A 361,788-nucleotide genomic window follows, 5' to 3' on the forward strand; every position below is an offset into this window, starting at 1 on the left:
AGCTCTTTTCGAACCTTTGCATCCAGGGCACCAAATGGCTCATCTAATAATAATACCTTCGGTTCTACTGCCAATGCGCGCGCTAATGCTACACGTTGGCGTTGACCACCAGAAAGTTGAGAGGGATAACGGTCAGCAAAATTATCTAACTTAACTAATGCCAAGAGATCTGTCACTTTCTTGCTAATCTCTTCTTTTGACGGGCGAGTTTTACGTGGACGTACTTTTAAGCCATAAGCCACATTATCAAACACCGTCATATGTCTAAATAATGCATAATGCTGGAATACGAATCCTACTTTTCTTTCCTTTGGACTTACATTTGTAATATTTTGTCCATCAAACAAAATGGCCCCTTCATCTAAACCTTCCAAGCCAGCCAAGATACGTAATAGGGTTGTTTTTCCCGAACCCGATGGACCTAGTAGTGCAATCAGCTCCCCCGATTCGATATCAATTGAAATATCCTGTAAAGCTTGAAATGAACCGAAAGTCTTTGAAACCTTTTGAATATGAATGCTCATTTTTAAACCTCCCTATACGTCTTTTGCTTTCCACTCAATTATATTTTTAATAATGATTGTAATGATTGCCAGAATGGACATGAGTGAAGCGACTGCAAATGCTGCTGTAAATTGATATTCGTTATATAAAATTTCGATATGCAGTGGCATGGTATTTGTCATCCCTCGAATATGGCCTGATACAACGGACACGGCCCCAAATTCTCCAATCGTCCTTGCGTTACATAATATTAATCCATACAATAAACCCCATTTAATATTTGGCAATGTCACAAAGAAAAATGTCTTCCAACCGCTAGCACCCAAGGAAATCGATGCTTCCTCCTCTGTGATTCCCTGCATCTGCATTAATGGGATAAGCTCTCTTGCAACAAAAGGGAATGTAACAAACATTGTCGCGATGACAATGCCTGGTAATGCAAATACAATTTTTATATCATTTTGAAATAGCCACTCTCCAAATAAACCTTGAGCACCGAATAATAAGATAAATACTAAACCAGCTATAACCGGAGAGACCGCAAACGGTAGATCGATCAATGTAATTAATACATTTTTTCCTTTAAAGGAGAATTTCGTAATTGCCCATGCTGCCACGATTCCAAAAATTGCGTTTAAAGGAACAACGATTAATACGACCGTTAATGTTAATTTTATGGCTGCCAGAGCATCTGGATCTGCAATGGAGGCTACATAAGTTGCCCATCCTTTTTCCAAGGCTGTGACAAAAATTGAAACTAAAGGCAAAATTAAAAATAGTGCTAGAAAAATAAGTGAAATTGTTATTAACGACCATTTTACAAGTGCTGACTCCTGTAGAGCATACGACTTTGTGGCTACATTCCCGACTTTTAAAGAAGTTTCTTGTTCAACTTCTAAGGGTTTTGTCATAACTTTTCCCCTCCTTATTTCAGATTAAATTTCCGATTTGTATACCATTGAATAATGTTGATCAGTAACAATAAGACAAAGGATGTAATAAGCATTACCGTTGCAATTGCTGTAGCCCCCACATAATCGTACTGTTCTAGTTTCGTCATAATGATTAGTGGCGTAATTTCGGTTTTCATCGGCATATTTCCCGCTATAAATACCACTGATCCGTATTCACCAAGAGAACGAGCAAATGCTAATGAAAATCCTGTAATAATAGCTGGCAACAACTCTGGGAAAATTACCTTGGTAAAGGTTTGAAGTCTTGTTGCACCAAGGCTTGCAGATGCTTCTTCAATTTCACTGCTAAGATTTTGCAGCACTGGCTGTACAGTTCTCACGACAAAAGGCAATCCAATAAAAGTCAGTGCTATAATAATTCCGAGCGGTGTAAATGCAATTTTAAAATCAAAAAACTGCCCGACCCAGCCATTTGGCGAATATAAAGTTGCAAGGGCAATACCAGCAACTGCTGTTGGCAAAGCAAATGGTAGATCTACTAAACCATCTACTATCCGCTTCCCTGGGAACTGATAACGAACTAGTACCCATGCAATAATCGTTCCGAAAATCACATTTATAATACCTGCAGCTAATGCAGTTCCAAAACTTAATTTATAGGATGCAACTGCACGAGGATCTGCGATGGTTTCCCAAAACTCACTCCAGCTCATTGATAAAGTATTAAAGAATACCATTGATAACGGAAGTAGCACAATAATACTTAAATAGAGCATCGTGTACCCGAGTGTTAAAGTGAAGCCAGGTATAATCGTATTCTTTTTGCGCTTTTTTAAAGTTAGTTCCATATGTACCTCCTTTAAATCTTATTAATTCATTTCAAATAATTTAAAATGTATGTAAGGAGGTTCCAAGATAGGAAGCCTCCTTTTTGGCATATCTAAATTTAGAAATTTACGCCTCTTTTAATCTATTGATAGATTTCGTCAAACGTACCACCATCTGCAAAATGCTTCTTTTGTGCTTCTTGCCATCCACCGAAATCTTCAATTGTTATTAAATCTAAAGATTGGAATTGATCACTATATTTCTCTAAAATCTCTTCATTTCGAGGGCGGTAGTAATTTTTTGCTGCAATCTCCTGACCTTCATCTGAATATAAGTACTCCAGGTAACCTTCCGCTACTTCACGGGTACCTTTTTTATCAACAATCTTGTCAACAACTGCAACAGGAGGCTCCGCCAAAATACTTAGAGAAGGTGTTACAATTTCAAATTCATCCACACCTAATTCATTGATTGAAAGATAAGCTTCATTTTCCCACGCGATTAATACATCGCCAATTTCTCGTTCAACAAATGTTGTTGTTGAACCACGGGCACCTGAATCTAGAACTTCCACATTTCCAAATAATTGCTTCATGAAGTCCTGGATCTGTTTTTCATCACCATTGAATTTTTTATCTGCATAGCCCCATGCAGCTAAGTAATTCCAACGTGCTCCACCACTCGTTTTTGGATTTGGTGTAATAACCGACACATCGTCTCTTACCAGGTCATCCCAATCTTTAATACCTTTGGGATTACCTTTACGAACAAGAAATACCATTGTAGAAGTATACGGAGAAGAATTATATTCAAATTCTGTTTGCCAATCCTCATCCAACAACTGACGTGTTTGGGCAATTTCATCAATATCGTAAGCTAGTGCCAGAGTTACAACATCTGCTTCAATTCCATCAATGACAGCACGGCCTTGTTTACCTGAACCACCATGTGATTGCTGGAATGATACATCTTGACCCGTTTGCTCTTTCCAATGGTTTGCAAAAGCTTCATTGAATTCAACATATAACTCACGTGTTGGATCATATGAAACATTTAAAATTTCGACTTTCCCCTCACTATTTGCCTGTGAGTCACCGCCACAAGCTGATAAAAGCAAACTTGCAGTAATGGCACTAGCTAGTAATACAGATTTCTTTTTTTTCCTCATCTTCTATATCCCCCTTTAAAAAATAAAAAGGTTGCATTCATTCCCTTTGAAAGGAAATGGTGCAACCTTCAGTGTGTCTGATCGGCATATATTTTTTTTGTGCAGCAAAACAAAATGCACGCTATATTTGAAATATACATTAATAAAACTTTTCCGATAAGTCAACAAGGAATTAGAAAGTTTTCTTAAAATTTTAATAACTGAAAAATTAATTTGACTATTTCTACAAAAATAGTATACTTTAAAAAAAGAAAGACATTCTTTGGTAATTTATTGCATAGTAAATGAATAGGCATTGCTGACTAGAAACACTAGAGGCGTTTTAATGTGACCCATCTTTTTTTGGAGTTGTATTAAAACGCCTCATTTTATTTTAAGGAGGTACTTTATGCTAACTTATACTAGTTGGAGCGATACATCGCTTCAATTTGAAGTAGATGAAGTCTATAAAGGTGCTTTAAACGTGTTGGAATGGGCCTACGCTCACTATGGTGATGAAGTGGTGTATGCATGCAGCTTTGGGATTGAAGGAATCGTGTTAATCGATTTAATCTCCAAGGTAAAACCAAACGCGAAAATACTCTTTTTAGATACAGATGTTCATTTTAAAGAGACCTATGAAACAATTGAAAAGGTAAAACAAAACTATCCGGACCTGCGAATCGAACTAAAAAAACCGACACTTACTTTAGATGAGCAAGCACAGCAATTTGGCGAAGAGCTTTGGAAAACAAATCCAAACAAATGCTGTGATATCCGAAAATTAACGCCGCTTCGGGAGACTTTAAGTGGTTCAAAAGCCTGGATTTCCGGCCTACGCCGCGATCAATCCGAAACGCGTCAAAGTACCGAATTTATCAATAAAGACAATAAATTCGAATCAATCAAAATCTGCCCTCTGATTTACTGGACTTGGAAGGATGTTTGGCGTTATGTCAGCAAACACAACTTAACGTACAATCCCCTCCATGATCAAAATTACCCTAGTATTGGCTGCCTGCATTGTACAAAACCCGCCTTTACAATGGATGATTTACGCTCTGGAAGATGGTCAGGTTCAAATAAAACGGAATGTGGTTTACACGACTAATAGAAAACTAGATTAGGAGGAAATAATAAATGAGCTTACAACCACACGGAGGAAAACTAGTTCTAAACTTTAACCCAAATGCATCATACGAAAATGTAGTAAAGGAAATTCAGCTTGATGCAATTGCATTAAGTGATCTTGAATTAATCGGAATTGGTGCATACAGCCCGATTGATGGATTCTTAGCCCAAGAGGATTATGAAAATGTAGTTCAAAAAATGCGCTTGGCTTCTGGCACGGTTTGGAGTATTCCAATCGCTCTGCCCGTCACTAAAGAGGTTTCGGCAACGATAGAAATTGGTGAAAAAGTAAAGCTGACTTACAACGGTGAAGTGTATGGACTGATTGAAGTCAACGATATTTATACACCAGACAAAGAAATTGAAGCTCGTTTAGTTTATGGAACAGATGATTTAAATCACCCTGGTGTTAAGAAGCTATTTGAACGAAATCCGGTTTATGTTGGCGGGAAAACAACTTTGATCAAAAAGTCAGAGAAGCAATTCCCTACTTATAGCTTCGAACCAAGTGAAACTAGAGAAATTTTCGCTGAAAAGGGCTGGAAAACAATCGTTGGATTCCAAACAAGAAACCCTGTACACCGTGCCCATGAATATATCCAAAAAGTCGCCCTAGAAACAGTGGACGGTCTATTTTTAAATCCTTTAGTCGGGGAAACAAAATCCGATGATATTTCCGCTGAAATTCGCATGGAAAGCTATGAGGTTTTATTAGATCAGTACTATCCAAAGGAACGTGTTCAATTAGGGGTATTTTTAGCCGCAATGCGTTATGCAGGTCCAAGAGAAGCCATTTTCCATGCGCTTGTTCGTAAAAATTATGGATGCACGCACTTTATCGTTGGTCGCGACCATGCAGGTGTCGGTGATTACTACGGAACATATGATGCGCAAGCGATTTTTGAAAACTTTGAGCCCGAGGAAATTGGCATAACACCTTTAAAATTCGAGCATAGCTTCTATTGCACTGCTTGCGAAGGGATGGCTACAACAAAAACATGCCCACACGATGCTTCTTCCCGCATTATTTTATCAGGTACAAAAGTGCGTGAAATGCTTCGAAACGGTGAAATTCCACCAAGTACATTCAGCAGAAAAGAAGTCATCGAAGTATTAATTCGCGGTCTACGAAAAGAAGTCCATTCATAAAAAGAGGTGTAAAAATTTGAGTTCAAATATTGTATGGCATGATGCCTCCATCAGCAAATCAGAAAGAAAAGAAAAAAACAACCACCATAGCTTTATCCTATGGTTCACCGGACTATCGGCTTCCGGCAAATCCTCCATTGCAAACGCACTAGCAAGAGTGTTATTTGAAAGGGGCAATCAGACCTTCGTATTGGATGGTGATAATATTCGCCACGGGTTAAACAAAGACTTAGGGTTTGATGAAGACTCCCGAAAAGAAAATATCCGTAGAATCGGAGAAGTATCCAAGCTTTTTGTAGAGAGTGGCCAAATTGTGTTAACTGCCTTCATCTCCCCTTATCAAGAAGATCGTGATGTTGTTCGTGCATTAGTGGAAGATGGAGAATTTATCGAAGTCTATGTAAAATGCTCGGTTGAAGAATGCGAACGCCGCGATCCAAAAGGTCTATACAAAAAAGCACGCAATGAAGAAATTAAAAACTTCACTGGAATTAGTGCACCATATGAGGCACCAGTAAATCCAGAAATTGTAGTGGATAGCGAAAACTTTTCTATTGAAGAATGTGCGAAACAATTAATTCAAATTTTAACAGAAAAAGAATATATCAATTAAAAATATCCATTAAAAAGTTGGAAGCTGTTCATTTGTCATTGAAGACAAATTGAACAGCTTCCTTTTAGTCATGGAATGATATCATTAATTTCTTATAATCTCGGATCAACCGGATCTGACTCCATCGCTAAGGTTCCAAGGACGCACTCATGAACTCTTTCAATCGATTCGCCATTAATGAGTCTTTGAATTCCTTCTATACCTAAAGCAAACTCTTTTAAGGCATGCTTTTGCTTTTTACCAACATTGCGTTTTTTTAACCTAGTCAAGTTCTCCGGCTCCAGATAATCCATGCCATAAATGATGTGGAGATATTTTCTGCCTCTAACTTTGATGGCAGGCTGGATTAGCCTTCCCTTATATTTCGAAATAAATGTTTCCGGCTTAATCACAATTCCCTCATGACCATCACTTGTTATCTCACCCCACCATTGAATAACCTCTTCTTCATCTGCCCTATCATTTATGACCATATATTCCGTTTCCACAAAGAGCCTGTCCATTAACGAAAATGCCTTGTTCATCTCCATATGCCAGGTATGCGGCTTATTGAAGAAGGTTTCATGACTATGCGCGAGTATGTGGAAAGGAGCAATTTGAATTTGATCAATCTCATTGATTTCCCAGCAATATTTTTGGAATACATCCTTGAATACACGGGCATTTGCGAGCTTATCCTCATACTCTTTGAGCCATTTAGCCAAATCCACATTGCTTCCTGCAGCACTTTCAATCTTATCCTTTAATAAGCCGCGATCTAGAATTGCATTTTCAGCTACATGTGCATACTGACTGCTAATCAACTCTTTCGCCTTTAGATTCCATGGCATGATCTCGGCATCCATAAGAAGGAATTCTGTATTATGTTTATTAAAATAATCATTAGCTGTTAAGCTTTCATTAATTCTCGAAAGTATTTCGCCCTCTGTTGCCATATCGAAGAATCTTCTGCCTGTACGTGTATAGATTACTCCGAGGGTTTCACGGCCAACGTATTTACGACCTACCTCTGAATCTTTGAATAAAAATAAAATTCCCCTACTGCCCATATGCTTCTTTTCTGCAACCATCCGTTCAACCCCCATACTTCGGTAGTAATCAATTGCTTCTTTGGGATGTTCAAGATAATTTTTCAGAGCAGAGACAGCTGGTGTTGGACTCATCGTTGGTGGAATATAAACCAACCCTTCAATCGGGACTGTATAATGAGACACCGAATCGATAGTGGAAAGTGCATATTCTTTAGGTATTTTAATCTGCCCCAGTTCATTGGTTGACACCGTAAATCCACCGATAAATTTAGCAATGTTTGGTGGGTTCAGCCTTTTCTTTTTCAATTCCATAAGAGGGTTATTTAGTCCCTCATAATAATCTTTTTTAGCTTGAACAGCAACAAATTCCTTTTCGGGATAACGAAAAGCCGTCAACTCTCCTCCAAAAACCACACCCTGGTCAATATTAATTGTATTGTTAATCACAAGTGGCTTCGGCTTTGGGTCATGTCCCCAAACAATTAAAGTGCTTGTTTTATGATGAATTGTCCAGTCTTTCCGAATCGGTCTTCCAGTTTCATTTACTCCTTCATGATCACCGTATCGGCAGAAATCGCTGATGTCATCAGATTGTTTGCCAATAAACTCATCCTTGATTCCCGCATGGGTACAGACCAATGTTGGTATCCCCTGCTTTGTCAAAACATAATGAGAGGGTGCTTTTAGAAGAAAAGTCTTGAGCTCATGTTTTAATTGTTCGATTTTCTCTTTATCTTTATATTGCTTAAAGTCTTCGGCAACAAGCTCGTCCCCGTGAGCCAAGGTCACATTTTTGCCATCTAGCCACCTTGCAATTTTCCATCCATGATTGCTGTCAATCATATAAGCCAGATTCTCATTAACATGATGCAAGAAAAAGCTCATCGTTTTTAATGATTCCGGTCCCCGGCTCATAATATCCCCAAGTGACAGGAACTTTCTTCCTTCTGGATGAACATACAGTTCTTCAGCATTCTTCTCATATCCTAATTGTTCAAGCAGCTGAATCATTTCATCATAACAGCCATGGATATCCCCGATAATGTCTATTCCATTTTCGATTTCCAGGTACAGTGGGTTGCTATTTCTCCTACTCACTTCAGTTTCATTCGTATCGGAGATAAAATAGGTCTCTAAATAACCTTCTTTTTTAATAAAACGTTTCTCTCTTTTAAATACTTGGTACTGCTGCTTAATTCGTTTAGTGCCCCTTGGATTTTCTCGCTTTTTATCCCGCTCCAGGAGAACATCCTGATTTACATCCAACACAAGAGTTACCACTGGTACATGGTGTTTTTTGCCAAATTCAATATACCTTTTTCGGTCATCAGGATACAAATGTGTCGCATCAACAAAAGTTAGCTTGTTAAGCCTGCATCTTGCTTCGATGGTTGCTTCCATAAGTGAAAATGCCTCAGCAGAGATTCTTTGATAGTCATTATATAAACTTTCCGAGACGTCTTTCCACCTATGAGCCCAATCAATAAACTCTAGATTACTCACTCTCACTCTAAATTCATCAGAGCTTATAATTTCAGAAGGAAGAATTTGACCTTTATCTATTAATTGCTTCAGAAAGGTTGATTTCCCGCTATTTGAAGGGCCTACGAGTAAAACTATGCCTGCATAAGGTAAAACTATCTCCACGTTTTATACCTCCCTTCTCGTAAATACAGCCATCTGTGTAGGAGTACCGTACTGCTCGTGTTCCTCACCTATCCCTTCAAACGAGATGTCGTATTTACTTTCTTCATCTTGCTTTTTGCTCCATGTTTGGAATTCCTCTCTCGTCCATTCAAAGCGGTGATCTGGATGTCGGTATCCTTCATCCATTCCATATACTGCGTTATATTCCTGGTTTGGTGTGGTCAATAGCAACACTCTTGGTCGGTATTCCTGCAAGATTATCCTCATGATTTTGGGTAGACGGTCTTCATCGATATGTTCGATGACTTCACAAAGTATCATAATATCCTTGTTCTTCAATCGCTCATCATAGTAAAAGAGGGAGCCCATTACTTGTTTTGGCATAACGAAATTCTCTTTCTGTACTACTTTTTCATATCTCTTAAGGGCCTTCAGGTTTTCGGATTCGGACGGTTCAACGGCCAAGATTTCTTTAACCCCATCAACGAAACCTAATTTTTCAGATAGCTTTCCTTCCCCTGAACCAAAGTCCACTATACTCTCCCTGAAATTTAATTGATTAACTCTTCTGACTATTCTTTCGTAGCGAAGGTCATTTAGCCTACTTTTAGGTTCTGTTTCAGTTTTGAGTTCGGGTACAGTTTGCTTTTCTACCAAATTGTACAATTCTTCAAATCGCAATGCTCTTCGCAATATGAACTCTCTTAATGGGTGTTGATCAAGCCACCCCTCACCGTATCGTTCAATCTTCCCGACTTCCTTTTCATCGATATAATAATGCTTATAATTGTCTAAAACCGGAATTAGCACAAAAAGCTGCCGAAGTCCCATCTGAAGAGTAGTCATACCTTCTAACGTAATGTATCTCGCAGTACTTACCCGTTTAAAATCCATACGATAATCAACCTCGCCATAAGTAATCGCTACATCATAACCTAAAGGCTGAAATAAATCGAGAAGCTCGTTATCTGTTAGTTGAGAAGCTACCGGTCCAAAACTAAATTGGAGGGAGAACGGATGATTCACCCATGGCTCATATTCTTCGGTTGGTTTTCCATTCAGCGCGGTTCCCAGAGCAGTTCTTATAAAGGTACAGAATATACTGCTCACTGCAAATTCCCGGTCGTTTATATAAGAGGTAATATCGTAGGCTTCAGAATTATTCCTCGAAAGTTCAATTGGATCGGGCGTCACAAATATAGTAACTTCCACTTCATCATCCGTAAATTTACTAAAAAACATTCTTACTAAATGGCCACTTACATTTCTCTCGTAAAGATTATTTGGATTTTTGGCCAACAGATAGGACAGTACATTCACATCCTGACCTGTCCCTCGTATCGTTAATTGCATTGTGATTTGCCACCTACCTTCTAAACATTCCATTTTCCTACAGCATAACATAAGACATTAATGGAGTTCTATTTTGGAGTTGACGAGTTGCTTTCGGCTAGTACCGCTATATATCGCGGCTATTTTATGAAGTACTTTTGCTATGTAATCCCTTTACGGGTAGTGCTTCATTCTCATAACGATGCACTTTTCCTGGGTAGTTCCTTGATAAGAAGTGCTTCATTCTCCTAATGTTGCACTTCTCTACGGTACCCCTTTTCCTAGAAGTATTTCACCCTTCTTTCGATGCGCTTTTCGTGTTTGGTCCGTTGACGAAAAATTTCAAAATAGATAATTCCTCTTTGATTAACGGTCCATCAATATTATAAGTTAATGGTTTCTAATTCCACATTTTTATTTAAGAACCCTTTTATTTTTTTTCAACATATACTGTTTAGAATCTGACCTAAAGGAGTGAAAATGCATGGGATTTTTCCAACCCGAGGGAACAATGGCACCGCAATTCCCCCCTCCACCTTATGTACCGCCTAAACCTTCTGTATCCTATATGATTGACTGTGTCTATCAAAACACATATGTGTGGCTTTGGAATGGGGAGCAATTTTGGTTCTACCCTACTCGAGTTGAATATGGTGAAGTATCTGGATATAGATGGAATGGTGTCTTCTGGCAGTTTTATGGGATAGATCCAAGATTGATAGAAGCTGTTGCCTGCCCTCCTACCCCCACTTTATATTAAAATTCATAATAACCAATGTCCTTACCTCAAGTGAATAATACAACTATACTAAAAGAAATTGGACCTACTGAATTCATAAACTCCAGTAGGTCCTTGGTTTAAAAGTCGAATATCATATTATATATTAGTAGCCATAAGGTCGGTTGTACGGATATCGATAGTATGGTTGATTATAGTACGGATATCGGTAGTACGGCGGGTAGATTGGGTAAATAGGGAAGAATGGGAAAAACGGGTATTGATAACGTGGACGTCTTCTTCTTCGATGACGTCTTCCATAGCTGTCATAATCATAATCGTAATCATCATCTCTGTAATCTTGGTATCCATCATATTGCCCGAAATTTTGCATAATACTCCTCCTTTTTAATTCGATATAGGTTATGCCAGTTCCCTATAAGGTTACTAGACTCTTGCCTAGGAAAAATTTGTTTAACCGGCCTAATAAACACCTGTTCACGAATACAATAAACCGCCTTCCCCTATTGGAAAGGCGGCTTACTCCACGTTAACAACTTTTAATTGTCTGTAGAAGATTTATTAATACCCCATAAATGATGCACCAACAATAATCAATAAAATGAATAGAACAACAATCAATGCGAATTGACTGCCGTAGTTTTTGCCGCCTTCATAGTTTGACATAATTTCACCTCCCTGAATTCGATATTTTATCTTATGGATTTGTCAAAGCATGTGGAGGGATAAAAGTGGAAAATATATAAAAAGATTTTTTAAAAATAAAAGACCAAGCAAAATGTGCTCAGTCTTTATGTCAAAAAAAGGGTCTTCGAGCATTAAGAATGTCCCGAAAACCCTTTTTATCAATATTTTGAAGCTATTAACCGATTGAACCTTCCATCTCGAACTTGATTAGGCGGTTCATTTCTACTGCGTATTCCATTGGTAATTCTTTTGTGAATGGCTCGATGAAGCCCATTACGATCATTTCTGTTGCTTCACCTTCAGAGATACCACGGCTCATTAAGTAGAATAATTGTTCCTCGGATACTTTAGATACTTTTGCTTCATGCTCTAAAGATACGTTATCGTTTAAGATTTCGTTGTAAGGAATTGTATCAGATGTTGATTCATTATCTAGGATCAATGTATCACATTCGATGTTTGAACGTGCACCAGTCGCTTTTTTACCAAAGCGAACGATCCCACGGTAAGTTACTTTACCGCCCTGTTTAGAAATCGATTTCGATACGATTGTTGAAGATGTATTTGGTGCTAAGTGAATCATTTTGGCACCTGCATCTTGGTGTTGCCCTTTACCCGCGATTGCGATAGAAAGTGTCATACCACGTGCACCTTCACCTTTAAGGATACATGCAGGGTATTTCATCGTTAATTTTGAACCGATGTTGCCATCAATCCATTCCATTGTCCCGTTTTCTTCAACAACAGTACGTTTTGTAACCAGGTTGTATACGTTGTTTGCCCAGTTTTGAATTGTTGTATAACGGCAGTATGCATCTTTTTTAACAATGATTTCTACTACTGCTGAGTGAAGTGAGTTGGTTGTATACACAGGAGCTGTACATCCTTCTACGTAGTGTACACTTGAACCTTCATCCACAATGATTAATGTACGTTCGAATTGACCCATGTTTTCAGAGTTAATACGGAAGTACGCTTGAAGTGGAGTGTCCAATTTTACACCAGGTGGTACATAGATAAACGATCCACCAGACCAAACAGCCGAGTTAAGTGCAGCAAATTTGTTGTCTGAAGCAGGGATTACAGTACCCCAGTATTGTTTGAAGATGTCTTCGTTTTCACGTAATGCAGAATCTGTATCCTTGAACACGATTCCTAGATCTTCAAGATCTTTTTTCATGTTGTGGTAAACCACTTCAGATTCATACTGAGCAGATACACCAGCCAAGTATTTTTGTTCAGCTTCAGGAATACCTAATTTGTCAAATGTCGCTTTAATTTCTTCAGGTACTTCATCCCAAGATTTTTGAGTTGCTTCGGATGGTTTTACATAGTAAGTAATTTCATCGAAGTTTAAAGCTGAAAGGTCGCCACCCCATTGTGGCATTGGTTTAGAGTAGAAGATTTCTAGCGCTTTTAGGCGGTAGTTTAACATCCACTCGGGTTCTTCTTTCATTTTTGAAATTTCACGTACGATTTCTTCAGTTAATCCACGTTTTGAACGGAAAACTGATACGTCTTTATCATGGAAGCCGTATTTGTAATCGCCGATATCAGGCATTTTTTTTGCCATTTTATTCTCCTCCGTTCAAACTAATTATCTTTGTTCGTTTACGCCTTTTTCCATTGCTTTCCAAGCCAATGTTGCGCATTTAATGCGGGCCGGGAATTTTGAAACACCTTGCAGTGCTTCAACATCACCTAAATCATATTTATCTGAATAGTCTTCCCCTAGCATCATATTTGAAAAAATTTGAGCCAGTTCAAGAGCTTCTTCTAATTTTTTGCCTTTGATAACCTCTGTCATCATGGATGCAGAAGACATTGAAATTGAACAGCCTTCACCATCAAATTTAGCATCTTCTACAATACCATCATTCATCTTCAATGTTAAATGAATTCGGTCTCCACAAGTAGGGTTATTCATATCGATTGTGACACTGTCACCTTCCAAAGAACCTTTGTTGCGTGGTTTTTTATAATGATCCATAATGACAGAACGGTATAGCTGATCTAAATTATTATTAAAAGACATCGTTAAAATACTCCTTCGCTATGCGCAATCCTTCAACAAGTCGATCAACATCTTCTTTTGTATTATACATATAGAAGCTTGCTCGTGCTGTCGCCGTACATTGCAACCATTTCATTAGTGGCTGTGCACAATGGTGGCCGGCGCGTACAGCAATGCCGTTCATATCCAATACAGTTGCTAGATCATGAGGATGTACACCGTCTATGTTGAAAGTGATTAGTCCGCATCGTTTTTGTGGATCACGAGGTCCGTAAATCGATACACCTTCAATTTTGTCCATCTCATCCATAGCATATTCTACTAGGCTATGTTCGTGTTCTGCAATCTTTTCCAAACCGATTTCAGTAAGGAAATCAATGGCAGCTCCCAATCCGATAGCCCCTGCAATGTTTGGTGTACCGCCTTCGAATTTCCAAGGCAGCTCTTTCCAAGTAGAATCATATAAATCTACGAAATCAATCATTTCGCCGCCAAATTCAATTGGTTCCATCTCTTCTAAAAGGGCTTGTTTCCCATAAAGTACACCAATACCCGTTGGACCACACATTTTATGGCCAGAGAATGCTAAAAAATCACAATCCAAATCTTGTACATCAATTGGCATGTGTGGAGCAGCCTGGGCAGCATCCACGACAATAACAGCTCCTGCATTGTGTGCAATTTCAGCAATTTCTTTTATAGGATTTATTGTTCCCAGTACGTTTGAAGCCATTGTAATGGCAACGATTTTTGTTTTGTCCGTAATCGTGCTGCGTACTGTTTCAAGTGTGATTGTACCATCCTGCTCAAGATCGAAGTACTTTAAAACAGCACCTTTTTCTTTTGCCAGCTGTTGCCATGGGATTAAGTTGGAATGATGCTCCATATATGAAATGACAATTTCATCGCCTTCATTTACATGCATACGTCCATAAGCACCTGCAACCGTATTTAAGGAAGTTGTCGTACCACGTGTATAGATAATTTCTTTCGTCGAATTGGCATTAATGAACTTGCGAATCTTTTCGCGGGCTCCTTCATATGAATCCGTCGCACGATTTCCAAGTGTATGCACACCGCGATGTACGTTTGAATTATCTAGCTCATAGTAGCTTTTCACAGCTTCTAATACTTGTATTGGCTTTTGAGATGTAGCCGCACTGTCAAGGTAAACGAGCGGATGCCCGTTTACTTCTTGATTGAGTACAGGAAATTGTTTGCGAATTTCATTCATTAGCGAACTTTCCCTTCAATAACTTTCGTTAATTGATTTTTAACGCTTTCGATTGGAAGATTTGTTACAACAGGTGCAAGGAAGCCGTGGATTACCAGACGTTCCGCCTCTGCTTTTGAAAGACCGCGGCTCATTAAGTAGTAAAGCTGAATAGGATCCACACGGCCAACAGATGCTGCGTGTCCTGCCATTACATCATCTTCGTCGATTAAAAGAATCGGGTTTGCATCCCCACGAGCACCTTCGGAAAGCATTAGAACACGTGATTCTTGCTCTGCATTTGATTTGCTGGCACCATGTTCGATTTTGCCGATACCGTTGAAAATCGTTTGGGCAGAATCTTTCATAACACCATGTTTCAAGATAAATCCTTCTGAATTTTTACCCCAGTGGCGAATTTCGGTAGTGAAGTTTTGCTTTTGTTCCCCGCGTCCTACTACTACAGTTTTCGTATTTGCCAGTGAACCATCACCAATTAAATGTGTGATACTTTCGGAAATTGTATCCGAATCATTCATCAGACCTAGAGCCCAATCAACTTTAGCATCGCGTTTAATATGACCGCGACGGTTAACATAAGTTGTAAATCCTTTAGCAAGAACATCTACTGAACCGTAAGTAACTTGAGCATTATCTAATGCAATCACTTCTTCGATTAAGTTAGCTTGTCCATTTGATTCTTCAACAGTTGATACATAAGTTTGTACATATGTTACAGCTGAGTTCGTATCAGCTACTACTAATACATGGTTGAATAATGAAGCATCAGCATTGTCGTTCAGGAATACCACTTGCAATGGTTTTTCAACAACAACATTTTTCGGAACGTAAAGGAATACCCCGCCGTTCACCAATGCTGCATGGTAAGCAGTTAATTTATGCTCATCCACTTTAACAGCTTCAGTCATAAAGTATTTTTGAACTAGCTCACTATGTTCGCGAACTGCCGTTAAAATATCAGTGAAGATAACACCCTGTGCTTTTAATTCCTCGGAAATTTTAAGGAATGCCGGTGTGTTATTGCGTTGAATATAAAGGTTTTCTTGGCCTTCAATATCAATAATTTCTTTTAAATCTGCAGAAAGTTCATCTAGAGAACTAAATGGAGCACTTTCTACTGTATGTTGAGGGAACTCGGTAAAGTTCCATTTTGTAATGTTTGTTTTGTCTGGTGTTGGCATTGGAAGCTCAGCAGCTTTTTCAATTGCTTCAGCACGCAATGAACCGAACCAAGCTGGTTCATTATTGCTTTGTGAGAACGAGCGTACTTCTGTAGCTGATAACGCCAATTTAGTTTCAACTGTCATGTTATTCGTCCTCTCTCTTATGCTTCTTCTGTTACCGCGTCTGTATCTTCAATTCCTAATTCTTGTTTAATCCAGTCGTAACCTTCTGCTTCTAGGCGTTGTGCCAATTCTGGACCACCTGATTTTACAACGCGGCCTTGCATCATAACATGTACATGGTCAGGAGTGATGTAGTTTAGTAAACGTTGGTAGTGAGTGATTGCGATACAGCCAAATCCTTCACCGCGCATTTCGTTAATACCTTTTGCTACAACTTTTAATGCATCGATATCTAGACCAGAGTCAATTTCATCCAGGATTGCAAACTTAGGTTTGATCATCATTAATTGCAGAATTTCGTTACGTTTCTTTTCCCCACCAGAGAAACCTTCGTTTAAGTAACGTTGAGCCATTTCTTGGTCCATTTCCAGGAAATCCATTGTTTTATCTAATTCACGGATGAATTTCATTAATGAAATCTCATCGCCTTCTTCACGGCGAGCATTGATAGCTGAGCGAACAAAATCAGCATTTGTCACACCTGAAATTTCAGATGGGTATTGCATAGCTAGGAATAGACCAGCTTTAGCACGCTCATCAACTTCCATTTCAAGTACATTTTCACCATCTATTTCAATTGTTCCTTGAGTTACTTCATATTTTGGATGACCCATGATAGCCGAAGCCAATGTTGATTTACCAGTACCGTTAGGACCCATGATTGCATGAACTTCGTTTGTATTAATAGTAAGGTTTAAACCTTTTAAAATCTCTTTATCTTCGATTGATACGTGAAGATCTTTTATTACTAAAGTTGACATTATATTACCTCCGTAGTTGTGCTTTGAATGGCAGGACCATTTCTAATTTATTATCATTCTAATCTTAACCGAAATCCCGAAACCATGCAAAGCATTTATTTTACAAACAGTATATTTCGACCAAATCCATTAAAATATTGGAGTTTTACTCTTTTTTATAGTGTTTCAGGAAAGCAAGCGGGAAGAAAAGTTGATGAATTCATTTTCAATACACGAAGTCTAATTGAGAATTTATTTCACCGATAAAATCAGACATGATAGCTGGAAATTCGCTAAAATCAATTCTGCAAATAGTTTACCAATAAACATTCCCTTCTTATACATCGCTAAAAAATTTATAATCATAACACCTATTTTCAGTTTAGAAAAACTTTGCCCATTGTTCAACCTTTTAGCTTTATTCAATTAGAAAGATTAGTAATTACTTTCTTTTAACGCAAAATAAAAGCGGTCTCCGAGTATTTTTACAACTCGGAAACCACTTCAAATTATGCATTCACTTTTACATCCAAAAATTCATTTACGCTTGCTGCAACGGCGCGACCTTCTTTGATCGCCCATACAACCAAGCTTTGTCCGCGTCTTGCATCACCTGCTGCAAATACACCAGGTACATTTGTTTCAAAATCTTTAATGGAAGCATGGATTTTATTGTTTGAGATTGCCACTCCAAATTGCTCCGGCACTGATTTTTCGATTCCTTCAAAACCAATGGCAACGAATACAGCTTGCGCAGGCCACACTTTTTCAGTGCCTGGAATCTCTTTAAAGAAGTAGAAACCATCGTCCCCTAAAATTTTCTCCATTTGAATCGTATGAAGTTCTTTTACGCGCCCCATTTTATCTTTTACGATTTCCTTTGTTTGAATGCAATATTCACGAGGATCTCGACCTTTTGCAGCCGCAACTTCTTCATATGCATAATCAAGATTGAATATATTTGGGTCCTGTGGCCATGGGCGATCTTCCTGACGAGTTTTTGGCAGCTCAGGATGTTTACCAAATTGATGTACTGAACGCGCTTTTTGACGGATAGCAGTTGCTACACAGTCTGCTCCTGTATCACCGCCACCAATGACGATAACATCCTTGCCTGCAACATCCAGTGCTTTTTTATCCTTAAAGTTTGAATCCAGCAAACTTTGAGTTACGCCTGTTAAGTAGTCCATTGCTAGGTGAACACCTTCAGCATCACTGCCTTCCAAATGTAGAACCCGTTGTTTTTGGGCACCGATACATAGAATTACAGCATCATTCTGTGCTTTTAATTCGTCAGCAGTGATATCTTTGCCGATTTCGGTACTTAAAACAAAGTCGATTCCTTCTTGGCGAAGTAGATGAACGCGGCGTTCAATCACCTCTTTTTCAAGCTTCATGTTCGGAATGCCATACATTAACAAGCCACCAGGACGATCCGCACGCTCGTAGACAGTCACACTGTGACCAAGTTGATTTAATTCATCAGCAGCTGCTAATCCGGCAGGTCCTGAACCAACGACAGCAACTTTTTTACCTGTGCGTGTTCTTGGGATACGCGGTAATACCCAGTTATTTTCAAAGCCTTTGTCGATGATTGAACGCTCAATGGATTTAATGGCTACTGCCGGATCTGTTATCCCTAATGTACAGGAGCCTTCACAAGGCGCTGGACAAACGCGCCCTGTAAATTCCGGGAAGTTATTCGTCATATGAAGACGATCCAATGCTTCCTTCCATTGTCCCTTATATACTAAATCGTTCCATTCAGGAATGACGTTTTGAATTGGACAGCCAGCTGCTGCACCGCGGATTTCTACACCCATATGGCAAAATGGTGTACCGCAATCCATGCATCTTGCACCTTGCTCTTGCAATGATTCATCTGACAGCCTAGAAGCATATTCATTCCAATTCGAAATACGCTCTAGTGGAGGCTGTTCTTTCGTTTTCGCTCGTTTATATTCCATAAATCCTGTTGGTTTCCCCATTCTAGAACCTCCCCTTATTTGGAAATCGCTAATTCTTTAGCGCCAGTTGCTTCTACAAATGCTTGCATAGCAGCAGTTTCTTCATTTAGACCAAGGAATTTGTGATAGCTGATTTTGTCTATCATCGCTTTATAATCCGTTGGCACAACCTTCACAACCTTACTTACAAGTTGATCCCATTTCGCCAGAACATCTAATGCAATTGTACTTTCCGTATGTTCCAAATGCTTGATAATCATGGAACGTACGGCTTCGATTTCGTTTTTATCTTCCAATCGTTCAAATTCGATCATTTCTGTATTGCATTGTTCTTTGAATTTCGCTTCATCTGTTGGCAATACGTAGGCAATACCGCCACTCATACCAGCAGCAAAGTTTTTCCCTACATCACCCAGGATGACTACACGTCCGCCGGTCATATATTCACAGCCATGATCGCCAATACCTTCTACAACAACATTGGCACCACTGTTACGAACTGCAAAACGTTCACCAGCTCGACCGTTGATATAAGCAGTACCGCTTGTTGCTCCATATAGACAAACGTTACCAGCAATAACGTTTGTCTCTTGCTCCCCTTTAATCGGTGCGATCGCTACTAGTTTCCCGCCGGATAAGCCTTTACCAAAGTAGTCGTTCACGTCACCCACGCAAGATAGTGACATTCCTTTTGGAACGAATGCTCCAAAGCTTTGCCCTGCATGACCCGTAAAGTTGAGCTTGATTGTTTCATCTTTAAGCCCGGCTTCACCGTACTTTTTCGAAATTTCACTTCCGATAATCGTACCGACAACGCGATCTGTATTTTTAATCGAATAGTCGAGTTCGATAGATTCTTTTTCTTTAATGCTTTTTTCCACTTTTGGCAGTAATTCACGAATATCAAATGTTTCTTCGATACGAAGATCCTGGTTAGTTTGTTTTGTGCGGGCACCTTGAACTTGGTAAAGCAGTGTTGAAAGATCAAGCTGTCCTGCTTTCCAGTGTGACTTTGCACGATCGCTGATTTGAAGGACATCCGTGCGTCCAACCATCTCTTCAACTGTGCGGAATCCTAGTTTCGCCATATATTCACGCATTTCTTCTGCAACAAAGTGCATATAGTTTACGATGTGATCGGCGTTCCCCATAAATTTAGCACGCAATTCAGGGTTTTGAGTAGCTACACCTACCGGGCATGTATCCAAGTGACATGCACGCATCATGATACATCCAAGCACGATTAATGGCGCAGTTGCAAAGCCATATTCCTCTGCTCCAAGTAAAGCAGCCATAACAACATCTTTACCTGTCATCAACTTCCCGTCTGTTTCCAATGTTACACGCTCACGAAGACCGTTTAGCATTAATGTTTGATGTGCTTCCGCTAGTCCAAGCTCCCATGGCAACCCAGTGTGTTTAATGGAAGTTTTCGGTGATGCACCTGTTCCTCCATCATATCCTGAGATAACGATAACATCTGCGCCACCTTTGGCAACACCTGCAGCAATCGTACCTACACCAGCTTTGGCAACTAATTTTACAGAGATTCGGGCGTCACGGTTTGCATTTTTCAAATCGTAAATAAGTTCCGCCAAATCTTCGATAGAATAAATATCATGGTGCGGCGGTGGTGAAATTAACCCAACACCTGGAGTAGAACCACGCACATCAGCAACCCAAGGATAAACCTTGTTACCCGGCAATTGACCACCCTCACCTGGTTTTGCTCCCTGAGCCATCTTGATTTGCAGTTCTTTTGCATTTACTAGATAATGAGATTTCACACCAAAACGTCCGGATGCAATTTGCTTAATGGCACTGTTTCGGTTGTCCCCATTTTCGTCGATTTCAAAACGGGCAGTATCTTCTCCACCTTCACCGGAATTGGAGCGTCCGCCAATGCGGTTCATCGCAATCGCCAATGTTTCATGTGCTTCTTTGGAAATCGAACCGAATGACATTGCCCCTGTCTTAAATCGCTTAACAATCGAGTCAACAGATTCTACATCTTCAATCGGGATTGATCCATTGGCAGATTTAAACTCAAACATATTGCGCAGGAACCCAATTTGTTCCTCATTTGCCATTTCGGCATACATTCTATATAAACCATAATCATTTCTTCTAGTAGCCGTTTGCAGCGTATGAATTGTTTTCGGATTAAAGGCATGGTGTTCACCATTTGCACGCCATTGGAAGTCACTCCCCGATTCCAGCAAGTTATTCTTAGAATCTAGTGCAAGCTTATGGCGGCGTTTTGCTTCTTCGCCAATCGTCTCTAAGTCAATGCCATCGATTTGAGAAGCTGTACCTGTAAAGTATCGATCCACTACTTCTTTACTGATGCCTACCGCCTCAAAAATCTGAGCACCTCGGTAAGATTGAACAGTGGAAATCCCCATTTTGGACATTACTTTTACTACACCGTCAGCGATTCCTTTACGATACTTTCTCACGGAATCTTGGTAGCTGATTGTTAGATGTCCTGCATCGATTGCTTCTTGGATAGAAGCATAAGCAAGATACGGATTGATGGCATCAGCACCAAATCCGACTAAAGCTGCAAAATGATGTACTTCACATGCTTCTCCACTGTTTGCAATAATGCTAACAAGCGTACGCTTACCTGTACGAACCAGATATTGATGCAAGCTGCTTACAGCAAGCAGTACTGGAATAGCAGGTGTATTTACATCTTCCAATTCATCAGAAAGTACCAATAATGAAATTCCTCTTTCAATCGCTTCATCCGCTTCAGCGAATAGACGCTGCAGTTCATTTTCTAATGAATGCTTGTATTGAAGAGTAAGTACTTCATGCTGGAAATGTTTATTATCAAAACTTGTAATCTCGTTTAACTCGCCATCAGTTAAAATAGGCGTTTCAAGGAAAATACGGCGTGCATTTTCAGCATTCGGATGCAATAAATTCCCTTCGGCTCCAAGTAAAGTCATCGTCGAAGTGACAATATGCTCACGAATTGAATCAATCGGCGGGTTTGTCACTTGTGCAAATAACTGTTTAAAGTAATTAAATAAAGATTGTGGACGATCTGACAGCACCGCTAAAGGTGTGTCATTCCCCATTGAACCAATCGGGTCTTTTCCACTTTCCGCAATTGGAACGATATACTTTTGAATGTCTTCAAATGTGTAGCCAAAGGATTTTTGGCGTACTGCCAGCTCGGCAACCACTTTTGGCGTTTCTTCTTCGCCTTCGACAGTAAGCAAGTTTTCTTCCAACCATTTAGCATAAGGTTGTGCTTGGGCCATTTCGCTTTTCAACTCTTCATCAGAAACAATTTTTCCTTGTTCTAGATCGATTAATAGCATCCGGCCTGGACTTAAGCGCTCTTTATACAAAACATTTTCTTCCTCGATATCCACTACTCCTACTTCTGAAGAAAAGACGATCATATCATCCTTTGTTACATAGTAGCGTGCCGGACGTAAGCCATTTCTGTCCAGAATTGAACCAATTTGTTTGCCATCCGTGAAACAGATCGCCGTAGGTCCATCCCATGGCTCCATCATACTTGCATGGTAAGCGTAAAATGCTTTTTTCTCATCTGAAATATGAGGGTTTTCAGTCCAAGGTTCCGGAATTAGCATCATGGCAGTATGAGCCGGTGTACGACCAGCCAACACAAAGAATTCAAAAGCATTATCCAGCATAGAAGAGTCAGAACCTGAGTTATCAATAATCGGCAATAGTTTCTTCAAGTCATCACCAAATGCCTCAGATACAAAACGCTGCTCGCGAGCAGTCATCCAATTGATATTGCCGCGTAATGTGTTAATTTCACCATTGTGGACAATGTATCGGTTTGGATGTGCGCGTTCCCAGCTTGGGAATGTGTTTGTAGAGTATCTTGAGTGTACAATTGCAAATGCCGAAATAAAGCTCTGATCCTGAAGGTCGATATAAAATTCGCTAACTTCTTCTGGCGTTAATAATCCTTTAAACACCATTTTTTGGCTAGACATACTTGGACAATAAAATTTCATATCATTTTCTTTTGCCCAAAATTCAGCTTGCTTACGAATTAAATATAATTTACGTTCAAATGCTAGAGAATCTTCAACCTTCTCTCCCTTAATAAAAACTTGGCGAACAACAGGGGCTGTTGATTTCGCAATATCACTCAGGTTTTCTTTATTTGTAGGAGCAGTTCTCCAGCCGATTAGAGTTTGGCCTTCCTGCTCGATTAGTTCGTTTATTTTATTTTCGATGGATTCTCTCTCTCTAGTATCCTCTGTAAAAAATAGCTGCCCAACGCCATACTCACCTTTTTTCGGTAAGTTGAACTCCGGACAATTCAATTTAAAGAATGCATCCGGTATTTGAACCATTAAACCGGCACCATCTCCAGTTCTACCGTCACCGCCGCGTCCTGCTCGGTGATCCAAACGACATAACATTTCTAGTCCGTTTTTTACAATCTCATGTGAAGCGTGTCCCTTAATGTTAGCGTAAAAACCGATTCCACAAGCGTCATGCTCAAAACTTGGCGAATACAGCCCTTGTGCTTTCGGATACTGATGAAAAGTCATGTAAATCCCCCCAAATCTTCGTAAATACGTTATTTACATTGTAGAATTTTTAGAATAATATAAACAATATATACTTTGGATAGAATTAATCTAATATTTAGATAAGAGAGGTGAGAACGTTGGAATTACGCCAATTGCGATACTTTGTCGAGGTAGCTGAAAGAGAACATATTTCTGAAGCAGCCGAACATCTCCATGTCGCCCAGTCTGCAGTCAGCCGCCAAATTGCCAACCTTGAGGACGAGCTAGGCACCCCACTTTTTGAACGAGTTGGAAGAAATGTGAAACTGACACCGATTGGTAAAATCTTTTTGGAGCACTCGGTTACCGCATTGAAGGCAATTGATTTTGCAGTCAAACAAGTAGAAGAGTATCTAGATCCAGCCAAAGGAACCATTAAGATCGGTTTCCCTACAAGTCTTGCAAGTTACGTACTGCCAACTGTTATTTCCGCCTTTAAAAAAGAGTTTCCGAACGTACTCTTTCATTTGCGCCAAGGTTCTTACCGCTACCTGATCGAGGCTGTTAAGAACCGCGAACTTAACCTTGCGTTTTTAGGTCCTGTTCCACCCAATGACGAGAGCATTCATTCTTCCATTTTGTTTAGCGAGAAGATTCATGCTTTACTCCCTGCGAACCATCCATTAGCGAATGCGCAAAAAATCTTTCTCAGTGATCTACGAAAAGAAAATTTCGTTCTTTTCCCTGAAGGATTTATTTTAAACAAAGTTGCTGTTGATGCCTGTAAAGCTTCCGGCTTCGTACCAAGCGTTACTTCAGTAGGCGAGGATATGGATGCTTTGAAAGGTTTGGTGGCAGCAGGTATCGGGGTCACCTTGCTTCCCGAGAGCTCACTTTATGATTCCACTCCACGCTTTACAGTGAAGATGCCGATTGAAAATCCAGCAATCACAAGAACTGTAGGAGTCATTTATCCAACTAACCGCGAACTTGGACCTTCTGAACAGGTATTTTTAAAATTTATTGATACTTTCTTCTCGAGGCTAAATCAATTTTTATAAAGTTGTGTGACAAATACCCAGAGCATAGCGAATGTGCTCTGGGTATTTTTTGTATTCGATGGAAGATATTTTAGAAGGGTGACTCCGTGAAATGGCAAAATCAGAGGTTACCGTGGAGCGGAGGGTGGCTCATTTCCCAGGGATACTAAAACTAGCGGTTACCGGGCAGCGAGGAGACGACTCGTTAACCGAAAATGACAATTTTAGTGTTCACCGGGCATTGAGGGGGAATCTCACTTCCCCTAAACAGCAAAGTCAACGGTTACCAGGCAGCGAGTAGACAACTCATTTACCCATAATAATAAAACCAGCGCTCACCGGGCATTGAGGAGTGATCTCACTTCCCCTAAACAACAAAATCAATAGTTATCAGGCAGCGAGTAGACAACTCATTTACCCATACTGATAAATCCAGCGTTCACCGGGCAATGAGGGGTGATCTCATTTCCCCTAAACAGCAAAGTCAATAATTACCAGACAGCGAGAAGCGCCCCCTCATTTACCCATACTGATAAATCCAGCGTTCACCGGGCAATGAGGGGTGATCTCATTTCCCCTAAACAGCAAAGTAAATAATTACCAGGCAGCGAGAAGTCGCCTAATTCCCCGAAGATGATAAATCAGCGATTCCCTAAATAAATTCGCTCGATAAAAAGTATTTCCCCACAACTCCGAAATAAAAAATGGCGAGGGAAAACTACTTTCCCTCGCCACTTCCAATTATTCATTTACTGGTACAACTGCGCCGCCCCACTCATCCATGATGAATTGTTGGATTGCATCTGAATGCAGGACTTCTACTAAACGTGTGATTGCTTCGTTATCTTTATCTTCTGCGCGAACGGCAATGATGTTCACATACGGAGATTCAGAACCTTCAATGGCAATTGAATCTTCAATAGGATTGATACCTGCATCGATTGCGAAGTTAGAGTTGATCACTACAGCATCCCCTTCGCCTTCTTCATAGAACGTTACCAACATTTCTGGTGCTGAGCTATTGTCGATTACTAAATTTTTAGGGTTTTCAACGATATCATCCACTGTTGCCAATGTTTTATCGATGCCATCAGCCAGCTTGATCAACCCTTTAGTTTCTAGTAAAGATAAAATACGGCCTTGGTCAGAAACCGAATTTGAAATAATGATTGTTGCGCCATCCGGAAGTTCATCTAATGATTTATATTTTTGTGAGTAAATTCCGATTGGTTCAATGTGGATACCGCCTGCATTGACGAAATCATAGCCTTTTTCAGCAATTTCCGCTTCTAGATACGGAATGTGTTGGAAGTAGTTTGCATCAAGGTCACCAGATTCCAAGTCTTGGTTAGGCATTACGTAATCTTGGTACGGTTCGATTTTTAATTCGATTCCTTCTTCAGCCAAAATAGGTTTTGCTTGCTCCAAAATCAAGTCATGTAAACCGTTTGAAGCACCAACTGTTATAGTTGTAGATGCTTTCTGTTCAGTTTCGCTTTCACCAGCAGAACCGCTTGTAGGATTATTCGTCTCTTCCTCTTTAGCAGAACCGCAAGCGGCTAAAGCAAGAACGACTACTGATAATACTAAAAATGATAAAATTTTCTTCATATGTCTTTCTCCTTTTCTTTTCGTTTCTTCTATATGTGAACGGATTAAACCGTCTTCACCAATTACTAAATAAAAGCAAAAATCTCCATTAACGTTTATCGGTCTTTGTTGTTATAAAGTCTCCAATAAATTGAAGAATAAACACGATGATCAAAATTACAATTGTTGCCGTTAATGTGACATCTTCACGGCTGCGTTGGAAGCCATCTATAAATGCCAGGTTTCCTAACCCGCCTGCTCCGATAATACCAGCCATTGCCGTATATCCTACTAATGCAACAGCAGTTACTGTAATACCAGAAAGTAATGCCGGCATAGACTCAGGTATTAATACTTTCCAGATAATCGTAGAAGTTTTTGCTCCCATTGATCGAGCTGCTTCAATAACCCCTTTATCAATTTCTCTTAAAGCGATTAATACCAGGCGAGCATAAAATGGTGCTGCCCCGATAATTAAAGCCGGTAAAGCTGCTTCAACTCCTCGAATTGTTCCCAGCAAGAACTTCGTAAACGGAATTAAAAGAATAATTAATACAATAAATGGAATGGAACGGAAAATATTAACAAGTGATCCCGTTAAAAGATTGACGATCTTATTTGCCCAAATTTGGTGGGGACTAGTCAAAAACAGCAAGATTCCGATTGCCAGCCCAAGTACAAAGGTTACCCCTGTAGAAATAATCGTCATATATAGGGTTTCATATGTCGCTTCCCACATTTTTACCCAATCAACATTTGGAAATAATTGATTAAACATGGTCAATCACCTCCGCTTGAATTTCTCTTGTTTCCAAAAGCTTGAATGCTTGTTCAACTTGATTTGGTTTGCCATCTATTTGTACAATCAATGTTCCATATGGTCCACTTGTAGTTTGTGTAATATTTCCGTGAACAATATTCACTTCCACATCAAATTCTTTAATAATTTGAGAAATAACCGGTTGTTCTGTTTTATTTCCTATAAAAGTAAGCTTTACAATTTTCCCTGTTGGGTAATTGACCAGAATTTGCTCAATCGATTCTTTTGATTCTTTTGTTCCAGACACTTGCATAACGAAGTTCTTTGTTATCTCGGCTTGTGGATTTTGGAATACTTGAAGCACTTCTCCGGATTCAACAACTTGTCCAGCTTCCATTACCGCTACACGATCACAAATTTTACGGATAACATGCATTTCATGGGTAATAAGAACAATCGTTAAACCTAGACGCTTATTGATATCCAGCAACAATTCCAAAATCGCATCCGTTGTTTCAGGATCAAGGGCACTTGTTGCTTCATCACATAGCAAGACTTCCGGGTTATTGGCTAGTGCTCTTGCAATCCCCACACGCTGCTTTTGACCGCCCGATAATTGGGATGGATAAGCATTTTCCCTGCCTGATAATCCAACCAAATTGATTAATTCTCCCACACGTTTTTCACGTTCAGCTTTTGGGACACCTGCAATTTCCAATGGAAAGGCAATGTTGTCTGCAACCGTTCGTGACCATAGTAGATTGAAATGCTGGAAAATCATACTGATTTTTTGTCGGGCTTGGCGAAGCTGTGTACCTGTTGCTGAAGAAATCTGCTGGCCATTCACTTCCACAGTACCTGAGGAAGGTTTTTCCAAGCCGTTCAATAGGCGAATCATCGTACTTTTCCCGGCCCCGCTGTAGCCAATAATTCCGAAGATTTCACCTTTGTTGATGGATAAATTAACGTCTTTTACAGCCGTTATTTCTCCATTTTTTGTTTTATATATTTTCGATATATCTTTTAATCTAATCATATGTGACTCCTTACTTTATTCCTATCGTAAACCGTAACTATGTATTCTTATATGTAGACTTGAAGGTAATTTAAGTTTACCCATTTAGCAAAGTGAAATGAAAGATAAAGAAAAAAACCCCTTCTACCAAGACAAGTAGAAGGGGACGTAAATATATTGTTTACGTGAACCGTTCTCTCATCTTCCAAAGTATCCACTTCGCGTGACTTGGCACCTTTTCACATAAATGTGATGGTTGCCGGGTTTCATAGGGCACTTCCCTCCACCGCTCTTTATAAGAGTTACGATATTAAGTTTTAGATTATGGATGTTACTTTACCATGTTAGTTATCAACACGTCAACTACTTTTTCAACTTTTCATATAGGAATGGTACAGATTGGAAAGCATACACTTTTTCGACATTCCCTTTTTCACTAATTAGTAAACATGGCACACTTTCTATTTGATAATCCATTACTAAAGTTTCCAAGTAATTAATGTTCGCTTTTCCCAACGGTAAGTCAGGCAGGAGCTCTTCAATTACATCCATCATTTTTGATGCCACTGCACAAGTTCCGCACATAGGGGTATATAAATAAAAGGCAACCAAGGAATGTTGTTCCTGCTGTTGCACCCAATCTTCTGTTGTCCATTCTTTCATAATCATCATCCTATTTCATTTGTTTAGGTAGTATAAACAGCTCGATTACGTTTCAATTGATGAAGATAAATATTGCTTATGCACAGAGAACTTGGCCTCGCTTAATAAATTTGCAAGAACTTTTCTTGGCGCATTTGCCACTTCGATATAAGTTCGAGGTATGAAAAGATGAACAGCCTCAGAGTAGATTCTCTTTGTCAGCTTTCTCAACTTTTCCCCTGAATTATCCGCATCAAATAACGTATATAGTTTACATTCTTCAAATGGTTCAATAAGATCTAATAATGCATCTTCACTTATCGTACCATTCGTACAAATAATTTTAACATCCTCTGCAAATATTGGTGCAATGTTTAACTTATCCGATCGACCTTCAACAATTATACACTTATCAACTATCATTTGCTTCACCCCACGATTTGTAGTAACACAGCTAAATAACGTCTTCAAATATGCATAAGGATAATGATTGAAAAGCACGGTTTTCGCTTTCGAAAATCGATGTCTTTTCCCACTGATTTTGCATTGAAGGAAGTCCAGCAAATATCAATGAAATAAAAGATATGGTTACTTATTATATTAATATTGTAAAAAAAACGCCAGTGGTTTTCTGGCGTTTTTTACTATATCATATTCAGATTATGCACCAATTAATTCATCATATTGCTCAGGAGTTAATAATGCTTCCACTTCTGAAAGATCCGTTGGTTCAATAACTACCATCCAAGCCTGCTCATAAGGTGATTCATTTACAAACTCTGGGCTATCTTCAAGTTCACTATTGATTTCCACCACTTTACCTGAAATTGGTGCGTATAGTTCAGAAACTGTTTTAACAGATTCAACACTACCGAATGGTTGGTTAAGTTGAATTTCGTCGCCAACTTGTGGAAGTTCAACGAAAACAATATCGCCAAGTTCAGATTGTGCAAAGTGTGTAATTCCAATGCGTACTTTCCCATCTTCAACTTTAACCCATTCGTGTTCTTTAGAGTAACGTAAATCTTTCGGTGTGCTCACTAAAAACCCCTCCAAATATATGTAATTCCTTCATGATAAGTTTGACACATTTTATAACCAAAAACAAGATAGAGTAGCGCTTTATTTCCAAGATTCAGTGAACTCAGTTTCTTTGAATCCCAATGTTACTTTTTTGCCATCCGTTACAATCGGTCTCTTAATCAACATACCATCCGAGGCAAGTAATTCCAGTTGTTCATCCTCCGACATAGAGCTTAACTTATCCTTCAAGCCTAATTCTTTATACTTCATGCCAGATGTATTAAAAAATTTCTTTAAAGGAAGACCACTTTTCTCCCAGATTGCTTTTAAATCCTCTTTTGATGGGGTTTGTTCAACAATATGAACCGCTTCATACGCGATTTCATTGTCCTTCAGCCATTTTTCCGCCTTCTTGCAAGTCGTACAACGTGGATACTGTATCAATTTAAGTGCCATAACATACTCCTTCACTCACTACTAAAAATTTATTTAACTAAAGTATAGCAGAGAACCAAATCAGAGTGCCAGGCACACACCTAATTCCGAATAATCTGGATCAAACAATCAAGGGCATCCTAGATTATAGGATGCCCCAGAGAGAATGGTTATACGATATATTTTTCGGCTTCGATCAGCTTTTGTGCTGCTTCGCGTTTTTTCAAGATGAGGTTATATGGGTTGTTGCGAGTTAGTTTACGAAGTGCAGCAAGCGTCATTTTACCTGCATCCCCTTCAACTGATGCCAAGATTGTTTCTTTTGCCTCTTTTTCGATTTCCGCAAATGCTTCCTGGCAGAAGATTTCCGTATAAAGAATCTTTTGCTTCGACTTTTCTGCCCCATCACGCTCAATCGCTTTTGCAGTACGAATAACAGCTGATTCCATTGCATACAGCTGATTTGCGATATTCGCAATGTTCACAAGTACTTCTTGCTCAGCTTCCAGTTTTGCTCCAAACCTTTGTGCAGCTGCACCAGCAGCCAACACACCAATTTTCTTCGCGTTTTTCACCAAGTATTTCTCTTGTGCTAATGGCTCATCGCTAATTTCTTCAGGCATCAGCATTAACAATTCTTCCTGCAGTTTTTGGGCAACCTGAAGTAACGGCAGTTCACCTTTTAATGCTTTTTTCATGAATGTTCCTGGTACGATTAAACGGTTGATTTCATTTGTCCCTTCAAAAATACGGTTAATACGGGAATCTCGGTAAATGCGTTCTACTTCATATTCCGCCATGAAGCCATATCCACCATGCAACTGTACTGCTTCGTCGGCAATATAGTCCAATGTTTCAGAACCGAATACTTTTGCAATCGAACACTCAATCGCATACTCTGCAATCGCGCCGGCAATCGCTTTCCCATCTTTTTGTTCTTCCTTTGAAAGCTGGCTTAAACGATCTTCGAAATAGCCTACAGTTCGATAGTTCAATGATTCTGAAGCATAAAGATGTGAAGCCATGGTTGCGATTTTTTCTTTTGTCAGGTTGAAGCTCGAAAGTGGTGTTTTAAATTGCTGGCGTTGGTTTGTATAAGCAACCGCTAATTCTAAAGCACGTTTTGAGGCACCAACAGTACCAACTCCTAATTTATAACGCCCGATATTTAAAATATTGAATGCGATTACGTGGCCGCGGCCAATTTCGCCAAGCAGGTTTTCAACAGGAACTTCCGCATCTTCCAAAATTAGTGTACGAGTTGAAGAGGATTTGATCCCCATTTTCTTTTCTTCCGCCCCTACTGATACACCCGGGAATTTACGTTCTACGATAAACGCAGTAAATTTATCCCCATCGATTTTCGCGTAAACAACGAACACATCAGCGAAACCTGCGTTGGTAATCCATTGTTTTTCACCGTTTAATACGTAGTGCGTCCCCTCTTCATTCAGCTTAGCAACCGTTTTGGCACCAAGGGCATCAGATCCTGAACCTGGTTCTGTTAAAGCATATGCTGCAATCAACTCACCAGACGCAAGTTTCGGCAAGTATTTAGATTTTTGCTCATGGTTACCAAATAATACGATCGGCAATGAACCGATTCCGACGTGTGCACCATGCGTAATGGAAAAACCGCCGGCAGGAGACATTTTTTCCGCGATTAAAGCAGATGAAATTTTATCCAACTCCAAGCCTTCGTATTCTTCAGGTACATCTGCTGCTAATAGGCCCAGTTCCCCTGCCTTTTTTAATAGACGTACTGAATGCTCGAATTCGTGGTGCTCCAAGTTTTCAACTACCGGCTTTACTTCATTTTCTACGTACTCAGTCGTTGTTTGAGCAATCATTTTTTGCTCGTCCGTAAAATCCTCAGGAGTAATGACACGTTCTAGTTCCACATCTTCAATTAAAAAACTTCCACCCTTAATAATGTTAGTAGTTTGAACCATTTTTACTTCCTCCCCTTTATTCAATATTAAATAATTTGTTTGTAAACGATTCTTATGTGTTCCCAGCCCATCGATATATAGAAAAGCTTTAGGGATTTCGCCTTCCGGAGGCATTGGGTATAGGACGATTACCTAAAGCTAATCAACAAATTCACAAAACTCAAATACTATAAAACTTCAATCACTCCAGCAGCACCCATTCCGCCACCGATACACATAGTGACAACACCATATTTTTTGCCTTGGCGTTTTAACTCATGAATGAGCTTTAATGTTAAAATGGCACCGGTTGCGCCGAGTGGATGTCCTAATGCAATCGCTCCACCATTCACATTGACTTTGCCCATATCAATTCCTAAATGGCGGACGACCTGAATCGATTGAGATGCAAAGGCTTCATTTAATTCCCACAAATCGATTTGTTCTTGAGATAAACTAGCGATTTTCAAAGCTTTCGGTACTGCTTCGATTGGACCAATACCCATTACTTCTGGTGGAACGCCTCCAACAGCGAACCCTAAAAACTTCGCCATTGGTTTTAGACCTTGGTTTTCGGCTTCTTCACGATCCATGACCAGAACTGCTGCAGCACCATCTGATGTTTGAGAAGAGTTCCCCGCTGTGACAGATCCTTGTATGTTAAATGCGGGGCGCAATTTCGCAAGGCCTTCCATGGAGGTACCAACCCGAACCCCTTCATCTGTATCAAATGTAAATGTTCGCGACTGCAATTTATTGTTCTCGTCCACAAAATGCCGAACCACCTCAACAGGAACGATTTCATCCTTAAATTTTCCTTCTTTAATGGCCTTCTCGGCTAATTCATGAGAACGTACCGCAAAAGCATCCTGATCTTCCCTGCTTACCTCGAATCGATTCGCAACTTCTTCAGCAGTGTGGCCCATACTCATATAATATTGAGGTGCTTCCTCAGCAAGTTTCGGATTTAATCGAACAGTATTCCCTGTCATCGGTATCATGCTCATCGATTCCACTCCACCAGCTAGCACGGCTTTTGAGTGCCCTAGCATGACACGTTCCGCTGCATAAGCAATTGCTTGAAGGCCTGATGAACAAAAGCGGTTAATTGTAATGGCCGGAGTTGAATCCGGGAGTCCGGCTAACGCGCCGATATTACGCGCAACATTCATCCCTTGTTCAGCTTCAGGCATTGCACAGCCCATAATTAGGTCATCGATTGGGCCATTATAGCCTGCTCTTTTTAATGTTTCTTTTACTACGACCGCCCCGAAGTCATCGGGACGTACTGTTGCAAGCGATCCTTTTTTCGCCTTGGCAATCGGCGTTCTTGCACCCGCTACAATTACGGCTTCACGCATTTGTGTATCCCCCTTATTCATTACTTTCGTCAATTCAGTTTTTCGCACCGTTTTTTAATTCACTGATTAGTTACGAAGCGGTTTTCCCTTGATGAGCATGTGCTGCATTCTTGCTTGCGATCTCGGATCGGCGACAAGCTGCAAAAATGCTTCACGTTCCAAGTTTAGTAAATAGTCTTCAGTTACTTCCGTTCCGTATGGTACAAGCCCACCCGCAAATACATATGCTAGCTTCTTCGCAATCTTTAGATCATGCTCACTAATATAGCCTGATTGGAACATACCTTGTGCCCCCAATAAAAGCGTTGCATATCCTGGTGCTCCAACTACCTTCACTTTTTTAGGTATCGGTGCTGTATAACCAGCTTCATAAAGTGCAAGCACAACCTGTTTTGCATCGTAAATTAAGTGGTCGGGGTTAACTGAAATCCCATCAGCAAAGTTTAAGAAGTTATTGTCGCGGGCCTCTTCACCTGATGTAGATACTTTAGCCATCGCAACCGTTTCAAACACTTTATTGGCAATAGCCTGATAGTCAACTTCAACTCCGTTTGGAAGACCTTTCAGGAACTTTTCGTAGAGTGCCAGATTTCCTCCACCACCCGGGATTAAACCTACCCCTACTTCCACCAAGCCCATATAGGTTTCACTAGACGCTTGAATATGCGCGGCAGGCAAGCAAACTTCTGCCCCTCCGCCTAGCGTCATGCCAAATGGCGCAGCCACAACAGGCTTTTTGCTGTATTTAACCCGGCGCATCGCTTTTTGGAATGCACGAATTGTATAGTCCAGTTCAAAAATATTATCATCTTGAGCTTCCATTAAAATCATGCCAAGGTTCGCACCGACACAGAAGTTCTTACCTTGATTCCCGATGACAAGGCCTTTGTAATTCGCTTCAACCTCATCAATAGCAAAATTCAGCATTTGGATAATATCAAGACCGATAGCATTCGACTTCGAATGGAATTCAAGAAGTGCAACGCCTTCACCTAAATCTATTAAACTAGCGCCTGAATTCGATTTAATGACCCCTTGTTTTTTCTTGTAACGCTTTAAGTCGATTACTTTCTCATTTACGGGCACTTTTACATATTCAGAACCATTGTAATAAGCTAGATCACCATCTAGTTCTGTATAGAAAGATTCAAAGCCTTGGGATAAAAATTCTTTCACGAAGCCCGGCACTTCCCTGCCTTCAGCTTCCATTTTCTCGACAGATTGTTTAACCCCGATTGAATCCCACATTTCAAAAGGACCCTGTGACCAGCCGAAGCCCCATTTCATCGCATTGTCGATTTCAACAATATTATCAGCAATAACCCCGGTCATTTCTGCAGAATAAATCAATGTCGGGGCAAAGATATTCCATAGTAGTTCCCCCGTACGGTCATTGGCATAAACAAGTGTTTTCACTTTATTTGGAAGCCCTTTTGTTTGTTTTGCCATTTCAATGGAAGGTGTTTGCAGCTTTTTCGCCGGAACATATTCTAAAGTTGCCGGATCGATTTCAAGAATTTCCTTGCCTTTTTTCAAAAAGAAGCCTTGACCGGATTTGGCACCTAACCAACCATTATCAACTAATTTTTGCATCAGTTCCGGAACTTGGAAGACTTCTTGCTCCTTGCCAGTAGTTTGATCGTAAACCGTTTTCGCCACATGCAGGAATGTATCCAACCCTACAACATCGAGAGTTCTGAAAGTAGCTGATTTCGCTCGCCCAATCAGTGTCCCAGTAACCGAATCAACCTCACCAACTGAATAGCCACGTTCTAACATTTCTCTCAATGTAACTAACAAGCCATACGTGCCGATACGGTTTGCAACAAAGTTAGGTGTATCCTTCCCAATCACAACACCTTTTCCTAGTACATCTTCAGCAAACGTTTTCATGAAAGTAATAACTTCTGGTAATGTTTGTTTTGTTGGAATGATTTCCAACAGTTTTAAGTATCTTGGTGGGTTAAAGAAATGCGTACCTAAAAAATGCCTTTGGAAGTCCTCTGAAAGCCCCTCAGACATAGCATTCACGCTAATTCCCGATGTATTTGAACTGATAATCGTTCCAGGCTTTCGCACGGAATCTACTTTTTCAAATAGATTCTTCTTAATGTCCAGGTTTTCAACAACCACTTCGATGATCCAATCAACATCATTTAGCTTTTCCAGGTCATCCTCCAAATTCCCTGCAGTAATAAGTGCCAAGTTTTTCTTTGAAGTGAGTGGTGCCGGTTTATGTTTTAACAGCTTTTGAACCGCACTTGCGGCAAACCTATTGCGAACAGCAGGGTGTTCCAACGCAAGCCCTTTCGCTTCTTCATCCTTTGTTAACTCTCTTGGCACAATATCAAGCAGCAATGTTGGAATTCCAATATTTGCCAGGTGTGCTGCAATTCCAGATCCCATCACCCCTGAACCGAGTACAGCCGCTTTTTGAATTTTGTAAGACATAAACATCCCCCTTATCCCTTGAATGAATACTCATTCATTTTATGGCGAAAAAAAATAAATCCGTAAGTTTTAAATTCTTTTAATCACTTTTTCTGTCCTTAGTGTAGTTGATTTCCTTAAATTTAGCAATAACTTTTGACTTAATTTTCTAAAAAGTTAGGTAGGCATTTACTAAATTACTAGAGTTTAATAGATGTCGGGAACAGCTTTTCATTAAGTCAAATTACTTTTCCCCATAATTTAAAATGTGTACACTATCAATAAGGAGAGTGATTATAATGCAAAACATTACGACAAATGAACAATTTAACGAGATTATCGCATCAGAACAACTGGTTATCGTGAAATTCTATGCGGGTTGGTGCCCTGACTGCACACGCATGAACATGTTTATCGATCCAATCATCGAAGAATACAACCAATACACATGGTATGAAATTAACCGTGATGATTTCCCTGAATTAGCGGAAAAATACCAAGTAATGGGCATTCCAAGTTTATTAATCTTCAAAAACAGTGAAAAACTAGCTCACTTACACAGTGCAAACGCAAAATCACCTGCAGATGTAACTGAATTCTTAAACGCGCAAGGTTAATCAGTTTAGGTTAGCAGCTATGAATAGGTTTTTAGAAACTTTATTCATAGCTTTTTTACTAGTTCTTTATTTAGTTGTTGCTTGCTTAAAAATAAGATTATGAATATTTAAGGGGATGAAGAAAATGCCTTATGTAAATATCAAAATTACCAATGAAGATGTAACACCAGAAAAAAAAGCTGCCCTCATCAAAGGAGCAACTCAATTACTAGTAGATGTACTTGGTAAAAACCCCGCAACAACCGTAGTAGTCATCGATGAAGTCGACACTGACAACTGGGGCATCGCCGGAGAGACTGTAACCAACAGAAGAAAAGAAGGAAAATAATTAATAGCCAAGGTGGAGAAAACTATTTGTTCTTTTCCACTTTTTTTGTTGTGCGTTTGTGATGCACTTTTTGAACGGGAGTAACCTGCGAAAAATGCTTCATCCACTTTATGATGCATTTTCTCAAACGGGAGTAACCCCTTACAGGAGTGCTTCAAAAGCTTTATGAGGTACTTCACGAATAAAATCAGCCTTACAGAAGGGCTTCATTACGCCAAAAGTGCTTCACTTACCTTATGAGGCACTTTGCGAATGAAATTAGCCTAACAGAAGTGCTTCATTACGTTTATGAAGCACTTTTCAAAGCAATCCACCCTTCTAAAGTACTTCATTCTTCTGATAATTCTCTTTTCCCTTCAAATCTATCAAATAGCAACCAAAGCATACTCCATGCAAACGCTCAATTCGATACTTCCCTACTGCCCGCTATCCGCTTTTACAAGCTCATATTGCTCAATCCCTAAAATCCCATAAAGCTCTTCAAGATTTCGAATTTCATAGGTAGGAATAATTTCGCTATGCTGATTCTCTTGTTCATTTAAGTTTATCCAGCAAGTATCGATACCGGCATTCCATCCACCTGTCACGTCTGCACTAAAAGAATCGCCGATAATTAATGTTTCCTTCAAATTGATATTTTCGATTCGTGAAAACACTAGATCGAAGAAGCCTTTCATTGGTTTCTGATAGCCGGTATCTTCTGAAACAAACACTTTTTTGAAATACGGGGCAAGCCCTGAATCCTTCAATCGTTGATGCTGTGTGGAGGAGATTCCATTTGATACGATATATAAATCAAATTCGGCAGATAGCTTTTGAATTAATTCTAAAGCGCCCTCCATTAGGTGATGGCCTTCAGAGAGGTATCTACGATAATTTGCCTGAAGAGCGATTCCATCAACTTCAATTCCATACTGTTGGAACAGTAAAGCAAACCGTTTATTCACGACTTCATCACGGCTGATTTCATTATTTTCATAGGCCTTCCATAATGAGGCATTCAATCTTTTATAGTTCGCTTTCATGTCTGGTGTCAATGTAAATTCTTGTTCTTTAAACAAATTTTGCAGGGCTACTTCTTCTGATGCTTGAAAATCCAGTAATGTATCATCTAAATCAAATAACAAAGTCTTATATGGTGCCATTTTGCTTCCCCCAAGTCCTATTTATATTTCCACATCAAATTATAGCATTCTTTTTACACAATCACTCATATCCCCTATGATATAGAAGAAGAGGTGAGGTTCAAAATGAAAATACAGCTGGATGTTCAGGGCATGTCCCAATATAGCAAAGATGTATTTCCACAATTTCAAAACTCTGCTTGCGGTCCGACTACAATATGTGTCATCTTGAATTATCATGCTTCCAAACAATCGCGAGGCGTTAATGAACTCTACAGGATGCTGGGCGGTACAAGAATTGGTTTATTTACATGGCGCCTTATAAAAAACTTGCGAAAATTATTGGGTTCAGGCTGGGATGTATCACGCTGTTCACTTGCAGAAAGCCTGAAAGAACTTGAGGCCGGAAGACCGGTTGCAATGAAATTTGATAAGCACTTTACTTTCCAATGGTTCTCAAAACCGACATTCAAATATCATTGGGTTCCTCTTATCGGCTATGAAATCAAGGATGATGAACTTTATTTACTCCTTCATGATAATGGCGGACGAAATCGTGAAAGCCAAATAAGGAAGATTCGCTATTCTGATAACTATAAGGTACTAACTTTCGTAAAAATAAAGCCGAGGTGATCAAATCAATCACCCCGGCTCATTTACTTATATGAAGGAATATAAAGTTTTGGCGTGTTTTGCAATAAGGCTGTACCCTTTATCTAGAAGACGTTCAAAAGTTTCCTGTGGGTAATCCTTTACTGCTAACTCTTCCAATGCAGCGTTTATTTGCATTTCTCTTTCAATCTTGGCAAGTTGATGGGAAAGCTTCAGCATTTCAAGATTGTCGCTAATTTTATTGCGTTGTGCTGGTTTCAGGGATTCTAGATTCTCCAGTACCCCGTCGATTGATCCGTAGTTTTGAATGAGCTGTAACGCAGTCTTGGGTCCGATTCCTTTAACCCCAGGATATCCGTCACTTGTATCCCCCATAAAGGCTTTCACATCAGCAAACTTGTACGGCTCGATTAAGTACTCTTCCTTAAAACGGTCTTCTGTATAGATATCGTACTCAGAATACCCTTTCTTCGTAAAGGCGATTTGTGTTGATGGGTTTAATAGTTGGAGCAAATCCTTGTCACCGGAAATAACGGTAATGGAAGCTTCGTCTTTCCATTTTTCAATCATGGACCCGATCAGATCATCCGCTTCCATTCCTATTTCTCCAAAGTTTTTCCAGCCAATCATTTCAGATACTTCTTTGGCCATATCAAACTGGGGGAGCATTTCTTCAGGTGGTGCTGGACGATTTGCTTTATAGCCATCGAAAATTTCGTTTCGGAAAGTTTGCGCCCCCATATCCCAGCAAACCGCTAAGTGTGTTGGTTTATAGATTGATTGCGCCGTTAATACATGGCGGGCAAAGCCTTGTACCCCATTCGAAGGTGTCCCATCGGCTAAACGAATATAATGCCCCATTGCACTCGAGGCAAAAAAAGAACGGAACAATAGTGCCATTCCATCGACGATCAACAGGTGTGGTTTATTAGTCATTTTTAAAATTCCTCTCTGATTCTATTGTTCTTATTATAACAAAATTAATGCGGCATTAGATGCCAATTAAATTGTTAATTAATACGCATATCACTGTAGTTTAGGTATAAATGGAATTGATTCTCTCTAATTTAAATCCCAATTTCTTATAGAATTAAATATACTTAACAAATGATTTAATAGATTATCTTTCAAACTTCCAATTCAGTTTTAGTTAATAAAATTTTATCAAGATATCTTTACACCATTCAATAAGCAGAATATTTCCTAGGGAATATTTTGTAACCCCATCAAACGAGAGAGAAAAATAAATAAACATAAGAGTCTCTGATTTTCAAATACTTTTATAATATAATTTCCTCAAAGGTTTCTCAAAAGGCGGACTCTCCTATTCCCCATTCAGAAGCCTTTTTAGTAGTTTCAATGCTAGAGATGAGTAATAGATTCCCCAGTGATTCAAATCTATTTAATTATTGACAATTCCTTTCTGCAATATCCCTAAAAGTAAATGTTTTTCAAATATGAAAAGCCCCTTTCCATCAGAAAAGGGCTCCTTTTACTTTATTTGTTTCATGTCGCGAATTGCTTGTATCGATAAGCGTACAAGCAGGACGGCACATAAAAACAGGCCGAAGTATGCGGCAATATTCAAGTAGATTGCGTATGCCGTATGAACCACCTGTGAGATTGCAAGGAGAGCAACTGAAATAACTCCGAATGTAATACCTACAAATAGCAATATAAACCTCGAAAATAACTGTGTAATGAAATTTTTATTGTTTTTATCGGAGAAAATATCGTGATGTAAAATCACCTTTCCATCTTCAACTTTTTTAAACAACTGATCTACCCTTCGAGGAATTTTTCGCAAATTCGGTAGCAGGAGTGCCAGTTCCTCTTCTATTCTTTCCTTCGTTGCATGCGGTTCCTTAAAAGGCTTTTTCAATGTTTCTTTCAAGAAATTGCTGGAATAGATTTTGGCTTCCTGAAAAATGTTGAAATTACGGTCAATAATTCTTAATGTGCCATCTAAAGTAACGATCACTCGTAAAGCAATGCTGACGGACGAATATAATTGCAATCCAAAATCACGAATAACCGAAAAAATTGAGTAGACAATTTCATCTGACCGAATCCGCTCCACATAGGATATCTTCAACAAGATTTGACTGATTGCTTGCTCCAGTTCTACACGGTTTACATCATTCCGCTTCTTGACCAATAGGGATATTCCATCATAAAGAATACCTGAATCACTCTGTTGAATGCCGATAAAGAACAATTTCAATCCTTCCTGCTGTGAAGCAGATAAACGGCAAACTGCACCAAAATCCAATATTGTAAGCTCTTTAGTCGTTACATCATAATAGATATTTCCAGGGTGAGGGTCTGCGTGGAAGATTCCCGAAGCCAATGCTTGTTCTAAATACGAGAACAATAACCTTTCTGCAATCGTATGACGGCTGTTTACTGTTTCAGATGGCAGTGCGGCAACACTAACACCTTGTGCAAACTCCATTACTAGGATATTTTCATTGCTATATTCTTCATAGACCTTTGGAATAGTGACTCCAAGTTCACTTCTCTTCATGACATTACTAATTTGCGTCATATTGCGGGCTTCGATTTTAAAGTCGATTTCTTCCCTTAAGGAAGAAGTAAACCCTTCCGCTAAATCGAGAAAGCCTAGATTTTCCGCCCATTGAGATTTACTGGTAATCCAATTGGCAAATTCCATTAGAATGCTAAGATCTTCCCGCATAATATCTTTCACATCCGGTCGCAGCAGCTTGACTACAACTTGTTCATTCGTCTTCCGCAAAACCGCTTTATGTACTTGACCAATCGAGGCAGCTGCAATGGGTTGTGGATCAAAAGATGAAAATACTACGTCTACATCACCTGGCAGGTTCTGTTTTAGCGTATCATTTATTTGCTTCTCAGAAAGCGGTGTGACATTTTGCTGCAATTTCTCGAGCTCTTCAATGAAAATAGGCGAAAATAATTCTTTGCGAGTAGAAAGCACTTGCCCAAATTTAATAAAGATTCCCCCGCATTGCTCAAGTGTTTCACGCAATGCTATAGCTAATTCACGGTCGGAATCACGGTTTCTCGCATACTTCACTGTTCTCGTAATTCCATTTGTAACAGCAATTTTCACTACATTCCGCAACCTCTTTTGATGTCTCCAATAGCCAACCATTCTTTTTGCCAGGGATCTTTTGCCATGATGCCTGCCTGATTTTTCGTCAAATGCGATCGGATCAAATAGTTCAAAGAACAAATAAATGAGCATGGATATAAGCAGCATGCTGCCTATCCACAATATCGTTGTAACATTTACTACACTATCAACCGTATCAAAAGAATATTCCTTCCCCTTCAGATACGTATACCAATAGATAAAAGTCGTGAATGAAACGCTTATCACAACCGACAATACTCTTTTAAAAAGATTGACATTCGCCCCTATTAACCGACCACTAATAAAAAAAGTAAAAGCGGCTACGAGTACGATTAGAAGGATGGGTTTAATAATGGTCATTCCTCACACTCGCTTTCTATTTTGTTGAATTCTATTCTACTATTTTACAATCTACTATAACCTCCACATTCCCTCTTAACGCTTTGCTAATCATGCAGCTCTCCTCTGCTTTTATGGCAAGTCGTTTTGCAATTCGTTTATTGGATTCGCTTGGTTCTTCCAGCAAAATTTCAATATGGTGAATGATTTGCTTATATGTAAAGATATTATTTTCAACTTCGACAATTCCATCCGATTGAAGAGATAGACGCGCAACTACATTAGAACGTTCCAGCATTGCGGCCAACGAAATAATATAGCAACTGGCAGCGGCACTTAAAAGTAACTCATCGGGATTCGTTCCGATTCCTGGGCCGTTCATTTCACGGGGAATCGACATTGTCGTTTCTAAGTTTCCACAGTGAATTTGACCCGTATCATTTCTTCCTCCTGCCCAGCTCGTTTGCAGCTTAAAAATATGTTCGACTTTATTGGACATTTTCTACCACCTCACTAATTTAACTATATCACTTCTCACTTTAGGTTGATAAATATAAATCCTTCTCGGTATATACGGATAAATAAAATAAGGATCCACCTAAAAGCGAATCCTCGAAGTTACACATCAGCTTATCAATATAGCTTGCGAATGTATTTATAAGCCTAGATTTTTAGTCCTCGTTGTTAATTCTGAAGTTAAACCAATAGAATGAATGGTGATCTCTAATGAGTCCTTAGTAAAGACTACTCCATGAAGCTGACCTCGTTCAAAGATTGCCCCGCCTCCATCTATTCCCAACTTCTTTTGGCATGGGGATAACCAGACATCACTTGATTTATCTTCATTCAATAAAACTGTTGGGGTATGTCCAAAAACAACAATTTCCTTTGCTTTATGCGGGGTACTATAAAACTCTTCCCGAATCCAATAAAAATCATCTTCCTTTGTTTTCCGGAAATTCTCTTCTTGCGGGGAAATTCCTGCATGAACAAAGAGGAAGGGTCCCCATAAATAGAAACGCCTCAAGCCCTTAATAAACTCGATGACCTTTGCCTGTTCTTTTTGGATTTTAGTTGTCAGTTCCTTTACTGAAAAATCATTTGAGGCAATAGTAAAAGCAGGATTATTGATAAAACTCTGAACGGTAGCGGCTCCCCCAACCTTCGGATTAAAATAATACTCCGATAGCTCCTCTGGTTTATCCAGCCATCCCAAGAATAATCGTTCATGATTTCCGCTTAATGTGACGACATCATACTCCTGGGCCAGCTGCATTATTCTTTGAATTACTTTTAAACTATCCGGTCCCCGATCAAGATAATCCCCCAGAAAGACGAGTTGTTCTTCGACTGGATTCCATTTAGATAAGATGGGTTCCAACAAACTATAACAACCATGTATATCGCCTATTACGAAAACTTTATCCAATAACACACACCCCATTTACGAAAAACTTGCTTCCTATATTGATTGATACCCTTACAAATCGCCTTATAGACTTATAATTCAATCTATTCTTACTATATCATATTCAATTGGAAATATTTTATATCTATATAAAACACTATAGAGCAGAAAATATAATATTGGATACTTTGGGGGTAGATAATTAGCATTATCCAGCCTCGGATAATACTGATTTAAAAAACAAATTTTCTTTTTTTTATTTATCTCTAGACAATCCTGTAATTTCCTAGTATACTAAGGCTTATAATAATTATATTGCTTCATATCTAATGAATTCACATGTTACAAAAAGTAATCGTGAACGTTCGGTACTTTTTGTAATGTGTGAATTTTTTTATAGTATTTTGAAGTAATTGGTTATTGATTAAATTTTTGGAGGTCTATTAATATGACACAAGGTACAGTAAAATGGTTTAACTCAGAAAAAGGTTTTGGATTTATCGAAGTTGAAGGTGGAAACGATGTATTCGTACACTTCTCTGCAATCCAAGGCGACGGTTTCAAAACTTTAGAAGAAGGTCAAAAAGTTGAATTCTCAGTTGAAGAAGGAAACCGCGGACCACAAGCTTCTAACGTAACTAAACTTTAATTTGAAGCTCAAAGGGCAATCTCTTTTATAGAGATTGCCCTTTTTTTAGTTGAATATTTGTTTAATCAAACTGTAGTACTCCAATTGCGTTTCATAGCATAGGTTGTTGGCCTTGAGGCATTTGCTATTCTTCATAATCGTCTCAAAAGAGCTGGGTTTACTGATGAGGTATCCCTGTATTGCATCACATTCACTATTTAGCAAATAATTAAATTGCTCCATTGTCTCTACCCCCTCCGCTACCACATTTAATTTTAAATGCTTTGCCATGGAGATGATTAAGTCCACTAATGGCTCATGTTCGTTTTCAGTAATGTTCTTCACAAAATCCCGATCAATCTTCAAGCAATCTACGGGAAGATCCTTCAAGTAGGAAAGCGATGAATACCCCTTGCCAAAATCATCTAAAGCAATTGTGATTCCCAAGGCTTTCAGCTCACCCAGGATAGGCATCAGAAAGCTCTTATCCATTGTCATGGTTTCAGTAATTTCCAGCTGCAAGCTTTTAGGAGGAAGCTTAGTCTCCTTTAAAATGGATCTTAAAACTTCAGCAAAATTCTCATGGAAAAGCTGTCCCAGCGATAAATTGACGGCAACCGTGATAGGATGCCCCAAAGTTTCTTGTAATTCTTTTGTTTGTCGGCAAGCTGTTTCAAGTACCCATTTCCCTATTGGGACAATTAGGCCGGATTCTTCTGCAATAGGAATAAAGTCTGACGGTGCAATGAGGCCCTTCTTTGGATGTTTCCATCGCACTAGAGCTTCCATGGAAATCTCATGCTTTGTTTTTAACTTCAGCTGGGGTTGATATTGAAGAAATAATTCATTGTTTTGAATCGCATTATATAAATCATTTTCTAAAAGCAACTGTTCTTCTCGAACATACGACATAGCCGGCTCATAGAAAGCCCATTGCTCCGGCACATTTCTTGCTTCATACATACCAAATCTAGCACATTTCAAAAGATCGTCTGCGCTTTTTGCATCCTCGGGATAATAGGCAATTCCGATATTCAAGGCAATATTTAGGGAGAAATGCTGGATGCAAAACGGTTTCTCCATTAATTCAGTAAGTTGTTTACAAAGAATGAGAAAAGCTTCCTTATCATTTTCGCCTGCACTCAAGATTAGAAATTGATCCTCTTCCAGTTTCCCAATTACCAGATGAGGAAGCTTCTTCAGCAATCGTTCGGCTATCAAAGCCAGCAAACGGTTAGTATAAAAGGTGCCCAAAGAACTTTTGATTGTTGAGAATCGATCTACTTCAAAAACCAACAGTGCTTTTTGGGATGCATCACTTTTTAAGTCGTCATTGATTCTTTCAATGATATAACGCTCATTTGGAAGCTTCGTAACCTCATCATAATAAGCCATAAAATGCTTTTCTTTTTCGGCATTGGATAATTTTCGTTCAGTATCCCGTAAAGTTCTAAGGGTATTTTCGTGTATCCATTTTACATAGACACCAAAACAAAGCAGCGAAATCATAATAAGAGAATAGACTATATTATTAGAGATCGAACTTACCGCAGATAATAAAAAAATGCTAACAAGAGCCATGACTGCTACCCCAATTGCTAAGTACGTGATATTTTTCCTGTCCAGGTACGAATAACTATTCATTATTGACCCCCTATCTTAAATCAAAATAACTAACTACAACAAAAACTCCTTAGGTAATTTGGTATGATAAAAAATTTCTCGAGTAGTTACTTTTTATTTAATCGTACTTATAGGGGGTTATTTTTTTTTGTACACTATTTTATACTTCTTCAGGTGAATCCGTTTTTTTCACCTTCTGCAGCAATTCTTCCAGATCGGCTTTATACTTTTGGTAGATTTGTTCATGTCCAAGAGTCTGAAAAATCGTGAAAGCACGATTACATTTTTCCATTCCTTCTTCAACAGAATTCTCAAGTATATCTAGCATTCCTTCATAATATATGATTAATGTTTGTTCGAAGAAATCAGAAACTCTCTTATAGTATTTTTTGGTAGCATCCAAGATAATTTTCGAATATTGGTAGCCCTCGTACTTAAAGCTAAACTCTAATAGATTGAAGAATAAATAACTTAACATATTTTTATCTAAATTTAAGCCTTTGTACTTATCCGCTCGATATAATAAGTTTCTTGTCATTAAAAATGCCGTTTCTGGAGGGAATAGGAAAATAAAGTTATTTAAAATCACAAGTTCGTGATAACACCATTCCTCCATACTTAATAGATAGTCGGTAATTTCCTTAATATACTCCTCCTTGACTTTTTTTGGATCTAAATCATTCTCTATACAATGACAAAGAATATAAAAATGTCTTAGGAAGATGTCTCCACTTTCTTTGTATTGCTCGTTAACTCTATTTTTTATTTTTGATATTTCCTTTAAATCATTTGCATAATATAACTCAATCACTTTATTAAATTCATTCATTTTAGTTGATGTTTTATAATCGTTTTTTATGTAGAAAAATTCATTATATGTAACATTACAATACTCTAGAATTTCTGTTAATTTATCAGAGGAAATACTATTTTTGCCCGATTCAATTCTCGCTATGTATGGACGCGTCATCCCAATTGCATTTGCTAAATCTTGTTGTGTAATTTTTTTATTAGTACGGATATATCTTATAACCTGTCCGATTTCCATTACATACGTCCCCCCTGTTGATATGTATAATATAGTATACACTAAAATCTCATTCTAACTTTCTCTAGTACAATTTCATTATAGTAAATTTTCTAGAGAAAGGATTGAATGACTATGAAAAAAGTTTCTTCTTTGATTAAGTTAGCGGTTGTTGCTGCTGCTGTAGTTGTGGCTACTACTCCTGAAATTAGACCAATGATGTGGTTTATAGGATACTACTAAACTTCACTCGCATCTAATTATTTTAACCTTCGTTTGAAAACTACCTTTTAACAACCAGTCTGTAATTGTGTTCCTCCTAATTTTAGGAGGTCTTTTTTTTACTATAATTTTCCTCAACCCAATTATATAGGGAATATAAAAACCACGCTATCCAAATGTATAACGCGGTTCATTTTATTTTACGCAAATTCAACTGCTGCTTTATTGAAAAAAAGGATACTGCCAGAGCCACACCCTAACAATATCCCATGTATTAAGTATATTTCTAGTAATAGTATTTCGCTTTACATACTGCTCGCTTCAGCCTTACAAAATAGCTCTTCAAGAAGCTCTTTATTTTTCTCTGCGAATTTTTCATTATGGGAAGAAACCATTCCATATTGATCCGCTTTTGGATCGATATATTTCTTGGCATTATTGACAGCAAGAACCGCATCTTGGAACGTACCGATCAGTAAATTTACTTTATCATCATATGAAATAATATCCCCGGCACCAAAAATCCCTGGAACCGATGTCTTGCATTGCCCCTGACCAACCAAATAATAATCATCTTTTCTCATTGGTTGAATGTCATCAGCGAATGTTAAAGACACTTCACGATTATAACCATGACTTATTAGTACATCATCGACTTCAATTTCATGAATCTGACCATTTTGTGATATGACCACTTGTTCTATCGCTGTTTTCGCATCATTGGATACGACGGATTGAATTTCCGCATTGAGCATAATTTGCACACCATGCTCTTTCAGCTTTTCCACCTGGGATTCATGCGCAGTCAATTGCTCCTTGCGGTAAATCACAACAACTTCTTTAGCAACAAATAAAAGTTCTACCGCCCAATCAATCGCGCCATTTCCGCCGCCTGATACAAGTACCTTTTTATTGCGGAATCGTTCCAAGCCTAAAATCGTATAGTGCAAGTTCGACATTTCGTATTTTTCTGCGCCTTCAATTTCAAGCTTGATGGGATTTAAGATACCTCCACCAACAGCAACAATGATGGTTTTTGAATAATGGACTTCCCCAGAATTGGTTGTAATCACAAATATTTCACCATGTTTCTCGATTTGTTCCACTTTTGTATTTAGACAAATTGTTGGCGAGAAAGTGTTTGCCTGATTGATTAAGTTTTGAATAAATAGTTGTGCCTGCATCGGCGGCTGTCCACCAACGTCCCACAATACCTTTTCTGGATATATGTTGACCTTTCCACCCAGGACAGGTTGCACCTCGATAATTTTTGTTTTCATATTGCGTAGACCACTATAAAAAGCACTATATAAACCGGCTGGTCCGCCACCGATAATTGTTACATCAAATAGTTCCATGTGAACCTCCCAAAGTTTATTATCCCTTACGTGCTGATAATAATTCTCAATAAATATAATAATATAGATAATGATAATCAATTTCAATAACAAATATGCAAATTACCCATTAATTTCGACTAAAATGTATGTCTGCTTGGCAGGAATACCTGCCCATTTTATCCGGAGCAGTAAGAATGAAGCAAATATACTTAATAGTGATTTTGAAATTTACTCCATTATGTTTAATATATAAACTGATAGAAACTTGTAGTTAGACTTTTTACATAGCTGCCAATAAATATATTTTATATCAATTAGGTGCTAGAATAGATTTACTACATGATTAACAAGGATAATGATAACAGGCAGTTTATACATGAACTATAATCAGTTTTTAAATTATTTATTAATTCTAAATGTTATTTTAACAATTCTTTTAATTAGGAAAAAATCAGTAAAAGTAAAGAAGGCCTAAATCAATAAAGCTTCACTTTGTGAATAAAAATAAAAAACAACCGAAAAAGATTTCGGTTGCTCTTTCACCTATTAAAACTACAGTTCGTATATTGATGCAAAAAAGATACCAGCAAGTATGCTTTGCTAATTATACAAATATCAGCCATAGGATGATCGTGAATACGATCGTTGTGATACCCTGTAAAAGTGTTGCCATTGTTTGTGCCTTATAGGCTTGTGTTACTTCCATCCCGCTATACTGTGTAACCACCCAGAAAAAGCTGTCATTTACGTGGGAAACTGTCATTGCCCCAGCACCAATTGCCATAACCACTAATGCTAATGGTAGTGCACCTTCAATTCCAGCTGTTACTAACATTGGTGCTACAAGCGTTGATGTAATAACAAGAGCTGTTGTTGATGAACCCTGTGCTGTTTTCAATGCAGCTGCAATGATAAATGGAACCAGCAGGAACAGCGAACCAGTAGCTAAAGATCCTAGATCCATCTGCTGCAGCATATCGCCGACACCAGTTTCTTTAATAATCGTCCCGAACGATCCACCAGCAGCAGTGATTAATAAAATAGGAGCCGCATCCTTTAAACTATCCCCTATCCAGCCGGTTAACGTTTCTTCATTCAGCTTTGGAAGTAGCGGGAATGCTGCAAATACACCTAATAATAAAGCAACAATCGGACTACCCAAGAAGCGTAGAATCATATTAAAAGTAGCATCCGGATTTCCTACTAATGCTGCAATAGAACCTATCCCAATCAAAATAATCGGTAGTACAATCGGGAAAAATGCTTTAAATGTTGATGGCATTTCTCCAAAAGACTTAATTACCTCTTCATAATCAAGAGCCTCTTCATCATCCATAGGAACTCTAATTTTTGTAGCAACTTTTGAAGCCCAAAGATACCCAACAAACGTAGCAGGAATGGCTACAATTAAACCGACAAGTATCACTGTCCCTAAATAATCCGCTGCACCAATATTCCCTGCAGCCGCAATCGGTCCGGGAGTCGGAGGAACAAGCACGTGTGTTGCGTATAAGCCCGTTGCCAATGCTACCCCCATCGATGCAATCGTAACTTTCGCACGTTTTGCCAATGATTTTTGCAAGCTTGAAAGAATTATAAATCCAGAGTCACAGAATACAGGAATTGATACGATATAACCAATAATCGACATTGCTAACTGAGGACGTTTCGGCCCTACAATTCGAAGTACAACCTCCGCCATACGGTAAGCAGCACCGGAACGTTCCAATATAACGCCGATCATCGTCCCCGCAACGATCACAATTCCAATGCTCGTCATTAAACTGCCAAAACCGGTATTAATATTTGCAACAACGTCCAATAAAGGCATTCCTGAAGCAATTCCAACAAAGAATGAACTCAATATTAGTGCTAAAAATGGATGCAATTTTAATTTCGCAGTCGCTAGCACAACAAATAAAACCCCAATTAAAATAATGACAAATAACATACGTAATCCCCCTCAATCGATTAATTTACTAAACACTTCATATGCTTTTTGCGACAAACTGCTTGATGCTTCTTTCATCGCTTTTTCGGTTGAAATGGTCTCCCCGGCTACTGAATGGATTTCCTGGTAGTGCTCAGCTAAGAGCGATTTATCTTGTTCATCTATGCAGCCTGAAAGCAAGACTGTTGGTATTTCATGATCCTTTGCACATTTAAGCACACCAAAAGGCGCTTTCCCATGCAAAGTTTGGCGATCTGATTTTCCTTCCCCAGTGAAAACATAATCGGCCCCTTGTATTTTCTCGTTGTACTTCATGACATCGAGAACAAGATGAATTCCTTGATGAAACTGCCCTTGCAAGAAGGCAATCAGTGCACCGCCCATACCACCGGCAGCACCCGCTCCTTTATAGTCATGAAGCCGAACTCCTTTTACTTTCTCCACAATATCCGCAAAGTAAGTCAAAGCCTGGTCAAAGTACTCAACTTCATCCTCTTGTACGCCTTTTTGCGGACCGAATACGGCCGATGCTCCCTTTTCACCGACTAATGGATTGTCGACATCACAGGCAATTGCGATTTTTGACTCTGCTAATCTAGCATCCCAGTTTGAAAAATCCAATCCTTTTACGTCGAATAAGCCCTCAATCGACTTTTGTACATCCAATCCAAGTCCATCGATTAAACGAAGTCCAAGAGCTCGCAGCATCCCGACACCGGCATCGTTCGTGGCACTCCCTCCAATGCAAATGATAAAATCTCTAAAACCTTGATCCAATGCACATTTAATCAATTGACCCGTACCAAAGCTTGAGGCAATCTTGGGGTTCCGCTCTTTGTTATGCAACAGGGTAATGCCGGATGCAGAAGCCATCTCAATCACACAAGTCGTCTGATTGCCCAGCACTCCAAAAGAAGCTTCAATCTCACGCCCAAGTGGATCAAGTACAGTAGTTTTTATATAGTGGCCATTTGTTGCCAAAACTAATGCGTCTACTGTTCCTTCTCCCCCATCAGCAACAGGCAGCAAGACCGTTTCTACGTTCTCGTCCGCTTTTTTAATCCCTTTTTCGATTGCTTGTGCTGCTTCGAGTGCGGTTAATGTTCCTTTAAATGAATCTGGACTTATTACAACTTTCATCCTGCTGCTCCTTTCATACTAAATCTAGTTATTAATTAAGCGCTTACAATAATTATAATGAGAAACTATGGAAATTAGCATTATAATAGGTGTACAATATAACTGTATTAGTACAGTATCTTTTTTATACGGGGTGTATAATATGTTATCCATTAAGTTAGCTGAGGAAATTGTCGATCAGACTATGTTGCGGCTTCATCATAATATCAATGTCATTAGTCCAAATGGCGTTATTTTGGCTTCCGGGGAGAAAGAAAGAATCGATCTTATTCATGAAGGTGCCATAGAGGTAGTTCAAACAGGGATGCCTCTATTAATAGATGAAGCACTCTCCAGCCGATTTCAAAATTGCAAACCAGGCATTAATATGCCGATTAAATTCCATGACGAAATCATCGGGGTAATCGGGATTACCGGTAATCCTGGTGAATTAAGCGAAATAGCCAATCTTGTGCAATTGACGACAGAAATGATGGTCCATCAGGTACTGACGGAAAGTGAAAGTGAATGGCAACGAAAAAATGGGGACTTCATATTCAAAGCTTTAATTGAGGACGAAACAAACCTTAGTATCATTACCGAACGAATACATAAGCTGCCATTTCCATTGAGGGAACCCTTCCAGATTATCCTGCTGAAACAGGAAGGAAATCAGACATCTAACACTTTATCGATAAACCTTGAAAATATTTTATATAAACAACCAATCCTTTTTGGGCAAATGGAGTTGAATGAATATTACATTTGCTTATCCGGCGATTCTGTGAAGAATATGAAGTCTATTTTAAACCAGCTGACGAAACTACGAAAAAAGTTAGAGATTTCTATAGGAGTAGGACCTATTGTCAACTCATTTGCTGAGCTGTCCTATGGATTTAACGGCGCAAAAACCGCCCTTTCCTTTTCACATGATGGAAGACGAGACACACTTTTTGAAGAAATAGAAGTTTATACACTGATTAAGAACAAAAATGACCAAGATGTGAAAAAGTTTTTATCAAAAATACTGCTCGGTATGAGCGAAAAAATGATGAACACATTAGAAACATTTTTTGAAAGCGACCTTCAGATTAATGTATGTGCAGATCGCCTACAAATTCATCACCATACCCTTTCCTATCGACTAAATAAAATACACGAGCTAACTGGATACCATCCGCAGAATTTCAAGGATGCTTTCGTTTTAAAACTCGCACTCATGCTTAGCAAGCAGTTTTGAGGCATCAAAACCCCGTTCTATATTGAACGGGGAAAAACCTATGCGGTCCATTTGTTATATTGGAAACTTCTCTAGGCTAAAACAACAAAAAAAGACTGCCAGCATGACAGCCTCAATTTTTCACATATGTAAAATAATAAATTCTTTATTTCTTTTTTAGTTTCACTGATATATCCCCGTTAAATTCGAGATAGCATTGCTCGATGTCCTCGATTTCAAAAAAGCCTTTCAATCGTAATAATGCCATTAGTTCATCCTCGGAAATCCGTTCCTTTTTCAGTGACTTCTCAATAATCTCACCATGTTCTATCAGGAGAAGGGGTTCTCCAATAATAAGTTTTTCCGCTTTTTTGGATCTAACCGTTATCCAATCAAATAGATAGATCATCACCACTAATACAACAAAAAGAATGATTGTAAACCACAGAGGATAATCTTGGGAAATCGTTACATCCCAGCCGACACTTGTCATCAGTACCATGAACGCAAAATCAATCGGGGTAGATTGATTGAGTTCCTTATTTCCCATAATTCGAAAAATAATAAACATCAAGAATAACACGAGCGGAAATTCCACTAAAACCTCACTCATTTTTTCCATATGGTTCTCCTTTTCTGTGCAGGGGTTTCCTTCCTCCCCACCTTTACCTTTTCTTTATATATTCCTCATTCCTTGATTGGCTAAACAGTTTTTGCTTTTTATTGCCTCTTCATTGGTTTATCTCCTTCCATACAAAGGTATAGAGTTAAGGTAAAATTTTTTTGGACTGGAGGAAATCACATGAACAAAAAACAAGAGCAATTAGAACACTTCAAATCTAACGACAGTAATCAACCCCTTACAACAAATCAAGGTCTTAAAGTTTCCGAAGATGAACATTCATTAAAGGTAGGCTCTCGTGGTCCAACGATTATGGAGGATTTTCATTTCCGCGAGAAGATGACGCATTTCGACCATGAGCGTATTCCTGAGCGGGTCGTTCATGCACGTGGAACAGCAGCACACGGCGTTTTCGAAAGCTATGAAGATGCCAGTGATATCACAAAAGCGAAATTTCTATCAGAAAAAGGGAAACAAACTCCTGTTTTTGTTCGTTTCTCTACCGTTGCTGGTTCCCGTGGTTCAGCAGACACGGTCCGCGATGTCCGTGGTTTTTCCACAAAGTTTTATACAGAAGAAGGAAATTATGATTTAGTCGGCAATAATATTCCTGTCTTCTTTATACAGGATGCCATTAAATTCCCAGATTTTGTTCATGCAGTAAAACCAGAACCGCATAACGAAATTCCCCAAGCTCAAAGTGCCCACGATACGTTCTGGGATTTTATCGCAAACAACCAAGAAAGTGCCCATATGGTGATGTGGCACCTGTCCGACCGTGCCATTCCTAGAAGCTACCGTATGATGGAAGGCTTTGGCGTCAACACATATCGATTCGTTAATGAGGCTGGACAAGCTCATTTTGTTAAATTCCATTGGAAGCCAAAATTAGGCGTTCACTCATTAGTTTGGGATGAAGCTCAAAAAATTGCCGGAAAAGATCCAGACTTCCACCGCCGTGATTTATACGACAACATCGAGCAAGGGAATTTCCCGGAATACGAACTAGGTGTACAACTGATTGCCCAAGAAGATGAATTCAACTTTGACTTCGATATACTGGATCCAACCAAAATTTGGCCAGAAGAAGAAGTGCCTGTTCGAATTTTAGGAAAAATGACGTTAAATCAAAACGTTGATAATTTCTTTGCCGAGACGGAACAAGTGGCCTTCCATGTTGGGCATGTTGTCCCAGGGATAGATTTTTCAAACGATCCGTTACTGCAAGGCCGTTTATTCTCTTATACAGATACACAGCTGATTCGTCTAGGCGGGCCAAACTTCCATGAACTGCCGATCAACCGTCCAGTGTGCCCATTCCATAACAACCAACGAGATGGATATGGACGTCAAACCATAAATGTTGGACCAGTCAGCTACCATAAAAATTCTATTCAGCAAAATACACCTGCACCTGTTCCTCCAAGCGAAGGAGGCTATGAACACTATCAAGAGAAAGTTGATGGTGTAAAGGTCCGTGCAAGAAGTCAATCCTTCGAGGATCATTTTACGCAAGCACGAATGTTTTGGTTAAGTATGACCGATATTGAAAAAGAACATATTGTGAAAGCCGCTAGTTTCGAGGTCGGAAAAGTGGCCCGCCGTGAAATTCGTCAACAAGTAGTGGAGATGTTCGCGAATATCGATGTAGAATTGGCTACTCAATTAGCGATGAATGTAGGGGTTGAACCACCAAAAATTAAGCAAGCTGTTGAAACAAACAAAACTTCCCCTGCCGTAAGCCAATTTGTGAATCCAATATTCTCAACTGAATCGAAAAAAGTGGCGATTATTGTTAATGAGACAACTGAGAATCTAGACAAAATCCTGCCTACATTAAATGGTCAAAAAATCTCTGTTGAACTTGTCAGCGACAAACAACAAACAGTCCAAAACATCGTGGTTAACCATACGATGGATACAGCCTCTCCTGTCCTATATGACGGCATCATTGTTGCCGGTAAATTTGAAGAACCAAAGTCTAAAAATAAGTTAAACCATTTCATCGAGGAGACATACAACCACTACAAACCACTTGCCTTTTTGGTTGCAGCAGATTCGCAAAGTCCAATTGTGAACACAGGGGATGAAGGAGTAGTCCAAACGGTAGAGTCCTTCATCGAAGCATTGCGTATCGGCCGCCATTGGAATCGTCCAAACGCTATCGGCTAAACAACTATGAACAAACCATCGTCAAATCTTAGGAGGTTCAAGTTAACATGACTCAAGAATCAAATAACGAATCCTATCCAAAGAATCCGAATTACAAAAAAGTCGAGCAAACCCAAGAGGTAACATTAACCGTCCCCGAACAAACGCAACAAAGTCAGCCCGGGATTGAAGGATTGATGGAACCAAGACCCATTATCGAAAATCCCGATTATCAGGGAAGCGGCAAATTAAAAGGAAAAGTTGCCCTCATTACTGGTGGGGATAGTGGGATCGGAGCAGCTACAGCAATCGCGTTTGCTAAGGAAGGCGCAAATGTTGCGATTTCGTATTTTGGTGCGCAAGAGGAAGAAGATGCAGAGCGTACAAAATCAAGAATTGAAGAACTGGGACAGCAATGCTTGTTGCTGCCTGGTGACTTGAGAGAAAAGCAACAGTGTCTCGATATCGTTACAAAAACAGTGGACACATTCGGCCAGCTTGATATCTTGGTTAACCATGTGGGTGTTCAATTTGAGCAAAAAGACTTCCTTGATATTTCGGATGAACAATTTGATGAAACGTTCAAGGTCAATGTTTACTCACACTTCTATACAACACGTGAAGCTTTAAAGTATTTAAAATCAGGAAGTGCCATCGTAAACACGGCCTCTGTTGTCGCATTTGATGGAAATGATAAATTAATGGATTACACCATGACAAAAGCAGCAAGTGTAGGAATGACACGTGCACTTGCAAAAAATCTTGTCAATAAGGGAATCCGTGTCAATGCTGTTGCCCCTGGCAGAGTGTGGACGCCGCTGATTCCGGCAAGCTTTTCTGCAGAGGAAGTAACTCAAGCCGGAAATCCAATGAATCGACAGGGCCAACCTTTTGAATTAGCTCCTGCCTATGTCTATTTGGCTTCGGACGATTCCCGTTTCGTTACCGGGCAAATCATCCATGTAAACGGCGGGCAAATTTTCGCCTAATAAGATTGAAGAAGAATCAACTCCATGTTCTGGTGTTGATTCTTCTTTGATTATGTCAAAAGAAAAAAAGCAGGAAGGGCTTCCTCCTGCTTTTTTATTTTAAATAATTTTCTTATTCATGGGTTGTGTCATCATCAATATCGTTCTGATTTGCTGGACTGTCTACAGAAGGGTTATCGCTAGTTTCACCCTGCTGGTCAGTGCTGTTGTCATCACTATTTGTTTGTGTATCTGATTCAGTATCTGTTTCTGTTTCTGTATTAGTCTCGGTATTTGTTTCTGTATTTGTTTCTGTATTTGTTTCAGTGCTTCCGCCATCTTCTCCTTCGATGATGTTAACATCTGCTTCCCCATCTGTTGTTGCAGGTTCCTCCTCGTTCACATCTACATCTACATCTTCTTCGTCCTCTGCACAACCTGCCAACATTAAAAGAAGTGCTGATGCCGGAATAACGGATTTCATTAGCTTTCTCATAATAATCCTCCTACAATTTAATAGATTTCTCTTTCATAGTTAATGTATACCCTTATTAAATCAGCCTCTAAACATCGTTTTTGAATAGTAAGTCAAAAGAAAAGAAGATGGGAGAAATCTAAAACACTATTTTCCATGTTGCTATCTAGGACTTTCTTCGGTATTACTTATTAGAACCAGTTGATGCACCATCAGTGCTGTCCTCACTATTGGGAGCTGTATAACCATCATCTTCTTCGAGAACGTTAACATCAGATTCCTCATTAGTTGGTATTTCTTCATTATTAGCTGGTACTTCGTTTTCATCGGTTTCATCATTAGTTTCTATATCTTCTATATCGGGTTCAACATTAGTTGCTGGTACTTCTTCTGTGTCTTCTGCACACCCTGCCAACATTAAAAGAAGCGCTGATGCTGGAACAACAGATTTCCACAATTTTTTCATATTTATTCCTCCTACAATACATAGTTTTATCTTTCATGGTTATTAGATACCCCTATTGGCTTGGCTCACAAACATCCTTGCAAAATAGTAAATAAAGAAAAGAGCAACATTCGTTCGCTGCTCTTTCCTTTGTTTAAGCTATTATTGAAATTTTAGAAAGGAATAATTCCCAAGATTACACTTACAACAATCATGACGATTGTTGAGCCGAATGCCCATTTCAAGACCATTCGCTGGAATTTCCCGAAATCTTCTCCTACCATCCCTACTAAAAGGTACGTAGACGGAACCAATGGACTCAGTAGATGCACTGGTAATCCCAAAAGTGACGCTCTTCCAATTAGAGCCGGGTCAATCCCGTACACAGCCCCTGCCTTGGCAAGTAATGGCAGTACGCCATAGTAGAAGGCATCATTGGACATAAAGAATGTAAACGGTGCACTCAGAATCGCTGTAATGACCGCAAAGTGTGAACCCATTGCATCCGGGATGTAATGGATCACGGAATCTGCCATTGCATCGACCATCTCTGTACCAGAAAGAATTCCTGTAAAGATCCCTGCTGCAAAAACCATTGAAACGACCGATAATGCGTTATCTGCATAATTGGCCACACGTTCTTTTTGGTCTTTGATTTTTGGATAATTGACAGTAATCGCGATTGCAAATCCGATCATAAACAATGCAACCGGAGGCAGCAGCTCAGAAATTAGCGCTACTAAAAGTGCGATTGTTAATACGTAGTTGAAAATAATTAGTTTTGGACGTTTAAGCGCATCATCTTCTGCAGTAGCAGCAAGCTGAGCCATCGCTTGGAAATCTACTTCGATAATACCAATGCGTTTTCTTTCCTGTTTACCAAGTATATATGCCATAAATACAACAAAAAGTGCTCCGCCGATCATGGCAGGTATTACTGGCGTGAAGACTTCGGACATTTCAAGATTCAAGGCTGACATTACCCGTGCAGTAGGACCGCCCCATGGCAATAGATTCATTACCCCTGAAGCTGACACTGCAATAGCTGCCAAAACGATCGGCTTCATGCCAATTCTTTTATAGAGTGGCAGCATGGCTGAAATGGTAATCATATAGGTTGTTGTGCCATCACCATCCAAAGAAATCATAAGTGCTAAAATTGCTGTCCCAATCGCAATTTTCACCGGATCCCCTTTAACGATTTTAAGAATGGTTTTAATCACAGGATCAAATACCCCTGCATCAATCAAAGTCCCAAAGTATAGTATTGCAAACAGGATCATAATCCCGGTTGGAGCTACACTTTTGATCCCTTCAAGCATCATTTCACCAATTCCGCTACCAAAGCCGCCAATGATGGCAAATACAGTCGGTATAGTAATTAAAGCGATCATCGCTGATAGTCGCCCTGACATAATCAGTATCATAAATGTTAATATCATTAAAAATCCTATTAAAGCTAGCATCTGTCTCTCATCCCCTTAATCAATTCTGCTATAAAATCTTACTTGTTTACCCCGTATATACATATTAAAATAGAAATCACCATTTGTAAGCGATTGCAAAATAATGTGTTTTAAAAACATTTAGAAAGTTTTGTTCATTGTGTTCACGGGCAATCCTTGAAAGTATCGCAATGGGGGAAATAGAAAAAGTGGGAACTCTTTTTCTAGAGTGCCCACTTCAAACTTAGATGATTAGGGGAGTTTATTTTAATTACACTTTATAATATCTTCTTTCCGGTCTACCTACCACACCATACACCACTTCGGCTTTGCATTGTTTGACGGTGATCAAATATTCCAAGTAGCGTCTCGCAGTCGTTCTTGAAGCACCTATTTGCTCACTCACTTGTTCCGCTGATAGTCCGGAACTGCTTGACTCCAGGACTTCTGTGACTTTGACCAGCGTAATTTCATCGATTCCTTTTGGCAAAGTAGTTTCCCTAGCAGCAGTGGTTGCTGCTGCTTTATTAAAGATTCGATTGACAAACTCCTGGTCTACTTCCTGCCTGGATTTAAGAAGCTGGGATTTTTGAAGATATTCCTCTATTGTTTGGTGAAATGTTTCCATCTTAACAGGTTTTATTAAATACTGCTCGACCCCATAATTAAGTGCTTTTAATAGAATGTCTTTATCCGTGGCTGCTGTAATCATAATAATATCGATATGGGGAAATTGCTTACGAATGGTCGGCAATAGCTCGGTACCAAGCTGGTCCGGCATATACACATCGAGTAAAAGCAAATCCGGATCATGTTCTTCCAGTAATTCGATGGTGTCTTTCCCGTTCAACGCTTTCCCTACTACTTCAATTTCCTTAAAATTTCCTAGGAATTTTTCATGAATCGCAGCGACACGAAAATCATCTTCTGCTATGACTGCTCTAATGTTCACTGTTCTTACCCTCCTAAAGGTTTCTTAGGAAGATACACCGTGAATACCGTGTTCTCTTTCCCATTTTGTACTTCAATAATGCCCCCAAGTTCTTTTACTGCTTTGTTCGCATTGGAAAGCCCATACCCTCTTGGATTTTCTCCTTCTTTTGAAGTAAAGCCGCGGTCAAAGAGTGCAGGCATATCCTCATCCGAAATCCCGTGCCCATTGTCGCTAACTTCAAAAATGATATCTTCTCCTAAATCCGTGGCAAAGAATTTAATGCTTGGGCTTTTACTGCTGGCAACAGCCTCGAATGCGTTATCAATTATATTACCTAAAATAAGCGTCAGTTGCGAAAGATTGATATGCTCGGGGAGTTTATCGATATAGCTTTCCGGGTCAATTACCAGGAGAATCTTCTTTTCGGAAGCCTTCCCTAATTTGCCTAATAGGATGACCTGTACTTTCGTATCCATTATTTGTTTGAAGACAATCTGATTTTGAAATTCCAATTCGGAAGTTTCACCCTGAATCATTTTGATCGCTTCGTCGTACTCTCCCAATTGCAGCAACCCGGACAATGCATACAACTTATTGGTAAATTCATGAGTTTGTGCTCGCAATTCTTCCGAGTATGTCTTCATTTCCGATAAGGTGTTGATCATTTGCTCGATTTCGGTTTTTTCACGGAATGAAGCTACGACCCCTCTTACATTTTTTTCATCTAAAATGGGTGTACAGCTGACAATAATCGTTTTTTCTTTCCAGGTCATCTCCTTATCGAACTGTGGGTGGCCTGTCTTCAATACTTCATATAACTGACTCGAAGGAAATAAACCATCAATCTTTGAATGCCGAACGGAACCGCTAATCCCAAGCAATGCTTTTGCCCGCTGGTTCATCGAAGTAATCATTCCTTTATTATTAATGGACAAAATTCCTTCTTGAACGGAATGCAATACAGCATTTTTTTCTTTGTAAAGGCCCGCAATCTCGTATGGCTCCAATCCTAGCGTATCTTTCCGTATACTTTTTGAAAGCAGGTAGCTTCCTATGATGGATGCGATTAATGCAAGTAGGGAAATTAGCATTTCTTTCGATAGGATTTTAAAGATTTGTTTTTCAATGTCCTCAACTAAAAACCCAACAGACACCACACCAATGATATCGCCATCCTCATTGAAAATGGGAGATTTCCCGCGCATCGACTGGCCCAATGAACCCCGAGCTTCCGATACATAATATTCTCCTTTTTCAATGGCCCGCAGACTGTCGCCGCCGATCATTTTCTTCCCGATTTCGGATTCCTTTGGATGTGAATAGCGAATCCCCTCCGTATTGCCCACTACAATAAATTCAGCCCCTGTTTTCTGCCGGATTCTCTCCACGATCGGTTGAATGCGCTCAGAGGGCTTTTCCAATTCAAATGCCTCGATAATGGAAGGCATTAAGGAAACGGACTTTGATATTTCCAAAGCCAAGCGACCTCTGTCCTCCTCGATCTGCTTCCCATTCACATAGGTATAATAGGATGTTAAAAGAATTATTAATAAAACACTTAGAGATAAAGTTAACCCTAGTATCTTTGTATGTAGTGATAGTTTCACCATTAATCAGCAACCCTCTTATGTTCATTTCTCTTTATTCTAGCGGGATATAAATTTTCTATCAAATTCTTTCCATATATGCTTTGCTTCGCGTTAAATGGTCGCCCCTTATTTTATGATAATTTTACAACCACCCTTTGTGTCTTCACCTACCAGCTTAACCGAATACTTGTTGCTTTCTGCTTCAAAGCTGAATTCACCCTCTTCACTGGAAGTAAAGCTTTGTGAAAAGCATTCTCCCTTCATACTTCTCAACTCGATCGTCAGCGTTCCTCTTTCTACCATCACCGAGTAGTTCATCGTGAATGGATATCCTTTGCTTAAATCAAAATAATAGTATTCAAATCCATCAAACTTCTTATATGTTACTTCTACATGATCCTCGGAACGTTTCATGATATATTTGCCGTAAGTAGTAGTCTTTAGGCGAATAATCCCCTTTTTATAAAGCACAGCAATAATAATGATGAACACACCAAGCATGATTAGATCTTCCATCTACTCGTTTCACCCTTTTCTTTATCTCTATCTATACGATACCTCAAGATACCCCGTTTTAGGAGAAAAATAAAAGCAGACGCACTCCTTATAAGAAGTGCGCCCATTACTACGTGCTATATAGTACATCTTTAAAATCGATAATGAATTCATATATAAAATAACAGCCGAAGCCAAATAGCAACATACCTGCAACGACTGAAGCCCACTTAATCATCTGCCGATTCATCACTTTTCTCGTCAAAGAAACGATCGTCAGCAATCCGATATCATGCAGGAGAATTCCTGATAAGATCCCAAGCGCCACGATGATAAATTGATTCATGCCATCCATATTATACGAATCTGCCAGCACTGCACCAAAAACGGAAATCCAGAAAACTAAATTTCCTGGAGAAACGGCTACCAACAAGCCATTACGGTACGTCGTGAAAAATGACTTGTTCACCTTTTCGCCAGATAGAGAAATATCCTTATCTGCATTTTTGATAGAATCATAGGCAAGCATGAATAGAAAAATTGCGCCGATTATCCAGAGTGGCAGTTGAATGTAAGGTAAAGATAAAAATCTCGCTAAGCCTAAGTACAATGCAATGATTAATAACACATCAATCGTCATACCGCCAATTCCTACAGCCCAGCCATGAATAAATCCATTTTTTAAACCATGTTTCATCATTTCGACAGTAATCGCACCAACAGGCATTGCAATGGCTAGTCCAATCATGACATATGCAAGATACAAACTCATTTCAACACTTCTTTCGAAAATTGATTACTCCTTACGTCCGTTTATAAATATAATTTTATATGAATAATTATAACATTTCAATTCTCGCATTTATAATGTCTTATTTATTCTGGCATATTGTAACGCGGGAAAAAGTTATAGACCAAAAATGTCCCGAATAGCAGGAAGAAGGTCGGGCCAAAAATTGCGCCCTCTGTATAACCGAAGATCCCAAAAACTAGACAAATGAGAGCAAACCATGAAGCCAGCGAACTGACAGTATACGTATAAATGGCGCCGATAAACGTCAGGGTCCGACCCAAAAATTGATCCGTTTTAGGCTCTTTTGCCAGATGAATGAAACTTAGAATAATGCTCCATACCAATAGTGCCGGGATTCCCCATAAAAGAATCCATCCGAATAACTGTACCATTTCACCCCTCCTTATTCTTCATCACTTTTCAATCTAGAATATATCTATGCCCTGAAGCGTTCTTCCCCTATTTTACCATAAAAAGTAATCCCCAAAAACGCACATATATTAGGCACTTCCTTATACAATAAAAGTGCCGCCTGTAAAGAATTATTATTCTACTTAAATCATTATTCATTAATTTCGAAAACCAATATATCGAATAACTTTTCATTCGTATATAGCAGCATCGCCCATTCGCCCGGATTCGGAATATTTACACTTGAAGGAACGTGTGCATCCGCGCCGTTATTTTCGCCTCCGAGACCTATGCTCCAACCTGATGTGAGGATTTGATGGATACTATTCGTTTCTCTGTGAAGGGCAACTACCGTTAGTTTAGTTTCTCCTAGACTTTCCATCCCCCAAAGATGCCACATCCATTTTTGATTGTTGTTTAAGCTTGGCATATTAGCCCCAATTACACCGGATTTATCTTCATTGCCCATCATATTACCATTGAACATCACGGCTTTTTTGTGCCAATCAACATTCTCAAAATCACTTTCTTCCACAAAGTTTGGCATCTCTTCAGGTAAATCCAATTTGTTTTCATCCGTTTCTTTTTTTGAGCAACCAAGAACCATAAAAAGTATACACACTAAAATTAGCCCCAATGATTTAAACTTCAAAATATCCCCCCATAACAGACATTTTTTATTTTTAATTTTACCACTTCTCCAACTTTCTTCCATTATAATCCATATCAACTTTACACAGCGCATTAACGTAAAAAAAGTGGTGACCGACTATTCGATCACCACTTCTTTTATTCCGTTTCCGGGAAGAATACCTGGGCCGTGCTGATGTCCACCAGCGTGGGAGCATTGGTATTGAGTGCTTCTTCCAGCACTGATTCCAGCTCCTTATCTGAAGCGACGCGTAATCCTTTCCATCCGCAGGCTTCTGCCAATTTTATAAAGTCAGGGTTGGTTAAATCTACCCCTAGCTCTTTCTTATTGGCAACTTTAATTTTGTCTCTCTCCATTTGCAGACTCTCATTATTTAAAACAACAACTGTAATATTGAGTTCATAGCGCGTAGCCGTCAATAGATCAGCAAGCACCATTTGAAGTCCTCCGTCGCCTACTACCGCCACTACTTGCTTTTCTGGTTGTGCAAGCTTGGCAGCCATCGCGGCAGGAAGACCAAAGCCCATTGTCCGCCAGTAGCCGGAGAATAATACGGACTGCTCTTTTTGACGGAAGTTGCGGTTCGTCCACACCGTATTATCCCCTGTATCCAGTGCCAGAATAGCGTCCGGTGCCACTGTTCTGTCTAGGGCGCGGATAATGCGTGCAGGATGGGCAGGGAAACCTTCAGTACTGCCTTCCTTCTCATTTTGCGTGGCCCATTTCTCTTTTATTTCCTGGCAACGAGCCACCCAATCTTCAGAGTGGGAGAATCCCTGAAGGTTCTCCGTTAATAGTGGAAGTACTTCCTCAGTTTTTCCGATGATGCCAAGCTCTGTTGGAATAGCACTTACAAATTTATCAAAATGACGGTCAATCTGGATAATCCGTGCATTCGTTGGCACATACCCTTCCGGCCACCATTTCGTGCCTGCAAGAAGTACCACATCTGCCTCCTTGAATAGTTCACCTGCATATGGATTGCCGCCTTCGCCGATCCCTTGCAAAACATGCGGGGAAGCTTCATCAAACACTCCTTTTCCGCCCAAGCTTGCAAGAATGCCGGCACCCCACAATTTTGCAAGTTTCTCCAACTCTTCCGATGCTTGAGCGGCTCCGTAGCCTGCAAGGATCATTGGCCGCTTGGCAGTTTTCATAATTTGCGTTGCTTGATCCAAACTTTCTTTCGTGAAAGTGGAAGCACCCTCTATGACATCCGGCAATGCACGCGGTTCTCCTTTAGCCGGCATCATGAAAAAATCCTTTGGAACGGACAAATGTGTTACAACCCGCTGTCCAAGTGATGTTCGGGCTGCTTTTTGAAGAACTTCAATCGTTGCATCCGGGCTGGCTAGATTAGCGGAATAAGCAGCAAAAGGCTTCATCAGCTCCTGCTGATCAACATACTGCGGATATTCCGTTCCAATTTTATCACTTGGTGCCTGTCCAGTGATGGCAAGTACAGGCGCTTTGTCTGCATGTGCATCACCCAGCCCATTAAGCAAGTTGGTTGCACCAGGTCCCATCGTCGCCGTACATACGCCAAGCCCACCTGTAAGTTTTGCTTCTGCAGAGGCCATAAAAGCAGCGGTCGATTCATGCTTGACCGCAATGTATTTAATTTTATCCTGCTTGGCCAGTGCATCGATGAGCCCTATGGTAGCGTCCCCTACAACCCCATAGATCCGTTTTACGCCGAACAAAGACAATTGATCCAGAATCAACTCTGCAACCGTTCGTTTAGTTTTTTCCATGTCCTATGAACCTCCTTATAGATCTTTCCAACCTTCCAGGCACAAAGCATCTATTTGATTTTCGTTCATATTATTTTTTCCCGAAAGAGCGGCGGTTAATCCTCATTTTTCCAAACGCCATAATCTGGTACTTGGAAAAAGACACTTCCCTTATTCAAGGGAAATGCCATTAAGTTGAAAACGATTCAACTGCTATAAGTTGGATTATAGATAACGAGACTACTTTTTCTAGGCAACGTATTTTCGAACAACATAAATTGATAGAATCAATAAAATGACAAGAACTATTACGATGATCATTGGATCATTTTTAAAACCGATCCCACCCAATGTGACTAAGATTGCACCTAAAATAAATTGTGACCCTCCCATAATCTCCGCTACTTTCTTTTTATCCTTAATATATTTGTTTCGTAGAAAAGTTAATAATTCAATCCTTTGTTTCACACCAATTAGATAACCCACAATTAATAACAATACTCCAATAATTAATAGGTTTACATTCAAAGCCAATACCCCCCACATAACTTTTTTATGTAGTTTCACTTACGATATATGTCTTTACTTTACGTTTTCATAAGCCTGATTGTTTCAAACTTGGGGTTAGCATCCATTTTTTCTTTTGGAGTAAAAGTTATGTTATTTGAATTAATTCTCTAAATCCAAAGAAAAACCTTTTTCAAATAAGTGCCTTATTGTTCAAAGGAAAGCACAATCTGGGGTATGTAAAGCTTTCTGATTGGATGTCATCTTTGGTATCCCCCTGTTCCTCAATATAGGAGGGATATTGTTGCTATAAACGAACTCATTATATGGATTTCCATTGTTAAGTACATAGAGAAACCAAGCGGGAACACCTACCACAAAAAGAAAAAAAAATATAATAAAGCCGATGATCTATCTTTTGTATTTTTGAAAACATTTTTTACCACCTTCACTATAACTCTCTATTTGTATAATTTTACATTTTTAGTATCTTAAGATAATGAAAATTATTACAATTATCATTTCGAACTTTTTTCGAAAAAGAAAAAAGACCGCCCTTCACTACGGAAAGGCGATCTAGAAATGATCGAATATCTTCTACAGTTTTTATTTTACTTCCTGAGAAGCATATTATTATTTAAACATAAAAATTTGGGCTAATTTTGTTGCGGAAATACTTATTCCAAGTCGTACCCTATTGCTGAAGAACAGAGACTCTTTCAATACAACAACCATTTAAGAGGATTGGTAATTTGATATTTCCGCAGCATTTCGCGATTTTTTTCTATGATTTCTTTATTTTTAGCTATCGTTTCTTTTATATTTAGTCGCTTTTCATTATCGTTAGCTTCAGGGTAATTTTTTAGGTTTGTATCCAATTGAGGTACTGATGTTTTATTCTTATCCATATCATTTTATCCTCCTGTCTATCGATTGAATAATATTTATGATATTCTTTGGCAACAATCTCCAGTATCCCTCGTCTTTCCAATTCACTACTACGTCTAATCCTTTAAACATTATCAGAAAGATGAATACATTCAATTGTTACATCATAATTGGCTTTGCAAATCATCAGAAAGCTTAAAGACCATAATGCGTTCCCCGGTAACTGTACTCAGATCGGTATAAAAACTTACCACTTCCATACCTGTTAGGTTTACTATTACTTCTTTTATTTCTTCCACCCCTGATTCCACCAGGCTATTTCGCATTTTTTTAACTGATAATAGGCCCTCTTTTTCTTGGCATACTGAATATTCAGCTGGTGATAAGACCCCTTTCAACACGACAACCACCATATCCCGCAGGATATCTGATTTAACCGACACGGAACCGCGCCCTAGATAATTTTTCTCCCAATGAGTCAATACTTTACTGATCTCGGCTTCAAGAACACCTTTTGTTTTAATCATAATAACTTCCTTCCTTCCATTGCTCATTTAATCGTTATACATATATTTTTCGAAACTCCGCTATAGTCTGTATCTTCTACTTTAACTATAATCTAAAAACATGTTTCTTCCTATATGGTATAAGTCTCGATTTTGAACGGACAAATAACTTATAAACTTCTCCCATGTCCCTCTAAAACCAAAATGATGCAAATCGAAGCCAAGGTGTTGAACATATAAATTGTTTATACCGAGTCACTTGCTGCTTTCATTTGTAAAAAAATAAAAACCGACAATTAAAAAGATAATGGTTTCAAATAATCAAACCATTAAATCTTGAAAATTGTCGGTTTACTTTTAACTAACCTAGTCTAGGTTTTTTAAATAGTCTACCTATTATTTACAATGATTTTTTAGTTTCCTTTATTCTTTGAATTGATAATCAATGTCCAAAGCGGGTTGACTATCAAACCTAAGATAATAGGAATGTATAAATCTCTATTTATATTATAAATCTTATTACTTAGTTAGCTCTATGTCAAGGTTTAATTTGTATTTTTCCTCTACTTTTCTCTTCCTTTCTTTGCATTTTCTGTTCTTGAAACAAAAATATCATTACTTGCTACCTTTCGAATTACTTCTCCTACTGAATCGTCGTGATAACTAGCGCTTTGCTACTGTTCGGTTCACCTTTCCTTTAGAATCGTAGTAAAACTAAGCATTTTGCCCCGTTGATATTGCTAAATGCCGAAATGCTGACTGTATGATTACAATGCCAGCTGCCCCTCACCTTTTCTCCTAGTGGGATAGGATTGGGCTTTGAATTAGAAGGAAAGTCATGATTAAAATTCGGTAGAGGGGGTAATATGTTACCATGAAAGGGTGATTGAAATGGATAACATGATGAAACAAGAAGAAATCGAAACAATGAGAGAATTAATTAAAGATATCGACATAGCTATGTTGACTACGTCAACAGAAGATGGGCTTGTTTCTCGTCCCATGAAGACACAGGAAGTAGAGTTTGATGGCGACTTATGGTTTTTCACTAAAAAAGATACGGATAAATATGAAGAAATATTACATGATCAAGATGTTAATGTAGCATATGTAGGTAAATCCTATGTTTCTGTCCGTGGTAGAGCGGAAATCGTTGAAGATTTAGAAAAGAAAAAGGAATTGTGGAGCAAAGCATACGAGAAAATTATGCAAACTTCCTATGATGATCCGAACTTGATCTTGATCAAAGTAAAGGTGGACGCAGCCGAATATTGGGATTCAGGAAATTTCATAAAGAAGGTTGCCTTCTACTATAAACGCATGACAGGGCAAAGTTCTCAGTCAACAGATATTAATGACACGTTGGAATTAAATGATTAACAAAAAATGGGTTGTCTGGTTATAGGACAATCCATTTTGCATTGATTCCTAGGTTCAGAACCCCATAGTAAAGTAAGAGAGAATTTTTAAACTTCTCTTTTTGATTTCTTACCCCTTATATACATAAACAAACTTCTAAAAAAGACAAAGTAGCTAAGCAGTAACAGTACCACTATTCCATATCCTTGTTTAGGGAAATTCTCAAAAATAAAATTTTTCTGGGTAATAACAAAATAATTTACCATAACTAATAAAATTAAATAATAAATGATAAATATCAGTTCCTTTTTTGCTTTGAACAGGAACGAAAATATTAACGTCAATACCGATACAACAGTAAAAATCCCCGTAAAATCGAGAACAAAGTTGGCGAATTCCACTTAGACCACTCCTATCAGTATTGCAAACTTTCATTTTGTAATTGATATCCATTAAGGTATTCCATATCATTACAAAAAAACCTTCTCCTTCACAATCCCGATTGCATATTACTGTACACAGTTGAGCCCCTAACGAAATAAGCGGTCTTCTTAACCCTGCCTTTTACTCAAAGGCCACCCAACCTTTTAATGCTCTCAATTCTTCTAAATCTTCCAATGCTTCAGAAGCAGAGTAAGATCCCTCTTACTATCCAATCTTCCCTTCCCTCTTCATTGTTTTGTTTCTCACATCCTTTAATTTTTAAAATTCGTGTAAAAATTTTAAGGAAAATTTGTTTACTTATTCAGTTGGACTGTATATACTATTATTAAGTTCAACTATATAGTCAAACTGAATAGTAGGTGAGTAGATGAAACATAAACTTTTGCCGTTATCCGAAACCATGCACTATATTTTACTGGCTCTACGCGAACCGCTTCATGGATATGCCATTATGCAAAAGATCGAAAAAATGAGTAAAGGCACAGTGATCTTGGCTGCGGGCACTTTATATGGAGCGATCGAGAATTTAAGTAAGCATGGCTGGATTGAGCCAGTATCCGGAGAGACTGGTAGACGAAAAGTTTACAAAATTACAGAGGATGGCCTGACAATTTTGAAGATCGAGCATCAAAGATTACTCCATATTTTATCATTATATGAAATGAGTGAGAGCGATGAGGAAATTTAAATTGTTTTTAAATATTTTAAAAGAAGAGCAATGGTTAAATGAGCATTTACAAAAAGGGTATCAATGTACTAACGTTAGTGGAGTAGGACTCTATACATTTAAAAGAACAGATAAAGCCCATATTATACGGCTGGATTATCAGGATTATTTATCAGCAGATAAATACAAAGAATACAAGATGATATACGAGGATTTCGGGTGGACACATATTAGAGGTTCGAGACTTGGCAGTATCCATTATTGGCAAAAAACAGCCGATAGTCAAAATGAGATTTTCTCGGATCGTCAATCCTTTGTACATTACTATAAACGATTAATGAATTACTCATTATCGCTGGCTTTTACGTTTTTGATCATTAGCTATATGATCTATGAGGATTCAAGTTTATATCAAACTCAGGGGCTTTGGGATATGGAAGGATCATTGTTTTGGAAAGCGTTTTTATTTGAAACACCTTTTGCCATTTTTAAAGCAATTCCCTTATTCATGATACTATTCTTTGGCATCAACTACTACCATGCATATCGCCAATACTCAACATTAAAAGAGAAATAGCATTTACCTAATACGAGAGAAGCTATTCAACTTCCTGATGAATGTCCCTTATATAGGGACTTATTTTTTTGTTTACTTCGCAATATAGGTGAAATTTGAAATTCGCATTTCTTACAAAAGAATTGAGCCTTTATACGCAATAATAAAAGCAACCCGGGTTCGGTTGCTCTACGTAACAGTAAAACGATTATTTAAATAAACCCAATTCTGAGGGGCCGGCAGGTTCAATTGCCAGTATGTTACACCCAACAATTGATATTGGTCCACTAAATTATATTTTTCCTGATAACTTCTGATATCTTCAAACCAAACGATATGTTCCTCATTCCCCTTCCAATATCGATACCATGGTGAGGCAGCTGCCTGATCAAATTCAATCACTGTGTTGGCAGAGATTGCCTGGTTTTGGGCCCCATTAACCGACAAAGCCGTGGTCGTATTATCGATTATCCGCCAATCATATCCATACAACGGAAAAGCAATTTGTACCTTACGGGAATCAATCAAACTTGTTGCATACCGGACAACCTGATGCATCCACCACAACGGGGCTATCGGATCGGGCGGACCGCCTGGATATCCATAATCAATTGTCATAACAGCTACTACGTCCGCTATCGATCCAATTGCCTGATAGTCATAGGCTCCTACAATACGATTCGTTGGAAGGTCTTCTGTTTTTGCATGTACATTCACATGTAGAATGCGTGTACCAAGAGCAGCTTTTAATTCAGTTAGCAATCGATTAAAATCTCCCCTTCGTGCTGGAGGAATAAATTCAATATCAAGGGAAACTCCGTCATATTCTTTTTCATTCACAAACCGCAGTAAACTATCTATTAAATTTCTCCGGTAAACTGGATTAGCAAACACATTCCCCGCTAATTCAGCACTAAAACCCTCGGATGTAAAGTTGCGAATCATTAAAAGAGGCCTGACACCCAGACTCTTGCTTTCCCTAACGACCTGTGTATCATCCAATAGCACATAGGCATAGCCTTGTGATGTGAACGAATAAGAAACAACTGCTATATACGTAAGCGAATTGGATAAAGTCCGAAGAATTGGTAAAGCGGACTGTGGTGAGTATGGGATAATAAATCCTAGCGTTTCAATTTGGGGTTTCAGTGGAGTTGGAAGCAGGATTCTCCGGCCAATAGTTAATTGACTTGGATCTAACCCTGGATTTGCTTGTAATATAGCTTGTATCGTAGTTTTAAAACGATTAGCTACCTGCCAAAACGTATCCCCTGCTTTGACTGTATAAGGTCTGTTCTGAACAACAGCTTGGTCTGGAATGTAAAGAGCAAGACCGGGTATGATGGCACTCATGGAAGGCAAACCATTCACCTCAACAATAGTAGAAACCTGAACCTGATAGAGATTTGCAATTTGCCATAGGGATTCTCCCCTCTTGACAACATGAACGGTCATTCGTTTCACCCCCTTGTTCCCAGTATATGGTCCTGCATTCGTTAAATAGCACCTAAAAATGGGGGATACCGACATATTTAATACTCTATTATAATCATGATCAAACTGAGTCAATCCAGATTTGGGAGTGGGGCTGGGGATGAATTTTGTTCTCATTCCCCCCTTCCCTTTCATCCTTAATCATACTTTGAACCTATTATGAATCAAGTTTATTGTCGTAAAGAAACTTCAATCTTTTTAACTGGCTTTTCGAAGAAACACGTCTTAACAGATAATCTCTTAATTTTATAAAGATACGATTTTCTGACTGCGCTACTTCTCCAATCCGTCGGGACATTTTGATTATTTTAGCTGTCCTCTTTACTCTCAATTTTTCAAAATGCTTAAAGGCATCTTCCATACTTGAAAATTTACTTATGCACGATGCCAGAATTATGGCATCTTCAATTGCCTGACCGGCTCCTTGCCCCATATTCGGAGTTGTTGCGTGTGCGGCATCCCCAATTAGAAGGATTCTTCCGAACGCAAATTGCTTAATAGGAACAATATCAATAATGTCGTTATGAAGTATGGCTTCAGCTTTCGTTAGATTGATCAGCTCAGGGATAGGGGCATGATAATCTTTAAACAGGGTAAAGATTTCATTTTTTCTTAACCTGGCAGTTTCCGAATCATTATATGGAGCATTTACACAAGCGAACCAATATACTTTTTGTCCGGCCAGTGGAACAATGCCAAAGCGCCCATTCGGTCCCCACGTTTCTGAAGCTGCATTCTGATAACGTTTGATTTGATCAACATCAGCAACACCTCTCCAGCAGGTATAACCGGCATATCGAGGATATGAATCAGGGATAAGCTTTTTACGGAACAGGGAATGAATTCCATCTGATGCGATAACATAATTTGCCGTTGCTACCGACCCATCCTCAAATGTTAGCCTGACTACATTTTCATCTTGAAAGAAATCCACACACTTCTTCCCGCATAAAACGGTTTCTTGCTTAAGATTTCTAAGCAGAATTCCATGCAATGCTGCTCTATGGATGGTTACATTATCTGTGCCAAATTGTTCACTGATAAACTTCGTATCCATTTTATTGATTTGTTTTCCAGTTTCATCATAAATAATCATTGCCTCAAGTATTCTTCCGGCTTCAATTACTTGTTGATCCAAGTCAAGTTTTGCTAATGCTTTTATAGCATTGTTGCCTATACCTAAACCCGCTCCCACGGATTTAATTTCTGATGAACCTTCAAAAACGACGGTCTCTATCCCAGCCTGTTGTAGAGCAATTGCCGTACATAAACCTCCAATGCCGCCCCCAACAATGGCAATCCTTCCTTTAAACCCCATTTCCTTCGCTCCCTTAGCATCTAACTAAATTTTTTTATCTTGTTTAGTATTTGCTATTTACTCATTACCTTTCGACCAAGTAAATATAAACTAAGTATCAATAACAGGAACGGGAATCCTTCAACTGCCAAGAAGCCTATCGCTCCTGCATATTCAGAAGTTCCATCATCTCCTGCCAATGCTCCTACTAGTAGAGCAAATGGTATTGTTACGACGTTTATTAATAGCATGGCAATAAAAAAGAATATTTCTAGATAATACGTTGGGGCTAGCTTCTTTAATCCAGTCAATACCATACCTCCAACAAGGAATGCGATGAATAAAATGATAATGATTCTTTCCATTTTTATGTTAACCTCCATAGTTGCTTTATAAATAGGCAAATCGCTTTTTGAATTATTTAATCAACTAATATTTTCTGTCTTTCTATTTCTATATTATCAGCATTATAGTTCGCAATATCATATTCTATATAAACAGTATCCCCTTGCTGTAAATTCTTCAAAGCAAGAGACTCTCCTTTTTGGTTTACAATTTTCTAGGTACTTGTTCTTTTAACTTTAATCTGTTTTTGATCATCTTCGTAAGAAAGATTACTTTCTTTTGCGTACTTAATAAATGCTTTTGAGATATCCACATAAATAAAATTGCTATCTGAATATGAAAAAAGACCTGATGTCAGATCGTTTCCACCGTTAATTTCACTTGTTTCAGTATTAGTATTTATTGAGATGCAACCAATTAAAAAAGCAACCGGAAGTAAAATAAAAAAGTAACTGCTCATGATTTTCATATTTTTTTTTTCTCCTGTTTAAAATGACTGAATGCTTTTCAAGTCCATCCCCTTAAATTTAGACATTTATTTCAGTAAAAAGTTTCAAAATGCTGGTTTGATTAATTGACCCATTATTAAAAAAGCGATCCTTCTTTAGAAGAATCGCACCCTTTAACAGAAGACCTGATTTCATTTTAATCTTACTAATATAGAAGAAATCTTGCACAAAATTATTTGCTTTTAAATTTAAATGTATTTTTCTCTACACATATTGCTTCATCAAGAGATTTGATCATAACATCAAAATGCTGACTGTATGGGTGCATAAATACTTCGTATTGAATCCGGCGTTCTTCATGAGAGTGCCTTAAATAATTGAGATTGGCGCCCCTTTCAACAATATCACGGCTCGACCTTCTCAATAATTCAGTTTCACCATCTGTATAAAAGTAAATTTTCAGATCAAATAAATCCGGATTAATAAATGCGACACTCATTCCTTCGACAATCGTTACTTTATTTTTCGAAGAGACTAACTCGCTTTTCATAAAATGCGTAGCTAGCGTATATAAATCTAAACCAGCTCTAACCATCCAAATATCCCTTTCTAAAGAAGGCAAATGATGAGCTGATGGATGGCAAGCCGTCATTTTGAAACGGTGATCTTCATTTTGATATGTATAGTCAATCATTGCATGCTTTCTTATGCTTGAACTCACAATATATGGATCTGTATTAATATAATTCACTTCATTTTGGTTTAGTAGGTTTACAAGCCTATTGGCAAACGTTGTTTTTCCTGCAGCCCCATGTCCTGAAATACCAATAACAAGCCGTTCCTCGGCCAGTCGGATCCACTCTACTATTTCTTGCAATAACTTATTCATCTCTCTCCCCCTAGCTATAAGAGTCTTTTTGCATAAATATCTTTAACAAACTCCTCTTTAACAGCTGTATATTCATGAATAGTTGCCGTGTTAGTTTGTCGCAAATAATCTTTTTTAAGATTGCGATATTCCATTCTTTTATCGCTATTTGCATTTAAAAAATCCCTAAAAAAGACGAGGTTTTCCCACAATTCCCCTTTAAAAACTACTGCATGAACATAGTGTGTTTTAACATCGAAAGTTTCATCTTCAAATTTGGCAAATACTACTTCATTCGGTCTTTCTACACGTAATCGGTAAAAACCGATCTTACGAAGTTTTCTTTCCATTTCTTTATCAATGTTAGTAATATCCTCTACACCAAGTAAAATATCAATAATCGGCTTTGCACTTATTCCAAAAATTGCGGTACTTCCAATATGCTCTATACGATTTCCGTCAATTTCCAAGACAGCTTGCATTTCTGTCTTCACCTTTGAAAATTCAATTTTCCATTCTTCGTCAAAAGGTACAATTCTTACTTCATTATTTTTTAGTCCCAATTTCATATAATATCCCCCTTTGTTTACTCACCTGAACAAGACGAATAAAGCGAAAATGTCCTGCCGATTTCTGGAATTAACTACTGTGTTAGAATTAACTTAGTGAAGAAAACCGCTAGAGAAAGAATTCATTCTCTAACGGTTATATTTTTTAGTACATGCAGTAAATCCTTGTTCAACTAAGCTCATCAGAAATGTTAAGTGTAGCCCTTTTCAAAATAAAGGCCCTGATTGCCTACATTAGTATTCCTTGTTATTCAGTAATCCAAAAAAATCAGTCGAGAAAATGAATATTACAAATGATGCTAAGATCACTAATTGAATGGTCGTGAAAATATAATCATTTCTGTTTTCTGCATACTTTTTCTCCATGATTATTCTAACTATTTCAGTTATAAATATTAATGCAAATACAAGAACATGTGATTCTAAAAACCAAATATGTTCTAGAGGATCACTTGTAACATTTAAGAAGAAATCAACAAGTATAAATACAATGAAAAGAATTCGAATTGCCCAATCAATCTTTTTGTGTTTCTCATTTACATGACTATAGGAAAACATTTTTTTCTTTTCAACTCTAAGCCGTTTCCTTAAAGGTTTATTAATGAAAAAAAGAAAAAGTCCAAAAATAGATAATACTAAAATTAAATTCAATAAAACACTCCACATAAATGAATCACCACCTAAGGGTTTCCCTTTATCACCATGTATCTTATTTCGAAAAAAGTTCTGTAGAGTGGAAAAACAATTCCTTATTCAAGCGAAGCGCCCTTTTTGAGAAATGTTCAATTAAAAGCTTCTTCATTTACCTGCAAACTTCGCAATTTTCTTTGGCTAGAGGACACCCTACAAGCAGAATTACCACCGGTTATTATTCTTATAATTTTTCGTATGAAGATAAACTCTATTATCAATTTCTGCCCGGCTACCGATGAAACTCATGATTGCCACCAAAATTCCAAAGAAAACAAAAGCAGCTCGGTAATAACCCTGGAACATGGAAACAAAGGACGCTACCATCAGTAAAATCATTATGATGATTACTATTATCTGTCTTTTACCTCTTTTCTTCTCTCCCATAGTTCAACCTCCAATCCGTTCGGCAATAATGTTTGATTTAAATGTATCTGCATTCATCAAAACCAAAATTCTTATGAGGTTATTATCTATTGTTAATTAGAGCCAGTCATTAATATATGTTAGTAAACCAATAAGAGCACCAATACCAGCTGCAGGAAATACGTATAGAGCTAGCTGTAAATCCTGTTTTTCTTTTTTACTCACTTCTTTATTCATATTTTCACCTCCTAAGTTCATCATTTCGCAATTCCCATTTTACCATATATCCCCAAAAATTTCAGAAAGTTGTTATTCAATAAAACGGAAAAAGACACACTCCTTATTAAAGAATTGTGCCAAATTATTGAGGTCATGTATTCTGATGGTCTCTATGTAAAATTTACAAAAAAAAATCGGCATAAACCGATTTTTGAAATTAACCTGATTGTTCCCACATTTACTAGTTGTTAGTTCCAGCAGTGTTCTTAGGATTGGAAGCATCCTTATTCGAACTGTTGCTTTGTCCATTACTGCCATCGATCACTTCTTCGCCGGCTTCTTTCACTTTTCCACCGATATCCTTTAAATCAGAAGAGATGACTTCTTTGGCATTGGAAAGAATATCACTTGATTCTTCCTTTACCAGAGTAGCTGGCACAACTATATTCTCGTTCACTTTTTCATAAAGGTTTTGCGCATCGCTGATTGCTTCTTTCAGAATGGAAGAAGCAGATTTCATTCGCTCTTGCAGGTCGTTTTTCACTTCTGATGGATTGTTTTTGACTTGGCTGTACATATCCATTGTCGAGTCTTTCATGTTTTTGGTTGTGGAAGTGATCTTGTTTCTTGTGTTCGAATCAAGCATTGCAAGTGCGCCGCCAATAACCGCCCCTATTAGGACACCCTTTAAAAACTTTCCGTTTTTTTCATTTTCCATAGTTGTCAATTCATTATTATAAGCTGCAGTTTGTGTCATGGACAATTCCTCCTGTATTTTTTGTGGATTTTTTCTCTTACTCCTTAAGTGCCCCATATTTTATTATTTAAACTATTTGGGCAAATTCTTAGGTAACCAGCTAACCAAAAGTCATGCTGAATGGAGAAAGAAGTATGAGGAGTCTTTCCCGTCATCTTCACAGCAACTTTACTATCTTAAAACATATAAAAACCAGGCACCATTGGCACCCGGTTCTTCAGCTTCTCAATCAAGCCTTCAATATTATAATCGTCTGGTCATCATGAACCTCATTTGGCCGCAGCTGATTAACTTCATCAAGCAATTGCTGCGCGAGGATATCGCCCGGCTGGGTATGGTCCATCCTCATTAACGCTTCCCACAGCAGTTCAATTCCATCAGGGGAATCTTCGTTTCTACACTCGGTTACGCCGTCTGTATAGAGAATGATTAGGTCACCAGGCTCGAGCTCCACACTTTGGGTCGTATAGAGACTATCCTCAAAAATGCCCAGTGCAGGATTTTTCGTATGCAGCTCAATCAATTCACTGCACCCGGCCCTGTACCATAAAATCGGTTCATGTCCTCCTGTGGAATAGGAAAACAACCGTGTCGCTTTATTGTAGTTCACCATCGTCACTGTGACAAATGAATAGTCGCTGGTATAGTCATGAATAAATGTATTCATGCTGGTAAGCACATCATGCGGCTGTTCATAGCGGCTATTAAAATCTTCCAGAGCATAAACCATCATTGATTTCTGAATTGCAGCCGGAATGCCTTTACCCGAAATATCGGCAATTGCCATCATTAGCAGATTACCACGTGGGACAATGGTGTAAAAGTCGCCATTCAGCGTTCTAAAGGGCACACTCACCGCACCAACATCTTCCTGGTCTTTCCATTTCATTTGCTGGGGATTGAGAGATTCCTGCAGTTTTACGGCCAAATTCAGCTCAAGTTCGAATTGCCTTTTCTCCCGTTGCAACTCATCAAATTGCAGCTCAAAAGAAAGATCGGAAAAGGTAATAACGGTGCCATTCTGTTCCCCATTCTCGAGCATCGGTTCTGTTTTCATCGATACCGGAAAAATAAGGCCATCCTTGCGCTTGAAAAACTGATTCTTTGAGTTGCGTGATTTTCCGTCAAGCGCTGTTTGTGAAGTAAGGCAATTTTCTTTGGCGAACCGGCTCCCCTCGGCTGTTCGATGAATTAGGTCGTGAAAATCATGTCCAAGAATTTCAGCCCGCTCATAGCCAAGCATTCTTAAAGCCGACGCGTTGATAAATGTCACTTTGCCCTCCTTGTTGATACCGTAGATTCCTTCAGCGACCGAATTCAGCAAAAGCTCATGCCTCGCGCCTAGATCATGCAAATCTGCATAGGGCTTTTCAATCTTCCTGTAATACATATGTCTCAGCAGATAGTAGTAGCCAAGAACTTTAAAAATATGACCAGCCATATTGCGGTATTCATTCATTTCTTCGTAAGAAGTGAAAAGCCAGGAAGACAGAATCAAGTAAAACGAAGCAAGGGCGATTTCCCTATAAATCATGGTGGACCCGCCATAGATTACTTTAAAGAGCACTGCAACATGGATGATCATAGCCAAGTATTCAAAGCCGTTTTTCAGCAGAGTCGGATGCCCATTGTCAATTATAAGCGGCAGGTCTGCATAGAAGCGAAAGATGACGAACGACACGACCAAGAAATACAGAAGTCCGAACAGGTAGAAATACTTTCCGCTGGAAAATTTCACTCTGGTTTTGAGCGGCAACAATATAACAATTAAAAAAATGATGCTTTCCGTCAAGCGAGCTGCCACCCAGAACCATATAGATGCCTGCGAGTTGCTAGCAATAATAAAATAAGGCATCCCTGCAAAAGTAAATGTATGCATTAAATCAAGCAGCGCCACAACTAGAAACACGGATGAAAACAGCAACCAATTTGCTGACATCGTTTCTTTGAAAGGAACCCAGCCATGAAGGGCAATCGTAATGGACACAAAAATGCTGACCATCTCGAGAATTGCATGAAGAGCTAAATGGTTATGGCGAATTGGCTGATAAAGTTCCGAGAAAAAATCAATCTGGAAGTTTAGTAAAACAAAAAAGAGGATGGACACCAGTGCAAGCAACCTTGTATGTGGTGCCATCCTTTGAATAAAAGCAATCATAGCTATCCTCCAGCCTTTGGGTAAACCTTTTTTCTAATCTTGGTGCAAGGCGCCCTACTAATCGCCATGTCATTTCTATTTTATTAGTTTTAATAGATTTCAAATATATATATGAACCTCTGTTCTCTATCCCCATTATACCTGCTTTTAAGGTGATTGCGCGCAAAAAAAAAGAAATAAAGTAGGCTTTCACTCTCCAAGTAGCGCACAAATTCATTCTACCTTTATATAAATCTTTATTGCTTTAACAGTTCCCTTCCCCTAAACATACCATTAGTTGTCAGAAAAGTCAGAACATCATTTCTGTTAAAAAGAAGAGAATGATTGTTTCTAGTACACTCTCAGCCTCTTCTACAAAATCTTGAATATGTATTATTGGTAGCGTTTTGTCAATTTCTCTTTATGACTTTCCATAATCTCTGTTAAATCAATTTGGTACTTATCCGCTAAGATAAATAAATTATCCAACACATCACCAAGCTCTTCCTTTAAGTTCTCAACTTGCTGTTCTTTGGAAATTGCTGCTTCATCCGGACGGTCGCGACCAATTTCAATTGTACGGATTGCTTTTGATACTTCACCTACTTCTTCCGTCAAAAAATTGACTCTGATAAACGCATTTAAATCATACCATTCTCGTTTTTTGTAAAAATCCGTAATCCATTTTTGGTATTCTAAAATATTCAATGCAAGCCACTCCTTACTTTTCGATCCATCCTTCTTTTATTTCAATAATTCAAGTTACTCAACAATCTGGCCCCATTATGAAAAAGGCACAATTCTTACTTCAGAATTGCGCCTAAATTGAATAACGATCAGCTTCTATTAGCTGGTTTTGTTCAATATTTTAGTAGTATGAAAGCTTACCCAAAATAAAAGTTGTTACAGTTTATTGTTAACTATATTTAATTCTGAAATGGTATCAAATATTCTACTATAAGCATCTTTTATGTTTTCTTCATTCCAAATATCATTATATAATCCGTATCCCCAATACTTCATTTCTCCTTTGGTTTTAGGATCATTAAGATAACCAGTTGCATATGAACCGTCTTGAACATCTTTTGTCCCTTCATAAGATGCACCTGCTACCACAAAAGGGAGGTATGATTTTTCAGATTCAATAAAGAAAAATGGAAGCACTCCTGATTGATAACTTTCAACGTATTTATCATTTGCAGCTTCTATGAGATTTTCTTTCATAATAAATACTGCATCCAATTCTTCAAGGCGATGCGGCTCCTTTATGTCTTTTAATTCCAACTCTACAAATTTAATATTCTTTTCTCGAACTTCCGGAATTTCCCCAATTACACCGATTTTTAAGTCCATTCCTTTGTATTCTTCAGTTTCTATGGAATTTTTTGAACAACCTACCAGAAATGACTGTATTGAAACTATTATCAATAGCCCCATTATTTTAATCCTCATAATGTCCCCTTTTTTTATCCACTTTATAACGAACCCATACTACCACAACAATTTTCACCCTCTTCTACAGCCTATAAAAGCCTCAAGAAATTCCGACTGGACAGTAAGAAAGGAATTTAGAAGTCACTAATTATGCCATATCGATTTTCTTTACCCATCCAAGAACTAACATCACGCCAGTATAAACGCTTAGCTGATAGCCAGCTAGTTTCAGTTAGTATTGAATTTCCGGGGTCCCAACTATTGTCATCAGCCCAATAAAGGAGGCCTTTGTGTAAAATCAATTTTGCATCATGGATGATTGAATCATAATTTTCAGGACTTGGAACAATATGAAATTGAGCCACACCCCTAAATAATAATTCGATTGCGGAAGGATTACGATACTGTCTCTGAAAGAGGATTCGGACATTGGTATCAGGTACTGGAGACATCGATAAATTATCATTAACAAAACTCTCAGTCCACATATACAATTCCTTTAAACAACTATCATGAAAGCCTCCAAACGTATTCAAAAGATTCTCAATATCTTTGTTATCCTTAACCTCAAACAATCCCATAGGAATCCACAACTCCTGTTACTTAATTTCCATAAACATTTATATAAAGTGATTTCAACTGTATGTTCTTCAAGAAAAACCCTTTACTATCACTTACAATATTAACATAAATATCCAAAATATTTATTTGTGCTATCAAATAAAATAGCTTATTACTAAAAATGACACAATTCCAATTCAAGAATTGCGCCCTTTAATGGTGTAACTAGGTTTTTGATGTTCGTTCACTAACGTTGCTCCTTCATGCTTAATTTTCTCCAAATCAATGTGGCAAATAGCATTATCACGCCAACCACCGCTCCAATAATCTGGTCCAATAATAGTTCACCAGTTCTAAAATAACGAATGGTAAAAGTTATCCCGAAAATAATAATTATCATAATTGCTAACCGAATAAGAAATGTGTTTGTTTTCATGATCAAGCCTCTTTTTTTTATTAATTTCTTGTAATTAGGGGTGCAACCCTTTAGTTGAGTATTACTTTAATTAATTTATCATACGCCGTTAAACGCTACGAAAAAAGCAAAGAGCGAGATGCACAGATAGAAGATAGGCCTCAATAAGCCCTGGGTTCTTTTATATTCACGCTACGCCATAATGAAAGACATTGCACTCATAAGTATGAACATCAACGGTTGCAAGGTGAAGTTTTCCGTAAGCAAACTGTATATACTAATGAACAAAACAAAGGTTGCAAAAAGTATTTGAAGCAACATTAAATTACCAAACTTGTTTTCTGCCACTTTTTACCCTCCCTCCAAAAGCCGAGATCTGTACTTTAATACGTTTAAGAAGTGAAAGTGTTTCAACTTATCCCCAATTCTCCATTTTGAAGTAAGACAGGATATCCCGATTTATTAAAGAAAACGGCCCCTTAAGTTTAAGTGCAATCCTGTTTAAACCACCATCCTCTGCAATTTCGACAAACGTTTGGCGTTACAATTTCCCCTTGAAATTCATTAATTTTTCCACCTAAATGTTTGAAGGGATTTAATAAAGGTTATAAAAAACTATAGCAAAATATAAACTTTATAATAGGAGATGAAATTATGAGCTTTATTTGGTTTTTAATTATTGGCGGGATTATCGGTTGGCTTGCAGGTATGATTATGGGGAAAGATATCCCAGGTGGAATTATTGGTAATATTATCGCTGGTGTGATTGGTGCTTGGATTGGTGGGTTGCTTCTTGGAAGTTGGGGGCCTAAAGTTTCTGATTTCTACATCTTACCTGCTTTAATTGGAGCAATTATACTAGTATTCATTGTGAGCTTAATTATGAAATCAATGCGTAGAGCTTCATAATGGTAAATGGATTTTTAGTTTATCTCTATACGGTTAAGTGAATTATATGTAAGCAACAATAAAGAGTGACCGTATATAATAAAAAGCGGTCTTCCACGATCTAGTCTGTGGAGGACCGCTTTTTACTTTGTTCTTATTTACTTAACAATCTGGCCCTTTTCATGAAGAAAGACGCACTTTTCATTTTGTGTCCCTTTTAAGGAAGTCTTCTAATCAATCCCCACCACCAGGGGGCGATGCATCGTATGATTTTTTACTGCTCGCATTATAATTTCGGCGTCTTTGCTGTCTGATTTTTTCATATTTGCGTTCCGTTGGATTCATTCGCTGCCATCTAATCCAGTGATACACTTTCGATATAATTTTCACTAGCAATATATAACCAAATACAATGATCACTACTCCAATGAAACTACTAAATAGTGATTCCATCTAATCTAACCTCCTCTGATAAAATTTTTCATACCGGGCAAGACTTTTCTGGTAGACTTTTTAGTGAAAAATCTTGATGATCAAATTGAATACTATCACTTTCACCAGCTTTAGCTACCGCTTGTTCTTATTCTTCAGCTAATTTAAAAATATCGTCTGTTTTAACGGCAACTTCTTCTGAAGTATGCCAATTGATATTTGCTTCTTCCAATTCTACATCACTATATATAAGAGATACCGTTGAGGAGTAAAATCGTAGTTTTCCCCTATAAAATTACACCCCGTTAATAACACAATACAAAATAAACAAGCGAACAATTTCGTTAAATATTTCCTTTTAGTCCTCCTCGTTATTTATATTTTATCACCACTTTCTTATCCTTTGTCAGAGATATCCTGCCTTGTTCGGTTAAGTATGTTCTTCGCAATAAAAAGTGATCACTAAATTTGATCCTCAATTGGAAATGCTGCTCTTCAATAATCTGGCCCTTTTACGGAAAAAAAGCGATCTCCTTATGGAAGAATTGCGTCCGATTATTGAATAAGTTACTCCACGTGTTTCTTCGTATTGTTCAATAAAAATTTTTATAGGGATAATCAATGGCAAAACAAGTTTCATAAGATTTAACAAAAAAAGCATACTAAGGACACCACGTGGCAAACTAAAATCATGGAGGTGTATATAGTGAGTAACAGCCCGAAGAAAAATTTAAGTGGAAACGTTAGTGATGAACAAGCAGTAAGGAAGAATTTATCAAGGGAGTTTGATCATGAGCTTGCAAACGAACCCTTGACAGCGGCAGAGAGACTTAATAATAAGAAAACTAAGAAACGGCAATGAGTTAAAATGATGCTTCGATCAAGAATTACATTACCTATTACGTGTATCGTGTTTAATAAGTTATCAAAATGATTCAACAAGCCTCCATCTTTACTAAGGTGGGGGCTATTTGACGCTTACAATAATACATTCGCACAATCTCTTTCCGAGGACATCGTATTATTATTTACACGAGAAGGGTGAAAGTACTTGTTATCCGAAAGAAAACGGGTCGTAAATTTTCGATATACACGCAATCTTTCTTTACCTAAACTGACCAGATAGTTTAAGTACATTACTTCACAATCCACCTGAGTATTAACATAGTTTTCCTTATTCTTTTAAAGACGTTATTCAACAATATGACCCAATTGTAGAATAAGGCACAATTCTGAAGAATTGTGCCCGATAGTTAAAGTTCGTTATTAAACTAAGCCTTTCGTTAGATTGATTTGCAGTTAGTTATATATCGTCCAACGAAGAAATTGTTCTTCTCTTTCTTTTATTTTGCCTCAAAGTTCTAGAGGTCTACTCACCAACCATACCGTCCCCATCACGATCATCCATGAACGGATAGAGAAAATGATCACTCGTTATTGGCATACTAAAACCTGCTGCTTTTGCTTCTTTAATCGTCACCTGTCCATTCCCGTTAGTATCAACACTAGAAATATCACCTTTTGTGTTTGAACTAGTTGCATCAGAAGGCTCACTACCTGTTAAGCCGAGTGAAGCGTTTACTTCATCAGGGTTCACATTGTCAAACTTATCAACGATCTGTTTACCCTTTAAAGTATAGGTATACTGATAACTTGAAGGAATCTGTGTTTCCGTATCAGGATATGTGATAATAGCTTCAAAATTCGTAGCTCCACCAGCCTTACGGATCACCTCTTCCATATAAGCTTGATCACCATGTCGGTTGAGCGTACTATCTTGCGGGGTAATATTATAGGCATTCGATACCCCTCCAAGTGAATCAGCAATGATATGTCCTTCATCCAAAACGTCACTTTCAACGCCAGGAACCTTTGCCTCATCAGGATAGTATCTGCCAGATGATAATACAGGTTCGTTACGGTCATCTTGTAGAATGACCTCGTCAGCAATGACACGTACTAGTTGCCCGTATTCATTCGTAAATGCCCAATATTCACGGTCTCCGTAACCAATGTCAACGACGACGTTAGGTTCACGATATCCAGACATCTCCCCACCATCTACTTCAATAAGTTTGTATCCTGGGAACAGTTCATTATTTGGTTGCGTAGGCGTTTCCTCTACTACTGGTTCATCAATAGCCGTAGTGACAGTGTCTTCTTTATCGCTGTTTTTATTTGTTTCAACTGTGGCTGCTTCTTGTTGATCTGTTTGTGCATCTGAAACGGATGCGTCTTCTACTTCGGTACAACCAACCATAAAGATGGCCGTTAAAAGCAGGATTAAATTGTTTATTTTCATTTTGGGATTCTCCTATAATATTTCATACTAAAAATCTCGGAATCGAATATAGGTTAACACTATTAAACTAATGATAATAGTATATTCTAAGATTAACTTTATTACAGTAGATACTTTGTCCCAAGTGCCCCTTTGAAGACTGAATCAATTTAAATAAATCATTTAATCCAAGCCATTACCTAGCCCTTTTCTGCAAAACAAAAAAGGGTCTCCTGTAAGGATCCCTTTTGTAAATAAAGGTTATTTATATTTGACTATAAAGTTCTCAAGTCAAGCAAGCATTAACAAGGCCGAGTAACAAACGATTCCAAGAAAAAAGGCAAGGAAGCTGCTTTTTCTCTCTTCCGGTAATTCTTCCTTAAGAACGTTGAGAATTACCCCTCCGGCCAATAAGGCAGTGAGCAATGATATATAAATTTCTTCTAATTCAACAAATAATCCAACCGCCCATCCGAAAAGTATAGCAATGGCCAACAGCCATCTTCCGTAGCGATCATAAACTACCTTATGGTTTTTCCTTAGACTATGATCATTGGTGATAAAGTGAACAGCTAAAGCCAAAAAGTAGAAGAACATTCCCCACGGACCATTAAATTCCTCCCGGATTAAAAGGTAGCCTATTAAAGCGTTATAAAGAAAAAAAGAGGATATATGTATCCAGAATACCCCCGGATTCGACTTGTCCTGATTCATTTCATTCCTAGAATTCTTGACCATTTTTTCAAGCCCATAAAATATGGTTAACCCGAGCAAGGCTATTAGATAGACATGATTCTCGAGCAAACGGAAGACCCCACTATCACCAAACTTCTCGAGAATATCTTGATGTTTATTTAAATCGGGCAACAGATGCATAAAAACATAAGAAACCGCTATCCCACCTGCAATAGAAAGAAACCTGCTTCTTGGCGTGTCTTTGATAAACGCCATAGATTTAGAAAACAAATGAATTAGAGTAAAAGCGATAGCATAAATCAAACTTAGGCCAATCTCCATCAAACCATCCCACCCCGATGTTTAGTGTATGATTCTATAGCCTAATTCTGAATAATTAAACCCAACTTAAGATTTCCGTATAATGCATTAATTACCTATATGGTCTGGAAACATTGCTTTATTTTTTTGTCTTTTCACATGAAAGCACCCTACTTTTTTCATGTACTTCAACCAATATTCTTTAGCCTTCAACTGTACGGCCCATCAAAGCCAAAAGAACGCCAATTCCTCAAGAATGATGCCCGATTGTTGAGTAACTTATCGAATTTCTTTATGTTTTATAGCTTCAAGATTATTAACTCCAATTTGTTTAACTTTATCTTCTTCTGTTAATTGAAAATAATAAATTGCTTCTGTTTCATCCGGAAAGACTACCTTTACTTCATATCCAGAAGCTGAAAAATCCGAACTTTTAGTTCTCTTTGTAGATTTAATTTCCAATGCCTCATTTTCTGAAATGCCCTTTTCTTGAATTAAATATTCTTTAACCTTTTCTTCTGTATATGCGATAAGTTCTGGATCACTTTCTGGCATGTATGTGTTAAGAGAATGTATGATAGAAAACATTAATCCAGTAAAAAATAAAATAATTACCGCACAGAATCTATACCTGCTTCTTCAAAAGAATCCCCCTCTAGTTTGAATTAGATTCTACTGTCGTAATCAACAACCAAAAATCACTATAAGTGTATTTTTACACTTATAGTGATTTTAGTCAATAAACAAAAATAGGCACAATTCTTCTTCAAGAATTGCGCCAAATAGTAGGATGTCGTTTATTGAGCTAAAGCAACTGTTACTTCAATTTGATTAGCCGCATTTTGAAGCCCACATTTACTCCTCTAAATAATCAAATTTTCTCGCATGTTCTATTTCCTGAATGGAAACTTGACGTGTTAATTCATCTGTTTCGGAGATATGGTAGGAATCCCATTCGTCATTAACGGCAATTTCTTCAGGGTCTTCATATAATTCATCATAATTTTCAAAATCCCCTTCAAAATCGGACGGTGTTTCGGATGTTCCATATTTTGCAACAACTTGAAACGTATCTTCATAATCATGAACATCATCCTTATCATCTCGGCCAGAAAAAGAATTGTCAACTGGCGGAAGAATCACTTGCTCTTCAACCGGCCGATCTGTTGGTATGTCTTTTGCATCCGTATGTTCAATACAAAATGAGGTATAAGGCAGTGCCGCCAGTCGATCATATGGGATATCTTGAAGACAAACTTCACATACTCCATAGGTACCATCCTCAATCTTTTGTAAGGCGGTATTTACTTTTGCTAACTCATCATCGTCATGTACTTTTAACGCCATATCTTTTTCACGTTCGTATAATTCGGTACCTAGATCTCCTGGATGATTATCGATTGTTGACAACTCATCAACAGAATCCCGTAGACTACCTCGTTCTAAATATTCATCATCTGTTTCCATTCTTCGTTGGAGCAGGTGTTTTTGCTCAATTAACATATTTTTCAACTTTGTTATCTTCTTCTCGTTTAAAATAGTCATCACGTCCTTTACATTATTATGAACAAATTTGATTGGAGTATTAGTCGAAAGGAAAAGTTCAAATGACTAAATATACAATGTATAAACTTCACAATCTTTTCAAAGCTTTCAACGAGAAATCAAATTATCTTTAAAGGCGCTTTACCCTAGTAATGATTATTATCAAAGCAATGAATAATACAACGTATTTCATAAGCCAAATCCCCATTTCTAGTCTAGTGAAAAAGGCACAATTCTTCATAAATGCACCCGAGTGTTTACGATTGTTATTCAACTATACGAAGCCCTCGTTACTTGAAGTATAAATATTTTCACTGGTTGTCGTGGACTGCTGTTGGGTATGTACCTTAAAATCAATAGGAATAAAAATTCACGAGTTTATAAACTCGTGGATTTATTTTTTTTATATAAAAAATAATTGTATATGAAATCAAATATTGATACGAAATAGGCTGGAACTGCAAAAAATAAAATAGGGGAATCGTAACCGTAATAAAGAGAGTCTTGTAAATGTAGATAAAGTAACCAAATTGTTGTAATGACGAAAAGAGAAATATCGTAAGCGATACTTAGTGGGCGTTTAATATTTTTTAGAGCAAAATTAAAAACGATAATTCTAAAAAAAATAAATAGCAATAAACAATAAAAATAAGCTAATGTAACAAAACGATTGATGGATGTAATGATTCTGGTATCGTTAGCATCAGCATAAACCCCTTTGAATAGTTTTAGTAATAGGTATCGATTAGAGTGGTTATAAAGTAAAAACGAAAATTATGATTCTATAAATATTATAAACACACATAAAATTTTAACATAAATATCCATTTTTTTAGAGGTTATTCAACAAACTGGCCCGATTGCTGAAAAAGGCACAATTCTTCTTTCTGAAGAATTGCGCCATTTAACCCGAGAAAGCCGACCGTGAACATACGAGAATTATTGAAACCTTTACCTGATGAAAGTATTCAACCGAAGAAATTAACGATTATTTCTTATTATAAATCTGTAAGTATTAATTTTGCATCATCTGAAGAAGAATCAAGGTCAGTATTATCGTAAGAAATTGAAATAACTTCACCTTCTTTTAAGCTGACAGCTACATCATTATTAGTAGCGGTAAACATTTGATCTCTGCTCTGACCATTTTCACCGTTATATATTGTAATGTTCCATCCTAAATTGTCAAATTCAGGATTTAATTTAACATTAGTTGAAAGTTTATCATCTCCAGGTATGATATCTCTTCCAACTATAAACTCACCTATACCTAATTCATTAGATGGCTCAACCTTTTCGGGTACTGCATTTAACTTTAGAAATATCGCTTAATTCAAGGAGTATCACCTTCAAAAAGTATCATTGGTATTTTTGAGGAATCAATCTCAACTCGTCTATTTCTAGCATCATATCTTTTTAAAGTGACTATACCAACAAAGACATTACTACCGATTTTGGAGAGTTTACTACCGAATTCAACCTTTTTACTACCGATTAGTTTTTTAGAAGAATAAAACCTCACCACATATAGAAAGTGACTTCCACCGTACGTTTTATTTATTCAATTTAGTGGAATAGAATGAATGTGAACATATATAGGAGGGATAAATAATGATAGTCAAATTGACAGTAGAAAACGTATTACAAGCGAAACAAGAAGTGGAGAATTTAGAAGCGCAAGGATATCTTCGAGATAACATTTACATCTTTGCGCACTATGAAGAACGTGAAGATGATCTTAACGAAGCACTGGGGACAGAGGAAGCTGGTATTGGCGAGCAAGGGTTCCTGACTTCTATGAAAAACCTGGTGAGTTCCCGTGGAGATGAACTCCGCAATGAGTTAGCCTCTGTCGGATTAAGTGAAACGGAAGCTGCTCAATTCGAAAAGGAACTAGATACAGGTAAATTGGTCATAGTTGCCAATAAGTAAAAACAAACCCGTTATGGTGTGAGTTTAACTAAAACACTTCAAATTTTTACTCATTGGAAGTATATAAATAAAACATAAAAAATCACCTCGGTGTTCTTATACCGAGGTGATTAAAAATGTAAAATAAAATTTTTATTTTATACAATTAACTATTAAACTATTAAATAGAAGTTAAAGACGGATTTCGTTAGACCTTAAGGTCGGAATGGAAGAAAATCTTCTTTAATATCACTTACTAACCATTTACCATTTTCCTCTACAAGGATAAATATTTGAGTAATATCACCTAAACCAAATTTACTTTCAAAACTTCCAAAGTGTTTATATACTTTTAAAGTTTTGTTATTAGTAAAGATATATGAGCTGCTAGCGTCTTCATATTCAGTGAATGGATGAACTTCAAAATTAAATCCGTTGTTATGAATGATCTTATTGATTACTGAATCAGTGAAGTGCGATTTTAAATAAATTCTTTTTTGTGATACATTTGATAAATTGTCAACTTTGTTTATAGCTTCTTCAAGAGCTTTTATACCTTCAGCATAATGAGGTGCTTCAGTGTAAATTACAACATAACCATCTTCTAAAGATAAGTGAGCTGCTTTTTCTGCTTTACTCCACGTGATCTCTCCACCAAATGCTTCACCAATAGATCTCATTGGTAAATAAATTTTTCCGTTCTCTGAAAGCAAAGATACATCCATTTGGATTTCTTTATCATTTACTTTTAAAATCTTAGAACCTAATTTTAACGTGATAACATCATGGCCCTTAATTACAGTTGCCACTTTAGTTTTATTATTCCATTTCACTTGAGCATTTAGTTCTTCACCTACTCCTCTTACTGGAGCGTAAGTTCTTCCATTCTTTGCTTTGCCGTCATAGACAACGTTATCGTAGATTTGTGATTCGTAGATTTGTGATGCGTGAGCTTTGTTATTTTCAAACTTAAATAGTAATACTAATACTCCTGTTGCTAAAGCACAAAATGCTAATTTCTTAATCTTCTTCATGTTTATCCCTCTCACATCTTGTTATTAGATAAGTAGTTATATGTAATAACTTAAATTTTACCAATAGTAATTAATAAAAAGATAGAATTCTTCTTCATCTTGTTGTTCGTCTCTGTCTCTAAAAATCTAAAATATTAAGTAAATTCATTTTTTCAAAATTATAGAACAAATTCCATTTTACGTTAAAATTGTTGGTCAACAATCTGGTCCTATTGATGAAGAAAGACCCTCTCCTTATTCAAGGAAAGCGGCCGTTTGTTGCAGATTGAGATAGTAATTTCTGTGTTTTACCTGACAAAATAACGGTCCTAGTATTAAAGGGAGATGTTTCGCAATTTTCTTTACATACTAATTTTTTATTAATCAACTATAAACTCGGCTGTCAAATGATACTTATCAAAATCCCCAGCATCTCTAAAATCGTTTATATCTATCACTATACGGTATTCACCGTTATCTAGATTGCCATAGAGCCAATCCCAGTCAAAATACAATTCCGTAACTTCAAAAGGTTCTAACCCATAGCCAACATCATTAAATCCGTAGTTCCCACCTAATATATCTGGTATCTCATACCATTTTCCGTTTATTTTCTTTTCCAGCAAAAAACTTTCACCATAGTTGATATGCTTGTTGGAATTATTCTCAAAGATTACAGTCAATCCAGTAGAAGAGACTGTTCCTTCCTTTGCAATCATCGTTACCCCATCAAGGTTGTTTACTTTTTCGTATATTGTAGGTTCCCATTCAGTTGCCTCAGTTGAACCACTTTTGCTAGAACTTCCGTATTCAGTTGTCGGTTCACTTGTTTGACTTTCTGATTCTTGAGAACAACCGATTAATGCAAAACTTATTATCGCTAATGGTATAAATATTTTTTTCAAATCTCCCTCCCCCTTTAACAATTAGACAATAATTTTTGAGAAAAGTTACAAATCATGCAAGCCTATAAATAAACATTAATATCCATTTACTTAAAAGTGGTTATCAACAATCTGGCCCTATTAATGAATAAGGCTCAATTTCCAGTTCAAGAATTGCCCCCCCTTTAACTGGCTGTAATGGAGTAACTGTCCTTTTTGCCGATGAGCTTCGCGATACGGGAATTAATCGTGAATGCTGCTCATCGGGGTTTGGTTAGTAACATTCAAATTTATCATATGGTTACTCGTACACTAGACGCCCCCGTATGCTATCTATGTGTATTGTAAACTCTAAAACAGGGAATGAAAGATAACCTGGTTCTTTCCTGGTAGTTTAAAAACGACCTTCTATTATTTTTTTAAAATACAAAAGTGGAATCACCATTTTAATCACAACAACCTCTACTTAAAAAAAGACCCACTCACTTAAGAGTAGGTGAATTTATTAGAAGAGACGGTCCAGAATTAGTTTACATTGATATAATTTCAATCAACTTTAGGGATATTTCTCCACTCGCTATGTTATCACATCGTCTTTTAATTATAGACTGCAGTTTTTTTAAAGAGCATGTAATCAGCCTTCAAGGGCTCACTAGTTACTCATAATATATATAGACTTTGCCTTTCAAAAAGTCACCGACGTTCCTCATTACCTATATTAAGAGGTATAAAACAACTATAAAAAGGGGGTATTAATATGGGTATTGGTAATAAAGATATTGAAGTAATTGTAAATCCAGTTATTAACAATGTAGATACTCAGTTACAGGCTCAGTTGCAAGCTCAATTTGAAGCACAGGCTCAGTTCCAAGCTCAATTGCAAGCTCAATTGCAAGCACAGGCTCAGTTCCAAGCTCAGTTACAGGCTCAGTTGCAGCAAATTCTTGATCTACTAAAATAACTGTCAATCATGCCTGAATTAAATCAACCAATTACTTTGCAGGAGGTGATTTCTGATGAACCAAGCAAAAGATTTGAATCCTGGCAAAAATGAAAAATATGATGGCCCTAAAATTAAAGTTCATGTAAACCCGCAAATTACGAACCGTGATACACAAGCGCAGGCTCAATTTGAAGCGCAAGCTCAGTTGCAAGCGGAGTTACAAGCTCAATTCGAAGCGCAAGCTCAGTTGCAAGCTCAATTTCAAGCACAGGTGCAAGCTCAATTACAAAGAATCTTCGAGTTACTAAAACGAAAATCATAAGAATGCCTATCTTTATGTAGTTTTATTGATTGTTGGTTTTTAAGAGGATATAAAAGACCGTTTGTGAAATATCATTCGGTCTTTTTGGTAAGTTTAAGATATATTTTATTTTCCATTGATTAACAATCTTTGTACGCTTTTTAGCACTTTACCATCAAAAGTTAATTTATATATATCTGGCATATTGAGATTTTGCCAGAAGGAAAAATCATACTCTCCGTTAAAAAAATTCATGATCAAAACCATTATATTTCCATGGGTGCCGATAACTATATTTTCTCCTTTGTACTTCTCTAGTATGGTAAATGTGGTTTCTACCCCCCTTTTTTGAGCTACAAAGTTTGACTCTCCACCTTCCCAAGAGAAGTTGTAGTCTTCCCATACTTTCTCTATTGCAATAGTAAAATCCTTGGCAGGGACTGTGGTTAAAGTACGTTCTTTCAAACCATCTATAATATCTATTTCTGTATTTATGTATTGTGCTATGCCTTCGACAGTTTGAATAGCTCGTTTATATGGACTTGAAACAACAATACCAATTTCCTCTGTTTTTAATAATTTTGTTACCATTGTGGCATCAGCAAAACCTTTTTCCGATAAAGGTCTATTTAATTCATCAGATGTATATGCAGAGTGTGCGTGCCTAACAAAATATAAATTAGTCAATTTCTCAGCTCCTTACAATAACAACAATGTCCTATTTTAACATTGCCCACTACCTGAATTGTTTTATATATTAATGTTTCTATTACTCAACAATCTGGCCCGTTTACTGAAAAAGGCACAATTACTCATGAATTGTGGCGAAAGTGGAAAATCGTTAATCAACTGAAGCCCCTTTATTTAATAAGAATGAATAGAATTAAATTTCCTTCCTATAAAATTAGCAGGTACTGGGCTGAGTTCTAGTTCTCTTGACCAAATCGAGAGTTGACCAATGTGATGAATTTCGTGTGCAATTATATGTTGCAATATTTCCACAACAGTATATTTATCTTCATCCCAAGGGACACATACTTCTATCTCTTTTAATTCATCTAAATTTTTTTTTAGAAATTCTGCTATTTCATTTCGAAATCTATCAGAAAGAGATTTAACCTTTTCAGGCGAATCATAATCTGCAAATTCAAATACTAAGTCTTCTTTGCCTTGAATACCGCGTAGCCAACTATATTCAACATCAATAATATGAAAAAGAGTATATAAAATACTCCCTACTCCACCAGTTCTGTCTTTTATCAACTCCTCATTTGAAAGTTGGTTACACCATTCAAACCATTCGTCTCTTACCTGCCAGTTATATTCAAAAAAACTTATCAATGTAAACACTCCAATATAATTGTTTATAACTATAAGAATTGGCTTCTTATTATTAAGATCTCTCTTTTTATTTTAAGTATTCTGCTCTATTAGTTTAAGTATCTTTCTTTACACTCTTGCTTAAATTGAAACATAAATATCCAAATTCAGTAGTTGTTATTAGGCTATAAGGCCCTTAATAAAAGTAGATGCAATCCTTATTAAAGAAATTCGCCCGTTTGTTGAATAATGAAAAATCTTAAACAGTTGCATGTTTAAAGAAATGGATGGTAAACCAAAAAATAACCTATTAAAGAGATAGCTACGATGGTTGCTATATAAATTAACTTATTATTTACTTTTTGATAAAACCAATAACCTAATATTATTAAACTTAGGGAATCAAAAATTAATTGAAATAAAAATGTATGATTGTTATATAAATAGATACTTACTCCAATTGTTTCGGCAGCTAATCCGCTTACAGGCAATGCGTACAAAAAGTTACTGGTTTTGTTATTTTTGTTCCAAAAGTAAAGTACATAACTAATAGCACTACACACTAAGGCAAAAACACTATACAGTATAAAAAGATGCCATTGAAAATCTTCATTGTAGAATCTTGGGATAAAAAAACCAAGTAGATACTTCAAATAATAAAAACTAAAATTCATGCTTAATATGTATAATAAAACGTTAATAGCGGCATTTTTATTTGAGGAACTAAAATAAATAATTAATGTCACTGTTAACATCCAAAAACCAAATAAAGTGGCTATTGAGCTGAAACTCCATAAATCATCGTTTGGTAAAAAGTCCGTTAATCTAGTTAGAATTCCTGCAACCAATCCAAACCCGACAAAAAGTAGGTAGGACTTCAATTGGATTTGGATTTTTTGGCGATGTACTGCAACTGTCATTCAAATTCTCCTCCACATTGCAAGAAAAGCATATTTATTTACAATACAATTCCAATTATAACATAAATATACATTTATTCCGTTAAATGGACCTACTGCTGAAAAAGGCACACTGAACTGCACCCCGACTAACGCATCTTCCTTCCTTCCAGCACTAAATAATTCAGTCAAAATCTCACGTCCTTTTGAAAATAAAAGAAGAGAAGCACTCTACTATATAATAATAACTAAATTCCCTAATATTTCCTTATTCTATCTAGACCGCTTCCTTTAACATACATAGAGTTGTTCTAGTATTGCACATATAAGTTTAAATGAATTGTTAAACATTGAGCCAAGTAGATACTACCCTAAATTTTATGAAAGAAATTTAAATACCCCTACCCGTTCCCATTGTTCAAATGTTTCATTTGCTTATCCCCTTTCTAAGAAATATTTTTTTTATAAAGCAAAACACCGTTAACAACCTACTTGAAAGGGTTTGTGGATCATCATTTCTAATGAATTTACTGCAAAACCGAAGAACTTTTGTTTAGCAACCACTTGATTGTGTTATTTACAGTATTAAGTATTTTATTTTTAAAGGAAAACTCAAATAAAGCATTCTTAACTTAAATGAATGAAATGATTAGAGCTCGATTATTTCAATCTTCATTTAAAATTAATTTCTCAGGGGACGTGGTTTCTAATGTTAGAAATAGTAAACTTTTTAAATAAGTATATCTGGAGTAATGCGCTCGTTTTTTTATTCTTGGCTGTTGGCCTAATTTTCACTTTGAGAACAAAGTTTATCCAAGTTCGACGCTTTAAAGATATGATCACATTACTGTTTGAAAAAAATAATGATAATGCTGGCATCTCTTCATTCCAGGCATTGGCGATGTCGCTTGGAAGTCGTATCGGTACAGGTAATATTGTTGGTGTCGCTACGGCCATCAGCCTCGGTGGTCCTGGTGCAGTTTTCTGGATGTGGGTTATGGGATTCTTAGGTGCCGCTACTTCATTTATCGAAATTACCCTTTCGCAAATTTTCAAAAGTAAAATCGATGGAGAATATCGTGGAGGTACGCCATTTTACATATATAAAGGGCTGAACCTTAAATGGTTTTCAATCATTTCCGCCACGATTCTGATTATCGTTATCGGGATTTTGTGGCCGACTGTTCAGGCAAATACAATTGCCTTAACTGTTCAGGATTCATTTAATATACCCCCACTAGCAACAGGTCTTCTGCTTGCTGCTTTTATGGCCATTATCATTTATGGTGGTGTCAAACGTATTGCCACAGTTTCAGAATACTTGGTGCCGTTCATGGCATTGGCATATGTGGCGATTTGTATCGCATTATTGGTACTGAACTTTTCAGAAATTCCTGCGATGTTATCACTGATTGTAACAAGTGCACTTAATTTGAACGCTACATTTGCCGGCCTGCTTGGTACAGCCATTGCAATGGGTGTACAGCGCGGTGTATTCTCAAGTGCTGCCGGTTTAGGTACGGAAACCTTTGAATCTGGCGCTTCAAGTGTTTCGCATCCTGCTAAACAAGGTTTAGTACAAGCTTTTTCCATCTATATTGATACATTCGTTATTTGTACAGCAACAGCGCTGATGATTTTGATTACAGGTATGTACAATGTTGTGCCAAGCGCTGGCGAAGCAATTGTAACCAACTTCCCAGGTGCTGACCCTGAACTTTATACACAGGCCGCTATAAGTACACTGATTTCCCCAACATTCGGTCAATACTTTATGTCAATTTCTTTATTCCTGTTCTGTTTTACTACGTTAATTACCTACTTCTACAAAATGGATACGAATATCGCTTTCATTAAAGAAATGCTGAATATGGACAAAGCAGGTAAATACATTACGCATGTTGCCCGCATCGGACTTCTTGGCATGGTTGTTTTCGGAGCAGTGAATTCTGCAACGCTGATTTGGGCCATTACCGATTTAGGTGTCGGTCTGCTCGGCTGGGTGAATGTCATCACCATTTTGCTGCTTTCTAAAACCGCTTTAACTGCGCTTAAAGATTATGATACACAAAAAAGTTTGGGGCTTAACCCATCATTCAACCCGATTATATTAGGCATTAAAAACGCCGATTTCTGGGAAGATCTTGAGGCGAGATCCCCTATACCAAAGACCGTTTCTTCAAAGGGAAGGACGGTAGTAGCGAAAAAAGTCAAAGAGCGCCTGTTACCGGTCCCAAACCCTTTTTCTGAATAACGGACAAGCCGACCCACGCTGATTCTTATTCGACAATCTGGCCCTTTTCATGAAGAAAGGCCCTCTCCTTTTCAAGGAAAGCGCCCGATTGTTGAATTAACGATTAGCTTTTATTAGCTAGTTTATTGAGAAAGACACAATCCCTCTTCAAGAACTGCAACCAATAGTTGGAGTTCGAAGGATTGGCCATTTTAAAATGGTTCACGACTTAAAAACATTCTATACCATCAATAGCTTCTCTAATGGCATTTACTAGCCGTCCAGTTTTTGTTCCCAAAGTTAAGTTTAGTTTTTTTAGTCCTCTAATCCCTTTCTATGCTCTCACACCACACATATAAGAAAATGACGCATAGGGAATAGCAATAATTTAACTATCACTGTAAATATCTTTTGTAATATACATAAAAGCATTCGTCTCTTTTAAAATATTGATCTTGTAATATCAATAGCCACCGTTTTTGTTATGCCGCCTCTAACCTTCTCTATATTCTCTCAGCCGTCTCTTTCCATTTTTCTAATACCTATTGTAATTTCCCAAAGATACTAGCGCCACTAGCATTTTCTTGAAAACTTCCAGCCGCCATGCAAGCTACCACTGTTTAACTTTGCTTGTAGACGGGAACTAAAAGTACAAGAGTATTGGAGGAATTTCAATGAAAAAAGTTCAGAAGAAATGGAACAGCTGGAGTGGCAGAAAAAAAGTTATAAGCGCTCTTATACTTCTTTTGATTTTGCTATATATAGGAGAAATGTTATGGCATACATATAAACCGTTGCCGGAGGACGTTTCCTATGAAGGAGACTTGCATAGAACAGACAATATTGAAATGCTAACGGATTTAACTTATGCGCAAGACCAGGAAGGGACCAATCGGAAACATGAGAATCATATATTTGATGAAGTTTACACGATGATTGATGAAGCCGAACAGTTTGTGGTGGTGGATTTCTTTTTGATGGATGGGTATTTCGATGAAAAAGAAGATTTCCCGTCAATCGCGAATATCCTCTCTGGCAAGCTTGCCGAGAAAAAGAAAAACAATCCCGATATGCCGGTTGTTTTCATCACCGATCCGCTCAATAAGGGCTATGGCTCCTATGAAACCCCGTGGTTCAAGAAGATGCGTGAAGCCGGGGTAGAAATTGTTTACACCGATTTAGAGCAGCTGCGGGATTCCACGCCGATTTATTCAGGCTTATACCGATTAATTTTTCAATGGTTCGACCACAACGACAAAGGATGGATTGCCAACGCCATGTCAAGCAAAGCGCCAAAAATGACCGTATCTTCTTATTTGGAACTGCTCAACGTGAAAGCCAACCACCGCAAAGCGGCCGTTTCGGAAAAGGAAGCGATTATCACATCATCAAACCCGCATGACGCAAGTGGCTTCCACGGAAATCTTGGTTTGAAAGTAACGGGGCCCGTCATTAACGATATTCTGGAGGCGGAAGAAGCGGTGTCGCTCATGTCAGGTGGTCCGAAATTGCCGAGGGCTGATATGCCCCAGCAAGATGACGGCCAGTATGCTGTACAATATTTGACCGAGAAGAAAATTTTGGACGCACTGCTTAAAGATCTAGCGAATACAAAAGCAGGAGATAAAATTTGGATTGGCATGTACTTCATTGCCCAACGCGACATTGTCAACACCTTAACAGATGCAGCAAACCGGGGCGTGCAGGTAAATATGATTCTAGACCCAAATGAAAACTCATTCGGCCGGGAAAAGTCCGGTCTGCCGAATCGACCGGTTGTGAACGAGCTGCTTGAGGATACAAATGAACAAATCAACATTCGCTGGTACAACACCGTCGTCGGCCAATACCATACAAAAGCCATCTGGATTCAAACAGCGGAACAAACAATCATTTCAAGCGGTTCTGCCAACTATACGGAACGAACCTTGGAGAATTACAACCTGGAAAGTAACGTACGCATCCTAGCTCCAAATGATAGCGCGCTCGCCTTGGATATGGAACGGTATTTTGAACGGCTTTGGAAGAATGAAGATGCCCTCTACACTCTTGAGGCGGAAGAATATCAGGATAACCTCTCCTGGTGGCAGCGCTGGATTTACACGGCTCAAAGAGCAGCCAAGGTAACCACTTATTAACGGAAAAAAGGAGATGCCTCCTATTTGAATGTGGCATCTCCTTTTTAAACGCTTTACTCCAGAATATGGCCCTACAATTGATTAAAAACTTTCCTTCCTCAAGGAAAGCGCCCGATTGTTGAATAAAAGCTCCTGCATATACGCCATTATCTGCAAGAAACAGTTAATGCTTTTTTAACATATTTAACGATAATTTTAATAAAAAAACCAATGCATATTCCTGAAATCAAAAATAGTATCGGTAAAAAAACAGGGCCCAATAGAACCCCGAATAGCTCTAATCTAGAGGAATAAGTTACCCCTATAGTTCCGAAATAGGCACTAAAGACAAATGGAAGAAAGATATAAGGGGATACCTCTCCCTCGGCATATCGATAAGCATCCCATATTGCGAACATGTAAAGACAAGGATAAAACATGAGCCAAGCATAATTGGTATTTTCAATAGCTGCTTTCATGTTGCCTTGAAAGCTGTAGATAATCACTTTATTTAAATTTGCTTGAACATTGATTAAAACTTCTAGTCCAACAAAAAAAACACCTTTAATAAACTGACCATTTAATATTTGTCCAAAGCCTGGTAATGCGACACTCCAAAAGACTTTTTCAATTCGACCTTCCTTTGACATTCTAAAATTAATCCATAGTATCTTTTTTCTTCACGATTTGGTCCTTGTCAGTTGTTCCTGGTGGTTGTTCTAGCCATGCATGTTCAATCAAGATATCAAACCCATCTTTCGCATATTGAGCAACTTCACCCGATAATCGTTCATAGTGAAGAATGAGATCACTTCTTTGGCTTGCCGCCGCCGACATTGCGTAATTTCCTATTCCTGATGAGTTTAATAAAGATATTGAAAACATAGTTAGCTTGTCGGAAAAAGGCGCATCGATGGAATCTGTTATGCAAATATCAGATGATGCAGGAGCCTGTATATTATTCTCAAGTAAAACTTTTGCAAATACTTGAATGTGTTTCTGTGCAATATCCCTTCCCCTTAACATATATTTTTGAACTTTTTCTATTGATGAACCTTGAGCAAAACTCTGGGCAATTTTTGTCCCTATGAGATTCGTTTGTATATTGATGAATAAATGAGATATCTCAACCATGTTTAAAGGACGTTTATTGCTGAAAGGATTTAGCCCACTTAAATATTTTTTTGAGTCTACATAGTCAGTTTCGGTTGGATAAGCTACATAAGGTGCTCGTAAGAATAATCCTTTTGAAAGAAGAACATTCGAACAACTATTAAATAACTTTGATGATTCGTTCAGACCTTCAGTGAAATAATTTCGTATATCTTCCCTGGCACCCATAGAAGTGAATGTACTGAATGAGAGCATTCCAATTTTAGACATATGGTGAATATAATTTAACATAAACATATCCGTGTACATTCGTGGCGCTTGCATATTAACATCCCCGTCTGTAAACCCAATAGGTGCCGGGATACGTTCTTCTTGAAATATGCTCGTTAATTTTTTTATATGTGCAGTTGAAAGATCGTAAGCAAACTGTACAATCGATTTGATTTCATCATCTTCTACATGTTTTAAAAAATAACCTAAGATGCACTTAGACATACTATCATTCATATAGTTAGTCCATATTGAGGCTATTTCACTAGATGTAAGCTTTGTTTGATGTTCAGTCATAGCTGGGTTGACCTCCAAAGAATGATTTTAGACATGAATCTATTCTTTGCAATAACTCACATTTTATGAGCGAACCCAAATAACCCTTGACTTTATTTCCTCTTGTACAGTTAAACGGCCCTTCAATTGAATAAAGCACTTTCCTTATTCAGGAAAGCGCCCGATTGTTGAATGTATATTGTCTTCGGATAGACATTAGCCTAATGGGCTTCATGACATTTGAATACGTTGTTTATAGATGAAAAGAAAAAGGAGAGAATCAATGGATCCACGTTTAGCACAACTTCTTCAAATGACAAGTTTATATGGCACTTTAGCGAAATATTATGAACATATAGATCCGAAATTGCATATGTATTTTTACGAATTGCATTTTAAGTATGAGAATCAACTGGTCCAATATTATTGGCAGCTTCATGAACAAAACCCAAATATGCCAAATCGATAATTTTAGGTAATTCAATTTAGTTAGTCGCTTTTACTATTAACTCAAAATTCAATAATAATTTTTCGATATATTTATTGTGAAGTGGAACTGTTATGTAGTTGATTTTAAGAAATGAATTAATCTAGAGGGCGTTGATCCAAGAAGGATTGATGCCTTTTCTTATTGAATTTATTGTAGTAATGGGGCAATCTCGCCATAAGTACCTTGCGCTTCCTTAGTGGTTGGTTGATGTGTACCTCCACAGTAGACTTTCACTACCTAGATAGTTGCCATGCCTGGCAAAAAAAAAAGCCTCTTGCTTTTAAACGAGAGGCTTGAAATTTTTAGTGAGGCATAAATACTAACTGGATAATGAATAACATCGCGAAGAAGTAAAGTAATGGGTGAACATCTTTACCTTCACCTTTGAATAACTTAAATAAAGGGTAAGAAATAAACCCGAATGCGATACCAGTTGAAATACTAGATGTTAATGGCATGAGTAAAATAACTAAAAATGCTGGGATTGCTTCTTCAACTTTATCCCATTCGATACCGCGAACAGCACCAATCATTAAACTACCTACGATAATTAATGCAGGTGAAGTAATGGCAGAAACACTTGCTAACGCACCCGCTAATGGTGAGAAGAATGCAGTAATTAAAAATAGTACTGCAACTGTTAACGACGTTAAACCAGTACGTCCACCCATTGCTACGCCAGAAGAAGATTCTACGTAAGCCGTTGTGGGGCTTGTACCAAACATTGAACCGATTGTTGTTGCTAATGAATCACCAAGGAATGCTTGACGTGCTCGTGGTAGTTTATCATCTTTTAAAATACCAGCTTGTTTAGCGACGCCGACCATTGTACCTGTCGTGTCGAATAATGTAACTAAAATGAACGAGAATACTGTCCCGTATAAGCCGTATTTAATTACATCGCCAAATGCTTCAATTGGATTCCATACTAAAATACCTTCTGGTAATGCTGGCATAGCAACAACACCATCAAATGTTAAGTTGCCAGTAAATGCAGCGATTATTGCTGTGACAATCGTACCCCAGAAAATTGCACCGAATACACGGTACATGATTAAAATAGCGGTAACAAAAACACCTACGATTGTTAACCAAACCATAGGGCTCGATAAATCGCCTAATTTTACTAAGTTTGATTCGTCACCTGTCACCAGGCCTGCTGAACGCATACCGATGAATGCGATGAATAAACCGATACCAGCCGTAATGGCTAATTTTAAGTTATTTGGAATTGCTTTTACGAGCATTTGTCGTAAAGGCGTTAAGCTAATAATGAAGAAAATAATACCGGCTACGAATACAGCAGAAAAGGCTGTCATATAGTCAATTTCACCTTTAGAAGCTTGGACAACCGTGAACGTAAAGAATGCGTTCAGGCCCATACCCGGAGCCATTGCGATTGGATAATTTGCAAATAGTGCTAACCATAACGTACCAAATACAGCAGCGATAATTGTCGCTGTAAATACTTGTTCACTAGGCACACCAGTAATAGATAGAATTGAAGGGTTAACGATTACAACGTATACCATTGTAAAGAAAGTCGTTAAACCTGCTAAAATTTCAGTTTTTACAGTAGTATTATTTTCTTTTAGTCGAAACAAAAAGTTCAACCTCCTAAATACGAACATTTAACACAACGAAATAAATAATATTCGGTTTTTAGTTTTAATGCAAGTGTTTTTATGTGAATTTTCGTCTCATACAAAAAGTTGTTATAATAAAAATATTTAGAATATGAGGATATGGTCATGTGAATAACAGGCATAGCCATGCAAAAGAATATTAAATTTCCAATATTAATCGCCTGGTTTTTTATAATAATGGGCGTCTGTATTCAAGCCATTCAACATACGGTTTACTCCATCATGGTTGGCGGTTATTTCCCCGGTCTTTATACGAGTCTGATTTGCTATATACTTGGCCCAATTCTGATTGCTAGGATGGTGAGGGCCAGCAAGGAGAACGTCTGTGAAAAAATGTAAGATTTAGGAGTAGATAGTATATTCATAAACTACAGCCACTCTATACCCCGTACAGTAATTAAAAATTAAAAAAGCACTTTCTGCAAGAGAAAGTGCCCATAACTTTAATTATTGGTTATACCCATCATCCGGGTTTAGTGATGTGCGGTGGTCTGTGTTTAGTGCTGTGATTGCTGCGACTTCATCGTTTTGCAGGCTGAAGTCAAAGATATTTAGGTTATCTGCAATTCGTTCAGGTGTTGATGATTTTGGAATGACGATGTTGCCGATTTCTAATTGCCAGCGCAAAATGATTTGTGCCGGTGTTTTTTCGTACTTCGCCGCCAATTGTTTCACAACTGGATGTGTAAACACGATTCCTGTACCTAGTGGTGCCCAAGCTGTTATCACGATATTTTCTTTTGCACAGAATTCACGCAAAGCATCTTGTGATAAAGAAGGGTGGCATTCGACTTGGTTGACCATAGGTTTGACAGAGCACTCTTTAAATAGTTGCTCGAAATGATGTTCATGGAAATTCGAAACCCCAGGAACACGGATTAGTTTTTCTTCATATAAACGTTCGATTGCTTTGTATGTCTCTACTAATGTTGGTTTTGGCCAGTGCACTAAGTATAGGTCTACATAGTCTAGATCCAATTTTTTCAAGGACGTTTCGAAAGCTTTTAATGTTTGGTCGTAGCCTTGATCTGTATTCCATACTTTTGTTGTAATAAATAGCTCTTCACGCGCAATTCCGGAGTCTTTGATGGCTCTGCCCACTGCTTCTTCATTTTCGTAAATCGCCGCTGTATCAATGGCACGGTAGCCTGCCTCCAGAGCATCTTTCACTCCTTGATACGCAAGTTCATGGTCTTTCATACGGAATGTACCGTAACCAACGCGTGGCATTTCAACACCATTTGCTAAAGTAATTGTCTTAGAAATTGTCATTCTACATTTCCCCTTCAATCTACTATTTCGAGTATAGAATTAATTACTCTTAAACTTTACCGAAAATTCGAAAGGAATTCAAAGAATATTCACTGTTTTGTACACAAAATTTTAGTTTCCGGACTGCCGACATGGAAGAGTCTCTATTCCATAGAAAAAAGGGCTGCCCTCTTTTAGGCAACCCTTCACATTAAGTTATTTCGCTGGTACTGAACTTGTACGGTTCAACGCGTGCTTTACTGCATTGACGTATTCCTGATTTGTGCGTTTACTGATTTCGGCCTCCGGATTAACGATTTCGTAGGCATGGTAGCCACCAGGGTATAGATGGAATTCAACGTCAACTCCCGCTTGAGCAAGCTTTGTTACATAAGTTAAAGTTTCATCGCGGAATGGGTCCAGCTGCCCTACACATGTATACGTATAAGGTAAGTTTTGAAGATCTTCCACTGTTGCTCTAGCTGGAGCCGCATAGATTGGTACATTGTCTTTCCCGTTTTCACCATTCAGATAGAAAGACCAGCCTTTTTCATTAAGGTCATGATTCCAAATATAGTTGCCCGTAATTTCGTGACTTGATGGTGTATTATTGCGGTCATCAATCATTGGATATAGAGGCATTTGGAAGCAAATCTCCGGTCCTTTGCGATCTCTTGCCAGCAATGATAATCCTGCAGTCAAGCCACCACCTGCACTTAATCCTGAAATCCCGATTCTATTAGCATCAACACCCAATTCTTTTGCATTGTCTGCAAACCATTTCAGGGCCACGTAGCAATCTTCCAATGGCGCTGGGTATGGATGCTCGGGAACTAATCGATAGTCAACAGATACAACAACACATCCTGCTTCATTTACAAACTGCTGGCATAACCCATCGTTTTCTTCAGGCGATCCCAATACATAGCCGCCGCCATGAATCCATAATAGACCGGCCAATTCTTCCGATTTTGAAACAGGCTCATAGATTCGAAGACGTAGATCATTGCCATCCGGACCTTCAATGATCTTGTCGGTAATCGTGATATTTGGATCTTGTGGAGCTAATGGTGCCTGCGCTGCTGCAGCACGTGCCGCCTCATAATTATCTAGGTCTAGTGGTGGAAATAAATCTAGCATATCGACAATCTCTGAATTCACACGGTTTTTCATTACAAATTCCCCCTTAGTATTATTAAGAAATGAAAGCTACTTCAATTTCTCGGTTACTTATTGAAGCACTACATTGGCATGTGCTTTTTCAAAAGAAAAGCCCTCATAATTGTTATCTGCCACTTGATCACAAATCACTTTGTAATTATTCAACCCACCTACATAAATCACAAACCCGCGTTGCGTTCCATCAATATTGGCTCCTGTATACCAAGAATTTGTATGAGGGTATAATGTTGTATTAGCCAAGTCATCACATTGTTTTCCCCATTTCGTCTCGGAAACTTTTTGAGCCTCGATAGTTTGCAAGTCATTCGTTTCTAAATACGCAATACACTTGTCAATCCAGTCAACATGCTGCTCAATGGCAGCAGGCATATTCGTTAATACAGAAGGACTTTGTGGACCAGTAATCATAAAGAAGTTCGGGAAGTTTTCCATTGTCAGGCCAAGATACGTTTTGACATCTCGCCCTTCTCCCCACTTTTCTTGAATCGTTTGGCCATCCCTTCCTTGAATATCAATCTTCAGAAGTGAGCCTGTCATTGCTTCATAGCCCGTTGCATAAATAATGACATCCGCCTCAATTGTTCCCTCTTTTAACCTCACGCCATTTTCGACAATCCCCTCGATTGGATTGTCTTTTATCGAGACTAGATTCACATGCTCCTCATTAAATATCTCGTAGAAGTTTGTTCCGATGATCAATCGCTTCGTTGTAATGTAATAATCAGGATGCAGCAGTTGGGCTTTTTCCGGATCCTCGATAATTTCATCGATTTTATCGCGAACATATTGGGAAACAACGAAATTCGTTTCTTTATTCGCACCTGTATCTGTATAAACAGTACCTAATGCTAGTCCACCTGTTTTCCAAATATAATCCAGTGTCTCCTTCTGTTGCTCTGCATCAAATTTAGTAGCCGATTTTCCAGTAGTATATAGGTCTATCCCACCAGGTGTACTTGAAAATGAATCGCGAATCGCTTGATAGTTCTCAATTGCCTTATCTTGTTCTTCTTTCGTTAACTTCTTGTTTCGTGCTTCAGCCACATAGTGAGGCGTTCGCATTAGTAAAGTAAGTTCCTTGGCCTCTTTTGCAATCTCTTGCATTGCTTGAACACCACTCGACCCATTTCCAATCATGACGACACGTTTCCCAGTAAAATCTACTTTTTCATGTGGCCAACGCCCTGTATGATATTGCTCGCCTTTGAAAGTTTCTGTTCCCTCAAATGGAGGTATATTCGTTGTGGATAAACAGCCAACCCCACTGATGAAGTATTTCGCTACGAAGGTTTCATTGGAATCGGTTTGTATCTCCCATTGCTTTCGTTCATTATTGAAACTCGCTTTGTTCACGCGTGTTTTAAATTGAATATCCCTGCGCAAATCCAGTTCGTCCGCAACAAAGTTTAAGTACTCCAATATCTCGGGCTGAGAAGCATAGCGATCCTTCCAGCGCCATTTTTTATAGAGTTCCTCAGAGAATGTGAAATTATAAAAAATAGAGTCAGAGTCACATTTCGCCCCTGGATAGCGGCTCCAATACCATACGCCCCCTACACCTTCAGCAGCTTCAATGACTTTTACCGATAATCCGCGCTCTCGTAACCTATGCAACATATAAAGCCCTGCAAACCCAGCCCCAATGACAACTGCATCAAATTTCTTTTCTCCCATAGTTTTCCCCCTTATATGTTCGAAAGATTTGTAGGTAACTTATTCATAACCCGATACTGATTGTCTGCGGTAAAACGCTTACATTTTGTTCACCCTTTCCGCTACAGAAATTTCAGACTTTCGTATGTAATATCATCTTACCAACGATGGCCTGTCCTAGACATTCCTACTTTTAGCTATTTTACCTACTCTAAATGGGATAAATTTTTTAAGCAGATTACTACTTTTTAATAGATTCCAATCATATAAAACATAAAGGAGTGATAGAAATGCAAAAACTTGCGTGGGCATTAGAAGAAAAACTAGCTGATTGTATTCATTTACAGACTCAAGAAGAAAAAATATGTCATATTCTCCTCGCCTTGGACGAACTATCCTTTTGTGAAAAGATTTCTTTTTTCCGATATAGTCCAATTGGTTCTGTCGGTGAAGGGGTCGCTGCAATGCAGGACGGACAACTTCAGTCCATTTCTTATATTCGGGATGATATCCGCTCTTTGCCGATTGTTAAGACCGCCGTTGAAAAACGCAAAACGACTTACCATGAAGGAAAGGAAATCATCACCCTCATTTCAAGCCGTTATCATCGCACTGAACCATTGAAAGCCTTGCTGGTCATTCCAATCGTTGTCAATAATATGACCATTGCTTATATATGCTGTGAGTTTATAAAAAATAATGTTCGATTCAACGAGCAGGAATTGGAGCAATTCACCATTTTCGGACAGTTAACAGGCGAGCTATTCGTCCAACCCCAAAACTACGCTCACCCGAAACTAAGTCCTCGCGAAAATCAAGTTTTGAGAGCGCTTGCAAACGGACTATCAACAAAGGAACTTACAAGTTTGCTCGCTTTAAGTGAAGCAACCATCAAGCAATATATTAAATCCATCCTTATCAAATTAGGTGCAAAGAACCGCACGCATGCCGTATCCATCTATCTGGGGCAGATGGGATGACAATACAAAATAAAAAGGATACTGCTCAAGAAACTGCTCTTGGGCGTATCCTTTTTGAGTTTTCCATCCTATTTTCTTGGATACAAAAGTTTGCTTCTTTCAATAGGGGGCACTGTATAATTAATTATTGCAAACTCTTATTCCACGCAATGGCTTCGTTCGTAATTGCTTCCCAATTTTTGGATTGAAGCCACTCTTTTTTAATAAGATCACTGCCTGCTCCTACAATATTAGCTCCTGCTTCCAAATACGATCTTGCTGTTTCTAGATTAATGCCACCAGTCGTCATCATTTGGATATGTCCCAATGGCCCCTTTACATCCTTTATAAACTTTGTTCCAAGGGATGAAGCCGGGAAAAGCTTGATCATTTTGGCTCCTGCACTATAGGCAGTCTGCATTTCGGTCGGTGTAAATACTCCCGGGATTACCGGGGTTTTCCGTTCAACACACTTCTTTACAACATCCATATTCAAGGAAGGCGAAACGATGAATTCAGCACCTGCCTTCAGCGCTTTTTCACAATCTTCCAATGTTAAAACCGTTCCCGCGCCTACCAATAAATCTCCATCATTTTGCAGTTTTATTTCTCGAATCATTTCAGCGGCATTTTCAGAATCCATTGTAATTTCGACCGCTTTTATGCCCCCGTCATTTAATGCTTTCACAAGTTCTTGGCATAGTTCGTAGGGTACTTTCCGTAACACCGGTATTAACCGAATGTCCTGTAATTTACTGTACATGTTGCATCTTCCTATCGTTCGATTTTTTCACGCGTTCCTAAAAACACTTCAACATCTTCTAAATAGGGAAGCCCTTCATTATCCCCCTCTACTTGTACAACCATTGCTCCTACAGCATTCGCCAGTCTAATAGATTTTTCTACAGACCAGTTTTGTATGATGCCATAAAGAAAAGCCGCATCAAAACCGTCACCAGCACCAACCGTATCGACAACCTTATCGACAGTAAATCCTGCTACTTCATTCAATCTATCATTCTCTAAATAGAATGCTCCCTTTGCGCCATCTTTTACGATAATATGCGTTAGTTCATAGTTTTGGAGCGCCTGAATGATTTCCGCTTCCCGTGAAGTTTCAAATAATATTTCCAATTCCTCACGACCGGTTAATAAGTAGTCGACATACGGCAAATAGCTTAACAGCGTTTCTCGGGCTTGTTCTTTAGACCAAAGTTTCAATCGTATATTTGGATCTAAGGAAACTTTTACACCATTCTGTTTCGCAATTTTCAGCGCTTGTAGAATGATTTGGCGATTTTGTTCAAGGATCGCAGGGAATACTCCCGTGACATGCAAGATTTTCGCGTTTTTAATATAGTCAATTGGCAACTCTTCGACCTTTAACGTTTCCGTTGGGGACTTATGACGATAATAGAATGTTTTGCTATCGCCTGATGCATGGACTTCCTTGAAATTCAGGGATGTCGGATAGCCCTCGATGAGCTTAACTTCCGAAACATCAATCCCTTCCCCACGGACCGTATTAAGAATATGCCTACCAAACTCATCTTTGCCTAGTCGGCTGATCCAACCTGTTTTCAATCCTAAACGTGCACAGCCAATGATGACATTTAATTCCGCTCCGCCAATTTTCCTTTTGAACTCATCAACATAGCGTAATGGACCTTTAACGGATGGGTCAAATGTAATCATGCCGTCTCCAATTGTAATAATATCCATATCATTAACCCTCACTCATATCGATTTAGCGGCCCATCCAGCCTCCATCTACAACTAAAACATGACCTGATACATAATCCGATGCACGCGATGCCAAAAATACCGCTGTCCCTGCTAAATCATCCGCCTGACCCCAACGCCCTGCTGGAATGCGTTCTAAAATGGATTTATTGCGTTGTTCATCATTACGAAGTGCCTCTGTATTATTTGTTGAGATATAGCCAGGGGCAATGGCATTCACTTGTACTCCACCTGATGCCCATTCGTTTGCTAGCGCTTTAGTCAATCCTGCAATGGCATGCTTGCTCGCGGTATAGCTCGGTACATTAATTCCTCCCTGGAACGACAATAAGGAAGCAATATTGATAATTTTTCCTGCTCCGTTGGCAAGCATTTGATTCCCAATTGTCTGGCAAAGCGTAAATACTGAATTGATATTGACATCCAATACCCGATTCCATTCCTGCATGTTATGCGCTGCTGCAGGCTCACGATAGATAACCCCTGCATTATTGACTAAAATATCAATCTGATATTTTTCCAATATTGGTTGTAGCTTTGCTCCTAAACCGTCAACATCGCCAAGATCCATTAGAAACGTTTCAGAAGTGCCTTGTACTTTAACAATTTGCTCTTGCGTTTCATGCATATTATCTTGGTGACCCACTAATATTAGATGGGCTCCTGCTGCAGCAAGCCCAACGGAAATCGCCTGCCCAATCCCTGTACGAGCACCTGTAACAAGTGCTGTTTTCCCTTTTAGTGAAAAATAGTCAAGCTGAAAACTCATGAATCCTCTCTCCATTTCCAATTAGATTTCAATTGTCTGATTGCCGATTCAAATTTCTGGTATGCTTTTATCTACCTAACCAGCCACCATCAATTGCAATCGTAAAACCATGTACATAATCCGAGGCGCTTGATGCCAAGAAGATGACGGCCCCCTGCATATCTTCTCCTGTTCCCCAACGTCCTGCTGGGATGCGATCCATGATTTGACGACTTCTCACCTTGTCATTGATGAGTGCTTCATTCATATCCGTTGCCATATAACCTGGTGCAACACAATTTACGTTGACCCCTTTGGATGCCCATTCATTTGCCAAGGATTTCGTAAACTGCATCACCGCACCTTTACTTGCAGCATAGGCCGGAACAGTAAATCCACCTTGAAACGATAGCAAGGAAGCAACATTAATAATCTTCCCTCTTCCTCGTTCCAGCATGGGCTTTCCAAAAACTTGGCACAAGCTAAATACGGCGTTAGCATTTACATTCATCACATAGTGCCAATCTTCTTGCGGAAATTCCACTGCCAGGTGTCGTTTTTGAACACCAGCGTTATTTACTAAGATATCGATTTTCCCAAGCTTTTCTTCTATTATAGATAGAAGCTCTTTATGCATTTCTAAATTGCCGATATCAAAAGCAATCGATACGGCCTTCCCTCCAAACTGTTCCAGCTCATATACAACTTCCGGACATTCCACTCTTGAGATAATTGCCACATTCGCCCCCGCTTCAGCCAAACCTAGAGCAATTTCCTTCCCTAATCCGCGACTGCCGCCTGTCACGACGGCATTTTTACCAGTCAAATCAAATAATCGGTGCATGAATTTCCTCCTAGAATGCGTACAAAACTTTTATCGCATTTGTTGGTGTTGTAAGTAATTCGAACCCTTCCATTGCCTGTTCCGGGCTTAGGACATGGGTAATGATTTCCGAAAACTGAGGAACCTTATTGATTAAATCAAGTGCTAGCTCAATATCACGTTTTGTATATACTCGAACAAATTGAATTGATAATTCTTTAAACATCCCCTGAATTAAATTCATTTCAGTTGGTTTCTTATAAGCTGCTACAATCACGATCGTTCCTTGTACTTTTACGATTTCTGTTACTTGCCTGATGACAGCCGGATGTCCTGCACAATCAAATACATAGTCAATTCCTACATGATTTGTCATTTTGGCCAACTCGGTCACTACATCATCCTTCATTGAATCAAGCGTCAAAAACCCTAATTCTTTTGCTTTTTGTAGACGAAGTTCATTCGCTTCAATGACAATGACTTCGGATGCTCCATAGGCTCTTAATGTTAAAGCTACACACAAACCAATTGTCCCCGCTCCATACACTACCGCGTGATCCCCTGCCAAGAACTTTGCTGTCCGAACAGCATGTACGGCTACTGCGATAGGCTCAGAAAGTGCACCAAGTTGTAACGATACGTTTTCAGGTAAGGGAATCACTTTATCTGCCTCTACCGCCACATACTCTGCCATTCCACCATCAACATCAATCCCTACTAATCTCAAATCCTCGCATACATGAGATTGCCCCGTGCTACATGGAACACAAGTCCCGCAACTAATCAAAGGATTAACCGTCACTTTTGTTCCAATTTGGTATTTTGGATGTTCGCTTTCGATTGTTGCCGAGAATTCATGCCCCAGAATAAGGGGAGCTTGTGCACGAGGATGAGTACCCGCAAATATATTTAAGTCTGTTCCACAAATCCCTGCATAAGCATTTTTTAATAGTACATACCCTTGGGGCACATTAGGTTGATTTACTTCGCTACATTCAACAGTATTGGGCGCTGTGTAAACAATTGCTTTCACGCTTTTTATCCCCCTTTTTAAAATTGCCCTACGGCTTAAAAGAAAAGCGACCAAAAGTAGCTCTTACAAATACCTTTGGACGCTTTTTTTGCTATTTAATAAGTCCAAATACCTTTGGTAACCATAGTGAAAGTTCCGGAACATACGTTACGATCAACAGAACCACAATCGTTACTGCAAAAAATGGTATCAATGGGCGGATTACTTGTTCGATTTTCAATTTGGCTACACGTGCTCCGACAAACAGAACAGGTCCTACCGGCGGGGTAATTGTCCCAATACTTAAATTGAAAACAACCATGATTCCGAAATGTACCGGATCCATACCAAACTGCGTAACGATAGGTAAGAAAATAGGTGTAAATATTAAAATAGCCGGTGTTGGATCCATGAACGTACCAACTATTAAAAGAACGATATTCATGATGATTAAAATCACGATCATGCTATCCGTAAATCCTAATAGCGTGTCAGCAATTAGCTGTGGGATACCTGTAAAAGACATCACCCATGACATAATTGTGGAAACACCTATCAAGAAAATAACAATTGCAGTTGTACGCGTTGATTCCATTAAGATTCTTGGTAGATCTTTAACTTTAATCGTTTTGTATAAAAACGAGAGCAACAATGCATAAACTACCGCAATGGCCGAACCTTCTGTAGCTGTAAAGGCACCGTATATAATTCCACCAATTACAATGATGATTAAGAGAAGTGAGGGAATCGCATCGATAAAGACCTTTAATGCAATATTAAAAGGAACTTTTTCATTTCCTTTATAGCCCTTTCGCTTTGCAATCACATAAGCGGCAACCATACATGCAAGTCCCCATAGGATTCCCGGAATATAACCTGCCATGAATAATGCTGCAATCGATGTTCCACCACTTACTAAAGAAAAAACAATCAATGTATTACTCGGGGGAATCAACATACCTGTTGGTGCGGATGCAATATTGACAGCAGCACTAAACGTACGATCGTATCCCTCTTTTTCCTGCATCGGTGCCATTGTCGAGCCCACTGCTGCTGCAGCTGCAACACCTGATCCAGAAATCGAACCAAACATCATATTGGCTAATACATTTGTTTGTGCCAATGATCCAGGCATACGTCCTGATAATACTTTCGCGCAATTTACCAGACGCATCGCAATGCCACCGTTATTCATAATTACACCAGCCAAAATAAAGAATGGAATGGCTAGTAGTGTAAATGAGTTCATTCCCGTAAACATACGTTGTGCCGATGTTTGAACTGCATTTGCAGGATCCAACATGGAAAACATCGCAAGCATTGATGCAATTCCGACACTGATACTAATCGGCGCACCGATTATTAGAAAAAATGCTACACCAGCAAATAAAATTAAACCTGCTACCCCTGCTGACATCATCTGTCATACCTCCCCTCTTGTCATTACAAAATTTCCAGTGGTTTTTTATGTTTTAGAATAAAGTAGATATTGTAAATGCAATAGAATATAACGATTACTCCGCAAATTGGCATGACTGAATACAAATAGCCAACCGGTATATGTAAAGCGGCGGACATTTGTGCCCAGGCTAATTTTGTTATTGCTAAACCACCAGATAATAATACAAGAGCTGAGAAAGCAATAATGCTTAACTCTATAAAAATTTGAACTGCCATTTTAAATTTCTTTGGCAAAGCATCTTGGATAAATTCGATTCGCATATGCCCATTTTCCCCAAAGACAAATGCAGCCCCAAACAGGACTAACCATACAAAACAATATTTTGCTAATTCTTCTGAAAAAGTACTTGGATTGTTTAATATAAAACGTGTGAAAACTTGCCATGTCACTAGGAGAACTAATGCGCCGAATAATACGACGCATATAGTTGATAAAATCTTATCTAGCCAATTCTTGACTGTTTCCATATGAATTCACCACCACTTATTTCGCTGCTTCGCGAACTTTTTCGTATAACGCTTTAGCATTTTCGGAAGCCAGCTTCTCTTGTACAACTGATTCAGTAGCTTGACGGAACGGTTCTACATCTACTTCATTGAATTTTGCCCCTGCAGCTTCTGCATCCGTAATGGCTTTTTGTACGTCTTCTTCCCACATTTCTACTTCACGGTCAATCGCGACCGCTAGTTCTTCTTTAAAAATTTGTTGATGTTCTTCACTCATGCCATCAAATAAGTTTGAGTTGATCAGTAGGTAATCCGGGAACATTAAGTGCTTTGTATAAGAATAGTAAGGAGCAATTTCAGCGTGTTTAAGATTTGAGTAGATAAGTTCGTTATTTTCCCCACCGTCAATTACGCCCGATTGAATTGCTGTATATACTTCTCCTTGGCCCATAGGTGTACCTGTACCACCCATTTGTTCCATCATTTGAATATTTGTATCCGACTCGATGATACGAATTTTCATTCCATTTAAATCTTCCGGTGTATTAATTGGCTTTTCGCTGTTATATACATTACGTACGCCTGAGTGGAATGCACCGGCTATAAATAAACCTTGATCTTTCAGTGAAGAATATAAATCTCCGACAACTTCTTGATCGTTTAATACTGACATCTGATGTTCTGCTGATTCGAATACATACGGCAAGTTAAATACGGCAAAATCTTCATTGAAGTTCTCTAGTAAACTACCAGCAACAATCGACATTTGTACTGTTCCAGTTTGTACTAATTCAATGGTTTCGCGTTGTGCACCCAACAATTCATTTGGAAAAATCTCGATTTCATATGCTCCGTTTGTACGTTCATTAAATTTCTTTCCGAATTCCTCCATCGCTTTATATTGTGGATGGTTTTCCGGTTGGTTAAATGCCAATTTCAATACTTGTGTTTCACCATTTGAAGTTTCTTCTGCTTCGGTAGTTGATGCTTCCTCCCCGCCACAAGCTGCTAAAATAACTAATACTAATCCCATAACCCCTAAAAATAGTAATTGTTTAATTGATTTTTTCATCTTGGTCCCCTCCAATATGATTTTTAAATTAGATTTTATTAACAGGATAATGAAGCTCTTCATTCTTCACATATCTCACTGCTTCTTGTGCAACTTTTCTCTTTAACTCCTGTGCTGCTTGTTCCGAATACCAAGCCATATGCGGTGTCAGAATAAATTGATCTAGTGCTAGCAGCGGAGAATCTGAATCCATCGGCTCCTTAAGTGCAACATCTAAAGCTGCACCTGCAATTTTGTTTGATGCAAGTGCTTCGTATAAAGCGTCTTCGTCGACAATGCCTCCCCGTGAAACATTGATCAGAAAACTAGTCGGCTTCATTTTTTTAAACACATTTTCATCAAATAAATTCATCGCTTGGTCTGATGGACAGTGGATTGATATAATATCAGCTTGCTCTACAAGCTGCTCAAACTCTACAAATTCAATAAACGATAAACTAGAATCATAGTTTTTACGTTCTGCAGATATATCATGTGCAATCACTTTGCAGCCCAGTGCATGAACTTTTTTGGCAAACTCAGAACCGATGCGTCCCACACCTATAATCCCAACAATCTGTTCACTATGGCGATAGATTGGGATACTAGCTTGATAATCCCACTCGCCCGCTTTAACTAAACGTTCCATTTTCGTTATTTTCCGTGTAAGCGCTAGCATTAATGCCAATGCATGATCTGCAACTTCATGGGTTCCGTAGTCAGGAACATTACAAACTTGCACACCGTATTTCGTTGCCGCTTGCAAATCAATATTATTAACCCCTACACCATAACGAACAATCAATTTTAGGTTAGGCAACTTTGCGAAAACCCTTTCATTAAACGGCGCATACTGATTAATAATGACGGACGCTTCCTGGCAATTTTGAATTAGATCCTCTTCTGTCTGGTTCTGTTGCAGTACAAGTAAAAGTTCATTCTCTTTGAATATACTTTGTTCTATTTCAATATCAGCATGGTCACAGTCGGAAATAATTACTTTCATTTGTCATCACCCATCCAGTGTCTATTTCAAATCCTTCATGGCAACGTGGTCCATATCATCAAAATCCAAATTCTCTCCGCACATTCCCCAAATGAACGTATAATTTTTTGTTCCGATACCCGAGTGGATCGACCAGCTAGGCGATAACACTGCCTGTTCATTTGCCATCACGATATGACGCGTTTCATTTGGTTGCCCCATTAGGTGGAATACGCGTGTGTCTTCTTCCATATCAAAATAGAAATAGACTTCCATACGACGTTCATGTGTATGGCATGGCATTGTATTCCATCCGCTTCCTTCTTGCAGCTCCGTCATCCCCATACTTAACTGGCAAGTATCTAATACATCCGGGTGAATATACTGATTAATGACACGGTTATTCATATTGCTATCTGTTCCCATAGGTCGTTTAATTGCCTTTTCTTGGTCAATTTTTACAGTTGGATATTTGGCATGTGCCGGGCAGCAGTTAATGTAAAATTTTGCTGGATTACTAGAGTCAACAGATTCAAAATATAACTCCTCAGTTCCCCTGCCAATATAGAGAGCTTCTTTGTTATCAATTTCGAAAGTATCTCCATCACAGACGATGCGTCCAGGGCCACCCACATTAATAACACCCATTTCACGTCGCTCCAAAAAATACTTTGCAGCAAGTTCTTTACCGGCATCCAATGTCACCTTTTGATCGATCGGATAGATGCCGCCGTAAATTATTCGATCCACATGGCTATAACTCAATGTCCCAACATTCTCAACAAACAGTTTTTCCATTAAAAACTCTTCTCGTAATTTCTCAGTCGTGTAATGTTTCACATCTTCAGGGTGATGTGCATAAATAATTTTCATTAATTTTTCCCCCTTTAGTTAAAGAAAGCGCTATCAGAAAAACTTATGTTCCGCATTGTAGAACAACGTTCCAATTCATAAATATTATATGTTCTAAGATTTGTAATTACAAGAAGAATTTTATTTTTCTGTGAATTATAATAACAGTTATTAACTTTTTGAGATATCATTTACAAATCAATAGTTTTTCGAATATGATTGTTAAAGGCTACGAAATTTTTAGAAATGGTGGAGAAATAAAATGGCAACTGTACAATCAATTGAACGTGCTTTTATCATATTAGAACATTTATCCGAGCATCCAAACGGCATGCAAATCACAAAATTGGCATCCGCTACAAACTTATCGAAAAGTACGGTTCATCGCTTACTTTCAACACTCATTGAGTTGCAATATGTAAGAAAAGATAGCATAACAGAACGATATTACCTTAGCTTTCGGGCGTTATTTCTAACACGTAATATATTAAGCAATTCAAGTTTAATCACCGTTGCTAGACCTTTACTAGAAAACTTGGTTAAGGAAATTAACGAAACTGTGCATTTGTGTGTAGAAGAAAATGAAGAAGTTGTATATGTGGACAAAATCGAAAGCAATCAAACGATTCGCATGTATTCACGCATAGGTAGTCGTGCGCCAATGTATTGCACTGGTGTCGGCAAAATGATGCTATCAGGAAAAGATGAACACACTTTACAGGAAGTTATTTCAAGAATAAATTTTACAAAACGTACAAACTACACCATTTTGACGCCCACCGATCTACTTCAGGAAATTTCGAAAATACGAAAATCCGGTTATTCACTCGACAATATAGAGAACGAGGAAGGAATCCGCTGTATTGCCGCTCCAATCTATGATTTTAGCGGAAAAATCATTGCAAGCTTCAGCATTTCCGGACCTAGTACCCGAGTAACGATGGAAAGAATCGAAAACGAATTAGCTGATAAAATTTTACATACTTCAAGAGCGATCTCTTCCCGACTTGGATATGTGCAATAAAAATTGAAATTAATTAAAACGAAAAATAAAGGATATTACGTAAGAGCTTCACTCGAACGTAATATCCTTTTTCACATGATCATAAGATTATTTTTATTTAAATTTTAAATTTAAGAATAAGTGATTGAAGATCTTCCGCCAAGCTGGCAAGCGCTTGGGAGGAGGATGTAATCTCTTCCATCGAAGCCAGTTGTTCTTCTGTAGCGGCAGTAACCGATTGCGTTCCAGCTGCTGTTTCAGTCGCTACTTCGTTTACTTCTATAATCGATTTGTTGACATGACTTGTGCCTGTTAACAGCTTCTCAACATTTCCTTTGATACTTTCAATTTGTGGAACTGCTTTTTCGATAACTGTTTCAATTTCACTAAATGTATCACCAGCAACATGAACGACCGACATCCCTTGTTTAACCTCGCCTGTTGCATCTTCAACCATCTTCATCGTTTGGTCCGTATCCTGTTGGATGGCTGAAACAAGTTCCGAGATTTGTCGTGCCGATTTGGCGGATTCTTCCGCTAGCTTTCGTACCTCGTCCGCCACAACGGCAAACCCTTTTCCGGATTCTCCCGCTCTCGCCGCTTCAATCGCTGCGTTCAGTGCCAGAAGATTTGTCTGTGCTGCAATACCTGTAATGACTTCAATGATTTGCCCGATTTCTCTTGAGCGGGTAGAAAGTTCCGCAAACGAATCAACCAACGATCGAACCGTATTGTCGATAAACTTCATCTGATTATTTACTTCGTTAATCACTTTTCTTCCTTCAGAAGATAATCGTGAAGCTTCATCTACAGTATGCGATACAATTTCCGTATTGCTCATAACTTCTTCCGTATCATGATTGATTTGTGCAATCAAGTTTGTACTATCTCTGATAATGTCTACCTGGTTTTCTGCCCCGACTACAAGTTCCTGTATGGTTTCGGTAATATGCTCACTCGCCTTGGTACTTTGTTCCGCGCTGGCACTTAGCTCCTCGGAAGCTGCCGCAACTTGTTCGGAAGTGCTTCCCACAGTGCGAATCACTGTATTCACGCCTTCAACCATTTTATTGAATGAGGCATTCAGCATCCCAATCTCGTCTTTTGATTGGTAGTCTCCTTTTACCGTAAAATCACCGTTTTCCACAACACCCAATAATTCCTGTATCTTTCTTAACGGCCTTGTAATCAGGCTTGCGATTACTAGACTTACCAAGATTGTGATGATTATAGCCAGAATAATCGTCACAATAACAGTAGTTTTTGCGTTATCCGTAGATTCGGTCACTTCATTAAAAACTTGTTCAGATCCCTCTTTATTTGATTCTTCGAGATCTGTAAACAGTTCGTTAATAGCAACTCGTTTCGCCTCTAATTCATTTTGAAACACCTGGTAGGCTTCCTCATTCTTATTTTCCATCGCTAAATCTCTTACTTTTTCCCGAATAACGTTTTGCTCTTTATCCAGCGAGATCAACTTATCGAGTTGTTGATCAATATCACTTGGCAGTGACATTGAAGCTAACTCGTCAAAGTAAGTTGCCGTTTGATCAATGTTTAAATCTACACGTCCATTTAGGTATTCATTTCGCTCGGGATCATCCGTTAACAGTAACTCCAACAAATAAGCATTTATCGCACGGTTATTAATACTGATCCCACTGAGCAACAGACTAGGCTTTAATTGCTTGTTGTACAAGGTATCAACATTATTTGATGCACCTGATAAATTACTTATACTTACAAAACCTAGTATCAATAGCGAAATTGTAAATATAGATATTAATAATATCAGTTTCTGTAATACCTTTAAATTTCTTAAAAACTTCATACTCACTTCTCCTCATATTGTTTCATGATAACTCTCTTTGTACTCGAAGCCACCCATCCGGTAAATAACAGTTACATGATTATATTTCGGCAGAAAGTTTTATTAATTTAGTATTTTATTGATAAAAGATAAATGGATAATACTGCTTATATTTATCTGTATTTCCCAATAGGACTCTAGTTTTGCGTCCTGCTTAGTTACGGTAATTATCTACATGAGCTGTAGCGGTTGGGTCATGAAGCTTGGTGTAAGATTTCTATTTCAGAAAGTTATTCGAATAGCAAAAATTTACAATCCTCTTCGCAAAGTATAGGGATTAGGAGGTATTGGGAGTTGTTGGGGTGAGGGCGAACGCTGTATATTGTTCTGCCTTCTTTTCTTTTCTTTTCTTTTCTTTTCTTTTCTTTTCTTTTCTACCACTATAAGAATCATTTCTACCACGGAACTGATATTGTTGCTCGCTTTGATACCGTTTGGTGCAATCTACTTCTTAGATCGTTGTAATAGCAGCCACTTTGCATCGTTCCTGCAAGTTTCCTTCTTGATCGTCCTAATAACTCTCCCACTAAAAAAGCTACTTCCCAGTTAGTGCTGGAAGCAGCCTTTACGTTAAAAACTTATTGAAATGGAGGTAGCTTTGTTGACTGGGATTTCCAGCCAAGATGATTCCTTGTTATTAGACGATTACCGCACTTTCAGAAACACTTATGGATTTATTATGATGTCGGCCAATTGGTACGACAGACGGCGAATCCGAAACCGGGTCTTCAATGACTTTGCAATCCAGATTGAAAATGTCTTTAATCAACTCACTTGTAATGACTTCCGATGGTGCTCCTTCAGCTACAAGCTTCCCTTTATGTAGTGCAAAAATATGGTCAGCATAACGTGCAGACAAGTTAATATCATGAAGAACCATCACAATGGTTGTTCCGTATTTGCGATTTAAGTCCGTCAGTAAATCTAGTATTTCTACTTGGTACGTGATATCCAAATAAGTTGTTGGCTCATCAAGGAAGAGGATATCTGTTTGTTGGGCCAGGGCCATAGCAATCCAGACACGCTGTCTTTGTCCACCGGAAAGTTCATCAATATTGCGATCGGCAAATTCCGTAATATTCATGATTTCCATTGCTTCTGCAACAGCTTCATAATCTTTCTTTGACCAGCCTTTCATGAACGTATGATGCGGAAACCTGCCTCTTCCAACTAGATCTGCCACCGTGATTCCCTCAGGAACGATTGGTGATTGCGGCAAAAGCCCCAATACTCGTGCCAATTGTTTCGGCGGAATCTTATGGATTGGTTTTCCGTCCAAACTGATTTGCCCGGAAGTCGGCTTGATTAATCGAGCCATCGTTTTTAGCAGCGTCGATTTCCCGCATCCATTGGCACCGATGATAATGCTGATATTATTGCTTGGTATTTCAATGCTGATATCGTGCAACATGGTTTTTTTATCGTATCCAGCAGTGATGCTTTCGGCCAGAAACGTGTGTGTTGGTCTCATTATAAATCTCCCTTTCGATTGATTCGAATTAATAAGTAAATCAAGTAAGGTGCACCAAGAATACCCGTGATGACGCCAACAGGGTATCTAGCCACAAAGGCAAATTGTCCGATAAGGTCCGATGCCAATACTAAGATTACCCCTATCAAACCGGCTGGAAGGATATTTGAAAACCCGACACCCACCAATCTTTTTGCGATGGGACCGGAAAGGAATGCCACAAATGCAATCGGGCCTGTTGTCGCTGTAGCCAACGCAAGGATCAGCACCGAGCTGATAATCAGGATAATCCTTGTTTTATTTGTATCGACTCCAAGCGAGGTAGCGGCTTGTTCCCCCAACTCCAGCATTTCCAATCGTTTACCATAAAAAAGGATGATGGGCGTAAACACTATTACCATAAGGACAAGTGGAAAGAGAGTTTCCATCTTCGCCCCGTTCAAGCTGCCGCTTAGCCATCTCATCGCAGCAGGAAGGTCGTTCTCCTGGCCAATCAACAGTAAGTAATTGATAAAAGCCGTGAGCATCGCCTGGATGCCGATCCCGATCAAGATCAATCTCCCTATTGAGAAGGAAGACCCTTTGGACAACGCATAAATCACGAGTACCGTTGTAAGCCCGCCAATGACAGATGCGATCGAAATAACGGTAGTACTAGCCTGCAGCACAATGATACAAAAAACGGCAGCTGCACTGGAACCAGTTGTAATCCCTATGACATTTGGGTTGGCCAGCGGATTTCTTAGCATCGTTTGAAAGATATACCCTCCGACACCAAAAGCAAAACCAGCAAATACACCCGCAATCATTCTAGGCAAGCGGATTGTCCCTACTGCAAATGATGCCCCTTTTACATCTTCCCCCATGAGAACGTGAAAGACATCTTCTACTGGATAGATGGTATTGCCGAGCATGAGCATCGTAAAGCAAAGTGCTAGTGAAATCAAAGCCAACACAGAGGTCATAATGATAAATCGACGTTGTCTTTTCAGCCTGGAATCCATAATGGAATGTATAGTTTCATTTATCATCATAATGAACGTATTTTCGCTTTCATTGTAATTAAAATCAAGATAGGCGCCCCGACAAATGCGGTTACAATGCCGACTTCCAGCTCACCAGGACTGCCTAGAAGCCTTCCAAGTACATCGGATACGGTTAGAATGATGGCACCCGTAAGAGCGGACATCGGGATAATATAACGCAAATCGGGCCCGATCAGCAATCGGATGACGTGTGTTGCAAGTAGACCAATAAAGCCAATTGGACCTGCCAATGCGGTTGCAGCACCACATAGTAGGACAGCACCAAGAGCAGCAAAGAGTCGTATCGTGCCTGTTCGCACACCTAACCCTGTAGCCACCTCATCTCCCAATGCGAGGGCGTTTAATGCTGGGCCAGTAAAAATGGCGATAAGAAAACCAATAACTAAAAAAGGAACAAAAGTTGAAATCGAATCCCAGTTGCCTGCTCCAACACTGCCTACCTGCCAGAATCTAAATTGGTCCATCACGTTGGAACGTGGTATCATCACAGCTACCACTAACGATGAAAGAATCGCACTGGTAGCAGCCCCTGCTAAAACTAGTTTAAGAGGCGTAGCACCGCCACTCCCCATGGAACCAATGCCAAATACAAAGATCGAAGTAAGGATCGCCCCTGCGATTGCCAGCCAGATATATTCATTTGCCGAACTAATATTGAAAAAAGCAATCCCGCAAACGACAAATAGGGATGCTCCTGTATTGACTCCTAAAATACTTGGGTCGGCAATCGGATTACGGGTAACGGACTGCATTAACGCCCCGGAAACACCCAATGCCGCACCACACATCAAACAAAAGATCGTCCGAACAATTCTTTGCCGAACCACATTGGCCTCATGGGACAGAACCTCAGGATGGAATAAACCATCCATCAGATCTGCCCAGCCTACAATGCGAGAACCAAATGCAAGCGAAGCTAATATAGATACACCAAGTAATAGTAATAAGGGTATGAGAACTCTTAGTAAATTACGCGGAAGCTGCAACTGTTTTTTTTCTGAAATGGATACGTTGTTCATGTTAGTTCAGCTTTTTTGCAACTTCTGAAATTAAAGTTAAGTAATCATCAATTGTATATTCGATAGATAAAGAGCTTGGCGTACCGGCAGCCGCAAGTGGCGTGTTGTCTTCAATAACTACCACAGCACCGTTTTTGATGGCAGGTACGGTTCCAAGAATCGGATCCGCTTGAAGTGCTTTTAATGTATTCTCATCACCATATGTAATGAAAATTTCCGCATCTTTAAGGGCATCTGCATTTTCAGCACTTAACTCGATATAGAAGCTTTCTGCATCAGCAGTTTGTTCTTTCAGGCTTTCCGGATACTCCATACCTAGCTCCTCAAGGAATTCACCACGTGGATCGGCTGGTGTATAAATGTAGAATTTCGATAAATCCGTTGCATTGAACATAGCAAATGCTGCTTTTTTCCCTTTAATTTCAGGATATTCATTGGCTTTATCTTGAATTAACTTTTCTGTATCGGCAATCAGTTGCTGCCCTTCTTTTTCCATCCCCATAGCCATTGAGTTGTATGTAATTTGGTCACGCCAAGTAGCTACCCATGGAGTCTCTTGATATGCAACGACTGGAGCAATTTGACTTAACGTATCATAATCTTCTTGTGTAATTCCCGAGTAAGTAGCAAGGATGACATCTGGATCTGAATCGGCAATCGCTTCAAAATCCAGGCCGTCTGTATCTTGGTAAACGTTCGGATTTTCTTCACCAAGTTCTTTTAATTTTTCTGCAGTCCAAGGAAGCATACCAGTATCATCTTGCACACCATAGTTGGCAGCTGAGAAACCAACAGGCACAACTCCAAGTGCAAGTGCTACATCATGGTTTGACCAAGCAATTGTCGCAACACGTTCAGGCTTTTCTTCAATTACCGCTTCCCCTAAAGCATGTTTGATCACGATTGGATATTCTGTTGCAGATTCTTCCGTATCTGTTGTTGTATCAGTTGTTTCCGACTCTGTTGCTGCGCTATCTTCCGAACCGGATTCCTGATTGGAACAAGCCGCAAGTGCAAGCGAAAGAATCGAGATTAATAACAAGGTTAAAAATGAAAAATGTCTTTTTGACTTCATTTGAAATTCCACTCCCAATGTTTTAATTGATAATGATTATCATCTTCAAGTAGTACTATATATTTTATGGAATGAGTTGTCAATATATTATTTTTATTTCCAGATTTATAGGATGCAAGGGTTGTTGTGGATAGTCCTTAAACAAAAAAAAGATGGTCTTAAGCCTGTTGACTTAAAGACCATCTTTTACCCGAAATTATTTGAACTTAAATTAAATGAGAATACCTATTTTAGTTCAATCAATCAGTTATTCCGTTAATACCAATTTCATTTACTAACTATAAGAATCCATTGTATCAAAAAGCAGCCGTGAATATGGGTGGGTAAGCTGCCCATTTTCCCAATCGGTAAGGGTCTCCACAATTTCCCCTTCGTACATGATCGCGACACGATCACATAACTCTTTCGTGGACTCCAGATCATGTGTGATAAATAGATAACTAGGACCATCCAGCTTTTGAATCTTTTTCAGTATTTCTAGAATTGATTTTTGTGAAGGGCTATCCAAACTGGCAATCGATTCATCGAAAATAATCAGTTCAGGCTTAACGGCCAATGCTTTTGCAATACAGACACGCTGCTTTTGTCCACCACTCAACTGATCAGGATAATAATTCAAAAATGAGGCGTCCAAACCAACTAAATGCAGTAACTTAATACCTTCTTCATGCCAATTCTTTTCATCCGGAAAAAAGTTCCGAATGGGCTCTGCCAGTATTTCTGCCACCCGCATTTTGGGATGCAATGAGGCTGAAGAATCCTGCAGTACCATTTGAATGTTTTTATAGAGTGTAAAGTCTTTGAATCGTTTTGAATAGATGCTCTGTCCCTTCCATAACACCTGACCGGAAGTGATTTTTTCAAGTCGCATCATACATTTGGCAAGGGTGCTTTTTCCGCTGCCGCTCTCGCCTACAAGCCCGACGCTTTCACCTTTTGTAATCGCAAAGCTCACATTTTTGACGGCAATTTTACTCTTGGCATTCCCTCTTCTCAAGCGTAGAGGGTATTCTTTGGTCACTTTCTTCAATTCCAGTAATATCACAAAAGTACCCCTCCTTCATCCATATGAATGACACGGTCTGCATACTTTTTTATACTGTTTTCATCATGTGAAATGAGAAGGACCGTCAATCCCAGACGATGTTGAAATTGTTTTAATAACCCCAGTATTCTTTCACGGTTCACTAGATCAAGAGCAGTTGTTGGTTCGTCAGCGATCAGTATTTTCGGCTGCAAACTTAGCATCATGGCCAATAGCACTCTCTGCCTCATCCCCCCGCTCAGCTCAAACGGGTAGGATTCAAGAATCTGTTCCGGTTCTTTGAAACCAACATCATTTAGTAGATTAAGCAAAAGCTGTTCAAGTTCTTTCTTTGAACATGGTCTTCTTTGGCGAATCGTTTCCAACATCTGTTTTTTTACCAGTCTAGCCGGTGCTAAACCATTTAATGAATGTTGAATCATCAATGCCATATGTTCCCTTCTTAAATGTTCAAATTGCTTCTCATCAAAAGTCACAATATCTTTTCCTTCAAACAGAATTTGGCCTTTTGTTACACTCAGGCCTTTATCGAGCAAGCCAACCAATGCATGTGAAACGATGCTTTTACCTGCACCACTTTTTCCAGTCAGGGCAACCATTTCTCCCGGGTATAGCTCGAACGATACATCCTGAATAATTACTTTTCGCTGTTGCCTTTGTTTATATGTAACTTCTATATGCTCAACCTTTAATAAGGGGCTTCTTTCCAACCCTAAATACCTCCCTACCTAAAGTCATATCGTAGTTCCCCCAGTTTCTCGCTTACTAACTGGCAAGCCAGGACAAACAAAACAATTGCCAATCCGGGGAAAATCATGACGTAGGGGGAAATTTGAAAGTAATCTGTCGCATCATTCAACATCGCGCCCCATTCAGGCGTTGGTGGCTGGGACCCTAATCCCAGGAACGAAAGACCCGCAATATTTAATACAATCTTGCCTAAATCCAGCGCACCAAAAACAAGAATGGGCATTTTGATTTCCGGGAGAACATAGCGTCTTAATATACGAAAATGGGAATTTCCAGCCATCTTTGCTGAAAGGATATAATCTTCCTGAAAGATTTTCAGTACAAGGCTCCGAATAAAACGAACATAGCTTGCCCAACGAACCAATACAATCGCGAAAATCATATTGACTAAGCCGGGTCCCAATAAGCCCACAATCGCTATTGTCAGTACAATATCCGGAATGGCTAAAGTGCTATCGATGAATCTCATCATCAGATTATCCGTGCGCCCTCGAACAGAACCTGTCAACAATGCAATCGGAAGGCCAATCAACATTGTGAGGAACAGTATGATGAAAGCAGACGAAGCACTTATTCGTATACCATAAAGAATACGGGATAAGATACATCGGCCCAGATGGTCTGTACCAAATGGGTAGGTCCAGCTCGGAGACTGTAATCTTGATGCCAGATTTACCGCCAAAGGATCATGGGGGGCAATCCATGGTGCCAATAACCCTGCCAAGAAAATACCCAGAAGGATAACCAGTCCTGCAAGCAAGCCAGTATTCAATTGCTCTAATCTCTTCAACTTCATCCTCCCACCTCCTATCAAACTCTCAACCGTGGATCAATGAGTAAATAGATAAAGTCTACCAACATATGAATGCCTACAAACAAAATGGCAGCAAAAACAACGTAACCTTGAATCACTGGATAGTCACGCATATTAATCGATTCAATAACGTACTGCCCCAAACCTGGCCATGAAAAAATAGATTCTACTATGATGCTGCCGCCCAGCATAAATGCAAAGCTTGTACCAACCATCGTAACAATTGGCAGTAAGGCCTGCTTCAAAATCTGAAATACTAGTATTCTTTTCTTTGATAGCCCTCTTGCCCTGGATGCCTTTACAAAAGGCTGCTGCAACAGTTCCAGCATATGTGCACGGAGTACACGGGCATATACTGTACCCAGACCTAACCCAAGCGTTGTTGCGGGCAATATTAAATTTTCAAAACTGCCTCTTCCTATGGATGGCAGCCATCCAAGACTGACAGAGAACAGATAGATACAGAGGAATCCCAACCAAAATGTTGGTATAGCTGAGCCTAGCAGTGCTAGAACACGCCCGATTTTATCCGCTAGGCCATTTTCATAAACAGCTGTGGAGATTCCCATAACGAATGTCACTGCCAACATAATGGCAAGTCCTGCAAGTGCCAACTCCAGCGTAGCAGGTAATCTAACAAACAGCTCATTTATAACAGGCTTCTGAGAAACAAAGGACTCGCCCCACTCGCCTGTAAATATTTGCTGCAACCATTCAATATATTGGCCACTGATAGAATTGGTTAAGCCCAACTCACTCCGTAAAGCATGAATGGCTTCACTCGAAGCTGGAACCTCATTGGCTTTTAACATGATTGTTGCGGGATCTCCCGGTGAAATTCTGACCAATATAAACGTTAATGTCGCAACGCAAAAAACAACAAGGACCAATTGTAAAAGTCGTTCTAGTAAAAACTTAAGCATAGCATTCCATTATTCTTTATCGATATTTGCATGATTATAGTAATATTCGATCGGCAGTGCCTCAAAGCCTTGCAAATCTTTATTTACTGCAAATACCGTATTTGGATGAACAATATAAGAGTGAGGAACTTCTTCTGCAATTTCTTCTTGAATCTCGATCGCTAATTCAGTACTTTTTTCAGGATCAGTCGTTCCATGCATTTCATCAATCATCGCATCGACTGTTCGGGAAGCAAAATGGTTCATATTTGATGCACTATCTGTTTTATAAAAAGTCTCCAAGAAAAAGTGTGGGCTGCCGGTATGCGCTGTCAGCATACTATACATCGCAAGGTCCCACTCTTCATTGACCAATGTTTCATCAATATTCTCCACCTGACGAATATTTACTTTCATCCCTTGTTCAAGCAATTTGCTTTGAATAACTTCTGCCAACACTGTCAGTTCAGGGCGTTGTGGAAATGTCAGGAAAGTGGCTTCAAAGACTTTTCCGTCTTTTTCCCAAAGTCCATCCCTGTTCTTTGACCAACCATCCTGCTCCATTAATCCATCAACAGATTGATTTTCCTCCATTTGATCTAATTGTCCAAATTGCAATATCGATGAAAATGGCCCAACTGCTACAGTTCCTTGCCCCATCAGGACAGAATCCATCATTTCCTGGCGTGGAATTAATGAATCGACAACCTTTCGTACAGCTAATTGTTTAAATAGAGGAGAATCCATATTGTACATGACTAAATGTGTTCTTAAAGATTGGGCTGTTAACACTTCCAATTGCTCATTTTTTCCCAACACTTCAATGTACTCAACCGAAATATCTGTTGCACCATCAACATCTCCCGATTGCAAAGCCATCAACCGCGTATTAGCGTCCGAAATATACTTGATTGTGACTTCATCCAGTTTCGCTTTGTCACCCCAATAATCTTCATAGCGTTGGACAATCAGGGATTCGTCCTGGTTGAATTGCTTAACCACAAATGCACCTGTAAACGCTGGATAGCTATCCTCGCTATCTAGGGAGTCGACATCCATGATAATCGTGCCTGGGTCTGCCAAATTTGAGATGAGTGCAGCATTCACTTCGGTTGTTTGGATTTTCAACTGCGTTTTTGATACGGCTTCGATTGTTTTGATTTTTAATAAATCCTTTGTGCCTTGATGATTGTCAATGGCACGTTGTAGTGAATCCTTCACTGCCGTTGCATCCATTGCTTTCCCGTTATGAAATTTGACGTTTTCCTGCAGCTCGAATAACCAAGTTGTCTCATCCACTTGCTCCCATGACTTTGCCAACCACGGTTCAGGAACCAGCTCCTTGCTTAATTTGATCAATGTTTCCGCAGCACCGGAGCGCATAATCTCCCAGCTATCGGCACTATGCGGATCCAAACCCGATGGACTCCAAGAAAAGGCCAATGTCGCGGTATTTTCATTTTCTTCTTTGCTGAGTGCACTAACTTGTTCCTCTTTTGCCGAGCATCCCACTAATGCAAGAATGCACAAAGCCATGCAAAACCATGTAATGTAACGCTTGTACCACTTCTTCATTTTTATTTTCCTCCCAAAAAGGATTGATTATAACTTGCTGCGATAAGTCCTGTGTGCAAATGGCAAACAATCAATATAAAAAGCACTTCTGACATAGAGAGATCAGAAGTGCCCGGAAGGATAATAATGGCAGTGTCAAAAAAGCGACAAGATATATCCGCAAACGAACCACCTCCCTAATCTCCCGTAGGTTTTAGCGTTGTTCAATAGGCAGGTCTCCTGACTTATCTTCATCACCACCTGCGCCTTCCCACTTTTTTTAAAAGCAGTGGCATTATGCAGGTTGCTCTGAATTACAGTGGCGGGAACCGTGTCGGATTTTCACCGAACTTCCCTTTTAAGCTATCTATCGAATAGAAAGCACCCATTGAGAAAATTCTGAAGTTTTATAAATATTACCATATCACAGGACAAATTTGTCTATTAATTTACTATTTTGTCAATTCAAGCCACTATCCTTTTTCTAATTCTATGAGAGAAACTCTGGTAAAATAGAGAACAACTAGAAAATCCAATTTTTTATTCTCCCAAAACGATTATGAAAAAACTATATTTTAAAAGGAGTGTTTACCAGTGAATATTGATGACATGAACGTCCCTGCCCTAGAGGAAGTGTTTCAAATAATCATTTCTGTGGAACAACCTATTTTAGTGGGCCAGAACGTTGAAAATGGAAGAAGGCAATTAATCAGAATAACTTCTGGAGAGGTAAGCGGTCCTAATTTTTCAGGAAAAGTGTTGCCGGGCGGGGTAGATAGCCAAATCATCCGTAACGATGGAAAGTGTGAACTATCCGCTAGATATGCGATCCAATTGGAGGATGGTGCGACTATCTACATTCAAAACGATGGAATCCGTACAGTTCCACAGGAATACGTTCAACAAGTAAAAGAAGGAAAATTTATCGATCCGAGCCTCTACTACTTCATGACAGTACCCAAATTTGAAACCTATGATATAAAGTATTAATGGCTGGAAGACCACATCTTCATTTGCAATGCCAGCAGGTTAAAGGAAAATGTCTTGCTGAAATTTTATAAAGTAGGGTAATGTCGAGAATAAAAAAATGTCCATTCACCTTTTCTTATAAAAGGTTGAATGGACATTTTATTTATGGATTATTTTAGGCTGTTATACCGCGGCGCATAAGCCAAGTAAAAAGGTTATAGCCTATATAATTACTTCGGATTAATCACAATTTCGACTCGGCGATTTTTTGCTTTGCCTTCCTCGGAATTATTTAATGCGAGCGGCATTGTTTCACCGTATCCTGCTGTACTCATCTTGATGTGGCCGACTTTTCCGCTTTCTTGCAAATACATTTCAACCGCTTCGGCTCTCTTTTCTGATAGCGTCAGATTATATTGGTCATCCCCTGTATCATCAGTATGACCATTAATTTGAATCACGGTATCCGCCTTCAATGTTGCTAGATTTTGAATCAACTCATTCAATGTTTTTTGGGCGTCAGCTTTCAAATCACTTTGATCATGGTCAAACAAGATGTCATCGGGTAATTGGATTTTTGTTTCTTCCCCATCCGTCGTAAGAGTCGTTTCTTCCGGAGCATTTACAATTGGCGGTTCCGGATGAAGGATGATTTCAATCATATTCCCGCCTTCTTCATTTGGAACTACCTGCTCACCACTCATTCTCTCAAAGGATTCTCCGTAAGTTTCATTCATTTTTGTCTGCAGAATATGCGAACTTTTGGGTTTCGAAGTAATAACGAGATAACCGGTTTCCGTAATGGTGTCATATGGAACCTGTAATGAAAACGACCCATCGCTAACCACATTGGCATTGGAGCTTATCCAATTTTGCGCAACAGCAGCCTCTTCCGATGAAAAGTAGGAAGCAACCATCTCTGTTCCCTCTATTAAGTTGGATTTCCCTTTTACATAGAAGTAGTGATGATCATTCGTTAATTCCGTTTCGACCCATACATCCGTGCTGCCATAATCATCGGGAACCTCTTCCCTTTTAGGTGTCTCAATCGGATAAACGGTTTCTTCCCCACCAGGCATTACAAGGGTTGAAGCGAAGATTTTCTGGTATTCTTCGTCTATGATTTCATGTTTGTAGACAAAAGGTCCTTCCAAGTTCTCCCCATGCTCGCCATAAACAGCCTTCACCTCGTCGGTCTGCGCCAATCCGCCAAGCACAACTTCCATCGTGACTAAAACATAACCGTTATCCTTTAAATCTGTTGGGATTTCAAATGTAAAATCCCCATTTTCATCAACTTCGGTACCTTTATCACAAAGAAGGCAAATCGGATTTCGAACCGAAAACGGCCGATCCAGCCAATCAATTTCTACTATCGTACCTTCCATCAAATTACTTTTCCCATTGACTGTTAACTTACCATTTTCGTTTACTACTTCTCCGCTTAATTGGATGTCGGTAGGATTTGTTTCATCCTCTTGATTTTCTGACCCTGCTTTTTGTTCTGCATCTACTAAGCTTGTACCATCACTATTTTCCTCTTCTTTTGACTGGGTTTCCCCATTGCTTTCACATCCAACCAAGAGAAAGATTGCTAGCAAAATTAGTGACAACCAGGTTGTTATTCTCTTCATAGTTCCCTCCTAAATTACCAATTCTCTATCAACGTTAAAGGATATTTGTAAATTTTGGAATAAGTGTTTAGTCCTAGGATAAATAGCATTCTCCCCGCAAACTTTCACGCAAACTACAAATTAAAAAACCTCCTGATCGGTTAAATTAGAAGGTCTTTAGACAAATTTTAATGAGTAAAGTTATAGATACATTCTAAGCGCTTCATTTACGAGCGATTTTTTCACTTTAGAATGAGTAGCCTGCCAAATCGCTTTTTTATCTTTCAAGATTAAAAGTTGGGGTGATTCGTGTTTCACGCCCAAATCTTTTTCAATCGTTTTCGAGAGAAGCCTGTCCTCTTGTACAACGACTATGTATTGAGGTAGTTCTGTTTCAAGCGCCCGTAATTCTTTCATAGCTGATAAGCTGATGATGCATGTCGTGCTAAATTTAAATAGAAGAAAAGGCTGTTCTTTCGAATTATCCAACAATTCCCGCCAAGCTTCTATCGATGGTATCCGCTTCATATTAGTTTAACCTCCAATATTCTTTGCCCACGATATCAATTCATACGATAAAGGTTCTCGTATAACAGGCTACCGCAGAAGCTGCAACTAATTCTGCAACCTCTGCACTTTTAGCCCATCAAAACTTATTACTTAAGTGCTTCAAGAATTCTCGTAGGGTCAAAACCTAAAACCCACTTGCCATCAATTTCCGTTTGAGGAACGCCCATTTGGCCTGTTTGATCTACAACCTTTTGCATCATGGCCGGATCATTTTCCACATTGACTTCTTTAAACGGAATGTTGTTTTGTGACAAGAATCCTTTCACCATTGTGCAATAAGGGCATGTCGTTGTTGTGTATACTGTAACATTTTTCTCCATATTAAAACCTCCATTATCTTTATTGATATTCATTTACCCTGCCAGGTATTTTTATAACTAAAAATTTTTATATTCTTTTAATTATTTCACGTCAGCATTCAGCACCTCGAGGATGCGAACCGGATCAAATCCAAAAATCCAATAACCATTGATATTGGTTTGAGGAACGGAGAATCTTCGCGTTTTCCCAATGAGTTTCAGCATTTCTATCGGGTGAAGATCTACATTAATCTCTTTATATTCAATATTCAGGTCAGTTAAAAATTCCCTGACCATAGCACAGACCGGACACATGGCGGTGCTATAGAGCGTTATACTTTGATTCATTTCGGTTGGCCTCTATTTTATGATTTAGGAAGTATACAAATTGTATATCTGATCTAATTTTTCCTTCAATAATTCAAAGCGAACAAATCGATCCCCTCGTACATATTCCTTTCCATCAATCATTAAAAGCATGATCGGCGCACTTAATATCAAAAATTTTTCAGCTACCGCTTTTAACTGGCTGGCATCGATATGCCCAAGATGAATCAGTGGATATTCGTCCAGGAGTTCCCTTAGCTTGGGCAATATGGCATGGCACGTACTGCAGTCCGGTGTTGAAAAGTATAATAAGCTCATTTCGTGTTTTTCAAGAAACTCCTCCACCATCTCCAGGCTGGTTAGTTCAGTTAGTTTTTTCATGCTGCTCCTCCTCTAAAGGGACACTTCAAACACTTTCATTTTTCCCTTGGTATCCAACTGTTAAACAAGGGACTTGCCCCTAGTTTATATTGCCATTCTTCTATCTCTTTTTACAATAAATCGATCCATATTTTAATAGTTGTTCCCAAAATTAAAGCAGCTAAAATCCCTTGCAGAACCTTTGTATTCATTTTCTGGCTGATCCTTGCACCAATTGGAGCTGCAATCATTCCGGCAAGAATCACGATAACCGCCGTCACATAATCTACCTGACCGGTTGCTAGTTTACCGATCGACCCGGCAATGGACGAAATAAAGGTAATCGCCAAGCTGGATGCTATGGTCATCCTTGTAGGAATCCGAAGAATTAACAACATAATCGGAATCAGCAGGAATCCGCCCCCAGCACCTACCACGCCAGAGCCAATCCCGACAATAAATGCGAGCACCGCGGCAAGCGGTTTGTTATAAGAGACTTCATCCAAAGGAATCTCATCAATCTCCTTTTTTGGGATGAACATTAGGATGGCTGCAATCAATGCTAGAATCCCGTATACAATGTTGACTTGTTCTTCCGATAGATATTGCGATCCGATACTGCCGATGAATGTTCCAAGCAGCACCGAACTACCCATAACGGTAATCAATGATTTATTTAAATAACCACCTTTGCGAAATCCGATGACACCTGCAATCGATACAAATAAAACGTCCAGTGCACTGATTCCGGAGACTTCATGTGCGGTCAAAGCTTGAAATCCGAAGATTGGCGGAATCATCAAAAGCATTGGGTATTTGACAATCGCCCCTCCAATGCCGAGCATCCCGGAAAGAAAAGAACCAATAAACCCTATAGCAAAAAGGACAATTACATAATTACTATCCATGTTGCTTCCTTCTTTCTATGAGTTACATTCATTAAACTAGTTAAGTTGAAAAGTGAGTCGTAGAACAACCCACTTTTTAAGCTTTTTTAATATAGAACGTTAATACATCTGCTTCTTCTTTATGTTCCAAAAGGGTATGGCCCGCTGCAGCTGACCAGGCAGTTAAGTCGGCCAACGCCCCTTTATCTGTCGCTTGTACTTCAATGATTTGACCTGATTCCATTGTGTCCATTGCTTTTTTTGTTCGTACAATTGGCATTGGACAAGATAATCCTTTTGCATCTAAAACTTGATTTACTTCCATCTCAACATTCTCCTTTTTATTTTAAGTTTGCAAGGAAGGAATTCTCTCCGTTCCTTGCCGAATATTTTCAATTAATTATCCTTCATTAACGTACAGCACATCGGTTCGGACCGATTTCCATTTCCGTTTGTTCATCATTCCCCGGGCTGATTTTACCCATGTTGACCTGACGAATTTGTTCATAGGCATTCGGTTGTGGCGGCAAGTTATCCGTTACCGTGTGACGGAATTCATCTTCACTTTCAATGTTCAAGCCATGGTTTTCTGCAAATAGATCACCTAATCGTTTTGCTACAGTCCCGTCTTCATTTAACTCCTCGATAATCATGAAGTGGGCCGGCAGCACAATTAAATCCTCCGCCAATTCACGGTAGCGACGGTATAATGTGTCGCGAAGGTCGCCTACCCAATCCTCCGCAAGACCCGCTAAATCAGGTCGGCCAATTGAATCGATAAATAAAATATCACCTGTTAGTAAATACTTGCCATCCACGATAAATGATGTTGAGCCGATTGTATGACCCGGTGAGTAAAGTGCGCCTACTTCAATTTGAGATGCGCCGATTTTCACTGTCAAACCATCTTCAAGAGGTGTGTAGTCAAATATTACTTCTTCTGCATCTTTTGCCGGCAAATAATAAGTAGCCCCTGTTGCTTCAGCGATATGACGACCACCCGAGATGTGATCTGCATGTAAGTGTGTGTCAAAGACATGCTTGATTTCTACATTTTTCTCTTTCGCAAAGTTTGTGAATACGTCCGTGAAACGGACAGCATCAATAATGGCTGCTTCTCCTTCAGAAATCACCATATAAGAAAGACACCCTTTACCCAGGCGAACAAATTGATAAAGTTCACCACCACCCGTTAAATCTCCAACTTTAATCGGTTCCAGGTAGGAACTCCATGATTTCATGCCGCCTTCAAGATAATAGACATCACGTCCAGCATCTGAAATCATTTCGGCTACCATTAATGATGAGCCTTCTTTTGCACAAACTACTAAAATGTCCTTTTCCGCAGGAAGTTTAGGGAGGATTTCCTCAACTCCATCCAGCAAATCGAAATAAGGAATATTTAAATAATCGAAGTTGTGTCCTTCAATTCGCCAGTCTTCATAAGCATCTGTGTTGCGTACATCCAAAATGAATAGTGGTTGATTTTCAATTACTTTACGGGCAACTTGTGCTGCCGTCATTTTAACAAATGCCATTTCATATTACCCCCTAAGGTATTAATTTTGATTTTTTTAAGTGGAAGGGTCTCCCCTTCCACTAGTTTTCCCTACTCATCCGAGATTAGGCATTTTTATCAATTCACGAATTGCTATTAGAATGTTAGGGTAGGTGCTGCATCTTTCGCAAACTCAAGGAATGTAACCGCTCCGCCAACTTCAATACCATCAACAAAATCTTCTTTTGATAAGCCCATTACGTCCATCGTCATTTGGCATCCGATGAATTTAACGCCCATCTCTTGCGCCATTTCCAGTAATTCTGGGATGGAAGGAACATTCGCTTTTGCAAATCCTTCAGCGAAATGTTCGCGGCCTTCCGGCATCGGTAATTGCTGCACCGCTTGTTTATGAATTAAATTCAACCCTTCAAACGTGAAGAAGATCGCTACCTCTTTTTCCGTTGCGGCTGCAGCCGTTGCAATATTGAATACCTTATAAGCGTCAAATAACCCACCATTACTTGCGATAATTGCTACTTTGTTAGACATAATAAAATTCCTCCAATACATTTAATTTTTTATATTTTTTTTGATAAATCGCCGTTCCAGGAACCTATTCCCGGTATGACGTTATACACTTTGGCAAATCCTTTTTCCGACAGTTTACGTGCAGCCAGATCACTGCGTGTTCCCGTACGGCAAATCACGTAAATTTCCTGATCTTTATCCAACTCATCCAAACGGTCTTCCAATTCACCCATTGGGATTGATTTCGAACCTTCAATATGACCAAATGCATATTCCGCTTCTTCACGAACATCGAGAATCATCCCGCCGTTAGCTGCTCGGTCGATTACTTCTTCGTTGGCAATCGTTTGTTCAAACTTCTTTTCTATCCCTTTGTCATCCCCACTTTTGCGGATGTAGTGCAGTAAGACACCATCCTCTTCTTTCGTGCCGATATACTGGTGACCAACACTTTCAGACCACGCTTTGAGATCGGCAAGAGAACCTTTGTCCGTTGCCTGCACTTCCAGGATTTGACCATCATTTACACCAACCATCGCCTTTTTTGTTTTGACGATCGGCATTGGGCATGCGAGACCTTTTGCATCCAATTGTACATCTGCTTTTAATGACATCCAACAAACCTCCATATACCTATACAGGTATTATTTTTAGCAAAAAAATTTATTCAACTTGCCCTTCCCAAGAGAGCATACCACCTGTCATATTCGTTGCATCATAACCTTGGCTTTCCAGATACTGCGTTGCTTGACCACTGCGTCCACCCGAACGGCAAACCATGATATACGGCTTATTTTTATCCAATTCATGCGTTCGGAATTCAAGCAATCCCAGTGGAATATGAGTGATTCCAGGAATATGGCCAGCTTGTACCTCATCCACTTCACGAACATCGATCAGATTTAGCATTTCACCATTTTCGATACGTTGTTGAACCTCTTTTGCACTAATCTCTTTCATTTCATAACCCTCCCAATTCAATTTTTAACCTCTCCAGGCACTCATGCCGCCACGGACATTCGTGACGTGTTCATATCCTAGTTTTTTTAATTGTCTGCAAGCCTGTGCGCTACGCATGCCACTTTGACAAATGACCACGATTTCTTTATCCTTCGGAAGCTTTGAAAAATCGGATCCCAACGGAATATTTTTAAACTGGCGAATATTGCGAGATTGGTATTCACCAGGTGTTCGCACATCAACAAATACTTTATCTTTGTCGTTCACTATGTCTTTTAGCCCATCAGTCGAAATCGTATTTATTCCTTTTGCCGGTCGCATACGCCAAAAAATAAAAACAATCGCAATCACAACAATAAACCAAATTTCCATTAACACCCTCCTATTATACCGTGATGGGTATATTTTTACTTAAAAATAAAAGTTGATAAGTTAGCGGCTTTTAACTAACAAATCCACTGCTGCTTGTACGGACTCATGGGTAGCTTCACTACTTTTCGCTCCCAGGAGACATTCTTTTAAGTTTTCACTTAAAATAACATTAATCGTGTGATCCACACCTGAACGGACAGCTGATAATTGAGTGATGACGGCCTTACAGTCTTTGCCTTCGTCCATCATTTTCAATATCCCCCGAAGCTGACCTTCCATTCGCTTGATCCGATTCTGTATTTTCACATCATACGAATTCACTTATGCCGCCTCCTTCTGTTTCAATTTCTCTTGCTGATATACACATATTATACCCCCGCAGGTATAATGTCAACACATAAATCGAAGTTTTTTAAAAGAAGGTGTGAGGTGTCTCTATAGGGTCATACCACATTCGCCTTGAACAAAACATACCAAACACACTTTAATTTAGGATTGTTCATATAGTGCACCCAATTTCGGCTATGTAGGTTATTGAAATTGCATTCAACAAGAAAAGCCACTCACGGGAGCGACTTTTCCATAGTTATTGTAAATATGATTCCTGTATCAGTACCGCAGAAGCCAGTCTGAACTTGACATTGTAAATCTGTAGGCTTCACCTATTTCTGGTGAAAGATCGAATACAACTTTATCCGTGATTTCTATGCCAGGACTTACTTCTTGAAAAAAGAAACTATTTTGAATGGAACCATCTTCACTTTGGTTAGCCTATATGCTTGTGGAAGAATCAGATTCATACATCTTCTCTCCCCTTGTTTGGAATTGATTCCACCATCTCGTCCTTACTATCTTTCGTGAAAAGCGAATCGCGGTTATTATTCCTCTATCTTTTGAGCTTTGGAATCGAATTGTGAAAGTACACTAGGTAACATAAAGATTTCTATCCAACTATAATTCGATTTCCTGTAAATCTGTCTGGGATTGCTGATTTTTCTTCACCTTGAAGTGATAAACTACAAAACAACCGATAAAGAATGCTCCCCCGCAATATAGCGCCATTCGTTGCGTGGGATCAAATGCCAGACTAATCATAACGATACAGTTTGCCAGTAAGGCCACAATTGGAAGAAACGGATAAAGTGGTATTCTAAATTTTAAGTCTTCTACTTTTCCGCTTTCCTGGATGTATCTTCTTCTAAATGCAAGCTGGGAAGCAGTAATGGCAATCCAGCCGATTTGTGCTCCCAGTCCTGCCAGGGAAAGTAGCCAAACAAATACAGTATTTGCAGCTACTACACTTGATAATAAGGACAAACCAGCTATTGCAAGCGTAATAAGCAACGCGTTCATTGGTACGCCTCTATGATTTACCTTACCTAACCGTGGGCTTGCCATTCCTTGTGTAGAAAGTGAGTACAGCATACGTGTCGCTGCATAAAGACCAGAATTGGCAACCGATAAAAGAGCTATAAGAATGATAAAATTCATAATATCAGCTGAATACGGAATTCCTATATTTTCCAGAACAACAACGAATGGACTTTCCACGACTCCTGCTTGCTCCATCGGAATCATAGCTGCGAGCAGGAAAACGGATAACACAAAGAAGAAAAGAGTGCGCCAAACGGTTTGTCTGATAGATTTGGGAATTGTCTTTTCGGGATTTTCACTTTCTCCTGCAGCAATTCCAATTAATTCTGTTCCCTGAAACGAAAAATTCACCGTAATCATCGTAATAAGTAGTGCGGTTACCCCATTCGGGAAGAGACCTTCAGCGAAAAAGTTAGAGAAAAAGGGTGCCTCTTGTCCATTATCCATATCAATAAAACCAAACATGGCAGCGCCGCCAATTACAATGAAGATAACAATAGCTAATACTTTAATGCCTGAGAACAGAAACTCCGATTCCGCAAATGCCTTTGTTGATAAGGCATTGAGCAGAAAGAGGGAAGCAGCAAAAATGGCACACCACATCCAAACAGGGGATTCAGGAAACCATCGTTGCATAAGTTGTCCCGCTGCCAGGAACTCAAGGGCGACTGTTACTGCCCAGCCTAACCAGTAGAGCCATCCAACGGAAAAACCAGTGGCAGGACCGATAAATTTCGTTGTGTATACTTGAAACGAACCGGAGACCGGCATGGCGACTGATAGTTCACCAAGACAAAGCATCGTTAAATACATGATAAAACCACCTACTAAGTAGGAGATAATAGCACCGGTCGGCCCGGCTTGCTGAATCGTGTAGCCAGAGCCAAGAAAAAATCCTGTACCAATACATCCCCCAAGTGAAATCATAAATAAATGTCTTGCCTTCATACTCCGCTTTAATTCATACGTTTTGTTTTCTGAAGCTTCCATGGCTGATCTCCTTTAAGTTTAGTTATTCTGAAAGCGATTCCACTTTTAGTGATTAAGTACTTAAAGATTGAGATTTTCAGTAATCTCCTAACCTCTTCATGTTTAGTTAATTTATCGCATTAAAAGCAACGTCAAGATTCCCCACTTCGATCCACAGGATGGACAACTGAAGATATAGAGAGGGACATCAGATTTGTAGTTCTACCACCATGGGGAGGGGGAAAGAAAATCCCTCCTGGTTGAAGGTTCATTCTTTATGTTCATTTACGCCAAATTCAATAACAAACTTAATCCTCTTAAAGCAGTTTGTCTCCAAATAATGAACTCATTAAGGCGACAGCGACAGCAGCTGTTTTATTCCTCTCATCTAATATGGGGTTGATTTCTACAAATTCGGCAGATGTAATGATACTAGCGTCGAATAGCATTTCCATAGCAAGATGGCTTTCGCGGTAACTAATGCCTCCTGCAACCGGCGTACCCACACCGGGTGCCTCTGCTGGGTCAAGTCCGTCCAAGTCAAGTGATAAATGCACGCTATTTGTACGTTCCTTTAAATAAGCAATGGTTTCCTCCATTATTTTAGTCATGCCTAATCGGTCAATTTCATGCATTGTATATACTTTAATCCCTTTTTCCTTAATTAGTTCTCTTTCCCCTTCATCTAAGGAACGAGCCCCAATAATGACAATGTTCTCCGGTTTCACTTTCGGGCAATACCCTCCAATATTAGTTAGAGCAGGGTGTCCGATTCCCAAACTTACGGCTAATGGCATACCATGTATATTTCCCGAAGGTGAGGTTTCTGCTGTATTTAAATCACCATGGGCGTCATACCAGATGACCCCTAAATTTCCATCGTGTTTTGCTACGCCCGCTAATGTTCCGATGGCAATACTGTGGTCTCCTCCTAAAACTAAAGGGAATCGATTCAAGCGAATGATTTCATCTATTTTCTCGCTCAATTTCTCATTGCCTTCTGCTACCGCTTTCAAATTTTTCAAGTTGGTATCTATATCAGTTTGGGCTCTTTCCTTAATCTCAACTCTTATATCCCCTTCGTCATGAACCACATAACCAAGATTTTCAAGCCTTTCGCTTACTCCAGCATAGCGGATGGCGCTTGGCCCCATGTCTACTCCCCTTCTCGTTTGACCAAGGTCCATTGGTACCCCGATAATAGAAATCCCCTTTTTCACGATCAAATCTCCCCTTTATATTTTTATCCTAGTATAATAGCAAATTTATAGATGAATCAACTGGACACTTTTTTGAATATTTATAAAATTATATATATTCTCCATATAATTTCATATAAATTTTCCACACGTTTAAATATAGGTAAAACCCTTATAAATAGGGGTATTCAAGCAAATTATCCTATCGATATCTGCCTCTCTTCATCAAAATAAATATATGCAGAATAGTCTGCATACTTTTCAATTCTTAGTTGATGCCTTTATTGTTATTTTTTGCTTTTATATAGGTATTTCATAGATTTATCAGGGTTTAAAAAACTTTTTAAAAATAATACTATTTTATTCGATAGTACAGTATATTGTATCGGTAAATTGATTTAGTTAGATCATATGTATGTAGTGTTTCGAGGAGTTTTAATTGGTGGACATTGACTGTTTGCCAATCGAGTGTTGAACAGCGTAGGAGGTGGCTTAGAAGTTATTCTATCTACTTGCCTATTATATCTATTGCAATGGGATATTCGAGAAGACTATATTTATAGCATCCACAATGCATGGCAATGGTATTCTTCAAATGCCTTTCTAAAGCATAGGGCATACTCATAAATTACAGCCAAATCGTAGTTAGTGCTACCCCTATTTATTATACTAAAAAAATAAATTTCCTTTTCTAGCATTCTACAAGGAGTATTTTTTATTTGTCATTAACTATTTATAAAAATTAATATTTTCTATATTATTTTTAATTTAGTTAATCAAAAAGTATCGTTATAAGGTGTATTTTGTATGAAATATAAGGGTTTATATATAATGCATGCATAAAATACTGTATATAAATCTTTGTTAAAATAAGTCATGATTGCATTAAAACTATCATTCATACGATAAGATAAACCATGGTTTATGAGTTAAATTCCTTCATCATTTAGCTTATTTAACAGTGGTGGTTTAGATTCAATGATGCATACGGTTTCATTGGCGCTCGTTGCCATGATTGCTTGTCCCTGCTGTAATCCCCCTTTCCACACTTCAGGATTTTACCCTTTAATGATTCTTTTCATCTTAAACACAGTGTATTTCCAAATCCAATCTACTTGGCTTGTTTCACCACTATTTCCCTCATCTTTTGTTTGTGATTGCCATTACTTTCACATCCAATCAAGAATATATTTATAGCAAAATATCATTGTTTGTAATGGTTATCCTTTCAAGGTAATTAAACTTTTCAACCTGTATACAATTTATTTTTCCTTGAATAACATTTACAATATTCAGATTTTTTTATATATTAGATATTATCATTTAATTTCTTGTGTGCTTAATTTGTTCTACCTAGACTTGTTAAGTGCTCGGAAGTATGGACCAAAGTTCGATGGAAGATTACATAAGGTTACATCTTTAATGTTGTCTAGAAAATCGATGGAATACATAACGGATGATCGGTTGATAAGTTTACTGTTGGAATTACTTTGAGTGTGCAAAAAACCATATTACTAGATTCGATACAACCATTTGTTTTCATAACAATAAGCCAAACTTTTTTTATCAACTGTCGACTGTATACACTTCTTTTCCATCGAACTTATTCTCAAATATTATAAAAAGGAGTGATTGACTTGCAAGAACCATCAGCAAAAATTCAATTAGAAAAGCCAAAAGGGTTTATTCGACTTCTTAATGGAATTGAACGTATTGGGAATCGTCTTCCCAATCCATTTGTTTTGTTTATCTGTTTAGCTCTATTATGTATCTTTATTTCTTGGCTGGTCCATGCCTTTGGCGTTTCTGTTATACACCCAGGAACCGGAGAAGAAATATTCGTCAAAAGTTTAATCTCTACTGAAGGGTTAGCCTTTATATTAGGATCAGCGATAGACAATTTTGTTAGCTTTAACCCGTTGGGCGTGGTCCTTGCATTAATGTTGGGGATTGGCCTATGCCAAAAAATTGGTTTATTTGAAGCGGCCATAAAGAAAACCATCTTAGGTGCTCCAAAAGCGATTATTACATATGCAGTGCTATTTATCGGAATCCTTGGGAATATTGCATCGAATGGGGCGTATGTTGTAGTTCCCCCTTTAGCGGCAATGGTTTTCCTTGCGGTTGGACGGCATCCTTTGGCCGGAATGGCAGCCGGGATTGCAGGTGTTGGCGCTGGTTTTACTGCCAACATTCTAATTACGGATTTTGACGCGCTTATTTCGGGAATCTCAACAGATGCAGCAAAAACCATCAGTAGTGACATTGTGGTAACCCCTATTGATAACTGGATCTTTATGAGTGTATCTGTTTTTGTCCTGACGATTACGGGTGCATTCGTTACGGAACGCATTATTGAGCCAAAGTTGGGAGCTTATAAAGGAAACGGCCAGGAAGAAGCAATTTCAGCTGTTGGGCCGTTAGAGACAAAAGCCTTAAGAAATACAGTGATCTCAGCATTAATTTATATTGGTTTCGTTCTTATATGTTTATTTATCCCAAACAGTCCATTAAGAAATGAAGATGGTGGATTCATTCCCTCCACGTTTTTGGATGGCATCACGATGTTCCTTCTATTCTTCTTCTTAACGATAGGGATTACATATGGTGTCTCGGTCAAGAAAATCAAAAATTCAGGTGATGTAACGAATTCCATGGTTGAAGGAATCAAGGATATGAGTACCTTCATTGTTCTGGCATTCGCCATTGCACAGTTTATTGCCTATATCCAATGGAGCAATTTGGCCATCTGGATTTCCGTGGACGGATCGGAACTGCTTAAATCCATTAATTTTACCGGTTTCCCAGTCATTATTCTTTTTGTATTATTAACGGCAGTATTGAGTCTCTTTATTACAAGCGGTACTGCATTATGGTCAGTCCTGGCACCAGTCTTCGTGCCAATGCTGATGCTGCTAGATTTCCATCCAGCCTTTATACAGGTCGCTTACCGGGTTGCGGATTCGGCAACAAATATGATTACGCCGCTTAATCCATTTGTGGCGATCATGCTCGTATTTATTACCAAATATGATAAAAAGGCCGGGCTGGGGACGCATATTTCCTTAATATTCCCTTATACCATCGCATTTTTATTAGTTTGGATCGTCATGATATGCATCTTTGGCCTATTTGGAATTCCAGTCGGACCAGGGGTAGATATGTATTTAAAATAATGGAAAGTGGGGGTTATGATGGAGAGTTCAAAATTGAATGATCTATTGGCAGACAGAAGAAATGAGTACTTGGAGCAATTATTTACCTTGCTTAGGCAGAAGAGTATCAGTGCCGAAAATATAGGGATGGAAGAATGTGCCCAACTAGTAAAAGCGATGATGGATGAAGCAGGATTGAATAATACGAGATTAATCGAGACAGGCGGCCATCCCGTTGTCTACGGAGAAATCATCAAAGATCCTAACGCATTTACATTACTAATCTACGGGCATTATGATGTTCAGCCCGCAGATCCGCTGGAGGAATGGAATTCACCTCCGTTTGAACCAACGATTAGGGATAATAAAATCTATTGCCGTGGCGCAGGGGATAATAAAGGACAATTCCTGGCACAAGTGTTGGCGATTAAAACCTATCTGGATTCCATCGGTGAACTTCCGATCAATATAAAAATGGTCATTGAAGGAGAAGAAGAAGTTGGCAGCAGAAATCTAGCTTCGTTTGTTGAAACCAATAAGGATTTATTGAAAGCCGATCTGGTCTATACATCGGATGGACCAATGCACTCTTCCGGAGCACCGTTTGTTTTACTTGGCGTAAGAGGAATGCTCTATATGGAATTGACAGCCAAAGGAGCAGATTGGGATAACCATTCGGGCAACAAAGGAAACATCGTCCCTAACCCTGCATGGGAACTAATCGACTTATTGCACACGATGCGTGATCGAGATGGAAAAGTGTTAATTGAGGGCTTCTATGATAATATCCGTCATCCATCCGAAAAAGAAAAAGAACTGATTCGGAACCTCCCTTTCGACCGTGAACAAGTGGCCGAACAAATCGGATATAATGACCTGGATATGGATGGAGAAACCTATTATCATAAACTAACAATGGAACCGACATTCAATATAGCTGGATTCACTAGTGGATATGGCGGCGAAGGGGCGAAGACAATCATTCCTGCAAATGCAACCATTAAAATGGATATACGCCTCGTAGTAGACCAGGACCCTGATGATATTTATGAAAAGGTTTGTGCCCATGTCAATAAATTTGCACCTGGTGTGAAAGTGTCCCGTATCGGTGCTATGCAACCATCCAGAACGCCCGCTGAACTGGATGTAGTCAAAGTCGTAACAGATGCCGTAAGAAAAGGTTATGGAATGGAACCGGTGCTGCAACCAAGCCTGGGCGGAAGCTTGCCTGATTATGTATGGACCAAGATTCTAAACTTGCCATCCATCGTTGTTCCCTATGCAAACTTTGACCAAGGCAACCATTCACCGAACGAGAATCTTAGACTAGACAACTTTTTCAATGGCATCAAATGTACCTGCCAGGTTATTCATGAACTTGGGGTGTATGCAGCAGAACAGCATAGATTATTAGAGGCACGTAAATAATAAAGTCGTTAGTTAAGCTTGGGGAGTTTGAGGATATTGAATCCTGAACTCCCCAGCCAGCAACTAAGGTAATAGAATAATTAGGTGCGTAAAATTACAAGAAGTTGAATTTGAGTTTACTCAAATTCAACTTTTCACTATTTGAAGATAGTTATGTCCCAACCACAAAGTAGTTAAATTCTATACTAGTAGGATCATGTGTCGGTTTTACACACCTACTGATAAATATTTTGTTTCTAAGTAGGGCTCAATCCCCTCAGAGCCACCTTCACGGCCAACACCAGAGTCTTTCATGCCACCAAATGGAATATGTGCTCCAGATGGCGCGCCATCATTCCAGCCGATGATTCCGTAATGTAAGTTTTCACTTAAATATAAACCATCTTTATAATTTTCTGTAAAGAAGTACGCAGCTAAGCCATATGGTGAATCATTGGCAATGGTAACGGCTTCTTCTAATGTCGAGAATTTTACAACAGGAATAACAGGTCCAAATGTTTCTTCATGCATGATTTTCGCATCTAATGGTATGTCTGTAATAACTGTTGGCAAAACAAAGTAATACCCTTTTTCATCATCTGTATCATAGCCATTCCCGCAAGCTAAAGTTGCGCCACGGTTTACCGCATCTTCAATCTGGTCTTTTATTTTGACAAACCCCTTCTTATTGATGATAGGCCCAACATTTACACCTGGATCGAAGCCATTGCCAACTTTTAATGTCTGTACTTTTTCTACTAAAAGCTTAGTAAACTCTTCCGCGATATCTTCATGTACAATTAGACGGTTTGGTGATACACATGTTTGACCTGCATTGCGGAATTTAGCTGTAACTGATTGCTCTACAGCTACGTTTAAATCTGCATCCCTTGCAACGATAATCGGGGCGTGTCCACCTAGTTCCATCGTTACATGCTTTACGGTTTGTGCACTTTGTTGCATCAGTAATTTTCCAACTGGCGTAGAACCTGTGAAAGTAATTTTGCGAATGGCTTTATGCGACGTAAAAATTTCACCTACTTTTGGTCCTTCATTTAACACGTATTGCAATGCATCTTTTGGAATGCCCACACTATGTGCTAATTCAATTAAGCGAATCGTTGTCAACGGTGTTTCTTCAGCTGGCTTAACGATAAATGTACAACCCGCTGCTAATGCAGGTGCAGCTTTACGTGTCATCATCGCTGCCGGGAAATTCCAAGGTGTGATGGCAGCTACTAAACCAATCGGCTCTTTTGTCACTGTAATACGCTTATTTGGCACATGTGCAGGTACTGTACGACCATAAATACGTTTCGCTTCTTCTGCATACCAATCGATATAACTGACCGCGTAATCTACTTCACCTAATGCTTCAGGTAATGGCTTCCCATTTTCAAGCGTAATTAATTCGCCGATTTCCTGACGATTTTCACGGATACATTTTGCCCAGCTGTTTAATAACTGTGCGCGTTCATGTGCACTGCGTTGCTTCCATGATGTAAATGCAACTGCTCCAGCTTCAATTTTAGTTACAATGGCTTCTTCTGTATCATATTGAAGCGTATGAATTAACTCCCCATTTGCAGGGTTATTGACGTAAACAAGCTGATTCATCGATTATTTCCCTCCATAGTTTGCAAAAGCATCATCCAAAATCGCTAAACCTTGCGCTAATTCTTCATCTGTAATTACTAATGGTGTCAAGAAACGGATGACATTTCCTTTAATACCTGCAGTTAGTAATAATAAGCCGTTCGCATTTGCGTATTGTGCAATTGCAGTAGCTGCCTCTTTATTCGGCACTTTATTGTCGCCGACCAACTCAACGGCAACCATTGCACCTAAGCGACGAATATCGCCAATGAAGCTATATTTTGCTTTGTAAGTTTCCAAGTGTGCTTCTAGCTTGGCGCCAATTGCTTCTGATGCTGCACATAAGTTTTCTTCTTCAATGATATCAATAACCGCTAGCGCCGCTTCACATGCTACTGGACTACCAGCATAGGTACCACCTAATTCACCTGGTGTTGATACTTCCATAATTTCTTTGCGGCCAACTACACCACTTAAAGGTAACCCCGCGGCTAAAGATTTAGAAACCGTCATTAAGTCTGGTACGACATCAAATTGCTCGATTGCAAATAATGAACCTGTGCGTGCGAAACCAGTTTGAATTTCATCTGCAATCAAGACGATATTGTTTTCTTTACAGAAATTCGCAACAGCCTGTACGAATTTTTTCGGTGGTACGATGAAACCGCCTTCCCCTTGTACCGGTTCCATAACAACACATGCAACCATTTCTGGTGCGATTGTCGATACGAAGAAATCATGGAATTGTTCGATGATGAAATCTACATATTGCTCATCTGTTAGCCCTTCTGGTTTGCGATATACATATGGGAATGGCGCTTTATAAATTTCCGGTGCAAATGGACCAAACTCAAATTTATAAGGTTTTACTTTCGAAGTCATCCCCATTGTTAAGTTTGTACGGCCATGATAGCCATTTGTAAACGCGACAATCCCTTGTTTCTTTGTATACTTACGTGCAATTTTCACCGCATTTTCTACTGCTTCTGCACCAGAGTTTAATAAGATTACTTGTTTATCATGTGTACCTGGTGTAATTTCAACTAGTTTTTCTGCTAGTTTAATATACGAATCATACATGATTACATTGAAGCCAGGGTGTAAAAACTTTTCCACTTGAGCTTGTACTGCTGCTACTACCTTTGGGTGGCTATGACCAACATTTAAGGTACCAATGGCAGATGCAAAATCGATCCATGCGTTACCTTCCGTATCGATAATTGTAGAGCCTTTCGCTTCTCTTGCAACAGCTAAACAACCATTGCTCACCCCTTGTACGACGAATTCTTTACGTTTGTTTACAATTTCAACTGCAATGTTTTCTTTAATCATCTTGATTATCCCCTTTGCAAATTGCTGTATTTGATAGTCCTAGTATCTGATTTTTTGGTTCACAAAAAAAGGTCCAACTTTTATAAAAAAAGGTACCAGTGCGCATCCTTCATGATTTATAATTTAAATCAGAATATACAGTTATTTATCGGGGGATTCGTATGATTCGTATTGATTTCACATCTGATCATCGTTTTATTTATCAACAAATTTATAGTCAGCTACGAAAACAAATTTTACAAAACGAACTGCGTGCACATAGTAAGCTCCCTTCAAAACGCGAGCTGGCAGAAATTTTAAATGTCAGTATCAACTCTGTAAAAACCGCCTACGAACAGCTAATGGAAGAAGGCTATATTTATACAATCGAACGGGTAGGCTATTATGTAGAAGAAATTCAGGAATTTAAACTAGCGGCTAATACGCAGCAATCCTTCCCACCAAATCTCAAGGAAAAAGCAGAGACACGGAAAGGGTGGTTATCCTTGTCCCATATGAACACAAACCCACAACTTTTCCCATTTAAAAAATGGTTATCGTGTCAGGCAAAAATTTATGATTCGTATATCTCTTCACTCGGTGATATGCCACATACGCAAGGCCCCTATTTATTACGCCAAAGTATTGCAGAGATGCTGTATCGAACGCGCGGCATTACATGTGAGCCTGAGCAAATCGTCTTGCATGCAACGAGCCAAGGCTTATTGGAGCGAATTATTTATATGCAGCAAGGGAAAACGTTTGCGACAGAAAATCCCGGCTATGCACGCTATCATCATTTATTAAAGCGGGCGAACATAAATACGCATTTAATCCAGCTCGATGCACAAGGAATTGATGTAGAATATTTAACTAATTCAAATGCCGATATCGTCATTACAACACCATCGCACCAGTTTCCAACAGGAATAATCATGCCGATTTCAAGGCGAATTGAATTATTAAACTGGGCTGCAGCGTCGGAAGACCGTTATATTATCGAGGATGATTATGATAGTGAATATAAATATCAAACCGATAACATTCCCGCGTTACAAAGCTTGGACTATAATCAAAAAGTCATATATATGGGAACATTTTCAAAAACGCTCTTGCCAGGCATTCGTATAAGCTATATGGTACTTCCGCCAAAATGGCTATCATTATACAAAGAACATTTCTCTTTGGAAATTCAACCAGCCAATATACTTGCCCTTTATACGTTACAAGAATTTATAGATAGCGGGCTGCTTGAAAAACATGTACGTAAAATGACAAAGCATTATGAAACGATTCGCACCCTGCTCATCCAGCAGCTACATGAACAGTTAGAGGAACATATTTTGATCCATGACATACCCGCAGGACTGCATTTTTTAGTAGAAGTCTTTACAGAAAAAAGTTATACCACAATTGAAGAACAGGCAAATTTACATAAGCTTGAACTCTATACTTTAAAGCGTTTTTCGTTAAATACGCTTCCACTTATTAAAAAAAATCGTTTGATTATTATCGGCTTTGCAAACATTGCGCCGGAAGATATCCCAAACGCAGTTGAAAGATTAAAAAAGGTTCTGTTACATTAACATTTGCCGATTTTCACTAAGCCATTTACATCTGTGTTTGTACGACGATAAAACATATGAATTTTACCGCAAGATAAAAAACGGCTATTTAGCACGCTAAAGCTAAATAACCGTTTTTCCATTTTATATATTCACTTTGCTAAATTGAGCTAAACGCTTTACTAATAGTTCCTTCCCCAGAAGTTTCATCACTAAAGGCAGTTCTGGACCATGCGTCTGGCCTGTCAATAAAATACGGATTGGCATAAATAAAGCCTTTCCTTTTAGACCTGTTCGCTGTTGTACTGTTTTTATGAGTTGTTCCCAATCTGCACTGCTATTTGGCGTTGCTTGTTGTAGGGCTGTTGTTAACGCCGCTGCAATAGCCGTTGTTTCACTTGCTTCTAGCCATGCTTGTGCCTCTTCTTCATAGTTAACACGCTCTTCAAAGTAATGCTTTGTTAGCACAACAATTTCCGCGCCATACGTTAATTGCTCTTGATATAACAGTGCAAGCTCCTTCACCCATGCAAGCTGCTCTTCATTGGCCCAAACAGGTACAACATTCGCCTTTTGTAAATGTGGTAAAACAAGCTCAACCAATGCATCTACCGATAAGCGTTTAATATATTGATTGTTCATCCACATCAGTTTTTTCTGATCAAACATCGAAACGGATTTTGATAGGCGTCGCACATCAAATTGTTCAATTAATGCTTCTTTTGATAACAATTCTTGCTCCCCTTCCGGAGACCAACCCAATAAAGCAAAGAAATTGAACATCGCCTCTGGTAAAAAGCCTAGTTCACGATATTGCGATACGAACTGGACAATGGTTTCATCCCGTTTCGAGAGCTTTTTACGTTCTTCATTGACGATCAATGTCATATGTCCATATTGTGGTGGTGTCCATCCAAATGCCTCAAATACCATCAATTGTTTTGGCGTATTCGATAAATGTTCTTCCCCGCGGAATACATGGGTAATGTCCATATCATAATCATCCAATGCTACCGCAAAATTATATGTTGGAATACCATTCGTTTTCATAATAACCCAATCGCCAATATCTTTTGATTCAAATGCGACATTCCCGCGAACTAGATCATGGAAACGATATGTTCCTTCAGGTACACGCATACGAAGTGTATAAGCTTCACCCGCAGCCTCTTTTTCCTGTATCTGATGTTGTGTCAATGCTCTGCAAGTACCATCATAATGAGGGGCTGCTACCCCTCTTTCTTTTTGCTCTTCCCGAGATTGTTGCAGGCGTTCTGTTGAACAAAAACATTTATACACTTGGCCATTTGCCAAAAGTTTTTCCCCTCGCACTTTGTAGAGAGATAGGCGCTCCATTTGCCGATACGGTGCATACGGGCCACCTATATCAATTGATTCTTCAGGAATGATGCCTAACCAACGTAAATTATCCAATTGTGAGGCTTCACCGCCCTCTACGTTTCGTTCTACATCTGTATCTTCTATCCGTACGATAAATGTTCCGTCGTGGTGTTTCGCATATAAATAATTAAATAACGCTGTGCGAGCTCCTCCAATATGTAAAAAGCCGGTTGGACTAGGCGCATAGCGTACACGTACTTTTTTGGTCATTATATTCTCTCCTCACCTGTATATAAAAAATTTCCTTATTATATAGATTTGCGCATCTATATAATAAGGAAGTCATGTCAATTTACTTCATGATTTTATTGTGGGAACCAGCCTACCGGTTCAACATTTAACCGAATATTAATTTGTTTTACTTCCTGGAATTCTTCCAAGCTATATTTTCCTAAACTACGACCAATACCCGATTGCTTGTAGCCACCCCACGGTGCTTCTACATAAGTTGGGTGGTAATCATTTACCCATGTAATCCCTGCACGAACTTGCTTAATAACACGTAATGCTTTAGCGCCGTCATTTGAGAAGACTCCACCAGCTAAACCAAAATCTGTGTCATTTGCTAAGCGTACTGCCTCTTCTTCTGTTGAGAACTTTTGAATCGTTACGACCGGGCCGAAAATTTCTTCCCGCACAATTGTCATATCCGATGTTACATCGGTAAATACAGTTGGCGCGATAAAGAATCCTTTGTCCAGGCCATTGTCTGTTAAACGGTAGCCTCCTGTTTTCAATGTTGCCCCTTCCGCTTTACCTTTTTCGATATAGCCTAAAATGGAGTTCATTTGAGCTTCGCTCACGATGGCGCCCATATTCGTTTCCGGATCTAAACCAGGTCCTACTTTTATTTTTTCTGCGCGTTCTACATAGCGTTTTACGTAATCATCATAAATTGTATCTTGTACCAAGATACGGCTGCCTGATGAACATACTTGACCAGCACCTAAGAAAATCCCAAATAAACCATAGTCAACCGCTACTTCTAAGTCTGCATCTGCAAAAACGATGTTTGGCGACTTGCCACCTAGTTCTAAAGAAATTTTCTTTAGATTGCCGGCTGCAGCTCGCATAATGCCACGTCCTACATCCGTACTCCCCGTGAAGGACACCATGTCTACATCATTGCTTTCAGAAATTGTTTGCCCAATGATCGAGCCTTGACCAAGTACCATGTTTGCAACACCTTTTGGCAAGTTTAGCTCATGCAAGATTTCAAATAACTTGAAGGCTGTTACAGGCGTAACTTCAGCTGGCTTGTAAACGATGGTATTCCCTGCTGCTAATGCAGGTGCAATTTTCCAAATACTCATTAGTAATGGGAAGTTCCAAGGTACGATCAATCCTGCAACCCCGACTGGCTCTTTTACAACCATTGCTTGTACATTATTGTCCGGCACATGATAGGTTTCACCATCTGGATGTAAAATAATCCCTGCATAATAACGGAAGCAAGCAATCGAATCTTGTACATCCGCTTCTGCCTCTGCATATAACTTCCCGTTATCTAGGGTCTCCAATGTAGCGAATTCTTCAAGACGCTCCTCAAGCTTATTCGCAATCGCATGTAGAATATTTGAACGTTCTTTCGCTGTCGTGTTTTTCCACTCACCCTCATCAAACGCCGTGCGTGCAGCCTGGATTGCTTCTTCTGTTTGTTCTTTCGTCATTCGTGGTGCTGTAGCGATTACTTCTTGGTTTGCAGGGTTGATTACGTTTACTGTATTTTCTGCTTCTACCCACTCACCATTTACATAACTTTTTAAGTATAGTACGTCAGTTGCTGTTGTTGTCATCTATCATCCCGCCTTATAGTTTAATAGTTAAATTAGTAGATTTTGCTCGTGAACAACATGTTAAAATAGTGCTTCGTTGCTTTCTATTTTCATCAGATAGGAAGTGATCCCGGTGTTCCACATCACCTTCTACAACATCGATTTCACAGCTGCCGCAGCCACCGATTTTGCATGAATAGGGTGCATTCACCCCTTCGCGTAGTAGTGCATCTAATAAAGTCTCATTTTCAGTTACTTGAATTTGTTTACCGCTTTCCGTCAGGGATACGACAAACGGTTCTAGATTAGAATCATCCAGACCACTTGAGAATAATTCAAAATGTACAGCACCTTCCGGGTAACCGAAGGAGAATGCTGCATCTCGGAATTCTTCCACCATGCTGACAGGTCCACAAAAATAAATATGAGAGCCTACACGGTGTTCCTTCATTAAATCCGTTGTTAAACGATTTGGCTCAGCTACACGTGAAAAATGGAAAGTGGTAATGTCCGCATACTTTTCTTTAATTTCTTTATAAAATGCACATTCTTCAGGTGTACGAGCCGCATAATGAAGCTCCACTGTTTGATCAAATTGAATATCTTGCAGCATCGTTAAAAACGGTGTAATCCCGATACCAGATGCATAAAATACATGATGCTTCGCTTGTACATTTAACGGAAAGTAATTACGCGGGAATGTTATTTCAAGTTCATCCCCTTCTTTCATCACTTCATGCCAATGCTTCGAGCCTCCACGTGAGTTGGAATCTTTGTTAATCGCAATTTCGTAAAATTCTCGGTTACGTGGATCACTGATTAATGAATACTCACGTTCATATACTGTATCCCCATCGGCTACAAAAGTTTTTAAGTGTGCACCACCTGTAAAAGCAGGCAGTTTTTCATCTTCTATAGGTACAAAACGAAAACGTTTAATAGTAGACGTCTCTTGTACAATACGATCGATTTTTACAGGAATATTGCCAGCGATTCTCATTTATTTCACTCCTTCTGTTTTCGGTACAAATGGATAACCAATATATCCTTTACGCACTTTTGAATAAAATGGTCCGACTTCCAAGTGTGCACCACACCCACATTGTACATGCGTGGCTTGTGTGTCGATTTCACTTGCGGTGAAGCATTTCATACAGTAAATATATTTACGCTTTTCTCCAATGATTTTTACTTGCAGTTCTTCTTCCGATAAGCCTTCTTCAACGGCTGTTGAGAAAATTGCTGCCGCATCGTCCCAATTTGCTGCAATATAAAAACATGTGCCCATCTTTTGCTCTACGATAAAGTCACGAACATTAGCCGTGTCCTTGAATAGAAATGTAGCGGATGGTGTATCAAAGAGCTGGGCCTGTAATTGCTGTGCTTCTTCTTTATAGGCTTCATCGCAAATAATAGCCGCCTTTACGAAATGTGTTTTAGGCGATAATTTTTCTGTTAATGTAGCGGATTCAAAAAATAAGACCGGGCTATTATACATACAGCTTATCCCTCCTGAGTTTCTACAGCTTGTTTCTTTAACTTTTCGTCTACACGGCGCAAATACTCTACAGATTGTGGTAAAAAAGGAGCAATTCCTTTGTATTCCGCCATCGGTTCTGGAATATCTTGCAGTACGCTATACATTAGGTCAAACCATTCTTGACGAAGTTGCATATCTTCTAAAGGTAGGAACTGAGTATTTAAAACAAATAAAATGGCATTGCTGCGTGACATACGGTAGAATTTTTGTTCTTCTACACGGAGCCGTACCAATTTACCTGCATTTTCTGGTGTGATGAGGCTTCGTTCCGGTCCCCAAACATCCATAGTTTCATAGTTTACATCCCAACGGTCGGCCATTAAGTTCCAGTTAATGCGTGTCCATGGCTCACCTGGGTTAATTCCCAATAGGAATTTACGAACGCGATCTATTAAGTTGTCACCATTACGTGATACAAACGGTACTGGTCCATGAATTTCATCAAACGACATTCCCTTATTCCAATGTGCAGAAAATAATGCAGCATATGAGACTTGTCCTATTTCCAGGTAGAAATTGTCATTCCGGTTGACCATTAAAACAAAATCCTGGTGGAAATGGCGCCCTGCAAAATCATATGGCTCATAAGGCAATGTAGACGGATCACCGAACGTAAATGTTTGCTCTTCTTTCAGAATATTATTTTTAAATGTCCATTCATCGCCATTTTTAATAAGCTCAAAATGTTCAGGATATTTATCGACTGCCATTTCAAATACCATTTCCAAAAACTCCCACTGCATTTCCATTGTGTGTGGGAATGATTGATAACGGACCTCTGGCTGCTCATCCAATAAACGGCGCTTCGCACGTACTTGCAACTCATATTCCGGTGTAATCAATACTAAGTTTGTGTCCTCCAACCTGCGCAAGTCATTGGAATAACGATAATTATCTGAACGGAATGGGAATGGGAATGTATCCAAGTCTGTTGTTTTAAAATCTAATTCTTGTGTAAACATTAAAAACGCCTCCTAAAGTGATGTTTTGGTTTCTATCAAATATTGTTTAAATTCCTCATCTTTCGCTGATACACGATCCACTTCAAACCTGAAAATAAATTTCGCACACACATAGTACAGGGCACATGCCAAGAAGAATGTCGGAATACCTGCCGTGATTTTCAAGAACAACCCATTTGCTTCTAGCGTAATCGGGTTGTACATACTCCAGAAGAAGAAATAACTTGCAACCAATGTCACGACTGCCGACGGGTTAAAGCCGAACCAGTAGTTATACTTTCCTTTTGTGTTGTACAGATCACGCATGGAAATATTTTGCTTTTTCACGAAGAAATAATCGGCAATCAAAATACCACCCAAACTTGCCATTGTGAACGAAATAACAGACATGAAAATATTAAATGCATCATAGAACGTTGAATTTAATAATAAGAAAATTGTCGGTAATAATGTACATACCGCTAACATCCAAGAGCTTTTCGAGAAAAGTGTTTTAAAGCTGATTGCAAATGAATACATCAAGAACAATGTTGCACCCAAGTTCGCTACCGTTAATAAAATCAGCCCAATAATGGCAAACTTGCTGCCCATGATGGCACTCATCCAATCACCTGGATACAAGGAACCCGAGATAAGTGCTGCAAGTGCCCCAACAGCCGCTGCAATAACCACGATCACCCCGTAGCTATAAAAACTTGCTGTATATGCCGACTTTGATGATTTTGCCAAACGGCTGTATTGACCTAAATAAGGTAGCCAAGAAAAGCCTAATGCAACATTAATCTCCAGCGCCGTCATAAATGATTGTGTAGGATTTTCAAATGGCTCTACCGGCATCAACTTACTTAAAGCTGGTATATGGTCTGAAAATACTACCACCCCGATTAGTGCAATTAAAAATAATAAAAATGACGGTACCGCAATAATATTAAATTTGCGAATCGCATCCGGTCCACGAAAGACGATGAAAAAGGCTATAAAGAATAAAATAATCGCACAAACAGTTGGGCCAGCACTGCCAGAAACAATCTCTGGGGCATTTACGACCTTAAGCGCACTTGATAGCGATTCGCCTGCCATGAATAATGCCAGGGCGCTATAGCCTAATGACAGCAAATAAAACAAGATAAAAAAGGCTGTAACCCCGTTATAGCCCAGCGCACTGCGATAGCCTACAAAGGTATCCACTCCATACTTTGCGAAGTAAAAGGCAACTGGAGCAATTAAAAACATCGGAAAAGCATTTCCGAATAATACGGCAATTAATGAATCACCTGTTTGAAGCATTGAGCCTGCATACGCTCCAGATAATAATCCAAATGCAGATAAGCCAATAACCGTCTGTACGAGCACTAAATCTATAAAGCTCATTTTTCTCTCTTTTTTATGTGTTGGTAAATAAGCAAATGCAATATCTGCATTTACATTTGATTTTGTTTTTGACATTGCCTCATCTCCCTATGCTGACTTTAAAAGCTAAATACAGCGATCGTAATAATCGCCATAACAACCGTGACTCCGATAAAATCTGAAATTTTAGCTTTGTCATTTTTCTCCAGCAATTCATCTTCGAATGATTCAATTCGCTTTTCCAGATCCTCATACATCGTTTTTACGAATGGTTCCTCTGATTGAAGTTCCTTATCGTAACTCTTTAAAGCAGCAGCTTTCATAAAATCTCCCCCTTTTTCCATCTTTATTTATAATAATGCAATTTGCGTGCCAATTAAAAAAAATGAGAATTTACTGACTTTTGGATTGATATTTAGTTCTTTTTATTGCAAATTTGAAATAGCAATTTCACTTTTGAAATTCATTTGTGTTTATAGGAGGAAGTTTCATGGAACAAGTAGCGATTTTATCTCAAATGTTCGATTTTTCAATTGTTACAAAAGAAAATGGTGACATTCTAGAGTTCTTTTCAAGCAATGATACGTATAAAAATAATTTATCTTTACATAAGAATATCGCACTGTTTGAAGAAGAAATTTTTAGTAATCCAATTTTCTCCTCACTTGAAGTGACGGATTCAAAGCAAACGTTCCTGCAACAAACATGGAACAATCACAGTGTGTTAACATATGTCATTCCATCTAACGGCAATTATATATTTGGTTACAATATAATAGAAAAGCAGGTTGAAGTGAAAAATGACCCACCTAGTTTCAACAGCGACCTAATCATCAAAAGTCCAGCAATGGTTAAAGTAGCTGCACAAATTCAAAAAGCCGCAAATGCAGCAGCGACAACACTCTTACTAGGTGAATCAGGCGTAGGAAAAGAAATGGCGGCACGTGCAATTTACCGGTCAGGTGCGCGAAAAGATCAGCCTTTTGTGGCGATTAACTGCGGGGCTATACCTGAGACATTAATCGAAAGTGAGTTATTTGGTTATACAGCTGGTTCATTTACGGGTGCCCAAAAGTCAGGGAAGATTGGGAAATTTCGCGAGGCAAATAAAGGAGTCATTTTTCTGGATGAAGTCGGCGAGTTGCCATTATCGATGCAAGTAAAGCTTTTACGCGTGCTGCAAGAGCGGGTTGTAACACCAATTGGGTCTTCCATAGAATACCCGATTGATGTCCAAGTCATTGCAGCAACAAACAAATCACTTATTAATATGGTCAACGAAGGAACATTTAGGGAAGATTTATACTATCGCTTAAATATTATCCCCATTACGATTCAACCTTTACGCGAACGTGCCGTTGAAATTCCGGAACTCATCGAACACTTCACCACAATCTTTAACAAAAAATACAATTGTCGCCGCCTTTTCTCTAATACAGCGATAGACTTTTTAACATTACAAGAGTGGCCCGGCAATGTCCGGGAACTGGAGAATTTCATTGAACGTACAATTATTTTAGCCGATGAGGACATTATCTCCTTGCAAACAGCGCGTGACTTTCTAGATGCACCAAGTAGTAATCAAGCGCTTGAAAAGAACATTATCATTAATAAACTTATACCATTACAAGAAGCCCAGGAGTTAATTGAAGAGCAGCTAATTACGATGGCAATGGAAAAGTACAATTCATTAAAACTCGCTGCAAACGTTTTGGGGATAAGCCCACCAACGATGACGCGCAAATATAAAAGGATTAAGGAAATGAAAGAAGAAACACAGACGCTGTTTAGTACACGTCAGATTCTAGAAAGTGAATTAGATAAACGGTTGCGTGCTACAGCTGTCGTGACATCCGTCTCGCTATCACCGACAATGCTTGAAGAGGCCATCAAGCATCCTAATAATTCAAAATATCTTGACCCGGTATCAGAGCAACTTACCCAAATCTATACAAAAGAAGAAGGGGTTCAATGGGGGTTTATCTTCGTGCGGGATGAAGAAGGCAACATTATTCATCTGACTTCCAGTGAAGGCTTTGTTATTCCAGTTGGGGCCATATATATTGGCAGTGATATTATTCTAAAATCCATTGATGATGCTTATAATGGCATTCTTAGTGTGACTCCCATTTATGAAGATGAATATGGTGAATGGAAAACATGCTGCGTACCACTTTATGATTCAGAAGGCAGAGTCATTGCTATTTTGGGCTTTGATTATTCAAAGGACTATGTAAATAATGAACTAATCAAATTAAGTGAGTCCTTGAACATTTCACTTTCTTAACAAGTAATAAGAAAAGACAAAGTACGTGAGGGACTAAGGCCTCTTTACGTACTTTGTCTATAATCTGAATATTATTCTATCTTACTCAGCAATAAGTATGCTCGCTTCTGAGAGCTTGGTATATTTAGCTGTTCGCGGTATTTAGCGACCGTTCTTCGAGAAATCACAATTCCCTGTTCTTTTAATAACAGTGCCAGTTGTTGATCACTATAAGGAGAACGTTTATTTTCTTCTGCGATAATCGTCGCAATCCGATCACAAACAGATGAGGTTGTCACATTATTAATCGCTTTTACAAATAGGTCATTCATCGCAAAATTTCCTTGTGCTGTATGTAAGTACTTGCCTTTTATGGCACGACTAATTGTCGATTCATGCATCTGTAAGGCCTCTGCAACATCTTTTAAGCGCATCGGCTTCAATGCACATGGTCCTTTTTCAAAAAACGCAGGCTGCTGTTCAATTAAATAATGCGTAATGGCGTATAAAGTATTTTTGCGGAAATCCAGCCCTTGTACAAGTGTTGTAAAATCACGCATACATGACTTTAAATAGCTTGGCGCATCTGCCCTTAATAGCTCTACATATACATCGTGCAAACGAATACCAGGCACCGCTTTTTGCTCGACCTCAATCGCCCACTGCCCCGCCATACAATAGACAGAGACATCCGGTATGACCGTTGCGACTACTTCTTCCAAAGAAATAACAGGCATGCGTGGCAATTCTTTTATAAAAGCGATCGTTGCCATTACTTCATGTGTTGATATATTATAACGTCTTCTTAATGACACAATGTCCATTTTCGCAATGTTTTCCATTTCATCTGTTAAGAAGACTTTTGTGTAATACGGTACATTCTCGCATTGTTCAATATGCTTCAAGAAAAATTCCGTACTATTTTGACAACCTACACCAATCGGTTCAAATGATTGAAGTATATGAATTAATCGCTCAGCTTCTTCTAATTCCATCTTAAAATGCTGTGCTACCTCAGCTGCATTCGTAGTTAAATATAAACGCTCATCTAATGAATAAATTAAGTATGTTAACACTGCTCGTTCAAAATCTGTCGCATTTAATGGAATTTGCTCCATTAGAAAATCGGCTACCGTCTGTTGCACGGCAATCAAGCCATAGTCTGCTTCAATGCTCCCCTTTTGCATTTTTGCCGTTGGCCATGTCTCTTCCTGTTGATCGATCAAATCTATTAAAGGATTCTCTAATGCTTTTTGTTCAACAAGCTCTTTCAATTCCAGATTTGTTAACTGTAAAATACTTAAATGTTGAATCATTTGTGCCGTTAACTGTTGCGACATGACTGCTTGCATCCCCAGCTGCATATTCATATCCCCACCCCATTTGTTTGAAAATTATAAAATCTTTAAGAAAATATACATTATTATTTCAACTCACGTCAAATAGCGAAATTAACGTGAACTTGTCTTTTAAAAATAATATTTGACAAAAAAATAGAATAGAAAGGTGGAGTTGGCGAGGTTATTGCATGTATTTTATAATCACTTAACCTGATAATAAATCTCTGTAAGAAAAATTTTTACCTTGCCAGAATCTATCCAACAAAAACAGAAATATACAGTTTGGATTAGCTATTTTTTACTTAAAAGCTAATTTTTTCATTAGACTTTAGATTTCATCGAAAGAGTTAATTGGTGAGATTTAGAAGATTTTTAAAAATCAATTTCAGAAAACAGAAGATTATTGACGGCTATAGAGTATGTATTCTAACAATGAGATGTAAGTTTAAAAGTTTATTTCTAATAGATTGTCTTTTTAAGAGGGATTCTTGGGTAGTATTGATCCCTTTACAAATGTGTTCGCTGACTTTTAACGCTAAACCTTTTCTAACAAGTTGTAATTGCCTTTTGTAAGCCTAATTAAACATTGCATCTGATGTCAGATAAGAAAAATATGACAATTAAGTACTAGAATACCTTTCTCTTTTAAAGTAGAATATACCTATATAATTAATGAAAGAAGGAATAAAGTATGGGTTTTTTAAAGGAGTTAGGTGAAGGTGCTGGCTGGCTAATCGGGAATGCAACCGGTGGAATTATTAAAGGTGTAGGTGAACTAACTGATTCAGATTTCATAAGAGACATTGGTGACGGTGTAAAAAACTCCACTGAATTTGCCGGGAAACAACTTGGAAATGTAGCAGAAGGTGTTTGGAATGTTGGAAGTGGCATTGTTACAAAAGATGACTATAAAATTGATCATGGGTTCGATGACTTAGGTGAAGGAATTGGAAATACAGCTAAAGCTATTGGACAAGGCATCTCTTCTACAGTAAATAATATTGGTGATGTAGCAGGAGGGCTAAAAGCTGGCGATTCAGACCGTGCATTATATGGAGCGAAACAATTAGGAAAAACAGCACTGATAGCTACACTTGGCGTTACTGTTTTAGATATAGCTGATGTTGTAGATGTTAATGGCAATGAGGGTGGATTTGATAATGGTAACAATGGCGATAATCTGGCTACAAGTGAAATAGCCAAAGCAAACGGATTTGATGGTGGAAGTAATGATGTGTCTACATCCACATCTGCATTTGAAAGAATGATGGATATTAACCAAAATTCTGCAGGAAATATAGATTATGTTCAAGCAGATAACTCTAATTCGCATTCTGTTGAACCACATTGGAGAACCCTTTCTAATGGAGATACAATATGGGTAGATGGCGATGGGGATACAAGTGTAAATCAAAGTATAGAAGAAGGTGGCGGTTGGACACAATCCAATCCCAATTATCGAATTCCTACAGAACAAGCTTAATAACTTTTGGACAAGCCTATTTTTCGGGCTTGTCTATTTTATTAGCATCTTTCGTACACCCTTGCTTAAAATATCACAAATATAAATTAATAACATTTACAACAACCAAAATTATTAACTTCTTACCACTCTAATAACCATGGTAAGATAATATTGAATAACTACTAACCATAATGTTATAAATCAATTTAAGTCTTTTACGTTTTCCTAAGATAATTGCAAAGACTTTATAATATTTTTAAAGGAAGGTGCTAAATGGGCGATGTAAAGCTATTTAGATTAAACGGAGAATCTGTAGACGAATTAGAAGGAAAAGCTGTTGCTATTGAAAAATCACTGCAACAACTTTTTGAAAGGCACTTAGAAACATTTTTAGGCGTTCGTTTTTTAGCTTCGGAATATACTACGGGAAAACGACATGCAGGGCGAATTGATACATTAGGGATAGATGAAAATAATTCACCTGTAATTATTGAATACAAGCGATCTGTTAATGAAAACGTAATAAATCAGGGACTTTTCTACTTAGACTGGTTACTTGACCATAAAGCGGAATTTGAACTTATGACTTTACGTAGGTACGGTGAACAAGTTGCAGAGGCTATTGATTGGAGTAGCCCACGTTTATTATGTATTGCAGGCGGTTTTACTAAATACGACGAACATGCTGTACAACAAATCAATAGAAACATTGAATTATATCAATACAAGCATTATAAAGACGGGTTTGTTTTACTTGATTTAGTAAACGCTACAACTGCTCAAACGGTAGATATCAGCGAAGGAATTAATACACCTTTAACTTCAAGCACCCGCAATATACGGGTAAAAACTGTCTCTGATTATTTAGAGCAAGCAAATACTGAGTTGACCGATAGATTTGAGATGGTGAAAGCCTACATGATGGCTCTCGGAGATGATGTACAAATGAAAATACTTAAACATTATATAGCATTTAAGCGTATTAAAAACTTTGCTTGCGTTGAAATACATCCACAAACCGCAAAGATACTACTTTATTTAAAAGTAAATCCTGATTCTATTACGTTAGAGCAAGGCTTTACTCGGGATGTTACACAAATCGGTCATTATGGGACTGGTGATTTAGAAGTTGTTATTTCTAATAATGAAGATATAGAAAAAGCTAAACGTCTAATTGATATGGCCTATGATGTTAGCTAAGAAAAACGAAGGAATTTTATGGCGAATCAATTAGAAAAAGCCTAAAAGTAGATTATAAATAAATTAGCGGGCAAGCATTATGCAAGCCTGTTTTTTTTATTAAAAGTTTTTAGCTAGTTAGCCCCAGATCTTCAACTATACTTTACAGTTTAATTTCAGTGCCGCATCTCACGTTTGCCATAATTATTACTAGTTTAAAAAAATCAGATATATAATTTTTAGTATCCCCAACATATAACCATTCTGGTGTGTAATTGTTTAATATAACTAAATACTATAAAAATATTAAAACAAAAAGAAAGAGTCCCAATTTAGTTGCCTTTCGGAGGACACACAGGGGACTCTTTCTTATTCATTATTCGCCAGGACTTTATTATAGCATTTAGTCCTGTCTAAGTAAATTTCGAATCGAATCATAGATAATTTTGCACACCATATCACTCATTCAAATTATTTAGCTTAAACATTCCTCTATAAAATCTTTAAAATTCTCATCTAGTATTATTAAGTAAGATCAATCACTTATTAACTTAATTATCTTCCTGTTGAGGAGAAACCAGAATACTAAGACCATGTTCTTCTCCATAATCCCACATTTTCACCCAAGGATATGTATTGTTGGGTAGAATGAAAGTACGTTCTTCTAGAGGAAGAATTGTTGACATATCACATTCTGTGCCATGTTCCTTGGTTGCTGGATGGATACCTACTTCTCTACCCGTATCATTATAGTATACAAATTTCATATTATTTCTCTCCCTTTTATAGAATCTATTTCCTAGGAATAATTAAACCTGAAGGAGTTAGATTATTATATCTCTTCTAAATACAACTTGATTTCCCAATTGAACTGATTGAGTTTTGTAACCAGCATCAATCCTTGAGTGCGCTTGGGTATGTGTACCAATATTATTACTCCACCAAGGTGAATACTTATAAGCTGAGTTAGGAAGTTTAAATCCCAATATCATTTCAATTTTTTCGAAAGGTAGAGTAATATACTCAGAAGCATTTGATTTTAAATATTGATGTAGTGGTAAATATTTTTCTCCACGCATTTTCTATTACCATCCTTCTTTTGAAGCTTATATTTTATGAAACTCTACTTTTAAAATAACGAAGGTTGAATATTGTTCGTCAAAGTTGTATCATTCTCTAATCCTTCTAATGGATAAAAGTAACAATCCTCAAAACCTGAACTCTCTTTATCGAAATACAGGGTCCCTTTTCCCGCTTCATTCATTAAAGCAAGAACAACATCCATATAAATATACGGCCTTTGTTTAGTTCCTGTGGAAATCCTTTTATCTACATTAAAATATTCCCTCGTGATACGACTAATTTCGGTTGCGCTGGAAACACCATTAAGGACTAATGAATAAGCAATTTCAACTATCGTTGGTTTTGAAGCTACTAGGTAAGGTCTAATGGATTCAAGAATTTTTTGATCCCTTGCCTGCGCTTCTTTTTGTTCGAGTTCATAACGTTCTCTTAATATTTCTTTAGCTTTTAAATAAGCCTCTGCTCTTTTGGCAGCTTCTAATCGTGCTGCATCAAGTTGTTCATTTTTAGCTTTTTCAATTTCCTTTGAGTAGTATTTATTGACTTCGCGTTCAATTTTTTTGATTTGTCTATCTAACAAAGGAATATGATATTCTACATGTGCTTTTATGTCTTTGGGCAGGTCAATTTCTTCCGGTATTTCTTCTAATACTTCATATCCATAATTATCATCTTTGATCTTAACCAATAGTTCATCAAGCTCATAATCTATAGTTCTCAAACCTGCCATTACAGCATCAATATCTTTTATAGGAAGATTTAAAAAAGCACTTAAATGGTCTTTACCATATGTAATCGTCTTATTTGTTCCCTTGTGTTGTACAGTAAACATATACCTCAAGGTAATACCGCAAGCACATTTCCCTAAACGATTTCCTGGACCAAAATCCGTATAATCAACAATATTCCAATCCTCTACGTTTCTCTCATCCTCTTGTAAATCTATATCTACCGACTTAATTGCTTGTACTTTTTCTTCAACCATAATGTTACCGAAAATCGTTCTTCTTCCACGCTTCACTTCATTTAGCAGATACTCTTTTTGTCCGTCTGTAACAAGTGATAATAATTCAGTTCTTTGAGCTTGCGATAAAGGTTCAGATATCATAGCATACCACCCTAAAATAGTTATATTTTCTTAATTTTATCATAATTACTGGATGTTAAAATAAAAAACTACAGTACATTTTTCATGTAGCTGTAGCTTTTTTGATCAATCGTATTATTAGCTTATCCCCACGAATACTCAGGAATAGAATTTTTCCATACTTTCATCCTCCGAATAGGGTTACCATTCTTTCTAAATATCTCTGCTCGAATTAGATATTAATATGATTCCCCCACTGTTCCCTAAAGCTACATATCCATCTCACAAATCCACCTCGGAAACTCCACCGTCTCCTTCAACAACTCCCGAAATGTCTTCGTCTCCTTTGTATCTGGAAAATAGAGGCCCTTATCTATCATCTGGTTGTAGGCATCGATGATGTGGTTTTCCCATCGCCCGTAAATTTCGTGGTGCAGTTTCCGTGCGTTCCAAGGGTTGATAGCAAAGTAAAAGACGTAGGTAGTTGAGCTGCGCTTAATGGCGTATAGTTTTATCTTCCGCAAGGCGAGTACATCAGCTGCCTTCATGCGACTGATTTTCTCTTGTTCCTCTACTGTCAATTCCAATTCTTTTTATTTAGATACTGGATCTTGCAAGTTGACTTTCCCTTTTCTTGTTGCCAAGTAAATGAGGTGGGCTGCGTAGGGTTCGTCAAATGAAAGTGCATCCTCAAATAATGAGCGAATTGTTGGTTGCCTATGCTCCATACAATTTTATTCATGGTGTCCGTTTTTAAATTCCTCAAAGTCCTGAAAACGATAATTAAGTAAAGAATAATGTTCGCCTTCTCTAAATCAATTGATGTTTTGGAAAAATGCGGTTGTTAGCTCGTGAGGAGCTCGGTAATACAGTTTTGCTAATTCCTTTGTTTCCAGAACTGCTTCTCCATTGAATTCAATAATGTTCATACTTGCCCCATCTCCTTTAGTAAGTGGTGGAAATTTGCCTTCACTTAATAAATACCGTTTTTTAGTGGAAAAAGAGACATGGTGGTGAGAAAAAGTTGAGGGTATGGGGAATAGGAACTTCTAGGTTGGAAAATTAGAGATTTGTTTGATTTTAAGGAATAAAAAAATACCAGGACAATTGTGCCCTGGTTGGTTATAGCCTTATAAAAAATGTGCCTTTCGGACATTAATTTGTGCATGAAAAATCCACTTGCCGACATCATCCTATAACAACCGTTTCCCAAAATACGAGAAACGGTTGTAAATTCATTTTAAAATAATCGATTGTGTATCTGTATCATTTTGAATTGTTAATACTGAAGATAACAGCTTTTGTGTATAAGGATGTTCGGGATGTTCAAATATTTCCTTGGTGTCTCCAACCTCTACTATCTCCCCTTTAAACATTACAGCAACTCTTTGACACATATATCGAATGACCGACATGTTGTGGGATATAAACAAATAGGTTAAATTTCTCTCCTTCTGTAACTCCTTCAGTAAATTTAACACCTGGGCTTGTACGGAGACATCCAGTGCAGAGGTTGGTTCATCCAGAACAATAAATGAAGGATCCGTAATCAAAGCCCGTGCTATGGCAATTCTCTGTCTTTGCCCACCACTAAATTCATGTGGATAACGATCCAAATGTTCTTCCTTCAACCCAACTCGTTTTATTAATTGCAGTAGTCGCTCCCTATTTCCCTTTTCTTTTCTTTCTACTTTCGAAAGGGCGAGTAACGGCTCCAAAATAATATCTTTCACACTCATTCTAGGATCGAGGGAGCTTTGAGGATCTTGGAAAACAGTTTGAATTTCGCCAGCCTCCACACGGTTATATTTCTTTTTATTCCAAAGGGGATGTCCCTTATAAGTGATGCTCCCATTAGAAGGCCTCTCTAACCCAATAATCATTTTGCCTAAAGTACTTTTTCCTGAGCCGGACTCGCCGACGATTCCTAAAATTTCTCCTTCAATAATAGTTAGGTTTGTTGTTTTTACCGCTATCATACAGTCTTTTCCTGTACTATAAATTTTCTCAAGCTGTGAAATTTCAATCATACAATCACCTTCTCTAACCAGCAGGATGCTTGATGACTTGACCCACCATCCTTTAATTCGGGATGTTCTTCTTTACAAATATCCATTACAAAATGGCATCTTTCAGAAAATGCACATCCTTTAGGTCGTTTAAGTAAATTAGGCGGCTCACCTTCAATCGCCTGTAATGGTTCATGTGGTTCAACCGAATCAGGTAGAGCATTTAAAAGAGACTTGGTGTAAGGATGAATGGGATGACTTAACACATCCTTTGTATTTCCACTTTCCACAACTTCCCCTGCATACATTACAAGTATCCGATCACAAACATTGGCAACAACACCTAAATCATGTGTAATAAGTAAAACCGAAGTGCCTCTTTTTTCATTTAATTCTTTGATCAAATTAATAATCTCATATTGAATTGTTACATCAAGCGCAGTTGTAGGTTCATCAGCAATTAGTAGATTAGGTGGAGCTGCCATGGCAAGTGCAATAACAATTCGTTGCCTCATTCCACCACTCAGTTCAAAAGGATACTTCTTTGCAACTAGCTCCGGATTATCGATATGAACATCCCTTAATGCATGTAGTACAGCTTCTTTTGTTTCTTTCGATGATAAATTACGATGTTGCTTAATTACATTAAACAGTTGTTTTCCAATTCTCATCGTCGGCTGTAAGGCAGTCATTGGTTCCTGAAATACCATCCCAATCTCTTTTCCTCTTAATGCTTGAATGTTCTTTTTACTTAATTCAAGTAAATTATCACCATTATAAAGAATCCTACCCTTTGAAATAATGGCATTTTCTTCTAGAAGCCCTAAAATCGATAAAGCAGTAATTGATTTACCAGAACCCGATTCACCAACAATCCCTAATATCTCACCACGATTTAGAGAGAGATTCATATTTTTCAAAGCCTCTGTTTTGCCGCGCATCCCTTCAAAATCAACATGTAAATTTTTAATTTCCAGCATCATGACTCTCCCTCCTAACGCGCTGATTTTGGATCCAATACATCACGGATTCCATCTCCAATTAAATTAAGTGCACCTGAAGATAAAAATAAAAATAAACCTGGAAAAACTGGATACCACCAATAAGTTAAAAGGTATGTCCATCCAATACTTATCATCGCACCCCACTCAGGCGTTGGGGGTTGTGCTCCTAGTCCTAAGAACCCTAAAGTCGCAATTAATAAAATTGTATCCCCTACATCCAATGTCGCCTGAATAATAACAGGTGAGATTGCATTCGGAATAATATGCTTGATGATTATGAGTCCCTTATTTATTCCAAATGTTTCAGCAGATTTCACAAATAATTTTTCCTTTAGCAACATGGCTTCCCCGCGAGCAAGGCGAATATAAACAGGAATTTTTACGATAGCAATCGCAATCATCGCGTTTTGTAAATTCGGACCTAGTACTGCAGCTAACGCCATCGCTAATATTAAATTCGGAAAGGCTAAAATCATATCGACAAAACGCATTATAATCGTATCCACAATGCCACCGATATAACCTGAAATTGTACCGATTACAATGCCGATAGCAGCTGCTATGACAATGATTAATATTCCGACGCCTAAAGAAAGCCTAGCTCCATAAAGAATCCTTGTAAAAATATCCCTTCCTACTTCATCAGTACCAAACCAATGCTGAGAAGAGGGGGGCTGAAATTTATTGACTAAATCAATTTTATTAGGGTCAAAGGGAGAAAAAAGAGGAACTATTACTGAAAATAAAACAATTAATGCTAGAATGATTATTCCTACCCAAGTCATTTTATTTTGCTTTAATTTATACCAGATAGGGTTACTTTTTAGAGTTTTAGAAGAGTAGTTAATCTGCATAAAAATCCCCCTATTGTTTCATTTGTGGATTTAATAATCCGTAAATAATATCTACAATTAAATTTATCAATACATAGCCAATACTAATAATAATCGTAAAGCCCATCATCGCTGGGAAATCTAAATAAGAAATTGAATCTACAACAAATTTCCCCATCCCAGGCCAACCAAAAATCGTCTCTGTTACCACTGCTCCTCCAAGTAGAGAACCAAAGGCTACACCAATGACAGTAACAGTAGGAATTAACGCATTTTTTAAGGCATAGGAGATGATTAATAAACGTCCCTTTATACCGTTTGCAACTGCTGTGCGAATATATTCCTGACTCATGACCTCAAGCATACTAGCTCGAACTTGTCTTGTGATGACAGCTAGTTGTGCATAGGACAAAACTAATGCAGGTAGGATAAGATGCTGTAAACTGCTTTTTAGTGCAACCATATCCCCAGTGAAAATACTATCTAAAATATAGAAGCCTGTAATATGTGTAGGAGGATTGATATCAAGTGCAATCCGTCCATTTGAAGGGAGCCATCCTAACTTCCCATAAAAAATTAAAATAACAATTAACCCGCTAAAAAATACTGGAATGGATACCCCACTAATCGAAAATACGCGACTTAGATTGTCCCAAATTGAGTTCTTTTTCAAGGCTGCAAGAATACCTAATGGAATTCCTAACACAATCGCAATTGCAAAGGCTGCAATAGCTAATTCAATGGTTGCTGGAAAAAATGTAATCAATTCATCTAATACTGGGCGTTGTGTACGTATGGAAGTACCTAAATCACCAGTTAATAAATCACCAAGGTAGTGAAAATATTGGATCCAGACTGGCTGGTCTAGACCCAATTGTTGACGAATTGATTGTAAAGTTTCTTCACTTGCCCTTTGTCCAGCAATCAAACTTGCAGGGTCGCCAGGAATGACATGGGACATAAAGAATGTCACCAATGTCACCCCAAATACGACAAATAGTATAAGGCCTAATCTTTTAACAATCATTTGTATCATGGTTCGTCACTCCAGTTGTTTATTTAGACATTTCACTTAAGAAGTAGATTCCTTCCAACATCGGGTTATAAACAAAGCCTTTTACATCTTTACTCATAGGTAAAATAAAGTCTTTTTGATATAGAAGAATATATGGAGCTTCTTCCATAACGATATCCTGGATTTGCTTATAAGTTTCTTGACGTGCGGATTGATCATTGTTTGTAGCCGCTTCTTTTAACAAATTGTCTACTTCGCTATTTGTATAGAAAGCTCTGTTCCCTGCTAAACCGTGGTTAGCTGAATCGAACCAGTAATTCATGAAGGCATAAGGGTCACCAAAGTCTGGGCTCCACACACCTAATGCTAGATCGAATTCGCCTTTTTCCATCATTTCACGAGAAGTAGCATAAGCAACTTTATTTAAGTTTAATGTGACACCAATATCAGCTAAATTTGATTGAATTGCCAATGCCTCTGTTTCCCACCATGTTTTATTATCAGAGTATAATAATTCAAGTGTTAAATTTTCTACACCAGCTTCAGCTAATAATGCTTTTGCTTTTTCTACATCGTAATTATATTGATGTACACTTTCATCATGACCCCAAATACCATCAGGAATTGGTCCACGCATTTGTGTGGCATAACCCAGTTGGACTGCACTTACTAAGCTTTCATAATCCATAGCATAGTTTAATGCTTGACGAACTTTTTCGTCTTGTAATGCTGCATTGCCTTTACTTGTATTGATATAAATATAGTCTGCTAATAAACTTGGCTCTTGAATTAACGCGACATTTTCTAATCCTTTAACCGAATCAATTTGATCGACAGGAATTCCTTCTGCAATATCGATTTCGCCTTTTTCTAATTGCATACGTTGTACCGATGGATCGCCTACAATTCTAAATAAGATTGATTTAAGCGTTGGTTTTACTTTGGAATGTTCATTAATTTCAAGTTTTAATGAATCTCCTTTTTTCCACTCAGTTAACTTATATGGGCCACTTCCTAATGTATTTTCTGCTAAGTAATTTTGACCCAAATCACCATTTTCTTCGTGTTCCATTACTGTTGGGCTTACTATGTTTCCATAGTTTGCTGCTAATGTTGATAGGAATGGAGGGAAGTTTTCAGATAACACGAATACCACTGTCATCGGGTCATCTACTCGAATTTCAGATACCATGCTATATACGCCGGCAGGACCATTCGCAATTTTCAACGTTCTGTCAAAGCTTGCTTTTACAGCTTCCGCATCAACAGGTGTACCATCAGAGAATACATGACCATCCTCTAAGTGGAATGTCCAAGTTTTGCCGTCTTCGCTAACTTCCCATTTTTCTGCTAAGCCTGGTTTAATATTTGTTGTTGCACCGTCGTAGTCTACTAATCTTTCATATGAGTTGTAGATAATCTTCCAAGTACTATTGTCCATTGTTATAGCTGGATCTAATGAAGTAACATCTGCAGGGATGGCAATAACTAATTGATCTGGATTTGTTGCTGTTGTTTCTGTTTCGGTTGGAGTTGTTTCATCTGGTGTCGTTTCTGAAGATGTCGGAGCGTTTGCATTTTCTTTACATGCGGTGAGAAGTATTGCAGTAATAATCATTAATAATACATAGCTAAGCTTTTTTACCATTCAATTCTCTCCTTTAATATGAAGTTCAATGCCAAAATAGATTGGCTTATTTCTCGAATCTTCAGCCCAGCGAGCATTTCCATAATCAAAATGCCACCATTCCTCAGGATTCGTTCGAAAACCTACACTTTCCATTGACGTTCTTAGAAGACGGCGATTATCACGTATTTGTATTTCCTCAGCCGTCAACTGTTCTTTATGTTCAAAGTATAAGGAGTGTGCTTTTTCGGTAAATTCATCGAAGTCAGTCCCCATATTGAGCCAACCATGGCTATTTCCAATCGTTAAATCTACAGCCCCACCAGTGTAATGTGGTGATGGTTTAAGTGGGTTTTTCGATGGAGTTGCAACAAACTGTGATAGGTGCTGTAATAGTTCTTCTTCTGTGTCAAATTGCGTTTCAAATTGGCTTTTGATGGTTTCATATAATGCCCTTTGGGTTGCAATGGAACGCCATCCATCTAAAATAACGAGGTAATGGTTGTTTGGAAGTTGATTAGCAACCTGCAACAATTTAGAAACTACTCCCTCTCGCAAATAGCAATCATTTATTGCCCCGGGAATCTGATGTTTAAAATAATAGGGAAATACTTTTATTTTTTCTGAAACTGTTGAAAGAGAAACTAATGATTCTTCATTTTCGGTAATAACATTACTAACTTTTGGATATTCAGAATTCAATTGAGCACCTCCCCTTAACATCTTAATTGGTAATATAGAGATATAAAAAACTTCTATATAAAAGCAAATTTCTAAATAAACAACTCTCTATTAATATAATTTTCTGAATATTTTTATTTTAATTGAAAGGTTATTGGAAATCAATGAAATTTTTACCATACACTAGATTAAAAGGCTGACCCAAAATTGGATCAGCCTTTTTTTATTATAAGTAAAATTTCCAGAACCATAAGTATGCCAATAGAAGCATATAAGATATTTGTCAAAAACATGTTAATGAGAGGTTCAGTAATCTACAAAAATATAGAACTGTGAAGGTCTATGCTTCTAAAGTGTTTGATTTCGCAATAAAGCGAGACTATTTACAATCAAATCCAATGAAGTTAGTTGAAACACCTATACGGCATAAGCTACCTGGTGAAGAGGAAATTGAAAACTTTGATACACGTGAACAAATATTAACTTTTTTAAGTTGTTTAGAAAATGAGTACAATTTTAAAGCTTATATTTTTTTAGACTATTAGCATTTAGTGGTATGCGTAAAGGAGAAGCTTTAGCTTTAACTTGGAGTGATATAAACTTCGAAGATAATGAAATACGTATAAATAAGCACTTTCACGTGAAAAAAGATAGTAAACTTTTTGTGAATATCGCAAAAAATAGAAAATCCCGTATAATCAAAATGGATTCATCTACAATGGAAATATTAAGGGATTGGAGAATTAGACAGACCCATGAAAATACGTTCTTAGGTTATAGTACATCAAGCCCTAAGCAGCTCGTTTTCAACAACGAATATAATACATTTAATCAGCCCACAAAAACACGTAAGTGGATTGTTCAAATTCAGAAGAAAAACAACTTAGATAAAATCACAACACACGGACTCCGTCATACTTACTGCAGTTTATTATTTGAAGCAGGTGCAACTATTCCTGAGGTACAAGAACGCTTAGGTCATGATGATGTACAAACAACGATGAATATTTACACTCATATCACTAAAAAGGCTAAGGAAAATACAATTCAAAAATTCACTGATTACCTAGATAAACTTGAAGATGACATTGAATAAGAAATGCCAAAAAAAATGCCATTGATTGATATTCAATGATATTGCATGATATAGGCAAAATAAAAAACCCTTGATTTTCAAGGGTTTAACACTAATTGAAATCCTATGATTTCGTTCTATGGAGACGGCGGGAGTTCAAACACCTTCTCCGAGGAAGTCAGTTATATTAAGGTTTTAAAGGGTTTTTCGAATCCTTTTGAAATCACTGACCACGGTTTTGACTAGGTTTTTTATAATTGCTTACGGAGATAAGAATTTTATGGTGATAATTATTAAGGATTTTGTCAAAATTTATAGGATTCCTATATAACATGAACAACTATTAAAAACTCATATCCTAAATTTCTATTACTGCCTCGACTCCATTAATGGTGAACGTGGTAGAAATAACATTTAAAGTATTGATTCTAATAAGATATTTCAGGTGCATGTCTAAAATTCGCTTAAAAAATATGAATAAATAAATACAGAGCATCTAAAATCATTTCTACTTACCTTTTAATCTAAACTATTCGTTTTATTATAAACAATGTTAAGCTTATAATAATAATATTCAATTATCTAGGGAAAAAAGGATGAGGCAAATTAAAAATTTCAAATTGAGATAATTGCAAAACTTCCTGACAAAGGATGAGTTTTGACCCAAACTCACCTGAATTCTCAGTTGATGCTATTAATTCAATTCGTGAATTTGAGTTATTATTAGTAATATCTGATTTTGATATAAGTCTTTTAAATTTATCTAATATGTCAGTAAACTCTTTATGTTCATTACTGTTTTTTTCCATATATTTATTTATGTTACCTTCTAAACTTTCTAATGCCTCTTGATATTGTTCATTTAACTTTGCCTCTAATGTAATCTTCGCTTTTAGATAGAGATAACCACGATTGTTTTTATGGAACCAAGTCCATGTGGATGTTTTATACTTTGTATTTCGACCTTCATACAAATACTTAATATGTGAATTATTAAGCCAAAAGTATCCTACAACGTTATCATGATCAGAACCATCAACAATATAACAAAGAATAAATGCCTTTGGTTCCTTAATCAAATTCTCTAGATGTTCTTCAGATAGATAAAAACTAGCTTCACCTATTTTTCTATCTCCAGCCCTTGCTTTAGTAATATGCCAATTATGTACCCTACCTGCTTTTACTTGAAATACAGAGAATTCACCCGCAATTATATTTTTAAAAGTTTTTTTAGCTTGGCTACTAACTAACAAATCAAAACCAAAGTCTGCTTCCATTTTAAATGCTTCGAACCCAAGTCTCATGAATTGACCTTTCGCATGGTTTTCATATCCAAGTCCAAAATACAAATCATCCATATTTACCAAAACTAATCACACTACCTCATTATTTTTTTATAAGAAATATCTTTCACAGAAAATAACAAATCTAATACATAAGCACAAAAATTATCTGCTCCTTCCGCTATGAAAGGTATTTAGGATTAACACCAAGTATGACAATCTACATGCATAGTAGAGTAATATACACCATATTAATTTCTTCTACCAAAATTTAATTATGGTTTTATGAATAAACAGTTTAATAAATTCTCCGCAGATTTTGTCAAAGCTGGGTTCTCATAGGTAATCAATAGCTGATTCGGATAATATTCCTCATAAATTGCTTGTTTCTCTAACCAACGTGCATCGTAATCATTCTTTCCTATCATCCCTAGATGTTCCCAATAATATTTGTTACCATTAACAGTGAGGGTGAAATCTGGAGATAATTTTTTATTACCGTCATAGTTCAATTCCTTTTCATATTCATATTGAATACTATGATGTTGCAATAAATTCGCAATAATAACCTCAGATTTTGAGCGGACAAGATCCCCCTTGGTTGTTGCATAAATACGACTTAGTAAAAACTTCGGTACCCCCAGATGTCTACCTATCTCTTGGTGTAATTCTTTTGAATTCTCACAGTTTTCAAGAATATGAACAAAGTAGTCTAGATGAGCATGTTTAAATTCTTTTTTCTCTTCCCCATACTGTACTAGTTTTTCTAGGGTCTGTTCATCCAGTTCATCTAAGTGACTATTTATTATTAGACACTTTCCTAGACTTTTTTCTAGCTTTACTTCATCGGTCACAATTGCATTAAAAATAGTATTACTAATTTCTTGTGCAGACTTTCCACTTTTTTTCATAGTGGTAATAACATTCTTAGTTTTCGTTAAAGAAAGTAGCTCTACTAACCCTGAGTCTGTTACGTTAGAAAAGACATCAAGTTTCATGATACTTTTTGCTACTATTTCAATAACACCATTATCAACAAAATACGGTAAGCACTTTTGAATTTCTTCATCATCAAAATAAGGAAGGGTTTTATAACCTTTTTTATTAGAAGTCATTTTTGAAAAGGTATTTTTCAGTTCGTCTTGAGTAGGGAATGATTTATCAATAAAGTGTGACTTTTTTACTTCAATATTCTTATTTGAATATAATAAATAAGCAGTTGAAGCCTTTTTGTCGCGAGAAGCTCGTCCTACTTCCTGATAATACTGTGCTATGGATTCTGGAATCATAAAATGTACCACTACTCTAATATCAGGGATGTCTATACCCATTCCAAAAGCATTTGTTGCAAATACAATATCTAATTCGTTATTTTTAAACCGATCAATAATATCCTGTTTTTCCTTCGAGGACATTTCTCCATGAAAATGTACCGCTTTCAAACCTTTATCTAGTGCTACTTTAGCTAAATCTTCTGTGCTGTTCTTACCGTGTACTCTATAAACATATACAAGAGTCTTTTCATTTTTATGAATTTTAAGTAACTGCCATAACTTTTCTAACTTTTCATCTTCTTTAATAAATTTTAAAGTTTTTAATTCTATCTCTGAACGAACAAGCAGTTCACTTTTAATTACACCAGTATCTTTTATTTTAAAAGACTCACAGATGTCTGCAATCTCCTTTCTATTCAGAGTTGCGGATAAACCAAGTACAACCGGCCAACCTTCACCATATACATTATTTAAAAATGTCGGAATATGTTTATAGAAGGGTCGGAAACTATGCCCCCACTGTGATACACAATGAACTTCATCTACTGCTATCAATTTTATTTCTTCTTTTCTAGCTTTTATACAATATTCAAATAAACCATCAGTAGATATTCTTTCAGGACTCGCAAAGATAAAATTAGGATTTAGTTTTCCGTTGTAAAAATCTTTTAATAATTTTACTTGTTTCTTTGCATCAATACCCGCATGTAAAGTCAAAACATCGTACCCATGCCCTTCTAGTTTTGCAGCTTGTTCATCAATAAGAGCTGTTAGAGGGGAAATAACAATAGTAATTCCACCAAGACCTATTCCAGATAGCCAATAAGTTAAGGATTTCCCTCCACCTGTTGGCAAAATACAGAGCGTGTTCTTTTTGGTTAGGACTTGCTGTACTACCTTTTCCTGCAATTCCGTTAATTCAAATGGCAGATTGGGGAAAGAATTCCTAAATAGATTATTTATATCCATGAATATGATTTATCCTCCGAACTACTTGAGATAAATTTAATATCTTCTTCATGTTTTTTTGCAATAAACGACAAGAACTGATCCACTAAAACATATCGATACATTTCTGGTATGTAAACACTATTTTTCTCTGCCTCTTTTTTTAATAGAAGATATACTTGATAAGCATAAAAACTAAATAATTCATAAGGATAAAAATAGTTTTGGTTGGTTAGGCTTTTCTCTACATTAATCATTAAAAATTGTGAACCTTCTTCACATCCAAAAGTCTTTTTATTAGTCAGATACCAAAACGCCCATATAGCTTCTTTTGAACGATATGGAAAATACGCTGGTTGTAATTTAAATACAAATTGGCTTTTAATACCACCACCAATTACACCAAAAACTGAATAATCTTCTGTGTCTAATGATTCAAACCCCAAATCTTCGAGCGTTTCTATTGAATCATACTCAAAACCTTCACATTCTTCAGCATAGCTATTTGCAAATGTTGCTAGATTCTGACTAACTGTTAGCAATTCATTAGGATTTGATATTCTAAATTCATATTTATATTTATCTAGTTCCTTAGCGGGACTATTTAATGTTCCGCGAATAATAGGGCAATCTTTACTTAAAGCACTTTTAAACCCTGCTGGATTATCTTCATATTCTTCTAATGCTTCTTCATCTAATAACTCAGTATACGAATTACGGTCTTTTTCAAATTTTTCAATACCCTCAGCAATCACTCTTTTCAAAACTATTCCTATATCTTTTTTTCGTGCTTTAACAATGCCGTCACTACCAAACTTTTCAGCAAGTTTTCTTACTTGATTCTCTGATAAAGTTGTTCCTGCTTCTGATTGAATAAATAAATCAAAGTAATCATAGAATTGCGACTTTATTTGATTTGTAACCTGCTCAATATGACTTTCTTCGTAACATATATCTTCAATATTGTTTGGATAATACATCTATTAACCCCCTTATATTTCTTATTTCCATTAATATTATAATACCAATTAACCGTTAATTTGGTAAGGTATGGTTTAAATTAGATTAAATGTAACAAATACTTGTGTAGACATATTACACTTGTAATTATTTTGAGTAATTAAATCATTATTTGTAAGTATACAATTCTCCATCTAAATAATTTTGAATTATAAAAATAGAACTGAACTAACAAATTAGAGTAGTAATGTGGTTAGATGACTATAGGAAAATGCCAATATCCTTATTGTTAAAGGACTTTGACATTTTATAAAACCTTATTATTCTTTTATTATGAAGAATATTGGAATACAAGAAAACAGAAATAAGAGAAAAAACTTCAACTCCCAATCTTATTATCGGTGAAAATTCTAGGCATAGCTAAACTTAATCTTTTTATAATGTCGTTTCTCACTCCTAAGAACTGTACAAATATTTCGATGGCTTGGTAAATTAAGTTCTCTAGCTGCTTCAACAGAAGTAGAAAAAATACCCAAAACATTCCCATCCAAATCAGTAGCTATAATTTCCCCCTTATTTGTACCTTTATTTACCTTACTTTTATATATGATTTGTTCAATTCTATATATTGAAATGGACCCATATCTTTCAGATAATTGTTTTTGTATTTCTCTTATTTTAATGCCATTGTTATATAGTTCAATAATTACTTTGTTTCGCACATCCTTCTTATCTCTTTCTTTCTTTTTCAACTCTTTATAATCTATACTTAAATTATTATCGACATATGCTTTTAAAGTCTGATTGTTCAAAATTCTCCCTATTTGCCTTCTACTAAGGTCTAACTTTTTGGAAATTGCTTCTTGTGATTCACCGTTTTTACTCAAATCAAAGACCTTTGCACAAAGCTTTGAATAATAATTATGAATTTCTTTAGAAACAGTTATAGGATCTAAAATTATAGTTTTAAATTCCCTCATTTTTCCAATCAACAAATCCTTATTTATTAGATATTCTTCATTGAGATCAATCCATTGGAAGATACTCATTTTTTTAAAACCTTCTGGAGTTACTTCAATAAATGTTTCTTCTCCCATTAAGAAAATAATACATAAATTATATTCTTTATATTTGGTTTTTTCCTTGTTCAATTTAGTATTGATACTTAGTTTAAATTCAGTTACACTTTTATCAATTTTATTTACTATGTCCAGTCGATTATTCCGGTCTTTTTTTTGAAATTCAAAATAGTTGCTATGGTCTTTTATCATTTTCCTTATACTATGCTCAACATAAATACCTAATAGCCTTCTATCCTCCGTTGTTTCAAAACCATAATAATAATCTGTTGGATCCTCTCCACAGAAAAGTAGAAAGTTATAATATGACATTTGGTGTGTTATTGCTGTGTATAAGTCGTTATATTTCTTTCTAATATTTAATGTTGATAGTGACTCACCTTTCCCTTTAATTAAACGAATACACGCTTTACATTGGACCAACGACCAAAAGCCATTCATTTTCACATTAGGCAATTTATTTTCGTACCAATAAATTGCTAAGACTTCTTCGGTAATCACTTCAATTTCTAACTTAGATATAAATAATAAAATTTCTTTAGATATCCTGCTTTTATTGAGTGATGGTAAGTATATTTGTTTGTTCCTGTTTGGGGTCATCTTAACATAACCAGACATAACCTTCACTGTTATAGAATCACCTTCAATTACAAATATCCCCTCATCATATGCCTTCTTTAGTTTATTTAGATAATCAATGCAATTAACTTTTTCAGTTAGTTTACATTTATCACAAGCATCAGGCTTATTGTTAATCTTCCTCTGATAATGCAGATAGTGGCCACACTTAAATGCTTTATTACATAAATCGCAAATACATAGCACCTTAATTCTTGAGTTTGGAAGTAAGTCACAAGGACTTACTAAAAACTCATCCTTAGTTTTTGTAAAGGTATAACCCTTTTCTATATAGTAATTATTATATTCTTTTCTACCAATCCACTTTGTTGGATATAGCTTGGGATGTATTGATTGATCATGCGTAAGATGTTGTTTCGCAACTTCGAAACAATCACCTAAATTTGTATAGTTATAGCCAAGTGATTTATAGTATTCTTTATTTGATTCAGTCCAATTTATTAAGCCATAATGTGTAACTAATACCAAAATTCCACCACCACTAATGTTTTCTATATTATTGGCGTGAATTATTATTTTAATACCGAAAAGGAAAAAAAAACCATAGAGATTATATTTGTCCACGAGGCTTTCCACAATTTATAATCTTTTCTTTCAATGAAATTTCATATTCAACACTACTGGAATATCCACCCTTTTAAGAATTTGAAGGATTAGATTAATTTTTCATTCGTTTTTTATTTCCTAAGTTCAAATACATCATTAAAATTGAGCTTTATTTTAATGAGAATTTTATTAGCGACCGCTGGACTTGGATTCTTTATCAATTCATTATTTGATTCAGATAGTTTTCACTCATCCCCAAACTTTTCGAAAAAGACCTCTGGGAATAACCTCTTTCAATTAAAGTCATTTGTAGCATTTCCTTATTTTTTAATACGATTTTATTACACTTATTAACCTCCTAAAAAAAGGAATAAACTTCAATATATTCGTAGTCTCATCTACTCTTCTTTGAATCAATTAGCGAATTGAGAAGGAGGGTAAAAAAGCGGTAGCAAAAAGTAGCAAGGTAGCAGTTAGGTAGCATGAAATATTAAAACTTGTTACTCCGAAAAACACTCGAAATACGTTGATATATAAGGTTTTTTAATATTTATATTTATATAAAGTTGATATATAAGGTTTTTTAATAATTATATTTATATAAAGGTAACAAAGTAACAAAATATTAGAGAGTATAAATATATAAAATCATTTTTACTTTCACTTTAAATAAAAGTTAATTAGTGCTGAGGACTGCAAATTATGTTACTTTGATACTTTTTGTTAGAAACCCAGTCGTACCAATCCTTTGCGCGGTAGCGAAGGTTTGTTACCTTGAGTTACATTCGACAGAGATTATGTTACCCTTTGATGCGGCTAGGTTCGACACTTAGACTCTTGAAACTATGAGCAAAGAAAATTAATTCAATCTAAATTTCATCAAGAAACATTATTCTGACGAGATACTACTATTTACTAATAAAAAGATGTCTTATTCTTTCTTAGATGAAGATTTTGTTTTCCAACAACATTTTAAGAAAGGTCGGAAAGTATTCGGATTTTCACGTATTTTAATACCTTCAAAGATTTAAACATCTAATAAAAACACAAAACAACAGCCCTTTAATAAGGGCCGTTGTTTTTATCAATAAGATATTGTGGATCAGAAAAATGTTGGAAGAACTCTGGAATTTGACTGTCTTGCAAGTTAAAAACCCATACCCGATAATTCTTACCACCGATTTTTTTCTGAAAATGTTTTTTCTCTGATTTAACGAAGAATGAGAACTGTTCAAGTTCGCTCGTAATCTGATTTGTAGCATTATAGGTTGTTGGTAACCGCGAATCTTGTAAAGCATTCCATGCTGCACTATGGGCCAAATACAATGTTTGGGGATTGGAATTTTCATCTTCATCAACTTTATAATGAATATTTTTTCTTAACATTCCTGTGTTTGCAAGATGAGCGACTTGAGATAAGAATGTAACGCAATTTTGACTTTCTTCAACCGCTTCTTGAGAACGAACCATTTCATTATAAACGAAATCAAGTAATGATTTAATCGTATATGGTGTGTTGAATTTTGTATTAAATTTGCGGTCCATTTGATTCATGAATACTGTTGCTCCAGCTAAAATAATGGCATAATTCTTTTTAACACGTGAAAGGATTGGCTTGAATAATTCAGCTTTCATCATATCCAGATAATCGTGATAGTAATTCACAATTTCCCCTCTCCACCCGTGAGAAGTACGCATCATATATTGGCCCATCCAATGAATAATCTCTTCATTTTGGATAACTTCATCATAAGTTTCCATATCGTGATAGAATTTTGAGGATTCTACAAATACAGTTCTTGAACGGATAGCACTTTCAGAAGTTGGTACTTCTCCACTAAAAGTTAATACTGTACGAATTGGAAAACGGTGAATTTTGTTCGGATCTTTGTCACCACGCTGAATTTCTTTACGGTTAAATAGTGTTTTCAATTCAGCTTTAAACCTCTCAAAGAAACTTGTTGCCTTATAATTATTTTCATCTTGTGCTTCGTCATAACCATACGGTAAGTGCGAGTAATAAGCTAAGTGCTTTCTAAATACATCTAAACGCTCTGGTGGTACGTTCAATTCAGCGTTAATACCTGCAAATTTATACATAAAGTTTAGATAATCTGTTTTCCCTGTATGTCGAACACCAGCAGGGTAGAAGTATGGGAATTGATTTGAGTATTTAGCAATCGTACTTACTTGTAATGAAGCGGTCATATACCCAATGCCTAGCCAAAGATAATTGCTATAAAGCTCGTAGAGATTGCTAAGAACAGTTAGTACTTCCTCTTTATTTGGTGTCATTTGAACAGGGGCAACGCTCATATTGAATGCAGAAAAGTTTTTACGGTTAAGTAAATAGTTTTTCTTTGGTGTATGAATGATACCATCTGAATCAGGATAAAGGAGTTCTCCATTGTAAAATGCGTGAGTTGGAAACAACCAAACATTATCTTCTATCTTTTCAGGATCTTCTGGATTATAGCTCTCTAAATCAATTTGAAAACCCATGTAATTTGATTCTTGTACTTCTGGACAATCGAATGAGCTGATTAGGTAATCATTTAATAGGTCTAAATTTTTTTGAGTTCCCAACCAGTTAAAATTACCTTTCGAACGACAAAATGATTTGAATAGACGGTTATTCGAAAGTGTTTCACCATCAACTGTTAAACTTTTAGATGTACGGCTATTTTGAATACGAACGTAATACAATGTGTTTTCATCTTCACTATTAATTGTGTATAATGGATTTATAATAAAGTTACTTAATCGAGTTTTCATTTTAATATCACCGATATATTCAGTGATGTAAATAAAGTTTTCTTCATATTTAATTGGAGATTTGGATTTAATGAATTCATTTTCATCGAAAGCGTCGGGGTCGGAGCCGATGCTTTTTTTATTTTTATCTTTATTAAGTTTTATTTCTAATTCATTAGCCAGTGCTTTTACTTCTTCACTGACTGATGCTTTTTTCATTTTTTTTCTAACATTCAAATTTTCAATCGAAAGAACATTTCCTTGCTGATTATCATCCTTCTCAGTAAAAGCGTTGTATTCAAACCCTTCGAGATTGAGGATTTCCTTCTTCTCACCTTCTTCCCATACATTAAAAGGTAAGTCGTTTAAATTAGATTCCATATTATTCATAGATGCTTCCTTCCTTTTGCTACAAATTAACTACTTCCTAACTGGAAAATATTACTTATACAGTTCTTGTTTAGATTAACGTCTGTTTTTTCTTGATATTCTATATATATTTTTTTGAGTGATATCAAATTGAAGTCATTCAATTTCTGGATTCCCAAAATAACCACCAGATTCCATTTTTATCTTAATTAAATTCATAATCTAATAGTTCCCTCTAAGTGAATGATATTTGCTTACCAGAACACTTTTAGGATATCAATTTCCCCACCCTTTCAGCTTTAACATAAAGGGTGGGGATTTGACTTATCCATTTTCTTCTGATGATGATTGACCTTTTAACTTTGCAATAATAGGTTCATACTTCTCTACGAATTCAAAAAGTGCAAGAGAGTGTAATAAATTAATTTGTAACTTTGTTTCTGAAGCAATCTGTTTAAACTTCGCATCAATCTTTTTATCAGTCTTATATGCTCGTGTGACCGATTCACTCATCGGCATTTGCATGATAGCTGTAAATAAATCGACATCTTGTCTAGTGATAACATCTGCTTGCTCTGTTGTCTTTTTATTTCTCACCTTTTTCTTTTGTGGCTTACTCACCCTTCCCTTTCTAGTAATATCAATCTCTACATTTCTTTCCTCTGAATCACCTGAATAATACCAAACTCCATTTTCATCTTGTTTGTAATCAAATTCGGCAAGTCTATTTCCTAAAGTCCTATCAGATAATCCACATTGAATGCTAAACTCAGCAACATCGATTTTCTCAGTATTTAATTTTTCAATTACTTCATCCGGGTTCATGTTGGATACTCCTTCCGTTTATTTTGGTTTATCGAACTTCTGAAATAGTATAGCTTCGGTTTTTTACGGTTTTAATAGGTAAATGAAAAATTTTTTATATTTACTTTGATAAACCGAGATTGATTAATTGTATACCGCAGTATAGCAGGACTTCTTGAGCATGTTTAGTTGCCTCTTGTCCACGCTTATCTTAAAATCCCTATCATTTAAATTAGAAGTGTTACCACTTATTCATACAAAGAAATTTTTACCTTATCTAGAAACATGATAATCGGAAGGTACAATGTTTAATAGAACACCTAAGTAATAAGCTTAATCCTTTATAATTGGGTAGATTTAATCCTATTACTTCGAAAATTGGATTACTTGCAATCATACCAACGGTTAACTCAACTTTTTATGAGCCGACAATAAAAGCTAATTTAGTGTCTGAAAAGGTGTTCAATTTTTTAATAAGCATTTTTACCACCACAATTAAAGGAGAAATCAAGATGACGGAAAGAATTGTATTAAGAAAAGGAAATAGACAACGGTTAGAACTATCTACAATAGATCTTCATGTTCTAGCATTTTTGGAGCAACAGAGAATGTTAACCGTTCAACAGCTTTATCAAGTGTCCACGATTTTGTTTAAACAGGAGATGAAAGATTATAGTTTTAAAAACCGCTTACGGAAATGGGAAGAATATAAATTAATTCGAAGTGATTTTTATAACAATGGTTTTGATGGAGAACGTTTTAAATACGTGTGCATCGGGAGTAAAGGAATTGATGTACTTATGGAGCAAAAAATACTTGATCCTACTTACAACAAGCAGAAGATTTATAAATTCAATCAGAAGAAAAATATAATTCATTATCTTGCTACACAGCAGGCTGCATTGAATATTTTATTTATATTAAACCGAAAGATATTGATGTCTCTTGATGGAAAAGTGAGAAAGTACGGTATGGTATACAACATGAACCTTTTCTCTCATCCCCCTTCAGCTTTTCCCTATGAAGAATGGATACCAGACATTAGAAATTTTCATCAACACAATAAAGGTGCCTATCATTCAAAAGTCGCCAAATATATGAGCCATAGTCACTCTAGTAGTCAGCAATCTGGTAAAACCATGACGATTGTTAAGCCTGATTGGATTATTCGACTCAAACCCAATAAGGAAAAAGAACTCTTTATTAATATCGAATTAGACACTGGATCAGAGCAGATTGATACATTAGTTGAAAAGGTATTTAATTATGCTATATTAGCTGAAAACAACCCTTCTGAGCAGCACTATGTGTGCTTTATCATCGCAGACAAATCCTTTTCCATTCGTTCACGATTCGGGGATGGAATCAAGAGGGCAAAAAATATCATCGAACGTTTTAAAGCAGATAATGCAGTGATGAAACGGATAAAAGAGACAGGAATTATTCCTCTTATCCAACCACTTAAAAATGCAGACCGTAAACTTGTCAATTTATTAAGTAAACATTCTTAGCTATAAAGGTAAACCTTTTTTACTCCAATAGTCATTCCATTTAGAATGACTTACTTACATAAATCAAAGTAACCTTTCATCGATACTATTAGTAGATACCTTTTAAGAACCCCTTTATCCTTAGTAAATCTCCATGACTTTTCAGCAAAAAATTTATTATAGATACCAATATTAGAAACCATATGTAGCGACCATATTACAGTAAAAAATACCCTTTGCTTTTTACAACAAAGATTAATATGTAAAGCTTATTCTATTATCAATTAACAAACTGATTGGGTATTTCGGTCATTTTTCCGCTTTCGAAGTGGCTGATAGTCAAATCCATACCGCGCATGCTTCATTGTGGAATAACATTCACATAAAACTTCGTATTCATCACCTACATGGCGGTAGTCTTCTTGTATAAATTTTTCGGGTTTTTTTTTCCATTCTCACACCAGTACCTCCAATATTCCAAAAGTTCTTCGTTTTAGTATCTGGTAATAGTTCCTTTTCATCGTCACCTTAAATTATTAAGCAACGTTGAAGAAATAAAGTAATTCCTACTGGTGGTAACTAAAATAGGAAGCAAAAAAAGATGACTACTGCTAGTATTGAACAGAAGTCATCCTTTTTTTCATTCATTTACAACTTTATACAAATTTTGATATTCCCGTCGCTATTATTAATAAATCGATGATTCTTGTCAAATGTAATCGGTTCTATCGCCGAGAAAACAAATAGTCCTTCTTTTTCTCGCATTCCTTCCCCATAACTGACTTTTGCAATTGCAAATGCTTCCTCCAATGATAATGCACCGACACCATCCTTTAATTCATCTTTTTCTTTTTTTCTAATAACGACATAATACTGATTCATAATAATTCCTCCAATATTTATATTTATAAAAAAATCGACAAAAATGCGAATGACTATTTTGGTCATTACATCCTTATCGATGATTTTTAATCATATTCTTAGACCCAATAGGGCTTGTTATTCTATTTTTGTTTAAATAAAAGTAGATAAAAATAATCTTATACTATTATTTTATCTTACACTTTCGCTCTTTTTAACAACATCAAATTGGATTTTCTTATTAATGTTAAAATTCATTCCGAATAGATTTCTATTTCTCTCATGTCTCTAAACAACTCATTCATGACCACTAACTGACCTTTCATGGATTTCATGTTTTGATTTCACATAATACTACTTATAATGTATTTAGAAATATAGTAAAAGCAATACTTACTTGAATCCTCTTTTAAAATAAAGATAACAGGGGGTAAGATAAATGGACTTTAACAAACTGATGCTTTATGCCAATATCCTAGGCATTTGCCTACCGGTAGCATTAACGTACTTAGTTATTGCCAACCTAATCACAGGGCAACCTATTTATCCATATACAATCGTTGGTCTCGCTTTTGGCTATGCAGTGATGATTAAACGGAATATGTTGTTTCACGAGCTATGGGAGAAATGGTTCAAAAAAATTAAATAATGATACAGAAGAGCATCCTTTAAGAAATGAAACAAGTAATAAATATTTTGGAGAACTAAACACGATTTCTATCGATCTATTGGTATAATTATTAACCCGAATTCTTAAGTGAACTTATCATGTAAATAAAAAACGCTCGCATTTTTGCATAGCGTTTCATAAGTAGTTATTATACTAATTAGCTTTAAACCATCCGATTATTTTTATAGCTTCAGTTTCAGTTATTTTAGTTCAGATGTTATTTTGCTTATTGCATTATTAGCTCTATTTTATAATTCTTATGAGTTAATTCTTAATGACTGGTCCCTTCATTACATTTTCATGCGCAATGTAATTTATCCAATGATTAGAAGTTCTATAACATGTAGGACAGTGAACATCCCAGTTATCTCCCACTTGTGAATTATAATTATTAGTTGGATATTTATAAAGAGGTCTTGGATATCTATAATACCTGCCATCTCTTTTTATTTGTCTCATTCCCCTATCATTATAGGAACAAGTACTACAGAAATTAGCTACCCAAACTTCTTCACACTTTTCACAAATATAAGTCGTTTTCCATCTCAGTTTATCTCTGTATGGATCTTTTTCTTCTTTAATCCCTTCAACTACTTCACCGCATTTTGGACAATAGTTTTCAAATAGACTACTTTCATGCAATAGCCTTTTAAAATAAATGTTTAAATTTTTACTTTCGGAGGGGGTTAAATAAAAATGTGCTATTCTATGTTGAAAACGATTTGGATTCACTTCTACATGTTTCACATTCCAGTTTAATGATTCGATATCCGTATGAACCAATGTAGCAGATTGTAAATCAACTTTTCCACTAAATAATTCATTTAAATAACGAGTGCCTGAGTGTTCTAAATCCCTAAGTATAGTCTTTTCACCATTTTTCATTTTGCTATAGCATTTATACTTAGCATCCAATGTATGAAAATACCATTTTTTATTCTCTTTATCGAAGAATCCAATAACGAAGTCAGGTCGATATCCTGTTTCTTCGAACGTAAAATCATAATAGAGACCAATATCAAAAGGTTTATTTGCTAATTTAAATTGTTTTCTATATCCACTAATAGATTTAGAGTTTAAATGCTTTTCTTGAATATCTGTAATAAATTCATAAGGGTTTAATCCCCATTGGCTTAGATGCTGAATAATTTTTAATAAAATCCATATTTCATATAGAGTAGGTGATTTTAATAAAGATTGAATAAATAATCTAAATGTATCAGACAATATTGGTGATAATTCTTCATAATTTGTATAGATATCATATATTTCACTATAAAAAGGATGCATTCTGAAAAGATGGGTTTCTTCAACTATTTCCGAATCACACTGTAAAAATGAAAGTTCTAATATCTCATCTATTTTCTTACTCATTTTAATCCAAATATCTATTCTTTTTTCTAACTTATCACAGTCAGATTTCACAATGTCTCTCAGTAAACGGAAATTTGTTACTAAGTTTGAATGTTCCTTTTTCTCTACTTCTTCTAATTGTTGCAACTCATCAATCAACAGCTCTAAATGTCTTTTTTCAACAGCCAATTCCATTTCAATCCTACGTTGAAACTCTTCAATTATAAACTTAACCATTTGATTTTCTTTTATGTCAGTTGTTTTTTCACTTATAAGTGCTGTTACTTTCCCATTTTGTTTTATTGCATTTTCAATAATAATCGAAGGTGTCCACTTTTTTACTTGGTGTAAATTAACTTTCTTCTCGATACTTATTAATTCCTGTTCAGGAGTCTTTACTATTTCATTTACACAATCAACAAATTGGTCTAATAGTTCTTTAAATTGTCGTTGAGGATAAAAAGGTAATTGAATCCTTTTTAAAAGGTTCTCTTCATCTATATTTACTTGTGACAAATCGTACGAAAAAAGTTCAAATAGCCTTCTTACTTCTTGTTGCATTTGTTTATATTCTTCAATGGACATTGTTCCCGGAGTAATATTCACTATTGCATTAGCTATCTGCTTACCTTTTTCATTATAAGCCAATACTTCAAAGCTTCCCCCTGCATTAATTCCAAATATACTATCGGTTGTTTGGTCATAATTATCTTCAATCCATTGTTTTTGATCATGATACCAAATAGCCTCTTTTACATCTAATGTTAATCTAGCTACTTCACGGTCAAATTGTTTTACTACAACATGATTTGTATCTTCATTAATAGACACACCTATCTGTGTCATTTTTTTCTTTATCCGATTATACTCACATGTGAAATACTCTCTACCATCAAATTGAAGTTCATCATGTATTTCTAACTTGTCTATTTTCTTAATAACATGAAAAAGTTTCATCTAATCACCTACCAGAAGTTAACAGTGTGCTTTGTATTTAACATTCTATTAAACTTTTCATACGATAATGGATATGGTAGTAGTTTTTGTAAAATGGTATTAGAGTTAGAATCGATTTCCATTCTTTTTATTTCGATTCTAGGTAAAATTTTTCCTAAGATAATAAAATCAATCATTTCATTCTTTTCGATTTCGTCTTTTGTATAGCTTAAAAAATTTCGGATATGTTTATAACCACGGCTATTTAGCGAAGCATTAGGGAAATCTTTGAAAAGTAATGAAATTTCCTCTATTTTTTCAATAGCATCGCTTATCGATTCAGCATCTAAAACAAATTCTTCGAATAATTCATAATTCATTTTTATCTTACCTGTTAACTTTTGAAGATTACTTTTTATATCTTCTTTTTCTTGAAAAGTTAGGTGATTAATTTCCATAATAAAACTTCTATCGATGACTTTTGGGCTAAGAGGTTTTACGGTGTGATCCATGTTTAACGTACCTATAAAACGAACGTTTTCTGGAATTCTAAATACCGGAGGATATAAATCTATTAACTCTCTAGCATTTTGTTGTCTCTCTAAACTTGCCGTGCCTTCTGTTAAAATTATTTTGGCAGTATTCCAATGTCTTTTGGGATATAAACGTAACGATTGTGTTTTTTCTTCCCGCGCACTTAATATTTCTGAAAAATAGTATTCTATATGGGCTAAATTCATTTCGTCTAAACATATTAAGAACAACTTAGATTTATTTTCCTCCATTGCAGCTTCGGCCAACGCCTCCATAAATGGTGTTGGTACAAATGCTTTGTCCATTGGATGGAAGTAGCCAAGTAAATCTTGAGTATCAGTCCAACTCGTTTGAACAGGGATCATACGTACTTCTACATTTTCAACTGCACTAGCAAACGCATGTACAATACTTGATTTGCCCGTTCCTGAAGGTCCCGCTAGGATAGTTAATATATTTGCTTGCAAAGCATAAACAAAGCTTTTAATAATCCCTAACTTATATATCAAATGTTGATTATCATTGTGATAAAACAAAGATTGCAGATTTGAAATAAATTGTTCTGGTATATACTCTAACTTTTCAAAGCTATTATCAACTTGTCTGATACTCCCATCTAACTCATCAATTTTAACTAATTCATCTATTCGTTTTAATATACGATTCCAATCCTTACGATTCTCTTCTAATGTTTCTTCAGCCTCTGTTATCTTTTCATTCTGCTTGGAAATTGCTTCTCTTATTTCATTTAATTGATTTAAGTCATCCGATAATAGTTGTCGTACTTCTGCACTTGTATCTAATAATTTTTTTGTTAATAAAGACTTAATCATTTCATCATCTTGTTTCTTTACTTCGAATACCTCATAAGCTTTTTCAATATACTCTGTATCTACATACTCTAATAGTGCTTGATGTAATGTCTGAGGTACAACTTCGGCACCATCAAAATCTACATACAACAAAGATGAAATAAAATGCTCATTACGAACTGCTGCAAAGTTTACCGCTATAATATCCCCAACTTTTATTCGTTCTTTATTATTTAAAGTTTCAATTGGACGTGATAACTCCCATTCAGACTTTAAGAAAGGGTGAGGCAGTATTTTGTATCCATACTTTGTTAATTGGATAGGTACTCCAATAATTTGTTTTGTACCTATATCGATTATTTTCAACAGCAATCTGCCATTAAGAAATCTTTTAAATTCATATACAAATTTTCTAACTAAATCTTGATTTAAAGAGCTATTTTGATATGTATCGGCCATTTCAGTAACTAAATCATTTACTTCCTCATACAGCCATTTTGAATAATTATGGAGAACATTAACTTCACCAGTAGTATCAAAATTTTTAGTGTCTTGCACCTCTCTTGAGTCCCTTCCCAACGAGAACATTTCTAAATAGGATTTAGTAATTAAAAGCATTCCTTGTGTTATTAATTCATTCTTTTGTTTATTAATAGACTCTAATTCTCCTGATTCAACAGCTACCTTTAATTCTTGTAATAAATCCGTTAAATCTTTTGCTTTATTAATATCGATATTTTCAAAATATGCCTTAAAATTTTTCTTTCTTTTAGGCTTTGTACCCGCTTTCATAAAAGCTAATATATTAGTAAGTACTTGTAGATTATCATTGTTAAAATTTTCCTCATTAAGCAACATATTTTGAAATGATAAAAATGAATCTCTATAACTCATTAGCTCTTCATCTTCAAGTACGACATTATTTACAGTTACCATAACATTACCTCCAAACCAAACTTAAACTCTATGTTAAATATTTAACTACTATAATATTACCTTTATTAACCACAATATTATAGTGCTAATTACTTAATAAGGTTAAGAATATACTTATTTATTTCAAATAAAAAAGCACCCTCATTTAAAGTTCGATAGGGGTGCTTCATAGGTATTCTATATTTATTATTTTTTCAAGCTTAAACTTGCTTAAAAATTTCTAAGAACCATAACTTTGAACAGGCATGGAATTTACTTTTGAACAATCAAAAATTTAATTTGTTTTAATTCCATTCTAAAGTTAATACCACTTTAGACCGCTCTTGTGTAATTAATTTTATACTAACTTTTCTAATACAGCTAAAGTAAAAAGTTATTTTTCAATATTATGAACGTAAAACATTTACCTTCTTAGTACAGTACTCTGTGTAGATAAATCATATCGAAAATTAGTAATTTGTCTATTTTGGATTAGTAAGATTACCTGTTCAATTACTTCTAACGGAGCAATAAACCATTCGCGCGGCTTATGCATAACTCCATTTCCATCTGAAATCGTAACATCTAGACAAGCAGCTCCAAAGAATTGATGTAATAATTGCTCAAGTTTATTTGTATTTAAGTTATAACATTCAAAAGTTGTTATTATTTTTACTGGAGCCATTAAAAACGTTGGGTCCTTCTCTGCATTTTTAATACGATTCTCCACAGTATTTTTTGTAAAACCAATTTTATATAAATTACTTATTTGGAAAATATCTGGATTTTTGCTTAAAGACTGTAAAACGTATATATATCCTGTCCCTACATCATCATCATTTACATCAACAAATTCTATATCCTCATGTTCAGTTACACGTCTCCCATGTTTGTATAATTCTGCTGATAAAGATCGTAATAGCATATCTGATTCTGTACCATTTTCAAAAATACATCTTAAACGTGCGTTTACTACTCCTTTTTCAATATTAAGTTTACCTACTTCAGCTACATAAAGAAGAACACCTTTCAGTACAAAAAAAGACCCTTGTTCTATATCTCCATTTCTGAAGGGGATTATTTTTCTCTTGCCCCTTCGAAGTTCATTTTGACACTGTAAAAGCAATGGTTCAAATAATTTGAAGTCTTTACACCTTTTTCTACGAGCAATATATTCAGGCATTGTAGTTTTCTTTTCTGGGATGTTCTTAATAGTGAAAATAGACTCTTGATTCCCACCTAATAAACCTAATGGGTCTGAACTTAAAATATCATTTAAAGAATTGACCTCTGGAATTTTTAAATCCTCTTTTTGTGGAGTCGATTTCTCTATTTTATTTAACCACCCAAATTGATCGTATGGCTCCAGGACTTGTACCTTTTCTCCATTCTCTCTAATATTCTCCAATCGATAATAAAGCTTTCTTTCCTTTATACTATTTCCTTCAAAAGGTAGTCTATTATTCTCTTTATAAAACTCTACTATTTCCTCGAAAGAATTAATCAGACGTTCATGCTCAGTAATAGGTTTAGGAGCATCTTTAACATCAAGCAAACCTAACTCATCACTCGCAAAAATATCTTCTAAACTTTTAGGTTTATTCTCCATTCTTCATCTTCCTTTTTTGATCCTTTAAATATATAATCGCTTCAGCCATTCTTCTTTCCAAAGGATCCGATGATTCCAAACTTGGTTGTCTTTGCTGAGTTTTTACGAATTCATTTATCTTTGGCCACAGAATTAGCACTTCTTCCTCTGACATTTGAATCCGTGTAGCTTCAATCGATTCTTGAATTAACTTTAATACAGGTGCAGTAACTGATTTAGATAGAATTTCAAACGCATGTTGAAATGGATTAATTCTATCAATTAAATCAATATGTAAATCATCAATATTTACAAATCGATCTGCCATTATAATAAAACGTTTGTCACCAGACTCTTTAATTTCACTATTCTTAACAACTGAATCAAGAACGACATGTTGTCTTACTTCCTCTACTTCTTCATCATTTAAATCTGGATACTTAACTTGAATAATTTTGGGTATTAATACTTTATTTATAACTTCAGGGTCAATATTACCTGGCATTGCCTTTAACATCTGATCATCTTGAAGAATTGCAGCTTTCAGGTCATTTAGATCAGATTCGATAATATCCTTAACACGCTGCGTACTAGGTGCTTTAAATCCTTTAATCTTTAACTCTCCGGGTTCAGATATGTCATCATCTGATTTTTTTGGCTTAAATTTAAAATTAGGCGCTAATACTTGTTCCATTAATAAAGACGCTGTAATTGCTTTAAGCATATTATTTACAGATATTTTTACTGAATCATCTTCAGCATCCGGTTGAGCAATTAAATTTGTGAATTGTGCATGTGTTTTATTAAAACTATCACGGGTACACCTTCCAATAATTTGAATGATTTCAGTTAATGAACCACGATAACCTACAGTTAGTGCATGTTCACAAAATGGCCAGTCGAATCCTTCTTTTGCCATACCTAATGCGATAATTAAATCAAGATCTTCAGGCTCTTTAATTGAGCGAAGATAATTAACAACTTTTTCTCGTTCTTTAGGTCGGTCTTCCACTAAATCTGCTACTTTGATAATTTTCCCATCATTATGACGTTTTACGTATATAATACCTGTCTCTGGATTTTGATAAGTTACATCACCAATCTCATCTAAAATAAAGTCTACTTCATTATTCTTATCTTTTGTAGATTCACCCGAATTGACATTAGGTATATGAAGAATTGTTTTTTTATCTGTATCTAATACTTCCATAATAGCACTTGTATAACGCTTTTGATAAAAGTGATATCCGATTCCTAATGATTTCAAATATTTATAACCATTGAGTTGTTCGTAATAATTATAGGTAACTTTTGCAAATTTCGCTTCATCTTCCGGCAGTAACACTGGCACACTATCTCCACGGAAATAAGATCCTGTCATAGCAACAATATGAGTACTATTATAATTAATTAATGTTCTAAGTACTTCACCTAGACGATTATCTGAATTTGCTGAAACATGATGAAATTCATCAATTGCAAGTAAAATATTATTAAATTTTACTGTTTCTATTTCTTCAAATGCAAACCTCAACGTAGCATGTGTACAAATTAATATTTTCTCATCATTTTCAAGAAATCTCTTGAAAGCTGTAACTTTATTTTTATCCCCGCCCGGAGTACATAAATTATACTCTGGAGAGGGGTTCCAATCAGCAAAAAAGCCATTTTCCGTTAATTTAGTTTGTTTAAAAGAACTACCAATAGACCTCTCAGGTACTGCTACAATAACCTTTTTAAGTCCCTGATTATATAATTTATCTAACGCAATAAACATTAATGCACGAGATTTACCAGATGCTGGTGGTGCTTTTAATAATAAATACTGTGAACCTCTTTTTTCATAAGCTTTTGCCTGCATTTCACGCATACCAAAACTATTCAAAGTCCCCGATTGTAAATTACTATTATATTTAATTTCTACTAAATTAAACAATTACATAACCCCCTCTTTATTTTTGAAATGAATGTATAAATCTAATAAATGATTCATCCTTTCTTCGTCACTACTAAATCCTTGTTTCTTGTAAATTGAATCTACTAATAAATCTAATTCTAAATGCACTTTCAAAAGATCATCTGGCATATTTTCATATAGCTTAGCTAATGTTTTTTCTGTATAATTTTCACGAACTTCTAGTATTTCAAATGCTTTTTCATTTAATAATTTCTTTTTATTATCAGTTAATTTAGGTATTGGAAAAGTATTGTAACAGTTTTCTATAGAATATCTAATCCTCGTTTCTAATTTTCCTCCAACTAAGTTGACCCAACAATGATGCATTTTTGATGTTATTAAACTAAAAAGCCACGGCTCAGCATTATAAATGGCTAATGCAGAATCTGAAATTATTGTATCTGAGTCTAAAAACCCTATTGGTATATATAGTCTTTTTTCAGAGGATACTCTTGGAATAATTAATGCTTCCGTTTCTCGATATCTAATTTCTCCAAACTTATGCGGAATACTAGATAATTTTTTGGTGGCTTCCCTCTTACTATTACTCCTTGAAGCTCTAACATTATTGATTCTTGTAGCTATCTTTTCAATTTTTAAAGCTTCATCTAAATCATTATCACGTATCCAGAGGCACCATCTATTTATACCTTTAATAAATTCGTTGGCACCCATAAATTTCTTAATAAACTTTTCGGCTTCAATATTAGAATTTATTAAATCATTGTATTCATTCTCATTTAAAAGAAGATAACCTGAGTCATTTGCCATACTTCCAAATGTCATTTTAGGTAAACCACATAATTGTTGATTTGACCCATATACTACCGTGTTATCTCTATTAAATAAATAAGGAGATATATTACTAACTTCTAGTTTAATATTATTATCAAAAATATATTTTTTCTCCCTTGATAATTTTCTAATACCAATAATTACACAAGTTACTCCTGCTTTATCTTTAGCATTATTAGTCCACTTAAAAGATTTAAATGCAAACCCGATTTCTAAACCTTGTTGAAAAATATATGGCCAAATTAACGCAACTTGTTCACCCTGCGTTATGGAATTTGTCGAAACAAAAGCAAATTTACAATTCCTATTTCTTGAAAACATACTTGCTTTATAAAACCAAATTGTAATATAGTCGAGTTCCTTAAATTTTAGACCGGTTCCCTTAAATGCTATTGCCATCTCCTTTTTTTGCTCTGAATTCATTAATCTGGCACCTAAATAAGGAGGGTTACCTAATATATATACCTCTTCTTGATTATTTTCAGGACATACATCATTCCATTCTAATAAGGCTGCATTTCCACTTATAATATTGCCTGATGCTTTTAATGGAAGAGTAGGATTTGTTCTCCCAAACTTATTTAAAAATTCTCTGTTCATTTGATGTTCGGCTAGCCATAAGGATAAGATTGCAATCTCATGGGCAAAATCATCTTTCTCTATTCCATAAAAATGATCTAGAGATATTGTTGAAAGATATAAAGTAGACTCTATATTATTAAGTTCTTCAAGGATAAGCATTTCGAGTTGTCTAATTTCTTTATATGATATAATTAAAAAGTTTCCAGATCCACATGCTGGATCAAAAATTTTAATAGTAGTAAGCCTATGTAAAAGCTCATTTAGTAATGTTACATTACCTTTGCGTTTTTCAAATTCTTCATATAATTCATCTAAAAATAACGGTCTAATAACTTTCATAATGTTGGGGACAGATGTATAATGCATACCCATACTTCCTCTATATTCTGGGGATACTACACCTTGAAACATAGACCCAAAAATATCAGGGTTAATTAATGACCAATCTAAAGAACCACATTCTAATATTGCTTGTCTTGATTTCCTACTAAATTCAAAAGTAATCTCAACATCTTCAAATAGCTTTCCATTTACATATGGAAATTCAACTAAATAACTTGGTAAATTAATTCTCTTTTCATTTGGTAAATTCAATACTTTAAATAGTCTATTAATATAACCATTTAAGTCACTACCATCTGTTTGGGTGTGAGATTCAATTGATTTCGTGAAAATCCCTTTTGAAAAAATATCAGTATCTTCTGCAAAAAAGCAAAACAACAATCTTGTTAAAAAAACATTTAACTCATGTGTTTTTTCACTATTAGTTATTTTGTTATCTACTTTTATTTGATCATATAATTTAGCCATTTTTTCTGCTGCTTTAACATCTGCTGGATTCTCAATTTGATACACTGCTTTTTCCATACCAGCAAAAGGTAAAAAGAAGTCAAAATGCTTGGCTAGATCTTTAAAATCAATATCAAGTGTATCTAAAGTTTTTGTATCTCTAGCAAGAACTTTCTCAAAGTTAGTTATAATGATAAAACGCGGTTCATGAGTAAATGTATCTTTTAGTTCAACCAATTTAACATATTCATCATATAATTCTTTATCAGTTGTTTTTTTAAAGTATAATTTCTTTTTCCAAATAACTTCATTCGGATTTTTAGCTAAATTTAATGTTCCTTTTTTTAGCCTTGTTATAGAGGCTTTTGGTAACCCATATGCTAGTAAAAAATTATATATAAACTCTTGTTTATCACTATTTAAGACAATTCCATTTATCGATTCTTCTATTTGGGCAATATTCAAAATAACCACATCCTTACAAAATTAATTATAAAACATACACATAAGAGACTTAGATGTTTTTTATTTCAATCTTTCCATTACATCACTTATTCCCATTTTAGAGTATGCACTTAATTTACCTATCTTTAATACTTCCTGTGCTTGTTGCAGTAAAATATTATATTTTTCTTCAGCTTCCTGAACCGTTCGGACTGTTTCCTCTTGTTCTTTCAGGTCAAGATTAGGAAACTCAATATCTTCAATATCCTTCGTGGTTAAAGCTTTAACTGTCCCTCCTTTTTGCACTCCTTCAATAAGAGCCATACCTACTGGACTTTCTAAAAAAGCCTTAATATACTCAGGTATATAGGACGGGTTAGTTATTCTTATTCTTATAAACATATTAGATAGAACAAGAGGCTCGTTATGCTCAGGAACAATAGCCACTTTAAATGCGGTTCCACGGCTAGCAATAATTATGTCACCACTTTGTACCTTATAACGTTCAGCATTTTGAACTGAAATCACTTCAATACTTTCTAAGCTAATTTTACCGTTCTCAACATCCTTTAATTGAATAACCTTATATCCTTTTTTGTTCTCTTTAATCGAATTCTTTGAAGGTAAATTTACTCCACGTGACAATTTTGCTATTTCCTTTAAAGATTTTTTATTATCTACTCTCTTGTCATATAAAGCTTTATTTATAACAATCTCTCCAAATTCAGATTCCACAGTTTGACTTGTAAAATAATGATTTGGGTTTAGATTATATTGGCTCTCTCTTATTTCTTGGAGATTCGCAATTTTTGTGTCCTTTGTACTTGTGGAGAATTGCTCGTAAGTTGAAACAATTGCATCAATATTATCCTGTTTTAAGTAATATTGGGTTCTACTACCAATCACATATTGTTCTTCCGCATTTGTAAATAAAACCTTATTCTTTCTATTTTGGTCTTTGTTTTTATTTAATATTAGTAAAACAGTTTGAACCGCAACTGCAGGTAGAATTTTGTTAGGTAACAGTACAACCGCCTCAATAATATCATTTTCAACTATATACTCTCTAAATGCCTTTTCGGCGTAAGAACTTCTAGATAGTACTCCAGTAGGTATAATTAATGCAGCCTTTCCATGTTCATTTAATGATGCAACCGTATGTTGAAGAAATGCTAAATCACCATGCATTTTACCAGTTTTACCCATCCTCCCATTAAAACGTCCATATGGGTCGTAATCCATAAGATTTCGATCGTTTAACTTCAAGCCAAAAGGTTGATTCATCACAATGTAATCAAATTCCATTAAGTTACTTCCATTTTCGATAAACATAGGGGAAAACAGCGTGTCACCTTTTGCAATTTGATATAGTGATAATTCAATTCCATTTACTATTGCATTCATATAAGCTAACGCAACATTTGATTCAGATATCTCTTGCCCAAACATTGAAACTCTATTATTCAATTGATAAGCTTCAATTAATGAGCCGCCTATTCCTGCCGCTCCGTCATAAATTTTACCACTAGAAGGCTTTAATATTTTTATCATTAGCTTATTTAATTCTTTCGGTGTGATTAATGGGGCTAGTACTTTTTTATCTCGTCTCATAAAACTTTCCACTAGATGTATAAAGTATTGACCTGTTAGATTAAAGTCTTGAAATTCCTCTGTTGTGAGGGAACTATGGTCCATAATCAATAAGCAATCGTACAGTAAATTGTCTTCAATATTTGATAAAGAGTATAAATTTAATAATTCAAGATGAGGTTTATTCAGATAAATAATTTCATCTAATAATTTATCGATTTGATTACCTATATTATAATGGGATGAACTAATTGTCTCCCAAGTTATATCGGCAGGTATATTTATTGAGTGTTTTTTATTTACTAATAAGAATTTTGCCATGAATATTCTGGTTGCAACTTCATGAAATTGAGAATACTGTATTTCACTTCTTAATCGATCACCGATTTCCATACTTGCTTTGCTTGCTCTTAACTCTACACTTTTCATTGAGCCAACACCCCTTCCATTACGAAATTTTAAAAAGGTATTTAAAATTCCTTTTTCAATACTGCATAATTATTCCTTATTACTTTAAAACATGAATATTAATTTATTACCTTTTATTTCAATAGACTAGTTATATCATACTTCGTAATACCTGTAAAGGTATTACGAATTCCTTTTTCAAAAACATAAAATACTTTAGTAAACGTTGGTCATATTTAAAACTTTTTTAGAATGTAAACAGGTGAATAAGTGATATTAACACCCTCAACTTAAACTTTTCTCTTTCCCTTCTAATTTTAAATATTTGAGCAGTAAAGTTTTTAATCAACAAATGGAAAACTAAAGAAATGCATAATGAAGACGATGATTACTATAATGTGGCCGAAGATATTGAATTTAAAATTCATTGGAAAGGCAATGGTCTATACGCGGACTTGATTTTACAAGTGATTACACATTAGCTCATATTACTGAAATTTTTGAAAATGAAGCTGAGGTAGGTATTCCAATTTTCTTGAAGACCAAAAAGAAATCGAAAAAAAAAGAATTATATCTGTCTAATGATGCAATTATATTTATGGAGTTTGGCACCCCATAAACTTAAAGTTAAAAGATGTTATTAACTGCGATGAAATACTAGAATATAATAAAGATGAAGTTTAAGTCATTATTAGTTACTGAATTACGTGATTTGAATATTTGTCACTTCTATGATTTTCTAAAACAGTATGCAATTCTACAAGGTTTATAATGTAATACGAAACCGTAACTTCCCTTCTTCAGATGTTACGGTTTCGTATTACATTATTGACATACAAATACATATTTAACTGAGCAAAAAGTTAATTAGTTAACAAGAATTCTTTTACACATATAACAAGTTTTCATTACCTACTGCTTAGTCCTGGCTTACTTATTACATGATTTCCTTACTCAAATATGTGAAAATTTTCTTAGTAGGCAAACAAACATTTAACAGATCATATTAAAGATAGATTCAGATATCACATTCGTATTGTTGCTTTTCAACAATTGGTTTTGAGATTAAAAGAACACTTGCTCCATGTAAAATTACCTTGTATAAATAAAGGAATATTAATTTTTCAATATTTTCTATTGCATTATTATTATTTTTAAATTATTATGAATATAACTTAAATACAGACAACAAGGGAAAACCCCTAATGGATATTAATCTATATCACTTGATATAGGTTTATTCGTTAGGGGTTTTTTGTCGTCGTAATTTAAAAATAACAATAATGCTGGAGGAAGTTAAAAATGCAAGAACAAGATTTAAAAATAATGTTACAAAGTCTATTAAATAATCTTTTCGACGATCTTAAAAGTAAGTCATCCACGAAGCAGTGGTTGTCATTACAAGAAGCTTCTGAATACATTGGGGTTTCTTATAATACATTGATGAAACTTCGTCTACATGGTCTCAAAATTGCCGAAATCAATGGGGTTAAGAGAATTTCCAAAAATGAGATTGATAATTTTTTGAATGAAAATAGTTTTTAAAATTTGGAGGACATAATGACTAAAATTACGGAATATATGAAAAAGGGTAAAAAACATTTTATGTTTAAAGTTTATCTGGGGAAAAATCCTATTGATGGAGAAGAAAGGAGTACTACTAGACGTGGTTTCAAAAGTAAAAAAGAAGCTGAACTGGCTTTAATGAAATTGAAGTTAGCTGCAGCAAATGGCGATTATCTCCAGCCAGCTCATAAAAAGTTTAATGAAGTATACAATCTATGGCTTGATGAAGAGTATAAAAATAGTGTAGAAGAGAGTACGTTAAAAAAAACTAAAACTATTTTCAAGATTCATGTTATACCTAAAATCGGAGATAGAGATATTAAGAAAATTAATCGTACATTGTGTAAGACTCTCATCAAAGAGTGGTCTGATTCTGTGAAACATGCTCGTGTCATTCGATCATATGTTTCGAGAGTATTTGATTTTGCAATTTCTAATGATTATGTAAAGGATAATCCTTTTAATGGTCTTAAAGTTTCTCGTCAAATTGAAAAATATGATTTAGAAGAAGAATTAGAATCAGAAGATTCAATAGAAGATATTGATTTTTATAATTATGAAGAGTTGATTAACTTTCTAGATGCAATAGAAAATGAAACAGATATAAAAATCAAGACATTTTATCGATTACTCGTATTTTCAGGGATGCGTAAAGGTGAAGCCTTTGCTCTCACTTGGGGAGATATTAATTTTAAAACGAATGAAATAAAAATAACAAAGGCACTAACTAAAGGTGAAGAAAGACCACTTTATATTAAAAAAACTAAAAATGGTATTAAAAGATGTATAGTTATGGATGAAGAGACGATGAATATGTTAAAGAATTGGAAACAAATCCAATCTGAACAATATAAAATACTCGGTTTTGAAATATCTCGAAAGAAACAACTTGTATTTAGTAATAATGATAATAAATTTATTCAACCCTCAAAAACTTTTGAGTGGATGAAAGGTATTTGCGAGAAAAATAATTTACGTTATTTAAATACACATGGCCTTCGCCATACACACTGTTCACTATTATTTGAAGCCGGAGTAAGTGTTAAAGAAGTACAAATCCGTTTAGGTCACAAAGATATCAAAACGACTTTAAATATTTATACACACCTTAGTCAGAAAAGTAAAATTAATACTGTACAAACATTTAAAGATTTCTTGGATAGCAAAAAACACTAAAATCAACCTTAGATATATAAATAAACACCTTCATTGAATGGATAGGAACAAAATCTAAAAATCAATGTTAAGGTGTTTTTATATTTTTAGAATTGTAATTTGTACATAAACTAAATTCAAGATAAAATAAAACAGTAGTATTCAAACTACACCCTCTTAATCTTGTCTCCGTAAGTATTAGGAGGAAAATAATGAGCAAACAAACATCTATTAAAAGTTATAAACTAAAGAATAATGAAACCCGTTATATGTTTCAGATATATATCGGCGTTGATCCTTTAACTGGTAAAGAGCAAAGTACGACTCGTCGTGGCTTTAAAACGAAAAAGGAAGCTAAAGACGCTTTGGTAGCTTTAAAGGTTGAGATTAAGAATGGTACGTTTAAAAAGAGAGCTATTGAAACATATCAGGACTTATATGATATATGGGTAAATGATTACGAGAATACTGTGCAAGATAGTACTTTTTTAAAGACGACACGCATCTTTAACAATCATATTCTACCTACGATGGGGAACTATAAGATTGATAAGATTGATGTGGAGACTTGCCAGAAACACGTGAATCAATGGGCTAAAGAGTTAAAACGTTTTAACATGGTGAAGGCATACGCAGCGAAAGTATTAAAGTTTGCGATGAAGCGCGGTTATATACAAATAAACCCTTTTGATCTAGTAGAAATACCAATTGTAAAGAAGCAAGTGTCCTTAGAGGAAGATGAAGAAGATGATGGGAATTTCTATACACGCGAGCAATTGGTTGAACTGCTAAATTCATTTGAGCAAGAAGGAAATTTAAAAAGATATGCATTTTTTCACCTACTCTCTTTTTCTGGAATGCGTAAAAGTGAAGCATTTGCTTTAATGTGGAAGGATATTAATTTTGTTAATAACGAAATTCGTATTACTAAAGCCGTAGCACGTGGAAAACAGGGGCTTTATTTAGGTCCAACAAAAAATGGGCTTCCGCGCACAATTAAATTGGATAATACAACGATGCAGCTTTTAAAGGATTGGAAAAAACAACAAGCCAAAAAGCATCTCCAACTTGGACTTAATACAATGCAAAAGAATCAACTTGTATTCCCAAGTACAAAAAACGCCCTTCACGAACCAAATAAAACGTATCGCTGGTTAAAACACGTATTAGAAAAGTATAAACTTGAAGCAATTACAACACATGGATTGCGCCATACTCATTGTTCGTTACTTTTTGAAGCAGGAGCTACGATTAAGGAAGTGCAATATCGTTTAGGACACAAGGATGTTAAAACCACTCTTGAGGTTTATACTCACGTTACTAAAAAAGCGAAAGCAGAAACGATTGATAAATTTGAAAAATACCTCACGGAATAAACTATTTTTGACTAGGAAAATGACTAGGTTTATTTGAAATTCATTGAAACTAAATGAAAATGCAAAAACGCCAAAACCCCTATAAATCAAGGATTTTGACGTTCATTGAAACTCAATGAAATTAAATTATGGAGACGGCGGGAGTCGAACCCGCGTCCAGAAACTCCAATACTTAAGCGTCTACGCGTGTAGTCTGCCTATTTACGATTCGCGTGGCATTATGCCGACAAACAGGCGTCCTGCATGCTAGCTTGGAAATCTCTTGCCGGTGACTCAAGCCGCACCACCGACCGTATCCCACTAAAGTTGGGCCCTACGTTATCCACATGGGCGATGGATAGGCAGAGCGCTTACGAGCTTACGCTGCGAAAGCTAAATTTTGTTGTTTGCCAGTTATTATATAACTTCCGTTGATGACGGAGCCGAGACCTCCGACGCGCAGCTCAAGCTTGAACCATCCCTGTCGAATCCGTAACGTCCCCCTATATAAGAGAGATGTGTTTTCACACATACGGCATAAAAGGCGGTGAAGCTTTAGCCTTTAGCTACTGGCAATCTGTATTCTTAGTATAGTACAAATTTGGACAATCGGCAACACATCTGATTCTACCTCTCTATCCGAAATGTACCAAAAGTGAATCTTCTATCTTTTACCCGTAAATTTACCGGATAAACTTCAACTCAGTAGATTAATACTGATTTTTCGCTTTGAAAGCACGTTCCATTTCCCTTTTGGCTTCCTTCTTCTTCAGATCATCACGTTTGTCGTAGTTTTTCTTACCTTTACCTACGCCGATTAGAAGTTTAGCATACCCATCTTTGATGTACATTTTTAGAGGCACGATTGTGTAGCCTTCTTGTTTCGTACGACCGAGTAGTTCACTGATTTGCTTTTTATGTAGCAGCAATTTTCTTACACGTAATGGATCGTGGTTGAAACGGTTCCCTTGGTCATATGGGCTAATGTGCATATTGGAAATCCAGGCTTGGTTGTTACGGATTTGAACGAAGGAGTCCTTTAGTTGAATCTTCCCTGCTCGGATTGATTTGATTTCTGTTCCTTGCAAGACCATTCCTGCCTCAATTGTTTCTTCAATGAAGTAATCATGGTTTGCTTTTTTGTTTTGTGCTAATACTTTTCCAGTTCCTTTTGCCACGAGCGACACCTCACAATTTCTAAAAGCGAAACCGCCCTGCTTAGCCCAAGCGCTGGCCGACAAAAACGCACATCGTGTGCATTGTCGGCACTTGCACATCCATGTGCGGCGGAATTCCCGAAGCGAAAGCTCTTTTTGCTTTCGTCGGAGGACCTGAAGCGCTCGAGGGGCTGGGCGGTGTAGCTAGACAACTTTTATTACGATAGGAAGTTTCATATTTTCCTATCATTCAATAGAACACCCCAAGTGCAAGACCTTGCTCACACTTGGGCGTATTCACCTTATCGTTTTTTCGATTTTTTCTTTTTGTTTTTCTTTGCGACACCTTCGTAAAACTTTTGCTTTTGTTTTACTTTGCGTCCGCCAGAGCCTGAACCCCCTGAACCAGAGCCGCCGCCAGATCTACCACCTGGGCCTTTTGATTCTCCACGGCGTCCGCCTCTGCCTTTTTCATCTCTTTCGCCTTCTTTTACGCGGCGTCCACCACGACCTTCTCTGCCTTCACCTTCAGCTCTTCTGCCTGAACCGGCATGAATGACTTTTGGTGCGCTTTTGCGTGTTCGGCCACCATATGATTTCACCATATCGACCACTTCAAAGTCAACGGAGGACTCTTCTATTGTAACATTTGCGACGCGAACCTTCACCTCATCACCAATACGGAAAATGCGGCCCGTGTGTTCCCCGACCATGATCATTTGACGGTCGTCAAAACGATAGTAATCGTCGGTCATATTACTGATGTGGACAAGTCCTTCAATGGTATTCGGCAGCTCCACGAACATCCCGAAGTTTGTAACGGAAGAAACCATTCCTTCGAATTCTTCGCCGATTTTATCGGACATATACTGCGCTTTTTTCAGCGCATCTGTATCACGCTCAGCATCGACTGCACGACGTTCACGATCAGATGTATGGTCTGCAATTTCATCCATTCGCTGTGCCCATTTGAAAGTTGTTTCTTTCGACACATCGCCTTCAATTAAATACGTACGGATCAATCGGTGAACGATTAAGTCCGGGTAACGACGGATTGGTGATGTAAAGTGCGTATAGTAGTCCGTTGATAATCCAAAGTGACCGATGGATTCAGGATAGTACTTCGCTTGTTGCATCGAACGAAGCAGCATTGTCGAGATGACTGGTTCTTCCGGCATTCCCTCGATGGCTTTAATGATTTCCTGCAATGCTTTTGGATGCACTGAGTTTCCTGAACCTTTTACCACTAACCCGAAGTTTGTCACAAATTCAAAGAAGCGTTGCAGTTTCTCTGGTTTTGGGTCTTCGTGGATACGGTAAATGAATGGCACGTTCATCCAGTGGAAATGCTCTGCCACGGTTTCGTTGGCTGCCAGCATGAACTCCTCGATTAAACGCTCGGAAACCGTACGTTCACGAAGGACGATATCCTGTGGCCAGCCTTCTTCATCCACCAACACTTTGGATTCTTTAAAGTCAAAGTCAATCGCACCGCGCTCCATACGTTTATTTCTTAGGATTTCCGCCAAGTCCGCCATATCCTTGAACATCGGCACAAGCTTTTCATAGCGCTCTTTTAACTCTTCATCGTCCTCTTCCAGGATTTTATAAACGTCCGTATATGTCATACGTTCGACTGTTTTAATGACACTTTGGAAGATTTCATGCTCCACTACTCGCCCGTTTTGGTCAATTACCATTTCACAAGAAAGCGTTAAACGGTCCACCTGTGGATTTAACGAACAGATCCCATTCGATAAGCGGTGTGGAATCATCGGAATTACTCGGTCTGTTAAATATACACTTGTCGCACGGTCATAAGCTTCCTCGTCGATAATCGAACCTTCTGTTACGTAATAGCTAACGTCGGCAATGTGAACACCTAATTTGTAAGTGCCATCTTCATTTTTCGTTACCGTTACGGCGTCATCCAAGTCTTTCGCATCGGCACCGTCAATTGTGACGATCATTTGATTACGTAAATCACGGCGACCTACCAAGTCAGCTTCCGTAATTTCATCTGGCACTTCCCCAGCTGCATCCACTACTTCTTGCGGGAACTCAGGCGGAATGCCATGTTTGTAAATGATGGATAAGATATCGACACCCGGATCATTTTTGTGCCCCAGGATTTGCGTAATCATCCCTGTTGCGGATTTGATTTCGTCCGGCCAATTCGTCACTTCCACAACAACTTTGTGGCCATCTACTGCCCCAAGGGAGTCTTCCTTCGTCACGAAAATATCCATATTTAATTTCTTATCATCTGTTACAACAAATCCAAAGCCTCTGTTCGCTTGGTATGTACCGACAAAAGTCGTTTTGCTGCGTTCGATAACCTTTGTGACAGTACCTTCCCGTCGATCACCTGATGTCTCTTTTAATACACGGATGAGCACGATGTCTCCATTCAATGCACCGTTGATTTCATGAGGTGGTATGAAGATATCATCCATGCCTTCTTCTTCAGGCGTTACGAAGCCAAACCCTTTGGCGTGGCCGATAAATTTTCCGCGAAGCAGGTTCATGCGTTCCGGCAGTCCATAGCGGTTGGCACGGGAACGTACAACAAACCCTTCATCCTCCATACGGACAAGTGTCTTAATTAGCTCCTTGAATTCCTCTGCGTCCTCCAATTCAAGGATATCTTCTATTTCATCCACCTTAAGCGGCTTGTAGTCATCTTGTTTCATTAAGTCCAATATACGCAGTTGCAATTCATTTTTTTGTGTCATATATTTTCCCTCCTTTTTGCAATACTAAATGTATGTCTCTTTTGGTTATTCATTTTCCCAATCCAGCGATTGCAAAAATTCATAAACCGTTTCATGCAATAATTGTTTTTCTTTATCCAGCGTGATAACATGCCCGGAATGCTCGAACCATTTGATTTGTTTATTTAAGGATTCTACATCTTCATAAATAGTATGAGCAGAATTCGGGTCAATAATTTCATCATTTTTAGATTGTATGACGAGAATCGGCGCATAGACCATATCGAGCTCTTGTCGCACATCCGTAATGAGCTGTTGCAGTTGGGGTAATGAAGGCATTCCTTTCTCCCGGATCCCTTCAACTTCTTGTTCGATGGTTGGCTCCGATTTTCCTTCAAAACGCTTATAGTCCTTTGCATACTTCAGGACGCCCTGAAACATTGTATCGGTCGATCTCATGGACATCGGCGAACACATCGTAACGATTCCCTTTACAGGCTGCATTAAACTAAGCTTCAATGAAAATACGCCGCCCAAAGATAAGCCCACGACAGCGATTTCATCGTAGCCGGCTTCCTTTAAAGTTGTATACCCTTTTTTCACATCTTCCCACCAATCATCAGGAGAAGTTTCGATCAGATGCTCAGGTGGTACGCCATGCCCTTTGTAGTGAGGTGCGTGGCAAGTATAGCCCTGCTTTTCCAAAAAGCGCCCAAGCATCCGCACATCCGAAGAGCTCCCCGAAAATCCATGTAATAGTAGGACCGCACGTTTCCCTGCTTCAAAGAAAAATGGTTTGATTTCCGTATTACGCATTTGTTACGCCCTCCAAGAATTTCATATGTATACAGTATTTTCTCCTATTATTATAAATCAAAACACATACGGCTTGTTGTTTGGGGGCTTATAATTTTATATAGGTAGAAATTGGGGGTAGTTGGTTGTGAATTTGGGTGTTTTAGTGGCGAGTTTGGATTAGTTACTTGCGAGTTTGAAGCTCTTACTTGCGTTATTACCCCAGTTACTTGCGAATTTTTGCATATTACTTGCCACTTACGTTTTTACTTACGTATTTTGGCGCTTTACTTGTGAGTTTAACCAGTTTACTTGCGGGTTTAAACGATATAGTTGCACCTTCGCTTTTACGTGCGAGTTTGTCCACTTTACGTGCGAGTTCGACCCATTTACGTACGGGTTTCCTCACTTTTCGTGCGACTTTCCCTTTTACGTGCGAGTTCATCCCATTTACGTGCGACTCCACAAACCTAACCAAAATCCACCTCACCTACCTAACTCTGGTAACTTTCCAAATTAAATGAAAACGCCTAACCATGCTCGGTTAGGCGTTGCATTCTTTATGAATCAAACTATTCGTTATATTTTTACGATTGCTAAAGTTAAGATAAAGAATAGAACTGCAAGAACGATTGTTATTCTATGTAAGACTAGCTCCATACCTCTTGCTTTCTGTTTACCGAAAAGTTGTTCAGCTCCACCCGAGATGGCACCTGATAATCCTGCGCTTTTCCCTGATTGCAATAATACAATCACGATCAATGCAAGGCTTACGATAATTAGTAATGTTAATAACAAAGTATGCATAACTCCACCTCCTGAAAATAGAAACTTCACAACAAGGTACAGTATAGCAAAAATAGTATGAAAATACAATATTGTGGTGACAAGATGATTGACAAAAGTCTCATCCTTCCTATTTATTATCATGCCCATGTGAACTCCATACCAAATTGATTAACTCTATTTAATTAATAAAAATCTATAAAACCTACTATAAATAAGCCATCCTCCCATTTAACTAGGTTAACACTATTGCTAAGTTAATAATGTTTTATTCTCTCTTTCTCAAAATTAAACTAATTTTTCTGAATTTTATTGTAATTCCGAAATTAATATCATAGAATGAGTAACAATATATCGAAAAGGGGTTACATCAGTATGAATACTTTACAAAAAATCGGGAAATTCGCCGGTGATACGTTTGCTATCTGGGTTTTGGTCGCCGCCGGACTTGCTATATGGATGCCGGAAAACTTCACATGGATCGGCAATTATATTACTTTATTGCTAGGAATCGTTATGTTCGGCATGGGGATGACGCTAAAGTTAGATGACTTCAAACTCATCTTAAAAGAACCAAAAGGGGTTATCATTGGAATTGTCTCTCAATTCGTTATTATGCCTTCTTTAGCCTTTGCATTGGCCAAGATTTTTCAACTGGCGCCTGAAGTTGCAGTTGGTGTTATTTTGGTAGGATGTTGCCCTGGAGGAACATCTTCCAACGTAATCACATTCTTATCAAAAGGAAATACAGCCCTTTCTGTTACAATTACTTCATGTACAACATTATTGGCTCCATTTGTAACACCTGCATTAATTTATTTATTGGCAAGCGAATGGTTGCCGGTATCGTTCTCGGCAATGTTTATGTCAGTTGTTCAAGTAGTATTGATTCCTATTATTCTAGGGATTGTCGCACAATTCTTGTTCAAGCCGGTTGTAGCAAAAGGTGCAGAAATTTTGCCGACTGTTTCCGTTGTGGCCATTGTCCTGATTGTAGCAGCTGTAGTAAGCGGAAGTCGCGACCGTATCTTGGAAACAGGGTTAACAATTTTCGCCATCGTTATCTTGCATAACGGCTTAGGCTATCTATTAGGTTATTTAGTAGGAAAACTATTCAAAATGAAATATGAAGATAAAAAAGCAATTGCCGTGGAAGTAGGTATGCAAAACTCCGGCCTGGGTGCACAGCTTGCCATGGCACATTTTGATCCTGTAGCCGCCGTTCCAAGTGCCATCTTCAGCTTCTGGCACAATATCTCGGGTCCAATTCTGGCAACCTACTGGAGTTCACGAGCAGCCCGGTTAGAAAAGAATAAAAATCAACCAGAAATTCCGGAAGTCGCAAAAGCATAACGAAGAAGGATTATCACACGAACTGTTGTGGTAGTCCTTTTTATTTATCACTCTATTAATCTCCTACCTCTTTCATTTCCTCCTAATTTACAATATAAAACAGTCATTTACATTACTTAACAATGTTTTACAATCTTGAAACGCTTTCTAAATAACTATCCCCTAGAATAAGAATCGAAAATACTATTCTATTAGGAGGATTCATTTATGCCAGGTTTACAAAAAAAGTGGTTATCAGCAGCTTTAGTAGGAACACTTGCTTTATCTTCTCTAAGTATTGCAGCGGTAAATGCTCAAGGGAATGGAAATGGGAACGGAAACGGTAATGGAAAAGGGAACGCAAACGACAAGAATGCTGAAAGTGCAAAAAATGTCATCATGTTAGTGATGGACGGCAGCAGTGATAATGTTAGCTCGATTGCTCGTTGGTACAAGGGCGAAAGCTTGGCTATAGATAAAATTTTAACTGGCGGTGTTCGTACGTATTCAGCTGAATCTGCTATTACGGACTCTGCACCAGCTGGAACAGCGCTAGCGACAGGAAATAAATCTAACAGTGGCTACGTAGGAGTTCTGCCTTCTCTTGTAAATACCCCAGGAGTTGACCAAGTCGCTGAAGAAGATGCATTCAAGCCTGTTGCAAACGTATTGGAAGGAGCAAAACAGACTGGACGAGCAACTGGTGTGATTTCTACTTCAGAAATCCAGCACGCCACTCCTGCTGCGTTCTCTTCACACGTGACAAAACGTTCAAACTATGATGATATCGCGGAACAGCAAGTCTACCAAAATATCGATGTAATACTTGGCGGCGGAAGTGACCCATTAAACGAAACACGTAAAGATGGGGACAACCTATTAAATGTTATTGAAGAAAAAGATTACGATTACGTAACGACTCGCGACGAATTACTAGCATCGGATTCCGATAAAATCTGGGGAAGCTTTGCTCCGACTGCATTAGCCTATGATCTAGATCGCGAAAAAACAAAACCTGAGGAACCAACTCTAGCTGCAATGACTGAAAAGGCTATCGATACTTTAAGTCAAGATAAGGACGGATTCTTCCTAGCGGTTGAAGGAAGTAAAATCGACTGGGCTGCACATGCAAATGATCCAATCGGTATGGTTACTGATTTCCTGGCATTTGATGATGCCGTAGCGGAAGCGTTGGAATTCGCTGAGCAAGATGGAGAAACGCTAGTAATTGCTGTAACAGACCACGGTAACGGCGGGATTACGCTTGGTAATGTAAATACAGATTCTACTTACGATACAACACCAGTTTCTGCTTATATCGATCCTTTAAAAGAAGCAACAATGACTGTTGAAGGAGCTTTAAGTTTACTTAAAGAAGATAAATCGAATTTAGAAGAAGTAGCAGCTAGCTATGGATTGAAAAATTTAACTGCTGAAGAATCACAAGCATTAGAAACAAGCGAAGACCTAGGTACTACACTTGTACAACTACTATCTAATCGTGCAAATATCGGCTTCACGACTGGTGGACATACAGGAGATGACGTATTCTTATATTCTTACGGTCCTGCTCACCCAACAGGTTTAGTAGATAATACAGATTTAGCTCATACAATGGCTAGTGCAATGGGCTTCAATCTAGATGATTTATCGAATGAATTCTTCGTGGATGCACAAGCTGAATTCGAAAAATTAGGCTATACGACTACAATTGATAAAACAGACGAAAATAACCCAGTGTTTGTGGCAACGAACAATAACCGCACAATCACTATCCCGGAAAACAGAAATACAGTAACGATTCAAAACGGTAATTCTGCTGGAAACACGCGTGAATTTGATACTGTAACAGTATACAATGATAACAAATTCTTCATCTCTGATGAAATGTTAAAATTCGCTAAGTAAAAAGTAAAAGCAATGCTTGAGATCGGTCTCAGGCATTGCTTTTTTTCATGCTTTATTCTGGCCATACGCTATGTCCTCTACTTTCTGTTTCCTTTTCTTCAGCCATTCTTCTACTCCACCCGTCCCTATCAAGACACCCATGATGATTAACAGACAGCCAAAGATTTGGGAAAGATGCATCTCTTCACTTAAAATGACTACTGCACCGATTAAGGCAAATATCGTACTCAGGTTGTTAAAAATTGCTGTTTCCGCTGTCCCGATTCTTTTAATCATCGAGTTATAAAGACTATGTCCAACGGCTGTTGCAAAGATTGCCGAGAATAAAAATACCGCCCATAGTTTCCCGTCCAAATCTCTGAAGGCAGCAAACGATGCAGGTGTTGTTACAACGTTATACAGAATCATCATCATCGAACCCATTGTCAGCATATACGCTGTCAGCACAATAGGTGGAATACTTAATGTGATGCGGCGAATGATGAAAAAGCTAAAGGCTTGAACAATGATTGACCCTAATACATAGACGTCTCCTAAAACAAATGCCGTCACGGCGTTCACATCATCTACCACTGCAATCACAATGCCTAAAAAACCTATCACGAACCCGGTGAATCTAAGCTTTGTTAACGAAGTTGCTCTTGTTGCAACCGCAATTATCGCTGTAATCAACGGCGCTAATCCAAGGATAAGTGAAGTTTTTACTGCAGACGTTTGTTCGATGCCCGCTGCCAGTAAGGAGTGATGCGCAATGACCCCCAACATAGTAGCCAGCAGCGCCAATTTCCAGGGCATTTCTTTATATACGATTTTCTTTCTCATCACAAGCAAGATGAGAAACAACGTGATTCCTGCAAGAAAAATTCGTGTCCCTTGCATGACAAGAGGCGGAATATCAAACACCATCAATTTTAAAAGGGACACATTAATGCCCCATAAGAACATTGTGAAAATCATGATTCCATACACTTTCAGCAAGATGATTCCCTCCTCCGGAAGTTTATAGGAAAACTCTTCATTTAGATTACTACACCATTATACTTTACCTGGGATTTATTTCATTATTTATTTTTGTAATATTGAATCATAGGAACATTTGTTCTATAATATAGTTAAAGGAAGTGTTGTGAATGAGGCCAAAGCTAACGAAAGAGATAACCATTCAAAATTTTAACGATTTTTACTGGTTAAAAGAAGAACTTCAAACTTTTTGCAGGGAAAACGGGTTGAGCGCATCAGGCTCAAAGAATGATATTTCGGCCCGGATTGAAATATTTCTTCGTACAGGAGAGAGTACAAAACCAATCAGAAAGACAAGAGCAAACAAGAAGCTTGAACCTCAAGTCACTTTAAGTCTCGATACCATCATTACGGAGAACCATCGTTGCAGCCAGGATGTGAGGGCGTTTTTCAAATCAGTGATCCCTAAATTTCATTTCTCTACCTACATTCAAGACTATTTTAAAAACAATGTCGGCAAAACATATCGTGATGTTGTAGATGCTTGGTATGAGGAAGCAGAGCGAATAAAAGACCCCTCCTACAAGAAAGACATCGCCCCGCAATTTGAATACAATCAGTTCATTCGTTACTTTTTTGCCGATCCTACAAATCAATCAAAAAGCCGTGAAGAAGCAATTAATGCCTGGAATGAAATTAAGAAGCTCCCTGGAAGCAATAAATATCTAAAGTTCCATGACAGCTAGTTGAAGGTATTCTGCTACGACTGAAGATTATGGATAATGCTTTTTCAACAAGTTCAAATTAAAGGAATTAAATGAAATTACAGGAGTGTGGTTAAGATTTTCTTCACTTTTTCAGTCGTCCTATTTATCTTTTTAATCATGGCTCTCTTTTTAACCTATAAGAAAACATGGAAAATGAATATGCTTATTTGGGGTTTATTTGGATTTATTTCATCACCTATTATTGGTTATTTATTTATAAGAATCCCTCAATATTTAACAAAAGATGATTGGTCTGGATTAATTGGCCTAAGTCTATTTCCTATTCTCGAATTGATTTCAATGATCATGATTATTTTTGGTGCCGTCGCCTTATTAAGGGAAAAAAGAATAAAAAAACAGAATGGTTGAATACAACGTTTAAGGGAAACTTCTTAGTTTTTAGATAAGCACCCTTGCCCCCATTGCTACGGACTCCTCAAAATGTAAAAAACCACCCGATTCCTCTTGAATCAGGTGGCCATGAAAAGATTATCTTATCGTAAGTTATAGAATGATTTTAACCCAAGGTATTGGCTTGTTTGTGCCAATTGATCTTCGATGCGAAGAAGTTGGTTGTATTTTGCTACGCGGTCTGTACGAGATGGTGCACCTGTTTTAATTTGACCAGCATTTGTTGCTACTGCGATATCCGCGATTGTCGCATCTTCTGATTCACCAGAGCGGTGAGAAATTACAGCCGTGTAACCTGCACGTTTTGCCATTTCGATTGCATCAAATGTTTCCGTTAATGTACCGATTTGGTTTACTTTGATCAGGATGGAGTTCCCTACGCCTTGCTCAATTCCTTGAGATAGTTTATTTGTGTTGGTTACAAATAAGTCATCCCCTACAAGTTGAACACGTTTGCCGATGCGTTCTGTTAATAGCTTATGGCCAGCCCAGTCGTTTTCATCCAGACCATCTTCAATTGAGATGATTGGGTATTTTGAAGTTAGCTCTTCATACCAATCAACCATTTCTTCAGATGTTTTCACGACACCTTCACCTTCTAGGTGGTACTTGCCATCTTCTTTATTGAATAGTTCTGAAGATGCCACGTCCATAGCCAGCTGCACTTCTTCACCAGCTTTGTAGCCAGCTTTTTCAATAGCTTCTAAAATAACTGTGATTGCTTCTTCGTTTGAACCCAAGTTTGGAGCGAATCCACCTTCGTCCCCTACAGCCGTGTTGTAACCTTTGTCTTTTAACACCGCTTTTAAGCTATGGAAGATTTCAGCACCGATGCGTAATGCATGACGGAACGATTCAGCACCTACCGGCATCACCATAAATTCTTGAATGTCCACGTTATTATCAGCGTGCGCACCGCCATTTAAGATGTTCATCATCGGCACTGGCAGTTGTTTTGCATTTACGCCGCCAAGGTATTGGTATAAAGGAATATCCAGGTAATCTGCTGCTGCATGCGCAACCGCCAAAGAAACACCAAGAATTGCATTCGCCCCTAGTTTCCCTTTGTTTTCAGTACCATCCAATTCAATTAAAGCCTTGTCAATTACTACTTGATCCAGAACCGAATAGTTGCCTTCCAATTCTTCCGCAATAATTGTATTAACGTTTTCTACTGCTTGTAAAACACCTTTACCCAGATAGCGGGATTTGTCTCCATCGCGTAATTCCACTGCTTCATATTCACCTGTTGATGCACCTGATGGTACGATGGCACGGCCAAATGCACCTGACTCTGTAAATACTTCTACTTCCACTGTTGGATTTCCGCGTGAATCTAATACTTCGCGAGCATAAACTTGTGTAATAAATGGCATAATTAAACTCCTTTATTTTTCAATAGTCTTTTATACTTCTACCAGGTCCACTCACTGTCAATCAGTCAAATAGTGGTGTCCCTGTCATTTCCTGTGGTTGTTTTACATTTAATAATTTTAGCATAGTTGGCGCAAGATCGGCTAAAATCCCACCATCCCGCACGTTTATATCGGCCTTTGTCACAATGACCGGCACAGGGTTGGTTGTATGGGCCGTCATTGGTTCACCCTCTAACGTTAGCACTTCATCAGAGTTTCCATGGTCCGCCGTGATAATCGCCGCTCCACCTTTCGCAAGGATGGCATCCACCACTCTTCCTAAACATTCATCGACTGTTTCGATGGCCTTGATCGTAGGGATGAGCAATCCACTATGACCAACCATGTCCGGATTGGCAAAGTTTAAAATGATGGCATCGAATTTATCGTCTTCAATTTCTGCGACCAAGGCATCCGTCACTTCGTAGGCACTCATCTCAGGTTTTAGATCATATGTAGCAACCTTGGGTGAAGCGATCAAGATTCGCTCTTCGCCTGGGAACTTTTCTTCACGTCCCCCACTCATAAAGAAGGTTACATGGGGATATTTTTCAGTTTCCGCGATTCTAAGCTGTGACAAACCACTTCTTGAAATGACTTCACCGACAGTATTCACCAAATCGATATTTTCAAACGCCACCTCAGCATTTACATCCCCGCTGTAGTGAGTGAAGGTTACAAATTTTAAATTTGTCGGATGCTTCTCGGATAGCTTGAAACCGATAAACTGATCATTCGTAAATACCGTGGAAAGCTGGATTGCACGATCAGGTCGGAAGTTAAAGAAGACTACCGCATCATTCGTATCGACTGTTGCAACAGGCTGCCCTTCTTCCGTAATGACAAAAGGAATGACGAACTCATCCGTTACTTCCCTTTCATAAGAAGATTCTACCCCAATTTTGGCAGATGCCGCGGTTTGCGCAATACCATCCACCAGTGCATTATAGGATAATTGGACACGTTCCCAGCGCTTGTCGCGATCCATTGCATAGTAGCGGCCATGAATGGATGCAAACTTCCCAACACCGATTTCTTCCATTTGTTTTTGCGTCTCTTCAATATAGCCGAGCGCCGTTGTTGGGCCAACATCACGGCCATCCAGGAAGCCATGCACATACACTTCTTCCAGGCCATTGGCCTTCGCTAATCGAAGCAAAGCGAAAAGATGTTCATAATGACTATGAACGCCGCCATCGGATAATAAGCCCATTAAATGCAGCTTGGAGTTATTAGCTTTAGCATGCTCGACTGCAGCCAAGAACTTTTCATTTTTGTGGAATTCACCATCGCGAATTGCTTTATGAATGCGCGTCAGGCTTTGGTAGACAATCCGTCCGGCACCAATGTTCAGGTGCCCCACTTCTGAATTCCCCATTTGACCATCCGGCAGGCCAACTGCTTCCCCACTCGCAGTTAATGTTGAGTGGGGAAACTGCGACCAGTAACGGTCAAAATTTGGTTTCTTGCTTTGTGCCACCGCATTTCCGAATAATTCATCGCGAAAAGCGAAGCCATCTAGAATAATTAATGCAACAGGTTGTTTAGGCATCTGTTTCTACGCCTCCAATATGTTTACTCCGCTCTTTAATTGACGGAAAATCTAATTGCCAAAAGTCCGGATTTCGTCCGGTGTTTATTGAACTTTGTTTAATAAAGCCAGATAAGAGTCTTGGTCCAGGCTTGCTCCACCGACAAGAGCTCCATCAATATGTTCTTTTGAAAGTAATTCCTCGATATTCTCCGGTTTCACGCTGCCGCCATATTGAATACGAATACTTTCTGCCGTTTCTTTCCCGTAAAGTCCTTCTACTACTTCACGGATTTTACCGCACACGGCATTCGCATCGTCAGCCGTTGCTGTTTTGCCGGTACCGATTGCCCAGATTGGTTCATAGGCAATGACCATATGATTTACTTCTTCCGGTGTAAAACCTTTCAATGCAGCAGTTACTTGGGAAGAAACCTTCTCTTCCGTTTTCTGTGCTTCACGTTCTTCCAGTGTTTCGCCACAGCAAATAATCGGCACGATGCCGTTCGTTAATGCTGCTCGTACTTTTTTATTCACTGCTTCATCCGTTTCGTTGAAATACTCGCGGCGTTCCGAATGTCCCAAAATCACGTAGTCAACGTTGATTGAAGCCAGTTGTGACGGACTGATTTCACCAGTAAAGGCACCTTCATTTTCATAATGCATATTTTGGGCACCGATGGCTAGATCTGTTTCCAGCGCTATATCGACTAATGTGGGCAGAAAAATTGCCGGGGCACAGATGACAGCATCCACTTTTTCTTCTGATGGGACTTTTTCGCGTACAGCTTCTGTAAATTTTACTGCCTCGTCAAATGTCTTGAACATTTTCCAGTTTCCAGCAATGATGGGTTTACGCATGAAAATGCCTCCTTATTTATCGTTTAGGGCTACAATTCCTGGAAGTGCTTTCCCTTCCATTAACTCAAGGGAAGCCCCTCCGCCTGTAGAGATGTGATCCATTTGATCGGCAACCTCGAATTTCTCGACAGCTGCAGCGGAATCACCGCCACCGATAATTGTATAGCCTTCTGTTTCTGCCATGGCAGCAGCCACTGTTTTGGTACCGTTTGCGAATTTCTCCATTTCAAAGACACCCATTGGACCATTCCAGATGATTAGTTTTGATTCCTTGATAATGGAAGCATAGTGTTCTGCTGTTTTTGGCCCGATATCCAGACCCATCCATTCTTCAGGAATCTCTTCTATCTCCACGATTTTCGTTTCGGCATCTTTCGAGAATTCGTTTGCTACGACGGCATCCATCGGCATATGGAGCTGTACGCCCTTTTCTTTTGCCTTTTCGATGAAACTTTTTGCCAAGTCGATTTTATCTTCTTCCAATAGAGATTTTCCGATGGAATGGCCTTGCGCCTTCACAAATGTAAAGGATAATCCGCCACCGATGATCAGGTGATCTACTTTATCCAGAAGGTTTTCAATGACACCGATTTTGTCCTTCACTTTCGCTCCACCAATAATCGCCGTAAATGGTCTTTCCGGATTAGATAATGCTTTACCCAGTACATCTAATTCTTTTTCCATTAGTAAGCCTGATACTGCCGGGACATGCTTTGCAATCCCTTCGGTAGAAGCATGTGCTCGGTGAGCTGCGCCAAAAGCATCATTCACATAGATGTCTGCCAATTTCGCGAAAGATTTCGATAATTCTTCATCGTTTTTCTCTTCACCTTTATGGAATCGAACATTTTCTAATAGGACGATGTCGCCTTCTTGCATAGTTGCAACTGTATTTTCTACTTCCGCCCCAATGGATTCGTCCAATTTGATTACTTGCTGGCCAGTCAGTTGGGAGAGATGTTTGCCCACTTGCGTTAAACGCATATCTTCATTTACTTCGCCTTTTGGACGTCCTAAATGAGAAGCAAGGATGACTTTTGCTCCTGACTCGACCAGTTGCTTGATCGTTGGAATGGCTGCACGAATTCGTGTATCATCCGTAATCTCGCCATTTTCCATCGGCACATTGAAATCTACTCTTACAAATACTCGTTTCCCTTTTACTTCTACATCATTCATCGTCTTCTTTACAAACATTGAAGAAAACCCTCCTTCAAATAGTGGTTCGATTCACTTTTTAACTGCCTTTATACTATTTCCCGCATTTGGAAGGAATAAAGCGTCTCCTTTATCCTTTCCTTGCGTTTTTAGAAAAACTAATTCATCGCATTCAGCGACATCTTTATTATGCGTTGATAAGTGCCGCCTTCACTGTAAAAAAAAGCGATGGGCAGTTTTATCCATCGCTTCCTTTACCCTCCATTATTATAAATGGTAACATTTATAAAGGCTATACTTTTCACTTACTATAAGCTAAATATGTCATAACAAATTGACACATTGTGTTACTTCATAAGAAAAAGTATGACACATTAAATTTTCGCCAGTTAGAATGGATTATTATTTTTGTGTAATATAAGAAGCTAAATCCATTAAACGGTTTGAGTAACCTACTTCATTATCATACCACGCAAGTACTTTTACCATATTGTCATCCATCACCATTGTTGATAAACCATCAACAGTAGATGAATGTGGGTTTCCGTTATAGTCGATTGACACTAACGGCAATTCGTTATAGTCAAGGATGCCTTTTAACTCCCCACCTGCCGCTTCTTTTAATGCATTATTAATGTCTTTAACCGTTACGGATGGTGCATTTAACTCTACAACAAGGTCAACACACGATACATTCGGTGTTGGGACACGCATAGAGAAACCATCCAATTTTCCTTTTAACTGCGGAAGTACTTTTGATACTGCCACTGCCGCACCTGTAGTTGTCGGAATCATTGATACGGCACCCGCACGCGCACGTCTTGGATCATCATGTGGGAAGTCCAGGATGCGCTGGTCATTTGTATAAGAGTGAATTGTTGTCATCATGCCGCGTTTAATGCCGAACTTCTCATCCAGAACTTTTGCCACCGGAGATAGACAGTTTGTTGTACATGAAGCATTTGAAATGACATCTTCTGATGCCGAATAATTTGTATGGTTTACGCCCATTACATAAGTCGGCATATCGCCTTTTGCAGGAGCTGAAAGAATCGCTTTTTTCGCACCGGCCTGCACATGTTTTGAAACTTCTTCCATTGAACGGAATCGTCCCGTTGACTCAATGACTACATCGATATCCAGCTCGCCCCATGGCAAGTCTGCAGGATTTTTTTCGGATAGTACTTGAACTTTTACACCATCCACGATGAAAGCATTGTCTTCTGATTGTACATCCGCATCGAAAACACCATGAACAGAATCATACTTCAAAAGATGCGCAAGTTGATGTGCATCCGATAGGTCGTTTACTGCTACAACTTCAAAGTCGCTATTTTTGATTGCTTCACGAAATACCAGTCTTCCAATACGTCCAAACCCGTTAATCGCAATTTTGATTGCCATATCAATTTCCTCCAAATAAATAATATTTATATAACTTTCAATAGGCGTTTACAGTTTTGCCTATAAAAAAATAAATTAACCATAAATTCATGACACTTTTTTAAATCAAAGAGCTACTTTTCCAGAATGGCGTTTGCTGCCCCTTCATCCGTTATAAGAATTGTCTGATGTGCCGGTTCCTTCTTGAAATACGCCTGGATTGCTTTTGCCTTGAGACTTCCACCAGCAACGGCAATTATATGTGGACTTTTCTTTACTTGTTGGAGCTGTATGCCAATCGTATTAATTCGGTATATTATTTCGCCGGCTTCGTCAAAATAATAACCGAAGGCTTCTCCAACCGCCTTTTTTTCATCCAACATCTTGATGATGGCTTCACTGGAATCCCGCCTGTGCGCCATTTCCTTAGATGTCCCGATTCCGTGTATGACAATATCAATGTGGTCATAAAAATCGAGAACTTCCTTCACAACCGGTTCCTGAATCATCGTCATAAAGGCTGTTTCACTCAGTTTCTCCGGCAAATACAAAGTACGGAAATCTGCTCCGCATTTTGACGCAAACTTGGAAACGAGCGTATTTGCCTGAAGACTCATTTCATTGCCCAGACTTCCGCGTGCTGCAACAAAAGTTAGCGTACTCAGGGATTTTGAAGGACTCATAAAGTTCTTCAAGGCCGCTACTGTACTTCCACCCGTAATCGCCACGGTAAAATCCTTATCGGCGATCGTCGTTAGATATTCGCTCGCTTCTTTGCCTATGAGCATTTGCGTATTGGCATCAACATTAATATCACCAGGAACGATGATTACTTTCTTGATCCCCAAGATTTCAGCTAGTTTTTTCTCTTTTGTACGAAGGCCAGAAACTTCCTGAAACATACTTTTTAGTTCTTCAAGAATTTCATACCCTTTATTTGTACAAATCATGCCTTTTTGTGTTGTTTCAATGAGACCCTGGTTATTTAACAATGTGATTTCGTTACGAACCGTTCGTTCCGAAATATGCAATGTTTCCAGAATCATCCTTCGACCAATCGGCCCAGCGACAGCAATTGTTTGCAAAATGCGATACCTTAACTGAATGATCGGCGATAATTCCGGAACAAGAAGTTGAACAGCTTGTTGAGAATTATTTTTCAAAAAATACACCTGCAGCTTTCAATGGGTACGTTTATGTCCCGCACAAACATTTTTGTCCCACTTAAAATAAAAAAATATCTTATACTTAGAGTATACATTTTCCAGTTAAATTCTACAAATATTTTAATTTTATTTTTTGAAGCACTCCGAATTATGCTTAGAGTGCTTCATAGAGTGTGGCATAATCGAGATTTCCGTATTGAAGTACTTGTCCATCCTTTTCAACGACAGGAATCATGAGCATGTATTTTTCATGCAGCGCTTCGTTTTCTTCTATATTAATGATGTCAATTTCAAATTGAAAATCACTTTGGAGGATTTTTAAAGTCATTAATCCTTCCTCGCACAGCGAACAACCCGGTCTTGTATAAAAAGCTACTTTCATCATTGCTTCCTCCAAACTAAATCCTCTTTTTTTAAGAATCGCAAAATTCAGCTGAATAATCAACTTGTAACTACACAAACTATATACGTACGATTTTGTACACTAAAATCTGGGAGGAATACTATAATGGACAATCAATTCATGAATGAATCTCAAGCAGCTCAAGGAAATATGCCTTTATCAATGAACCACGGTGCACACGAAGTGCTGGATGTACATGAAGTTCTGAATGCTTCAATCGGTGCAATGAATACATTTATCTTCTTCCGTCCTCATGTACAAGACCAAGAGCTTATGAATATCTTGGACAGACAATATGCATTTATGTTGGACGAGTATAATATTACGGCTGAATGTTTCAAGACAGGACAAGATCCAAGCCACCCAACACGTTCTTACAAAATGCAAATGGGCAATGATACAAACTATGGTTTAACACCAAGCCAACCGAAGAAGCCAATGACTTCTGCCAACGAAATCAATGACGGCATTATTTCTGGCTTCCTGTTAACTTGCCATAAAATGGGTGCTACTGGCAAAACAACAGCGGCTCTTGAGTCTACAAACCCGGTTGTACGTCGTGTATTGCAAGATTCAATCCAGAACTGCATCGAAATGGCTTACGAATTATCACTTTACCAAAACAAAAAAGGATTATATCAAGTGCCTCAACTTTCTCCAGCAGACATGCAAACAATGTTGAATACGTATGGTCAAGCTGATAAAGCGAAAGATATGCCTAACTAAGAAAAGCGCAATCGCCCTGCTTAGCCACGACAAGCGCTGGAGCATCCGACAAGAAGGCGCTATTTGCCTTCGTAGGAGGAGGCGAAGCGACTCGAGGGGCTGGGGGATGGAGCTAGACATTCTTCAAAAGAACATATACTTTTTAATTCAAGAAAAAACGAAAAGATCCATTTGATGTTTGGTCATCAAATGGATCTTTGCTTTAATTAGAGGACTTTGCCCAAGAATGCTTTAGTTCGTTCATTTTTTGGCGCATCAAAGATCGACTCTGGTTTATCTTGTTCCACAATATAGCCGCCATCCATGAATACAACACGGTCTGCAACCTCACGTGCAAATCCCATTTCATGAGTTACCACTACCATGGTCATCCCTTCAAATGCCAATTGCTTCATAACGTCCAGTACTTCTTTTACCATTTCCGGATCTAATGCCGATGTTGGTTCGTCAAAAAGCATCACTTTCGGTTTCATGGCAAGTGCACGGGCAATTGCAACACGCTGCTGTTGACCGCCTGAAAGCTGTTCAGGATAATTATAGGCTTTTTCTTTCAGTCCAACCTTATCCAACAATTCCAATGCCAGTTTTTCAGCATCATTTTTTGATAGTTTACGTATTTGCATCGGTGCCATCGTAATGTTTTCCAAAACAGTCATATGAGGGAATAGGTTGAATTGCTGGAACACCATCCCAACCTCTGTCCGGATCAAGTTGATATCGGTTTTAGGGTCATTCACTTTCACACCCTCTATGTAGATAGCTCCATCCGTAATTTCTTCCAGCAAATTGATGCACCTTAGAAACGTACTTTTACCGGAGCCTGAAGGACCAATAACACATACCACTTCTTTTTCCTGGATCTCATAGCTGATTCCTTTCAGCACTTCCAACTGGCCAAAGGATTTAGTCAAGTTTTCTACTTTAATCATATGCCAAGTCCGCCCTTCTGCTTTCTACGCGGATTGTAGCTATTGCTGAACCGTTTCTCCACATACGCAATAAGCTTTGTTACTAGATAAGTTAATACTAGATACATAAACGCCGCTACCAAGTATGGCTCCCAGAAACGTTGGTACGCTCCAGCCACTACTTTCGCCGCATATAGAATATCGCTTGCCGCAATTACTGTTACAAGGGATGAATCCTTCAGTAATGCGATAAATTCATTTCCTAAAGGCGGAATCATTCTACGAAAAGCCTGTGGCAGAATAATCTTGCGCATTGCTTGATTGTGCGTTAATCCCAATGAACGGGCTGCTTCCATCTGCCCTTTATCAATCGATTGAATCCCTGCACGAATGATTTCGGCATTATATGCAGCACTATTCAAGATAAGGGCTGTAATCCCTGAAACCATAAATCCAAACGATTGCCCGAATACTGCCGGGATAAATGCTAAGTGGATGATCAAAATTTGAACAAGCATCGGTGTGCCTCGAAATAGATCTACATAGATCTTGGAAGGCCAATAGATCCATTTCTTTTTGGACGTTTCACCCAGCCCTAATAATACTCCCAGGATGATACCACCGATATATCCACAGATTGTCAGTACAATTGTTACCCATAGTCCACGCAAAAATAATTCACGGTAGTTCCAGATTATGTCCCAGCGTAGGTCAAAGATGTCCATCTGAAACACACCTCCAATCATTCATTATTCGATCTCTTGACCTGTAATTTCTGCTAACTTGCCATTCTCTTTAATCTTTTTAAGTCCATCGTTTAAAAGATTCAGTACTTCTTCGTTGCCTTTTTTCACCATTAAGCCGTAGTACTCTTTTTCAAAACTGTCGTCTTCGATTGTTTTAATTGGAGCATCAGGATTATTTTTCATGTACTCTATTAATACTGCGTTATCACCTAGTGCTGCATCAGCAGTTCCATTAATTACATCCTGAATTGCAAGAGGCTGATTTTCATAAGCAAGGATGTCCGGGTTTGTTTGCCCTAGAATCTTCTTGGCAGCTTCATGTGAAGTTGAGTTGATTTGCACGGACACCTTTTTGTCTTTTAAGTCTTCTACCGAAGTGATTGACGTATTGTCCTCTGGAACAACAATCAATAAAGTCGATTCAAAGTATGGATCCGTGAAATCATATGATTCTTTTCTTTCATCCGTAATCGTGATTCCTGCAGCTCCAAAGTCAATTTCGCCAGTCGTGATTTGAGAGAATACCGGTTCCCATCCGATATTTTTCAATTCATAGTCAAAATCCATTTCTTCTGAAATCGCATTTAGTACATCTACGTCAATCCCGACAATATTGCCATTGTCATCCATTGATTCGAATGGTGCGAACGTTGCTTCTGTTCCTCCTACTAGTTTAGTAGTGCCATCCTCGCTGGTACTTCCACCCGTTTCACTACCTGTTTCAGATCCCGCTCCACAAGCAGCCAAAATTATTGATGCTGCAGCAACTGGTGCAACCAATGAAAATAACTTTTTCTTTTTTAACATTGTAATTCCTCCTGAGTTTTCTATTTATTTTCTATATAATTATTCAGATTCTTATAAAATCGGAAAATATGTTTATAATTATACAAACTACTTAATATTTAAACAATACTTTTTTTAAAAAAACTACTTCTGACTGTTAACATATACATGTTAGGGGCATAAAAATTGTATAAGGGAGAGCCTAATCCTATTGTATAATTTACTCTAGGTGTTTCATTATATGAGGTATAGAGGGGTTTCTATGTATAATTGCTCAAACTTTCCCTTGTATGGTAGGAATCAATTTTTCCCTGCAAACTGTTTACAACAAAAAAATGGCCCGAAAAGTTATTGAAAACTTTTCGGGCCATTCTTTCTTTATGGTTTCAAACCTTAAACAAAACTAAACACCTATATCGTAACTTATAAAAAAATTATATGAAAAGATTGGTAAATGATAGTTTAAAGAGAATGAATTTGGGATAAAATGAATTGGTACAGTAATTGCATTTTATCCCTTATCTTTCATTCCCTCTGGATTCTATTAGGCTGCTAAACTAATAGATCCATGGAAGGTCTACCTTATTAAAATTCATAGTTGAAGCAGTAAAATGGCGCCCTCGGAGGGAATCGAACCCCCAGCGGAAGAACCGGAATCTTCAGTGTTATCCATTACACCACGAGGACATTTTATAATAGGAAAACTTGCTCGTAACGCTAAAATTGGAAATTGTTCTTCATTTACATAAACTGATGATGCTTTAGGACATATCGCCAATATAAAATAAGACTTTTCTATTATACAAATGTATACAAGTTAATTCAACTATAAAATTAGGGCTAAATTTGATTATATTGTGTCCAATTTAAGGCAAAGCTACTCCCTTTTTGTAAATGGTGATCATTGAGATCAATATTCCTTTTCTTTGCTTCTTATTTTTAAACTAGGTCATAGAATAATAGCGGATAAAAACTTGCAAGATTTTAGTAAAGGACAGTGGTTTATATTTGACCTTCCTTGACTATTCTGTGTATGATATGTGTACAGCTAAAAGAGAATGCTTTTAGCGTCAAGTTAACGACTAAATCTTTTTAAGGAGGATTTACCATGAATTTAATTCCTACAGTTATTGAACAAACAAGCCGCGGAGAACGTGCATATGACATTTATTCTCGTCTTTTAAAAGATCGTATCATCTTATTGGGTAGTGCGATCGATGATAATGTTGCCAACTCCATTGTGGCACAATTATTATTCTTGACAGCAGAAGATCCAGATAAAGATATCTCTTTATACATTAACTCACCAGGCGGATCGATTACAGCAGGTATGGCTATCTACGATACAATGCAATTCATCAAGCCACAAGTATCTACAATTTGTATCGGTATGGCAGCTTCAATGGGTGCATTCCTGCTTGCAGCTGGTGAACCTGGTAAACGTTTTGCATTGCCAAATGCTGAAGTGATGATCCACCAACCACTTGGCGGCGCTCAAGGGCAAGCAACTGAAATCGAGATTGCTGCTAAACGCATCCTCTTCTTGCGCGATAAATTGAACAACATTTTAGCGGAGCGTACTGGTCAACCATTGGAAACAATCGCCAAGGATACAGACCGCGATAACTTCATGACTGCTGAAACTGCGAAAGAATATGGTCTAATCGACAACATCATTACTCGCATTGAAGATAAGTAAAAAGTACAAAGGGTGAAAGGGACTCAATTCCTTTTCACCCTTTTTTTGTATAAAAAAAGGGCATCTCCTAACTACTGTGAGATGCCTGCTTGCGAGCGTTTACAATATATTCTAGTTTATTCTTCTTTTTGAATAAGTGATACTAGTCCATCTACAGCTTCCTGTTCGTCTTTCCCATCAGCAATCAACGTGATTGTTGTACCTCTTGCTATGGCTAGACTCATGATTCCCATGATCGACTTAGCATTTACTTTCTTCTCGTCTTTTTGTAAGTACACTTCAGATTTGAATCGATTTGCTTCCTGCACAAACAATGCCGCTTGTCTTGCTTGCAAACCCGATTTCAATTTTACTTCCACATTGGTTTCAACCATTTACGATACTCCCTTTCAAACCGTTCATCTCTTACATTTATCTTATCTAAATTGTATGAAAAGAACAATAATACAATCCTATAAATTTGAAAACTCCAGTAAAATTTACAATTATACGCATTTTACACCATTTTTCAAGTTTATTTAATGGTTTCCCCTCGTCTTAAAGCATCCGCAATTTCATCAATCTTGCGTAATCGATGGTTTACACCCGACTTACTTACCGCACCCGTAGAGACCATCTCGCCAAGTTCTTTAAGTGTCACATCTTGATATTCCACTCGCAGCCTAGCAATTTCTCTTAGTTTTTCCGGTAGTTGATCTAAGCCAATCGCGTTTTCAATAAAGCGGATATTCTCTACCTGACGTATGGCTGCCCCGATTGTTTTATTTAAATTCGCTGTTTCACAGTTGACGATTCGGTTTACACTGTTTCGCATATCACGCAGGATTCGCACATCCTCGAACTTTAGCATTGCCTGTACCGCTCCCACAATTCCCAGAAAGTCAGATATTTTTTCCGCTTCTTTTAAGTAGGTTACAAAGCCTTTTTTACGCTCGATAGTTTTGGCATTTAAGTTAAATTTGTTCATCAAATCAGCCAAAGCTTCACCATGTTCTTTATATAGCGAGTAAATTTCTAGATGGTAGGCAGAAGTTTCAGGGTTGTTTACAGAGCCACCTGCCAGAAATGCACCACGAAGATATGCCCGTTTTTGATCTCTATTTGAAAGTAATGAAGTAGAGAGAGAATGATTTAGTTGAAAGTCCTCGGACAAAATATCCAAATCTGCTAATAGTTCACGAGCACCGTCACGAACACGGCAAATGTAAACATTATTTTTCTTTAGGCGCATTTTTTTTCGAACCAGCAATTCTACATTATATGGATACAACTTTTTAACAATTGTATATAGCCTTCTTGCAATGGCAGCATTTTCTGTCTGTACATCCAGACTGAGCTGTCTGTTTGTAAATGATAATGTTCCATTCATGCGGATCAGAGCTGAAACCTCTGCCTTTAAACAATTATCATCGGATTGTAGCTGCGTTAATTCCTTTTTCGTTTCGGAAGCAAATGACATCTTTCTCCCCCCTTTCACTATGTATGAAAACTATCATACCACACAATCCCGATCTGGCACCTTGTATGTTTTTTACATTCGCGTCAATGTGTAGTCGGACAGCCACTTGGCAATTTTATTTGACTCATGGCGGACGACGCCGGAGTGGATCGTGGCAATCTCTTTTTTAATTACCTCGAGGCCCATACTTTCCAGCTTCTCGATATCAAACAACACAGGCTCCGCATTCTCTTCTTTATAGTTTTCTTTAATTGGTGGCGGCAGTTCAATATCATTTACCAGGATGGCATCCAAACAAGGTTTGCCCACATGATCATAGATTGCTTGAACATGATCGGTCGCCCGGTAATTCAGCGTCTCCCCCTGCTGCGTCATAAGATTGCAAATATAAATTCTTTTTCCTTTTGCTCTTACTAATGCCTTTCCAATTTGTTTGACAATCAAATTGGGAATGATGCTTGTATATAGACTCCCTGGTCCAACAAGAATAAAATCCGCTTTTTCAATTGCACGAATGGCCTCAGGAAGCGGTTTCACTTCCCCTGGAACTAAAAAGACCCGTTTAATCGGCAAACGAGATTGGGGAATTTTCGATTCTCCTTCAATGATTGAACCATCCACTAGTTCCGCATGCAAAGCGATTTTTCTATTCGCTGCCGGTATAACTTTTCCATGCACTTTTAATACTTTGCTCATTTCTGCGATTGCATGGCTAAAATCACCTGTAATATCGGTCAGAGCAGTCAGCATTAAATTCCCTAGCGAATGGCCGCCCAAGTCATCGGATTGTGAAAACCGATACTGGAACATCTGCTCCACTAATGGCTCTATATCAGAAAGCGCAGCAATGACATTCCGGATATCACCAGGCGGCGGAATATCGTAGTCATCACGAAGGCGGCCTGAAGAGCCTCCATCATCTGCCACTGTGACAATTGCAGTGATGTTGAAAGGATAGTTTTTTAACCCGCGCAACATCGTCGATAGGCCGGTGCCCCCTCCTATCACTACAATATTTGTTTTTTGTTTCTTCATTCCGTCAATCCTTTCTGCGATTGATATCTCGGTGGGTAATTGCGGTTTGGTAGCTATTGCTGAATAACTTACCATAGTGTTCAGCTAGCGTGACAGACCGATGCTGTCCTCCTGTACAACCAAAAGCAATTACCAATTGCGATTTCCCCTCATTAATATATTGTGGGATCATAAATTTGAACAGATCCGTCAGCTTTGCGATTAGTTCTTGCGCTTCCTCTTGGGCCAGCACATAGGAAGATACCTCTTCTTGCAGACCAGTTTTTGGACGTAATGCTTCCACATAGTATGGATTCTTTATAAACCGAACATCAAAAACAAGATCTGCATCAATGGGAATTCCGTTTTTATAACCGAAGGACATGACATTGATTGAAAACTTTGGACTAGCGGGGTTGGAAAACTCTTTCCCTATTCGTTCCCTCAATTGCCTTGGCTTCAGTTGGGAAGTGTTATAAACGAATTTCGCTCTCCCCTTCAACTCACTAAGCAGTTCTCTTTCCTTGCGAATCCCCTCAAGCGGTGCTCCCTTTGGTGACAGTGGGTGCGAACGCCGGGTTTCTTTATATCGCTGGACGAGTGTTTCATTCTCTGCATCCAAAAATAATACGCGTGTATTAACGTATGCTTCTTTTTCCAAGATATCTAGGGCATCGATCAGGGAATCAAAAAATTCCCCTCCCCGCATATCCATGACAGCTGCAATCTGTGTAATATTGCGCTCCGATTCCTTCATTAAAGCTAAAAAAGTTGTTAATAATGCAGGGGGCAAATTATCTATGCAATAATATCCCAGATCTTCAAAGCTTTGAACAGCCACTGTTTTTCCAGCCCCGGACATTCCTGTAATAATGACTATCTCATGTGTAAATTCCTGAATATTACCCATGTGATCATCTCCCTTTTCAATTCTCTTTCGATGATTGAAACCTTTCTTCTATCAGTTCATAATCTATCGTATAGGTAAACGTCCCATATTGAATGCCTTCATCCAACGCCGCAAACAGTAAGTTATTGCGGTCGCCTTCCGCCATTGGCAAGTTACGCAGCGCTTCGATTGGATGCCATTCCAGGACGCCTTCTCTGGTTTCCGTAAACTGATGATCACCGACTATGCCATGTGCAACGAATGTATAAAGCATCCACTCATCAACGGTCTTCTCGCCATCCTTGATAATCATCGTATAGACCCCTTTTAAATGTGGATTCGCTGGGGTTAAGTTTGTTTCTTCTTGAAATTCTCTACTAGCTGCTTCATAGATCGATTCTCCACTTTCCATCTTTCCTCCCGGAGCAACATACCAACCTCTTCTTGGTTTTTGGAGAAGTAGAACCTTTCCATCTTGGATTGCTAGTAAGTTTGCTATTCGTTGCATGACAACCACCTCAAATCATTTGTTACCCTATATTACGTATTATACCTTATGAAATAGTCATTCGCGTAATCGAAAAGCTTGATTTCATTCATTGTTTACTTGAAAGAACTTTGGTAGGACACAAAATAGAAATAGTATGTTTATTTATTGGTTTTATTAATAAAGATTCTAAATTTGTATTTTTTAGGTGAGCGGGCTTAGCACACAAGCCGCTGAGCCAACTTGTTGTCTCAACGACTTGTCTTAGTGCTTATGTAAAGGCCCGCTCACAAAGGTACCGATTCTATAGTTTTCGGATTTATTGCGCAGCTTACATAGTAGGCTGCGGTTCCTTTATTAGGACAACTTTCTGCATATTCGTACGTTGATTTCAACAATAAAATCAACACTTTTAAATATTTTGACCTACACAGAATAATTCCCCACAAAAAAAAGTTGCTTCCTGTTGATGGAAGCAACTAAAAAACTAAAAAGGGGGGTTAAAGCTTATACCCTTATTATAGCGTTTGTTTATTTCAAAGAGGTTACAGAAGAATTAAAACCATATTAATTCTGGCTAATTTTCTCAGTTAACTCTTCTACATAATGCTGTGCTGATTGAGCCGCAATACTTCCGTCACCTGTTGCTGTAACGATTTGGCGAAGCATTTTTTCACGAACATCTCCAGCCGCAAAGATACCTTTTACGGACGTTTCCATTTTATCGTTCGTTACGATATAGCCGTGTTCATTTAAAATACCCAAGTTTTTAAATGGCGCTGTTAATGGGTCCATTCCAATATAGACGAATACTCCGTCTGTCTGGAATTCTTGTTCACTGCCATCAACCGTTGAAACAAGTGTTACACTGCCAACTTTGCCGTCTTTTTCATTGATTTCTTTGACTGTGTTGTTCCAGATGAAATCAACTTTTTCATTGGCAAATGCACGATCTTGCAGAATTTTTTGAGCGCGCAGTTTATCACGACGGTGTACAATCGTTACTTTGTCGGCAAAGCGAGTTAGATATACGCCTTCTTCTACTGCAGAGTCTCCTCCACCTACAACAACCAGGTGTTTTTGTTTGAAGAATGCCCCGTCGCAGACTGCACAGTAACTTACGCCACGTCCACCAAGTTCTTTTTCTCCCGGTACACCCATTTTTTTATACTCCGCACCAGTTGTTATAATGATAGAACGTGTTTTGTATTCTTTTGAACCTGATTTAATTACTTTGTATTCTTCACCGTCAATAATTTCCGCTACGTCGCCATAAGCATATTCGGCACCGAATTTTTTGGCATGCTCGAACATTTTCGTAGAAAGCTCAGGCCCTAAAATTGTTTCGAATCCAGGGTAGTTCTCGACTTCCTCTGTATTGGCCATTTGTCCGCCAGGAATCCCACGCTCGATCATTAATGTAGCCAAGTTTGCACGTGAAGCATATACTGCTGCCGTCATCCCCGCAGGACCTGCACCGATTATTACTACGTCATAAATTTTTTCTTCAGCCATTACAATAGCCTCCTTATAGAAAAAGCGCTACATTCAGCAGCTTCTATTTATCTTGAATATACTAATCTTTCGTTTAAGTATATTTCCTTCTTTTCTTATCCTAGGACAATCTGCTCGCAACTTCAACTTTATTGCTTACTAATCGAATGGCAGGTATTCGATCAATTCCTCCACATACTTCGTCAGTGTTGCAGTGGATATGCCGAACTTTTGTGCATAATGCTTCTTCGTCACCTTATTGCTGTTGATTGTCGAAAAGAACATATACTCCACTGCTGCAGCCAAGGCCGTAATATTTTTAAATGGATATTCATCTTTTAGTGCCCGTTCGCTTAAAACAAACCACATCTGGAACAAATACTGAACCTCCAATGTGATGGTTGAGGTGCTCTTGTAAAGCTCTTCTGCGACCTGCATTGAACGGACAAAATGTTTTTCCATTTCATTGGATTCATCAAATTGATGCCCCAGTGCATAGGCTAAGCAAAGTTTTTCAACACCACTATATTTAGCAAGCTCGATAATCTTAGGATGTGCAATAATTTCTTGCTTATAAGCTGATTTGCTGAGCAGGAAAAATCCAAACATGCGGTGTGTACTATATTCACTGGAAATTTTTTCGATAATATAATCCCGGTTATTTTCCAGGGACTCCCTATCTGCTTCCACTTCCACATCCAGCCAAGGTTCAAGCCCATCCTTGGAAGGATCCATGTTTACAAGGACTTTCCAGGCCTGCTTTCCTTCTTCTGCGTAGCCACTGAAATAAGCCGCTTGCGCTAACCAGAAATAAAACCCTGCGTCCCCGGCAAATCCTTTTCGCTTCATGCTTTGAAGCCATTTATAAGCCAGTTCGTACTCACCGATCAAAGCTAATGTCGCTCCTAGCTTATAGCGGTTTTCCCAGTCATAGGGATTAATTTTCTTGAGCATTTCAACAAGTTGGGATAAATCTTGTTCATCCTTTTCATAGTATGCAATGACCGCCAAATTGCAGATTGCATGCAAATTCCCCAAATTTTCGCGAAGTACTTGATGCAGCAATGCTTTCGCTTGTTCTGCTTCCTCCATATAAAAATAAGCTAGGGCCAGATTATTGTAGGCAGGCCATAAATCCGGGAACTGTTCGATTAATTGTTCCAGCACTTCAATCGCTTGGTTAAATTGGCCGTTTTCCATAAGGCGGCGAGCTTTTTCCTGGGCGATTAATTTTTCAGAGTCTTCTTCATCCAATGGTTCATTTTCAATATCTTCAAATTGAACAAATTCGATGATTTCTTCCGCCTCTTCTGCATACATTCCGTCTGGTTCCATTTCAAGATACATTTCTGCATACTTTTGGGCGTCTCGAACCATCCCCATGCAACCTGAAACTTCCGCCAAAAAAAAGACATGCTCGGGTTCACTTGGCTCTAAACTGTAGGCAGTATGAATCAATTCATATGCTTTTTCGAAGTTTTGAGCTTCCATTTCCAATATGCCAAATTGCATTAGTACATGTGCGTCGTCCGGGCTAAGTTCAGCAGCCCGTTTCATATATTTATACGCTTTATCCATCTGGTCTTTATCCATAGCTTTCAGCGCTTTATTGAAATAATAATCACCGTTTGGAATAAACGATACAACATTATTAAGTTTTTCTTTTTGACGTTGATTTTCCAAAGTACATCCTCCGAACTAAATTCATTACACCTTGGCGTAATTACATTGCTTTATAAGACCGAAAAGTCGCTAAAACAAAGTAAAAGGAACGTAAAGTACGTTCCTTGGACAATTAAACTTATTATAACATAATTACGTCATACGTCATTATTTTAGTATTTACAGGGTTCTAAATAATATCCACTTTTTCTAGAAGAAATTGACTTGGTTTATTTAGTACTTGCTCTTTTTTCAGCGTGCCGTGATTTTAAGACTTCCAGTACATCGTACAAATCTACTTTTTGTTCCTGCAGCAGCACAAGTAAGTGGTAAAATAAATCGGCCGTTTCCCACTTCACTTCCTCGGCATCGCGGTTTTTCGCCCCAATTACCACTTCGGTTGCTTCTTCGCCGACTTTTTTGCAAATTTTATCGATCCCTTTTTCAAATAAATAGGTCGTATAAGCACCCTCCGGCATATCGATTTCGCGCTGGCGAATAATATTTACTAACTGCGGAAGTATGTCGACAGATCCAACATTTTTCTTTTCCACAATGGCATTTGTAAAGCACGTAGTTGTACCCGTATGACATGCAGGTCCTGCCGGCAAGACCTCAACCACCAATGCATCCTTGTCACAATCCGCCTTGATTGAAACCACCTTTTGAATATTGCCGCTTGTCTCCCCTTTATGCCAAAGCTCCTGCCTTGACCGGGAGTAAAACCAAGTTTCGCCTGTTTCGATTGTTTTTTGAAGCGATTCTTCATTCATGTAAGCCACAGTTAAGACTTCTTTCGACTGCGCATCCTGTACCACTGCCGTTATTAATCCTTTGTCATCGAACTTTAATCCTTCCATCATCTAACACAAACCCCTTTTTCGCGTAGGACTGATTTTACTTCAGCTACACTTGTTTCTTTATAGTGGAAAATTGATGCTGCCAAAGCCGCATCCGCATCTACTTCTTTTAATACTTCAACAAAATGATCGGCGTTGCCGGCACCACCGCTGGCAATGACAGGAACCGTGACGGCATCTCGAACTGCCTTTGTTAGTGCTAAATCAAAGCCCGTTTTTTCACCGTCTTGATTCATGCTTGTTAATAAAATTTCCCCTGCACCGAGACGCACTGCTTCTTTCGCCCATTCGACAGCTTGCCACTCCGTTTTGTTGCGGCCACCATGGGTATAGACCATCCAAGTTCCATCTTCTTCCGAGTATCTTGCATCAATTGCGACCACGATACATTGAGCCCCGAAGAAATCCGAACCTTCCTTTATTAGTTCAGGACGTTCCAATGCAGATGTATTTACGGAGACTTTGTCTGCTCCTGCCCGCAGTATTCGCTTCATATCCTCCAAAGTGCGGATTCCGCCACCTACCGTAAATGGTATGGCCAGGCTTGAGGCCGTTTTGCGGACGACATCCACCATCGTTTCACGCCCTTCATGGGAGGCTGAGATATCCAAAAATACAAGCTCGTCGGCACCTTGCTCATCATAGAATTTCGCCAGTTCAACCGGATCGCCGGCATCTCGAAGCTCCACGAATTGAATGCCCTTTACAACACGCCCCTCTTTCACATCAAGGCATGGAATAATACGTTTTGTCAGCATGTTTGCACCCCCACACCTTCCAGCCATCGTTCTAGCAGGAACACACCAAACTCCCCTGACTTTTCAGGGTGGAACTGCATCCCGCATACATTCTCCGCCTGCACTACACCAGGCACTTCTGTTTCAAAATAATCTGCTCCTGCCACAAGTTGTTCCCGATTGATATTCGTTGCGTAAAATGAATGGACGAAATAAACATACTTGCTTTCAGGTAATGATTTATCTTCCAACCATTTCGGTAGGCACTTGAATTCCAGCGTATTCCAGCCCATATGTGGTACGCGGTATTTTGTACCATCCGATGTTTCACCCGAAAATCGTGTGATTCTTCCATTAAAGAATCCAAAGCCTTTTGTCGTAGTGACTTCATCACTTTCCTCAAAAAGCAATTGCATCCCCAGGCAGATACCCAGAAGCTGTTTACCGGCATCCACCTGTTCACGGATGAAAACATCCAAACCTGTTGCGGCTAAACGCTTCATTGCATCAGGAAATGCACCGACTCCCGGTAGGATAAGGGCATCGCTTGCTGCCAATTCTTGGGGATCTGCAGAAACTACTACTTCACACTCCAGTCTTTTCAACGCTTGTTCTACGCTGAATAAATTGCCCATACCATAATCGATTACGCCAATTTTCATGTCAACAACCCTTTCGTCGATGGGACGCCTTTCACTCGGGGATCGATTTGTACCGCATCGTCAATTGCCCTAGCCAAAGCCTTAAAGATTGCCTCAATAATATGATGTGTATTATGGCCATAAGGAACAATCACGTGAACATTCATGCGTGCTTCCAATGCGAATTTCCATAAAAATTCGTGGATTAATTCTGTATCGAATGTACCCACTTTTTCTTTCAACATAGGTTCTACACGATACTCTAAATGTGGTCTGTTCGAACAATCGATTACCACTTGTGCCAGTGCATCATCCATTGGGACAAAGGCGTTTCCATAGCGCTTGATGCCTTTTTTGTCTCCAAGTGCTTCACGAATGACCTGACCTAATACGATGCCGATATCTTCTGTCGTATGGTGGTCATCGATCTGTGTATCCCCATCCGCGATGATCTTGCCATCAAATAAACCATGTTTGATAAATAAATCCAGCATATGGTCCATAAAAGGGACCCCTGTATTTACTTCTGCTTTTCCGGAACCATCTAAATTTAATTCCACCGCGATTTTCGTTTCATTCGTATTTCTTTCGATTCTTGCAAATCGTTGCTTTTGTTCTGTCATATTAGTACCCTCCTTTAGCCCAACCACGGGACTCTACTGCACGGGCATGCCCTTCCAGCCCTTCCATCCTTGCAAGTCGTGCGATTTTCGGTGCATTTTCTTGCCATGTTTTTTCGCTGTAATACACTACACTGGATCGCTTAATGAAGTCATCCACATTTAAACCACTTGCAAAACGTGCTGTACTATTTGTTGGCAGTACATGGTTTGTCCCAGCAAAATAATCTCCTACCGGCTCTGAACTATAACGGCCAATAAAAATCGCGCCTGCATGGCGAATTTTCAATGAGTCTTCCTCCGCATTAGCCGTTACAATTTCTAGATGCTCTGGAGCTAACGAATTAACCGCACGTATTGCCTGTTCCATATTTTCTGCTATATATATTCGACCAAAGTTTTCGATTGATTTACGCGCAATTGTCTCCTTTGGCAATTCTTTTAATTGTTTTTCTACCTCGACTGCCACATCTTGTGCTAATTTTTCACTCGTTGTAATAAGTACTGCACAAGCCAGGGCATCATGCTCTGCCTGTGATAATAAGTCAGCGGCAATTTCATCCGCATAAGCTGTATCATCAGCCAGGACGGCAATTTCACTAGGCCCGGCAATCATATCAATCGCCACTTCACCAAACACTTCCCTTTTCGCCAATGCGACGAAGATGTTCCCGGGACCTGTTATTTTATCGACAGATGCAATCGTTTCCGTTCCATAAGCCAAAGCTGCAATTGCTTGTGCCCCACCAACTTTATAAATTTCATTGATGCCTAAAATCGAAGCAGCTACTAGAACCGCATCCGGGAGCTTCCCATCCTTCCCTGCTGGAGAGGTAATGATAATTCGTCCAACTCCTGCGACTTGGGCCGGAATCACATTCATCAGCACTGAAGAAGGGTATGCAGCCAACCCGCCAGGTACATACAAGCCTACTGCATCCAAGGGGACAATTCTTTGTGCCAGCCACGAACCATTATCCAAAGGCAACTTGTATCCATCACGTTTTTGTGCCTCGTGATAGTATCGGATATTTGCTGCTGCCTCTTCTAAATCCTGTTTAAGTTGAGGGTCAAAGTTTAGCACCGCTTGTTCTATCTCGTCCGGTGCAACGCGGAAGTCATCCAGCCGAATGCCATCCCACATCTCGCTATATTTCCGAAGGGCTTCATCTCCATTCTGGCGAACATCCTGAAGCACTTGTCGAACAGTTTTTAACTGTTCTTCATTTCCACCTTCCAGCTGTCTCTTTAAAGAGATTGTATCCGTTAAGTTTGTAATTTTCACAAATAGCCCTTCTTCCTAACTGACGATATTTTTCAGACGTGATACTAACTCTTGAATTCGTGCACTTTTCATTCGATAACTAACCGGATTTGCAATCAACCGGGAGGATACATCTGTAATGTGTTCGTATTCCACAAGACCATTCTCTTTCAATGTTCTCCCCGTAGAAACGATATCAACAATGCGATCCGCCAACCCGATCATCGGGGCAAGTTCAATCGATCCGTTCAATTCTATGATTTCTACTTGCTCGCCAATTTCCTTGTAATAGTTCATGGCAATATTGGGATATTTCGTTGCAATACGCGGCGCGATTTCATTCATTGTTGTGTTGGGCAAACCTGCCGATGCGATGTAGCATTGACTAATTTTCAAATCCAATAGCTCATGTACATTTCGACGCAGCTCCAATAATGTATCCTTACCCGCAATTCCGAGATCTGCTACACCGTGTTCAACATAGACAGGTACATCTGTTGGTTTGGCTAGTATAAAACGAATTTGTTCTTCCGGTATTTCAATCATTAGTTTTCGAGACATTTCAACTTCCTCGGGCAAGTTAAAACCCGCATCAATAAGCATCTGATATGCTTCCTCAAAAATTCGTCCCTTTGGCATGGCAATTGTTAAATGACTCATTCTGCTACATCCTCCTGGTTGACATACACGATTTTGTCGAAGTGCTTTGCAAATGCCTCTTCATCTACTAATCCTTTACGGGACTGTAAGGTAACTCGTTTCCCTTCTTCTCGATATGAGTTAGCCATTTCTAATGCTTTTGTAAATAGCACTTCTTCAAAAATAATCCCGATTGTTTGAGTAGAAGATGGTTGGGATGGTATTACCTCTAAAAGTCGGTCTACCCGAATTCCGAACCCAGTTGCCCCAACTTCCGTTCCGAAGTGCTGCAATAATCCATCGTAACGGCCACCATTCCCTAATGCAAAGCCACTTCCTTCAGCAAACACCTCAAAAAGCATGCCCGTGTAGTAATTCATATGACTTGATAATGTAAAGTCTAGTGCAACATATTGCGATAAGCCCCCAACTTCAATAAGCTCCATTAGCTGCTGCATGTATTCCAGTGAATCATTTTTGCGTACATACTTCTCTATATCGCGAATCGATACAAAACTTGTTGCTTCACTGATGAATTGAAGTAAAGCATCCGATTTTGTTTTAGGTAGATCGAAGCTCTCGACCGCTTCCTCAAAACCAACGTAGTTACGTTCAACTAATAACGTTCGCAACGTATGGGCTTGTTCGTTGCTTTCTGTGTAGTCTTTTAAAATACAATTTAACACGCCAGCGTGACCGATCGTAATCTTGAATGAGCTGATCCCAAAAGCCTGGATTAAATGAATGACCGTTATGATTACCTCTGCGTCCGCGTATACTGTACCGTCCCCGATGATTTCGATTCCCATTTGACCAAACTCGGCGGGCCTTCCACCTTCCGTTTGCTGGGCACGGAAGACATTCGCAAAATAGGCTAAACGCAATGGAATTTTTTCTTTTAATAATTTCGAAGTGGCCACCCGGGCAATCGGTGTCGTCATATCCGGGCGAAGAACTAATGTATTCCCTTGACTATCGACTAATTTAAATAATGAAGCATCATAGATTGCAGACGCTTTACCTACTGTATCAAAGTACTCAAGGCTTGGTGTTTGAATAAAATCAAAGCCGCGAGCATGCAAAAATTCACGACCTATTTGACGGACTTTCTCTGTTTTTTCATAAGTGATCGGGAATGTATCACGCATTCCCAATGGTTTTTCAAACATTTTGATCGATGACATAATGACACTCCTATCATTTTCACTTTAGCGTGCTAGAGAATTAGAGAACTGATATATTAAAGTAATTTTACCGAACAACTATCAGTTCGTCAATCTATTGATTTTGAAATATCAAATATTATAAAAATTAAGACTTCTCTATTATAACTTTTCTTGATTGATAGAAAAACAGGTGACTGGGGAAAAGTAAGTTGTGTATTTGTTGGGAGTGAGTGAGGTTAAATGGAATTTGTTAGGGTTCTAGTTTTCGGATGAGATAGATATGTTTATTTGCGAGTTGGACTGGTTTAGTTGCGAGTTCGAGAGCTTTACTTGCGAGTTTCACTATTTTACGTGCGGGTTTGGACACTTTTCGTGCGGGTTCTAACACTTTACGTGCGCCTTCACTTCTTTCGTGCGAGTTCAATCACTTTACGTGCGACTTCCCACTGCTTACGTGCGAATTCGAACACTTTTCGTGCGCCTTCACTTCTTTCGTGCGAGTTTGACCCCTTTACGTGCGACTTCCCACTGCTTACGTGCGAGTTCGAAGACTTTACGTGCACCTTCACTTCTTTCGTGCGAGTTTGCCCCCTTTACGTGCAACTTCCCACCGCTTACCTGCGAATTCGAACACTTTTCGTGCGCCTTCACTTCTTTCGTGCGAGTTCAATCACTTTACGTGCGACTTCCCACTGCTTACGTGCGAATTCGAACACTTTTCGTGCGCCTTCACTTCTTTCGTGCGAGTTTGACCCCTTTACGTGCGACTTCCCACTGCTTACGTGCGAGTTCGAAGACTTTACGTGCGCCTTCACTTCTTTCGTGCGAGTTTGGACACTTTACGTGCGACTTCCCCCTCCTTACGTGCGAGTTCCATCACTTTACGTGCGCCTTCACTTCTTTCGTGCGAATTTGGACACTTTACATACGACTTCCCCCTCCTTACGTGCGAGTTCAATCACTTTACGTGCGACTCTCCCCTGCTTACGTGCGAGTTCAATAACTTTACATGTGCCTTCATTCAATTTACATACGACTTTAATCAAAAAAAAATCTAAAAGCATATACATACTTTTAGATTCCTCTCTTTTTTCTTTCCGCCAGTTGCTCGGCTGTGTAAATAATTTGCATTGGGTTGCCTCCAACCATACTGCCGGCTGGGACATCCTTATGCACTAAGGTTGCTGCAGAAACAATCGCCCCATCTCCAATTTCCACCCCGGGCAGGATGGTGGAATTGGCACCGATCATTACCTCGCTCCCAATCTTCACATCACCAAGACGGTATTCTTCAATTAAATACTCATGGGCTAGAATCGTCGTATTATAGCCGATAATGGTATTATTTCCGATGGTTATTCTTTCGGGAAACATCGAATCAGGCATTACCATCAAAGCAAGTGATGTCTTATCACCAATCTTCATATGTAGAAACGTACGATAAATCCAATTTTTCATACTCATAAATGGCGTTATTTTGCCAATTTGAATGAAAATAAAGCACTTCATCACTTTCCAGAAAGACACTGTTTGATAAACTTTCCATAATGAGTTTGCTCCTTGCACAGGGTATCGTTCCGTCCTTCTCATCTGATTAAGACTCCTCCACAATCGTTAATAGGTCAGACATGTGCTGTAAAATATAATCCGGATTAAATGTTCTTAAAAACTCTTCTCCCTTGATGGACCATGCCACACCAGCCGTTTTCACACCTGCATTCTTCCCTGCTTCGATATCATGATAATTATCTCCGATCATCATGACTTCCTCTTTTTCCACACCTAATTTTTCAATGGCCAGCAGCACCGGCTCTGGATCAGGTTTAACTTTTTTAACATCGTCCAGTCCAACCACAAATTCAAATAGATGCGAAGCTCCCATTAGTTCCAATCCTTTTGCAATCGTATCTCGCCTCTTGGTAGAAACAATTGCTAATCGGATTCCCTGCATTTTAAGCTTTTCTAATGTGTCTACTACCCCATCATATTCCGTTACTAATGCGTCATGGTTTTCTTGATTCCATTGTCGATATTTCTCAATCATTACTTCTACTTCGTCTGGTGTTATTTGTTCAAAGGTTTCTATTAATGACGGACCAATGAAATCCATGCAATCTTTTGGCGAATATTGCCCAGGAAATCGTTCTTCCAATACATACATAAATGTTTGTATGATCAAATCATTTGTATTTAATAATGTTCCATCGAAATCAAATAGCAAAGCTTTCATGCTGATTTTGCAACTCCTTTATCTCTTTACGAGTTCCGTTGACTGCTTACTTTTTTCTGGCTTTATTTTTTGAATTGTTTTTTGCGGAAGTGTTGGCAATTTTTTCCTCATCCAGATAACGAACAACAGGGCGGACCATCATTCTTCGATAAACAATAAAAGCGATGCCGAGAATAATTGCTAGAATTGAAACGACTTGGGCAGAACGCAATTCCCCAATTAGGTATAAACTGTCAGTTCGCATTCCCTCGATATAGAATCGGCCGATAGAATACCAAATCATATAACCGAAGAAAATTTCTCCGCGATGCAAGTTTACTTTTCGTAAAATTAGTAGAATAATCAGACCGACTACATTCCACATCGATTCATATAGGAATGTTGGATGGACATATGTACCAAGATCTTGAACATACATCTGTTCAATAATCCAATTTGGAATCATTAAATTCTCTAAAAACTCACGGGATACTGGTCCACCGTAGGCTTCCTGGTTCATGAAGTTGCCCCAGCGTCCAATAATTTGTCCAATTAAAAGACTTGGTGCAAGTATGTCTGCTACCTTCAAAAAACTGATGCCTTTTTTCTTGCAGAAAATATAAGCAGTAATAACAGCACCAATCAAGGCACCATGGATTGCTATACCGCCATTCCAGATTTGAATAATCTTCTCGGGATTAGCCCCATAGTAATCCCATTTCATCGATACATAATAGATGCGAGCACATAAAATTGAGATTGGAATCGCCCAAATTAGCAAATCTGCTAAAAAGTCTTCAGGCAACCCTCTTTTTACAGCCTCTCTTTGTCCTACAAAATATGCTAGTACAATTCCAGAAGCGATCAAGATTCCGTACCATCTTACTTCAATGCTCCCCAGCGAAAAAGCAACAGGGTTTATTGCAAGTAATATTTGTTCCATTTAAATACTCCTCTCATTTAAAACACCTTTTCCAAAAAACGGTTAGTAGTCATCCTCATCTTGAATCGCAATGACTTCATCCAATCTCCTAGAAAATTCTTGTGCCGCGTTTACACCCATTTTTTTCAATCGATAATTCATGGCTGCTACTTCGATGATTACAGATACATTTCGTCCTGGTTGAACAGGAATGGTTAACTTGGTAATATCTGTATCAATTATCGTCATTTTCTCTTCATCTAAACCTAATCGATCATAGGCCTTATCCGGATCCCAGTTTTCCAGCTCAATGATTAACGTAATTCGTTTTGTTGGACGGATTGCACTGGCCCCAAACAGGGTCATTATATCAATAATTCCGATTCCACGGATCTCCAGTAGATGCTCCAAGAGAGGTGGTGGACTGCCTATTATTAAGTCTTCCGTTTCCTGGCGAATTTCGACACAATCATCCGCAACAAGCCGATGTCCTTTTTTAATAAGCTCCAGCGCGGTTTCACTTTTACCAACACCGCTTTTGCCGATTATTAAAACACCAATTCCATATACATCGACCAGAACCCCATGCACTGCTGCTGTAGGCGCTAACTCACTTTCAAGGTAATTGGTTAGTCTGCTTGAGAAACTTGACGTTTTCATCGAAGTACTTAAAACCGGAACATCGTTTTCATTGGAAGCAGCAATTAATTCCACCGGCACTTCCAAGCCTCTTGAAACAACGATGGCAGGAGTTTCATGTGAACAAAGTTTCAACATCCGTTCCTTTTTTAATTCGGTCGGGAGCATTTCAAAAAACGATAATTCAGTTTTACCGATGAGCTGAACCCGGTCTGCACGGTAATGCGTGAAATAGCCCGCCATTTCAAGTCCTGGCCTCGATATATCACTCGTTGTAATATAACGGCCAACCCCTTCATGCCCGCTTACTAAGGTTAAATTAAATTTTTCTATGACTTCCTTTGTCGTTACTTGAATACTCATTACCCCCTACCAATATTGATACTTACTCTTGACATATAGTATCTATTTTAACATGTCAGGGATAGATTGTATTTAATTTAATCTCCTCCCTTAGCTGAGAGGAGATCGAATTTGCATTGCCTGCTGCGAAAAGACCGCCGTTAACTGATTAGCTGCTTTCGGGTGCGGATATGAATCGAATCGTTCTCGGTTTTTTTACTTTTCATACAAAAAAAGAAGGTATCTCAATTATGGTTGAGACACCTCCTATGCACCATATGCTTTATTCTCATTCAAAAAGCTTTTTCGAAACCCTTATACCGGGCTGACGCCATGTTTGCGCTCTGTGAATGTCAGTTTCTTCGTTTTATAAGCATCTAAACGAAGCTCCAATGTCCTACGCAACTCGTTCGGTTCGATAACATCGTCAATAATTAATTCGGATGCCAGACGGTACACATCAATTTCTTTTCGGTACTCTTCACGCTGCTGTTCAATAAATGCGGCTTGCTCCTCTTTTGGCAGAGCTGCAATTTTATTGGCATATACTGCGTTAACGGCCGCTTCCGGACCCATTACAGCGATTTGTGCGCCGGTCAGTGCTATACATACATCCGGTTCAAACGCTGGGCCGGCCATCGCATACAGACCTGCACCATATGCCTTTCGAACAATGACCGTAATCTTCGGCACAGTTGCCTCGCTCATTGCAAAAATCATTTTCGCACCGTGGCGAATAATCCCCATCTTCTCCACCTGTGTTCCAATCATGAATCCAGGCACATCTGCCAGGAAAATAAGCGGAATGTGGAAGGCATCACATAAGCTGATGAATTTCGCCGCCTTATCTGCGGAATCATGGAACAGTACGCCGCCTTTTACTCGTGGTTGGTTGGCAATAATGCCGACAGACTGGCCTTTGATGCGGGCAAAGCCGGTGATGATTTCAGCTGCGAACAGCTTCTTCACTTCACAAAATGAACCTTCATCGATAATCCGATTAATCAATTCGTACATATTGAATGCCGCATTCTGGTTCGCAGGGATGATTTCCTCAATAGACTTCTCGAATGACGCGGGTAGTTTTGGCTCCTCCAGGTCCGGCTTGTTCTTGAAGTTATCCGGGAAATAGCTAATATATTGCCTTGCATAGGCAATGGCCTCTTCCTCCGTTTTTGCAAGAACATCGCCGCAGCCCGAAATCGAACAATGCATTTTCGCTCCGCCCATTGTTTCAAGATCCACCTTTTCCCCAATGACCATTTCTGCCATACGAGGCGAGCCCAAATACATGGAAGCATTCCCTTCCACCATCACAACAACATCACAGAAGGCAGGAATATATGCGCCACCCGCTGCTGATGGACCGAATAATAGACAGATTTGCGGGATGCGGCCCGACAGTTTCACTTGGTTATAAAAAATCCTGCCCGCTCCCCGGCGTCCAGGGAACATCTCCAACTGGTCCGTAATCCGCGCACCCGCCGAGTCCACCAAGTAAAAGAGGGGAACGCCCAATTTTTCTGCGGTCTCCTGGATGCGTATGATTTTCTCAACGGTCCTCTTGCCCCATGAACCTGCTTTGACTGTTGAATCATTTGCCATTACACACACAGTGCGTCCGTGAATTTTCCCGATACCCGTGACGACGCCATCTGCCGGCAGGTCGCCTGCAAGTACATTGGCAAACGTTCCATCCTCGCTCATTAACCCCTCATCAAAAAGAAGCTCCAGGCGTTCGCGAACAAACAATTTCCCCTGTTCCTTGTTCTTCTCGTGATATTTATCTTGACCGCCCTTCAGCACGGCATCCTTCATTTCCTGATAATTCGTATCTGCTGTTAGTTTTGCCATTTCTCCCATCCCCCTTTATTTGCCATAATAGACTGGTAAGCGTTTTTCCTGAAAAGCCTTCAGTCCTTCCAGTCGGTCTTCGGTTTGAAGTAATCGGCTATAAGCTAATGATTCGATCTGCAGTCCGGTCGATATATCCGTTTGCATGCCTTGATTGATGGCAGTTTTGGCCTGAATGAGTGACAGTGGCGCATTTTTCCCAATCTCGTGTGCTAGAAGCTTTGCTTGATTAAGCAACTCTTGAGGTTCCACAATGTGCTCAATAATTCCATAATGGTAGGCTTCCTCCGCTGATAATCGACGTGCTGTATAAATTAGCTCCTTCGCCTTCCCCATCCCGATAAGACGCGGTAGACGCTGTGTCCCTCCTGCACCCGGAATGATACCCAAGGCTGTTTCCGTCAATCCAAGTTTTGCCGTGCTGCTAGCCATTCGAATATCACATGCAAGTGCCAGTTCAAGGCCTCCGCCGAATGCAACGCCATTTATCGCAGCGATGACCGGCTGTGCAAGCGCTTCGAAATGATTTACGGTTTTCCCGATCAATGCAATGGTTTTACGAGTCTCTTCTTCATTCATTCCTTTGCGTTCCTTCAGGTCTGCCCCCGCACAAAATGCCTTTTCCCCGGTACCTGTAACAATAACCGCGCGGATGGAACGATCATAGTGGATCTCTTCCAGCACTTCGTTGATTTCAATCAGCATTTGAAGGGATAAGGCATTGGCGGCCTCACCTCTGTTCAGCATGACAACAGCTACACCATCTTGTACCTCTACTGTTACGAAATTCGGCATGTTCCTTCCTCCCCTCGCGCAATTGCCACCAACTTGGATGATAGTTTTTTACCTACAATTCCCTCCATATAGAGAGCTGTTTTCTGGATTTTCTCCAGGTTGACTCCTGTTTCGATTCCCATTTCATGCAATAAATACAAGAGATCCTCTGTTGCCACATTACCCGATGCTCCTTTGGCATACGGGCAGCCACCAAGTCCACCAATGGCACTATCAAATTTGGTAATTCCATGTGCCAGGCTTGTCATAATATTTGCCAATGCCGTACCACGGGTATCGTGAAAATGCATCGCCAGTTTTTCAGCACTAAAATGACGCAGCATTTCATGCAGCAGGGCATCCACCTGTGTCGGCACCCCGACGCCGATTGTATCCCCAAGAGAGATTTCCGAAATGCCCATATCAAACAATTTTTCCGCCACGTATACGACTTGCTCAGGTTTCGTATAGCCATCATAAGGACAAGCAATGACTGTAGAAATATATCCCCTTACCGTCTTGCCGGCAGCTAAAGCGCCATCAACCACTTCTTTTAAAACTGGAAACGTCTCGTCAATCGACTTATTGATGTTCGATTTGTTATGACCCTCACTTGCTGACATAAAGACACTTACGTCATCGACATCAGCTTGGATTGCCCTTTCCAGCCCCTTGCTGTTCGGTACTAGCGCAGCGTAAGTCACATCGGTGTTTCGCTTCATTTCTTTCAATACCTCTACAGCATCTGCTAATTGCGGAATCCATTTTGGATGCACGAAGCTCGTCACTTCAATATAACTAAGTCCAGTTTCACTTAATTGATTCACTAGATTGACCTTGTCATCGGTCGGTATGAACATCATTTCATTTTGCAATCCATCCCTTGGTCCTACTTCTTTTATTTGAACTTGCTTCGGCAGCTGCATGAGCGACACTCCCTTATTCGATTTCCATTAGATCGTCATCTACGTTGATAAAATCACCTTCTGCAATAATGATTCGCTTTACCGTCCCCGCTTCTTCTGCAGCAATAGGGATCTCCATTTTCATGGACTCCAGGATCACAACGTCCTGATCGGCTGCCACTTGCTCGCCTTCTGAAACCAAAACCTTCCATACTGTTCCTGCCATACTTGCTTTCACTATTGTCATATATTATCCCTCCGCGTAAAATAGAATGCGAGAGAAGCGGCACGTAGTAGATGTGTTCTCGCCAAAGTTCAATCTTTCGCGCCTCTTCTCCATTTATTTACCGACTGTAGTCGCTTTTGGTAAATAATATTCCTCTACAAACTTCGTCGTTGTCACACCTGACAGGAACTGCTCATGTGTCACCGTTTTTAACAGCATTGGAATGTTTGTTTGGATCCCCTCGACTACATAGCCCCTTAAGGCATCTGCCAGTCTTGTACATGCTTCCTCCCGTGTTGCGCCAAATACTACTAATTTCGCAATCATTGGATCATAGAACGGTGTAACATCGCTTCCGGTTTCCACCGCAATCTCATGTCGAATCCCTTCGCCCTCTGGTAATTCAAGTTTCGTGATTTTTCCTGGAGATGGGAAGAATGTCACTGGATGTTCTGCGTAAATTCGCACCTCGATTGCATGGCCATTTTTTTGAATGTCCTCTCGTGTGAAAGCAAGTTTCTCGCCTTTCGCCACTTTCAGCTGCTGCTCCACAAGATCAAGTCCCGTAATCTCCTCGGTTACCGGGTGCTCTACTTGTAATCTAGTATTCATTTCAAGGAAGTAGAAGTTTTGGTCACGGTCTACCAGAAATTCAATTGTTCCTGCATTTGTGTAGCCGATATGCTTTGCTGCATCTACTGCCGCATCGAGCATTTTCTTGCGCGTTTCTTCTGATATAAATGGCGAAGGTGCTTCCTCAACAACCTTCTGATTGCGCCTTTGGATGGAGCATTCGCGCTCAAATACCGGCACAACATTTCCATATGCATCAGCCAGCACCTGCACTTCAATATGATGCGGTTCTGCAATGAACTTTTCGATAAACATGGTGCCGTCTCCGAAGAAGCTTTGTGCACGTTTTTGATTGCCCTCAAATGCTTTGCGCAGCTCCTCCTCATTATTGACTAGCTGCATTCCAATGCCCCCGCCGCCAGCTGAAGCCTTCAGCATAACAGGATAGCCAATCTCCTCTGCAATTTTCGAAGCTTCATCCGTGTCAGCGATTGGTTCATTGACTCCCTGCACAATCGGCACTCCTGCCTGTTGCATTGCTTTTCGAGCCTCCAGCTTGCTGCCCATTGTTTGAATGACATTTGATTTTGGCCCAATGAACGTCAACCCTGCTTCTTCTACTCGTTTTGCAAAGGAGGCATTTTCGGATAATAATCCGTAGCCCGGGTGTACAGCATCTGTACCGGTTTCCTTTGCCACATCCAGGATAGCCTCAATATTCAAATAGCTTTGTGCAACTGGTGGTTTACCGATGCAGAAGCTTTCTGTTGCCTCTTTCACATGAAGACTATCCTTATCGGCCTCTGAATAAATTGCTACCGTTTCAATGCCTAGTCTTTTGCAAGTTCTTATGACGCGTCTTGCGATTTCTCCTCGGTTGGCGATGAGTACTTTTTTGAACATATTCGAACCCCCCTATTGCAAAGATTTGACGAAACCTTTGAATTGTTCGCGTAGTTTGAATTTTTGTATTTTGCCTGAAGCTGTCATTGGATAGCTGTCGATGAACAGGATATACCGGGGAATCTTGTACCTTGATATTTTTCCAGTGCAAAATTCCTTTATTTCCTCTTCGGTTGCTGACTGTCCTTCTTTTAAGATAATCCATGCTACTGCTTCCTCACCGTACTTCTCATCGGGTACCCCTGTTACCTGCACATCGAGCACTTTTGGATGTTGGTAGAGGAATTCTTCTATCTCACGTGGATAGATGTTTTCTCCACCACGAATAATCATATCCTTCAGTCGGCCGGTCACTCGAACATATCCATTTTCGTCCATTGTGCCAAGGTCGCCGGTATGAAGCCAGTTGTCGCTGTCAATTGCTTCTTCCGTTGCTGCTGGGTTATTATAGTAACCTTTCATGACAACGTATCCTCGAGCACAAATTTCCCCTTGCTCGCCTCTAGGAAGCTCCTCATTTGTACCAGGCTTCACAATTTTCACTTCCACATTCGGTAAAGCGCGGCCAACCGTCTCTACTTTAAGGTCCAGTGGGTCATTTGCCCTTGTCTGTGTAATTACTGGCGACGACTCAGTCTGACCATAGCAGATTGTTACGTCTTCCATTCCCATTATGTTGATGACGCCCCTCATGACTTCAATTGGACAGTTGGATCCTGCCATGACGCCCGTTCTTAACGTTGATAAGTCAAATTCCTTAATATTCGGTAAATTCAGCTCGCTGATAAACATCGTCGGTACCCCATGAAGCGCGGTACATTTTTCTTTTTCAACAGTTCTAAGTACTTCCTCTGGATGAAATTCCTGTACAGGTACCATCGTGCCGCCAGCTGAAACGATGGCTAAAGTACCGATTACGCATCCGAAACAATGAAAAAATGGTACAGGGATGCAAAGGCGGTCTTCATGTGTCAGTTTCATGCACTCTGCGATATTAATCGCATTGTTGATTAGATTGGAATGTCTGAGCATAACACCTTTCGGGAAACCAGTCGTCCCTGATGTATACTGAATATTGATGACATCATCATATGTCAGGGATTGTTTCCGCACTTCTAACTGTTCATCGGATACCTCGCTGCCATTCGCCAAGAATTCTTCATAGCTTAGCGTTCCGGGAAATTTCTTATCACTGATTACAACTACTGTTTTCAAGAGCGGCAGGCGGGAACTTTGCAAATGACCAGGCTGACAGTCTTTCAACTCCGGACACAGTTCATAGATTGTATCGATAAATGAATGGTCTCGATATTGGTCGATTAATATAATGGCCCTTGAATCAGATTGCTTGAGTAAAAATTCTAATTCACTGCTGCGGTAATTCGTATTGACCGTTACAAGCGGCGCCCCCATCTTGCCAGATCCGAATTGAAGCCCTGGCCACTGATGTACGTTTGTAGTCCATACCGAGAAGTGATGTCCTTTTTCAAGTCCTATCGCCATTAGCGCTTTTGCCACCAAGTCACTGTGTTCATTAAACTGTGCATAGGTCATACGCAAGTTCTGGTTTGTATAAACCAATGCTTCTCTTTCTGGATACTTCCGGGACTTCTCATCCAGCAACTCCCCAATCGTTTGATAAACCAATTCTGCCATGCCCATTCCTCCCATTATTTATTTGTCAAAGAACTAACAGCCTAATACTCGTGATATAACAACACGCTGGATTTCGGATGTCCCTTCCCCGATTTCCATCAGTTTGATATCGCGCAAATGACGTTCAACATCGTATTCCGCCATATAGCCATAACCGCCATGAATTTGAATTGCCTGGTTGCAAGTGCGGAAGCCCATCTCGGAAGCAAACAGCTTTGCGAATGCCGCTTCTTTTTTGAACGGCTTACCTTGGTCCTTCAACCATGCCGCTTTCATTACCATATTGCGGGCCAGCTCGATTTCCATTGCCATATCAGCCAATTTAAACTGGATTGCCTGCAACTTGGAGATGGATTGCCCAAATTGTACACGTTCCTTTGAATATTGCAGTGCCTTTTCAAATGCCGATTGAGCAATGCCGACTGAAAGTGCAGCAATTGAAATTCGCCCGCCATCCAGCGTATTTAGGAACTGTCCGAACCCTTTCTTTTCATCCCCCAGAACATTTTCTCTTGGTACTCGGACGTTTTCCAAAATAATTTCACATGTATTCGATGCACGAACACCCATTTTTTGATAATCGGATCGAATCGTTACACCAGGTGTGTCGGTTGGAACAATGATGGCAGTGATAATGTTTTTACCTCGATCATCCTTGCCTGTGACTGCTGTCACAACAACCTGGCGTGCATAGCCCGCATTTGTAATCCAGCACTTTTCACCGTTAATAACCCATTCTTCACCGTCGATGTAAGCCTTTGTCCTTGTGCCGCCCGCATCTGATCCTGCATTTGGTTCTGTCAGTCCAAAAGAACCAAGTGTCTTTCCTTGTGCCATTGGAACGAGATATTCTTGTTTTTGCTCTTCTGTTCCAAAGTTGTAGAAGGGTGTTGCTCCTAAGCTGACAGCAGCTGCATAGCTCAATCCTGTGCCTCCACATGCACGGCCGATTTCTTCCACGGCCAATGCATAGGAAATTGTATCTCCTCCTGAACCGCCGTATTCCTCAGGAAACGGGATTCCGAATAAGCCAAGCTCCGCCATTTTATCAAAGCTTTCTTTTCTAAATTCATGCTTTTCATCCAGCTCGCGTGCATAAGGAGCGATTTCTGCTTGGGCAAACTCTTTTACCATATCCTTAATCATTTGCTGTTCTTTTGTCAGTTCAAAATTCATCCCTTAATCCCCCTTGTTTTCCAAACACTTGGTAGTACCGACTAGTCGGTTTGTACAATATTTATAAAAAACCAGGCTCTGGTGACTGGCTAGGACTTACATGACGTATTTTTTGTCTATAGCTTCCTGGATGCCTTCATCCGTCAAAATCCCTCTTAGAATCAAATCATTGAAATGGAGTGTAATTTGCTCCATTGTCAGGCTGCCGTTTTGCCGGTACCATTTATATGTCCAATTCACCAATCCTATGATGGCCATTGTTGTAATGGTGGTAGAAATATTAGGCCGAAAGTGTCCACTGTTCTTTCCGTCTTCAATCACCTGTTCGATCAGCTTACGGTATTCGGTCCGTTTCTCCTTGATGATATTCTTTAAATCCTGGGGTAAATAGGTACTTTCATCATAAAAGACGCTGATATGCCGCTGGTAGACATCAAATACATTTGTAAACGCATACAACATGGCACGCACTTTATCGATTGGTGTATCATTTTGGTCATATGCTTTTTTCGTTTCCTTTAACACATGAGAAATGAATACATCATGTATTTCATATAACAAAGCATCCTTGGATTTAAATTTATGATAAAATCCTCCCTTGGATGTCCCGGCTGTTTCAACAATTTCGTCTACCGACACGCCGTGGTATCCCTTTTGTTGAAATAAATCCAGCGCTGTTTCAATAATCCTCTCTTTCAATGATTGCACGGCCAACGTTGCTTCCCTCCTTCATCAATCACCCCTTGGACATTAAGTCATTTTTTCAGCGAAAATGCGTATATTCTCTAGATTTTGTATAAATCTACTATTTTGAATATAGCAAACCTGGAATTTTGAATCTAGTAAAAAGTCAAAAGAATCTTCGAAAAGGATATTTTTTTCTGCTTTAAGCATAGCTTTTTAGATTTTCACTAATTTTGAAATCAGCCTCGGTTTTTTCGCTGATTTCCTCAACCGATACACCAGATGCTGTTTCAATAAGCACCATGCCTTCCTCCGTAAAGTCAAAGACAGCCAAATCCGTAATAAGTCGGTGAACGACACGCTTCCCGGTCAATGGCAGCGTACACTGCTTTTTAATCTTGGATTCTCCGTACTTTGAAACATGTTCCATGATGACGATAACCCGCTTTGCCCCTTGCACAAGATCCATCGCCCCACCCATGCCTTTAACCATCTTGCCGGGAATCATCCAGTTCGCCAAATCCCCTTCTTGCGAAACTTCCATTCCTCCCAGTATTGCCACATCGATATGGCCACCCCGAATCATGGCAAAGCTTTCTGCACTATCAAAGAAGGATGCGCCCGGTACAGTTGTTACCGTCTCTTTCCCTGCATTGATCAAATCAGGATCTACATCGCTTTCAAAAGGATAAGGGCCAATGCCCAATAGTCCATTTTCCGATTGAAGCAATACCTGATAATCACTTGGAATTTCATTGGCCACCAAAGTCGGCATACCAATCCCCAGATTAACATTCATACCATTTTCGATTTCCTGGACTGCGCGTTTGACAATTCGCGTTTTAACGTTCGTCATCCAATCGCCTCCTCGACTCTTGTTGTGCGTTTCTCGATTTTCTTTTCGTAGGCTTCCCCTAGAATGACATGCTGGACAAATACTGCCGGTGTATGAATCTCATCCGGGTCCAGTTCGCCCACCTCGACAATTTCTTCAACCTCAGCAATTGTAACTTTCCCCGCTGTAGCCATTATTGGGTTGAAATTACGAGCTGTCTTCCGGTAGACCAGATTCCCGAGTTTATCAGCTTTCCAAGCTTTGATAAAAGCAAAATCGCCAGTAATTGCTCGTTCCTCGATATATTCCTTGCCATCAAACACCTTTACAGGCTTTCCTTCTGCAACCGGTGTTCCAACCCCTGTGGCTGTATAGAATGCCGGAATTCCTGCTCCGCCCGCTCGAATCCGTTCTGCCAGTGTCCCCTGAGGTGTAAGCTCCACGTCTAGCTCACCACTTAGATATTGCTGCTCAAAGATTTTGTTTTCGCCTACGTAGGAAGAAACCATTTTTTTGATTTGTTTGTTCGCCAGCAGTAATCCCAAACCCCAGTCATCAACACCGCAATTATTGCTCACGACCGTCAGATCTTTAACGCCTTTTTGACGAATAGCCTCTATTGCTTTCTCTGGAATACCGCAAAGCCCAAAGCCGCCAACCAGAATAACAGCCCCATCTTGTACGCCTTCTACTATTTCATGTATCATTTTCTCTGTTTTATTCACAAAATACCTCCTTTAGCTAAATTTACCTCTATTATAAACATAAGATTTCAAACTAGTAAACTAGTATATTCTAAATTTTAATACTCTGCTGACATTGGTTCATCCAGACTAATAAATCGCGCCTAATTATTTTATGAGTGATCAGCTGTAATTTATGAATCCAACATTTGCAGAGCAAAGAAATTTTTAAACACAAAAAAAGACAAAGCCATTCAAAAAGATGACTTTGTCTTATATTCAATATTGAATTAGAACTTATTTTTGTTGTGCTAACCAAGCCGCCGCTGCTTCTGCTTCTTCACCTTCTAGTAAGCCACCTGGCATTCCACCCTGACCATTTACGATAACATCATGAATTTCATCTTCAGAAAGACGACCACCTACATCTGCTAATGAAGGTGCATTACCCACACCTTCCAAGTTACCGCCATGACAAGAGATACAAGTTGATTTAACGAGGCCTTCACCTTGATCAGCACCCGCGCCACCAGCAGTATCACCCGTATCTGTTGCTTCGTCTGTTGCTTTATCTTCCGTAGCTGTGTCTGTACCAGTGTCTGTTGCTTCGTCGCCACCGCCACCACAAGCAGCCAGGAATAATGCTGAACCGAAGATTAGTGCTAACATTGCTTTTTTCATTTGAACCCCTCCAAAAAAATAAATAAAAATACGGTTAACATTGTTAAGTATACCAAAGTTATACTCGTTTGAAACCTTCACCCAGTACTTCATAAGCATCGGAAACAATCACAAACGCAGCTGGATCAACCGTTTTGATGATTTGTTTCAGCTTTGTGAATTCCGATTGATACACTACGACCATCAGCATCAGGCGTTCTTCACCGGTATATCCCCCAAATGCAGGAACCTTTGTAACTCCTCGATCAATATCCGCGTAAATGGCATCGCGGATTTCATCTTGCCTGTTAGAAATTATATACACCATTTTTGATTGGCTGAAACCTAACTGAACAATGTCAATTGTCTTTGTCGTTACAAAAAGTCCAATTAATGCATACAAGCCCTTTTCTAAATCAAAAACCAGTGCTGCACTAATCGCAATAATACCGTCAATCAAAAGAACACTTGTCCCTAATGTGAGTCCAGTGTACTTCGTAATAATCTGGGCTAATAAATCGGTACCGCCAGTAGAAGCATTCCCTTTAAATACAAAACCAATACCTAAACCAACAATAATTCCGCCAAAAAGAGCGGCTAATAACGCATTTGTTGTTAAAGCACCTATATTTGCAAATACAATAACAAAGAATGGCAATGCTAAAGTACCCACAAAAGATTTTAGTCCGAAATTTTTTCCTAGGACGAATACACCTGCAATAAACAGCGGAATATTAAAAGCATATTGAACAATACCTGCATTCCATCCAAAAAGACCATTCAAGATGGTACTAATCCCACTGACGCCTCCGGAAGCTACTTGATTGGGGAATAAAAATGCATTGAATCCAAATGCTATAACAGCTGCTCCAAGAAGTACATAAATGTATTCCTGAATTATATCTTTTGTAGAATTGGATATATTATTCTTATTAATTTTACTCATATATTTCCTCACTCACATAAATTCTCGTTTTCAAAATTTCTCCTGCATGATTATAACAAACAACTTGAAAAAAGAGAACTTTAGCAAGATGAAGGAAATTTGCCAATTCAAATGGAGGCATATTTAATTGTTTTGAATTAAAGATCGTCGTAATAACCACCGCTTTACTACCGTTCCATTCAGTTCTCCTCTTGAATCGTCCTAGTTAACCCTTACCACCGTTTGATGTTTTCTAATAATTATTTTCTTAACGCTTTTTGATAAAAGTCCACCATCCTAACAAATAAAAAAAGACAGCCCTACAATAGGACTGTCCCGTAAAGATGAGTTTTAGTCTTCCTTGAAAATCGTCGACCACTCGTTGCGTTTTTCGAGCATTTCTGTTGCTAATTCCTTGGCGCCTTCCAAGCTATGGTTAGCGGCCCAACCACATTGCACTTCGTTGCATGCAGGTACTTCTGTTGCGTTTACAACATCTTGTAGAGTATTTTCCAGAATAGTTAATACTTCATCATAATTATCATGATTGATCATTGTTAGGTAAAAACCAGTTTGGCATCCCATTGGGCTCATATCTACAACGTGATCAGTATGGTTGCGGATATTCTCTGCCATTAGATGCTCAATCGAGTGAAGGGCATCCATTTTCATGTGTTCGATATTTGGCTGTTTGAATCGAACGTCATATTTTCGAACAACATCCCCATTTTGACCTTCCTTCATTCCTGCAAGGCGGACATATGGTGCTGCCACTTTTGTATGGTCTAAGTTAAAACTTTCAACATTCATTTTAGTCATTTTTCTAACCTCATTTCCAAGTGTCGTAGATTGTTAAAGCAATCCTTGAGTAGTTTAGCATTACTTCTTCATTCTACAGTAGATATCTATTTTTTTCACTGATAGGAATGGTCAAATTATTAACTCTATCCTAAATATTGTTCAAACCATGACACAATTTGATCTAAACGTTCAATTCGTAGATTTGGAGTGCCTGTACGAGACAAATTATGGTTATTGTCCGGGAAGCGAACAAAGCTTGTTTCTTTCCCCATTGATTTTAACGTAATAAATAACTGTTCCGCTTGCTCGATCGGGCAACGGAAATCTAATTCACTATGCAAGATCAGAAGCGGTGTGTCGATATTCTTAGCATATTTTAACGGGGAATGCTCCCATAGTTTTTCCGGGTCCACCATATCTGTACCGATTTGCCATGGCGTGAAATAATAACCGATATCCGAGACACCAAAGAAACTTACCCAGTTTGAAATACTGCGCTGTGTTACCGCTGCTTTGAAACGGTTTGTATGCCCAACGATCCAGTTGGTCATGAACCCGCCATAACTGCCACCTGTAACACCCAGACGCGTCTCGTCAATCCATGTTTCCTCCCCTAGGACGAAGTCAAGTCCAGCCATAATATCCTCGTAATCGCCGCCACCATAATCACCGCGTACACCATTGACAAACTCCTGGCTATAGCCATGGCTTCCACGCGGATTTACATATAGGACACCATATCCTTGTGCCGCCAGCAATTGAAGTTCGTGGAAGAAGGAGTTCGCATACATCGTATGAGGCCCGCCATGAATTTCAACAACTAAAGGATATTTTTTATTTTCTTCAAAATTAGCAGGCTTCATCAACCAACCATGCACTTGCAGGTCATTTGTACTCTCATAGACAATCGGCTCTGGTTTTGAAAGAATTACTTCATTTAACCATTCATCATTAAAATGAGTAACTTGCTTTCTCTCACCTTTTGCAATTTCATAAACAAATAGCTCACCCGGGAAGGTCGGGTTCGATACTGCGATGATCGCAAATTGGCCATCCTTGGAAACTGTATAATCATAGACATGCTCACCCTCTGGAGAAGCAGGATAAATCGCCCCTTCTAAACTAGCATAATAAAGCTGCACATCTCCTAGGTTTGAAAGCTGGAAGTATAAATCATTTGCTTGCGTCCAAACAATGCTTGGAGCATCTATCCCTTGCTGCGTATCCGCAACCGCATAATCACCAACAGGGCAATCAATACTCTCTGTTAAATTTTGAGTCGTGCCGCTTTCGATATCATAAATATAAACATGGGAATGTGTTGCATTTTTGAATGCGGCATCACTGCCTGAATAGGCAATGTATCTGCCATCATATGAAAATTTCGCGCCACCATAATAGCCCTCATGATTCACTAATACTGTTTCCTCTTTCGTTTCGACATCTACCATGATTAATGGCTGACTAAAATTATAATCATCCTGCTCTTCACGGTTTACACCGATGATCACTTTTGTACCATCAGGTGAAATGTCATATAACGAATGAGAGTGGGTTCCTTCAGAAAATTGCTCGATGGATTCATCGTTTAAAGAAAGAATCGCAATTTGAGTGTGGACTCCTTGTTTTTTTAATCCATGTCCTTTCACCCCATCTGCTTTATACCGCATTTTATCTACTATATAAGCTTTTGGCTGTTCTTTATCTTCTTTCTCTTTTTCGGCTTGATCCGTAAATGAAGCATCCTCTTTCAAACTGCCTGTAATCCAGATTTTCTCCCCGCATGGAGACCATGAAAAGGAGTTGATGCCCGATTCTAGGTTGGTAATTTTTCTAGCTTCGCCACCACTTTTATTGATCATGTATAATTGGCTTTTTTCATTGCGATTGGAGATGAAAGCTACCTGTTCACCATTTGGCGACCATTTTGGCGAGGAAATGCGTTCATTCCCAAAAGTCCACTGTGTTACCTTTTCCGTCTCCACATCTAAGTGGAAAATCTCCGAGAAATATTGATTTTCCTTTTCATCTATCTTTGTCTTGATAAATACAGCTTCTTTGTCATTTGGAGAAAGCTGTGGGTTTGAAACAGATTGAATTTTAAATAAATCCTCTTTTTCTAATAATCTTTTTTCTACCATCTTTTCCACCCTTTCAAAATAGTATTTCGATTTCCGTAATATAAATTTTATCATTACTCTACCCTATGTCAAACAATTTTTAAAAATCAAAATTATTTAGGTGCAAGCCACACAAATAATTTCCAATATGCACAATTTGCTGGCACTCATACAATTTAAAAAAGCGGTGTCCCCATTACCGAGACACCACTTACAATATGTTATTTAGCTTTTACGATTTCTTTTAGGGAACGACGCAGGATTTTTCCAGTTGAGCTTTTTGGAAGTTCATCTAGTAGGTCAATTACGTGCGGTACTTTATATTTTACAAGTCGCTGTGCGCAGAATTCCTTGAGCTCTTCTACAGTCGTGCTGTTATCTTTTAATACTACATAAGCATGTACTGCTTCTCCTAGGTTGACATCTGGAGACCCAACAACAGCTGCTTCGACTACATTTGGATGTGTAAATAATACTTCCTCAACTTCACGTGGATAGACATTGAATCCTCCGACGATAATCATGTCTTTCTTGCGATCAACAATATAGAAATAGCCATCTTCATCCTTTTTCGCCAAATCGCCTGTGTACAGCCATTCGCCCCTTATAGCATTTGCTGTTTCTTCCGGCATTTTGTAATAGCCCTTCATTACATTTGGCCCCCGAACAATTAACTCGCCAACTTCACCTATAGGCACTTCTGTTCCATACTCATCGACAACTTTGTTTTCCACATTCAAGATGCACGTTCCAATAGACCCCGCTTTGCGTTCTCGATCAAGTGGATTAAAACATGTTACAGGTGAGGCCTCGGAAAGACCATATCCTTCAGAAACTTTTACTTTAAACTTCTCTTCGAAATCTTCAAGTACTTGAATCGGCAATGGAGCTCCTCCAGATACTGCCAGCCTTAAACTAGAGAATTGCGCAGCATCCCCATCATATTGGTAGAGGAAATTATACATCGTCGGTACGCCGGCAAAAACAGTCGCTTTTTGATTTCCTGCGAGTTCATAAATCTCGCCTGGACTAAAACGAGGCGCCAACAAAACGGTAGCTCCTTGAAGAAGTGGTGCATTCACGACTACTGTCAAGGCAAATACATGAAATACCGGCAATGTTGCGATGACACGATCATCGGGAGTCATGCCCAGGTATTCGCCCACATCACGAGCGTTTGAATACAAATTGCGATGTGTCAGCATGGCACCCTTCGGATAGCCTGTAGTTCCTGATGTATATAGAATAATGGCTACATCCTCTTCATCTACTTTGACTGGGTCAACCCCTTCAGCATTTGATGCAAGAATTTGAGTGAAAGACTTAGTTTTCTCTTTCGCACCATTTGATAGCGCATTCAATTTTACATCAGCTTCTTCACTTGTTTCACAAATGATATAGTTTTCTACCTGTGGCAATACTTTCACCCCTGCTTCCACTAAAGGCAGCAACAAATCAAGTGCAATAACAGTTTTTACGTCACCGTTTTGAAGGATATAAGCAATCTCATCTTGCGTGTACATCGGATTTACAGGAATTGCAGTTGCTCCGATTCGCATCGTGGCATACAACGAGATTAAAAAATGTGGTGTATTTCCTAACAAAAACGCCACATGGTCCCCTTTTTCTAACCCTAGTTGCCTAAGACCTGCTGCAAATCTACTAACAGTTTGTTCAAATTCACCGTATGTAGCATCTCTCCCTAAAAAATGATATGCATGTTTTTCGGGTTGTTCCAATGCGGTTTGTCGAACACATTCAACTAAATTCAAAACACCCATCCCCCTTTGCATTTGACCCCATTTACTATAAAAATGTAAACAAAGCAAAAATGAATATCTATTCATTTACCAAATATTATAAAATAAATATATTGATAAAACAATAGAATTCTGTACTTTATGTCCCATTTTTTATCGAAAAACAAACATTATTCTACATATAACATTTTTCTTATTAATCTCTAACATGTGCAATATATCGCCAGCGAATTAAATTATAGTAAATAATCTCTATAAGTATTAAAAACCCAAATGCAAAAACAACCTCTTTTACAATGGAGACATTGGCAAAGTTTTTCAAAATATTCTGCAGTGCGAAAAACGCAAACAGACTGTGGCATAGAGCTACACCCCATGGCAGGAAAAATTGAGGAAATAGCAGCTTTGTTACTAAAGATTTCAACTCATGATTTGATATCCCCATACGTTTCAAGACATCAAATTTTTTCTTCTCCGCCTCCAGGCTCGTATGAAGTTTGAAGTAAATAAAGCTTCCAGCAGCCAATAAAAAGACGGCTGCTACCAATAACCCTAATAACGTAAATAATGAATAAGTGGATAGTATATATGAATAGTTTAACCCTGCATTCTCATAGTAATATGGTAGTTTGTACTCCTCCTTCAGAGACTCTTCGGATACTTCCTGTTGAAGAGCTACTCCTACACCCTCCGCTTCCACCCATTGCGGAATATCAAAAGCAAACAAGTGGTACCCTGGTTCCTCATGCGGAAAACTACTATACGGCTTTACTAATCTTCTAAAATCTACATCACTTATAATTATCGAATTCAAGCTGACGATAGATGAAGGAAAAATAAGCTCGGGATATACTTGATCAATCGTGATTTCAACATCATTTTCAAGCAACACGGTTTCTACCCTTTTCTTTGACAATTCTTTGATCGAATCCTCGGAATAGGGAATAAACATCGCTTCCCCTCTGGCCAAACGAACTAACGGATAGCCATAAGAAACGAGCAAATTATTGATATCCGACTCTTTAAAAACCTCTACTTCAAACTTTGTAAAGGAAGATGTCTGTTTTAATACTGTAAATCGTGTTAATTGATAAGATAATTCCTTTTCCTCCAATTCACTTACAAGGGAGGAAATATGCTCGTTCTCTTTTGGATTATCAATATGTCCTTTATAAATCAACCCTAGAGGATTTAACTTATCATACTGAGAGGTATAAGATGATAATGTTGCAAGTAAACCAATCGATAAGAAAGCCAATGTCGTTACAATGGTCATGACAAAAAACATCTTTCCATTGTTTTTCAGGACAAAGGACTGTTCCGCCATGGGCAGCATTCTCGATTTCTTCCAATAGATAAACCTTCTATTTTTTATTCTGTCAACGAAATACTGCGTCGTATCGGTAAAGAACAAATAAGTACCCAGTATGATCAAGAATGGAATAAATACCGAAAAAATAATCATCGTGGATCTCGTAGTTAACAGTGCGAGTACATATCCGCCAAGAATTAGAACAATGCCAAGAATGGCTTTTCCCTTCGTAAAGTCGACATCGATTTGAATCGTTTTGTACCTATTCAGCAAATCAATAACTTTTCTTTCAGGCGAAAAATGAACACTAAAAAGTGATATAAGAATGAATGCACTAAAATAAACAGCAATGGTTAATAAAAACGGCTCCCAGGAAAGATATAGCGGCAAATCTTCCAGCATCAAAATTTCCCGGACAATCATAAAGAAAAATTTCGAGAAGGCATATCCAAAGACAATACCAAGTATGATGGAGATTGAACCGATTATGATGGTTTCAAGAAAGACCAACCGCGATAGCTGTCTTCTTTCCATGCCTAAGTGAAGAAGAATGGCAAATTCCTTGGCTCTTGCCTCTAAAAAAGCCTTCATGGAGTAAAAGATAAAAAACCAGGAAAATACGACCAATATAATTTCAGCCACAACCATCCATATAATTGGCACATTCCCTAAAAATCCATCCTCGATTTCAGGATGAAACATCAACATGGAATAGATAAAAAATACGAATACCGAAAAAAAACTCGCCATAAAATAGGCCGCATAGACTCGGATATTTCGAATGACATTACGGTAAGCGAATTGATGAAAGGTCACCTACTTGTCCTCCCCCCAATAAACTAAGTACATTCAGGATTCGCTGGAAAAATGTTTGCCGTCTGTCATCGCGATGAATTTCATTGAAAAACTCCCCATCTTTTATAAACAATACCCGATCACAATAACTGGCAGCTATTGGATCATGCGTTACCATAACGATGGTTGCTTGTCTTTCTCTATTAATATTGCTTAACAATTCAAGTACTTCCCGTGTATTGTTCGAATCCAAGTTACCTGTTGGTTCATCCGCCAAAATGATTGCCGGTTCGTGGATTAGCGCCCTTGCAATTGCCACTCGCTGTGCTTGTCCACCCGAAATCTCATTTGGCCGTTTATGCAGGATGGTAGTCAAATCCAGCCTTTCCGCCAGAACTCCTAAACGTTCCTCCATAACACTTATCGGTTTTTGGTCCAACGTTAGAGGAAGCACTACGTTTTCTTCTACCGTCAGTGTAGGCAATAAATTAAAATCCTGAAAGACAAAACCAAGCTCCCGTCTTCTAAAGTAAGCCAGCTCTGTACTATTTAAATTTTGCGGTTTCATCTCATTGAAAATAATTTCACCGGATGTTGGCCGGTCAATAGTTGAAATAAGATTGAGCAGGGTGGATTTCCCACTTCCGGAGGGTCCCATCACAGCTAGAAACTCTCCCTTATCAACTTCGAAAGAAAGCTGGTTCAGTGCACGGTTTGTCACTTTTCCTTCATATACCTTTGTCACATCTTGTACATGTAATACTGACATCGTTTCATCCCTCTTTATCGTTAAGTTCATTTTGGAAGAGTAAATTGTATTTACTGAAATGTAAGAGTTATCGTCGTCCCTGCCCCTACTTCAGATTCGATTTCGAATTTATGGCCTAGCTTTTCACAGATTTCACTTGCCAAATATAGACCCATACCAGTGGATTCACCCGTTTTCCGGCCATTTTCCCCTGTGAAGAAAGCTTTTGTGACCCTCGTTAAATCAGATTTAGGAATCCCGATTCCTTCATCACGAATCGTTAACTTTACTTCCGAATCGACTTTTGTTGCCGAGATGATAATATGCTTATTTTGTTCAAACGTATATTTTACGGCATTTGTAATAAACTGCCCCAAAATAAATTTTAGCCATTTTGAATCACTCGCAACGGCTAATTCCTCATCAATATGTGTTTCCGGGAATACACGATTTGTAATAAATAAACGCTTATTCTCATTGATCGTTGCATTTACTATTTGTTTTAGATAGACCTGTTCAACCTGCATATCGTCCTCGAACTTTTCAAGCCGCGCATTCATTAACACCAATTCAAGCCCTCTTTTGATTCGATCTACTTCTTCCTGCACACTTTTCTTATCTAGCGGCCCTTCTTCCTGAAGCAAGAGCTCCAATACGGAAACAGGCGTCTTCATTTGGTGTATCCATTGATTCAGGAATTTTTCCTGCCGGTTTTGGGAGGCATACAGTGCCTGCACCTCATGCTGATAAACGCGGTATAATTCATGCAGGTAGCTTTCGGTTTGGATATGCTCCGGTGATTTTGCATTTTTTTGCAATGCATCGTCCATTGTCCGGGGCAAACAGCTGATTTTATTTAGGTAGCTTTGTCTTCTAAAATACCGAAAGCCCAAAAATGAGATGATCAGAATAAAACTAATAATTATCGTGTAAATTGCGGTACTCATATTACGAAAGCCATCCAGCCAGTACAGCGACAAGATAAAAAGTACAATCACTACTTCAAACAATACGAAGGAGATATGCTCCTTTATAAATAGCTTCAATCCCATTTACTCTTCCTCCGTATTAAGAACGAAGCGATAACCGGCTCCTCGCACCGTTTCTATTACAGAACATACACCGTAATCGGCTAATTTTTTCCTTACACGCGTCATATTTACATTAAGCGTATTTTCATCTACAAAGGCTTGATCATCCCAAAGCGCTTCAAGTAACTTTTCCCTGGAAACTACCTTTGGGGCCTGGCCCATCAGCAAGTCCAAAATAATGCATTCCTTCTTTTGCAAGGGAATCTCGATACTCTTTTTATGCAGCTCCATACGCTCAAGGTATAAAGTAAGCTGGCCTAAAGAAATTGTTCTTTCTTCCTGCCTTGAAGAGTATTCACCATAGGATCTTCTTAAATGGCTCCGAATCTTGGCCAGGACAATTTCATAATTGAATGGCTTAGTGATAAAATCATCGCCACCATTTTCCAACGCGAAAATTTGGTCCATTTCCCCTGAGCGGGCCGAGATGAAGATGATCGGGCATTTTGTATGCTGTCTCAATTGCCTGCACCAATAATACCCATCATAGGAAGGCAAATTAATATCCAGCAAAATAATGTGAGGCGCAAAGGCTACGGTTTCTTCCACGATTCCTTCAAAGTTCTGAACGATTTCGACCTCATATTGATATTTTCTTAATGTATCCGCTAAAAGTGAGGCGATCTTTTGATCATCCTCCACTATAAAAATCCTTGTCGTTTCCATATTCATTCCCCCATTCATAACCGGAATGTTGTATTTATTTTATTTATAAAGCACGAACTACTTCCGTGTCTTTTATGATTATCTAATAGTTATATCCATGATGATTACATACTACTTTAACAGTGTATCAAAAAAGAGGTCCTCCATAAACAGCAGGTGCGCCCAAGCAATTCATTTTGCAAGCTAATTTACTACTAAAAGTATCTCCGCAGACAAAAAAAATGACTCTAAGATTAGAGTCACCTTTACTTTTAGTAAATTAATTTCAGGAAGTCTTCTTTTGTAACAGCACCAAAATAGTGTGCTGTATCGATTTCACCTATCGCTTCTGCAATGCTTGTGCGGTCATACTTCACGCCGACCAAAAGTTTCTCGATGTCTGCAACATCTCCAACACCAAAGAAGTCGCCAAAAATTTTGATTTCTTCAATAATCCCTTTATTTACCTCAAGACGAATGTCAATGCCTCCAGATGGGAAGCGATGCGTTTTTTGGATATTGAAGCGTGGGGATTTCCCGTAGTTCCAATCCCATTTTTGGTAACGCTGTTCTGAAATTTCATGGATTTTTTTCCAATCTTCCTCGGTTAGCTCATAGTACTGAATGTTCTCTTCGCCGCCAAAGATCGATTTGAGGATTTCCGTTCTAAACTCTTCAATGGTCATTGGCTCTTTCAGGTAATCCGAGATATTCCCTACACGTGAGCGAACAGATTTAATCCCTTTTGATTCAATCTTATCTTTTTTTACTTTCAATGAGGATGCTACCGCATCAACATCTGTTTTAAACAATAATGTACCGTGGCTGAACATGCGTCCTCTAGTTGCATATTGTGCATTCCCAGAAACTTTTCGCCCTTCTGCCAAGATATCATTTCGCCCTGATAGTTCTGCATTGACCCCCAATTTTTCCAATGCATCCACAACGGGCTGTGTGAACTTCTTATAATTGTGGAAGCTGTTTCCATCATCTTTTGTTAAGAAGCTGAAGTTCAAATTATTTAAATCATGGTAGACCGCTCCACCACCAGACAAACGTCTTACTACAATGATGCCATTCTCTTCAACATAATCTGTATTGATTTCTTCGATTGTGTTCTGGTTTTTCCCAATGATGATGGACGGTTGATTGATATAGAACAGTAGGAAATCATCTTTTTCAATATCCATATTTCTTAGGACAAATTCTTCAATCGCCAAATTTATGCGTGGGTCTGTAATCCCCTTGTTATCAACAAAATACATGGTCTTCACTCCTCTATAGCCTTTATTTTACACGAAAAAAAAAGAAAATCACGATATATGCCGTTTATAATATATATCTCTGATTTTTGTCTCTTTGACAACTATACTAGTTAAAAATAAAAAGAACCTTTACATATCATCCAAAAATTTATTTCAAAAAAATATATATTAATAGGCACATATGTATTGACGAACACAAACTGTTATAATACAATTAGAAATATCAAATCAGTAATATAACAGATGTCCAAAAGGAGGGGCGAAGGCATGTTAGAAAACGTTGTTGAGTTTTTCAAGAATTTACCGGATAAAGTATGTGTTCAGTGTGGAGATAAGATTGAAGAACAAAGCGAATGCTACAGCAGCAATTGCGAAAAATGTAACGCTCTATAGTCGTCGTCAGTCGTTTTATTATTGAATTTGGACCCTCATCTAAGAACAGGTGAGCCTATAAGTAAACTGCTTACACAACAAACCCCTCAAAGCTCGCTCATGCTTTGAGGGGTTTTTCGTTGCTGTTATATTGTTGTGCAGAAAAAATCCGTTTTCTATTAAATTTCTTTATTCGTGATCGTGCTCACTATCTTCTGTGGAATTATGCTCAGTGTGGTTCATTTCCGCTTCTGTTTCTGAAGTATTCCCATGAGTGTCCCCATGTCCTTCCATATTCATATCCATAGAATTGTCGCTATCGTCTTCTTTTACTTGGCTCATATCCGGTTCGCCTACAATAATTTGTTGTTTCGGCATTACGTGTAATCCACGCGCCGTTGTATGAGCAAACATATAATAAACTCCATCATGATCAAAAGTGATATCTGCTTTATAAACCCCATCAGCATCGAATTCGCCGTCAATCATTTGTCCATCATCGCGGTAACCAGATTCCCACACCTCAAACTCAACGGAATCTGCGTCATTCACATTTTCTTTATTCTGCGTTATATGGGCTGCTAGTTCTACCGTTTCGTTTACCGCTACTTTCTCCGGTGTTAGGATATCTACTACAACTTCCAAAGCTGCAGCATCGATTGGCACTTCATTTGTGTCGACTTCCGGCTCATTTGATGAGCAACCTACCAATAATGCTGGCACTGCTATTAAACTTAGTAACCATTTTTTCATTGCTATTTCCTCCATCGCCATTATGTGTGCTAATTTTTGTCTTATTCATCACTATTCTAGTCAAAATGGGAATGTTTGAACCACCATTAGTATAACGCACTCGCCCAAAAATACTACCGATAAAATTGTGAACTATCTCAGGACCATTTGTTCTTGCAAAGGTTCTACAAAAAAAGAGTTGTCTCAATATTTCTGAGGCAACTCTTTTTTATCAGGCATTCTGCAATTCAAACATTTCCTTCAACAAGTCCAAAGCGACATTTTTACCCTGCAATACACAATCAGGCACACTTATTCCCTCGTATGAACTGCCGACAAGCTTCACATTTGGAAATTCAGCATATAAATATTGTTTCATTTCCTCCATACGTTTGTCATGGCCTACTGTATATTGGGGCATGGATTCCTTCCAGCGTGAAACAACTGTAAACAAGGGTGCTTCTTCTAATCCAATTGCTTTCTCGAGATCTTTCAATACAGTCTTTTCGATATCGCTATCCGATAGCTCAACAATCGCTTCATCGCCCACTCGTCCAATGTATACACGCAATAAATCATAACCTTCTGGAGCAACATCATTCCATTTATGATTACACCATGTACATGTCGTAATGGCAAAGTCGCTATTTCTCGAAACAAAAAAGTTCATGGCGTCTTTATATTTTTTTGATTCTCCCTGTTTAAAAGCCAACGTAACGGTTGCAATTGTTGCATATTGCATTTTAGGAAGTCCATCAAATAGGCCTGAATGATCTAATACCTCTTTTGCTATATTAAACGGTGTGGTCATAATAACCGCGTCACATTTAATTGGTGCAATGTTATTGGAAAATATTTGAACAGTCCCATCATTCAATCGATCGATCGACTCTACCTTTACACCTTTTAGTATTGAACTTGCATCCAATTGAGAGGACAATGATTCAATTAAGGTTTCTAATCCATTGTGGAATGTCTGGTATCTTTCGATATGGTCGTTTCTTAATGTTTCACCTGATTTTCTCAAGCCAAGGATCAAGCTGCGATGTTGTTTCTCCAACTGATAAAACTGCGGGAACATCGCCTTAATGCTCAGGTGGTCGATATCACCTGCAAAAGTTCCTGCAAGTAATGGCTCTACCAGGTTTTCTACAACCTCTTTACCAAAGCGGCGTCTGAAGAAATCACCGATTGGTTCATCCTCGTCTTCTTTTATCTTCGGTAATAGTAAATCTCCTACAGCACGAAGCTTACCACTTAAGGAAAATAAACCAGAAGTAATGAATGAAGTGACTTCAAGTCCGCCGAACATTAACAAATTCGGTATGGGATGCAGATTACTGCCTACTGCAACAAAGGTGCGCCCATCGTTATTTGGAATCATCTGTTGTTCGATTCCTAGATCCTTCGCCAACTCGCGAACACTATTTTTATAATCTACAAAAGATTCGGGACCACGTTCAACGATAAATCCTTCTTTTCGCAGTGTCTGGATTTTTCCGCCTAAACGTAAAGTAGATTCGATTAATACAACATCTACCGGCAGATTGTTCAGCTGTGCTGACCTTTGTAGATAGTATGCTGCAGTTAACCCAGTGACGCCTCCACCAATTATAGCAACTTTTCGTCTCTCCCCTGTCACCCTCATCACACTTCCTACATCGATTTAATGCGATAATTTATTATAAATAGCATCGACCATTGCATCTATGAATAAAGGATGAGTGTTCGGCATAGGAGGACGGCGATAAGTCGCTCCAAGTTCATCACATACCACTTTACATTCATAGTCATTATCATATAAAACTTCTAAATGCTCCGTAACAAATCCTACTGGAATATATACAAATGAACGGTAACCTTTTTCCTCATATAATTCACGAGTTAAATCCTGCACATCCGGCCCCAACCATGGTTCCGGCGTTTGACCGGCTGATTGCCAACCTACTTCAACGTTTTTAACGCCTGTTGCTTCTTGAATCAAGCGTGCTGTTTCAATCAACTGTTCTTCATATGGGTCGCCGGCTTCTTTAATTTTCTCTGGTAAAGAGTGGTTTGAAACGATCAGGCAAGCTTTTTCACGTTCTTCATCAGACATTTCCGCAAATGTATTATTTACGGCTTGCTTCCAATATTCAATGAACTTAGGCTCGTAATACCAAGATTCTACCGATGTCAACTTCATATCGCTGCCTAATTTCTCGATCGTTTCTTGTGCACGGCCATTATAAGACTTGATGGAAAATGTCGAGAAGTGTGGAGCCAGTACGATAGAAACTGCTTCTTCAATACCGTCATTGATCATAGCTTCTACTGCATCTTCAATGAAAGGATCGATATGTTTTAAACCGATATATAATTTATATTCCACTTCATCTTGCACTTCATTTAAACGAGCTTCCAGGCTCTGCGCTTGTTTTTTTGTCATTTCGGCAAGTGGAGAAATTCCGCCGATTGCTTTATAGCGGCTTTTTAAATCCTCCAAATGCTCTTCTGAAGGTTTGCGGCCATGACGAATATGTGTGTAATATCTTTCAATATCTTCTTCTTTGTATGGCGTTCCATATGCCATAACTAATAATCCACGTACTGGTTTCATTTTGTTCACCTCATAATTTTATTCAATTTATGATTTTCCTCTAGAAAAATAACACCATTTACTTTAGCTAAACTATTATATTATCGCTTATCATACCATATTAGCCTAGTTGGTTTACGCGTTCACGGCTATACTCATGAATGAAAGTTGTCAGGCGTTTCAATACATCCGGATCTACTTCCGGGAAGACGCCATGACCTAGATTGAAGATGTGTCCAGGTACTTCAAGTCCTTGATCGATAATATCCTTTGTTCTTTGCTCAATTACAGACCAATCTGCAAGCAGCAATGAAGGATCAAGGTTACCTTGTACCGGTTTCATAACCCCTAGCTCACGTGCTTTCCGAATCGGCATACGCCAATCCAGGCCAACAACATCGATTGGTAGGTCATTCCATTCATTGACTAAATGACTGGCACCGACACCAAACTGAATCAACGGTACGTTTTCTTTGCGCAATTCGCCAAAAATGCGGGTCATTACCGGTTTGATGAACACTCGGTAATCCTCTACATTTAAAGCACCAACCCAAGAGTCGAAAATCTGAATTGCTTTCGCCCCGGCTTCAACCTGTGCTGTAATGTCTGCAATAATCATATCGCCCAGCTTATCCATTAGGGCAAACCAGCTGCGCGGTTCCGATACCATAAATGATTTTGTTTTGTTGTAATTACGGGAAGGACCGCCTTCAATCATGTAGCTTGCTAAAGTGAACGGTGCACCTGCAAAGCCGATTAGCGGAACATTCAACTGCTCCTGTGTCAGCAATTTGATTGTTTCCAATACAAATGGTGTATGTTCTTTCGCATTGAAATCCCCAAGTTTTTCAACATCTGCAACAGTACGGATCGGGTTCGAAATGACCGGACCTACTCCTGCTTTAATTTTTACGTCCACACCAATTCCCGGTAGTGGCGTTACAATATCCTTATAGAGAATTGCCGCATCCACATTATAGTTTTCTACCGGCAATCTTGTTACATAAGCGCATAATTCCGGCTGATGTGTAATTTCTTCAAGAGAATACTTTTCTTTTATCTCGCGGTATTCCGGTTGAGAACGGCCTGCTTGCCGCATATACCATACTGGAGTGTAATCTGTACGCTCGCCCCTTGCTGCGCGCAGTAATGTATCATTAAATGCTTTCATCTAAGTACCTTCCCCTCAATTATTAATCAATTACCCTTTAGCGTATTCATCAATATCTTGTGAACGGAAATTTCATATTGTAAGCCTTTTCTTACCGACACGAAATTTTTTTCAACAAGGAAGCAAATAGCTATTTTGATCAAACAAAGATTATAAATATGTCATTGATATCCGTTTTCAAATATATACTTTTAGCGGGATATTGTATAGTTTTATCGACCAAATGTCATAAAATTGTTCTATACACTAAGCTTTTCCATCATAAGTTTTGACAAAAAATTGTTATTTTGTTCTTATTAAAATAGGAAAAGCGAAAGCAGGGTTTAAAAATACCTTAATTGAGGTATTGCAAACCTATTGACGCTTCACTATGTAGTTGTAGTGTAATTTCAGGTAAAAGGGGTTGGATGCATATGTTTATTTACTTAACTTCCGGAACTGCTGATTTTATGGAAAACTTACGAAAAAAATATGTACCGAAAGAGAAGATGTTTGTACTGCATGGTTCAGGCAACTCTGTGCTTCTTCATGAAACCGAAGGAAAATCAGTCTTTGCAACACCACGCAAATACGAGGTAATCGACAGTGTTAATCCACTTGAGCAAACAGGATACTTTGTATTCAACAACATTCCCGTCTCTGATGAAGGCAGGCCGGTTTTTGAAAAGCGCTTTTTAAGCCGCTCCGGTGCAATCGAAAAAGAACCTGGGTTTATTGCCTATCGCTTACTGCGCCCCATTGCTTCCGATACGTATATTGTCGCAACTCAATGGACGGGTCCAAGTTCTTTTGAAGCATGGAAGAACTCACAAGCCTTCAAAGAAGCGCATAGCAAGCCAGACCGTACAACACCAGGTGTCCAGCAGCAAAACATTTTCAATGCTGCAAGCTATGTTACAACCTATTCAGGAAAACTTGCTGAGGAAAAATAGAACACTTGGCTTAGCGTACTCCATTAGATGAAGTGCAATGGATACTTATACAGCTGAAGCGTATATTTTTCAACTCTTCAATAAAAATGAGCTGACTAACTTAGTCGTTGCAATACGACTTTGTCGGTCAGCTTTTCTCTTATTTAAATTGCATAATTTTATACATCGATAGAATAACCCTTGCTACCGTTCAGCGACTGCTGGTAAACCCCTTTTGCAACAGCCAAATCATAGTAGGAAGCCCCTACCGATTTAAAGAAGGTAATTTCCTCCTCATTCTCTCTCCCCTGTACCTGACCACTTACCAAGTCTTGCAGCTCTCCATAAACTTGATGGAATGACCAAATTCCTTCCTTGCTCGCTTCCATTAACTCTCCTGCTTCCTCCATCGCTCCATGCAAATCATCCACAACGATTTTGGAGGCTGTTATAATAGTAGTACGGTCAAGTTCGTGCATATGCGGTAAATAAGAGCCTACACCATTTACATGTGTTCCCGGTTTTAAGAATGCCCCATCAAACACAGGCTTTGTTGAATTGGTCGCACAGCAAATAATATCCGCTTTACTCACCCCTTCATTGACTTCATCTACAATATGAATAGAAGCATCCACTCCCATATCCTTTAACCTTTGAGCAAATAAATCAGCCCGATTTGCCGTACGATTAAACAAAATAATTTGCTTTATATTACGTACTGCCAAAACTCCTAAAGCCTGTTCAAATGCCATAGCCCCCGTACCAACTACCGTTAATACTTCAGCCTCTTTCCTGGAAAGATAGTCGGTTGCAATGGCCGTCATTGCACCTGTTCGAAGACGGGTTAAATAAGAAGCATTCATCATGGAAAGGTGTTCGCCATTTTCGGTACTTGTTAAAATAATGATCCCTTGCGTAGTTGGCAGGCCCTTTTCCGGGTTACTCGGAAAAATCGATACTACTTTCACCGCTGCTATATTATTTTCCAGGTCTGCACTCGGCATATATATAGAGGTACTATTTTTATGCGGGAATTTCAATACCGTTCGATGAGGCGATAGCACTTTATCTTGTACTTTCGCATTTAATGTTTGCCGAATATCTCTAATCGCATCTTCTACCTTATAGAAACTTTTAATCTCTTGTTCATTTAATATAATCATTTGTAACACTCCGTTATATAATTATCGTCTTCTACTGTTGTACCACCTTTTCTTTACTAGCAACATTTCGATCATGACTGTCCATTTTTCCATTTATAAATTCATCAAGTTCCTGATTGCTTTTCTCTTTTACAGCCAATACTGCAACTAAAGAAATCACAGCGGTTAAAATGATATAAAGTGCTACAGGAACATAGGAATTATCAAATCGCACCAATAAGGCTGTAGCCACTAATGGCGCAGTCCCCCCTGCAACAGCGGCACCAATTTGATAGCCCAGGGAAACACCAGTATAACGAACTTTTGCATCAAAAATTTCTGAGAACATTGTTCCTAATACAGCCGTGATTGGCGCCCATATGATTCCCAATCCAATAATTGTAGCAATTAGAAGCGTGGCAAATGTCCGTTGCTCCAGTAGCCAGAAATAAGGGAATGCATAGGCCATCATAGCGATTGTTCCGTAAATATAGACCTTCTTGCGTCCAATCTTGTCAGATAGACTCCCCATAACAGGCATTAAAATTGTTGTCACAATCGTCCCAATCATGACCGCTACCAATACCTGAGTACTTGTAAAGCCCAAGTTATTCGTTCCATATGACACAACAAAAGTCGCGAAAATATAGAATGGCGCTGTTTCAACTACCTTCCCACCGATGGCAATAAGAACTTCCTTCCAATGGTATTTAAAAATATCGACGATCGGTAGTTTAGGTATTTCTCCTGATTCTTGCACCTTTTTAAATGACGGTGTTTCATCCAGTCCTTTTCTTATCCATAATCCAAAAATCACCAGCAAGCTGCTTGCAACAAATGGAATACGCCAGCCCCACGAGATAAATGCTTCTTGGGAAACTACCGAAGTGATGAGTGTTAAGGCACCCGATCCCAAAAACATACCGATTGTCACACCCATTTGAGGGAAAGCCCCGAATAATCCACGCTTATCCTTTGGCGCATATTCCACTGCTAGCAACAGTGATCCGCCCCATTCACCGCCTATTCCGATACCTTGTACTAGACGTAAAGTAATCAATAAAATGGGTGCAGCTACACCAATTGCTTGATAAGTAGGAAGCAAGCCCATTAATACAGTGGCAACACCCATAATCGTCAGGGTCATAACCAACGTTTTTTTCCTTCCGATTCGATCGCCGATATGACTAAAGATGACCCCACCCAAAGGGCGTATAAAGAAGGCCAAAGCCAACGAAGTATAGGCTAACAATAATCCGACGGTCGGGTCTTCAGTAACAAAGAAAACTTGGTTAAATACTAGTGCCGCAACGGTTCCATAAAGAAAATAATCAAACCATTCAATTGAACTACCTACCAAACTAGCAATCCAGACTTTCGTCATTTGACTTCTACTCATAAATTTCCTCCTTTTCATAATTAAAGCCCCACTTAAATTTATAAGTAAAAAATAAAGGCCAGGATCAGATTTAAGTGACACTTAAATTTATTGATAAAATTATTACACACTTTAGAATTTTCAGTCAATAGTTTTATTTCTTTGAGCAACTTCCTTCTCTGGAGTATAATTTTGGTAGCTTAGTATGAGGACGTGTTGCACATGACCATAGGTGAAATCTTGCGAAAAACCAGAAAAACAAAAAAGATGACGCTTAAGTCCCTATCCGAAAAGACTGGCGTTTCAATCAGTTTTTTATCTCAAGTTGAACGGGACAAGTGTAATGTCACGCTGGAATCATTAAGGAAAATCAGTGACGCATTAAATGTTAATCCAAGTATATTTTTCTCTGAATCCAAAGATGAAAGTTTCGGAGAAAAAATATTCCCATTCTATTACGAAGATCTTTCAAACAACATAACTCAAGCTTCCTTCCATCCTATTCTCGTTACCTTGAAACCGAAGGAAAACGTGGGTAATGAATTTACCCATTATGGTCATGAATTTATCTATGTCATCAAAGGGACACTTACCATTTCATTGGAAGGGAAAATAACAGAGCTGCACGCAACAGACTCGATGATGCTTGAATCGACCCGTCATCATTATTGGTGGAATAATAGCGAAGAAGAAGTTCAATTTCTGCTTGTTTCCACTTTATAAAAAAACAAGGAGTACTAAAACATATCACAGTTTTAGTACTCCTTTTTCATTAGTATTCAATTGAAGGGTCCTTTGTCATCTGGAAAGTCAGTTCACTAACTGCAATCACAAGAATACCTGTTACAAAAAACAATGGTTGTCCTATAGAACATAACATTACAACAATCGCCTGGATTACCATAAAGAGCCTTAATACTTTGCGCACAGCATTCTTTCGTTGTGAGCCATCCACTGGGTAAAGCCGATCCATGCGGAAATCACCGGAGGATAATAAAGCATATTTTAATTGAATCGTTGTAGCGAACCCAAGAGCTGCTGCAACAATCCACGTAACAATCGGTATATTAACGAACAATGCGATTAAACCCGAGATGGCCGTTAACCGAACCCACAAATAAAAATGGTCATCCGTTCGAATGAAGGTACGGTACACTAAGTAGCTTTGTGTATTTTTTTGATTGTATTGCACAATGGAATAGATGAAATTCAACCAGCCTCTTCTTCGGATGGAGCCATGTAAATGTGGCACGTCCGTAAAATAATTGGCAAATCGGTAAAAACCCATCATCCGATTTTGCTCAACCTTCACAAAATGCTCGTAAGGGATCGGCTGCAGCTTCACTCTCTTCGCCAATGTACGATTGTACACAAATAATAGAATGATAAAGATAATCACATAGGAATACCCGTCTGTAAGTGCAGATTGCACTGTTAAAATCGAAAGGACTCCCCGAGTGATTCGATCGATAGCTAAGCTAGCCCCACGATTGGCATAACGATAGTTAAACTCGCTATGTACATTGAGATACTTTAAAACAACGATAACCGCCAACCCCAACCAAATTTGACCTGAGGATAATTCCGTTACGGCTTTCAGTAAGGGGATTGCGACGATATAAATAATGAAAGGAAGTCCTGTCTGCGACCAAAATGTCCATTTGAGTGCACTGATGAAATAGCTAGACATTTTCGACTCCAATGGCAATAAGTACACTTGGTCCGGTTCTCTAAGCAAGGTAACCGGCCGACTAAGCGCTAAAATGAAACCAATTGCCATTGCGACAATCCACTCCGCGGGAAAAGTACCAGCTACCTCTTTTAACCACTCGCTATACTGATACCCTACTGCACCAATGACAAAGACTAGTACGAGTGCCAAATGGCCTGTAAACACAAAGCGCATATATTTTTGCACTTCCGTCATATAGTGATTAAACCGCTTTGACCATACCTCCTGCAAATTATTCATGGTCTTGCTCCTTTGTCATGGCGATATAGAGGTCATCCAAAGTTGCATTTGGCATTTGGAAAGCTCTGCGGAGATCATTCATCGTCCCTTGAGCGCGTACTCGCCCTTCATGCAATAAAATAATCCGATCACAATGTTTTTCCGCCGTCGATAAAATATGCGTAGACATAAGGATGGAAGCCCCATCTTTTTTCTTCTCATCCATTTGTTCAAGTAGCGATTGAATCCCTAGTGGATCAAGGCCGACAAAAGGCTCATCTATAATATACAATTGTGGGTTTACCAAAAAGGCACACATGATCATTACTTTCTGGCGCATCCCTTTTGAGAAATGGGAAGGAAACCAGTTTAAGCGTTTCTCCATGCGGAATTCCTTAAGCAGGCTTTGCGAACGCACCTCCAGCGTCTGTTCATCAATGCCATAAGCCATTGCAGTTAATTCAAGATGCTCCCTTAAAGTTAGCTCATCATATAAAACCGGTGTTTCTGGAATATAGGAAAATGAAGAGCGATATTTATCAAGATCTTCACTTAAAGTCACACCATTTAAACGTATTTCTCCCTGTTGAGGCAGGAGTGTTCCGATAATATGCTTAATCGTCGTACTTTTCCCAGCACCATTCAAACCGATTAAACCTACCAGCTCTCCTTCACCGATTGTAAAAGATAATTCTTTAATTACTGGTTTTCTTGTGTAACCACCTGTAACGTCTGTTAGTTGTAGAACTGTCATAATTTATTAGTCACTCCATTCTTTTTTCAGTTTAACAAAAATTGTGATTAGAATCAGTTCTCATATGTTAAAATTACTTTAAAATGTTTTTGAAAGGATGTTACGAATGAGCGATTGTATTTTCTGTAAAATTATTGATGGGTCAATTCCCAGCACGAAAGTCTATGAAGATGAAAACGTATATGCCTTCATGGATGTCTTCCCTTTGACAAAAGGGCATACATTACTGATTCCAAAACAGCATGTCCAGGACTTATTTGAAATGCCGGAAGAAGTGGCAAGAAACCTTTATGCTGCAGCACCAAAAATTGCCAATGCCATTAAAGCGGCTTTCCAGCCACAAGGCTTAAATACGCTTAATAATAATGGGGCATTTGCAGGTCAATCGGTATTCCACTATCACCTGCACTTCATTCCGCGTTATGACGAAACAGACGGATTAAAACTTAATTGGGAAACAAAACAAGGAGAATTTACACCTGACATCCTTCAATCCGTAGCAGCCCAAATCAAGGAAAATCTTAAATAGAATAAACGATAATATTAGTATTCTATTACACGAGGTTGCAAAATATATCTTTACAGATTAAAATCAATGTAAGTTTCGCTAACGGCAATGAGTGCACGTTAGGAATCCAAGAGAATAGAATTGTAGAGGAGAGTTTAGAAATGAATACAAAAAACTTAGTTTTAATGGCACTTTTAGTAGGTGTGGGTGCGGTACTTTATCTGGTGATTCCCGGGTTTGTACAAGGCATGAAACCTGACTTCATGCTGACAATGATGTTTATAGGGATTCTATTATTCCCTACCTTTAAAGAAACATTTTTATTAGCAATAACAACAGGAGTTCTTTCAGGTCTTTTTTCAACATTCCCAGGTGGCTTCTTCCCAAATATCATTGATAAATCAATTACAGGTTTTGTGTTCTTAGGCATTGTATTAGCTGTTGGCCACTTAATTCAAAAGGTTGCAACAGGAACAGTTCTTGTTGGAATTTGTACAATTGTTTCAGGAACAATATTCCTTTCAATGGCATTATTATTAGCAGGATTACCTGGTGATGCCACATTTGGCTTTTTATTTGTGACAGTTGTTTTACCTGCTGTTGCATTTAATGCTATTGCCTTTATCATCATCTATCCAATTATCACAAACCTTCTAAAACGTGCAAATTTCAAAACATCCGTGTCACAAGCATAATTCGAGTGTAGTTAAAGTCAAAACTGACTTTGACTACACTTTTTTTCTATTTTCAACACCTTCATCCCTCTTCCATTCTTTTTAATTCGGCAAATTCATGGTTTAATATGGGTAAGAATAGGAAATTTTAAATTAAAGGATACAAGGAATGCAGTAAATTACATATCACAAGGAGTGGAATAAATGCGTACAAAACCTTTTTTAATTGGATTATCAGCCGGTGTTATTGGAGGACTTACAGCTTTGCTCTTCACGGCACCTCAACCAGGAAAACAAATCAGATCGAACATCTCCAGAAATTCAAAAATTGCTAAGTCGTATCTTGGCGAAGTTAAGCATCATTCTGTAAGCGTAAAAGACTCTTTTACGACAATAAAAAGTGAAGTGAAAAATAATATCCCAGAAATAATAAACGGATTAAAACACTCCTTTTCAAGATTCTCCCAGGACATTGAACCAGAAACAGCGAAGTTAAAAGAAGAAATAGATGGTTTACAGAAATCTATTATAGAAATCGAGAATAATTTATCAGATTTAAATAATAAGAAGAAGAAAGAGGAAGAAAAAGAGTGATTCTTTCATCCTAGAATCTGGCACTTACTTGAGTAGAAATCAACTATTTTTTTCTAATTTATAACATTTTTTCACCTTAATTCAATTATTTAATTTTTCTAACTTTAAACTTTTTTCTTTTACTGCTATAATATTTTTATAATGTAAATGAAAGAAGGTGTTTGCTTTGTCAGAAAATTCATACACAATGAAAGAAGCCATGCTCTATAGCCAACGAATAGCACAATTATCCAAGGCATTATGGAAAGCGGTTGAAAAAGATTGGCAGCAATGGATTAAGCCTTACGATTTAAACATCAATGAACACCACATTCTATGGATTGCATTTCACTTAAAAGGCGCATCAATTTCTGATGTTGCTAGATTTGGCGTTATGCATGTTTCCACTGCTTTTAACTTCTCCAAAAAACTTGAGGAGCGGGGCTTACTGGAGTTTTCGAAACGTGATGACGACAAGCGCAATACGTACGTTGAACTTACGCAAAAAGGCTCTGATTTAATTTTGGAAATGTACGACCATTATTACGATACACATCATTCAATCCTTGAAGGATCTCTAGCATTAAAAGAACTATATGGTAGATTCCCAGAGTTCTTAGATGTTATGGCAGTTATTCGTAACATTTATGGAGAAGATTTTATCGAGATTTTTGAACGTTCATTTAAGAACTTCAAAGACTCTATTGTTGAAAACGAAGATCAACAACTCATTTTGAAAAGATGAATTTGAACAATTCAAGCTTGCTTGCATGAATACAATATAGAATATCAAGGATTATTATGAGTGTAGCGATACACTCTTTTTCTTTTTCCATAATCTTTATCAAAAAATTTTTTCTAAAATACAGTAGCAATTGCCTTTCATATCATTTACAATATTTTCACTGCAAACGGAAGTAAAAATAATAAATAGTTGCTCACAATAAACTTAATCATTCTAAAATCCATAAAAAAGGGGTCGTCCATCTTGCATTGTTGGAAGACAATTAACATAAAAAAGGAATATGGCTCTGCATGGCTAACAACTATGGCTATTTCTTTATTTATAATTGTTTTTTCTTTATCATTTTTAGTATTTGGCCGTATTCATCCAATATTTTATCGGGATGATGTTTTCTGGCTATTTGCTCTTTGTTTGGTGCTGATCTATCCAATCCATAAGCTGCTGCACTATTATTCATTGTTTGAATATAGAAAATCGGTTAAATTACGTGTCAAAATCGAGTATAAATTCATTCCAATCATAAGAATGCGTATAAAAGCCATCATCCCGAAGAAGAGATATGTCTTCACCCTGGCAGCGCCCTTTATTATCATTAATGGCCTGCTTATATACCTTGCTGTTGCCTATGAAGAATACGCTCATTTTTCGTGTTTATTATTGGCCTACCACTGCAGTATTTGTTTTATCGATTTATTATTTATAAAAAATTTAATCCGGGCACCAAAGGATTCTGTCATTGAAGAAACACCTAAAGGCTGTGAAATTTTGGTTCAGTCAATTATCTAGGCCATTAGTTTGTGTATTCAGTTTTGTATTTAAGAGGGACCATTTACTTGTGTTATATTGACATTTTTTGTATCCTTAAAGGAAGTGAAAGAGGGGAGGAATAGATTTGCTACTTTTAATTGTAGTGCTATTCTCAGTATTTTATTTATTCCAGATTAATCGGATGACATATGCACTAGTTACGCAAAAAGACATACCAGAAGAAAAACATGAAAAAATATTCCGAACTATAAATATATTAATCACTATTTTATTAGTATCATTTTATGTTGAAGTTTATGTAGCATTATAAAGATTAAGCCTGAAATTTACCCAATGATAATTGGGAAACGGTATTTGTACGTTCAAGTTTTTGAAAACCAGGTTGATCGCCAGCCTTTTGGGCTATTGAATCTTAGTGACACTTATGGAGGTAAGTCAGTTTACTTTCTTATCCGCCAAAAAGGAGCTAAAGGCTAATGCCTTTAGCTCCCTGTCTCTTTCGTACTTTAGCTTGTTCCCTACTAATTAGTACATATAAGCTGCACCAACAATAATTAATAGGATGAACAATACAACCAATAGAGCGAAACCAGTTCCATATCCGCCACCGTAGCTATTTCCCATTACGACACCCCCTTTCAAGAACTATACTATGCTTGCATGCAAACTGTGCTTAGGCAAACGAACATGCAACCATTTTGTTTTTGAAACGTTTATGATATAGTTACTATTGATTTCAATCCAAGTTAGGAGAGTATACACACATGAAAAAACCATTTTTAGCAATAACACTGGCTACTTCTGTTTTCGCTTTAGCAGCTTGTAGTAATTCCGGCGACGAAGTAGTAGTATCCACTACTTATGGTGACATTACAAAAGATCAATTTTATGAAGACGTTAAATCACTTGCCGGGAAAGCATTACTGGAGCAAGTTGTTGTTGAACAAGTTCTAGAAAATAATTATGAAGTTACTGATGAAGAAGTGGACGAGCAATTCAACTCAGTAAAAGATCAATATGGCGAGTCTTTTGAAACCGTGTTAGCAGAAAACGGTTTAACAGAAGAAGCATTTAAAGATAATGTACGTTTCCAACTTCTACAAGATAAAGCGACTAAGGATGTAGAAGTAACAGATGAAGAAATCGAAAAATATTACAACCAAGCTAAATATGAACTTAATGCACGTCACATTCTAGTTGCTGACGAAGAAACTGCCCGTACTGTAGTTGAAAAATTAAAAGCTGGCGGCGATTTTGCAGAACTAGCAAAAGAATACTCTTCTGATGGTTCAGCATCCAGCGGTGGAGAGCTAGGCTGGTTTACAGTGGGCTCCATGGTTGATGAATTCAATGATGCTGCATATGCACTTGAATTAAATGAAATTAGTGAACCAGTACAATCTCAATTCGGCTACCATATCATCGAAGTGACGGACAAGCGCGAAGTTGAAGATTACGGTACTTTAGAAGAGAAAAAAGACGAAATTAAAGAAGCAATTGCTGCTAAAAAAGGAGATTTTACAGCTAAGATCTCAGAATTGCTAAAAGATGCAGATGTGGATATTAAAGACGAAGATCTAAAAGAAGCTTTATCTACTTATCTAACTACTGACTCAGATACTGCTGATAAGGCAGAAGATACTTCTTCCGATAAAGAAGCAGATACTTCTGAAAAGTAAAATGCAAACGCGTAAACATAAAGTTTACGCGTTTTTCTTTGTATTAGATTTTTTTGACAAACTCCGACTTTAACTTCATAGCCCCAAATCCCTCAATTTTACAATCGATATTATGGTCTTCATCAACAAGTCGGATATTTTTTACTTTAGTCCCTACTTTTAAAGTGGATGAACTTCCCTTCACCTTTAGATCTTTAATTATCGACACTGTATCGCCATCCGCCAATCGATTGCCATTTGCATCTTTTACAACCAATTCATCCGCTTCAAGCTGTTCGTCTCCTGTCATCCATTCATGGGCACATTCCGGACACACGAATTGTTCCCCATCCTGATATGTATACTCCGAATTACACTTTGGGCAATTTGGTAAACTCAATCCCCTTCTCCTCACTCTCTATTTAGGTCAAGTCATAAGTATATAGAAATTCCTTCCTTACTTCCAATAATTCTTAAAAGGAAGTTTAAAACTTTTAAAAGGGCAAATATTTCTCTTTTTTGTACAAACTATAATCTAAAAACAAAGGTGTGTTTGTGATGAAAAGAATTTATCTGTTAGTTTTAGTTTGTATTTCCGTTCTTTCTGGATGTTCCGCTGCAAAATTTGAAGCTGAGCATGATTTTAAAGTTAAAGATTTTCAATTCACCAATCATCGAAACGACACAGTTTCCTTGGAAAGCCTTAAAGGCACCCCATGGCTCGCCATGTTTATATATACTCGCTGCAGCACAGTTTGTCCTCCTATGACCTCCAATATGGTAGATGTACACAACGCAATTGAAAAAGAGAACATTGAAAATTACAAAATTGTTGGATTTACGGTTGATCCCGCCCATGATACACCAGACATTCTAAACAATTATCTCTCCTATTATCCTGTAGAGAATACATCGAAATGGGAGCTGTTAACAGGTTATAAGCAAACGGAAATGACCCAATTTGCCCTGCAATCCTTTAATACCGTCGTAAAAAAGTTAAGGGGTTCGGATGATGTTGTCCATGATATCAAGTATTTTCTTGTAGACCAGAATGGAACGGTTGTTAAATCCTATGATGGCTACAGCGAAGTTCCCACCGAGGAAATAGTGAATGATCTAGAAAATATACAAAAGTAAGCCGAACGAAAACATGAGGAAACTTCAGGGTGAAGCTTAACATCTCCTTTTTACACAAAATCCTAAATAAAAAAACAAGGCACTTTACCATTTGGGTGCCTTGTTTAATTGCCTATTCGAATGTAGGTTTATAGAAAGATCGGTTGTCCAATGGGAATAGTCTTTCCGTAAATTCACCAGGTTTCGTCTTCGCTAATGCTCTTGTCAGCATATTCATTTTTGCATCAATATTATCAATATAGTGGAGAATTTCAGCCTCTTGAATCATTGGTTTCTTCGGGCTCCCCCACTCTTCTTTCCCGTGATGCGATAAGACAATATGCTTTAGAATCACGACTTCTTCGCCATCGATATTTAATTCTTTTGCCGCTAGACCAATTTCATCCACCATGATTGAAATATGGCCAAGTAAATTCCCTTCTACTGTGTACGTAGTGGCAATCGGGCCGGTAAGTTCCTTCACTTTTCCGATATCATGCAGGATGACACCTGCATAAACCAAATCTCTGTTCAACGAAGGGTACAGATCACAAATAGCTTTTCCTAGACGAAGCATGGAAACGACATGATCAATTAACCCTGACGCATAATCATGATGGTTTTTGGAAGCCGCCGGAAATACAGAAAACTCCTGTTGATACTTTTTAAGAATGTATCTCGTAATCCGTGAAATATTTGGATTTTTAATTTCAAAGAAGAATTGCGTCAACTCTTCATACAGTTCCTCTTTCGGCGTTGTAGCAGAAGGAAGAAGGTCATTGATCTGGATACCCTCATCCGATTTAGCAACTCTGATCTGTTTGATGCGTAGTTGGTTTTTTCCTCGATAATCATGAATTTCGCCGCCAACTTGTACAATGACTTCAGGTCTGTACATTTTTTCATGGTCTTCGTTCGTATCCCATAGCTTTGCCTCAATATCCCCACTCTTATCTTGCAGGATGAGTGTCATGAAAGGTTTTCCTACGGTTGTAACTCCTTTAGTTGCTTGCTTGATTAATAAAAATTGATTTACTTGTTCACCCGCTTGGAGTTGTGTGATTCCTTTCATTCAGAAAACACTCCTTTTTTATATACTAGTTCTAGACTCACTGATACTACTATTGTAACATGCAAACCCGACTGATACGATTGAAATTCATAAGAACTATTTACTTTAGCAACATCCATAAAGCTAAAAATAGGATAATTTGGAAATCCCGTTAATTCCATGAATTATCTCATTATTTCTTGTATAATGTACTATATCTTCTATAAAAGGGGTAGGGATGATATGGAAAATTTTCGATTTACGGCTTTTGAGAAAACGGGGGAAGTTTTATTCGACGAGGTTTGGACATTTGAAAATGAAGAAATGGCGAAGGTAGAGGGACAAAAACAAATTGAAGAAAAAGGGGTAGAAAATACGACGCATCGCCTTGTGAACTCTACCGGTAAACTTGTTTTATTCCACGTTTAATGATGATGAAAGGCGCCTCGAAAAGCTCGAGACGCCTTTTTATTATTTTCCTTTAAACTGTTGTGCCCTTTTTTCGATAAACGCCTTGATTCCTTCAAGATGGTCTTCTGTTTTACGCATCTTCACTTGTCCGGATGCTTCCCTTTTTAAAATGTTCGTTAACTCCATCATTTTTTCTCCGTGAAGTATTTCTTTTGTTTCTAGCATTGCTAAAATCGGAGAAGATAAAAACTTCCCAACGAGCTGGTCTACAAAACTTTCCGCTTCGCCTTCGTCTACATGGTAATCTATAAGTCCCAATCGGTACGCTTCTTCCGGGTTCATTATATCCCCAGCCCAAATCAGCTGTTTTGCTTTTGGTGTGCCAACTCGTTCCTTCATAAAGAAATGGCCGGCACCATCCGGTATTAGCCCAATACCGATGAAATTCATGGCAAGTTTGCTATTCTCTTCTGCCACGATCACATCGCATCCTAACGCCAAGCTAAACCCTAAACCTGCAGCGGCCCCTCGGATTTGCGCTATCGTGATCATTGGCAACTGGTAAAGAGCTAGGACCATTCGCGATATATAGTTCATAATGCTCTCGAAGTCCTTTGGATCACCTGAAGTAACCATCATTTTTATATCACCGCCAGCGGAGAAAATATTTCCTTCGCCTTTAATAACCAAAATCTGCACTTCAGGATTATCCCTTAAAAACTCCAGGCAATCCGCAAGTTCCTCCATCATTAATAGATTCATCGAATTTGCGACTTTCGGTCTGTTGAATGTCAAGGTTGCACGTCGATCAGCAATTTCTATTTTTATTGTTTCATACGCCATTAATTACCCTCCATTTCTTTAGTGAATCCTTATTCAGTATATACATTCAATTTTTCGCTGCAATTTCCCTTTATCTTCATATATATTTGCCAACTTTTCTTCCCGTAAACAGATATCCCAAAAACATCAACATTATCATTTTATAGTTTTCTTGACTGATAATTACTTCACTTTCAACTTAAGGAGCTTTCTTTGAATAGATAGGAATTATTCGTTTTATCGTGTTATTTCCCTAAACACTCTACTTTTCTTCTAACATGCTTTGTAAGCATCTGCGTACTAATATTCTGACTTATCAAGTAATTCCCAGCATTTTTGAGCTATTTGACAATATTTTTCGGGTACTCTAATATACGAATATTAATTTATTATTATCTATATAATGTTCGTTTTTTAGTTATTTAAGTAAGCCTTTTCATATGTTTTTTTTATTTTTTTTAGAAATTATGTTGACAGAACTGAACGATAGGTATTATGATGTTAACAATTAAATCAACGAAAAATATTATGACGGAGACATGCTCGTTCGTTTGAAACCTTTAGAGAGCTGATGGTTGGTGAAAATCAGCGTTTTCGACGATTGCGGTTCCACTCCAGAATAGATTGGCTGAAAACTAAAAAGTATGCCTATCCGCTTCATGCACGTTACGCATTTGCTTAGAGGTTGCAAAAAAATTTTTTTGCAACGAATAAGGGTGGTACCGCGTGAGTGAGTATGATAAGTTTGCCTTTCGCCCCTTACATTAATTTGTAGGGAGTGAAAGGCTTTTATATTTTTTGCGGGCATAAAAAGTAGTCATTATTTTGGTGGTTTATGGTTTTATGCATCAAGTGTCAACACAATAGTCTAAATTTTTTGTGAAATAAATTTTAAAGGAGCGTATTATCAATGGTAACAAAAACTGCAACTGCTACTAACTTAATTAATGTATTTATTGCTGATCCACTAAGTGAAGATGGTATTTTCCCACTTCGCCAAGAAACAGAATTAAATCTGAATGTCGTGATTGAAACAGGTCTTACAGCAGAACAACTAATTGAAAAAATTGAAGATGTTCATGTACTTTTAGTACGTAGCCAAACAAAAGTTACTCGCGAAATCATAGCGGCAGCCAAAAACTTAAAATTAATCGGCCGTGCTGGTGTCGGGGTTGATAATATTGACTTAACTGCTGCTACGGAACATGGTGTCATTGTCGTAAATGCACCGGATGGAAATACCAACTCTGCAGCAGAACATACCATTGCAATGATGACATCACTTGCCCGCCATATTCCACAAGCCTATAATGCATTGAAAAACGGTGTTTGGGATCGTAAATCTTACGTAGGTGTTGAACTTAAAAACAAAACTTTAGGTGTTGTTGGTTTCGGACGTATTGGTACTGAAGTAGCATACCGTGCGAAGGGTCAACGTATGAATGTCATTGCTTATGATCCTTTCTTAACAGAAGACCGTGCAAAAGAACTTGGCATTACCAAAGGTACAGTAGATGAGGTTGTTCAAGCGGCTGATTTTATTACGGTACATACGCCACTCCTGCCTGAAACACGCAACCTAATCAATAAAGATAAATTCGCGATTATGAAAGATGATGTACGCATCATTAACTGTGCACGCGGTGGGATCATCGATGAAAATGATCTATATGATGCAATCGTGGAAGGTAAAGTTGCTGGTGCTGCCCTTGACGTATTCGTGGAAGAACCTGCAACAAATCACAAATTATTAACTTTGCCTCAAGTAATTGCTACACCACACTTAGGTGCATCAACAATTGAAGCACAGGAATCAGTAGCAGTTGACGTATCAAACGATATAATTAAATTCTTTAAAACAGGTACTGTAACAAACCCGGTTAACATGCCATCAATTCCAAAAGAGTTATTGGCTCAAGTGGAACCATTCTTCGAACTAGCTGAAAAATTGGGGAAATTCCTATCTCAAGTAACAACTGAGCCGATAAAGGAAATCAACATTTCTTATGCGGGTGAAGTTGCAAACTATGATGTACGTCCTTTAACATCTAACAATTTAAAAGGATTACTGCAAAAAAATCATGGTGAACATGTAAATGATGTTAATGCCCGTTACTTATCTGAACGAATCGGCATTAAAATTAATGAACATAAAACAACAACTGCCAAAGGCTTTACAAACCTAATAACAGTTGAAGTAAAAACAGAAAACGAAGTTCATACAGTTGCTGGTACACTACTTAACGGTTTAGGCGCGCGTATCGTAAAAGTTGAAAACTACGTGGTTGACGTGATTCCTCAAGGTCACCTTCTTTATATTAAGAACATTGACAAGCCAGGCGCAATCGGTCGCGTAGCAACAAAACTTGCCGAAAAGGATATTAACATCGCAACAATGCAAGTAGGCCGTGATCAAGTTGGCGGTACTGCCATCATGATGCTTACAATTGACAACGGCGTAACGGAAGAAGATTTAAACTATGTAGCACAGCTGGAAAATATCGATGAAGTAAAGGCAATTACACTTTAATATTATTATGGATGCTTCACTATTGGTGAAGTATCCCTTTTTTATATGTAACGCTTGGCGTAGCCTTTAGTCATGCGGGTACTCGGACGCATACTTAAATATAAGCCATCCATAGTTTGGTCCTAGAAACAACTACTCCTACGTACCAAAATAATTCCACTAAAAAACAGATGGAGAAAATAATACTTTTCATCCACCTGTTCAAACTTCTCTTATAGGCTCTCGACAAGCTTTAAAAACTCTGTCAACGAGGTTACTTCATAGGTTGGTGTTACTTCTGTGTTGTTCACATTGCCCTCGCGATTGATCCATACATTTTTCATGCCGACACTTGCGGACCCTTTAATATCAGTATTTAAGTTGTCGCCCACCATAATTCCTTCACTTGCGGCAATTCCTGCCTTGTCCATCATAAAGTGGAATAGCTCCGGATCCGGCTTGCCTTTACCAAAGTCGCCAGAGATAATGACAAGATCAAAGTACGGCAAGATTTCTGGAGTAATTTCAAGTTTCAGGTTTTGTAAGCTCGGTGCACCATTTGTCAGTAATACTAGTTGATATTTACCTTTTAGTGCGTCGAGCACGGTGTATGTATCTTCATAAACATAAGGAGATTTTTTGCGCTCTTCTACAAAACGTTCCCCTAGTTCAGCCCCTAGAGCCGGATCATCAATGCCTAAAGTCTTTAAACCGTTTGTCCAAGCTTCTTTTCGATATGCAGGAACGATTTCCTTCATTTTTTGGAATGAATCTGTCGGGTCATCAAATGTTCCCCATAGCCCCTCAAAAGGATTGATTCCGATCAGGACTGTGTGATTATAAGTTTCATAGGATTCATATAATTTACGTGCTTCTGCTCTTACTGCTTCTTCTAGTTTGTCTGAATCCACATCATATTTTTCCTGTGCATAGGCACTTGTTTTTTCGAATGCCGTTTTTATACTTTGCTTATCCCACAATAATGTATCATCTAAATCAAAAATAATTGTTTTTACTGGCATGTCCTATCTCCTAATGCTTTATTTATTTTTAAATACTTCCTTAAAGAATCGCACTTTCAGTTTATTTTACCATATTTTCAGAATTATTAGGACAAGAGATTCGTAACCTTAGGGTGAGTTCATTTGTTTTCTTCAGCTTAAAATAGGCACATTAAAATTATAGTTATACAAGCTATCACAATAGCATATGTTCCTTTAAACACCAATTTGCTACATGAAGAAGGAGAGAGAAGATGATTAAAAAGTTTGCATCTGACGCTCTAAGACTATCGGATATTGGGAAAGTAATCGAACCTTATGAATATGACAAAACACAATCTGATGATTACTTATTATATGAAAAAGGGGAACAAATCTATTTTCTTATTAAAACTAAAACTGATGAGTATTGTTTCACTAACCTTGCATTAATTCATGTTGACGGAGATTCTGCTGCACTAAAAAAACGGACTTTAAAACGATATGACTATAAATTTAATACAATACGCCAAGTCTCCTTTGAAACGGCAGGAGCAATTGACCTGGATATCGAGATTAAGTTTACTATTGGTGAATCGGCTTTTAGTATTGAAATTCATAAGAACTTTTCAAAAAAAGCAAAGGATTTATATAAATGCTTAGTTACGATGGAAAAAATTATGCGTGAAAATGAAAAGCACCGAAACTATATGTTCGATAGCCTGGAATATGCGGCAAGGAGTCTTGCCTCATCCGGCCACGGCCAAACCTCTCCCGGTGAATCCTTTAAATCCATTGCCGAATTTACCAATCACTGGCTGCAGGAAAGCAGCAGAAACTACTCAAAAGAAGATTATAGCGATGTATTCGGGATTTATATAAGAAATTAAAAACTTTCAATAAACTATCGGAAACGGTATTGAAGCGGTAGAGGCAAAATGCAAATCTATTTGAAGTCCAATTCTCATCTGAGTCGGGCTTCTTTTGTTTGGTGGTATAAGAAGATACATACGGAAGAGGTGGTATATTGATAAAGCTTTTAATCGGATTGACGTCCCTACTCTTTATAATTATTGGTATGTTGCACGTTTATTGGGCATTTGGAGGAGGATGGGGAGTAAACTCGGTTCTTCCAACGAAAGATGATCGTAAATTGCCAGTTTTACAACCAAGAATGGCGGGGACACTTTTTATCGGATTACTTTGCTTTTTTGCTTGTTTGCTTCTGCTCGTTCAAATAGATTTGGTTGATGCCATCAATTCCTCCCCTCTTTCAAAACGGCTTTGTATAGCCGGTGGAATTGTTTTCTTGCTGCGTGCCATTGGTGAAGGTAAATACGTAGGTTTTTTCAAGAAAATCAAGCATACTAGATTTGCAAGACAAGACACCGCCTTCTATTCACCACTTTGTGTATGGATTGGCTTGATATTTTTGCTAGCATCATTTATATGAAATCCCGTCACTCTCCATTATGCAAAGTGTAATCTTTGGAGGAACCCTATTTTAATAAAGTAAAAAGAATAGCTATCCGCTATTCCTTTAACTGTTTATTGTATATTGATTTCGTCCATTCCGTTTTGATTCGTAAAGGGCATCATCGGCTAATTTAAAGATTTCCTTGTATTCTGTAATCATCCCATTGCTATTGGTGCTCACACCAAAACTGATTTGAATGGCTATCTTTTCTTCATCCACTTCAATGATTGTATTTGATATTTGCATGTACAGTTGATCGATAACATCCATCAACTCATTTCTCGATGAAACTTTCACAATTGCAACAAACTCATCCCCGCCATATCTTGCAAAAATACTGTCAAATGCGGATAAGTGATCGTTTGCTATATTGGATATATGCTTTAAAACATCATCACCTATCAGATGGCCATATCGATCATTAACCCTTTTAAAATAATCCACATCAAGGATGAAAAAGCCTAACAGCTGCGCAGTGGCTTCTGCTTCCTTTAACCACTTCTTAATATTCTCCTCGAAGTACCGGCGATTATAGCAAGTTGTTAAAGGATCCTTGGTTGAAATGGACTCATACTGTTTTTCATTTTGAGTCATTTCGATTTGTATAATATTTTGATTTAAATTAATTTCATTCAGCTTCAATAGAATATCAATATAATCTTTTTGAATAGCGATTAGACGATCTTTATCATTTAACTCGGTAATAACTGCTACTAAAATTTTATTGATTTCTTCCAATAAAATATAATCATTATTCTTACAAGCAAATTCCTTCGCTTTCACTAAGATATCATTTGCTTCTTCATAACGTTTTTGTGCTTTGAACCATAATCCCTTATATTGTAAAACATAAATGGATATTTTGATCATCTGCTTACCTTCAATATAGGAAAATAAAAAATCAAAAAGCTCCTCAGCTTTCTGAAATTCCCCCAGATCCGTATATCCTTTGGATAAGTTTAACCTTACATAAACCATAAGTTCTTCTTCTTGTTCATCATTTAGCTGTTTCGAAAATTCCAGGGCCTTAAGAAGAATATCTACAGCTTCTTCTGGTTGTTCTTTAACTAGATAATAGACTCCTAAATTATTATAAATCTTACATAGTGAATAGATATCATTAATTTCGATGGCTAGTACTTTTGCTTTATTTAAATATTCCAGATATTTCTCTTGGTTCCCAAGCTCCCCACAAACACTTGCGTACGTATTTAAATAGGTAATTCTTTGATTATCCGTACCATAATCGTCTATCCATTCCGTAATTTTTTTCAAGTCGGCAATACAGGATTGTATATCCCCTAGATTATAGTATATTTTACTTCTACTTAAACTCAAATCAATCAATAAGCTGTAATTTTTCTCTTGTAATGCAAGACTTGCTGTTGGATCAAACAAACTAAAAAATTCATCAAACCGTTCTTCTCTGACTAGAGAATCCATAGTGATTTTTAATTCTTCTAGTTCTTGCAACTCATCACTCCCTAACCCATCCCATTACTTTTCTCATACCTATTATATTTAAAGTTATACATGATTTATTACTTATTTACAATTAAAGTATTTCAAAAATCTTACAAAAGTGAATTTTCTGTCTTCTAAATAATATATCATTTTTACTATATAAGTAGAATAACAAAGTTAACAATTATTTCCGTTTTGATAAAAAAGATTACAAATTGTTTTTTAAATAAATGCTGAACACAGACGAATAACGGAAGACTTTGGTTTCCCCAATTTTATGAAGTTTTGAATTAATCCCATTCTTTTTTTTGCAGTAATAAAAAGGCTTCTCAAAAGTTGCATCAACTCTTGGAAGCCTTAAACCTTTTTATTAGAGTAATGATTAAACTCCTTATAACACAACCAAAACTATTCCTTACAGCAAATTTTTAGTGAATATTGATTCCAATAGTGGTTCGAATTTCTTTTTGATGGAATGGAATTGGTCAATAATCGCTGTTTCACTATTCTCAATGATTTCCACACGTTCCAGCAATTCTTTGGCCAGTTGCTGCGAATCCGTAGAAACGACTAAATGCTGTAATCCAGCTGAGGCCGCAAAATCAAATACTTTAAAGCGATACCCCAATGCAATTGCAGGAACATCGGCAGTGAAAGATAAAAAGTTTGCATGTAATTTAAAGTTAATCGTCCCAGTGCATCTTGATAATTTTTCTATTAGCTCATTTTCTGTATAAAGATTTTTATCAAGCACCACATTTTCCGGGTCATTTATTTTGTCGTATAACCTTTCACATGAAGGGATATCATCTGCCCATACTATATAAATCATGATTTTATAACCTGAATTGATTAAGGCTTTAGCTGTTTCAACTAGCTGTTCCTCAACTAATAATTCATTTCCTCCATATAAACGATTGAAGGTAGTGCCCCAGTTCATGCCAATTACTTTATCTTTTTGAGTGGAACTATTAGAGTCTGGTTTTTGCAATAGTAACCCCGGATCCCCAATAATTTGTACTTTGTCGGCTTTTTCTTTTCCGAGCATAATTTCGATCGCCTTTTTGGTTAAAGGTCCCCTGACCCCCACAAAAAGTGCGCCTTCAATTACTTCGTCCAGCACGTCTATGTCCTTTTGCTTGAAATTTTGTTCCAACGAATTTAATTTATCGTTTAATAATAGATCTAAATTTTCCTTCCCAATCCAGTCTAATCCTGTCCCCCATATGATGACGGATTTCCCTTTATGGAGAGCATTTTGGAGAATTTGAAGATATCCGGGCAATAATAGAGAGCCACCCCCCAGGACTACCGTATCATATTTTTCAAGATTTTTTAGATCGACACCAGGTACAGAAGGCGTCATTTCAATCTGATCCTGATTTAGATATTTACCGCAAGTCTCTTTGAAGATGTTCCATAATAATTCATCTCCTAAATTATTAAAGCCAACCCAACCTATATATAGGAGCTTTTTCAATCCTCGCTTCCTCCTTTTACTGTTTCGGAGTAAATTTTCATAATAGCCGGCACTATGCTCTGGATATTAAATTTCTCTTCCACTATTTTTCTAGATTCTATTCCATTCAACTTAAGAAGTTCTCTATCTTGAAGCTGTTTTTTTAATTCATCCCTCAAAATATGTCTGCTGCAAGCGGTTTTTGAACCATGGTCTCCAAAATAATGGTTCCATGCTTCATCTATATTATCCTGATTAACAATTCCAAAATATCCATGGTTTCCAACTGCTATAACTGGTTTTTCCGAAGCCATTGCCTCTAGTGCTACACGCCCTGTGCCAACTACACAATTCGCAATTGAATAATAAGCATGCATATTATGCTGTTCCCCTACCGTATGGATAAAGGGACCTTTGCACTGTTTCTCTATCATCAGCGCTAAATTTTTTATGTCTCCCAATCTATCGCCATCACCTACTACAATTGCATGAAGATTTGGAATTGGATTTAGTTTAAGATCCTTGCAAGCTCTTAGAAAAGTAGAACAGACACTGGCCTTTGACCAAGTAATTCTACTTGCATAAAGAACGACTAAAGAATCTTTCGGTATTTTCAATTCATTTCTTAATTCTTCATATGAGGATTCCCGAGAGTATTCCTCCAAATTAATGCCATTTGGAACCAAATTAGTATTTTGAACACCAAATGATTTTATATAAGCACATAGGGGGGGACTAACACAAATGACTGAATCGGATAAATCAAGAAGCTTACGAATTTCATGGTCCGGATAGTAAGTTCCGTGAACAGTTAAAACTGCTTGAATTCCTTTATTTTTTGCTGCCTTACCTGCTAAGTATCCTGATGGTGATTGATGGAAGTGGACAAGAGATACTTTTTCGGCCTCAATAATATCTTCAATCTTTCCTACTAACTGTTTCTCCAGTGTTTCCTCAAGATCTAGGGTTCGCGGAAAATCGATATGATATATTGGACAATTTAATGATTCAAAGGAGCTTGCCAAAGTACCTGCCTTCCTGGCAGCGATTGCAACAAACACGTTGTTTTTTAGCAACTCCTTTGCCAAACCCAATACATGGGTTTCGGTACCGCCAATATACATGGCATCTATTACTAGCAACACCCTTTCATTATTCACTTTTCACCACTTCCATAAAACTCTTTGGAACGCTGCTTATCATGTAACCGGTAGTAATATAGAACCTCTTTTAGATTTTCTATTTTTAGGTTTGCATTTAAAAACTTTACGATAAACTCATAGTCCTCTGCTCCTTTGATTCTTCTTGTTGGGCCGCCAAATAAATCAAAATATTTACCTCGGAATAAAATCGTGCCGTGGCAAACGCAGTGTTTCCCTAAACCATAAATTTTGCGGATAGAGTCTCCATAATACAGCCAATCCGCTTCTTTACCGTCTTCTTTTTTTCCATCGCTAAATGCCTTATAGTTTGTTCCTACTAAACTATATTCCGGATTTTCCAATAAGAACTCCACTTGTTTTTCAACACGGGCTGGGTGAGATATATCATCCGCATCGTTAAGTGCAATATATTCCCCTGAACTCATAAAATATCCAGTAGTGAGTGCTCCGGCAAAACCTGTATTCACTGGAAGATTGCATACAATGGTTGGAAAAGGCGGCTTTGTATTTTCTATCCACTGTTCTACTATTTCCAGTGTATTATCTGTCGAAGCATCGTTTACAAGGATTACTTCTATATTTTTATAAGTCTGCGATAGTAGCCCGTTTAAGCAATCTTCAATATAAAGGGATGCATTATAGCATGGAATCACAAAACTGACTAACCCTTCTTCTCTTTTTTTCATAGTTATCACCTCTCATTTAAACTATGAAATCTATTTCACATTGTTTGTGCGTTCTACTTATTTTTAAAACTTTTTCAATAAATAATGGAAATTTACATACGTTTACCCAATCGAAATCTATCAAGCAAACATATAATTCAACATACTGCAAAAGAAAGGAGATAAATATGTGGCAACTACGTTTAATTCTTAAGTCTTTAGAGGGTTCTACAATTGAAGTTTCAACAGAATATTCAAGTCTCTCTGGAATATTAATAGAAGTTGAAGAGGACTATTTTGTTCTAAGAACTGCTGCTCATTTACTGTATGTTCCGTTAACAAGCATTAAAAGTTTAGCTTACTAAAAAGGAGGTGCTAATGTTGTTTGAAAATTATTTATACAACCAACTTCGAAGATTAGTTAATCAGGATATAACAGTTGCCATTGGTGAAGAATTGTATAGCGGGGAACTGTTATCCGTTAATAATTCCATTCTCCGTTTATCGGAATCCACTGACAGCTATGAAAGAGAGTCAAGAGATGTAGTAGTACTATTATCTGAGGTAAGTTATGTTCAAGTAGATGCTAATTAAACCCTGATTTACTATGTAGTATATTGTTTTTAGTTTAAATAAGTAAAACCGGGCAAAATTATGCCCGGTTCTTTTTATTTATCTTATATTTAGAAGATTACTCTGCCTTAACGTTTATTGTTTTATTTGCGTAGTATATAGCTCATTTAGCATGTCAATTTTTTTCTCAATGGCCTCTTCGAAAGTCATGATGTACGCTGCTGGATCCTTTGGATTATGGAATTGAGTTATTTTGCCTGTTTCGGGATTTACAAATTTTGTAGAAGCCCCACAGCCGATCCCTAGTATAGTCTGAACTTCCTCCATTATGACAATATTATAGATACTCTCCTCGCCTGGCTTGCAATATCCTACGTTCTCCAAGTTTCCTAGGATATTCTTTTGACGATATAAGTAATAAGGAACATATCCATTTTCTACTGTCCAATTACTCGCCATGTCCATCATCTTCGTTACGGTTTCACGATCGGCTACTTTGTACTTATCCTTATTGTGGGTCATTTCAGATGCACGCTTGAAGGATAAAGTATGAACCGTTAGTGATTCCGGCTGCATTTTAGCACTTTCATCCAATGAATGCTGGAACTCCTCGATTCCTTCATTAGGAAGACCAATGATTAAGTCCATGTTGATATTATTCATCCCTGATTCCCGGGACAACCAGAATTTATCGATTGTTTCCTGAACAGTATGATGACGGCCAATTGCCTTCAATGTCTCATCTGTATAACTTTGAGGATTAACTGAAATTCGATCGATCCCCCATTTTTTCAGAACTTCAATCTTCTCTGTAGTAATCGTGTCAGGTCTGCCGGCTTCTACTGTAATTTCTCTAATCTTTTCTGGATTTGGGAAGGATTCAAACATCGTTTTATATAAAGCATCCATTTCATCTGCTTCGATGGAGGTAGGTGTCCCCCCACCCCAGTAGACAGAAGTAATATTCATATTATTGTCCTTTAACCATTTACCCATTGCACGAATCTCAATATGCAATCCATCAATAAAAGATTCTACACGTCCGGCTTTACGATTGCTTTGAATCGCATAGGCCGGGAAAGTGCAATATGCACACTTTGTCGGACAGAATGGGACGCCAATATACACGGAAAGCTCTTTGCCCAATTCATCTAGATCGGGAATTGTCACTAGTTGACGTTTTACAATTTCGCTCATCAAAGCGATTTTCGCATCCGATATACGGAAGTCCTTCTTTAAAATTGCATAGATTTCTTCATCGCTCATGCCTTGCTGACGATATTTATGGTAGAGCTTTGTCGGACGGACACCTGTTAGAATCCCCCACTGCTGCGTCATTCCTGTATACTGCTCAAGAACATCCAGCATGACATGAGAAAGTGCACGTTTCATACGAATTCCCTGCTCTTTTTCAGTTCCTTGTGTATCGTACTGAATTGAATATTTGCTTGTATATGCTAATCCGTCTACCGTCAATTCACAGGCAGTATGGATTGTATGATCTTCATCTATTGAATGCTGGAAATGGAAAGATAGTTCTGCATCTTCTGCAGTCACTACGATTTTAGAGTCTTCGTAGAATAAGTTGGCAATATGATTCAAGACTCGGTTCCAATCTTCTTTAAATACTTCATTTACTTCGATTTTTTTCATCACTGTATCTCTCTTCCCTATTAATATCAGAATACCGTTAACAACAAAGGAGAAATTACTCAGAAGCGAGTAATTAATTGAATTTCAAACGTTAATTATAGCACGTCTTTTTAATATAACAAATGGTGCAAGGGAATTGGTAATTATTTTGCTTTTTTGAGAGGCAGATTGCTTCTCGTTGACCGGTTCTCTATGATTACTCCGATTAGGGGCAACGAGTCCACTTCTCGCTTCCCGGTTCCGTTTGATTACAGATTTACGGGCAACGAGGCTCCTTCTCCCTGCCCAGTTCTGTCTTACTATAATAGTATCCGCAACCCAGCTACCCCCACTTTATACCCATAAAAAAAACCAAAAGCTTTCTTTCTTAAGCTTTTGGGGTATGCATTATTACAATCCGTCATACAAAGATTGTATAGGTTTTACTAGAATGCGATTAACTTCTTCGATGATTCTGCTAAGTGCCATTTCTGCTTCCAGCATCGCTAGAATTGTTGGGCTTGATTGGGCTAGTTGTGCAGTTTTCTGTGCATGCAGCAGCTCATCTTCCAATAATTGTTCGCCATTCATTTGTTTTTGCTGAAGCTTCATTTGTACGTCACGGAAGTTTGCAAATAGGACTCTTGCTTCCTCATCTGCACGAACCGCTTCTACTGCGTCCTTTAAAACCTTGAATTCTTCTGTTTGGCGCAATGTTGCCTCTAATTTGTTAATGTCATCATAAATATTGATCACGTTTTTTCCCACTCTCTTTTTTTTAATTAAATAGGTACACTATTAAACCTTGAACAATACCTATTAAGCCACCTAAAACAGCACCTAAGATTGTAATCATTTTTAATTCCTTTGAGGCGATGCTCAATACAAGTTCTTCCAGCTTTTGCAATGGGAAAGAATCCACTTGTTCACGAACAACTTCATCTAAATTCAAACGATTTAATACATCTTCCAGCTTATTTTCAGCTTCGTTAAAGCCTCTGTCAACCAATTTTGGCAGTAGATCATATTTTGCGTAGTCATTACCTTGTGGCCAATAATAACTGATCGGCTCGTTTAAATGTTCACGAATGTTGAGTTCTCTTTTGGCGTAATTCTGTATATTCTTTAGAATGGCATCGAAATCGACTTCCTCTAAGTATTTGATCATCGATTGCTGTTTCACTTTATCCCACTCTTGAGAAATAATATTCACTAAAAGATTTTTTGTTCCTGGTGCCTTCAAGAATTTGATTAATTCACGTTGTATTTTCAAGACAACCGAAGCTGAATCCCCTAAGAACATTTGAATCATGCCACCAAACGATCCCTTTGATCCCAAGAAATCATCCATCATGTTTCTGATTGTCACTTCGCCTTTAGGTGAAAGGAAATACTCTTCCCCTTTATCCAAAATATAAGTGACCACTTCAGGAATTTTACGGTCGATCACTTGATGTACATTCGTTGGCAATAACGCTTCAATAGATTTAGTTGATAGCGTGTTTTTCATTGAATAGAATTGCTTTTCTATGATACCATCCACTTTTTGTTCAATTGTATCAGGTAATTGTTCAAAACCACCTTGCTTTAGCCAATCATAGATTGTTTTATCATTTGTAAAGAGTGTGTCTTCGACTTTCTCTCTCGCAAAGTTTAAAACTGTGGATTTGATTTCTTCATTAAAAAGCTTTTTTTGAAATACTTCTGGTGTTAATAAGTAGTTTTTTACTGTTACCCCAATTTGTTTGGATAATTCCTGGCGTCTTTTTGGCATTAGACCGGGTGTGAATGGCAGTCGCCAATTTTTAATATAGATTGCATTGTACGGTCGGAATAACATTTTAATGGCCAAGTAGTTTGTGAAGCCTCCAATAACTGCTCCGACTACCGCCATGAAAATAATGGTAATAATTGCGTTCTCCATTTACATCCTCTCATTTCTTTCAAACTCATTCCTATTATATCAGAGTCCTATCTCATAAAGATAATGTTAGCCATTCCTTCAAACTTTTAGTACGATTAACGTATATTGAAAGTTTCAGGGGGAATAGGAATGATTCAACATTTTCATTTTAAGCCTTTATTCGAAAATAATTTATTGCCGGGGTGGGCAATCTCGTTTTACTATAAGCAACAATTATATAAAGCCGAATACAAAAAAGATGGCGGGATTGTTTGGTTGGGAGACAAGCCAACTGATGAAGACAAGCCTTCCGTCGAAAAAATGATTCACGAATTAATGCTGTTCCATGTGTACGATTGAAAAAAAACGAGTTCGCCATGGCGAGCTCGTTTGTTGTTAGGATGCAGCAACTGCCTCAATCTTGTACTTTATATCTCCTGCTAAATACCAAATAAAAATAGGTGGACGCTATCAAATAGAGAATGCCGGTAATAGAAAATGCATAAGCATACCCCCAGTAATTGCCGTATGTCGTCACTAACCATGCAGCAGGAAGCCCCATTGTAGCCCATCCAATATTAAAAACCATCTGGCTTACTGAATTTCCAAGCCCTTTATATTTATTGTGAACAACATCCATCGCAATCGCACTTTGTATTGGATTTCCTGCATTCATTAAAGCCTGACGCATCAAAAAGCCGATTGATGCAATAAGCAGCGAATTTGTAAAAGCTGTTAAAAATAGAAAAGGAATGGACAATAACTGAAAGATTACTAATGCACGAACCTTACCTACCCTTTTTACAAGCAAAGGTCCAATTAGCATTGCGACAGCAGTCATGGCAGAACCTAAAGCAATAATTAACCCTACATATGAATTCGATGCATCGAAGCGATTGGCAAAATATAAATTCAGGTATGGGATTACCAACCCTGAACCGGTGCCAATCAATAAATTCGCTATTCCAAATAGAAGGATCATTCTAAAATTCTTCTTGAAGCTACTATCTTGTGAATTCTCTATCTCATCAGCTGATTTTAATAATTGCCCTTGTGGTTGATTTTCAGCTTTCGAAGAACTCAGTGTTAGCAAGGGCAGCAAACCAAATGCGAAAATAGCGGCTCCCAAAAGCAACGAACCACGTATGCTTTCCACTTCACCAAAATGGAAGAGTAGTTCAAATCCGTCTGCAGCAACCCCCCCAAGCAAGTTTCCGATTACATTGGCAACCGTGACCAGGGCAAAGTGAATACTGAACAAATTCATTCTTTCCGTCGGCTTTGAATTTTCCGCCAAAAACGGAACACCGGAAACTTGAACAAATGCCCATACAATGCCTGTTAGAAAGGCAAATACCAGAATCGGCTGTTCAACGGAAACAATGCTCCTGCCAAAGAGCATGATTGCTGAAATGAATGTACCAACCAATAATATCGATTTTCTGCCTATTCGGTCACTTATTATCCCTGCTGGCACCAACATTAAAGCAGTAGCTAAAGAAGTAATCGATATGACACTGCCATTCACCGTTTCTGAATAACCTAATTCGCGAATGTAAAGATTGTACATGACACCAAAAACACCCATTCCAATTTGGATGAGAATATTGGAAAGCATGAATAATTTTATATTCCGATCAAAGGACATAATATTAATAAACCAATCTTTGAGCCTTTTATACATGGCGAATACACCGCTTCCCGCACATTATTTCGACAATCTAAATATACGGTTTACGTTATAGATTAGCAATAGTATTTTCGTAATATTTCATATTTTCTAATCATAAAAACCACTAAATAAAGAAAGGAGTTGATCCAAAAATCCTGGATCAACCCCTATCGCTTAGTTCAATGCCCCAGCTTGCAAACGGTACATCGTTTCGTAACGGCCACCTAATGCTACTAATTCTTCATGAGTTCCTCTTTCGACAATTTCCCCTCTATCCAATACCAGAATCTGATCAGCATTCTTAATAGTAGAAAGGCGGTGAGCAATAATGAAAGTGGTTCTTCCTTTTTTCAGTACTTCCATAGCATGCTGGATAATCTCTTCTGTTTCTGTGTCTATATTTGATGTAGCTTCATCCAATATCAAGATGGCCGGATCGAAAGCCAATGCACGTGCAAAGGAAATTAATTGGCGCTGGCCCGAGGAAAGTGTACTTCCCTTCTCAATTACCGGCTCATCAAGCCCTTTTTCGAGATTCTTTAATACCCTATCTCCACCAACCGCTTCAAGGGCTCTTTCCATAGTTTCCCTCGAAATGCGCGGGTCCCTTAAACTAACGTTGGTTTCGATTGTTCCCGTGAATAAATACGGATCCTGTAAAACAATCCCCATATGCTCACGGAATGATTGACGGGAAATCGATAATATATTTTTGCCATCAATGATGATTTTCCCCTTTTGCGGATCATAAAAGCGGAAAAGCAAATTCATAATCGAGCTTTTACCAGAACCCGTATGGCCAACAAGGGCAATCGTTTCTCCTTTTTTCGCGGAGAAATTAATGTTCTTCAATACATAGTCGTCATCCTTGTAAGCAAACGACACATCTTCGAACACAACGTTCCCTTCATATCTTGGAATCGATTCCTCGCTAACCGCCTCGCCCTTCCGATCGAGCAATTCAAAAACACGGGAACCAGCAACAAGGGAGCGTTCCAGTTGCGAGAATTGATTTACGATATTCACAATCGGACCAAACAATCGCGTAATATAATCCACGAATGCATATAAAGTTCCGGCTGTAATCACATCAACTGCCGTCATCGATTGTTTTCCAAAATAATAAATGAATACAACAAAGAACAGCAATCGCATCACATGCACTAAATTGAAAGACGTGGCGGAATCTAGGAATAACAGCTTCCTTTGATATTCATAATGCTCATTATTCATTTCTGCAAATTCATCCTTCATTTGCTTCTCGCGTTTAAACGCTTGAATAATGGTCATCCCCTGGATGGATTCATTAATCATGGCATTAATATCCGCAATTTTCGTACGTACGACATGGTTATACTGGGATGCATATTTTCGGTAAGCAATCATCCAAATATAGATAATCGGAACAACAACCAATGCAACCAGCGCCATTTTCACATTCAGGATAAACAGTGCAATATAAACACCGAAAATGGATATGAAACTCGTTAAAAACTGGGATAGCACTTGAACATATAAATTGTGGATTGCTTCTGTATCATTCGTTACACGAGCAACAATTTTCCCTGCCGGTAAATTATCGAAGTAATCAATGGATAACGTCTGAATATGACCAAACACATCTTTTCGCAGCTTTTGAATGATACGGTTTGCACCGATTTGCAAATAGATAAACATAAAATAGCGGAGAATCGCCGTTGCAATAGCTAATACCAAAAAGACAATAAGCAAATTGATTATCGGCTGAAGTTCAATTGAACCAGGCGTCATATAATTATCAATGATATGCTTAGCAATAAAGGGTCCAGCTAAATCTGTAAAAACAGCAAGTGTTAACAGCGCTAATCCAATAAAAATCGGCTTTTTGAAAAACATGGCATATTTGAATAATCGTTTACTAGTACTCATTCGCTAGGCACCTCCTCTAGCTGTTGTCGATCATATTGTTCCTTGTACCAGCCATCCTTTTGAAGTAGCTCCTCATGTGTTCCCTCTTCAATAATCTTTCCATCGTCCAATACGATGATCTGGTCTGCATGCTGGATAGCTGATAGACGATGCGTTGTAATAATCGTTGTTTTGCCATTTCTTACACGGCCTATATTTTCGATGATTTTGGCCTCTGTTTTAGCATCTACTGCTGATAGGGAGTCGTCTAAAATAAGGATTTCCGGGTTTTTAATCATGGCACGAGCAATCGAGACCCTTTGTTTCTGCCCCCCTGATAGTGAAATTCCTTTTTCTCCAACCAATGTTTCAAGTCCTAATGGGAGATGCTTCAGATCGTTCTCGAAATAAGCGAGCTCAACAGCCTCGTCTATTTCTTCTTTTGTCGCATTTTCTTTTCCGAATAGGATATTTTCCCGAATGGTTCTTGAGAATAGCACATGATCCTGGGGAACATAGCCGATCCATTCAAGCAGCTGCTCCTTTGTTAACTTTGCAATATCTACATTTCCGATTGTAAATTGCCCTTCCGCCAGTGGATATTCCTTTAGCAATTGCTTCACGAAGGTTGTTTTACCCGCTCCTGTCTTCCCCACGATTCCAAGTGTTTGGCCCCGTTTTACATGGAGGGAGATATTTTGCAAGTTTGTCATTTGTGACATAGGATACTGGAATGAAAATTCATTGAACCCAAGCGAATTTGGACTAACAAGGTCGGTTGCATCGTTCGGATCTTTTACATCCTGCTCATAGTTTAATGTCTCTTGAACACGGTCAAGAGAGGCATTCCCTTGCTGCATGACATTTATCAATTCACCAATGGCAATCATTGGCCAGACTGCAAGCCCTAAGTAAACATTAAAAGTAACAAGCTGCCCAACTGTCATTTCCCCATTTGATACCAGCGAGGCACCAAGACCCAATGCTACAACATAGCTTATACCGGTACCTACTTTTGTAATTGGACCAAATAGCGCATTGATTTTGGCAACATGAATATTTTTTTCGTATACTTCTTCACTCATATCAGCGAAACGTTTTTCATCTTTCTTTTCTTGAACATAGGCACGAATTACGCGCACACCTGCAACGGATTCAAGAACATTATCATTTAATTGCCCAAAGGACTCCTGGGCCTTCATGTAACGTTCATGTACAATTTTTCCGTAATACTGCATGAGAACAGCCATAATCGGGATTGGCAGCATTGACAATATTGTCAGCTTCCATGAAATCAAAAAGCCCATTGCCAAAATAATGGCCCCCATATAAATGGTTGAATCCAATAACGTCATAATGCCGAAACCCGCTGTTAAAGAAACGGCATTCAAGTCGTTCGTAGCACGAGCCATTAAATCACCAGTGCGATTCTTTTCATAGAAGGTTGGCGTCATTCTCAGGAATTGGTGCATTAACTTTTTACGGAAAATGCGTTCCAATGTTAGAGCACCACCAAATAATTGGTATTGCCAAGTAAAGTTAATCACATATCCGATTACTATGATCAACCCAAGCCATAACAAATAATTTCCCAAAGAATCTTCCGTCATGGTCCCCAAGGCAATATCATCAATTGCAACCCCTATAATCCAAGGAGGAATTACTTCTGCTATATTGGCAATCATTAAAAGCACAACTGCAATTAAATATCTTTTCCAATACGCTTTAAAAAACCATTTCATTTTAAATAACACTTCAAACATTTAAGCACCTTCTTCTAATTTCTGTTCAATCTACAATCCACACTATCCACTATCTGTACACTCTCTTTTTAACAATTTTCTTGTGTAGCACTTTTTCATAATCCTCTCTCCCCTTCCATTTTTTTCAATCAAACGCACAAAAAAAGGCACCTATCCCTCCCGTGAGATAAGTGCTCATAGAAAAAGGATACAAGTAACCAATACCTGTATCCCCTCATACTAATATGCGCGTCCTTCGTTATAAATAAAAGAAAGCTTGAGGTAGGTTTGGATTATCATATTTAATTGCTGGCGGCAAAATGTATTTTATTCTCATAATCCTAACCTCCTTCTCAATTTATTTATAATTCCTTCTAAAGCGTAGCATATCCATTTTTTGAAAGTCAATAATTTTTAGAAAATAGAAATTTTTTTACAATAAATTAATATTCAAGCTGTTTATTTTATGATTTCGCTTTGATAAATATGTGATGTACCACAAAATTTTCTTTATGACAATCCATAGCCACTATTTGTAATTTGCTTGTAAATATTTTATCATTGTATTATTCAATTATTTTTTATTATAGGAGGTGTACTCTTTGTTCGTACCCCTCATTCGGGCGAGGAACAAAGAATGTATTTGGACGTAGACATAGTAGAGCTAACCATTAAGTTGGCGGCATTTTTCTTGTTAATTGCTGCTACGGCATTTTTCGTTGCAACTGAGTTTGCAATCGTAAAAGTAAGAACAACTCGTATTGATCAATTGGTTGCAGAAGGCAACAAAAAAGCAATGAAGGCTAAAAAGGTTGTATCCGATTTAGATGAATATCTTTCCGCTTGTCAGTTAGGCATCACCATAACTGCCCTTGGTTTAGGTTGGTTAGGTGAACCTACATTTGAAATGATTTTACATCCTTTATTCGAACTAATACATTTAGATGCAACTGTTTCTTCCCTTCTTTCATTCATTATTGCGTTTATGTTTGTTACCTATTTACACGTTGTCGTAGGAGAATTAACACCAAAAACGTTTGCCATTGTAAAATCAGAAGAACTAACTTTGCGTCTTTCCGGCCCATTGCTTGTATTCCATAAGGTAATGTATCCATTTATCCGTGCTTTAAATGGTTCGGCACGTGCATTATCAGGATTATTTGGCTATAAAATGGCATCGGAATCCGAAGTTGCTCATTCTGAAGAAGAACTTCGCATTATTTTAACAGATAGTTATAAAGGTGGAGAGATTAATCATTCTGAATACGAGTACGTAAATAGTATCTTTGAATTCTCCGACCGTACTGCGAAGGAAATCATGGTACCTCGAACTGAGATTGTGAGTCTTGAAAAAGACTTGACAGTCAAAGAAGTATTTGAAGTAATGGGTGTTGAACAATATACCAGATACCCTATCATTGACGGAGACAAAGACCACGTAATCGGCCTGGTAAACTTAAAACATTTGCTTACCGCCTATATTAAAAATCCTGCAAACGGCAACAAGCCTGTGCTAGATTATATGCAGCCGGTTATTCGTGTGTTTGAAACCGTTCCAATCAGTGATTTATTATTGAAAATACAAGGTGAACGCATTCATATGGCCATCCTAATGGACGAATACGGGGGAACTTCAGGTTTAGTCACAATCGAAGATATTATCGAAGAAATTGTCGGTGATATTCAAGACGAATTTGACGATGATGAAATTCCTGAAATACAAGAAATTAGTGATGATCATTATATTATAGATGCTAAATTACTTGTGGATGAAGTAAACGACATACTGGGTATTAGCATTGATGACGAAGATGTCGATACAATTGGTGGTTGGTTCTTAACAAAACGATTTGATGCAGTCGAAGGTGATAGCTTTGATTTCGGAGGCTATGAATTCAAGCTCAAAGAATCAGACGGCCATCATATCCTCTACATTGAAGTATCCAAACTACCGGAATTAGAAGAAACTGATGAAGAAGAATCATCGGAACAATAATTCAACTCGGACAAACGAAATTTATATGCCCCAAAAGACTAATCATGCAACTTTTGGGAGATTACTTTTTATTAAGAAATAGAATTATGGTATTTTGCACTAGTCGCTTAAGCGATCTTCGCAGAAACGGAGCCGTCTCAGATAATGAGATGGCTCCGTTTTGTCATGTTCTAAAGTTTTGCTAGGAGGAAACATTTTGGAGCTATATACAAATTTACGAGCCGGGGAAAAAGGTGCTTGGCTATCAATCGGCACTTATTTAATCCTCAGTTCGATTAAACTAACAATCGGATATTTTGGGGAATCGGAAGCTTTAAAAGCAGATGGGTTAAATAATACAACAGACATTATTGCCTCTATTGCTGTATTAATAGGTTTACGGATATCCCAACGTCCACCGGATTCCAATCACCCTTATGGCCATCTGCGTGCAGAAACTATTGCCTCTCTTATTGCTTCCTTCATCATGATGATGGTAGGTTTACAGGTACTCCTGAGTTCGGTAATGAATTTATGGAACCCTGTTCGCGAGACACCTTCCGTCTTGACCGCCTATGTGGCATTAGGAAGTGCAGCTGTGATGTATGGTGTATATAGATACAATTTATCGCTTTCAAAAAAAATCAATAGCTCCGCAGTGAAGGCAGCGGCTTATGATAACCGCTCCGACGCATTGGTAAGTATCGGGACAACTATCGGGATCTTTGGGGCCATCATTGGTTTTCCAATTATTGATACGCTGACCGCATTGGTTGTCGCTATCATTATCATTAAAACAGCGATCGAAATCTTCTGGGAATCGGTTCAAACATTAACAGATAGCTTCGACATTGAAGAAGCAGAAACTTTGTCTGTACTTATAAATAATGTTAATGGCGTCATCGATCTAATTGATTTTAAGGGAAGATCTCATGGAAATGTAAGCTTTATCGATGTTACAGTAACAGTAAACCCCCATTTGGATGTACGACAGAGCCACAAAATCACGGAAAAAATTGAATCGACCGTTAAAAAATTCAACCCATTCTGTATGGTGCTTGTCCATATTGAACCACATGAACTTCCAACAGCTGTAGATGAGGATTATCACTTTTAAGATCGGGCTTTAATTATCATTCCTCTTTATTTATACATCAGTAGCTAACGAAAAAGTCGTAGAGCCAAATTTTAGATTGACTCTACGACTTTTCTTTTTACTCATATTTATTCTGTTACCATCCTAACAAGAAGTCTATTTTTTCTAGGTAAAAGAAAAGCCATTCTTTCCATTTTTCTTTATATTGTACATTGCCTGGTCAGCTCTATTAATCACGGATAATATATTGTCATGTTCCTCAATATAACTGATTCCAATACTTGAAGAAATGAATATCTCGTGTGAATCGATGCTATACTGCTTCGATAAAGATTCCACAATAGCAGCTGCTATTATTTCCACTTCATTCTTATCTCTACCAGTTAATAATAGAATAAATTCGTCCCCTGCAAAGCGACATACAAAATCGCCCTCAGCTAACTCCTCTCTTAGCCTCCCAGAAACTTCTTTAAGCAAGGTATCTCCAACATTATGGCCGAATGTATCATTTACATATTTGAATCCATCTAAATCGATAAATAAGAGAGAGAATTGAGATTGGTTTTGGTGATCGTTATCAAATATTTCTTTTTGCATCTTTTCAAACAAAAAATGACGATTTGGTAATTTAGTTAACTCATCATGATAGGCTAGAAATCTCAGCTTATCGTTTGCTTCCTTTAACTGCCTATTCTTTTGGTTTACTGCATTATTTAATTTTTCATTCCTATTAATGGTAATAAACAAGCGAATCATTAATAGCACTATAGAAAGAAAAACACCAATGAATAAGGGATCTTTTACATCATAGGAATTAATAAAAACCATAAATAGAAAAATAATCATGATTGTGTATGGAATAAATAGTTGAATATATCTTTTGAAATAAGTTCTATGTACTTTCTTTTCTTCAAAATTGCCCAATCCTGAAAATCCTACCAGTAAAATAGATAAGGCCCATAACGGGTCGATAAAGTGGTCAAAAAGATAGGAATGGTAAGTACTTTGATAGAAGTTTATACTATTTGCCACTATATTGATAATTAAACCAAATATAATATAAAGCAATGATTTGGATAATGATGTGTACAAAAATAATAGTAAACATGCAAATAAGATCGTTAAATCAGCTATGGGATAGCCTAGATTTGTAACTAGCCTCAACAGGGAATGTTCATTAAAGTTAGGTGATAAAAAAGGACGCATAATAAATACCCATGCTAAAGTCGCCGTTATTACTATAAATACCAAAATATCAAATAAATATGTAGATACTAAAACAACCTTATGCGATTTAAAATAGTAAATAAATGCACAAAGGAAAAAGATATAGGTTAATAGCAGTAAAATATCATATATACTTACATTAGGAGGAATACCGTGCACATATTCAAAGTAAGTCCAGTAAAGATTGCCTAATGAATAACATATACAAGCTAAAAACAATAATAATGTAAATTTTTTATGTTGATTATTTTGGTTAATAAATGCTTTAAAAAGAATCGTGACAGTAATTAAAGAAGCTATAGTAAGCAACAGATTACTAACAGTTGACAGCAAAGTAGATCTATTTTCAAAATAAAATAACAAATTATAGTAAACTAAAATATATAGAAGCAAGAAAAAAATAGGTTTGAATTTCAATGTTCTATCTCCTTTTATTGAACATGCATAATATTAAGTATATGGGAGCTATTCTTCTAAAAAAGCCCCCCTTGACCAGGGTTCACCTATTTAATCTTAGTTCTTTAGTGTCTTGGCTGCCCTTGCTATTATTTTAGGTCCGAAGCATTGCATTGCCTTTAAATAAGTTTGCCTTAAAATAATAGTAACTATTACTTAACTCGATAGTAATCTAGATTTTAAATAGTCTCAATTGTCTTTGCGAACAAATTTGATAGTATCATGAATTTACTGCACACATAATAATAACTTACTGTATAGTAACCGAAGAAGGGTATAAAGACCGTTATTTCAAAAAACAATATAAAAAGCTCAGTCTCATAATTTTGAGCCCGAGCTAATCATTAATCTACTGAATTTCACTACCCTCCGTCAATCCATGCTTCACTGCATAAAGGGCGGCTTGCGTACGATCTTGAACATCCAGTTTTGTAAAAATATTCGATATATGTGTTTTTATTGTTTTTTCCGTAACAAATAAAGACGAAGCAATTTCACGATTACTTTTTCCTTTTGTCAGCTCCGCCAATACGTCTCTTTCCCTTGGTGTTAAGGCATTTTTTACATGGGGCAAGTTCTCTTCTTCCCGAAGTGTCTCTTCCAACTGAGTCGTCGCAGCGGGATGGATAATATTTTCGCCCCTAATAATTTGCCGGATGGAGTTCACCAGTTCATCGGGCTCGATATCCTTTAATTGATAACCTGCAGCTCCCGCTTCAATGGCAGGCAAGACATGGTCTTTATCTGAAAAGCTTGTTAACATCAAGATATGAACCTGTGGCCATTTGGCTTTTATTTTTTTCGTTGCTTGTATTCCATCCATATCAGGCATTACTAGATCCATCAACACAATATCCGGTTGCAGCGTTTCAACAAGCTCAACAGCCTCTATACCATTTTTTGCTTCCCCAATTACTTCGATATCCTTCTGTGTTTTTAAGAAAAATAGTAATCCACGCCGTACCACATGATGATCATCCGCAATTAAAACTTGAATCATTTTATCCCCCCTTAATATGGTAAACGGATTAGCAGTTCCGTCCCCTTTCCAATGTGGCTTACCCAATCGGCTGAACCGCCAAGTGCTGTCGCGCGGTCTTGAATGGATTGTAAACCGATTGAAGGAAGACTTCTTTGGGGATCTATGACAAACCCTCTTCCCTCGTCCTTTATGACAAGCAAGATATCCGTTGGCGTTACCGTAATATAAATAATGGCCTCTTGTACGCCCGCATGCTTTCGGATATTATTTAAGGCTTCCTGGGTAATACGGAATAGCGTTTCTTCTACACGGGAGGGAAACTGAATAACTCCCGAGACATTGACCGTTAAATGTATATTCAACATTTCCGAATACGCCTTGATTGCCTCGATTAACCCGCTTTCCAAACCTTTCGGACGCAATTGCCAAATAAGTGCCCTCATTTCTGTTAAGGCGGACTGTGTTAGCTGTTGAACTTCTTTAAATGTTTCTTTGACTTCTCTATTTTCGCTCATTTCAATCCCTGCTCGGGCAGTTAGTGTTACAGAGAATAATAATTGATTGACCGAATCGTGCAAATCTCGGGCGAGGCGATTTCTTTCACGGACGAGGGCAATTTCCTGCTCCTGCTTTGTAAGGTTTATCCGCTTGATTGCTGAACCCATTTGAAATGCTACAGACTCGAGCAATTCTAACTCTTCGTCTGTAAATTTGGCTGTTTTGGGAGAGGCAACATTTAATATGCCAAAGCGTTCATCACCAGATTGAAGCGGAACTGTCGCATGGTGTGTAATATTCGCATTATCCCCTGTGTTCGACTCGATTGCGGCCTCGATTCTTTGGCATTCGATGATATTCGATGCTTTTTTTAATTCATTCCTCCGGTAGCGGGATACACACCAACAGCCACCTTTTTGCAAATGTTGGCAATTGTTGTAGCTAAGTGCTTCGGGTAAATTTTCCTGGGCAATCAACTCGGTCTTCCCTTTTTCATTGATAAAAAAAATCCATCCCGTTTCAAAATTCGTCCCGTTCAAAAACTTGCTTAACGCACCTTTCAGCATTGGAATCAAATCTGTTTCTTCATTTAGCAATTCTGCAATTTCTTTCAGGATTGTTATATTTGAATGCTCCTTATCGGACAAGTTCTGTACACCTCACAATATATACATGGAATCTTGATTATACTCAATATAAAAGTAGGATTTGTCAACATCCTTTAATTGATTTTATTTGTACTTATCATATCATTGAATGGCACGATACCGCATGTGTATGGTTCTCATACTTTTGAATGAAATACTGTAATTTATTACTAAAAAAGTTTACGGAAATAAGCTAAAACTGTGCGGCTTTAAGTGTATAATAGAAGCGACTATATATTGCAAGGGGGAGTAAGTATGCAAGTAGCCAATCCAGGCACCTCCAATGCCTATCGCTTTGCTTATGAATCAATTCGAAACTTGATTATAAGCGGTGAATTAATGGGGGGAATAAAGATTGTCGAAGAGCGGTTAGCCGAAAAAATTGGAGTAAGTCGAACACCCATAAGAGAAGCTATCCGTCATCTTGAACAAGAGGGTTTAATCAAAAACAGACGAGTGTACAAGCCAACAAAGGAAGATTTAATTTACTCATCGGAGTTCATCACATTAATTGAAAGCTATGCTGCCAAAAATGCCGCTCAATATATGTCAAAGGAAAAATTGAGCCAATTGAAGCAAGCCATGAAGGAATCAAGAAAAGGCACTGTCGAAGAAATTGTAAGCGCAAACAAAAAATTCCACGATCTCATTATTTCAGAAAGTTGCAACCCTGTGATGATAGCAGAAATACAAAAGAAGAATGCTATTCTTTACTTATACCGGCATTCACTTATAAAAAATATGAGGCCGTTACTTTATGAGGAGCTTGAAGAAATATATAATGCCATTGCTTCAAGGAACGGTGAGCTGGCTTCAGAACTAATGAGAAAACATCTGGAAGTAGACCTGAAATACATGCTGCGATACTCAAATTATTTATAGCTATACAATCGGTAATATTGGGAGCATATTATCGTCAAAACACTTTTACTTATTTAAAATATTTTAAATTCAAAATAATTTACTTCTAATTGGGAACAAATTATAATCAAAACTGCAATAGATTTTGATTACTAGGAGATGTTCAATGAAAAAACAACTAGAGAATAGTTTGCTGTTCATATGGCTTGTGTCATTGGTAGCAACACTCGGTTCCCTCTATTTTTCTGAAATTCGCGGCTACGAGCCATGCGAATTATGCTGGTATCAACGAATTCTTATGTATCCGATTCTGTTAATGACGACCGTAGCTTACATACAAAAAAATGCACGTATTGCCGTAACAACCGCCGTCTTTTCATGCATCGGCGGGGCCATCTCTCTTTATCACTATGGTATTCAAAAGCTCGACTTTTTAACTGAATCTGCCCCTGCTTGTGGACGAGTTCCATGTACAGGACAGTATATTAATATCTTCGGCTTTATTACCATACCATTTCTAGCTGGTATTGCCTTTTTATTAATTGCTATTGCTAGTTTCTATATGATAAAAGTTATGAAGGGAGAAAAACAATGAAAAAATTAGGAATCATTGGTGCAATCGTCGTTGTACTTTTTGCGGCTATCATTATTCTTACCAACTTGGCGAACAAAGATAAGTTAAAAGACAATCCCTATGATACAGATAATTTAAATCAAGCAACAATTGATTTGCTTGATAATGAAAATTATCAAAATATCATCTTGCCAGAAGCTCTAAAGGAAAAAGTTGACTCTGGTGAACCTGTAGTTGCCTATATGTTCAGTCCAACATGTGTACACTGCCAAGCAATGACACCGGCTCTGATGCCTATAGCGGAGGAAGTAGACGTTCACATTGATCAATACAATCTTTTGGAGTACGAGCAAGGTTGGGATGATTATAAAGTTGAATCCACTCCTACTTTAATCTATTTCAAAGATGGCAAGGAAGTAAATCGCATTGTTGGCGATTACTCTCAAGATACAGATGTCATTTATGATTTCCTGGAGCAAACTAAATCATAAAATTGGCAAACATTATATTAAGTTGATGAATAATCGTGTTCATTTTTGGACACGATTATTCTTATTTTGGAGGTAGAATATGTTCCAATATGAAATTGCTCAAGAAGGACTAACTGTGGAAGAATTATTGCGTGAAAAGTGGCGCCTTGGAAAAAAAATAGTACATGAATTACGGATGGCAAAAGCAGTAACGCTGTCAGATGGAGCTCCTGTATTGTGGAAAGATCTACTTAATTCCGGGACGATCCTTCATTTTAAGTTTGAAGTACCTTCCTCGAATTACAAGCCGACTGCAAGATGTGAATTGACGATCCAATACGAGGATGAGCACTGCCTCATTGTTTCGAAACCGAAAGGAATGGCGACTCATCCAAACGACGACCACGATGTAAATACTTGCATGAATTATGTAATGGCTCATATCAAAGAAAATGGTGGCCGTTATGCTGAGCATGTTCACCGCTTGGATCTAGGAACAAAAGGATTATTATTAGTAGCAAAGCATCCGATTGCGAAATCTATTTTCGACCGTATGATTGAGGAAAAATCGATCACCCGAACTTATGAAGCAGAAGTGCAAGGAAATATTCGCCAGGAGAATGGGACGATCAATGCTTCAATCGGTAAAGACCGCCACCACGCAACTCGACGCGTTGTTTCCTCATCGGGTCAGCATGCGATCACCCATTTTGAAGTGGTCAAACGTTTTAAGAGTACATGTCTGGTGCATTTAGTACTAGAAACTGGACGTACACATCAAATCCGTGTGCACATGGCTCATATCGGCCACCCGATTGTCGGAGACACAATGTATAATGCACGGCAAACAGCATCCGGGGATTATGAATTACACGCCATCCAACTGGAATTTGAACACCCATTCTTAAATAAAAGAATTGTTGTGGTTGATAAATAATGTACAAAAAAAGAGTTCCTCGGTCTATTTCCATAGACAAGGGACTCTTTTTTCTGCAGGATTATTTACGCTTCCATAATACAATCATAGACACGGTTATGATGATAAAGGCAATAAGTGATAAGAATGGTATCGTTACAAAGCCAAACCAATTAATGTATTGACCGGAGCATGGGACACCGCTTGTACATGCGCTAAACTCGCTCATCGAAGGAATTTTTTGCAAAGCATAATGATAACCCGCCATGATGACCCCAATTACTGAGATGGGCAATATATATTTATAAATCTCTTTGTCATTTCGATAGAATGCTATTGCTAGCAAAATAACGAGTGGATACATCAATATTCGTTGATACCAGCAAAGTGTACAAGGAACAAACTTCATTTGTTCACTAAAAAACAGACTCCCACTCATAGCAATTATCGACGTGATCCATGCCAGTAGTAATGGTTTATTGACCATTTGCTGCTTCCTCTACCTTTTCTGCAAAATCATCCATTGTCGTTCCTTCAAACTTCTTCCCGCCAATAAATATGGCAGGTGTTGAGTTAACCCCTAGATTATTTGCCATTTCCATATCTTTATCCAAAGATTCTTGTCCTTGGTTTTCGCTAAATGCCTGAACAACTTTCTCTACTTCTTCTTTACTCGCTACTTCTGATAGAATTGCTGTTAAAAATTCCTCATCCATAAAGTTTTCTTGTCCTTCTGCAGTTGTTTGGTTTGCAAACAACTGATCATGAAACTCCCAGAACACTTCGTTTCCAAGCTCTTGATAGACTGTTTCTGCGTAAAGTGCTGAAGTTGTAGAGTCAACGGCTATAAAGGCATAATTCATAAAATACAACTTAGCCTTTCCTGTATCAATGAATTCCTCTTTAATAAACGGCATTACCGAACTATTAAACTCCCCACAGTGTGGACATTTGTAGTCCCCAAATTCAATGATTTCTACAGGGGCATTTTCATCCCCCATAAATGGTTGATTTTCATAATCAATTTCTGCTACTGCTGTTTCTTGGCCAGCATCGGTTAATAGGATAATTCCTATGATACATACGGCAATAATGCCGATTATCCAGAATATTTTCTTAGACAAAGTAAACGCCCCTTCAAACTACTCTATGTAGTGTAATTGTGTAAAAAATTTACGCTAATGCGTAAATAAAAAAGATACTAATCAAACAAAATACAAGAATCGACCACATTGTAATGGTTACCGGTATTTTGATTTGGTTATTTTTAATTGGATTTAATATATATTCAATACGGTAATTTACAGATGTCTCCGCAAAAGAAGCATACGCAAAAGATTTGGTCTCAAGCTTCCCTACTTTCAACATCTTCAATAGTGCACTGCCAATATGAAGCGATGTCTCCTGTTTCTCTATCGCCAACTCATCCGCCATTACTTCCTGAACTACACGGTATTTTTCATTCAACCATTTTAGAATCGGGATATAAGGCAATGTAATCGAACCAATTGATAGCAGGAAGATTTTTAATGGGTCATGATTGTTTAGATGATATGTTTCATGATAAATAACTGCTTCTAATTCTTCTTCACTTAATAAGTTTAATAGACCAGTAGATAGAACAATTTTAGGTGATAAAAAGCCGATCGTGATGGCAACTGGAACAGGATAAGAAATAATCATGAATTCTTTCTGTTTATTTCTGTACTCATCATTAAATTTCTTAGTCAAGCTTTCATTATTATACTGTTGCAAACGGCTTCTCATTTTGATTGTTTGGATAACTTGGGTAGTAATTTTCCAAAGTGCAAATAGAAAAGTGCCAACTACCAAAATATCTACTGCGTAAGTTAATGAAGTTAGACCTATCAATTTTAGAGTAGTATGACAGACTTCAAAGATATTAAACCGTAGATTTGAACCTGAAATTAAAGAAATTAAGTATAGACCCATTTGAACAAAAATAGAGCCGGAAATTAATATAGAAACGTAGAACATGGATTTAGACTGACGTTTATTCATCATTTTTTTCCTTTTTTAATTCCTTGATTTTCAATTCAAGTTTTTTTACGAGTTCATCGTCGACATCTTCCAGTGCATCCAGCATATGACTTACAACAACACTCCCAAACTCATCCATTAGTTCATGTGTCATTTCTTTGGACTGGGTATTAATGAACTCTTCTCTTGATTGAACTGGTCTATAAAAAGATGACCTACCAATCAATTTCTTTTGCAGGATCTCTTTTTCAACCAGGCGATTCATCACTGTCATAACCGTATTGAAGTTGGTTGGTTTCTCTTTTTCCAAGACAGCCTGCACTTCTTTGATCGTCATATCTTCTTGGCACCAAAGAATATCCATTATCTTGGCTTCCAAAGGTCCAAAAAAGCGATTCAAACCACTCTCTTGTATATTAAACTTTCGAATTTTCACAAGTGCCCACCTCACATTACTCATTGTAGTGTTAGTTTGTACAAACGTCAACCTTTATAATTGAGCGCTCTTTTGGATATAAAAACTGCCAGACAAGTCTCAAATTGGACTCTCCTGGCAGGCAAATTAGAAATCAAACTTGAAGCTATCGGGACTTTGGCCAAAGCGTTGATCTTTATTTAATTGGTCCAATCGATGCATTTGGTCGGAAGATAATTCAAAATCAAAAACCTGAGCATTTTCTTCAATCCGACTTGGTGTAACTGATTTTGGAATTGAAATGATATCATGCTGATAATGCCAACGGAGAATCACTTGGGCTGCGGTTTTTCCGACTTCATCCGCAATATTTTTGATGGCGTCATCCTGAAGAATCCCCCCGCGGCCAAGCGGTGACCATGCCGTAACTGCAATGTCGTTTTCTTTACAAAATGTACGCAAAGATTCTTGTGTTAAATATGGATGCAATTCCACTTGATTGACCATTGGCTTCACATTTGCTTTGGAAAATACTTTTTCAAGATGGTGTACATGATGGTTGGACACACCTGGGACACGAATCAACTTCTCTTCATAAAGCCGTTCAATAGCTCGATACGTATCCACGAATTTCTCTTCTACCGGCCAATGCGTTAGATATAAATCTACATATTCCAATCCTAATTTTCTCAACGAAGTTTCAAATGCTCTTAAGGTATTGTCATAGCCTTGATCCGCATTCCATACTTTGGTCGTGATAAAGAGATCTTCCCGCGAAAGGCCTGAAGCCCGGATTGCCTCGCCAACCTCTTCTTCATTATAATAAAGTGCAGCCGTATCTATAGCTCGATAACCAAATTCAAGAGCTTTGCTGATTGCCCGGATTGTTTCTTCTGGATTTGTCATTTTGTAGACACCTAAGCCTAAATACGGCATCTTTACCCCATTAGCCAAGGGTTTTGCTGGAATTGCTATAGTCAATTTACTCACTCCTAAACTTTTCTAGCTCCATTATATGACGAAACCCGAACATACTAAAACAATCGCATTCATAAATCTGCTCATTGATCTCCTACATACCAAGCTATCTATTTAACCTTCACATATACTCAATTATTTTCTACTTATTTCTCCTTTTCTCTCGTTCTAACTAACAATCCAGTTAAGTATATATAATAAAGGACTATTTACTTATACGATGTCCGTTTAATTATGTATTTTACGGAGGTTAAAATTTATGATGGATACACCATTATTGTTAACTAGCTTTTTGGAGCGGGTTGAAAGATACTATCCGGAAAAGTTCATTGTTTCCAGAACTGGCTCTGATGCGATTCACCGTATTACCTATAAAGAATATGCTAAACGGACAAGAAAACTAGCAAATGCTTTAACAAAACTAGGCATGAAGAAAGGCACAAAGGTCGGTTCCTTTGCCTGGAATCATCATCGCCACCTTGAAGCCTACTTCGCTGTGCCATGTGCTGGTGCCATTTTGCATATGATTAATATTCGTTTATCTCCAGAACATATTATTTATGTAATTAACCATGCGGAAGATGAAATTTTACTAATTGATGGTGATCTTTTCCCTCTATTTGAAAAAGCAATTCCCTACTTAAAAACGGTTAAACATATTGTAGTGATGCAAGATAATATGGATATTCCCGAATCGAACTTCCCTAATATCCACTCATATGAAAAATTACTGGCAGAAAGTACTGATACATTTGATTTCCCTAAGGATCTAGATGAAAACAGTCCTGCAGGGATGTGCTATACGAGTGCCACAACAGGTATGCCAAAAGGGGTTGTCTACTCACATCGCGGACTGGTTCTGCATAGTCTTGCCCTCGGGCTGGCTGATAGTATGGGCGTAAGAGAACAGGATGTTTTACTGCCCATTGTTCCGATGTTCCATGTAAATGCATGGGGCCTGCCGTTTGCAGCCATAGCATATGGCTCTACCCAAGTGTTGCCGGGTCCTGGTTTGACCCCAGCCTTAATACTGGATTTAGTCGAACAAGAAAAGGTTACTTTAACAGCCGGCGTTCCAACAATTTGGCTGGGTGTAGCCCAAGAACAGGAAAAAACCCCCGCAATATCTCTTCCTTGCGTGCGGTGGTATGTGGAGGGTCCGCTTCACCTAAAGGGCTAATTAAAACATTCCAGGATAAATTCAAGGTTCCATATATCGTCGGCTATGGAATGACGGAAACTTCCCCGATTGTATCTCTATCCAATTACACATCTGCTATAGATGATTGGACAGAAGAAGAAAAATTAGATATTCGTGCTACACAAGGGTTGACCGTTCCTCTTCTTCACACAGAGGTAGTTAATGAAAATGGTGTTGTCCCATGGGATGGCCAAACAATGGGTGAACTTCGTGTACGCGGTCCTTGGATTGCTCACGAATACTATAAAGACGAACGTTCACTAGACGCTTTCAAAGATGGGTGGCTTTATACTGGGGATATAGCAGTGGTGACGCCTGAAGGATATATTAAAATCACGGATCGAACGAAGGATCTAATCAAAAGTGGTGGTGAATGGATTTCTTCAGTGGAATTAGAAAACACGCTAATGACACATGAAGCGGTTTTTGAAGCAGCTGTTATCGCCATCCCTCATGAAAAATGGCAAGAACGTCCACTAGCTTGCGTTGTTTTAAATGAAGGGAAAGCTGCCACTAAAGAAGAATTAATCAGTTACCTGGAAGGTCAATTTGCAAAATGGTGGCTTCCGGATGATATCGTTTTTGTTAACGAAATTCCCAAGACTTCGGTAGGTAAATTCTTAAAAGCCAAATTGCGGGAAGAACTTAAAGATTATCGGGTGAATATTTAAGGGAAGGGGTATCTCCGTTATATTGGGGGTACCCCTCAATACTTTGTTATGTTGCCTGTAAATTTTACTAGCTGTTTCTAGAGAATTTAGCAGACTAATTTTTGCGATTAAGGCTTTGTTTTTCATCGTTGTCATTGTCGAGTTCATCAAATTGAATTGGATCCGGGAAACGCTCATCCTCTTCCAACTGTCCACCATCACGCATTCGTTCCATTTGTTTTCCAAGGTATTTTAAATCTTCCATATTATTTGCCATAGTACCACTTAAAATGGATTTATCTCGTTCCACATCTATCCACCTCCTTTCTTTACTATTCCCTCTTAATAAGAATCGAATCTATTTCTTTGCAAGAAATTAATGTAGTAAAGTTTTTTTATTTGAGCTATACTAAATAGAGAGATTCTATATACACAAGGAGGATACTTCCATGGGTTTAGTATTAATTCTTGGTGTTACAGCAGCATTCTTAATCGCTATCTTCACAGCTGGTTATGAAGGCGATTACACATCAAACAAATAGTCTCAACCATAAGAAACTGGGTCATTTTAAATTGACCCAGTTTCTTTTTTATTATGTGATTTTAGATAGTAAGCCACTTGACTTTATTTACTTTCAAAAATATACTTAGTTACATAAAGTAAGTTGATTATTTAAAATAACAAAAGGTGGTATAGTTGATGCCGACACATTTCCATAAGAAGCCCAATATGTATGTTTCCCATGTCCAATTAAAAGTTTCAAATCTCGAGCGTTCTCTTCATTATTATAAAACGATTATGGGATTTGATGTATTGGGGCAAACAAATACATCAGCAGTTCTGACATTTGATGGGACGACAAGTTTGCTATCATTAGAAGAAGTACCCAATGCCCTTCCATTACGCCGTGGCCAAACCGGGCTTTATCATTTTGCCCTATTGCTTCCGACTCGAAGCGACCTAGGCAACTTTATTCAACATATTAGCCAGCAAAATGTGCGGGTAGGTGCAGGTGACCACCATGTGAGTGAAGCATTTTACTTAAACGACCCAGATGGAAACGGAATAGAGGTATATGCAGACCGTCCAGAACAAAATTGGCTATGGCAAGAGGATGGTATGGTCTACATGACAACCGAACAAGTCAACGTTCAGTCCGTTCTGCGCGATGCAAACGGTACGTGGAACGGTTTACCTGAAGGAACCGTAATGGGCCATATCCATTTATCAGTAGCCAGTTTGGCGGAAAGTGAAAAATTCTACACGGAAGCTTTGGGCTACGAGATTGTCACACATTATGGAAATCAGGCGTTGTTCATCTCGACAGGAAAATACCATCACCACATCGGTTTAAATACTTGGGAAAGTCTAGGGGGCACCCCCGTTCCGGAAAACGGTGTTGGTCTTAAGTCATTTACGATTGTGCTGGATAATGAAGAACAAGCTGATGAAATTCAAAAGGGCTTAGCCTTGATAGGTGCGAAAGTCGAGCACTTTGAAGGAGCTTCAAAGTTCGGTGGCGCGCAAGCCTTCTCAACAGTCGATCCATCAGGGATTCGCATTATTTTTACATTTGATGGCGAGTAAGAAACTTAGGCAACTTAGTGAGATGCAATTTTTTGTGTCTTTGCTGGGTTGCCTTTTTTTATATTGTTAGCGGGACAAGGGATCTTGCTGTTGATGGAGTTTTATGCAGATTTATTTTTTCCCCTTGCCCAATCCCTCTCCTTCGGGCTCTGAGATGCGATCTCGCTTCCCCTATATTGACTAATCCCTCTTCATCGGGGTCCGAGATGCTATCCCGTTGCCCCTATATTGCCTATTCCCTCTCCACCGGGTTCTGAAATGCGATCTCGCTTCCCTTAACTGCCCTATCCCACTCCACCGGGTTCTGAGATGCGATCTCGCTTTCCCTTAATTGCCTAATCCCACTCCACCGGGTTCTGAAATGCGATCTCGCTTCCCCTTAATTGCCCAATCCCTCTTCATCGGGGTCCGAGATGCTATCCCGTTGCCCCTATATTGCCTATTCCGCTAAATCAGGAACTGTTAACCAATAACCTAAACGTTTTCTGCTAAACAAAACCGCTCCATCGTTTATTACGATTACCTATACTATTTTCTCTACAAAAACTCGACTTAAATTCTCACAATTTCAGCCAAAAGGCGAATATATTTGCCGCATGTCACCCTAGTAAAATAGTGAAAAAAGGAGGCGTTTTATGGAAAAGCTTTGGCCACATCAATTACCAGTCGTACAAGTACGTGTTGCACGGCCTACTGATCAAATTGAGGAATTGGAGAGGTTTTATTGTGTAGGGGTGGGTTTGGAGAAAATTGGCTCCTTTTCTGGGCACAGGGGATATACCGGTCTATTGATAGGGATGCCGGATGCAAGCTATCATCTTGAATTTACTCAGCATATTGAAGGCAGCCCCTGTCCTGCACCGAGCAAGGATAATCTTCTTGTATTTTATATGCCGAATCAGCAAGCTATTGAAGCGATTGCACATAGGCTAAAGGAGATGGGATATCCAGAAGTATCTCCCGAAAATCCATATTGGGAAGAAAGAGGCGTGACGATTGAGGACCCCGATGGCTGGCGAATTGTTTTAATGAATACTAATGGGATATAAAAACAAAGCTCCATCTGTGATAGAACTACACAAATGGAGCTTTCGGCTATTTTAATCCAGGAAAATCTTGTTGACGCAGGGCTTCATAAATGATGATGGCTGCCGTATTCGATAAATTCAAAGATCGAATATGATCACTTTGCGGGATGCGTAAACACTTATCGCGGCGCTCATAAGCAAAATCTTTAGGCAGCCCCGTTGTCTCTTTGCCGAACATAAAATAGATATCTTTTTCTTTGTCGCTAAAGTCGTGGTTGGAATACGGTTCATCACTATAAGTTTCAATTAAGAAAAGTTCCCCATCCTTTGAATACTCCAGAAAGTCTTCCAAACTTTCGTGATAGACAATATTGACTGAATGCCAATAATCCAATCCCGCGCGTTTTAACATTTTATCATCCGTTGAAAAACCAAGAGGCCGGATAAGATGTAAAGATGTATTTGTTCCTGCACAAGTACGCGCAATATTTCCCGTGTTAGCCGGAATTTCAGGTTGATATAAAACGATATGCAATGGCAAATCAAGACACTTCCCTTTATAACTATATTATTTTTATGAAAATCTCATCTATTTTTCAAGTCCACCCAAGCTCGTTCCCATAAGCTCATTACTTAAGAAGTCAGGAGCTTGAGCCCCTTGTCAATTTCTCGGAGTACTTCTTCATCCTTCTCGACAGCTAGTGCCTTTTGCAATGCTTCTTCTGCATCCGGCCCGCCAATTTTCCCTATCGCCCATGCAGCTGTTCCACGCATAACAGGTCGTTCATCCTTATTCATGATCATGATTAAGTCTGGTATTGCGGATTGTTCCTTAAAATGAGCCAGGGCAATAATGGCATTACGCTGAATCGGCTTCTTCCCTCTCCAAGAACCCGACATATAGCCAAATTTGGTTTTAAACTCCTTATTCGTCATTTGAAGCAATGGTTGTAATAAAGGTTTTGCTAGCTGCGGATCAGGTTTAAATTCATCATGAATCCAGTTGCTTTTTCCTTTGTTTTTGGGGCAAACGGTCTGGCAGGTATCACAGCCATAGATTCGGTTCCCTAGCTCTTTGCGAAACTCGTCAGGCAGGAAATCCTTCGTTTGCGTTAAAAAAGCTACACAACGTTGTGAATTCAACTGACCTCCAGCGACTAATGCCCCGGTCGGACAAACATCTAGACAGAGTCGGCAATCCCCGCATTCATCTTCAATCGGTGTATCTGGTTTGAAAGGGATATTGGTAATCATTTCCCCAAGGTAAACGTACGATCCAAACTCCGGAGTAATGATGGAACAGTTCTTGCCGCTCCAGCCAATACCTGCTCTTTCGGCAACAGCACGATCTACTAATTCCCCGGTGTCAACCATTGACTTGGTTTGTACATCTGGAACGCGTTCCTTCAACCACTCTTCTATTAAATTGAGGCGTTCCCGCACCGCAACATGGTAATCCACTCCCCAGGAGGCTCTGGCAAAGATACCACGACGGGCTCCCTTTTTTCCCGTCGGCGCGTCTTCCATTTTGGAAGGATATGCAAGTGCAATGGCAATAATACTTTCTGCACTATCCAATAGAAGCAGGGGCTCTGTTCTTTTTTCGATATCCGATTCTTCAAAACCGGATTGATAGCCCAACTCTTGCTGACGCTTTAAACGATTTTTCATTTCATGAAAGGGAGAGGCATGCGTAAAACCGATTTTGTCCACACCAATGGATTTTGCATATTCAATTAGCTCTGATTGCAATTGTTCGATTTTCATCTTCGCATTCAACTCCTTTATTTGGTAAAATATATGATATACGCTAGTGTTGCGAAATTTTATAAATGTAGGTGATTTGCTTGAACATCTCATTGGACAAAGAACTTCTACAAACGAACGACCAATTTAAAATCGGCATTATCCATTATACCAAAATAGTCGTGTCAGAATCTCCTCAAATGATAAAAGGCCGTACACAACTTTATCAGGAAAACCTGTATTTGGAACTGCAAGAAAATCCCGTTACAAAAAGAGAAGGAATCGCGGAATGGCGTACTGTCTGGAAGTCGTTTGGAGCAGATCCGAACCGCTATCGACACTCCGCGGAAAGTTTGATGCGCCGTATTGCAAAGCAAAATTATTTGGCCCCTTTCCATTCGGCAGTAGACCTCAATAATTTCTTCTCCCTCCAATACGAGATTCCAATCGGCATCTATGATTTCGGGAAACTGTCAGGAGATCTTGAAATTACTTTGGGGGGTGAACAAACTGGATATGAAGGGATAAACGGCCGATTTAATTCACTAAATAATATCTTAACTAGTAAAGACCAAGATGGTGCATTTGGCAGCCCTTTTGTTGATTCGATTCGAACAGCCGTTACCGAGGAAACATCAGAAGCAATCCAGATTTTTTACTTAAGACCATCTTTGAACGAGTCCGAATGCAATCAATTATTGGAAACAGCCGGAAAAATGTTTACTCAAGTTAATGGCGGTGACTTCAACAACTTCTTATTAAATAAAGATAATCTTGCAATCTCAATATAGGGGTGAATGCTATGAAAAAAATACCACTGGCAGAAGGGGTTAAGCTAAAGAGTATTTTAACGAAAAAAATCCAGGAACTGATTGGTGAAATTCATCATGTTTCACACGTTGTTGTTGAAAAAGGCGAACAACCGAAATCATCCGGTCGGACAATCGCCGAAGTAGAGGCCGAATTAGCACAAGTGCGCAAAGATTCCCGCCTGCTGGACAAGCTTATCTACCGGGCTAATGTTGATAACTCGGTATCTTTTAAAGATGAGGAACTAGCCATTGTTGAAGCTATTGAACTGGCCTCTCAATTACGTGCGGAAGCTGGTCTATATAAACATCTTGGACAATCCGAAAAAGAAACGCTCTACCATAGTGCAAGTGATTCTGTCATTTTCTATAATGTCGCTATGTACGACCCTGCAGAATATCGAAAACGAGCAATAGAGCTAGAAAAAGAGGCACACCGATTATCCAATCTAATCAATGCCAAAAATTATCAAGTTGAAATTGAATTCGATGATTCGAATTATATCTAACCTCGGGGCGGTGAGAGTCCAAACCGAGGCGTAATGTACTGTCACCCGGCTTTTTACAATACCATAGTCTGTAAACCGATTACCTGTAACCTGTTACCTTGTGACCTCTAACTAATAACCAACCATAGTCAAAGTTACAAAACTCTTTTACAGTGATCTAGAATTTGACAGTACTTACGTTAGAAAACCACGATTTTTCGCTATTTAGCGTAAATCGTGGTTTTTCTTCTACTCCAATGAGCAGCATCTTCTAGTATTCAACCCCCGGCAAGATTCGGAGGACTCTTAAATCTGCATCCAATATTGCTTCGACCCCCAGTGGGATTGCAATATTCGGTTCGCAGTGCCCGATCATAAATCCGGCAACAGCTGGTTTCCCCAGTGGTTTCAAATACTCTTCAACCAGTGTCCATACTTCTTCCAGTGTCCCACCATTGATATCTGTGAAGTTACCAATGACAAATCCAGCTGCTTCCTGCAGTTTTCTTGAAAGCCGGAGCTGATTTAGCATGCTATCGATAGCTTCCATTGATTCTCCTATATCTTCCAGCAATACTATTTTACCCTTCACATCAACTTCAAATTTTGTTCCCAGTGTGTTCACTAAACGTGTTAGATTTCCGCCTGTTATTTCCCCCCGTACACTACCAGGAATCAAGGTCTTTAAAGGCGTTAAATTCTCATCATACTGGATTTCAAAAGGAGTAAAAAGCTGTTGGAACATTCTCTTTGAAATATCCGAAAGTTCGCTTGCCCCAACAGAAGAAAGCATCGGCCCATGGAATGTAACCAGATCTGAATATTCCTGAAAAGCTACATGGAAGCAAGTTACATCCGAGAAGCCCCAGAAAATCTTTGGATTTTCAGTTAGCAATTGATAATCAATGCGATCAAGGATACGAGCTGCTCCATAACCACCTCTTAAATTAAATATTGCCTTAACTTCTGGATCCCGGAACATATTATGTAAATCATTTAAGCGTTCATCATCGGTACCTGCTAAATATTTACCTGACAGTGTTACTGTCTCACCAAATTTAACCTTCAACCCAAGACTTTCAAGTAGTGCCAGTTTTTCTGGTAAATACTCCATTGCAAATGGCCCGCCTAAAGCGACAATACCTACTGTATCGCCCTCTACTAAATGTTTTGGTCTAATATTCATTTCTCTTCCTCCTAACTAACATCAATCCGCCTATCTATTTGAACTATCATACTACATCTAGCTGTAAAATATTTATAAAAAGTATGTTTAAAGTTTTAAAAACAGGGTAAAAGAAAAGGATGCATGCAGTATTTCTATTAAGTTATAGTAAAATGCTTGCTTTTTTATAGTAATCTCTTTAAATTATGCAATATTTATATTAATATAAAGTAGATAATAATAATTGGAAAAGGTAGGAAACGGAATGAAAAGTAAATTTAAACTGGGCATACGTTCGAAAATTACCTTTGGATATGTAATTATCGTCCTTGCTTTAATTGTTTCGGCATTCTATTTGAATAGCCAGATACGATCTTTACAAGAAGAACGAAACCAAATTATTAAGTACGACTCACAAGTTCTCACACTTTCTAATAATATTGAAAAAAGCTTACTGGAAATGCAAGCCAGTAAACGAGGATTTATTATAACGGGTGATGAAGACTATTTAGAAAATTATTATCAGGCAACCCGGGATTGGGAGCAGGATTATAATACATTATATTCCCTTCTGAATGGTAATACGGAACAGCTGGAAAGGTTGGCCGTTATCAAATCTACAATCAATCACTGGATTGCTACGTCAGGGGATCCCGTTATTGATATGAAACGGGAAGGTAGACAAGAGGATCTTGATGAACACTTCAGCGTTGATGAAGGACGTTCCGATCTTGTTTTCATGGAGCAGCAGTTTGAAGAATTCAGAATTACGGAAAGCGAGGCAATCTATGCGAATACATCCGGTCTGGATAAGCAAAATGATAAGATAGGTACTGCAATTACTCTATTCCTTATCCTTGTTACAATAGTTGCTGTAACTTCCGCTACAGCCGTCTCAAACTCCATCATCAAGACAGTCAAGAATGTTACGAATTCAATACATAGAATCACTCGATCCGAAGGAGATTTAGGGGAACGCATCAAAGTCAACACAAAAGACGAAATCAGGGATTTGGCGATTGCAACAAACCAATTATTGGACTCCATGGAGAATCGGGAATGGCTGCAAACGAATCTCGCTGCACTTTTGACGAAGTACCAAGGTATAGCCTCGATCAATAAATTATCTGAAATCTTCCTTTCCGAGATAACAAGAATTACAGGGGCTACATATGGTGCTTTTTATGTGGCAAACAAGAATCTTGATGAAACGGAATACATGAAAACAGCATCATTTTCAAGTTCAAGCCAAGAAATTGGACGCGATTCATTCAAGCTCGGTGAAGGGTTGATCGGTCAGGTTGCAGTGAGACAGCAAGTTTTCCATTCTAATAACTTACCAAAAGACTACAAGCTGATCCAGACTGGTCTTGGAGAAACACCGCCTAAGAGCATTTTGATAGTACCAGTCAAATATGAAGATAAAATTATCGCAGTAATTGAACTCGCCTCTTTGGAGGAATTTGAACAGCTGGAAATTGAACTGGTTGAAAGCGTGGTAGAATCGTTTGGCTTAACAGTCAACGGTATATTAGATCGTATTGAAATTGTTCGCTTATTGAATGAATCAAGAGCAATGACCGAAGAACTACAAGCTCAATCTGAAGAATTGCAGACTCAATCTGAAGAATTGCAATCACAATCAGAAGAATTACAAATGCAAACTGAAGAATTAACGATTATTAATGAACAACTAGAAGATAGGACAAAAGAAGCCGAGGCGAAATCAAGAGAGCTCGAGAAGGCGAAGAAAGAGCTTGAAGCAACTGCAGGACAACTTATTCTAAGCTCCAACTATAAGTCGGAATTCCTTGCCAATATGTCGCACGAATTACGAACACCTCTTAATAGCATCCTGATTTTATCGGAAATGCTCGGTGAGAATGACAGCAACAACTTAACTGAGGAGCAAGCTGAATTTGCAAAAGTGATTCACTCTTCAGGTAAGGATCTACTCGCATTGATCAATGACATTTTGGATTTATCAAAGGTCGAAGCCGGCAAATTGGACATCCTATTTGGAGAAGTGAATATGGACGAGCTTCCACACTTATTGGAGCAAACCTTCTCCCCTGTCGCCAAGCAAAAAGAAATTGCGTTTAATATTGTTAAATCTTCCGAAGTAAATGATATTTTCTATACGGATGAAAAGCGTTTCAATCAAATCTTGAAAAATCTTTTATCAAACGCATTCAAGTTTACGGAACAAGGCTCTGTTACATTAGCAATAAATAAATTGGATGAACAAAAAATCTCGGCAGATATGGGAAAACTGAGCGAGGATTGGTTGGAAATCGCCATTATCGATACCGGAATCGGGATATCAAAAGATAAGCACCAGCTAATTTTTGAATCATTCCAGCAGGCTGATGGAGCAACAGTCCGTAAATACGGCGGTACAGGACTAGGATTATCCATTAGCAAGGAATTCTCTAAATTGCTTGGCGGCTGGATTGACCTCCAAAGTGAGGAAGGTAAAGGAAGTACATTTACTTTAACACTGCCAAGTTTGCCAAATGGTATAAGTGAAGTTTGTTTGGAGAAACTAAAGCAAGCAGAAGAAGGTCACAAAGAAGTAGCGGCTACTACTGAAGTAATCGAAGACACTCCACCACAAGCCGAACTAGTGGTACACCAACCTGAACTTGATGTCATTGCAAATCTTCCTACTCTAAACGCAGAATGCGATATATTTGAAGGAAAAAATATTCTGATTGTGGATGACGATAACCGTAATATATTCGCGCTTAAAACCGCGCTTGAACATAATGGGATCAATATCTTGGTGGCCAAGCATGGACTGGAATGCATCGAAATCATGAAATCAAATCATGACATCGACTTGGTGTTGATGGATATTATGATGCCAGTAATGGATGGTTATGAAACTATGACGCGTATCCGGAAAGATTTACAAATGACCGAAATACCAATTATCGCTATAACGGCAAAGGCTATGAAAACCGACCGCGATAAATGTATTGATGCTGGTGCATCAGATTACATCAGCAAGCCTATAAACCTGGAACAATTATTTTCTGTTTTGCGTGTTTGGTTAGTTTCTCAAGGGAGTATGAATAACGATGTCCCATCAATCTGATTTCGGATCTAATCACGATCTAAGTACTGAACATACAGATTTGGAAGTTGAATTGTTGCTCAAAGCAGTTTTTCGTTTATCTGGTTATGATTTTCTTTTATACAATCGGTCTTCCATTACCCGAAGAATTGAAAACCGAATGAGAATAAGCGGTCTTTCTACCATCACGGAGCTAACAAATTTGATTATTCACAATGAAGACTATCTACATCAGATATTAAATGATTTTTCGATCAACGTGACTGAAATGTTCCGGAACCCATCCTTCTTCAAAGCATTTCGAAATGAAGTAATCCCAAAACTGCGGGAATTTCCCGAAATACGCATCTGGCATGCAGGTTGTGCAACCGGCGAAGAAGTATTTTCAATGGCTGTTTTAATAGAAGAAGAAGGGTTAATGGATAAAACGGTTATTTATGCAACCGATATGAATGAGGATGTACTGGAAAAGGCTAAAAATGGTGTTTTCCCTATTCACAAAATGCAGGCTTATACAAAAAATTACCAGCTTGCTGGAGGACAAGAATCCTTTTCCCAGTACTATAAGACTGATCGGCAATATGCTTACTTCCATAAGTCTTTATTGAAGAATATCATTTTCGCACAACATAATTTAGTTACCGATCAATCGTTTAATGAGTTCCATATTATTATTTGCCGTAATGTCCTGATCTACTTTACACAGCGACTGCAAAATCAAGTACATCATTTGTTTCACGAGAGCTTGATGAACGGAGGCTATCTTGGTCTTGGGGATAAAGAAACCCTTCGCTTTACCGAAATAGTGGCAAATTATAACGAAGTAAATGGTAATGAACGCATCTACCAAAAAGTAAAATAAATTCAAATCCAAAAAACGGATACCTTTCTAAGAAAGGGTATCCGTTTTGTTATTAGCCTGAACTTTTAAAAGAACAAGACACATATCATCTGGTTGATTTATTTGTTTTTCTTTTGGCAAAAGCTCATCCAGCAAACCTTGAGAACCGCTCCATTTTTGCTGTGATAAATTCTTGATCCGTTCTTCCGCCACAAATTCGTCTGGGTCAACCGCTTCCAGTAAACCATCCGTAAATAAAATAATTTGAGCTTCTTTTCCATAGTGGATGATTTGCTTTTCTACCTTGATTTCGTCAAAGAACCCAATTGCGCAGCTCCCTTGATTCAATGCGATAATATGCCCATCATCTACCGATACATATCCATGCGGATGACCCGCATTTACATATTCTATTGATTTCGCATTGGTATCGATTACTAAATAGATCGCCGTAAAGTAATATGGAATTGATTCCTTTTCATTATGTAATAGGGCCATATAGCGGTTAAGCTCTTTTACCACTTCGGCTGGATCAACAATCTGTTTAATTGCTTCTCTTAAAACAGAAGAGATAAACATACATAGCAGTGAAGCAGATATACCATGCCCCATCATATCCAATAGGATAACTGCATAGCGATGATCATTTATTTTATGCCAATAATACATGTCACCAGCCAAATTAAAGGATGGTAAGTAGGATACATCCACTTGTATAGCGTTATCTTTTATCGGTGGACTAAGAAGGCTTCTCTGAACATTTGTGGCAAGATCCAGTTCATATTGAATTTTCTTTTCATGCTGTGTATGCCAATCCAACTCCGCCTTTAAGCGTAAAGCTGCACGAATTCGTGCGAGCAGTTCCACTTTATCGATCGGCTTTGTAATATAATCAGTCCCACCTACATCAAGTGCTTCTGCTAATTTATTTTTATCATCCAATGCTGTGACAAAAATAATGGGAATATCTTTATAGCGTTCACATGCTTTAATCATTCTGCAGGCTTCTATCCCATCAATCTCGGGCATCATAATATCAAGCAATATTAAATCCACATGCTTAGAAAATGAATTAGAGGAATCTATTTGCAGATAATCAAAAAGTTCCCTAGCTGATGTCAAGGAAACGCAATCTTTGTACCCTTCGTTCTTTAAGATTTTTTCAATAACAAACAAATTTACTTTATTATCATCTACTAGAAGAATCGTCACTTTTCTTTCTCCCATTCACTTTATTGGTTAAAACATTCAAAATGCAAAGTAATCAGACAAATTCGAATGTTCCTTATCCAGAAATCCTTCCTTATATCTATATTATACAGGAATGTGTCTATAATCGTATTTTATGTACCCTTAGTAGACGAGTAGATTTCTTCAATTTCTTCCTCCTATCTCTTTTCCCTTTTTATAAAATTTAAAACCACTTTTACTTAAAAAAGTAGAAGTGGTTTTAATAAATATATTTAGTAATCTTTTTTTCTTTCAGTTAAAAAGTTACTCTTTATTTTCTTTGTTTGCTTTTTCTGGTTTGTTTTGAGCTTTTTGCTCTTTTGCCTCTTGTTTTTGCCCTTGCTGCTGTTGCTTAGCCTCTTGTTTTTCAGCTTGCTGTTGCTGTTTTTGAACAAGGCTTTCCTGGGCTTCAGCTTGTTTTTGCTCGGCCTGCAATTGCTTTTCTGCTGCTTTTTCTTGTTGTTTCACAGCTTGCTCAGCCTTATGTTCTTCACTTTTATTTATTTGCTCTGCTTGCTTTGTTGCCGGTGTTTGGGTTTGTTTAACCGTTTGTTTGACTTCAGCTTTTTGAGTTTGTTTGACTTCAGCTTTTTGAGTCTGAGTAGCTTCAGTTTTTAGAATTGTTGTAGCTGAAGTTTTTTCCTGTTTTGTCTCGACAGTAGCAGATGTCTTGGAAACTGTCTGACCTTCCGTCGCTTCCTCAATAACCACTTCTTCATTTTCTGCACTCTCATTAGTAGTGATGGTTTGTGATTTTGTGTCTTCATTCTCTTCTGTTTTTGTAGCTTCGTCAGCATCTACCGTTTCCACTTGCGCCTGCTTTTGTTTCTTTTCCAATTGAGCAAGCTTCTTTGTTACCTTTTTGTCCAGCTTTTCTTGTGCTTTCTCGATATTTTTGGCAATAGCATCTTTTGCAGTTGGATTGCTGACTTTATCTAGGACGGCTTGCAGGGCAAGGATATTAGCCGAGAATTTAGCAATCAGCTCAGCACGGTCCGTATCTTCTTCCGACGCTGCTTCCTCATTACCATCAACCTCTTCTGTACCCTCTTCTTGTACTTCTTCATCTGTTTCTGTTGGTTCTTCAGTTGATTCTTCATTTTCTTCAGTAGTTACATCTGCTTCGACTTCTTCTGAAGCTTCAGCATCTTCTAGTTGATCAAGAGCCGAGATTTGTTGTTCGATTGCCTTTTCCAAAGCTTCCTTCGCCAAATCTTCTTCACCAGCGGCAAACAGTGCCTCTACTTCGGCTATACGTTCTTCAGTTAAGGATAATAGCAAGTTTGCCTCTTTTTGATCATCAAAAGTTAGTGCCAGTTTGATATTTTCAGTAAATTCTTTTAGGAAATAAAAGAAATCGCCAGGCAATAAAGTCGGTTCTTCAACAACAGTTTCTTCCTCTAACGGCTTTTCATCTGTTGCTTCAGTTTCTTGTCCTTCTGACTGGATTTCCTCAGTTGTAGATTCCGACTCCTCTTTTGCATCTTCAGATTCCTCGGATGTATTTGCATCTGTCTCTACTTCTTCATTTATAGATTGTTCCCCACCGGAAACCGCTGTTTCTTTTTGAGTAACTTCCTGCTGAACTATTTCTTGCACTTCTTCTTGAGTTTCCTCAGCAGCAAATACTTGGGTTGAGCCGATTGCCAAAGTTGCGGCTACTACCCCTGTTGTAATTACATTTTTTACTTTCGCATTAAATTTAGACATTAAGAGTCCCTCCAATTATTCTTTTGGAAGAAAGTAGAATTCCTCTTACTAGTAAAGGAGATTCATTATTCTTCATTTGGCAGCCCAGCCATCATAGCTTTTACCTTAGATCTGTGACTTTGCGTCTCTATCTTTCAATAGATTTGCCTTTTTCAAATGAGGAACAAATTTCTTAGTTCCTATCATTTGATTTTAATATAATTTATTTCCTTTAAAAAAACTATCCATAATATTTCCCAATAATTTTTACTTCTATCTAACTAGCTATACATAAACCTACTTTCCTCCTATTCTAGGCCATTTATTTGAACTCGCTTTATATTGATTTGTTCTTTTTTCTTTAAGATTTATATAAAGGCTTACTTCGTTTTTATGTTAAAATTTATAGGTTGTTCCAATTATTTAGAAGCAGGATAGGTATTTTATATGAGGATTCTATCAAATCGAAAATTTAAACTGACTACTTTGTTAATGACTCTTATTATCGCATCCGTGCTATCAACTACTTTTATCTTGTTGTTCGCGACCTATCAGCATGAAAAGAGTTCATTAACTCATACATATTTAACTTTGAATTCATCAAAATCCGAGAAATTAAGCAAATCGGTCAACTCCTTATTTAAATCAATGAGAATAAGTTTACAAGAAACCACGGAATTTCTCTCGAATCATCCTCATTTGACAGATGAGGAGATTCAGGAGCACCTAGAACTGCTGCGGAATAATAGCCGCTACTTCAATTCTTTAGCATGGGTAGATGAAACGGGATTGGTACGGGATATTGCGCCACTTAGGGTTGGTCTGAAAGGAGATTATATTACTGGCATTACAAAAGAAGTTGTAGATGCTAAAAAGCCGATGTTAACATCGCCCTATACAGCACCTACTGGGCGTATGCTAGTTTTGATGAGTGAACCTCTTTATGATCGGGAAGGAAATTATAAGGGCATCATTGGCGGCTCTATTTATTTACAGGAGAAAAATGTTCTTAATGAGATTCTTGGCAATGATATTGTTGATCAAAATGGTTCCTATTACTATGTAATCGGACCAAACGGCGTTTTATTATTCCACCCTGATACAAATCGTATAGGGGAGGATATAAAAGACACTCCAATCAAGAAAAAGCTGGCGCTAGGACAAAGCGGTATGGAACGGGTCACGAATTCTAGAGGTGTGGAAATGCTGGCTGCATACAGTTATACTTCTGAAATAGGTTGGCTAGTAGTACAGCAGACCCCTGTTTCCTATGTGGACGGACTTTTAGAAGAACATATTCTAAAACTTCTATGGATTTTTCTGTTCCCTTTTATCATCTTGCTAATCGTTTCTTTAGGATTTGCCAGAAAGCTGGCTAAACCATTTATTGACTTGGCGGATATCGTAAGCCAGTTTGGTGCCGACAAACAAATTCAGCCTCCTGTTTTCAATTCACACTGGAATCGGGAAGCCGATCTTCTAACGAAAAGCTTGATTATTGCCATTGACGCGGTTGAAAACAACAATACCTTATTAAAAGAAGAAGCTATGACAGATGCCCTTACAGGTTTGCCAAATCGAAAAAAACTTACTGAAGCAATATCCTATCTAGCAGACGAGGGCCAGTTATTTTCTTTGGTTGCAATCGATATCGACCGTTTTAAATTGGTTAACGATACTTATGGACATCAAATGGGGGATGAGGTTTTAAAGTTTTTGGCTAGAACCGTTCAATCAAAAATCGGAACGGGCGATGGATTTTTCCGTTTAGGCGGAGAAGAATTTATTCTATTATTGCCGAATGCCAAATGTTCAGAAGCCTATTCAATTTCAGAAATTATTCGAACGACAATTGCCAATACAATTAGTCCGTTTGGCAACCCTATAACGATTTCACTTGGAGTAGCGGAATTTCCTCACCATTCGGATTCTTTGGAGGATTTATTTATTTTTGCAGATAAAGCCCTGTACCAATCAAAAGAAAATGGACGAAACCAAACAACGTTATGGGGTAAAGATTAATAAATACACGAAAAAAACGGTTCCCACAACCAGGAACCGTATTTTATGCATTGTAATTTTGGAAATCGGATACCCAGACTGACTTGAAAACGCTTGTCAGACAAGGCGGGAAACCGAGCGAAGACCCGAATAGAACATGACGTTCATGAGGGGACGAGTGAGGCGACCAACGCAGTATGCGAGCGTTTGTCAACAGTCTGAAACGGTTCCCACTACCAGGAACCGTTTTTTATATCATCAAAATTTCTCTTATATCTTCTTCCGTCAATGAACTAGCAATTTTTGGGTCAGGATGGACAATCTCCGAAATAAGGTCTCTCTTTTTTGCTTGGAGTATATTCATCTTCTCTTCGATTGTACCCTTTGCAACCATTTTAATTACCTGCACATCATTTTTCTGCCCCATTCGATAGGCGCGGTCGGCAGCTTGATCCTCTACAGCCGGATTCCACCAGAGATCATATAAAATGACTGTATCCGCCCCGGTTAAATTTAATCCTGTACCACCAGCTTTTAGTGAAATTAAAAATACCTCTTGTTCGCCATCATTAAACCGATTACAGAGATCTACCCTTTCTTCTGAAGGGGTTTGCCCATCAAGATAAAAGTAGGTTTGCCCACGCATTGTCAATTCTTTTCCGACAAGCTGCAGCATTTTGGTAAATTGAGAGAAAATCAGGACCCTTCGCGCGGAAGCTCTAGATTCCTCCAGAATTTGCAGCAATTGTTCAAACTTTGCCGAGCTGCCTTTATAACCATCAACAAATAAAGCAGGATGACAGCATATTTGGCGCAACCTCGTCAGGCCTGCCAGAATCCGAATCCGATTCTTTTGGAAAGTTTCTTTATCGAGATGCTTTAAGGTATCATGTCGAAGCTTTGCTAAAAAGGCTGTATAAAGCTTCTTTTGATCAGGCAGCAGCTCAGAAAACTCAAGGGTTTCATGCTTTTCCGGCAATTCTGGCAGAACGTCGAATTTAACGCGACGAAGCAAGAATGGACGTACTCGGCGGGCAATTGACTTTCGGGATAGATGGCTGTATTCTTCTAATCCCTTGAATAGCTGCGGGAATACCACATGATAAATGGACCATAGCTCTTCCGGTGAATTTTCCACCGGTGTACCAGTCAGTGCGAAACGATTTTTCGCTTTTAACTTTTTCACTGTGCGTGCTGTCTGGGTATTGGGGTTTTTAAAGCTCTGAGCCTCATCAAAGAATATAGTATGGAAGGATTGTTTCTCATACCACTTCATATCTCTTCGCAGCAACGGATAGCTTGTGATCAAGATATCCGTTTCATTTATTTCTTGCAAGAGCTTTTCTCTTTCTTCCCTTTTCCCATCAATGACTATTGCTTGTAGATGGGGTGCAAAGGTGTCAATTTCATTCAACCAATTATAAGTTAAGGACGAAGGACAGATTATTAGAACTGGTTGCCTTTGTTCCCGAATACTCGCTAGTTCCGAAACAATAAATGTAATGCTTTGCAGCGTTTTTCCAAGTCCCATATCATCTGCCAATACACCACCGAATCCGTAGCTTGCAAGCTTCTTCATCCATTTAAAGCCTTGTTTTTGGTAATCCCTTAGTATTGGATTTAAGCTTTCCGGGACAGCAAACTCCAGACTAGCCGGATGCATTAATTGATCGACAAATTGCCTAAAGGATGCTTCAGGTGAAAATACTTCACTTTCCTCTATCAGGTCGAGAAATTTTAGCCCTTCTAGAATTGGCATATTCAAACTAGCTTCAAACTCATCTTCCTGTGCTGGTATAGCGGTTAGGAATCGGCGAATTTCTTCCATTTCCCTTGTTTCCAATGAAAGCAATGATCCACTCGGAAGCCGGTAGAACTTTTGCTTGATTTGCAGTGCTTTTAGTATTTCTTTTATGTGCTTGTCCGCTATGCCGTCCATTTCAAACTTAAATTCCAGCCAGTCTGTTCGATCTTTTGGAACCTTCACGCGGATTTTTGGGAACGTATTATCTCTTGCAATACGAACTCGAACAGCTGTTGTTGCATAAATTTGGGCAAGTTTTTGAAGCTTTGGAACAGTATGATAAAGAAACTCATATTCCAATTCCTCATTCTGCATATAATAACCGCCCTCAGTTATCGTAAAACCACTGTCCTCCATCAGCTCCAAAATTTCCTCTTCCTTGTTTATATCCCGTATAATCGCTGGGCCAAGAGGCGTATCACGATTTTCTAATGGTTGGATGACCACGTTCTCATAATGGAATTCAAGTCCTGCAAGAAGACGGTTTTTTAAGCGATCCAAATAAACCTTGACGACCAGGGGTGTTTTCATAAATCGTTCTGTTACCCCTTTGGACAGCTGCACAATGCCGATTTTTTTCAGCCCGGGCACCACTTTTTTCATAAAAAAATCAATCTGGTCTTTCGTTATAGGAATGGTATTCGTTGCTGGCGCTTTGAGCATTTGTTTCAGCTGAATTAATCGCTCGCTATCCTGCCCTTCCAATTGAAAAATCTTCCCGCCACTAATCACAACATGGTATGCATCCAAAATAGTTAGTTGGTTAAACCCCTTCATATGGAGTTGAAAGCGATGATTATCTTCCACTAAGTGGAATTCTAAAGGAGGTACACCATTTTGAAATTGTAGGCTTCTATAAGAATAATCCTCCTGCTCAAGGGTTATGGAGGGAACTTTTAAAAGTAATGGTTTGAGACCTGGCCATGCGGAAGGTGGTATAAGTAAATAGTCATCACTCACCGTAAATCTGTCGGCATCCGATTTCACCTCCAAATAGACTCTTTCATCTTGTGCCACATGGATTAGCTGTTGAATGAATGCATCCACATCAGCTGAAAAGCATTGTAAAGTTGGATCATATTTTGTTATTGATGAAATATAGCTGGCATTTCCTTCACGAATATCTTGTAAAAACTGACGGATGTTCTGTACCTTTGCTGACTTTACCTCTACTTCAATACCAAACAGGAATTCATCCTTGTTAATTAAAATTGGCTTAACATTAAAACGAGCATCGATAACTTCTCTTTTTTCAAAATGAAGCTGCTGTCCACTTTTCAAACTTGCCTTCTCCAGGAAGAGCGTCATAAACTCATCAGTTAATCCGCGTTCCTGAGTTTGCTCATTATGTATATTGTTAGAGGAAATCCCTTGTTTCTTTATTTCGAACAGTGCAATGAGCACTGCCGCAGTATGTTGACAGGAATGTTTAAAGTTCGGTAATGATGGACAGCTGCAGGAAGAGTGAAATTCCCCATTTTTTGATTTCTTAATTGTGACATGGAATTCTTCTGTTCCCTTAACGATTCCCTCACATATGTGTGAGGTATGCTTGGTAATCAATACTTTACCCGCACGATAAAAAGAGTCCCCTCTTTTAAAGGAGACGGTCCCACATAAATCTTTGATTGTTTTTAGATTTAACCTAATGTCCATGTTAGGCTGCTCCTTTCTCGAGCGAATTTTCCACTACTTATTTTTGTCCGATTTTATTGTTTTCTACTTTCATTTTATCACGGAATTGGAATGTGTTCGAGGATTGTAGGTATACGTAAAAATAGCCTCATCTTGTAGAATGAGGCTACTTTACCTTTATATGAAATCGACTATTTCTATTTCCGAAGGTCCGATAGGTAGTTCGAAAGGATTTGTGTACATTTTTGCTTCCCTAGAGTTTGAATTTCTTGATTAATTCATCCAAGTCACGGGACATATTTGTTAAAAGTTCAATCGTATTTGAGATTTCATTTACATCAGTTTCTTGGTTTACGGATCGTTCCACTACTTCTTTTGTATAGTTTGCGGTTTGGTAAGCAAATTGGGTTGACTCCTCTACAGAGCTAGCTAATTGTTCGGAGGAAGCCGCCATTTCCGCCAAAGTTGCCGAAACTTCTTTTATATAAGAAGCAACGTTTTGAATGGAAGTTACGATTTTGGTAAATGAATCTTTGGCTTCACCAACAGTTTCAATTCCTTTTGCCACACTTTTTGAAACAAGGGACATCGATTCAACAGTTTGATTCGTACCTCTATTCATGTTGGATATCAAATCTACTATACTAGCTGTAGCTTGTTCCGTTTGATTTGCAAGCTTTCTCACTTCATCTGCTACAACAGCAAAACCTTTACCATTTTCTCCAGCTCTTGCTGCTTCAATCGAAGCATTCAGGGCAAGTAGATTTGTTTGGTTAGAAATATCCTGAATCAGATTGATAAAGGTTGAAATCTCTTGGGATTGATTCTTTAATTCATTGATTGCATTGGACGACAATTTCACAGTTTTATCGATCACATTTATTTGGTCTATGACATTATCCATCGCAACACTTCCAACATTTGCGTTATTTAAGCTTCGATTTGATAAGTCCAATACATTTTCCGATGCCACCGAGACTTGTTGAATACCGCCTGAAATTTGTTCAATAGCTATAGTACTCTCTTTAGAAGAATTATATAAAGTACTGGCACCTTCCGATACTTTTTGAACAGAAATTGTAACGTACTTGCTAGCTTCACTAACTTTATCACTATTGCTTATTAAATTTTTGGAAGTATCGAGTAATTGGCTTGAATTTAACTGGATGCCTTGAATCAAGTTGCGAAGGTCATCTACCATCCTTCCAAAAGTATTCGTTACAACGCCGATTTCATCTTGCCTTTTCGATATTTCGGCAACCGGCAACAGATTACCTTTTCCAATTTCTTCTACATGTGATGTTAATTTCTTTAACGGTCTCGTAAGATATTCCGTTATAAAATAAATAATAAAAAGTCCAATGATTAAAATAACTAGTGTGGTAACTATTATACTGGTTTTATTATCATCCATTTGATGATAAACATCAGTGGCATCTATATCAGCTCCAACGACTCCAATGATTTCTCCCGTCTCATCTTTAATAGGAGCAAAAACGGAAATCAAGGAACCGTATTCATCACTTGTCATTTCAAATTCAGGCTCACCAGTTTCAAACGCATCCATCATTGCTTTATAAGTATCCGCGCTTTCTTCTACCTCTCCTACTTCTGAAGCATCTTCCTTATCGAGACCATCAACGACATAATAATATTCATAGTCTCCATTCTTTTGTTCACGCGCCATTGTAAACAAGTAAGTAATATTGTTCATTTCCCTTATTCTATTTAATGTCTCTCTTAATTCGTCATAATAGTCTGTTTGTACAGAATCAATGGATATCTCTTTGTATTTCTCTAAATCAATAACTTCTACTACATTTTCTACCATACCTGTAACCTGCTCCCCTACAGAATCTTTTACTAAATTCATAGAGGAACGGAACAAAAGGCTGCTCATAATCAGACAAGTTAGCAAAAGCAAGCCAGAAAAGGTAAGTAACAGCTTGAATTTTAAAGTTTTTTTCATACTGGGCTCCTTCTAGAGGAAATCTATTAAATTTTTGCACTTAATGTTAATAATAATTACAATATTTAGTTTAATTTCCTACAAATAGTTTTCTGATATATCAAATATAACACTTTTTTACCATAACAAACAGAGATTTCTATATAGAAAGTATTAGGATACATGAAACATTCAGCCCATGGTGCACCGGGAAATGGCTAAAGAGCAATTGTTGAAATGATAGGATTGATTTACTAACTTGATTGGCTTGTTCAAGTGGCAAATTGCAGCGATCGTAAGGGGTAAATTTGCAGCAAAAAAAAGACAGGGTACTATTACCCTGTCCCAATACTTATATGAGGTTTAGTTTTTATGGCGAGCCGTTGATGACCCTTTATTTCTACGTTGTTCATCCGGAACTTTTGGTTGCTCCTTAATCTTTCTCTTACTATCAGGACGCGAATTTTTAACCATAATTTTCCCCTCCGTATAAGTATCTTTATTTGGCTAATGCTGTTAATGCTCGGTGACGAAATCCAGTTTGGACATCGACAGCAAGCATCACAACCATGGCCAATCTTAGATTAACCGGAATAAGAGGAATTATTCTATGGTTTGGTTTGACGCTAGAATATCACCTCATAAGAATTCAAAGCCTTCAACATATTTTTTAGAAATTAATCCTATGCAGATGCAATCGAAACTTTACCTTCAATATCGATTCCAACATCAGCTTTTTTCAACAGATTTCCGATTGCACATGCTTTATCTGCGGCCAAGAATGCTCTATTAGCTAATTGCACTTGTTCTTCTGTTGCCCCTGCAGCCAGTACCATCTGTGGATGATGGACGATTTTAAATCCTTCTTCTTTTGAATAGGAAATTTCGGAATCCATAGTATATTGATCCACAGGTAATTTTCTTGCTTCGATCATAGCGACAAGGGTCATTGTATAGCAAGATGCAGCTGAAGTTAAAAGTAATCCTTTAGGTTCTGCACCTTCCCCATTACCGCCAAACTCTACTGGAATTTCGATCTTTGTTTCAAATCCACTGCCTTGAATTGTACCATTTCCTTTCACGTCACCATTCCAAACAGTTTTTATATTTGCCATGCCAATTCACTCCCTATGAAATCCAAAATCAACTTAACTATTTAACTAGTTATCTAGTAATAGAGTATTCAAAATTGTCTTATTTGTCAACCATTACCTTTAGCATTGATCATTAGGCCTAAAACAGAATGGTTTGATTTCTTACAAACTGAACATATCTATTTTATTAGCTAACCAAAAAAGTTAGTTGATTATAAATGAACATTCAGGATTTCTTTTTAAGATTGATTTACTCCCACTACATAAGTCTGCCTGCATACATGCTACTTATGACTCAAACAACTCATCCACTAAGTGTTTTAAAATCTCATATGAGCGAATTTCTTTTTCTGATTCATATATATTGGACATCACGATAATTTCATCTACCTGATACGTCTTTTGGAATTCAATTAAATCATGACGAACAGTTTCCGCATCACCCATTATTGTATAACCTAGTCTATTCTGAAGAATTTCTAGTTCAAATTGGGATAACGACTCAAGGTAGTTTTCAGTTGGCGGAATCAGCTTACTAAGATTATTTGTGTATATATCGATATATACTTGTAGATGACTCGTTGAAATAAAGAATGCCTCTTCCATTGAATCTGCTGCAATCACATTAATACAAGCAAATACATAAGGCTCTTGTAAATAAGGAGAGGGTTTAAAATTTTGACGGTAAATAGCAAGTGCTTCTTCCATGGCGCTAGGTGAAAATTGAGCACCAAATGCATAAGGTAAACCAAGATTCGCCGCGATTTTGGCTGAACTCGTTGACGAGCCCAATATATATAACGGTACATTCGTACCAACACCCGGATAAGCACGTACCTCTCCTTGTATGTTCTCATCCCCTACAAAACGCAAAATATCTTTCACTTCTCGTTCAAAGAAAAAAACTCCATTATGATTCGATCGACGAATCACATCGGCTGTTTTTTGATCTGTTCCTGGGGCACGCCCCAATGCTAAATCCACACGATTCGGAAATAATGTTTCAAGTGTTCCAAATTGCTCAGCTACCACTAATGGGGAATGGTTTGGCAGCATAATCCCCCCGGCCCCTACTCGAATCTCCTCGGTGTTTGCTAGTATATGTTGCACCATTACCACGGTAGCTGCACTGGCATAAGCATCGTGATTATGATGCTCCGCAAACCAGATTCGCTTGTAGCCCATCTTATCTACTGATTTAGCTAATGATACAGCAGAATCTATACCTTGCTTCATTATTTCTCCTTGTCTTAGTGGAGCAATGGATAAAGCGGAAATATCAAATTTTTTCATTGTTTCACCTCAAAATTAAATTATTACAAATACATCTAGTAAGCGCTAATTGCTTGCAACTATGTACGTTTTTTAATATCTTCTGCTCTAAAGGTTATACTTTCTTAACCAATCAATACATAGCCAAAATAAAGTTTTTTTACGAATTCACCTTATTTTATAAGTTTTAAAAAAACTAAAAGCCCTACTCCCGATTAAAAAATTACCAGGAAAGGACTTTTAGGTATATGGCATAATTTTTCTATATTACTATATCATTACTTGCTGTAATTAAATTTGGAAACAGTAACTTTCAAATTCTCACTCAACTCGCTTAATTTTTCAGCGGATTGTGCAACTTCATCGATGCCTTTTAATTGTTCTTCCGTTGAAGCAGAAATCTGTTGTGTAGAAGCTGCTGATTCTTCAGTGAAAGCTGATATACTGTCAACTGATTTTAGCACTTCACTTTGCAATTGATTCATGCTTAATACCCCGTTATTAATGTGTTGGATCGATTGTGCTATATTGCGAATTGAATTATTGATTGTTTCAAAAACTTGCTCTGTATCTTTTACCACAGTTTGTTGCTCAGTTGTAATGGCTTCAGTCGTTTCAACAGCTGCTGTTGCATTATTTGACTCACTTACAATCAATTGAATTGTTGTTCTGATTTCATGAGTAGCTTGTGAGGACTGCTCTGCCAATTTTCGAACTTCTTCTGCTACAACTGCAAAACCTTTTCCATGTTCTCCTGCACGAGCAGCCTCAATACTAGCATTTAAAGCCAGCAGATTTGTTTGGTTAGAGATATCATTGATCACGTCGATAATCTTTTCGATGTCCTGTATCTTGGTTGTTAATGTTGTAATAACTTGACTTACCTGACCGAGAACCTCATTCGTCTTTACCGAAGAATCTTTTAATGTATTGATCTGCATAATTCCACTATTGCTTGCTTGGTCAGCTTCTTGTGATTGCTGAAGCATTTCTGTTGCATTTTGTTTTACCTTTTCGATTTGCTCCGATAATTCTCTCGTTCTTTCATTTGTCACTTCCGCATCTTGTGCCCCTTGAGAAGCTCCCATAGCGATATCATCAAGTGTATTGACTATATCGGCTACTGACGCGGCTACCTCTTCAGAAATTGCACTCATACTAACAGATGACTCAACAACTTGTATAACCGAATCGTCAAGTGAACGGACAAGATTATTCAAGTTTTCATTCATTATATTGACAGACTCCGTTAACTGACCCAATTCATCTCTTGCACCAATTTCCAATGCTGAAGTTGTAAGGTCTCCCTCAGAAATTTTAGTAGTTACTGTAACTAACTGCTTTATTCTTTTAATTGTCCGAATGATAAACAATGTTCCAATAGCTATAATCAGAACAATGATTATGACAGCAATTCCTATACTAAATAGGAACATCTTTTTATACTCTTCTTCAAATTTCACAACTTCGTCTTCTGCATAAACATCAGAGATGTCACCAAGCTGATCGAGACTATTCCTTGCCTCAAGGAATATACTCATATTTGCTTTACTTTGTTGTTCCAATTGGCTTCTTCCAGCTATTGGTGTTGCCTGAATTTGATCAATAAGATCAGTTGTTTCGTTTTCCCACTGTGAAAAGAAAGTTTCAAAGTTATCGAAGTTATCCTCCAGGGTTAATCCTGTTTCGGGATTTTTTAGTGTTCCATATATCTCATTACTTTCATAGTTTTCCTTGGTACTCTTTATTCGATCCTTAATTTCCTTCATATTTCCATTAAAGTCCTCAAGTGCTGCCTGAAACTCCGTATCATCTTCACTAAGTATCATGGAGTTTAGTGAATTATTTGCTTGATATAAATCCCTGTCCGCGTGAATCAATTGAGTTGATGATATGTATGCATCCTGATAAATAGTATCAATTAGTCCATCGGTACTACTTTTTCCGGAAATCAGTATAAATGTTATTACTAGGACCAAAGTAATAACTGGCAAAGCTAATAAAGCAGATAATTTAGTTGCTATCGAGCTCTTTCTAAACATTTTTTCACATCCTGATGGGTATTTTTTAAATTTTTGACTAGTTATTTGGAAATAATATATTAAAATTACAGAATTCACATAAAATAGTCAATATGATTTAAGTATTTTATAATTGGCAAAAATATCATAATTATCTAATAAAATAGGATTAAAAAGTTTGGTCTATGTATTTTGGATTATGAATTTTCCAAAGGATCTTATGTTTCCCACCATATTTCCATTAAAATAAAAAACACTCACAAACCTTGATCCAACAAAATTTGTGAGTGTTATATTCCTTTTTAATCCTACAGAACGTGGGACAAATTTATTTTGAACTATTTGCTTGCCCCTACTTTAGAGCGTATAAACAGAAGTGCCAAGATTGCACCTACAAAAGCAGCGATTCCTCCCCAGAAGAAAGCTTGTTGGTACCCTTCGTTCAGAGCGGCCAACGACGTTTCTGTACTCGCGGCTGAAGTTGCAGCTGCGATGGATACTAAGATAGCTAAACCGACTGCCGATCCGACCTGATATGTTGTGTTATATAAACCAGATGCAAGACCGGACTCTTGTTCCTTAGCTTCGGATACCGCTGCCGTAGTTGCAGGGAGATAAGCTAAAGCATTACCGAGGGCGGCTAGCAGAAGAGGGATGAATACGTCAATCCAATAGCTTCCATACGTTGTATTTCCGGAAAATAAGAGCCCTGCAATTCCGAGTATAACAAATCCGAAAGCCATCGTAATTTTCATGCCGAGCTTTGCCATCACTTTTTCTGCTAAAACAATCATAAAGATAGCAATTAGAATCGGACCTGGCAACATGCCCATTGCGGCCATAAACGGCTCAAATTTCATTACCTGCTGTAAATATAGAATCAGGAAATAAATCAATGGGAACCAAGCTACTGATAGCAAGATGAGTGAAACATTCCCTGCCGCCAAGTTTGGTGTCTTGAAAATACCAAGTGGCATAAGGGGTTCTTTTCTAAACGCTTGCATAAGGATGAAGATAACGAATAAAATAGCTCCGATTATTAATGGCAATAGAGTAGAGAGTGATTGCCAGCCATTTTGCTCGGCCGTTACGATTCCGTATACAATCAAGACCAGGGATGCTGTAACAGAAAGAGCACCAGCATAATCGATTTTACCGCTTTTCTTAGTGCCTTTTTCCAGCAATTTTGGCGCCAATACCAAGACTAGTATACCAACTGGTACGTAGAATAATAACGTCCACCTCCAGCTAAGCAACTGTGTTAGGACACCTCCAAGGACAATACCAAGTGAACCGCCCGCTGCTCCGGAAAGACCCCAGAACGCTAGCGCCTTACCCATTTCCTTTTTATCCCCACTAAACAAAATCATGATAATGGAAAGCGCAGCTGGTGCAATCAAGGCAGAACCAGCACCTTGTACTGCTCGTGAAACATTAAGAGACATTTCATTCCATGCTAAACCGGCAAATAGGGATGAAACCGTTAAAATCGAAACCCCCCACATAAAAATACGTCGGTGACCAAATAAATCGGCTAATCTTCCCCCTAATAGCAGCAGCCCCCCAAACAAAATGAGAAAGGCGTTCATGACCCATTGCAAGTTTGCTTCTGTATAGCCTACGTCACTTTTAATAGCAGGCAATGCAACTTGAACAATCGCGCTATCCATCATTACGAGGAAATTTGCGAAGCATAATAAAATAAGGGCTTTCCAGCGCTTTCGATTAGGCTGCAGGTTTGTATTTAAATTTGCTGACATATATGAATTGCCCCCTATTTATCGATTAATTGTTTAATAATTGCCCTCTGCCGATTCGTTTTATAAATTTATGGAGCGGCTCCCGCTTTTTCCCCATTTCGGCATAGACATCAATGATTTTTTCTACCGTTTCATACAGTTCCTCCGGCGTTAAATTTTCGCTCAGCAAGAACCCGACCTCCGCGTCTTTCCCTTTCGCTTTTCCTCCAACATATAAATTGTAATGATCCCGAATTTTCATCACTCCTATATCGCTCAACATAGGCTCGCCACAACCAATAGGACAACCTGTATAGGCAACTCTTACAGTGAATGGCACAGCTCTCCCGGCAGTACGGCGATTTAACTCTTTTGCAACCGGCATTCCTTCCTCTAATTCGCCTTTGCAAAAATTACAGGTTCTCAAGCTTTTTACGAAGTTCCCCACTGGATAGCACGACAATCCAACACTTTGGAATTCTGCTATGATTTCTTCTTTTCTATCTTCAAGGATTTCTATATAAAGTTGTTGGAAAGTAGTTAACTCAATTTCCTCGTCTTCATTCATATATTTTGAAATCGTCATGAGTTGTTTTGAATTGAGTTTTGCCCCAAACCCGATTCCCCCATTAATAGCGATTTTTACTTTTTTAACGCTTTCTTCCATAGAAGTTTTTCTCCTTCATATTCATTTACTATACGGTGGTTAGGTATATAATTCTCAAAATTCATACCTGCCACTAGAACTAGTGACAGGTCATGTCATTATATTTTTATTTGTTTAATTTTACTCTCTGTAAACGCAAGGCATTTAATACGACCGACACGGAACTGAATGCCATCGCTGCACCAGCAACCCATGGTGCAAGGAAACCTGCTGCGGCAATTGGAATCCCGACAGTATTATAGGCAAATGCCCAGAATAGATTTTGCTTAATATTGCGCATCGTTTTGCGACTCATTAAAATCGCATCGGCAATGCTATTTAAATCGCCTCGAATAAGTGTAATATCCGCTGCCTCCATTGCAACATCTGTACCTGTACCGATGGCCATGCCAATATCAGCTGTAGCTAGTGCGGGTGCATCATTGATGCCATCGCCAACCATCGCTACCTTTTTACCTTGTTCTTGCAGTTTTTTAACTTCTTCTGCTTTCCCTTCAGGAAGCACTTCCGCAATCACTTCATCGACGCCTACCTCTTTACCGATTGCTTGAGCAGTACGTTCATTATCCCCAGTCATCATGATTACCTTGATGCCCATATCTTGTAATCGGCGTACCGCTTCACGAGAGGTATCTTTAATAGTATCTGCTACCGCAACCATCCCTGCATATTGGCCATTGATTCCAGCCAGCATTGCCGTTTTACCGTTCTTCTCCAATTCCTCCATTACTGGAAGGACCGCTGTAATATCAATTCCATATTGTTGCATAAGTTTACGTGTACCAATAATCACGCCTTGGCCTGAGATTGTCGCTTGCACACCGTAGCCTGGAATTGCTTCAAAAAATTGAATCTTGCCAAGTTCAATGCCTTTCTCCTGGATCCCTTGGACGATTGCTTGTGCCAATGGGTGCTCTGATTGCTTTTCTGCTGCACCAATCAGCGACAAGAAGTTTTGTTCATCCTTGCCTTCTGCTACCAGTACATCAGTCAAGACAGGTTTACCATGAGTAACAGTACCGGTTTTATCGACTACTACTGTGTCAATGCTTTGTGTTTGCTCTAAATGCTCGCCGCCTTTGAACAGAATACCAAATTCTGCTGCACGGCCCGAACCTGCCATAATGGAAGTTGGTGTAGCTAAACCAAGTGCACATGGACAAGCAATGACAAGTACCGCTATTAACACTTCAAGTGCAGGTGTAAATTCACCTGGATGAACCCAAATAATCCAAACGAGGAAGGTAAGGATGGCAATCCCCACTACGATCGGTACGAAAATACCTGAGATTTGGTCCGCCATACGCTGAATTGGCGCTTTAGAACCTTGGGCATCTTCTACCACTTTTATAATTTGGGCTAATGCAGTATCACGCCCCACTTTTGTAGCTGTCATTTTGATGAAGCCATTTTTATTAATGGTAGAGCCGTATAATACATCCCCACTCTTTTTATCCACTGGTAAACTTTCACCTGTCAGCATGGATTCATCAACAGCTGTTGTTCCTTCTGCTACTTCACCATCAACCGGAATTTTTTCGCCCGGTTTTACAAGTATCGTATCACCAATGACTACTTCTTCCAGCGGTACTTCTTTTTCCACTCCATCACGTACAACGATGGCTGTTTTCGCTTGAAGCCCCATCAGTTTCTTAATGGCTTCAGATGAACGACCTTTTGCTTTTGCCTCGAATAATTTCCCTAAAAGAATCAGGGTAATCAGAACAGCACTCGTTTCAAAATACAGATGTGGCCCGTGGTGCGTTCCTGCTGTTACAATTGCTTGATAAAGACTGTAAAAATACGCGGCTGATGTACCCATGACAACCAGCACATCCATATTGGCACTGCCATTTCTTAGGGCTTTATAAGCACCTACATAAAACTGTTTCCCGATGATAAATTGCACCGGTGTTGCCAATATCAATTGCACCCATGGATTCATTAGGAACTCTGGTACATATAAAAACGATGTAAATGAAAAGTGACCAACCATCGTCCATAACAATGGCAACGAAAGAATTGCAGAAATGATAAATTTCCGTTGTTGATCTTTAATGTGCTTCTCGCGGTGGTCGGCTTGTTCTCTATCCTCTTGCTTTTGGTGTGCACCATAACCAAGCTTTTCTACTTTTGCAATAATATCTGAAATCGTTACTTCCGATGGATTAAACTCAATCGTTGCTTTTTCAAGAGCTAAATTGACAGATGCTACGTCGACACCTTCCATTTTATTAAGCCCTTTTTCTATTCGTGTCGCACATGCCGCACAAGTCATACCAGTAATTTGAAGGCTCGCTTCTTTTATTTTGCTAGTTTCTGTACTCATATTTGTTTCCACCTCTATCCAATACCTATATAGGGTATATTTTTATGAAAATAAGAGAGTGCTGCAATAGCACTCTTATACTACGTCATATCCTTGTTCTTCAATTGTCTCTTTAATTTTATCCAGCGTGATTTGTGACTCATTAAAGGATACATCAACCAAAGCTTCGTCTAATTTAACAGCTACTCCGTTTACTCCTTCTAATTCACCAACACTTCCTTCTACAGCTTTTACACAATGACCGCATGACATACCTTGGACATTTAAAGTTACGTTTTGCATAATATTCTCCCCTTGTTTTTAATTTTTAAGCATCTACGCTAATGAGCAACATATTGCTCAGTTAAATTATTTTTTCATTAGTTTTTGGATGGTTACAACCAATTCATCAAGTACCGCTTCATCACCTTCTGAAAGACGATCTACGACACAGCCTTTTAAGTGACCCTCTAAAAGAATTTTAGCTACACTATTTAATGCAGATTGTGTGGCAGAAAGTTGTGTAATAACATCATCACAGTACACGTCTTTCTCGATCATCCCTTTAATGCCTCGAATTTGTCCTTCAATCCTGTTAAGTCTTGTAGTTAAATCCTTTTTTACGCGCTCTGGATGATGACTTTTTCGGGAACACGACACATTATTTACATCGAAAACTGCTTCTTCCATCAGTTCAACCTCCTAACATGTTTTCATACTACCATACCCCTGTGTGGTATGTAAAGAGAAAAGTTTTTCTTCATAAAGAGCAAGTACAAATCAATAATTTAAGCGGAGACACGGCTTGTTGACTATCATGATTAGAGTTATCCATTTTCATAATTCTATTCTAAATACGTACTTACGAAATCATTACAATTTACGAATTAACAAAAATGCGTGCTGTAATAGTTGCTTCCTTAAATAGCTTAGGTGCAACAGCTTGCCCAATTTATTTCTTGGAAGCATCTTTTAATATCAAATTAGGGACTGCCTTGATATAGATTAATTCCCCCATTAACTCCACAATAGTTTGTGTTACAATCACAGCTGCCGCTACCGATGCCCAGGATTCGGGTAATGCCAACGCCAATGGAAGGACGACAAGGGAGTTGCGTGTACCGGTACTAAAGATCAGCGCTCTCCCTGCCCCCGTTTCCAGTTTGAATGAAACGGCGATGAAACGGGAAATAATGGGTGTAATTATTAAAAACAAAATATAGATAGGGATTACACGTGCAATTACATGGAAGTCACTATATACCTTCCCTATTTGTGATGCAACTACAGCAATTAATACAAACGCCATAAATGGTACTGGCAGCCATGCTGTATTATCCAACACTTTTTTACCTGATGCGTTGTTTTTAGCCCATAATTGAGTCATTACGGCTACTATTAACGGCGCAACTATAAGTAAGAGAAAGGCTTCTAAAAACGACTCTATCCGAACTATCCCTGCCATATTTTCACCTATAAATAACCAGAGGTACAAAGGCAGCAAAATCATTTGCACTACAAATAAAATAGGCGTAGCAGCCAGCATTAATTTCTCATTTCCCCTACCCAGCCCGGTAAAAACAATTACATAATCGATACACGGTGTCAGCAACACCAAACAAACCCCTAATAATACCGGTGTGGATTGCGGAATTAATAATGTTAGAATCCAAACAATAATTGGGACCGCCATAAAATTTCCTACGAGCAATGCACCCATAAATCTAAGGTTTGAAATGGACTCTTGCAATTTCAAAAATGGAATTTGAGCGAACATCCCATACATGAGAACAGCAATGAGCGGCGAGATTGTCCAGGCCAGGCCGGTTCCTAAATGATTATTAGATAGACCTATTATTCCTCCAAGAATTAAAGAAAAAACATATATCCAAATTTGATGATTTTCTAATTTCTCCCTCGTGGTATTCACTCTATTCCCCCTTTCCTTATGTGGCTTCTTTCAAGACTTCTTTCAAGAACTTCAAATCTACTTACATAATCAAAGTTATCATAAGTATAACATGGTCAATACCTACAAAATCTCAATTACATTTCATATGTATTGGCTTACTCGGACACACTTGTCATCTGTCCTTCCTTAATAACCACATTCCCTCCTAGACAATGAGTTTATAATTTTCAAATTTTTTCAAAATATTATTGACACACATATTAGTAAATACTAATATGATAACAATAATACATATTAGTCCACACTAATATGAGAGGAGTTAAATAATGAAACAGCACACAGCCAATTTCGATACAAAGATGAAACTAATTCACGGTTTTTCTAATAAAACCCGAATGCAGATTCTTGAATGCATTAAAGAAGAAGAAAAAACTGTTTCTCAAATTATTGAAGAAACAAAAGGAAATCAGTCGAACATTTCACAGCATCTCGCTTGTTTAAAAGGTTGTGGGATTATCGTGGGCAGAAATGAAGGAAAATACATGTATTATAGCTTGCGCAATCAACATATTCGAGATCTTTTATCTATGTTTGATGTCGTACTGGAAGATGTAGAAAATGACGTTGCTTGTTGTGATCGTCATATGGATTAGGGGGAGATTACTTTGGCCGAACAATGTTGTAGCAAAAATAATGAAGTTCAACCTACAGAAAATAGTTGCTGTAGTTCTACTGTTAAACCCGAAAAATCGAGTTGCTGTTCCACTAACGGGTATAATGAGGACGAGGTAAGTTGTTGTAGTTCAACACAGGACATAGATTCAGGGACAAAAAACACAAGTTGCTGCAACAGTAAAGAACAACCACAAAATGGAATCCCTACCAATTCAATTTCTTCTGTCGAAAAGAGGACATATAGAGTGAATGGAATGGATTGTTCCGCATGTGCAGCAACCATTGAAAAAGGATTAGGCAAACTGAAAGATATAGTAGAAGTAAAGGTAAATTTCAGTACAGCAAAAATGCAAATAGCAGCAAGCAATCCTGATGCTTTAATGCCAATTGAAGCGGAAATTCAAAAACTTGGCTACGCCGCTGAGCCTTTAAATCAAAGTAAAACTATGAAAACCTACACGATAGAAGGAATGGATTGCAGCAGTTGTGCAAAGAGTATTGAAAATCACTTGAATACCCTGCCATCTGTTCAAACCGTTAGTGTTAATTTCTCTACCGGCAAAATGAAAATCGAACATTCAAGCAGTATTGATGACATTCTTTCTGAAGTCTCCAAGATTGGTTACAAAGCTGCAATACAGTTAAAGCAAAATAAGCAAACCATACAGAAACCTAAAAAAGAGATGAATTTAGTCATTTTATCCGGAGTATTGATTGCATTTGGTTATGTTAGCTCAGTGAATGAAATTTCTCCGATAATCTCATCAATGCTTTATGCCATCGCTATAGTAATGAGTGGATTTAAACCTGCAAAAAGTGCATTCTATGCAATCAAAAGTCGCTCGCTTGATATGAATGTGCTTATGTCAGCAGCTGCAGTCGGGGCTGCCCTGATTGGTGAATGGCTGGAAGGTGCAACGGTCGTATGGTTATTTGCAGTCGGCAACTACCTTCAAACTAAATCGATTGAACGAACTAGGGATTCCATTCGTAATCTTATGGATTTAGCACCTGCCGAAGCATGGCTTAAAATGGGAAATGAGATTTTTAAAAAGCCCGTTGAAGAAGTAAGTGTCGGTGACACAATCGTTGTCAAACCAGGAGAAAAAATTCCTCTCGACGGAGAAATCATACTCGGGGAATCGAGCATTAATCAGGCACCGATTACAGGTGAATCTATTCCAGTAGATAAAGCTCTTGGTGATCCCGTATATGCAGGTACAATTAATGAACATGGTTCTCTTGAAATTAAAGTGACAAAGTTAGTTGAAGATACAACGATTTCGAAAATAATTAACCTTGTTGAAGAAGCACAAGAACAAAAAGCCCCCACAGAAGCATTTGTAGATAAATTCGCAGGTATCTATACACCAATTGTATTTATATTGGCGCTGGGTATTATGGTGCTGCCTCCCCTACTTGGTTTTGGTAGTTTTGAAGAATGGTTTTATAAAGGTCTAGAATTACTAGTTGTCGCTTGTCCTTGTGCTTTAGTTATTTCTACTCCTGTTGCCATAGTATCAGCAATAGGGAATGCCGCAAAGAATGGTGTCTTAATTAAAGGCGGTACTTTCCTGGAAAAGGCTGGTGCCATTACGGCCATTGCATTCGATAAAACGGGTACTTTAACTGAAGGAAAGCCTAAAGTGACTGAAGTAAAAACAATCCATGGCTCAGAAGAAGAGTTACTATCAATCGCTTTAACTCTAGAAGAATATTCAACACATCCAATCGCTAAATCGATTATTGACTATGTGAACGAAAAAGAAATACGGCCCTATAGTGGAAGTTCATTCAAAAATATTGTGGGTAAAGGTGTTCAAGCAACCATTCAAGATGAATTCCATTATGCAGGCAATGTAAAGTTATATGAGGATCTTAATATTTCTTTAGAAAATGTGAAGGATTATATTCAAGAAATCCAAAGTAATGGAAAATCTGTCGTAATTATTGGTTCACAGGCGAAACTTATCGGAATAATTGCAGTTTCCGATACAATCCGGGAAACTACCGTATCAGCTTTAAATGCATTAGAGCTAAGCGGCGTGAAACAAACGGTCATGTTGACCGGGGATAATGTAGGAACAGCAAAATTGATTGCTTCACAAGCCAATGTCAATCGCTATTTTACGGAACTATTACCAGAGGATAAAGTATCTGCTATCAAGAAGTTGCAAAATGAAGGCCATAAGGTGGCAATGGTAGGAGACGGGATCAACGATGCTCCTGCGCTCGCAACAGCAGAGCTAGGAATTGCAATGGGCGGGGCCGGGACAGATACAGCGATGGAAACGGCAGACATCGTGTTGATGGCCGACAATCTTGATAAACTCCCTCACACAATGAAGCTGAGCCGAAAAGCCTTAATGATCATCAAACAAAATATATGGTTCTCCATCATAATAAAGGCTGCTGCACTGGTATTGATCTTCCCTGGATACTTGACACTTTGGATGGCCGTGCTGAGCGATACAGGAGCTGCATTAATCGTTATCTTAAATTCAATAAGGCTACTCAAATTTAAAGAATAATTAGTGGATGAGATGTTTCGTGATGGAGACATCTCATTTTTTCTCTTTCCCTGATCTTAATCATATTTAATATTTAAGAAGGTCCGTAAAAGCCCCAAATTTTCGCCGGGTTCAAAAGATTTAATGGCATATTTAGTTCTTCAGCTCATACTTAATTGTCTTAATGTCTTGTTACTGCATTATTTCCACCTTTTCTATATACCATTAGTTCATACCATTAGATGATCCTTATTAACATAACTAACTCAAAAGAACAAAAAAACCGTTCCCCTGCTTTGAGAAACGGAAGTTATGCCATACAAAATAAGTTAAAATATTAAACTATTAGTTGTGCCCTTAGAAATTATACATGTATTCTACTTTTCTAGAAGTTTGCTTTTCTTGTATTGCTTTGATACCCGTTAATTTTTCTATATTGCTCAAAGGTAAGTTTGTTCTTTTTCACATGCCAATAATAAGTATTGCCATCCAAAGATTCTATATAAAAAATGGGAGATTTATTTTCTTGAATCGAAGCCTTTTTCATCCCTAATCCGATATTGCTTATAGTACCTTCATACTGCCCCAGACCTATTGACTTATAACCGTAGCTGTCAAAGGAATGATAAGGGTGTACTTTGATATCTCCCTTTTTTGGAACAAAGTATAAAGTGTCGTCGGTAAGGGCTAAGTAACCGAAACGAGAGCCCTTATCAAATGCCGTGACGATAAACTTGCTGGTTTGGTTATAATTATTTTTAATATATTCGGAAACTTTCCTTTTTTGATATAAAGTGTAAATAGGATAAAATAATAACGGAACTAATATAGGTGCGGTTGTGATAAGCATACCGTGATGAAAAAACATGTTGTATTTTGACCGCAGATAAAAATATAAAATTAAAAACACAATAACCATTTTAAAAATTCTTGTTACTTTTAGTCGATGAAACGGACCGCCCATTGCCAGTAAATTCCTCTCCTATTATATATTCCCTTTCAATTATTAAGTGACTTAGGTTTCAAGTCAACAGTAAATCTCAGAACAGTTCCTTTGTTCTAGTGCCGTACAAAGCTTTGTGCCTAAATCATTTATAATGCAATGATTTGTTAATCAGGCTAACAGTATAGATGGGAGGGTGTACACCTAGTGTTTTACACATTATATAATAACCTCTAATACTTTTAATACTACACCAACATGTGATATCCCCTATCTACTTCATTTCATAGTGATTATATTGAATGCCTACTTCTATTATTAAGCTTTGACATCGCTTATTTCCTCTGTAATTAACGAAATGTATAATCCATTTTATACATACAATTTTTAGTATTATACCTTTAATTATCAAACCTTTGATAAGGCACTTCCAGTTAAAATAACTACTATAAGCTAACTAATTATAAAAATCAATACGTGCTTCAGTTCCTTTCTGAATTTTCAAAAAAGTTATTGACGACTTAATTTGAGTCAATTAAACTAAAACTAATCTGATATATCACACATCACTAACAGGAACATGTCATAAAACAGTTCGGAGGTATGGCGTTATGACTGGGATTAAGAGTTCAGATATAAGTTTTGGCATAAAGCCCGAGTATGTAAAACCCTTAAGGGAGCTAGTTCTGGAATCAATTCGAAAAGCGATTATTTCAGGGGAACTTGAACCAGGTCAACAGCTTAAAGAAAGAGAGCTTGCAGATCATATGGGAACAAGTACTACACCCATTAAGGAAGCCTTAAGGATTCTGAGTCATGAAGGGTTAGTGGAAACGAAGCCCCGAAAAGGAACGTTTGTCTCCCAAATGGTCAACACATCCATTAAGGAAATATTAATGCTAAAAGCCAGTTTAGAAAGTTTACTTGCGAGATTAGCAACCATAAAAATGAACGAAGAGCAAATCAATGAACTTGAAAAACAAATCAATTTGATGGAGCAGCTTGTCAAAAGCAATTCTATCGAAAGATTAAAAGAAGAAAATACAAATTTCCATATGCTAATCCGTGAAGCTGGAGAAAATATGATTATTTTCCAGATGGTAATGAATGTTGTTTCCTTCGATAATGCATTCCGTGATCGAACCTATAAGTATTCAGAAGAAATAGAAGAAGGCTATAAGGAGCATAGATCAATTTTTGAAGCGATTAAAGAACGCAACCCAGAGTTGGCCGAGGAACGAATGAAGATGCATATCCTTCGTTCTGCAGAAAGTGTTCTAGAAAAGTGGTAATGCCAAATCGATACTTTAAGGGGGTGGTCAATGACTGAGCACATTATTTCAATTCAGAAATGTAAGCGTTTTATTATTCGGGGTTAGTATCTTTCTTCCTTGAGCTATAATGACTATTACACTTTAATCTCACCATGAAATCGTCTGACTTAATTACTCCTGCACTAATCCTGATAACACTGAACCAATTGGTTAAGGAGGTTGTTTTTATTGACAACAAAAAAAGATGATTATAAGGTAGGCCTGAACATACCGGAGGATCAGGGAACGGGAAACGGAAACGGAAACGGAAAGGAAAAGCAATCGTTTATTAAAACCATTAAATCTTATGGTCCCGGTATTGTAGTTGTCCTAACATGGATGGGGGCCGGAGACCTTGTCGACGCATCCGTGGCTGGATCCCATTATGGTTATTCATTGATGTGGGTGTTGGCGTTAGCATTAATCATTCGCTTCGTTATTGTTAATATCATGGCCAGGTTTGAATTATGCAACACCGAAAATATGACGCTCTTAGAGGCATTCAGTAGATTGCATAAGCTGTATCCATACTTTTTCGCGTTTGCTGCAATTATTATGGGACATCTAGTAAACTCATATATGATTAAAGGATCCGGAGAAGTATTAGCTTGGATTTTTAACTTTGGCTCTCCGTTTATGTGGTCGGTTTTTGTAGTTCTGATAAGCTTGTTTATCTTGGGAAGAAATATCTACAAAAAACTTGAGCTTGTAATGAAAATTTTACTGGCAATCATGACTGCTGCATTTATTGGGTTAGCTATCTATTCACAACCAGATGCTTCCGAAATTGTTAGAGGTACCATCGGATTTGGTTTACCTGAAGACACAGGTGCTTACGGTACATTATTAGTAGCTATGTCTCTTGTTGGTGCAGTTGCAGGCTCTTTGGGCAACTTCCTTTATGGCTACTTTATTAAGGAACGTGGATGGATTGGTCCCGAGCATAAAAAAATCCAACGAAATGACCTCTTATTCGGGATCTGTATGGGGGTTGTTATTAATCTAGCCGTTTGGGTGGTTGGTGCAGAAATATTAAAGCCTAATAATATTGAGGTAACAAGTTTAAATGATATCGCAATGGCTCTGGAATTACATTTAGGGACAATCGGATCTACCATTTTCTATTTAGGTGCTTTTGGTGTTTTATACAGTAGTGTAATCGGGCATGCGATTGGGTTTCCAAAGATCTCGATTAGCTGCATTCAAATTATTAAAAATGGAAGAGAAGACAAATATGCAGTAAAATCCGAGAAGGACCCCCTTTTCAAATGGATTAGTCTCTTCATCCTAGTAACTCCGTTAATTTGGTCACTACCTAACATGCCTGGTTTCGTTTCATTAGTTGTATTTGTAAACGTTTTATATGTAATCGCACTACCTGCCATATCAATAGGGCTATTAATTATTTCAAACAAAAAAGCGTATCTAAATAACTCCACAAATAACTGGATGGAGAATATTATACTAGCAGCAACAACAATGCTGGCAATCTGGTCTTCAATTAAATTAGTGATAGGATTTTTCTAGTTAAAAAGCATAGCATAGCTGGCCTATTGAAAAAAAAATAGAAAAAGGGCTAAATGGGAAGAACCCACCTAGCCTAATAAAATATACTTCAAAAAGAAAGTTACTTAGTAAAGTAGCTTTCTTTTATTATTATACCCCTTTCTTTTAAATTTAAATAGGAACTTTAATTAAGTTGGCTTGATATCTTGCGACACGGGTTACATTTTTAGTAGCTTTTTGGTTGTATGGAGGCAAATAAAAAAACTCCAACCGAAGTTGAAGTTTAGTTGATACCGGTGGTCGGGGTCGAACCGACACTCCAGAAGGAACACGATTTTGAGTCGTGCGCGTCTGCCAATTCCGCCACACCGGCATATAAAATTATAAAAAAAATCGGTAATCCCGATCAGTAAATTGGAGGCGGCAACCGGATTTGAACCGGTGATAAAGGTGTTGCAGACCTGTGCCTTACCACTTGGCTATGCCGCCATTACTTGTATTTGGAGCGGAAGACGGGGTTCGAACCCGCGACCCCCACCTTGGCAAGGTGGTGTTCTACCACTGAACTACTTCCGCAAAATGGCTGGGGTACCAGGATTCGAACCTGGGCATGACGGAATCAAAATCCGTTGCCTTACCGCTTGGCTATACCCCAATATTTTAAGATGAAAGTAATTTTGTTATAATGGGGCGACTGATGGGAATCGAACCCACGAATGCCGGAACCACAATCCGGTGCGTTAACCACTTCGCCACAATCGCCATTATATTAGTATATATGATTTGTTTAATGATTTTATTCGTTGAATGGGGCGACTGATGGGAATCGAACCCACGAATGCCGGAACCACAATCCGGTGCGTTAACCACTTCGCCACAATCGCCATAATCACTTATCTTTAAATCAAAAAATTGGCAGGGGCAGTAGGAATCGAACCCACACTGACGGTTTTGGAGACCGTAGTTCTACCTTTAAACTATGCCCCTATAAAAGGAATGGTGGAGGGGGACGGATTCGAACCGCCGAACCCGAAGGAGCGGATTTACAGTCCGCCGCGTTTAGCCACTTCGCTACCCCTCCAGATAAATGGTGCCGGCGAAAGGAGTCGAACCCTCGACCTACTGATTACAAGTCAGTTGCTCTACCAACTGAGCTACACCGGCATTTATCTATATGGTGGGTCAGGACGGAATCGAACCGCCGACACTTAGAGCTTCAATCTAATGCTCTACCAACTGAGCTACTGACCCATATGTTATAAATTTTCAAGA

At 38.2% G+C, this 361,788-nt stretch carries 333 protein-coding genes, 11 tRNA genes, 1 other RNA gene, 1 pseudogene, 3 riboswitches and 1 other annotated feature (1 of these 350 only partly in view); of the genes and pseudogenes, 80 read left to right on the forward strand and 266 right to left on the reverse strand.

Annotation, left to right across the window (positions count from 1 at the left end):
- The 4 genes from QYB95_RS05110 to QYB95_RS05125 all read right to left on the reverse strand — a co-directional run.
- Nucleotides 1-524, reverse strand: partial view of a sulfate/molybdate ABC transporter ATP-binding protein gene (locus QYB95_RS05110; protein ID WP_301137151.1) — the beginning only. It extends 547 nt beyond the left edge of the window; 524 of the gene's 1,071 nt are visible here — the first part of the coding sequence; it begins with the start codon at nucleotides 522-524; its stop codon lies off the left edge, out of view.
- Between the two features lie 12 nt (nucleotides 525-536).
- Nucleotides 537-1,415, reverse strand: coding sequence for a sulfate ABC transporter permease subunit CysW (cysW, locus tag QYB95_RS05115; protein ID WP_301137152.1), 879 nt, complete (start codon nucleotides 1,413-1,415; stop codon nucleotides 537-539).
- 14 nt (nucleotides 1,416-1,429) lie between these two features.
- Nucleotides 1,430-2,266, reverse strand: a complete 837-nt coding sequence (cysT, locus tag QYB95_RS05120; protein WP_301137153.1) for a sulfate ABC transporter permease subunit CysT — start codon at nucleotides 2,264-2,266, stop codon at nucleotides 1,430-1,432.
- A gap of 122 nt (nucleotides 2,267-2,388) precedes the next feature.
- Nucleotides 2,389-3,414 carry a sulfate ABC transporter substrate-binding protein gene (locus QYB95_RS05125; protein WP_301137155.1) on the reverse strand — a complete coding sequence of 342 codons (1,026 nt, stop codon included), beginning with the start codon at nucleotides 3,412-3,414 and terminating at the stop codon, nucleotides 2,389-2,391.
- A gap of 388 nt (nucleotides 3,415-3,802) precedes the next feature.
- Here QYB95_RS05125 and QYB95_RS05130 point away from each other — a divergent pair, with 388 nt between their 5' ends.
- From QYB95_RS05130 to cysC, 3 genes are read left to right on the forward strand one after another with little or no spacing between them, the layout of a single operon-like run.
- Nucleotides 3,803-4,504, forward strand: coding sequence for a phosphoadenylyl-sulfate reductase (locus QYB95_RS05130; RefSeq protein ID WP_301137156.1), 702 nt, complete (start codon nucleotides 3,803-3,805; stop codon nucleotides 4,502-4,504).
- A 29-nt stretch (nucleotides 4,505-4,533) separates the two neighbouring features.
- On the forward strand, nucleotides 4,534-5,673 hold the full coding sequence (gene sat / locus QYB95_RS05135) for a sulfate adenylyltransferase (protein WP_301137158.1): 1,140 nt from the start codon (nucleotides 4,534-4,536) through the stop codon (nucleotides 5,671-5,673).
- A 16-nt stretch (nucleotides 5,674-5,689) separates the two neighbouring features.
- Nucleotides 5,690-6,286 (forward strand): adenylyl-sulfate kinase, encoded by a 597-nt coding sequence (gene cysC / locus QYB95_RS05140; RefSeq protein ID WP_301137159.1) that lies wholly within the window; start codon nucleotides 5,690-5,692, stop codon nucleotides 6,284-6,286.
- 92 nt (nucleotides 6,287-6,378) lie between these two features.
- Here the strand turns inward: cysC and QYB95_RS05145 are convergent, their stop codons facing one another.
- Nucleotides 6,379-8,964 (reverse strand): polynucleotide kinase-phosphatase, encoded by a 2,586-nt coding sequence (locus QYB95_RS05145; RefSeq protein ID WP_301137160.1) that lies wholly within the window; start codon nucleotides 8,962-8,964, stop codon nucleotides 6,379-6,381.
- Nucleotides 8,965-8,967: 3 nt separating this feature from the next.
- Entirely contained in the window at nucleotides 8,968-10,317 is a 1,350-nt protein-coding gene (locus tag QYB95_RS05150; RefSeq protein ID WP_301137162.1) for a 3' terminal RNA ribose 2'-O-methyltransferase Hen1, read from the reverse strand.
- Between the two features lie 463 nt (nucleotides 10,318-10,780).
- Here QYB95_RS05150 and QYB95_RS05155 point away from each other — a divergent pair, with 463 nt between their 5' ends.
- Entirely contained in the window at nucleotides 10,781-11,056 is a 276-nt protein-coding gene (locus QYB95_RS05155) for a transporter (RefSeq protein WP_301137164.1), read from the forward strand.
- 124 nt (nucleotides 11,057-11,180) lie between these two features.
- Here the strand turns inward: QYB95_RS05155 and QYB95_RS05160 are convergent, their stop codons facing one another.
- From QYB95_RS05160 to gltB, 9 genes are all read right to left on the reverse strand, one after another.
- Complete coding sequence (locus QYB95_RS05160; protein WP_301137165.1) at nucleotides 11,181-11,408, reverse strand: spore coat protein; 228 nt, start codon at nucleotides 11,406-11,408, stop codon at nucleotides 11,181-11,183.
- 188 nt (nucleotides 11,409-11,596) lie between these two features.
- On the reverse strand, nucleotides 11,597-11,701 hold the full coding sequence (locus QYB95_RS05165; protein ID WP_301137167.1) for a YjcZ family sporulation protein: 105 nt from the start codon (nucleotides 11,699-11,701) through the stop codon (nucleotides 11,597-11,599).
- Between the two features lie 196 nt (nucleotides 11,702-11,897).
- Nucleotides 11,898-13,295 (reverse strand): Fe-S cluster assembly protein SufB, encoded by a 1,398-nt coding sequence (sufB, locus tag QYB95_RS05170; protein WP_301137170.1) that lies wholly within the window; start codon nucleotides 13,293-13,295, stop codon nucleotides 11,898-11,900.
- Nucleotides 13,296-13,319: 24 nt separating this feature from the next.
- Nucleotides 13,320-13,757, reverse strand: coding sequence for a Fe-S cluster assembly sulfur transfer protein SufU (sufU, locus tag QYB95_RS05175; protein WP_301137172.1), 438 nt, complete (start codon nucleotides 13,755-13,757; stop codon nucleotides 13,320-13,322).
- Nucleotides 13,747-14,970 carry a cysteine desulfurase gene (locus QYB95_RS05180; RefSeq protein WP_301137174.1) on the reverse strand — a complete coding sequence of 408 codons (1,224 nt, stop codon included), beginning with the start codon at nucleotides 14,968-14,970 and terminating at the stop codon, nucleotides 13,747-13,749. The genes sufU and QYB95_RS05180 overlap by 11 nt, the downstream gene beginning before the upstream one ends.
- Nucleotides 14,970-16,277 carry a Fe-S cluster assembly protein SufD gene (gene sufD / locus QYB95_RS05185; RefSeq protein ID WP_301137176.1) on the reverse strand — a complete coding sequence of 436 codons (1,308 nt, stop codon included), beginning with the start codon at nucleotides 16,275-16,277 and terminating at the stop codon, nucleotides 14,970-14,972. The genes QYB95_RS05180 and sufD overlap by 1 nt, the downstream gene beginning before the upstream one ends.
- Nucleotides 16,278-16,294: 17 nt before the next feature.
- Nucleotides 16,295-17,077, reverse strand: coding sequence for a Fe-S cluster assembly ATPase SufC (sufC, locus tag QYB95_RS05190; RefSeq protein ID WP_137729579.1), 783 nt, complete (start codon nucleotides 17,075-17,077; stop codon nucleotides 16,295-16,297).
- 488 nt (nucleotides 17,078-17,565) lie between these two features.
- Nucleotides 17,566-19,044: a glutamate synthase subunit beta gene (locus QYB95_RS05195; RefSeq protein ID WP_301137178.1), complete on the reverse strand. Its 1,479-nt coding sequence runs from the start codon at nucleotides 19,042-19,044 to the stop codon at nucleotides 17,566-17,568.
- Nucleotides 19,045-19,058: 14 nt separating this feature from the next.
- On the reverse strand, nucleotides 19,059-23,579 hold the full coding sequence (gene gltB, locus QYB95_RS05200) for a glutamate synthase large subunit (protein ID WP_301137179.1): 4,521 nt from the start codon (nucleotides 23,577-23,579) through the stop codon (nucleotides 19,059-19,061).
- Between the two features lie 119 nt (nucleotides 23,580-23,698).
- Between gltB and gltC the strand changes: the two genes are divergently transcribed.
- Entirely contained in the window at nucleotides 23,699-24,601 is a 903-nt protein-coding gene (gene gltC / locus QYB95_RS05205; protein WP_301137180.1) for a glutamate biosynthesis transcriptional regulator GltC, read from the forward strand.
- Between the two features lie 91 nt (nucleotides 24,602-24,692).
- Nucleotides 24,693-24,881: a hypothetical protein gene (locus QYB95_RS05210; RefSeq protein WP_301137182.1), complete on the forward strand. Its 189-nt coding sequence runs from the start codon at nucleotides 24,693-24,695 to the stop codon at nucleotides 24,879-24,881.
- Nucleotides 24,882-25,321: 440 nt separating this feature from the next.
- Here QYB95_RS05210 and QYB95_RS05215 read toward each other — a convergent pair whose 3' ends face one another.
- The 10 genes from QYB95_RS05215 to QYB95_RS05260 all read right to left on the reverse strand — a co-directional run bounded on the left by QYB95_RS05215 (nucleotide 25,322) and on the right by QYB95_RS05260 (nucleotide 35,788).
- Nucleotides 25,322-26,191 carry a MetQ/NlpA family ABC transporter substrate-binding protein gene (locus QYB95_RS05215; protein ID WP_301137183.1) on the reverse strand — a complete coding sequence of 290 codons (870 nt, stop codon included), beginning with the start codon at nucleotides 26,189-26,191 and terminating at the stop codon, nucleotides 25,322-25,324.
- A gap of 88 nt (nucleotides 26,192-26,279) precedes the next feature.
- Nucleotides 26,280-26,948 (reverse strand): methionine ABC transporter permease, encoded by a 669-nt coding sequence (locus QYB95_RS05220; protein ID WP_301137185.1) that lies wholly within the window; start codon nucleotides 26,946-26,948, stop codon nucleotides 26,280-26,282.
- Complete coding sequence (locus QYB95_RS05225; RefSeq protein ID WP_301137187.1) at nucleotides 26,941-27,966, reverse strand: methionine ABC transporter ATP-binding protein; 1,026 nt, start codon at nucleotides 27,964-27,966, stop codon at nucleotides 26,941-26,943. The genes QYB95_RS05220 and QYB95_RS05225 overlap by 8 nt, the downstream gene beginning before the upstream one ends.
- 174 nt (nucleotides 27,967-28,140) lie before the next feature.
- Nucleotides 28,141-28,247, reverse strand: a riboswitch (SAM riboswitch).
- 61 nt (nucleotides 28,248-28,308) lie between these two features.
- Nucleotides 28,309-28,608, reverse strand: a complete 300-nt coding sequence (locus QYB95_RS05230) for a thioredoxin family protein (protein WP_301137188.1) — start codon at nucleotides 28,606-28,608, stop codon at nucleotides 28,309-28,311.
- 45 nt (nucleotides 28,609-28,653) lie between these two features.
- Nucleotides 28,654-29,010 (reverse strand): toprim domain-containing protein, encoded by a 357-nt coding sequence (locus QYB95_RS05235; RefSeq protein WP_301137190.1) that lies wholly within the window; start codon nucleotides 29,008-29,010, stop codon nucleotides 28,654-28,656.
- A 237-nt stretch (nucleotides 29,011-29,247) separates the two neighbouring features.
- The gene (gene gcvH, locus QYB95_RS05240) at nucleotides 29,248-29,628 is read right to left on the reverse strand and encodes a glycine cleavage system protein GcvH (protein WP_301137192.1); all 381 of its coding nucleotides are present in this window, start codon (nucleotides 29,626-29,628) and stop codon (nucleotides 29,248-29,250) included.
- A gap of 81 nt (nucleotides 29,629-29,709) precedes the next feature.
- Nucleotides 29,710-30,066, reverse strand: a complete 357-nt coding sequence (locus QYB95_RS05245; protein WP_301137194.1) for an arsenate reductase family protein — start codon at nucleotides 30,064-30,066, stop codon at nucleotides 29,710-29,712.
- A 149-nt stretch (nucleotides 30,067-30,215) separates the two neighbouring features.
- The gene (locus QYB95_RS05250) at nucleotides 30,216-31,997 is read right to left on the reverse strand and encodes an acyl-CoA dehydrogenase family protein (protein ID WP_301137195.1); all 1,782 of its coding nucleotides are present in this window, start codon (nucleotides 31,995-31,997) and stop codon (nucleotides 30,216-30,218) included.
- A gap of 167 nt (nucleotides 31,998-32,164) precedes the next feature.
- Nucleotides 32,165-33,337, reverse strand: a complete 1,173-nt coding sequence (locus QYB95_RS05255; protein WP_301137196.1) for an acetyl-CoA C-acetyltransferase — start codon at nucleotides 33,335-33,337, stop codon at nucleotides 32,165-32,167.
- 66 nt (nucleotides 33,338-33,403) lie between these two features.
- Nucleotides 33,404-35,788, reverse strand: coding sequence for a 3-hydroxyacyl-CoA dehydrogenase/enoyl-CoA hydratase family protein (locus tag QYB95_RS05260; protein WP_301137197.1), 2,385 nt, complete (start codon nucleotides 35,786-35,788; stop codon nucleotides 33,404-33,406).
- Nucleotides 35,789-36,066: 278 nt separating this feature from the next.
- Here QYB95_RS05260 and QYB95_RS05265 point away from each other — a divergent pair, with 278 nt between their 5' ends.
- Nucleotides 36,067-36,384: a thioredoxin family protein gene (locus tag QYB95_RS05265; protein ID WP_301137199.1), complete on the forward strand. Its 318-nt coding sequence runs from the start codon at nucleotides 36,067-36,069 to the stop codon at nucleotides 36,382-36,384.
- A 124-nt stretch (nucleotides 36,385-36,508) separates the two neighbouring features.
- A complete protein-coding gene (locus tag QYB95_RS05270; protein ID WP_301137201.1) occupies nucleotides 36,509-36,712 on the forward strand; it encodes a 2-hydroxymuconate tautomerase family protein in 204 nt (67 codons plus the stop codon).
- A gap of 416 nt (nucleotides 36,713-37,128) precedes the next feature.
- Here the strand turns inward: QYB95_RS05270 and QYB95_RS05275 are convergent, their stop codons facing one another.
- Complete coding sequence (locus QYB95_RS05275) at nucleotides 37,129-37,857, reverse strand: YjjG family noncanonical pyrimidine nucleotidase (RefSeq protein ID WP_301137202.1); 729 nt, start codon at nucleotides 37,855-37,857, stop codon at nucleotides 37,129-37,131.
- A 105-nt stretch (nucleotides 37,858-37,962) separates the two neighbouring features.
- Between QYB95_RS05275 and QYB95_RS05280 the strand changes: the two genes are divergently transcribed.
- Entirely contained in the window at nucleotides 37,963-38,469 is a 507-nt protein-coding gene (locus QYB95_RS05280; protein ID WP_301137204.1) for a C39 family peptidase, read from the forward strand.
- 27 nt (nucleotides 38,470-38,496) lie between these two features.
- On the opposite strand, the gene QYB95_RS05285 is transcribed toward QYB95_RS05280, so the two are convergent.
- The 4 genes from QYB95_RS05285 to QYB95_RS05300 form a co-directional block, all read right to left on the reverse strand.
- A complete protein-coding gene (locus tag QYB95_RS05285; RefSeq protein WP_301137205.1) occupies nucleotides 38,497-39,384 on the reverse strand; it encodes a 5'-3' exonuclease in 888 nt (295 codons plus the stop codon).
- 556 nt (nucleotides 39,385-39,940) lie between these two features.
- On the reverse strand, nucleotides 39,941-41,929 hold the full coding sequence (locus QYB95_RS05290; RefSeq protein WP_301137206.1) for an ABC1 kinase family protein: 1,989 nt from the start codon (nucleotides 41,927-41,929) through the stop codon (nucleotides 39,941-39,943).
- 31 nt (nucleotides 41,930-41,960) lie between these two features.
- A complete protein-coding gene (locus tag QYB95_RS05295; RefSeq protein WP_301137207.1) occupies nucleotides 41,961-42,407 on the reverse strand; it encodes an SACOL1771 family peroxiredoxin in 447 nt (148 codons plus the stop codon).
- Nucleotides 42,408-42,563: 156 nt separating this feature from the next.
- Nucleotides 42,564-43,337 (reverse strand): metallophosphoesterase, encoded by a 774-nt coding sequence (locus QYB95_RS05300; protein ID WP_301137208.1) that lies wholly within the window; start codon nucleotides 43,335-43,337, stop codon nucleotides 42,564-42,566.
- A gap of 427 nt (nucleotides 43,338-43,764) precedes the next feature.
- Between QYB95_RS05300 and QYB95_RS05305 the strand changes: the two genes are divergently transcribed.
- Nucleotides 43,765-43,965: a cold-shock protein gene (locus QYB95_RS05305; RefSeq protein WP_036201146.1), complete on the forward strand. Its 201-nt coding sequence runs from the start codon at nucleotides 43,765-43,767 to the stop codon at nucleotides 43,963-43,965.
- Nucleotides 43,966-44,010: 45 nt separating this feature from the next.
- Here the strand turns inward: QYB95_RS05305 and QYB95_RS05310 are convergent, their stop codons facing one another.
- From QYB95_RS05310 to QYB95_RS05330, 5 genes are all read right to left on the reverse strand, one after another.
- On the reverse strand, nucleotides 44,011-45,588 hold the full coding sequence (locus QYB95_RS05310; RefSeq protein WP_301137210.1) for a putative bifunctional diguanylate cyclase/phosphodiesterase: 1,578 nt from the start codon (nucleotides 45,586-45,588) through the stop codon (nucleotides 44,011-44,013).
- A gap of 139 nt (nucleotides 45,589-45,727) precedes the next feature.
- The gene (locus QYB95_RS05315; protein WP_301137211.1) at nucleotides 45,728-46,615 is read right to left on the reverse strand and encodes a helix-turn-helix domain-containing protein; all 888 of its coding nucleotides are present in this window, start codon (nucleotides 46,613-46,615) and stop codon (nucleotides 45,728-45,730) included.
- 506 nt (nucleotides 46,616-47,121) lie between these two features.
- Entirely contained in the window at nucleotides 47,122-48,174 is a 1,053-nt protein-coding gene (locus QYB95_RS05320) for an NAD(P)/FAD-dependent oxidoreductase (protein ID WP_301137212.1), read from the reverse strand.
- A gap of 586 nt (nucleotides 48,175-48,760) precedes the next feature.
- Complete coding sequence (locus QYB95_RS05325) at nucleotides 48,761-50,107, reverse strand: GntP family permease (protein ID WP_301137213.1); 1,347 nt, start codon at nucleotides 50,105-50,107, stop codon at nucleotides 48,761-48,763.
- Nucleotides 50,108-50,119: 12 nt separating this feature from the next.
- Nucleotides 50,120-51,247: a glycerate kinase gene (locus tag QYB95_RS05330; protein WP_301137214.1), complete on the reverse strand. Its 1,128-nt coding sequence runs from the start codon at nucleotides 51,245-51,247 to the stop codon at nucleotides 50,120-50,122.
- A gap of 142 nt (nucleotides 51,248-51,389) precedes the next feature.
- Here QYB95_RS05330 and QYB95_RS05335 point away from each other — a divergent pair, with 142 nt between their 5' ends.
- Complete coding sequence (locus QYB95_RS05335) at nucleotides 51,390-52,466, forward strand: CdaR family transcriptional regulator (protein WP_301137215.1); 1,077 nt, start codon at nucleotides 51,390-51,392, stop codon at nucleotides 52,464-52,466.
- A gap of 145 nt (nucleotides 52,467-52,611) precedes the next feature.
- On the opposite strand, the gene QYB95_RS05340 is transcribed toward QYB95_RS05335, so the two are convergent.
- Nucleotides 52,612-53,067: a DUF421 domain-containing protein gene (locus QYB95_RS05340; protein ID WP_301137216.1), complete on the reverse strand. Its 456-nt coding sequence runs from the start codon at nucleotides 53,065-53,067 to the stop codon at nucleotides 52,612-52,614.
- A gap of 180 nt (nucleotides 53,068-53,247) precedes the next feature.
- Here QYB95_RS05340 and QYB95_RS05345 point away from each other — a divergent pair, with 180 nt between their 5' ends.
- A complete protein-coding gene (locus QYB95_RS05345) occupies nucleotides 53,248-55,239 on the forward strand; it encodes a catalase (RefSeq protein ID WP_301137217.1) in 1,992 nt (663 codons plus the stop codon).
- 47 nt (nucleotides 55,240-55,286) lie between these two features.
- The gene (locus QYB95_RS05350; RefSeq protein ID WP_301137218.1) at nucleotides 55,287-56,207 is read left to right on the forward strand and encodes an SDR family oxidoreductase; all 921 of its coding nucleotides are present in this window, start codon (nucleotides 55,287-55,289) and stop codon (nucleotides 56,205-56,207) included.
- A 112-nt stretch (nucleotides 56,208-56,319) separates the two neighbouring features.
- On the opposite strand, the gene QYB95_RS05355 is transcribed toward QYB95_RS05350, so the two are convergent.
- From QYB95_RS05355 to QYB95_RS05415, 13 genes are all read right to left on the reverse strand, one after another.
- Nucleotides 56,320-56,682: a hypothetical protein gene (locus QYB95_RS05355; RefSeq protein WP_301137219.1), complete on the reverse strand. Its 363-nt coding sequence runs from the start codon at nucleotides 56,680-56,682 to the stop codon at nucleotides 56,320-56,322.
- 163 nt (nucleotides 56,683-56,845) lie between these two features.
- Nucleotides 56,846-57,127 carry a hypothetical protein gene (locus QYB95_RS05360; protein WP_301137220.1) on the reverse strand — a complete coding sequence of 94 codons (282 nt, stop codon included), beginning with the start codon at nucleotides 57,125-57,127 and terminating at the stop codon, nucleotides 56,846-56,848.
- A gap of 152 nt (nucleotides 57,128-57,279) precedes the next feature.
- Nucleotides 57,280-58,572 (reverse strand): CitMHS family transporter, encoded by a 1,293-nt coding sequence (locus QYB95_RS05365; protein ID WP_301137221.1) that lies wholly within the window; start codon nucleotides 58,570-58,572, stop codon nucleotides 57,280-57,282.
- A 250-nt stretch (nucleotides 58,573-58,822) separates the two neighbouring features.
- Nucleotides 58,823-59,503 (reverse strand): response regulator, encoded by a 681-nt coding sequence (locus tag QYB95_RS05370; RefSeq protein WP_301137223.1) that lies wholly within the window; start codon nucleotides 59,501-59,503, stop codon nucleotides 58,823-58,825.
- A 5-nt stretch (nucleotides 59,504-59,508) separates the two neighbouring features.
- Complete coding sequence (locus QYB95_RS05375; RefSeq protein WP_301137224.1) at nucleotides 59,509-61,095, reverse strand: ATP-binding protein; 1,587 nt, start codon at nucleotides 61,093-61,095, stop codon at nucleotides 59,509-59,511.
- A 105-nt stretch (nucleotides 61,096-61,200) separates the two neighbouring features.
- Nucleotides 61,201-61,590 carry a hypothetical protein gene (locus tag QYB95_RS05380; protein WP_301137225.1) on the reverse strand — a complete coding sequence of 130 codons (390 nt, stop codon included), beginning with the start codon at nucleotides 61,588-61,590 and terminating at the stop codon, nucleotides 61,201-61,203.
- A 109-nt stretch (nucleotides 61,591-61,699) separates the two neighbouring features.
- The gene (locus tag QYB95_RS05385) at nucleotides 61,700-62,341 is read right to left on the reverse strand and encodes a LysE family transporter (protein WP_301137226.1); all 642 of its coding nucleotides are present in this window, start codon (nucleotides 62,339-62,341) and stop codon (nucleotides 61,700-61,702) included.
- A 104-nt stretch (nucleotides 62,342-62,445) separates the two neighbouring features.
- Entirely contained in the window at nucleotides 62,446-62,754 is a 309-nt protein-coding gene (locus QYB95_RS05390) for a hypothetical protein (RefSeq protein WP_301137227.1), read from the reverse strand.
- 170 nt (nucleotides 62,755-62,924) lie between these two features.
- Nucleotides 62,925-63,425 carry a hypothetical protein gene (locus tag QYB95_RS05395; RefSeq protein WP_301137228.1) on the reverse strand — a complete coding sequence of 167 codons (501 nt, stop codon included), beginning with the start codon at nucleotides 63,423-63,425 and terminating at the stop codon, nucleotides 62,925-62,927.
- Nucleotides 63,426-63,562: 137 nt separating this feature from the next.
- Nucleotides 63,563-65,179, reverse strand: coding sequence for a thiamine pyrophosphate-binding protein (locus QYB95_RS05400; protein WP_301137229.1), 1,617 nt, complete (start codon nucleotides 65,177-65,179; stop codon nucleotides 63,563-63,565).
- A gap of 228 nt (nucleotides 65,180-65,407) precedes the next feature.
- Entirely contained in the window at nucleotides 65,408-65,686 is a 279-nt protein-coding gene (locus QYB95_RS05405; protein ID WP_301137230.1) for a hypothetical protein, read from the reverse strand.
- A gap of 698 nt (nucleotides 65,687-66,384) precedes the next feature.
- Nucleotides 66,385-66,573, reverse strand: a complete 189-nt coding sequence (locus QYB95_RS05410) for a multidrug transporter (RefSeq protein WP_301137231.1) — start codon at nucleotides 66,571-66,573, stop codon at nucleotides 66,385-66,387.
- Nucleotides 66,574-66,717: 144 nt separating this feature from the next.
- A complete protein-coding gene (locus QYB95_RS05415; RefSeq protein ID WP_301137232.1) occupies nucleotides 66,718-67,080 on the reverse strand; it encodes a Na-translocating system protein MpsC family protein in 363 nt (120 codons plus the stop codon).
- Nucleotides 67,081-67,950: 870 nt separating this feature from the next.
- On the opposite strand from QYB95_RS05415, the gene QYB95_RS05420 reads away from it, so the two are divergent.
- From QYB95_RS05420 to QYB95_RS05430, 3 genes are all read left to right on the forward strand, one after another.
- The gene (locus tag QYB95_RS05420) at nucleotides 67,951-68,439 is read left to right on the forward strand and encodes a pyridoxamine 5'-phosphate oxidase family protein (protein ID WP_301137233.1); all 489 of its coding nucleotides are present in this window, start codon (nucleotides 67,951-67,953) and stop codon (nucleotides 68,437-68,439) included.
- A gap of 790 nt (nucleotides 68,440-69,229) precedes the next feature.
- Entirely contained in the window at nucleotides 69,230-69,550 is a 321-nt protein-coding gene (locus tag QYB95_RS05425; protein WP_301137234.1) for a PadR family transcriptional regulator, read from the forward strand.
- Nucleotides 69,537-70,106, forward strand: a complete 570-nt coding sequence (locus QYB95_RS05430) for a DUF2812 domain-containing protein (RefSeq protein ID WP_301137235.1) — start codon at nucleotides 69,537-69,539, stop codon at nucleotides 70,104-70,106. The genes QYB95_RS05425 and QYB95_RS05430 overlap by 14 nt, the downstream gene beginning before the upstream one ends.
- A gap of 168 nt (nucleotides 70,107-70,274) precedes the next feature.
- Here the strand turns inward: QYB95_RS05430 and QYB95_RS05435 are convergent, their stop codons facing one another.
- The 16 genes from QYB95_RS05435 to QYB95_RS05510 all read right to left on the reverse strand — a co-directional run bounded on the left by QYB95_RS05435 (nucleotide 70,275) and on the right by QYB95_RS05510 (nucleotide 82,034).
- The gene (locus tag QYB95_RS05435) at nucleotides 70,275-71,540 is read right to left on the reverse strand and encodes a glycosyl hydrolase family 18 protein (protein ID WP_301137236.1); all 1,266 of its coding nucleotides are present in this window, start codon (nucleotides 71,538-71,540) and stop codon (nucleotides 70,275-70,277) included.
- Between the two features lie 196 nt (nucleotides 71,541-71,736).
- Entirely contained in the window at nucleotides 71,737-72,897 is a 1,161-nt protein-coding gene (locus tag QYB95_RS05440) for an FAD-dependent monooxygenase (protein WP_301137237.1), read from the reverse strand.
- Between the two features lie 53 nt (nucleotides 72,898-72,950).
- A complete protein-coding gene (locus QYB95_RS05445) occupies nucleotides 72,951-73,241 on the reverse strand; it encodes a hypothetical protein (RefSeq protein ID WP_301137238.1) in 291 nt (96 codons plus the stop codon).
- Nucleotides 73,242-73,435: 194 nt separating this feature from the next.
- Nucleotides 73,436-73,690: a hypothetical protein gene (locus QYB95_RS05450; RefSeq protein ID WP_301137239.1), complete on the reverse strand. Its 255-nt coding sequence runs from the start codon at nucleotides 73,688-73,690 to the stop codon at nucleotides 73,436-73,438.
- A gap of 212 nt (nucleotides 73,691-73,902) precedes the next feature.
- Nucleotides 73,903-74,559 (reverse strand): uridine kinase family protein, encoded by a 657-nt coding sequence (locus QYB95_RS05455; RefSeq protein ID WP_301137240.1) that lies wholly within the window; start codon nucleotides 74,557-74,559, stop codon nucleotides 73,903-73,905.
- A 14-nt stretch (nucleotides 74,560-74,573) separates the two neighbouring features.
- Nucleotides 74,574-75,107, reverse strand: coding sequence for a GrpB family protein (locus QYB95_RS05460; RefSeq protein WP_301137241.1), 534 nt, complete (start codon nucleotides 75,105-75,107; stop codon nucleotides 74,574-74,576).
- A gap of 234 nt (nucleotides 75,108-75,341) precedes the next feature.
- A complete protein-coding gene (locus tag QYB95_RS05465; protein WP_301137242.1) occupies nucleotides 75,342-75,758 on the reverse strand; it encodes a DUF4181 domain-containing protein in 417 nt (138 codons plus the stop codon).
- Nucleotides 75,759-75,962: 204 nt separating this feature from the next.
- The gene (locus QYB95_RS05470; RefSeq protein WP_301137243.1) at nucleotides 75,963-76,184 is read right to left on the reverse strand and encodes a hypothetical protein; all 222 of its coding nucleotides are present in this window, start codon (nucleotides 76,182-76,184) and stop codon (nucleotides 75,963-75,965) included.
- Nucleotides 76,185-76,280: 96 nt separating this feature from the next.
- A complete protein-coding gene (locus QYB95_RS05475) occupies nucleotides 76,281-76,424 on the reverse strand; it encodes a hypothetical protein (protein ID WP_301137244.1) in 144 nt (47 codons plus the stop codon).
- Between the two features lie 199 nt (nucleotides 76,425-76,623).
- Nucleotides 76,624-77,139: a YtxH domain-containing protein gene (locus QYB95_RS05480; RefSeq protein WP_301137245.1), complete on the reverse strand. Its 516-nt coding sequence runs from the start codon at nucleotides 77,137-77,139 to the stop codon at nucleotides 76,624-76,626.
- Nucleotides 77,140-77,368: 229 nt separating this feature from the next.
- Entirely contained in the window at nucleotides 77,369-79,297 is a 1,929-nt protein-coding gene (locus QYB95_RS05485) for a SpoIIE family protein phosphatase (RefSeq protein ID WP_301137246.1), read from the reverse strand.
- 372 nt (nucleotides 79,298-79,669) lie between these two features.
- Nucleotides 79,670-79,984, reverse strand: a complete 315-nt coding sequence (locus QYB95_RS05490; protein WP_301137247.1) for a MazG-like family protein — start codon at nucleotides 79,982-79,984, stop codon at nucleotides 79,670-79,672.
- A gap of 195 nt (nucleotides 79,985-80,179) precedes the next feature.
- Nucleotides 80,180-80,728: a hypothetical protein gene (locus QYB95_RS05495; protein WP_301137248.1), complete on the reverse strand. Its 549-nt coding sequence runs from the start codon at nucleotides 80,726-80,728 to the stop codon at nucleotides 80,180-80,182.
- 116 nt (nucleotides 80,729-80,844) lie between these two features.
- Nucleotides 80,845-81,291, reverse strand: a complete 447-nt coding sequence (locus tag QYB95_RS05500; RefSeq protein WP_301137249.1) for a hypothetical protein — start codon at nucleotides 81,289-81,291, stop codon at nucleotides 80,845-80,847.
- Nucleotides 81,292-81,518: 227 nt separating this feature from the next.
- Nucleotides 81,519-81,707: a hypothetical protein gene (locus tag QYB95_RS05505; protein WP_301137250.1), complete on the reverse strand. Its 189-nt coding sequence runs from the start codon at nucleotides 81,705-81,707 to the stop codon at nucleotides 81,519-81,521.
- A 171-nt stretch (nucleotides 81,708-81,878) separates the two neighbouring features.
- On the reverse strand, nucleotides 81,879-82,034 hold the full coding sequence (locus QYB95_RS05510) for a hypothetical protein (RefSeq protein ID WP_301137251.1): 156 nt from the start codon (nucleotides 82,032-82,034) through the stop codon (nucleotides 81,879-81,881).
- A 306-nt stretch (nucleotides 82,035-82,340) separates the two neighbouring features.
- On the opposite strand from QYB95_RS05510, the gene QYB95_RS05515 reads away from it, so the two are divergent.
- Nucleotides 82,341-82,595, forward strand: a complete 255-nt coding sequence (locus QYB95_RS05515; protein ID WP_301137252.1) for a GlsB/YeaQ/YmgE family stress response membrane protein — start codon at nucleotides 82,341-82,343, stop codon at nucleotides 82,593-82,595.
- Between the two features lie 213 nt (nucleotides 82,596-82,808).
- Here the strand turns inward: QYB95_RS05515 and QYB95_RS05520 are convergent, their stop codons facing one another.
- Entirely contained in the window at nucleotides 82,809-83,027 is a 219-nt protein-coding gene (locus tag QYB95_RS05520; RefSeq protein WP_301137254.1) for a hypothetical protein, read from the reverse strand.
- 685 nt (nucleotides 83,028-83,712) lie between these two features.
- On the opposite strand from QYB95_RS05520, the gene sspO reads away from it, so the two are divergent.
- A complete protein-coding gene (gene sspO / locus QYB95_RS05525; protein WP_301137255.1) occupies nucleotides 83,713-83,868 on the forward strand; it encodes a small acid-soluble spore protein SspO in 156 nt (51 codons plus the stop codon).
- 507 nt (nucleotides 83,869-84,375) lie between these two features.
- Here sspO and QYB95_RS05530 read toward each other — a convergent pair.
- The 5 genes from QYB95_RS05530 to QYB95_RS05550 all read right to left on the reverse strand — a co-directional run bounded on the left by QYB95_RS05530 (nucleotide 84,376) and on the right by QYB95_RS05550 (nucleotide 88,955).
- A complete protein-coding gene (locus QYB95_RS05530) occupies nucleotides 84,376-85,308 on the reverse strand; it encodes a DNA/RNA non-specific endonuclease (RefSeq protein ID WP_301137256.1) in 933 nt (310 codons plus the stop codon).
- A 270-nt stretch (nucleotides 85,309-85,578) separates the two neighbouring features.
- A complete protein-coding gene (locus tag QYB95_RS05535) occupies nucleotides 85,579-86,304 on the reverse strand; it encodes a hypothetical protein (protein WP_301137257.1) in 726 nt (241 codons plus the stop codon).
- A 258-nt stretch (nucleotides 86,305-86,562) separates the two neighbouring features.
- Nucleotides 86,563-86,871 (reverse strand): hypothetical protein, encoded by a 309-nt coding sequence (locus tag QYB95_RS05540; RefSeq protein ID WP_425609177.1) that lies wholly within the window; start codon nucleotides 86,869-86,871, stop codon nucleotides 86,563-86,565.
- A gap of 267 nt (nucleotides 86,872-87,138) precedes the next feature.
- Nucleotides 87,139-87,822 carry a TraR/DksA C4-type zinc finger protein gene (locus QYB95_RS05545; RefSeq protein ID WP_301137533.1) on the reverse strand — a complete coding sequence of 228 codons (684 nt, stop codon included), beginning with the start codon at nucleotides 87,820-87,822 and terminating at the stop codon, nucleotides 87,139-87,141.
- Between the two features lie 1,004 nt (nucleotides 87,823-88,826).
- Entirely contained in the window at nucleotides 88,827-88,955 is a 129-nt protein-coding gene (locus QYB95_RS05550) for a hypothetical protein (protein ID WP_301137258.1), read from the reverse strand.
- 484 nt (nucleotides 88,956-89,439) lie between these two features.
- Here QYB95_RS05550 and QYB95_RS05555 point away from each other — a divergent pair, with 484 nt between their 5' ends.
- On the forward strand, nucleotides 89,440-89,760 hold the full coding sequence (locus QYB95_RS05555; protein WP_301137259.1) for a YflT domain-containing protein: 321 nt from the start codon (nucleotides 89,440-89,442) through the stop codon (nucleotides 89,758-89,760).
- A gap of 194 nt (nucleotides 89,761-89,954) precedes the next feature.
- Here QYB95_RS05555 and QYB95_RS05560 read toward each other — a convergent pair whose 3' ends face one another.
- Together QYB95_RS05560 and QYB95_RS05565 are read right to left on the reverse strand one after the other, a co-directional pair.
- A complete protein-coding gene (locus tag QYB95_RS05560) occupies nucleotides 89,955-90,773 on the reverse strand; it encodes a copper amine oxidase N-terminal domain-containing protein (protein ID WP_301137260.1) in 819 nt (272 codons plus the stop codon).
- 359 nt (nucleotides 90,774-91,132) lie between these two features.
- Nucleotides 91,133-91,657 (reverse strand): immunoglobulin-like domain-containing protein, encoded by a 525-nt coding sequence (locus tag QYB95_RS05565; protein ID WP_301137261.1) that lies wholly within the window; start codon nucleotides 91,655-91,657, stop codon nucleotides 91,133-91,135.
- Between the two features lie 736 nt (nucleotides 91,658-92,393).
- On the opposite strand from QYB95_RS05565, the gene QYB95_RS05570 reads away from it, so the two are divergent.
- Both QYB95_RS05570 and QYB95_RS05575 read left to right on the forward strand, forming a co-directional pair.
- Nucleotides 92,394-92,597 (forward strand): hypothetical protein, encoded by a 204-nt coding sequence (locus QYB95_RS05570; protein ID WP_301137262.1) that lies wholly within the window; start codon nucleotides 92,394-92,396, stop codon nucleotides 92,595-92,597.
- Nucleotides 92,598-92,652: 55 nt separating this feature from the next.
- Entirely contained in the window at nucleotides 92,653-92,901 is a 249-nt protein-coding gene (locus tag QYB95_RS05575; RefSeq protein WP_301137263.1) for a hypothetical protein, read from the forward strand.
- Between the two features lie 105 nt (nucleotides 92,902-93,006).
- On the opposite strand, the gene QYB95_RS05580 is transcribed toward QYB95_RS05575, so the two are convergent.
- The 3 genes from QYB95_RS05580 to QYB95_RS05590 all read right to left on the reverse strand — a co-directional run bounded on the left by QYB95_RS05580 (nucleotide 93,007) and on the right by QYB95_RS05590 (nucleotide 95,120).
- Complete coding sequence (locus QYB95_RS05580; protein ID WP_301137264.1) at nucleotides 93,007-93,567, reverse strand: histidine phosphatase family protein; 561 nt, start codon at nucleotides 93,565-93,567, stop codon at nucleotides 93,007-93,009.
- A 177-nt stretch (nucleotides 93,568-93,744) separates the two neighbouring features.
- Nucleotides 93,745-94,221, reverse strand: coding sequence for a DinB family protein (locus QYB95_RS05585; protein ID WP_301137266.1), 477 nt, complete (start codon nucleotides 94,219-94,221; stop codon nucleotides 93,745-93,747).
- A gap of 254 nt (nucleotides 94,222-94,475) precedes the next feature.
- Entirely contained in the window at nucleotides 94,476-95,120 is a 645-nt protein-coding gene (locus QYB95_RS05590; protein ID WP_301137267.1) for a hypothetical protein, read from the reverse strand.
- Between the two features lie 688 nt (nucleotides 95,121-95,808).
- Between QYB95_RS05590 and QYB95_RS05595 the strand changes: the two genes are divergently transcribed.
- Both QYB95_RS05595 and QYB95_RS05600 read left to right on the forward strand, forming a co-directional pair.
- Nucleotides 95,809-97,353, forward strand: coding sequence for an alanine/glycine:cation symporter family protein (locus tag QYB95_RS05595; protein WP_301137268.1), 1,545 nt, complete (start codon nucleotides 95,809-95,811; stop codon nucleotides 97,351-97,353).
- A 653-nt stretch (nucleotides 97,354-98,006) separates the two neighbouring features.
- Nucleotides 98,007-99,470: a phospholipase D family protein gene (locus QYB95_RS05600; protein WP_301137269.1), complete on the forward strand. Its 1,464-nt coding sequence runs from the start codon at nucleotides 98,007-98,009 to the stop codon at nucleotides 99,468-99,470.
- 146 nt (nucleotides 99,471-99,616) lie between these two features.
- On the opposite strand, the gene QYB95_RS05605 is transcribed toward QYB95_RS05600, so the two are convergent.
- Nucleotides 99,617-100,099, reverse strand: a complete 483-nt coding sequence (locus QYB95_RS05605) for a hypothetical protein (protein ID WP_301137270.1) — start codon at nucleotides 100,097-100,099, stop codon at nucleotides 99,617-99,619.
- A 7-nt stretch (nucleotides 100,100-100,106) separates the two neighbouring features.
- The gene (locus QYB95_RS05610) at nucleotides 100,107-101,129 is read right to left on the reverse strand and encodes a DUF3231 family protein (RefSeq protein ID WP_301137272.1); all 1,023 of its coding nucleotides are present in this window, start codon (nucleotides 101,127-101,129) and stop codon (nucleotides 100,107-100,109) included.
- Nucleotides 101,130-101,391: 262 nt separating this feature from the next.
- Here QYB95_RS05610 and QYB95_RS05615 point away from each other — a divergent pair, with 262 nt between their 5' ends.
- On the forward strand, nucleotides 101,392-101,577 hold the full coding sequence (locus QYB95_RS05615; RefSeq protein WP_301137274.1) for a hypothetical protein: 186 nt from the start codon (nucleotides 101,392-101,394) through the stop codon (nucleotides 101,575-101,577).
- A 323-nt stretch (nucleotides 101,578-101,900) separates the two neighbouring features.
- On the opposite strand, the gene QYB95_RS05620 is transcribed toward QYB95_RS05615, so the two are convergent.
- The 4 genes from QYB95_RS05620 to QYB95_RS05635 all read right to left on the reverse strand — a co-directional run bounded on the left by QYB95_RS05620 (nucleotide 101,901) and on the right by QYB95_RS05635 (nucleotide 107,351).
- Complete coding sequence (locus QYB95_RS05620; protein ID WP_301137276.1) at nucleotides 101,901-103,202, reverse strand: NCS2 family permease; 1,302 nt, start codon at nucleotides 103,200-103,202, stop codon at nucleotides 101,901-101,903.
- Nucleotides 103,203-103,691: 489 nt separating this feature from the next.
- On the reverse strand, nucleotides 103,692-104,516 hold the full coding sequence (locus tag QYB95_RS05625) for an aldo/keto reductase (RefSeq protein WP_301137278.1): 825 nt from the start codon (nucleotides 104,514-104,516) through the stop codon (nucleotides 103,692-103,694).
- A gap of 195 nt (nucleotides 104,517-104,711) precedes the next feature.
- A complete protein-coding gene (locus QYB95_RS05630; RefSeq protein WP_301137280.1) occupies nucleotides 104,712-105,668 on the reverse strand; it encodes an alpha/beta hydrolase in 957 nt (318 codons plus the stop codon).
- A gap of 57 nt (nucleotides 105,669-105,725) precedes the next feature.
- A complete protein-coding gene (locus QYB95_RS05635) occupies nucleotides 105,726-107,351 on the reverse strand; it encodes a flavin-containing monooxygenase (RefSeq protein ID WP_301137282.1) in 1,626 nt (541 codons plus the stop codon).
- A 269-nt stretch (nucleotides 107,352-107,620) separates the two neighbouring features.
- Here QYB95_RS05635 and QYB95_RS05640 point away from each other — a divergent pair, with 269 nt between their 5' ends.
- Nucleotides 107,621-108,310 carry a response regulator transcription factor gene (locus QYB95_RS05640; RefSeq protein ID WP_301137284.1) on the forward strand — a complete coding sequence of 230 codons (690 nt, stop codon included), beginning with the start codon at nucleotides 107,621-107,623 and terminating at the stop codon, nucleotides 108,308-108,310.
- A gap of 124 nt (nucleotides 108,311-108,434) precedes the next feature.
- Here the strand turns inward: QYB95_RS05640 and QYB95_RS05645 are convergent, their stop codons facing one another.
- The 10 genes from QYB95_RS05645 to kduI all read right to left on the reverse strand — a co-directional run bounded on the left by QYB95_RS05645 (nucleotide 108,435) and on the right by kduI (nucleotide 117,432).
- Nucleotides 108,435-109,052, reverse strand: a complete 618-nt coding sequence (locus QYB95_RS05645; protein WP_301137286.1) for a bifunctional 4-hydroxy-2-oxoglutarate aldolase/2-dehydro-3-deoxy-phosphogluconate aldolase — start codon at nucleotides 109,050-109,052, stop codon at nucleotides 108,435-108,437.
- A gap of 11 nt (nucleotides 109,053-109,063) precedes the next feature.
- Complete coding sequence (locus QYB95_RS05650) at nucleotides 109,064-110,011, reverse strand: sugar kinase (RefSeq protein ID WP_301137288.1); 948 nt, start codon at nucleotides 110,009-110,011, stop codon at nucleotides 109,064-109,066.
- A 25-nt stretch (nucleotides 110,012-110,036) separates the two neighbouring features.
- Nucleotides 110,037-110,801, reverse strand: coding sequence for a 2-dehydro-3-deoxy-D-gluconate 5-dehydrogenase KduD (gene kduD, locus QYB95_RS05655; protein ID WP_301137289.1), 765 nt, complete (start codon nucleotides 110,799-110,801; stop codon nucleotides 110,037-110,039).
- Nucleotides 110,802-110,868: 67 nt separating this feature from the next.
- Complete coding sequence (locus QYB95_RS05660) at nucleotides 110,869-111,624, reverse strand: SDR family NAD(P)-dependent oxidoreductase (protein ID WP_301137290.1); 756 nt, start codon at nucleotides 111,622-111,624, stop codon at nucleotides 110,869-110,871.
- A 10-nt stretch (nucleotides 111,625-111,634) separates the two neighbouring features.
- A complete protein-coding gene (locus QYB95_RS05665) occupies nucleotides 111,635-112,636 on the reverse strand; it encodes a zinc-dependent alcohol dehydrogenase (protein WP_301137291.1) in 1,002 nt (333 codons plus the stop codon).
- A gap of 91 nt (nucleotides 112,637-112,727) precedes the next feature.
- A complete protein-coding gene (locus QYB95_RS05670; protein WP_425609181.1) occupies nucleotides 112,728-114,032 on the reverse strand; it encodes a TRAP transporter large permease in 1,305 nt (434 codons plus the stop codon).
- A gap of 26 nt (nucleotides 114,033-114,058) precedes the next feature.
- On the reverse strand, nucleotides 114,059-114,544 hold the full coding sequence (locus QYB95_RS05675; protein ID WP_301137293.1) for a TRAP transporter small permease: 486 nt from the start codon (nucleotides 114,542-114,544) through the stop codon (nucleotides 114,059-114,061).
- A gap of 16 nt (nucleotides 114,545-114,560) precedes the next feature.
- Entirely contained in the window at nucleotides 114,561-115,595 is a 1,035-nt protein-coding gene (locus QYB95_RS05680; protein ID WP_301137294.1) for a TRAP transporter substrate-binding protein, read from the reverse strand.
- 28 nt (nucleotides 115,596-115,623) lie between these two features.
- Nucleotides 115,624-116,580: a C-terminal binding protein gene (locus tag QYB95_RS05685; RefSeq protein WP_301137295.1), complete on the reverse strand. Its 957-nt coding sequence runs from the start codon at nucleotides 116,578-116,580 to the stop codon at nucleotides 115,624-115,626.
- Between the two features lie 21 nt (nucleotides 116,581-116,601).
- On the reverse strand, nucleotides 116,602-117,432 hold the full coding sequence (gene kduI, locus QYB95_RS05690) for a 5-dehydro-4-deoxy-D-glucuronate isomerase (RefSeq protein ID WP_301137296.1): 831 nt from the start codon (nucleotides 117,430-117,432) through the stop codon (nucleotides 116,602-116,604).
- A gap of 241 nt (nucleotides 117,433-117,673) precedes the next feature.
- On the opposite strand from kduI, the gene QYB95_RS05695 reads away from it, so the two are divergent.
- Nucleotides 117,674-118,435: an IclR family transcriptional regulator gene (locus QYB95_RS05695; RefSeq protein ID WP_301137298.1), complete on the forward strand. Its 762-nt coding sequence runs from the start codon at nucleotides 117,674-117,676 to the stop codon at nucleotides 118,433-118,435.
- A gap of 97 nt (nucleotides 118,436-118,532) precedes the next feature.
- On the opposite strand, the gene QYB95_RS05700 is transcribed toward QYB95_RS05695, so the two are convergent.
- From QYB95_RS05700 to QYB95_RS05745, 10 genes are all read right to left on the reverse strand, one after another.
- Entirely contained in the window at nucleotides 118,533-120,245 is a 1,713-nt protein-coding gene (locus tag QYB95_RS05700) for a methyl-accepting chemotaxis protein (RefSeq protein WP_301137299.1), read from the reverse strand.
- Nucleotides 120,246-120,921: 676 nt separating this feature from the next.
- Nucleotides 120,922-121,755 (reverse strand): ABC transporter ATP-binding protein, encoded by an 834-nt coding sequence (locus tag QYB95_RS05705; RefSeq protein ID WP_301137300.1) that lies wholly within the window; start codon nucleotides 121,753-121,755, stop codon nucleotides 120,922-120,924.
- Entirely contained in the window at nucleotides 121,755-122,786 is a 1,032-nt protein-coding gene (locus QYB95_RS05710; RefSeq protein WP_301137534.1) for a FecCD family ABC transporter permease, read from the reverse strand. The genes QYB95_RS05705 and QYB95_RS05710 overlap by 1 nt, the downstream gene beginning before the upstream one ends.
- Nucleotides 122,786-123,820 carry a FecCD family ABC transporter permease gene (locus QYB95_RS05715; RefSeq protein ID WP_301137301.1) on the reverse strand — a complete coding sequence of 345 codons (1,035 nt, stop codon included), beginning with the start codon at nucleotides 123,818-123,820 and terminating at the stop codon, nucleotides 122,786-122,788. Before QYB95_RS05715 ends, QYB95_RS05710 begins: the two co-directional genes overlap by 1 nt.
- Nucleotide 123,821: 1 nt before the next feature.
- On the reverse strand, nucleotides 123,822-124,895 hold the full coding sequence (locus QYB95_RS05720; protein WP_301137302.1) for an iron-siderophore ABC transporter substrate-binding protein: 1,074 nt from the start codon (nucleotides 124,893-124,895) through the stop codon (nucleotides 123,822-123,824).
- A gap of 274 nt (nucleotides 124,896-125,169) precedes the next feature.
- Nucleotides 125,170-125,940: an ABC transporter ATP-binding protein gene (locus QYB95_RS05725; protein ID WP_345783706.1), complete on the reverse strand. Its 771-nt coding sequence runs from the start codon at nucleotides 125,938-125,940 to the stop codon at nucleotides 125,170-125,172.
- A complete protein-coding gene (locus QYB95_RS05730) occupies nucleotides 125,937-126,650 on the reverse strand; it encodes an ATP-binding cassette domain-containing protein (RefSeq protein ID WP_301137303.1) in 714 nt (237 codons plus the stop codon). The genes QYB95_RS05725 and QYB95_RS05730 overlap by 4 nt, the downstream gene beginning before the upstream one ends.
- 14 nt (nucleotides 126,651-126,664) lie before the next feature.
- Nucleotides 126,665-127,486, reverse strand: coding sequence for a nickel transporter permease (gene nikC, locus QYB95_RS05735; protein ID WP_301137304.1), 822 nt, complete (start codon nucleotides 127,484-127,486; stop codon nucleotides 126,665-126,667).
- 14 nt (nucleotides 127,487-127,500) lie between these two features.
- Complete coding sequence (gene nikB / locus QYB95_RS05740; RefSeq protein ID WP_301137305.1) at nucleotides 127,501-128,427, reverse strand: nickel ABC transporter permease; 927 nt, start codon at nucleotides 128,425-128,427, stop codon at nucleotides 127,501-127,503.
- 9 nt (nucleotides 128,428-128,436) lie between these two features.
- Entirely contained in the window at nucleotides 128,437-129,981 is a 1,545-nt protein-coding gene (locus QYB95_RS05745) for an ABC transporter substrate-binding protein (protein WP_301137306.1), read from the reverse strand.
- 192 nt (nucleotides 129,982-130,173) lie between these two features.
- Nucleotides 130,174-130,364, reverse strand: a riboswitch (cobalamin riboswitch).
- 190 nt (nucleotides 130,365-130,554) lie between these two features.
- On the opposite strand from QYB95_RS05745, the gene QYB95_RS05750 reads away from it, so the two are divergent.
- A complete protein-coding gene (locus QYB95_RS05750) occupies nucleotides 130,555-130,950 on the forward strand; it encodes a DUF3237 domain-containing protein (RefSeq protein WP_301137307.1) in 396 nt (131 codons plus the stop codon).
- A gap of 209 nt (nucleotides 130,951-131,159) precedes the next feature.
- Here QYB95_RS05750 and QYB95_RS05755 read toward each other — a convergent pair whose 3' ends face one another.
- The 15 genes from QYB95_RS05755 to rocF all read right to left on the reverse strand — a co-directional run bounded on the left by QYB95_RS05755 (nucleotide 131,160) and on the right by rocF (nucleotide 141,876).
- The gene (locus QYB95_RS05755; protein WP_301137308.1) at nucleotides 131,160-132,563 is read right to left on the reverse strand and encodes an OmpA family protein; all 1,404 of its coding nucleotides are present in this window, start codon (nucleotides 132,561-132,563) and stop codon (nucleotides 131,160-131,162) included.
- Nucleotides 132,564-132,743: 180 nt separating this feature from the next.
- Complete coding sequence (ytxJ, locus tag QYB95_RS05760; protein WP_301137309.1) at nucleotides 132,744-133,070, reverse strand: bacillithiol system redox-active protein YtxJ; 327 nt, start codon at nucleotides 133,068-133,070, stop codon at nucleotides 132,744-132,746.
- Nucleotides 133,071-133,198: 128 nt separating this feature from the next.
- Nucleotides 133,199-133,432, reverse strand: a complete 234-nt coding sequence (locus QYB95_RS05765; protein WP_301137310.1) for a glutaredoxin domain-containing protein — start codon at nucleotides 133,430-133,432, stop codon at nucleotides 133,199-133,201.
- A gap of 81 nt (nucleotides 133,433-133,513) precedes the next feature.
- Nucleotides 133,514-133,759, reverse strand: coding sequence for a glutaredoxin family protein (locus tag QYB95_RS05770; protein ID WP_301137311.1), 246 nt, complete (start codon nucleotides 133,757-133,759; stop codon nucleotides 133,514-133,516).
- 24 nt (nucleotides 133,760-133,783) lie between these two features.
- Nucleotides 133,784-134,119: a thioredoxin family protein gene (locus QYB95_RS05775; RefSeq protein WP_301137312.1), complete on the reverse strand. Its 336-nt coding sequence runs from the start codon at nucleotides 134,117-134,119 to the stop codon at nucleotides 133,784-133,786.
- Nucleotides 134,120-134,229: 110 nt separating this feature from the next.
- Nucleotides 134,230-135,006: a sulfite exporter TauE/SafE family protein gene (locus tag QYB95_RS05780; protein WP_301137313.1), complete on the reverse strand. Its 777-nt coding sequence runs from the start codon at nucleotides 135,004-135,006 to the stop codon at nucleotides 134,230-134,232.
- Nucleotides 135,007-135,082: 76 nt separating this feature from the next.
- Complete coding sequence (locus QYB95_RS05785; RefSeq protein WP_301137314.1) at nucleotides 135,083-135,310, reverse strand: sulfurtransferase TusA family protein; 228 nt, start codon at nucleotides 135,308-135,310, stop codon at nucleotides 135,083-135,085.
- Nucleotides 135,311-135,395: 85 nt separating this feature from the next.
- On the reverse strand, nucleotides 135,396-136,523 hold the full coding sequence (locus QYB95_RS05790; RefSeq protein WP_301137315.1) for an MBL fold metallo-hydrolase: 1,128 nt from the start codon (nucleotides 136,521-136,523) through the stop codon (nucleotides 135,396-135,398).
- 116 nt (nucleotides 136,524-136,639) lie between these two features.
- On the reverse strand, nucleotides 136,640-137,035 hold the full coding sequence (locus QYB95_RS05795; protein WP_301137316.1) for a DsrE/DsrF/DrsH-like family protein: 396 nt from the start codon (nucleotides 137,033-137,035) through the stop codon (nucleotides 136,640-136,642).
- 29 nt (nucleotides 137,036-137,064) lie between these two features.
- Nucleotides 137,065-137,628: a sulfurtransferase TusA family protein gene (locus tag QYB95_RS05800; protein ID WP_301137317.1), complete on the reverse strand. Its 564-nt coding sequence runs from the start codon at nucleotides 137,626-137,628 to the stop codon at nucleotides 137,065-137,067.
- A 49-nt stretch (nucleotides 137,629-137,677) separates the two neighbouring features.
- Nucleotides 137,678-137,974 carry a rhodanese-like domain-containing protein gene (locus QYB95_RS05805; protein WP_301137318.1) on the reverse strand — a complete coding sequence of 99 codons (297 nt, stop codon included), beginning with the start codon at nucleotides 137,972-137,974 and terminating at the stop codon, nucleotides 137,678-137,680.
- Between the two features lie 24 nt (nucleotides 137,975-137,998).
- Nucleotides 137,999-138,346 carry a rhodanese-like domain-containing protein gene (locus QYB95_RS05810; RefSeq protein WP_301137319.1) on the reverse strand — a complete coding sequence of 116 codons (348 nt, stop codon included), beginning with the start codon at nucleotides 138,344-138,346 and terminating at the stop codon, nucleotides 137,999-138,001.
- A 60-nt stretch (nucleotides 138,347-138,406) separates the two neighbouring features.
- On the reverse strand, nucleotides 138,407-138,667 hold the full coding sequence (locus QYB95_RS05815) for a metal-sensitive transcriptional regulator (RefSeq protein ID WP_301137320.1): 261 nt from the start codon (nucleotides 138,665-138,667) through the stop codon (nucleotides 138,407-138,409).
- A 630-nt stretch (nucleotides 138,668-139,297) separates the two neighbouring features.
- Nucleotides 139,298-140,710 carry an amino acid permease gene (locus QYB95_RS05820; protein WP_301137322.1) on the reverse strand — a complete coding sequence of 471 codons (1,413 nt, stop codon included), beginning with the start codon at nucleotides 140,708-140,710 and terminating at the stop codon, nucleotides 139,298-139,300.
- Between the two features lie 296 nt (nucleotides 140,711-141,006).
- Nucleotides 141,007-141,876 carry an arginase gene (rocF, locus tag QYB95_RS05825; RefSeq protein ID WP_425609182.1) on the reverse strand — a complete coding sequence of 290 codons (870 nt, stop codon included), beginning with the start codon at nucleotides 141,874-141,876 and terminating at the stop codon, nucleotides 141,007-141,009.
- Between the two features lie 1,649 nt (nucleotides 141,877-143,525).
- Between rocF and QYB95_RS05830 the strand changes: the two genes are divergently transcribed.
- A complete protein-coding gene (locus QYB95_RS05830; protein ID WP_301137326.1) occupies nucleotides 143,526-145,064 on the forward strand; it encodes an AbgT family transporter in 1,539 nt (512 codons plus the stop codon).
- A gap of 33 nt (nucleotides 145,065-145,097) precedes the next feature.
- Nucleotides 145,098-146,471, forward strand: a complete 1,374-nt coding sequence (locus tag QYB95_RS05835; RefSeq protein ID WP_345783707.1) for a M20/M25/M40 family metallo-hydrolase — start codon at nucleotides 145,098-145,100, stop codon at nucleotides 146,469-146,471.
- A gap of 207 nt (nucleotides 146,472-146,678) precedes the next feature.
- Here the strand turns inward: QYB95_RS05835 and QYB95_RS05840 are convergent, their stop codons facing one another.
- The gene (locus QYB95_RS05840; protein WP_301137328.1) at nucleotides 146,679-148,067 is read right to left on the reverse strand and encodes an NAD-dependent succinate-semialdehyde dehydrogenase; all 1,389 of its coding nucleotides are present in this window, start codon (nucleotides 148,065-148,067) and stop codon (nucleotides 146,679-146,681) included.
- A gap of 3 nt (nucleotides 148,068-148,070) precedes the next feature.
- Nucleotides 148,071-149,408: a 4-aminobutyrate--2-oxoglutarate transaminase gene (gene gabT / locus QYB95_RS05845; protein WP_301137537.1), complete on the reverse strand. Its 1,338-nt coding sequence runs from the start codon at nucleotides 149,406-149,408 to the stop codon at nucleotides 148,071-148,073.
- A gap of 131 nt (nucleotides 149,409-149,539) precedes the next feature.
- Here gabT and gabR point away from each other — a divergent pair, with 131 nt between their 5' ends.
- Nucleotides 149,540-150,943 carry a MocR-like transcriptional regulator GabR gene (gene gabR, locus QYB95_RS05850; protein ID WP_301137330.1) on the forward strand — a complete coding sequence of 468 codons (1,404 nt, stop codon included), beginning with the start codon at nucleotides 149,540-149,542 and terminating at the stop codon, nucleotides 150,941-150,943.
- A 123-nt stretch (nucleotides 150,944-151,066) separates the two neighbouring features.
- On the opposite strand, the gene gltX is transcribed toward gabR, so the two are convergent.
- The 7 genes from gltX to QYB95_RS05885 form a co-directional block, all read right to left on the reverse strand.
- On the reverse strand, nucleotides 151,067-152,533 hold the full coding sequence (gene gltX / locus QYB95_RS05855; protein ID WP_301137332.1) for a glutamate--tRNA ligase: 1,467 nt from the start codon (nucleotides 152,531-152,533) through the stop codon (nucleotides 151,067-151,069).
- Between the two features lie 95 nt (nucleotides 152,534-152,628).
- Nucleotides 152,629-154,119 carry an aldehyde dehydrogenase family protein gene (locus tag QYB95_RS05860; protein ID WP_301137334.1) on the reverse strand — a complete coding sequence of 497 codons (1,491 nt, stop codon included), beginning with the start codon at nucleotides 154,117-154,119 and terminating at the stop codon, nucleotides 152,629-152,631.
- A 13-nt stretch (nucleotides 154,120-154,132) separates the two neighbouring features.
- Nucleotides 154,133-155,098: a PDR/VanB family oxidoreductase gene (locus tag QYB95_RS05865; RefSeq protein ID WP_301137336.1), complete on the reverse strand. Its 966-nt coding sequence runs from the start codon at nucleotides 155,096-155,098 to the stop codon at nucleotides 154,133-154,135.
- The gene (locus tag QYB95_RS05870) at nucleotides 155,099-155,596 is read right to left on the reverse strand and encodes a hypothetical protein (protein WP_301137338.1); all 498 of its coding nucleotides are present in this window, start codon (nucleotides 155,594-155,596) and stop codon (nucleotides 155,099-155,101) included.
- 5 nt (nucleotides 155,597-155,601) lie between these two features.
- Nucleotides 155,602-156,600 (reverse strand): heme-dependent oxidative N-demethylase family protein, encoded by a 999-nt coding sequence (locus tag QYB95_RS05875; RefSeq protein ID WP_301137340.1) that lies wholly within the window; start codon nucleotides 156,598-156,600, stop codon nucleotides 155,602-155,604.
- Nucleotides 156,601-156,612: 12 nt separating this feature from the next.
- A complete protein-coding gene (locus tag QYB95_RS05880; protein WP_301137342.1) occupies nucleotides 156,613-158,046 on the reverse strand; it encodes a purine-cytosine permease family protein in 1,434 nt (477 codons plus the stop codon).
- A gap of 23 nt (nucleotides 158,047-158,069) precedes the next feature.
- Nucleotides 158,070-158,273, reverse strand: coding sequence for a hypothetical protein (locus QYB95_RS05885; protein ID WP_301137344.1), 204 nt, complete (start codon nucleotides 158,271-158,273; stop codon nucleotides 158,070-158,072).
- Nucleotides 158,274-158,440: 167 nt separating this feature from the next.
- Here QYB95_RS05885 and QYB95_RS05890 point away from each other — a divergent pair, with 167 nt between their 5' ends.
- The gene (locus tag QYB95_RS05890) at nucleotides 158,441-160,237 is read left to right on the forward strand and encodes a sigma-54 interaction domain-containing protein (RefSeq protein ID WP_301137346.1); all 1,797 of its coding nucleotides are present in this window, start codon (nucleotides 158,441-158,443) and stop codon (nucleotides 160,235-160,237) included.
- 71 nt (nucleotides 160,238-160,308) lie between these two features.
- Here the strand turns inward: QYB95_RS05890 and rpoN are convergent, their stop codons facing one another.
- The gene (gene rpoN / locus QYB95_RS05895; protein WP_301137348.1) at nucleotides 160,309-161,586 is read right to left on the reverse strand and encodes an RNA polymerase factor sigma-54; all 1,278 of its coding nucleotides are present in this window, start codon (nucleotides 161,584-161,586) and stop codon (nucleotides 160,309-160,311) included.
- A gap of 661 nt (nucleotides 161,587-162,247) precedes the next feature.
- Between rpoN and QYB95_RS05900 the strand changes: the two genes are divergently transcribed.
- A complete protein-coding gene (locus tag QYB95_RS05900) occupies nucleotides 162,248-163,039 on the forward strand; it encodes a hypothetical protein (protein ID WP_301137349.1) in 792 nt (263 codons plus the stop codon).
- A 255-nt stretch (nucleotides 163,040-163,294) separates the two neighbouring features.
- Nucleotides 163,295-164,221 (forward strand): DUF5655 domain-containing protein, encoded by a 927-nt coding sequence (locus tag QYB95_RS05905; RefSeq protein ID WP_301137350.1) that lies wholly within the window; start codon nucleotides 163,295-163,297, stop codon nucleotides 164,219-164,221.
- A 530-nt stretch (nucleotides 164,222-164,751) separates the two neighbouring features.
- Here QYB95_RS05905 and QYB95_RS05910 read toward each other — a convergent pair.
- The 11 genes from QYB95_RS05910 to QYB95_RS05960 all read right to left on the reverse strand — a co-directional run bounded on the left by QYB95_RS05910 (nucleotide 164,752) and on the right by QYB95_RS05960 (nucleotide 173,560).
- On the reverse strand, nucleotides 164,752-164,967 hold the full coding sequence (locus QYB95_RS05910) for a hypothetical protein (RefSeq protein ID WP_301137351.1): 216 nt from the start codon (nucleotides 164,965-164,967) through the stop codon (nucleotides 164,752-164,754).
- Between the two features lie 57 nt (nucleotides 164,968-165,024).
- The gene (locus QYB95_RS05915; protein ID WP_301137353.1) at nucleotides 165,025-165,279 is read right to left on the reverse strand and encodes a DUF7662 domain-containing protein; all 255 of its coding nucleotides are present in this window, start codon (nucleotides 165,277-165,279) and stop codon (nucleotides 165,025-165,027) included.
- 50 nt (nucleotides 165,280-165,329) lie between these two features.
- The gene (locus QYB95_RS05920) at nucleotides 165,330-166,391 is read right to left on the reverse strand and encodes a hypothetical protein (RefSeq protein WP_301137355.1); all 1,062 of its coding nucleotides are present in this window, start codon (nucleotides 166,389-166,391) and stop codon (nucleotides 165,330-165,332) included.
- 248 nt (nucleotides 166,392-166,639) lie between these two features.
- A complete protein-coding gene (locus QYB95_RS05925; RefSeq protein ID WP_301137356.1) occupies nucleotides 166,640-166,951 on the reverse strand; it encodes a hypothetical protein in 312 nt (103 codons plus the stop codon).
- Nucleotides 166,952-166,963: 12 nt separating this feature from the next.
- Complete coding sequence (locus QYB95_RS05930; RefSeq protein WP_301137357.1) at nucleotides 166,964-167,098, reverse strand: hypothetical protein; 135 nt, start codon at nucleotides 167,096-167,098, stop codon at nucleotides 166,964-166,966.
- A gap of 507 nt (nucleotides 167,099-167,605) precedes the next feature.
- Nucleotides 167,606-168,400 carry an ABC transporter ATP-binding protein gene (locus QYB95_RS05935; protein WP_301137358.1) on the reverse strand — a complete coding sequence of 265 codons (795 nt, stop codon included), beginning with the start codon at nucleotides 168,398-168,400 and terminating at the stop codon, nucleotides 167,606-167,608.
- Nucleotides 168,397-169,362, reverse strand: a complete 966-nt coding sequence (locus QYB95_RS05940; RefSeq protein ID WP_301137360.1) for an ABC transporter ATP-binding protein — start codon at nucleotides 169,360-169,362, stop codon at nucleotides 168,397-168,399. The genes QYB95_RS05935 and QYB95_RS05940 overlap by 4 nt, the downstream gene beginning before the upstream one ends.
- 11 nt (nucleotides 169,363-169,373) lie before the next feature.
- Entirely contained in the window at nucleotides 169,374-170,237 is an 864-nt protein-coding gene (locus tag QYB95_RS05945) for an ABC transporter permease (RefSeq protein WP_301137362.1), read from the reverse strand.
- A 10-nt stretch (nucleotides 170,238-170,247) separates the two neighbouring features.
- Complete coding sequence (locus tag QYB95_RS05950; protein ID WP_301137364.1) at nucleotides 170,248-171,252, reverse strand: ABC transporter permease; 1,005 nt, start codon at nucleotides 171,250-171,252, stop codon at nucleotides 170,248-170,250.
- A gap of 19 nt (nucleotides 171,253-171,271) precedes the next feature.
- Nucleotides 171,272-172,879 (reverse strand): ABC transporter substrate-binding protein, encoded by a 1,608-nt coding sequence (locus QYB95_RS05955; protein ID WP_301137366.1) that lies wholly within the window; start codon nucleotides 172,877-172,879, stop codon nucleotides 171,272-171,274.
- Nucleotides 172,880-173,560 (reverse strand): M15 family metallopeptidase, encoded by a 681-nt coding sequence (locus QYB95_RS05960; RefSeq protein ID WP_301137367.1) that lies wholly within the window; start codon nucleotides 173,558-173,560, stop codon nucleotides 172,880-172,882. It abuts the gene before it with no gap.
- Between the two features lie 535 nt (nucleotides 173,561-174,095).
- Between QYB95_RS05960 and QYB95_RS05965 the strand changes: the two genes are divergently transcribed.
- Nucleotides 174,096-174,635 (forward strand): site-specific integrase, encoded by a 540-nt coding sequence (locus QYB95_RS05965; RefSeq protein WP_301137368.1) that lies wholly within the window; start codon nucleotides 174,096-174,098, stop codon nucleotides 174,633-174,635.
- A 557-nt stretch (nucleotides 174,636-175,192) separates the two neighbouring features.
- Here QYB95_RS05965 and QYB95_RS05970 read toward each other — a convergent pair.
- The 6 genes from QYB95_RS05970 to QYB95_RS05995 all read right to left on the reverse strand — a co-directional run bounded on the left by QYB95_RS05970 (nucleotide 175,193) and on the right by QYB95_RS05995 (nucleotide 185,291).
- A complete protein-coding gene (locus tag QYB95_RS05970; RefSeq protein ID WP_301137369.1) occupies nucleotides 175,193-175,981 on the reverse strand; it encodes a hypothetical protein in 789 nt (262 codons plus the stop codon).
- A 191-nt stretch (nucleotides 175,982-176,172) separates the two neighbouring features.
- Complete coding sequence (locus QYB95_RS05975; RefSeq protein WP_301137370.1) at nucleotides 176,173-178,140, reverse strand: RecQ family ATP-dependent DNA helicase; 1,968 nt, start codon at nucleotides 178,138-178,140, stop codon at nucleotides 176,173-176,175.
- Nucleotides 178,131-179,099: a hypothetical protein gene (locus QYB95_RS05980; RefSeq protein ID WP_301137371.1), complete on the reverse strand. Its 969-nt coding sequence runs from the start codon at nucleotides 179,097-179,099 to the stop codon at nucleotides 178,131-178,133. The genes QYB95_RS05975 and QYB95_RS05980 overlap by 10 nt, the downstream gene beginning before the upstream one ends.
- A gap of 390 nt (nucleotides 179,100-179,489) precedes the next feature.
- Entirely contained in the window at nucleotides 179,490-181,361 is a 1,872-nt protein-coding gene (locus tag QYB95_RS05985; protein WP_301137372.1) for a hypothetical protein, read from the reverse strand.
- Nucleotides 181,362-182,405: 1,044 nt separating this feature from the next.
- Entirely contained in the window at nucleotides 182,406-184,487 is a 2,082-nt protein-coding gene (locus tag QYB95_RS05990) for a hypothetical protein (RefSeq protein ID WP_301137373.1), read from the reverse strand.
- Nucleotides 184,488-184,790: 303 nt separating this feature from the next.
- Complete coding sequence (locus QYB95_RS05995; RefSeq protein ID WP_301137374.1) at nucleotides 184,791-185,291, reverse strand: hypothetical protein; 501 nt, start codon at nucleotides 185,289-185,291, stop codon at nucleotides 184,791-184,793.
- A gap of 491 nt (nucleotides 185,292-185,782) precedes the next feature.
- Here QYB95_RS05995 and QYB95_RS06000 point away from each other — a divergent pair, with 491 nt between their 5' ends.
- Nucleotides 185,783-186,781 (forward strand): replication-relaxation family protein, encoded by a 999-nt coding sequence (locus QYB95_RS06000; RefSeq protein ID WP_301137375.1) that lies wholly within the window; start codon nucleotides 185,783-185,785, stop codon nucleotides 186,779-186,781.
- A 627-nt stretch (nucleotides 186,782-187,408) separates the two neighbouring features.
- On the opposite strand, the gene QYB95_RS06005 is transcribed toward QYB95_RS06000, so the two are convergent.
- A complete protein-coding gene (locus tag QYB95_RS06005; RefSeq protein WP_301137376.1) occupies nucleotides 187,409-187,642 on the reverse strand; it encodes a hypothetical protein in 234 nt (77 codons plus the stop codon).
- Nucleotides 187,643-188,060: 418 nt separating this feature from the next.
- Here QYB95_RS06005 and QYB95_RS06010 point away from each other — a divergent pair, with 418 nt between their 5' ends.
- A complete protein-coding gene (locus tag QYB95_RS06010; protein WP_301137377.1) occupies nucleotides 188,061-188,270 on the forward strand; it encodes a hypothetical protein in 210 nt (69 codons plus the stop codon).
- A gap of 285 nt (nucleotides 188,271-188,555) precedes the next feature.
- Here the strand turns inward: QYB95_RS06010 and QYB95_RS06015 are convergent, their stop codons facing one another.
- From QYB95_RS06015 to QYB95_RS06040, 6 genes are all read right to left on the reverse strand, one after another.
- Entirely contained in the window at nucleotides 188,556-190,601 is a 2,046-nt protein-coding gene (locus QYB95_RS06015) for a nuclease domain-containing protein (protein WP_301137378.1), read from the reverse strand.
- Nucleotides 190,602-190,609: 8 nt separating this feature from the next.
- Nucleotides 190,610-192,862 carry an AAA family ATPase gene (locus QYB95_RS06020; RefSeq protein WP_301137379.1) on the reverse strand — a complete coding sequence of 751 codons (2,253 nt, stop codon included), beginning with the start codon at nucleotides 192,860-192,862 and terminating at the stop codon, nucleotides 190,610-190,612.
- A 403-nt stretch (nucleotides 192,863-193,265) separates the two neighbouring features.
- The gene (locus QYB95_RS06025; protein ID WP_301137381.1) at nucleotides 193,266-194,450 is read right to left on the reverse strand and encodes a GIY-YIG nuclease family protein; all 1,185 of its coding nucleotides are present in this window, start codon (nucleotides 194,448-194,450) and stop codon (nucleotides 193,266-193,268) included.
- Nucleotides 194,440-196,365 carry a DEAD/DEAH box helicase gene (locus tag QYB95_RS06030; RefSeq protein WP_301137382.1) on the reverse strand — a complete coding sequence of 642 codons (1,926 nt, stop codon included), beginning with the start codon at nucleotides 196,363-196,365 and terminating at the stop codon, nucleotides 194,440-194,442. Before QYB95_RS06030 ends, QYB95_RS06025 begins: the two co-directional genes overlap by 11 nt.
- A complete protein-coding gene (locus QYB95_RS06035; protein WP_301137390.1) occupies nucleotides 196,366-199,017 on the reverse strand; it encodes a class I SAM-dependent DNA methyltransferase in 2,652 nt (883 codons plus the stop codon).
- 60 nt (nucleotides 199,018-199,077) lie between these two features.
- Nucleotides 199,078-201,015 carry an N-6 DNA methylase gene (locus QYB95_RS06040; protein WP_301137391.1) on the reverse strand — a complete coding sequence of 646 codons (1,938 nt, stop codon included), beginning with the start codon at nucleotides 201,013-201,015 and terminating at the stop codon, nucleotides 199,078-199,080.
- 1,281 nt (nucleotides 201,016-202,296) lie between these two features.
- Between QYB95_RS06040 and QYB95_RS06045 the strand changes: the two genes are divergently transcribed.
- The 3 genes from QYB95_RS06045 (at nucleotide 202,297) to QYB95_RS06055 (ending at nucleotide 205,091) form a co-directional block, all read left to right on the forward strand.
- Nucleotides 202,297-202,539, forward strand: a complete 243-nt coding sequence (locus tag QYB95_RS06045; protein ID WP_301137392.1) for a helix-turn-helix domain-containing protein — start codon at nucleotides 202,297-202,299, stop codon at nucleotides 202,537-202,539.
- 15 nt (nucleotides 202,540-202,554) lie between these two features.
- Nucleotides 202,555-203,736 carry a tyrosine-type recombinase/integrase gene (locus QYB95_RS06050; RefSeq protein ID WP_301137393.1) on the forward strand — a complete coding sequence of 394 codons (1,182 nt, stop codon included), beginning with the start codon at nucleotides 202,555-202,557 and terminating at the stop codon, nucleotides 203,734-203,736.
- A gap of 191 nt (nucleotides 203,737-203,927) precedes the next feature.
- A complete protein-coding gene (locus QYB95_RS06055) occupies nucleotides 203,928-205,091 on the forward strand; it encodes a site-specific integrase (protein WP_301137394.1) in 1,164 nt (387 codons plus the stop codon).
- 126 nt (nucleotides 205,092-205,217) lie between these two features.
- Here the strand turns inward: QYB95_RS06055 and ssrA are convergent.
- From ssrA to secG, 6 genes are all read right to left on the reverse strand, one after another.
- Nucleotides 205,218-205,573, reverse strand: a transfer-messenger RNA (tmRNA) gene (ssrA, locus tag QYB95_RS06060).
- A gap of 207 nt (nucleotides 205,574-205,780) precedes the next feature.
- A complete protein-coding gene (smpB, locus tag QYB95_RS06065) occupies nucleotides 205,781-206,248 on the reverse strand; it encodes an SsrA-binding protein SmpB (protein ID WP_137729761.1) in 468 nt (155 codons plus the stop codon).
- A 281-nt stretch (nucleotides 206,249-206,529) separates the two neighbouring features.
- The gene (rnr, locus tag QYB95_RS06070) at nucleotides 206,530-208,962 is read right to left on the reverse strand and encodes a ribonuclease R (protein WP_301137395.1); all 2,433 of its coding nucleotides are present in this window, start codon (nucleotides 208,960-208,962) and stop codon (nucleotides 206,530-206,532) included.
- Between the two features lie 45 nt (nucleotides 208,963-209,007).
- Entirely contained in the window at nucleotides 209,008-209,757 is a 750-nt protein-coding gene (locus QYB95_RS06075; RefSeq protein ID WP_301137396.1) for an alpha/beta hydrolase, read from the reverse strand.
- A gap of 226 nt (nucleotides 209,758-209,983) precedes the next feature.
- Nucleotides 209,984-210,214 carry a hypothetical protein gene (locus QYB95_RS06080; protein ID WP_301137397.1) on the reverse strand — a complete coding sequence of 77 codons (231 nt, stop codon included), beginning with the start codon at nucleotides 210,212-210,214 and terminating at the stop codon, nucleotides 209,984-209,986.
- Between the two features lie 101 nt (nucleotides 210,215-210,315).
- A complete protein-coding gene (secG, locus tag QYB95_RS06085) occupies nucleotides 210,316-210,543 on the reverse strand; it encodes a preprotein translocase subunit SecG (protein WP_301137398.1) in 228 nt (75 codons plus the stop codon).
- Between the two features lie 354 nt (nucleotides 210,544-210,897).
- Between secG and QYB95_RS06090 the strand changes: the two genes are divergently transcribed.
- Complete coding sequence (locus QYB95_RS06090; protein WP_301137399.1) at nucleotides 210,898-211,875, forward strand: bile acid:sodium symporter family protein; 978 nt, start codon at nucleotides 210,898-210,900, stop codon at nucleotides 211,873-211,875.
- Nucleotides 211,876-212,082: 207 nt separating this feature from the next.
- Nucleotides 212,083-213,762, forward strand: a complete 1,680-nt coding sequence (locus QYB95_RS06095; protein ID WP_301137400.1) for an alkaline phosphatase — start codon at nucleotides 212,083-212,085, stop codon at nucleotides 213,760-213,762.
- Between the two features lie 45 nt (nucleotides 213,763-213,807).
- On the opposite strand, the gene QYB95_RS06100 is transcribed toward QYB95_RS06095, so the two are convergent.
- Entirely contained in the window at nucleotides 213,808-214,731 is a 924-nt protein-coding gene (locus QYB95_RS06100) for a DMT family transporter (RefSeq protein WP_301137538.1), read from the reverse strand.
- Nucleotides 214,732-214,892: 161 nt separating this feature from the next.
- On the opposite strand from QYB95_RS06100, the gene QYB95_RS06105 reads away from it, so the two are divergent.
- Nucleotides 214,893-215,468, forward strand: a complete 576-nt coding sequence (locus QYB95_RS06105) for a DUF6434 domain-containing protein (RefSeq protein ID WP_301137401.1) — start codon at nucleotides 214,893-214,895, stop codon at nucleotides 215,466-215,468.
- Between the two features lie 515 nt (nucleotides 215,469-215,983).
- Here QYB95_RS06105 and eno read toward each other — a convergent pair.
- From eno to QYB95_RS06140, 7 genes are all read right to left on the reverse strand, one after another.
- The gene (gene eno, locus QYB95_RS06110; RefSeq protein ID WP_301137402.1) at nucleotides 215,984-217,276 is read right to left on the reverse strand and encodes a phosphopyruvate hydratase; all 1,293 of its coding nucleotides are present in this window, start codon (nucleotides 217,274-217,276) and stop codon (nucleotides 215,984-215,986) included.
- 61 nt (nucleotides 217,277-217,337) lie between these two features.
- Nucleotides 217,338-218,867, reverse strand: a complete 1,530-nt coding sequence (gene gpmI, locus QYB95_RS06115) for a 2,3-bisphosphoglycerate-independent phosphoglycerate mutase (protein ID WP_301137403.1) — start codon at nucleotides 218,865-218,867, stop codon at nucleotides 217,338-217,340.
- Between the two features lie 84 nt (nucleotides 218,868-218,951).
- Nucleotides 218,952-219,707 (reverse strand): triose-phosphate isomerase, encoded by a 756-nt coding sequence (tpiA, locus tag QYB95_RS06120; protein WP_301137404.1) that lies wholly within the window; start codon nucleotides 219,705-219,707, stop codon nucleotides 218,952-218,954.
- Nucleotides 219,708-219,719: 12 nt separating this feature from the next.
- Nucleotides 219,720-220,904 (reverse strand): phosphoglycerate kinase, encoded by a 1,185-nt coding sequence (locus tag QYB95_RS06125; RefSeq protein ID WP_301137405.1) that lies wholly within the window; start codon nucleotides 220,902-220,904, stop codon nucleotides 219,720-219,722.
- A gap of 363 nt (nucleotides 220,905-221,267) precedes the next feature.
- Complete coding sequence (gap, locus tag QYB95_RS06130) at nucleotides 221,268-222,269, reverse strand: type I glyceraldehyde-3-phosphate dehydrogenase (protein ID WP_301137406.1); 1,002 nt, start codon at nucleotides 222,267-222,269, stop codon at nucleotides 221,268-221,270.
- A gap of 113 nt (nucleotides 222,270-222,382) precedes the next feature.
- Nucleotides 222,383-223,411, reverse strand: a complete 1,029-nt coding sequence (locus QYB95_RS06135) for a sugar-binding transcriptional regulator (protein WP_301137407.1) — start codon at nucleotides 223,409-223,411, stop codon at nucleotides 222,383-222,385.
- A gap of 157 nt (nucleotides 223,412-223,568) precedes the next feature.
- Entirely contained in the window at nucleotides 223,569-223,796 is a 228-nt protein-coding gene (locus tag QYB95_RS06140; protein ID WP_301137539.1) for a glutaredoxin family protein, read from the reverse strand.
- Nucleotides 223,797-223,922: 126 nt separating this feature from the next.
- Here QYB95_RS06140 and QYB95_RS06145 point away from each other — a divergent pair, with 126 nt between their 5' ends.
- Nucleotides 223,923-224,543, forward strand: coding sequence for a spore coat protein (locus QYB95_RS06145; RefSeq protein ID WP_301137408.1), 621 nt, complete (start codon nucleotides 223,923-223,925; stop codon nucleotides 224,541-224,543).
- 206 nt (nucleotides 224,544-224,749) lie between these two features.
- On the opposite strand, the gene QYB95_RS06150 is transcribed toward QYB95_RS06145, so the two are convergent.
- The 4 genes from QYB95_RS06150 to QYB95_RS06165 all read right to left on the reverse strand — a co-directional run bounded on the left by QYB95_RS06150 (nucleotide 224,750) and on the right by QYB95_RS06165 (nucleotide 227,670).
- Nucleotides 224,750-225,472: an amino acid ABC transporter ATP-binding protein gene (locus tag QYB95_RS06150; protein WP_301137409.1), complete on the reverse strand. Its 723-nt coding sequence runs from the start codon at nucleotides 225,470-225,472 to the stop codon at nucleotides 224,750-224,752.
- Nucleotides 225,469-226,176 (reverse strand): amino acid ABC transporter permease, encoded by a 708-nt coding sequence (locus QYB95_RS06155; RefSeq protein ID WP_301137410.1) that lies wholly within the window; start codon nucleotides 226,174-226,176, stop codon nucleotides 225,469-225,471. The genes QYB95_RS06150 and QYB95_RS06155 overlap by 4 nt, the downstream gene beginning before the upstream one ends.
- 24 nt (nucleotides 226,177-226,200) lie before the next feature.
- Nucleotides 226,201-227,004: a basic amino acid ABC transporter substrate-binding protein gene (locus tag QYB95_RS06160; RefSeq protein WP_301137411.1), complete on the reverse strand. Its 804-nt coding sequence runs from the start codon at nucleotides 227,002-227,004 to the stop codon at nucleotides 226,201-226,203.
- A gap of 591 nt (nucleotides 227,005-227,595) precedes the next feature.
- Nucleotides 227,596-227,670: transfer RNA gene (locus QYB95_RS06165), tRNA-Arg, on the reverse strand.
- Between the two features lie 421 nt (nucleotides 227,671-228,091).
- On the opposite strand from QYB95_RS06165, the gene clpP reads away from it, so the two are divergent.
- A complete protein-coding gene (gene clpP / locus QYB95_RS06170; RefSeq protein WP_301137412.1) occupies nucleotides 228,092-228,682 on the forward strand; it encodes an ATP-dependent Clp endopeptidase proteolytic subunit ClpP in 591 nt (196 codons plus the stop codon).
- 116 nt (nucleotides 228,683-228,798) lie between these two features.
- Here the strand turns inward: clpP and QYB95_RS06175 are convergent, their stop codons facing one another.
- From QYB95_RS06175 to lplA, 38 genes are all read right to left on the reverse strand, one after another.
- Nucleotides 228,799-229,056, reverse strand: coding sequence for an HPr family phosphocarrier protein (locus QYB95_RS06175; protein WP_301137413.1), 258 nt, complete (start codon nucleotides 229,054-229,056; stop codon nucleotides 228,799-228,801).
- Nucleotides 229,057-229,196: 140 nt separating this feature from the next.
- Complete coding sequence (gene whiA, locus QYB95_RS06180) at nucleotides 229,197-230,141, reverse strand: DNA-binding protein WhiA (RefSeq protein ID WP_301137414.1); 945 nt, start codon at nucleotides 230,139-230,141, stop codon at nucleotides 229,197-229,199.
- Between the two features lie 72 nt (nucleotides 230,142-230,213).
- Entirely contained in the window at nucleotides 230,214-231,176 is a 963-nt protein-coding gene (locus QYB95_RS06185) for a gluconeogenesis factor YvcK family protein (RefSeq protein WP_301137415.1), read from the reverse strand.
- Between the two features lie 4 nt (nucleotides 231,177-231,180).
- Nucleotides 231,181-232,065: an RNase adapter RapZ gene (rapZ, locus tag QYB95_RS06190; RefSeq protein ID WP_301137416.1), complete on the reverse strand. Its 885-nt coding sequence runs from the start codon at nucleotides 232,063-232,065 to the stop codon at nucleotides 231,181-231,183.
- A 16-nt stretch (nucleotides 232,066-232,081) separates the two neighbouring features.
- Nucleotides 232,082-232,552: an NUDIX domain-containing protein gene (locus tag QYB95_RS06195; protein WP_301137417.1), complete on the reverse strand. Its 471-nt coding sequence runs from the start codon at nucleotides 232,550-232,552 to the stop codon at nucleotides 232,082-232,084.
- Nucleotides 232,553-233,098: 546 nt separating this feature from the next.
- On the reverse strand, nucleotides 233,099-234,046 hold the full coding sequence (gene trxB, locus QYB95_RS06200; protein ID WP_301137418.1) for a thioredoxin-disulfide reductase: 948 nt from the start codon (nucleotides 234,044-234,046) through the stop codon (nucleotides 233,099-233,101).
- Nucleotides 234,047-234,184: 138 nt separating this feature from the next.
- On the reverse strand, nucleotides 234,185-235,708 hold the full coding sequence (locus QYB95_RS06205; RefSeq protein ID WP_301137419.1) for a tetratricopeptide repeat protein: 1,524 nt from the start codon (nucleotides 235,706-235,708) through the stop codon (nucleotides 234,185-234,187).
- 209 nt (nucleotides 235,709-235,917) lie between these two features.
- The gene (gene hisIE / locus QYB95_RS06210) at nucleotides 235,918-236,550 is read right to left on the reverse strand and encodes a bifunctional phosphoribosyl-AMP cyclohydrolase/phosphoribosyl-ATP diphosphatase HisIE (protein WP_301137420.1); all 633 of its coding nucleotides are present in this window, start codon (nucleotides 236,548-236,550) and stop codon (nucleotides 235,918-235,920) included.
- A complete protein-coding gene (hisF, locus tag QYB95_RS06215) occupies nucleotides 236,547-237,305 on the reverse strand; it encodes an imidazole glycerol phosphate synthase subunit HisF (RefSeq protein WP_301137421.1) in 759 nt (252 codons plus the stop codon). The genes hisIE and hisF overlap by 4 nt, the downstream gene beginning before the upstream one ends.
- On the reverse strand, nucleotides 237,299-237,946 hold the full coding sequence (gene hisH / locus QYB95_RS06220) for an imidazole glycerol phosphate synthase subunit HisH (protein ID WP_301137422.1): 648 nt from the start codon (nucleotides 237,944-237,946) through the stop codon (nucleotides 237,299-237,301). Before hisH ends, hisF begins: the two co-directional genes overlap by 7 nt.
- A complete protein-coding gene (hisB, locus tag QYB95_RS06225; RefSeq protein WP_301137423.1) occupies nucleotides 237,943-238,548 on the reverse strand; it encodes an imidazoleglycerol-phosphate dehydratase HisB in 606 nt (201 codons plus the stop codon). Before hisB ends, hisH begins: the two co-directional genes overlap by 4 nt.
- A 1-nt stretch (nucleotide 238,549) precedes the next feature.
- Nucleotides 238,550-239,830 carry a histidinol dehydrogenase gene (gene hisD, locus QYB95_RS06230; protein WP_301137424.1) on the reverse strand — a complete coding sequence of 427 codons (1,281 nt, stop codon included), beginning with the start codon at nucleotides 239,828-239,830 and terminating at the stop codon, nucleotides 238,550-238,552.
- A gap of 15 nt (nucleotides 239,831-239,845) precedes the next feature.
- The gene (gene hisG, locus QYB95_RS06235) at nucleotides 239,846-240,469 is read right to left on the reverse strand and encodes an ATP phosphoribosyltransferase (protein ID WP_301137425.1); all 624 of its coding nucleotides are present in this window, start codon (nucleotides 240,467-240,469) and stop codon (nucleotides 239,846-239,848) included.
- Nucleotides 240,466-241,632 carry an ATP phosphoribosyltransferase regulatory subunit gene (locus tag QYB95_RS06240; protein WP_301137426.1) on the reverse strand — a complete coding sequence of 389 codons (1,167 nt, stop codon included), beginning with the start codon at nucleotides 241,630-241,632 and terminating at the stop codon, nucleotides 240,466-240,468. The genes hisG and QYB95_RS06240 overlap by 4 nt, the downstream gene beginning before the upstream one ends.
- Before the next feature lie 1,056 nt (nucleotides 241,633-242,688).
- Complete coding sequence (locus QYB95_RS06245; protein WP_301137427.1) at nucleotides 242,689-243,204, reverse strand: acyltransferase; 516 nt, start codon at nucleotides 243,202-243,204, stop codon at nucleotides 242,689-242,691.
- A gap of 4 nt (nucleotides 243,205-243,208) precedes the next feature.
- Complete coding sequence (ppaX, locus tag QYB95_RS06250) at nucleotides 243,209-243,850, reverse strand: pyrophosphatase PpaX (RefSeq protein WP_301137540.1); 642 nt, start codon at nucleotides 243,848-243,850, stop codon at nucleotides 243,209-243,211.
- Between the two features lie 40 nt (nucleotides 243,851-243,890).
- Nucleotides 243,891-244,766, reverse strand: coding sequence for a prolipoprotein diacylglyceryl transferase (gene lgt, locus QYB95_RS06255; protein ID WP_301137428.1), 876 nt, complete (start codon nucleotides 244,764-244,766; stop codon nucleotides 243,891-243,893).
- A gap of 42 nt (nucleotides 244,767-244,808) precedes the next feature.
- Nucleotides 244,809-245,747 carry an HPr(Ser) kinase/phosphatase gene (gene hprK, locus QYB95_RS06260; RefSeq protein WP_301137429.1) on the reverse strand — a complete coding sequence of 313 codons (939 nt, stop codon included), beginning with the start codon at nucleotides 245,745-245,747 and terminating at the stop codon, nucleotides 244,809-244,811.
- A gap of 294 nt (nucleotides 245,748-246,041) precedes the next feature.
- A complete protein-coding gene (locus QYB95_RS06265; RefSeq protein ID WP_301137430.1) occupies nucleotides 246,042-247,580 on the reverse strand; it encodes an acyl-CoA carboxylase subunit beta in 1,539 nt (512 codons plus the stop codon).
- 15 nt (nucleotides 247,581-247,595) lie between these two features.
- Complete coding sequence (locus tag QYB95_RS06270) at nucleotides 247,596-248,375, reverse strand: enoyl-CoA hydratase (RefSeq protein ID WP_301137431.1); 780 nt, start codon at nucleotides 248,373-248,375, stop codon at nucleotides 247,596-247,598.
- Nucleotides 248,360-249,280: a hydroxymethylglutaryl-CoA lyase gene (locus QYB95_RS06275; protein WP_301137432.1), complete on the reverse strand. Its 921-nt coding sequence runs from the start codon at nucleotides 249,278-249,280 to the stop codon at nucleotides 248,360-248,362. The genes QYB95_RS06270 and QYB95_RS06275 overlap by 16 nt, the downstream gene beginning before the upstream one ends.
- Nucleotides 249,281-249,293: 13 nt before the next feature.
- On the reverse strand, nucleotides 249,294-249,506 hold the full coding sequence (locus tag QYB95_RS06280) for an acetyl-CoA carboxylase biotin carboxyl carrier protein subunit (RefSeq protein ID WP_301137433.1): 213 nt from the start codon (nucleotides 249,504-249,506) through the stop codon (nucleotides 249,294-249,296).
- A gap of 93 nt (nucleotides 249,507-249,599) precedes the next feature.
- Nucleotides 249,600-250,961: an acetyl-CoA carboxylase biotin carboxylase subunit gene (locus tag QYB95_RS06285; protein ID WP_301137434.1), complete on the reverse strand. Its 1,362-nt coding sequence runs from the start codon at nucleotides 250,959-250,961 to the stop codon at nucleotides 249,600-249,602.
- Nucleotides 250,962-250,973: 12 nt separating this feature from the next.
- The gene (locus tag QYB95_RS06290) at nucleotides 250,974-252,617 is read right to left on the reverse strand and encodes an AMP-binding protein (RefSeq protein ID WP_301137435.1); all 1,644 of its coding nucleotides are present in this window, start codon (nucleotides 252,615-252,617) and stop codon (nucleotides 250,974-250,976) included.
- Nucleotides 252,618-252,650: 33 nt separating this feature from the next.
- Nucleotides 252,651-253,793 carry an acyl-CoA dehydrogenase family protein gene (locus tag QYB95_RS06295; RefSeq protein ID WP_301137436.1) on the reverse strand — a complete coding sequence of 381 codons (1,143 nt, stop codon included), beginning with the start codon at nucleotides 253,791-253,793 and terminating at the stop codon, nucleotides 252,651-252,653.
- A gap of 96 nt (nucleotides 253,794-253,889) precedes the next feature.
- Nucleotides 253,890-254,501 (reverse strand): TetR/AcrR family transcriptional regulator, encoded by a 612-nt coding sequence (locus QYB95_RS06300; protein WP_345783709.1) that lies wholly within the window; start codon nucleotides 254,499-254,501, stop codon nucleotides 253,890-253,892.
- Between the two features lie 178 nt (nucleotides 254,502-254,679).
- On the reverse strand, nucleotides 254,680-255,333 hold the full coding sequence (locus QYB95_RS06305; protein ID WP_301137438.1) for a CoA transferase subunit B: 654 nt from the start codon (nucleotides 255,331-255,333) through the stop codon (nucleotides 254,680-254,682).
- Nucleotides 255,330-256,037, reverse strand: coding sequence for a CoA transferase subunit A (locus QYB95_RS06310; protein WP_301137439.1), 708 nt, complete (start codon nucleotides 256,035-256,037; stop codon nucleotides 255,330-255,332). The genes QYB95_RS06305 and QYB95_RS06310 overlap by 4 nt, the downstream gene beginning before the upstream one ends.
- A 255-nt stretch (nucleotides 256,038-256,292) precedes the next feature.
- The gene (gene cccB, locus QYB95_RS06315; protein ID WP_301137440.1) at nucleotides 256,293-256,676 is read right to left on the reverse strand and encodes a cytochrome c551; all 384 of its coding nucleotides are present in this window, start codon (nucleotides 256,674-256,676) and stop codon (nucleotides 256,293-256,295) included.
- 58 nt (nucleotides 256,677-256,734) lie between these two features.
- The gene (locus tag QYB95_RS06320; RefSeq protein ID WP_301137441.1) at nucleotides 256,735-257,601 is read right to left on the reverse strand and encodes a YitT family protein; all 867 of its coding nucleotides are present in this window, start codon (nucleotides 257,599-257,601) and stop codon (nucleotides 256,735-256,737) included.
- A 330-nt stretch (nucleotides 257,602-257,931) separates the two neighbouring features.
- Complete coding sequence (locus tag QYB95_RS06325) at nucleotides 257,932-258,399, reverse strand: S-ribosylhomocysteine lyase (protein WP_301137442.1); 468 nt, start codon at nucleotides 258,397-258,399, stop codon at nucleotides 257,932-257,934.
- Nucleotides 258,400-258,524: 125 nt separating this feature from the next.
- Nucleotides 258,525-260,522: a S9 family peptidase gene (locus tag QYB95_RS06330; protein ID WP_301137443.1), complete on the reverse strand. Its 1,998-nt coding sequence runs from the start codon at nucleotides 260,520-260,522 to the stop codon at nucleotides 258,525-258,527.
- Nucleotides 260,523-260,722: 200 nt separating this feature from the next.
- Nucleotides 260,723-262,273 carry a fatty acid--CoA ligase family protein gene (locus tag QYB95_RS06335; protein WP_301137444.1) on the reverse strand — a complete coding sequence of 517 codons (1,551 nt, stop codon included), beginning with the start codon at nucleotides 262,271-262,273 and terminating at the stop codon, nucleotides 260,723-260,725.
- Between the two features lie 184 nt (nucleotides 262,274-262,457).
- Nucleotides 262,458-264,389, reverse strand: a complete 1,932-nt coding sequence (locus QYB95_RS06340) for an FtsX-like permease family protein (protein ID WP_301137445.1) — start codon at nucleotides 264,387-264,389, stop codon at nucleotides 262,458-262,460.
- Nucleotides 264,361-265,137 (reverse strand): ABC transporter ATP-binding protein, encoded by a 777-nt coding sequence (locus tag QYB95_RS06345; RefSeq protein WP_301137446.1) that lies wholly within the window; start codon nucleotides 265,135-265,137, stop codon nucleotides 264,361-264,363. The genes QYB95_RS06340 and QYB95_RS06345 overlap by 29 nt, the downstream gene beginning before the upstream one ends.
- A 50-nt stretch (nucleotides 265,138-265,187) precedes the next feature.
- The gene (locus tag QYB95_RS06350) at nucleotides 265,188-266,168 is read right to left on the reverse strand and encodes a sensor histidine kinase (protein ID WP_301137447.1); all 981 of its coding nucleotides are present in this window, start codon (nucleotides 266,166-266,168) and stop codon (nucleotides 265,188-265,190) included.
- The gene (locus QYB95_RS06355; RefSeq protein ID WP_301137448.1) at nucleotides 266,169-266,873 is read right to left on the reverse strand and encodes a response regulator transcription factor; all 705 of its coding nucleotides are present in this window, start codon (nucleotides 266,871-266,873) and stop codon (nucleotides 266,169-266,171) included.
- 251 nt (nucleotides 266,874-267,124) lie between these two features.
- On the reverse strand, nucleotides 267,125-268,117 hold the full coding sequence (lplA, locus tag QYB95_RS06360; protein ID WP_301137449.1) for a lipoate--protein ligase: 993 nt from the start codon (nucleotides 268,115-268,117) through the stop codon (nucleotides 267,125-267,127).
- A gap of 267 nt (nucleotides 268,118-268,384) precedes the next feature.
- On the opposite strand from lplA, the gene yhfH reads away from it, so the two are divergent.
- Entirely contained in the window at nucleotides 268,385-268,510 is a 126-nt protein-coding gene (yhfH, locus tag QYB95_RS06365; protein WP_107933720.1) for a protein YhfH, read from the forward strand.
- Between the two features lie 168 nt (nucleotides 268,511-268,678).
- Here yhfH and QYB95_RS06370 read toward each other — a convergent pair whose 3' ends face one another.
- The 4 genes from QYB95_RS06370 to hemE all read right to left on the reverse strand — a co-directional run bounded on the left by QYB95_RS06370 (nucleotide 268,679) and on the right by hemE (nucleotide 272,970).
- Nucleotides 268,679-269,242: a FixH family protein gene (locus QYB95_RS06370; protein ID WP_301137450.1), complete on the reverse strand. Its 564-nt coding sequence runs from the start codon at nucleotides 269,240-269,242 to the stop codon at nucleotides 268,679-268,681.
- A gap of 211 nt (nucleotides 269,243-269,453) precedes the next feature.
- Nucleotides 269,454-270,869, reverse strand: coding sequence for a protoporphyrinogen oxidase (gene hemG, locus QYB95_RS06375; protein WP_301137451.1), 1,416 nt, complete (start codon nucleotides 270,867-270,869; stop codon nucleotides 269,454-269,456).
- A gap of 18 nt (nucleotides 270,870-270,887) precedes the next feature.
- Nucleotides 270,888-271,820 carry a ferrochelatase gene (gene hemH, locus QYB95_RS06380; RefSeq protein WP_301137452.1) on the reverse strand — a complete coding sequence of 311 codons (933 nt, stop codon included), beginning with the start codon at nucleotides 271,818-271,820 and terminating at the stop codon, nucleotides 270,888-270,890.
- 100 nt (nucleotides 271,821-271,920) lie between these two features.
- Nucleotides 271,921-272,970 (reverse strand): uroporphyrinogen decarboxylase, encoded by a 1,050-nt coding sequence (gene hemE, locus QYB95_RS06385; RefSeq protein WP_301137453.1) that lies wholly within the window; start codon nucleotides 272,968-272,970, stop codon nucleotides 271,921-271,923.
- Nucleotides 272,971-273,383: 413 nt separating this feature from the next.
- Between hemE and QYB95_RS06390 the strand changes: the two genes are divergently transcribed.
- Nucleotides 273,384-273,902 carry an antibiotic biosynthesis monooxygenase family protein gene (locus tag QYB95_RS06390; RefSeq protein WP_301137454.1) on the forward strand — a complete coding sequence of 173 codons (519 nt, stop codon included), beginning with the start codon at nucleotides 273,384-273,386 and terminating at the stop codon, nucleotides 273,900-273,902.
- Between the two features lie 158 nt (nucleotides 273,903-274,060).
- Here QYB95_RS06390 and QYB95_RS06395 read toward each other — a convergent pair whose 3' ends face one another.
- Complete coding sequence (locus tag QYB95_RS06395; RefSeq protein ID WP_301137455.1) at nucleotides 274,061-275,044, reverse strand: ornithine cyclodeaminase family protein; 984 nt, start codon at nucleotides 275,042-275,044, stop codon at nucleotides 274,061-274,063.
- 31 nt (nucleotides 275,045-275,075) lie between these two features.
- The gene (locus tag QYB95_RS06400; protein WP_301137456.1) at nucleotides 275,076-276,422 is read right to left on the reverse strand and encodes an MFS transporter; all 1,347 of its coding nucleotides are present in this window, start codon (nucleotides 276,420-276,422) and stop codon (nucleotides 275,076-275,078) included.
- A 201-nt stretch (nucleotides 276,423-276,623) separates the two neighbouring features.
- On the opposite strand from QYB95_RS06400, the gene QYB95_RS06405 reads away from it, so the two are divergent.
- Nucleotides 276,624-277,124, forward strand: a complete 501-nt coding sequence (locus tag QYB95_RS06405) for a helix-turn-helix domain-containing protein (RefSeq protein WP_301137457.1) — start codon at nucleotides 276,624-276,626, stop codon at nucleotides 277,122-277,124.
- 49 nt (nucleotides 277,125-277,173) lie between these two features.
- Here the strand turns inward: QYB95_RS06405 and QYB95_RS06410 are convergent, their stop codons facing one another.
- Complete coding sequence (locus tag QYB95_RS06410; protein ID WP_301137458.1) at nucleotides 277,174-278,373, reverse strand: ABC transporter permease; 1,200 nt, start codon at nucleotides 278,371-278,373, stop codon at nucleotides 277,174-277,176.
- Nucleotides 278,366-279,106: an ABC transporter ATP-binding protein gene (locus tag QYB95_RS06415; protein ID WP_301137459.1), complete on the reverse strand. Its 741-nt coding sequence runs from the start codon at nucleotides 279,104-279,106 to the stop codon at nucleotides 278,366-278,368. Before QYB95_RS06415 ends, QYB95_RS06410 begins: the two co-directional genes overlap by 8 nt.
- 106 nt (nucleotides 279,107-279,212) lie before the next feature.
- On the opposite strand from QYB95_RS06415, the gene QYB95_RS06420 reads away from it, so the two are divergent.
- The 6 genes from QYB95_RS06420 (at nucleotide 279,213) to QYB95_RS06445 (ending at nucleotide 282,684) form a co-directional block, all read left to right on the forward strand.
- The gene (locus QYB95_RS06420) at nucleotides 279,213-279,635 is read left to right on the forward strand and encodes an HIT family protein (RefSeq protein WP_301137460.1); all 423 of its coding nucleotides are present in this window, start codon (nucleotides 279,213-279,215) and stop codon (nucleotides 279,633-279,635) included.
- Between the two features lie 140 nt (nucleotides 279,636-279,775).
- Nucleotides 279,776-280,309 carry a tryptophan transporter gene (locus QYB95_RS06425; protein ID WP_301137461.1) on the forward strand — a complete coding sequence of 178 codons (534 nt, stop codon included), beginning with the start codon at nucleotides 279,776-279,778 and terminating at the stop codon, nucleotides 280,307-280,309.
- A 183-nt stretch (nucleotides 280,310-280,492) separates the two neighbouring features.
- Nucleotides 280,493-280,882: a YtxH domain-containing protein gene (locus QYB95_RS06430; RefSeq protein WP_301137462.1), complete on the forward strand. Its 390-nt coding sequence runs from the start codon at nucleotides 280,493-280,495 to the stop codon at nucleotides 280,880-280,882.
- Between the two features lie 166 nt (nucleotides 280,883-281,048).
- Nucleotides 281,049-281,606 carry an HTH-type transcriptional regulator Hpr gene (locus tag QYB95_RS06435; protein ID WP_301137463.1) on the forward strand — a complete coding sequence of 186 codons (558 nt, stop codon included), beginning with the start codon at nucleotides 281,049-281,051 and terminating at the stop codon, nucleotides 281,604-281,606.
- Between the two features lie 243 nt (nucleotides 281,607-281,849).
- A complete protein-coding gene (locus tag QYB95_RS06440) occupies nucleotides 281,850-282,392 on the forward strand; it encodes a DUF3267 domain-containing protein (RefSeq protein WP_301137464.1) in 543 nt (180 codons plus the stop codon).
- 106 nt (nucleotides 282,393-282,498) lie between these two features.
- Nucleotides 282,499-282,684 carry a hypothetical protein gene (locus tag QYB95_RS06445; RefSeq protein ID WP_282991218.1) on the forward strand — a complete coding sequence of 62 codons (186 nt, stop codon included), beginning with the start codon at nucleotides 282,499-282,501 and terminating at the stop codon, nucleotides 282,682-282,684.
- 215 nt (nucleotides 282,685-282,899) lie between these two features.
- On the opposite strand, the gene QYB95_RS06450 is transcribed toward QYB95_RS06445, so the two are convergent.
- Nucleotides 282,900-282,998 carry a YjcZ family sporulation protein gene (locus tag QYB95_RS06450; RefSeq protein ID WP_301137465.1) on the reverse strand — a complete coding sequence of 33 codons (99 nt, stop codon included), beginning with the start codon at nucleotides 282,996-282,998 and terminating at the stop codon, nucleotides 282,900-282,902.
- A gap of 140 nt (nucleotides 282,999-283,138) precedes the next feature.
- On the opposite strand from QYB95_RS06450, the gene QYB95_RS06455 reads away from it, so the two are divergent.
- The gene (locus tag QYB95_RS06455) at nucleotides 283,139-284,053 is read left to right on the forward strand and encodes a peptidylprolyl isomerase (protein WP_301137466.1); all 915 of its coding nucleotides are present in this window, start codon (nucleotides 283,139-283,141) and stop codon (nucleotides 284,051-284,053) included.
- A gap of 43 nt (nucleotides 284,054-284,096) precedes the next feature.
- Here QYB95_RS06455 and QYB95_RS06460 read toward each other — a convergent pair whose 3' ends face one another.
- Entirely contained in the window at nucleotides 284,097-284,432 is a 336-nt protein-coding gene (locus tag QYB95_RS06460; RefSeq protein ID WP_301137467.1) for a zinc ribbon domain-containing protein YjdM, read from the reverse strand.
- Between the two features lie 158 nt (nucleotides 284,433-284,590).
- Between QYB95_RS06460 and QYB95_RS06465 the strand changes: the two genes are divergently transcribed.
- Nucleotides 284,591-285,169: an SCO family protein gene (locus QYB95_RS06465; protein ID WP_301137468.1), complete on the forward strand. Its 579-nt coding sequence runs from the start codon at nucleotides 284,591-284,593 to the stop codon at nucleotides 285,167-285,169.
- A gap of 112 nt (nucleotides 285,170-285,281) precedes the next feature.
- Here QYB95_RS06465 and yhaM read toward each other — a convergent pair whose 3' ends face one another.
- Complete coding sequence (gene yhaM / locus QYB95_RS06470) at nucleotides 285,282-286,220, reverse strand: 3'-5' exoribonuclease YhaM (RefSeq protein ID WP_301137469.1); 939 nt, start codon at nucleotides 286,218-286,220, stop codon at nucleotides 285,282-285,284.
- Nucleotides 286,221-286,442: 222 nt separating this feature from the next.
- Here yhaM and QYB95_RS06475 point away from each other — a divergent pair, with 222 nt between their 5' ends.
- Nucleotides 286,443-286,628, forward strand: a complete 186-nt coding sequence (locus QYB95_RS06475; RefSeq protein ID WP_301137470.1) for a YhzD family protein — start codon at nucleotides 286,443-286,445, stop codon at nucleotides 286,626-286,628.
- A 42-nt stretch (nucleotides 286,629-286,670) separates the two neighbouring features.
- Here QYB95_RS06475 and QYB95_RS06480 read toward each other — a convergent pair whose 3' ends face one another.
- Nucleotides 286,671-287,453, reverse strand: coding sequence for an enoyl-CoA hydratase (locus tag QYB95_RS06480; RefSeq protein ID WP_301137471.1), 783 nt, complete (start codon nucleotides 287,451-287,453; stop codon nucleotides 286,671-286,673).
- A gap of 498 nt (nucleotides 287,454-287,951) precedes the next feature.
- Nucleotides 287,952-288,195: a binding site (T-box leader), on the forward strand.
- A gap of 147 nt (nucleotides 288,196-288,342) precedes the next feature.
- On the opposite strand from QYB95_RS06480, the gene serA reads away from it, so the two are divergent.
- A complete protein-coding gene (gene serA / locus QYB95_RS06485; RefSeq protein ID WP_301137472.1) occupies nucleotides 288,343-289,962 on the forward strand; it encodes a phosphoglycerate dehydrogenase in 1,620 nt (539 codons plus the stop codon).
- A 212-nt stretch (nucleotides 289,963-290,174) separates the two neighbouring features.
- Here serA and QYB95_RS06490 read toward each other — a convergent pair whose 3' ends face one another.
- On the reverse strand, nucleotides 290,175-290,963 hold the full coding sequence (locus tag QYB95_RS06490; RefSeq protein ID WP_301137473.1) for an HAD family hydrolase: 789 nt from the start codon (nucleotides 290,961-290,963) through the stop codon (nucleotides 290,175-290,177).
- 233 nt (nucleotides 290,964-291,196) lie between these two features.
- Between QYB95_RS06490 and QYB95_RS06495 the strand changes: the two genes are divergently transcribed.
- Together QYB95_RS06495 and QYB95_RS06500 are read left to right on the forward strand one after the other, a co-directional pair.
- Nucleotides 291,197-291,811, forward strand: a complete 615-nt coding sequence (locus QYB95_RS06495; RefSeq protein ID WP_301137474.1) for a PH domain-containing protein — start codon at nucleotides 291,197-291,199, stop codon at nucleotides 291,809-291,811.
- A 137-nt stretch (nucleotides 291,812-291,948) separates the two neighbouring features.
- A complete protein-coding gene (locus tag QYB95_RS06500; protein WP_301137475.1) occupies nucleotides 291,949-292,374 on the forward strand; it encodes a DUF3995 domain-containing protein in 426 nt (141 codons plus the stop codon).
- A gap of 87 nt (nucleotides 292,375-292,461) precedes the next feature.
- On the opposite strand, the gene QYB95_RS06505 is transcribed toward QYB95_RS06500, so the two are convergent.
- From QYB95_RS06505 to QYB95_RS06520, 4 genes are all read right to left on the reverse strand, one after another.
- Nucleotides 292,462-293,871 carry a tetratricopeptide repeat-containing diguanylate cyclase gene (locus tag QYB95_RS06505; protein WP_301137476.1) on the reverse strand — a complete coding sequence of 470 codons (1,410 nt, stop codon included), beginning with the start codon at nucleotides 293,869-293,871 and terminating at the stop codon, nucleotides 292,462-292,464.
- A 406-nt stretch (nucleotides 293,872-294,277) separates the two neighbouring features.
- Nucleotides 294,278-295,342: a polysaccharide pyruvyl transferase family protein gene (locus tag QYB95_RS06510; RefSeq protein WP_301137477.1), complete on the reverse strand. Its 1,065-nt coding sequence runs from the start codon at nucleotides 295,340-295,342 to the stop codon at nucleotides 294,278-294,280.
- Entirely contained in the window at nucleotides 295,339-296,481 is a 1,143-nt protein-coding gene (locus QYB95_RS06515) for a glycosyltransferase (protein ID WP_301137478.1), read from the reverse strand. Before QYB95_RS06515 ends, QYB95_RS06510 begins: the two co-directional genes overlap by 4 nt.
- A complete protein-coding gene (locus tag QYB95_RS06520; RefSeq protein ID WP_301137479.1) occupies nucleotides 296,478-297,170 on the reverse strand; it encodes a glycosyltransferase family 2 protein in 693 nt (230 codons plus the stop codon). Before QYB95_RS06520 ends, QYB95_RS06515 begins: the two co-directional genes overlap by 4 nt.
- A gap of 167 nt (nucleotides 297,171-297,337) precedes the next feature.
- On the opposite strand from QYB95_RS06520, the gene QYB95_RS06525 reads away from it, so the two are divergent.
- Together QYB95_RS06525 and QYB95_RS06530 are read left to right on the forward strand one after the other, a co-directional pair.
- On the forward strand, nucleotides 297,338-297,514 hold the full coding sequence (locus tag QYB95_RS06525) for a DUF2642 domain-containing protein (protein WP_301137480.1): 177 nt from the start codon (nucleotides 297,338-297,340) through the stop codon (nucleotides 297,512-297,514).
- A 13-nt stretch (nucleotides 297,515-297,527) separates the two neighbouring features.
- The gene (locus QYB95_RS06530) at nucleotides 297,528-297,743 is read left to right on the forward strand and encodes a hypothetical protein (RefSeq protein ID WP_301137481.1); all 216 of its coding nucleotides are present in this window, start codon (nucleotides 297,528-297,530) and stop codon (nucleotides 297,741-297,743) included.
- Between the two features lie 114 nt (nucleotides 297,744-297,857).
- Here QYB95_RS06530 and QYB95_RS06535 read toward each other — a convergent pair whose 3' ends face one another.
- The 3 genes from QYB95_RS06535 to QYB95_RS06545 all read right to left on the reverse strand — a co-directional run bounded on the left by QYB95_RS06535 (nucleotide 297,858) and on the right by QYB95_RS06545 (nucleotide 301,278).
- Nucleotides 297,858-299,375 (reverse strand): coproporphyrinogen III oxidase, encoded by a 1,518-nt coding sequence (locus tag QYB95_RS06535; RefSeq protein ID WP_301137482.1) that lies wholly within the window; start codon nucleotides 299,373-299,375, stop codon nucleotides 297,858-297,860.
- Between the two features lie 390 nt (nucleotides 299,376-299,765).
- Nucleotides 299,766-300,110, reverse strand: coding sequence for a YlbF/YmcA family competence regulator (locus QYB95_RS06540; RefSeq protein ID WP_301137483.1), 345 nt, complete (start codon nucleotides 300,108-300,110; stop codon nucleotides 299,766-299,768).
- A gap of 22 nt (nucleotides 300,111-300,132) precedes the next feature.
- Entirely contained in the window at nucleotides 300,133-301,278 is a 1,146-nt protein-coding gene (locus QYB95_RS06545) for a DUF445 domain-containing protein (RefSeq protein ID WP_301137484.1), read from the reverse strand.
- 129 nt (nucleotides 301,279-301,407) lie between these two features.
- Between QYB95_RS06545 and QYB95_RS06550 the strand changes: the two genes are divergently transcribed.
- Nucleotides 301,408-301,617 (forward strand): YheE family protein, encoded by a 210-nt coding sequence (locus tag QYB95_RS06550; protein WP_301137485.1) that lies wholly within the window; start codon nucleotides 301,408-301,410, stop codon nucleotides 301,615-301,617.
- 55 nt (nucleotides 301,618-301,672) lie between these two features.
- Here the strand turns inward: QYB95_RS06550 and QYB95_RS06555 are convergent, their stop codons facing one another.
- From QYB95_RS06555 to QYB95_RS06565, 3 genes are all read right to left on the reverse strand, one after another.
- The gene (locus QYB95_RS06555; protein WP_301137486.1) at nucleotides 301,673-302,941 is read right to left on the reverse strand and encodes an MFS transporter; all 1,269 of its coding nucleotides are present in this window, start codon (nucleotides 302,939-302,941) and stop codon (nucleotides 301,673-301,675) included.
- 162 nt (nucleotides 302,942-303,103) lie between these two features.
- On the reverse strand, nucleotides 303,104-304,837 hold the full coding sequence (locus QYB95_RS06560) for an ABC transporter ATP-binding protein (RefSeq protein WP_301137487.1): 1,734 nt from the start codon (nucleotides 304,835-304,837) through the stop codon (nucleotides 303,104-303,106).
- The gene (locus QYB95_RS06565; RefSeq protein WP_301137488.1) at nucleotides 304,834-306,579 is read right to left on the reverse strand and encodes an ABC transporter ATP-binding protein; all 1,746 of its coding nucleotides are present in this window, start codon (nucleotides 306,577-306,579) and stop codon (nucleotides 304,834-304,836) included. The genes QYB95_RS06560 and QYB95_RS06565 overlap by 4 nt, the downstream gene beginning before the upstream one ends.
- 616 nt (nucleotides 306,580-307,195) lie before the next feature.
- On the opposite strand from QYB95_RS06565, the gene QYB95_RS06570 reads away from it, so the two are divergent.
- Both QYB95_RS06570 and QYB95_RS06575 read left to right on the forward strand, forming a co-directional pair.
- A complete protein-coding gene (locus QYB95_RS06570; protein WP_301137489.1) occupies nucleotides 307,196-308,554 on the forward strand; it encodes a hemolysin family protein in 1,359 nt (452 codons plus the stop codon).
- A 196-nt stretch (nucleotides 308,555-308,750) separates the two neighbouring features.
- Nucleotides 308,751-309,650 carry a cation diffusion facilitator family transporter gene (locus QYB95_RS06575; RefSeq protein ID WP_301137490.1) on the forward strand — a complete coding sequence of 300 codons (900 nt, stop codon included), beginning with the start codon at nucleotides 308,751-308,753 and terminating at the stop codon, nucleotides 309,648-309,650.
- A 144-nt stretch (nucleotides 309,651-309,794) separates the two neighbouring features.
- Here the strand turns inward: QYB95_RS06575 and QYB95_RS06580 are convergent, their stop codons facing one another.
- The 3 genes from QYB95_RS06580 to QYB95_RS06590 all read right to left on the reverse strand — a co-directional run bounded on the left by QYB95_RS06580 (nucleotide 309,795) and on the right by QYB95_RS06590 (nucleotide 313,439).
- Entirely contained in the window at nucleotides 309,795-311,273 is a 1,479-nt protein-coding gene (locus QYB95_RS06580) for a diguanylate cyclase domain-containing protein (protein ID WP_301137491.1), read from the reverse strand.
- Nucleotides 311,274-311,661: 388 nt separating this feature from the next.
- On the reverse strand, nucleotides 311,662-312,312 hold the full coding sequence (locus QYB95_RS06585; RefSeq protein WP_301137492.1) for a response regulator: 651 nt from the start codon (nucleotides 312,310-312,312) through the stop codon (nucleotides 311,662-311,664).
- A gap of 11 nt (nucleotides 312,313-312,323) precedes the next feature.
- A complete protein-coding gene (locus tag QYB95_RS06590; RefSeq protein WP_301137493.1) occupies nucleotides 312,324-313,439 on the reverse strand; it encodes a GAF domain-containing sensor histidine kinase in 1,116 nt (371 codons plus the stop codon).
- 255 nt (nucleotides 313,440-313,694) lie between these two features.
- Between QYB95_RS06590 and QYB95_RS06595 the strand changes: the two genes are divergently transcribed.
- From QYB95_RS06595 to QYB95_RS06610, 4 genes are all read left to right on the forward strand, one after another.
- Complete coding sequence (locus QYB95_RS06595) at nucleotides 313,695-314,321, forward strand: GntR family transcriptional regulator (protein ID WP_301137494.1); 627 nt, start codon at nucleotides 313,695-313,697, stop codon at nucleotides 314,319-314,321.
- Nucleotides 314,322-314,466: 145 nt separating this feature from the next.
- Complete coding sequence (locus QYB95_RS06600; RefSeq protein WP_301137495.1) at nucleotides 314,467-314,895, forward strand: disulfide oxidoreductase; 429 nt, start codon at nucleotides 314,467-314,469, stop codon at nucleotides 314,893-314,895.
- Nucleotides 314,892-315,365 (forward strand): thioredoxin family protein, encoded by a 474-nt coding sequence (locus QYB95_RS06605; protein ID WP_301137496.1) that lies wholly within the window; start codon nucleotides 314,892-314,894, stop codon nucleotides 315,363-315,365. Before QYB95_RS06600 ends, QYB95_RS06605 begins: the two co-directional genes overlap by 4 nt.
- A gap of 79 nt (nucleotides 315,366-315,444) precedes the next feature.
- Nucleotides 315,445-316,281, forward strand: coding sequence for an RluA family pseudouridine synthase (locus tag QYB95_RS06610; RefSeq protein ID WP_301137497.1), 837 nt, complete (start codon nucleotides 315,445-315,447; stop codon nucleotides 316,279-316,281).
- A 61-nt stretch (nucleotides 316,282-316,342) separates the two neighbouring features.
- Here the strand turns inward: QYB95_RS06610 and QYB95_RS06615 are convergent, their stop codons facing one another.
- The 5 genes from QYB95_RS06615 to QYB95_RS06635 form a co-directional block, all read right to left on the reverse strand.
- Nucleotides 316,343-316,747 carry a disulfide oxidoreductase gene (locus QYB95_RS06615; protein WP_301137498.1) on the reverse strand — a complete coding sequence of 135 codons (405 nt, stop codon included), beginning with the start codon at nucleotides 316,745-316,747 and terminating at the stop codon, nucleotides 316,343-316,345.
- The gene (locus QYB95_RS06620; RefSeq protein WP_301137499.1) at nucleotides 316,737-317,384 is read right to left on the reverse strand and encodes a DsbA family protein; all 648 of its coding nucleotides are present in this window, start codon (nucleotides 317,382-317,384) and stop codon (nucleotides 316,737-316,739) included. Before QYB95_RS06620 ends, QYB95_RS06615 begins: the two co-directional genes overlap by 11 nt.
- A 49-nt stretch (nucleotides 317,385-317,433) precedes the next feature.
- Entirely contained in the window at nucleotides 317,434-318,285 is an 852-nt protein-coding gene (locus QYB95_RS06625; protein WP_301137500.1) for a M56 family metallopeptidase, read from the reverse strand.
- Nucleotides 318,275-318,697 carry a BlaI/MecI/CopY family transcriptional regulator gene (locus tag QYB95_RS06630; RefSeq protein ID WP_301137501.1) on the reverse strand — a complete coding sequence of 141 codons (423 nt, stop codon included), beginning with the start codon at nucleotides 318,695-318,697 and terminating at the stop codon, nucleotides 318,275-318,277. The genes QYB95_RS06625 and QYB95_RS06630 overlap by 11 nt, the downstream gene beginning before the upstream one ends.
- Nucleotides 318,698-318,823: 126 nt before the next feature.
- Nucleotides 318,824-319,612, reverse strand: coding sequence for an aldo/keto reductase (locus QYB95_RS06635; protein ID WP_301137541.1), 789 nt, complete (start codon nucleotides 319,610-319,612; stop codon nucleotides 318,824-318,826).
- A 301-nt stretch (nucleotides 319,613-319,913) separates the two neighbouring features.
- Between QYB95_RS06635 and QYB95_RS06640 the strand changes: the two are divergent.
- Nucleotides 319,914-321,526 (forward strand): annotated as a pseudogene (locus QYB95_RS06640) (long-chain fatty acid--CoA ligase).
- A 94-nt stretch (nucleotides 321,527-321,620) separates the two neighbouring features.
- Here the strand turns inward: QYB95_RS06640 and QYB95_RS06645 are convergent.
- The gene (locus tag QYB95_RS06645; RefSeq protein ID WP_301137502.1) at nucleotides 321,621-321,815 is read right to left on the reverse strand and encodes a multidrug ABC transporter ATPase; all 195 of its coding nucleotides are present in this window, start codon (nucleotides 321,813-321,815) and stop codon (nucleotides 321,621-321,623) included.
- Between the two features lie 390 nt (nucleotides 321,816-322,205).
- Between QYB95_RS06645 and QYB95_RS06650 the strand changes: the two genes are divergently transcribed.
- On the forward strand, nucleotides 322,206-323,093 hold the full coding sequence (locus QYB95_RS06650) for a VOC family protein (RefSeq protein WP_301137503.1): 888 nt from the start codon (nucleotides 322,206-322,208) through the stop codon (nucleotides 323,091-323,093).
- 635 nt (nucleotides 323,094-323,728) lie between these two features.
- Entirely contained in the window at nucleotides 323,729-324,142 is a 414-nt protein-coding gene (locus tag QYB95_RS06655) for a VOC family protein (RefSeq protein WP_301137504.1), read from the forward strand.
- A 46-nt stretch (nucleotides 324,143-324,188) separates the two neighbouring features.
- On the opposite strand, the gene trmL is transcribed toward QYB95_RS06655, so the two are convergent.
- Nucleotides 324,189-324,662 carry a tRNA (uridine(34)/cytosine(34)/5-carboxymethylaminomethyluridine(34)-2'-O)-methyltransferase TrmL gene (gene trmL, locus QYB95_RS06660; protein ID WP_301137505.1) on the reverse strand — a complete coding sequence of 158 codons (474 nt, stop codon included), beginning with the start codon at nucleotides 324,660-324,662 and terminating at the stop codon, nucleotides 324,189-324,191.
- Nucleotides 324,663-324,754: 92 nt separating this feature from the next.
- The gene (queG, locus tag QYB95_RS06665) at nucleotides 324,755-325,888 is read right to left on the reverse strand and encodes a tRNA epoxyqueuosine(34) reductase QueG (RefSeq protein ID WP_301137506.1); all 1,134 of its coding nucleotides are present in this window, start codon (nucleotides 325,886-325,888) and stop codon (nucleotides 324,755-324,757) included.
- Nucleotides 325,889-325,968: 80 nt separating this feature from the next.
- Between queG and QYB95_RS06670 the strand changes: the two genes are divergently transcribed.
- Both QYB95_RS06670 and QYB95_RS06675 read left to right on the forward strand, forming a co-directional pair.
- Nucleotides 325,969-326,658 (forward strand): B3/B4 domain-containing protein, encoded by a 690-nt coding sequence (locus tag QYB95_RS06670; protein ID WP_301137507.1) that lies wholly within the window; start codon nucleotides 325,969-325,971, stop codon nucleotides 326,656-326,658.
- Nucleotides 326,659-326,669: 11 nt separating this feature from the next.
- Nucleotides 326,670-327,185, forward strand: coding sequence for a DIP1984 family protein (locus QYB95_RS06675; RefSeq protein ID WP_301137508.1), 516 nt, complete (start codon nucleotides 326,670-326,672; stop codon nucleotides 327,183-327,185).
- A gap of 250 nt (nucleotides 327,186-327,435) precedes the next feature.
- Here the strand turns inward: QYB95_RS06675 and QYB95_RS06680 are convergent, their stop codons facing one another.
- Nucleotides 327,436-328,350: a S66 peptidase family protein gene (locus QYB95_RS06680; protein ID WP_301137509.1), complete on the reverse strand. Its 915-nt coding sequence runs from the start codon at nucleotides 328,348-328,350 to the stop codon at nucleotides 327,436-327,438.
- 244 nt (nucleotides 328,351-328,594) lie between these two features.
- On the opposite strand from QYB95_RS06680, the gene QYB95_RS06685 reads away from it, so the two are divergent.
- Nucleotides 328,595-331,429: an ATP-binding protein gene (locus QYB95_RS06685; RefSeq protein ID WP_301137510.1), complete on the forward strand. Its 2,835-nt coding sequence runs from the start codon at nucleotides 328,595-328,597 to the stop codon at nucleotides 331,427-331,429.
- Complete coding sequence (locus tag QYB95_RS06690) at nucleotides 331,413-332,270, forward strand: CheR family methyltransferase (RefSeq protein WP_301137511.1); 858 nt, start codon at nucleotides 331,413-331,415, stop codon at nucleotides 332,268-332,270. The genes QYB95_RS06685 and QYB95_RS06690 overlap by 17 nt, the downstream gene beginning before the upstream one ends.
- A 27-nt stretch (nucleotides 332,271-332,297) precedes the next feature.
- Here QYB95_RS06690 and QYB95_RS06695 read toward each other — a convergent pair whose 3' ends face one another.
- Together QYB95_RS06695 and QYB95_RS06700 are read right to left on the reverse strand one after the other, a co-directional pair.
- A complete protein-coding gene (locus tag QYB95_RS06695) occupies nucleotides 332,298-333,461 on the reverse strand; it encodes a SpoIIE family protein phosphatase (RefSeq protein ID WP_301137512.1) in 1,164 nt (387 codons plus the stop codon).
- Nucleotides 333,462-333,743: 282 nt separating this feature from the next.
- A complete protein-coding gene (locus tag QYB95_RS06700) occupies nucleotides 333,744-335,189 on the reverse strand; it encodes a DUF5667 domain-containing protein (RefSeq protein ID WP_301137513.1) in 1,446 nt (481 codons plus the stop codon).
- 75 nt (nucleotides 335,190-335,264) lie between these two features.
- Nucleotides 335,265-335,347: riboswitch (cyclic di-GMP riboswitch) on the reverse strand.
- Between the two features lie 268 nt (nucleotides 335,348-335,615).
- On the opposite strand from QYB95_RS06700, the gene QYB95_RS06705 reads away from it, so the two are divergent.
- Nucleotides 335,616-337,190, forward strand: a complete 1,575-nt coding sequence (locus QYB95_RS06705; protein ID WP_301137514.1) for a sensor domain-containing diguanylate cyclase — start codon at nucleotides 335,616-335,618, stop codon at nucleotides 337,188-337,190.
- Nucleotides 337,191-337,419: 229 nt separating this feature from the next.
- On the opposite strand, the gene QYB95_RS06710 is transcribed toward QYB95_RS06705, so the two are convergent.
- The 11 genes from QYB95_RS06710 to QYB95_RS06760 form a co-directional block, all read right to left on the reverse strand.
- Entirely contained in the window at nucleotides 337,420-340,629 is a 3,210-nt protein-coding gene (locus tag QYB95_RS06710; protein ID WP_301137515.1) for a DEAD/DEAH box helicase, read from the reverse strand.
- Nucleotides 340,630-340,861: 232 nt separating this feature from the next.
- The gene (locus tag QYB95_RS06715; protein WP_301137516.1) at nucleotides 340,862-342,577 is read right to left on the reverse strand and encodes a methyl-accepting chemotaxis protein; all 1,716 of its coding nucleotides are present in this window, start codon (nucleotides 342,575-342,577) and stop codon (nucleotides 340,862-340,864) included.
- Between the two features lie 662 nt (nucleotides 342,578-343,239).
- Entirely contained in the window at nucleotides 343,240-343,671 is a 432-nt protein-coding gene (locus tag QYB95_RS06720) for an OsmC family protein (protein WP_301137517.1), read from the reverse strand.
- Between the two features lie 267 nt (nucleotides 343,672-343,938).
- Complete coding sequence (locus tag QYB95_RS06725) at nucleotides 343,939-344,943, reverse strand: LLM class flavin-dependent oxidoreductase (RefSeq protein ID WP_301137518.1); 1,005 nt, start codon at nucleotides 344,941-344,943, stop codon at nucleotides 343,939-343,941.
- Nucleotides 344,944-345,200: 257 nt separating this feature from the next.
- Nucleotides 345,201-346,964, reverse strand: a complete 1,764-nt coding sequence (locus QYB95_RS06730; protein ID WP_301137519.1) for a methyl-accepting chemotaxis protein — start codon at nucleotides 346,962-346,964, stop codon at nucleotides 345,201-345,203.
- Nucleotides 346,965-347,281: 317 nt separating this feature from the next.
- On the reverse strand, nucleotides 347,282-348,703 hold the full coding sequence (locus QYB95_RS06735; protein WP_301137520.1) for an MFS transporter: 1,422 nt from the start codon (nucleotides 348,701-348,703) through the stop codon (nucleotides 347,282-347,284).
- A 25-nt stretch (nucleotides 348,704-348,728) separates the two neighbouring features.
- Nucleotides 348,729-349,349, reverse strand: coding sequence for an NAD(P)/FAD-dependent oxidoreductase (locus QYB95_RS06740; RefSeq protein WP_301137521.1), 621 nt, complete (start codon nucleotides 349,347-349,349; stop codon nucleotides 348,729-348,731).
- Nucleotides 349,350-349,455: 106 nt separating this feature from the next.
- Nucleotides 349,456-351,678, reverse strand: coding sequence for a heavy metal translocating P-type ATPase (locus tag QYB95_RS06745; protein WP_301137522.1), 2,223 nt, complete (start codon nucleotides 351,676-351,678; stop codon nucleotides 349,456-349,458).
- A gap of 75 nt (nucleotides 351,679-351,753) precedes the next feature.
- Entirely contained in the window at nucleotides 351,754-351,960 is a 207-nt protein-coding gene (copZ, locus tag QYB95_RS06750; protein WP_301137523.1) for a copper chaperone CopZ, read from the reverse strand.
- Between the two features lie 66 nt (nucleotides 351,961-352,026).
- Nucleotides 352,027-352,347: a metal-sensitive transcriptional regulator gene (locus QYB95_RS06755; RefSeq protein ID WP_301137524.1), complete on the reverse strand. Its 321-nt coding sequence runs from the start codon at nucleotides 352,345-352,347 to the stop codon at nucleotides 352,027-352,029.
- A gap of 262 nt (nucleotides 352,348-352,609) precedes the next feature.
- Nucleotides 352,610-353,587, reverse strand: coding sequence for an arsenic resistance protein (locus tag QYB95_RS06760; protein WP_301137525.1), 978 nt, complete (start codon nucleotides 353,585-353,587; stop codon nucleotides 352,610-352,612).
- A gap of 308 nt (nucleotides 353,588-353,895) precedes the next feature.
- On the opposite strand from QYB95_RS06760, the gene QYB95_RS06765 reads away from it, so the two are divergent.
- Entirely contained in the window at nucleotides 353,896-354,222 is a 327-nt protein-coding gene (locus QYB95_RS06765; protein ID WP_301137526.1) for an ArsR/SmtB family transcription factor, read from the forward strand.
- A 276-nt stretch (nucleotides 354,223-354,498) separates the two neighbouring features.
- Nucleotides 354,499-356,775, forward strand: a complete 2,277-nt coding sequence (locus QYB95_RS06770) for a heavy metal translocating P-type ATPase (RefSeq protein ID WP_425609178.1) — start codon at nucleotides 354,499-354,501, stop codon at nucleotides 356,773-356,775.
- 364 nt (nucleotides 356,776-357,139) lie between these two features.
- Here QYB95_RS06770 and QYB95_RS06775 read toward each other — a convergent pair whose 3' ends face one another.
- Nucleotides 357,140-357,718, reverse strand: a complete 579-nt coding sequence (locus QYB95_RS06775; RefSeq protein ID WP_301137528.1) for a hypothetical protein — start codon at nucleotides 357,716-357,718, stop codon at nucleotides 357,140-357,142.
- 590 nt (nucleotides 357,719-358,308) lie between these two features.
- On the opposite strand from QYB95_RS06775, the gene QYB95_RS06780 reads away from it, so the two are divergent.
- Both QYB95_RS06780 and QYB95_RS06785 read left to right on the forward strand, forming a co-directional pair.
- Nucleotides 358,309-358,989: a GntR family transcriptional regulator gene (locus tag QYB95_RS06780; RefSeq protein WP_301137529.1), complete on the forward strand. Its 681-nt coding sequence runs from the start codon at nucleotides 358,309-358,311 to the stop codon at nucleotides 358,987-358,989.
- Between the two features lie 210 nt (nucleotides 358,990-359,199).
- Nucleotides 359,200-360,537 (forward strand): Nramp family divalent metal transporter, encoded by a 1,338-nt coding sequence (locus QYB95_RS06785; RefSeq protein ID WP_301137530.1) that lies wholly within the window; start codon nucleotides 359,200-359,202, stop codon nucleotides 360,535-360,537.
- Nucleotides 360,538-360,807: 270 nt separating this feature from the next.
- Here the strand turns inward: QYB95_RS06785 and QYB95_RS06790 are convergent.
- From QYB95_RS06790 to QYB95_RS06835, 10 genes are all read right to left on the reverse strand, one after another.
- A tRNA-Leu gene (locus QYB95_RS06790) sits at nucleotides 360,808-360,889 on the reverse strand.
- Between the two features lie 42 nt (nucleotides 360,890-360,931).
- Nucleotides 360,932-361,005: transfer RNA gene (locus tag QYB95_RS06795), tRNA-Cys, on the reverse strand.
- A 12-nt stretch (nucleotides 361,006-361,017) separates the two neighbouring features.
- Nucleotides 361,018-361,092 (reverse strand) — tRNA-Gly (locus tag QYB95_RS06800).
- A gap of 4 nt (nucleotides 361,093-361,096) precedes the next feature.
- A tRNA-Gln gene (locus QYB95_RS06805) sits at nucleotides 361,097-361,171 on the reverse strand.
- A gap of 31 nt (nucleotides 361,172-361,202) precedes the next feature.
- Nucleotides 361,203-361,278 (reverse strand) — tRNA-His (locus tag QYB95_RS06810).
- Nucleotides 361,279-361,324: 46 nt separating this feature from the next.
- A tRNA-His gene (locus QYB95_RS06815) sits at nucleotides 361,325-361,400 on the reverse strand.
- Between the two features lie 29 nt (nucleotides 361,401-361,429).
- Nucleotides 361,430-361,503 (reverse strand) — tRNA-Trp (locus QYB95_RS06820).
- A 10-nt stretch (nucleotides 361,504-361,513) separates the two neighbouring features.
- Nucleotides 361,514-361,597 (reverse strand) — tRNA-Tyr (locus tag QYB95_RS06825).
- Nucleotides 361,598-361,604: 7 nt separating this feature from the next.
- Nucleotides 361,605-361,680: transfer RNA gene (locus tag QYB95_RS06830), tRNA-Thr, on the reverse strand.
- A gap of 11 nt (nucleotides 361,681-361,691) precedes the next feature.
- Nucleotides 361,692-361,767 (reverse strand) — tRNA-Phe (locus QYB95_RS06835).
- Nucleotides 361,768-361,788 lie beyond the last annotated feature (21 nt).

The organism is Ureibacillus aquaedulcis, assembly GCF_030418165.1.
Classification (GTDB): Bacteria; Bacillota; Bacilli; order Bacillales_A; family Planococcaceae; genus Ureibacillus; species Ureibacillus aquaedulcis.

Excerpts from the sequence above, each read along its gene's own strand:
- QYB95_RS05705 (WP_301137300.1), bottom strand. The coding sequence starts at position 121,755 with ATGAGACCAACACACACGTTTCTGGCCGAAAGCATCACTGCTGGATAC.
- QYB95_RS06480 (WP_301137471.1), bottom strand. The coding sequence starts at position 287,453 with ATGGCGTATGAAACAATAAAAATAGAAATTGCTGATCGACGTGCAACC.
- QYB95_RS05455 (WP_301137240.1), bottom strand. The coding sequence starts at position 74,559 with ATGAATAAGTTATTGCAAGAAATAGTAGAGTGGATCCGACTGGCCGAG.
- QYB95_RS05440 (WP_301137237.1), bottom strand. The coding sequence starts at position 72,897 with ATGGGGTTTAAAGGAAGGATTGCCATTGTTGGGGGCGGCATTGGAGGT.
- QYB95_RS05645 (WP_301137286.1), bottom strand. The coding sequence starts at position 109,052 with ATGTACAGTAAATTACAGGACATTCGGTTAATACCGGTGTTACGGAAA.
- hisH (WP_301137422.1), bottom strand. The coding sequence starts at position 237,946 with ATGAAAATTGGCGTAATCGATTATGGTATGGGCAATTTATTCAGCGTA.
- QYB95_RS05920 (WP_301137355.1), bottom strand. The coding sequence starts at position 166,391 with ATGATATCTGAACCTTTATCGCAAGCTCAAAGAACTGAATTATTATCA.
- QYB95_RS05505 (WP_301137250.1), bottom strand. The coding sequence starts at position 81,707 with ATGAAAACAAACACATTTCTTATTCGGTTAGCAATTATGATAATTATT.
- QYB95_RS05930 (WP_301137357.1), bottom strand. The coding sequence starts at position 167,098 with ATGGAGCATAGGCAACCAACAATTCGCTCATTATTTGAGGATGCACTT.
- QYB95_RS05715 (WP_301137301.1), bottom strand. The coding sequence starts at position 123,820 with ATGAACAACGTATCCATTTCAGAAAAAAAACAGTTGCAGCTTCCGCGT.
- QYB95_RS06755 (WP_301137524.1), bottom strand. The coding sequence starts at position 352,347 with ATGGAAGAAGCAGTTTTCGATGTAAATAATGTGTCGTGTTCCCGAAAA.
- QYB95_RS05195 (WP_301137178.1), bottom strand. The coding sequence starts at position 19,044 with ATGGGGAAACCAACAGGATTTATGGAATATAAACGAGCGAAAACGAAA.
- nikB (WP_301137305.1), bottom strand. The coding sequence starts at position 128,427 with ATGCTTAAGTTTTTACTAGAACGACTTTTACAATTGGTCCTTGTTGTT.
- QYB95_RS06150 (WP_301137409.1), bottom strand. The coding sequence starts at position 225,472 with ATGATTAAAGTAGAAAACTTGACTAAATCCTTTGGCCAGTTGGAAGTG.
- QYB95_RS06325 (WP_301137442.1), bottom strand. The coding sequence starts at position 258,399 with ATGACTAAAATGAATGTTGAAAGTTTTAACTTAGACCATACAAAAGTG.
- rocF (WP_425609182.1), bottom strand. The coding sequence starts at position 141,876 with ATGGACCTTGGTCAAACGAGAAGGGGAGTAGACATGGGGCCAAGCGCC.
- QYB95_RS05380 (WP_301137225.1), bottom strand. The coding sequence starts at position 61,590 with ATGGAAGATCTAATCATGCTTGGTGTGTTCATCATTATTATTGCTGTG.
- QYB95_RS06745 (WP_301137522.1), bottom strand. The coding sequence starts at position 351,678 with ATGAGTACAGAAACTAGCAAAATAAAAGAAGCGAGCCTTCAAATTACT.
- eno (WP_301137402.1), bottom strand. The coding sequence starts at position 217,276 with ATGCCATTTATTACACAAGTTTATGCTCGCGAAGTATTAGATTCACGC.
- QYB95_RS05385 (WP_301137226.1), bottom strand. The coding sequence starts at position 62,341 with ATGAGTTTGTATCTTGCATATGTCATGATTGGACTAGCCATTGCAATG.
- QYB95_RS05265 (WP_301137199.1), top strand. The coding sequence starts at position 36,067 with ATGCAAAACATTACGACAAATGAACAATTTAACGAGATTATCGCATCA.
- cysW (WP_301137152.1), bottom strand. The coding sequence starts at position 1,415 with ATGACAAAACCCTTAGAAGTTGAACAAGAAACTTCTTTAAAAGTCGGG.
- lplA (WP_301137449.1), bottom strand. The coding sequence starts at position 268,117 with ATGTATTTTGTTGATAACAAGGGGATTACAGACCCACGCATAAATTTG.
- QYB95_RS05295 (WP_301137207.1), bottom strand. The coding sequence starts at position 42,407 with ATGTCCAATAAAGTCGAACATATTTTTAAGCTGCAAACGAGCTGGGCA.
- QYB95_RS05745 (WP_301137306.1), bottom strand. The coding sequence starts at position 129,981 with ATGAAGAAGTGGTACAAGCGTTACATTACATGGTTTTGCATGGCTTTG.
- QYB95_RS06345 (WP_301137446.1), bottom strand. The coding sequence starts at position 265,137 with ATGTCAGTATTACATGTACAAGATGTGACAAAGGTATATGAAGGAAAA.
- QYB95_RS05785 (WP_301137314.1), bottom strand. The coding sequence starts at position 135,310 with ATGGAAGTAAATCAAGTTTTAGATGCAAAAGGATTATCTTGTCCAATG.
- QYB95_RS06725 (WP_301137518.1), bottom strand. The coding sequence starts at position 344,943 with ATGAAAAAATTTGATATTTCCGCTTTATCCATTGCTCCACTAAGACAA.
- QYB95_RS05400 (WP_301137229.1), bottom strand. The coding sequence starts at position 65,179 with ATGGAAAAAACTAAACGAACGGTTGCAGAGTTGATTCTGGATCAATTG.
- QYB95_RS05270 (WP_301137201.1), top strand. The coding sequence starts at position 36,509 with ATGCCTTATGTAAATATCAAAATTACCAATGAAGATGTAACACCAGAA.
- QYB95_RS05415 (WP_301137232.1), bottom strand. The coding sequence starts at position 67,080 with ATGATTAAAACAAAAGGTGTTCTTGAAGCCGAGATCAGTAAAGTATTG.
- clpP (WP_301137412.1), top strand. The coding sequence starts at position 228,092 with ATGAATTTAATTCCTACAGTTATTGAACAAACAAGCCGCGGAGAACGT.
- QYB95_RS06410 (WP_301137458.1), bottom strand. The coding sequence starts at position 278,373 with ATGAATAATTTGCAGGAGGTATGGTCAAAGCGGTTTAATCACTATATG.
- QYB95_RS05640 (WP_301137284.1), top strand. The coding sequence starts at position 107,621 with ATGCAAAAACTTGCGTGGGCATTAGAAGAAAAACTAGCTGATTGTATT.
- QYB95_RS06550 (WP_301137485.1), top strand. The coding sequence starts at position 301,408 with ATGATTCAACATTTTCATTTTAAGCCTTTATTCGAAAATAATTTATTG.
- QYB95_RS05805 (WP_301137318.1), bottom strand. The coding sequence starts at position 137,974 with ATGAAAGAGATTAGTGCAAAAGAGGTTCAACAACGTATCGAAAATGGT.
- QYB95_RS05880 (WP_301137342.1), bottom strand. The coding sequence starts at position 158,046 with ATGTCAAAAACAAAATCAAATGTAAATGCAGATATTGCATTTGCTTAT.
- QYB95_RS05160 (WP_301137165.1), bottom strand. The coding sequence starts at position 11,408 with ATGCAAAATTTCGGGCAATATGATGGATACCAAGATTACAGAGATGAT.
- QYB95_RS06650 (WP_301137503.1), top strand. The coding sequence starts at position 322,206 with ATGCCGACACATTTCCATAAGAAGCCCAATATGTATGTTTCCCATGTC.
- rnr (WP_301137395.1), bottom strand. The coding sequence starts at position 208,962 with ATGACACAAAAAAATGAATTGCAACTGCGTATATTGGACTTAATGAAA.
- hisF (WP_301137421.1), bottom strand. The coding sequence starts at position 237,305 with ATGCTGACAAAACGTATTATTCCATGCCTTGATGTGAAAGAGGGGCGT.
- QYB95_RS05215 (WP_301137183.1), bottom strand. The coding sequence starts at position 26,191 with ATGAAGAAAATTTTATCATTTTTAGTATTATCAGTAGTCGTTCTTGCT.
- sufB (WP_301137170.1), bottom strand. The coding sequence starts at position 13,295 with ATGGCAAAAAAAATGCCTGATATCGGCGATTACAAATACGGCTTCCAT.
- QYB95_RS05285 (WP_301137205.1), bottom strand. The coding sequence starts at position 39,384 with ATGACTAATAAACCACACCTGTTGATCGTCGATGGAATGGCACTATTG.
- sufC (WP_137729579.1), bottom strand. The coding sequence starts at position 17,077 with ATGTCAACTTTAGTAATAAAAGATCTTCACGTATCAATCGAAGATAAA.
- QYB95_RS05535 (WP_301137257.1), bottom strand. The coding sequence starts at position 86,304 with ATGGAGATTGGCCTAAGTTTGATTTATGCTATCGCTTTTACTCTAATT.
- QYB95_RS05445 (WP_301137238.1), bottom strand. The coding sequence starts at position 73,241 with ATGGAAAGAATCATTATCATTTTATTCATCGCATTCCTTGTTGGAGGT.
- QYB95_RS05570 (WP_301137262.1), top strand. The coding sequence starts at position 92,394 with ATGGGTATTGGTAATAAAGATATTGAAGTAATTGTAAATCCAGTTATT.
- QYB95_RS06530 (WP_301137481.1), top strand. The coding sequence starts at position 297,528 with ATGTTGTTTGAAAATTATTTATACAACCAACTTCGAAGATTAGTTAAT.
- QYB95_RS05935 (WP_301137358.1), bottom strand. The coding sequence starts at position 168,400 with ATGATTGAAATTTCACAGCTTGAGAAAATTTATAGTACAGGAAAAGAC.
- QYB95_RS05310 (WP_301137210.1), bottom strand. The coding sequence starts at position 45,588 with ATGAATAGTTATTCGTACCTGGACAGGAAAAATATCACGTACTTAGCA.
- QYB95_RS05255 (WP_301137196.1), bottom strand. The coding sequence starts at position 33,337 with ATGCGTGAAGCCGTAATTGTAGCGGGTGCAAGAACGCCGATTGCCAAG.
- QYB95_RS06155 (WP_301137410.1), bottom strand. The coding sequence starts at position 226,176 with ATGGACATCTTTGACCTACGCTGGGACATAATCTGGAACTACCGTGAA.
- QYB95_RS05765 (WP_301137310.1), bottom strand. The coding sequence starts at position 133,432 with ATGGAGAAAAATGTTACAGTATACACAACAACGACATGCCCTTATTGC.
- QYB95_RS05990 (WP_301137373.1), bottom strand. The coding sequence starts at position 184,487 with ATGAATAATATGGAATCTAATTTAAACGACTTACCTTTTAATGTATGG.
- QYB95_RS05230 (WP_301137188.1), bottom strand. The coding sequence starts at position 28,608 with ATGAAAGAATGGACAACAGAAGATTGGGTGCAACAGCAGGAACAACAT.
- sufU (WP_301137172.1), bottom strand. The coding sequence starts at position 13,757 with ATGTCTTTTAATAATAATTTAGATCAGCTATACCGTTCTGTCATTATG.
- QYB95_RS06305 (WP_301137438.1), bottom strand. The coding sequence starts at position 255,333 with ATGACGAACGTTAAAACGCGAATTGTCAAACGCGCAGTCCAGGAAATC.
- gpmI (WP_301137403.1), bottom strand. The coding sequence starts at position 218,867 with ATGCCTAAACAACCTGTTGCATTAATTATTCTAGATGGCTTCGCTTTT.
- QYB95_RS05870 (WP_301137338.1), bottom strand. The coding sequence starts at position 155,596 with ATGTATAATAGCCCGGTCTTATTTTTTGAATCCGCTACATTAACAGAA.
- QYB95_RS06770 (WP_425609178.1), top strand. The coding sequence starts at position 354,499 with ATGGATTGTTCCGCATGTGCAGCAACCATTGAAAAAGGATTAGGCAAA.
- QYB95_RS05875 (WP_301137340.1), bottom strand. The coding sequence starts at position 156,600 with ATGTTTACACAAGAATTAGATTTTAAAACAACAGACTTGGATACATTC.
- sat (WP_301137158.1), top strand. The coding sequence starts at position 4,534 with ATGAGCTTACAACCACACGGAGGAAAACTAGTTCTAAACTTTAACCCA.
- secG (WP_301137398.1), bottom strand. The coding sequence starts at position 210,543 with ATGCATACTTTGTTATTAACATTACTAATTATCGTAAGCCTTGCATTG.
- QYB95_RS06680 (WP_301137509.1), bottom strand. The coding sequence starts at position 328,350 with ATGAATATTAGACCAAAACATTTAGTAGAGGGCGATACAGTAGGTATT.
- QYB95_RS05680 (WP_301137294.1), bottom strand. The coding sequence starts at position 115,595 with ATGAAAAAATCAATTAAACAATTACTATTTTTAGGGGTTATGGGATTA.
- QYB95_RS05840 (WP_301137328.1), bottom strand. The coding sequence starts at position 148,067 with ATGAATCAGCTTGTTTACGTCAATAACCCTGCAAATGGGGAGTTAATT.
- hisG (WP_301137425.1), bottom strand. The coding sequence starts at position 240,469 with ATGAGTCATTTAACAATTGCCATGCCAAAGGGACGAATTTTTGAGGAA.
- QYB95_RS05810 (WP_301137319.1), bottom strand. The coding sequence starts at position 138,346 with ATGGAAATTTGGTTTATTGTTGTGATTGCGATTGTTTTTATTTTTTGG.
- QYB95_RS06565 (WP_301137488.1), bottom strand. The coding sequence starts at position 306,579 with ATGTTTGAAGTGTTATTTAAAATGAAATGGTTTTTTAAAGCGTATTGG.
- QYB95_RS05485 (WP_301137246.1), bottom strand. The coding sequence starts at position 79,297 with ATGATTGCTTTTATTCAAAGGATGGCACCACATACAAGGTTGCTTGCA.
- QYB95_RS05290 (WP_301137206.1), bottom strand. The coding sequence starts at position 41,929 with ATGACCATTATTAAACCCATCCTTCTAATCGTACTCGTAGCCGCTTTT.
- QYB95_RS05345 (WP_301137217.1), top strand. The coding sequence starts at position 53,248 with ATGAACAAAAAACAAGAGCAATTAGAACACTTCAAATCTAACGACAGT.
- QYB95_RS06010 (WP_301137377.1), top strand. The coding sequence starts at position 188,061 with ATGGACTTTAACAAACTGATGCTTTATGCCAATATCCTAGGCATTTGC.
- QYB95_RS06140 (WP_301137539.1), bottom strand. The coding sequence starts at position 223,796 with ATGAAAGTAGCTTTTTATACAAGACCGGGTTGTTCGCTGTGCGAGGAA.
- gabR (WP_301137330.1), top strand. The coding sequence starts at position 149,540 with ATGATTCGTATTGATTTCACATCTGATCATCGTTTTATTTATCAACAA.
- QYB95_RS05755 (WP_301137308.1), bottom strand. The coding sequence starts at position 132,563 with ATGAAGAGAATAACAACCTGGTTGTCACTAATTTTGCTAGCAATCTTT.
- QYB95_RS05980 (WP_301137371.1), bottom strand. The coding sequence starts at position 179,099 with ATGTATTATCCAAACAATATTGAAGATATATGTTACGAAGAAAGTCAT.
- QYB95_RS05885 (WP_301137344.1), bottom strand. The coding sequence starts at position 158,273 with ATGAAAGCTGCTGCTTTAAAGAGTTACGATAAGGAACTTCAATCAGAG.
- QYB95_RS05780 (WP_301137313.1), bottom strand. The coding sequence starts at position 135,006 with ATGGATAGTAATTATGTAATTGTCCTTTTTGCTATAGGGTTTATTGGT.
- QYB95_RS06125 (WP_301137405.1), bottom strand. The coding sequence starts at position 220,904 with ATGTTTGTAAAGAAGACGATGAATGATGTAGAAGTAAAAGGGAAACGA.
- QYB95_RS06425 (WP_301137461.1), top strand. The coding sequence starts at position 279,776 with ATGAATACAAAAAACTTAGTTTTAATGGCACTTTTAGTAGGTGTGGGT.
- QYB95_RS05540 (WP_425609177.1), bottom strand. The coding sequence starts at position 86,871 with ATGTTTTCTATCATACATTCTCTTAACACATACATGCCAGAAAGTGAT.
- QYB95_RS06430 (WP_301137462.1), top strand. The coding sequence starts at position 280,493 with ATGCGTACAAAACCTTTTTTAATTGGATTATCAGCCGGTGTTATTGGA.
- QYB95_RS06245 (WP_301137427.1), bottom strand. The coding sequence starts at position 243,204 with ATGAGAAGGACGGAACGATACCCTGTGCAAGGAGCAAACTCATTATGG.
- QYB95_RS05470 (WP_301137243.1), bottom strand. The coding sequence starts at position 76,184 with ATGGGAGAGAAGAAAAGAGGTAAAAGACAGATAATAGTAATCATCATA.
- QYB95_RS05950 (WP_301137364.1), bottom strand. The coding sequence starts at position 171,252 with ATGATACAAATGATTGTTAAAAGATTAGGCCTTATACTATTTGTCGTA.
- QYB95_RS05425 (WP_301137234.1), top strand. The coding sequence starts at position 69,230 with ATGAAACATAAACTTTTGCCGTTATCCGAAACCATGCACTATATTTTA.
- cysT (WP_301137153.1), bottom strand. The coding sequence starts at position 2,266 with ATGGAACTAACTTTAAAAAAGCGCAAAAAGAATACGATTATACCTGGC.
- ytxJ (WP_301137309.1), bottom strand. The coding sequence starts at position 133,070 with ATGAAGCGGATACCATCGATAGAAGCTTGGCGGGAATTGTTGGATAAT.
- QYB95_RS06595 (WP_301137494.1), top strand. The coding sequence starts at position 313,695 with ATGCAAGTAGCCAATCCAGGCACCTCCAATGCCTATCGCTTTGCTTAT.
- QYB95_RS06175 (WP_301137413.1), bottom strand. The coding sequence starts at position 229,056 with ATGGTTGAAACCAATGTGGAAGTAAAATTGAAATCGGGTTTGCAAGCA.
- QYB95_RS06720 (WP_301137517.1), bottom strand. The coding sequence starts at position 343,671 with ATGGCAAATATAAAAACTGTTTGGAATGGTGACGTGAAAGGAAATGGT.
- QYB95_RS06160 (WP_301137411.1), bottom strand. The coding sequence starts at position 227,004 with ATGTTAAAAAAGAAAAAGTTATTTTCATTGGTTGCACCAGTTGCTGCA.
- QYB95_RS05995 (WP_301137374.1), bottom strand. The coding sequence starts at position 185,291 with ATGAACCCGGATGAAGTAATTGAAAAATTAAATACTGAGAAAATCGAT.
- QYB95_RS05790 (WP_301137315.1), bottom strand. The coding sequence starts at position 136,523 with ATGGCATTTGTTAAAATGACGGCAGCACAAGTTGCCCGTAAAGTAATT.
- QYB95_RS06290 (WP_301137435.1), bottom strand. The coding sequence starts at position 252,617 with ATGGCAGAATTGGTTTATCAAACGATTGGGGAGTTGCTGGATGAGAAG.
- QYB95_RS06185 (WP_301137415.1), bottom strand. The coding sequence starts at position 231,176 with ATGAAGAAACAAAAAACAAATATTGTAGTGATAGGAGGGGGCACCGGC.
- QYB95_RS06265 (WP_301137430.1), bottom strand. The coding sequence starts at position 247,580 with ATGGCAAAACTAACAGCAGATACGAATTATCAGGAAATGAAGGATGCC.
- QYB95_RS05375 (WP_301137224.1), bottom strand. The coding sequence starts at position 61,095 with ATGGTGAAACTATCACTACATACAAAGATACTAGGGTTAACTTTATCT.
- QYB95_RS06350 (WP_301137447.1), bottom strand. The coding sequence starts at position 266,168 with ATGGGATTGAAGCTATTTATAAAGGAGCATATCTCCTTCGTATTGTTT.
- QYB95_RS06005 (WP_301137376.1), bottom strand. The coding sequence starts at position 187,642 with ATGAATCAGTATTATGTCGTTATTAGAAAAAAAGAAAAAGATGAATTA.
- QYB95_RS06525 (WP_301137480.1), top strand. The coding sequence starts at position 297,338 with ATGTGGCAACTACGTTTAATTCTTAAGTCTTTAGAGGGTTCTACAATT.
- QYB95_RS05800 (WP_301137317.1), bottom strand. The coding sequence starts at position 137,628 with ATGTCATTAAAAGCAGATGTACAATTGGATGCAAAAGGTCTCGCATGC.
- QYB95_RS06490 (WP_301137473.1), bottom strand. The coding sequence starts at position 290,963 with ATGCCAGTAAAAACAATTATTTTTGATTTAGATGATACATTATTGTGG.
- lgt (WP_301137428.1), bottom strand. The coding sequence starts at position 244,766 with ATGGAACAAATATTACTTGCAATAAACCCTGTTGCTTTTTCGCTGGGG.
- QYB95_RS05180 (WP_301137174.1), bottom strand. The coding sequence starts at position 14,970 with ATGAATGAAATTCGCAAACAATTTCCTGTACTCAATCAAGAAGTAAAC.
- QYB95_RS05520 (WP_301137254.1), bottom strand. The coding sequence starts at position 83,027 with ATGGAATCACTATTTAGTAGTTTCATTGGAGTAGTGATCATTGTATTT.
- QYB95_RS05695 (WP_301137298.1), top strand. The coding sequence starts at position 117,674 with ATGGCAACTGTACAATCAATTGAACGTGCTTTTATCATATTAGAACAT.
- QYB95_RS05600 (WP_301137269.1), top strand. The coding sequence starts at position 98,007 with ATGAAAAAAGTTCAGAAGAAATGGAACAGCTGGAGTGGCAGAAAAAAA.
- QYB95_RS05550 (WP_301137258.1), bottom strand. The coding sequence starts at position 88,955 with ATGTTTACCGCTACTAATAATGATGTAGCTGTCAGCTTAAAAGAAGGT.
- QYB95_RS06545 (WP_301137484.1), bottom strand. The coding sequence starts at position 301,278 with ATGGAGAACGCAATTATTACCATTATTTTCATGGCGGTAGTCGGAGCA.
- QYB95_RS05775 (WP_301137312.1), bottom strand. The coding sequence starts at position 134,119 with ATGAAAAAACTAACTGAACTAACCAGCCTGGAGATGGTGGAGGAGTTT.
- QYB95_RS05165 (WP_301137167.1), bottom strand. The coding sequence starts at position 11,701 with ATGTCAAACTATGAAGGCGGCAAAAACTACGGCAGTCAATTCGCATTG.
- yhfH (WP_107933720.1), top strand. The coding sequence starts at position 268,385 with ATGTTAGAAAACGTTGTTGAGTTTTTCAAGAATTTACCGGATAAAGTA.
- QYB95_RS05975 (WP_301137370.1), bottom strand. The coding sequence starts at position 178,140 with ATGGATATAAATAATCTATTTAGGAATTCTTTCCCCAATCTGCCATTT.
- QYB95_RS05430 (WP_301137235.1), top strand. The coding sequence starts at position 69,537 with ATGAGGAAATTTAAATTGTTTTTAAATATTTTAAAAGAAGAGCAATGG.
- QYB95_RS05495 (WP_301137248.1), bottom strand. The coding sequence starts at position 80,728 with ATGAGGATTAAAATAATGGGGCTATTGATAATAGTTTCAATACAGTCA.
- QYB95_RS05965 (WP_301137368.1), top strand. The coding sequence starts at position 174,096 with ATGCGTAAAGGAGAAGCTTTAGCTTTAACTTGGAGTGATATAAACTTC.
- QYB95_RS05635 (WP_301137282.1), bottom strand. The coding sequence starts at position 107,351 with ATGGGAGAAAAGAAATTTGATGCAGTTGTCATTGGGGCTGGGTTTGCA.
- QYB95_RS06710 (WP_301137515.1), bottom strand. The coding sequence starts at position 340,629 with ATGGACATTAGGTTAAATCTAAAAACAATCAAAGATTTATGTGGGACC.
- QYB95_RS05155 (WP_301137164.1), top strand. The coding sequence starts at position 10,781 with ATGGGATTTTTCCAACCCGAGGGAACAATGGCACCGCAATTCCCCCCT.
- QYB95_RS05795 (WP_301137316.1), bottom strand. The coding sequence starts at position 137,035 with ATGTCTAACAAAGTAGCAATTATCGCAAGTAATGGTGGGTTATTTGAC.
- QYB95_RS05915 (WP_301137353.1), bottom strand. The coding sequence starts at position 165,279 with ATGCGTGGAGAAAAATATTTACCACTACATCAATATTTAAAATCAAAT.
- QYB95_RS05150 (WP_301137162.1), bottom strand. The coding sequence starts at position 10,317 with ATGCAATTAACGATACGAGGGACAGGTCAGGATGTGAATGTACTGTCC.
- QYB95_RS06000 (WP_301137375.1), top strand. The coding sequence starts at position 185,783 with ATGACGGAAAGAATTGTATTAAGAAAAGGAAATAGACAACGGTTAGAA.
- QYB95_RS06495 (WP_301137474.1), top strand. The coding sequence starts at position 291,197 with ATGATTAAAAAGTTTGCATCTGACGCTCTAAGACTATCGGATATTGGG.
- QYB95_RS05905 (WP_301137350.1), top strand. The coding sequence starts at position 163,295 with ATGGGCGATGTAAAGCTATTTAGATTAAACGGAGAATCTGTAGACGAA.
- QYB95_RS05220 (WP_301137185.1), bottom strand. The coding sequence starts at position 26,948 with ATGTTTAATCAATTATTTCCAAATGTTGATTGGGTAAAAATGTGGGAA.
- serA (WP_301137472.1), top strand. The coding sequence starts at position 288,343 with ATGGTAACAAAAACTGCAACTGCTACTAACTTAATTAATGTATTTATT.
- QYB95_RS06320 (WP_301137441.1), bottom strand. The coding sequence starts at position 257,601 with ATGAGTAAAATTAATAAGAATAATATATCCAATTCTACAAAAGATATA.
- QYB95_RS05710 (WP_301137534.1), bottom strand. The coding sequence starts at position 122,786 with ATGATAAATGAAACTATACATTCCATTATGGATTCCAGGCTGAAAAGA.
- QYB95_RS06145 (WP_301137408.1), top strand. The coding sequence starts at position 223,923 with ATGGACAATCAATTCATGAATGAATCTCAAGCAGCTCAAGGAAATATG.
- QYB95_RS05260 (WP_301137197.1), bottom strand. The coding sequence starts at position 35,788 with ATGTCTTACAAAATTCAAAAAGCGGCTGTACTCGGTTCAGGGGTGATG.
- QYB95_RS06585 (WP_301137492.1), bottom strand. The coding sequence starts at position 312,312 with ATGATTCAAGTTTTAATTGCGGATGATCATCATGTGGTACGGCGTGGA.
- QYB95_RS06015 (WP_301137378.1), bottom strand. The coding sequence starts at position 190,601 with ATGAAACTTTTTCATGTTATTAAGAAAATAGACAAGTTAGAAATACAT.
- cccB (WP_301137440.1), bottom strand. The coding sequence starts at position 256,676 with ATGAAAAAAGCAATGTTAGCACTAATCTTCGGTTCAGCATTATTCCTG.
- hemE (WP_301137453.1), bottom strand. The coding sequence starts at position 272,970 with ATGAAAGCATTTAATGATACATTACTGCGCGCAGCAAGGGGCGAGCGT.
- QYB95_RS05475 (WP_301137244.1), bottom strand. The coding sequence starts at position 76,424 with ATGATGAACTTAGGAGGTGAAAATATGAATAAAGAAGTGAGTAAAAAA.
- QYB95_RS06730 (WP_301137519.1), bottom strand. The coding sequence starts at position 346,964 with ATGTTTAGAAAGAGCTCGATAGCAACTAAATTATCTGCTTTATTAGCT.
- QYB95_RS06465 (WP_301137468.1), top strand. The coding sequence starts at position 284,591 with ATGAAAAGAATTTATCTGTTAGTTTTAGTTTGTATTTCCGTTCTTTCT.
- QYB95_RS06455 (WP_301137466.1), top strand. The coding sequence starts at position 283,139 with ATGAAAAAACCATTTTTAGCAATAACACTGGCTACTTCTGTTTTCGCT.
- QYB95_RS05365 (WP_301137221.1), bottom strand. The coding sequence starts at position 58,572 with ATGCTAGCTTTAATAGGATTTTTAATGATATTAACATTTATGATACTG.
- hemG (WP_301137451.1), bottom strand. The coding sequence starts at position 270,869 with ATGAGGGTGACAGGGGAGAGACGAAAAGTTGCTATAATTGGTGGAGGC.
- QYB95_RS06020 (WP_301137379.1), bottom strand. The coding sequence starts at position 192,862 with ATGGTAACTGTAAATAATGTCGTACTTGAAGATGAAGAGCTAATGAGT.
- rapZ (WP_301137416.1), bottom strand. The coding sequence starts at position 232,065 with ATGGGTAATATTCAGGAATTTACACATGAGATAGTCATTATTACAGGA.
- QYB95_RS05245 (WP_301137194.1), bottom strand. The coding sequence starts at position 30,066 with ATGGCACTTAAATTGATACAGTATCCACGTTGTACGACTTGCAAGAAG.
- QYB95_RS06405 (WP_301137457.1), top strand. The coding sequence starts at position 276,624 with ATGACCATAGGTGAAATCTTGCGAAAAACCAGAAAAACAAAAAAGATG.
- QYB95_RS05420 (WP_301137233.1), top strand. The coding sequence starts at position 67,951 with ATGGATAACATGATGAAACAAGAAGAAATCGAAACAATGAGAGAATTA.
- trxB (WP_301137418.1), bottom strand. The coding sequence starts at position 234,046 with ATGGCTGAAGAAAAAATTTATGACGTAGTAATAATCGGTGCAGGTCCT.
- QYB95_RS05940 (WP_301137360.1), bottom strand. The coding sequence starts at position 169,362 with ATGATGCTGGAAATTAAAAATTTACATGTTGATTTTGAAGGGATGCGC.
- QYB95_RS06685 (WP_301137510.1), top strand. The coding sequence starts at position 328,595 with ATGAAAAGTAAATTTAAACTGGGCATACGTTCGAAAATTACCTTTGGA.
- QYB95_RS06450 (WP_301137465.1), bottom strand. The coding sequence starts at position 282,998 with ATGGGAAATAGCTACGGTGGCGGATATGGAACTGGTTTCGCTCTATTG.
- QYB95_RS06295 (WP_301137436.1), bottom strand. The coding sequence starts at position 253,793 with ATGAATTTTGAACTGACAAAAGAACAGCAAATGATTAAGGATATGGTA.
- QYB95_RS06475 (WP_301137470.1), top strand. The coding sequence starts at position 286,443 with ATGGAAAATTTTCGATTTACGGCTTTTGAGAAAACGGGGGAAGTTTTA.
- QYB95_RS05350 (WP_301137218.1), top strand. The coding sequence starts at position 55,287 with ATGACTCAAGAATCAAATAACGAATCCTATCCAAAGAATCCGAATTAC.
- QYB95_RS06025 (WP_301137381.1), bottom strand. The coding sequence starts at position 194,450 with ATGGAGAATAAACCTAAAAGTTTAGAAGATATTTTTGCGAGTGATGAG.
- QYB95_RS05305 (WP_036201146.1), top strand. The coding sequence starts at position 43,765 with ATGACACAAGGTACAGTAAAATGGTTTAACTCAGAAAAAGGTTTTGGA.
- nikC (WP_301137304.1), bottom strand. The coding sequence starts at position 127,486 with ATGAAGTTGAAGAGATTAGAGCAATTGAATACTGGCTTGCTTGCAGGA.
- QYB95_RS06700 (WP_301137513.1), bottom strand. The coding sequence starts at position 335,189 with ATGTCTAAATTTAATGCGAAAGTAAAAAATGTAATTACAACAGGGGTA.
- QYB95_RS05610 (WP_301137272.1), bottom strand. The coding sequence starts at position 101,129 with ATGACTGAACATCAAACAAAGCTTACATCTAGTGAAATAGCCTCAATA.
- QYB95_RS06715 (WP_301137516.1), bottom strand. The coding sequence starts at position 342,577 with ATGAAAAAAACTTTAAAATTCAAGCTGTTACTTACCTTTTCTGGCTTG.
- QYB95_RS05770 (WP_301137311.1), bottom strand. The coding sequence starts at position 133,759 with ATGAATCAAAGTATAACGCTCTATAGCACCGCCATGTGTCCGGTCTGT.
- QYB95_RS06555 (WP_301137486.1), bottom strand. The coding sequence starts at position 302,941 with ATGTATAAAAGGCTCAAAGATTGGTTTATTAATATTATGTCCTTTGAT.
- QYB95_RS06395 (WP_301137455.1), bottom strand. The coding sequence starts at position 275,044 with ATGATTATATTAAATGAACAAGAGATTAAAAGTTTCTATAAGGTAGAA.
- QYB95_RS06050 (WP_301137393.1), top strand. The coding sequence starts at position 202,555 with ATGACTAAAATTACGGAATATATGAAAAAGGGTAAAAAACATTTTATG.
- QYB95_RS05955 (WP_301137366.1), bottom strand. The coding sequence starts at position 172,879 with ATGGTAAAAAAGCTTAGCTATGTATTATTAATGATTATTACTGCAATA.
- QYB95_RS05650 (WP_301137288.1), bottom strand. The coding sequence starts at position 110,011 with ATGGATATTATTACAATTGGAGACGGCATGATTACATTTGACCCATCC.
- QYB95_RS05865 (WP_301137336.1), bottom strand. The coding sequence starts at position 155,098 with ATGAGAATCGCTGGCAATATTCCTGTAAAAATCGATCGTATTGTACAA.
- QYB95_RS05675 (WP_301137293.1), bottom strand. The coding sequence starts at position 114,544 with ATGGAAACAGTCAAGAATTGGCTAGATAAGATTTTATCAACTATATGC.
- QYB95_RS05390 (WP_301137227.1), bottom strand. The coding sequence starts at position 62,754 with ATGGTACAGTTATTCGGATGGATTCTTTTATGGGGAATCCCGGCACTA.
- QYB95_RS05660 (WP_301137290.1), bottom strand. The coding sequence starts at position 111,624 with ATGCACCGATTATTTGATTTGACTGGTAAAAATGCCGTCGTGACAGGC.
- QYB95_RS05530 (WP_301137256.1), bottom strand. The coding sequence starts at position 85,308 with ATGAAAATAAACAATTTAATCCTGCTTTTAACGGCCATCTTTATGGTT.
- QYB95_RS05480 (WP_301137245.1), bottom strand. The coding sequence starts at position 77,139 with ATGACACAAACTGCAGCTTATAATAATGAATTGACAACTATGGAAAAT.
- QYB95_RS06040 (WP_301137391.1), bottom strand. The coding sequence starts at position 201,015 with ATGAAAAGTGTAGAGTTAAGAGCAAGCAAAGCAAGTATGGAAATCGGT.
- QYB95_RS05130 (WP_301137156.1), top strand. The coding sequence starts at position 3,803 with ATGCTAACTTATACTAGTTGGAGCGATACATCGCTTCAATTTGAAGTA.
- rpoN (WP_301137348.1), bottom strand. The coding sequence starts at position 161,586 with ATGAATATGCAGCTGGGGATGCAAGCAGTCATGTCGCAACAGTTAACG.
- QYB95_RS05630 (WP_301137280.1), bottom strand. The coding sequence starts at position 105,668 with ATGAAAAACCGTGTGAATTCAGAGATTGTCGATATGCTAGATTTATTT.
- kduD (WP_301137289.1), bottom strand. The coding sequence starts at position 110,801 with ATGAGTTTTCAGCTTGACTATTTTTCACTAAAAGGGAAAACAGCACTT.
- QYB95_RS05340 (WP_301137216.1), bottom strand. The coding sequence starts at position 53,067 with ATGGAAAAAATGAGTGAGGTTTTAGTGGAATTTCCGCTCGTGTTATTC.
- QYB95_RS05325 (WP_301137213.1), bottom strand. The coding sequence starts at position 50,107 with ATGTTATTTGTCATTATTTTAATTGGGGTTTTATTTGTTGTGCTAGCG.
- QYB95_RS06355 (WP_301137448.1), bottom strand. The coding sequence starts at position 266,873 with ATGGAAACGACAAGGATTTTTATAGTGGAGGATGATCAAAAGATCGCC.
- QYB95_RS06675 (WP_301137508.1), top strand. The coding sequence starts at position 326,670 with ATGAAAAAAATACCACTGGCAGAAGGGGTTAAGCTAAAGAGTATTTTA.
- QYB95_RS05225 (WP_301137187.1), bottom strand. The coding sequence starts at position 27,966 with ATGATTAGATTAAAAGATATATCGAAAATATATAAAACAAAAAATGGA.
- queG (WP_301137506.1), bottom strand. The coding sequence starts at position 325,888 with ATGAAAATCGAACAATTGCAATCAGAGCTAATTGAATATGCAAAATCC.
- QYB95_RS05900 (WP_301137349.1), top strand. The coding sequence starts at position 162,248 with ATGGGTTTTTTAAAGGAGTTAGGTGAAGGTGCTGGCTGGCTAATCGGG.
- QYB95_RS06270 (WP_301137431.1), bottom strand. The coding sequence starts at position 248,375 with ATGCCGAATTTCGTAACAGTAGAGGTACAAGATGGTGTAGCTGTTGTC.
- QYB95_RS05945 (WP_301137362.1), bottom strand. The coding sequence starts at position 170,237 with ATGCAGATTAACTACTCTTCTAAAACTCTAAAAAGTAACCCTATCTGG.
- QYB95_RS06105 (WP_301137401.1), top strand. The coding sequence starts at position 214,893 with ATGAGGCCAAAGCTAACGAAAGAGATAACCATTCAAAATTTTAACGAT.
- QYB95_RS05410 (WP_301137231.1), bottom strand. The coding sequence starts at position 66,573 with ATGGATAAGAATAAAACATCAGTACCTCAATTGGATACAAACCTAAAA.
- QYB95_RS05275 (WP_301137202.1), bottom strand. The coding sequence starts at position 37,857 with ATGGCACCATATAAGACTTTGTTATTTGATTTAGATGATACATTACTG.
- QYB95_RS06275 (WP_301137432.1), bottom strand. The coding sequence starts at position 249,280 with ATGCAGCTGCCGAAGCAAGTTCAAATAAAAGAAGTAGGACCAAGGGAT.
- QYB95_RS06775 (WP_301137528.1), bottom strand. The coding sequence starts at position 357,718 with ATGGGCGGTCCGTTTCATCGACTAAAAGTAACAAGAATTTTTAAAATG.
- QYB95_RS06240 (WP_301137426.1), bottom strand. The coding sequence starts at position 241,632 with ATGTCATCGATCAAAATGTTTGAAAAACCATTGGGAATGCGTGATACA.
- QYB95_RS05685 (WP_301137295.1), bottom strand. The coding sequence starts at position 116,580 with ATGAAAGTAATTATTTCCGACTGTGACCATGCTGATATTGAAATAGAA.
- hisB (WP_301137423.1), bottom strand. The coding sequence starts at position 238,548 with ATGACAGAACAAAAGCAACGATTTGCAAGAATCGAAAGAAATACGAAT.
- QYB95_RS05360 (WP_301137220.1), bottom strand. The coding sequence starts at position 57,127 with ATGAAAAAATTGTGGAAATCTGTTGTTCCAGCATCAGCGCTTCTTTTA.
- yhaM (WP_301137469.1), bottom strand. The coding sequence starts at position 286,220 with ATGAAAGGAATCACACAACTCCAAGCGGGTGAACAAGTAAATCAATTT.
- QYB95_RS05355 (WP_301137219.1), bottom strand. The coding sequence starts at position 56,682 with ATGAGAAAGCTAATGAAATCCGTTATTCCGGCATCAGCACTTCTTTTA.
- QYB95_RS05625 (WP_301137278.1), bottom strand. The coding sequence starts at position 104,516 with ATGACAATTTCTAAGACAATTACTTTAGCAAATGGTGTTGAAATGCCA.
- QYB95_RS06330 (WP_301137443.1), bottom strand. The coding sequence starts at position 260,522 with ATGGTAGAAAAAAGATTATTAGAAAAAGAGGATTTATTTAAAATTCAA.
- QYB95_RS06370 (WP_301137450.1), bottom strand. The coding sequence starts at position 269,242 with ATGAAAAAATGGTTACTAAGTTTAATAGCAGTGCCAGCATTATTGGTA.
- hemH (WP_301137452.1), bottom strand. The coding sequence starts at position 271,820 with ATGAAACCAGTACGTGGATTATTAGTTATGGCATATGGAACGCCATAC.
- QYB95_RS05910 (WP_301137351.1), bottom strand. The coding sequence starts at position 164,967 with ATGAAATTTGTATACTATAATGATACGGGTAGAGAAGTAGGTATCCAT.
- QYB95_RS06095 (WP_301137400.1), top strand. The coding sequence starts at position 212,083 with ATGCCAGGTTTACAAAAAAAGTGGTTATCAGCAGCTTTAGTAGGAACA.
- QYB95_RS06600 (WP_301137495.1), top strand. The coding sequence starts at position 314,467 with ATGAAAAAACAACTAGAGAATAGTTTGCTGTTCATATGGCTTGTGTCA.
- QYB95_RS05250 (WP_301137195.1), bottom strand. The coding sequence starts at position 31,997 with ATGGTTCAAACTACTAACATTATTAAGGGTGGAAGTTTTTTAATTGAA.
- QYB95_RS06090 (WP_301137399.1), top strand. The coding sequence starts at position 210,898 with ATGAATACTTTACAAAAAATCGGGAAATTCGCCGGTGATACGTTTGCT.
- QYB95_RS05590 (WP_301137267.1), bottom strand. The coding sequence starts at position 95,120 with ATGACAGTTGCAGTACATCGCCAAAAAATCCAAATCCAATTGAAGTCC.
- tpiA (WP_301137404.1), bottom strand. The coding sequence starts at position 219,707 with ATGCGTAAACCCATCATTGCTGGAAACTGGAAAATGTTCAAGACATTT.
- QYB95_RS05595 (WP_301137268.1), top strand. The coding sequence starts at position 95,809 with ATGTTAGAAATAGTAAACTTTTTAAATAAGTATATCTGGAGTAATGCG.
- copZ (WP_301137523.1), bottom strand. The coding sequence starts at position 351,960 with ATGCAAAACGTAACTTTAAATGTCCAAGGTATGTCATGCGGTCATTGT.
- QYB95_RS05500 (WP_301137249.1), bottom strand. The coding sequence starts at position 81,291 with ATGGGATTGTTTGAGGTTAAGGATAACAAAGATATTGAGAATCTTTTG.
- QYB95_RS06075 (WP_301137396.1), bottom strand. The coding sequence starts at position 209,757 with ATGCGTAATACGGAAATCAAACCATTTTTCTTTGAAGCAGGGAAACGT.
- QYB95_RS06535 (WP_301137482.1), bottom strand. The coding sequence starts at position 299,375 with ATGAAAAAAATCGAAGTAAATGAAGTATTTAAAGAAGATTGGAACCGA.
- QYB95_RS06780 (WP_301137529.1), top strand. The coding sequence starts at position 358,309 with ATGACTGGGATTAAGAGTTCAGATATAAGTTTTGGCATAAAGCCCGAG.
- QYB95_RS05335 (WP_301137215.1), top strand. The coding sequence starts at position 51,390 with ATGTTATCCATTAAGTTAGCTGAGGAAATTGTCGATCAGACTATGTTG.
- hisIE (WP_301137420.1), bottom strand. The coding sequence starts at position 236,550 with ATGATGGAAGGATTAAAGTTCGATGACAAAGGATTAATAACGGCAGTG.
- QYB95_RS05555 (WP_301137259.1), top strand. The coding sequence starts at position 89,440 with ATGATAGTCAAATTGACAGTAGAAAACGTATTACAAGCGAAACAAGAA.
- QYB95_RS06045 (WP_301137392.1), top strand. The coding sequence starts at position 202,297 with ATGCAAGAACAAGATTTAAAAATAATGTTACAAAGTCTATTAAATAAT.
- QYB95_RS05820 (WP_301137322.1), bottom strand. The coding sequence starts at position 140,710 with ATGGAAGCTTCAGAAAACAAAACGTATGAATTAAAGCGGAGTATGAAG.
- QYB95_RS05890 (WP_301137346.1), top strand. The coding sequence starts at position 158,441 with ATGGAACAAGTAGCGATTTTATCTCAAATGTTCGATTTTTCAATTGTT.
- QYB95_RS06280 (WP_301137433.1), bottom strand. The coding sequence starts at position 249,506 with ATGACAATAGTGAAAGCAAGTATGGCAGGAACAGTATGGAAGGTTTTG.
- QYB95_RS06705 (WP_301137514.1), top strand. The coding sequence starts at position 335,616 with ATGAGGATTCTATCAAATCGAAAATTTAAACTGACTACTTTGTTAATG.
- QYB95_RS05125 (WP_301137155.1), bottom strand. The coding sequence starts at position 3,414 with ATGAGGAAAAAAAAGAAATCTGTATTACTAGCTAGTGCCATTACTGCA.
- QYB95_RS06655 (WP_301137504.1), top strand. The coding sequence starts at position 323,729 with ATGGAAAAGCTTTGGCCACATCAATTACCAGTCGTACAAGTACGTGTT.
- QYB95_RS05615 (WP_301137274.1), top strand. The coding sequence starts at position 101,392 with ATGGATCCACGTTTAGCACAACTTCTTCAAATGACAAGTTTATATGGC.
- QYB95_RS05330 (WP_301137214.1), bottom strand. The coding sequence starts at position 51,247 with ATGAAAGTTGTAATAAGTCCAGATTCATTTAAAGGAACATTAACCGCA.
- QYB95_RS05235 (WP_301137190.1), bottom strand. The coding sequence starts at position 29,010 with ATGATAGTTGATAAGTGTATAATTGTTGAAGGTCGATCGGATAAGTTA.
- gltB (WP_301137179.1), bottom strand. The coding sequence starts at position 23,579 with ATGACTTTTCATCAGTATCCGAAAGCACAAGGGCTGTATTCGCCAAGT.
- QYB95_RS05435 (WP_301137236.1), bottom strand. The coding sequence starts at position 71,540 with ATGACCGTTCATGTTGTCAAGAGGGGAGAATCCCTATGGCAAATTGCA.
- QYB95_RS06400 (WP_301137456.1), bottom strand. The coding sequence starts at position 276,422 with ATGAGTAGAAGTCAAATGACGAAAGTCTGGATTGCTAGTTTGGTAGGT.
- QYB95_RS05320 (WP_301137212.1), bottom strand. The coding sequence starts at position 48,174 with ATGGAACTATTTGATGTAACAATTATCGGTGGCGGACCAGCCGGTTTA.
- whiA (WP_301137414.1), bottom strand. The coding sequence starts at position 230,141 with ATGTCATTTGCTTCCGAAACGAAAAAGGAATTAACGCAGCTACAATCC.
- QYB95_RS05720 (WP_301137302.1), bottom strand. The coding sequence starts at position 124,895 with ATGAAGTCAAAAAGACATTTTTCATTTTTAACCTTGTTATTAATCTCG.
- QYB95_RS06615 (WP_301137498.1), bottom strand. The coding sequence starts at position 316,747 with ATGGTCAATAAACCATTACTACTGGCATGGATCACGTCGATAATTGCT.
- QYB95_RS06605 (WP_301137496.1), top strand. The coding sequence starts at position 314,892 with ATGAAAAAATTAGGAATCATTGGTGCAATCGTCGTTGTACTTTTTGCG.
- QYB95_RS06690 (WP_301137511.1), top strand. The coding sequence starts at position 331,413 with ATGTCCCATCAATCTGATTTCGGATCTAATCACGATCTAAGTACTGAA.
- QYB95_RS06740 (WP_301137521.1), bottom strand. The coding sequence starts at position 349,349 with ATGGAAGAAAGCGTTAAAAAAGTAAAAATCGCTATTAATGGGGGAATC.
- QYB95_RS06635 (WP_301137541.1), bottom strand. The coding sequence starts at position 319,612 with ATGCCGTATTTAGGCTTAGGTGTCTACAAAATGACAAATCCAGAAGAA.
- QYB95_RS06625 (WP_301137500.1), bottom strand. The coding sequence starts at position 318,285 with ATGATGAATAAACGTCAGTCTAAATCCATGTTCTACGTTTCTATATTA.
- QYB95_RS05700 (WP_301137299.1), bottom strand. The coding sequence starts at position 120,245 with ATGAAGTTTTTAAGAAATTTAAAGGTATTACAGAAACTGATATTATTA.
- QYB95_RS05460 (WP_301137241.1), bottom strand. The coding sequence starts at position 75,107 with ATGAAATTGGGACTAAAAAATAATGAAGTAAGAATTGTACCTTTTGAC.
- gap (WP_301137406.1), bottom strand. The coding sequence starts at position 222,269 with ATGGCAATCAAAATTGCGATTAACGGGTTTGGACGTATTGGAAGACTG.
- gltX (WP_301137332.1), bottom strand. The coding sequence starts at position 152,533 with ATGACCAAAAAAGTACGTGTACGCTATGCGCCTAGTCCAACCGGCTTT.
- QYB95_RS06285 (WP_301137434.1), bottom strand. The coding sequence starts at position 250,961 with ATGTTCAAAAAAGTACTCATCGCCAACCGAGGAGAAATCGCAAGACGC.
- QYB95_RS06420 (WP_301137460.1), top strand. The coding sequence starts at position 279,213 with ATGAGCGATTGTATTTTCTGTAAAATTATTGATGGGTCAATTCCCAGC.
- QYB95_RS06390 (WP_301137454.1), top strand. The coding sequence starts at position 273,384 with ATGTTTATTTACTTAACTTCCGGAACTGCTGATTTTATGGAAAACTTA.
- QYB95_RS05315 (WP_301137211.1), bottom strand. The coding sequence starts at position 46,615 with ATGGAAATCGGACAGGTTATAAGATATATCCGTACTAATAAAAAAATT.
- QYB95_RS06520 (WP_301137479.1), bottom strand. The coding sequence starts at position 297,170 with ATGAAAAAAAGAGAAGAAGGGTTAGTCAGTTTTGTGATTCCATGCTAT.
- QYB95_RS05210 (WP_301137182.1), top strand. The coding sequence starts at position 24,693 with ATGGCAAAATCAGAGGTTACCGTGGAGCGGAGGGTGGCTCATTTCCCA.
- QYB95_RS06570 (WP_301137489.1), top strand. The coding sequence starts at position 307,196 with ATGTATTTGGACGTAGACATAGTAGAGCTAACCATTAAGTTGGCGGCA.
- QYB95_RS05605 (WP_301137270.1), bottom strand. The coding sequence starts at position 100,099 with ATGTCAAAGGAAGGTCGAATTGAAAAAGTCTTTTGGAGTGTCGCATTA.
- QYB95_RS05450 (WP_301137239.1), bottom strand. The coding sequence starts at position 73,690 with ATGAAAATCATGAGCAGTTACTTTTTTATTTTACTTCCGGTTGCTTTT.
- QYB95_RS05860 (WP_301137334.1), bottom strand. The coding sequence starts at position 154,119 with ATGACAACAACAGCAACTGACGTACTATACTTAAAAAGTTATGTAAAT.
- QYB95_RS06055 (WP_301137394.1), top strand. The coding sequence starts at position 203,928 with ATGAGCAAACAAACATCTATTAAAAGTTATAAACTAAAGAATAATGAA.
- QYB95_RS05515 (WP_301137252.1), top strand. The coding sequence starts at position 82,341 with ATGAGCTTTATTTGGTTTTTAATTATTGGCGGGATTATCGGTTGGCTT.
- QYB95_RS06610 (WP_301137497.1), top strand. The coding sequence starts at position 315,445 with ATGTTCCAATATGAAATTGCTCAAGAAGGACTAACTGTGGAAGAATTA.
- QYB95_RS06560 (WP_301137487.1), bottom strand. The coding sequence starts at position 304,837 with ATGAGTACTAGTAAACGATTATTCAAATATGCCATGTTTTTCAAAAAG.
- QYB95_RS05280 (WP_301137204.1), top strand. The coding sequence starts at position 37,963 with ATGAAAATACAGCTGGATGTTCAGGGCATGTCCCAATATAGCAAAGAT.
- QYB95_RS06195 (WP_301137417.1), bottom strand. The coding sequence starts at position 232,552 with ATGCAACGAATAGCAAACTTACTAGCAATCCAAGATGGAAAGGTTCTA.
- QYB95_RS06765 (WP_301137526.1), top strand. The coding sequence starts at position 353,896 with ATGAAACAGCACACAGCCAATTTCGATACAAAGATGAAACTAATTCAC.
- QYB95_RS05560 (WP_301137260.1), bottom strand. The coding sequence starts at position 90,773 with ATGAAGAAGATTAAGAAATTAGCATTTTGTGCTTTAGCAACAGGAGTA.
- QYB95_RS05575 (WP_301137263.1), top strand. The coding sequence starts at position 92,653 with ATGAACCAAGCAAAAGATTTGAATCCTGGCAAAAATGAAAAATATGAT.
- QYB95_RS06735 (WP_301137520.1), bottom strand. The coding sequence starts at position 348,703 with ATGTCAGCAAATTTAAATACAAACCTGCAGCCTAATCGAAAGCGCTGG.
- QYB95_RS06415 (WP_301137459.1), bottom strand. The coding sequence starts at position 279,106 with ATGACAGTTCTACAACTAACAGACGTTACAGGTGGTTACACAAGAAAA.
- sufD (WP_301137176.1), bottom strand. The coding sequence starts at position 16,277 with ATGACAGTTGAAACTAAATTGGCGTTATCAGCTACAGAAGTACGCTCG.
- hprK (WP_301137429.1), bottom strand. The coding sequence starts at position 245,747 with ATGAGTATTCAAGTAACGACAAAGGAAGTCATAGAAAAATTTAATTTA.
- QYB95_RS05670 (WP_425609181.1), bottom strand. The coding sequence starts at position 114,032 with ATGTCAGCAGGGGTAGCAGGTTTAATTTTATTTGCTGGTGTAGCATTT.
- kduI (WP_301137296.1), bottom strand. The coding sequence starts at position 117,432 with ATGAAAATTATTTATGCACATCACCCTGAAGATGTGAAACATTACACG.